The organism is Rhodococcus sp. NPDC019647, assembly GCF_044389235.1.
Classification (GTDB): domain Bacteria; phylum Actinomycetota; class Actinomycetes; order Mycobacteriales; family Mycobacteriaceae; genus Rhodococcus_F; species Rhodococcus_F oxybenzonivorans.
On record NZ_JBIRXS010000001.1, the window covers coordinates 575,256 to 931,553 of the forward strand.

Below are 356,298 nucleotides of genomic sequence, written 5' to 3' on the forward strand. Positions count from 1 at the left end.
CGAGATCGCGTCCTCCGGTGGCGGCATGAGCGGTGGCTCGGCGATCCACTTCTACGTCTTCCCGCCGGCGCCGATCGTCCGGTACGGCTCGGAGGAGATGAAGAAGAAGTATCTCCCCAAGCTGGCCTCGGGTGAGATGCTCACCGCGTTCGGCATCACCGAGCCGACCGCAGGCGTGGACACCTCGCGCATCAAGACCAAGGCGACCAAGGTCGACGGCGGCTGGGTCATCAACGGCCAGAAGGTGTTCATCACCAACGCCCAGAACGCACACCGCATCCTGCTGCTGGCCCGCACGTCGCCGCGGCGCGACGACAAGCCGCTGCACGGGATGACGATCTTCTTCGCCGAACTCGACCGCAAGCACGTCACGATCCGCGAGATCGACAAGCTCGGCCGCGCGGCCATCGACACCAACGAACTGTTCATCGACAACCTGTTTGTGGCCGACGAGGACGTGGTCGGCGAGGTCGACAAGGGCTTCTACTACATCATCGACGGACTCAACCCTGAACGCATCGTCGTCGCGATGGAGGGCATCGGCCTCGGTCGCGCGGCCCTCGAGATCGGCACCGAGTACGCGAAGAACCGGGTGGTGTTCGATCGCCCGATCGGCCAGAACCAGGCCGTCGCCCATCCGCTCGCGGATTCGTGGATCCGTCTCGAGGCGGCCGAGCGGATGGCGATGCACGCCGCGAAACTCTTCGACGACAAGCAGGAGTGCGGGCACGAGGCCGCGGCGGCGAAGTACCTCGGTGCCGAGGCCGGCTTCGAAGCGTGCGACCGGGTGTTCTCGACGCTGGGCGGCTACGCGTACGCAAAGGAGTACCACATCGAGCGGCTGTGGAGGGAGGTGCGACTCCTGCGCAACGCGCCGTTCTCGCAGGAGATGGTGCGCAACTACGTCTCGCAGCAGGTGCTCGGCCTGCCGCGGTCGTACTGAGCCCCACCGACGAAGGAGTGTGACGATGACCGGTCCGCTGGCTGGAGTCCGGGCACTGGTGCTCGCGGGAATGGGCCCGGTGCCGTACGTCTCGATGCTGCTCGCCGACATGGGAGCCGACGTGGTGCGGGTGGTGCGGCCACCGAACCGGTCGGCTCGCGCCCTCAGCCAGACGGACGGTCTGACCGAGGACGTCGACGTGGTCAACCGGGGCGTCGACGCGGTGGCCGTCGACCTGAAGGACCCGGCCGGACGCGAGAGTGTGCTGCACCTAGCCGAGGCCGCAGACATTTTCATCGAGGGATACCGCCCCGGCGTGACCGAACGGCTCGGGCTCGGACCGGACGAGGTGATGACACGCAACGAGCGCCTCGTCTACGTGCGGCTGACCGGATACGGACAGACGGGGCCGCGGTCACGGGACGCCGGCCACGACATCAACTACGTGGCGCAGTCCGGCGTATTGCACGCCATGGCGAGGTCCGACAGTGCGCCGCGCCCGCCGATCAACCTGCTCGGTGATTACGCGGCCGGCGGCGCCATGGGGGCGTACGGCATCGCGTGTGCCCTGGTCTCCGCCGCGCGCACGGGGCGGGGGCAGGTGATCGACGCGGCGATGGTCGACGGTGTCGCGGCCCTGACCGCCAAGTTGCAGGGCCTGCGCGCCGCGGGCCTCTACTCGGATGATCCGGGGACGAACTTCCTCGACTCGGGAGCACCGTTCTACGACACCTACCGATGCGCCGACGGCGGATACATCGCCGTCGGTGCACTCGAACCCGACTTCTATCGGGAGTTCGTCTCGCGCCTCGGCCCCGACACCGCCGACTGGCCCGACCAGAACGATCGCGCGTCGTGGCCGCACCTGCGCAAGCTCATCGGCGACGCGATCGAGCGCCGCACCCGTGACGAATGGGAGAAGGTGTTCGCCGGTACCGATGCCTGTGTCACCCCGGTGCTCACGTTCGACGAAGCCGCGGTGGATCCCCACAACACCCAGCGCGGCGTGTACCGGACTGTCGGCGGTGTCCTGCATCCGATGCCCGCGCCGCGTTTCAGCGGTACACCCGCTCGCGAACCCGAAATCCCGCGGGTGGGCACGGTCGCGACCGCGGATGTCGCGTCGCGGTGGGGTGTCGGCGCCTGATCTAATCGCCGGCGCACCGATCGACCCGAGAATTTCCAGGAAGGAAGCAACAGTGACCAGCTACGAGGACTTCACGTCCGTGAAGGTAGACCGCCCGGAAGAAGGCATTCTCCGCATAATGCTGGACGGGCCGAACCTCAACGCGGTGGGCCCGGACGCGCACCGCGAGCTGGCCGACATCTGGCCGGTGATTGGGCTCGACCAGTCGGTGCGCGCCGTGATCATTCGCGGAGCCGGCGAGCGGGCCTTCTCGGCGGGGGGCAGCTTCGATCTCGTCGAGGCCATGATCGGCGACTACTCGTCGCGGACGCGCGTGATGCGTGAGGCACGCGACCTGGTGCGCAACATCATCGAGGTCCCGCAGCCGATCATCTCCGCAATCAACGGACCGGCCGCCGGTGCCGGCCTCGTGGCCGCGCTGTTAGCCGACATCTCCGTCGCGGGACGCCGCACCAAGATCGTCGACGGCCACGTCCGGCTGGGTGTCGCCGCCGGGGACCACGCGGCCATCTGCTGGCCGCTGCTGACGAGCATGGCGAAGGCCAAGTACCACCTGCTCACCAACGAGGTGCTCACCGGTGAGGAGGCGGAGCGGATCGGCATGGTGTCGCTATGCGTCGACGACGACCAGGTGCAGGACCGGGCGATGGAGATCGCGCGGAAGCTGGCCGCCGGCTCCCGGGCCGGTATCCAGGGCACCAAGATGGCCCTCAACGGCTGGTACCGGCAGGCCATGCCGATCTTCGACGCGTCGCTGGGACTGGAGTTCTACGGCTTCGGCGGTCCCGACGTGGTCGAGGGCGTGTCCTCGCACCGCGAGAAGCGGGAGCCGAAGTTCTCGTGACCGGAACCGAACAGGAAACGCAGGGGCCGCTCGCCGGCATCACCGTGGTCGGACTGGAGCAGGCCATCTCGGCGCCGCTCTGCACGCGCCACCTCGCGGACCTTGGGGCCCGTGTCATCAAGGTGGAGGCCCCGGGCTTCGGCGACTCCACGCGCGCCTACGACTCCGTGGTCGGCGGGATGTCCGCGCACTTCACCTGGCTGAACCACGGTAAGGAGTCGGCGGCGCTGGACCTCAAGTCCGCAGCCGACATGGGGATCTTCCGGAACATTCTCGCCACCGCCGACGTCGTGGTCAGCAACCTCGCGCCCGGCGCGCTCGACCGGCTGGGGATCGGCACCCGGGAACTCTCGCGGAACTTTCCGCGCCTGATCGTCGTGGACGTCTCCGGCTACGGAAAGGGCGGTCCCCTCGACCACAAGCGGGCGTACGACCTGCTCATCCAGGCGGAGGGCGGGTCCTGCAGCATCACCGGTGCACCGGGACATCCGGCCAAGCCGGGCATCCCGGTGGCCGACGTCGGCACGGCGCTGTACGCGTACTCCGCGGTGCTGGCCGCCCTCTATGACCGGGAGCGGACCGGGCGCGGAGCGGTCATCCCGATCGCCATGCTGGACACCGTCGCCGAGATGATGGGGTTCGCCCTCAACCAGGTCATCCATGCCGGCACCGAGCCGGTTCCGGTGGGTATGGGCTCACCGATGATCGCGCCCTACGGCGCGTACCCCACTTCTGACGGGCAGACCGCGGTACTGGGGACCACCAACGACCGCGAGTGGCGGCGCCTCGCCGAGATGATCGGCCGACCGGAACTCGCCGACGAACCCCGATACGCGCACAACGACAATCGCGTCGAGGCGCGTGACGAATTGGACGCGGTCGTGGGGGCGTGGTGCGCCGAGCACACGCTGGCGGAGATCCAGAAGACCGCGGACGCCGCGGGGATCGGCAACGCCCGCCTCAACAGCGTGCGCGACCTGGCCGAGCACCCGCAGCTGGTCGAACGGGGACGGTGGCGCGAGGTGGGTACCCCGACCGGTCCGGTGCCGGCGCTGCTGCCGCCCGCGGTGGCCGACGGCTGGCCGGTGCGCAGCGGCGCCGTGCCGGCTCTCGGTGCGCACACCGACGCCATCCGGGCCGAATTCGCATAGAAAGAGCGATCACACCATGGCTGTTCCCCATTCGGCACGGCACTGGAGCGCGGTCGAGTCGCTCGCACCCGGCGACGCTGCGGATCTGCAGAACCGTCTGCTGCGCGAGCAACTCGAGTATCTGGCCGCCCACAGCGACTTCTACAAGGCGAAGTTCGCCGAGCATTCTGTCGACGTCACGCGTGTGCGGACGGTGGAGGACCTCGCGGGCCTGCCGTTCACAGAAAAGCAGGAACTGCGGGACAGCCTGGCGGCCACGCCGCCGCTGGGCAGCCACGTCGCGGCCGAGGCCGCCGACATTGTGCAGATCCAGGCATCCTCGGGTACTACCGGTAGCCCGTCCTACGTCGGTTTGACGCGGCGTGACGTCGACGTCTGGTGCGAGCTCGGAGCGCGGGCGCTGTACGCCAACGGTTTTCGCCCCGGCGACCGGTTGCTGCACGGGTTCGGTATGAGCAAGGGCTTCGTCGGCGGGATCCCCGTCGTGCAGATGGCGCAGTACATGGGCATCGTCGACATTCCGATCGGCGCGGAGGCGGGCGCGGAGCGACTCTTGCGTGTGCAGGCAGACCAGCGGCCCGACGCGCTGATAGGCACGCCGAACTTCCTGGCATATCTGGCCGAGGAGGCGCCGGCGATTCTCGGCATGCAGGCCGGGGATTTGGGTGTGCGCGCGATCAGCGTGGGCGGCGAGCCCGGCGGCGGCCTGCCGGCCGTTCGCGGCAAGCTCGAGTCGTTGTGGGGCGCCACGTCGCGGGAGATGTTGGGTGGCACTGACATAGCCTGCATCTACTGGGGCGAGTGCCACGCGGGCGACGGAATGCACTTCCTCTCCCCGGATCTGATAGTGGCCGAGCTGATCGACCCGGAGACGGACGAGATCGTCGCGCCCGTGGCCGGCGCGCAGGGGGAGTTGGTGTACACGGCGCTCCGCAGGCAGGCGTCGCCGCTGTTGCGGTTCCGCACCCGCGATCACGTGGTGGTCACCGGCACCGACTGCGCGTGTGGCCGCACCGGGTACAAGGTGCGGTGCGTCGGCCGGACCGACGACATGCTGATTGTGCGCGGCATCAACCTCTTTCCTTCCGCGGTCAAGCAATTGGTGTCGGAGCTGGCGCCGGCCACCACTGGCGAGATGCGTATCCGCGTCGACTTCGAGGGGCATTCGACCCAGAAGCCGCTCATGCTGGTCGTGGAGTATTCCGACGGACTCGGTGCCGAGCAGCAGGACAACCTGCGCTCGTCGATCGAGCAGCGGGTCCGGTCGGCGCTGGGCGTCAAGGCGGTGGTCGAACTCGTGCCCGACCGCACCCTCGCGCGACCGGACCACGTCAAGGTGAATCTCATCGAACGGGTTTCCTGACGAAGGTGACTCTGCTTCAGAGTCTTTCGCGCAGTGTCCAGATATCTGGACACTCGATCGGCTCAAGCGCGGGCAGCATGGGTGATGCAGATCACCTGCAGTGAATCCGACGGAAAGGCCCGATCACAGATGAGCAGCACCCCAGACCAGGCGACCATCGAACTTTCGGAGAACTGGGTCAAAGCCCTGGCGAACATCGACCTGTTCCTCGAAATCTGCGTCGAGGACTGCCCCGTATGGCACAGCGCCGACGACAAGTGGGTCTCGGTGTCCGAGGCTGTCGCCGCGGTCTACGAACGCGCCGGAGACGGTCCGATTCCGGACTTCCGCCCCGAGGGCATCACATTCACCGAGAAGGGTTTCTTCAACGAGGCGTCCGTCGAACTGGAGATGGGCGGCCAGCCGGTCAAGTTGCACCTCGTCCAGATCGTCGAAGCGCGTGACGGTAAGGCAGTTCGCGTGCGGGAGTACATCGGCCCGGAGATGGGCATTCAGCCCTGATATCGCCGTCCCCCAGGGCTGCGCCGTCAGTGATATGTGACCGTGCCCCGGTCGGGGCCGGGGCACGGTCACACTCGACCGGTGACAGTCGCGACTGCTATCCGGCCAGGTTCTTGGTGAAGAACTCGGTGAGCTTGTCCGCTGCCTGAGAGACGTACTGGTCGACGTCGTACAGGTCGACGTGGGTGGCGCCTTCGATCTCGAACAGCTCGGCGGTCTCGCCGCCGGCCGCAACCGCGCCCTCACTGAATCCCTTGGTCTCGGCCTCGGTTCCCGCGATCATCAGCAGCGGCCTGGGCGCAATCTTCGCGACCCCGGCGTAGGCGTCGAACTGGTCGAGCTGGTCGACGCTGCGCAGCGCGAACTTCCCGATCGACCGCGGGTGCTGTGCGCGCGGAGTCTTGTAGTAGTCGAAGAACTCCGCGACGGCCTTCGGCGTCGACGCGTCCACCGAGTCCGGCAGCACCGGAACCATGGGGATCTCCTCGCCCTTCGCCTCCGCAGTCCGCGCCGCGCCTGCCTGATCGACCAGCTTCGCGAAGGCCTCCGGATCCGGCACCCGGAAGAAGCAGGTGGCGTCCGCGCCGCTGACGGTGGCGACGGCCTTCATGCGGTGGTCGGTCTGCGCGGCGAACGGCACGTATCCGCCCGAGGCGCAAATGCCGAGGACGCCGATCCGCTCCGGATCCACGTCGTCGCGGGCGCTCAGGTAGGTCACCGCGTTACGGAAGTCCTCCGCGCGCTGGAACGGATCCTCCAGTCCGCGCGGCTCGCCCTCGCTCTCACCCTGGTACGCGGCGTCGAATGCCAGGGTGATGAATCCCTGATCGGCGAGGCGCTGTGCGTACAGTGCCGCAGTCTGCTCCTTGACACCGGTCATGGGATGTCCGACGACGATCGCGGGGAGCCGCCCGTCTGCCTCGGCCGGGGTGTAGAGGTGGCCCGCGAGCTGAAGGCCGCTGCTGGTGAACCGAACATCGGTTTTAGTGGTCATTGTGCCTCCGTGGTAGTTCGAGAATTCCGATCCACATTCCGGATCGCTCGATACCTAGTCTCGGAGTTCCAGAGGAACCGGGGAAGGGAGACATTTATCCTGGGAACGATCTTTCCCAGGATAAATCCGCGCCCCTGACCTAGCCTCGTTGTATGCCCAGTCCGGTACACCAGGCCCCACACCTTCGTGAGCTCGGCGCGTTCCTCAAAACCCGCCGCAGCGAGCTGTCGCCGTCCGACGTCGGCCTGCAGGACCTCGACCAGCGCCGCCGGGTGAGCGGGCTGCGGCGCGAGGAAGTGGCGCAGCTCGCCGCGATCAGCACCGACTACTACACCCGGATCGAGCAGGGGCGGCTCGTCCCGTCCGAGCAGGTGCTCGCCGCGCTGGTGCGAGCGCTGCAACTCGACTCGGACCAATCCGAATACCTCGACAGTCTGGCCGATCACGCCACCCACCGGTCGACGCCCCGCCCGGCGGCACAGTCGCGCACCGGCGGCAGCCGGGTACGCCCGCAGGTGCGACGGCTACTGGACCAGCTCACCGACACCCCCGCCATCGTCCTGGGGCCACGGACCGACATTCTGGCGTGGAACCCGTTGGCCACCAAGGTGTATGCCGATTTCGATGCGATGGCTCCGCACGAACTGAACTATGTGCGGCTCATCTTCACCGACGCTCGGATGCGGGAGCTGTTTGCCGATTGGACGGCGGTCGCGCGGTCGTGTGTGGCGATCCTGCGCCGCGAGGCTGCCATCAATCCCGCCGATCCGGCCCTGTCCGCGCTCGTCGGTGAACTCACGATCGCCGATCGTCAGTTCGGACAATGGTGGGCGGCGAGAAACGTGGCGCGCCAGGACTTCGGCGTCAAGGTGCTCAATCACCCGGTCGTCGGTGAACTGACCCTTGACTGGGAAATCTTCCGCTACTCGGGCGCGCCCGAGCAGCAGTTGGTGCTCAACTCCGCCGAGGACGGTTCGCCGACCCAGGAGCGACTGGCACAGCTGGGCCGGATGTAGGACAGGAGCGGTCAGGCGATCTTGAGAACCCGGAGCCGGTTGTAGAGAGTCGACCGGCTCACCCCGAGTGACTGAGCGGCCTTGAGCTTGTTGCCGCCTGCCGCTTCGATCGCCGCGACGATCACTTCCCGTTCGGCATGTCGAATGGGTGACAGGGGTGTGCCGACTTCCCGGTACGGTGCGGGAAGGTCGGTCGGAATGATGTCTCCGGCCGAGCGGGTCCGGGCCAGGGCGTGAATCACCCGCCGGAGTTCCGCGAGGTTGCCCGGCCATGGATGTGCTGCCAGGACCTGCAGTGTCGCCGAGGTGAGGCGCAGGTCGGACGTCACGGCTTCCTTCGCCAGCATCCGCCGCGCCAGCCCGGGGATCTCGTGGCGGCGCCGACGGAGCGGAGCGAGTTCACGTCGGGCGGCGCAGAGCCCAACCAGGGAGGGGTGGATCCCCGCGTCGTTATTCGCACTCGTCGAGGTCAGGACGACGTGTCGCCGCGTGCCCCGGATGAGGCGGGCAACCAGTGTGGCCATCGAGTCGGTGAGGAAGTGGACGTTCTCGATGATCACGACGGCACCATCCTGCTCGAGCTGCCGGTCGAGTCCGACGGCCCAGGCCTGCTCACCCCTGTGCACCACGTCAGCGGCGTCGACGATCGCCCCGCCCGGTCCGGCCACCCGCACTGCTTCGGTCGTCCGGCCGGTGCCGGTTTCTCCGACGACGAGAAGCGGCCATTCCTCGACCGGTGTTCGTGGTTGCGGCTTCGGGCTCGTTCTCGTCGTGGCGAAATCGACCAGGACGCCGTTCCCGCCATCGACCGGAGTGCAGGTGAACTCCACTTCTCGGCCGGACTCGAGCGTCAGTCGATTGGTGACGGCAGTTGTGCGACCGGTGCCGGCGCTGGCTCGGACGGCCGCATGGTCAGCGGGATCGAGGAGGTCGAGGGCCGCCGGGGTCGCGAGCACCATCCCCTCGCCGAGCACCATCACCGGCCTTTCCTTCCGCCGTGCCGCGGAATGAAAGGCCGCCAGCAGATTTCGTTGCGCGATAGGGGTGCTCAGCGCCAGCCGGTCTTGGATCTCCCCGACCAACCGCTGGGCGATCGGCGCGAAGTACCGATGATCCTCGCCTGCGCCGCCTCCGACGTCGAGAACGCCTTCGAGTCGTCGCGTGATCGGATGAATGATCGGCTGCCCGAAGCAGCTGAACTCGTGGAACGCGGACATGAAGTGTTCGGGGCCGTGGACGAGTAATGGTTGCCGGGCTTCCAGGACGGTGCCCACCGCGTTGGTTCCCACCTCGTCCTCGGCCAGCCGGATTCCAGGCTCGATGCCCATCCAGTCGACCGCGTCGCGGACGGCTGGACTGGCGTGCCGGATATCTAGGATCCGGGCATCGTGGTCTGCGAGGACGAAGACCAACGGCGCACCTTGGAACTCGCGGCAGACGCGATCCAGAACTGGAGCCGCGGCGCGTCGGAGACACCCGTCCGGGGCGATGTCGATCCTGTCGAGCTTCGGCGTCGTATCGCAGTCGAGACCCGACAACTGCGAACGCATCCACGACGACGTGATTTCCGGCCGAGCGTCCACCGTGGAATGCGCTGAACTACTGAGCACTCCGACACCACCTTCTGGCCAGGTGCGATCGGAAAGGACTCGCACCACATGTGAGTGAAAATAATATAATATATGTAACGCTGTGGGCAAGGGTCGCGCACGGACACCGGCCCCGACCGCGTGCAGCGGTCGGGACCGGTGTCGTCAGGCCGTCACAGATCGTCGGGCGACTGGGCCGGTGAACGGTAGCGATCGGCTTCCGGGCCCTCGGTTTGCGGTGCGAAGTTCACGCCGGGCAGCAGGAGATGACCGGCGTCGACAGGTAGGGCGACTCCGGTGATGTGCTCGGCGTAGTCGGACAGCAGCCAGCATGCGGCATTGCTGGTGGCGTTCGGCGGGAGCGCGGGCCGGCCGGCCAGCGGCGCATAACCGTACGTGGCGGCTATCGCCACATCGCGGTTGGCCGTCTCGCCGGGTGCGACGAACAGTTGGTGGCCCATCGGATTGTCCCAAATCTTCGCGTCCACCGCGCCGGGGCAGACCGCGTTGCACCGCACGTTGTACTCCGCGATCTCCAGCGCAGTGTTCTTCATCAGGCCGAGAACGCCGTGCTTGGCCGTGATGTAGTGGGTGTATCCGGCCGTTGCCTCCAGCCCACCTACCGACGCAATACATACGATGGCACCGCCACGCTGCTCGACGAGATGTGGGGCGGTGGCCTTGATCGTCCGGAAGGTACCGCCGAGCACCACATCGGTGACCGTCGTCCACATCTGTTCGGTGATCTCCCAGGACTTGGGCCCCAGATCCCACAGACCGGCATTGGCGATGACCGCGTCGAGCCGGCCGAATGCGTCGAGCCCGAGAGCGACCGCCGCGTCGAGCGATGCCTGATCACGAACGTCGGCGACGGCAGTGACAGCCCGTCGGCCTTCCTTCTCGACGAGAGCCTGTGTCTTGTCGAGGTCTTCCTTACTCGCCAGCGCGTATCGAATCCCGTCGACGGGTGAGCAGATGTCGGTGACGATGACATCGGCTCCTTCCTTTGCTGCGGTCACCGCGTGCGCTCGACCCTGCCCTCGTGCGGCGCCCGTGATGAAGACGACCTTGCCGTCCAGTAGTCCCATGTCGATGTCCTTTCCAGAATTCATTCAGTAGTGCGGGATGGGTGGGTGGTTCACGCAGGACCGAGAGAAGCGAACACTCCGGTGGCGCCGTCGGAGAACGTCACACCCGTATCCACCGGTGGTTCGGCGGTGGCCTCGAGTCCTCCATTCGGCTTCACCCGGTAGGTGAACACCTTTGCGGTGCCGGTCGTCGTCAGCGTGTCGATGACATAGAGCCGCTGAGCATCCGGACTCAGCACGACGCGGCCGGGGAGGTGTCCCGGTGCGCTGGGTGCCTCGGCGCCGGGCACCGGAACCAGGGCGCCGTCGTCTCGAATCTCGAATCCGTTCACGCTCTGACCGCCGGTCTGGGGAAGGTAGAGATACCTGCCGTCCGGTGTGATGGCCATACCGTGAGGAATCGCCTTCGTCGGGAAGCGTCCGATCGGGTTCAGTGCACCGTCGGGCGCGATGCGGTAGCCGGAGACGTCATCGGTTCCCTCGTTGGTGATGTACAGGAACTTGCCGTTGGGCGTGACCGACGGCAGCGCCGGACGATTACCGGTCGGCACCTGCGACCCGGTCGGCGTCAACCTGCCGTCGAATCCGATCGCGTAGGAGTCCATCGTCGCTCCGATGAAGCTCGGCGCGAACAGGAATCGGCCGTCCGGCGACACCACCGGAATGGACAGGCCGCTCGTCGCACCGGGGATCGTCACCGAATCGACGTGTGTCAGAGCGCCGGACGGTGCGATGGCATACGTCTGCACGTCGTTGGTCACCGAGCCGACGGTGGCGAAGAGCCACTTCCCGTCCGGGCTGACGACCGCACCCACGATCGGCCGGCCGGGGGCGAGGTGGGCGCCCTCGAGGCGCTCGAGTGTGCCGTCGTCGCCGACGCGGAATCCCTGAAGCGTTCCCGAAACGGTATGCGCGACATAGGCGAATCGGCCATTCGGCGTGACCGTGATCGACAGCGTGCCGGTATCGGTGGGCACGGGTTGCCCCACGGGAATCAGCCGACCGCCGGATTCGCGCAACACCCCGATGTTCGACGAGCCTGTGCCTCCGACCAGAAGGTAGCTCGGGCCCGCCGCATCATCAGCCAGAGCTGCGCCTGCATAGGGAGAGATGACGGTACCGACGGATACGCCTGCGGCAACGCCGATCGCCATGATGGTCCTACGTACTCGCGCTCGCAGCACCCTCCGGGTCGACCACTTTCGTTCGGGCGCCGATGGATTCCGAGTCGTCAATGCAACCTCCGTGGTTCCTCGATTCGGCGGGTTCGCCACGCTGAATGTAGGCCGGGAAGCCGGGGTGAAAGTGTCCAATAATCTGCACAGTCCGCTGCATACATGCCACCCGGCGCGTGATCGCCGGTGTCGATGCCGACGGCAAGTCGATGATCGTCGTGGACGAGACCACTGGCACTCGGGTTGCACTGCCTGCCTTCTCCGTGAACGACGTGTGGAGGGTCGATGCGCTCCCGGCCGTCTTCACCGACGACGACACCCTCGAATCCGAGGTCGAACTCGCGCCGCCGGCCAGTGGGCTCGTCGTCCGCCTGGCGACATTTCCACCACGACAACGAAAGCAACCGCACAGCCAAGCCAGTGACGATGGTCGCCGTGATGGTCGCGGGTACGGAGTGACATCCGGCCCATCGTCGACTGCGGCGATGGGCCGGGCCTGCGGCCTCATCGCGGCGATGGGCCGGGGTCTGCGGCCTCAGCGCGGCGGGAGCGCCCGTTCGAGGAAACTGTCGAGGTGCTGGGCGAACGCCTCGTTGTCGTCGCCGGTGATCATGTGCCCCGCGTCCACCTCGACGGCCTCGGAGTTCGGCACCAGGGCGAGCATCTCGTCGACCGCCGCCCGCGAGACGATCTCCGATCGCGTCCCGTGAACTATCAGGGTGGGAACCGTAATTCGAGTGGCCAGGTCGGCAAGTTGCCGTTCGTCGGAATTGCCGCGATTGTCCGCGTAGCCGACGAACGCCGGATCCCAGTGCCAGTACCAGCGACCGTCTTCCCTGAGACGCAGATTCTTTCGTAACCCGTCGTTGCGGCGACTGCGGGAGGGCGTACCGCGAAAGGCGTCGATGGCCGCGGACGCATCGTCGAGCGAGGCGAACCCGTTGGGCGCCGCGCCCAGGAAGGCGCGGACTCTCCGCTGGCCGGTGCGGTCGATCCGATGCGTGATGTCGACCAGCACCAACCCGGCGAGGGAACGTGCGCGTTCGCCCGCGACGACGATACCCGTTCTGCCACCCAGCGAGGCGCCCACGACGACGACACGGCCGCCGAGTTCGGCGAGTACCGCCTCGAGGTCGGCCGCGAAAAGCTCGGCCGAGTACTCGGCGGCCCACTCGCTGTCGCCGTGCCCGCGCGCATCGAGAGTGAGTGCGCACCAGCCGTGCTCGGCCAACCGCGCCGCCGTGCGATCCCATGAGTGCCTGGTCTGGCCGCCGCCGTGGAGGAGAAGAACTATGCCCCCTGTCGAATCGGTCAGCCGATCGTCGGTCTCCCACCGATCACCGACAAGGCGGACCCCACCGGATCCAGTGAACTCGACGGGGATCGGCCGGGCTGTGGTCTGGGCGCGCATCAGCTCTCTTTCTCGTCGTCGGCCGCCGGCCCGGTGGGGCCGGCGGCCGGAGGAAATCAGACCTTCAGCAGAGCTGCGAAGTCGGATGCGGGCTGGTCGGGGTCGCCGCTCTGGATGGCGCGGAGCAGGGTGTCGCCGCGTTCGGTGCCCAGTGACCCCGAGATGACGTCGCGGAACTTCGCGTCGAGGTCGTCTTGGGACATCGGGTTCTCGGCGGTGCCGGTGGGGTTGTCGATGAACAGGTTTTCGGTGGTGCCGTCGGTGTAGGTGACGGTGATATCGCCGACCCAGCGGCCGGGGTACGCCTTGTCCAGTTCGGGCGTGACCTCGATCTTGACCTTCTGTGCCAGGGCAGCGACGTCGCTGCCGACGCCGATGTCGAGTCGCCCGTCCAGGTAGGCGTGGTGGGTGGAGAAGCCGTTGCCCTTGCCGAGCGTGGAGAGGGCGAATTGGAACGGCAGGCTGTATTGCAGATGCTCGAGAATCTTGGGCGCGTAGGCGTTGGCGTTCTTGTTGCCGATGACCACGTCGCCGCCGGTCTGGATGCCGAGGAGTACCGAGTCGATGTCGGCGACGCGGGCAGCGAGGTGGCGGGCGCCGTCGATGTAGGCGTGATTGATGCCGCAGCAGCAGTACGGTTTGATCCAGATTCGGGTGATCTCGAAGGTCTTGTCGAGGCCGAACGTGGTGGCGGCGTCGTCGGCGACGGGGCGGCCGACGAAGGTGCGGTAGAAGCCCTTGCCGCCGGTGAGGAAGGTCGTCGGACCGGTGATGCCTGCGGCGGCCATCTCGGCTGCGCGGATGCCGTTGCGGGTGCCGATGCCGGAGTGGACGCGTTTGATCGAGCCGCCGGAGGAGGTGTACTCGGTGGTGCCGGAGGCGTGGCTGAGCGCGATGGCCAGGGCGTGGACGGTGGTCTCGGCGTCGAAGCCGCGCATCTTGGCGACGACGGCCGCCGCGCCGAAGTTCGACAGCAGCCCGTGGGGGTGGAAGCCGCGTTCGAGGAGTTCGGGTGCGGCAAGGTTGCCGACACGGGTGTACACCTCGTAGCCGGCGACGATGCCGGTGATGACCTCGCGCATGGTGGCGCCGAGTTCTTCGCCGACGGCGAGTGCGGCGGAGACGACGCAGCTGCCAGGGTGCGACGAGCTGGCCCGGTGGGCGTCGTCGTATTCGAAGCCGTGGCCGTAGGTGGCGTTGACGAAGGCGGCGTCGGCGGCGCTCAACTGGTCACCGCTGGCGGCGACATGGGCCTTGCCGGGGGCGTGCGCAGCGCGCGTCAACTCCAGCACCGCCCGGCTCCAGGGCAGTGAGGCGCTGGCGACCTGAAGGGCGAGCTGGTCCTGTATGAGGCGGCGTGCGCCGGCGAGTGCGTCGGCGGGGATGGTGTCGAAGGTCAGGTCGGTGACGAGCCGGGCGACGGCTTCTTCGACGGGAGGGAGGGTGCCCATGTGTGTGTCCTTTGCAGTGTGGGGGTCAGGAAACCGAACCGAGCAGCCCGGCCGAGATGCCGTATGACTTGAGTTCGACGTAGGCGTCGAAGCCCTCGAGGCCGGCCTCGCGGCCGATGCCGCTGTTCTTGAAACCACCGATCGGGGCGGTGAAGCCCACCGGGCTGCCGTTGACCTCGACTGTGCCGGTGCGGATGTGGCGGGCCACCGACAGTGCGTGCTCGGGATCGGCGGTGAACACCGAGCCGTTGAGGCCGTACTCCGAGTTGTTGGCGATCTCGATGGCCTCGGCCTCGGTGTCGAACGTGTGCAAGGTGAGAACCGGGCCGAAGATCTCCTCCTGCGCGATCTTCGCGAAGGGGTCGACATCGGCGAAGATCGTGGGCTCGACGTACCAGCCGTGGTCGAGGCCTTCGGGGCGGCCGCCGCCCACCAGCAGGGAGGCGCCGGACGTCTTCGCATCGGCGATATAGCCCTCGACCCGGCTGCGGTGACGGTCGCTGACCATCGGTCCAATCTCGGTGGCCGGGTCGAACGGGTCGCCGACCGGCATCGAGCCGATCAGGTCCAGAAGACGGTCGTGGAGCTCATCGCGCCGCGAGCGTGCCACCACGATGCGGGTCTTGTTGCTGCACACCTGGCCGCTGTTGCGCAGTGACACGGCGCGGATCGCGGCGACGGCGGCGTCGAGGTCGGCGTCGTGGAGCAGGATGGCAGCGGACTTGCCGCCCAGTTCGAGGGTCACGCGGCGCAGGTCCTGGCCGCAGAGTGAGGCGATGCGACGGCCCGCAGCCGTGGATCCGGTGAACGACACCTTGTCGATTCCGGGGTGGCGCACTAGGTACTCGCTGACCTCGCGCTGGGCAGGGACGATGTTCACGACACCCTCGGGCAGACCGATCTTGTCGAGCATGTCACCGAGTAGATACGCGTCGAGGGGTGTCTCGGGGGAGGGCTTGACGACCATGGTGCAGCCCGCGAGCAGCGCCGGGGCAAGCTTGATCATGGTAATGAGCAGCGGAGCGTTCCACGGTACGACGGCGGCGACGACGCCGACCGGCTCGCGGGTCACCAGCGCGTTGCCGGATGCGGACGTGCGGGTGTCGCTCCACGGATAGGTGGGCGCGATGTCCAGGAAGGCGTCGAGAAGCATCCGGGGGCCGATGGACTGCATCTTCGTGGACAGGGTGATCGGGCACCCCATCTCCGCGCTGACGAGCGCGGCCGCCTCGCCCTCACGCGCTGCGAGTTCCGCGCTGAGCTTCCGCAGAACCCCGATGCGCTCGTCGAGCGACATCCGAGGCCAGGGGCCCTTGTCGAACGCCTTGCGGGCTGCGGTGACGGCAGCATCGATGTCGGCCTCGACGCACTCCGGGATCCGCGCGACGAGCTGTTCGGTGGCGGGGGAAATCACCTCGAAGGTGCGTTCGGATGCCGGCTGCACCCACAGTCCGCCGATGAACAGTTTGTCGTACTGCCCCTGCCACAGTTCAGTCTGCGCACTCATTGTGCCGCTCCTTCGCATTCGCTTCGTCATAGACGTGCCCGCATCTTGGGTGGGAGTCATCTGTCCAGCCTGGACGACGGTCTTCAGCTCGATATGTGAGCTGCACCATGTAAAGTATATTATGTTCCGACAATCGATGAAACGCCAGTGCCGTCTCGCGTGGCGTAGGTCCGCGATATCTCGGAGCTGGTCCGGTTAAGGCTTGACCTCCGTAGTGACTATATATAATATTTGAACTGACACGAAGGTGAGGCAACATGCAGCACAAGCCACTCGAGGGTATTCGGATACTCGAGATCGGGGGGTATATTGCGCTCCCGTTCGGGACGTCGATGCTGTGCGCGCTCGGCGCCGAGGTGGTCAAGGTCGAGCGCCCGGTAGTGGGCGAGGACTTCCGGCGGCACCAGAATGACGGCAGCCCATACTTCCGGCAGTACAACACCGGGAAACGCAGTCTGTCGGTCGACCTGAAGTCGGCAGAGGGCGTCGCCTTGGTCAAGGCGCTCATACCGCACTTCGACGTGGTACTCGAGAACTTGCGCCCGGGCAAGGTGGCGGCGATGGGACTGGGTCCCGAGGACTGCCGCGCGCTCCGTCCCGACATCGTCTACGGCTCCGTCACCGGGTTCGGTGCCGGTGGCCCGCTGGCCAACCGCCCCGCCTACGACACTATCGGCCACGCGTTCGGCGGTCTGTACTCGCTGTTCAGCGACGGCGACCACCCTCAACTGGCCGGTGGCTTGAGCGCAGACCTCGTCACGGGCCTGAGCACCGCCACCGGCGTCCTCGCGGCCCTGGTCGGGCGGCTGAAGACCGGCAAGCCGCAGCGGATGGAGACGTCGATCATGGAGGCGGTCAGCGCGCTCACCGTCGACGGCATCACCCAATCCTTCGAACTCGGCAAGAACCCGGCCCGCACAAGCAGGCACCCCCAGGCACAGAACTTCTGCGTCCCCACATCGACCGGCGAGTACCTCGCTGTTCACCTGTCGTCGTCGCAGAAGTTCTGGCACGCGCTGTGCCGCGCCATGGACCGCATGGACCTGACCGAGGACCCGCGGTTCGCCGAGTACCGCCCGCGGGAATCGAACTACTTCGAGCTCGTGCCGATCGTCGAGGCGGAGTTCGCCAAGCAGTCGAAAGACTACTGGGAGAAGGTCCTCGCCGAGGCCGACGTGCCGTTCGCGCCCGTCCTGTCGATGACCGGCTACTTGGAGCACGAGCAGGTCGAGCATTTGAAGCTGGTCGAGTGGCAGCCCGACGGTCTGCCTCTGATCCGCCCGCCGTGGACCTTCGACGGCGAGCGACCGGACCGCGGTGACCGCGCGCCCAAGGTCGGTTCCGACACCCGTGCCGTGGCGAGCGAGGTGCTCTCCCCTGAGGAGATCGACGCGCTACTCGAGCGCGGCATCATTTTCGCCGACGAGTCCTAATTCTTTCCGAATTCGCACATCACCTAGGAGAGTTCATGAAGCCGTACCGTTCCATGCTGTTCGTGCCGGGCCACAAGCCGAGCTGGGCCGACAAGGGCCTGGCCTCCGGCGCCGACGCCCTGATCCTCGACCTGGAGGACTCGGTGCCCGCCGCAGACAAGGACGATGCGCGTCTGGTCGTCGCCGACACCATCGGCCGTCTGCATGCCGACGGTGTTCGCGCCGACCTGTGGGTGCGGCCCAACGCGTCCGTGTCCGGGATCCAGGGCAAGGACCTCGAGGCCGTGATCCGGCCGGGACTGGCCGGGTTGTTCCTGCCCAAGGTTTTCGACGCCGAGGAACTGGTGCGTATCGATGCGGTGGTGTCACACATCGAAGCACGGGAAGGCCTCGATGCCGGCAGCGTGGGCCTCATCGTGAGCTACGAGACGGCGGTCTCGATGGCGCACTGTGAGGAGATGGCCGCCGCCACCCCGCGCATCCGCAGCCTGCTGGGCGCCACCGGACCGAGCGCGGACGTGGGCCGCGAGCTGGGCTTCGAATTCACCCCGGCCGGCTTGGAGACGCTGTACCTGCGGAGCCGCATCGTCCTCGCAGCCCGCGCGGCCGGCCTGCACCACCCCGTCGCTGGCGTGTGGCAGGACATCAAGGACCTCGACGGTGCCCGGAAGTTCTGCCTGGACAACAAGCAGCTCGGATACCGCGGCATGGTGTGCATTCATCCCTCGCACATCGCCATCGCCAACGACGTGTTCACGCCGTCCCCCGACCAGGTCGACTTCTACCGCCGCATGATCGAGGCATTCAAGGTCGCCGAGGCCGCCGGTAGCGCGGCCGTCGACTTCGAGGGCCAGCACATCGACATCGCCCACGTGAAGACCGCCGAGGGCATCATCGAGCAGGCGGAAGCCATCGCGGCATACGCCTGACGGGTCCCGGCGGCAGCCGACTGGTGAAGCCCCGCATCCTTTCGGATGCGGGGCTTCGACGCATGTCCCTTCGAAACACGAAGCAATCAGGGGAGCAGAGGCCTCGATAACAGCACTTTGTTCGTGTCTTTGTTCAAGTGAATGGCCAGCACAAGCAGGATCACGACCAGCATGATGACGACGACATAAGCCGGGAGAAAATACGCTGCGATCGCCGCCATTCCGAGAAGGCCGGCACCGACCGTGCGCGCGACCCAACCGGTTCCGGTGGTGATGCGGAAGTAGATTGCGTGTGAGAGTAGGTAGATCGCCGGACCCGCGAGCATCAGCACACCGCCCACACCGGCTCGGGCGTCACCAATGTGGGCGAGCACCAACTCGCTACCTGCCGCGAACATGACGAGGCCGGTGACGACGCCGTAGATGACGTTGATCCCGATGTGCACGGATCGAATCGGATTCTCGGTGACGGCGATGTGGCTTTCCACCAACCGTTCGGCACGACCGAAGTATGCCGCCCACAGGCAGACGAGGGCGACAAAGCAACCCGCGGCAAGTACGAGTGTGAGTGCGTCGGAGTGATGAGCTGCGATCACACGTCCCAGAGTCAGTACGGTCTCGCCGAGCAGGATGATGAGGAACAGTCGCATGCGCTCGAGCATGTGCTCGGCGTCGAATGGAAGTTGCTGTGTTCGCGTCGTGCCGCTCGGCACGGGGTGTGCAAACCAGGTGCCGATGAGATCGATGAGCGCGGCTACCGCCCAGCACCAGAGACGCCATTTCGGGTCTAGTGCGGCACCGGCCACCCAGAACGGCGCCGAGACGGCGAACCAGATCAGCACATGCACGAAGTGCCTGCGCAAGCGGGACGTCGGGGCGGTGGCAGCCGCGTAGACGGCGGGGCCGACCAGGGCCAGCAGCATGGGCATCACGAAGAGCCATGGACTGTCGTCGAATGCGTGTCCGATGCCGGCGTTCATGAACAAGCCGAGACCCATCACCGTGATCGTGACGGCCCTAGTGCCGGTGTGCTCGATGTCGAGCAGGGTGACCTCGAAGGTGGTGAATGCCCAGACGCCGCACACCGCGACGAGCGCCACCAGAGTCTGGGCGGCGCCGCGCCAGGTCAGGTGCTCGACGAGATGGTGCGTGAGCTGACCGATCGCAAGCACGAAGACCAGATCGAAGAAGAGCTCGAGCGGGGAGACGTCACGGTGTGTCCTGCGCGCTTCGCCGACCATGATGATCCCTCCTCGGCGCCAAATAGTATCCGGTGGAGTCGAGCCGGACGGTTGTTTCGGCGGCCCTGGTGCAGCGCTCACGGCGCTCAGAGGAACGGGCGCGGCAGGCCGCGAATCAGCCTACGTTCGCCTCGTCGTCGGCATCCCACAGCCCGCGCTGCTCCAGTTCGTCGATCAGGTGATCTGCGCCGTCCAGGATGTGCGATTCCATGAGAGTTTTCGCTCTCTTGGCCGCGTGCTTGCGCAGGGCCTCGAGGAGGACGGGGTGCTCCTCCTGCGTGGTGGTGATGTGGCCTTCGATGGTGGCGTAGAAGCGGTTGGGAAGGTTCGTGACGACGGAGCCCAGGAGGCGCGCAAGGCGCGGAGAGTCCGCGGTCAGGTTGATCTTGCGGTGGAACGCGTGGCCGAGGGAGGCGATTCGTTCCGTGTCGCCCTGGGCTATGGCCTCCTGGTGCTGCTGAAGGATGCCCTCGAGTTCGGCGATCTGCTGGGGTGTGATGTTCTTCGCGGCCCGGGCGGCCAGTTCGCCGGCCAGTTGCGCCTGAGCCCAGAAGAGGTCGCGCACGTCTTGCTTCGTGAACGGAGCGACGACGAAGCCGCGCCGGGGAACCATCTCGACGAATCCTTCGCTCCGGAGCGCAAGGAGCCCCTCTCGCACGGGCGTCGTGCTGACTCCCACCGCTTCGGCGATCCGCTCGATGCGGAGGAAATCGCCTGCACGCACCTCGCCGGAAATGATCATCTCGCGTACGTATGTGGCAACTTCCTCTGGAAGTTGCTGTCGCCTTGATCTGTCATTCACAGCCATCGTCGGTCGCACCTTCCCGGATCCAGAGACTCGACATAATGTACCATTCGCGCCCGCCCGGTGGCCGCGGCGCCCGGCAAGGCTGACCTGGCAGCCGCTGTCGCAGACTTCGCGCCTTTGGCGACACCTTTCCCCGAGCCGATGTTCGAACCGCGGCCAGGTCCTTGGATCCGTAGACATAATCCAAAGAGCATCATATATTGTTGCCACTGTGATCCAGATCGCATGCGCCACGGGGGTCGGCCGTTCCTATCGGTCATGCGCGCGGACACGTCGACGAGTCGAGTGAGAGGGACCTGATGACCAGTATCAAGGATGGGACGGCGAAGGCGGGTTTGCGCCCGTATCAGCTTGCGACCGTGTTCTTCTGCATGTTCCTGAACATGCTGGACGGCTATGACGTCCTCGTGATGGGTTTTGCGATGCCGCACCTACCGGAAGGGTTTGCTACCAATCCGCAGAAGGGCTATCTGATCAGCGCGGCGCTCGCCGGTATGGCGGTGGGTGCGATCGGCCTCGCCCGCTTCGCGGATGTCATCGGCCGACGCCGCGTCCTGTTGGCCGGCCTGGCCGCGAACACGGTGGGACTGGCGGCGTCGGCGCTCTCGACCGGTTTCGAGACGCTCCTCGTGACCCGGTTCGTCACGGGCATCGCGATCGGGACCATCAGCGTCGTCATCATCGTCCTGTGCCAGGAGGCCGTCCCGCCCAATCGGCGAAGTGTGGCGCTCGGGCTTGTGATGATCGGGTACCCGCTCGGCACAATGCTCGCCGGCTTCGCCGGTGCGGGACTCCTGTCGGTGGCGGGTGGAGCATGGCAGGGCATGTTCTGGATCGGATCGGCGCTGGGAGTCCTGTCGTTCGTGGTGACCGCCGCGTTCCTCCGCGAATCGGAGGACTTTCTTGCGCGGAAGGGGGCGAAGGGGCAGACCGATCCGGTGGTTGCCACGCCTGGGGGTGCGGCCCGTCTGCTCGGCAGGGAGCTGCGATCTCGCACAGTGCTCCTCGCGTTCGGGTATTCGATGCTCACGGCTGGCTACTACTTCGTGAGTGCCTGGACACCGCAGCTCATCAAGGACGCCAGTGGTGACGCGGGCAGCGGCGCTCTCGCCGGCATCATGATCAGCTTCGGTGCGGTTGTCGGGGGATGCTTGTTCGGCGCCTTCGGACTGCGGTTCCCCGGGGCGCGGATCGCGCTCGTCACCTCCGTCGTGTCCGCCGTGGCCATTGCGGGTTTCGCGGTTACGCTCCAGGGCCCGTTCGCACTGGCAATGGCGGGGTTGCTCGGCGGCGGCACCTACGCCGCCATGTCCGGGTACACCTCGACCTCGACGGCGGTCTACCCCGTGCTCGCGCGCGCCAAGGGATACGGCGCGATGATGGGCGTCGCGCGCGGCGGAGCCATTCTGTCGCCGATCGTCGCGGGTTACGCGCTCAGCGTGATGACGCCCCGCACGATGTACCTCGCGGTCATTGTGCCTCTCGTGCTGGCGGCGGTGGTGGCGGCGGCCCTCATGCGCGTCACCCGTGCGGTCGAGACCGGGGCGTCGAACGTGAAACCCCGAACGCTGGTCGCTCCGGAGTAAGCGAAGGACCGCCCGGGATCTTCCCGGGCGGTCCCTCGCTCTCGAGTGCTCGTCCGCTCAGTCGAACAGGATGACGCCGCGGATGTTCTTGCCGTCTTTCAGGTCCCGGTATCCCTGGTTGATGTCGTCGAGGCGGTAGGTGCGGGTGATCATGTCGTCGAGGTTGAGCTGACCGGCCTTGTACATGTTCAGCAGCCGGTTGACGTCCCAGGTGCCGTTGGTGGAGCCGAAGACGCATCCCTGCAGCCGCTTCTGGGACAGCGTCAGGTCGGCGATCGGGATGGGTAGACCAACTCGGGAGTGCTCGCCGACGGCGGTGACGACGACGGTGCCGGCCTTCCGGACCGCGGCCAGTGCCTGGGCTACGTGTTCGGGCTCCAGCACGCCGACGGTGATGACGAGGGCATCCGCGCCCTGCCCGTCGGTGGACTGTTTGGCGAGTTCAGCCGCCTCCTCGATGGTCGCTACGGCGTGGGTCCCGCCGAACGTCTTTGCGCTGTCCCGTTTGAAGGCGACGGGGTCGACGGCGATGACGTGCGAGGCGCCGGCGTGCCGGGCGCCCTGCAGTGCGGCGGAGCCGAGTCCGCCGATGCCCATGACGATGACGGTGTGCCCGGGTTCGACGTTGCCGAGGTTCACGGCCGATCCCCAGCCGGTGCTCACCCCGCATCCGACGAGGCAGGCCTTGTCGAGGGGGATGTCCTTGTCGATCTTGACCACCGAGTTGATGGAGACCGTGGTGGTTTCGAGGAAGGTCGAGATGCCGCACATCTGACCGACCGGCGTCCCATCGGTGGTGTGCACCCGGAACGTGCCGTCGGTCCAGCGCGGTCCGGCGAGGATGCCGGCGGCGAGATTGCACAGACTCTGCAGGTTGCTCGAACACCAGCGGCAGTGGCCGCACGACGGAATCGCGGAGAAGACGACGTGGTCGCCGACCTCGATGCCCTTGTAGTTGGGGGCGGCCTTCGTGACGATGCCTGCGCCTTCGTGGCCGAGGGCGAACGGATACATGCCGACCGGAATGTCCCCGGTGACGTGGTGGTCGTCGGAGTGGCACATGCCGCTCGCGACGAGCTTGACCTGGACTTCGTCCTCGCGGGGATCCTCCACCTCGAGGTCGATCACCTCGAGTTCGCCGGGGACATGACGGATGACGGCACCGCGAGTTTTCATGCTTCTCCTTGGGGTTGGTGAATGGAATGTTCTGGGGTCAGTCGGAGAGACGGGTGACCACGGACTTCGTCTCGAGGTACTCGGCGAGCGCCTCGGCACCGTTCTCACGGCCCCAGCCGGACTGCTTGTAACCGCCGACAGGCATCTGCACACCGCCCGCGCGGTGGACGTTGATGCCGATCCGGCTCGCCCGCAGCCGATGAGCGATCGAGTGGGCGCGGGCGACGTCCCGCGTCCAGACGCTGCCGGCGAGGCCGTACTCGGTGTCGTTGGCGGCGGCGACCGCCGCGTCGATGTCGGTGAATGTCATGACGCCGAGCACCGGGCCGAAGATCTCCTCGCGGATCATCGCCATCGAGGGGTCGGCGTCGACCACCACGGTCGGCTCGTAGAAGTAGCCTTTGTCGCCGATTCGCCTGCCGCCGCGCACAACCCGGGCGCCGGCCGCGATCCCGCTCTCGACGTATCCGTTCACCCGGTCGAGGTGGCGCTGCGAGATGAGGGGGCCCAGATCGGCGTCCGGGTCGGCGCCGTAACCGACCTTCAGTTTTCGGCTGAATTCGGCGACCCCGTCGGCCACCTCGTCGGCGATGTCGCGGTGGACGAACAGCCGGGAGCCGGACGTGCAGATCTGGCCGGAGTTCCAGAAGATCCCGATCCCGACGCCGGGGATCACGGTATCGAGATCCGCATCCGGCAGCACGATCATCGCCGACTTGCCGCCGAGTTCGAGCGAGACCTTCTTGAGGTTGCCCGCGGCGGCCTGCACGATCTGCCTGCCGACCTGGGTCGACCCGGTGAAACTCACCTTGTCGACGCCGGGGTGCGCGGCGAGGGGAGCGCCGACCCGGGGCCCGAATCCGGTGACGACGTTGACGACGCCGGGCGGCAGGCCCGCGTCGAGGACCAGTCGGCCCACAGCTAACGCGGTGAGTGACGCCTCCTCCGACGGTTTGAGCACGCACGAGCACCCCGCGGCGAGCGCGGGGGCCAGTTTCTGTGCGATCGCGACGATGGGCGCGTTCCACGGCACGATCAGCGCCGCCACCCCGACCGCTTCCTTGCGGGTGTATCCCTGAAAACGCATATCGGCGGGGCCGATTTCGACGCTCTTGCCCTCGACCTTGTCGGCCCACCCGGCGAAGTACCGGAACTGATTGATCGCCTCGCCGACCATCAGGCGTGCCTGCGAGACGGGCATGCCCGCGTCCAGGCTCTCCAGTGCGGCGAGTTCGTCGGTCCGGTTCTCCAGGGTCTCGGCGATGCGCCACAGAATCACCGACCGTTGCAGGCCCGACAACCGTAGCCACCGGGCGTCATCGAATGAGCGGCGGGCGGCGGCCACCGCGGAGTCGACGTCAGCCTCGGAACCCTCGGCAACCCGGGCCACCTGCTCTCCGGTACCGGGATCGATCGCCGGGAACGACGCACCCTCGACCGAGGGCACCCAGGAACCGTCGATCAGCAGACGTTCCGGCTCGATGAGTTCTTTCAATGCCTGAACACCGGTAGTCGATGTCATCTGCTACCTCCGAGTGGTTGTGTGACCGATCGCGCCACCGGCCCGAGTGCATAGTACAGAATATATAAAACGTGGGCGACGCTTTTGTTTATCATGCGTGGCCGGGCTCGCTCGGCGTCGCGCGAGACACGACTGACGGCCGTGGCAGCCTCGTCGAACTGCGTAACCTTCGCGAACTGCACGGCCGCTAGACTCGACCGGTGGATATCCGGGACGCCGAGTACCTCGTCGCCGTGGCCGATCACGGCAGTATCACCGAGGCCGCGCGGGCGCTGTTCATCGCGCAGCCGTCGCTGTCGCAGGCGATCCGCACTCTCGAACGGGATCTGGGCGTCGAGTTGTTCGACCGTGGAGGACGGAAGCTGCGGATCACTCCGGCGGGCACGTCGTTCGCGGCTGCGGCGCGGCAGGTCCTTGCCGATGTCGAGCGGGCGCGGGCGGTCGTGCAGGACGTTACCGACGTGCAGTCCGGCACGCTGACTATGGCTGTTCTCAATTCTCTTGCCGCCGATCCGCTCCCGCGTCTCGTCGGTCGGTTTCATCGACTGTTCCCACGGGTGCTCCTGTCCACGGTGTCGGCGGACGTGCCCGACGGCGTGGGCCGCGCGGTCCGGTCGGGTGAGTGTGACCTCGGGTTGACTGAACTGCTCGTCGACGACCAGGGGCTCAGGTTCCGGGTGGTGGGGGAGCAGGAGATCGTCCTCGCGCTGCACGCGGATCTGGCGATCGAACTACCCGATCCGGTGCCGGTCGACCTGCTTGCCGATATTCCGATGATCGTGGAGATCGGGTCGCGTCCACGACTGCCGGTGCATAACGTTGCAGTCGAGTGTGCGCATCGTCAGTCGATGTGGGAGTTGGTTGTCCAGGGCGCGGGGGCGACCCTGCTGCCGCGGCGCGTCGCCGAGCAGGAACTGCCGGGGGTCGTGGTTCGCTCCCTCGCACCGCGGCAGGTGCGCACCATCGGTCTCGTCCATCGACCCGATCCGCTTCCTCCCGCTGCGGCGGCGTTCATCGCCGCGCTCGACGAGGTTCAGGGCGCGAGCGTGCCGAGGAATGCGCGTCCTGCCGGAGACAGCCGTGCTTCGTCGTAGATGACCCCGTATGGGGCGGTGATCGGCGGGTCGACGGGGCAGATTTGAGCTCCGCCGACTGCGGCCCGTTCCGCATTGGTGCGTTCGATGAACGACATGCCTATTCCTTGGACGACGAACGCGCCGACGGCTTCTCGCTGCTCGACGACGGCCGACATGATCGTCCGGCTCCCTGCGGCCTGCAACGCCGTCTCGATCACGGTGCGCGCCGACGATTCCTTGGGCAGCCCCACCACCGGGATCTTGGGAAGGTCGTCGAGGGGGAACGGTTCCCGCCAGTGGATTTCGGCGTTCGGGGGGACCACCAGCCAGTATTCGTGGAATCCGAGTGCCCGTGTTGTCAACCCTGGTGCGGCAAAAGGGAGATGACTGAAGGCTATTTCGCAATGCCCGTCCCGGATCAGTGACCCGATGACGTCGACCGGTCGCAGGTCTGCGAGCCGGACGACCACACCGGGATACTGTGTGCGGAATGATCCGATCAGCTTGGTGACAGGGCCTTCGGCAACGTGTGCCGAGGCGCAGATGTCGAGTCGCCCGCGCGGCAGTCCCGAGACGTCGACGAACGAGCTCTCGGCGGCCACCAGGTCTCGCACAATCTGCCGGGCTGGACCGACGAACGCCTTCCCCGCCGCGCTGAGCACGAGACCGCGGCCCACCCGGTGGAACAATTCGGCACCGAGGTCACGTTCGAGGTTGCGCAGTCCCTTCGACAACGACGGCTTGGTGACGCCCAGGGCTTCGGCCGCGAGCGCAAAGCCGTCGTTGTCGACGGTGGCGAGGAAGTATTCGACGTGTCGCGACTCCACCCGTGCAGAGTACTGCCTCAGTGGCGACTGATCGGCTGGTTGTCAGATGTGGCGTCCGCCGGTGACTTCGAGGACGGTGCCCGTCATGTAGCTGGACAGATCGGAGGCCAGGAACAGCGCGACGTTCGCGATCTCCTCGGGCTCGGCGCCGCGTCCCATCGGAACCTCCTTCAGCTTCGCCTCGAGGATGTCGGCCCGCAGGGCGCGGATCATGTCGGTGTTCACCACGCCGGGCTGGATTGCGTTGACCCGGACTCCGAGGTGGGCGAGCTCCTTCGCGGCCGCCTTGGTCAGACCCACCATGCCGGCCTTCGCGGCGCTGTAGTTGGTCTGCCCGACCAGGCCGACCTTGCCCGAGATCGACGAGATGTTGACGATCGACCCCTTGCCGGCCTCTCGCATTGCGATCGACGCGATCTGGGTGCCCAGCCACGCGCCCTGCAGGTGCACGTCGATGACCGCGCGGAAATCGGCCAGCGACATCTTGCGCAGCGTCGCGTCGCGGGTGATGCCGGCATTGTTGACCCAGACGTCCATTCCGCCGAACGCGTCGAGGGCCTTTTTCCCGAGGTTCTGCATTTGATCCGGATCGGTCACGTCGCAGGCGACGGCGACAGCCTGGAAGCCGTCGGCCTCCAGCTTTCCGGCGGCGGCCTTGACGTTGTCGGCGTGCATGTCGCCGAGAACGACCGAGGCACCCTCGCTCGCAAACTTGCGGGCCATCTCGAAACCGATGCCCTGAGCCGCGCCGGTGACGACGGCGACCCGCCCCTCGAGGAGTGTCATGTGTTTCCCTAAGTTCGTAGGTGTACGGGGTTGGTGCCCTCACCGATGAGAAAAAAACGGTGCCTCTCGTATGAGGCGACCCAACTCGGAGTAGCCGCCGCCGCCGTGGATCCGGAAGCTGTCCAGGAATATCGAGTCTCGTCTCAGAAGATAAAAAGTTTCGTTCGCGAATCCTCTGAGACGAGTATTTCGCCCGGAGCTTGTCACATATTCAAGCGCTCTTATCCGCTGCGGTCAAAGACCCTCGAGGAAACCGAGAGTTAACCCCTTCCTATGAGTCGGAAGGGCCTCTGTACTGCGCGTTTACGCGCGCGGCCCGTACTTGACACCAGGCCCGGGCTTGCTGGATATTCACCTTCATGGCTGAACGCGAAGTAAGTGACGAAGACTTCAAGGACATTCTCGCGCAGACGAGAACATTCATTCAGAAGGAAGTAATTCCGAGAGAAAGCGAAATCGCCGACAAAGATGTGATCCCCGACGACGTTCGCCGTAAGGCGGCGGAGATGGGTCTGTTCGGGTACGCCATTCCGCAGCAGTGGGGCGGGCTCGGGCTCGACCTCACGCAGGACGTGGAACTGGCGATGGAGTTCGGGTACACGAGCCTGGCGTTGCGGTCGATGTTCGGCACCAATAACGGGATCGCCGGTCAGGTGCTGGTGAACTTCGGTACCGACGAGCAGAAGTCGGAATGGCTCGAACGGATCGCGTCGGGTGAGGTGGTCGCGTCGTTCGCGCTGACCGAGGCGGAGGCAGGGTCGAACCCGGCGGGCCTGACCACCCGCGCCGTACTGAAAGACGGCACGTGGACGATCAACGGAACCAAGCGGTTCATCACCAACGCACCGTTGGCCGACCTGTTCGTCGTGTTTGCCCGCACCCGTCCCGCCGACGAGACCGGCACCGGGATCGCGGTGTTCCTCGTTCCGGCCGACACCGCCGGTGTCGTGGTCGGTCCGAAAGACAAGAAGATGGGCCAGGAGGGCGCCTGGACCGCAGAGGTTGCGTTCGACGACGTCACCGTCCCCGAATCCGCCCTGGTCGGGGGCAGTGAAGAGGCCGGCTACCGGGCCGCTATGACCTCCCTTGCCCGGGGCCGGGTGCACATCGCGGCCCTCGCCGTCGGCAGTGCACAGCGCGCGCTCGACGAGTCCGTGTCGTTCGCGGCGGTGACGAAGCAGGGAGGTACTCCAATCGGCGACTTCCAGCTGGTGCAGGCCATGCTCGCCGACCAGCAAGTGGGTGTGTCCGCGGGCCGCGCGCTGGTGCGGGAGGCGGCACAGAAGTACGTCAGCGGTGAGGACCGTCGTCTCGCCCCGTCCGTGGCGAAATTGTACTGCACGGAAATGGCCGGCAAAGTCGCCGATCTCGCGGTGCAGGTCCATGGTGGTAGCGGGTACATGAGAGGTGTTGCGGTCGAACGCATTTATCGCGACATCCGCTTGCTTCGCCTCTACGAGGGCACCAGCGAGATCCAGCGTCTGATCATTGGCGGCGGCCTCGTCCGCGAAGCCAAGAAAGCACTCTGAACCCGTACACAAGTGATCTGTGGGGCCCTGGTTCCCTGAGACAAGGAAAAGTCACATGCGAAGAGCAGCACTGGTCGCCCCGGTCCGCACCGCGGTCGGCCGTTTCGGCGGCGCACTGCGCGGCGTCCCGGCAGAGACGTTGGCCGCCACCGTGATCAAGGAGACCGTGGGGCGGTCCGGGATCGACCCGATCCTCATCGAAGACATCGTGATGGGACAGTCGTACGCCAACTCCGAGGCCCCGTGCATCGGCCGGTGGGCCGCCCTCGAGGCAGGACTGCCGATCAGCGTCGCCGGATTGCAGACCGACCGCCGGTGCGGCACGGGCCTGCAAGCCCTCGTGACGGCGTCGATGATGGTGCAGACCGGCGCCGCCGACGTGGTGCTCGCCGGTGGCGTCGAGTCGATGAGCAACATCGAGCACTACACCACCGGGGCCCGCTGGGGGACCCGCGCCGGATCGCTGAACCTGTACGACCGCCTCGACCGCGGACGGGAACGCTCCCAGCCGGAATGGAGGTTCGGGAAGATCAGCGGCATGATCGAGACCGCCGAGAACGTTGCGACACGATGCGGAATCGGCCGCGAGGAGTCGGACGCATTCGCCGCCGAAAGCCACGCCAAGGCCCAGGCGGCTTGGGAGGCAGGCAAGTTCGACGACGAGGTGATCGAGGTCAAGATCACCGACCGGAAGGGCAACGTCTCCGTCGTGGCCCGCGACGAGGGTATCCGCCCGGAAACCACGCCGGAGACGCTGGCGCGCCTGCGCAGTGCGCTCCCGGACGGTGTCGTCACCGCGGGCAACGCGAGCCAGCAGAACGATGCGGCGTCGTCGATGCTCGTTGTGGCCGAGGATCAACTCGACGAACTCGGGCTCGAGCCGCTGGGTTTCCTCACCGGCTGGTCCGCCGCCGGGTGCGAACCGGGACTGATGGGCCTCGGTCCGGTCGCGGCCACGTCGAAGCTGTTCCGCAGGACCGGTGCGAGCTTCGACGACTTCACGCTGATCGAGCTGAACGAGGCATTCGCGTGCCAGGTGCTCGGCGTGCTCGAGGAATGGGGATTCGAGGACCGGGACCGACTGAATGTCAACGGGTCCGGGATCTCACTCGGACACCCGATCGGTGCCACCGGTGCGCGGATGACGACCACCGCGCTGCATGAACTGCGGCGGCGCGGCGGCGGTAAGGCGCTCGTCACGATGTGCATCGGTGGCGGGCAGGGAATGGCCGCCATCATCGAAGGCGCCTAGCCCCGACTGACACGCGCGTCCGCCGGCTCCGACGTCGAGGTCGGCGGACGCGACATCACGTGATTGACGAGGAGTGCGACGAAGACGACGGCGCACCCGATGGCACCCACGGCAAGGGCGAGCCTGATCCCGCCTTCGGTAGGAAGTAGGTCCGGTGCCAGGTTCGCGGCGAGCACCGCACCCGCGAGGGCGCTGCCGAATGAGCCGCCGACGGTGCGCAGCACCTGGTTGAAGCTCACGGCGCTGCCGAGTTCGGTGTCGGCCACACTCCGGGCGATCAGGGCCGGCATCGCCGCGTACGTCATGCCCATCCCCAGTCCGAACCCGAACATACCGATCAGGATTTCCCACAACGCGTCGTGGGCCACCCAGAGAAGTGCGCTCGAGGCTGTCACCAGCCCGGCGCCGACGAGCAGCAGAGTCCTCATCCGTATTCGGTGCGAGAGGGCGCGCACGAGCCGGTTCGCGCCGAAGCTTGCGACCGACAGGGGAAGCATCACGAATCCGGCCCAGAACAGGGGCAGCGCGATGCCGTATCCGGTGGAGGCGGGCGCCTGGGCGATGAGGCTGCCGATCGAGAGTCCGATATACATGGCGGCGCCGAGGCCGATCGCGGTGCTGTTCGCGACCAGAACGTCCCCGTTGCGCAGGACTCGCAGGTTGATCAGTGGGTACGGGGTGCGCAGTTCGGCAAGAGACCACGCCGTCAGCAGTGTGGCCGCACCGGCGAAGAATCCGATGGTCCATGGCGAGTCCCAGCCCCACCGCGAGCCTTCGCTGACGGCGACGAGTAGGGAGGCGAGTCCGGTGCCGACCAGCAGTGCGCCCGGGACGTCGAGTGTGTTGCGTGGTGCCCGCTCGTCGGGGCCTGCGGGAACGACACGCCAGACGACGAGGATGGTGGTGATCAGGAACAGCGCCGCGAACCAGAAGGCGAAACGGAACCCGAGAAGGTCGGCGAGGATGCCGGTCAGGGGGTATCCGAGTCCCAGGCCTGTCGTGACCGTTACCGACAGGCTGGAGATGCCGAGCCGGGCCTTGTTCTCGGGAAGATAGCGGCGGGCCAGAGCGATCGTCACCGGAACGATCCCGTAGGTGAGTCCCTGCAACGCGCGCCCGATCAGGAAGACGGTGAAGTTGGGAGCCGCTGCCGCGACGATCGAACCGACGAGGATCGTGGTCAGGGAGAACAGGAGCAGGCGCTTTTTGTGGGGGCCGTCGCTCAGCCGGCCCATGATCGGTGTTGCGACCGCCCCGACCAGGAGGTTGACGGTGAGCATCCATTGGCCGGTACTCACCTCGACGTGCATGTCGTGTGAGATCGTGGGCACCAGGAGCATGCCGAGTGAACTGACGATCGCGGTGGTCAGGGCGGCATACGCCAGGGCCGGCAGTAACCGGGGACCCGTTGTGGACTCAGTCGACTGGGGCATCGTCCACCAACTTGCGCAGAATCGGAACGATGGAGTCGAGAGTCTTCTTCTCCTCGACGGTCAGCCGTTCCGCGATGGCGTGTTCGAGCCACTCCAAACCTTGTGACCGCTCCTGCGCCAGCCTCTCGCGGCCGGCATCGGTGAGCTCGATCCAGATCCGGCGTCGATCCTGCTCGTCGGGGGTGCGCACGATCAGGCCGAGATGCTCGAGTTCGCGCACTGTCGTTGCAATTGCTTGGGGGCTGATCTTCTCGGCCGTGGCGAGTGTCGAGGCGGAGGTTCGTCCGTGCTTCGACAGGTAGCTGAGCACACCTATCTTGCCGACGGAGATCGTCCTGCCGGTTGCGAGCTGCCGCCAGATCGGGCGCAGCGCTTCCCGCAGGACTTGCGCGGTGGCCTGTTCGGTGATCATGAGCAAAGCGTACAACCACATTGATCAACCTAGTTGACTAAATGGGGAGGCTCACACGTGCGCGGCCGGGATCGCCCGCACCGATCACCGTCAGCGATACCCTCGTAAGGACACCATCGAGAAGTGAGTCCACGGATGTATTCGCGCTGGTCGTGCCGTCGGAGCCGGTGCGCGGGACCGATGAGCCGATGGGGTGAGTAGACCCTCCGATGGGTGAAGGTGAGCCGCTCGACACTCAGCGGTACCCGCCGCCCCCGGCCGCCGAACTCGGTGGAGCTGTTTTCGGCGATGTCCAGGAGATCGGCCGCGGCGGTTTCGGTGTGGTCTACCGCTGCACCCAGGCGGAGCTGGATCGCACGGTGGCGGTGAAGGTGCTCACCGTCGAACTCGACGACGAGAACCGCTCCCGTTTCTTCCGGGAGCAGCGGGCGATGGGACGGCTGACCGGGCACCCGAACATTCTCAACGTTCTGCAGGTCGGCGCCACCGACAGTGGCCTTCCCTACATCGTGATGCCATATCACCCGCAGGATTCGCTCGAGGCCCGGCTCCGAACGGGCGGCCCGCTGCCGCTGGACCATGCACTGCGGGTGGGGGTGAAGATGGCCGGAGCGGTGGAGTCGGCGCACCGGCTCGGCATCCTGCATCGGGACGTCAAACCCGGGAACATTCTGCTCTCCGAGTACGGCGAGCCCGAGTTGGCCGATTTCGGTATTGCACATATCGCCGGGGGTTTCGAGACGGCAACCGGCGCCGTCACCGGATCGCCGGCCTATACCGCACCGGAGGTGCTCGGCGGGGATCCGCCGAGTCCGGCGGCGGATGTCTACGGGCTCGGCGCCACGTTGTTCAGTGCGTTGACCGGTCACGCGGCGTTCGAGCGTCGCAGCGGTGAGCAGGTGGTCGCGCAGTTCCTGCGGATCATCACCCAGGAGGTGCCGGATCTGCGTTTGCATGGGATCCCCGAGGATGTGTCCGCCGTGATTGCCCGGGCGATGTCCCGCGAGCCCGGTGCGCGCCCGGCCACCGCCGCCGACTTCGGGGAACAGCTGCGAGGGCTGCAACGCGACCACGGCTTCCCGGTCGACGAGATGGCGCTCCGCGTGGAACCCGATGCGCGGGGGCAACCGAACTCGCACGGTGGACTCTTGTCGCAGCCTTCCTCCACGCTGGGCGCGACGGGAAGTCTCCCTCTGGAGCTGACGAGTTTCGTCGGCCGTCGACAGAGCTCACCGAGGCGAAGAACCTGCTGGCCGGGTCCCGGTTGGTGACGTTGACCGGGATCGGGGGGGTCGGCAAAACGCGGCTGGCGATGCGGATCGCGGCGAGTGTGCAGCGCGAGTACGCCGACGGTGTGCGCCTGGTCGAGTCGGGTGAGCTGCGCGACGTGTCGTCGCTGGTCGATGCGGTGGCTACCGCCGTCGGGGTGCGGGACCATTTGGCACGGCCGTTGCGTGAGGTTCTCCTGGAGCACCTAGCGGTACAGGAACTGCTGTTGGTTCTCGACAATTGTGAGCAGGTGGTGGATGCGGTCGCCGAACTTGCCGCCCACCTGCTGCGTGTGTGCCCGCGGTTGCGGATGCTGGCCACAAGCCGTGAACCCCTCGGGATCGGTGGGGAGGCGGTGCTGCGGGTTCCTCCGCTAGGCGTTCCGGATCCCGGGCGCCGGGACTCCCAGCGGGGGTTGCCGAAATACGATGCGGTGACGTTGTTCGTCGAACGCGCCGCTGCCGCGGTTCCGGGCTTCGCGCTCACCGAAGGGGAACGCAGCGACGGTGGCGGAGATCTGTCGCCGGCTCGACGGGTTGCCGTTGCCGATCGAGTTGGCGGCGGCGCGGTTGCGGGCGATGTCGTCCGAGCAGATACTCGAGCGGCTCACCGACCGCTATACCCTGTTGATCCGCGGTAGCCGGGGTGCGCCGACGCGGCAACAGACTAAGCGGTTGTGTATAGATTGGAGTTTCGAACTGTAACCGGGCGTGAACAACTCGTGTGGGGGAGGGTGTCGGTGTTCGCGGGAAGCTTCGAACTCGATGCGGCGGAGGACGTGTGCGGCGAGGGTCTCGACCCCGACGAGTTGCTGGACACGCTGTCCTCCTTGGTGGAGAAGTCGATTCTGATCCGGGAGGGATCCGGGTCGGTGGTACGGCTCCGGCTGCTCGAGACGCTCCGCGAATACGGCTACGAGAAACTCGAGCAGACCGGTGAGGCCCTCGCTTTGCGGCGCAGGCACCGGGACTGGTATGAGGCGTTGGCGCTGAACGCGGAGGAGGAGTGGATCAGTGCCCGCCAATTGGAGTGGATCGCCCGGCTGAAACGGGAACACGCCAATCTGCGTGAGACCCTCGAATTCAGCGTGGACGACGACCCTACCGCCGGCCTACGCATCGCCGCGGCACTGTTCCTGTTCTGGAGCTCCCAGGGTCTCTACAACGCGGGGCGCCGGTGGTACGACCAGCTGCTCGTCCGCCAGAGCGGCCCGCCCACCCTGGATTCGATCAAGGGTCTTTATGGCCACAGCGTAATGGCTTTCGCTCAGGGCGACCTCCAGGCCGCGACAGCGCTCGTCGAAGAGGCTCAGACTCGCACCGCCGACACGAGTGATCCGGTGATCCCCTACTGCGCGCCTACGTCGACTGCGTCGAAGGAATGCTGGCGCTCTACAGCGGTGATCTCGCGCGAGCGTGCTCGCAACTGGACATCGCCCTCGCCGAGTTCAGCACACGCGGAGATCGACTGCTCCAAGTAGCCATCCTGTACCCGCTAGGCCTGGCGCATGGACTGTCGGGCCGGACGGCACAGGCGATCGAGTTCCACGAACGTGCCCTCGCGACCACGGAAGCGCACGGCGAGATAATGTATCGATCACATTCGCTGTGGGCCCTGGGAATTGCCGTGTGGCAATAAGGTTTTGCTAGTCGTTCGGTCAGCCTTATCGAACAATCACAGAAACTGAACAAGCAGGTACACAGTCCGCGCGTCGCTGCAGCCTGCCTCGAGGCACTGGCCTGGATCACCTTCGAACGTCGCGATGCACTCCGGGCTGCAACGTTGATGGGAGCCGCGGACGGGCTGGCGCAGTCGATCGGCAGTACCGCGGTCATACATGCCAATTTGATTCTCTACCACGAGAGATATGCAGAGAAGGCCCGGCAGAAACTCGGGGACAAGGCATTCAGCGCCGCCCACCGCAAGGGTCAACAACTCGGTTTCGACGCGGCCATCGCCTACGCCCTCCACGAGCAGCAGGCCGAGACCTCCACATCCGCCACCGACGCGTCGACGCGACTGACCAAGAGGGAACGTCAAGTCGCCGATCTGATTGCCGAAGGCCTGACCAATCAGGCATCGCCGACCGCCTGGTGATATCACCGCGCACCGCTCAAGGTCATGTGGAGCACATCCTGGCGAAACTTGGTTTCACCTCCCGGACACAGGTCGCGGCGTGGGTCGTGGAGCGGACGCACGACTAGACCGCGCGGGGGAGCGGGAAAAATTAGCGCCGTCCGACTACCGCTCGAAAGCGTCGGCCATCTCGTGCAACCCGTTGAGTTGGGGAGGTGAGAGAACCATCCGCGCGGCGCGAGAGTGGAGCACCCGGCGGCCGCGCTGAGCGAATACTGTCGGCGTCACACCGAACTCGACGAGTGTGTCGTCGCTCGGCGGACCGCCGTACGGCAACCACCGCAAAGCGAGATCGGCCATCGCCCATCCTTCGGATTCCTCGCGGGACGGGAACCGGTCGCGGGACTGCCAGGGAGACATGCGTTCTGCTCTCATGCTCATTGGTTATCCGTGTTCAGGCGCCTAGGTACTTGCCGAAGATCTCAGCGAATGGCCTACGACGGGTCGTCGTGCTGTTCGCCAATCGTTGTGTGGGCGCTTTCTGTACATTTCAGACCGCTGCGCGACCCAGCATTGTCGGTAGGCCACCGGGACCCCGTCGAGGCGGATAGATGGACGCAAAGGCGCGGACGAGGTGAGTGTCGCAGCGTGCATCCTGGACTGCAACCCACAGTCTGTCGACGAACTGCTGCTCGGTAATTCCGAACGTCTGGAAGATCAGTTCTGGAGGGACTCTGCCGTAGGGAAGCCACTGCCGAGCGAGGGTGATGAGCTCGCCGACTTCGCGGGGTAGGTCCTGGCCGTAACTCATCGCTCGCCCTTCGTGTCGTTGAGACCGCCGAAGCCGTGGACCGGTCTACTCGACTCGGGCAAGGAGGCCGGCCTGCTCATTTCTGTCCAGAATGCAAATTCCCTTGCGGGTACACGAGTGTGCGCGAGAGTGCGGAACAGTGGCGTAATTACGTGCGCAAGAGTTGATGTCATTCGACGCTCCTTGATTCAGCGGTCCGCGTCGGCTCGAAGGCTGTGCGTGCGGCGAACAGTTCCTTGGTGACGGCTATACGCTCGAGGTGGCTGCGGCCGCGGCCACCGTACTCGGCCGGGATCGTCATGCAGACCCAGCCTCGGTCGGCAAGAGCGCGAGAGCCCTCGTCGCAGGCGATGAGCCAGCTGTCGATGTGGGGATACGCCCAGCGTTGAAATAGGTGTCGACGAAACGCTGGCTTCGGCGCATATTCGTCCATGCCGTATGGGTCCGACGCTATGTGCGAAACCAGTCGCGGATCTCTCACAGAAAAGTCCCTTCGCTGGTGGCTGAGTGCCGTCGTCAACGCCGACGTTCGTAGGCTTGGGGTTCGTTTGGAAACCGGTTGGAATGTTATTTGATAACCGAGCCGTGCATCTCGATTTACGAACTATGGCAAATAGCCGTGATATCCGCAATGCTAGACCGCGATTTTTCGTACCACATCGATATTCGGGACTTGAAAGTGTGTAACGCTTGACATACCGATGGGACGGTACTGACTGGGTTCGCGCGTGCCCGTTCGACATCACCGAGGCCAGCACCTGTCGGCAGGTTACGAAATATGACACGAATCCGGCGTTGCCATGCCTCGGAGGCCGCAGTGGTGGCTGAAGTCGTTCATGCCAGATGCGTAGTAACCAGGTAGTGGATAGGTAGTTTCCCGCTGGCGGGTCTGCGTGGATTCTTGTGTGATGGTCGTCACGTAGTGGTGCGGCGTGAGTTGGACCCTCGGAACCAAATGAAGGAACGACGGCATTTCTCATTGGAAAGCGGTGTTCGGCCGCAGAGACTTGGAGTGAAGATGAAACTGGATCTGCTGTATGCATTGACGAATCGTTCGGGCAAGTCGTCGTGGCACCAGGTATTGGAGGCGACGCGGCGGCATGCTTTGATGGCGGATGAGCTGGGCTACGACCGTATTTGGCTGGGCGAGCATCACTTCGATGTCGACGGAACAGACGCGAGTCCCAATCCGATCATGATGGCGACGGATCTCGCCGCTCGGACGAGCCGTATCCGGTTCGGGATGGCGGCGGTGTCGCTGACCCTGTGGCATCCGCTGCGGGTGGCGGAGGATCTCGCCATCCTGGACCAATTCAGCGACGGTCGTCTCGATGTGGCGTTCGGTCGTGGGATTCTGCCGATTGAGGTGATGAACCTCAATCCGGAGGCGAACCGTTGGAACGGCAGCGACAACAGCTACGGCATCTTCGACGAGCACCTGGAGATCGTGAAGGGGATGTGGACCGATCACCAGTTCAGTTGGAAAGGTCCACGATATACGTTTCCGGAGCCGGGGACGAGGTTTATCCACTCGCCCGGCGCCCCCGAACCCGAAGGCTGGGTCGGGGAGGACGGCACGCTTCAGGCGTTCGGAATCACGCCGCAGCCATTCCAGAAGCCGATGCCGCCGCTATTCGCGGTCACCGAGACCGTAGAGGGTTTTCGGCGCGCTGCTCGGAAGGGAATGAAGCCGATCACCTGGTATCCCACTGGTCAGGCCCTCCGCAATCTGTGTGAGCTCTACCGCGATGAGCGTGCCCAGGTCACCGGTGTCACCCCGGCACTCGGCGAAGATGTCGCGGTGCTGCGGATGGCGTATGTGGCCGATACGGATGAGGAGGCGCGCCGCATCGCCGAGCCGGCCGTCGTCGAGTTCTTCCACTTCCTCTGCCGGGTCCGCGGGATCGGGGTCTTCCTCGACGCCGACGAGGACCCGAACGATCCCAAGTACCTGGAGATGGACCCCTGGGAGCTGATGTTCGATCGTGACCATTTGTTCATCGGTTCGCCGGACACTGTGCTCGAGAGGATGACTCGGATGTCAAAGTCGCACGGCATCCAGAACTGGCTCTTGCAGATGGGTGTGCCGGGCATCGCGCACGAGGACATTGACAGTTCTTTGACACTCTTCGCCAGCGAGTGCATGCCGGAACTCCGCACATTCGATTCCACGGCTGTCGCTGCGAACTGATCCACAGGATCCTACCGAAGGAATGCTCATGACGGAATACCTCAACCCAGGCAACCTTACCTACCCTCGATTCGGAATGAATCCGGGTGTGGCGACGAAGGATTACGTGTTCTGCGGCGGCATGGCGCTGGATCTGAAGACGCTGGCGCGTAAGCCGGAGGCCGACACCATCGCGAACGAGACGAAGATCGCGCTTGAGGAAATCCAGGTAATCCTCGAAGCCGCCGGCTGCACGCTCCGGGACGTCGTGAAGACCACCTGCTATCTGGCCGACGATTCATACCGCAAGGAATTCTGGACCGCGTACACCGAGGTTTTCGGGGAAGGCCCCTACCCGGCGCGCACGACGCTCGTAGTCGGCATCGCCGGCGACTGCCGCGTCGAGATCGACGTCGTCGCATTGAGGGCCAAGGGACGGGAGTAGCCACGATGCCCGATCGCCCGTTCACCGACTGGCATACGCACATCTACCTGCCCGAACACCTCGGCCCGGTATGGACCGACCGAGGAACCGAGCTCGTCGGTCGGCCGGGTTTCGGCCGCGCTGACCTCGCCGAGCACACCCGGGTGATGGCGGAATCCGGTGTCGATCGGTTCCTGGTCCTGGGCCTGCACGTGGCCCGGATCGGAATGAAGGTGCCGAACAACTTCGTCGGCGAATACCTCGATGCCAACCGGGAACGGGCGATCGGAGTCGGCAGCGTCGACCCGACCCAACCCGGCGCCGCGGACGAACTCCGCCGCGCAGTGCGCGATTATGGCCTCCACGGGGTGAAGCTCTCACCGCCGTATCAGGGTTTCCACCCGCACTGCGACGAGGCCTACGAGGTCTATCGTGCCGCGGCCGATCTCGGCATATTCCTCATGTTCCACCAGGCTAGCGTGTTCGCACCCGACGGGTGCAACGAATATGCGTACCCGATGTTTCTCGACAAGGTCGCCCGCGAGTTCCGGGGCACGAATATCCTCGTCGCCCACTTCGGGAAGCCGTGGATGAACGAGACGGTCGAACTGATGATGAAGAACCGCAACGTATTCGCAGACGTATCGACACTGCCGGTGAAGACCTGGCAGCTCTACAACGGGCTACGGCTCGCCATCGAGGGCCACGTCACCGACCGTCTGGTATTCGGCTCCGATTTCCCGTCATTTTGCCCGAAAGAGTCCGCCGACCAGTTCCTGGCGGTATCGGAACTCGACATGCCACTCCCGATACCGCAGGACGTGGTCGAGGACATCCTCTACAACCGGCCACTCGACATGATCCTCCCGAACTAGCAGTCCGACTCAGCGGGCGGCTGTGATCATCAGCGATCCACACGCCTCCTACCCAACACGAGACCACTGCAACCCGACTGTACGAACGAAAGAAGGGGTCGAAATGATCGACTACTTGAATCCTCCTGACCTGGGTAATTTCAGCTCGCAGGGACTGTCGTCCGGTACCGCGACCGACGTGTTGGTCTATGCCGCCGGACTCGCGCTCGATCCCGAGACGATGGCGCGGCGCAAGGACACCGAATCGATCGCCGACGAGACCAGGATCTGCCTCGAGAATGTCGCCAGGATCTTGGAGGACGCAGGCCTTACGCTCCGAGACGTCGTCAAGACCACCTGTTACCTGCGAGACGAAGCGTACCGATTCGAGTTCCTCGATGCATACAAGGACGCGTTCGGAAAGGGACCATATCCGGCACGCTCCACGTTTGTTCTCGGTATCGCCTCGGACCTGCGAGTTCAGATCGAAGCCGTGGCGGTACGTGCCGACGCCAGCTGAGTCGGTACCGAAGATCGACGACACCCCGGTGTCCAGGACGGTGACCGGCGCCCATGGACATACAACTCTGTTGCAGTCGCAGAAGGAGGAACCAACGATGATCGACCCGCAACCTTTCATGGACATCATGGCGTGTGTATCTGGTCCAGCGACGCGGTACGGTCGACGAGCTCGTCCACCGCCAACGCTCAGCTCCTGGCCATGAGGCCCCGCACCGCACTTCGGCCGAGTTCGATGAAAAAGGGGGGCGTCGAGTAGATGCTCAGACCAACTGACGGGACTCGGCGCGGGCAGGCGTGATGATGTAGTCATCGAGGTTCGGAGCTTCAGTGAGCGCCCGGTAGTCCACACCGCGCCAGGGGAGTGCACTGATCACACGGCCGCGGGCATTCCGGTACCAGTTGGTGGTTCCCGGATGAGTCCATACCAGAGTCTCGTGCTCGGCATCCACCCGGTTGTTGTAATCCTCGAAGACGTCCCGCTTGACCTCGATGGCGGCGATGTCGTTCTCGATCATCTTTATGAGTGCACCGAGCGCGTAGGCGATCGCGCACTCAGAGATGTAGATGGCGCTTCCACCGTGGGCGGGAGTGGTCTGCGGGCCGCCGATCACGAAGAAGTTGGGGAAGTTCGGCACGGTCACACCGACGTAGGCGCTCGCGTCGTCCTCACCCCAGGCATCACGGATCGTCGAGCCGTCGCGACCGATAACATTCAGCGAAGCAAGCATCTTGCGGACTTGGAAGCCGGTGGCGTACACGACAATGTCGGCTTCGTGCGCCATACCGTCGGAATCGATCACGTGATGCGTGTCCAGCCTCGTGATCGCCTTGGCAACCAGTGAGACATCGTCGCGGCGAATGGTGTCGATCCACTCGTTGTCCATGAGGATTCGCTTGCTGTAGGGCGGATAGGCTGGGATGACATCGTGAGCCATCGTCTCGGCGTCCTGGCCGAGCTGGTCCAGCATCGCTTTCGTGAGGAAGCGGCGGTGCTTGTCGTTCTGTGCGTTCACAGAACGCTCTGGGTGCTCCCATAACGGATCGCGCTTGAGGGTGGCGAGCAACTTGTCCTGGAACTGCCAGATCAGGCGCAGGCGGTAGAAGGCTGCGTAGAAGGGAACTTGAGTCATCAGAAGGTTCACACCCTCGGACACGGCACGTAAGTAGTTGGCATTCGGCACCAGCCACTGCGGTGTGCGTTGGAAAATGGTCGTGTGCTCGCTGCGGTCGGCAATTGCCGGAACGATTTGCATGGCGGTGGCACCCGTGCCGATGATGGCTACTTTCCGTCCGTCCAACTCGGCTGATAGATCCCAGCGTGCCGAATGGAACTGCTTGCCCGCGAAGATGTCCGATCCGGGTAGGTCGGGCACTGACGGCTCCGTCAGGGTTCCGACGCAGGTCAATACCGCACGGGCAGAGAACGTGGATGTGCCCTCGGACGGATGGTCGACTTCGACGTCCCAGACATCCAGGTCGGAATTCCACCGCAATTCCTTGACGGTGGTGTTGAAGCGGACGTGGTCGCGGACGCCGTACTCGTCGGCGATTTCGGATAGGTAGGAGTGCACCTCGGGCTGTTTGGCGTAGTAGCGGGACCAGTTGTGAGGAGCGAACGAGAAGGAGTAAAGATGCGCAGGTGTATCCACCCCGGCGCCCGGATACACGTTGTCGCGCCACACACCACCGAGATCCGACTCGCGCTCCACGATGGTGAACGGGATGCCCAGACGCAGTAACTGCACGCCAGCGGCAATGCCGGACGCCCCCGCCCCAACGACCAGAATTCGCATGTCATCTGCCGCGGCAGGCCGAGACGCGCTCCACGCCAGAGCCTCTCGCGGTCGAAAGTTGCCTTCCTCCGACATCAGCTTGCCGTACTCGGTCGGCACCTCTTCGCCGAGTGATGCGCTGAGCATCTCGACGAGACGATCATCGGAAGGCGGCGGTGGCACGGTGGCCTCGCCGTCGCGGATCGCGCGGACGGCGTCAATGACCGCCTTTCGGATCGTCGACTGGTCTTCGTCACTCAATCCGCCGGTGTCGTTGTCGTCGAGCGCAATTGTTCGAGATGGTGCATACCGACCGGTTAGCCAACTCGCATCACCGGTCAGCTGTGTCAGTACGAGCTGCAGCGTCGGGATGTTCCCGGCCTCGACGGCGGCCGTCAGCTCGTCGTCGGAGGCGATTGGCGACCATGTGTCGCCCGTGAGGTGATTCATGGGCTTCTCCTGAGAGGTAATCGCCTAGAGCGGCGCGAACGTTATGCACGATACCGCATGGTATGAACAGCCGCAATAAGACCACTGTAGATACTTTGCGGCGCGCCTCAAGCCACATACCAAACAGAATGTTCATGCGTGATGCCCTCATCGTCGAAAGTTGTAGCGGGTGAGACGTTCGGGCAGGCCCGATCGGGGCTGGTCGTCTGGATTGGGGGTTGACTGCGGCATGGCCCGAGGGTTGACTGTGGCGGAGGCCGCAAATAGTTTTCTCGGCATTCACATACCGTTTGGTTCGTCCGAAGTGCGGAAGATAGTACGCCCGGACCGTCAGAGAGGCATGACCATGGAATTCGGAATATTTATGCCCAGCGCTCGGAATGGTTACCTCATCTCCGAGACCGCGCCACAGTACTCGCCGCACTACAACCACATGCGCGAGATCGTTCAAGCGGGCGAAGAGAATGGATTCTCCTTCGCGCTGTCGCTGTCAGCTCTGCGCGGACATGGTGGCACCACGAGATTTTGGGACGATGCCCTGGAGTCGATGACTCAGATGGCGGCCCTCGCACGCGACACCACCGACATGCGCCTGATCGGGTCGGTCAACATTCTTGCGGTTCACCCGGCCATCGCCGCACGCATGGCGATGACCATCGACCAGATCTCGGAGGGCCGGTTCTCGCTGAACATCGTGCCAGGTGGCTGGCACCCGCGTGAGCTCGAGACCATGAAGGTGTGGCCGGGCTACGAGTACAACAACTACCGATGGCAGTACGCCGGCGAGTACTGCCAGGTCATCCGCGACCTGTGGGAGAACGGCGTCTCGAATTTCGAGGGTGAGCATTTCCAGTACGAGGATCTGCGGATGGGGCCGAAACCGGAACGGCACATCAACATCGTTTGTGCGGGCGCTTCCGACGACGCGATCAAGTTCACCACCAAATATGCCGACTATTCGTTCCGGCTCGCCTGGGGCGGCAAGGATGCGCTCAAGGGCGTCGTGGACAAGTTCAATGCGCAGATGGATGAAGCCGGCCGGACTATCCGTCCGTATGTTGCCCTCGGCGTCGTCGTCGCAGACACCGACGAAGAGGCGGCAGCCAAGCTGCAGAACTACGTCGATCACGCCGACGATCAAGCAATCGAATACATGATGACCGGAGCGGTAACCGACTCCGCAAAGGGCGGCACCTCGGAGATCCTGGCCAGTATGGACCGCAAGGGCGCGGTCCAGATGTCCACCGATTTCATTACTGGTTCGCCCGAAAGTGTTGCGCGTCAGCTCGATGAGTGGGCTGAGATCGACGTCGCCGGCTACATGCTCGTCCTGACCGACTATGTCGAGGACATCAAGCGTCTGGGAGCCGAGGTGTTCCCGCTCATGAAGAACTTCACCGCCAAGAAGGCAGTCGCGCAGGCCCTGCAGGCCTGACTGCCGGCTGAGCACAGACCAGGAGCCAACACATGACTACAAGTCTCATTCCCGACGATCTGAGCAGGGGAATAGCGCTCGCTGAGCAGATGGTGATCGGTGGAGAGCGTGTAGCGGCGGTCTCCGGCGCTACTCTCGATGTGGAAGATCCAGCTACCGGCACAGTGATCGCGCAGGTGCCCGCCGCCGGCGAAGTGGACGTGGACCGAGCAGTAGCAGCTGCAAAAGCCGCGTTCGCCGCATGGAGGTCCTGCAGCCCGGCTGAGCGGAGCCGGTTGATGAATCGGCTCGCCGATCTGGTGGAGGAGCACGCGGACGAGCTTGCCCGTCTGGATTCCCTCGATGCGGGCATGCCATTCGTGGAGGCTCGGTACGTCGACATCGCATTCTCAATCGAGATCCTGCGCTACTACGCAGGCTGGCCGACCAAGATCACGGGCGACACGATCCCCGTGTCTTTCCCTCGGAACTTCGGTGGCCCTTATCACGCCTACACATTGAGAGAGCCTCTCGGCGTCGTCGCAGCTATCACTCCGTGGAATATTCCTTTGATGATGCTGGTCAAGAAGTTGGCTCCGGCACTGGCCACGGGTTGCACGATGGTGGCGAAACCGGCCGAGCAGACCCCACTTTCGGCGGCCTTTCTTGCTGATCTGGTGCAGCAGGCGGGTATTCCGGATGGGGTCTTCAATGTGGTGAGCGGCCTGGGCGAGACTGTGGGGGTCGCGCTGACTAATCATCCCGATGTCGCCAAGGTGACTTTCACCGGTTCTGTACCGACAGGCAAGGCCATCATCAAGGCGGCCGCGAACGACCTCAAACGGGTCTCGCTCGAGCTCGGCGGCAAGTCGCCGCACATTATCTTCGCAGATGCGAACTTGGACAAGGCTATCGCTACCGCGGCGCTGGCGATCTTCGCAGGCGCGGGCGAGAGCTGCATCGCCGGGTCACGTCTGTACGTTGAGCGGGCCGTCTACCAGGCGGTCGTCGACGGCGTGGCCGCACGTGCACGGGAGATCCGGCTGGGACATGGGTCGGCGACGGGCACTGAGATGGGGCCTTTGGTATCGGCCGAGCATCGCGACAAGGTCCTCTCCTTCATCGAGCTCGGTCGTCAGGAGGGTGTCGAGGTCGTTGCTGGTGGAAAGGCATGGGGCGAGGAAGGATACTTCGTGGAGCCAACGGTACTGACCGGTGTATCGCGCAATTCGAAGATCGCCCGTGAAGAGATCTTCGGTCCTGTCGTCTCGATCGTTCCGTTCGACACAGAAGAAGAAGTACTGGAGCTGGCCAACGACAGTGACTACGGCCTCGGCGCCGGCGTGTGGACACAGCACCTGGGTCGCGCACATCGGATGGCCGCGGGGATCGAGTCAGGTCAGGTGTGGGTCAACTGTTACCAGGCCGTCGATCCGGCATTGCCCTTCGGCGGAACGAAGCAGTCCGGCTGGGGACGTGAGACCTGCAAGGAGAGTCTGGACGAGTACCTGGAGAGCAAGACCGTGGTGGTCGAGCTGTCGTGACGGGCGCGATGTGGCAGGGGCGCCCGTACCCGGTAGGGCCGGGCGTCCTTGCCGAAGGTCCGGACCGCCGACTATGTGGACCCGTTCCGCCTCGGCAGGAGAGTTGAACTGACATGAAAACGAACACTTTTGACTATGTTGTGGTCGGCGGCGGTACAGCAGGTTGCATCGTCGCCGCCCGGCTCAGCGAGGAGCCGAGTGTCTCTGTTCTGCTCCTCGAGGCGGGTGGCGATGAGCGTCGCCCGGAGGTGCAGACCCCGGAGATGTGGCCCGCGACGCTCGGGTCCGATCTCGACTGGGCGTTCCAGACTGTGCCGCAGCAGAAATTGGGGCGAGCGGTACCAGTTCCGCGTGGTCGAGTGCTCGGCGGGTCGGGATCGATCAACGTAATGGCGCATCTGCGCGGCCACCGACTCGACTACGACGACTGGGCCGCCCGTGGCGCCGACGGATGGTCGTACGAGGACGTTCTGCCGTTCCACATGAAGTCCGAGGACGTGCCAAGCGGTGACCCGTCGGTGCGGGGGCGGGGAGGACCGCTGGAGCCGGCGGCGATCGCCGATCCGCACCCGCTGTCACTGGCTCATGTAGAAGCGGCGCGACGCGCCGGTTACGTGATCGCCGCCGAGCTCAATGACGGTGAACTGCGTGGAGCCGCGTGCCACGACCTGTTGATCAGCGCGGATCACCAGCGGCAGAGCGCAGCGAGCGCTTACCTGCGCCCAGCCGCCGATCGTCCCAACCTGACGATCGTCACCCGGGCCACTGTGACCGGCCTGCTGATCATTGGCGGACGGTGCCAGGGTGTGAATTATGTGGCGGACGACCGAAGTGAGAGTGTCTCTGCGAATGTGGAGACTGTGCTTTGCGCCGGTGCGGTGGGCACTACCCGACTGCTGCTCGCTTCGGGCATCGGTCCTGCCGATGAGTTGACACCACTCGGGGTGAGCCCTGTTGTGGATTCGACAGAGGTGGGCAAGAATCTGCAGGACCACGTTTTGCTGGCCGGGGTGCGTGTACGTGTGGACAAGGAGTTGCCGCCGCCGAGCGGAAACTTCGCCGAGGCAACGCTGTTCACCACGCTGGACGGCTCGCCCGGCCGCCCCGACCTCCAGATCTGCAATATCCAAGTCGACTATCACACGTCGGTTCAGGATCCGGCGGGTGCGGCGTTCACCATGGGCATCGGGCACATGCGCCCCGCCTCACGCGGCACGATTCGACTGGCCTCGGCCGATCCGGCGGCCGCCCCACTGATAGATCCGGCCTATCTGACCGAGAAGGCGGACGTCGATGCGCTCATCACGGGTGTCGAGGTAGTCGCCAAGCTCGCCGACACGGGTGCGTTCGACGAGTGGGGTGGACGTTGTGACCACACGGATCTGTTGAAACTTGATCGCCGGGACCTCGAGCGGGCGATTGCCGACGGCGTCAGTAGTTTCTTCCATCTGTCGGGAACCTGCCGGATGGGTTCTGATGACGACGCAGTTGTGGATCCGAGCCTGCGGGTGCGGGGAGTCGAGAAGCTGAGGGTGGCGGATGCGTCGGTGATGCCGTCGATAGTGTCCTGCAACACGAATGCGGCGACTGTCATGATTGCCGAGAAGGCTGCGGCATTGCTGCTCGACAGGGACTGCACCGTTGCGGCGGAGAATGTTTCGTGAAGTCGGAGTAGAGGATCAAGAGCCACAGGCACTGGTATCGGTGCAGTGGAATCTGTATGATTATGTGCGTACCGACTAGTCGGTACCGAGGTTGCAAGGAGACCACATGCACACAGGCTTGACGCTCGTGTTTCAGAACCTGGATCGTCAGATCTCAGATCGTGACGCATTCCGTGCCGAGGCGGACCTCGCGTTGCGTGCGGAGTCAGTCGGTTTCGACTCGGTGTGGACGCCGGAGCACCATTTCACCTCGTACGGGATGACCCCCGACGTGCCTCAGTTCCTGTCCTGGCTGGCGGGCAAGACCACGGAGATTCGATTAGGCACCATGGTGCAGGTGCTGCCCTGGCAGGATCCGGTCCGGACCGCCGAAAATTTCGTGTTGCTCGATCACCTCTCTGAGGGCCGTGGCATCCTCGGCATCGGGCGCGGGCTCGGACGTGTCGAGTTCGACGGATTCCGATTGGACATGGGTCAGTCGCGCAAGCTCTTCTCCGAGTACTCCGAGGCCATCCTGACGGGTTTGGAATCGGGTGTGATGGAGCACGATGGGGAGTTGTACCGACAGCCGGCGATGAACATTCGTCCCGAGCCCTACGCCAGCTATCGCGGACGCACCTTCGCCTCGGCGGTGTCACCGCAGTCCATCGACTTGATGGCAGGTTTGGGGGTGGGCTTGATGGTGATCGCGCAGAAGCCCTGGGATAAAGCCGAGCAGGACATGCGGGAGTACCGCGATCACTATCGCAATGTCAACGGCGAGGAGGCGCCGAAGCCGGTGCTGTGCATCTTCACCGGGGTCGGCGAGACGGAGGCGGAAGCCCAGCACATGCGCGATGTCTACCTGCGTCGCTATGCAGAGTCGACCGTCGAGCATTATGAATTCGACAACGTGGGTTTCGCGCAGATAGAGGGTTACGAGTACTACGCCGGTCTGGCACGGAACATCGAAAAGCACGGACTCGACGGTTTCTGCGACTTCCTGGCCGATCTGCAGGTGTGGGGTACCCCGGATCAGGTGGTGGACCGCATACTCGAGTACGTCGAGCGCCTCGACGCCGGAGGCGTACTGCTGGCCCCCTCGTTCGGCGGCATGCTCCCGCACGCGGCGGCCCGCAATTTCGACCTGATCGCCAACGAGGTGCTGCCGCGGCTCGAGGCTCACAACGTGGGCGGAGATCTTGGCGTACTCCACGGCGCGCCTGTGAGCGTGTAGTCGGCAGGCTACCGGGCCGTCTCGCCGGCCAGGGGGAATCCCTTCAATTCAAGACAGACACAAGAAGATACGAGGAAGTCACAATGACAACCACAGAGTTCACACTCGGCACAGCGGCTGCCAACATCATCAACGGTAAATTCGTCACCGGCTCGGGCAGTGATCCCATCGAAGTGTTCAACCCGGCCAGCGGCAAGCTGCTGCAGAATCTGCAGCCGGCGAGCATCGACGATGCGGACGCCGCTGTCACCGCTGCCGCCAGCGCCTATCCCGCGTGGAGTGGACTGTCGCTCACTCATCGCGTTGAGTACCTGCGCAAGATGCGTTTCCAGTTGGAGCGCAACGTCGAGGTGATCGCCGCGGCGATCACTGCAGACCACGGCAAGACGCTGGCCGAGGCACGTGGCGAGGTGGCTCGCGCGATGGACTTCCTGGACACGGCCATCGCCGCGCCGATGCTGTACCACTCGGACTCGATCAACGTGTCGAACGGCCTCGATGCCCGCCGGGTGCGTGAGTCGCTCGGCGTCTGCCTGGCAGTGACCCCGTCCAATTTCCCGGTGATGAACACCACCCAGTTCTCCGGTTGGGCCCTGGTCACCGGCAACACTCTGATCATCAAGGCGTCCGAGGCCGACCCGATCGCGTCGACCACCGTGATCGGCATCCTGCAGCAGGCAGGCCTGCCGGCCGGTGTGCTCAATTTGATCCACGGTCGCGCTGATGTGGTTCAGCACCTCATCGCGCACCCTGAGGTCAAGGCCGTTTCCTGCATTACCTCATCTCCGACGGCGAAGGCGATCTACGCCGCCGCTGCGGCGGCCGGTAAGCGTGTGCAGGCCAACGGCGGCGCCAAGAACCCGATCGTCGTGGCCGACGACGCGGACCTCGATGTCGCCACAGCAGGCATCGTCTCGTCCGCCTACGGCATGGCCGGACAGCGTTGCCTCGCCGGCACTCGGTTGATCGTTCTGGACAGCGTCTGGGATGCACTGCTTTCGAAGCTGACAACGGCGATCGACGAGATCGTCACCGGCGACGGCACGGTCGAGGGGGTCACCATGGGCCCTGTCGTAAACAGGGCCAGCTACGACCGCATACTGAGCGTGCTGGGTCAGGCAGAGGAGGCCGGTGCCGAGTTCATCCGTGACGGACGCAAGGTACAGCCGAAGGGCGGCCCGCAGACGGCGGACGGATACTTCATCGGACCGACCCTGGTCGCCGGCCTGGAGCCGGCAGGCAAGCTGGAAAGCCAGGAACTTTTCGGTCCGGTGGTGGCAGTGCTCCGTGTCGCCACTCTGGACGAGGCCATCGCACTGTCGAACAACACCGAGTTCGGAAACGCCGCCTCGATCTTTACCACGTCCGGCGCCAATGCGGCAGCCTACGAGCGCGGCGTGCGTTCAGGCAATGTCGGGGTCAACGCCTTCCCTGCCCCCCCGGCAAACGTGACGATGGGCGGCTACGGAACCTCGTTCTACGGAGACTCGCACGTCTGCGGCGCTGCCCCGCTGGACTTCTTCACAGATCAGAAACTAGTCGTGACGCGCTGGTAAGCGGTCCGACTGCTTCCGTCCACGGTCGAAAGGAAATGTGAAGTTCATGAACTCAGCGGTTGTCGTCGAGGCAGTTCGGTCGCCCATGGGGCGTGCCCGTAAAGACGGCGCCCTCGCCGGCGTGCACCCGGTCGACCTGCTTGCGCAGGTCGTCGCGGGGCTGATTGCGCGGTCCGGCGTCGACCCAGGAACGGTGGACGACGTCATCGTCGGGTGCGTCTCACAATCCTCGGAGCAGTCCAACACGGTCGGTCGCATGGCTTGGCTGGCAGCAGGATTCCCTGAGCACGTCCCATCGGTGACCGTGGAGCGTAAGTGTGGCTCCGGCCAGCAGGCCATCCACTTTGCGGTCCAAGGGGTGATGTCCGGGCAGTACGACCTGGTGATCGCCGCCGGTGTGGAATCCATGAGCCGGGTCCCGATGGGGTCAAACCGCCAAGGTGCGGACATCTTTGGCCAGGCCGTGGCCGACCGTTATGCGCCGGGGCTGATCCCCCAAGGCGTGGCTGCCGAGCTGATTGCAGACAAGTGGGGCCTGGATCGCGCCGCGCTGGACGAGTTCGCAGTGCGTTCACACAAGCTTGCGGGGGATGCTGCCGCAGCCGGCGCCTTTCAGCGTGAGATTGTTCCGATCGCCACCCCGGACGGCGGTGTCTTCGATCGTGACGAGACCATCCGCAGCGGTACCAGCGTGGAACGAATCGGTGCGCTGCCGAACGTCTTTCGCACGGACGAGTATGCGAGCCGGTTCCCGGAGATCGAATGGCGGGTATCCTCCGCGTCATCCTCGCAATTGACCGACGGCGCCTCCGCAGTGCTCATCGCGAGCGAGGAGATGGCAAAGAAGCTGGGGCTGCGTCTGCGCGGCCGCGTCCGCGGCATGTCGGTCTGCGGCGACGACCCGGTGCTGATGCTCACCGCACCCATCCCGGCCACCCGTAAGGTGCTGGCGCGGACGGGGCTGAGCATCGGCGAGATCGATCACTTCGAGGTGAACGAGGCGTTCGCTCCGGTGCCGCTGGCGTGGGCCGCCGAGGTAGGAGCCGATCCGGACCGGCTCAACCCGCGCGGTGGAGCAATTGCGCTGGGACATCCGCTGGGTGCCACCGGCGCCCGCTTGTTCACAACGATGCTGCACGCCCTCGAAGACAGCGGCGGGCGGTTGGGCCTGCAGACCGTGTGTGAGGCCGGTGGTCAAGCGAACGCGCTGATTCTCGAGCGGCTGGGATCCTGAGCCAGCCGCTGATCGACAACGCACTGGTCCGTCCGGCCGAAATCCGGTTATTCACATTCCTCTGCACAGCTCACCCAGGAGGCCAAGATGAGCGAGAAGATCCACTTGGACGACGTCGATCGTGCCATCGCCGATATCGCGGCGGGTCGACCGGTAGTGGTCGTCGACGATGAGAACCGCGAAAACGAGGGAGACATCATCTTCGCCGCGGAAAAGGCAACGCCTGAGCTCATGGCGTTCACGATCCGCTACTCCAGCGGTGTCATCTGCGTGCCGATGCCCGGTACCCTGCTGGACACTCTGGATATCGGCCCCATGACATCGAACAATCAGGACCCGAAGGGCACCGCCTTCGCTGTATCGGTGGACGCTGCCACGGGCGTGAGTACCGGCATCTCCGCGGCCGACCGCGCACACACGGCTCGTCTCCTTGCCAACCCCAGCACACAACCTCATCAGCTGACCCGTCCCGGACACGTCTTTCCGCTGCGCTATCGCGAGGGCGGCGTCCTGGCCCGGCGCGGACACACCGAGGCCGGCGTCGATCTGGCGCGGGCCGCCGGCCTGGCTCCGGTAGGCGTGCTGGTCGAGGTGGTCAACGACGACGGCACCATGAAGCGCGCGCCGGAGCTGCGGACATTCGCCGATGAGCACGGATTGGCCATGATCTCGATCGATGATCTCGCGCGGTGGCGGGAAGGGCATGAGTCATTGGTCCAGCGGGGCGCTGTCACTCGAATGCCCACATCGCAGGGTGAGTACACTGCCTTCGCTTACCGGTCCAGCATCGATGGGGTCGAGCACGTAACTCTGGTGGCCGGCGACATCACCACTGATGAGCCGGTGCTTACTCGTGTGCACTCGGAATGCCTCACCGGCGATGTGTTCGGATCTCGGCGGTGCGACTGCGGCCCCCAGCTCGAGGAGTCGCTGCGCCGAATCACCCGCGAAGGGCGGGGAGTGGTGGTCTACCTCCGAGGACACGAAGGCCGCGGCATCGGCCTCGGCGCCAAGTTGTCGGCTTACGGATTGCAGGACAGCGGTCGGGACACCGTCGACGCCAATCTCGACCTCGGGCTTCCGGTTGATTCCCGTGACTACAACATCGCCGCGCAGATCCTGCGCGACCTGGGAGTGACGTCAGTGCTCGCCCTGACGAACAATCCGGCCAAGGTGGAGGGCCTGAAAGACGGGGGAGTGAACGTGGCAAGCCGCATCCCGCTGTACATCCCGCCGAATGGTCACAACATCGGCTATCTGCGTACCAAGCGCGACCGGATGGGGCACGCGCTGCCCCATGTAGATGCTCGACGTTCATTGGCCAGCATCGAGAACCTGAACGAATCGGACGAATCGATCAGGCCGGCCTGGTTCAGCTAGGGTGCTTCCCTGAACCGAATCCACGAAAACTGGGTAGGGGTCCGGCATACCACGGCGTCGGCCGATCGAGACACGAGGATCCCGTACGGGGTTTCTGTTGTGCACACAGAAAAGGTGTACTGCGGCAATCAGTTACTAAGAAGGCGGTTCTTCGTCGACGCTCGTGCGAAGGATTTCAGCGGCCGTCATCGCGCTGGGCCACCCAGCATAGAACGCCAGATGAGTAACAACCTCCACAAGTTCTTCGCTCGTGATGCCGTGCTCCATCGCCGTGCGCAGATGGAACTGCAGTTGATCGGGACGGTTGAGCGCGATCAGCGCCGCGACCGTAATCAGGCTTCGGTCCCGCCGGGTCAACTCCGGACGGTTCCAGATGTCACCGAAAAGTGTTTCGTCGGTGAGCTGTACCAGTTTCGGCGCGAACGAGCCGAACATTTTCCTTGCGGCGCCGGGAACAGCGAACATGATCTTTCCTTCGAGTTCTCAGGGTCTGGGATCGGTGCATCACCACGCCGGCACGTCGGCATCCCACGGGTGGGAGCATCTTTTGCCGGAGGGTTGCGAATCGTGACGGCGCAATCGGTCGGCGGCAGATACGGCGCCGATGATGCCTGCGTCACCTGGGATCGAGCAGCAAAGACGTTCTCAGAGAGCTCTCTTCGCGCTGGAGCCAGCCGCTCACTGTGTCGTCGAGTCTGTCGAGTTCGGAGTCCACCACATAGAGGCTCCGAGTAGGCACGACGGCGCCGAGCTCGACCAAGAGGGGACGAAGGTGGACCTCGCCTGCCATAGCATGATGTGGTGCGCCGCCCACCATGACAGGAACCGCGACCACGCCGCTGAGCGTCTCCGAAGAAAGCCGATCGACGAACACCTTGAGAATGCCGGTGTACGTTGCCTTGTAGGTCGGTGAGGTCATGATCAGCACGTCAGTGTTGCTGAGCACGTCTATATCCCGCTCCACATCGGCCGCATCAGGATCTAGAAGGGCCCGCCCGTGTTCGGCCAGATCCACGACAGGTCCGACACAGCCGTCGACTGCGGCGGCGACGCGGCGAGCGACTTCCATTGCGACGCTCGCGGTGCGCGACGCCAGTCGTGGATTGCCGATGAGAACGCCGACGACGGGATTGCGATGCTTCATGATTTCCTCCTTGTTCTCGCCTCCACCACCACTTCAACGAGGTGGCCTTCGCTCGGGTTGACCGCTCCGCTCGTGAACTCTTCCGCAATGAACTTCCGAACCCTCGCTGCGAAGGCCATCGAACTCGGATACGGCGGCGGGAACGAGTCGCGCTTTGTCCATCGATCAAGTCCTTTCGCGCCGTAGACATGAATGTCCACACGTCCGTATCGACGAACCGTATCAAGATACCAAGTAGTATGCAACACTACGCTGACCTGGTAAAACATGCCCAAATTAGGTCTTGCCGGACAGTCCGACTGGTATTAATGTGACTCATGTCAGTGACGCAACGAGAGGATCGCAGATGGTTGGACTATGGTTCGACGACGCAGAGATCGGGATGACCTTCGAAACGGCAGGGCGGACGGTCACCGAGGCGGATGTCGTGAACTTCTGTGGGGTCTCGGGCGATTTTCACGAGTTGCACACCGACGCGGAGGCGATGTCGAACAACGCGTTCGGCGGGCGCATCGCGCACGGGGCTTTGATCTTGTCGATGGTGACAGGGCTGCGCGGCCGCTTGGGAATCTTTGACGACACGTTGATTGCCTTTGCTGAGATACGCTCCTGGCGTCTGCTCGAGCCGGTGAAGATCGGCGACACGATCCGCGTGCGCAACGAGATAGTCGAACTGCGGGAAACCTCGAAGCCCGACCGCGGCGTCATGGTGCAGGCGGTTGAGGTGCGTACTCAGCGCGGCAACGTAGTTCAGGCCGGCGAGATGGTCACGCTCATGAAGCGGAAGGTGGCTTGATGAGGATTCGGTGCGCAGATCAGGCATTGAAGCAGGCGCTGGCGCGGGCGTTGCCAGATGAGGACGAACCCCAGAACGGGCTGGTCTTCGTCGTTCGAGAGGGCTTCGCCGACTGGCAAGCAACCGAGGACGAGCTGGCCGAGGCCTTCACGCTGACCAAAGAGGCCGTGGTGGCCAACGGCCCGGTGGTGTACGTGGTAACGACGGCAAATCTGCTCGGCCGTGGTGAGCCGCTGGACGCCGCGGTCGCAGACGGACTTCTCGCCGGCGCGCGCGGTGTCGCCTTCGAGCGCAAGAAGTATTCGGGATACGCCTCGATTGTTGCCGCGGAAGCATGCACATCGCCGGAATCCGTGGCCCTCGCGGTGGACGCGCTGCTTGCTACGAGGGGTTCGAACGGACAGCCGTTCGTCCTCGGCGACGAGCACCTAGGAGCTGCACTGCCATGACCATTGCAATCGTTACTGGCGCTGCCCGTGGAATCGGGTTTCGGATCGCCAGCCGCCTCGCCGAGGACGGCCACCACCCTGTGTTGGTCGATCTGGATCCCTCTGTCACCGAGGCAGCCGAGGAACTGGGCGGCATTGGGCTACAAGCAGATATCGCCTCCTCCGAGGGGCGCGCCGACGTGGCCTCCTCGGTTCGCGCCGCCCAAAAGGAGGCCGGTCGCCTCGCGGTGCTGGTGAACAATGCCGGAATCACTCGCGACGCACAGATCAAAAACATGGCGGAAGTGGACTTTCGGCTTGTGACGCGGGTCAACCTGGGTTCGATGTACGGTCTGATCACTGAGTTGGCTGACGAGATCGTCGACGGCGGTGCGGTGATCAATGTGAGTTCCCGGGCCCAACTGGGCAACTTCGGGCAGTTCAACTATGCGGTCTCCAAGGGCGGCGTCATCGGTTTGACGCGTGCGCTGGCGCTGCGGCACGCGCCGCGTCTGCGGATGAACGTGGTAGGACCGGGATTCATTTCGACGGTGATGACCGATGCCATGCCGGAGTCGGTCCGTGAGAAGATCATTTCGGCAGTACCGATGGACCGCGCTGGTCAGCCCGACGACATCGCCGAGGCGGCTGCGTGGCTGGCGTCGGACCGGTCTGGGTATATCACCGGCCAGGTCGTTTACTGCTGTGGTGGCCGCTCCTACGCGTGAAATGCGGTGGCGGGGCCACGAGGTCGCACGCCGCGTCGCACGCAGGGTCGTACGCAGGGTCGTACGCAGGGTAGTCGCATGTCGCGAGGCGCCCACTCGGTGGGGTGGCCCATCTCCGTACAGATGTGACGCTGAAAAGCGAAGCACTTTGCAATACCAACTAGTCGGTACCGCGACCGAACGTCGCGATTGAAAATCCTGGAGTGACGATGAAACTCGATATTCTGCATGCCCTGACGAACCGGGCGGGAGACAAAAGCTGGCATGAGGTCATGGAAGTCACTCGCCGCCACGCAATTCTGGCTGACAAACTCGGTTACGACCGCATTTGGTTCGGTGAGCATCACTTCGACACCGACGGTACCGATGCCCTGCCGAACCCATTGATGATGGCCACAGATCTGGCTGCCAGGACTAGCAACATTCGGTTCGGTATGGCGGCGGTCTCGCTGACCCTATGGCATCCCATCCGCGTGGCCGAGGACATCGCCTTGCTGGACCACTACTCCAGCGGTCGGCTGGACGTCGCCTTCGGTCGAGGCATCCTGCCGATCGAGGTCATGAACCTGAACGCAGCCGCCAGTCGATGGGACGGCTCGGACAGCAGCTACGAGATCTTCGACGAGAATTACGAAATCGTCACCCGGCTCTGGACCGAGGACCAGTTCAGTCACGTCGGCAAGCGCTACACCTTCCCCGAGCCGGGCACGAAGTTCATCGCCGCGCCCGGTGCCAAGACGCCTGAGGGCTGGGTCGGCGAGGACGGCTACCTCCAAACCTTCGGGATCACCCCGCGGCCATTCCAGCAGCCAATGCCTCCACTGTTCGCAGTCACCGAGTCGGTCGAGGGGTTCACGCGCGCCGCCCACCGCGGCACGACGCCGATCACGTGGTACCCGACCGGTCAGGTTCTGCACAACCTGCTCGAGCTGTACCAGAACGAGCGCGAGAAGGCTGACGGTGTCAAGCCGAAGTACGGCGCCGACGTGGCTGTCTTGCGCTTGGCTTACGTGGCAGAAACCGACGAGGAGGCGCGCCGCATCTGCGAGAAGGGCGTCACCGACTTTTTCACGTTCCTGTGCCGGGTTCGCGGGCTCGGCGTCTTCCTGGACGCGCACGAGGATCCCAACGATCCGCAGTTCGCGAACATCGAGGATCCCTGGCAATTCCTGATGGACCGCGATCACCTGTTCATCGGCTCGGTGGAGTCGGTGCGTGAGCGGATGGTCCGCATGACGAAGTCGCACGGCATCCAGAACTGGTTACTCCAAATGGGCACTCCCGGAGTCGACCACGACGCCGTCGATTCATCGATGAAGCTCTTCGCCGAGCACATTGCCCCGGTCCTGCGGGCCATGGGCAACGACTGACCCCGGATCAAGAAACAGAGAGTAGGAATCAACATGACGCAGTACATCAATCCCAATGACGGCCTCTACCCGAAGTTCGGCATGAACCCCGGAGTCGCCACCCGCGACTTCGTGTTCGCCGGTGGCATGGCCCTCGACCTCGACACCCTGCAGCGCAAGGCCGAGGCGGACACCATCGCCAACGAGACCAAAATCGCGCTACAGGAGATCAAGGTGATCCTGGCAGAGGCTGGCTGCACTCTCGAGGACGTCGTGAAGACGACCTGCTACCTTTCGGACGATTCGTATCGGAAGGAGTTCTGGCAGGCCTACACCGACGAGTTCGGGGAGGGCCCGTACCCGGCCCGCACCACCGTCGTGGTGGGTATAGCCGGCGACTGCCGAGTCGAGATCGATACGATCGCCCGTCGCCGGCAGGCATAGGAATCGCGCAATGCTCACTCGCACGTTCAACGATTGGCACACCCACGTCTTCGAGCCCTGTCATTGCGGCCCGGTCTGGACTCAACGTGGCATCGAGCTCGTCGGTAAGCCGGCATTCGGCGAGGCCGATCTGGCCGAGCACACTCGCGTTATGAATGCGAGCGGTGTCGATAGATTCTTGGTGCTGGGTCTGCAAATCGACAGGATGGGGATGGACGTCCCCAACGAGTACATCGGCGGGTACCTCGAGGCCAATCGGGACAGGGCGATTGGAGTGGGTAGTGTCGATCCGACGCGTCCCGGCGCGGCCGATCAGTTGCGCCGGGACGTCAAGGAGTGGGGATTGAGCGGAGTGAAACTCTCGCCCCCGTACCAAGGTTTCCACCCACATTGCGACGAGGCTTACGAGGTGTACCGGGCCGCCGCCGACCTCGGAATCTTCCTGATGTTTCACCAAGCCAGCGTCTTCGCCCCTGATGGTTGCCTCGAGTACGCCTATCCGGCGATGCTTGACCGCATCGCCCGCGAGTTCCGCGATACAAATATGCTCCTCGCGCATTTCGGCAAGCCGTGGATGAACGAGTGTGTCGAGCTGATGATGAAGAATCCCAACGTCTTTGCCGACGTTTCCACCCTCCCCGTCAAACCCTGGCAAATGTACAACGGTTTGCGTCTGGCGGTCGAGGGCCACGTGACCGACCGGCTTGTGTTCGGATCGGATTTCCCCTCCTTCGATCCCAAGCAGTCCGCTGAGGACTTCCTGTCAATCAGCGAGCTGGAAATGCCCTTACCGATCGACCGCGAGGTTGTCGAAGACATTCTCTTCAACCGCCCGTTCGACATGATCCTGCAGAAGTGACCTCACCCAGCCAGCTGGCGAAGGTAGAGCTTTGAGTAGTTCGACCAATCGCTGAGATTTGTTGGAATACAGCACAAAGCGAATCCGTTGGCAGCAACCTCTTCTTGGAGATGACCATGAGCACAACCCCGGCGACTGCACCGTCGCACGATGCGACGGTTGCCGACACCGCCATCAGAACCCAGCGCCGACGGGTGTACGTCGCCAGCGCGGTCGGCAGCATCATCGAGTACTTCGACTTTCTCATCTACGCGACAGCGGCGACGTTGGTGTTCCCGCAGGTGTTCTTTCCGGAGTCCACGGCAGCGGTGGGTCTGATCGCCTCCTTCGGCACCCTGGCCGTCGGCTATCTCGCTCGCCCGCTGGGCGGCGTGTTCTTCGGCCATCTAGGTGACCGCGTGGGCCGAAAATCGGTGCTGCTGTGGACACTCACCATCATGGGTGTGGCGACAATGCTCATCGGCCTGCTGCCCAGCTACGCCCACATCGGCGTGCTGGCTCCCACCTTGCTGGTGTTGCTGCGCCTCGTACAGGGATTCGCAGTCGGTGGGGAATGGGGTGGCGCATCCTTGATGGCTGTGGAGCACGCGGACGAAAAAAAGCGGGGACTCTTCGGAAGCGCCACCCAATTGGGTGCCGCAGGTGGGTTGTTGCTGTCCTTTGTCGCCTTCTCGCTCGTCACCAACCTTCTCGACGATCACCTATACACGTGGGGTTGGCGTCTGCCCTTCCTCGCCACAATTGTGATGGTGGCGGTCGGCGCATATATCCGCTTGGGGATCGACGAGAGCCCCATTCACAAAGCAGAGCTGGAAAAGCGTGAAGACGGCAGCGTGAACGCCGAGGTAGCGCGCTGGCCGATCCTGCAGGTCCTTCACGAGCGCCCGGGGCGAGTGTTGCTGGGAATCTTCACCTACGCAGGCCCATTCATGGCCTACTCCGTTGCCACCACAATGCTGGTGAGCTACGCATCGAGTCCGGATCAGGCCGCCGCGCACGGGTTCGACGCTGTGGGCAAGGGCTCGCTGATGAACGCGATGATGATCGGAACCGCCGGCATGCTCATCACGGCTCCGTTCTTCGCCCATCTATCGGACAAGATTGGCCGGCGTCCCGTTTTCGTCACCTCGGCATTGCTGACCGTGATTCACGTCTTTGCAATGTTCCCCCTGGTCACCTCCGGGCACTTCGGACTGGCGGTGCTGTCCTACTTCATCAGCATGACGATTCTGAACGCCTCGACCATGGCACTGGTTCCTGCGCTGCTCGCCGAACTGTTTCCCACCAAGACCAGGTACACCGGTGTGTCGCTGACATACCAGATCGGCAGCACCTTGGGTGGTGGACTCGGCCCAATGATCGCGGCGACCCTCATCGTCCCGAGCGGGCCCGGTGCGGTCGCGGTCTCGGCGATGATTGCCGGGCTCTGTGTCGTCGCCGCGATCTGCGGGACAGTGCTCGGTGACACACGGAAGGTCGACCTGCGGAACGCGTGAGTTCGCAAAGGTGTGCGAGCCGCGGCACATGAACGAAGAACGCCCATTTTTCAATCGAGAGAAGGAAACCGGATCATGATCGAGTATTACAACCCAGAGTCGGTCGGCGATTTCACCGCTGCGGGATTGTCCTCGGGCACTGGCACGGACACCCTTGTGTGGGCGCCGGGTCTTGCCATCGACCCCAACACGCTGCAGCGCCGCGCTGACGCCGTCACCATTGCCGACGAGGTCAAGGTGTGCTTCGACAATATCGAAGCTGTCCTTGCCGAAGCGGGGCTGACGCTTGACGACATCGTCAAGACCACCTGCTACATCCAGGACGAGGAGCACCGAATGGAGTTCATCGGTGCATACAAAGCGGCCTTCGGTGACGGTCCGTACCCGGCGCGGAACACGTTCGCCCTGGGTGTCGCATCCGACTGCCGTGTGCAGATCGAAGCGATCGCAGTCCGCCCCGCCGGCCGATGAGCACCGTGATGGGTGAGGACTACGAGCGTATCCGACTGGATCGCCACGAGAACGGCGTACGGGTCCTCACTCTCACCGACCCGGACAAGCGCAATGCCATCGGGCCGAAGATGCGTCTCGAACTGCTGGCGGCGGCGGCCGAGTTGATCGCTGACCGCGATGCCCGGGTGCTGGTGGTGACCGGGGAGGGCAGCGCCTACTGCGCCGGAGCGGACCTCAACGCCATCTTCGCCGAGACCGGCGATCCTGCAACAGTGCGCGAGAACGAGCTGTCGTACTACGAGAGCTTCCTCTGGCTTCGCGACCTGAAGATCCCGACGATCGCCGCAGTCAACGGCCACGCGATCGGCGCCGGGATGAACCTGGCGCTTGTCTGCGATGTGGTGGTCACCGGTCCAAAGGCAAAGTTCGGCGCCACCTTCTCCAAAATCGGGCTACACCCCGGTGGCGGCTTCACCTACTTCCTCACCCAGCGCTTAGGTCGCGGACTCGCGCTGCGCACGATCCTTCGCGGCGACGTCATCTCCGGACAAGCCGCAGCCCAGATGGGACTCGCGGACGTGTTCTCCGAGGATCCGTTGGCGGAGGCGCTGGAGACCGCGTCGGCCACGGCGAACTTGGAGCCGAGACTGATCACTGATATCAAGCACGCGGTTTCGTTGGCCGAGACCAGCGGATTCGAGGCGACCGTCGGGTACGAGTCCTGGGCTCAGGCGGCGAGCGCGTACTACCCCGGTGTGCTGGACTCCATTCGCGCCGCCGGCCGTTCCACCGATTCCCCCGTTCGTACGAGGAGCTAGAAATGATCGACCATTCAACGTTCAAAGAGATCATGGCATGTGCGCCGGGCCCCGCGACCGTGGTTACCGCTACGGGCAAGGACGGACGACACCAGGGGCTGACCATGTCGGCTGTGTGTTCGGTGTCGTTGGCTCCGCCGCTGGTGCTGGCCTGTCTGGACCACGGCTCGAACACCTTGCACGCGGTCCGGGAGTCCGGCTCGTTCACCGTAAATTACATCGCGCGGGGGCATGAGAACGTCGCGCTCGGCTTCGCCGTGAAGTCGGACTCGAAGTTTGATGGGGTCAAGTTCCACATTCACGACGAAAGGCTGGGTGGACCAGTCCTCGGGGATCACACCGCGGCATATGCAGTGTGCCGGGTGGAGCAGCTTGTGGAGTCGGGCGACCACACTATCGTCATCGGCGCCGTCGAGTACGGGGAAGTTCGGGAGGAGCATCACGCACTCGCATACGCGCGGCGTGAGTTCTTCACCGCGAGTGCGCGGTCAGCGTAGGGGTCTTCATTGTCTCCGCTATGACTTCAATCCGGATCGGCCGGACGTTCCCAGGCTCTCGCTGGGTAGCAGCCTGCCGACATCGGTCGCCCGTTCATCGGCAGGCCGCTACCCCCGTCCATGTTTGCGGGGCGGTACAAACTCGCATGCCAACCGGTACGGATGTATATTGACACTGCGTGTGCAGGAGCTGCCATGCGCCGGGCGTGCCGTAGCATTGCGCGCACCCGCTTCACGCTGATGTTCGGGGGGTGCATTTGGGTGATGCTTGGTGAGCTGAACAGCTAGGGAGGAAGTTTCGTGGCGAGGCCGAGAGTTTCAAGTGGCAAGACGAGCGGCCGTAAAGCCCGTGACCCCGAGGGAGCTCGGCGTGCACTACTCGAGAACGCGGTTGAGCTTTTCGAGCGGAAAGGGTATGCAGCCACGTCGGTCCAGAGCATAGCCGACGCCGCCGAGCTGACCAAAGGCGCGTTCTATCATCATTTCGAGAGTAAAGAAGATCTGCTGTACCGCGTACACGACGAGTTCATCAACTATCAGCTCGGGCGCGCGCGCAGTGTCATGGCGGACAAGGAGCAGGGTCCGGATCATATTCTCCGGCGACTGATCACCGAAGCGTTACTCGAACCGATGTCGATATACAAGGCGGAGATCACGGTGTTCATGCAGGAACGGAAGTTCCTGCCCACAGACGTCTTCGCCGAGATCCAGCAGAAGCGAGACGAGTTCGAGCGCTTCTTCGTCGATGTGATCGAGCGCGGTATGCAGGAGGGTGTGTTCCGCAAGATGGGCCCGGCACGACTTGTGGCATTCGGGATCATCGGTATGGGGGCGTGGACACACGTCTGGCTCGACCTGAAGGGCTCGATAACGCCGCGCGAAATCGGTGAAATCTACGCAGACATTCTCATCGACGGGTTGATCGAGCGACCAACCGACGTCTGAGCTGCTCGCTGTTGGTCAGCCCAATTGCATACCGACCGGTGCGTATAAAACTAAGGTCAATTGGTGCGCACTCTCTTCGTGTTGGAATCGACGCTCCGTTCACGGGCGAGCTTCCATACCTGAACCTGGTGTTCGACCTTGACTTGCGCTCGCAACGTGCTGACGAAGTTGCAACAGCATAGGAGAGTTGAACTCGCCGTCACCAGGCTGTACAACGATACGTTGTACAGTGGGCACGTTTCGTGAAGAGGTGGCGCATGATGGCACGGCCGACTTCTCTCGGATCGGCGGATCAGACCTGGGCACTGGAGGGGCGCGTCAATTCGGCCTCCTGGGAGATTCGCCGAGTCGGCAGTGGATGCGGCCATGCCCGAAAGTGAACCGTCCACGGGAATCGCGACGGATGCCAAGTCGTCGAGGCGCGGCAAACCCGGAAACCTCCCACTGGACCTGACTAGTTTCGTCGGCCGTCGGCAGGAGATGGCGGACACCCGCCAGTTGCTGTCCGGATCGCGGCTGGTAACTCTCATCGGAGCAGGTGGTGTTGGCAAGACCCGGCTCGCACTGCGGGTCGCAGATGTCTCGCGCAGGATGTACGACGACGGTGTGTGGTTCGTCGAACTCGGCGAACTACGCGACGGCGAATTGCTAGCCCAGGCAGTGTCCGGCGTGTTGGGGCTACAGGATCACTCGGTCCGGCCGCCCATGACTGTTCTCACCGAACAGCTGGCCGAGAGCCGGATCCTGCTCGTTCTGGACAACTGCGAGCATCTCGTCGAGGCCGTTGCGGCTTTTGCGCAGACCGTTCTGCGGACGTGCCCCAGTGCCCGCATCCTTGCTACCAGCCGCGAGTCGCTTGATATCCGCGGGGAGATGGTGGTTCGCGTACCTCCGCTGTCGCTGCCGGAACTCACGCGATTGACGTGGTCTCTGCGCGAGATGTCGCAATATGACGCGGTGATCCTGTTCGCACAGCGCGCGGCCAGCGCAGTGCCTGGTTTCACGCTCACCGAGGACAACATCAGCGTGGTCGCTGACATCTGTCGGCGGCTGGAAGGTCTACCTTTGCCGATCGAACTGGCGGCGGCAAGATTACGGGCGATGTCGGTAGAGCAGATAGTGGAGCGTCTCGGCGACCGACTCCGACTCCTCACACTCGGCGGCAGGGGAACGCCGACACGACAGCAGACGTTGAGGTTGTGCATCGACTGGAGCTACGACCTGTGCTCGTCGCGGGAGCAGTGGTTATGGGCCCGGTTGGCCGTGTTCGCCGGTGGTTTCGAACTCGACGCTGCGGAGGGAATCCTTGCGTCCGACACACCAGGAGAGTTGCTTGACCTACTCACGTCTCTGGTCGACAAGTCCGTCTTGATCCGTGAAGAGGTCGGCTCGGTGGTGCGGTATCGACTACTCGACACGATTCGCGAATACGGACGAGAAAAGTTGCACGAGGCGGGCGGATACACGGACCTTCAACGAAAACATAAAGATTGGTACGAGCGACTCGTGTTACGGGCGAAGGCTGAGTGGATCGGTCCGCAGCAGGTGGAGTGGATCGCCAGACTGGAGCGAGAGCAGCCGAATCTGCGCGACGCAATGGAGTTCTCCCTCAGCAAGGACGGTGAGGCGGAGGCCGGCATTCGAATTGTCACCGCGATGTATCAATTTTGGTTCGTCCGTGGACTGTTCAGCGAAGGCCGCCACTGGCTTGATCGTGCACTCGCGAGTAGGGAGGAGGACCAGCGCCCGTTCGACCGCATCGAAGCTCTGTGTACCAGCAGCGTGCTGGCCGCATTACAGGGCGACGTTACTGCCGGCACCGCATCGAAGGATCAGGCACGCGCTCTGGCTGATCGGATCGAAGACTCGAACCTCGACGCCTTGGTCGAATTCGCGGAGGGCTGCCTCGCAGTCTCGAGCGGAGAGCTTCGGCAGGGAATTACCCGCCTCGAGAAGGCAATCGTCGTCTTCCGTGCCGAGAACGACCTCAACCAGCTGGTCCCGTCGTTGGTGTGGCTGGCGCTCGCTTATGAGATGGTAGGAGACATCCAGCGGGGTAGGACGAGTTACGAGGAACTCATCGCGATGACGGAGTCGCGGGGGGAACGTATCTGGCGAGCAATGGCGCTGTGTGACTACGGGTTCACTTTGTGGCAGCACGGCGATCGCGGGCGTGGGACTGCACTCCTCGAGGACGGTCTACGGCTGTCACGGATGGTAGGTAGTCAACTGAGCTACGCCTGGGCCCTCGAGCAATTCGCGTGGACCGATGTCGAAGAGAGACCGGAGCGGTCCGCGGTGCTGCTGGGCGCCGCAGACGAATTGTTCAAGGCTATCGGCGGTCGCGCCCCTGATCTGACAAGTTTGGCCACGTTGCACGAGAAGTCTTGGCAGAACGCTCGGACATCGCTCGGCGACAAGGCATTCGAGTCCTCGATTCAAAGGGGCGCAGCGCTGAGCGCGGACGAGGCGGTAGCCTATGCCTTGGGTGAACGCCCGCGGACCGAAGCGCCCGCGGCAAGTGGCGCAAACTCCGCCCTGACCCGGCGCGAGCAACAAGTAGCCGAATTGGTCGCCGAAGGACTGAGCAACAGGGCTATCGCTGACCGGCTCGTAATTTCACAACGCACCGTTGAAGGTCACGTAGAGCACGCCCTCGTCAAACTCGGCTTCACCTCGCGCACGCAACTTGCTGCCTGGGTCCACGAACAGAAACCCGATCGCTGACCCACCTCGTCGCCCTGACTGCGCCGATCAGCGCGGGCGCTCCGCGCCTGTGAGTGGTTAACGAGTCTCTGCACTCGTTAACCACTCATGGGCGGCGCACCGCCTATAGCAGTTCGAGGACCATGGCCATGCCCTGGCCACCGCCGACGCACATGGTTTCGACATCGAACTGCTAGTCGCTGGACTGCAGGTTGCTCAGCAGGGTCGCGGTGATCCGGGCACCGATGTCACGCGAAACTACTGGTCCGCGGGACGGCCTGGCCGGTGCGGTCGAACGCTTCCGAGCTGTCGGAGGTCTCGGGTTCGTCGACGAAGATGTCGATGGTCAGGGGAGCGTTTCCGCCATACGTCGTGAAGTCGGTGACACCGGCTTCGGTGAGCACTTCGACGTCGAGGACTGTGCGACCGTTGTCGGTGCCCGCGGGACGGCCGAGTAGTTCGATTGCAGCGTCGGCCATGATTTCGGGGGAGCGTGAGTGTCGCAGGCTGTCGGATCCGCCGAGTAGGTTCCCGACCGCTGCTGTCGCGATCATTGTCTGCGGCCACAGGCAGTTGCTGGAGAAGGGCATATCCCCGTGTTCAGCCGCGATACCCAACGCGGCCAGCGTCATCCCATACTTGGCCAACATGTAGCCCGGGTGGGCGCCCAGCCAGTATTTCGACATGTTGAGCGGCGGTGAGAGCGTCAGTACGTGTGGGTTCGAAGATTTCCGCAGGTACGGAAGACACGCCTGGGTCAGCACGAAAGTGCCGCGCACGTTGACTTGTTGCATCAAATCGAACCGCTTCAGGGGCAGTGCCTCGGTCTTCGAGATGTCCAGCACGCTCGCATTGTTGACGACGATGTCGATGCCGCCGAAGTTGTCGCGGGCAGACTCCACGACTCGGGCGATATCGTCGGCGTTGCGGACGTCGCCCACCACCGGGACAGCGTGTCCGCCCAACTCGGCGAGTTCCGCGACGGCGCTGTGAATCGTTCCGGGTAGTCGGGGGTCAGGGGTATCAGTCTTGGCGAGCAGGACGATGTTTCCGCCGCGGCTCGCGATTGCCCGGGCGATAGCAAGTCCGATGCCGCGACTTCCTCCGGACATGACGGCGGTTCTCCCACGGAAGCTCTTGTCGTTCATCGTGATCCCTTCATCGTTGGCGCTGCGGCCGAGCCCCCTTCACGATAGGGAAGTCTTGTGATGGTGACCACGTCCGCGAAGAATCAAGAATGAGGCGTTGTTTGTTCTCATCGGACAAGCTCGTGTCGGACGGGTGAGGGCCGCAACCGCCGGTTGGCCAGAAAGGTGCAGGTGGAAGCGCTGATTATGACTTTCGAGGCGATTCGTCATGCGTGGGAGGTAACTGCTCTATTGTCTTCGCATGGCTTCACACGACGAGCGCACCGCGCTGTTGGTCGCAAGAATCGCAAGCTCGCTCAACCGGCGGTTGGTGTCGCTGACGGCAGACATCACCGACGTGCTGTACACGGAGATACCCGACTTGCGTGCCGATCGGCAGTTGCTCGAACTGCTCGGGGCGAGTGTCGAAGGAAACCTCGACACCATCTTTCACACGTTGCAGCACAACATTGCGCCGGAAAATCTGGAGGCGCCGGCCGCGGCGGTGGAGTACGCGAGACGCCTTGCTCAACAGGGGGTTCCGGTCAATGCGCTCGTACGCGCATATCGACTCGGACAGACCAATCTCCTCAAGTTGGTCTTCGACGAGTTGGGTGGGGAAGCGGTTGAGCCGGAACTGGGCGTTCCGGTGCTCGAGCGCATCATCACCGTGATGTCGGTGTACATCGACAGGGTGTCGCAGCAGGTGGTCGCAGTCTACGAGCGTGAACGGGAACGGTGGTTGGCCCACCAGAGTAGCGTGCGTGCTGTCCGAGTTCAGGAAATATTGGCGGGCAACGAACACCCGGATGCAGGGGCCAGCGCTGCCCTCAACTACGTCTTGAATCAAAATCACCTGGCGGCGATCATCTGGGCCCCCGATGCCGGTGCAGGAGACATGCTGGCCAAGATCGAATCGGCTGCACACGACTTCTCCGGGTTCATGGGGGCAGTGACCGATCCACTGTTCGTGGCGGCGGACCGCGTCACCGGATGGGTATGGGTTCCCCTCGGTACCCGCTCGGCTCCCCGGCGAGATTACATCGAGCTGCGCGAATTCCTTCACGACCGTCATTCGGAACTAGTTGTGGCTGTCGGTGGAATAACCTCCGGCCCAGAAGGATTCAGGCAGTCCCACGCGCGCGCCCAACGCGCACGAGCGCTTGCCATCGCTGCGGGAAAAAATGCCCCCGTCGCAATCGCATACGACGAACCGGGAGTGTCGACCGTCGCGATGCTGACCGAGGACCCCGGGGCTACCCGGACGTGGGTACAGAGCGTCCTGCGCGGCCTGGCGGCGGACAATGAGAACGCGGCGCGCCTGCGCGAGACCGTGCAGGTCTACCTCGCGAACAATCTCAGCAATGTTGCGGCCGCGAAAGTTCTCGACTTGCACTACAACTCAGTGAAGTATCGGGTGAAGCGCGCCGCGGAGGAGCGGGGGGAGGATTTCACTCGGGACCGCCTGTCCGTCGAACTCGCCTTACTCGTGTGCCAATGGTTGGGACCGGCTGTCCTGACACTGGATCAGGCGAAGGGTGGGCACGTGGGTGGGCAGTGATGCCAGGGGCAGCTGGTCCCGCTTCACTTCGAGGGCGTATCGACCTCCGGTTGCGTCCCGGTCGGCGAGTCTGTGCCTGTCCGCGGTGGGTGGCCGGAATTTCTCACGGCCTCGTCGAGGGTGATGTAGCCATCGCAGGACAGTCCGGCGGCCGTGAGAAGCGCTGCGTAGAGACGTTTCAGCATGGTGTGTCGGTTCCTCTTCGTGAGTGTCGTTGGTCGTGCGCATCGGCACCGCAGGATCGCTGCGGCCTGCGATTATCCTTGCCGGCGCGACGACGCAGAACTGCGGCGCCGATCCCGTCCGGGCGCGGACGTGTCGTTGCCAGTGCACGCGCCAACCGCATGGCCTCCGGCAATACTTCGTGCGGATGAACGATCCGGTCGATAATTCCGCACCGCAGGGCGGTCTCCGGGTGGAGCGTGTCTCTGAGGGAAACCGACTCGAACCGGAGTCTGCCGCCAAGTGCACCGAAGCGGAAATTGCAGTCCTCGAATCGCCGCACTTCTCGGGGCCCGAGGGTGGCGTGGGAACTGACGATGGCAGCGTTACACGCCAGGACGAGATCGAGGCCTCTGCCCGAGGCTGAACCGTTCACGGCTGCAATCACAGGCTTGTCGATCTCGTGGCGAACGAAGCCAGCAAAGCCCCATTCCGGGTGTCCGGGTGCGTCGATACTGTGCCCGGCGGACAATGCCGCAACATCCGCGCCGGCACAGAAGGTGTCTCCCGCGCCTGTGATGATGCCGACTCGAAGATCGGGAGAACGAGCCAGGGTCTCCATCGCCGCGGCGACCCCGGCTGAGACCGCCGCGTCGACGACGTTACGCAAGTCGGGTCTATTGAGAGTGATGACTGCGACCGACCCGCGTCGCTCCAGGAACGCCGCACCACGGTGATCGCTTCGTCCGAACTGCTCGACCGCCTTGTCCTTCCTGTTCAAGCGCAGTACCTGCGGCTACAACACATCGTCGCCGTGTCTGCGCAGGTAACGCAGTGCGGATTGGGCGGCGTTGTATCCGCTCATTCCATGGGCGCCGGCGCCCGGCGGCGTTGACGCCGAGCACAAGTAGGTTCCCGGTACGCCGGTGCTGTAGGGGTCGAGGGCGATGCGCGGCCGGAGTACCACCTGGGTCTCGGTGTTGGCGCCGCCGATGATGTCGCCGCCGACATAGTTGGCGTTCGACTGGGCAAGTTGTGCGGGCCCACTGCTTACTGTCGCGACGACGCGGTCGCGGAAGCCGGGGGCGAACCGTTCGATCTGCGCGGTGATCGCCGACGTCGCATCGCCCGTGTACCCGTGCGGCACATGTGCGTACGCATACAGCGGGTGCAGATTCCCTTTCGATCGGCCGGCGTCGGCGAGATACTGCTGCCCCACGAGGACGAACGGCCGCTGTGGCATCCTGCCGGATGAGACATCCTTTTCGGCGGCCGCGATTTCCGCGAATGTGCCACCGAGATGCACGGTTCCGGCGCGGCCGCAGTCGGGGTCGCGCCAGGGCACCCCGCCCTCGACGGCGTAGTCGACCTTGAATGCCGCCGGTCCGTGCCGGAACCGGCGATACGCACGCGCGACTCTCTGTGGAATCTGCTCGCCGAAGATGCTCAGTGCGGCGGACGGTGACAGGTCGAGCAGGACGACGTCCGCGGGAGGAATGTCGGCGATACTGTCCACCCGGACACCTGTGGCAATCTTCCCGCCCCAGTCGGTGAGCACGGCCGCCAGAGCGCTGGTGATCGACTGCGATCCCCCTTCGGCCACCGGCCATCCGTAGCGGTGGCCTGCGGCGATGATCATCAGGCCGACGGCGGACGTCGCTGGACGGTCGAGCCGGTAGTACGCGTGCGCGGCCACACCCCCGAACAGTGCCCGGCCCTTCTCGGTGCGCCACCACCGGGCAGTAATGCCGGCCGGCAGCAGCGCCCGGGGCCCGAAGCTCGCCAGCTTCAGCGGATGACGTGGAATGTTCACGATCGGACGCATGAGGTCGGCGGCGAGATCGTCGAACCCGTCGGCAAGGTTTCCGAACATCCGCTGCCAGCGAGGCCCGTCGGCCCCGAGGCCGGCGGCTGTTTCGTCGACGGAGCGGTGCAGAAGGCCTGCTTCCCCGCTGTCGAGCGGATGCGCGCAGTCGACGTCGGCCCACTTCCAGCTCAGGCCGTAGCGTTCGAGGTCGAGCGTCTGCAAGTACGGCGACCCCGCTCCCATGGGGTGGAACGCGGAGCACTCGTCGTGCAGAAGCCCCGGAAGGGTGAGTTCGCTCGAACGGGTCCCGCCGCCGATGGTGTCGGCCGCCTCGAGGACCTGGACCTCGACGCCGTGCCGGGCGAGGTGGACCGCGGCAGCGAGCCCGTTGGGCCCGCTGCCGACCACGACCGCTGTGCTCACTGCCGCACTCCTGTGCCTGCGTCATCGTGATACGGCGAATCAGCTTGCCTGCTGCGCATTCCCGGTTCCGGCACGGTTCCGGGATCGGTGAGTGCCCGGTCGGCGTCGATGTCCAACGTCCACTGTACGTCGAACGGGATGGGACCGTTCGGCAGCCACGGTTGCTCGGCGATGGCGTCGGACACCTTGTAGGTTCCGCGTTCGATGACGCCGAGGGCGGCGTCGATCACCTTGTACTCTTGGATGCCCTTGTGGATGGGCTGCGATTCGATCCACGCGATCAGGAACTCGCCGGGCGCGAAGTTGCAGCGCCGCTGAATGGCCGCGATGAGATGCTCGTTGTGGAGGTGCCCGTCACCGAAGTTGAAGGCCACCAGCGAGTTACAGCTGAACTCGGCCTCGCGCAGCGAGTAGGTGTCGATGTCGTCGCCGAGATGGCGACTCATCAGCGACAGCAGAGCGCGGCCCTGGCTGTGCATCGACCGCCAGCCCAGCAGTTGGTGCATCACGACGTCGGCGACCTCGGGCGGGTACGTCGCGAGTAGCTGAGTCCGGGTGTTCTGGCTGGGGCGCTTGATGAACTGGTCGAGCTTGTCTTCCGCGCCCGGCGCGAACGCCCAGGTGGCCGAGGCCCAGTTGCCGGCGTATTGCCGCATCGAGGGCAGGAACGAGACGAGGTCGGGGCGAAGATTGCCGAGGATCGGGAAGAACACCAGCGCGGCGATGATCGCGGCGAGCAGTAGCGGTGAGGAGAAGTCGCCCAGCCCGTAACCGGCGGCGTTGGGGAATCCGAGGAACAGGAAGACTGCCGCGTAAGCGAACAGCAGGTTCCATTCGAGGGGCACTGCGAGCGGGAACGTCGACAGGATGAACAGGTGGAACGCGACCATCAGCGCAACAGCGAGCAGGGTAACGGTTCCATTGGTGGTGAACAGCAACACCAGTGGCGTCACTACCTCGACGACGGTGCCCAGGACGTGGGCGACACCGCCGGCGACGATGGACGGCCGCAGGTCGTTCGGGAAGCTGCGGTAATGGGCGCGCTTGATCGTCTTCGACGGCAACCAGGGAGTGTTGGACAGCATCGGGGGCACCACCATCGAGAAGTGGTGGCCCAGCTTCGACATGCCGGCGCCGACCCACACCGACACGATGAGCAGCTTGAGCGCGACGATCATGTCGACGAACGGAAGAACACCGAAGAAGACGACGGCCGGGAAATACTGCTCGCCGCGGGCGGCGATGAAGATGACCTTGTCACGCAACCCGATCACGACGAGCAGCGCGATCAGAGGCAACAAGAGTGTGGGATTCACCAGGCCGTGATTGCCGGGCAGTGCCGCGTCGATGGACGGTGTGTGGACACCGGCGAGCCCGAGTGCGAGGACGATGTCGACCAAAATCGCGACGTAGACGACAACGTCGAAGACGGTGCGAGAGTCGCCGGCTGTCAGTGGCACCTTCCCCGGCCAGGGTGGTAGGCGGATGGTGCCCGGCCGCAGCCAGAACAGAGCGCCACCCATCATCGGCTTGAAGTGGCCGGCGAGTGGCCCCCAGGAACCGCCCAGGCCGATGGTCTCGATCAGCAGCGTCCACAGTATGAGCTTCTGGTACACGATCGGCGCGTTCCACCACGCGCCGATGTCGAGCACGTTGTATCCGGAGGTGAATGTCGCGATGGACAGCCCGGCGCCGATGTAAAGGACCAGCAGTTTCAGAATGTAGATGGTGTGCACCATCTTCGGGGTGCCGAAGCCGTAGTCGACCCAGTGCGTCGACATGGCGCGCATGCGGTCGAAGAAGGGACGGTCGAGGAATGTTGCGGGGTCTACTTCGGGAAAGTTCCCGGTTGTGAATCCCATCGGAAGTCTCCTGGATAGGGCGGGCGGGCGGGGGTAGGGGTCATCGCCTCGGGTGTGGCCCGAGTTGCGACGGGTGCTGTGGTGGCGGTGAGAGCGGGTTGCTCAGCCGCGAGCAGTGGTGGACAGCCGGTGCCGGCTGCGCAGTCCGGGTTTGTCGATTTTGCCGACGGGGTTGCGGGGCAAGGCGTCGACGACATGTATAGCCACGGGAAGTTTGACTTTCGTGAGCCGCTCACGGAGGTGGTCGGTGAGCTGTCCATCGGTCACGGGGCTGTCGGGATAGGGGACCACGTAGGCGACGGGTACCTCGCCATACACTTCGTGAGGTGCGCCGACCACGGCTGCCTCGAGGACGCTGTCGTGGGTGGCGAGTGCGTTCTCGATCTCCTTGGGGTAGATGTTCTCGCCGCCCCGGATGATCATGTCCTTGATCCGGTCGACGAGGGTGAGGTAGCCGTCCTCGTCGAGTCGACCGACGTCGCCCGTGTGGAGCCAGCCGTCGACAACGGTCCGGTGCGTCTCCTCGGGACGCCTCAGGTAGCCGTGCATCACGTTGGCGCCGCGGATGACGATCTCGCCGACAGTTCTCGGTGGCAGCAGGACGCCGGACTCATCCATGATCGCAAGGGTCTGCCCGGGCAGTGCGGGCCCGACGGTGCCGAGTTTGCGGACGCCGCCGGGTGGGTTGCACGCCGACGCGCAGGTACCCTCGGTGAGCCCGTACCCTTCGACGATCACCAGGCCGAAGCGCTGTTCAGCGCGTTCGAGCAATTCCTTGGAAATCGGCGCGGCTCCGCAGACCCCGAACCGCAACGACGACGTGTCGGTGACAACCTCATCGGGTTGGGAGACGAGCAGTGCGTAGATTGTCGGGACTGCGGAGAAGTATGTCGGCCGCAGCCGGGCCACGTCGTCGAAGAATCGGGCCGGGGAGAACCGGCCGGTGATACTCAGTTGCCCTCCGGCCAGCATCGGTGCGAGGAAGCTGACACAGATCGCGTTGACGTGAAACAGCGGCAGGATGAGCAGACAGTGGTCATCGGCGGTGAGCGAAAGATGCTCGGCAAGCGAAGAACTCATGAATTGCAGGTTGTCGTGCGTGAGCATGACGCCCTTGGGTCTTCCCGTCGACCCCGACGTGTAGATCAGTAGCGCGACGTCGCTGCCGGCCGGGCGGAAGTCCTGGGCGGGCCCCGAGGGCAGGGAGGTGTGCATCTCGTCGACCGCAATCGACGGACGACCGGCGCTCGGAGCGTCCGGTCCCTCGTTCACGACCAGGGCGGCGTTGGCGTCGGTGATCTGGTACTCCGCTTCGGCGGCGGTGAAGGTGGGGTTGACCGGTGTGGCGGCCGCACCCAGCCGCCACGCCGCCATGAGGACGACGAGCAGTTCCACCCGGTTCGGCAGCATCACCGCGACGACGTCACCCTCGCGGACCCCGTGCTCGCTCAGTTGCGCCGCGAACGCATCCACCCGATCGGCGAACTGCCGGTACGTGAGGTCGCTGTGGTCGTCGCGCAGGCACGGTGCGTCGCCGTGTGTGGGCGCGAGGTCCCAGGTGAAATAGCCGATGTCGGACACTGTTTCGATCCCTTCGTTGCCGTGTGATTCACGACACTATGCGCGGGGACGGTGCTCCGAAATATTCCGCGAGGCTCGAGTTCGCGCCCGGTTTTGTCCGCGGCGGACAAGACCGGATCTGGAGCGAGGCACGGCGCGTAGTGAGTGGTGCATGCGCGGATCATCGACAATGACGCATGAAGGCGCCCGTGACATGCATACCCTGGTGAAGGGACACGCGTCCCGTCAGACCGCCCCGCGGACGAGGATGACCTGCCTGTCAGGAGCCGGATACATGGCCGAACAGATCGATGACTACTTCACCACCACCATCAACGAGATGGTCGGCGCGGTACCGATGGGGGAACGTGATCGCGACGGAGCCGTGGAGGCACAGTCGAGCCTTTCCGTGCAGGACATTCTGGACTTGTTCGATTCGCAATTGGGCAGCCGTCATCTCGATCTCGCGGCGCGCTGGTTACGCTCGAAAGGTAAGGGCTTCTACACGATCGGCTCATCCGGGCACGAGGGAAACGCCGTCGTGGCCCGCGCCCTCCGTCTGACCGATCCGGCGTTGCTGCACTACCGCTCCGGTGCGTTCTTCCTCGAACGCGCCCGGCAAGTGCAGGGCAGCGACCCGCTGCGCGATGTGCTCCTCGGCGTCGTCGCCGCCGCCGAGGAACCGATGTCGGGTGGCCGGCACAAGGTGTTCGGTCGCCACGACCTCAATATCATCCCCCAGACCTCGACGATCGCATCTCATCTGCCGCGTGCGGTCGGCGTTGCCTTTTCCCTCGCGCGCGCCGCCAAGCTACACGTCCTCTCACCCTGGCCCGACGATGCGATCGCAGTGTGCAGTTTCGGAGATGCCTCGGTCAACCACTCGACCGCGATCGGCGCCATCAACACCGCTGTCTACTCGGCGTTTCAAGGCCTTCCCATTCCGCTGCTGTTCGTCTGCGAAGACAACGGCATCGGGATCAGCACCAAGACCCCGGCAGGGTGGATCGGCGCCAACTTCGGGAATCGTCAAGGGCTCGAGTACTTCACCGTCGACGGATCGGATCTGCCGATGGCCTACGCCACCGCGCAGCGTGCCGCCGACTGGGTCCGCAGGAACAGGCGCCCGGCGTTCCTGCATCTGCGCACGGTGAGACTGATGGGCCACGCCGGATCCGACGTCGAAGCCGCCTACCGCACCACCGGCGAGATCACCGCAGACTTCGACCGAGATCCGGTGCTGTGCACTGCACAACTGCTGATCGAGCGCGGGCATCTCAGCCCGAACGAGGTGCTTGCGCTCTATGAGAAGAAGCGCGCAGAAGTCATCGGACTCGCACGGCACGTGAGCGAGCTACCCCAACTCGATAGTCCCGCCGCAGTGATGCGACCACTGAGGGAGGGCCTCGACGAAGCGATGGCGGCCGAACCGCGACGAACCCACCTCGCTCGCCGCGCACACATCTTCGGCGGCCCGCTACCCGAAGAAGAGGGCCCACTGACCCTGGCCTCGTCGATCAACCGTGCCCTGCTCGACGTGCTCATCGAGTACCCGGAGTCGCTGATCTTCGGCGAGGACGTCGCCCGGAAGGGCGGCGTCTACGGGGTCACACGCGGGCTGATGAAGAAAGTCGGGGTTGCCCGCGTCTTCGACACCCTCCTCGACGAACAGGCGATTCTCGGGCTTGCACTCGGCGCGGGAGTCTCCGGGCTGCTGCCGATCCCGGAGATCCAGTACCTCGCGTACCTGCACAACGCCGCCGACCAGATCCGCGGTGAAGGCGCGACCCTGCAATTCTTCTCCGATCGTCAATACCGCAACCCCATGGTGGTGCGTATCGCCGGTTACGGGTACCAGAAGGGATTCGGGGGGCACTTCCACAACGACAATGCCGTCGCAGCGTTACGTGACCTCCCCGGCATAATCATCGCCTCCCCGGCCAGGCCCGACGACGCCGCGGCCATGATGCGCACCTGTGTTGCGGCCGCCCACAGCGCCGGAGCGGTGTGCGTGTACTTGGAACCGATTGCCCTATACCACACCAGGGATTTGCACGCGGACGGCGACGAGCAGTGGCTCGCCCCCTACCCGGATCCACTGAAGGGCGCCGAGAATTCCGTACAGATCGGGCGGGCGCGCACCTATGGCAAGGGAACGGACCTGACCATCGTCACCTTCGGTAACGGGGTGCACATGAGCCTCCGCGTGGCGCGTCGCCTCGAACGAGCCGATATCTCGACCCGGGTGGTGGACATGCGGTGGCTCGCGCCGCTGCCGGTGCCGGACATCGTCCGCGAGTCGAATGCCACCGGCCGAGTCCTCGTCGTCGACGAAACCCGGGCAGCGGGTGGTGTGGGGGAGGGCGTCGTCGTGGCATTGGTGGACCAACGCTTCACCGGCCGCCTGGCCCGGGTTGCGAGCGAGAACAGCTTCATCCCCCTCGGCGACGCCGCACTCGAGGTCCTGCTGTCCGAAGACACCATCGAGGGCGCGGCGCTCGAAGTGGTGCGGGGGCGCTGACTCCCCGCACCGGACGCGTCGGAAGGATCATCTTCTTTCACAGGCCCGCCAGCGGTGGTGAGGTGCCGCTGGGGGGTCATGCCCTCGAAAGCGTGTCGACTCAGTCGGTTTCCCAGGAGAAACCGTCCGGATCGGTGAAGGTGCCGGCGTCGCTGCGGATGACGATTCGACGGGCGCCGGTGCCGTCGGGGGAGACGCCCGCGTCCTTCGCGAGGGCGCGGCGCCCGTAGAGCGCGAGCTTGACCTTCGGACCGGTGGCGAACTCGACGTACTTGCGTCCGAAGCTTCTCGTCACCTCCAGACCGTGGTCGAGGTAGAACTGCTTGCCGGCTTTGACATCTCCGACTCCGAGGAGCAGCACGAGGTCCTCGAAGTGCCGGGTGGCCGGTCCCTTGTTCTTCTTCGACGACGTCGCGACTTTCCACAGGGCGCCGTCGGGGCCCTGTACGACGCCGCCGTACCCCCAGAGGCTCTTCTTGGCCGGTGAGATTGTGGCGCCGCCGTTGTCGAGGGCGGCCTCGATGTAGGCGTCGACAATGTTCGGTTGGGACACGACGAGTGAGAGAGTGAAACCGCGGAAGCCGGTGGTCGGTGCATCCGCGTCCCGGGCAGTGATGTGGGCATCGACGCCGAGTGCGGTGTGGAAGGCCTTCGCGGCGGTGGGCTCGGGAGTGTCGAGGGTGAGACTATTGATGGTGATCATGTCAGCGCTCCTCCTTGATCTCGTTGATGCGGATGAGGTTTCCTGCGGGATCGCGGACGGCGCAGTCACGGATGCCGTACGGCTGGTCGATCGGTTCCTGGACGATCTCGGTGTCGCTTGCCGCGAGCTGGGCGAAGGTTGCATCCAGGTCGGGAGTGGCCAATGTGAGGATGGCGTAGGTCCCCTTGGCCATCATCTCGGTGATGGTGCGGCGCTCCTCGTCGGTGATCCCGGGATCGGCCGCCGGTGGGTGCAGAACGAGGGAGGTACCGGGCTGGTCCGGATGTCCCACAGTGATCCAGTGCATCCCGTTGTAACCCACGTCCTTGCGGACTTCGAACCCGAGGATGTCGCGGTAGAAGGCCAGCGAGGCCTCGTGGTCGGTGTGCGGAAGGAAGGCCGAGTGAATGGTGATGTTCATGTGAGTGACGTTAATGCTGCCCGCGATGAGACGCTTCTCGATTCCTGACCGGTCTGCGAACGCTCACATTTCTGACGGAACCGCGCTCCTTGCTTCGCCGGGTGAGTCGAGCGTCGAGGTGGCCTGGCGGTTCGGCCACCACACCGCGTCCCCGACGAGCGTGAACAGCGCCGGGATGACGAGTGTTCGCACCACGAACGTGTCGAGGAGGATGCCGAGGCCGACGACGATGCCCAGCTGGGTCAGTGTGATCAGCGGCAGCACGCCGAGGACGGCGAACACGGCGGCGAGTACTATTCCGGCACTGGTGATGACGCCGCCGGTCGCGGCAACAGCCCGCACGATCGCGGCCCGCGTGCCCCGCCCCGGTGTTTCCTCCCGGGCCCGGGTGACGAGGAAGATGCTGTAGTCGACGCCGAGTGCCACGAGGAACAGGAACGCGAACAGCGGAACGGTGTCGTCGAGCGCGGGGAACCCGAAGATGCGCGTGCTCACCCAGTTGCCCAGCCCGAGCGCCGCGACCGCGCTGAGTACCGTCGTCCCGACGAGGACCAGCGGTGCGACCACGGCCTGCAGGAGCACGACGAGCACGGCCAGGACCACGAGAAGGATCGCTGGAATGACGATCACCTGGTCCCGGAGGGCGGCGTCCCGCTTGTCCAGCGCCTGGGCGTCGCTGCCACCGACGAGCGCTTCCGCACCGTCGATGTCGGTCAAGGCTGCCCTGATGGTGTCGATGGTTGCGAAGGCCCCCTCCGTTGCAGGTGGTGCGTCGAGTACGACGGCCCATCGCGTCAGACCGGTGTTCGACCGGCCGGCCTCGCTCACCGACACGACCCCTTCGGTATCGGCGAGAACCCGCTGCACGGCGTCGGTCGCTTGCGTGCGGGCGACCACGGTGGTGGGGTCGGAGAGTCCGGACGGAAAATGAGCAGCGAGAGTGTCCAGGCCGTCGACCGATTCCGCTGCGACCCGGAACTGTTCGGTTTGGGACAGCCCGACGTGGGTGCCGATCAACCCCGCCGCACAGACCCCGAGCGCCACAATCGACGCAAACGCGGTGCGTCGCGGGTGTCGTGCTACCGCGGAGGCGACCCGGAACCAGGCGCCGTGCGTGGTGTTGTCCGGGTCGCCCACACGGGGCACGAACGGCCAGAACAATCGCTTTCCGCTGAGTGCGAGAGCGGGCGGGAGGACCAGCAGCACGAAGATGAGCGCTACCAGCAGGCCGGCGGCCGCGAGCACACCCAGGCTGCGGGTACTGGGAATGGTCGCCAACAGCAGGGTCAGTAGGGCAAGTACCACAGTGACATTGGACGCGACGATCGCCGGTCCGGCCCGGCGCACGGCGTGGCGCAAGGCGACCCGGTGGTCCGGCTCCGCGCGCAGTTCCTCCCGGTAGCGGGAGATGAGGAGTAGCGCGTAGTTCGTTCCGGCACCGAAGACCAGCACGCTCGTGATGCCGGACGTCGACCCGTCGAAGGTCAGCCCGGTCAGTTCGGCTACGGCAGTACCGACGGTCGACGCAACCCGATCGGCGAAGCCGACCACGGCGAGTGGCACGAGCCAGAGGATCGGTGAGCGGTAGGTGACGATCAGCAGGACCGCGACGACAAGCGCAGTGACCGCGAGCAACGTGACATTTGCGCCCGAGAACGAGTCGGCGATATCAGCGCCGAATGCCGGACCTCCTGTCACCTGCGCCAGAAGCCCCGGAGGTAGCGAGTCGGTGGCCGCCGCCCGCAGTTCGGCGACGCGATCGTTCAACGCGAAACCTGAGAGTTCCGAATCGGCGGGAACCTGTCCGATCACCGCTCTGCCGTCCGGTGACGGGATGAGTGCCGGTCCTGGGCTCGGTTCGAGGGTGCGGTCGACACCGAGCATCCGGTTCCGGGCCGCGTCGAATGCCGCGAGGTCCGCGTCGGTCAACACGCCGCCGTCGGCACGACTGCCGACGAGAATCGCCGGTGTCACCCCCGATTCGGGAAAGTCGGCGAGGAGGCCGTCCACCTCGGCCGATTCCGCAGACGCGGGCAGGGAGGTCGGTGACTGTCCCGCGGAGTCGTTGCCACCGACGAACGCCATGAAAGCGCCGGCCAAGACAAGGACGGTGAGGGCCACTGCCCACGACCGCTGTCCGGTCACGGCGGAGGCGAGTCGATCCCAGATAGCGAGAGAACGGTGTTCTGTCGGTGCATGCCCATCGGTGTTCACCCTCAGAATATTTCAGAAACTGAATAGTTAAGCAACTGAGAGGATCGGAGGGGATAGGCTGTCGGCCGACCGCTGAGAGGGCCTAGAGATGACAGACGACATGCCGGACAGTGCTCGTCCCGACGCGAGAGCGAGACTGGAAGCAGACATTTCGGCAGATGTCCGCGCGATGACCGTGGCGTCGGAGCAGATCGGACGCACTTTCGGTGCGCTGCACGATCTCAGCCCCAACGACTTCCAGGCGCTGATGCACGTCATGGTCGCCGACACCAATGGCACGCCGCTGACCGCCGGGGAACTGGGGAGCCTGCTCGGGCTGTCGTCGGCGGCGGTGACCTATCTGGTGGAGCGCATGCTGACGTCAGGGCATATTCGGCGGGAGGCAGACCCTTCGGACCGCCGGAAAGTCATCCTGCGTTACGACGACCACGGGCTGGAAGTAGCCCGCGAGTTCTTCGCCCCACTCGGACAGCGCACGGCGCGTGCCCTACGGGACGTCCCCGATGCCGACCTGGCTGCTGCCCACCGCGTGTTCGCAGTGCTGATCGACTCGATGCAGAGCCACTATGAGGATCTCGGTGGAAAGAACATCCGACACCTGACCGCGCGCCGGACCACCTGAGAAGTCCGTGACGTGGATAGTCTCATGCAATGAAGACCCGGCCGCTGCTGCGTTCGCCAGTGTTGCGTGTGTCGGTGTGGTCATCGATGGGGGTGGCTGTGGTCTTCGGTGCCACGGCATGTATCGGAGCTGTCGACCGTGCTGAATTCGACGCGGATATGCGATCCCGGGGCGGGGGTATGACCTCGGCCCTCGTCGGCGACGGTTTAGCAGCGCTCGCGGTTCGCTACGGCGTCGCAGAAGTGCAGGTGACAAATCTGGACATCGCGCCGGTCGAGCAGTTGGCTGTCACCGTCCGCGATCCGGCGAATCCCGATCAGCTCGACCAGTACACCTTCGATGGTGAGAATGTAAGTGAGCCCAGTCCAGTGGTGGTCTCTGCGCTGGAAGACCTGGATGCCCGCGCCTTCACCCTCGACGACGTTCCGGCATTGGGTCGAGTCGAGCATCTGGTAGACGAAGCCCTGTCCCGCAGCGGTCTCGAGGGCGGTCAGGTAGTCGGCATCTCGGTGACCAGGGCCGGCGGAATTTCGCCGACAGCGACGGTCGAGTCGCCGCGGTCGCGGTCGGTGGTCGTGTTCGATGCCGACGGAGCGGTGGTCGGGGTGCATCCGCTATGACCGAGCCGGTGGAACTGGGTGTAGATCCCCGACCTCGGAAGCGCTTTGCGGCCAAGCCGCTCCTGTTGTGGGGAATCGGCATTACGGTGAGCGTCGGCTTCCTCACCCTGATCTCTTCGCTGATCTGGCCGGGACAAGCCGTCTACCTTGCGCCTGTGTTCTGCGAACAGCCCGGACACGACGCGGTCGTCGTGTCGGATACCTATTCCACCGGGGACGGTCGGTCCACCAATTTCACCCTGTACTGCGTGGGAGAACGGGGGCAGACGACCGACAAGGGATGGCTGCAACCCTTCCTCCTGATGTGGGCCGCCTACCTGGTGGTGGTCGCGGTAGTCGTCTCGGTGGTACTCATCGCAGCGAAGGGTCGATCGGGGTCAGAGGAATTGTGATGCCGGCCGGTCCGGAGAAGGTCGAATTCAGCTTCGAATAAGACTGTCGGACAGCGACTTTTCGTACGACGCCCGCTTTGCCGGTTCGCACCGGTACTGCCCCGTCGCGGTATGCCGGAAGCGGTTGCCGTCCGCGCTGACGGTTTGGCCGCAGTAACGGCATTCGTGACCGCGTACGCCCAATCGGATCGTCTCGGCGGTGGGGTAGGTGTTGACGGTCATGGTTCTCGTTCTTCGCTGTGGTCTGTTCAGTGGGCGATGTGGACTGTTCGGTGGGCAGGAAGTCGATCACGCGTATTCGGCGGCGACCCCGGAAGTGCCGAACTCGGCGGTCCGGGTCAGGGCTTGCCAGACGACGTCGTACCGCTTGACGGTCATCTCGTCCGCGTCCGCCAGGAGGCTGTCGAGAAGGGATCGCGGATCGTCTTGCCACGCCTGCCGGGCGTGCGCGACCACGCGGTTGGTGAACAGCCCCGATTGGGCGAGTGCGAACGTCCATTCGTCGAGGTCGCCGGAATGGATTCGCTCGACGGTGTCATAGTCGAATCCCTCCGCGACGAAGTCGCGAGCGAACGTCGCGGTGACATAGTCACCGCAGGTAAGCGGTTCTGCCTTCATGGTGCGGGACCTCTCCTGCAATCGACGCGGTTCCGGAAGCCGCCGGGTTACGCGTGTGTGTGACAAGTCACAGACTGCCACCGGGTGCGGCTACGCCACATCGGCCGGATGGCCCGTGGGTATACCTATTTTTCGTCTCCCGGTACCTTCCCGGGGGCCGCAGGCAGCGGAGTCCGTGCCGTCCCCTCCGCCCCGTCTACCCCTTCGACCTGCGGAAAGCCGGTTCTAGGGCTGTGCAACCACGATGTTCCCGCCGGAATCCGTGCACGTGATGCTGTATCCAGTCGCCGCGGAGTGTGGGTCTCCCTTTGTTCGGCATTTCCATCCGTCGACGTCGTACACCGCGTCCGTCGCGTCGGGGGCGGTGAAGTACCTGTTGAGCATGGCGTGAGCAGCGTCGCAGCGGATCGTTCCCTTCACGATGACGACCGTTGCGGGTTCGCCTGTCAGCGGGTAGACGACGCGGCCACACTGATTCGATCCGCCTTCCAACTGGGGAAGAGGAGCTGCGGTCGGCTCGGTAGGCGTGATCTGCGGTGGGCCGGCGTCGGGGGTGCCCGGTATCGGGGTGAATTCGAACTTGTAGCCGCCGGTCGAGATGGTGAATCCCTGATTCGTTGCGTTCTCTCTGCACGAGACGCCCGAGAACTGCACATTGCAGGTGAAGCCGTCGGCAGACAAGGTCGACCCGTAGGGGAGGACGTTGGGGTTTCCGGGGAAGAGTGGCTGGTGCGCGGTCTGGAAGCTCGGTCCCTTCGCGGCTTCGATGGCGACGATGTTTGCTTCGGCGGAGCGCGCGGGGGCCTGGACGGGGATTTGTAACGGGCCGGGAACTCCTGGAGGCGTCCCCGGCGTGTGAGACGCGCAGGCGACCATCTCGTTCGCCGGGGTGATCGCGCAGAGCCATTTTCCTGACGGGGTGACGAAGCCGTAGGCGCCACTCGGGTCCCCGGCGGCATACTGCTCCCGGTCGACACCGCTCGTGTCGCGCTCCTCGGCTGCCGGCGGTTCGCCCGAGGTGCCGACCGCCCCGCTCGCCACCACCGTCGACGCGCTCGGTGACGACGAGTCCGCGTCTCGACTCCCTGATCCCGCGAGCAACAGCGCGGAGGCGACGGCAATCGTTACCAGTGCCACCGCGCGTCCGGGCGGAATCAACTCCATACGACGCACCCCTCCTCTGATCGCCCTCGGTCTCGTCTCGACCAGTAGAGATGTTCCCACGGATGCACCTGTGCCGAGTGATATCGAGAGAAGGCAGCAGGGGTAACCCGCCGATGACCGTGGGTTCCGAACCGGGTGCTTCCGCGAAACGTCACCTGAAGGGCAATGCGGCATCGAGCGGAGGAGGTCACTTTCGAGTTGGTCGCTCGTCCAGACCTTCGGGGCCAGAGGCGCTTTCGTATCAGGAGTCAGTTCACGCTTTCGGCTTCTCCTCGTCCGGGATCTCGCACAGATTCGGAATCTCTTGAAGGAGAGGTAAACCTGACCCGTGATCGGTTCACGTATGGCAGTACGGCCAGGCGATGGGCCGAGGTGCTTGTCGCCGTGTATCTCGGATGAGTAACGGGATGTTCCGGGAGTGCGGATCGGTGTTCCGGGAGCGCGGATGAGAGTTAAATTGACTCTCACAGGCATATGGGAGTTCGACAGCGAGTAAGCCCAGCTCAAGGTCCGCCGCCGCCCGCCCGGTTCTGTTCCAACCCGTGCGGGAGGCATAGCGTTTCGGGGTGCGCGATGATCGAAGTGGTGTCAGGGCTCCTCGCGGGGAGAGGCGAGCCCGTCGTGGTCGGGTCCGTACCTCCTGAACGACAAGATGAGGACGCACGTGGTACCGGCGTCTCACTCCGAAGGCTGCTCGGGATTGCGGCGTTGACCCCGGCGCAGGCGTCGTGGCTCATCATCGATGCGCTCGACCAGCTCGAGCTGGCGCGAAGCCGAGGCCGCCTACCGATCCTGTTCCGAGACGATGCCGTCACAGTGTTCGAAGATGGAAAGCTCACGATCGAGTTCACCGGGCGTGCGGCGTCCTGGCGCGAGATCAGCGATGCGATGGCCGACCTGTTGGGAAGCATCGCGGCGAACTGCCGCGGGTCCGCACTGGTTGACCGGATACACGAATCAATCACAGAAGCAACAGATCTCGATGATGTGATGCAACGAGTTCGTCGTGCAATCGCACCTGACATCGACCCGGCCGACGAAGAGAGGACGCGGCGACAACTCGGCGCGCTGGTCTCCGCCACGCTGGGGCGTCAACTATCGGACGGCCGTGAGGCGGGGGAGGAACGGACCCCTCCGGGGCGCCGGCCGGGGGTTGCCGGGGCATCACTTGCCACCGGCGACTGGTTTCCACCGGTTCGAAGTCCATGGCACCGCAGAAAGAGACGGCTCTCGCGTCGCCGTGGTGCGCTGGGTCTCATCGCGATCGTGGTGCTCGCCGGAGCGCTGTGGACGGCACCGCGGGTGTGGTCGGAATTGCGTCGCGGCTGGGATGCCGTTCTGAATCCGGTGAATCCGTCGGACCAGAATCAGATCGCCCCGGTATCGCCGCCGCCACCCGAACCCACCGGCGATCCGGGTTCACCGGCACCGGGGGGACAGCGTGCGGAACCGATATCGGTGGAGGTTGGGGCCCCCGCAAGTGCGGGGATCATCACGTTGGTTACCGCCACACTCGCCAACGGCGAATGCACGTCGGAACGTGCGTGCGACATCAGGGTCGACGTTCATCTCGACTCGGCCCCGAATGAAGGCACCGTGGTCTGGAAGCTGAATGTGTACGACCGATGCTCGGGCGAGGTGCGGACGGGCAACGAGGTGTCGCTCCACGTCCCACCCGGCGCGCAACAGGTATACGGCATCGGCCGGACAGATCTGCCCCCCAGCACTGCCCTCGCCGTCGCTGCGGTCACGAGTTTCCCCGCGACAGCCGCCTCGGAGCCGGTGCTGATGCCTGCCGAGAACGCATCCTGCTGAGCATCGGGGAGCGGTGAGACATGCAGGAAGACAAGCGGGAATCGGATCCCTGGATCGTCACGGCAGCTGTCGTCCTCGTGGTGCTCGGACTGCTCAATCTGACGTCGACGGGGATGACCTCGCACGCCGTTCGCCATGCCCTCTTCGCTGCAGCCGGACTCGGATTGATGCGCGTCGTCTCTCGCCTGCGGATGGGTGACCTGCGGGCATTCGGCTGGGCGATATTCACTGTCACCACCGCGATGCTGGCTGCCGTCCCACTCGCCGGGGTCGCGACCAAAGGCGCCCAGCGCTGGCTCGACTTCGGCATATTCACCATTCAACCGTCCGAATTGGCCAAGCTGGCTGTGGTTCTGGTGTCGGCGGGGTTGCTTGCTGCGGGGTTCACACTCGGCCGATTCGTTGCGACGCTGGCGGTCGTGGGAATCCCCGTGGCGCTGGTCGCACTGCAGCCCGACCTGTCGACTGCCGTCGTCCTCGTGGTGACCGCGGGATTCATGCTCGTCCTGGCGCGGGTTCCGTTGTTGCCGTTGTTGCCGTTGTTCATGCTGGGAATCGCCTCGTTGCCACTCGCCGTGCTCTTTCTCCGGCCGTACCAGCTCGAACGCGTCCATGTGTTCCTGTCGAGCAATGCCGACCCGAGCGGGGCGGGGTGGGCCGAAATGCAGGCGAACATCGCGATCGGTAGCGGCGGGTTGTGGGGCCTTTCGCGTGACCCGCTCTTCGAGGTGCGTGCCGAATACCTTCCCGAATCGGAACACGACCTGGCGTTCGCGAGCCTGGTGTACGGATGGGGCTTGATCGCCGGAATCGCTGTCGTGGTGGCGAGTTCGGTCATCGTGTGGCGGGCTGCACTCGCAGCCAGAACGGCACGGACGAGGGAAGCGGCACTCGTCGCAGCAGGCGTCGGTGGACTGTTCGGGATCCACGCACTCGTGTCGATCGGTGCGAGTCTCTCCTTGCTGCCGCACAACGGCATGCCGATTCCGCTGTTCAGCTACGGAGGCACTGCGGCGATCATCGGCTTCGTGGCCGTCGGACTGGTGCTCGCCGTGCGTAGAGACGGTGTAGCACGACCGCTCTGGGCGCCGGAGCCGCGACGCCGCCGCCGGCCGAGAGGGCTGTCCGTCGGCGCAGTGACCGTCACTGCGCTGCTCGTCGCGATGTCCTTGTTCACCTGGCAGCTGCAGCACGACCGAGGCGCGGACCTACGTGCGATGAGCGACCAGCAGATGATGCGCTGTATCCGCCTGCCGGCCGAGCGCGGTCTCGTCGTCGATCGCAATGGTGTTCCCCTCGCAGTGAACGTCGCGGAGTATGCCGTAGCGGTGGTCGCCCGGATGTTCGACGAGAACGACGCCGGTTCCCGCCGCCGCCTCGCCTCACTGCTCGGTATCTCGCCGGAGGAGGTGACGAGCGTCGTGCGGGAACGTGGCGAGGGCGAACAGGACGTCGTCGTGGGGACAGTCGCCCCCGAAGTCGCTCGGCGCGTTGTGGACGCCCGTCTGCCCGGGGTTCTCGTGGTGCCTTCCGGCCGCCGACACTATCCGTACGGCGCGGTGCTCGCCTCCGTCCTCGGACACGTCGGGGTGGCCGACGAGCAGGACATGGAACGCTGGCCGCACCTTGCCCTCGGATCGCGGGTCGGCAAGGCGGGACTCGAGAAGCAGTACGACGCCCTGCTGCGCGGCAGCGACGGCAAGCAGTGCGTCTACGTGAATCCGTCCGGGCATCCCGTCGCCACCGGGGAGCGGGTAGACCCTGTACGAGGGCATGACCTGCGGTTGCACCTCGACGTCGGCGTGCAGAACCTTGCCACGGATGCGCTCACCGAGGCGATGCGTAAGAGCAGGGGCGACCTAGGCGCTGCCATCGTGATGGATGCGCGCAACGGGGCCGTGCTGGCGATGGCCAGCGTTCCCGGATTCGACAACAACGTCTACGGCCCCCCGGCCGACCTCGTTGCCCTGGCGGCTCAGGCCCAGACCCCGGGCCCGAGCCCGTTGCTGAACAACGTGACTCAGACCGCGGTGCCGCCCGGTTCGACATTCAAAATCGTCGTCGCCGCAGCGAATACGCAGCACCCGGTCCTGGCGCCGGAGACCGTGATCGAAACCGGTGCCGCCTATACGTACGGCGGCCATACCTTTCGGAACTGGCAACCGATGGGCCCCCATAATCTGCTCCAGGCGATCCAGTGGTCGGACAACGTCTACTTCTACAAGCTCGGCGAACTCCTCGGTCCCGAGAACATCGCCGCAGTGGCCGACCAACTCGGTGTCGGCCGGCGATCGGGGATCGACCTTCCCGGCGAGGCCGAGGGCTTCCTCGGAACCCCGGCCAATGTCGGAAGTATCGGCGCCACTTGGTATCCCGGATCTACGCTTCTGATGGGAATCGGCCAAGGCACCGTCAATGCCACCCCGATACAGGTGGCGCGCTGGACGTCGGGGATTGCGACGGGTGCGATGGTCACCCCCCAGTTGGCAGCAGGGTACGGGCCGGACGTCGTCCCCATCCCGACAGCGGAACCTGTGCGATTGCCCTTCGCGGACAGACTCGACCCGGTGCGGGCCGGGATGCGGGCATCCGCGGCGGCCGGCACGGCCGGACAGCTTGCGGAACTGCCGGTGCCGGCGGGTGCAAAGACGGGCACGGCCGAGGATCCGTCGGCGCCCGGCGAAGGTCTCAACGCCTGGTTTTCCGCGGTCGCACCCTTCGACGCTCCCCAGATCGTGGTGTCGGTGCTGGTTCGTGGCGGTGGTTTCGGGTCCGCGACCTCCGGGCCCGTCGTCAAGAAAATCCTCGAGCACTACTTCCCACGGCCGCCCGGCGTGCTGCCGATTCGGTGATCAATTGCTGTACGCGGCCACGACCTCGGGGTGCTCCAAGCACGCCGTAGCGCCTTCGGCGACGCAGGTGAGTGGCCGCTCGGCCGTCTTCACCGGGAATCCGAAGGCCTGCTCCAGCATCTCCGACACACCACGCAGCATCGACCCACCGCCGATGGCGAGCACACCTTCCGCCATCACGTCGCCGATCGCCTGGGCAGGAAGGTCCTCCAGGCATTCGGTCAGCGTCTGAACGATCCCCGACATAGTCGGGCGTAGGGCATCGACTACTTCCTCGGTTTCGAGCGTGACCAGACGTGCGCGGCCGGTCACGGCGTCACGGCCTTCCACGACGAGTGACTGTCCGTCCTCGGTGTCGGGCGCGCCCACCTTCGCTCGTTCGGCCGTGAGTTCACCGACGATGATGTTGTGCTCGGCCCGTAGGTATTGGTAGAGCGCGTGCGTGAGTTCGTCCCCGGCCAGCCGGCAACTGCGATGCGAGAGGATGCCACCGAAACAAATCGCCGTGACTTCCGAAGTGCCACCGCCGATATCCACAACGAGGTGGGCGCGCGGCTCGAGCGGGTTGATACCGCAGCCGAGTGCTCCCGCGACAGGTTCCGGTATCAAACCGACCTTCCGTAGGCCCGCCTCGTGCCCGACCTCCAGCAGAGCACGGCGTTCGAGAGGTGTGGCGCCCGCGGGGACCGCGATGACACCCTTCGGTCGCACGCCGTACGGCCTGTGTGGGGAGGCCCGTTTGATGACGGCGCTGACGAAGGTGCGGGCGGTTTCCAAGTCGACGATCACCCCGTTGTGCATCGGACGCACCTGCGTGATGCCGATGGGAGTGCGGCCGACGAGGCTGCGAGCATCGTGGCCGATGGCGAGGGCGCGGTGTGGTTCCTTGGTGCGAACGAGCATGAAGGACGGCTCGTTCAGGACGACACCCTCTTCCGGTGTGCCGACGACAGTATTGGCAGTTCCGAGATCGATACCCAGTCCACGCACGTCGGCCTCCGAAAGGGATTCGAGCGAGATGATCTAGATGCTACTCAGGGCCATCGACTCGCGGGCGGATATCGCGGTGACTCACGGTCGATTCCGGCTTCTGCACTCGAGCGACACTCATACGACGCCGACGGGTCTGTTGCACGAGCGGCCGAGTGCTCGGGAGTCGACGATCGACGCTTGACCGACGTGCCGTCCGGAAAGTGTTGGTAGAGCGGTCGAGACGGTATCAGGCACTGATCCGCTCGTCCCCCCGCTCATCGCCCTCGCCGTGGTGAGGATGTGGCGGCACCACTGCGTCGGTGTCGATGCTGGTCGGCCCTCTTCCGGGACGCCTCCGGCTCGTGCGCGTGGCCGACCGCTCGGAGGAGGTCGTGTTGGAGCCGGAGATAGGTGGCAAGCCACCGGTCGTCGACCGGTTCGTCGCGCAGATATGCCGTGAGGGCCGCGCTGTTGTGGTCGGCGTCCAACCACCTCCGCAGCTCGATGGTGCGATCCTGGACGGATTGCAGCAATTTGTGCTGTGGAACGGGCATTGGGTCTGCTCCTCTGGCTCAGAAGCTATTCCATAGTGGGAAAAGGTTGTTCGCGGTTGCGGTAACGACCTCCGGCAACCCATCGTGCTTCGTCCGGTAGCCATTGTGCTCGATGCGGTTGCCCGTTGGTGAGCGTTTCCCATTTCCGAAAACTCGGCAACCGCGAATCGCACGACCCTTGGTAGAAATAAGTGTCTGTTGAAGTCGGTTGTCCAACTCCCGCCGTCAAAAGAAAGGAGGCGGTTATCAGCTCCTTCCAAGGCCGAGCGTCAATCGCGTCGTGTCTGGCGAGTGGGCGCCGCCGACCACACGCCGCGGGGATCCCCATCGTCGTCGTAACGGTCGATCCGGACGATGCTTGCCACGGATTCGGTCGGCCTATGGGTCTCGTTGATCGCCTGAAAGTCTGATTCGAAGGTTCTGTCGCTCGAGCTTCCGTCACGAAGAGTCACCTTGTACTTCGGCATGGTCAGGAATATGCCACCGCCGGCGTAGTGGCGCACCACGAACTGGTGAATTCACGCGACCCCAGATGACGACCCGAGTCCTCACCGAACACCAGCAGAGCGTGAGAGGAACGCGGCGTCTGGGCCCGAGGAGTAATTGAGGCGAATGCGGGTATTCGATGTCTGTGCTGCCGCGCGACCTCGGACGGCGAACCCGCGACAGCCAGTCCCTCCGGCCGCCTGACCCCTTCGGCCGGAGGGACGCCATCTCGACCCGATTCTCCTCGAGGGAAGCGGCCTGCGCGTCGTCTGTGTGCTCGGCGTACTCGGGGACTCGGCGTATTCGGAGGTTGCGGCGACAACTGTCGCCTGACGAGGAATACCCCAGACAGGGGTTCGGCCGGGAATGCTCTCGCATTCTCGGCCGGATCTCTGCTTCACGAGTGTTTCACCGTTGCCGATTACTATCTCGATCCGCACTACTCAATATACGCGCGTGTACCCATGCACCGCAATGCCCAATTCGCGCGAAAGGGCCGGCGCTCGAGAGGGGCCGGCGCTCGAACAGGCCGGTGATCACGAGAGAGGCGGACCAGCGGGTCGGGCCGACCATGGCAGCGGCTCGGCTACCACTGGCGTGGTGAGTCGAGCTGCTGTCGTTCTTCGGATATGCCCGGCGCTGTCAGCCGATGCCGATGCCGCCGCCGAATGTGACGCTCAACCACTTCAGGAAAGCGTCGAAGGCGACACTGAAGTCGATACCTGCAGAACCCATCTGAAGTCACTCCTCACCTTTGTTGTATTCCACGGGATCAGTTGATCCACGCTTAACTCGAATATCGACCAGACTTTCCGCAGCGTTTCACCGGGCGGGAAAGAATGTCAGGTTTCGTAATGAACAAATGCCCGGATACTCCTGGACAATTGCCCATTTTATTTACTGGACGCTCGATCGAATGCGTCGGCGCACGGTCTATTCGGTCATAGAAAAAGGGATTATTCATCGGCCCGCCGCAACCGATATGCGTACTTGCCCGTGGCCGGCGCCGAGGATCGCTGGTGCCATCCGACCGGTCGCAGTGCTTCGTCTCTGCGGGAAACGCAGTCTTCGCGAGCGGAGTGTGCTGTGCTGGGACCACAGAGCCGGGAGGTGCGGTGTGCGAACTGCGTTCGGCGGACTGGCGCCGATGGGGATGACCGAGGCGATGTTCGTGTTGTTCGAGTCCCCTTCACACCCGATGCACGTGGCCACCCTGACGCTCTTCGAACCACCCAGCGGCACCGTGCCCGGCGAGCACGCCGCCGATATGGTCGGGAGGCTCCGCGCTCACGCCGAGATCTCGGAACTGTTCCGCAAACGCCCGGTCCGCTTGATGCACGGGTATCCGTGGTGGCGCGTCGACGAGAGGGTCGATCTCGAGTATCACGTGCGGCACACCGCAGTTCCTGGCGGAGGAACCATGACCGACCTACTCTCGCTGGTGTCCCAGATGCACTCGATGCCGCTCGATCCGCAGCACCCGATGTGGGAGATGCACGTCATCGAAGGACTGACCGACGGGCGCACCGCGGTGTACACGAAGTTCCATCTGTCTTTGACCGACGGTGCGTCCGGGCTACGGCTACTGCACCGCACGCTCTCGATCGACCCGGGCATCCGGGACTGCCCGGCGCCGTGGAGTCCGTCGGTCGCGGCCCCAGCGTGGCATCTCTCCCTCGACCCGCGAGTGACACTGCGGTCCGGTGTGGAACTGACATGGCAGTGCGCGGCCATTCTCCCCACCTTGATGCGGACGGGCTACCGCGGGCTGACCGAAGAACATCTGACGTTGCCGCTGCAGTCACCGCCGACGATCTTCAACGCACCGACTGGTCGCGCCCGCAAGGTAGCGACCCGGTCCTGGCCACTGAAGCCGCTGCGGCGGCTCGCCACCTGCACCAGCGCACCGCTGGAGGTGGTGGTGTTGGCGATGTGCGCGGGCGCCCTCCGCGAGTATCTGCTCGAGCAGTACGCCCTCCCCGAGGCGCCGTTGACCGCAATGCTGCCGGTCCCACTCGACTTCGGTGAGGGCCCTACCATCGGGGCCGCGGGCCGTGGCGTTGGGGCAATGGTGGTGTCGCTGGCCACCGACGAAGCCGATCCCCTCGCGCGATTGGCGCGGATTGCCGACTCCGTCGCCCATACCAGCAGGGTCGTCGCCGCCCTCGGTCGCTCACAGTTTCAGTTGGTGAGCGCGCTGACGTTGAGTCCGATCATGCTGGAACCGGTCCGGCGGGTGCTCGAGGAGATCCCGCCGCCTTTCAATGTGACCATCTCCTACACCCCGGGTCCGACCCGCCCACGATTCTGGAACGGCGCTCGCCTCGACGCCGTCTACCCGGTACCGGCCCTCGCTCGCGGACAGGCCTTGAGCATCACCCTCACCAGCCGATCCGGGGAGTTGCACGTCGGTGTCGTGGGCGATCGCACCGCGGTGCCCCACCTGCACCGGATCATCGGCCACCTCGACACCTCCCTGACCGAACTCGAAACCGCGCGTCGGTGATCGAGAACTCCGCAAAGGCGCGCGACCGCCGTCGAGGCGGCTACAGGCCGACGGCCTGCTCGAGGGCGTCGAGTTCGGTGTCGAGATGATCGAGCATCGGGCGCAGATTCGGGACGGCGGAGCGGCATCCGGTCAATCCGAACACGAGATGGTCGTCGCTACTGGTGACAGTGATGTTCAGTGCCTGTCCGGTCACCGGGATCGACAGAGGGTACAGGGAATCGAGGCGGGCGCCGTTCCAATACAGCGGGCTGGCGGGCCCGGCGACGTTGGAAATGACGAGGTTGAACGGAGGTCGCAGTGGTCCCCGCCGGCCGGCCAGCATCTCGAGGCCCAGGGGGGCTGCTCCGAGGGCGCTCATCGCCAACGCCTGGGCCGGGCTCATCGCGCGCAGTGCCTGCTTCCCTTCGCTCATGCAGGTCCGAATCGTGGCGAGTCTCGCTCCGTGTTCGGGAAGGTGGGTGGCGAGGTTGCACATCAGGACTCCCACCCGATTGCCACCCTGGGATTCGCCGTCATCTGCGCGTAGAGAAACTGGGACCATCGCGATGAGCGGTTCGTCCGGCAGGGCGCCCAGGTCGTCGAGGTAGGTGCGCAGGGCTCCGGCGGACATCGCCAGGACGATGTCGTTGACGGTGGCGTCGGCGTGCTTGGCCAGCAACCTGATCCGTTCGAGCGGCCACGATCGGGCGCCGAACTGGCGCGCCCCGCCGATCGGAACGTTGAACACGGTGTGCGGTGCGCGCATCGAGAGCGGGCCGCCCCGGGCGTGCAGGGCCCGGTCCATGGTGCCTGCCAGCGCCGGCGCCAGACCTGCGACTTCTCGGGCGCCGTGCAACGCCAGTCTCGACAGGCCCAGCACCTCTGCAACTCCGGGCAGGTGTGGCGCCGCCGTTCCCGGTGGCGGTGTGACACGACCGCTCGCGGTGGGCATCGGCTGCCAAGGGGTCGGCATTCCTCGTCGGTCGGGATCTTCACTCATGCTGTGGCGCAGCAGATTCATGGCGGAGGCGCCGTCGGCAAGCGCGTGGTGGATTTTGGTGTAGACCGCGTATCGCCCGTCGGCGAGGCCCTCGATCAGGTGCATCTCCCACAGTGGGCGGTTACGGTCGAGCAGACCCGCATGCAACCGAGACGACAACGCCAGCAGTTCGGGCATGCCGCCCGGGCGGGGGAGGGCGTGGCGGTGCACGTGATGGTTTAGGTCCAACTCCGTGTCGGTGACCCAGCCCCACTGTCCCAGGGTGGTCATCGAGCGTCGGGCGCGTTTGCGGAACAGCGGAGCGACTTCGGTGGAGGCCGTGGCCGTGTCGAACATCGCCCGCATGTCTGCGGCGTCGGCGCCGTCCGGGGGTGTGAACACCGCCAGGCCGCCCACATGCATCGGATGCTCCCGCGACTCGCCGAGCAGGAACAGTGAATCGGTCGGCGACATCGGCAGCAGCATGCGGGGTGTCCTTCCTTCCCGAACGGCGGATCCGCACTGCCACTGCGGTGTCTCCGGGCGGGGTAACTTCGGTTTCCGGTAGCCGGTTTGTTCGGTAACGTTCAGGTGTGGTTTACGTCACAAATCGGCATCCGGATCAGTTCTACAGGAAGGTGCTGTCCGCGCGCTACCCGGCAGACGTCCAGCGGGTCACCGCGAGAGGACGCTCGTGGAGTCGCCGGAGGTCTACCCATCACTTCAGGTCCACCGTGCGCATCACTTGATGACGGCGTCCACCGTCTTCTTCAACGCCGACGGTTGTGCAGGCGAATGTGGTGCCTTTTCCTTCAACTCCAGCAGTCGCGCACCCATTTCCTGAAGTTGCTTACGCCCCAGCTCTTCCCGCACCTTCGGGAACCACTCCTGCTCCTCTTCCTCGATGTGGTGCTCGACATTCTCGATGAGGACGGTGGCCTTCGCGTCGAATCGTTCGTTGTCGGGCTTCATGGCCGCCAGCTCCGTTACGAGAACGTCGGCGACGTGGTGCTCCTCGAACGACTCCAAGATGTCGTCCTCGAGGTCGGGGGCGAGTTTGCGTACCTCTGGGTACATGCACTCGTTCTCGAGGTAGGTGTGCACGGTCAGTGCCTCGATGATCTGGTCGACGATCCGGCCCTTCTCCGCTTCGGCGTCGGGGCCGGCGCTACGGAACTCGCGGAAGAGTTTTCGGATTGCCTTGTGGTCGTTGCGCAGGAGGACAATCGCGTCGGTGGACATGGTTACCTCGCAAAGGGTGTGGTCGGCGGTCGACGCTCCCGCGAGTACCCCGAGTGGAACATCTTTACGCGCTACCCGACGCCGGCTTCGCCCTTGTCGCGCCGGTTGCACTTGACACCCGTTAGAACACATGTTCGCATGTACTCATGAGGTGGGATGGGCAGGCGCTCGACGCGGACGACGGCGCGTTGCCCGGACTCGAGCGAGCAGGTCTGGTGCGCAGCGTGCAGACGCCCGAGTTCGAGGGCATCACCTTTCACGAAGTGCTCTGCAAGAGTGCGCTCAACAAGACGCCCGAGGAGTCCCAGCTCCCGTTCCGGTACACGGTCAACGCTTTTCGAGGGTGTTCGCATTCGTGTCGTTACTGCTTTGCCCGGCCCACCCACGAGTACCTCGACCTCGATGCCGGCCGGGATTTCGACAGTCAGATCGTAGTGAAGACGAATGTCGCGGCGGTGCTTCGAAAGGAACTGAGCCGTAAGTCGTGGAAGCAGGAGCACGTGGCGTTGGGTACCAACACCGACCCGTATCAGCGGGCCGAGGGCCGGTACCGACTCATGCCGGGAATCATCCGGGCACTGACCGAATCGGCCACACCCTTCTCGATCCTGACGAAGGGAACGCTTCTGCGGCGCGACCTTCCGCTCCTGACACTGGCTGCACAGCAGGTCGCGGTGAGTATCGGCGTGTCGCTGGCCATCCATGACGCCGACCTGCAGAAGTCGATCGAACCCGGCACTCCGTCGCCCAGGGCGCGCCTCGATCTGATCCGGGCAATCACGGATGCGGGCATGACGTGCAACGTGATGGTCGCGCCGGTCATCCCGTTCCTGACGGACTCGGCACGGCACCTCGACGGTTTACTCGAGGCCATCGCGCAGGCAGGAGCGTCGAAAGTCACCGTGCTGCCGATGCACCTGCGGGGGAGTACCAAGGGTTGGTTCATGAACTGGCTCTCCACCGAACACCCAGCACTGATACGGCAGTACCGGCAGTTGTACGGTCGATCTGCCTACGTGCCGGCCGAGTACAAGTCGTGGCTGAAGGCGCGCGTCGACCCGCTCGTCGAGCGTCACGGTCTGGCCGGTCGCGCGCAACATCGTGACGCCGGAGCGGCAGATCGGGTAGAGGCCGAGCGCCGCGAACTCGTACGAGCCGGCAGTACCGGACCGACTCTCACTCTGTTCTGATCGCAATTCCCTCGGGGTCCTCATTGGGCGGCAGGTGAACCGTGCGTCTCGGTTCATACCATTCGGTCCCGACAGGTTCACCGCCCATGTTCCAGCTCCAGGAGATCGTCGGCGTAATGCGGGCATACATGCCCGGGCCGACGATGCCCACCCGCTCGATCGGCTGCTCCGCGATACCGTAAACCCGAATGCATCGGGCGATGAACGGTTCGATCGACTCGAGGTCGTCGACCACCAAGGCGACCTTGACGTTGCCGGCGCGGAGGTTGCGGAACTTGCGCGTGTCGGTCACGGCCGGCCCGGAACCGCCGATCCAGAAGTATGTCCCGTCGAACTCGAACGCAAGCGGAACCACGTCGGGCTGCCCGTCGGGGCAGACGGTGGAGAACCGTGCGACGGGTTGTGAGCGGAGGTAGGCGATCTCTTGGTCCGTGAACGACACGGCGTCTCCTTTCGCGTAGCGAGCCCAGGTTCCCCTGCGCGGGAACGCGAGCCGCCAGGAGTCTCAGCGCAGGGCGGGTGGGCTGTTCAGATCGCGGGCGGAGTAGGTGTCGCAGGCGTCGACCTGGCCGGTCCGGTACCCGGTGACGAACCATTTCTGTCGTTGCTCTGAGGAGCCGTGCGTCCAACCTTCGGGATTGACCCGGCCGCCCGCGGACTGCTGGATCCGGTCGTCACCCACCGACGAGGCCGCGGACAGCGCGTCCTGGATGTCGGTGTCGGTGAGGGTGTTCAGAAACGGCGGTCCGCCGTCGGGCCCCGGAAGTGTGTCGGCGTAGTGGGCCCACACGCCAGCGTAGCAATCGGCCTGCAGTTCGGTGCGGACCGCGGCCGAGTCGGCTCCGCGCGGATCGGTCTGCGCCCGGCCGATGTCGCCCAGCTGATTCTGAATATGGTGTCCGACCTCGTGCGCCACGACATATTCCTGAGCGAGGGGTCCGGCACTCGACCCGAAGCGATCGACGAGGAGCTGGAAGAAGCTGGTGTCGAAGTACGCCGTCGAGTCTGCCGGGCAGTAGAACGGGCCGACCTCGCTGGTGGCGTTTCCGCACCCGGTGTTCACCGCGCCGGAGAACAGCACCACCTCGGGCGGGATGTAGTCGGTTCCCGTTTGTGCACCGAGTTCCTGCCCCCACACGGAGTCGAGACTGCCGACCGTGAACACCACCCGGCAATCCACGTCGCGGTTGGCGTCCGCACCCGTCTCACAACCTTCGAGGCCGGCGCCGGGACTCTGGGCGGACGGGTCGGTGGCACCGCTCAGTCCACCGAGCAGGGATCCGGGGTCGCCGCCGAGCAGCAGAGCGAGAACAAGCACGATCAGACCCCCGGCTCCGCCGCCCATCGCGAACTTGCCGCCGAGGCCACCTCCTCCGCCGCCACCCCCGACGGAGACCCGGCCGGAGTCCATGCGGGCGCCCTCGTTGAAGGTCATGTGTCGTCGCTTTCTCTCCGAGTGTCGCGGTACAGGTAGCTCGAGCATTGCACGTGAAGCGGGTATGAGTTTCCGCTCACGCACAGTGTCTCCGTAGGATCGCAGCCAACGAAGTAGCTTGCCCCACGTTTCGAAAGGAATCCCGTGCTGCGCACACATCTCGCCGGTTCATTGCGAGCCGAGCACGCCCAGCAGACCGTTACCCTCACCGGTTGGGTCGCCAGGCGTCGTGATCACGGCGGGGTGATCTTCATCGACCTGCGTGATGCCTCGGGCGTGTCGCAGGTGGTGTTCCGTGAGGGAGCTGCTGCCGACCAGGCGCATCGACTGCGCGCGGAATACTGCGTGAAGGTCACCGGCATCGTCGAGGTCCGGCCCGAGGGCAACCAGAACTTCGAGATTCCCACCGGGGCCATCGAGGTCAACGTCACCGACCTCGAGGTTCTCAACGAGAGCGCGCCGCTACCGTTCCAGCTCGACGACCAGGCCGGAGAAGAAGCGCGCCTGAAGTACCGCTACCTCGACCTGCGCCGGGAGGGCCCGGGCCACGCCATCCGGCTGCGCTCGAAGGTCAATGCCGCTGCCCGCTCCGTTCTCGCGCACCACGAGTTCGTCGAGGTCGAGACGCCCACGCTGACGCGGTCGACGCCGGAAGGTGCGCGCGACTTCCTCGTCCCCGCCCGACTGCAGCCGGGTAGCTTCTACGCCCTGCCGCAGAGCCCGCAGCTGTTCAAGCAGCTGCTGATGGTCGGTGGCATCGAGCGGTACTACCAGATCGCGCGGTGCTACCGCGACGAGGACTTCCGCGCGGACCGCCAGCCGGAGTTCACCCAGCTCGACATCGAGATGAGCTTCGTCAACCAGGACGACGTGATCCTGCTCGCCGAGGAAGTCCTGACCGCACTGTGGAAGCTCGTCGGCCACGAGATCAAGACCCCGATCGCACGGATGACGTACGCCGAGGCGATGCGGCGGTTCGGTTCGGACAAGCCGGACCTGCGTTTCGGCATCGAGCTCGTCGAATGCATGGAGTTCTTCAAGGACACCACCTTCCGGGTGTTCCAGGCGGAGTACGTGGGCGCCGTGGTCATGCCCGGTGGTGCTGCGCAGCCCCGGCGTCAGCTCGACGGATGGCAGGAGTGGGCGAAGCAGCGCGGTGCCAAGGGGCTCGCGTACGTGCTCGTCGGCGAGGATGGCGCCCTCACGGGTCCGGTCGCGAAGAACCTCACCGACACCGAACGCGCTGGGCTCTGCGACCACGTCGGCGCGAAGCCCGGAGACTGCATCTTCTTCGCAGCGGGAGCCACCAAGCCCATGCGTGCGCTACTCGGCGCGGCGCGGGGAGAGATCGCCCGCAAGCAGAACCTGATCGACCCCGACGCCTGGGCCTTTCTGTGGGTCGTGGACGCGCCGCTGTTCGAGCCGACCGCCGACGCCACCGCCAGCGGCGACGTCGCACTCGGCTACAGCGCGTGGACGGCGGTACACCACGCCTTCACCTCGCCGAAGCCCGAATCGATCGACACGTTCGACACCGACCCCGGTTCGGCACTCGCGTACGCATACGACATCGTCTGCAACGGAAACGAGATCGGCGGCGGCAGTATCCGTATTCACCGCAAGGACATTCAGGAACGAGTGTTCAAGGTGATGGGAATCTCGCACGAGGAAGCCGAGGAAAAGTTCGGCTTCCTCCTCGACGCGTTCGCGTTCGGTGCACCGCCGCACGGCGGCATCGCGTTCGGCTGGGACCGCATCACGGCCCTGCTCGCCGGAGTCGACTCGATCCGTGAGGTGATCGCATTCCCGAAGTCGGGCGGCGGCGTCGATCCCCTGACGGAGGCTCCCGCCCCGATCACCGCGCAGCAGCGCAAGGAGTCGGGTGTGGACGCCAAGCCGGAGCCGAAGGGCGGCGCCGGCGCACAGGCCGGCGCAGCGCCGGTGGCGAAGGACGCGGTCGCCGGCACGTAGATCGATCGACGGGGACGGACGCGGACAGCAGGGGGACGTCATGCTGCATCTACGGGTGATCTGCCCCGCCGAGCACACCGACGACGTTCTCGGTGTGCTCGCCGCGGAGCCCGGGGCCACCCACGTGGTGGTGCTGCGCGGTGCGGCGATCGACCCGGCCGGTGACGTGGTCCAAGCAGATGTGGCCCGCGAGGCGGCCAACGAGGTGATCGACGCGCTCGAAGCGCTGGACATCCAGCACATGGGCGCGATCACCTTGGGACCGGTCGAGACGGTTCTGTCCACGGCCGCACGGAAGGCGGAGAAGGCGGCTCCCGGCGATCCGGCCGACAGCGTCGTGTGGGAGGAACTTGTCAGCCGCACCCGCGAGGAGTCGACCCTCAACGGAACGTTCCTCGCCTTCTTGACGATCGCGTGTCTGCTCGCGTCGGTAGGAGTCGTGACCGACTCACCGATCACGATCGTCGGTGCCATGGTGGTGGGACCGGAGTTCGGTCCGTTGGCAGCACTCGCCGTGGCTCTGGCACGGCGCAAACTCGGTCTCGCACGACGCTCCTTATTCGCGCTGCTCCTCGGCTTTCCCTTCGCCATGGCTGCCACCTTGGTTGCCACGCTGGTGATGGAACGGATCGGGTGGATGGCTCTCGACAGCCTCGACGCCCAGGATCAGGTCGACTACATCTACAAGGTCGGACCCCTGTCGCTGGTGGTCGCCGTCCTCGCGGGGGCAGCCGGGATGCTCGCGCTCGTGTCCGCGAAGTCCGCGGCACTCGTCGGTGTCTTCATCTCGGTCACCACCGTGCCGGCGGCGGGTTTCGCCGTCGTCGCCGTAACGGTCGGCGAGTGGCGCATCGCCGCACTGTCCGCACTTCAACTGGGCATCAACATGGTCGGAATCGTGGTGGCCGGGGTGCTGGTCCTCGCGCTGCGGTTGCGAGCCGGCAACGGCGCCGATCGCCTGCTCGCCGAGGCACGGAAAGAACGCGTCCAGCAAGTCCGGAGACTTCGGTGACCGCGGCGCCGCACCGCGGCCCGGAATACGACGAACTGTTCGACGCCGACGGGAAGGTCCGTGCGCCGTGGTCCGAGCTGGGTGACGGCCTCCTCGGCGCGGACAGCGGCTCCGTGCGCCGGCTGCAGTCCCGCATCCGGCTCCTCGTGGACAACCACGGCATCACCTACAACCCCCTCGACGGATCGGATCTCGCCACCGGACCGTCTCGGTGGGAGATCGACGCGATACCGCTTCTCGTCGCGGCCGACGAATGGGAGCACCTCGAAGCGGGACTCCTCCAGCGTTCCCGGCTTCTCGATGCCGTCCTCGCCGACCTGTACGGGCCGATGACGCTGCTGCGGAGTGGTGCCGTGCCCGCCCGCCTCGTGTTCGGTCATCCCGGATATCTTCGGCCTGCGCACGGCATGTCGATCCCGGGTCGGCACCAGTTGTTCTTCCACGCTCTCGACGTCGGCCGCGGCACGGACGGCAATTTCCACGCTGTTCGCGACCACACCCAGTCTCCGGGCGGGGCCGGCTACGCGATGGCGAACCGCCGAGTGATCGCCCGGGCGGTTCCGGGCATCTACGAGACCGTGGGCCCCCGGCCGTTGTCCTCGTTCGCCCAGTCGATGCGGCTCGCGGCAATCGACGCGGCGCCCGTCGGTTCGGAAGACCCGCTGGTGGTCGTGCTCAGTCCGCACACCAGGTCGGGTGCCGCGTTCGACCAGGCCTACCTGGCGACCGTCCTCGGGTTCCCGCTCGTGGAGAGCGCCGACCTGGTGGTCCGTGACGGCCGCATCTGGATGCGGTCACTGGGCCGGTTGGAACAGGTCGACGTCATCATCCGGCGGGTCGACGCCGAACTCGCCGACCCCCTCGATCTGCGCCCCGGCTCCCGGTCCGGCGTCGTCGGCCTCGTCGAGGTGCTGCGTCGGGGAGCAGTAACCGTTGTGAACACCCTCGGCAGCGGAGTCCTGGAGAATCCGGCACTCACCCGCCTGCTGCCGGTACTCTCGCGGCGACTGCTCGACGAGGATCTGTTGTTGCCGTCCGTGCCGACGTTCTGGGGAGGTGACCGCTCCGAACTCACGCACATCCTGGCCAACGTTTCATCGATGGTGCTCCGCGCCGTCCGCGGCGGGCCGCCCGTCGTCCCCTCCGCACTCGATGACGCCCGGCGCACGGAGTTTCTCGAACAGGTACGCGCGGATCCCAGCAACTGGGTGGGGCAGATCATCCCCGACTCGTCGTATGCGCCGTCGGCCGGCGCCGGGGGAGAGGTCAACCTCTCGCCCGTCGGCGTCCGGTTGTTCTCCGTAGCTCAACGGGTGGGCTTCGTACCCATGTCCGGCGGCCTGGGAACGACCCTGATTCCGGGTGCCGCGGGCGGGGATCGCCGGTATGCGGGAGCCAAGGACGTCTGGGTGCGCTTCGCGCCGCGGCTCGGCCCGGCAGATACCGGTGAGGGCGCCGCCCGTGACGTCGAGTCGCTGCCCACCTACGCAGCAACCTCGTCCGATCTGCTGGCCTCGCCCCGCGCGCTGTCCGAACTCTTCTCGATAGGGCGATGCGCGGAGCGGGCCGAGGGTTCGGCACGGCTGATGATCGCCGTGGGGGAGAAGTACCGCGACTATCGGCTCCGCCCGTGGCTGCCGGGTGCCGGGTGTCTTCCCATTCTGCTCGACGCCGTCCTCACCGTCGCGGAGCAGGGAAATGCACCGGGGGAAGGGGGCGAGCCGGCAGGGTCGGCGAACGTTCCCGACGGAACTGCGGGCCCCGTTCACACTGCGGATCTCCAGCAAGTGCGGGCGGAACTACGGTCGCTCACCGTCGATCCCGACCGCGACGGATCACTCGCTCGAGCAGTCCGGGACGTGGAGCAGGCCGCGCGGGCGGTACGCGGCCAGTTGTCGAACGACATCTGGGCCGTGCTGAGCACGGTGGAACGCGCTCTCGGTGAGGTCTCCGACGAGTCGATCGACGATGGCTCCCGGCTTTTCGAGGCGCAATCCGCAGTGCTCGGCGGCATGCTGGCGCTGTCCGGTGTCTCAGCGGAATCGCTGGTCCGCGACACCGGCTGGCACATCATGGACATCGGCAAGCGGATCGAACGGGCCTCGACCCTCACCACCCTGGTGGCGTCCACCATGGGGCGGAAACGGGATCCCGCGACCGAACGAGCGTTGATCGAATCACTTCTGATCGCCACCGAGAGCTCGGTGGTGTACCGCCGGCGGAATCGAAGTATCCGCCCTGCCGCGGTGGCCGAGTTGCTGCTGTTCGACATCGGCAACCCCCGCTCGCTCGTCTTCCAGCTCGAGGCGCTGCGAACCGATCTGGCGGCCCTACCCGACGCCTCCGGATCCTCGCCGGCGGAGCGGCTCGCCGAGGACATGCTCAACACCGTTCGCCGGGTCGACCCTGCCCGGCTCGAGCGCATCGACGACACCGGAGTACGCACCGAAGTGGGCGAACTGACCACCGAGATCGACGGACTTCTCGGCCGGTTGTCCGAAGTCATGTCGAAGGGGCCGTTGTCGTTGCCCGGCGGTATGCAACCGCTGTGGGGTAGCACGGCCTCGTGGACGGTCGGGGGCGAAGTTCCCGCATGATCGACCCCCCGACCCCAGCTGATTCGACCAGCGAGCGCCCCGTACTCCGGCGATACCGGATCACCCACCGCACTACCTACACCTATTCAGGACCGGTGTCCTCGTCCTACGGCCGCTGCTACCTGCTTCCGCGTGACACCGAGGATCAACGCTGTGTCCGATCGGCAGTCGACATTTCGCCCGCGCCCGCCGATCGGTCGGTGGGTGTAGACGTATACGGCAATCGCGACCTCTACTTCCAGGTGAGCGCAGCGCACGCGGAGCTGATTGTCACCGCCGAGTCCGAAGTAGAGGTGTACGGGCCGGAACCACACCGGCTCGTCAGTGCACCCGCGAACTCGCGGTGGGAGCTGTCCCGGCCGGTGGGGACGGACGGGGCGCTGGCCCAGGACTTCGTGCTGGACGTGCAACCGGCCGAGATCAGTGACGGCGTGCGCGACTACGCGGCCGTGAGCTTTCCGCCGGAACGTCCGCTCCTCGACGCCGTCCTCGACCTCACGAGCCGCATCCACCGCGACTTCCAGTACAGATCGGGGTCGACGTCCGTGTCCACCCGGGTCACCGAGGTGCTCGAGAAGAGGTCCGGGGTCTGCCAGGATTTCGCTCGGCTCGCGATCGCCTGCCTGCGCTCACACGGGCTCGCCGCCAGGTACGTGTCGGGATATCTGGAAACGCAGCCGCCGCCCGGCCAGGAAAGACTGATCGGGGTCGACGCCACCCACGCGTGGGCCGCGGTGTGGATGCCCGGCGACCGCTGGCTGGCTTTCGACCCGACCAACGATCAACTCGTCGACGAGCGCTACACCGTGGTGGCGTGGGGCCGGGACTACGCGGATGTGCCGCCGCTGCGCGGAGTCATATACACAGAGGCACGAAACAGCACCATTGCGGTGTCGGTTGACGTGGCACCCCTCCATCCGCTCGCGCCCGATCAGCCGAAATGCTGAAATTCACCGAGGCTTCCGGCGGAGGACTCGATGATCCGTGTCACTAGCAGGTAAGTTGGACCGCGATGACTGCAATACTGGCCGACCCCGTTTCCGAGGTAGTTGCCGCAGCCGAGAAGCTGCTCACGCGTCGTACCGGGGCACCCGTGACACTGGTAGACCCCGTCGACCTCGGCGGTAGTGGTCGTACCATCGTGCTCCGCGTCCGCGTGGCCGAGAATCCGTTCTCCCTTCCGCGGACGTTGGTGATCAAACAACTGCGTGAGGACGTCGGCGTGTCCGGCTCACGGACGGTCGATCCCGACGACCTGTCGGGTGACAGCAGCAGCGCGTTCCTCCGTGAAGCCGTGTCGTATCAGTTCGCCACTGCACTGGCGACCGACAGCAGGCCGGGCGCCGAACTGCTCGCCTCCGACCTCGAGGCGCGACTCCTCGTTCTCAGCGACCTCGGTGATGCCTCGCCGATCAGTGCCCTGCTCGAGCATTCCGACGCCGATACGGTCACCAACACGCTGATGGCCATGGCACAGGCGCTGGGCCGGATGCACGCGGCCACGGTGGGACGGGAAGAGGACTTCACCGCGCTTCTTCGCCGCGCCGAGGTGGCGCACTGCGACGACACCGTCGCCGAGCAGGTTCACCGCGCGGTTCCGGAGGTGCCCCGCCTTCTCTCCCGGATCCTGGGGGTCGACGTGTCCGCGGACATGACGGCGCAGGTGGCGCGCGCCGCGAAGCTGTTCGGCAGTGGCCGATTCCGGGCGTTCAGCCCCTCGGACCTGTGCCCGGACAACATCATGGTCAACGACGAGGGTGTTCGTTTCCTGGACTACGAGTGGGGTGGCTTCCGCGACGCGATGCTCGACATCGCGTATGCACTGGTGTCCTTCCCTGGTTGCCTCTGCACCGTGGAACTGTCCGACGAGCGGACGCAGGCCATGATCGAGGCCTGGCGCGCCGAGGTCGTGGGGATGTGGCCCGCGCTCGCCGACGACAACGTGCTGGCCACCCGCATGGTCGAAGCGCAGCTCATCTGGGTGTGGGTCAGCACGTATCTGTTCCTTCCGGAGAATCACAGTCGCATCGCCGCCGTGCGCGAGCATCACCTGTCGGTTCCGCGGTCCGAAGCCCTGACGCAGCGCTGGGACAGGTTGGCCCGGAGCGCCGACCACGCCGGGAACACGGTGGTCGCCCACCACGCCCGCCTCGTGGCCGACAAGCTTCGAGGTTTGTCTGTCGGGTGACGCCGACCGGCAGACCGGAGTGGGTTCCCGCGACGCCTTCCGAGTAGCGTCGAACTTGTGAGCGATCTTTTCGGTTCGGAGTTGGGCGAGGACGAGTCGGCCGGACTGTTCGAGACCGTGCGGCCCGAGGTGGAACCCGCGCCGAAATCCGGTCCCGGACACGTGGCTGTCAACCCTCACGCACCACTCGCGGTGCGGATGCGCCCGCGCACTCTCGGTGAGGTGGTCGGACAGCAGCACCTCCTGGGGCCCGGGGCGCCGCTACGGCGTCTGGTCGAGGGTTCCGGAGCAGCGTCGGTGCTGCTGTACGGCCCTCCCGGTACCGGGAAGACAACCTTGGCCTCACTCATCTCGGGGGCGACGGGCCGCCGATTCGAGGCGTTGTCCGCGCTGTCCGCGGGTGTGAAGGAAGTGCGCGGCGTCATCGAACTCGCGCGGCGGCGCCTCCTCGCGGGGGAACAGACGGTGTTGTTCATCGACGAGGTACACCGGTTCTCGAAAACTCAGCAGGACGCCCTGCTCGCTGCCGTGGAGAACCGGATCGTGCTCCTCGTTGCCGCGACCACCGAAAACCCGTCCTTCTCGGTCGTGTCACCGCTGCTGTCCCGGTCGTTGGTGCTGCAACTGCAGTCGTTGACGCCCGGCGACATCGAGGAACTCCTCGAGCGGGCGCGCACCGACGAGCGTGGGTACGGCGGTGAGATCGAAATCGCGGGCGATGCCTTGGATCATCTGGTCCGATTGGCGGCGGGCGATGCGCGTCGGGCACTGACGGCGCTCGAGGCGGCCGCGGGGGCTGCCCTCGACCAGGCGGGCGATGCGGATCGGCCGATTCTGCTCGACCTCGCCACGGTAGAGGCCAGCGTCGACAAGGCGGCGGTCCGCTACGACCGTGACGGTGACCAGCACTACGACGTCATCAGTGCCTTCATCAAATCGATCCGTGGCTCCGACGTCGATGCCGCACTGCATTACCTCGCGCGGATGCTGACCGCTGGTGAAGACCCGCGCTTCATCGCGCGTCGACTGGTGGTCCACGCGAGTGAAGACATCGGGATGGCCGATCCGACCGCACTGCAGACCGCCACCGCGGCCGCCCAGGCCGTGCAGCTGATCGGCATGCCCGAGGCCCGCCTTGCGCTCGCCCAGGCGACCATCCACCTCGCCACCGCACCGAAGTCGGGGGCGGTGATCGCCGCGCTCGGAGCCGCGATGGCCGACGTCGCCGCGGGCAACGCAGGCCTGGTGCCCCCGCATCTGCGCGACGGGCACTACGCGGGTGCGGCGAAGCTCGGCAACGCCGTCGGATATCGCTATCCCCACGATCACCCGGACGGCGTGCTGCCACAGCAATATCCGCCGGACGAACTGGTCGGCGTCGACTACTACCAGCCCACCACGCACGGTGGTGAGCGCGACATTGCGGCCCGGGTCGACAAGTTGCGTGCCATCGTCCGTGGCAAGACCCGTCCGGGTGGCCGGTTAAGCTGATTGTTGCCGAACTGCCGGGCTCCCGTGTGCCCGGCAGGACAGTACCCCGCAGTTGCCCTCGAGACAGACAATAAGGATCACTGACGTGCAGACCCACGAGATTCGCCGGCGCTTCCTCGACCATTTCGTCAAGGCAGGCCACACCGAGGTAGCCAGCGCCTCGCTGATTCTCGACGATCCGAACCTGCTGTTCGTCAATGCGGGAATGGTCCAGTTCGTGCCGTTCTTCCTGGGCCAGCAGACCCCGCCGTACTCGACGGCGACCAGTGTGCAGAAATGTGTGCGCACCCTCGACATCGAAAACGTGGGCATCACGACCCGGCACAACACGTTCTTCCAGATGGCCGGAAACTTCTCCTTCGGTGACTACTTCAAGCGGGAAGCGATCAAGCATGCCTGGGCGTTGCTGACCGGCAGCGTCGACGACGGCGGCTACGGATTCGATCCCGAGCGAATCTGGGTCACCGTCTACCTCGACGACGACGAGGCCCGCGACATCTGGCGTGACGAGGTCGGCGTTCCGGAGGCGCGGATCCAGCGCCGGGGCATGGCCGACAACTACTGGTCCATGGGCATCCCCGGGCCGTGCGGGCCCTGCTCGGAGATCTACTACGACCGCGGCCCCGAGTTCGGCAAGGAAGGCGGCCCGGAGGCCGACGAAGACCGCTACATCGAGATCTGGAATCTCGTGTTCATGCAGAACGAGCGCGGACTCGGCATCAGCAAGGACAATTTTGAGATCCTCGGCCCCCTGCCGAAGCAGAACATCGACACCGGCATGGGAGTCGAGCGCGTCGCGTTCCTGCTGCAGGGCGTCGACAACGTGTATGAAACCGACCTCGTCCGCCCGGTGATCGCGAAGGCCGAGGAGTTGTCGGGCCGCAGGTACGGCGCCAATCACGACGACGACGTCCGGTTCCGGGTGATCGCCGATCACGCGCGTACGGCGGCCATGCTCATCGCGGACGGCGTGAATCCGGGCAACGACGGACGCGGGTACGTGCTGCGCCGACTGCTGCGGCGCATCGTGCGATCGGCGAAGCTGCTCGGTGCCGACAAGCCGAGCATGCGTGACTTCATCACCGTCGTACGCGACACGATGGCCCCCTCCTACCCGGTTCTCGACAGCGACTTCGGCCGCATCGAGACGGTCGCGGTCGGTGAGGAGACGGCGTTCCTCAAGACCCTCACCTCGGGGTCCAAGTTGTTCGAGGGTGCCGCCGAGTCCGTGAAGGCCTCCGGGAAGTCGGTCATCGGCGGCGATCAAGCCTTCGCGCTGCACGACACCTACGGCTTCCCCATCGACCTCACCCTCGAGATGGCGGCCGAGGCCGGATTGTCGGTCGACGAAGACGGATTCCGCACGCTGATGGCGGAGCAGCGTCAGCGTGCCAAGGACGACGCCCAGGCACGCAAGCACGCGCACGCCGACCTGACCGTTTACAAGGAACTTCTCGACCGCGGTCCCACCGAGTTCACCGGTTTCCACGAACTGGTGTCCGAGGCTCGTGTCCTCGCCCTGATCTCCAACGGGCAGCGCGTTCCCGTCGCCGCCACCGGCCAGGACGTCGAGGTCATTCTCGACCGCAGCCCGCTGTACGCGGAAGCGGGCGGCCAGATCGCAGACCTGGGCGCGTTGACCGGGCCGGGACTGCGCGTGAAGGTCAACGACGTCCAGAAGATCGCGAAAAAGCTGTGGGTTCACAAGGTCACCGTTCAAGAAGGCGAGATCACCGAAGGCGACGTCGTTCTGGCGCAGGTCGATGCCGGGTGGCGTAAGGGTGCCACCCAGGGTCACTCCGGTACGCACATGGTCCACGCCGCCCTCCGACAGGTCCTGGGGCCCAACGCCGTTCAGGCCGGTTCGTTGAACAAGCCCGGATATCTGCGGTTCGACTTCTCGTGGCAGGGTGCGCTCACCGAGTCGCAGAAGCAGGACATCGAGGTCGTGGCGAACGAGGCCGTGGCCGCCGACTACGCGGTCAACACGTTCGTCACCGACCTCGACAAGGCAAAGGCGATGGGCGCCATGGCCTTGTTCGGCGAGAACTACGGCGACGAGGTACGTGTCGTGGAGATCGGCGGACCGTTCTCCATGGAGCTGTGTGGCGGAACACACGTGGGAACCTCAGCGCAGATCGGCAACGTGACCCTCCTCGGTGAGCAGTCCGTCGGCTCGGGTGTGCGGCGTGTGGAGGCCTACGTCGGGCTGGACTCGTACCGTTACCTGGCCAAGGAACGAGCGCTGCTCGCCGGACTGTCGTCCTCGCTGAAGGTGCCCTCCGAAGAGGTGCCTGCCCGTGTCGAGGCCTTGGTCGAACGGCTTCGCGTTGCAGAGAAGGAGCTCGAACAGGCTCGGGCACAAGCAGTTCTGGCCTCCGCAGGCACCTACCTCGACAAGGCTCAGCGAGTGGGACCGGTGCTGCTGGTGGCGGACTCGGCTCCCGCCGGTGTCGGTGGCAACGACCTCCGGAGTCTCGTCACCGACATTCGCGGACGGTTCGGCACGCAGCCGGCTGTCGTCGCCCTGTTCGGTGATGCCGACGGCAAGGTTCCGTTCGTTGTCGCCGTCAACAAAGCGGCGCAGGAACTCGGGGTCGCGGCCGGTGACCTCGTGAAGGAGTTCGGCCCCCTGATCGGGGGTCGCGGCGGCGGCAAGGCGGACATGGCCCAGGGGTCCGGCTCGGACACCACCGGCATCGCGGCGGCCCTCGATGCGGTCCGAGGGGCCGTGGCGGACAAGGTAGGGAACCAGTAGCGGTGCATCGCGCGGAACAGGGCGGTCCGGATCGACCGGGCGTCGACGACCCTGGGCGCGGTCGACGCATCGGTATCGACGTGGGGAGCGTCCGGATCGGAGTCGCCTCGAGCGACCCCGACGGGGTTCTCGCCACCCCTGTCGAAACGGTTTCCCGGTCGAAGGAACGCGGCCCCGACGCGCCGGATATCCGGCGCATTGCCGACATAGTCGAGGAATACGAAGCCGTGGAGGTTATCGTCGGTCTGCCGCAGACCTTGCGGGGCGAACGAGGCAAGGCCGCCTCGCTCGCTACTGTGTTCGCGAAGCGATTGCGAAGGGCGGTGGATCCGATCCCGGTGCGGATGGCGGACGAGCGTCTGACCACCGTCACCGCCACGCGGGCGCTTCGCGAGAGCGGTGTCAGTGCGAGAAGCCAGCGTACGGTGATCGACCAGGCCGCGGCGGTGGCGATCTTGCAGGGGTGGTTGGACGAGCGGAGCAGGTCGGTGAATGCAGGGGATTCAGTCGGGGACAGGCAGCAACCGGAGGCGGGCCAGTGAGCAATCATCGGCGGCCGGCAGGGGAACAGCCTGGTTTCGACTATCCTCCCCGTGAACCGCGGCGACACCGCTATCTCGACGAAGACGAACCGGTCGAGTACGAGTCCGTTCCCGAGCGCTCTGATTTTCCGGACCATGCGGAAGCGGCCGAACTCGGTTACCACCGCACCGGCTACGACGATTCCGCGCTCGATGATCGTGTGTACGGCTACCACCAGCCCGGTCCCGACTACCTCGCGCGCCAGGATGCGGCCCACTCGGAAGCTGCGCACCACGAGCCCGTGCATCGCTACCGTGAGGACCCCCTCGACGAGCCCGCCCACGAGCACACGTACGACCGGTCCGCGTATGACCAGGAGGCGTATGACGAGCGCGAAGTTCACGAACGCGAGTACGACAGCCTGCCGGTCGATGACCATGTCTCCGTCGGGGGGCGACATGACGCACCGTACGAGAGAGCCGACGCCGCGTTCGACGAGGCCGAAACCCAGGTCATCGCCGCCATTCCTGTCGAGCGTCCCGCCCCGCCGTCGCGCGTGCACGCGCGACGCGAGCAGAAGTCCCGCGGCCGGGCACGCAGGGGCAAGATCCTCGGAGCGCTGGCGGCCGCAGTCGTACTGGTCGTCTTGGCGGGAATGGTCTTCGTCGGCGGCAAGCTCTTTTTCGGTGGCCCGGACGCCCCGGCCGACTACGCAGGTCCGGGCGGACCCGAAGTCGTGGTCCAGGTCCATGCGGGGGACACCGCGGAGGAGATCGCGTCCACGCTGGCCGAGCGAGACGTGGTGGCCAGCGGATCGGCCTTCTTCAACGCCGCGGTCCAGAACACTGCGATGAATTCGGTGCAGCCCGGTTTCTACAGTCTCTCGACACAGATCCCTGCCGTGGACGCCGTCCGAGAACTCGTCGATCCGGCGTCGCGTGTGGGCCAGATGATCATTTCGGAGGGCCGTCAGCTCCACGACACAACCGACGTGCAGACGGGTGCAGTGAAGAAGGGGATCTACACCCTCATCTCGGAGGCAAGCTGCCTGGGCGAGGCCGGGCAGGAACGGTGCATCAATTACGACGAACTGAACAACGCCGGTGCGGGCGACATCGGCGCACTCGGGGTACCGGACTGGGCTAGAGATGCCGTTGCCGGCGTACCCGACCGGGACCGGCAGCTCGAGGGTCTCATCGCCGCCGGCAGCTGGGATTTCGATCCGACGGCCGGTGCTGCCGAGATCCTACGGAAGCTCGTGACCGAGAGCGCGGCGAGCTACGAGGAGACGGGCATCCTCACCGCGGGAAACGTGGTGGGCCTTTCCCCCTACCGGATGCTCATCGCCGCGTCGCTGGTGGAGCGGGAGGCGATGCCCGAAGACTTCGCGAAGGTGGCGCGCGTCATCTTGAACCGGCTGGCGGTCAACCAGGCGCTGCAGTTCGACTCGACGGTCAACTACGCGCTCGACACGACGGAATTGGCCACCACCGATGCGGATCGGGCGACGGTCACCCCGTGGAATACCTACGCCAGCCCCGGCTTGCCGGCCACCCCGATCTCGTCGCCGAGTATCGCTGCCCTGCAGGCCGTCGAATCCCCGGAGCCGGGGGACTGGATCTATTTCGTGACCGTGGACGCGAAGGGGACGACGCTGTTCACCAAGAGTTATGAGGAGCACTTGTCCAACATCGACCAGGCGCTGAACAACGGGATCCTCGACAGTGGACGGTGACGTGAGGTCGGCACGCAAGGCTGCTGTCCTGGGAAGCCCGATCGCCCACTCCCGGTCTCCGCAGCTGCATCTCGCGGCGTATCGGGCGCTGGGACTGACCGACTGGACCTACGAGCGCATCGAGTGCGACGGGGAACGTCTTCCGGGTCTCGTGTCTGGTCTCGGCCCGGAATGGGTGGGCCTGTCGGTCACGATGCCGGGCAAGATTGCGGCGCTCGACTTCGCCACCGAGCGGACCGAGCGCGCGGTGACGATCGGCTCCGCCAACACGCTGGTTCGCATCGAGGGCGGATGGCGTGCGGACTGCACCGATGTGGACGGCGTCCGGGGTGCTTTGACCGCGGGCGGGATCGGCACGATTGCCGGAGCCGACGCCGTGGTCGTGGGCGCGGGCGGGACGGCGAGGCCGGCGCTGGTGGCACTCGCCGACATGGGTGTGAAGAGCGTCACCGTGGTGGCCCGGAACGAGGGTCGGGCCGCGGGCGCGCTGGCATGTGCCGAGGCGATCGGTCTCGAGGTTCGACTCCTCGGCTTCGACAGCCGCGAACTTGCCGCGCGGTGCGCCGGAGCGGCCGCCCTTGTCAGCACCGTGCCGTCCGCCGCAATCATCGACTGTGCGGATGTCCTCGGACAGGCGCCGTTCGTGCTGGACGCGATCTACGACCCCTGGCCGACACCGTTGGCCGCAGCAGTAGAAGCTGCCGGTGGAACGGTCGTCGGCGGGTTGTCGATGCTCCTCCACCAGGCCTTCGGGCAAGTGGAGCAGTTTACCGGCCGGCCTGCGCCGAGAGAGGCCATGGCGGCCGCATTGGGCTAGTTGTCCACAGGCCCCGGTTTCTCCACAGGCCAGGGGATTTCTGCACGTCGTCGTCGACGAGGCTTCCCGTGCGCCGGTCACGCTGTGTACATGTGGTTGCTTATCTCGGTCGGCGTACTCGCCGGCGCAGGCGCAGGATGGTGCGCGCGGCGTACGGCGAAGAGGTTCGTCGGCGACGCGGCCGTGCGACCCGGATGGTGTGAAAGTTCGTGCGCTGCGGGCGTGGCGGTCGCGGTGTGGTGCGGATCCTCGGGCCGGGAACCGGAACCCGCGTTGGTTCCTGTCGCCGTCCTGCTGGGATGGTGGTGCGTCAGCCTCGCCGCCACGGACTGGTGTGCGCGCAGATTGCCGAACATCCTGACTCTGCCCGGATTCGCGGTGGTCGTCGTCCTTGCTGGTATTTCCGGTCAGGCGCCGGCCGCAGTGATCGGGGGCGTACTTCTCGCGGCGGCGTATCTCCTTCTGTATCTCTGCGCGCCCGGATCGCTGGGGGCGGGCGATGTCAAGCTCGCGCTGGGTGTGGGCGCGCTGGCCGCACTGGGTGGGGGAGGAGCGTGGGTGTGGGCCGCCTTCCTGGCACCGGCGTTCACGGCCGCTGCGGGGTGCGTCGCACTGGTCAGGGCACGGTCGCGCCCTTCGCGCCGGGGGTCGGACGCGGCTTCTCCGGCGAGTGTTCCCCACGGGCCGGCCATGTGCGCTGCGACCGTCCTCGCGCTGCTGGCCACGCACCTTCCGTGAGCGCCGTCTTCGGTCCGCGCCGGGTTGGGAGGACCACCGTCACTGCGGGTCGCGGCGACGTGGAAGGATATTGGTCGTGCTGCGCTGGATAACTGCCGGAGAATCCCATGGTCCCGCCCTCGTTGCGATGCTCGAGGGAATGGTTGCGGGCGTCGAAGTGACGTCCCAGGACATCTCGACTCAACTCGCGCGACGGCGTCTCGGTTACGGGCGCGGCGCACGCATGAAGTTCGAGGCCGACAAGGTCACCATCGTCGGAGGTGTGCGCCACGGTCGGACGCTGGGTGGGCCCATCGCGGTCGAGGTGGGCAACACCGAGTGGCCCAAGTGGGAAACCATCATGTCTGCCGATCCGGTGGATCCCGACCTGCTCGCCGATCAGGCGCGGAACGCACCCCTCACTCGACCGCGACCCGGGCACGCCGATTACTCCGGCATGCTCAAGTACGGTTTCGACGACGCCCGTCCCGTTCTCGAACGGGCGAGCGCGCGTGAAACCGCGGCGCGCGTCGCGGCTGCGACCTTCGCCCGCAACTTCCTCCGCCAGGTATTCGGCGTCGAGGTGTTCTCACACGTCATTTCCATCGGTGCGTCCGATCCGTACGTCGGTGTGGAGCCGACGGCGTTCGACATCGCGGCGATCGATGCCAGCCCGGTGCGCGCATTCGACAAGGCAGCCGAGGAATCGATGATCGCCGAGATCGAGGCGGCCAAGCGCGACGGCGACACCCTCGGCGGGGTCGTCGAGGTGGTCGTGCACGGGCTCCCCGTGGGTCTCGGCTCGTTCATCAGTGGCGCGGATCGTCTCGACGCCCGCCTCGCATCGGCGCTCATGGGCATTCAGGCGATCAAGGGTGTCGAGGTCGGCGACGGTTTCGAGACAGCCCGCCGCCGCGGCAGCCAGGCACACGACGAGATGCGCCCGGGTCCCGATGGCATTCTGCGATCCACCAATCGCGCCGGCGGGCTCGAAGGCGGCATGACCAACGGTGAGGCACTGCGTGTGCGCGCCGCGATGAAGCCGATCTCGACCGTTCCCCGCGCCCTTTCCACCGTCGACATGTCGACGGGTGAAGAAGCCGTCGCGATTCATCAGCGCTCCGACGTGTGTGCCGTGCCCGCCGCGGGTGTCGTGGCGGAGGCCATGGTCGCGCTGGTTGTGGCCCAGGCTGCACTCGAGAAGTTCGGCGGCGACTCCATTGCCGAGACGGCCGCGAACTTCGAGCGTTACGCCTCCGGTGTCGCCGCGCGGCTCGCGCGATGACCGCCCCGTCCGCCATCGAAACGAGGCGGTGACGGGCCGTGGCACCGAAAGCTGTGCTCGTCGGCCCCCCGGGAGCGGGTAAGTCGACCATCGGCCGACGTCTTGCGCAGGCCCTCGACCTGCCGCTCTTCGACACCGATGCGGCGGTCGAGGAGGAAGCGGGGCGCACCATCGCGGAGATCTTCGTCGAAGACGGCGAGCCCGCATTCCGCGCCCTCGAGGAGGAGATCGTCCGCAAGGCGATCGAGAGTTCCGAGGGTATCGTCTCGCTCGGAGGCGGCTCGATACTGTCCGAGCGCACTCGGGCACTCCTGAAAGGCCACACGGTGATCTATCTGGAGATCAGCGTGGGTGAGGGCCTGAAACGGACAGGAACGAGCACTGCACGTCCCCTGCTCGCCGGTGGCGAGCCCCGCGAAAAGTACGCCGAGTTGATGCGCAAACGTCGGCCGTTGTACCGCGAGGTGGCGTCCATTCGGATACGGACGGACGGACGTAGCCCCGCGCGGGTGGTGCAGCAGTTGGTCGCGAAGCTTGCCGGATGAGGTGCGACCCCGGCGGAACAGGTGATCCGAGAACATCGGACGAGACGGAGCGGAGCAGACGGTGACCGAACCGGTACGTGTACAGGTGCAGACGGCACACCCCTACCCGGTGATCATCGGGCGTGGTCTGCTCGGTGAGCTGGTGGACGAGCTCGCCGGAACCAGGACGGTGGCGATCTTCCATCAGCCGCCGCTGGCCGAAACGGCGGAGGCAGTGCGGGCGGCACTCGCCGAGAAGGGCATCGACGCTCACCGGATCGAAATTCCGGACGCCGAGGACGGCAAAGATCTGGCCGTGGCCGGCTTTTGCTGGGAGGTGCTCGGCCGGATCGGACTCACCCGCAGTGACGCCGTGGTCTCCCTGGGCGGCGGCGCGGCCACCGACCTCGCCGGATTCGTCGCAGCCACCTGGATGCGCGGAGTGCGGGTGGTCCATGTGCCGACGACCTTGCTCGCCATGGTCGACGCCGCGGTCGGCGGAAAGACAGGAATCAACACCGAGGCGGGCAAGAACCTTGTCGGTTCGTTCCACGAGCCGTCGGCCGTGCTCATCGACCTCGTGACACTGGAGACCGTGCCCCGCAACGAGATCGTCGCCGGGATGGCGGAGGTCATCAAGACCGGATTCATCGCCGACCCCGTGATCCTCGACCTCATCGAGAGTGACCCCGAGGCGGCGCTCGACCCGACCGGGTCCGTGCTGCCGGAACTGATCAAGCGTTCGGTGGAGGTGAAGGCCAAGGTTGTGGCGGCCGATCTCCGCGAATCCGATCTGCGGGAAATTCTCAACTACGGGCACACGCTGGGTCATGCGATCGAGCGGCGCGAGCGCTACCGCTGGCGTCACGGCGCCGCGGTGTCGGTCGGACTGGTGTTCGCGGCCGAGCTGGGCCGTCTGGCCGGCCGGCTCGACGACGAGACCGCCGATCGGCACCGCCGGATCCTCGAACTGGTCGGGCTCCCCACGACGTACGACGCGGACGCGTTCGGTCAGCTGGTCGAGGGAATGCAGACCGACAAGAAGAATCGCGCCGGCGTGCTGCGGTTCGTGGTTCTCGACGGACTGGCAAAGCCCGGACGTCTAGAGGGCCCCGACCCATCCTTGCTCGTCGCGGCATACTCGGCCGTCGCCCGCGAGGAGACCGCCGGCGGCGCAGTCCTTCTCTGACCCAGGAACACGACACTTCTCTGACGCCGAGACACGCCGCGGCGGAGGCGAGCACCCTGCTCACCTCCGCCGCGGCGGCGTCTTCGGACCAGACCGACCCGTGCGGTCTACTCGCCGCGTTTCGGCTCTTCGGGGTTGCGCTTGCCGAGGTCGACGGGTTCCTGCCAGGTGGTGTCCTGCCCCTCCCCGGCATCGAGGTCCGAGGTGTCCTGGCGGTAGTTGTGTACCGGTTCGAAAACCGCAGTGTCGGCATCGGGATCGGCGTAACCGCTCTGGTCGTACGTTCCGTCCGGATAGTGCTGTCCATAACCGTTGTCGTCGGCGACAGCAGCGGCTGCCGTACCTCCCGCTGCTGCGCCTGCCGCCGATCCGGCACCCCGCCGGGCATCTCGGTCGCCGCCACGCCCTTGCGATGCCTTCTTGGCGTCACGCCCGGCAAAGAAACGGCCCAGGAAGACGGCCAGCATGGCCGGAACGAAGATGAGCAGGACAGTGAAGGCGGCACCGGAGGTGATTTCGAAGAAGAACGAGTTCTGCGTGACGTTGAGGGAGGGCAACAGATCGGCCAGCCAGCTGCCGACCCCCGCAACGATGCCGCCGAGCAACGCTGCCTTCAGCCACAGCATGGTGAGGTCGGCACCCTGGTCGGGGTCCGGGTTGCGATGCCGGTCCCGGATGCCGTCGATACCCGCCCAGATCAACGCCACCAACACCACGACCAGCAGAGCCACCCACCTCAGGATCGAACCTTGGAGGGGCCACTGTGTGATTGCCGCACCGAGCAACACACGAACCAAAATATGTATCAGGGCCATCCCGAGGCCGCGTACCACCCACGCATTCATGGGCACAGCGTAACGAGAAGGTTTTCCGGCGTGTGGTCTAACCCACAGACGCGCTGTCTGCAACCTGTTCTCACCGCCGATGGTGGTCGATCTCGGCGCCGTCGCGCGGGTCGTGTCCCTCGTCAGCGGGGCGGGTGGCAATGCCGGTACGTTTGCTGACATGCCTGCTGATCATGGTTCGCGGCGCGCGGCACTGCGCGCGGCGCTCGCCGCCCGCGATCTCGACGCACTTCTCGTGACGGACCTGGTGAACGTGCGGTACCTCACCGGCTTCACCGGGTCCAATGCCGCAGTGCTCGTCGACGCGGCGGACGCCGACGGCGCCGAGGAACGCACGGTGATCTGCACGGACGGGCGCTACCTCACCCAGGTGGCCGATCAGGTACCCGACCTCCGGGCCGAAATCGCCCGCGCCAGCGCCGCCCACCTCGTCGAGTCGGTCGCCCGCCGGACGGCGTCGTCGCTCGCCTTCGAAAGTCATGTCGTCACGGTGGACGAGTTCGCCGCGTGGTCGCTGCTCGCCCCCGATACGCGCCTGGAACCGGTTCCCGGGCTGGTGGAGGAGCTGCGCATGGTGAAGGACGACTACGAAGTGGCGTTGCTCCGGGCGGCGTGCACTGCCGCCGACGCCGCGCTCGCCGACCTTCTCGAGCGTGGCGGACTCCGGACGGGACGCACTGAGAAAGAGGTGGGGCGCGAGCTCGAGGCTTTGATGCTCGATCACGGTGCCGACGGCATTTCGTTCGAGACGATCGTCGCGGCGGGTGCCCATTCGGCAATTCCCCACCACCGTCCCACTTCGGCGGTGCTGCAGCGCGGCGACTTCGTCAAACTGGATTTCGGGGCCGAGGTCGGTGGCTACCACTCGGATATGACGCGCACGTACATCCTCGAACAGGCAGCAGACTGGCAGCGCGAGGTGTACGCCCTGGTCGCTCGCTCGCAGGCGGCCGGATGTGCCGCCCTGCGGCCGGGCGCCGAGGTCACCGCCGTCGACGCGGCAGCCCGCAGCGTGATCGAGGAAGCGGGCTACGGAGAGCTGTTCCTGCACGGGCTCGGGCACGGCGTCGGCCTGCAAATCCACGAAGCACCCGGAATCGGCAAGCTGGGCACCGGTACACTTCTGGACGGTGCGGCGGTGACCGTCGAGCCGGGCGTGTATTTCTCCGGGCGCGGAGGCGTGCGGATCGAGGACACGCTCGTGGTCCGGGAGCAGGGTCCGGAGCTACTCACCCTCACCACCAAAGACCTGACTGTCGTGTAGACGGTTTCGACCTTATCGAGGAGACGCGAAGCAAGTGGCTTCCACTAGTGATTTCAAGAACGGCCTGGTCCTGCAGATCGAGGGCCAGCTGTGGACGATTATCGAGTTCCAGCACGTCAAGCCGGGCAAGGGCCCCGCATTCGTGCGAACCAAGCTGAAGAACGTGCTGTCGGGCAAGGTCGTCGACAAGACCTTCAACGCCGGCGTCAAGGTCGAGACTGCCACCGTCGACCGACGCGACATGACGTACCTCTACCACGACGGCAGCGACTACATCTTCATGGACGGTGACACCTACGACCAGATCTCGATCAACGAGGCGACGGTCGGCGACGGTGCACGCTTCATGCTCGAGAACATGGCGGTCCAGGTTGCCGTGCACGAGGACGTCCCGCTGTTCGTCGAGCTGCCCGTCACGGTGGAGCTCGAGGTCAAGCACACCGATCCGGGTCTGCAGGGCGACCGCTCCACCGGTGGCACCAAGCCCGCGACTCTCGAGACCGGTGCCGAAATCCAGGTGCCACTGTTCATCAACACCGGCGACAAGTTGAAGGTCGACTCCCGCGACGGCAACTACCTCGGGCGTGTGAATTCCTGAGTGTCCGGTACCCATAAAAAGCTCGGCGCACGGCACAAGGCCCGTAAGCGCGCCGTCGACTTCCTCTTCGAAGCGGAAGCGCGCGACCTCGACCCGGTCGATCTCGCGACCGAGCGGGCGGACATGTCCGGCAAGGACGAGTCCGTTGCGCCCGTCGCTCCGTACACCGTCACCGTGGTCACCGGCGTGGCCGAAAACCTCGACCGGATCGATGCGGTGATCTCCTCGCACCTGCAGGACTGGACGCTCGAGCGGCTGCCGGCGGTGGACCGGGCGATTCTGCGGATCGCCGTGTGGGAGCTGTTCCATGCCACCGATGTCCCGCCGGTCGTGGCGGTGGACGAAGCGGTGGAGCTGGCCAAACAGCTTTCCACCGACGACTCGCCGGGATTCGTCAACGGCGTCCTCGGCCAGGTGGTGCTGGTTGCCCCGCAGGTGCGGTCGGCTGCCGCGGCCACCTCCCGGCGTGCCGAACCAGGAAGCGACGAGCCGGACGATCCGCGTTCGTAGGTTGATCTGCCTCACTCCGGTCCCGCGGCGTCCCTCAGCCGAGCGGCGGGCGGGAACCGGAGGCCGGGGCCCCGGCCTGGCGCAACTCGGCGCGCTGCTAAGCTGGCCGCGTCAGGCATCCTTTAACGATCCGTCCAGTGAGGCGGAGAAGGAGGTCGTTGTATGCGCGTGCCCGAAGGGTCCCGCCCTGCCGAGGAACCGGCAGAAGCAACACCGAAGTCGTCACCGGTAGTCGAGCCCGCGCGTGAGTTGTTGTCCGCAGCGGATGTAGGCCGCACGATTGCGCGTATCGCGCATCAGATCATCGAGAAGACCGCGATCGACGCCGCCGACGGTGAAGCGCCTCGCGTCGTCCTCATCGGGATACCCACCCGCGGTACGACCCTCGCGGCGCGTCTTGCTGCGAAGATCGAAGAATTTTCGGGTGTGCGTCCGCCGGTCGGTTCACTCGACATCACCCTCTACCGCGACGACCTGCGCACCAAGCCGCACCGCCCCCTCGAGCGGACCTCCGTCCCCGAAGGCGGTGTCGACAACGCGCTGGTGGTGCTGGTCGACGACGTGCTGTTTTCGGGTCGCACCGTCCGATCGGCTCTCGACGCCCTGCGCGACCTGGGACGGCCACGCGCTGTTCAGCTCGCGGTCCTCGTCGACCGCGGCCATCGGGAGCTGCCGTTGCGCGCCGACTACGTGGGGAAGAACGTGCCGACCGCCCGCACCGAGGACGTCAAGGTTCTCCTGGGCGAACACGACGGCCGTGACGCGGTCATGATCTCCGGGGGAAAGAGCTAAGTGAAGCACCTGTTGTCGATTGCGGACCTGACCCGAGGATCGGCGGTCGAGCTTCTCGACGAGGCGGAGCGCTTCGAACAGGCCCTCCTCGGGCGCGAGGTTCACAAGCTGCCGACCCTGCGCGGCCGGACCGTCATGACCGTGTTCTTCGAGAACTCGACGCGGACCCGGGTGTCCTTCGAGGTCGCGGGCAAGTGGATGAGCGCGGATGTGATCAATGTCAGCGCCTCGAGCTCGTCGGTCTCGAAGGGCGAATCGCTGCGTGATACGGCGATGACGTTGCGTGCCGCGGGCGCCGACGCGCTGATCGTGCGCCATCCGGCTTCGGGCGCCGCTCACCAGATCGCCTCGTGGACGGCCGGCCAGGACGACGGCGGACCGGCGATCATCAACGCGGGGGACGGCACCCATGAGCATCCCACTCAGGCGCTGCTCGATGCACTGACGCTGCGGCAGCGCCTCGGGGACATCGAGGGCAAGCGCATCGCCATCGTGGGTGACATCCTGCACAGCCGGGTGGCCAGGTCCAACGCGCTGCTGCTGTCGATGCTCGGTGCCGAGGTCGTTCTCGTGGCACCGCCCACGCTGCTTCCGGTCGGGGCCTCGTCCTGGCCGGTCACGGTTGCCCACTCGTTCGACGCCGAACTCCCCGGGCTCGATGCGGTCCTGATGCTGCGCGTGCAGGCGGAACGGATGAACGGGGGATTCTTCCCGTCCCAGCGTGAGTACTCGATCAATTACGGACTGTCCGAGAAGCGCCTCGCTCTGCTCCCGGAGCATGCCGTCGTGCTGCACCCGGGCCCGATGCTGCGCGGTATGGAAATCGCCTCCGCAGTCGCGGACTCCCCGAGAGCCGCTGTGCTGCAACAGGTCACCAACGGAGTGCACATGCGTATGGCCGTGCTGTTCCGACTGCTGGTCGGTGCCGAGGAAGTTGCCGGATGAGCAACTCGACAGAAACAGGAGAGACAGTGCTCATCAAGAACGCGTTGCTGTACGGCGAGGGCGAACCCACGGATGTGCTGCTCGACGACGGACTCGTCGCTGCCATCGGCGCGGACGCCGCGAAGTCCGCTGCTGCAGAAACCGAGGTCCTCGATGCGGCCGGCCAGATTCTGCTGCCCGGATTCGTCGATTTGCACACACATTTGCGTGAGCCGGGCCGCGAAGACACCGAAACCATCGATTCCGGTTCGGCTGCGGCTGCGCTCGGTGGGTACACGGCAGTGTTCGCCATGGCCAACACCAGCCCCGTCGCCGACTCGGTGGTCGTCACCGACCACGTGTGGCGCCGGGGGCAGGAAGTCGGGCTCGTCGACGTGCATCCGGTCGGGGCCGTCACCGTCGGGCTCGAGGGGAAGCAACTCGCCGAGATGGCGACGATGGCTGCAGGGTCCGGCCGGGTCCGGATGTTTTCGGACGACGGTCATTGCGTCTACGACCCACTGCTCATGCGCCGCGCCCTCGAGTACTCGAGCTCACTCGGTGTGCTCATCGCCCAGCACGCGGAAGAACCCCGGCTGACCGTCGGTGCCGTCGCCCACGAAGGCCCGACCGCGGCCCGGCTGGGCCTGGCCGGCTGGCCTCGTGCAGCCGAGGAATCGATCGTCGCCCGTGATGCGCTGCTCGCCCGGGATGCCGGCGCCCGTGTCCACATCTGCCATGCCTCCACCGCCGGAACGGTCGAGTTGGTGAAATGGGCTCGCGGGCAGGGCATTTCGATCACCGCCGAGGTGACGCCGCACCATTTGCTTCTCGACGACTCACGTCTCGAAACGTACGACGCCGTCAACAAGGTGAACCCGCCGCTGCGCGAAGCCAGTGATGTCGCGGCGTTGCGCGCCGGTCTCGCCGAGGGAGTCATCGACTGCGTCGCCACCGATCATGCCCCGCACGCCGAGCAGGACAAGTGCTGCGAGTTCGCCGCGGCCCGTCCCGGCATGCTGGGTCTGGAGACGGCGCTGTCGATCGTCGCGATGACCATGGTCCGGCCGGGCCTGCTCGACTGGCGTGGGGTGGCCCGCGTGATGAGCGAACGTCCCGCAGAGATCGTCGGACTCGACGACCAGGGGCGGCCCATCGCCGTCGGTGAACCGGCCAACCTGGTGCTGGTCGATCCGGATGCCGAATGGACTGTGCACGGGCCCGCACTCGCCAGCGTGGCGTCCAACACGCCGTACGAGTCGATGACGCTGCCGGCGCGGGTCACCACCACCATCCTTCGGGGGCGGATCACCGCGCGGAATGGTGACGTCCGCACTCCCGTACACAGCGGCGGAGGGCAGTGATGGAGAGAATCCTTTGGATCGTCGGGCTGGCCGCCTTCTGGGCGCTGGCGATCTACCTCATGTACGTCGGGTGGCGTGGCCGGGCCCGTCGGCAGGCCGACCGCATCGGTCAGCTGCCGTCCGTTCCCGCCCACCTCGGTGCGCAGACGATCGCGCCGGCCACCGGACTCTACGTGGGCAGCACGCTTGCACCCAGCTGGCAGGACCGAATTGCGGTCGGGGACCTCGGGTTCCGGGCCGCCGGTGAAATCTCGCGGTACCACTCCGGCGTCCTGCTCGAAAGGGACGGCGCCTCGGCGATCTGGATCCCGCAGGACGCGATTCGTGCGGTGCGCACGGAGCGTGGCCTCGCCGGCAAGGTCATGAGCAAGGACGGACTCCTGGTGATCCGATGGGCACTGCCGTCCGGCACCGAGATCGACACCGGATTCCGCAGCGACGACAAGTCCGTCTACCCCGCCTGGGTCAACTCGGGCGAGTCGGGCGGCACCACAGACAGTGAAGATTCAGCGAATGCGGCGAGCTCTGGCGAGGTCGAGCAGAACGGAGAGAACGCATGAGCGGCTATGACACCGACTCGGCAGTACTGGTCCTCGAGGACGGCCGGATCTTTCGCGGCACCACGTTCGGTGCCGTCGGGCAGACACTGGGCGAGGCCGTCTTCAGCACCGGCATGACCGGCTACCAGGAGACACTGACCGACCCCAGCTATCACCGCCAGATCGTGGTGGCCACGGCGCCCCAGATCGGCAACACCGGCTGGAACGACGAAGACGACGAGTCCGTCGGTCCCACCGGCAGCAGTGCGGAAGCGAAGATCTGGGTCGCCGGTTACGTGGTCCGTGATCCTGCGCGCCGCACTTCGAGCTGGCGCGCGACCGGGTCTCTGCAGGACGAACTGGTGAAGCAGGGTGTCGTGGGGATCGCCGGCATCGACACCCGGGCCCTCGTGCGCCACCTGCGCACCCGGGGGTCGATGCGGGCCGGAGTGTTCTCCGGAGATGCGCTCGCCGAGCCGGAGGTGTTGCTGGAGCGCGTGAAGAGCCAGCCGTCGATGCTCGGCGCCGATCTCGCGGGTGAGGTCAGCACGACCAGCGGGTATGTTGTCGAGCCGACCGGGGGCGAGGCCCGCTTCACGGTCGCCGCGATCGACTTGGGTATCAAGACCAACACCCCGCGCATGTTCGCCGAGCGGGGTATCCGCGTACACGTTCTGCCGTCCGATGCGACGCTCGAGCAGATCCTCGACCTGAAGGCCGACGGCGTGTTCCTCTCGAACGGTCCGGGCGACCCGGCCACCGCGGACGGCGCCGTACATCTCACGAAGGAAGTAATCGGGCAGGGCCTGCCCCTGTTCGGTATCTGTTTTGGCAATCAGATCCTGGGCCGCGCGCTGGGCCTCGGCACCTACAAGATGAAATTCGGTCACCGCGGAATCAACGTCCCGGTGATCGAACATGAAACCGGACGCATCGCGATCACCGCACAGAATCACGGGTTCGCGCTCGAGGGGGAGGCCGGGCAGGAATTCGACACGCCCTTCGGCAGGGCGGTGATCAGCCACACCTGCGCCAACGACGGCGCCGTCGAAGGAGTCCGTCTGCTCGACGGCTCGGCCTTCTCGGTGCAGTATCACCCTGAGGCCGCCGCCGGCCCGCACGATGCTGCTTACCTGTTCGACCGATTCACCAGCCTGCTCGAGGGAGTCAAGAAGTAATGCCACGCCGTTCAGATCTCTCCCACATCCTGGTGATCGGCTCCGGCCCGATCGTCATCGGCCAGGCCTGCGAGTTCGACTATTCCGGTACGCAGGCGTGCCGGGTGCTGCGCGAAGAGGGCCTGCGGGTCAGCCTCGTCAACTCGAACCCGGCCACCATCATGACGGACCCCGAGTTCGCCGACTCCACCTACGTGGAGCCGATCACGGCGGAGTTCGTCGAGAAGGTCATCGCCCTCGAGGCCGCGAACGGTCACCCCATCGACGCCGTTCTCGCGACCCTCGGCGGTCAGACCGCGCTCAACACCGCGGTAGCCCTGCACGAGCAGGGGATCCTCGAGAAGTACGACGTCGAACTGATCGGCGCCGACTTCGAAGCGATCCAGCGCGGCGAGGACCGCCAGAAATTCAAGGACATCGTCGCCAAGGTCGGTGGCGAGTCGGCCCGGTCCCGGGTCTGCTACACGATGGACGAGGTCCGCGACACGGTGGCCGAACTCGGCTTCCCCGTGGTGGTCCGGCCGTCGTTCACCATGGGTGGCCTGGGGTCCGGCATGGCGTACGACGACGAGGACCTCGCCCGCATCGCCGGTGGCGGACTGGCTGCGTCGCCCACCGCCAACGTGCTCATCGAGGAATCGATCCTCGGGTGGAAGGAATACGAACTCGAGCTGATGCGCGACGGCCGCGACAACGTGGTCATCGTCTGCTCCATCGAGAACGTCGATCCCGTCGGCGTGCACACCGGTGACTCGGTGACCGTCGCTCCCGCGATGACTCTCACCGACCGCGAGTACCAGGCGATGCGCGACCTGTCGATCGACATCCTGCGCGAGGTCGGCGTCGACACCGGTGGTTGCAACATTCAGTTCGCGATGGACCCGGCCGACGGCCGCCTCGTCGTCATCGAGATGAATCCGCGGGTGTCGCGGTCGAGTGCGCTGGCGTCCAAGGCGACGGGCTTCCCGATCGCGAAGATCGCGGCGAAGCTCGCCATCGGCTACACCCTCGACGAGATCGTCAACGACATCACCAAGGAAACTCCGGCGTGCTTCGAACCCACGCTCGACTACGTGGTGGTGAAGGCTCCCCGCTTCGCGTTCGAGAAGTTCCCCGGTGCCGACGCAACTCTCACGACCACGATGAAGTCGGTCGGTGAGGCCATGTCGATCGGCCGCAACTTCACCGAGGCGCTCGGGAAGGTCATGCGCTCGCTGGAGACGAAGCAGACCGGATTCTGGACCGGGCCGCAGGTGGCCACCGAGAACCTGGACACGCTGCTCGCCGAGCTCGCCGTGCCGCACGAGGGCAGGCTGTACGGCATCGAGAAGGCCATGAGTCTGGGTGCCACCCTCGAGCAGTTGTTCGACGCCACGGGAATCGATCCCTGGTTCCTCGACCAGATGTTGCAGATCCACGAGCTCGGTAGCGAGCTGCGCGAGGTGGAGGAGGTGGACGAGCGCGTGCTGCGGCGCGCCAAGCACCACGGGTTCTCCGACCGGCAGGTTGCGGCGCTTCGCCCCGAGCTGGGTGACGAAGATTCCGTTCGGGCTCTGCGCGAGCAGTGGAACATCCACCCCGTCTACAAGACCGTGGATACGTGTGCAGCCGAGTTCGAGGCGAAGACGCCGTACCACTACTCCACCTACGAGCTCGATCCGGAGGCGGAGTCGGAGGTGGCTCAGCAGACGGAGCGTCCGAAGGTCCTCATCCTCGGTTCGGGCCCCAACCGCATCGGTCAGGGCATCGAGTTCGACTATTCCTGTGTCCACGCGGCCCTGACGTTGTCCGAGGCCGGTTACGAGACGGTGATGGTCAACTGCAACCCGGAGACCGTCTCCACCGACTACGACACCGCCGACCGGCTGTACTTCGAGCCGCTCACGTTCGAGGACGTGCTCGAGGTGTACCGGGCGGAGTCGCTGTCCGGCACCGTCGCCGGCGTGATCGTGCAGCTCGGCGGACAGACACCGCTGGGTCTGGCGAAACGGCTGAAAGCCGCAGGAGTGCCCATCGTCGGGACCAGCCCCGAGGCCATCGACCTCGCCGAGGACCGTGGCGAGTTCGGCAAGGTATTGGTAGAGGCGGGATTGCCGGCGCCCAAGTTCGGAACGGCGACCACGTTCGCCGGTGCTCGCGACATCGCCGCCGGCATCGGATACCCGGTGCTCGTGCGACCGTCGTACGTGCTCGGTGGCCGAGGCATGGAAATCGTCTACGACGAGGCCTCCCTCGAGAGCTACATCTCCCGCGCCACCGAGATCTCCGACGACCGGCCCGTACTGGTCGACCGGTTCCTGGAAGACGCCATCGAGATCGACGTCGACGCGCTCTGCGACGGGAACGAGGTGTACATCGGGGGAGTGATGGAACACATCGAGGAAGCCGGCATTCACTCCGGCGACTCGGCGTGCGCCCTGCCCCCGATCACCCTCGGGCGCGCCGACCTCGAGAACGTCCGCCGTTCGACGGAGGCGCTCGCGAAGGGTATCGGCGTCAAGGGGCTGCTCAACGTGCAGTACGCCCTCAAGGACGACATCCTGTACGTCCTCGAAGCCAACCCCCGTGCCAGCCGGACCGTGCCGTTCGTGTCGAAGGCCACGGCCGTACAATTGGCCAAGGCCTGCGCCCGCGTCATGCTCGGCGAGACCATCGCGGAGTTGCGGAAAACCGGACTCCTTCCAGCCACCGGTGACGGTGGTTCCACCCCGGCGGACGCACCCGTCGCCGTCAAGGAGGCCGTTCTCCCGTTCAACCGGTTCCGGCGCGCCGACGGCACCGGGGTGGACACACTGCTGAGTCCCGAGATGAAGTCGACGGGCGAAGTCATGGGTATCGACGCCGACTTCGGCACCGCGTTCGCCAAGAGTCAGACAGCTGCGTACGGGTCACTCCCCACCTCCGGGTCGGTGTTCGTGTCGGTCGCGAACAAGGACAAGCGGTCGCTGATCTTCCCGGTCAAGCGGCTGGCCGACCTGGGTTTCCGGATCCTCGCAACAGAGGGCACCGCGGCGGTCCTTCGCCGCAACGGCATCGTCTGCGAGGACGTGCACAAGCACTCCGGCGAGCCCCTCGAGGAGGGCGCCCGCACCATCGTCGACCAGATCCGTGACGGTGAGGTCGACATGGTGATCAACACCCCGTACGGCAACTCCGGTCCCCGGGTGGACGGGTACGAGATCCGCAGCGCGGCCGTCGGCGTGAACATCCCCTGCGTCACCACCGTGCAGGGCGCGTCCGCTGCGGTCCAGGGCATCGAGGCCGCGATCCGCGGCGACATCGGCGTTCAGTCGCTGCAGGCGTTGCATGCCCGGCTGCGCTCACCGGCCGGGTTCGAGGGTTCCGACACGGGTTCGCTCACCTCGTGACGGACCGGCACCACGACCAGGCGTGGGGTGCTCGGCTGAGGGCCGCGGTCGAGCACCGCGGCCGCCTGTGCGTCGGCATCGACCCGCACCCGGGGTTGCTCGAGGCGTGGGACCTTCCCGTCGATGCGGAGGGGCTCGAGGCCTTCGCCGAGATCTGCGTGGAGGCCTTCGTCGGTGAGGTGGCCGTCGTGAAGCCCCAGGTGGCGTTCTTCGAAGCGTACGGCTCGGCCGGGTACGCGGTGCTCGAACGCACCATCTGTGTCCTCCGGGAGGCCGGGACGCTCGTCGTCGCGGATGCCAAACGCGGTGACATCGGGTCGACGATGGCCGCCTACGCGCAGTCGTGGCTCGGCCCGGACTCGGCGCTGTCTTCCGATGCGGTGACGGTGTCGCCCTATCTGGGGTTCGGTGCGCTCGAACCGGCCCTCTCGCTGGCGGCGGAGCAGGGCCGTGGGCTGTTCGTGCTTGCTCGCACCTCGAATCCCGAGGGCGGGGACTTGCAGGGCGCTGACGTTGCCGGGGGCGTGTCGGTGGCGCAGTCCGTGGTGAATGCGGCGACCGAGCACAATGCGGCAGAATCCGACCTGGTCGGGCTGGTAGTCGGTGCGACACGCGGACACGGTCTGAATTTGTCAGAATTTTCCGGACCAATTCTGGCGCCGGGACTGGGTGCCCAGGGTGCCACAGCACGTGACCTTGCGGACATTTTTCCCGATTCCCGGAAGTTGCTGCTGCCGAACAGTTCTCGCGGTATTCTCCGTGAGGGTCCGTCGGTGACGGCCCTGCGTGCGGCCGCTGTGAAGGTTCGTGACGAGGTTGAGTCCGCACTCTCATAGCCCACCGGAATCCGGCTTTGACCTCGGGGGGTGGGTTCGCAATCGGCGCCGGGCGTGAGTACGGTCGCTATCGCTGCTGGTTATCCAGTGGTTTGGACTATTTGCCAACGACGAGACGGAGGAACCGTGGCCCTTCCCCAGTTGACTGATGAGCAGCGCGCTGCTGCTTTGGAGAAGGCAGCTGCTGCCCGTAAAGCCAGGGCTGAGCTCAAGGAGCGCCTGAAGCGTGGCGGCACCGACCTCAAGCAGGTTCTCAAGGACGCCGAGGACGACGAGATCTTGGGCAAGATGAAGGTGTCGGCGCTGCTCGAGGCACTGCCCAAGGTGGGCAAGGTCAAGGCGCAGGAGATCATGACCGAGCTGGAGATCGCTCCGACCCGTCGCCTCCGTGGCCTCGGCGATCGGCAGCGTAAGGCCCTGCTCGCCAGGTTCGACTTCGAGGCCTGAGCACGACAGTGGTAGCTGACGTTCGAGTGTCAGAAAGAAAGACCGCAGTGCGGAGGGGTCGGCTGGTTGTCCTGGCCGGCCCCTCGGCTGTCGGTAAGTCCAGCGTGGTGAGATTGTTGCGGGAACGGCTGCCGGAGCTCGTCTTCAGCGTGTCCGCGACGACACGCAACCCACGCCCGGGCGAGGTGGACGGCAAGGATTACCGCTTCACCTCTCGCGACGAATTCCAGCGGATGATCGAGTCGGGCGAGCTGCTCGAGTGGGCGGAGATCCACGGTGGCCTCCAGCTGTCGGGGACCCCCGCCGAACCGGTCCGCCGCGCCATCGAGCAGGGAAAACCGGTGCTGGTCGAGGTCGATCTCGCGGGCGCCCGGGCAGTGCGGGCTGCGATGCCGGAGGCGCTTCTGGTCTTCATGGCCCCGCCCAGTTGGGAAGCACTGGTCGAGCGCTTGACCGGCCGGGGCACCGAATCGCCGGAAGTGGTGGAGCGTCGTCTCGCCACCGCGAAGGTCGAGCTCGAGGCTCAGGACGAGTTCGACGAGGTCATCGTCAACGAGGATGTCAGCCGATCGTGCGACGAGTTGGTATCCTTGTTGGTTGGACCCCGGGAACAGTCCGGGTAGACCACTAGTTCTCACATCCACTAGCCAGAACTATTTCAGGAGATACCGAGTGAGCAGCACCCCCGCAGTCGCGTCCGCAACCCCCAGCCATGGCGCCCTGCCTGCCTATGACACACCGCTCGGAATCACGAATCCTCCGATCGACGAGCTGCTCGCACGCACCTCGTCGAAGTACGCGCTGGTCATCTACTCGGCCAAGCGTGCCCGTCAGATCAACGATTACTACAACCAGCTCGGTGACGGCATCCTCGAGTACGTCGGCCCCCTGGTGGAGCCGGGCCTGCAGGAGAAGCCCTTGTCCATCGCGCTGCGTGAGATCCACTCCGATCTGCTCGAGCACACCGAAGGCGAGTGAGCGGAGGAACTGCCGTGCCCGACAAGGCGGCGAGCCCCGGGCTCGCGACGGGTCTCTCCGAATCTGCCCCTTCCGCAGTCGCGCGTAAGCGAATCGTCGTCGGCGTCGGCGGCGGCATCGCGGCGTACAAGAGCTGCGCGATCATCCGCGCGTTCACGGAGAGCGGGCACCACGTGCGCGTCATCCCGACCGAGTCCGCCCTCGAGTTCGTGGGCCGGGCGACGTTCGAGGCACTGTCCGGCAATCCCGTGCACACCGGAGTATTCGCCGACGTTCCGCAGGTGCCGCACGTCCGCCTGGGGCAGGAAGCGGACCTCGTGGTCATCGCGCCTGCCACCGCGGATCTGATGGCCCGTGCCGTGGCCGGACGGGCCGACGACCTGCTCACCGCGACGTTGCTCACCGCACGATGTCCCGTGGTGTTCGCGCCCGCGATGCACACCGAGATGTGGGAGCATCCCGCCACGGTGTCCAATGTGGCAACCCTGCGCCTGCGTGGGGCGACGGTGATCGAGCCGGCATCCGGTCGCCTGACGGGCAAGGACACCGGAGCTGGCCGACTGCCTGAGCCGGACGAGATCGTCGGACTCGCCTCGTTGCTCCTCGAACGGCCCGACGCGTTGCCGCGCGATCTCGAAGGGCGTCGGATCCTCGTCTCGGCCGGTGGCACCCGGGAACCGCTCGATCCGGTGCGTTTCCTCGGCAACCGCAGCTCCGGCAAACAGGGCTATGCCATCGCCCGTCTCGCGGTACAGCGAGGCGCCGACGTCACGCTGGTGTCCGGGTACACGGCAGGCCTCGCCGATCCGGCCGCCGTAGACGTCGTCCACGTGCGCACCGCCGAGGACATGCGTGCTGCCGTCGCCAAACAGGCGCCCGAGTTCGATGCGGTCGTGATGGCGGCCGCGGTCGCCGACTTCCGGCCGTCCACCACGGTGGCCAGCAAGATCAAGAAGGGCGCCGGAGAACCCGACTCCATCGCGCTGACCAAGAACGAGGACATTCTGGCCGGTCTGGTGCAGTCCCGGGCCGAAGGAGGGATCCCGTCGGCCACTGTGATCGTCGGTTTCGCCGCCGAGACCGGTGACGCGGACGGAGACGTCCTCACCTATGCGCGCGCCAAGCTCGCCCGGAAGGGATGCGACCTTTTGGTCGTCAACGCCGTCGGGGAGGGTAAGGCCTTCGAAGTCGACCACAACGACGGCTGGCTGCTCGGCTCGGACGGTTCGGAGTCGGCTCTCGAACACGGCTCGAAGGCACTGATGGCGAGCCGGGTGCTCGATGCCGTCGAGCAACTGTTCCGGGCACACTGAGGACGAATCCTCGGTTGTTTCGGTGAGCGTAAAGGTGTCACTCACACCGGGGTGCCGCTAGGGTCGTTCGCGATGGTACATAGCTAAGCTGTTTCCAAGCGCTGTCCAGAAGACAACTGTCGAGAGGGAATTCTGTGAGCCAGTCCGGTAGTCGGCTATTCACCAGTGAGTCTGTGACCGAGGGGCACCCGGACAAGATTTGTGATGCGATCAGCGACTCCATCCTCGACGCCCTCCTCACGGACGACCCACGCGCCCGGGTCGCAGTCGAGACCCTGGTTACCACAGGACAGGTCCACGTCGCCGGCGAGGTGACCACCACCGCCTACGCCGACATCCCCAAGATCGTGCGCGACACCGTGCTCGAGATCGGGTACGACTCCTCGGCGAAGGGTTTCGACGGCAACTCCTGCGGCGTCAACGTGGCGATCGGTGCGCAGTCCCCGGAGATCGCGCAGGGCGTCGACCATTCACACGAAGCCCGGACCGGTGGCCTGACCGACGACGACATCGACCGGCAGGGGGCCGGCGACCAGGGACTGATGTTCGGGTTCGCCACCACGGACACCCCGGAACTGATGCCGCTGCCGATCGCGCTGGCTCATCGGCTCTCACGTCGCCTCACCGAGGTCCGTAAGTCCGGCGTCCTGCCGTACCTGCGGCCGGACGGAAAGACGCAGGTCACCATCGAGTACGACGGGGACAAGCCCGTCCGCCTCGACACCGTTGTCATCTCTACGCAGCACGCTGCCGACATCGATCTCGACAACCTCCTCACACCGGATCTGCGGGAGAAGGTTCTCGGATCGGTGCTCGCCGACCTCCGGATGCCGGAGCTCGACACGTCGAACATTCGACTTCTCGTCAATCCGACGGGCAAGTTCGTCCTCGGTGGCCCGATGGGTGATGCCGGGCTGACCGGGCGGAAGATCATCGTCGACACCTATGGCGGAATGGCCCGTCACGGTGGTGGCGCGTTCTCCGGCAAGGACCCGTCGAAGGTGGACCGGTCGGCCGCCTACGCCATGCGCTGGGTCGCCAAGAATGCGGTCGCGGCAGGTCTCGCGGATCGCATTGAGGTTCAGGTGGCGTACGCGATCGGCAAGGCTGCGCCCGTCGGGCTGTTCGTGGAGACGTTCGGAACCGAGAAGACCGATCCGGTGCGGATCCAACAGGCGATCACCGAAACCTTCGACCTGCGTCCGGGCGCCATCATCCGCGACCTCGACCTGCTGCGCCCTATCTACGCACAGACCGCCGCGTACGGGCACTTCGGCCGTACCGACATCGATCTTCCCTGGGAGAGCGTCGACCGGGCGGAGAAGCTGCGCGCAGCTGCAGGTCTCTGATCGGTAGCAGCCCTGCTGCGGGCGCCCTCCCGGTGGAGGGCCGGCTGTGACGTCAGCCAAGCTTGCGGCGGAGGTCGATCCGGTGGCGCGGGTGCTGCCGATGCTGCCGCTCCCGCACCTCGACCGTGAGTTCGACTACCTCGTTCCTCGCGAGCTCGACGAGCAGGCACAGCCGGGTGTGCGCGTGCGCATCCGATTTGCGGGGCGTCTCGTGGACGGTTTCGTGGTTTCCCGGACGGCGACCAGCGATCACCAGGGACGCTTCGGCTGGCTCGAACGGGTGATCTCCCCGGAGCGAGTACTCACTCCGGAGATCACCCGGCTCGTGGAACTCGTTGCCGCTCGGTACGCGGGTACCCGAGCGGATGTGCTGCGCCTGGCCATCCCGCCCCGGCATGCCCGGGCAGAAGCCGAGGCCGCGCCGGAATCCGCACCGACACCGGAACACGCCGTCGACCGAGAAGCGTGGGCCCAGTACGTTCACGGTGAGGCGTTCCTGACCGCCCTTGCGGAGCAGCGGAGTCCGCGGGCCGTCTGGCAGGCGCTGCCCGGCGAAGATTGGCCGGCACGACTGGCCGAACTGTCGGCAATCGCCGCCGGTGCCGACACCAGCACGGTCATCGTGGTGCCCGATCAGCGCGATCTGGATCGGGTGGTTGCGGCCGTGGAGTCCCTGCTGGGCAGTAGCCGGGTCGTCGGTCTCGCCGCGGGTCTCGGCCCCGCGCTGCGGTACCGGCGTTGGCTTGCCGCCCTGCGCGGGACCGCCAAAGTGGTCGTGGGCACCCGAAGTTCCGTGTTCGCGCCGACGCCTCGGACAGGTCTGATCGTCATCTGGGACGACGGCGACGACAGTCACTCCGAGCCGCGGGCGCCCTACCCCCACGCTCGCGAGGTGGCGCTCCTACGGGCGTACGCCGGCGGAAGCGCAATGGTGGTGGCGGGGCATGCCCGCACCGCCGAGGGGCAGGCCCTCGTCGACTCCGGATGGGCACACGACCTGGTCGCGTCCCGCGACGTGGTCCGGGCCCGCGCCCCCAAGATCACCGCCCTCGCTGACAGCGATCACGCGCTCGCCAGAGACCCGGGAGCCCGCGCTGCCCGCCTGCCTGCCATTGCCTTCGCCGCGGCACGCGAGGCGCTCGGTGCAGGCAGGGGAGTGCTGGTCCAGGTGCCCCGCCGGGGGTATGTCCCGAGTCTCGCGTGCGGCAAATGCCGCGCTCCTGCCCGCTGCAGACGGTGCAACGGGCCCTTGGCGCTTCCGTCGGCCGCCGGTCCGGACGGGGCGGGCACACCGGCATGCCGATGGTGCGGAGTCGCGGACGCCGCGCACCGCTGTCACGCCTGCGGCGCCCGAGCGCTGCGGGCCGTGGTGGTAGGAGCAGGCCGGACGGCGGAGGAACTCGGGCGAGCGTTTCCCGGTGTACCGGTCCGGATGTCCGGGGGAAGCGATGTCATCGACGTCGTCGAGCAGGGGCCGGCGCTGGTGGTCTCCACCGTCGGCGCCGAACCGGTGATGACCGGCGGATACGGCGCCGCACTGCTCCTGGACGGCTGGGCGTTGCTCGGACGTCCGGATCTGCGAGCGGCTGAGGAGACCCTGCGGCGCTGGATGACGGCTTCGGCCCTCGTGAAGCCGTTCGGTGACGGTGGCCAGGTTGTCGTCGTAGCCGATTCGGGTATTCCGACGGTGCAAGCACTGGTCCGCTGGGATCCGGTCGGTCACGCCCGCGCGCAGTACGAAGAACGGGCAGAAGTCGGGTTTCCGCCGGCGATTCATCTGGCGGCCGTCGACGGCAGCGCAAAGGCTGTCTCGGAGCTCCTGGACCTGGCCGAACTCCCCGATAACGCGGAATTGTTGGGCCCTGTGGAACTGCCAGCGGGGGCCCGATTGCCTGTCGCCGGTGAATCGCCGGAGCCGGCCGATATCGAGCGGATGCTGGTGCGCGTACCCCGTGGTGAGGGAAAACCGTTGGCGGAGGCGCTGTCTGCCGCTCAAGCGGTGCGCAGTGCCCGGCGGGAATCGCATCCGGTGCGAGTCCAGATCGACCCCATCCACATCGGCTGATGCCCGATGAACTCATCCCCGATGGTTGCGCGAGCGTTTTTGACGATATATCGTTGATGCATCATCGATAAGCCTGAGGAGGCTGACATGCAGAACTTTCATTTCGGACACCGCGGTTCCCACAGGGACCGATTCGCGCACCAGCGGACGGGCCGCCCGGAGGGCCCGCACCGTCACGGGCACCGTCGCGGGCCGTTCGGTCCGGACGGAGATCCCGGATTCGGTCCGGGTATGGCGTTCGGCCGAGGCCGGGGCCGCGGTGGCAGGGGGCGACGCGGTGATGTCCGCTCGGCGATCCTCCTGCTGCTCGCGGAGGAACCGATGCACGGGTACGAGCTCATCCAGCAGATCGTCGACCGCAGTGGTGGGGTGTGGAAGCCCAGCCCCGGGTCGATCTACCCCGCACTGTCGCAGCTCGAGGACGAGGGGCTCGTTCTCATCGAGAAGGTCGCGGGACGCAAGACCGCTCGACTGACCGAGGAAGGGAAGACGTTCGTCGAGGCGAACACCGCTGAGCTCGGCACCCCCTGGGACGACGTCCGCGAGAGTGTCGGCCGGCCGGCGGAAGACCTGCGCGGCCTGATCGGGCAGCTCATGGGCGCGGCAGGGCAGGTCGCCGCTGTAGGGAATGAGGACCAGATCCGGCGCGCCGGAGACATTCTCACCGAAACCCGGCGTGCGTTGTACCGGCTTCTCGCGGAGGACGAACAGGACTCCGGCGACACGAAGAGCGCCGACTCCTAGCGACACACCGCGCGCAGGGTCCCACTCTCGTCGCGACACCACGGGCACACTCTGGGAAAGTTCACAGGGAATAACCGCGGTGTCGGGGAGAGATCATGAACCTTCGAGGTGTTGTCACGGTCGCTGCTTGTGTTGCCTTGCTGTCTTCCGCCGGGCTGACCACAGCCCAGGCCGAAGACGTTCCGGCGTCGAGACTCGAAGTGCCCGCGGGTGTCGGGGTCCCGCAGAGCGCGCGCAGCGCGGCCGCCGCGTACGCGAAAGCGCATCCGGGCAGCGCTCCCGCCGGATCGAACGACTTCTCCTGTACGCCCGCGCCCGAGCATCCCGAGCCCGTCGTTCTCGCGCATGGCACCGACGCCAGCGCCTACACCGACTGGGCGGCGTTGTCCCCCTTGCTCGCGGCGGACGGATACTGCGTCTTCGCCCTCAATTACGGCGGCAAACCCGGCGCCGACACGTACGGCACCGAAGACATCGTCGACAGCGCCGGAGAATTCGGCCGATTCGTCGCCCAGGTCCGCGAGTCGACGGGTGCGGAAAAAGTCGACGTGGTCGGATACTCGCAAGGAGCGAACGTCAGCCGGTACTACGTGAACAAGCTCGGTGGTGCGCGCTTCGTCGATCAGTGGGTAGGGCTCGCTTCCCCCAGTTACGGCGGTGTGATGTTCGGGCTCGCCCCGATGTTCCAGGCGCTCCCCGGTGGGCTGGACGTGGTCACCGAGCTCACCTCTGTGGCGGTCGGTCAGCAGATGCAGGGGTCACCGTTCATGACCGGACTGAATGCCGGCGGCGACACGGTTCCCGGTGTCTCCTACACCACCGTCAGTTCGCGCTACGACGAAATGATCCAGCCGTATTCCAACATGGCGCTGCACGGCGACGGGGCGGTGAACCTCGTCATCCAGGACCTGTGTCCGCAGGACGGGTCGGGGCATTTCCGGGCACCGTATGATCCGTTCGCGTTGGATCTCATCCGAACTGCTCTGGACCCCAACGCTATTCCGATTGCGCGATGCGAGTTCGTTCCGATCGGCGCGGACATTCCCCAGGTAGTCGTCGACAGTAACTTCTGATATCCAGACGCGAGTGTGGCCTGTCACCGGCGCACTTGCGCGTTGAGTCGCGCCGCCTGTCGCGTGAGGTGGTCGCGTTCGGCGAGGCTGGACGCCGATCGGGCAGCGTCGGCGTAGAGCCGTGCAGCGGTCACGGGGTCACCGTCCCGCTCGTGGAGGTATGCCCCGACGGCGGCGTACCGAGGCAGGGCGGGGTCGATCTCCGCGAGGGCGGCCAGGCCGGCCCGCGGACCGCCGGCCTCGCCGACTGCGACAGCCCGATTGAGGCGCGCTACCGGGCTGTCGGTGAGGCGCACCAGTTCGTCGTACCACTCGACGATCTGCACCCAGTCGGTCTCCTCGGCGGTACGGGCATCGGCGTGGAGCGCGGCGATGGCTGCCTGGACCTGGAACTCGCCTAATCGGTCGCGGGCGAGGGCTGCCTGTAGTACGTCGATGCCCTCGGCGATCAGGCGGGTGTCCCACAGACTGCGGTCCTGCTCGGCGAGAGGCACGAGGCTACCGTCGGCGGCGGTCCGTGCCAGGCGTCGGGCGTGGTGGAGCAGCATCAGCGCGAGCAGGCCCGCCACCTCCTCGTGCCTGACCTCGGCTGCCAGTTGGCGGGTGAGCCGGATCGCCTCCGCGGCGAGGTCGACATCGCCTGAGTAACCCTCGTTGAAGACGAGGTAGAGCACACGCAGCACCGTGGCGACGTCACCGGGCTGGTCGAACCGGACTTTCGAGATGGTCCGCTTGGCCCGGGTGATCCGCTGGGCCATCGTCGCCTCGGGTACGAGGTAAGCCTGCGCGATCTGACGCGTGGTCAGGCCGCCGACCGCGCGCAACGTGAGCGCGACGGCCGACGCCGGTGCCAGGGAAGGATGCGCGCACAGGAAGTACAGCTGGAGTGTGTCGTCGACCGACCGTGCCGTGCCCGGTGCGGGCTCCACCTCGACGAGCGCCTCGCGTCGGCGCAGGGAGGTATCGGTGCGGGTGGCGTCGAGGAACTTGCGCCAGGCGACGGTGATCAGCCAGCCCTGGGGATCTCGCGGCGGATCGGCCCGCCACACGCGCACCGCTTCCACCAGAGCGTCCTGCACGGCGTCCTCGGCCGCCGCGAAGTCGGCTCCGCGGCGGACGAGGATCCCGATCACCGTGGGGGTGAGGGTCCGCAGCACGACCTCGTCCACCTCGGTCACTCCGTGATCGTGGGCGGCTCGGTCAGGAACGGGCGCACCTCGAGCCACTCGTGGATCGGCTTCCCGCCCGCGCCCGGAGCTGCAGACAATTCACCGGCGAGTTCGAGCGCCCGCTCGCGGGTCTCGACGTCGATCACCATCCAGCCCGCGATCAGGTCCTTGGTCTCCGCGAACGGGCCGTCGGTCACCGGCGGACGCCCCTCGCCGTCGTACCGGACGAACGTTCCTTCCGGTGACAGTGCCTGACTGTCGACGTATTCGCCGGTGCTTTCGATCCGAGCGGCAAAGTTCTCCATGTACTGCATGTGGGCCGAAACCTCCTCTGGCGTCCACTGATCCATCGGTACGTCGTTGACCGGTGCCGGTGCGCCTCGGTAGTGCTTGAGCAGCAGGTACTTGGCCATCGTCTTCTCCTCGGTGTGGTGTAGGGCCCATTGTGGCCCGCATTGCACCCCTGGGACGGAGCTGTGCTCGCGATTTCGACATCGTGCCGCGACATTTTCCTGGAGCCCGCCGGTTTGTCGTGGTTGCGCATCGCAGTGTCATCGTGGTTGCGCATCGCAGTGTCATCGTGAGGCGCACGACTCCCTAGACTGGTCGTCACACCGTCGACCCAAGGGGAGCTTTTTTCGTGAGTATCGTTTCGGCCCGCACCGCGGTCCGTCGTCAGCTGTGTGGGTCGCCGACGTGCGCCTAGTCTTCGCCGGTACACCCGAACCCGCTGTGCCGTCTCTCGAGCGACTCATCCGTTCCGCCCGTCACGAGGTGGTCGCCGTGATCACGCGGCCGGACGCGGTGGCCGGGCGAGGGCGGAAGGTAGTCCGATCGCCGATCGGTGCCCTTGCGGACGCGCACGGTATCGAGGTGCTCACGCCCGAGCGACCCTCCGATCCGGAGTTCCTCGCGCGACTGACCGACCTGGCACCCGAGTGTGCTCCCGTCGTCGCCTACGGTGCGTTGCTTCCGCAGAAGGTGCTGGACATTCCGGCCCTCGGCTGGGTCAACCTGCACTTCTCGCTGCTGCCCGCCTGGCGGGGTGCGGCGCCGGTGCAGGCGGCAATCGCTTCCGGCGACGACATGACGGGCGCCAGCGCCTTCCGGCTCGAGGCTGGAATGGATACGGGCCCGGTGTACGGGGTCGTGACCGAGCGAATCCGCGCTACCGATACCGCGGGTGACCTTCTCGGCCGATTGGCCGACAGCGGGGCGGTTCTCCTCGAATCCGTTCTCGACGGACTGGCGGACGGCACGATCACCGCGGTTCCGCAGCCGGGGGACGGCGTCTCGTATGCACCCAAGGTGACCGTGGAGGAAGCCCGAATCCGTTGGGACAGAACAGCTGTGGTGATCGATCGGCATGTCCGCTCGGTGACACCTGCACCGGGAGCATGGACGACGATCGGGGACGTGCGCGTCAAGGTCGGCCCGCTGACCCTCACCGACGACAGGCTCGAGCCCGGAGAAATCTCCGTGACCAAGAGCGAATTCCTCGTCGGAACCTCCACGGTGGCAGTCCGGCTGGACCGGATCCAGCCTCAAGGAAAAAAACAGATGTCCGCTCTCGACTGGGCGCGGGGCGCACGACTCGACGCGAAGGTACGGGCACAGTGAGCGACTCGAGAAGACCCGCACGCGGCAAGAGGGCAGGAACAGGCGCGAGCAACAATCGGCCGCGCCAGGCACGTCGGCCCGATGCCGCCCAAGCGGGTCTGGATCAGCCACGGCTCGCTGCGCGTGACGTGTTGCGGGCAGTGCGTGAACGGGACGCCTACGCGAACCTGGTCCTCCCCGGACTGCTGCGGGAACGGCGACTCGACGGCCGGGACGCCGCGCTGGCCACGGAATTAGCCTACGGTGCGGCGCGAGCGCGGGGACTGCTGGACGCGGTCATCGCGGACTGTGCGGGCCGCCCGATCGAGGAGGTCGACGGCCCGCTGCTGGATGTGCTCCAGCTGGGCGCCTACCAGCTTCTCCGTACGCGGGTGGCCCCGCACGCCGCCGTCGCCACCTCCGTCGACCTTGTCCGCGCAGAGGCGGGTCCGGGCAAGGCCGGGTTCGTCAACGCCGTGTTGCGCAGGGTGTCGGAGCGGTCGGAAGCGGAGTGGGTCGAGCGGTTGGCGCCGTCCGACCCGATCGGGCGGCTGGCCTTCGAGCATGCGCACCCGGCCTGGATCGCGCAGGTGTTCGCGGACGCGCTGGGGCCCGACGCCGGCGAACTCGAGGATGCCCTGATCGCCGACGATTCCCGTCCGGCCGTTCACCTCGTCGCGCGGCCGGGTGAGATTTCGGCGGAAGAATTGGCTCTGGTCACCGGGGGAGAGGTCGGCCGGTACTCGCCGTATGCGGTGTATCTCGACGGTGGCGACCCGGGCCAGCTCGACGCTGTGCGCGAGGGTCTGGCCGGTGTGCAGGACGAGGGCAGTCAGCTGGTGGCCCGGGCACTCGCCCTGGCCCCACTCGAGGGAACGGACTGCGGGCGCTGGCTCGATCTCTGTGCCGGACCCGGTGGTAAAGCCGCGCTTCTCGGCGCACTCGCAGGTATCGAGGGCGGGCGACTCGATGCGGTGGAGCCGGTGGCGCACCGCGCCGACCTCATTCGTAAGACGACGCGGGAACTCCCCGTCGACGTGCATGTCGCGGACGGGCGTGATCCCGGGCTTGCCGGTGGTTACGACCGAATCCTGGTCGACGCGCCGTGCACCGGTCTCGGTGCCCTGCGGCGCCGCCCCGAGGCACGCTGGCGTCGGCAGCCGTCCGATGTGGCCGGTCTGGCGAAATTGCAGCGGGAACTGCTCGCCTCGGCGCTGGGGTTGGTGCGCCCGGGTGGTGTCGTCGTGTATTCCACGTGTTCTCCGCACCTGTCGGAGACAGTGGCGGTGGTGGCGGATGCGGTACGTCGCTATGGCGTGACAGCGCTCGACACGAGGGCGCTGGTCCCGGGCGTTCCGGGACTCGGTGACGGTACGAGTGTGCAGTTGTGGCCGCACCGCCACGGCACCGACGCGATGTTCCTCGCTGCGCTGCGGAAGCCGATGGAGTGACCGTGATCGGACGCTCGTTCAGATAACTAGAACCTGTTCCCATTTGAGCTAAAACGTGTTCTACTTTCTCGCGACGAAGGTCGTCTGTCACAAGCGAGTGGAGGACTCACGATGAATCGGGTAGCGGGGAAAGTAGTTCTGATCACCGGCGCAGCACGGGGGCAGGGGCGCAGTCATGCCGTCCACCTCGCCGACGAGGGCGCCGACATCATCGCTTTCGACCTCTGCGAGGACATTGCATCGAACGGGTATCCCCTCGCGACGCCGGCCGATCTGGAAGAGACCGGGAAGCTCGTCGAGAAGGCGGGACGTCGCGTGGTCACGGCGAAGGTCGACGTGCGTGATCGCGCGGCGCTGAAACGGGAACTCGACGCCGCCGTCGCCAGACTCGGGCGGCTCGACGTGGTGGTCGCCAACGCGGGTATCGCCCCACTCGGCAACGATGTGCCGGTCGAAGGATTCGTGGACGCATTCGACGTCGACTTCGTGGGTGTGGTCAACACCATCCACGTCGCTCTGCCGCATCTCGGCGGTGGCGCGTCGATCATCGCCACCGGTTCGGTCGCCGGCCTCGTCCCCCAGACCGGCCTCAACGGTCAGCAGGCACTCCAGGGGCCGGGCGGAGACGGATACGGTCTGGCCAAGAAGATGCTGCAGACCTACACGCATTCGCTGGCGCTCACCCTGGGCCCGAAGTCCATTCGCGTCAACGCCATCCATCCCACCAACTGCAACACGGACATGCTCCAGAGCCCGCCGATGTTCCGCACGTTCCGGCCCGACCTCGAGAACCCGACGGCCGAAGACGCGAAGGTGACGTTCCCCTTCATGCAGGCGATGCCGACGCCGTGGGTGGAGCCCGAGGATATTTCCCACGCGGTGGTATACCTCTCGTCCGACGAGTCGCGGTTCGTCACCGGACAGCAGCTCCGCGTCGACGCGGGAGCGGGTCTCAAGCTAGGGGTCTGAGTCTGCGTACCGGGTTTCGCGCCGGCGTCGCACCACGCCCTACGATCCCCCCCGGACTCGGCGATCAGGGACGGTCGACCTGCTTGCGGAGCCGAGCAGAGGCCTTGATCCGCCAGGCATCCTGCAGAAGCTCCGTGAGTTGGTCGAGGCCGACCTCGTCGAGACGGACCAGAATCGCGCCGTACCCGTCGTAGTGGGGGGTGGTGTAGAAAGCGTTTCCCTCCTCGAGGAGAGCGGCCTTCTCGTCGAGACCGCACACCACCATGAGCCCGCCGTCCGACTCCGTGCGGTGTCTCGCGATCAGCTTGCCGGCCACCTTCAGCGCCGGGGTCCGGTAGGACGTGCTTTCCTCCACTGCGGGCAGTGACCTCCCGATGTCCACCACGTCCGCCCAGGTCGCCATGGCCCCAGTATGGCGGAATCGTGACGGCGGGCAACGACGTTTCTCGCGGGGTCCGACCGCGTGGTCCGAGACGTTTCCGCGTGCGACTAAACTCCGGCGCGTGGCAACCCCGATGATCGCACCGTCCATCCTGTCTGCAGATTTCGCTCGTCTCGCCGAGGAGGCGACCGCGGTCGCCGGTGCCGACTGGCTTCATGTCGACGTGATGGACGCGCATTTCGTCCCGAACCTCACGCTCGGTCTTCCCGTGGTGAAGAGCCTGCTCGCGGCGACGGACATTCCGCTCGACTGCCACCTCATGATCGACGACCCGGGACGCTGGGCACCGCCCTACGCCGAAGCCGGCGCACACAACGTGACCTTCCACGCCGAAGCCACCGACGACCCGCGGTCGGTGGCCCGCGACATTCGGGCGGCCGGCGCTAAAGCAGGACTCAGTGTGAAGCCGGGAACGCCGATCGAGCCCTACCTGGAAATCCTGAAGGATTTCGACACACTTCTCGTCATGAGCGTGGAGCCCGGATTCGGCGGACAGTCCTTCATCCCGGAGGTGCTGTCCAAGGCGAAGGCAGTACGCCGGCTGGTCGACTCGGGTGAGCTGACGCTGATCGTGGAGATCGACGGTGGCATCAACGCCGACACCGTCGAGGCCGCCGCCGAGGCGGGAGTCGACTGCTTCGTCGCCGGGTCCGCCGTGTACGGCGCCTCCGATCCCGCCGAAGCGGTGCAGGCGCTTCGAGCCAGTGCGGCCAAAGCCTCTCCGCACCTGAGCATCTCGCGGTAACGGCCCAGCCGCGCCGTGAACGTGCCCCACGAGAATTCCGCCGCAGACCTCGACGCCGCGATGCTGATCGCCATCGGCGCCGCGGAGTCGGCCCGTGGTTTCACCAGCCCCAATCCCGCGGTCGGTGCTGTCGTGCTCGACGCCGGCGGGCGTATCGCCGGGGTGGGAATGACCCAGCCCCCGGGCGGTCCCCACGCCGAGGTCGTGGCGTTGCGGGAGGCGGGTGACGCGGCGCGCGGAGGCACGGTCGTGGTCACTCTGGAACCGTGTAACCACCACGGCCGCACGGGGCCCTGCTCCACCGCGCTGATCGAGGCCGGGGTCGTGGCCGTCCACTATGCGGTGGCTGATCCCAACCCCGAGGCGGCCGGTGGCGCCGAAACTCTGGCGGCCGCCGGCGTCGCCGTCGCCTCCGGACTGCGCGCCCAGGAAGTCGAGCGCGAGCCGCTCCGGGCCTGGCTGCACCGGCAACGCACCGGCCGTCCGCACATCACCTGGAAATACGCGGCGACCCTCGATGGCCGTAGTGCCGCAGCTGATGGAACCAGCAAGTGGATCACCGGTCCCGATGCCCGGGCGCGGGTCCACGCCGACCGCGCGAAGCTCGACGCGATCGTGGTCGGCACGGGGACCGTGCTCGCCGACGACCCACGGCTGACTGCTCGGCTGCCCGACGGGTCTCTCGCGGCCCACCAACCGCTGCGGGTGGTGGTGGGCCGGACCGAGCTTCCGGCGCGTGCTCGGGTTCTCGACGACTCGGCGCCCACGCTGCTGCTCCGCACCCACGATGTGAACGACGTCGTCGCCGCCCTCGCCGAGTACACCGACGTTCTGCTCGAAGGCGGGCCCCGGTTGGCGGGTGCCTTCCTTGCCGCAGGCCGGGTCGACCGGATCCAGGCCTACCTCGCTCCGCTGGTACTCGGTGCCGGCAGGCCCGCGGTGTCGGAGGCGGGGGTGTCCACGATCGACGGCGCACTGCGGTTCCACCACGAGTCCGTCGAAACAATCGGCCCCGATTTGTTGTTGAGTTTGATTCCGGCACTGCCGGAGCACACCGCCCTGTCCAGCAAGCCCTGAATATCACTGTCAGCCCTGAAAACGAGGAGTAGCCACCGTGTTCACCGGAATCGTCGAAGAATTGGGTGAGGTCGTCGCCAAGGAAGAGCTGGCCGACGCCGCACGGTTTACGGTCCGCGGTCCGGTGGTCACTTCCGATGCGTCGCACGGAGACTCGATTGCCGTGAACGGTGTGTGTCTCACCGTCGTCGAAGTGCTCGCCGACGGGTCGTTCACGGCCGACGTCATGCAGGAGACCTTGAACCGGTCGAGTCTGCAGAAGATCGATGTCGGGAGCCGGGTCAACCTCGAGCGGGCGGCAGCGCTGAACAGCAGGCTCGGCGGTCACCTCGTTCAGGGGCACGTCGACGGTACCGGTCACATCATCAGCCGGAACCCGTCCGACAACTGGGAAGTGGTGCGGATCGCTCTGCCCGACGCGATCTCGAAGTATGTAGTGGAGAAGGGATCGATCACTGTCGACGGGGTATCGCTGACCGTGTCGGCGCTCGGCGGGGAGCGCGGCGACGAGTATTTCGAAATCTCGCTGATCCCCACCACGCTGAACCTGACCACACTGGGCGCGGCGCCGGTCGGCACACCCGTCAATCTGGAGGTCGACGTGATCGCCAAGTATGTGGAGCGCCTGCAAGCCGCCGGCCGCTGAGTCGTACTGTTGAGAAGCATCCGACGGATGCGATTGCTGTATTCGAAGATGCGTAAGTCAAGACTTTGGAGACCGAGCACGTGACCAGGTTCGACAGTATCGAGCGCGCCGTTGCGGATATCGCCGCAGGCAAGGCTGTCGTCGTCGTCGACGACGAAGACCGGGAGAACGAGGGAGACCTCATCTTCGCGGCGGAGAAGGCCACCCCCGAGTTGGTTGCCTTCATGGTTCGATACACCTCCGGCTACCTGTGTGTGCCCCTCGACGGTGCGGACTGCGACCGGCTGGGTCTGCCCCCGATGTACGCCACCAATCAGGACAAGCACGGCACGGCGTACACGGTGACCGTCGACGCCCGTGAGGGCATCGGAACCGGGATCTCCGCATCCGACCGCGCCGCCACCATGCGGTTGCTCGCCGACCCGTCCAGCGGAGCGCAGGACTTCACCCGTCCCGGCCACGTCGTGCCGCTGCGCGCCAAGGAGGGCGGGGTGCTGCGCCGCCCCGGCCACACCGAGGCCGCCGTCGACCTGGCCCGGATGGCCGACCTCCGGCCGGCGGGCGTGATCTGCGAGATCGTCAGCCAGAAGGACGAGGGTCACATGGCCCAGACCGACGAGTTGCGGGTCTTCGCCGACGACCACAATCTCGCGCTGATCTCCATCGCCGATCTCATCGCCTGGCGTCGCAAGCACGAAAAGCACGTCGAACGCGTCGCGGCCGCACGGATCCCCACCCGGCACGGCGAGTTCACCGCCGTCGGATACCGGAGCATCTACGACGACGTCGAGCACGTCGCGCTCGTCCGCGGCGACCTGCCGGGTCCCGACGGTGACGGCAGCGACGTCCTGGTGCGGGTGCACTCGGAGTGCCTCACCGGTGACGTGTTCGGGTCACTGCGCTGCGACTGCGGTCCTCAGCTCGACGCCGCGCTGGACATGGTGGCGCAGGAAGGTCGCGGCGTGGTGCTCTACATGCGGGGGCACGAAGGTCGCGGCATCGGACTGATGCACAAGCTGCAGGCCTACCAGTTGCAGGACGCCGGGTCGGACACCGTCGACGCCAATCTCGAGCTGGGTCTGCCGGCAGATGCCCGCGACTATGGGATCGGTGCGCAGATCCTGGTCGATCTCGGCATCTCGTCGATGCGGCTGCTTACGAACAATCCGGCCAAGCGGGTCGGTCTCGACGGTTATGGCCTCCAGATCACCGAGCGTGTCTCGATGCCGCTGCGCGCGAACGCCGAGAACCTGACGTACTTGCGCACCAAGCGCGACCGGATGGGGCACGACCTGATCGGGCTCGACGACTTCGAAGCGGGAGAGCTGCTGTGAGTGGTGAAGGTCTGCCCGACCTGCAACTCGGTGAGGCTCAGGACCTCGAGCTGGCGATCGTGGCGGGAAGTTGGCACGCGGAGATCTCGGAGGCGCTGATCGCCGGTGCCCAGCGGGTCGCCGCGGACGCGAAGGTGAAGAAAGTCACCCTCGTGCGCGTGGCCGGTGCGATCGAACTGCCGGTGGTGGCCCAGCAACTGGCCCGCACTCATGACGCCGTGGTCGCCCTCGGTGTCGTGATCCGCGGAGGAACCCCGCACTTCGAATACGTCTGCGACGCGGTGACCGCCGGCCTGACGAGGGTGTCCCTCGACGAGAGCACTCCCGTCGGCAACGGTGTTCTCACCACCGATACCGAACAGCAGGCGATCGACCGCAGCGGCCTGCCCGGTGCGGTGGAGGACAAGGGCGGGCAGGCGTGCGCTGCGGCGCTAGACACCGCGGTCACCCTGGCGCGCCTGCGCCGGGAACGAACGGAAGATGCGCTCGCATGACCTCCTCGGAAACCGAGTGGCAGTTCGTCTCGCGACCACGCAAGTCGAGTCGGTACGCGATCGGCGTGGCGATTCTCATGGTCGTCCTACACGTGACGTTCGCCATTCTCCTGCGCGGTGATTCGACGGGCGTCTACTTCCGGCTCGCGGATCAGGTGGCCTTCGTCGGCATCGGGTGTCTGCTCGCCGGGGCGGTGCTTCTGCTCACACGTCCGCGGTTGCGCGTCGGCCCCCGCGGCATCGCTGTCCGCAACGTCCTGGGCGAACGGATCGTCGACTGGGACCTGTACGAGGGACTCTCGTTTCCCGACGGCGCCGCATGGGCGCGGATAGAACTCCCCGACGACGAATACGTTCCCGTGATGGCGATCCAGTCGAACGACCGCGACTACGCGGTGGACGCCGTGCACCGCTTCCGTGACCTCGTGTCGGAGTACGCACCGTCCTGACGGGCCGGCCTGTTCCGGCCGTCGCGGATGCGGGGTTGGTCGGTGGCGCCGACTAACGTGGAGGGGTGCCCGATCCTTCGACATATCGCCCCGCGACCGGAACGATTCCGGTGGCGCCGGGGGTATACAAGTTCCGCGATCCGCACGGCCGGGTCATCTACGTGGGGAAGGCGAAGAGTCTTCGTTCGCGGTTGAACTCCTATTTCGCCGACGTCACGACGCTGCATCCGCGTACCCGTCAGATGGTCACCACTGCGGGCAGCGTCGAGTGGACCGTGGTGAGCACCGAGGTGGAGGCACTCCAGCTCGAATACAACTGGATCAAGGAGTTCGATCCGCGGTTCAACGTCCGGTACCGTGACGACAAGACCTACCCGGTGCTCGCGGTCACGTTGAACGAGGAGTTCCCGCGGTTGTTCGTCTACCGCGGTCCGCGTCGTAAGGGGGTGCGGTATTTCGGTCCCTACTCCCACGCCTGGGCTATCCGCGAGACCCTGGATCTGCTGCTGCGCGTGTTCCCGGCCCGGACATGTTCGGCCGGAGTGTTCAAGCGGCACAACCAGATCGGCAGGCCCTGTCTGCTCGGCTATATCGACAAGTGCTCGGCGCCCTGTGTGGGGCGCGTGTCGGCGGCGGAACACCGGCAGATCGTGGAGGACTTCTGCGACTTCCTGTCCGGCCGCACCGACAAGCTGGTCCGCGAGCTCGAGGCACGCATGCAGAAGGCGTCGGAAGAGCTGGACTTCGAGTTGGCGGCGCGGCTGCGTGACGACGTCGGCGCGCTACGGCGGGCACTCGAGAAGCAGGCGGTGGTGCTCGGCGACGGCACCGATGCCGACCTCGTCGCCTTCGCGACCGACGAACTCGAAGCGGCGGTCCAGGTGTTCCACGTGCGCGGTGGCCGGGTCCGCGGGCAGCGCGGCTGGGTGGTCGAGAAAGCCGGAGACGTCATCGACTGGGCAACGGTCGATTCCGAGGCGGGTTCGGACCTACCGCTTCTCGTCGAGCAGTTCCTCACTCAGTTCTACGGCGAGCAGGCAGCGTTGGCGGGCGGCGCCGACGGCGAGAGCGAAAGCAACGGCGTCCCGCGAGAGGTGCTCGTCCCGGTACTGCCACACGACACCGAGCAGGTGCAGGAGTGGCTGAGCGGGTTGCGCGGATCAGGAGTCCGGGTGCGAGTGCCGCAGCGCGGCGACAAGAAGGCCCTCGCCGAGACGGTGCAGCGCAATGCGCAGGAGGCGCTGGCGCAACACAAGCTGCGACGCGCTGGTGACTTCACCTCCCGGTCGGCTGCACTGCAGGGCATCCAGGAGGCTCTCGATCTGGATTCCGCCCCCCTGCGCATCGAGTGTGTCGACATCAGCCACGTGCAGGGCACGGACGTCGTGGCATCACTCGTCGTCTTCGAGGACGGCTTGCCCCGCAAGTCCGACTACCGCCACTACGCGATCAAGGAGGCCGCCGGCGACGGCCGCTCCGACGACGTCGCGAGTATCGGCGAGGTCACCCGCAGGCGTTTCCTGCGGCACAACCGCGACGTCGGTGTGCTGAGGGCGGAGGCCGAGGCGGCGGGGGAAGGCTCCGCAGGCGGCGATCTCGCACCCGAGGCGGCGATCGACCCTCAGACCGGGCGTCCGCGACGGTTTGCGTACCCGCCGAACCTTTTCGTGGTGGACGGGGGTGCGCCGCAGGTGGCGGCCGCATCCGCCGTTCTCGAAGAACTCGGGATCACCGATGTCGCGGTGATCGGGCTCGCCAAGCGACTCGAAGAGGTCTGGGTACCCGGGGAGGAGGATCCGGTGATCCTGCCCCGGACCAGTGAGTCCCTGTACCTCCTGCAGCGGGTGCGGGACGAAGCGCACCGGTTCGCCATCACCTTCCACCGCAGCAAGCGCTCGCGGCGGATGACGGCATCGGCGCTCGACTCCGTACGCGGTCTCGGCGATACCCGCCGCAAGGCGCTGGTCACCCATTTCGGCTCCGTCGCCCGCCTCAAGCAGGCCACTGTCGAGGAGATCACGGCGGTGCCCGGGATCGGCACGACCACGGCGAAGGCCGTCCTCAGCGCCCTCGGGGCCGGGGAACCGTCTGCGGCGGTGGCGGGAGTGGGGGATGATGAACCCGATCGCAATGGAACCGGCAGCACAGAAGAGAACGGCGCAGACATCCGGCACGACTTGGCAGCACAGCAGGACCCGGCCGCAGAGCAGGAGCCGCCGGCACAGCGCGACACAGTAGGGCTACACGCTTCGCAACGGACAGGTGTCGAGTGAACGATCAGCACGCGCAGAGCGACCGTCCACCCACGGTTCGGCCGATGGACTTCCTTCTCGTCACCGGGCTTTCGGGGGCGGGACTGCAAACCGCCGCGAAGGTTCTCGAAGACCTCGGGTGGTACGTCGCCGACAATCTGCCACCGGAACTGATCTCCCGCATGGTGGATCTGAGTCTGGAATCCGATTCGCGACTCGAACGCCTCGCGGTGGTCATCGACGTGCGGAGCAGGCTGTTCACCGGAGACCTCGGCTGGGTTCTCACCGAGCTGGAGTGCAAGCCGGTGCACACCCGGGTGCTGTACCTCGATGCGTCCGACGAGGTGTTGGTGCGCCGCTTCGAGCAGGTGCGGCGAAGTCATCCGCTGTCCGGGGGCGGCGCCCAGGGCACCCTGTCCGAGGGCATCGCCGCCGAGCGCGACCAACTCGCCAAGGTCAAGGCCGCCGCGGATCTGGTGATCGACACCTCGTCCCTCGCCGCGCACCAGCTGAGGCAGAAGATCGAAGACGCCTTTGGGGACGCCGAGCACCGCACGATGCAGGTGACGGTCCAGTCGTTCGGTTTCAAGTACGGTCTTCCGATGGACGCGGACCTGGTCTGCGACGTCCGGTTCCTTCCCAATCCGCACTGGATCCCCGAACTGCGCCCGCACACGGGACAGAGCCCGGACGTGCGGGACTACGTGTTGTCGCAGGACAGCGCGGACGACTATCTGACCACCTATCACCATCTGCTGGATCTGACGATCGCGGGATATCGTCGGGAGGGGAAGCGTTACATGACCATCGCGGTGGGTTGCACCGGCGGTAAGCATCGCAGTGTCGCGATGTCCGAGGCCTTGGCAGGCCGGCTCGGAAACGACTCCGGTCTCGGCGTGCGTGTCGTTCACCGTGATCTGGGGCGCGAATGACGGCGGAGCACGCCTACCCCGCAGTGGTCGCGCTCGGTGGAGGTCATGGGCTTTTCGCCACGCTGAGTGCGGCGCGCCGGCTCAGCCGGAACGTCACTGCCGTCGTCACCGTCGCGGACGACGGGGGTTCGTCGGGTCGCCTGCGCGCGGAACTGGGCGTCATCCCGCCCGGAGATCTTCGGATGGCGCTGGCGGCGCTCGCTGCGGACGACCCGGACGTGCAGGACTGGACGGATACCATCCAGCACCGGTTCGGGGGTATCGGCGCTCTGGCCGGGCATTCGGTGGGAAATCTCATGCTGGCCGGCCTGACCGAAGTCCTCGGCGACCCCGTTGCCGCTTTGGACGAACTCGCCCGGTTGCTCCGCATCGACGGCCGGGTGCTGCCGATGTCGCCGATCGCACTCGATATCGAAGCCGACGTGCAAGGCCTCGAGGCCGACCCGCGAGTCAGCCGCTGCATCCGCGGGCAGGTCGCGGTCGCGACCACCCCGGGCAAGGTGCGGCGCGTTCGGTTGCTGCCCGCGAACCCACCGGCATGTCCCGACGCGGTGCGAGCGATCGAGGCCGCCGACATGGTGGTCCTCGGTCCGGGATCGTGGTTTTCCAGTGTCATCCCGCACGTCCTGGTACCCGAACTTCTCGACACCCTGATCGCGACCGTCGCCCGGAAGGTGCTGGTGCTCAACCTCGCACCGGAGCCCGGTGAGACCGCAGGTTTCTCCACGGAACGGCACTTACACGTGCTGTCCCGGCACGCACCGGGGCTCACCGTCGACTTCGTGGTCGTCGATTCCGCGTCCGTCCCCCCGGGCCGGGAACGCGAGCATCTCGACCGCGCCGCGGAGCAGTTCCGGGCCCGCGTCGTCTACGCCGACGTGTCGGAACACGGCACCCACACGCACCATGCAGGCAAACTTGCGTCCGTTCTCGAACAGCTCTGGAGCGGCCCCGACCCGGGGTCTCGGGGGAGCGTTGTGGCCGAGACACCAGAGGAAAGGGAGAGCGCTTCGTGGCAATGACAGCAGAGGTCAAAGACGAACTCAGTCGTCTCGTCGTCACTCATGTGAGTTGCCGGAAGGCCGAGGTTTCGTCGCTGCTGCGGTTCGCCGGGGGATTGCACATCGTCGGTGGCCGTGTGGTGGTGGAGGCCGAAGTCGACCTCGGCTCCACGGCTCGGCGACTGCGCCGGGAAATTTTCGACCTGTTCACCTACAGCGCCGACGTCCATGTCCTCAGCGCCGGAGGACTCCGAAAGTCGTCGCGGTACATCGTGCGTGTCGCGAAGGAAGGTGAGGCCCTCGCCCGTCAAACCGGGCTCCTCGACCTGCGGGGACGTCCGGTGCGCGGTCTGCCGGCCCAGGTCGTCGGCGGCAGTGTCGCCGATGCGGAGGCGGCGTGGCGAGGTGCGTTCCTCGCGCACGGCTCGCTCACCGAACCGGGACGATCCTCGGCACTCGAAGTCAGCTGCCCCGGTCCGGAGGCCGCGCTCGCGCTCGTCGGCGCTGCTCGCCGGCTCGGGATCTCGGCGAAAGCACGAGAAGTCCGCGGCACCGACCGTGTCGTCATTCGCGACGGCGAGGCCATCGGGGCTCTGCTCACGCGGATGGGGGCGCAGGACACCCGCCTCGTGTGGGAAGAACGCCGGATGCGCCGTGAGGTTCGGGCCACCGCCAACCGGCTGGCCAACTTCGACGACGCGAACCTGCGGCGCTCCGCCCGTGCGGCAGTGGCAGCCGCAGCCCGCGTCGAACGGGCACTCCAGATTTTGGGCGACGAGGTGCCGGACCACCTGGCGGCGGCCGGGCATCTGCGCGTCGAGCACCGTCAGGCGTCGCTGGAAGAGCTCGGCCAGCTCGCCGACCCGCCGATGACGAAGGACGCTGTCGCAGGGCGGATTCGGCGTCTTTTGTCCATGGCGGACCGCAAAGCCAAGGAAACCGGGATCCCCGACACCGAGTCGGCCGTCACCGCAGACCTTCTCGACGACGCGTAGCTGTCCGGCCCGCATGCCCGAGTGCGGGACTGTGCTGGGCGTGGGTGGAGTGCGCGCCGGGCGATCCTGAGCACTAGGGTAAGAAACACATCGACCGATGGACCCTCGCGCCCGGCCATGCACACGTGGATTCGAGTGGTGCGGGGCAGCAGAGCTGTACACCAGAATCATGCGCAAAGGAGCAGATTGTGACTGTCCGGGTAGGCGTAAACGGTTTCGGCCGTATCGGGCGTAACTTCTTCAGGGCGGTGGATGCGCAGAAGGCGCTCGGAACCACCGACATCGAGATTGTGGCGGTCAACGACCTCACGGACAACGCAACGCTCGCGCATCTCCTGAAGTACGACTCCATCCTGGGTCGTCTTCCGCACGACGTCTCGCTCGAGGGCGAAGACACGATCGTGGTCGGAAGCCAGAAGATCAAGGCTCTCGCGATCAAGGAAGGCCCCGCGGCACTTCCGTGGGGTGACCTGGGCGTCGACGTCGTCGTCGAGTCCACCGGTATCTTCACCGACGCCGCGAAGGCGAAGGGTCACCTCGACGCGGGCGCCAAGAAGGTCATCATCTCCGCCCCGGCAAAGGGCGAGGACATCACCATCGTGATGGGCGTCAACGACGACAAGTACGACGGCAGCCAGAACATCATCTCCAACGCCTCGTGCACCACCAACTGCCTCGGGCCCATCGCCAAGGTGCTCGACGACGAGTTCGGCATCGTCAAGGGGCTCATGACCACGGTTCACGCCTACACCCAGGACCAGAACCTGCAGGACGGCCCGCACAGCGACCTGCGTCGGGCCCGCGCCGCCGCTCTCAACGTGGTTCCCACCGGTACCGGTGCGGCCAAGGCGATCGGCCTCGTGCTTCCGCAGCTCCTCGGCAAGCTGGACGGCTACGCGCTGCGCGTGCCGATCCCCACGGGTTCGGTCACCGACCTCACCGCAAACCTGAAGAAGTCGGCGAGCGTCGAGGACATCAACGCCGCGATGAAGGCTGCGGCCGAGGGACCGCTCAAGGGCATCCTCAAGTACACCGACGCGCCGATCGTGTCCTCCGACATCGTCACCGATCCGCACTCCTCCATCTTCGATTCGGGACTCACCAAGGTCATCGAGGATCAGGCGAAGGTCGTGTCCTGGTACGACAACGAGTGGGGCTACTCCAACCGCCTGGCCGACCTCATCGGTCTCGTCGCCAAGTCTCTCTGAGCAAAGGTCAAATAACAGTGGCAGTTCAGACTCTCCAGGATCTGCTGAACGCTGGGGTGGAGGGTCGCACCGTGCTGGTGCGCTCCGACCTCAACGTTCCGCTCGACGGTGACAAGATCACCGATCCCGGCCGCATCATCGCGTCCGCCCCCACGTTGAAGGCGTTGGCGGAAGCCGGGGCCAAGGTCATCGTCACCGCCCACCTGGGCCGTCCCGACGGCACACCCGATCCCAAGTTCTCGCTCGCACCCGTGGCAGTGAAGCTGGCGGAGGTACTCGGCCGCAACGTCCAGCTCGCCGGGGACGTCGTCGGCCAGGACGCTCTGGCCCGCTCCGAGGGTCTCACGGACGGCGACGTGCTCCTGCTCGAGAACATCCGCTTCGACGCGCGCGAGACGAGCAAGGACGAGGCGGAGCGCACCAAGCTCGCCGAGGCGCTCGTCGAGCTTGTCGGAGACGACGGTGCTTTCGTCTCCGACGGCTTCGGTGTCGTCCATCGCGCGCAGGCGTCCGTCTACGACGTGGCCAAGTTGCTTCCGCATTACGCGGGCACACTCGTCGCCGCGGAGGTCGAGGTTCTCGGCAAGCTGACCCAGGACGCCGAACGGCCGTACGCGGTGGTGCTCGGCGGGTCGAAGGTGTCGGACAAGCTCGCGGTGATCGAGGCACTGGCCCCCAAGGTCGACACCCTCGTCATCGGTGGCGGCATGTTCTACACGTTCCTGGCCGCGCAAGGCGTCTCGGTCGGCAACTCGCTGTGCGAGGAGTCGATGATCGAGACCTGCAAGGGGCTACTCGACCGGTACGCCGACGTCATTCACATCCCGCAGGACGTGGTGATCGCGGACTCCTTCTCGGCGGATGCCGAGTCCAAGACCGTGTCGGTACTCGAGATCCCGGACGGCTGGATGGGCCTCGACATCGGACCGCAGTCGGTGCGCCGATTCGCGGCGATCCTCACCAGCGCGAAGACGGTGTTCTGGAACGGCCCGATGGGTGTGTTCGAGTTCGAGAAGTTCTCGGCGGGCACCAAGGGTGTTGCCGAGGCCATCATCGAGGCCACCGGCAAGGGCGCCTTCAGCGTCGTCGGTGGCGGCGACTCCGCGGCCGCGGTGCGTCAGCTGGATCTCCCCGAGGACGGCTTCTCGCATATCTCGACTGGTGGTGGAGCCTCCCTCGAATACCTCGAGGGCAAGGACCTGCCCGGCATCTCGGTTCTGGAGGGCTGATGGCGCGCAAGCCGCTGATCGCCGGCAACTGGAAGATGAATCTGAACCATTTCGAGGCCATCGCGCTGGTTCAGAAGATTGCCTTCTCGCTGCCGGACAAATATTTCGACAAGGTCGACGTGACGGTGCTCCCACCGTTCACCGACATCCGCAGTGTCCAAACTCTCGTCGAGGGTGACAAGCTCCTGCTCACCTACGGGGCGCAGGACGTGTCGGCGCACGACTCGGGTGCCTTCACCGGCGAGATCAGCGGTTCCATGCTGGCCAAGCTGGGGTGCACGTTCGTCGTCGTCGGACACTCCGAGCGTCGGACCCTGCACGGTGAGGACAACGACACCGTGCTGGCCAAGACCAAGGCAGCACTGAAGAACGGACTCACCCCGATCGTCTGCATCGGTGAGGGTCTCAACATTCGTGAGGCCGGCGAGCACGTGGCGTACAACGTCGAACAGTTGCGGGGTTCGCTCGCCGGGCTGTCCGCCGAAGACGTCGCGAAGGTCGTCATTGCATACGAGCCGGTGTGGGCCATCGGCACCGGCCGGGTCGCCAGTGCGTCGGACGCGCAGGAAGTGTGTGCTGCGGTCCGTGCCGCCCTCGGCGAACTGGCCACCCCTGCGGTGGCCTCCACGGTCCGTGTGCTCTACGGCGGAAGCGTCAACGCCAAGAACGTCGGCGAGATCGTCGGGCAGTCCGACGTGGACGGCGCCCTCGTGGGCGGCGCTTCACTCAAGGCCGACGAGTTCGCGACGCTGTCGGCGATCGCTGCCGGCGGCCCCCTGCCCTGAGGCGCCTCCGGCGCTCGTGCGCCTTTCTGGTAGCCACGGCTACCAGAAAGGCGCACGAGCGCGAAGCGCCTGTAGGGTGTACGAGGTCGTAGTTGTTGCTACTCGATGGGTGGACGTAGACAGACATGGAACTGTTCCTGGATATCTTGCTGGTTGCCACCAGCTTGCTGCTGATTCTGTTGGTGCTCCTGCACCGCGGTAAGGGCGGCGGGTTGTCCAGCCTCTTCGGCGGCGGCGTCCAGTCGAGCCTGTCCGGTTCCACCGTGGTCGAGAAGAACCTCGACCGCCTCACCGTCTTCACCGGTCTGATCTGGTTGATCTCGATCATCGGCATCGGCCTGGAGATCAAGTTCGGCTGATCAACCTTCCCCACGCGGACCCCGCCGTTTCATCGTGCGGACCCCGCAGCTTCATCGTGCGGACCCCGCAGTGGCAGTTGATACTGGGTGCATGACCGAAACCCCCCGTGAAGCCACCGAACCACTCCGCGAAGACATTCGGCTGCTCGGCGGCATTCTCGGTCAGATCGTCCGCGAACAGGCCGGCGACGACATCTTCGATCTCGTGGAGAAGGCCCGGGTCGAATCGTTCCGTGTTCGGCGTTCGGAAATCGACCGCGCCGAACTGGCCGACATGTTCACGCACGTCGCCACCGGGGACACCCTCCCCGTCATCCGCGCCTTCAGCCATTTCGCTCTTCTGGCAAATCTCGCCGAGGACATTCACCGGGAACGCCGCCGGGCTGTGCACGTGGCAGCGGGCGAACCAGCTCCCGACAGCACTCTCGCGGCCACGTTCGCGAAGCTCGATGCCGCCGACCTCGACCGAGAAGTGGTCGCGACAGCCCTACGTGGGGCGCTCGTCTCACCGGTGATCACTGCCCACCCCACCGAAACGCGTCGACGGACGGTGTTCGACACCCAGACGCGGATCACTGAGTTGATGCGGTTCCGGGAGCGGACCGCGCTCACCGAGTCGGAGATCGCCGACGTCGATGTGCGGCTTCGGCGCCAAATCCTTACCCTGTGGCAGACCGCACTGATCCGGCTGTCCCGCTTGCGTATTCAGGACGAGATCGAAGTCGGGCTGCGTTACTACGACGCCGCGCTCTTCGAGGTCGTGCCCGCGATCAATGCCGAACTCCGCAACGCCCTCCAAGTCCGATGGCCCGACACCGATCTCGGGCGGGAACCCATTCTCCGGCCGGGGTCGTGGATCGGTGGCGACCGGGACGGCAATCCCAACGTCACCGCGGACGTCGTAAGGCAGGCGACGAGCCGCGCCGCCGCAACCGCCGTCGAGCATCATCTGTGCGAACTGGCGACGCTCGAACGGGAACTGTCGATGTCTGCCCGCCTGGTAACGGTCACTCCCGGCCTCGATCTTCTGGCAGCGGCCTCGCAGGACGACTCACCGTTCCGTGCCGACGAGCCGTACCGGCGTGCGGTCCGCGGGATCCGCGGCCGCCTGACCGCCACCGCGCTCCGTATCCTCGGGGAGATGCCCGCGTACGCCCTCGACCTCGGGCTCGCGCCCTACAACTCACCGCCGGAAATGCTCCACGAACTCGATGTGGTCGACGAGTCCCTGCGCCGCGGCGGCGACGGCACGATCGCCGACGACGGCCTCGCCCGACTCCGCGAATCGGTGGACGTGTTCGGGTTCCATCTCTCGGGCCTCGACATGCGCCAGAACTCGGAGGTGCACGAAACGGTGGTCGCCGAGCTGCTCGCCTGGGCGGGGGTGCATCCCGACTACACGTCGCTGTCCGAGGACGAACGGGTCGACTTGCTCACCGCGGAGCTCTCCACGAGGCGCCCACTGACGGCAGCGAAGGCGGAGTTCAGCGAACTGACCACCAAGGAGCTCGCCATCCTCGAGGCCGGGGCCGAGGCGGTGCGGACGCTCGGGTCCGGAGCGGTGCCCAACTACATCATCAGTATGTGTACCTCGGTCAGCGACATGCTCGAGGCGGCGATCCTGCTCAAGGAAGTGGGGCTGTTCGATCCCGGGCCGGGGGAGAACCCGTCGTGTCCGGTGGGGATCGTGCCGCTCTTCGAGACGATCGAGGACCTCCAGCACGGCGCATCCACGCTCGAGGCGACCCTCGCGATTCCGCTCTACCGGGCCCTCGTGGCGTCGAGGGGCGACTCGCAGGAAGTGATGCTCGGATACTCCGACTCCAACAAGGACGGCGGGTATCTCGCTGCGAACTGGGCGCTGTACCGGGCCGAGCTCGACCTGGTGGAGGCGGCCCGGAAAACGGGAATACGATTGCGCCTCTTCCACGGTCGCGGTGGCACCGTCGGGCGTGGCGGCGGACCCAGCTACGAGGCGATCCTCGCACAACCGCCGGGAGCCGTCGCAGGCTCGCTGCGCATCACCGAGCAGGGCGAGGTGATCGCCGCCAAGTACGCGGAACCCCGGCTCGCGCAACGCAACCTCGAAACCCTTCTCGCGGCAACCCTCGAGGCCACCCTGCTCGACGTGGAGGGACTCGGCGCCGCCGCCGAACCCGCCTATCGCGTCCTCGACGAACTCGCCGCACTCGCGCGCCGTGCGTACAGCGAACTCGTCCATGACACACCAGGATTCGTTCAGTACTTCGAGATGTCGACGCCCGTCGCGGAGATCGGGGCACTCAACATCGGCAGCCGGCCCGCGTCCCGGAAGCAGACGACGTCGATCGCCGACCTGCGCGCGATCCCCTGGGTGCTGTCCTGGAGCCAGTCGCGGGTGATGCTGCCAGGGTGGTACGGCACCGGCTCCGCGTTCGAGCAGTGGACCGCCGGCGACCCCGAGAAGGTTGTCACCCTGTCACGGCTCTATGACACGTGGCCCTTCTTCCGCACGGTCCTGTCCAACCTGGCGATGGTGATGTCCAAATCCGACATGGGTCTGGCGGCACGCTATTCGGAGTTGGTTCCCGACGAGGGGCTGCGACAACGGGTGTTCGGGATGATCACCGAGGAGCACGAACGCACCATCCGGATGTACAAGACGATCACCGGAAACGACACGTTGTTCGCCGACAACCCGGGGCTCGAACGGTCGGTGCACAATCGCTTTCCGTACCTCGAACCACTGAACCACCTTCAGGTGGAGTTGTTGCGCCGATACCGCGCCGGCGACGACAGCGACCAGACCCGCCGCGGTATCCAGCTCACGATGAACGGGCTGGCCACCGCGCTCCGGAACAGCGGTTAGCTGTCCTGCACCGACGCCGCCACGCGACTTTCGGTCCGGGGGAACCGATTGTCGGCCCACTGCGTCAAACGGGGAAAGGGGTCGAAACGGGACAGACCGTGACCCTCTCGAGGCGGAATGGGGTTACAGGATGGGGCGCTGCGCGGGGGAACCTCAGCACTGGCGAGGGGGCTTCGGACAGAGGGGGACGGGCCGATCGAGCGCGCACCGCGGCGGCCGGATCAGTACCGCATGCCACGTGACGCGGATCGAGGCGGAGAAGGGCCCTCGTCCCTCGGCGACGTTGCCTGCCGAGGACGACGAGGACCCCCACCTGTGAGTGGATCAGCTCGGCAGTCGGGATGCGGCAGAAGAATCGAGCAGCCAACGTGTGGCGGTCAGTCCCCGCGCACCGGAGGCGGGTATCTCCACCGGGGGTGCGCCCGCGACGGCGGCGGCCACCGCCTCGGCTTTGGCTTCCCCGGACACGACCAGCCAGACTTCGTCGGCGTGTCGCACAGCGGGAAGGGTAAGGGTGATGCGGACGGGCGGCGGCTTGGGGGAGTCGGTCACCGCAACGACGAATCGGTGTTCTTCACGTACCGCGTCGGTGTCGGGGAAGAGGGAGTTGACGTGACCCTCGCCGCCCATGCCGAGGAGATGGATATCGAACACCGGAACCTGCTTGCCGTCGGCGTGCGCACCCAATACCTGCGCGTAGGCGACCGCAGCTGCCTCCGGGTCGTCGGTGTAGATACCGTCGGACACGGGCATCGTGTGGACCCGGTCGGGGTCGACATCGACGTGGTCGAGGAGCGCGGCCCGCGCCTGCACGTCGTTGCGTTCCGGATCACCGGTGGGCAGAAATCGTTCGTCTCCCCAATAGATGTCGAGTTCATGCCAGTCGATGTCACCGGGATTCTTCCGCACCTCCTCGAGCATCCCGATCCCGGTACCGCCACCGGTCAGAACCACCGACGCCGACCCACGAGATTTCTGGGCGGCGACGACCGTGTCGACGAAACGCCGGGCGGCCGCAGCCACCAGCGTGTCCGTGTCGGGATGGATCTCTACGTGAATGTCACTCATACGTCACCTTCGTCAGGCCGGACAATGCGGCTTCGTAGACCTCGTCGGCATCGAGTCGGCGCAGTTCCTCCGCCAGGCAGTCACGCGTTGCCCGTCGGCCCAGGGCCACCAGCGCGTCCGGTTTCCCGGTCCGCGACAGTGTTGCGGTCGTTCCCGTTTGAGGACGACTGATGGTCAGCGATCCGCCGTCGGCAAAGCTCAATTCCACGAACAGCGGTCCGGTCCTGCGACTCACCGGCATGTCGACCCGGCTCGCCAGCCACCCGGCGATCAGATCGACAGCGGGTTCGTCCACCAGACCCGACACCACTGCGGAGGTGATCGCCGAATGCGGCGGCTGATCGACTGCGGACGCGAGCAGCGCGCGCCAGTACGTGATGCGACTCCACGCGAGATCTGAGTCACCGGACGTGTACGACGTGAGCCGGCCCTTGATTTCCGCCGTCGGATCGTCGCGGCCTGTGGCGTCGGTGATGCGGCGGATCGCAAGCCTGCCCACGGGGTCCTGTGCAGGAACGGCCGGAGCGATCTCGGGCCACCAGACGACCACAGGTGTGTCCGGCAGGAGGAAGGGGACCACCACGCTGCTTTCGTGGTCGGCCAATTCGCCGAAGAGTCGGAGCACGACGACCTCGGATGCGCCGGCGTCGCCACCGACACGGATCTGCGCGTCCAACCGCGGCGCCGCTTCCCGCTCACCGCGGGCAACGACGATCACACGGCAGGGATGTTCCCGGCTCGCCTCGTTGGCTGCATCGATGATGTCCTCGGAGTTGTCGCTGTCGCGCGTGCACACCACGAGGGTGAGCACGCGGCCGAGCGTGACAGCACCGCCGGTCTTACGTAGCTCGACCAGCTTCTTGTTGACCTGGCCGGTGGTAGTCGAGGGAATGTCGATGATCATCTACGGCCTTCTCCATTCGCGGCCGGTGCGGCGCATCATCTCGTCCGCCGAGTGTGGGCCCCACGTTCCGGCCTCGTAGGGTTCCGGTTTGCCCTCCGCGGCCCAGTGCGCGAGTACCGGATCGAGGATCTCCCACGACAGCTCGACCTCCGCATTGACGGGGAAGAGCGACGGCTCACCGAGCAACATGTCGAGAATGAGACGTTCGTACGCTTCCGGAGACGACTCGGTGAAGGCCTGCCCGTAACTGAAGTCCATGTTGACGTCCCGGACTTCCATGCTCGACCCGGGAACCTTGGACCCGAATCTCATGGTCACACCCTCGTCCGGCTGCACCCGGATGACGAGAGCATTCTGGCCGAGTTCCTCCGTCATCGTCTGGTCGAAAGGGAGGTGCGGTGCACGCTTGAACACGACGGCGATCTCGGTGACCCGCCTGCCCAGTCGCTTTCCGGTTCGCAGATAGAAGGGCACTCCCGCCCACCGCCGGGTATCGACCTCGAGCGTGATCGCGGCGAAGGTCTCGGTAGTGGAGTCGGTAGCGAAGCCCTCCTCCTCCAGCAGACCGACCACCGGAAGCCCGCCCTGCCAGCCGCCGGCGTACTGGCCGCGGGCGGTAGTTTCGTCAAGCGGCTCCGCGAGCCGGGTTGCTGAAAGAACCTTGATCTTCTCCGCCTGCAGTTCGGACGGTTCGAAACTGATCGGCTCCTCCATCGCGGTGAAGGCGAGGAGTTGAAGGAGATGGTTCTGGATGACGTCGCGCGCCGCCCCGATTCCGTCGTAGTAGCCGGCCCGTCCACCGAGACCGATGTCCTCGGCCATCGTGATCTGGACGTGGTCCACATAGTGGGCGTTCCAGATCGGATCGAACAATTGGTTGGCGAATCGCAGTGCCAGGATGTTCTGAACGGTTTCCTTGCCCAGGTAGTGATCGATCCGGAAGACGGTGTCCTCGGGGAAGACCTGGTTCACGACCGCGTTGAGCTCGCGAGCGCTGTCGAGATCGTGGCCGAACGGCTTCTCGATGACTACTCGTTTCCACTGGCCGTCGTCGGACTGTGCGAGCCCGGCTTCCGACAACTGTTTGAGAACCACCGGGAACGCGGCCGGCGGAATCGCGAGGTAGAACCCGTGATTGCCGCCGGACCCACGTTCGCGGTCGAGTGTGTCGAGGGTGGACGCAAGCTGCGAGAACGATGCCGGGTCGTCGAAGGAGCCTTGCACGAACCGCAGGCCCTCCGACAGCCGATCCCACACATCTTCCCGGAACGGGGTGCGCGAATGCTCGCGCACCGCGTCGTGCACGACCTTGCCGAAATCCTGGTCGTCCCAGTCCCTCCGGGCGAACCCGACGAGGGCGAAGCCGGGGGGGAGGAGACCACGATTGGCCAAGTCGTAGACGGCCGGCATCAGCTTGCGCCGTGCGAGGTCGCCGGTGACACCGAAGATCACCAGCGCACACGGCCCGGCGATGCGCGGTAGGCGCTTGTCCCTACCGTCGCGGAGCGGATTGACCCAATCGTCTGACGCTGCGGGCACCCTCACGAATCAGCTCTTCTGCCCTGCTGTACGGAGCTGCTCCGCCGTGGCCTCGAGCAGCTCGTTCCACGACACCTCGAACTTGTCGACACCCTCGTTCTCGAGGACGAGGAAGACGTCGGTCAAGTCGACGCCGACGGCGGCGATCTTGTCGAAGACCTCCTGCGACTGGGCTCCGGTGCCGGACACCGTGTCACCGGTGATGTCACCGTGGTCGGCGACGGCGTCGAGCGTCTTCTCGGGCATGGTGTTCACCGTGTTCGGTGCCACCAGCTCGGTGACGTACAGGGTGTCGGAGTAGTCGGGGTTCTTGACACCCGTCGACGCCCACAGCGGACGCTGGGGCCGCGCGCCGTCGCCCAGGAGTCCCTGGAACCGCGGCTGGACCTCGAACACCTGCTGGTAGGCCGCGTACGCCAGTCGTGCGTTGGCGAGCGCCGCCTTGCCGCGGAGTTCGAGTGCCTCCGGCGTACCGATCGCCTCGAGTCGCTTGTCGATCTCGGTGTCGACGCGGGAGACGAAGAACGACGCGACCGAGTGGATGCGGGAAAGGTCGTGTCCTGCTGCCTTGGCCGCCTCGAGCCCGTCGAGGTAGGCGCCCATGACGAGTTCGTACCGCTCGACCGAGAAGATCAGGGTGACGTTGACGCTGATACCTTCGCCGATGACCTTCGCGATGGCGGGGATCCCGGCCTCGGTGGCCGGGATCTTGATGAACACGTTGGGCCGGTCGACGATCTTCCACAGCTCCACCGCTTGCGCGACGGTCTTGTCGGCGTCGTGTGCCAGCCGCGGATCCACCTCGATGGAGACCCGGCCGTCGACTCCGTGGCTCGCTTCGTACTGCGGGGCGAGGATGTCGCAGGCGGCGCGCACGTCGTCGGTGGTGACCGTGCGGATGGTGGCTTCGACGTCGGCGCCGCGCTCGGCCAGCTCGTTCACCTGCGCGTCGTAGACGTGGCCCTTGCTCAGCGCGGCCTGGAAGATGGACGGGTTGGTGGTGACGCCGACGACACTCTTGGTGGCGACGAGTTCGGCCAGGTTGCCGGACTCGATGCGGTCACGCGAGAGGTCGTCCAGCCACACGGAGACCCCGGCCTCGGAGAGCTTCTGAAGATTCGGATTCTGAGTCATGACGTTTTTTTATCCCTTCACTCGGGAGAGCGAGCGCTGTGCGGCCGCGGTGACGGCTTCGTCGGTGAAACCGAACTCGCGGAACAAGGTCTTGTAGTCGGCAGAGGCGCCGAAGTGCTCGATCGAGACGATTTCACCATCCGAGCCGACGAAGCGGTACCACGGCATCGCGATGCCGGCCTCGACTGCGACGCGGGCCTTGACGGTCGGAGGCAGCACACCGTCCCGGTAGGCCTCGTCCTGGGCGTCGAACCACTCGACGCACGGCATCGACACCACCCGCGTGGGAATGCCCTCGGCCTCGAGGGTCTCGCGGGCGGCCACGGCGATCTGGAGTTCGGAACCGGTGCCGATCAGGATGACCTCGGGAACACCGGAGGAGGCATCGGCGAGGACGTAGCCACCACGGGACACTCCCTCGTAGCTGGTTCCTTCGAGGACGGGCAGATCCTGGCGAGTCAAGGCCAGGCCGGAGGGCGCGCGGGTCGCCTCGTCGGCACCCTTCTCGAGGACGGCCCGCCAGGCGTGGGCGGTTTCGTTGGCATCACCGGGGCGCACCACATTCAGGCCCGGGATTGCGCGCAGCGCGGCGAGGTGCTCGATCGGCTGGTGGGTCGGGCCGTCTTCGCCGAGGCCGATGGAGTCGTGGGTCCAGACGTAGGTGACCGGGGTCTTCATGATCGCCGCAAGCCGCACGGCGGGACGCATGTAGTCGCTGAACACCAGGAAGGTGCCGCCATAGGGGCGGGTGGGCCCGTGCAGGGCGATGCCGTTGAGAATCGACCCCATGGCGTGCTCGCGGACACCGAAGTGCAGGGTCCGGCCGTAGGGGTCGGCGTTCCACATCGACGTGGAGATGGAGGCGGGGCCGAACGAGTCGGAGCCCTTGATGGTGGTGTTGTTGCTTTCGGCGAGGTCGGCGGAACCGCCCCAGAGTTCCGGGAGCACCGGTCCGACAGCGTTCAGGACCGCTGCGGACGCCTTGCGGGTGGCGACACCCTTGGGGTCCGGCTCCCAGGTCGGAAGTACGTCGGCCCAGCCGGCGGGCAGGTCGCGACCGGTGAGGCGGTCGAGGAGCTTCTTGCCCTCGGGGGCGCGCACAGCCCACTCGTCGAAGCCGGCCTGCCATTCCTTGTGCGCCTGGGCGCCGCGCTCGACGACCTTGCGGGTGTGCGCGATGACCTCGTCGGTGACCTCGAACGTCTTGTCGGGGTCGAAGCCGAGTGCCGTCTTCACTGCGGCAACCTCGTCGGCGCCGAGCGCCGCACCGTGGGCGGCACCCGTGTTCATCTTGGTGGGCGCCGGGTAGCCGATGATGGTGCGCAGCAGGATCAGTGACGGGCGGTCGAGGACGTCGCGAGCCTTCTGGAGCGCTTCCTCGATCGCGACGACGTTCTCGCCGCCCTCGACGACCTGGACGTGCCAGCCGTACGCCTCGTAGCGGGCGGCGGTGTCCTCGGACAAGGCGATCGCGGTGTCGTCCTCGATGGAGATCTTGTTGTCGTCGTAGATCAGGGTGAGGTTGCCCAGCTGCTGAACGCCGGCGATCGACGACGCCTCGGAGGTCACACCTTCTTCGATGTCACCGTCGGAGGCGATGACGTAGATGTGGTGATCGAACGGGCTCTCACCGGGTGCGGGCTCCGGGTCGAACAGGCCACGTTCGCGGCGAGCCGCCATCGCCATGCCGACGGCAGAGGCCAGACCCTGACCGAGTGGACCGGTGGTGATCTCCACGCCGCGGGTGTGACCGTGCTCGGGGTGTCCCGGGGTCTTCGAGCCCCACGTGCGCAGCTGCTTCAGGTCGTCGAGTTCGAGGCCGTAGCCGGCGAGGTAGAGCTGGATGTAGAGCGTCAGGCTCGAATGCCCACAGGAGAGGACGAAACGATCGCGGCCGATCCAGTCGGCGTCGGTGGGGTCGTGGCGCATGACGCGCTGGAAGAGCGTGTAAGCGAGGGGTGCGAGGCTCATGGCCGTGCCTGGGTGGCCGTTACCCACCTTCTGCACCGCGTCCGCGGCGAGTACGCGGATGGTGTCGACGGCCTTGGTGTCCAGTTCGGTCCAGTCTGCTGGGTGAACCGGTTGCGTGAGGACGTGGATGTCGTCTGTGATCGACACGGGCAGAAGTCTCCTGACATGGGTGAACGTGGAGCCTGAGGATGCGTGAGCCTCTTGTGCCACCCCAGCCTAGTGTGCAGTCCTATCCGGGTCGATTCGGTTCGTGCATTGGGGCGGTCTACCATCGGTTGTAGTAGACCCCGGCTGTCCTTGGGCGGCGTGCGGGCAGACACCGGCTATCAGATGTGGAATTACGCGTGGTGCGAGGAGAGAACGTGCGGACAGGGCATCAGCCGAGCGGACACGGCTTCGGTAGCCCCAGCGCCGCCCCCCGCGTGACCAACACTCGCACGGTGATCGGCCGCGCCACGGGCAAGGTTCTGGCCTATATCGCGCTCACCAAACCGCGGGTCATCGAGCTCCTCCTCGTGGCCACCATTCCCGCGATCCTCCTCGCGGACCGCGGCAACGTCGACATCCTGCTCATCCTGAGCACACTGTTCGGCGGCTGGATGGGCGCGGCGAGCGCGAATGCACTCAACTGCGTCGTCGACGCCGACATCGACAAGGTCATGAAACGCACGGCCCGCCGCCCGCTGGCGCGCGAAGCTGTGCCTACGTCGCACGCCTTCGTGTTCGGCATGACCCTCGGTGTCGCGTCGTTCCTGTGGTTGTGGTGGCGGGCCAATCTCCTCTCCGGGTGCCTGGTCGTTCTCACCATCGCGTTCTACGTGCTGATCTACACGATGGTGCTCAAGCGTCGGACCTGGCAGAACGTCGTGTGGGGCGGCGCGGCCGGCTGCATGCCCGTCATGGTCGGCTGGTCGGCCGTCACCGGCTCGCTCGACTGGGAACCACTCGTCCTGTTCCTCGTCATCTTCTTCTGGACGCCGCCGCACACCTGGGCGCTCGCGATGCGCTACAAGGAGGATTACAAGGCGGCGGGCGTGCCCATGCTCCCGGTCATCGCGACCGAGGAGCACGTCACCAAACAAATCCTGCTGTACAGCTGGGCAATGGTCGTTACGTCCCTTGCGCTGGTACCCGCAGCGGGGGTCGTCTACGCGGCCGTCACCCTCGTCGCCGGCGCCTGGTTCCTTCTGATGGCGCACCAGCTGTATCGCAGCGTGCGAGGCGGAGCGGCCGTGAAGCCGCTCCGGCTCTTCCTGCAGTCCAACAACTACCTGGCCGTCGTCTTCGTCGGTCTGGCTGTCGACTCCGTTCTCGGGCTGCCGACCGTCAGCAGCTTGTTCACCTGATCCGTCCCGGTCACGGCCGAAGCACGATCGACCCCGTCGTCGCCCGTCCCTCCAGATCGCAGTGTGCATCTGCCGCTCGCTCGAGCGGGTATTCGGCGCCGACGCGCACTGTCAGCGCGCCGTCCGCCACACCCGCGAAGACGTCGCCCGCTCGCCACACCAATTCCGCGCGGTCGCGGATGTGGTGTGCCAGTGTCGGGCGGGTCAGGAACAGCGAGCCTGCCGGATTGAGCCGTTGCGGGTCGAACGGCGGCACCGGACCGCTCGCGGCGCCGAACAGTGCGAGCGTGCCCCGGATGTGAACCGAAGCCAGGCTCGCCTCGAATGTCGAGGCGCCGACGCCGTCGTAGGCGGCCGCGACGCCCTCACCGCCGGTCAGCTCCCGCACCCGGGCGGCGATGTCCTCGTCGTATCGCAGTACTTCCTGTGCCCCCGCGCTCCGGGAAAGCTCTTCCTTCGTATCCGAGGACACCGTCGTGATGACGCGCGCCCCGAGACGGGTCGCGAGCTGGGTCAGCAGCAGGCCGACACCACCCGCTCCGGCATGCACCAGCACGGTGTCCCCTTCGCGGATGGGGTAAGTGGAGTACGCGAGGTAGTGCGCCGTCATGCCCTGCAACAACGCGGACGCGGCCTGCGATGCCGGCACGACGTCGGGGACGGCGATCGCTGCTGCGGCCGGCACCCGCACCTTCTCGGCGTAACTGCCGGGAGCGGTGCACCAGGCCACCCTGTCTCCGGTCTCGAAGTCCGTCACCTCGGTGCCCACCGACTCCACCACACCGGAGCCTTCGTCACCGGGAATGTAGGGAAGCGTGCGCGGGTAGAGGCCGGACCGGAAGTAGGTGTCGATGTAGTTGATGCCGATCGCCTCGGTGCGAACGAGGAGATCCGTGGGCCCGATCCGGGGTTCGGGGACGTCGGCCGGTTCGAGGACGTCGGGACCACCGAGACGTGAAACCTGTATTGCGCGCATGGTTTCTGTTCTACACGTGCGACCCGCCCGGAACCTGACGGGCAGGTGGCGGCTACCGCCCAGTATTCTCAGGGCATGAGTACCGATACCCACGCCGAAGAGGCGTCAGCCGGCGCGGCGCCTTCACTGCCGTCCCACACGGTCGATGCAATCAAGAAGTTCGTCAGCGAGCACGGTGGATCCGCCAGCGCCGTGATCCAGCCGGTCGGTCTCGCCAGTGTCCGGATCACGCTCGTCGGAGCCGACGGCATCCTCGGCGATCAGTTGGTGAACGATCTGGCAACCGCCAACGCAGTGGTCGCCGCTGTCGACAACGTGACGATCGGCGAATGGGACCGGTCCCTCACCAGCATCGTGACTCCCCGGAAGGGGCACTTCCAGAAGATGGCCGGCTGGGTCGCGCGGCAGACACGATTCCCCAAGGCGCGTAACGAGCGTTAGACCCTTGCAGTCGCGGGCTGCGGAACGTGCTCCCGGGTGCGTCCCGCAGCCCACACCGCGGCCGTGGCTGCGGTGCACAGCCCAGCCCCGGCCACATGGAAGGCGACGAGGGCGGCGGGAACGTCTGTGAAGAACTGCACGACTCCGATCAGTGCCTGCGCCACCACGAGGGCGAGCAGGACCTGTAGTCGGACCTTCACCGTGCGGTCGGCCCCCACGGCATAGAGGCCGAAGCACAGGCCGACCAGCAGGGCCAGGTAGCCGACCAGCAACTGCGAGTGCAGGTGTACGAGGGTGACGATCTCGACCTCGAGGCGGGGAACGACGCGATCCAGGCTCTTGTCGCCAGCGTGCGGGCCGGCCCCGGTGACGAGGGTTCCGGCGACCAGCACTCCGGCCAGCGCGACACCGGACAGTGCCGTGAGCCACCTCAGCGGCGCGGGAATCACGGCGATGACGTGGCCTTCGTCGGGTTCGGAGATTTTGGCATACATCACGGTGGCCACCCAGACCATCGCCATGGAGGCGAGGAGATGCACTGCGACCGTCCACCAGAGCAGGCCGGTCAAGACGGTCACGCCGCCGATGACGGCTTGCACCACCGTGCCGAGCGGCATGAGCCAGGCGTACACAAGCACTTCCTTGCGGCGGCGTGCGCGAGTCACTGCCAGGACGATCAGTGCGGCGGCGACCACGACGACGAAGGTGAGCATCCGGTTGCCGAATTCGACGGCCTGATGGAGCACCGCGACCTCACCGTGCCCGACCGGGACGAAACTTCCCGGAAAGCACTGCGGCCAGGTGGGGCAACCGAGGCCTGAGGCCGTCACCCGTACTACGGCGCCGGTGACGGCGATTCCACCCTGCGTGAGGATCACCGCGAAGGCGATGACACGCTGCACGGCGAGCGATGGAAGTGGGAGTCGGTCGACCAGGCTCAGAAACCCGCGAGATAGCACGATGTCGATGGTAGAGGGCGATCAACTACACGCTGTCGTTGGGCTGGGGGTCGAGAACTCGATTCGTCCCGCGCCCGCTTTCGCGCGGCATCTCCGGTGACGGCCAACTACTCCGCGCGTATCCGCAGTATGCCGGTCACGGTGCCCTGCCAGAAGTCGCCGGTGTCGGTGACGAGACCGGACATCTGGAGGGTGTCGTTGACGGCTGTGCCCGGCAGTGGACTGGTGTGCTCGAGCGACCCGTCGGCGGGATCGATCACGGCGAAGGAAAAGCCGTCCAGCGGTGTGGTGACCGCAGGGCCTTCACGGATCACCGTGTACAGGTGACCGTCGCCGGTCGAGAGGCGGGGGACCGCAGCGCTGCGGACGTCGTTGCTCCATACCTCGTGACAACCGATGGGATCGATGTCGATCCGGGCCATACCCCCGGTGAAGGGTGCACTCGCGGGTTCGGCCGGACCGACACCGTCGGGAACCACCGGATACGGGTAACCGTAGGTTCCGGCCACGTACACCGAGTTGCCGACACCGACAGGAGAGTTCTCGCTTCCGCCGGGATCCGCCAGCACAGGCAGGGTGCACACCTCGTCGCCGGACTCGGTGTGGAACACGCGCAGCTGCGCGCGGGGCTGGGCGCTGTCCACGATCGCGACGAAATCGCTGCCGGTGGACGGCCCGAAGTAGGTGGGAGTGGAACCGGTACCCCAGCTGAGCTGACCCGGGTTGCGGGAGCCGCCTCGGTCGTAGTCGCGCCGCCAGTCGAGGTGAAGGTCACCGTCCCGGAAGGACCATTGGTACAGCGCGTGTGTGCTGGCCACGGCGATACCGGCGGGTGAGCTGGAAATGCTGTTCTGTACCTCCTCGCCGGCGGGAAGGGCGCGAGCATGGGCGATGCCTGCGCGGTCCACCGCACCGACCACTCCACCTCCGGTGGCGAACCACACGTTGCCGTTCCAGTCGGGCGTCAGGCCGGTCACGTTGTCACCCGGGGGGACGCTGCCGGACAGGTCGACCCGGGAATCAACGGTCAGCCGCCAGGCGCCGCCGGCGTCCCTCGAGTGGCCGAGTCGTAGGAGTTGTCGGTTACCGTCGACCACGACCAGGCGATTGTCGTTGTCGAGATACGCGTAGACGCCGCCGAGGAGACTGCCTTTCGCGAGTTCGAATCGAGCGAGCGAGCGACCGAACGGTGCAGCCGGGGCCGCCGGGTCGATGAGGTGAACTGTGGGAACCTGCCCGGCCACTGCGGTGCAGAGTGCGACGACGAGCCGATCGGACCCCTGGAGCAAGGTCGGGCAGGCCGATACCAGTGGATACGCGGAGAGCGAATGCCGACCGGCGCCGGGGCCTGGAAGCGGGGTGACGTCGGTGGAACCGGCGTCACCGTGCATGGTCGAGGTGCCTGCTGGGCCCAGATACGGATTCGGTGGGGCCGGCGGCCCCCAGTGAGGTGCGGAACCGGCGGGCGGAGCGACACAGGCCAGCAGCGCACCCAGCACCACGAGAACTGTGGCAACGGAACGGGCCCGACCGGAGATTCGGCGCGCGAACATCCTCATGTGAACCGAAACGTCCTCGCCGCGAGAACCCCGGCGGCGACGCCCCATACCAGGAGAACGATGACGCTGACTCCGTCGATCGCTCCCCTGAGCGCGGCGTCCAACGCCAGGGCCAGAGCGCCGGACGGGATCAGCCTGGCGCCTGTGTGAAGGAACACGGAGAGCTCACCGGTGACGAAGACGACGCTTCCCACGCCGACCATGATGAACCACAGAATATTCGCCAACGCCAGAACGATCTCGGCCCGCAGCGTTCCGCCCAGGAGTAGCCCCATGGCGGCGAAGGTCACCGTCCCCAGCGCGATGACCACCGCCCCGAGTGCCAGACCCCACACGCTCGGCCGCCATCCGAGGGCGGCGCCGATCGCACCCAGCAGAACCGACTGCAGTGCCACGACGAGGACGACCGCGGCGCTTTTTCCCGCGATGATTCCCCAGGTCGGAAGGGGAGTGGCGCCCAACCGCTTGAGGGCGCCGTAGCGGCGGTCGAAGCCGACGGCGATTGCCTGGCCTGTGAAGGCGGTGGACATGACGGCCACCATCATCACAGCCGGGACCACCTTGTCGACCCGGGTCGCTCCGAGGTCACCGATAGGAAGTAGACACAGACCGACCAGCAGGGTGATCGGAATGAACATCGTCAGCAGAAGCTGTTCGCCGTTGCGCAGCAGAAGTTTCAGTTCGAGAGCGGTTTGTGCTCGAAGCATGACTGCGGCCGCGCTGGGACGCGGATCGGGGGAAAAAGTGCCCGGCGCGAATCGGTTGTCCGTCAGACGGTCGCTGGCGTTCATGGTCATCCCCTCAGTTCCCGGCCGGTCAGTTCGAGGAACACGTCTTCGAGACTGCGCTGGTCGACCCGGATGTCATGGATCAATGCGCCGAGATCAGCGCACCAGGAGGCGACCGCGGCCACCACCGCCGGATCGATCGGACCCTCCACAAGGTAGGTCCCGGGTGTGGACTCGAAGACACGGAACGTGTCCGGAAGTGTGAGCCGGGCGAGATCGAGGCCGGCCGGCGCGGTAAGGCGGAGCTGACCCTCGGCGCCGCGGCTCGTCACCTCGCTGGGCGTGCCGGCCGCCACGACCGACCCGTGGTCGATGATGACGAGTTGATCCGCGAGTTCTTCGGCTTCGTCCATGACGTGCGTCGTCAACAGCACACCGACTCCATCGCGGCGCAGGGCGTCGATGAGTTCCCACACCATCAGCCTCGCCTGGGCGTCGAGCCCGGCGGTCGGTTCGTCGAGGAATACCAGTTCGGGGCGACCGACCAGGGCACACGCCAACGACAACCGTTGCTGCTGCCCACCCGACAACCGGCGGTACGGGGTACGACGGGAATCCTCGAGACCCAGGCTGCGCAACAGCCAGTCGGGGTCGAGCGGATCCGCGGAGTAAGCGGCGACGAGGTCGAGCATCTCCCCGGCCCGCGACCCCGGGTAGGCGCCGCCACCTTGCAGCATCACGCCGATCCGTGCGCGAACCTGCCCCGCGTCGGCGATCGGGTCGAGGCCGAGTACCTGGACGCGTCCACTGTCAGGCCGGACGAAGCCCTCACACATCTCGACCGTAGTGGTCTTGCCTGCCCCGTTCGGACCCAGCAACGCAACGACCTGCGCCTGTTCGACGAGCAGATCGAGGTTGTTCACTGCCCGCACGCCGTCGAAGGTCTTCACCACGCCTTCCAGGCGTACAGCGGGTTGCGCCGATCCGGGCGTTCGCGAGGTCACGGGGAATCAGCGTAAGCCTTGGCCTGGTGTGACCCGGCCGGTGCCCCGGCTTTCGACGTCCGCGCCTGCGGCGGGCTGTCGGAGTGTGTCGGTGACGGCGCGGACAGGTTCCGGCCCGACACGCCAGGGCAGCCGGTTGCGCGTGATGACGATCAAAGTTCCCGCCGTGAACACGGTCGCGATGGCCGCCTGGACGATGACGAACGGCTGGTATTCGCCGCCGTTGGGCATCAGGATGACGCTGACCACCGAGGAGAACGCAATGGCAGGCACCCGGAAGGCCGGTGCCGTCGCCCACGCCGCGAGCGGGAGGACTGCCCACAGGAGATACCAGGGCTGGACCACCGGGAACAGCAGTACCACCGCCCCGAGCGACACACCGAGTGCGCCGACCGGGTGAATGCGCCCCATGAGGACGGCCACCAGCATGCGGAGCGTGATGAACGCGGCCACTACCGACGCGATCGGCCGAGTGAGACTCAACACCGCGGTCGTGTGGTCGCCGAGGCCGAGGAGGACCCCGGCGAGTCCGGTGCCCAGGCCGAGAAGGGTGGGGATCGACATCCAGCTGCGAACCGCATTCGCCGTCCCGAGCGTGTGGACCCACCCGATCCCGAGCCCGCTGGATGTGCTGATGGCGAGTGTGACGACGAGTGCGACGCCGCCGAGCAGGGCTGCCGCGGTGAGTACCGCTCGCAGGTTCGCACCCCAGCGCCGCGCCAACGCCATCCCGACGAAGCCCAGTGCCAGCAGGGACGGGATCTTGATCGTCGACGACAGGGCGATGAGCGCTGCTCCCGACAGCAGCAGTAGTAGCGATCGGCCACGAATCGGTCCGGCGTGTTCGATGGACCGCAGCGCGAGTTCGATGCCGGCGAGCATCAATCCGAGCATCAAGGCCTCGTTGTGGATGCCGGCGACGAGGTGGAACAGCAGGAGTGGATTGGCCGCGCCCAGCCACAACGCGCTCACCTCGGCGACGCCGCAGCGCCGCGCCAGCCGCGGCAGTGCCCACACGATCATCGCTACGCCGGCCAGTGCGAGCAGCCGGTGCAGGAAGATGCCGGCGACGATGTTGTCATCGGTCAGAGCACTGATTCCCCGGCCCATCCAGAGGAACAGGGGACCGTAAGGAGCGGGGGTGTCGCGCCAGATGGTGGGAACGGTCCGGGTGAGGACGTGGTCGACACCGAGTGCGCCCGCCGGACCGATGGCATACGGATCGAGCCCCCGTGACGCAATCTCACTCTGCGCGAGGTAGGAGTAGACGTCCTTGCTGAACATCGGTGGCGCCACGGACAGTGGAATCACCCACAAGAGCAGGGTGCGATCGAGTTGCGAGCGGTTCAACCGCCGGACCGGACCCGACTGCAGGTTGCCGATCGCGAATCGCCCCAGCAGCAGCCACGCGAGGACGATCATCACGGTTCCGGTCATGGTCAGTGTCAGTGCGACACTCGGGATTCTCGCCGGAAGGCCGATGAATCGCAGCCCTTGCACAGGGTTCTGCAACACCGGTTGGGCGCCGGCGCCGAGCGCACCCACCGCCATCAACACGGCCCCGGTGGCGCCGAATCTGCGGATTCCGCGCAGCTGCGCGGTCTCCTGCGCGTTGAGTCCGGCGGTTTCCACCTCGTCACCGTGGAGAACGGCCGCGACGGACGGACGCGGCGACCGGCCGTCGATTCCCAGTGCCCGGCGTCCGAATGCGGTGGAGTGTCGGAGAGCCACGCGAGCCGCGCGGATCGGCTGGACGCGGGACGAGTCCGGGTTCTCGGGGATCTGCGGCACACAGGAAGCGTAGCGGTGGTTCGAACACAGTTCGTCCGGCCAGTATTCCCGCCGGGAACGGGTACATAATCACAGGTGTAAGGCAGGGCACCCTTAGTAGACCTGCGATCGGAATTCCGTCACACTGGTGTTGTGAAAACGGATGCGACCACCCGAGTGAGCAAGGAAAGCGCTGTTCAGGCGCGTTCCTCTGCGTTGCCGGCCGGCACTGCATCTCCCGTCGCCGCCGGCCACGAAGGTCACACCAGGGCGGCCGTGGTGAAACTCTTGCTCGAGGATGGGCCCATCACGGCGTCGGAGATCGGCACTCGGCTCGGTCTCAGCGCCGCGGGTGTACGTCGCCACCTCGACGCGCTGCTGGAGTCGGGCGAGGCCCGGGAAGCGTCCGCAGGTGCGGCGCGCCATCGTGGTCGCGGACGCCCCGCCAAATACTTCCAGATCACCGCCAAGGGTCGCGGGCGGCTCGGCCACGCCTATGACGATCTTGCCGGTGCAGCGATGCGTCAACTGCGCGAAGTTGGTGGAGACGCTGCGATCACCGACTTCGCCCGGCGCCGCGTCCAGGCAATCGTCGGTGAGGTCGAGCCCGCCTCCGCTCAGACCCCCGAGGATCTCGAACAGACCGCGGATGCCATTGCGGATGCGTTCACGAGCGCCGGATTCGCGGCGTCCACGCGCCCGGTCGGAAACGGTGTCCAGATCTGCCAGCACCACTGCCCGGTCTCGCATGTCGCCGAGGAGTTCCCCGAATTGTGCGACGCCGAGCAGGAAGCGTTCGCGCAATTACTGGGCACGCACGTTCAGCGGCTCGCCACCATCGCGAACGGTGATTGCGCCTGCACCACGCACGTTCCACTCGTACCGCCGGCGGGGCCGAAATAGTGCCGCCGATACACCCCATAGCCACCGACCCCCGGCGACCAGCCCTCGCCGGTCACGTAACAAGACTCCGGAAGGAGCTCGCATGACCGTCACATCAGACCAGGTGACATCCGCTGCGTCGGCAAACGCCGAACCGCTCACGCAGGAAGAGACCATCGCCTCGCTCGGGCATTACGGGTACGGCTGGTCCGATTCGGACGCGGCAGGTGCCAGCGCCAAGCGCGGTCTGTCCGAGGACGTCGTGCGCGACATCTCCGCGAAGAAGAGCGAGCCCGACTGGATGCTGGACGTCCGCCTGCGCGCGCTGAAGACCTTCGACAAGAAGCCGATGCCGAACTGGGGTTCCAACCTCGAGGGCATCCACTTCGACAACATCAAGTACTTCGTGCGCTCGAGCGAGAAGCAGGCCGAGAGCTGGGAAGATCTGCCTGAGGACATCAAGAACACGTACGACAAGCTGGGCATCCCCGAGGCCGAGAAGCAGCGCCTCGTGGCAGGTGTCGCAGCACAGTACGAGTCCGAGGTTGTGTACCACTCGATCCGTGAAGACCTCGAGTCGCAGGGTGTCATCTTCATCGACACCGACACCGGATTGAAGCAGCACCCCGAGCTTTTCCGTGAGTACTTCGGCACGGTCATTCCCGCCGGTGACAACAAGTTCTCCGCCCTGAACACGGCCGTCTGGTCGGGTGGATCGTTCATCTATGTGCCGCCGGGCGTGCACGTGGACATCCCGCTTCAGGCGTATTTCCGTATCAACACGGAGAACATGGGCCAGTTCGAGCGAACACTGATCATCGTCGACGAAGGTGCGTCGGTGCACTATGTCGAGGGTTGCACTGCGCCGATCTACAAGTCGGATTCTCTGCACTCCGCCGTGGTCGAGATCATCGTGAAGAAGGGCGGCCACTGCCGCTACACGACCATTCAGAACTGGTCGAACAATGTCTACAACTTGGTGACCAAGCGCACCAAGGTCGAGGCCGGCGGATCCATGGAATGGGTCGACGGCAACATCGGCTCCAAGGTCACGATGAAGTACCCGGCCGTGTGGATGATGGGCGAGCACGCTCGTGGCGAGGTTCTCTCCGTGGCATTCGCGGGAGAGGGACAGCACCAGGACACCGGTGCGAAGATGCTCCACCTCGCGCCGCACACGTCGTCCACCATCATCAGCAAATCGGTGGCTCGCGGCGGTGGACGTGCGTCCTACCGCGGACTCGTTCAGGTCAACAAGGGAGCGTACGGGTCCAAGTCGACCGTCAAGTGTGACGCGCTGCTGGTCGATCAGATCAGCCGTAGCGACACCTACCCCTACGTCGACATCCGCGAGGACGACGTGACGATGGGCCACGAGGCGACCGTCTCCAAGGTGAGTGACGACCAACTGTTCTACCTCATGAGCCGCGGGCTGACCGAGGACGAGGCCATGGCCACCGTGGTGCGCGGCTTCGTCGAGCCGATCGCCAAGGAGCTCCCGATGGAGTACGCCCTGGAACTGAACCGCCTGATCGAACTGCAGATGGAAGGGGCGGTGGGTTAGTGACCACGCCAGAAACCGGTGTTGAGAAGCTTGGCGTCGAAGGCGCTGTCGCGGGAGAGAATCCGCGGATAGAGCGAACCGCGACCGGCTCGCCGATCGTCAACAAGGGTGAGGTTTTCACCTCCTTCGACGTCAAAGCCTTCGAAGTTCCGGGGGGTCGCGACGAGGTCTGGCGATTCACTCCGCTGCGTCGCCTGCGCGGGTTGCACGACGGAACGGCCGTAGCGAACGGTGCCGTCACCGTTGATGTCGCGGGTCCGGACACGGTGCAGGTCGAGACCGTCGGCCGAGACGATTCCCGGCTCGGCAAGGCAGGCGTGCCCGCCGACCGTGTGGCCGCGCAGGCGTACTCGGGATTCGAGTCGGCCACCGTCGTGACCGTCGGCCGTGAGGTCGAGGTTCCCGAGACGATCAACATCACGGTCACGGGTCCCGGTGAAGGCAACGTGGCGTTCGGCCACCTGCAGATCCGGCTCGAGGCGTTCGCCAAGGCCACTGTCGTGCTCGACCAACGGGGCAGCGGAACCTTCGCGGAGAATGTGGAGTTCATTCTCGGCGACAGCGCCCGCCTCACCGTTGTCGCCGTGCAGGACTGGGCCGACGACGCCGTCCACGTGGCAGCGCACCACGCGCGCCTCGGGCGCGATGCGGTGCTGCGGCACAACGCGGTCAGCCTCGGTGGAGACCTGGTGCGACTGTCCGCAACCGTCAAGTACGACGGTCCCGGTGGCGACGCCGAACTGCTCGGCCTGTACTTCGCCGATGCCGGACAGCACTTCGAGCAGCGCCTGCTGGTGGATCATTCACAGCCCCACTGCAAGTCGAATGTGGTGTACAAGGGTGCGCTGCAGGGCGACCCGAACTCGGGCAAGCACGACGCGCACACCGTGTGGATCGGCGACGTGCTGATCCGAGCAGCTGCCGAGGGTACGGACACGTTCGAGCTGAACCGCAACCTCGTCCTCACCGACGGAGCGCGAGCCGACTCGGTCCCGAACCTCGAGATCGAGACCGGCGAGATCGTCGGTGCCGGGCACGCGAGTGCCACCGGTCGATTCGACGACGAGCAGCTGTTCTACCTCCGCGCGCGGGGTATCCCGGAAGACCAGGCGAGGCGACTCGTCGTGCGTGGGTTCTTCCACGAAATCATCAACAAGATCGCCGTCGCCGAGATCCGCGAGCGTCTCGAAGCCGCCGTCGAGGCCGAACTCGCCGCTGTCGGCGTCTGACGCGGCTCGACCACTACTGCCCATTTCTTCGAAGGATTCCCATGTCTACCCCTGACGCTTCCCCCGAAATCTCCGTCCTGGAAATCAAGGACCTCCACGTCGACGTTGCGAACACCGACGAGAACGCGGAACCCATCAACATCCTCAAGGGCGTCAACCTGACGGTGCGCTCCGGCGAGACCCACGCGATCATGGGGCCCAACGGCTCCGGCAAGTCGACGCTGTCCTACGCCATCGCCGGGCACCCCAAGTACCAGGTGACCTCCGGGTCGATCACCCTCAACGGTGAGAACGTCCTCGAGATGACCGTCGACGAGCGTGCCCGCGCCGGCCTGTTCCTCGCCATGCAGTACCCGGTCGAGGTTCCCGGTGTGTCGATGTCCAACTTCCTTCGCACCGCGGCCACCGCCGTGCGCGGCGAGGCGCCGAAGCTGCGCCACTGGGTGAAGGAAGTCAAGGAGGCTCTCACCGAGCTCGACATCGACCCGTCCTTCGGGGAGCGCAGCGTCAACGAAGGGTTCTCGGGTGGCGAGAAGAAGCGCCACGAGATTCTGCAGCTCGGTCTCCTGAAGCCGAAGATCGCGATTCTCGACGAGACCGACTCCGGCCTCGACGTGGACGCTCTGCGTGTCGTCTCCGAGGGAGTCAACCGCTACAAGGAGCGCGACCACGGCGGAATCCTGCTCATCACGCACTACACCCGCATCCTGCGGTACATCAAGCCCGAGTACGTGCACGTGTTCGTCGGCGGACGTGTCGTCGAGTCGGGCGGGCCGGAACTGGCCGACGAGCTCGAGGCCAACGGCTACGAGCGCTTCACCCAGGCTGCCGCAACGCAAGGAGCATAAACGCAGATGACCACCTCGGTGAGCGTGTTCGACGTCACCAGAATCCGGGAGGATTTCCCGATCCTGGCTCGAACGGTGCGCGACGGAAAACCGCTGGTGTACCTCGATTCGGGCGCGACATCGCAGCGCCCGACTCAGGTGCTCGACGCCGAGAGGGAGTTTCTGACGACATGTAACGCGGCGGTGCACCGCGGCGCGCACCAACTCGCGGAGGAGGCCACCGATGCCTACGAGAACGCGCGTGCGGCCATCGCGGCTTTCGTCGGTGCAGACAGCGACGAATTGGTGTTCACCAAGAACGCGACGGAGTCGCTGAACCTCGTCACGCACGTGCTCGGTGACGACCGTTTCGATCGGCACGTCGGACCAGGCGACGAAATCGTGATCACCGAACTCGAACACCACGCGAACCTGGTGCCGTGGCAGGAACTTGCCCGGCGCACGGGCGCCACGCTGCGCTGGTACGGAGTCACCGACGACGGCCGGATCGATCTGGACTCCCTCGAGTTGACTGACGCAGTCAAGGTCATCGCGTTCACGCACCAGTCGAATGTCACGGGAGCAGTCGCGCCGGTCGAGGAGCTGGTCCGGCGTGCCCGCGCCGTCGGCGCTCTCGTCGTGCTGGACGCATGCCAGTCTGTGCCGCACATGGCTGTCGACTTTCATGGGCTCGGTGTCGACTACGCGGCGTTCTCCGGTCACAAGATGCTCGGGCCTTCCGGGGTGGGCGTTCTCTACGGCAGGCGCGAGTTGCTCAACGCGATGCCGCCGTTCATCACCGGCGGATCGATGATCGAGACCGTCACCATGGAGCGCACGACATACGCGCCACCGCCGCAGCGGTTCGAGGCTGGCGTGCCCATGACGTCGCAGGTAGTCGGTCTCGGCGCAGCGGTGCGCTACCTCGAGGACATCGGGATGGACGCCGTCGCGGCGCACGAGCACACGCTCGTCGAAGCCACGCTCGAGGCTCTCGGAGCCATCGACGGAGTACGGATCATCGGTCCGACCTCGCCAGCGGACCGGGGTGGCGCCGTCTCATTCGTGGTCGACGGGATCCACGCACACGACCTCGGTCAGATTCTCGACGACGAGGGCGTGGCCATCCGCGTCGGACACCATTGCGCGTGGCCACTGCACCGGAGGTTCGGAGTCGCGGCCACCGCCCGTGCGTCGTTCGCCTTGTACAACACACTCGACGAGGTCGCGGCGCTGGCTACTGCGATCCGTCGAGCGCAGGACTTCTTCGGGGAGGCGCCCGCGTGAGAATGGAACAGATGTACCAGGAAGTGATCCTGGACCATTACAAGCATCCACACGGTCGCGGCCTGCGGGAGCCGTTCGGTGCGGAGGTGCACCACGTAAACCCCACGTGCGGCGACGAAGTGACCCTGCGGGTGCACGTGACCGACGACGGCACGGTCGCCGACGTGTCCTACGACGGCCAGGGTTGTTCCATCAGCCAGGCATCCACCTCCGTTCTCACCGATCAGGTCGTGGGAATGCCGGTGGACCGGGCGTTGCAGACGGTCGCGGCGTTCAGCGAGATGGTCGGCAGTCGCGGTACCGTCGAGGGAGACGAGGACGTCCTCGGTGACGGCATCGCCTTCGTCGGCGTCTCGAAGTACCCGGCCCGCGTCAAATGCGCGCTGCTGGGATGGATGGCATTCAAGGACGCCGTTGTTCAGATTGTGGCCGACCAGGGTTCGGTCGCGACAGAAGACGGCGAACCAGCTCGAATCGGAGGACAGGCATCATGAGCGAGACGCAGACCCCGGAAACGGATGTCGCTGCCGGAACGGAGCAGCCGACTGCCGACCAGGCCGAGAAAACCTCCACCGCAGGGGTGGTTCCCGCACCTGAGCGGCTCGAGGAACTCGAGGAGGCGATGCGCGACGTCGTCGATCCGGAGCTCGGCATCAACGTCGTCGATCTGGGACTCGTCTACGGCATCACCGAAGACGAGGACGTGGTCATTCTCGACATGACCCTCACCTCGGCGGCGTGCCCGCTGACCGACGTCATCGAGGATCAGGCGCGTGGCGCACTCGTGCGCAGCGGCTTGTGCAACGACTTGCGGATCAACTGGGTGTGGCTGCCGCCGTGGGGTCCGGACAAGATCACGGAGGACGGGCGCGAGCAACTACGCGCTCTCGGCTTCACCGTCTGACGGTACCGCCACACACATGCAGGGCCCGGCGAGAAGATCTCGCCGGGCCCTGCATGTGTGTGCCCGTTCAAGCGCGCTTGCGTTCCGAGGCAGTGGACTTCGACGCGGTCTTCTTGGCGGCGGTCTTCGCAGGGGCTTTCTTGGCAGGCTTCTTCTTCGCGGGAGCCGCTTTCTTGCCGGCGGCGTCGACACTGCGTTGTAGCGCTGCTACCAGGTCGACCACCTCGGCGTCTTCACCGGCCTTCTCGGTTTCCGCGACGGGAATGACTTTCTTGCCACCCGAGCTGATCATCTCGTCCAGCAGTTCCCGTAGCTGAACCTGGTAGTCGTCGGTGAACTCGGTGGGATCGAAATCCTCGGCCATGCTGTCGACCAGCGTTTCCGCCATCGCCAGTTCTTTCGCCTTCGGCTTGTCGACGTTGTCGAGCGACGGAAAGGACGCTTCACGTACTTCGTCGGGCCACAGCAGCGTCTGAATGACCAGGACGCCGTCCCGGGAGCGCATCGCCGCCAGACGAGTGCGTTGACGCAGCGTGAAGTGCACGAGCGCCGTACGGTCGCTTTCGGAGAGCGCGGTCGCCAGCAGCACGTACGCCTTCGGTGAGCTGGAATCCGGTTCGAGATAGTAGCTCTTCTCGAACAGAATGGGATCTATCTGGTCGGTGGGCACGAATTGCAAAACCGGAATTTCGTGTTTCTCGGCGGCAGGAAGCTTCCCGAAATCGTCGTCCGTGAGGACTACTCGGACACCGTCGTCGGAATCGTAGGCCTTGTCGATATCGGCGTACTGAACGACATTGCCGCATTCAGTGCACACCCGGTTGTATTTGATCCGCCCGCCGTCCTTGGCATGGACCTGGTGAAACTTGATGTCGTGATCCTCGGTTGCCGAATACACCTTGACCGGCACGTTGACGAGACCGAACGCTATCGAGCCCTTCCATATCGACCGCATGCGTTCCATAATGGTCCCCTTTCAGACTTCGCGCGACACTTCATCGAACTTCCCGGTGAAGCGCCGAGCGCAGCATTGCACCGCGAATATCCGCGGACGAAGCGAGGAACATGCGTCGCATGGCCGACAACGTCGCGGCCGGATGTGCACGGTCGGACAGATAGGCAGCCTGCACATGCGCGGGAAGATCGAAAAAATGCTCGAAGAATTCCGGTACCGATTCCGGGTTGAGCTGGAGGAGTGCGCGTAGCCCGATCGACCGCAGCGAGGCCACGGTTCGTGCCCTCCAGGGCCACAGCCGATCCGAAGTGCCCTCCACGAGGTCGCGGGTCAGGGCGTCCGCGCAACTGAGGGACGCGGCAACGCTGTAACCGGTGCCCGGATGCATCAAGCCTGCGCGGGCGCCGAAACGCACCTGCCCCGATCCCGCCGTACGGCTGGCGTCGTGGGGCGGTTCGACCGCGAACCGGACGCGTTCCACGTCGGAGCGTGACGGAACGGAAACTCCGCGGTGTCGCAGCCGCCGGTGGAGCCTTGTCGCGAGCTCCGACATCGGCAGAGCCGGACGACCGACGAGACATGTTTCCTCGAGGAGGAACCGATCGGCGGACAGCGGCACGGCGTAGAGAAAGGACGGCGAATCTGACGACGAGGTGCCGTTGTCGGTGCGCCAGTCCATGAACAGGGCGTGCTCGCCGTCCAGAGCGCCGGCGGCCGTGCCCATGTCGACTACAACGCCGTACGCGGTCTGCTGGGCCAGGTCGGGGCTGTCTCCGGTGCCGCGCGCGTCCACCACGACGCGCGCTGCCACGGTCGTCCCGTCACCGAGGAACACGGCAGTGGGGGAGAGGTCGACGGCTCTACCTGCGATTACGGTCGCTGTTCCGTCTGACAGTATTGACTGCAGCATTGGTGTATTCAAGACACAATAGGTGCGACTTATCGACTGTCGGCGTGTAGTCCATGCCGTCGGGAGCTGGGTCCGGGTAGCGATCGCTGCTTCCGGCAACCAGTGGGGGAGCTCGTCCTTCCACGCGCCGTAGGTCGCGGTCCAACTACGCCGGGGGTGGGGGTCGATCGCCACCACGGCGAGGCCACGGAGTGCGGCCCGGTGGGCGAGTGCGCGGCCGGCAGGGCCGAGCCCGACGATCGCGACGTCCCAGTTCGGCGGATGTGATGCAGCTGCCACGATGACCAGCTTTTCACGAACACCGCGGTAGAGGTGCTTCCGAGTCCGGCCAGGACGGAACTGCAGTATTTTCCGAATTCAGGTAGTTGTGCGGTGTAGATGCGGGGCAGTAGTGACCCCCTTCCAGCATCACTGCACCCCACGTACATCACCGGTCCGAAAGGCCACTGCCGGTGCCGAACCTGAATTGGGGGAGGCCGAACGCCCCACGCGCTGCACTGCCGGCGGGGTAGGGGAGTCGGCAGTGCAGTAGTCGCGCCGCCGCGATAGCCGGCCCTTTGCGCTTCCCGGGCGTCGGCACGGCGAGCGCAAGAAGACATTCCCGCGGAGGTAACTCCGTGGGATCCACAATATGACTCGGAATGGGACGGAACACCGGAATATCCCGAATTTATTTCATGGTCCGTTATTCCTGAAGCATCGTCATCACCCTCAGAACCCCGTTTCCGACTCGACGTACTACCGCCAGCACCAGCACAAGACAGCCGCCCAGGTCTGCCCGCGCGGGCGGAGTCGATCTGCACTCGGAGATGTGGGGACTGCGATCGGCCTACGCCGTGCGGCCCTACGGAATGCTGACGTCGTGGGGGAGATGCACCGGCACCGATCTGATGGGCTACATCGAGCCGGTAGCGAGGAGACCGCCGTCGACGCGGACGGTTTCACCGGTGATCCAGGCTGCGGCAGGTGAGACTAGAAATGCTACGAGGGCCGCGACGTCTTCGGGTGTGCCGAGCCGCTTCATCGGATAGCCGGCGGATACCTGCTCTTCGCCGGCGGCGACGAGCGCGGTGGCGAACTGCGTTTTGACGATTCCCGGCGCCACGGCGTTGACGCGGATACCGGGCCCGAGTTGCCACGCGAGTTCTTCGGTGAGCCGGATGAGCGCAGCCTTGGACGCGCCATACGCAGCGATTACGTCGGTGGAACGAATGCCCGCGACGCTGGCGAGCAGCTCTGCCGCGATCGCCTTGCCGATTCCCCGGCTCGCGCCCGTCACGAGGGCGGTGAGTCCGTGTAGATCCGCCGAGGAGTTCACTCCTGTGTCCGTAGCCATGGGCGAACGTTAGCGGAATCACTGGTACGCGTGTTCTAGCTGGGTAGAAGCTCGAGGTAAAATCGGGGGTTCGTGCGTTCTGTGCGCGTATTTCTCATCGAAATGTGAGCTTTTCCTAGGAGTCTTGTTGATCACCGCTACCGACCTGGAAGTTCGAGCCGGAGTGCGGACGTTGCTGTCTGCGCCCGGGCCGGCCTTGCGGGTGCAGCCCGGCGACCGGATCGGTCTGGTCGGCCGTAACGGTGCCGGTAAGACGACGACGCTTCGCATCCTCGCCGGGGAGGGCGAACCCTACGCCGGTTCCGTCGTCCGGACCGGCGACCTCGGTTACCTCCCGCAGGATCCCAAGGAGGGCGATCTCGACGTTCTCGCGAAAGATCGCGTTCTGTCGGCGCGGGGCCTCGATGCGTTGCTGCGTGACATGGAGAAGCAGCAGATTCTGATGGCCGAAGTGGTCGACGACGCCGAACGGGATAAAGCCGTGCGCAAGTACGGGAATCTCGAGGAACGGTTCTCCGCGCTGGGCGGATACGAAGCGGAGAGTGAAGCAGCGCGTATCTGCAACAGTCTCGGTCTCGCCGACCGCATCCTCGGCCAGCAGCTGCACACCCTGTCGGGCGGGCAACGCCGCCGTGTCGAGTTGGCCCGGATTCTGTTCGCGGCCTCGGATGGCAGCGGCGGACGGTCGGACACGACGCTTCTGCTCGACGAGCCGACCAACCACCTCGACGCCGATTCCATCACGTGGCTGCGCGGGTTCCTGCAGAGCCACGAGGGTGGACTGATCGTGATCAGCCACGATGTCGAACTGCTCAACGACGTCGTCAACCGGGTGTGGTTCCTCGACGCCGTGCGCGGTGAGGCAGACGTCTACAACATGACCTGGAAGAAGTATCTCGACGCGCGGGCCACGGACGAGCAGCGTCGGCGCCGTGAGCGGGCCAATGCCGAGAAGAAGGCCGGTGCCCTGCGCGCTCAGGCCGCGAAGCTGGGCGCGAAAGCCACGAAGGCCGTTGCTGCGCAGAACATGGCGAAGCGTGCCGACAAGATGATGTCCGAGCTCGATGCCGAACGGGTTTCCGACAAGGTTGCTCGCATTCGGTTCCCCGAACCCGCTGCCTGCGGGAAGACGCCGTTGATGGCGGAGAACCTGACCAAGGTCTACGGTTCCCTCGAGATTTTCACCGGAGTGGATCTCGCGATCGACCGGGGCTCCCGCGTGGTGGTCCTGGGCCTCAACGGTGCCGGTAAGACCACGTTGCTGCGCATTCTGGGTGGCGTCGAGACACCGGACGCCGGCGGTCTCGTCCCCGGGCACGGCTTGAAGATCGGGTATTTCGCGCAGGAGCACGACACACTCGACGACAATGCCTCGGTGTGGGAGAACATCCGCCACGCGGCGCCCGACACGGGGGAGCAGGAGCTGCGTTCGCTGCTCGGGGCGTTCATGTTCACCGGTCCGCAGCTCGAGCAGCCCGCAGGCACGTTGTCCGGTGGTGAGAAGACCCGTCTCGCGTTGGCGGGTCTGGTGTCGTCGTCGGCGAATGTGCTGCTGCTCGACGAGCCCACCAACAACCTCGATCCGGTGTCGCGCGAGCAGGTTTTGGATGCCCTGCGCAGCTACACGGGCGCTGTGGTGCTGGTGACACACGACCCGGGTGCGGCGGAGGCGCTCGACCCGGAACGGGTCATCCTGCTACCGGATGGCACCGAAGACCACTGGTCTCAGGAGTATCTGGAACTGATCCAGCTCGCCTGACGTGCGTTGATCCCGTCGCGGCGACGTTCTACCGTGGAAGCCACCACCGTCGCTCGTCGACTGGAGGAATTCATGGCTGACATCGGTGTTTTCGCCAAGAGTGCTCGCATCACGGGGTCGCCCCGCGCCGATCTGCAGGCGGAGTTGAAGGATCGGTACCAGGCCGGTGCGAGTATTCGCTCGCTCGCCCGGGAGATGGGACGTTCGTACGGGTTTGTACGGAACATGCTCGCCGAGTCGCATGTAGAGCTTCGGGGGAGGGGTGGAGCTCACCGCCGCCCGACCTGAGGGCTCCTGGGGTTCAGTCCCGGCGCCGGACCGATTCCTCGACGAGGTCGAGGACGGCGGAGAGATTGTCGCCTGCCTGTCCCGACGCGATTCGCGCGACCAGTCCGTCGAGAACGAGATCCAGATATCCGATCAGGACGTCGGTGGGCACGTCGTCACGCAGACGTCCGGCCGACTTCTGCCGTGCGAGGCGCGCGATCGTGGCCTCGGTCAGTTCAGCTGAGCGCTGTGACCAACTTCGGCGGAAATCGGCGTCGTTGCGCAGGCGGCGGGCGATCTCGAGCCGGGTGCCGAGCCAGTCGAACTGGTCGGGTTGAGCGAGCATGTCGCGCATGACCTGAACGAGGCCCTCTTGCGCGACGACGTCGGCCATCCTCGTTGCGTCCTCGTGTGCGAGCGCGAGGAACAATCCGTCCTTGTCCTTGAAGTGGTGGAAGATCGCTCCGCGCGACAGGCCGGTCACTTCTTCGAGCCTGCGGACCGTGGCACCGTCGTAACCGTATTCCGCAAAGCATCGGCGGGCGCCGTCCAGAATCTGACTGCGCCGTGCCGCGAGATGGTCTTCACTGACCTTGGGCACAGGCACCCTTCCTTCGTTTGGGTGCCTGTGAGCACTTTCGGCCGTGGGCGAGGTTACTCACGTCGTGCGCAAAGCGCTCACGACCACTCCGTCGGCAAGACGGTCGACTATCGGTGGTCGTGAGCGCTTTGTGCCGGTCTGGGCCGAAAGTGCTCACAGGCGCGGAGCGCCTAGTGCGCCTCAGCTCTTGATCATGTTGCGGAGCACGTACTGCAGGATGCCGCCGTTGCGGTAGTAGTCGGCCTCACCGGGGGTGTCGATACGAACGACAGCGTCGAAGACGACCTTTTCGCCGTTCTCACGGGTTGCCGTGACCTTGACGGTCTTCGGCGTGACACCCTCGTTGAGCTTCTCGACGCCTTCGATGTCGAAGACCTCGGTGCCGTTCAGCTTCAGCGACGCGGCGGACTCGCCGGCCGGGAACTGCAGCGGAACGACGCCCATGCCGATGAGGTTGGAGCGGTGGATGCGCTCGAACGACTCGGTGATGACGGCCTTGACGCCGAGGAGGCTGGTGCCCTTGGCCGCCCAGTCACGTGACGATCCGGAGCCGTACTCCTTGCCGCCCAGGACGACGAGTGGGATACCCGCGGCCTGGTAGTTCTGCGACGCGTCGTAGATGAAGGCCTGCGGTCCACCGTCTTGGGTGAAGTCGCGGGTGTAGCCACCGGAGACGTCGTCGAGGAGCTGGTTGCGCAGACGGATGTTCGCGAACGTTCCGCGAATCATGACCTCGTGGTTGCCGCGACGCGAACCGTAGGAGTTGTAGTCCTTACGGTCGATGCCGTTCGCGTCGAGGTACTGCGACGCCGGCGTTCCCGCCTTGATGTTGCCGGCAGGGGAGATGTGGTCCGTGGTGACCGAGTCGCCCAGGAGCGCGAGGACGCGGGCGCCCTTGATGTCGCTGACCGGGGTCGGCTCCTTCGGCATTCCGTCGAAGTACGGTGGCTTCCGCACGTAGGTGGAATCCTCGGCCCACTCGAAGGTCTTGCCTTCGGGGGTAGGCAGACCACGCCAGCGCTCGTCGCCCTTGAAGACGTCGGCGTAACCCTTGACGTACATCTCCTGGCTGATCGAGGAGTTGATCGTCTCCTGGATCTCCTGCGGGGAGGGCCAGATGTCCTTCAGGAACACGTCGTTGCCGTCGGTGTCCTGACCGAGGGCGTCGTGCTCGAAGTCGAAGTCCATGGTGCCTGCCAGCGCGTAGGCGATGACCAGCGGGGGAGACGCGAGGTAGTTCATCTTCACGTCGGGGGAGATGCGTCCCTCGAAGTTGCGGTTACCGGACAGCACGGCTGTCGCCGTCAGGTCGTTGTCCTGGATGGCCTGCGAGATCTGCTCGTCGAGCGGTCCGGAGTTACCGATGCAGGTGGCGCAGCCGTAGCCGACCAGGAAGAAGCCGAGCTTCTCGAGGTACGGCCACAGGCCCGACTTGTTGTAGTAGTCGGTGACGACCTGCGAACCGGGGGCCATGGACGTCTTGACCCAAGGCTTGGCGGACAGCCCCTTCTCGACGGCGTTGCGGGCGAGCAGTGCCGCACCGAGCATGACCGACGGGTTGGAGGTGTTGGTGCACGAGGTGATCGAGGCGATCACGACGGCACCGTGGTCGAGGACGAATTCGCCCTTCTCCTCGGAGACGACCTTGATCGGCTTGCTCGGACGTCCCTGGGACCCGTTGGCTGCGGATTGCACGTCGACGGCACCGTCGTCGGCAAACGACAGGGCGGCGGGGTCGCTCGCGGGGAACGACTCCTCGACGGCCTCGTCGAGCTGCGAGTGGCCCGTGGGGTAGTTCTCCTCCACGTAGTTGTGGATGTCCTTGCGGAACGCAGTCTTCGACTCCGACAACAGGATCCGGTCCTGCGGGCGCTTCGGGCCGGCGATGGACGGGACGACGTCACCGAGGTCGAGTTCGAGGTACTCGGAGTACTCGGGCTCACGGTCGGCGTCGTGCCACAGGCCCTGTTCCTTGGCGTAAGCCTCGACGAGCGCGAGCTGCTCGTCGGTGCGGCCGGTGAGACGGAGGTAGCTGACGGTCTCGGCGTCGATCGGGAAGATCGCGGCGGTGGAACCGAACTCCGGGCTCATGTTGCCCAGAGTTGCGCGGTTGGCGAGGGGAACCTCGGCCACACCCTTGCCGTAGAACTCGACGAACTTGCCGACGACGCCGTGCTTGCGCAGCATGTCGGTGACAGTGAGAACCACGTCGGTGGCGGTGACGCCCGGCTTGATCTCACCGGTCAGCTTGAAGCCGACGACGCGCGGGATCAGCATCGACACGGGCTGGCCCAGCATGGCCGCCTCGGCCTCGATGCCGCCGACGCCCCAGCCCAGCACGCCCAGGCCGTTGACCATGGTGGTGTGCGAGTCGGTACCGACGCAGGTGTCGGGGTACGCCTGGCCGTTCCGGACCATGACGGTGCGTGCCAGGTGCTCGATGTTGACCTGGTGGACGATGCCCGTTCCCGGGGGGACGACCTTGAAGTCGTCGAATGCGCCCTGACCCCAGCGCAGGAACTGGTAGCGCTCACCATTGCGCTGGTATTCGATGTCGACGTTGCGCTCGAAGGCGTCGGCGCGGCCTGCGACGTCGATGATGACCGAGTGGTCGATGACCATCTCGGCGGGCGCAAGGGGGTTCACCTTGTCGGGGTCGCCGCCGAGTGCGGTGACCGCTTCGCGCATGGTGGCGAGGTCCACGATGCAGGGAACGCCGGTGAAGTCCTGCATGATCACGCGGGCAGGCGTGAACTGGATCTCGACGTTCGGCTCAGCCGACGGGTCCCAGCTCGCGATGGCGCGGATGTGGTCGGCGGTGATGTTCGCGCCGTCTTCGGTACGAAGCAGGTTCTCGGCGAGAACCTTCAGTGCATAGGGAAGTTTTTCGGTACCGGGCACGGCCGAGAGGCGGAAGATCTCGTAGGAGTTCTCACCGACCTCGAGGGTGCCTTTGGCGCCGAACGAATCAATACTCGTGCTCACGTCAGCTCCACTCGTCTATGAGGGTCGCCGCCGACGGGGCTGTGTCGACGGCTGGAGGCACTGCGGGCAGGCTGATCCGGGCGCGCTGTGGTGCTAGCGATGAACGGACTCGGCTGATACCGCGGTACCTCCGATAGTCTAACAGTACGCTTGTCCTGTGAGAATTCGGGGCGGGAAAACTCCCGTCACCTCCCGATCTCAGCAGACACCGCCGAGCCGTGCAGCCGGATGGAACGAAACATCGCCCTGTCCTCACGTAGTGTTCACGCGAGGCTCCACGTTCCTACAGCAAACCCGGATGAGAGATGTCTGCCCCAGTCGCCACCGTGCTTCCCTCCAGTGCCGCATTTCCCGCTCCGACGGCTCTGCCGTTGTCAGCGGATCTTCCGGAAGACCTCGATGTGGCGGACGTGGTCACCGATGTGTCCGATGACGGTGTCTCGGCGCCGGCCGACGAAGTGAGGGACCTCGTCGCTGTCGTCGATCGTGCCGCCGATCACGGCATCGAGCTGAGCATCGTGGTTCTGGACGAGGATCCGGAACGCGTCTCGCAACTACGCGACCTCGCAACCGAGGTCGGTCAGGAAGAAGGCGGCACCGTTCTCGTTCTGAGTCCTAGCTGGGTCGGAACGTACAGCGACTCGATCAGCCGGGTCTTGCTCGAATCAGGCCAGGACCGCACCTATACCAGCGACTCGGTGGTGGCGGCCGATCAATTCGTGGACGAGATCGTCGCGCCCGGACCGCCGTGGGCGCTGATGACGGCACTGATCGTGGCCGTTGTCGCTGTCGCCGCGGCAGCGACGTTCTACGCGAAATCACGCCGGCGCGCCTCGCCGGACTCGGCGCCGCGGGACCGAAGTGGCGCCGCCGCGTCGACGTCCGCACCTGTAGAGCATCCGAAACCGTGACCGACGCATAGATTCACCTGTTCGCGGCGGTGCATTCGATCCGCTTCGGCCTCGATCGTCTCTGCCTGCACCGATGGCCGACAGCAGCCCCCGATCGCGTTCTTTCCACATTTCCGCTGGTCAAATTACCCATGTGTTATTTGTGACTAAAGTTTCCATAGAGTCCGCAAGTGTCGTACGGTGCATTTGGCGCTCTTGGGGAAGAAGTGTCGCAGGCGGTGCATTGACGTCATTGGTGACGGCAATTTTCGTGTCGATCGGTGTCGTCCGAGTCACGGAAACGATGTGGCTTGCCGGATCTCCTTCCCCCCAACGAGCACGGCGCGGCGCGCCACTTCGCGTGGAGCGCGGTTGCGTGTTCGGTGCAGAACCGAGGGAGAGAGTTGTGAAGCGACAAGCACGAGGTGGACTGGGGCACCGTGGCTTCTCCCGCAGGCGACATCGAGCTGTACGCCTCCTCATCGGGCTGGGCATCGTCGCGGCGCTGGTGGGAAGCACTCCGGGCTTGGCGGCCGCTGTTCCTCCTCCGCCGCCCAATCCGTCCGATTCCGACCTCGCCCAGGCCGGCGCTCGAGTAGCCGCGGGCGTCGGGCAGGTGAGCGATCTCATCAACCGGGTGGCTTCTGCCGACCAGCAACTCGCCCAGCTCGACAACGAGGTGGCGATCAAACGGGAAGACGTCAATCGCGCTCTCGTGGATTTGCAGAACGCGCGTGGTGCCGCCGACCTTGCGGCGCGGGTCGTCGGGGCGTCACAGCAGGCACTGCGGGACGCGGGCGCGCAGATCGAGCTCGCCCAGAAGGACTTCGACAAGTACGCCCGATCGAGCTACACCCAGGGCACCAACGTCTCGTCGATCTCGACCTATCTCGGGGCGAAGGGGCCCGGCGACGTCCTGGACCGTGCACAGGTGTTGAAGCTTCTGGCGGCGAGCCAGAACGCCGTACTCGAAGGACTGCAGAGGGCGCGGACGGAGCAGGCGAACAGGGACTCCTCGGCCCGCGAGGCGAAGCAGCAGGCGGATGTCGCAGCCAAGCAGGCCGAGGCGAAGAAGTCACTCGCCGAGCAGGCCATCGCCATCGCCCGGGCGGCCTTGCAAGATCAGGCAGCCAAGAAGGCGCAGATCGAAAGCGAACGAGCATCCGCGCAGGCCCAGCTGGAAGCGGCTCGCGGCAACGTCACGGGACTGCAAGGCCAGCGTGAGGCCTACGCGGCGTGGGACGAGCAGCGGCGGGCCGAGGAAGCTCAGAGGGCAGCTGTCGCCGCGGCGGCCCGTGAGGCGGCCGCGCAGGCCGCCGCCCGGGTGGCGGCCAACGAAGCGGCGCGCGAACGCGCAGCGGCCCTCGCCGCCGGTCAGCGGGCGCATACCGCCATCGAGGAGGACTCGACCGAGGAAGGCGAGGACTACTCCGCCGACGACGAGACGTCGACCGGCGAGTACGACGAAGAGACCACGACTGACGAGTCCGACAGCGAGTCGTCGAACAGTGGCTCCGGCCTTACCGGCAGCGCCGCGATCGAGACGGTGATCGACCGGGGACTTTCCCAGATCGGTGTCGAGTACGCGTGGGGCGGCGGCGACGAGAACGGGCCGACCAAAGGCATTCGCGACGGGGGTGTCGCCGACAGTTACGGCGATTTCAACAAGGTGGGTTTCGACTGCTCGGGTCTGATGATCTATGCCTTCGCGGGCATCGGGATTTCACTGCCGCACTACACGGGGTATCAGTACACGGCCGGTGAACAGGTGCCCTCGGAGGAGATGCAGCGCGGCGACATGATCTTCTACGGCCCCAACGCCAGTCAGCACGTCGCCCTGTACCTCGGTGACAACGAAATGCTCGAGGCTCCGCAGTCCGGATCCACCGTCCGGATTTCGCCCGTGCGGTGGGATGGCATGACCCCCTACGCTGTGCGTATGGTCTCGTAAGCCATGGTGTCGACGAAGTAGTTCGCAGTGCGGATCGTGCTTGGTTGCGGCGGGGGTTGCTTGCACCTGGAATAGTTGAGCAAGTACGTGAACGGGCGGAACGATCTAGGTGAAAGCGGTGGATTCTTGGTGACCTCACGTGATGATGCGGTATCGGAGGGCGCAGCCCGGAAGGAGACGCTCGCGAAGGCGTCGCCGGACGGAGTGAAGAATGGTGGCGCGGCCAACGGGTCGGGCCCTCAGTCCCCTCCCGGCGCGGCGAGTGCATCCGTGCAGAACGCCGCCCCGAAGACTGCGGCAAACGCCGTCGCGCCCAGCCTCGCTGCGGACGTTCAGACGTTGGAACGCGCGATCTATGAGGTCAAGCGGGTGATCGTGGGTCAGGACCGGTTGGTGGAACGGATCCTCGTCGGTCTGCTCGCCAAGGGGCATGTGCTCCTCGAAGGTGTGCCGGGAGTCGCGAAGACGCTCGCCGTCGAGACGTTCGCGAAGGTGGTCGGCGGTTCCTTCTCGCGCGTCCAGTTCACGCCCGACCTCGTGCCCACCGACCTCATCGGTACGCGCATCTACCGGCAGGGCCGGGAGGAGTTCGACACCGAACTCGGTCCGGTCGTCGCCAATTTCGTACTCGCCGACGAGATCAACCGGGCGCCCGCGAAGGTGCAGTCGGCCCTTCTCGAGGTCATGGCGGAGCGGCACGTCTCGATCGGTGGCAAGCGGTACCACATGCCGGACCCGTTCCTGGTGATGGCCACCCAGAACCCGATCGAGAACGAGGGTGTCTATCCGCTGCCGGAGGCGCAGCGCGACCGGTTCCTGTTCAAGATTCTCGTCGACTACCCCTCGGTGGAGGAAGAGCGAGAAATCGTCTACCGCATGGGTGTCGCGGCGCCGGAGCCGCAACAGGTACTCGATCCCGAGGAATTGGTCCGTCTGCAGAAGGTGGCCAGTGGTGTGTTCGTGCATCATGCGCTCGTCGACTACGTCGTCCGGGTGATCGCGGCCACCCGTACCCCGGCACAGTTCGGCCTCGCCGATGTCGACGGCTGGATCGCGTACGGAGCTTCGCCCCGTGCCACTCTCGGCATCATCTCGTCGGCGCGCGCACTGGCACTTCTGCGGGGGCGTGACTACGTCGTGCCGCAGGATGTCCTGGAGGTCATTCCGGACGTGCTGCGTCACCGCCTCGTTCTGTCCTACGACGCCCTGGCGGACGAGGTGTCCCCGGACGACGTCATCTCACGGGTTCTGCAGACCGTGGGGCTCCCGCAGATCGCCGCTCAGCCCACTGCGCAGGTCGCTCCGGCCGGGCATCCCGGACCCGGTCCGGTTGCGTCGGTGCCCGGACCGACGGCAATGAGCCAGCCACGGTGAGTGCGCGTACTGCCGGCGCGCAGAGCGCCGGCCCACCGCCGTCCTTTCGTTCCGGCGAGCTGCGCGACCCGAAACTGTCCGCCGCGCTGCGAACGTTGGAGCTGACCGTTCGTCGACGCCTCGACGGGGTGCTGCACGGGGATCATCTCGGTCTGATTCCCGGGCCGGGCTCCGAGCCGGGTGATGCCCGCGAATACCAGCCCGGCGACGACGTCCGCCAGATGGACTGGTCGGTCACGGCGCGGACCACGCATCCGCATGTTCGCCAGTCGGTGGCCGACCGGGAACTCGAGACGTGGATGGTGATCGACCTGTCCTCGAGCCTCGACTTCGGCACGGCCGGTTGCGAGAAACGGGACCTCGCCGTGGCCGCTGCTGCGGCTGTCACCCACTTGACCAGTGGTGGGGGCAACCGGGTCGGTGCCATCGTGGCCACCGGTGCACAGACCACCCGCATCCCTGCGCGCGGTGGCCGCATTCACGCCCAGGCCATGTTGCGGCAGATCGCGACCACCCCGCACGCCCCGGACGGTGTCCGGGGCGACTTGCAGAGCGCGGTGGAGTCGCTGCGCCGGCCTCAGCGGCGCCGGGGCCTCGCCGTCGTCATCAGCGACTTTCTGGGGCCGATCGACTGGGAACGGTCACTGCGGGCAATCTCGGGTCGCCATGACGTCCTCGGCGTGGAGGTGCTCGATCCGCGCGATCTGGAACTACCCGACATAGGGGATGTAGTGCTGCACGATCCGGAGTCCGGACGGACCCGCGAATTCTCGATCACACCGCAGCTGCGCGCCGATTTCGCGCGGGCCGCGGAAGAACATCGCCTGCAGGTGCAGCAATCGTTGCGACGTTGCGGCGCACCGGTGCTCAGTCTGCGGACGGACCGGGACTGGATCGCGGACGTCGTCCGGTTCGTCTCGGCGCGTAAGCACAGTTTCGGAACCGCGACGACGCAGAGGGCTCGCCGGTGAGCCTTTCTCAATTCACCTCGCCCTGGTGGTTGCTCTTCCTCCTCGTCGTGGCTGCGTTGGTGGCCGGGTACGTGTGGGTGCAGCGGCAACGGCACAAGCACACCCTGCGGTTCACGAACTTCGCGTTGCTCGAGAAGGTGGCGCCGTCCAGACCGGGCCGCATTCGCCACGTTCCGGCGTTGCTGATGGTGCTGGCGCTGGTGTTCTTCAGCGTCGCGCTCGCCGGACCCACCGAGGACAAACGGGTTCCGCGTAACCGGGCCACCGTGATTCTCGTCATCGACGTCTCGCTCTCGATGAAGGCAACCGATGTGGAACCGACCCGGTTGGCCGCCGCCCAGGATGCGGCGAAGTCGTTCGCCGACGGCCTGACCCCGGGCATCAACCTGGGTCTCGTCGCCTTCGCGGGTACGGCGTCGGTGCTCGTCTCGCCGACGACAAATCGGGAAGCGACAAAGGTTGCCATCGACAATCTGCAGTTGAGTGAGCGCACCGCGACGGGGGAGGCGATCTTCACGTCGCTGCAGTCGATCGAGACGTTGGCAGCGGTGCTCGGCGGCAGCGATCAGGCCCCACCGGCCCGCATTGTGCTGCTGTCGGACGGTAAGCAGACGGTGCCCGAGAATCCGGACGATCCCCGCGGCGGATTCACTGCGGCGCGCCAGGCCAAGGAGAAGGACGTACCGATTTCGACCATCTCCTTCGGGACCAGCTACGGCAAGGTCGAGATCGAGGACGAGCGGATTCCGGTGCCGGTCGACGACCCGTCTCTGCGGGAGATCGCTTCCCTGTCCGGGGGAAGTTTCTTCACCGCGTCCAGCCTCGAGGAGTTGCGTGACGTCTACGACACCCTCGAGGAACAGATCGGATTCGAGACCACCCGTGGCGATGCCAGCCGGCCCTGGCTGGTGCTCGGGGTCCTGTCGGCGACCGCCGGGCTGATCCTTGCACTTGTTCTGCGTCAACGCCTGCCCTGACGTTCCATTCGGACCGGCGTTTTCTTCCAGCGATGTTCGAACAGATAGGTTGTTCCCCATGTCTAACCCAGAATCTACTGACTCGTCGGTAAGGACGGTGTCCTCTCCTCGCTCGGTGCTGGTCACCGGCGGTAACCGTGGGATCGGTCTCGCCGTCGCGCAGCGTCTCGCGGCGGACGGCCACAAGGTCGCCGTCACGCACCGCGGTTCGGGTGCGCCCGACGGGCTCTTCGCCGTCCAGTGCGACGTCACCGACGCCGAGTCGATCGACCGCGCCTTCAAGGAAGTGGAGGAGCATCAGGGTCCGGTAGAGGTACTGGTCGCGAACGCGGGGATCACGGACGACACCCTCATCATGCGGATGTCGGAGGAGCAGTTCACGAGCGTCGTGGACGCCAACCTCACCGGGGCATTCCGGGTCGCCAAGCGGGCTACCCGGTCGATGCTGCGGGCGCGTTGGGGCCGTTTCGTGTTCCTGGGTTCCGTCGTCGGTCTCGCGGGCGGACCCGGCCAGGTGAACTATGCGGCCTCCAAGGCCGGTGTGGTCGGCATCGCGCGGTCCCTCACCCGCGAGTTGGGTTCTCGATCGATCACCGCGAACGTGGTCGCCCCGGGGTTCATCGACACCGACATGACGGCAGCGATGGAGGACAAGTACCGGGACATGGCCGTGCAGGCTATCCCGCTGCAGCGCGTCGGCCAGCCGGAGGACGTGGCCGCGGTGGTCAGCTTCCTGGCGTCCGACGATTCGGCCTACGTGTCCGGCGCGGTCATCCCCGTCGACGGCGGCCTGGGCATGGGTCACTGACCCACCCACTTCACTTCCCGGACTTTTCCTACAGGAGGACACCTCATGGGCGGATTGCTCGAAGGTAAGACCATTCTCGTCACCGGCATCATCACCGACGCGTCCATCGCCTTTCACGTGGCGAAGGTGGCGCAGGAGCAGGGCGCGAAGGTGATCATCACCGGGTTCGACCGTCTCCGGTTGATCGACCGCATCGCGCAGCGCCTGCCGCAGCCGGTGCCGCCGGCCATCGAACTGAACGTGCAGGACCCCGCACATCTCGAGTCGCTCGCCGACCGGGTTCGCGAACTCGCCCCGGAGGGTATCGACGGTGTGGTGCACTCCATCGCCTTTGCGCCGCGGTCCTGCCTGGGCAGCCCGTTCTTCGATGCACCGTGGTCGGACGTCGGGGTCGCTTTCGAGGTGTCCGCCTACTCGTACGCGTCGGTGGCCAAAGCGCTGCTTCCTGTGCTGAACGACGGTGCTTCGATCGTCGGCATGGATTTCGACCCGGCGCGCGCCGTGCCGTTCTACAACTGGATGGGTGTGGCGAAGGCGACGCTCGAGTCGGTCAACCGCTATGTGGCCAAGGAGGTGGGCGAGCGCGGGATTCGCTCCAACCTGGTCGCCGCAGGACCGATCAAGACGCTCGCCGCCAAAGCGATCGCCGGCACCGCCACCGGACCGGCCGAAGAGATGAACAAGCTGAACACCGCCTGGTCCGAGCGGGCGCCGATCGGCTGGAACGTCGACGATCCGGAGCCGGTCGCGAAGACCGTGTGCACCGTCCTGTCCGACTGGCTGCCCGGCACCACGGCGTCGATCATCTACGTCGACGGCGGCGCCCACGCGATGGCCGGGTAGCAGGACCCGCAGTAAGGATCACCGACGGCAGCGCGCAGGATTGGCACCATGGTCCAGAAACGGGAAACACAGTTCGATGCCCTTCTCGTGTTGTCGTTCGGCGGTCCCGAGAAGCCTGAGGACGTGCGACCCTTCCTCGAGAATGTGACCCGGGGAAGGGGAGTGCCGCCGGAGCGGCTCGACGCGGTGGCCGAGCACTACCTTCACTTCGGCGGTGTGTCGCCGATCAACGCGCTCAATCGCGACATCATCGCCCGGGTCGAGGCGGCACTGTCCGATGCCGGTGTCGATCTGCCCGTCTATTTCGGGAACCGCAACTGGCATCCGATGGTCGAGGACACGGTGGCGCAGATGGCCGCGGACGGTGTCCGGTCGGCATTGGTGTTTCCCACGTCGGCGTGGGGCGGGTATTCGGGTTGCCGTCAGTATCACGAGGACATCGCACGGGCGCGCGCCGCCTTCGGGGACGCGGCACCTCACTTGGTGAAACTGCGCCAGTACTACGACCATCCCCTCCTGATCGACGCGTTCGCCGATGCGGTGCGGGAGGCGACCACGCAGCTTCCGGCCGAAACCCGCGCCGGCGCCCGTCTGGTCTTCACGGCGCATTCGGTACCTGCCGCCGCGGATGCCAACGCCGGCCCTCCCGACGAGGGCGGCAATCTGTACAGCAGGCAGGTGGCCGAGGCGGCGCGCCTGATCGCGCACGCCGCCGACTTCGGCGACTTCGACCTGGTGTGGCAGTCCCGGTCCGGCCCACCCCAGGTGCCGTGGCTCGAGCCGGATATTTGTGATCACCTCGAGGCTCTGGCCGCCCAGGAAGTGCGTTCGGTCATCAATTGCCCCGTGGGTTTCGTCTCGGACCATCTCGAGGTCGTGTGGGACCTCGACACCGAGGCCCGCGAGAAGGCTGCCGACGTGGGTATCGACTTCGTGCGCGCGGCCACTCCGGGTACGGATCCTTGTTTCGCCGAACTCGTGCTGGAGCTGATGGGCGAGCACCTCGACGGTAGACCGGCCCGGCGTCTCGGTACCGAACCGCTCCTCGGTTCTACTGCCGACGGCAGGTCCTGTGCTGCCGACTGCTGCAAGGCCGTGGTCAGGCCGGCCGGGCGTCCCGCGCACACGCATTGATTGCGGCGGTTCGGGCCGAACGCACGGCGGAACGCAGTGGGCGAAGCAGGTCCTCGAGGGAGGCTGCGGCCGATGCGGTGACGGTCCGGGCCGGCGCCATCTGCTCGGCGACGGTGAGGATGGCGGCCACCTGATCCGCGGAGTCCAGGATTCGGAGGGCGCGGGCCGGGATGGTGGCCGGGTACCGGTGCAGCGCCGACTCGGCCAACGCATCCGCGATGAGGGCACGCGGGTCGGCGCCGAAGCCGGAATCGAGCATGTGCAGGGTTTCGAGCGCTGCCGCGGCGTCGCGCACCGTTTCCCGCATGGTGAACTCGGCCTCGCCGAGACCGGTGTGATGAGCGTCGACGGGAAGCTGTTCGAGGCAGGAGACGGTCCAGCGCAGCACGTCGGGTCCTTCCACGTGGGGTACCAGACCCGTTCCGGGACGGCCCTGGGGCCCGATGAGGATGCCTTCGCCGGCACTGACCGCTGCGGCCGCGAAGGTGGTTCCTGCGGGAATGCCGCGCACATCGCCCGGGCCGGGTAGAACGAGCCGGATCTCGGTGTCCGGCTCGGAGATGGCGCGGCGGATCGTCTGCAACAACGCCGCGGCACCCCGGTCCTGCGGGTCGGGCCAGGGCAGGCCGGTGCGGCCGGCCGTCACATGGTCACCCGCGCAGACCAGATGCATCGGCGCCCACGCATGCAGAGCGTCGATGACGTCGTCGGGTGCACTGTTCCCGGCGAGCCAGGCACTGGCCCACACGGTGAGAGTGGCGCTGGGTGAAGTCACGATAAACGAGCATATGTCGGCGTGGCGGGGTGTGTGTAACGGCACCTCTGGCATAGCGTCAGCGCCCGTGAGCGGAGGCGACAGATACGGCGACATCTTTTCCGGACACCCGCGGACCAGGAAGTCGGTGACGCCCACGGTGGCCGCCGAACGCGATCTGGTGGTCGAGGACGCGGGCACCGGGTTCTGCGGGGCGGTGGTGGGGTTCGAGCGAACCTACGACGGTGACTTCGTCCGGCTGGAGGACGGAGCGCGGCGTACCCGGTTGTTCGCGATGCGCGAAGCCGCCTTCCTGATCGACGGGAAGCCGGTCACGTTGGTGCGGCCCGCGGCGAAACCGGCCGGGCCCGCGCGAACGAGGTCCGCATCGGGATCGACCAAAGTCGAAGGGCTGCGGGCCCGCACCGCGCTGGCCAGCCGGATCTGGGTGGAGGGCGTCCACGACGCGGCACTCGTCGAGCGGGTGTGGGGCCACGACCTGCGCGTCGAGGGTGTCGTCGTCGAGCATCTCGAGGGCTTGGACAATCTCGCGGAACGGCTGGCAGAGTTCCGGCCCGGGCCCGGCCGGCGTGTCGGCGTTCTGGTCGACCATCTGGTGACCGGGTCGAAGGAAACACAGCTGACGAAGGGACTCGGCCCGAATGTGCTCGTGACGGGGCATCCCTTCATCGACGTGTGGGAGGCGGTGCGCCCCAGCGCGGTCGGGATCGAGGCATGGCCGAAGATCCCGCGCGGTGAGGACTGGAAGACCGGGGTGTGCCGCGAGCTGGGCTGGGGCACGCCGCGCGACGGCTGGCGTCGGGTCTATTCGGCGGTCGACAGTTTCCGTGACCTCGAAGCCCCGCTGATCGGGGCGGTCGAACAGCTGGTCGACTTCGTCACCGCCTCACACCCGGGTTCTGGTTAGATGGTGTTGTGGCTGCATTGATTTGGCTGGTAGCGGGTGTCCTGCTCGCTGCAGCGGAAGCATTGACGGGGGACTTCTTCCTCCTCATGCTGGCCGGGGGTGCTCTCGCCACGGCGGGGGTCACCGCAGTCACCGACTTCCCGGTGTGGGTCGATGCGGTGTTGTTCGGCGTTCTGTCTCTCGTGCTGATCCTCGGAGTGCGGCCGGTGTTGTTGCGTAAGTTCGCGACCCCGCCGTCGACGCCGATGGGGATCGAGGCGCTCACCGGAAAACAGGCGCTGGTTCTCGAGGAAGTCGCGGAGCACGCGGGACAGATCAAGCTCGGCGGTGACGTGTGGACTGCGCGGCCGCTCGACAGCACCGAGGTATATCCACCGGGAACGACCGTGACGGTGATGCAAATAGACGGCGCTACCGCCGTCGTGTGGAGGGGACCGTAGATGGCAGCACTCATCGTGTTGGTCGTGCTCGTATTGTTCGTCGCCCTGGTGGTGGCCAAATCGGTGGCACTGGTGCCGCAGGCCGAGGCCGCAGTGATCGAGCGGCTCGGCCGGTATTCGAGGACGGTGTCGGGACAGCTGACGTTCCTCATCCCGTTCGCGGACCGCATCCGGGCCAAGGTGGATCTGCGCGAGCGCGTGGTGTCGTTCCCGCCGCAGCCGGTGATCACCCAGGACAACCTGACCCTGTCCATCGACACGGTGGTGTACTTCCAGGTCACCAACCCGCAGGCCGCGGTGTACGAGATCAGCAACTACATCGTCGGTGTCGAGCAGTTGACCACCACCACGCTCCGCAACGTCGTCGGTGGCATGACTCTGGAAGAGACGCTGACGTCGCGGGACTCGATCAACGGGCAGCTACGGGGTGTGCTCGACGAGGCCACCGGCCGGTGGGGGCTTCGGGTCGCCCGAGTCGAGCTCAAGAGTATCGATCCGCCACCCTCGATTCAGGAGTCGATGGAAAAGCAGATGAAGGCGGACCGCGAGAAGCGGGCCACCATTCTGACCGCCGAGGGACACCGTGAGTCGGCCATCAAGACCGCCGAGGGCGACAAGCAGTCCCGCATCCTCGCCGCGGAGGGCGCCAAGCAGGCGTCGATCCTCACCGCCGAGGGGGAGCGGCAGTCCCGGATCTTGCGCGCCCAGGGTGAACGTGCGGCCAAATACCTTCAGGCGCAGGGTCAGGCGAAGGCCATCGAGAAGGTGTTCGCCGCGATCAAGGCGGGCAAACCGACCCCCGAGCTGCTTGCATACCAGTATCTGCAGACGCTGCCGCAGATGGCGCAGGGCGACGCGAACAAGGTGTGGTTGGTGCCCAGCGACTTCGGTGACGCGCTCAAGGGATTCGCGAAGACCCTCGGAGCTCAGGGCCAGGACGGCGTGTTCCGGTACGAGCCGTCCACGGCGGACGAGGATCTACCGAAGCCGGAGGACGACTCCGACGAGGTCGCCGAGTGGTTCGAAACCAAGTCCGACCCAGCCATTGCCCAGGCGGTGCGCGCCGCAGAGGTGGAGGCGCGTCAGCCCGTCGACGGTCCGCTCACGAAGATTGGTGGGGCCGAGGAACATTCGCTCGGGTCGAGTGCGGCGCCGGGACAGCTTCCGCCGCCGGTGCCGCCGCAGGATCGGTGACGTCGGGCGGACCGGACCCCGGGGTGTCGCTCAGCCCGATGCGGGCATGCACCCACCGCAGCGGGCGCGGCGCCCACCAGTTCAGGTCGCCGGCGATCTGCATGAACGCCGGTACCAGGACACCGCGGATCAGTGTGGCATCCACGATGATGGCGAGCGCGGTGCCGATCCCGAACATCTGCATGAAGGTCAGACCGGTGGAGAACGACAGCAGCGTCACGGTGAGCAGTGCCGCCGCGCTGCTGACGATGCGACCGACGCGGCCGAGTCCCTCGATGGTCGCTTCGGTGGTATTCGCGCCGGCGTCGTGGGCTTCCTTGATGCGGCTGAGTAGAAAGATTTCATAGTCCACGGACAGCGCGAAGGCGATGCAGCACAACAGCACCACCATGCCGATGTTCAATGGGGCGGGTGTCGCGCCGGTGAGCCAGGCGAGGTGGCCGTCCTGGAAAACCCACACCATCGCACCCACGACGGCCGACAGGGTGAATACGTTGAGCACCAACGCCTTCAGCGGCAGGATGACGCTTCCGGTGAACAAGAACAACAGCACGAAAGTCGCGACCGCCATCAGACCGATGGCCAGGGGTAGCCGGTCCATGATGGCGGTGCGGCTGTCGATGAGCGTGGCGGTGGGTCCGCCTACCGCAAGGTGGTCTCCGGTTACCGCGGGCAGCTCTCTGATCGCGCGGACCAGGTCCTGGGCGGCGTCCGACTGGGCGCCGACCGCGGGCTGCACGAGCAGGAAACCGGCCTCTCCCGCCGCGAACCGAGCGCTCTCAGGTCCCGGGCCGAGGACGAGATTCCCCTCCTCGTAGCGGCCGAATACGCCGTCTACTCGGGTGACGTCGGTCATGGTGGAGATCTCCCGGGCGAGTGGCTCAAGGGACGTTCCGTCCTGCGGGGTTGTCACCGTCACGGCGTCGGCGCCGCCGGCGGAATAGTTCTCTCGGATGTCGACGGTGACCTGGCGGGTCGCCGACCCGCTGGGCAGGGCGCGCTCGTCGGGTGTCGCATACTGCGCGTGGAGGAACGGGATTCCCAGCACCAGCAGGAGTGCGACGACGGGAAGCGCTGTTCGCACCGGTCTACGGGTGACGGCAGCCGCGGTTCGCCGCCAGAACAGCGAGTCGGACGCCGGTGTCTTCTTTCGTCGGAGCACCGTCAGCCGGTCTACCCGGGTTCCGAGCACAGCCAGAAGCGCGGGTAACACCACGACGGCGCCCAACGCCGCGACGGCGACCACCGCCATCGCGGCCAGACCGACTGATCGCAGGAAGTAGGTGGGGAACACCAGCATTCCGGTCATCGCGACCATGACTGTCGCGGCGCTGAACACGATGGTGCGCCCGGCCGTCGTCACCGTGTCGACGACCGCTTTCTGCGGATCGCTGCCGGCGGCTCGTTCTTCACGAAACCGAGAGACCAGGAGCAATCCGAAGTCGATCGCCAGGCCCAGCCCGAACGCGGTGGCCACGGTGAGCGCGTACACCGAGACATCGGTGATCTGGGCGAGGCCGAAAAGCACCACCATCGTCACGAGAATCGAGATGACACCCAGGGTCAACGGCAGGAGCGCGGCCACCACGCTGCCGAACGCCACCACGAGGAGGACGAGTGTTGCCGGGACGGCGATCGATTCGGCAAGGAGGAGATCGTCGGCGACCTGCTGCTCGATGGCGTCGGCGAGGCCCAGCTTGCCGCCGGCCACCACCTCGATCGCGGGGTCGTCGGAGCGTAATGCCTCGACGAGCGTGTGGGTGCGCCGCGCCGCGTGCTCCGGGTTGCCCCCGACGTGCAGCAGCAACAGGGCCGAGCGTCCGTCGTTGCTGCGGAGCTCGGGGGAATTTGCCACCCAGTAGGAGGCCACTTCGGTGATGCCCGGTTCCGCTGTGATCGACCGCCGCAGTTGTTGTGCCGCTGCGGTGACGTCCGGGGTGTTCACGTCGCCGCTGCGCGCCGTGACCTGCAGCACCAGATTCGGACTCGCGGTGCCGAACTCCGCCTCGAGGAATCGCTCCGCTTGCGCAGACTCGGAGCCCGGGTCGTCGAAACCGCCCACTTTCAGGTGCTCGGACACCCCCGCCCCGAAAATTGCGGACAGTACGAGGAGGGCCACCGCGACAGCCAGGACGCGGCGCGGGAAGGACACGATGAGGGTGGCCAGGCGCCTCAGCACGACGCTACCGCTTCGTCACGGCCGGTCACCGGGGCGTAGCGCCGCAGTAACGGCCGCAGCAGACGGAACAGCTGTTCGGGGGACTGCGTGAGGTAGAAGTGGTCGCCCGCGAGAATCTGTACCTCGCACGGCTGTGTGGTGTGACGGTTCCATGCGTGCAGGTCGTGTTCGTTGACGAGCGGATCGGCGTCCGCCCCGAAGAGATGCATCGGGCATTCGAGCGGTGGGTCACCGGGGTCGACGTAGTTGCAACAGACGCGCAGATCGTCGCGTACCACCGGAAGCCAGTGCCGCACCCAATCGGGCCAGTCCAGGAACTCGGGCGGCACACCACCCACATCGCGGAGGAACTGGATCAAGGTGGTGTCGTCCAGGCTGTCGACCGGCGGGAACGGTGCGGGAAGGTGCGGCGCCCCGTACCCCGACAGCAGCAGGGCCCGGGGCAGAAGACGATGCCGGGATCGACGCCGGCAGGCCAGCCGATAGGCCACGAGCGCGCCCAGGCTGTGTCCGAAGAAGAGATGCGGAACCGTCAGGGCGTCGTCGAGTTCGGACTCCAGGTCGGTGAGGAGTGACTCGAGGTCGACGAATCGAGTTTCTCCGGCGCGACCCTCCCGGCCGGGCAGCTGCACGGGCCACACCGAGGCGTAGGGATGCAGTGCACGATGCCAGGGGCGGTACATCGACGACCCGCCACCGGCGTGATGGAAGCAGAACAGGCGTAGTGCCGCGTCGGCCCCGGGCTGGTCGAGATAGCGGCTGAGCATGGCACTAGTCGCCGTCCCGGAGTGCAGCGAGTTCTTCGGCCAGGGTCTTCACCGTGTAGCGGATCTGGTCCTCGGAGTGGCACGAGGTGACGAAGAATCTCAGCCGCGCCAAATCCTCGGGCACGGCGGGATAGAGAATGGGGTTTACGTTGATTCCGCGCTCCAGCAGCCTGTTCGACAACTTCAGTGTTTTCAGCGAGTCACCGACGATGCAGGGAATGACAGGCGTGTCCCGCGTGTCACCGGTATCGATGCCGGCCTCGGTGGCCAGTGAGAGGAACAGCTGCGCATTGTGTCGCAGAAGGTCGAGCACCTCCGGCTGGGCGCGCATCTGACGAATCGCGGCCAGCGACGCCGCGGCGTTCATGGGTGTCATGCCGACGCTGTAGACGAAGCCGGGGGTGGTGTACTTGAGGAACTGGATCAGCTCGGAACTCCCGGCGACGTATCCGCCGCAGCCGGCCAAGGCTTTCGACATGGTGCCGGACCACAACTCGACATCACCGCGGTCGACGCCGAAATGTTCGCCGATACCGCCGCCGGTTGCCCCGAGCACCCCGATGCTGTGCGCCTCGTCGATCATCATCAGCGCCTGATGCTTCTTCTTCACCGCGATCATGGCCGGAAGGTCGGGGATATCGCCGTCCTGGCTGTACACGCCCTCGATGAGGATGAGGACCCGCCGGTACTGCGGACGGATCGCGGTGAGCAGGGCGTCGAGCGCGTCGTGGTCGTTGTGGGGGAACGGGCGGCGTGTGGCGCCGGACAGTGTGCAGCCCTGCAGGATGCTGTCGTGCGCCAGGCTGTCGTGAATGACGAGGTCACCTTGACCGACGAGGTGCCCGATCACGGTCACGTTGGTGGCGTGCCCACTGACCAGGACGATGGCGTCCTCGGTGCCGAGTAGTGCGGCGAGTTCGGTCTCGAGCTCGCGGTGGACCGGCTTGTCACCGGAGAGCAGCCGGCTGGCCGAGCACGAGCTGCCGTAGCGGGCGACGGCGTCCTGTACGGCGGCGACCACGGCGGGATGGCCGGACATGCCGAGGTAGTTGTAGCTCGAGAAGTTGAGAACTTCGTTCCCGCCGATGATCGAGGTGTCGCGGGTGACCCCGTCGTTGATCAGGAAGTAGGGGTTGGTGACGCCGAACCCTTCGGTCATGGTCAGGCGCTCGGAAAGTGCCTTGACCTCAGGGAAGTCGGCGATGCGGTACTCGGGCCGGACCATGCGGGGGGCGGTTGCGGGGCCCGCCGATGCCACCGCAGGTTCGGGAGTCGGGGCAGCGGCCGGCGACGCCGCGGGTTGCAGTTGCGTGCTCACGTGGTCGATCAGGTCGCCGAGGGTCGTCGACGGCGAGAACCACTCCGGGTCGATGACGAGTTCCGGGAAGGTTCGTCTCAGCCCGCTGAAGAGGTCGGCGACCATGATCGAGTCGAATCCGAGGTCGCCGACGATGGTGTGTGCGGTCCGCAACGACCCGGCCGGGAACCCGCTGACACGCGCCGCCTCGCCGCGGATTCCCTCGGCAATCTCTTCGGAAACGCGTTCGCGGGTGGCGGTGTCGGCGTGGGGTGTCGCCGATGCGGGCGTCGAGATGCCGGCGCCGTTATGAGCGACGGCGGCGAGGACGGCGGCCTGCTCCCGGAACAGTGCAATCAGGTGCTCCATGGTGGAGTCCTCCGCTTTCGGTGCGTCGGTGATCGGCGTGGTGGGCGGTTGAGCGTCGGCCGCCTCGGTCGCTGTGGTCGCCCCGACAGTGGTGGAAACCGACGTCCAGAAGCGGGCGGTGGTTGCGAAGGAGTAACCGGGCAGTCGTCGGCGCACACGCGCGCCCGGTTCGTAGAGCGCATCCCAGTTCGGGTCGACACCGTCCCGGTACAGGGCAGCGACGGTGTCGGTGAGCTCGTGACCGGTGGCCGCCGGGCCGGGACACGGTAGGAGGTACTTCGCGGCAAGGTCGGGATGAGCGCGGGTGAGGATCGGCGCCAGGACCCGTGCGGGTCCCACCTCGATCAGATGCGTCGGTTCGGCCGCCGCCGCGGCGGCTGCCGCGTCCGCGAACTGCACGGTCGCCTCGATGTGGTCGGTCCAATAGGTGGCATCCATCGGTTCGTCCACGTCGAGTAGCCGTCCGTGCACGGTGGAGAAGATCGGGATGGTCGGTGGCCGGTAGGTGCAGCCGGTCGCGACCTCGGCGAAGGCGTCCGACACGGGCCTCATCAGCGGCGAGTGGAACGCGTGGGAGACGGCGAGAGGCCGGACCGCGAAACCCCTCCCGGCCAGAGACTTTCGGATCGCCTCGAGTGCGCCCGCCGACCCGGACAACACAAGGTCCCGTGGCCCGTTCACCGCTGCCAGCGCGACCGACGGTTCACCGGGGAGGAGATCGGCGACCTCCTCCCGGGCGGCGCGCACGGCCAGCATCGCACCACCCTCTGGTAACTGCTGCATGAGCCGCCCCCGGGCGGTGATGAGGCGGCACGCGTCGTCCAGGTCGAAAACGCCGGCCAGCGTCGCGGCCGCGTATTCGCCGACGCTGTGGCCGACCAGCCACGCGGGCTCGATGCCGATCTCGGTGAGCACTCGCGCCAGCGCGTACTCCACGGCGAAGAGAGCGGGCTGCGCGAACTCGGTTCGACGGATGTCGTCGTCGCCGGCGTCGAGTAGCAGCGCGCGGACCGATCGGCCCAGATGTGGTGCCATCTGCTCGTCCACGTCCGCCAATGCGAGTCGGTACGCCGCCGACTGCTCGTGCAGCTGACGCGACATTCCCGGGTACTGTGCGCCCTGACCGGTGAAGAGCCAGCCGGTGCTCACCGGCCGTGCGGTTCCGGACGACACCTCGAGCAGGCTGGGGTCGGTCGCAAGCGTGCGCAGGGCGGACACGGCCTCGTCGCGGTTCTGTACGGGCACCGCAAGGCGGTGGCGTCCGGAGGCTTTCACCTGGTTGGAGGTCCAGCACACCCTGGCCAGTTCGGTAGCGGGGCGGGTGGCGAGATGGTCGGCGAGGACGGCGGCGTTGCGTCGCAGGCCCTCGCTGTTGTTCGACGCCAGGGTGAGTACGCCGCCGCCGACGCCCACCGGGACGGCCTCGTCGGCGGGCGCGGCGGCCAGGAGCAGGTGGGCGTTGGTGCCGCCGAGCCCGAAGCTGCTGACCGCACCGTAGACGTCACCGTCGGGCAGGCTCATCGGCTCCTTTGCGAGACGGAGCCCGTTGTCGGCCAGTCGAAGTCGAGGGTTCTCGTCCTCCGCGCAGCGGGTGGGCGGTACCACACGGTGGTGCAGGGCCAGCGCTGCTTTGATCACCCCGGCCACCCCGGCCGCACCCTCCGTATGACCGAGGTTGCCCTTGATCGATCCGATCGCGCACGGCTGCGGGCGGGGAACGCCGTGGAGGTGACCGAGTGCCTTGATCTCGATCATGTCGCCGAGCACGGTTCCGGTGCCGTGCGCTTCGACGAACGCGACGCGGTCCGGCGTCACCCCGCCGCGCCGATAGGTTTCGCCGATGACCTGCTGTTGGGCCCACCGGTTGGGTGCGGTGATTCCGTTGCTGCGGCCGTCGTTGTTGACCGCGCTCGCCTTGATCACCGCGTAGATCGGCAACCCCTCGGCCTGCGCGTCCGCGAGGCGGCGCAGCACGAGCACGGCGGCACCTTCACCCCGGCCGATCCCGTTCGCCTTGGCGCTGAACGGTTTGCATCGTCCGTCCGGTGCCGACAGCCCGGCCTGGGTGTAGAAGACGTTCAGGGCGGGGGTGAGGGCGATATTGACACCGCCGGCGAGCGCTTGGTCGCACTCGCCGGCTCGCAGCGCCGCGCAGGCCAGGTGGACGGCGACCAGGGACGACGAACACGCGGTGTCGACGGCGATACTCGGGCCCTCGAGGTCCAGTTGATACGAGATTCGATTGGCGGTCATGAAGTAGCCGTTGCCACTTCCGAGTTGCGGCGTGATCCGCGAGAGGTCGCTCATCTGCAGATTCCACTCGTTGGCCATCACGCCGACGAATACGCCGGTGTTCGAACGGGCTTGGCCCCGCGGATCCAGGGTGGCGTCCTCGAGGGCACGCCACGCCGTCTGCAGGAGCAGGCGTTGCTGCGGGTCCATCGCCTGGGCCTCGCGGGGGGCGATGCCGAAGAACTCGTGATCGAAAGCGTCTGCGTCGCTGAGGAATCCGCCGCTGCGGTTGTTGATCGCGCCCGGTCCACCCGCTTCGTTGTAGAAGTCGTTCGCATGCCATCGGTCTTCGGGGACGTCGACGATTCCGTCGCCGCCGGCCATCAACAGTCTCCAGAGCGCGTCGGCGTCCGTTGCCTGTGGGAATCGGCAGTCGAGGCCGACGATGGCGATGTCGGTCATGCGGCCCTCTCGTACCGGTCCTCGACTTCGGTGGCGATGAAGACAGCCATCTCGGCGATGGTGGGGTAGTCGAATACCACAGTGGGGTCCAGTTCGAGTTCCCACTGGTCTTCGATCTCGCCGCACAGGCTCACCGCAGATACCGATTCTATTCCCAGCTCGGCGAGCGGGATGTCGGGGTCGACATTGTGCACCGGCTGCTCTGTATAGAATGCCACCCTTCGGGTGAGCCAGTCGATAGCCGGGGTGAGGTCGCGGGTGGGGTTCACGAAAGCAGGCATGGGGACGTTTCCTTGTCGGCGAGGGGGGTGGAGGTCAGGCGTGTGCAGGTGTGGCGGTTCGGCTGCGGAGGCCCTGGACCGCCGGATCGATTTCTTCGTGCAGCACCGCATCCACCCGGTTCTCGAGGAACGACGCGCGCATCGATCGGCGTTGAACCTTTCCGCTGGTGGTGCGGTGCACCCCGTGCCGGTCGACCAGGACGACGCTCGGCGCCGGCACGTCGAAGGCCCGGGCGACGGAGAGTTTGATCTTTCGGGCGAGGTCCGTGATCGTCACGCTGTCGTTCTCTCCGTGACCCTGATCGAGCAACCCGGTCTTGACCTCGTGGATCACCAGTAGGCGCTCGTGGCGTCCGGTGTCCATGGAGAACACCACTCCGGCCGATCCGGTGAGGGCTGGATGCAGTTCGCGCACCGCCTCCTCGATGTCCTGGGGGTACAGGTTGCGTCCGTTGACGATCAGCAGGTCCTTGAGCCGGCCCGTGACAAAGATTTCACCGCCGACGGAAGCGCCGAGGTCACCGGTGCGCAGGAATGGCCCGTCCCCGCCCAGGGTGGTGGCGTGGAACTTCTCCTCGGTGTCCTCGGGCCGATTCCAATAGCCGGCGGTGACGCTGCCCCCGCGGATCCACAGTTCCCCGACCCGGCCCTCGGGCAGCTCGTCGGTGGTGTCCGGATCGACGACGCGAATGTCCACACCGAATGCGCGGCCGCTGCTCACCAGTCGAGTGCCACCGGCCATCGGAGTGAGCTCGTTGCGCTCGAGTGCGGCCGGGTCGACGTCGAGGTACACCGGCGGGCTGCCCACGGCTCCGGCGGTGGCGAGCAACGTCACCTCGGCCATTCCGTAAGCCGGGAAGAACGCGTCCGCCCGGAACCCGTAGGGCCGGAGCCGGTCGAGGACGGCCTCGAGGGTGCGGGGGCGGATCGGTTCTGCCCCATTGAGAGCGACCCGCACCGAGGAGAGGTCCAGGCCGGTCAACTGGTCGTCGGGGATCCGTCGGGCGAGAAGGTCGTACGCGAAGTTCGGGCCGACGGTGATGTCGGCGCGGTAGCGATCGATCAACTGCAACCAGCGCACCGGGCGCTTGAGGAAGGTCATCGGCGACATGAACGCAAGGTTGCTGCCGGCGTAGAGGGGGAGCAGCAGCATGCCGATCAGCCCCATGTCGTGGAAGTGCGGAAGCCAGCCCACAACGCTGCCTGCCTCGCCGTCCCTGATGGCCGCAGACATGGCCTCGACCATGGCCGCCGCGTTGTGCAGGAGGTTCCCGTGAGTCACCATCACGCCCTTGGGCTCGCTGGTGGATCCCGAGGTGTACTGGAGCAAGGCGAGGGTGTCGCCGTCCAGTTCGGGCATCTGCCACTCGTCGGGGTCGCCGAGTTCGGCGTCGGTCGACGCGACGGCGACCGTGCCGGTGAGTCCGGAGTTGCCGATCCACGCCGTCAGCAGTTCTTCGATCGCGGACGTGGTGAGCACCAGACCGACGTCGGCGTCCTCGAACATCGTGGCCACCCGCGCCATGCTGCGGGCGTCGTGCGGCACGGGGGCCGGTACGGCGACGACACCGGCGTACAGGCAGCCGAGGAATGCGCGAAGGAAGTCGATGCCGTCGACGTACAGCAGCATCACCGGGCGGTGGGCCTCGGGCCGCGTCGACAACCACGACGCGATCGCCCGCGCATCCTGGTCCAACTGGCGGTAGGTGAGAACCTCTTCGACGAGTTCGCGGCCGACCTCGCGATGGTAGGTGTAGGAGCGTTCCTCACCGTAGGTGGCGGCCTGGGCTCGAACGTGTGACACGAAGTCGGAATGCACTTGATCTTCTCCCTCGAAGTGGACGATTCCTACTCTCGTCCGCATCGCCGGGGGATTCCATCAACCCCAGGGGTGGAATCACCCCCACCTCCGGTTGGTCTCGCGTCACCGTGGGATGGGCAGTGTCACCGGGTATTGGAGTGCCTCGGGAGGTTGATGTTTCTGTGCCGCAGGGCTTTTCGGTGAGGCCAGGGGCTAGGTGATGAGCGCCCGCCCGACGCCGCACACGGCGATGGCCCAGAGCACGCTGGTGAACGTGCCGATGATGAACTGCTCGGAGGCGTGTGGTTCGCGCAGTTCGGGGTAGCGGGCCAAGCTCTTGACAGCCAGGACCACGGCGATACCCTCGGGCCACCCCGCGAGGATCGCAGCGGCGACGGCGGCACGCTCGAGCAGTCCGATCACCCGGCCGCCTCGCAACGGGCCCGCCTCGGGGCGGGGGTCGTCACCGGAATCGGGCTGGCGCCGGGCGATCCGGAAGGCGGCGAGCACCATCGGCGCCCCACCGGTGGTGGCCGCCGCCGCACACAGCACGAGCGTCGCACCCAGTGCGAATCCCTTCACCGGTGTGGTGGCGGAGCCGGCGACCGCGGCCGTAGCGAGGGCGGCGAGCCCGACGAGTGGGGCCGCCCACTGGGACACCCAGCGGGGAACACGCTGTGTGGCAAGCACCAACGGTGCCAGCGCCGCGACGCCGAGGGCGAGGAGCGCGACCGCCGTCATGAATCCGCCTTCTGTAGGAGTCGTTCGGCCAGTCGGCGGCCTGCCGTCTCGACCTGCCACCCCGCGGTGGCGAGGCGTTGCGAGACGGCCTGCTTGCTGATGCCCAGGCTTTTGGCCGCCTCCGTCTGGGTGAGCCCGCGCCGCATCTGCGCGACGGCTTCGCGGCCTTCGTCTGTACGGCGGGTGAGGAGAACGGCGACGAGGGTGAGAGCGGTGTCGGCGTCCGCGGACAAGTCGGTGTCGGAACCCTCCACCGCAACCCGGCCCGGGGCACTTTTCGCACGCTCGACGGCGACGCGGGCGAGTTCGAACGCCGGTCCTCGGCCGGCCCGCGTCTCGTCGGGGAGCGGTTCTTCCACGGCTCCGGCACCGATGCCGATGCTCCAGTGTTCGCGACCGACGAGGTCGAGGGCGAGAGCCACCACGGTCGCGGGATCTGCCACGACCGCCTGCATCTCGTCGCCGGCCGTGCGCTGAAACGGGCGGACGAGGCGGTGATCGCCGAGTTCGGCGATCAGGTCGCCGACACGGTCGATGTCACGGCGACTTCCGCGCTGATCGACGGTGAGGACGAACATTCGTCAAGGCTAGAACCTGGAAACTTTCCTGTCAAGACTCAGAACTTGACATCCTGTGTTCAAGGACGAGGGATAGACACACCCTCGGTCAGCGGCAACTCCTCGGCGTCGGATCGATCGACGGGCCGCCGAGAATCGACGATCAACCCGAGAATGCCGACGACGACGCACACACCGGACAGCAGGAGGAGGGCTGGATTCGTCTCACCGCTCAGGGCGTCCCCGAGAACCACGATCCCCACCGTTCCGGGGAGGATGCCCACGACCGTGGCGAGCACGTAGGGGAGCAGCCGGATGGAGGAGACGCCGCTGCAGTAGTTGACCACGGAGAACGGGACGAATGCGATCAGCCGGAGAGAGCCGACGGCGAGCCACCCCCGTCGGGCGATCCGCTCGTCCACCCGCCGGATCGTCGGGCTGGAGATGCGTTGCCACACGACGTCCCGGCCGATGGCGCGCACCAGATACAGAGCCAGCACCGCGCTGACCGTTGCGGCCGCGACGGTGATCGCGATACCGAGCCAGGCCCCGAACAGCAACCCGGCACTCAAGGTGAACACGGTGCGGGGGAACGGGAATATCGTCACCAGCGCATGCGCGACGAAGAAGACCAGCGGAAAGGCCGGGCCCACCGACTGCGCCCATTCCCGGATCTGCAGAACGGACGGATGGGGTGCCACCACCGCGACGACCACCAGCACGATTGCCAGTGCGGCGACGCCGATGACCCTGCGGTTCCCCAGGCGTCTCTTCACAGGGCACCAGGCTACCCGGCCGCACCACGAAGGGTCGTGCGAGGAAAACCGTCGAGAGCACGGTCGTATTGGAGACCGTCTCATCCGGACACCGCGGCCGCGCAGGCGCGACCCCGGCCCGCGGGCCGAGAATTCGGGCCAGCGCGGCGGCGGCCATCCTCCTACGATGGAGTAGTTCGCCGCGGAAAATGATTTCCCCTGACGGGCACGGTCAGCCCGAAGAACCGCTGAGTCACGGCGCCCCGGGCGCCGAACGGTTCCGGCGTCATGCTCATGACCTGAGGTTATCCATCATGTGGTGATCCTCACGATAGGAGAGCGGAGTCTGCGGCTAGCATCACACCAACACAACATATTGATCGATCGCTCATCAGGGCCATGCAGGGAGAGGAAGCGGACACCGTGTCATTAGCTTCAGAAACCGAGGAAGCTGCGCGGGCATATACCGACTGGCAGCGCTCCGTGGCGGGAGTCCTCGCGAAATCGCGGCGAGTCGACGCGGCAGACCTCGGTCCGGAACCCGAGAAGCTCCTCGAGACCACCACCTACGACGGTGTCACCGTCGCGCCGCTCTACAGCCCCCGGGACGAGCGTCCCGAGCAGCCGCTTCCCGGCGCGTTCCCTTACGTTCGGGGCGTCGACGCCACTCGGGACGTCAACTCCGGCTGGCTCGTCAGCGCCCGGTTCGGTGCGGGCGCCGATCCGGCGGACGTCAACCGGTCCATCCTCGACGCCTTGGAGAACGGGGTCAGCGCGGTCTGGCTCACCGTCGGTGAGAACACGCTGCCCGTCAGGTCGCTGGAGACGGCGCTCGACGGCGTGCTGCTCGACCTCGCCCCGCTCACCCTCGACGCCGGAACCGAGGTGACAGCCGCGGCCCGCGCATTGTTCGCACTGCTCGACGCGCGTGCGTCGGCCGGTGACGGCGTCACCGATCGCACCACGGTGCGCGTCCACCTCGGTGCGGCGCCGCTGACGAGCGCCTTCGCCGGTGTGACGGATATCGATCTCGGTGACGCGGTGGCACTGGCCACCGAGGCGTCGACCCGACCGGAACAGGTGCGCGCGATCACCGTGGACGGCACCGTCTTCCACGACGCGGGTGCCTCCGACTCGGAGGAGCTCGGTGCGTCCGTCGCCGCCGGGCTCGAGTACCTGCGGGCGCTCACCGCGAGTGGGCTGCCGATCGGAAAAGCGTTCGGCCAGATTGATTTCCGGTTCGCGGCGACCGACGACCAGTTCCAGACCATCGCCAAGTTCCGCGCCGCCCGGTTGGTGTGGGCCCGGATCGCCCAGGTGTGCGGTGCCTCCGACTTCGGCGGCGCGCCGCAGCATGCGGTCACGTCCGCCGCGATGATGTCGCAGCGTGATCCGTGGGTGAACATGCTCCGCACGACCCTCGCCGCGTTCGGCGCCGGGGTGGGCGGTGCCGACGCGGTGACGGTGTTGCCGTTCGATGCCGCGCTGCCCGCGGGGGCGCTGGGGGTCTCGCAGACCTTCGCCGATCGGATCGCCCGCAACACCCAGTTGTTGCTGCTCGAGGAATCGCACCTCGGCCGCGTACTCGATCCCGCCGCCGGATCGTGGTACGTCGAGGATCTCACGCAGCGGATCGCGGAGAAGGCGTGGGAATTCTTCCAGCAGATCGAGTCGGCCGGCGGGTATCTCGCGGGCCTGGGCGCCGGACAGATCACCGAGCGGATCAACTCGACGCGGGCGCAACGCGAATCGGACATCGCGCACCGCAAGACCGCGGTCACCGGGGTCAATGAGTATCCGAATCTGGAAGAGGCGCCACTGCCTCCCGGTGCCGCTGACGCCGGACGGGTGGCCCGGTACGCCGCCGCCTTCGAAAGGCTCCGCGACCGCTCCGACACCTATCTGGCGGTTCACGGGGTCCGGCCCACCGCGTTCCTGGCTCCGCTCGGACCGGTCGCCGAACACAACGTGCGCACCACCTTCAGCACGAACCTGCTGGCATCGGGTGGCATCGCTGCCGTCAATCCCGGACCCCTCACGGTCGGTGACGGCAGCATCGCGGCCGCAGCGGCACAGTCCGGGGCCGGTATCGCGGTGATCTGCGGTACCGACAAGCGGTACACCGCCGACGCCGCGGCCGCAGTCGAGGAACTGCGCGCTGCGGGTGTGGGCACCGTTCTCCTGGCGGGTCCGGAGAAGGTCGTTGCCGACGTGGACGGGGCTGCCCGCCCCGACGGATTCGTCACAGCACGCATCGATGCAGTCTCGGTCCTGTCCGATCTGCTCGACATCATCGAGAGCGCGGGGAACACCTCGGGCGACACAGGGAGCAAGAAGTGACTACTCGCGAGGTCAAGCACACGATCGGCAGCTTCGCCGACGTGCCGCTGGAGGATCCTCAGTTTCCGCAGCCGGCCGCACCGACCGCGGAACAGACGGACGCATTGATCGCCGCCGCCGCGGCGGCGAACCACTACACCCCGGAACAGGTGGTGTGGTCCACCCCCGAGGGAATCGACGTCAAACCGGTCTACACCAAGGCCGACCGCGACGCGGCCGAGTCCGAGGGTTACCCGGTGGGCAGCTTCCCCGGTGCCGCGCCGTTCGTGCGTGGGCCGTACCCCACCATGTACGTCAACCAGCCGTGGACCATCCGTCAGTACGCCGGATTCTCGACGGCCGCCGAGTCCAACGCCTTCTACCGCCGCAACCTTGCGGCGGGGCAGAAGGGTCTGTCGGTGGCGTTCGACCTGGCCACCCACCGCGGCTACGACTCCGACCACCCGCGCGTCGCCGGTGACGTGGGCATGGCCGGTGTGGCCATCGACTCGATCCTCGACATGCGGCAGCTGTTCGACCACATTCCCCTCGACAGCGTCAGTGTGTCGATGACCATGAACGGTGCCGTTCTGCCGATCCTCGCCCTGTATGTGGTGGCGGCGGAGGAGCAGGGTGTCGCTCCGGAACAGCTGGCCGGAACCATTCAGAACGACATTCTGAAAGAGTTCATGGTCCGCAACACCTACATCTATCCGCCGAAGCCGTCGATGCGCATCATCTCGGACATCTTCGCGTACACCAGCACGAAGATGCCGCGGTTCAACTCCATCTCCATTTCCGGGTACCACATCCAGGAGGCCGGTGCCACAGCCGATCTGGAGCTGGCGTACACGCTCGCCGACGGTGTCGAGTACCTCCGCGCCGGCCTCGACGCCGGCATGGAGATCGACAAGTTCGCGCCGCGGTTGTCGTTCTTCTGGGCCATCGGCATGAACTTCTTCATGGAGGTCGCAAAGCTGCGGGCCGGTCGTCTCCTGTGGAGTGAACTGGTTGCCCAGTTCGAGCCGAAGTCGGCGAAATCGCTGTCGTTGCGCACACATTCGCAGACCTCGGGCTGGTCGCTCACCGCCCAGGACGTCTACAACAATGTGGCCCGCACCTGCGTCGAGGCCATGGCCGCCACGCAGGGGCACACCCAGTCTCTGCACACCAACGCCCTCGACGAGGCGCTGGCGCTGCCGACAGACTTCTCCGCCCGCATCGCCCGCAACACCCAGTTGTTGCTGCAGCAGGAATCGGGGACGGTCCGCCCGATCGACCCGTGGGGCGGCTCCCATTACGTCGAGTGGCTCACTCACGAGCTGGCGAACCGCGCCCGGGCGCACATCGCCGAGGTCGAAGAGGCCGGCGGCATGGCGCAGGCCATCAGCGAGGGCATCCCGAAGCTGCGCATCGAAGAGGCCGCCGCCCGCACTCAGGCGCGCATCGATTCCGGTCGTCAGCCGGTCATCGGTGTCAACAAGTACCGGGCCGAAGAGGATCAGAAGATCGAGGTCCTCAAGGTCGAGAATTCGCGGGTCCGCAAGGAACAGCTCGAGAAGCTCGCACGCCTGCGTGAGGAACGCGATCCCGTCGCGGTGCAGGCGGCACTCGCCGAGCTCACCCGCGCCGCTGCCTCGTCGGAGGGCGGCATGGAGAACAACCTGCTCGCACTCGCCATCGACGCTGCCCGTGCGCACGCCACCGTCGGCGAGATCTCCGACGCACTCGAGACGGTGTTCGGACGTCACCAGGCCGAGATTCGCACCATCAGCGGGGTGTACCGGGACGAGGCCGGGAAGGTGGACAACATCAGTAACGCAACGGAACTCGTCGAGAAGTTCGCCGAGGAGGAAGGCCGCCGCCCGCGTGTCCTCATCGCGAAGATGGGCCAGGACGGGCACGACCGCGGACAGAAGGTGATCGCCACCGCCTTCGCCGACATCGGCTTCGACGTGGACGTCGGACCGCTGTTCCAGACCCCGGAAGAGGTCGCGAACCAGGCGGCCGACAACGACGTCCACGTGGTCGGTGTGTCGTCGTTGGCTGCAGGTCACCTCACCTTGGTGCCTGCACTGCGGGATGCGCTCGCGGCGGTGGGGCGTCCCGACATCATGATCGTGGTCGGCGGTGTCATTCCGCCCGGCGACTTCGACGAGCTCTACCAGGCGGGCGCCGCCGCGATCTTCCCGCCCGGCACGGTGATCGCCGAGGCGGCCACCGGTCTGCTCGAGAAGCTGGCCGCCCAGCTCGGGCACGACCTGACGGGTACCCCGGAATAGCATGGGGCGCCCTCCAGTCGACATCGATGCCCTCGCCCAGGCCGTGCGCGCCAATCAGCGCGCCGGCCTGGCGAAGGCCATCACCCTGGTCGAATCGACACGCACCGACCACCGGGAGGCGGCGCAGCGTCTGCTCCTCGAACTGCTTCCGGAGTCGGGCAACGCGCACCGGGTGGGTATCACCGGTGTGCCCGGCGTCGGCAAGTCGACGTTCATCGACGCACTGGGGATGTACCTGATCGGGAAGGGTCATCGGGTGGCGGTCCTCGCGGTGGATCCGTCGTCGACGCGCACCGGCGGGTCGATCCTCGGCGACAAGACACGCATGGCGCGGCTGACCGTGGAGAAGGACGCCTACATCCGGCCGTCGCCGACCTCGGGCACCCTCGGCGGTGTCGCGAAGGCGACCCGGGAAACCATCGTGCTCCTCGAGGCAGCCGGATTCGACGTCATCCTGGTCGAGACGGTCGGGGTCGGGCAGTCCGAGGTGACGGTGGCGAACATGGTCGACTGCTTCTCTTTCCTCACGCTCGCCCGGACCGGTGACCAGTTGCAGGGCATCAAGAAGGGTGTACTCGAGCTCGCCGACCTCGTCGCCGTCAACAAGGCCGACGGCAAGCACGAACGCGAAGCGAAGGGAGCTGCCCGCGAATTGGCGGGCGCACTGCGGCTGATCTACCCCCACGACGCCATCTGGAAGCCGCCCGTCATCACGATGAGCGGTCTCGAAGGTGTCGGGCTCGAGGAGTTCTGGAACACCGTTCAGCATCACCGTGAGGTGCTCACCGAGGCCGGACGGTTCGAGGAGAACCGTCGTCGCCAGCAGGTCGACTGGACGTGGACCATGGTCCACGATCAGCTGCTGCGTCGACTGGCATCCAACCCGCGGGTCAAGGACATTCGCGGGCAGGTCGAGCAACAGGTGCGTGACGGTTCCCTGACAGCGGCGTTGGCCGCGGCCCAGATCCTCGACGCCTTCGACGGTTCCGACGCCTCCGAGGAATGACCGGGCAGGTCACTCCGGGCTCTTCGCTCCTGCGATCACGTCTGCGTCGTATTCGTCGTGGCGGCGCAGCCAACTCATGGCGGGGTCGTCGCCGCGGCGGGGTTGTTGTTCCCAGTCCTCCTGCCGGCCGCGGGCGGTGAGGTCGAGCCACTGGTAGGTGCCGAGGAGCGTTTCGGTCGAGCGCGCGTAGCCGGAATAGGTGTGGAAAACTCGCTCACCGTGGCGGAGGAAGGCGCTGACACCGTGCTCTTCGCCGGACCAGCCCTTCCAGGCGGGGTTCATCCGCTCCAGCTCGGCCTGATCCTTGTAGTTGTATTCCACCGGTGCGACCGCCGCGTCGAGGGTGACGTGGAAGTCGTAGTTGAAGTCGCTGCCGTGCGAGGAGTACCAGGGGAGGGCCCAACCCATCCGCTGCCGGTAGCGCTCGAGCTCGGGCAGCGGTGCGCGTGATACCGCCGCGAACGAGGTGTCCCGGGCGTACAGGTGGCGGAGGTCGCCCACATTGTCCATCGTGAACGAACAGGACGGGCAACCCTCGTCGGCGTCGGGTTCGAACATGAAGTGGTAGATGAGGAGTTGACTGCGGCCGTCGAACAAGTCCTCGAGTTCGACCTTGCCGTGGGGACCGTCGAATACATACTTCTTGGTCAACTCGACCATGGGTAGCGCGCGTCGGGCGGCGTTGACCCGGTCGCGGTGTCGGGTCAGCTCCTTCTCCTGTGCGAGTAGCTCACGGCGCGCGATGAGCCATTGCTCGCGGGTGGTGACCTGTGGATCGGACGCTGTCATCGTTCGTCTCCTCTCGTAGGACACACGTAATGGTCTCAGCCGGCACTCGGTTGCGGCTACCTCCAGAACTTCCACGAGACAGCCGGCCCCGCAACTACCATGCTTGCCGAGGGTGTCCGTTGGGGATGGAGTCCAGCCGAGACCGATTTGTCGTGACGCCCCCGCGCTCTCTCGAAACCGTGTCTGGCTACCGATCATCACCTACCGGAGGTACACATGACATCGCCCATGGAGTCCGTCCCGCAACTGTCTACGCTCGCCGGGTCCTGGACTCTGGAACCTTCCCGGACCTCGATCACCTTCCACACGAAGGGATTGTGGATCTTCGGGGTCACCGGCAGCTTCCACGCGGTCGAGGGCACCGCAACGGTCGGTGACGACGGAGGTATCACCGGAAGGCTGGTCGTCGACGCCACCTCGCTGAATACCAAGAACGGTAAACGCGACGAGCACCTGCGCTCCGCTGACTTCTTCGATGTCGAGAAGTACCCCACCATTGTCTTCACCGCGGCAGGAGCGCGACCCGCCGATCCGGGACACGTACATCTCGACGGCGATCTGACCGTTCACGGGCAGACTCGACCGCTCACCGTGTCCGCAGAGGTTGTCGCCACCGACGACACCGCGACGGTCAGCGCCGAAATACACCTCGACCGCAGCAACTGGGGCATGACCTACACGAAGAAGGGCTCGCGCCTCGCCACCCGTGTCGTGGTCAACGCCGTCTTCGTGAAGTCCTGATCCACCGCGGCCCCTCTGTCACTTGCGGAGCTGCGCCCGTCACGTCGTCGGTCGACGAAAGGTGCCGTCGGAACTGGTCTGCGGCGAATCCGGCTCCGGGCGCCTCGGCGCCTTTTCGGCGGATGCGCCGATCGTGGACGCGAGTCGCCATAGTCCGGCGGCGGCGAGAACGTGCCACAGGGCGTGGCCCTGCAGGACACTGTTCGGCCGACAGATCGACGTCCCGTCACCGGTGGCGCCGAGCAGAGCGCCGGACGCCAGAAGTACTGCCGCGACGACCGTCGCGCGCCTCAACTGCGGATGGACGCGCGCGCGTTCCAGGCTCAGTCCTATAGCGAGCGCGGCGAGCATTGCCTGCACGATCGTGGATACGGCCGATCCGGCAGCCACGGCGGGAACCATCACGAGCGGAACAACGAACCACCACCCGGGCGACAGTCGACGGCCGAACCTGTCGGACGCGGCCTCGACGGCGACGTAGGCGAGCAGAGTTGCGATCGGCAAGTCGTGTGCGTAGGCCTGCCACGACGGGTTGGGTCCGTGCTGAACAAGTGACCCGGCACCGACGGCGACGACGAGCAGACCGTAAATCACGGTCGGCGTACCGTTCCGACGGCGCGCGATCACCGCGACGCCGGCAACCACGAAGGCCAGGCTGGTGACAGCCGCCGCCGGCTGACCGATGAGGCCTGTGCCTCGATAGAGCTCACAGGCATTCGCCAGCATCATGAATCGGAGGTCACCTTCCACGTTGTTCGGTCGACACCTGTTCTTCGAGGTTTCCAAAGAGGCCTTCCGACCGCAATCGCATTGGCACCGAATTTGAGCGTTCGTCCAACGAGTCGCGGTCCGAGGACGGGGGAGCGGTGATACTTGGTGTCATGCTTATTCCCGGCGTGGCGCAACCAACGGAGAAATACCGGCCGCGCCGCATCGGTCGGCGCGCGTCTCTCGCCATTCTCTCGATCGTTGTGATCGGAGCGTTGACGGCGGGCGGGTGTGGACAACAACGCACGGAGCCTGGTGGGGAATCGCAGCAGGACGCGACGACCTCCACCACGAACCTCGTGCCTCAGGAGGTCCTGGTCGGGTTGGAAGTCGTTCAGAAGTATTTCCCGGAGATAGATAGACAGGCCACGACAAGTGCGAACGCCAGTGCCGCCGGTGTCCCCGAGGCGACGAGAATGGTGATCTACGAAGGCGCTGACGGCAGGCGGGTCACCGTGTCGGTCGATCAGTATTCCAGCCCCGACTCGGCATCGACCGCATTCGAGCAAGCGATCGACAAAAGCGAAGTTGTTCAGGGTTTCGTAGCGCTACCGACACCATCCGGTGTGGGGGAGAAGGCGTTCGCCGGCACCGTCACGCAGGGTGAAGAAACGCACATCGGACCTGATCACGGCACGCCGGGCGCCGGCATCTACCACTCCGATCAGGACTTGGTGTCACACTCGGCGCCCGGGTGCTCGGTAACGTGGAAGACGACCCCGACTGTTTGACGATCTACAGACCTGGCATGTTCAACCCGCACACGCTACTGGAAGACTCAAGGCTCGAGGACCCTCAGAACTTCGTCGAGCGGAAGGTTGGGGTCGCTCATGTCGAGGCCATCGAACGTCTGCCAGATATAAGATGCCGTCGAGCTCTCTCTCAGCGGATGAAAGTCGGCCAAGGCGGGATCGTCGCGGAAGCTGTTGAACGCCTCTTCGGACTCCCATTCGACGAGAAACAGAACCTGCCGCGGCGCGAGGTCACCGGCCACGTTGTCGCGGAAGCGCCCGAGCGCCACCATTCGACCACCATATGGCGGAGCCGCTTCGGGCAATCGGCTGAAGTACGAAAGGTACTTCTTCTCGTCGGCCACGTCGAACAAATTCAGCGCATAGAACTTTCCCCCGCGTGATTTCTCGCTCATGTAATTACCTCTCTCGTTGGCTGCCACTGGAGACTCCAAGTGGCTGGTCGATCAATCATCTGGACACTCATTTCGGTCGTGGGAAAGCCGTGCGTGAGCACCAGCGGTGGTCGTATCCATCGAAATCTGCTCCGCATCGGTCTGAGTTGTTTCACGCAACTCGGCGACCGTAACACGAGTTCCATGAAGAAACTAACCCTTGTATTTCGTCCGAGAAGAGCAGAAGATGTCGCTACCGACTGGCCCGTCCTGTCGACAGCTCGGGACCGCGCTGGATTGTGACAGACCGGGCAAGCCCTACACGGAAAGTGCTTCTTGGACAGAGTGTTACGGCAATGGCCGACACAGGACGACGAGCGCATTGCGGGCTTCCGTCGCCGTCGCGGCCACGGTGCGACGCCACTTGTTCTGCCGTCCAATGCAGGAGCGATTCGGACATTCGCTGCAACTTGCCATCGACAGCCGGCGAACTTTACGGGCGGTCGGCAGATGCCTAGGCGTCAGGAGTGGGGGGCCACAAGCTCTGCCAGATGATGCAGTGAGTTGGTGAGATGATCGGGACCGAACGGTGGGAACTGAAGGTACTCCCGGATGAACTGTGGCACCGCCGACCAATCGTAGGTGAGCGTGACCTCGGACTCGGACAGACCGAGCGGCACCAGGTCGTAACGCCAGACCCAGCCGCCGAACTCCAGCTGACCGTCTTCCTTCTCCTGCCCCGTCCGCCAGGCAATGGCCCGCGGCGGGTCGAGCACCTGGACCTGGTTGGCCACTCTGTAGTCACCGTTCGGGTGGTTTGGGTGATACATGTCCATCCGAAAGATCTGCCCCACCTCGGTCAGCGGCGCCTGGTCGGCAGCGTCCTGCACCCACCCGGTGCCGTCGATCGCAGCATGAGTCCTCGGGTCTGCCAGCAGCGCGAACACCCTGGTCGCGGGCGCGGCAACAGCCACGGTGGCGCTGACGTTCTCTCGGTCCACGGGGGTCACGCTCCTTGTCATCAGTCTCGCGCCTCCCACAGGTGCGGAAGGAACCTTCATCAATGCAGACTGCAAGACGAACCGGAATTCATCGGTCGGCTGGACGGAATAACGTTGCAGCTCGGGCTTCCCGCGGGACAGAGCGTGATGAGTTTCGCCGAAAGTTCCAGTCTGTATCCACATACCCGACCGACCGCACCCGAGGAGAGCATCATGACCGCCACCTACACCTTCGACGTCTTTTCCAGCCTCGACGGCTTCGGCGCCGCCAGCGGCAACTGGACCGGTTACTGGGGCAAGCAAGGCCCCGAACTGCTCGACCACCGCCTCGCCTTGTACGGCACCGAGCAGCGGATGGTATTCGGCGCCAACACTTACCGCGCGTTCGCGCAGATGTTGGCTTCGAGCACGGAGGAGTCCGAGGTTCGTGATCCCTGGGTCACCCGGATGAGGAGTCTGCCGGCAACGGTGGTATCGACCACCCTGGAAGGACGGCTCGACTGGCCAGACGCGACCCTCGTGAGCGGTGACGCCGTCGACGTCGTCGCCCTGCTCAAGGAGGAGTCCGAGGTGCCGTTGCGCTCACACGGCAGTCTCTCGATGAACCGAGCGCTGATGGCCGCCGGTTTGGTCGACCGCGTCCAGGTGACGATCTTCCCCGTCATTACCGGTCAGACCGGGCTGGACCCGATCTTTCAGGGTGCGGCCGACTTCGATCTCGAGCTGATCGAGAGCCGGACGCTCGACGGAAACATCCAAGAGCTCATCTACCGGCCCACCCTGCATGCTTGAAAGGGTCGGCGGTCCATTCAGGAGTAGTACGGGGGTTCCCTGTCGGGATCATCGATGACGAGGTCGACCCGCGGGTCGACCAGGAGCCGATCGATGGCATCCGAGCCGGCACCGATCGACGCGAAGTGAGGATCGATGTCGCAGGTCACGCACCATGCGAAATCGGCAGGCCACACGAACGCGGGCGTGGGTGCGCCGATGTCCTTCAGAAGTGTCTCGAGCTGGGCATCCCAGTCGGCGAGGTCGTCGACGGTTCCGTGGAACAGGAAGTAGTCGCGGTTCGGAATCGAGATCTTGGGAAACGCATCGTCGGCTGCGAAATTCGGCCACCCGTCCCATAAGCAGAATTAGCAGTCGTCAGGTGTGCCGGTGTAGGGGGCGAGCTCGGCCAGCACGACGCCGAGTTGCTCGTTGTCGGACAGACCCTCCGGATCGCGTTGGGCATCGCCCTCCCTCTGCCCCGGATTGCTGGGGTCCGGGATGAATCGCAAGCGCGCGTACTTGCCGAAGGCGACCGGCCCCCGAGCCGCCAACCGCGACCACTCCTCGCCTCGTCGTTCGAGCCAGCGCGCAGCCGACACATCGACACATCGACACACCGTGTGATGCTCATGCGACCAGTGTGACCGCTCCGGTGTCGGAACACGATGTGGGACAGGGTGGGCGGTCAGGTTCGCCACACCGAAATAAACTTGTACCAGGGCCCGCCCAGGTGAGTCGCAGTGAAATCATCGAACCCGGCGGGCACACCGTGCGGGCTGTAGGCCCACCCGCTGCTCACCGTCAGTCCGAGTCCGCCGTCCTCGATGAAGTAGACCACGCCATCGTCGCCCGACATGGCGGTGCGGATATCGAACCGGCCGATCTCGAGTTGGCTGTGGAGCGGCTCCGGATCTGCCAGCAACTCGAGCGCCACCCGCTCGAACTCTGCGCGGGTGTCGTCGAATGACGGCCGTGGTGCCAGCATCACCGTGGCGACAGCGACGAGCAGGACCGCCGGCGCAGCCGCGATCCACCATGACCACCGCCGGTCTTGGCCGATGACATACAAGGTCTTCACTGCCCACACCAGCCCTAGGACGGCGAGGATCAGCAGCGCCGCTGCACCGAACAACATCGGATCGGCCCAACTCGAGGTGCCGTAGCGAGAGGGCCACCAGTCGTAGTAGATACACACCAGAATCAGCAGTGAGGCAGCGGTCAAAGCCAGATGGATCGGTCCGGGCGACTTGTTCAACTTGACGTCACTCTGCGCGCGAACGGGCGGTCCGGCGGCACTGCTCATTGGTTCACGTTAGCCGCTGTCCGGCGTGGAAATGCGGCCGGAGCAATCGGGGAGAGCAGTAGAGGCCTTCGCGGCGATCAGTGGCCACCCCCTACCATTCTCCGGTGACCGATTACGACGATCTCGACATGTTCGGCGGCCTTGACGCCTCCACCCTGCCACCCCGCCAGCAGCGGATCCTGGCAACGATCCGGGACTGGGTGGCTGCACATGGATGCCCGCCGAGCACCCGGCAGATCGGGGATGCGGTGGGCCTGCGGTCGACCTCGTCGGTGTCCAAGCATCTGAAAAGTCTCGAGGAGAGGGGCTTTCTTCGCCGGGGTTCGGCCATGGCTCGGCAATTGGACGTGCGCCCGTTCCTCACCGAGGCGAAGCAGGGTCGCTCGTCCGACAACAATGTGACGGTACCGGTGGTCGGCGACATCGCCGCCGGCACACCGATCCTCGCGGAAGAGCACGCCGATGAGACACTGACACTCCCTCGCGAGCTCGTCGGCTCCGGCACCGTCTTCGGGTTGCGGGTACGCGGCGAATCGATGATCGACGCCGCAATCTGCGATGGCGATGTCGTCGTGGTGCGCCGCCAGGACGAAGCCCACTCCGGCGAGATCGTCGCCGCGATGATTGATGGCGAGGCCACGGTCAAGGTGCTCCGGCGCCGTGATGGCCACGTCTTCCTCGAGCCCCGCAATCCTGCCTATGCCGCGATTGACGGTGACGACGCAGTCGTCCTGGGCAAGGTGGTATCGGTGATGCGCCGCATCTGAGGTTCGTGCAACCTGAATGATGCAACTCCGTCGTGCCGGCTCGTCGCCTCGCACGCGAAGGGCGAGGCGACGAGATCGGCCACTGTGGTGACCAGGCAGCTCAACTTTTGATGAGGTCGTCGATCTGGCCGATCGCCTGCGAAGCACCCTCGACCACGCCCATGTCGAGCACCTGCTGGAGACCTTCGGCAGTTGCGTAGGTGCTCACGTAGGTGGCGATGGTGCTGCCGTGCTCCTCACGGAAGGAGAAATCGTTGGTGGACACTGGCATCGATTCGATCGGGGTGAAATCCGCATCGGCGAATCCGTCGGTGAAGCTGAAGCCGGTCGGCTCATCGATGGAGATGATGTTCCAGTAGCCCGCATGCTTGTCGCCCTCGGGGCCGGTCATGTAGTAGGTGACCCGACCGCCCGGGGTGAACTCATGGTCGACCACCGTTGCCGGGTACGTCGGCGGACCCCAAATCTTCTCGAGCTGGCGAGGATCGGCATAGATCTGCCAGATTCGCTCCCGAGGCGCCGCGAACTCGGCCGTGATGGTCAGGGTCAATGCATCGATGTCGTGGCTGACATTGGTGACAGGCATCGTTCATTCCTTCCGTTGAGGTTGCGTTGCGATCAGTTCGTCGATCCGTGCGATCCGCCCACGCCAGACTTGTTCCAGCTCGGCGAGCATGGACGACACCGCGCGCACTGCTTCGACATCGCCCCTGGCGAGTTGTTCACGGCCACTGCGTCGTTTCACGAGTAAACCGGACTTCTCGAGGACGGCGACGTGCTTTTGTACCGCAGCGAAGCTCATGTCGTACTTCGCTGCGAGTGCCGAGACGGAATGCTCGCCGGCCAGTACGCGACGCATGATGTCGCGCCTCGTTCGGTCGGATAGCGCGTGGAACAGGGCGTCCGCCTGGTCCTCGTCTGTTTCTGACACACCCAAAATATACAACCGATCGGTTGTATGTGCAAGGGTGGTCGATTCTCGGATGAGCGTGGGCAGGGGAGCGCCTTTCCTTTTACGAACTGGCCTTCGTGGCTGCGCCCAACTGCACCTGGACACCGGGCACACCCGGCATACGGCTCACAAATCGTACTTGCGCAACGGCTTCGACATAATTTGTCACCACATGGCATGGAACCCTCAGCGCTGACTCAGGTCTGTACGGCATAGCGGAGGAAGACCATGCCGTTGCCGAATCGGCGTTCGTCGAGCAGTTCCAGCGTATGTCGGATGTCGTCCGGGAACATCCGTTTACCGCCCCCGACCAGCATGGGCGCAAGGTACAGGTGGCACTCGTCGATCAGCTGTGCCTTCCATGCGGAGGCAGCAAGGGTGGCGCCGGACACGTTGAGGTCCTGCGCCGTACTGGCCTTGAGGTCCCGGACCAAGCCCGGGTCGAAGGTGCGCTCGATCCGCGTGCGTGTCGTGGAAACCGAATCGAGACTACGCGAGAAGACGACTTTCTCGGCCGCCTGCCAGATCTGGGCGAACTCTGCGCTCATGGGTGACTGGGCGGCCACTGCCGGATCGTTCTCCCAGCCGGTCATCATCTCGTACATAGTGCGGCCGTAGAGGTATGTCCCTACCTCCCGCTCGGTGACATTGATGAAGTCGAGTACTTCCTCGTCGGGGACGGCCCAATCGAAGGCGCCGGCCCGGTCGGCGATGTAGCCGTCGAGCGACGCCAGGAACGAATAGATCAGCTTGCCCACGCGAGCAACGATAATGCCCACGAGCACGCGCAGCCGTCGTTCAGCCGAAACGCTCTGACTGAGAAAGGAATTGGTCCGGACCATCAGTGGGGCAACCAGGCCGACTTTGCGCGCGCGGACGGGTTGTTCCGCAAGCGGAATGGTGCTGGGGACGCCACGGGCGTGATCACTCCAGCGCAGGTACTCCGGGTCCGTCCAAGACACCCAGCGCCGACTTGCGCCCCGATATCGCCAAGAGCAGGGAGAGTGCCGGGCCACAGACTTCTGGGCCATCACCGATCGACACGTCTGCGTCGATGGCCCGCAATCGGACGGGGGCAATGAGTTGTTTCGCACCACCCAGGGATACCGGGGTCCGCGCCTGGTACTGCAACGACCTGACGACCGCCTCCGACGGATACGTACGGTTGATGCCCAGCGGCCGTCGGATGTCTTCGCCATGGACGACCTCTTCGACCAGTCTGCTGTCGAGCGGTGCCGGCGGCGTCGACGTGTAGTTGGCTACCTGCTGAAGTCGGGCGAGCGTCTGCTGGGGTGTGGCGCCGCGTTCACGTTCGACGCCCTGGGCGTTCTGGCGATCGAAGTCGAAACGCGCTCGGACCATGTTGCGCACGATGCCGAGTCGGGTGGTCTTCGCGTTGTTGATGAGGTGTGCGGCGACGTCGTGCACGGTCCAGTCGCCGCACAGCGAGGGCAGGGCCCATTGGTCGTCGGTGAGGGCGGTGAGGTCATCGATCAGCGCTGCACGCTCCGCATGCACCATCGGCCAGACAGCATTCATGAAGACAGTCTGGCAAAGACTGTCCGTCACCGGCTGGCCTGGGCCCGTCGCCGTCCCACCCAACGGTCGTTGACGATCCCTATCGAGATCGGGAAGTCGGCGTCGTGAGACTCCACCTCGGTCTGATGCCCCGGCGGGCGGCAGGGGCCGCACGCCGGCGAGGTCGACTGGTCAGCGAAGGTCACTGCGGGAGTCGGATACTTGGCCGCCCGCGGTGCCGCTCAGGTAGTCGATGGCGTGTGTGACGAGGAGGCATGAAGCCCTCAGTTGCGGCGTCTGTTATTGCGATAGCCGTGCACCGTCGGGGGTGGTAGCGAAGACGTGGGCGTGGGAGGCGTCGATGCGGGCGTGCACGACCTGGCCTTTCTCCGGGGGGTTGCGCCAGTCGACTCGGGCCACAACTGGTTCGTGCCGTCGGCCCACCCGAGTGCGTCCGAAGATGAAGGCTTCCGAGCCGAGTTCTTCAACTACGTCGATCTCGATTTCGTGCCCGGAGTCGGCGAGTTCGATGTGCTCGGGTCGGATCCCGAGGACCACCTCGCGGCCTGCGGCCGCCAGCGTGTTCCTGGGCACCTGAATGAGCTGATCGCCGAAGCTGATTCCCCCATCGGTAACGGGTAGCGTGAACAGGTTCATCGAGGGAGAGCCCATAAATCCGGCGACGAACACGTTCACCGGGCGCCGGTACAACTCGCGGGGGCTCGCGCACTGCTGCAGGATGCCGCCCTTGAGCACGGCGACCCGGTCACCCATCGTCATCGCCTCGACCTGGTCGTGGGTGACGTAGACGGTGGTGGTGCCGAGACGCCGCTGCAACTGTGCGATCTGGGTGCGGGTCTGTACGCGCAGCTTGGCGTCGAGGTTGGACAACGGCTCGTCCATGAGGAATACCTGTGGCTGGCGAACGATGGCTCGCCCCATGGCAACTCGCTGCCGCTGCCCACCCGACAGCGCCTTGGGTTTGCGGTCCAGATAGTCGCGGAGGTCGAGCATGTCGGCGGCTTCCCCGACGCGCCTGCGGATTTCGGACTTGTCTGTGCCGGCGAGTTTGAGGGCGAAACCCATGTTCTCCGCCACGCTCATGTGCGGGTAGAGCGCGTAGTTCTGGAAGACCATCGCGATGTCGCGATCCTTGGGTTCGGAATTCGTGACGTCGCGGCCGCCGATCAGGATCCGGCCGCCGTCGACCTCCTCGAGGCCGGCGAGCATCCGCAGCGATGTGGACTTGCCGCAGCCGGACGGGCCGACGAGAACAAGGAACTCGCCGTCCTCGATATGCAGGTCGAGTTGGTCGACCGCGGGGACGTCGGACCCGGGGAAGAGTCTGGTCGCGCGGTCATAGGTAATTGTTGCCATGAGAAATGAATCCCTCCACCGGCAGGAACGTGCCGGACGATCCGAGTGAGTGAGGTGGGTTGGTGCGCCTGTAGCGCGTGGGGTATGGGTGGTGTCAGGTCGCCGGTGTCGGGCTTTCTGTGTCGGTGTGCGGCGAGTAGCGCGAGGACGTGATGGTGCCGAATTGCGGCCCGTCGGTGTTGTCGAATCCCCAGGTCATCCAGTTGCCGTTTCGTGTCCGCCGCATCTGCACCGCGTACAGGTCCGCGGTATCGACATTCGTCGCGTCGGTGACTTTCCACGGTCCGAGCAGGGACTGTCCCTCGGCGATCCAGGTCCCCGCATCGTGCCCCGCGTGAAGGCTGGTGTTCTTGGGTGCGCAGGAAAACAGCAGGATCGGCTTCCCGTTGACGGTGTGCGCCTGCAGGACTTCCATCTCGCCGAACCCGGCTGGAGTCGAGAGTGGGGGTTCGATGCGCCAGTGGCTCAGGTCGTCGCTGGTCGCGTGGCCCACGACAGCGCGGCCCTCGGGATCGCCGACACCGGCCCGGGCGGTGATCAGCATGTGCCACTGACCGGCATGTTCGAAGACATACGGATCGCGCCACGCTTCGTCCGGCCAGGTGCCCTCGCCGAGGAGTTCGTACCAGCGGCTGTCGGCCTCGAGGACGAGGTCGGGGTCCTTGGTCCAGCTCAGCAGGTCGGTGGAGGTCGCCCGGCCGATGCGTTGTTTGAGGCCGTTCTCGGCCCGGCTCACCCCGGTGTAGAACATGCTCCAGTGCCCGTCCGCGCCGCGGACGACGGAGCCGGTCCAGGTGGCAAGGTCATCGAAGGCCGGGGCATCGGAGGGCACCAGCGCGTCGGCGGTGAGGGTCCATGCCTCGCCGTCCGGAGACGTCGCGTGACCGATGGTCGCGCGGTAGTGGCGGCGTTCGCGGTCCTGGAGGGCGCGTGAGGCGCGGAGAAAGAACAGGTGGTAATCGGTGCCGTCGTCGGTCATCCAACTGTCCCAGACCCAGTGATCGGGAAGGGCGAATCGCATCATGTCTCCTTGGGGTGCGCGGGAACCGCGGGGCGGCGACCGGAACGTTCGGGGTGTGGGTCGTCGGAAGAAGCCGCGAGTGACCGAGCGTGATCCGGTGCGGGTCCGGTGCTGCCGCGGACGACGAGTGTGGTCGGTGCGGTGACGGCGGTGGGGGCGTCTCCGTCTGGGGTGGGGGCGAGGGTGTCGAGGACGAGTCGGGCGGCGATCTCGCCCTGTTCGCGGACGGATTGGTGCACGGTGGTGAGGTCGGTGAGTGCGGCGAGCGGATGGTCGTCGATTCCGACGACTGAGACGTCCTCGGGAATCCGCAGGCCTCGGCGGCGCAGTGTTCGGATCGCTCCGAGGGCGAGTTCGTCGCTGTGCGCGAACACGGCGGTCGGGGGATCTTCCGGGGCGGCCTCGAGGATGTCGGCCATCGCCTCTGCGGCGTTGATGCCGCCCCAGTCGACGTCGCGGACGAGCGCGTGGTCCACAGCGATGCCCGCGGCGGTCAGTGCGTCGACATACGCCTCCGATCGACCCGAACGTGCCGGCCACCCAGGCTGATCGGGATCGTGGGCGGCGATCATGGCGATCCGCCGGTGGCCCAACTCCAGGAGGTGGTCGACGGCGAGCCGCCCGGCGTGGTTGTCGTCGATGCAGACGTAGGGGTAGTCGGCGTTCTGGCCGCCGGCGGCGACGATACCGACGCCCATCAGTGCGAGCCGTTCGCGTTCGCGTTGGTCGACTGGAAACGCGACCACCACTACTGCGTCGACCTTCCGCCGCGCGGGCAACCGGGTGAAGAAGTCCTGGCGATCCTCGGGTCCGCCGACCTGGTACAGCAGCAGGTCGAAGTTTGCTGATGCGAGCACCCTCTCGATTCCATTGACCATCTCGCCGAAAAACCAGCGCTCGATATGGGGAACGACCAACGCCACCCGCCGCGTCGGGCCACCGGCCAGGCGCACCGCGTCCGGGGAGATGACGTAGTCGAGGCGGCGGGCGGTGGCGAGGACTTTCGCCTTCGTGGCCGCGGAGACGCCATAGGAGTCGTTGAGGGCGCGTGAGGCTGTGGTCAGCGAGACCCCGGCTTCGCGGGCGACGTCACTGAGGCTCAAAGGTGCAGGTCGTTCGGACACAAGGCCGATGGTAGCGCGAACGACCTTGATTTCGGAAGCGCTTCCGACATATGCTGCGGAAGCGCTTCCGAAATGTGATGCGCGTCTCAATGCGGAGGAGTTATGGACTCACACCACTCGACCAGGCCCCGGTGGGCGCGCAGGTTCGTCGCCCTCGCGGGCGCTGCGATGCTGCCGACTGTGGTGGCGTGCGCCCCGCCGGGCAGCGGCAACACCGTGACCGCACCGACCGACCCGATACCGGTGAATATCGATCTCGGCACCGACCCGATCGAGTTGACCTTGTACGACGGGGCAGGCCTGAAAAAGATCGATGAGGCGATGATCGCGGCGTTCACCGCACGCCATCCGAACGTGACCGTCACGGCGCGCTACGACCCAGACGAGGTTCAGGCCGTCAACGCCCCGCGGGTGCTCGCGTCGGAGAATCCGCCGGACATCGCGCGGATCATCGCGCTGCCCGCCGCGGTGGCCAACCACCAGCTCACCGAACTCGATCCGTGGGCCGACGCCTACGGCTGGAACGAGCTACCGGAGGAGCAGATGGCCATGTACCGCGTCGGTGCGAACGGTGTGCGCGGCACCGGCCCGCAGTACACGATGGCCAGCGGGTTCACTCTGACGGGGCTCTACTACAACAAGGACCTCGCGACCCGCATCGGAATGACCTCACCGCCGACCACCGTCGAGCAATTCGAGCAGGCTCTGGCGTCGGCAAAGACTGCCGGACTGATCCCTGTCATGGCCGGCAACAAGAGCGCGCAGGTCACATTCCTGGTGCAGATGATGCTGAACAGCGCCCTCGGCCAGGACACGGTCAACGACTGGGTCTTCAACGCTCCCGGCGCCACCCTCGACACCCCCGCCGGGGTCGACGCGGCTGCGGTCGTGGCCGATTGGGCGGCGAAGGGCTACTTCCCCAGCGACACCAACGGCACCGACGCCACCACCGCCGCGGGACGGTTCGCCGCGGGCGAAGCACTGTTCTACGTCTCCGGGAACTGGGATGCCGCGACCCTGCAGGCGAAGATGGGCGAGAACGTTGGCTTCACCCTCCCACCCGCGCCTGCCGGGGCACCCGTCCGTGCCATGTCCGACCCGGTGTCGAACTTCGCGATTCCCGCGGGGTCGGACGACAAGAATGCCGCAGCGGCCTTCCTGAACTTCCTCCGCTCCGACGCCGGCCGGCAGGTCGCGGTCGACGCCGGCTTCGCCCCGTCCGGCACCGGCGACGTCCCGGCCACCGCACCCGGCTCGCTGGGTTCCCAGATCCAGGTGGCCTTCAGCAGGTTGGTCGCCTCCGGCGGTCAGGTGCAGTTCGTCCAGAACGCCACCAACGGCATGTCTGGCACCTGGTTACCGCAGGTCCAGATGCTCGTCGCCGGACGAACGACGCCCGACGAGATGATGGCCGCCGTCCAATCCGCCTACGAGCAGGACCTCCTGAGATGACCTCCACAGCACATACCCCCCAGGCAGCCCCTGCCAGGGCGTTCCCGCACCGTGCAGCAACCCGGGCAAGGCGGAGCTCCCACGCCAAACGGGCAATGACCGGATGGTTGTTCGTCCTGCCCGCCGCGGCGGTCTACACCGTCTTCGTGCTCCGCCCGCTGCTGACCACCATCTGGTACTCCCTCTACAACTGGGATGGGATATCTGTCGGCAGCTGGGTAGGGCTGGGCAACTACCGCCGCGTACTCACCGACCCGCAACTGCTGTCCTCGATCGGGCACGCGTTCTTCCTTATCGCATTCTTCACCGTTCTCCCGGTGATCGGCGGCCTTCTCGTCGCCGCTCTGCTCCAGGAAATCCGCATCCGCGGCCTCGGAACCCTCACCCGCACCATGCTTTTCCTGCCGCAGATCATTCCCGGCGCGGCCGCGGCCGTTGCCTGGGTGTGGATGTTCTCGAGCAACGGCACCGTGAACCAACTGCTCTCCGCCGTCGGTCTGGGCGGACTCACCCGCTCCTGGCTCGGCGACTTCGACTGGGCACTGCCCGCCGTCGGGATCATCGGCACCTGGCTGGGACTCGGCTTCTGCACCATCCTGCTCATGGCGGGCATCGGTAAAATCGACATCTCGATCTACGAAGCCGCCCGGATCGACGGCGCCGGCTTCTTCAGCACCTTCCGATACGTCACTGTTCCCGCCCTCCGGGCCGAAATCGGCGTCTGCGTCACCGTCACCATCATCGCCGCTCTCGCCAGCTTCGACATCGTGTTCATGTCCACCCAGGGCGGACCCGGCTACGCGACCACCGTTCCCGGTGTCCTCGTCTACCAACTCGGTTTCACCGAATCCCGGGTCGGCCTCGCCAGTGCACTCGCCGTCGTCCTTACCGGACTGATTCTGCTGGTGATTCTGCCGATCCAGCGATTCTTCAGAGAGAAATGATCATGAAAACCTCCGTTCGTGAACGCATACCCGGACTCGTCCTGCTATTCGGCACCATGATCTTCTCGATCCTGCCGCTGCTCAGCATGCTGACGGCGGCACTGCAACCCCAGGGCACCGTCCCACTCGGGCTGTCGTGGCCGGCGAACCCGCAATGGCACAACTTCCTCGACGCCTGGCGCGTCGCCGAGGTGACCCCCCTTCTGGTCTCGAGCATCATCCTCGTCGCCGGCGTGGTCCCGGTCGCAGCTCTGTTCGCCGCCATGGCCGGTTACGCGCTCGGCCAGCTGAAGATCCCCGGCGGCACCGTCGTCTTTCTGCTCCTGCTGCTCGGGTTGACCCTCCCGAAGGAAGCAACGATCGTTCCCCTCTACTACCAGCTGCGCGAGATGAACCTGCTCAATACCCGACTCGGACTCATCCTCGTGCTGATCGGCACCTTCATGCCGTTCGCCGTCTTCTGGATGCGTGCCCATTTCCTGTCGATGCCGAAAGAGCTCACCGAGGCCGCAGACCTCGACGGGGCGGGCCCCTGGCAGGCCTTCCGGCACATCCAAATTCCGCTCGCCGTCCCGGCGCTGGCCTCACTGTGCCTACTGCTGTTCCTGTGGACCTGGAACACCTTCCTCCAGGCCATCGTCCTCATCGACGACCCCAGCAAACGCACCATGGCGGGCGCACTGCAGAATTTCGTCGGCCAATACTCCACCGACGTCGTCCTCCTCAACGCTGGATCGCTACTGATCATGGCACCAACTGTCCTGGTGTTCCTGCTGTTTCAGCGCCACTTCGTCAAGGCGATGATCGCCGGCGCCGTGAAGGGCTGACCACCTCCGGATTTCGAACGCCCACTCCCACAAACACCTTCAGGGGAAACCATGCCCACAGCACGTCAGTGGTGGCACGACGCCGTCATCTACCAGGTGTACCTGCGCAGCTTCGCCGACGCCAACGGAGACGGGATTGGAGACATCAAAGGCCTCCAGAACCGCTTGCCCTATCTCGTCGACCTCGGCGTCGACGCCGTATGGATCACCCCCTGGTACCGATCACCGATGGCGGACGGCGGCTACGACATCGCCGACTTCCGCGACATCGACCCGCTCTTCGGCACCCTCGACGATGCCGACACCCTGGTAGCCGCCGCCCACGCCGCCGGACTCCGCGTCATCATCGACCTTCCCGCCAACCACACGTCCGACATGCACCCCTGGTTCCAGGACGCCTTGCACACCGCTCCCTATTCCCGAGAGCGCGCCCGGTACTTCTTCCGCGACGGGCGCGGCAACGAGGGCGAACTTCCTCCGAACGACTGGATCAGCGCCTTCGGCGGACCGGCATGGACCCGCACCACCAGACCCGACGGACAACCTGGCCAGTGGTATCTACACCTGTTCGCACCCCAACAACCCGACCTCGACTGGACCAATCCTGAGGTTCGCTCCGAATTCACCGACATCCTGCGGTTCTGGTTCGACCGCGGCGTCGACGGCATGCGCATCGACGCCGTATCGGCCATGGCCAAGGTCCCCGGACTCCCGGACGCGGGCCACCCGCCCGGAGCCCGATTCGAATCCAGCACATGGGTCGACAACCCACACTGGGACGTCGACGAACTTCACAGCATCCTGCGCGAATTCCGCATCATCGCCGACACATACGGGCCCGAACGCATGTTCGTCGCCGAAGCGATCGTCCGCAGCCCCGAGCGCCTCGCCCGCTACGTGCGCCCGGACGAACTGCACACCGCCTTCAACTTCGACTTTCCCCGAGCGGGCTGGAACCCGGCAGCGCTGCGCGAGGCCATCGACCGCAGCCGCAACGCGCTCCGCGAGGTCGGCGCGCCCGCCACCTGGGTGCTGTCGAGCCACGACGAGACCCGCCACCTCACCCGATTCGGACGCGCCGACACCAGCACCTTGCCCATGACCCTGATCGCCGGCACCGACTCCGACCTCGTTCTCGGCACCCGACGCGCCCGCGCCGCAGCACTTCTCATGCTCGCCCTGCCCGGCGGCGCCTACCTCTACCAGGGCGAAGAACTCGGCCTCGAGGAAGTAACCGATCTCCCCGAAGGGCTGCTGCAGGACCCCACCTGGGAACGCTCCGGGCACACCATCCGCGGCCGCGACGGATGCCGGGTCCCGCTGCCGTGGGACGGTGACCTCCCACCCTTCGGATTTTGCAACAGCGGGACCCAACCGTGGCTTCCGCAGCCCGACAGCTGGAAATCGAAGACCGTGGCCGCCGAATCCCACGACCCCGACTCGATGCTCACCCTCTACCGCACCGCACTTCACTTCCGACGCACACTGCCCGCCCTACGCGGCGACTGCTTCGCCTGGCGACCGATGCCCACCGATGTCCTCGCCTTCGACCGCGGGCCGTCGTTTCGATGCGTCGTGAACCTGTCTCGACAACCGCTTGCAATCGATCCGGACACCACCGTCCTGCTCGCCTCCGCCGACCTGACCGATGTCGGCTATCTACCACCGGACACCGCCGTCTGGCTGCGCACACCGATAGGGCGGTGACGCGGCCACACCACCGAAGAACGTGTCGGGCAGAGACAGCCCGAAACCGGACCAGGAAGGAACCGCAGTGAACCCACACCCCCGACCACACCCATCCCCCAACCAGCCCCACGACACGGTGGCCGACAATCACCACAATCACAGCACGCGCAGCCATCGTCGATGGCCGATCAGCTCAGCGTCACCACCACCGCTCGATCGGGAGGTTGAAGAGATCCTCCGCTTCGCCCGAATCTGGGCGCCATACGGTGGAGCCCCCGCCGACGAGACATTCCACCACTTCGGCATGTCGACATCACGCTTCGTCGACAAACTGTGGGAAATCCTTCGTGGTCGCCGACGCCGCCTATATGACGCAGACCAACTCGCCGCCTTTCCGCCACCCGCGGACAACGGCACACCCGGAAAGACGTCCCAGGCAGTGACGAGCAAACACTAACTGGCACAACGGAATACAACTCGTCGAACGATGCGCCCTCATGTGAAGAGGTCGACATGACGGGTATTCCACGCCTCGAATCGGCCCATGATCGGGTCCGTCAGGTGTCGGCCGACTCCCTGGTCCCATATATCCGGCCCCACGGCAGTAGGAGTTCTGGGCCGGCGCCGATGTCGCCGATCCATCACTGGGCGGCCTCCCGCCTACGTGAGCTCGCGTGAATGCCCACAGTCGAGCAGCCGCAGCGGTGACATTCCTACTCTTTTCGTAGGGTGCGCGACGGTCACCCTCGGGTACCTGTCGCAGCTACCGAGTGTGCCGCATGCTTGCTGCAGCGACCACATGGCCGCCGAACCTACGGAGCCAACACATGATCCCCAACATCGCCGTCCGTACCGCCGCCAACACCTCCTCCTCACGCTGGCGTCGAGTCGCGGCGAGCGCCCTGATCGCCACCGCCGCGACAGTCGGCTCGATGGCCGTGACCGCGCCCGCCGCCCAGGCAGCAACATTCCAGGAAACATGCGTCGCCCATCCCGGGGCATATGCCAGTGGGGCGGTGCTCGGCGTTCACGCTACCAAGAAGGTCGGCAACAACCGGGAAGAATCCTGCAAGGTGTACGACGCATTAAACAAGCTGCTCGGTACCACATACCAGACCACTTACGGGTTCTACGGAACGCCGCCGCAGGTAAGACCACCGGCTCAGTCGGCTCGTTGATCAACTGAGCGTGACCGCGACAGCCTTTGGTCGATGTCCTCGACACCCGGGCCGGACACGGGCGCTTTCGGCTGTCGTCGTTCACCACCGCTCAGCTGACGAGCCGAGCTGAGCAATCCTGCCGTACGCCCCTCTCTTCCTTAGTGATTCGTTCTTGCCAAACGCTGAGCGGGCATCATCGCGTCTGTCGTGCGGGTCCGGGCCTTCGCGCGCTAATCGGCCGTGGTTTCGAGAAGGACCCTGAGCTTGTGGAGGTTCGCGGCGAATTCTCGGCGGAGGCTGGCCGCGACCAGCGGGTCACCGAGTTTGAAGAGGCCTTTCTGCTCCATCTGCATGTGACACGTCAATCGGGTTCCCTCGGCAGTTGCCTCGACCCGATACTCCGCCTCGAAACGACTCGGTCCCGAAGCCCCAGTGAAGGTGATCTTCGTGTTCGGTTCATAGTGGACGTACTCGTTCGTCAGCTCGAGCTTCCGCCCCATGAATTTGCGGACAACAACATGCTTGGTACCCACCCCCGGCGGTCCTTCTGTAACTCGGCGGACCTCCGACAGTCCCTCTTGCCATCGGGGTGCGTTGGTCTGGTCCGCTACAAAGGTGAACACTTCGCCGATCGGACGCGCGATAACGATGCTGTCCTCAACCTCGATCATGACGGCCTCCTGTGCGACCTCGCACCGTCGTGACCTCAACTGGGCGGGGTGATGATGACCAGTATCTGCACCCTACTCGAGGAACCTCGTGGGCACGACACCTCGACGAGGGGCACGCGCAAGGGGGAGATATCGACCAGACTGCCTCGTCGGTGTTGCCCCGGACCGATCCCGTTGACGGCCGGAATCACCAACCGCCGGCCATCAACGTACGGCACAGTGCGATCTGGGTTACTTGACCATCACGCTCCCGGTGAAGAAGAACGGCGCCGCATTACCGAAACAGAACACCGTGGCATTGCCCCTCGCGAAACCGCTGAGCTTCCCTCCTTCCGCTCCGAACGCACCGGTCTTGAAATTGAAGGCAGAGTCGAACCCGAAACAGGTCCAGCTCTCCCCGGCCGGCACCACCACGGTCACTTCACCGGCGACTCCCGCACCGAGTGTCGGTACCGCCGTAGCGGTACCCACCCCGAATGCCATCACCGGAGCGATCACGGCCGACGCCACGGCCGTCCGCACTGCCATCTTCCTCATCGTGCCCACCTCGTCTCGCACATCCCCGACTCCGGGGCGAGCGAGTAACGACCCCGAGTGCTTCCATCTCGGGGTGTTCCCACCGCTCGCATGACATTCTCGAATTTCCCTGTAAACACGAGATTAAACACATATTCACTGTTTCTGAAACCGCGTATTTGCGCGCCTTCACCTAGTCGGACGTCCAGTAAATTTGGGCGAGTGTTCAAGAAAATTACTTCGAATGTATTCGCCGAAAGGTGAAACGTCCGGGACTGCTGATGGCGATAGACGCAATAGGTTGGGGATCCACAGAGGACAACATTCAACAGAAAGAGGTGACCCGATATGGGTTCTGCAGGAATCGACTTCAGTGTGGCTATCGACGCGTTCCTCAAGTTCCTGAGCATCGCGCTCGGGATCGACATCGGCGTGGGCTGACCAGGGACATCGAGCGCACCCGAGCGTTTCGGCGCCCCGGAGGCTCCGGGGCGCCGAAACTCGTGTCCACCAGACATTGCGCGCGTAGCCCGAGAATGGAATAGCCGCGTACTGAACAAACGCCCAAATCAATGGCGGGGCAAGAGCGGAATGAAATTGGACAACTGATCAATTTAAAAAAGCAACCCAAAGTCGTCGACCGTCGGCCTCAGACCCTCGCGTCGACGGATACTGGTACTCCATTGCTCGAGCGATATCTCACGTAAACGGAACGACCCGCAAGAATAGTGGGCCGACCGATTGGGCTGCGAAATCGCCGACTGTGGCGGGCGCCCGAATACGAGGAAGGTCGAGTTCGGTATGAACATGTTTTGGGTGATCGCGGTCCTCGAGGCCACGCTGTTCGTGGTCGCTGTGTCTCTTGCTGCGGCGGTCACCGCGGATGCGATCTCTCGACGCAGGCACGGGCCGGACGGGGTCGACGCTGCGACCTCACGCTCGAAGCCCCCGCTGCTGACCATCGAGGTGGTTGACCGTGTTCGGGACTGGCACCGAGTCGCGGTACGGGCGTTTGCGGTCTGCATCACTGGCTCTGTTCTCGTGGTCGCGGCCGTCGGGATGCTGCTGATCGTGGGTTAGGACTCTCGACCACCCACAGAGCCCGCTTTCGCCACACCGAGGCCTACCGTGGCACGCAGTAACAACCGCCCAGACGCGACCACCAAGACGCCGTTCTTCTTCATCGGGATAGAAACCGTGAAGTGACACCGTCTGGTTGACACTCTCGCTCGATGCGAAGACGGACGGGCGTTCCCCTCCAGAGTGATGCATAGCCTGTGGTCAGCTGGTCAGCGGCACGTCGCACGCGGCCCGGATTACGGTGTGCCGGTGTGCCGGGATCGAGGGTGAGGTCCTCGGGGTCGGCGAAGGCCAGGCGTCCGTCGCCGAGGGCGATGGCCCATCGGTACACGGGGACCACTCGTGCCCCACGACAGCGGACCAGCACCCGCACCCACCGCTACCGTCGCACCCACGGCTACCGGTCACAGGCGCCGGTAGCTTCGCACTCGTGGTTCCGGGCTTGACCCGCACCAGCGCCGAACGATCCGACACGCGCGACGGGTTGCCGGAGGGTAGGGCGGGGTAGTCACGGGCGGTGCACCCTGCGCCGACCGATATCGTCCACGTCGAAGGTGAACACGTATGAGCACAACCGACACCAGCACACTGCTGGCGCGGCTGCGCACCATCCTGGACCTGACCAACACCGAGATCCAGGTCGCCGAGACCCGGGTCGCCCAGGCCAGAATCGAAGCAGTCCGGCGGGAACTGCTCGAGAACGCCGACAACGCCCGCGGCCGGGCCGAGGCCATCGACGCCGCGATCCGCGACCTCGGCGGAATCCCCGAGCTGATCGGGCCGTTCCTGGGACGTGCCGCCGCCGCGGTGAAGACGGTGGTCGAGCAGGCCCAACCGTTCGACGAAGCGCTACTCGGTGACCTGGCCCTCGAACACCAACTCCTCGACCGCACCCGCTACATCAGAGCCCTCGCCACCGCCGCCGGAAGGAAAGACATCGAAAATCTCGCGTTCCGACTGATCACCGCACACCAGGCCACGGTGGAATGGCTGACCACCGTCTTAGCTGAAGAGGCGCTCGGTGGCCCGGCCGCGTTGCGCCGCACCCGAGCGCACGACCGCACGTGGCGCCCCGGCGCATGACCCGCGACGCATCAACCCCTCCTGCCGCAGTGGAGGAATCCGTGCTGCCGGAACATGGATTCGCGGCGGTCGTCCCGGTCATCGTCCGCGCACCGGTCGCGGTACTGCCCGCCGCCCTTGCTGCCCCTGCAGATGCCCACCGAGATGACTCCGACAGCACGACCAGCACCACGGCGGCACCGCCGGGTCCAACATCATCGTTCGGCCCGAAGCCGGCGCCCCATCCAGAGCCGCCGGTCACCCCCGATCCGACCACGCAACAGCCCGAACCCGACCCGACCGCAGCACCGGAAACACCGGAACCCACTCCCACCGACGAGAGCGAACCGGATACCGAGACCTCGGTACCGTCGACCCCCTGACGCCCACTCGGCGTATGCGAGAAGGCGGAGGCGAGAGGGCTGATCCGAGCGGACGCGGTCGCTCGATATTGCGGTGAACCCGGATCGCCGCTCAGAATTGAAAGTGCCAGGAATCCGCTTTACCTATGGTTCCCAGCGTTTGCCAGGGCGAAGGTCCGCCGCATCGCGGGTGCCGCCACAACGACGTGGGAGGACAATGATGTCCGGTCTCATCCGTAAGAGTCTCGATTCACCAGAGGAAACCCGCCCCTTCGAGGATGACAAGGGCAAACTCGAACTCGTCAACGTCCCTTCCGGCGCTGTGGGTAGGGCCACCTTCCAGCCCGGCTGGCAGTGGTCCAAGCACGTCAAACCGATAGCAAAGACAGACAGCTGTCAAGCGGCTCACATGGGTTACGTCATCTCGGGTCGCATGAAGATCGTCATGAACGACGGCGAGGACATGGAGTTCGGTCCCGGTGATCTCATGGTCTGCCCGCCAGGTCACGACGCGTGGATTCTCGGCGATGAGCCCTGCGTGTTCATCGACTGGACCGGCGTCGCCGATTACGCCAAGCGGTAGCCGGCAGCCCCGCATGTCTGTGATGACGGTGGACGACGCATGCGCCGGGCGACGCCGCATCCGGGTCGGGGGAGCCGGCCGCATCGTTGCCCGCGTCGACCTGCTACCTTGAACGTCGTTCAAGTTCAGGTGGAGGAGTCGTCATGACGGATGTCGGAAGTGCTCGGGTGTCGAGGCTGGGTATTTCAGCGCGCGACATGGCGCAGATCGCGGTGTTCGCCGCGCTGATCGCGGCACTGGGACTGCCCGGCGCCATCACGGTCGGCTTCAGCGGAGTGCCGATCACACTGCAGACACTCGGTGTCATCCTCGCCGGCGCGGTGCTCGGTGCGCGCAAGGGCACAGCCGCGGTCGCGGTCTTCATCGCACTGACCCTGATCGGTCTGCCCCTGCTGTCCGGTGGCCGCACCGGACTGACCGCACTCGCGGGCCCCAGCGCCGGATACCTCGTCGGCTGGATTCCCGCGACGCTGGTCATCGGCCTCCTCACCGCCCGGATCCTCCCGAAGTATCCGATCGCGCTCGGCCTTCTGATCAACGCCCTCGGTGGGATCGTCGTCATCTACGTCTTCGGCACCGTCGGACTTCTGCTCCGCACCGATCTGGGTGTCGGCGCCGCGATCACCACCAACTTCGCGTTCATCCCCGGTGACCTGCTCAAGGTCGTCGTCGCGACCGTGGTCGCCAAGAGCGTGCATCGCGCGTACCCCGGCCTCATCCGTACGTGAGTTTCGAGCTCGGCGGCTCCGGCGATCAGCCAGCTCTCGACTTCGAAGACCGCACCTACACCTACGCCGAACTCGACCGTGCCATCGACCGATGGATCCTCGAGCACGGCCCGGGTACGCCTGCGTACGACGCGTCGACGCTGCCGGTCCCGGATGCGCTGATCTGCGTGTGCGCGGCGGCGCGGCAGGGGACGGCAGTCATCGTCGAGGACCCCGAGGCGCGTCCGGACCGCTCGGTGATTCCACTGTCCGCTTTTCTGCTGGTCGCGACGTCCGGCTCCACCGGCAGGCCGCGTCCGCTCGCGCGCACCGCGGCATCCTGGTTCGACAGCTTTCCGGCATTCACGGCGATCACCGGCATCGACGCGACCGACCATGTGCTGATCACCAGCCCGTTGCACGCCACGATGCACCTGTTCGGCGCAGTGCATGCACTCTGGCGAGGTGCGTGCGTCACCGACGACCCATCCCGGGCGACGGTGGTGCACGCCGTTCCCGCCGTCCTGCGGGACGTGGTCGGGAAGGCGCCCAAACTCCGCACGGCGATCGTCGCCGGCACCGCCCTGGACGACGGCGCCCGCGCGGTGGCGGACGGCATCGACATCGTCGAGTACTACGGCGCCGCGGAACTGTCCCTCGTTGCGGCGCGCCGGGTGCCCGAACCGCTCCGGCTGCTCGACGGCGTCGACGCCGACATCCGCGACGGTCTGCTCTACGTCCGGTCGCCGTACAGCGTGATCGGAGTCCCGGAGTGGTTCGGCGTCGGTGACCTGGCCGAACTCGGCGACAACGGTGAGCTGACGGTGCGCGGCCGGGGCGAATCCGCGATCAACGTCGGCGGCACCACGGTGGTCGCCGAGGATGTCGAGCGCATCCTCGAGACGCTCGACGGTGTCGCCGCGGCCGCCGTCGTTGGATCGCCGCATTCGGTGCTCGGCGAGACCGTCACCGCCGTGGTAGAACTCGACGGCACTGCGGAGATCGGGGAGATCCGTTCCCGCGCGCGCCGCACGCTGACGAAGGAAGCGCTGCCCCGCCGCTGGGTGCCGATCGTGTCGATGCCGCGGACCGCCAGTGGCAAGGTCGCCCGAGGCCGAGTGAGAGACTGGCTGGCATGAGCTCTGACCCTGTTCTGGTGGCGCCGCGTCGGACGCCGATCGGCAATGCCGGGCACGGGTTCGCCGATCTGACCACCACTGATCTGGCGGCCCCAGTGCTGCGCGAGGTTCTGACGTCGCTACGGGAGTCGGGCATCGATGCCGAGGTCGACGATGTCGTCCTCGGCAACTGCCTCGGACCGGGCGGTGACCCGGCGCGGGTCGCGGCGCTGCAGGCGGGGATGGGTGTGGAAGTTCCCGGAGTTACCGTCGACCGGCAGTGCGGGTCCGGCCTCGACGCGGTGATGCAGGCAGCGCTCCGTGTGCGCAGCGGCGCCGACGAGCTGATCCTGGCGGGAGGCGTTGAATCGGCGAGCACGGCGCCGTGGCGGTTCTGGCCGCCGGTGGGCGCCGATCCGGTGCGCTACACCCGCGCTCCTTTTGCGCCGCAAGGCTTTCCCGACCCCGACATGGGAGCGGCCGCCGACGATCTCGCGCGGGTGCGCGGCATCAGCCGTGAACGGCAGGACGCGTACGCGGCGCGGTCGCACACGCTCGCGGCCGCCGCCGACTTCTCGTCGGAAATCGTCCCGATCGGTGACATCGTGCGGGACCAGCGCATTCGCGCAGGCATGACCGAGACCAGGCTCGCGCGGCTGCGCCCCAGTTTCGGTGCCGGCGGAACGGCCACGGCGGGCAACTCCTGCGGCATCTCGGACGGCGCCGCCGTGCTGGCGGTGACGACGGAGTCGCTGGCCGCCGGACTGCCTGCGCTGCGAATCCTCGGATCCGCCGTCGCGGGATCGGACCCGGCGCTGCCCGGGCTCGGACCGGTTCCCGCGATCCGCAAACTTCTGAAGAGAACCGGATACGACGTGGCGGATCTGGGCGTCGTCGAGATCACCGAAGCCTTCGCGTCGGTGGTGCTGGCGGTGTCGGACGAACTCGGCCTGGACGAGTCGGTGATCTGCCCTCAGGGCGGCGCCATCGCCATGGGACATCCGTGGGGCGCGTCGGGTGCGATCTTGTTGGTGCGCTTGGCAAGTCAGATGTTGCGCGAGGGCGGACACACGCTCGGGCTCGCGGCCTGCGCCATCGGCGGCGGACAGGGCATCGCGATGCTCGTGGAGCGTGTGTCGTGAGTGAGATCGTCTTCGATTCGGTGACCCACGCCTTCGGGGACCGTCCGGTGCTGCGCGGCGTCGACCTGCGTTTCTCCGAGCGCCGGGTCGGCATCATCGGTTCCAACGGTTCCGGCAAGTCGACGCTGGCGCGGATGATCAACGGATTGCTGAAGCCCACCTCCGGCACCGTCACGGTCGACGGTGTCGACGCCGCCAGAAAGGGCGCGCAGGTGCGACGCAAGGTCGGGTTCGTGTTCACCGACCCCGACACCCAGATCGTCATGCCCACGGTGTCGGAGGACCTGGCGTTCTCGCTGCGCCGCTCCGGTCTGAGCAAACAGGAGATCGCCGGTCGTGTCGAGGAGATCCTGGTGCGGTTCCGGCTCGACCAGCACGCCGACCACCCGGCGCACCTGCTGTCCGGGGGCCAGAAGCAGCTGCTCGCCATCGGCGCCGTCCTCATCCGCAGACCCGAGGTGGTCATCGCCGACGAGCCGACGACGCTGCTGGATCTGCGGAACGCGCGCGTCGTCTCCGAAGCACTCGATTCGATGGACCAGCAGGTGATCGTCGTGACCCATCAACTGGCGTTGCTGGAGAGCTTCGAACGGGTCATCGTCATCGACGACGGTCTCGTCGCGTTCGACGGCAGTCCGGACGACGCCGTTCCCGCGTACCGGCAGTTGGTCGAATGATCGGCCTGTACCGCCCGGGCGACTCACTCCTGCACAGGATGCCCGCAGGGCTGAAACTGCTGCTGTTGATCGCGTCGATCGTCACGGCCACCGTGTTCGTGCGCACCCCGCTCGAGGTCGGCGTCGTCGTCCTGGTGGTGGGCCTGCTGTTCGCGGTGGCCTCCATTCCGTGGCGGGTCGCCGTGGCGCAGTTGCGTCCGGTGGTGTGGATGTTGGTGATCATCGCGATCTTTCAGGTGCTGATCACGTCGCCCGCGCGGGCGGTCGTCGTGTGCGGCGTGCTGCTGATCTCGGTGGCGCTCGCCGCGTTGGTCACGCTCACCACCCGGGTCACCGACATGCTCGACACGGTGTCGCGCGCACTCGGGCCGTTGCGGAGGTTCGGGGTCGACCCGGACAGGATCGGGCTTCTGCTCGCGTTGGCGATCCGGTGTATCCCGCTGCTGACGGGGATCGTGCAGGAGGTGGCGCAGGCGCGGAAGGCACGCGGGTTGCAATGGTCGATGACGGCGCTGGCCACACCGGTTCTGGTGCGTGCACTTCGGACCGCGGATGCGATGGGCGACGCCCTCGTCGCACGGGGAGTCGACGATGACTGAACTGCTCGCCGAGCGTGTCGCTCGACGGGCCGCCGAGAACCCGGAGACGACAGCGGTCGTGTCCGCACGCGAGACCGTCGACTACGGCCGGTTCTGGTCGCGGGTCACTCGCACCGCCGCCGGGCTCGACGGCATGAACCGGGTGGCCGTGCTGCCGACGTCGGATGTGGGGTCGCTGGTCGCGGTGACGGCGGCGATGCACGCGGGAGTCAGCGTCGTGCTGCTGCACCGCCACCTCCTGCCCGCGCAGTTGACGCGGGTGCTCGAGCTCGCGAAACCCGGTGCCGTGGTGGCCGCGTCGCAGCAGCACGCCAGGTTGCGGAGACTGGGATTCGACGGGACCGTCGAGACGGCGGAGAGCCTCGAATCCGACGGCGCGGCGGACCGGGCGCGTCCCGACACCGAACTGCTGGTCGGCATCACGTCCGGCACCACCGGTGAGCCGAAGCTGTTCGTGCGCAACCAGCGATCGTGGGCCACCACCCTCGACCGCTCCGACGCGACCTTCGATATCGGTCGCGGGGATCGTGTGGCGGTGCCCGGAGTCCTCGACCACACCCATTTCCTGTACGGCGCGCTGCACGGCCTCACCCGCGGGGCGACGGTGGATCTGCGCCCGGTCACGCACTCGCTGCGCGACGCGGCGACACATCTGTACTCGGTACCCACCATCGCGTGGGATGTGGTGCGGTCGGGGATCGGTCCGGTCGGCAGCGTCCGCGAGGTGCTGTCCTCGGCGGCCCGGTGGCCGCGCACCGGACGTCAGGCATTGCAGGAGGTGCTGCCCAACGCATCGCTCGTGCACTTCTACGGCGCCTCCGAACTGAGCTTCGTATCGTTCGACCGGGGTCTCGGCGCCGCCGACGAGCATGCGGCAGGCGAACTGTTCGACGGCGTCGACGCCGAAATTCGCGATGGCCTCGTTCACGTGCGCAGCGACATGCTGTTCGACGGCTACCTCACCGAGGACGGCGTGGTGAACGGCCCCGCCGACGGGTGGATGACGGTAGGGGACCGCGGCCGCGTGACAGGCAACAGCCTGCAGTTGTTCGGCCGCGACAGCGACACGGTGATCCGGGCGGGACTCAATGTGGAACCCGCGGCCATCGAGGCGGCGTTGACCGCGCTTCCCGGGATCACGGAGGCTGCGTGCATCGGTGTACCAGACAGCCGGATGGGCGAGGCACCGGCCGCCGCGATCGTGGTCGACGGCCACGGGCCGAGTTCCAGCGAGATCTGGCGGCATCTGCGCGCCACGCTGCCCAGCCCGAGCATGCCGGTTCAGGTACTCGCGGTCGACAGTTTGCCGCGCACCCCGCGCGGCAAACTCGATCGGCGGACGCTCGCCGCCACCCTGGCAGCCTCTCGGGACCGAAATCCCGCGTAGCCGGTCAGATTTCGAGGCTCAGCAGGTGGTAGCCCAGCGTTTTGCCGTGTCCGTCGAGTGCGGGGGAGCCTGTGACCCCGCCGCCGAGGACACCGGGCAACTCGAACACCATCGCCATGAGGTTCGGCTGACAGGTGCGCCGGGCCGGTCCGGTGACCAGCTCACCGTAGTGGGCGGCGACGACGTCCTCGGTCAGTCTCTGCGTGAGAAGCTGATAGGCGGCCCGGTCCCTGGCCAGCACGGCGAGGATGAGCGTGTCTCCCTTGTCGCCGGCGCGGACGTCTGCGAGGGTGTCGATCTTCTGAACAGCTGCGTTTGTGGTCATGTCGAAACCTCCGTCAGATGCACCCGGGTGGACACGAGGTCGCGGGGGAGGGTGCACGAGCGGATCGCGAGCACCTCGGTCGACGAGCGCCGGGCGCCGCCTCCGCCGGCCGGTCCGTTGGTGTACAGGCTTTCCACCTCCCAGCCGACGAGGTCGGCTTCCTCCCGGGTGCATGCGCGGGCGGCGACCCGCACGCGCACCTCGTGGGCAGCGGTGTCGGTGTCGAGGCCGCGGAAAGCAGCACCGGCGCCGATGTATTCGACGGAGACGGCGCCCTCGGCGAAACCGTGTACCTCGACGAGACGTTCGGTGACGATGTCCGCGGCGAGCTGGGCACGGGGGTAGGCGCGTGGTCCCGCGTAACTGATCTGCCCCTCACCGAGCCAGCCGCCACGGAATCCGAGGGTGACCTTCAGCTGCTGTGGGCGGGGACGCCCCGTTGCACCGGTGATGGCGACCCGGTCGGGTCCGACGCTGGTGAACGACACGTTGCCGAAGTCCGCGGTGACGTCCGGGGTGAGGTACGACGTGGGATCTCCCACCTCGTACAGGAGTTGCTCGGCGCAGGTTCGTTCGGTGAGTATCCCGCCGGATCCGTCGAGTTTGCCGAATGTGGCCGATCCGTCGGCGAGGACGTCGGCAAACGGGAAGCCGAGATCGGCCATTCCCTTCACCGGTTTGGTGACGGGGTCCGCGTAGTATCCGCCCGTGAGTTGTCCGGCGCATTCGAGCAGGTGCCCGACCGCCGTTGCGGCGCCGATGGTTTCGTGGTCGGCCAGGTCCCATCCGAAGTGGTGGGCGAGTGGGGCGACGTAGAGGCAGGGGTCGGCCAGACGCCCGGTGACGACGACGTCGGCGTCCAGTTCGAGCGCGGGGATCACGGCCTCCGCGCCGATGTACGCGTTCGCGGAGACGAGTTCCTCGTCGTGCTCCGACAGTCGTTTCCCGGTTTCCCACACGACGGGGTCGTGGCGCAGCACTTGCCCCCGCACCGCGTCGCCCGTGATGGCAGCGACGCGCACCTGCCGGTCGGTGGACCGGGACGCGATGTCGGAGACCAATTCGGCCGCGGCGAGAGGGTTCGCGGCACCGGCATTGGTGATCACCGTGGTCCCGGACGCGAGCGTGTGCGGGAGAACCGCGCGCATGCGTGCGGCGAGGAGCGGATCGTATCCGTCGTCCGGGTTCTCGAGTCGGCGAGCGTTTCCGGCTGCAACGGTGCGTTCGCCGAGGCATTCGAAGATCAGGTAGTCGAGATCGGCCTGCCGGGCGAGTTTCTCGGCGGGGTCGATGCGATCCCCGGAGAACCCGGATCCGGCGCCGAGTCGCACGCTCCGCGAGGCGCTGCCGCGGGTGCTCGATGGTGTCACGGTCTCAAAATCCTTTTGCTTGTTCGACGTGTGGTGTGTGGCGGCGCGGACGATTACAGCGAGATGGCGCCGGTGAGTAGCGCTACAACGGTCATCACGATCGTGGTCCCGAAGGCCCAGCCGAAGATGAACCGCTGGTGCTTGCCGAGGTCCACCTTGCTCAGTCCGATCAGGATGAACGTCGCGGCGGTCAACGGGCTGAGCGGGAATCCGGTGGTCATCTGGCCGAGGATTGCGGCGCGGCCGATCTCTGCGGGGTCGCCTCCAAATGAGGCGGTGGTTTCCGCGAGTACCGGCACGACGCCGAAGTAGTAGGCGTCGGGGGTGAAGACCAGGCTGAGCGGCATCGACGTGACGGCGGTGATGACGGGGATCAGGGAACCGGCGGACTGCGGAATCCAGGAGACGAAGGTCTGCGCCATCGCGGTGATCATCCCGGTGCCGTTGAGGATTCCGGTGAGCACGCCTGCCGCGAGGATCATCGCCACCACCATGGTGACGTTGCCGCCGTGCTTGGCGAACAGGGCCTGCTGGTCGTCCCACTTCGGGCGGTTGACGGCGAGCGCGAGTGCGAATGCGATGGCGAATGCCACCTCCAGCGGCACGAGCTGGAACAGCAGGATCACTATCAGCACGAGGGTGAGCACGGTATTGAACGCCATCACCGCCCGTTGGCGCCCGGTACGGACCGGCGCATCGGCGATATGCGGCGTGCCGGGACCACCGCCACCGGGAAACGCCAGTTCGGTGACACCGAGCCGTTTACGTTCCGTGCGGCCGATCATGTAGGCGGCGAACAGGACCCACAGAATCCCGGCGCCCATCGCGGGCAGGACCGGCGTGAAAATGTCGGCGCTGGTCAGGTCGAGTGCGGCCATCGCACGGACGGTCGGGCCGCCCCACGGAATCATGTTCATCAGTCCCGCAGCCAAGCAGACGATGCCGGTCAGGACGACCGGGCGCATGCCGAGTTTCTGGTAGATGGGCAGCAACGCCGAGATGGTGATCAGGAAGGTCGAGGTTCCGTCGCCGTCGAGCGCGACGAGCAGGGTCAGCACCGCGGTTCCGACGGCGATCTTGGTGGGATTGCCACCCGCCCAGCGGACGATCCGGCGGATCGCCGGGTCGAACAGTCCCACGTCGACCATCAGACTGAAATACAGGACCGCGAAGGCGATCATGATGGCGACGGGCGCGACCTTCAGCAGACCGTCGCCCACCATCTCCCCGAGGTCGGGCGCCCATCCGCCCACGATCGCGAACGCGACGGGAACGAGGATCAGTGCGACCAGCACCGAGACCCGGCGGCTGAACGCCAGCGCCAGGAAACAAGCGATCGTGGCGAACCCGAGCGCGGCAACCATGTGACCTCCTTCGAAATGGAGTCTCAGTGTCGCGCCCCTCACATTTGCGCGTCAAATATCAATACCTGATCTATTGATGAGTGGAAATCATGAATAGGCCATGAATACCGGCCATACTGATGCGCATGAGCATCAATCTCGGGATTTCTCACCTGAGGAGCATCGTCGCCATCGCCGACTACGCGAGCTTCACCTCGGCGGCCTCCGCACTCGACGTGTCTCAGTCCTCGCTGAGCCGCTCGGTCGCCGAGGCCGAGCGCAGGCTCGACGTCACACTGTTCGAACGCACCACGCGCCGTGTCGAGCTGACCACGCACGGGCACGAGATCATCGAACACGCCCGGCGGATGCTCCACGACTTCGACGACGGGCTCACGCAGATCGAACGATTCGTCACCGGTGACCGCGGAATCGTGACGGTGGCATGCCTGCCCTCGCTCGCGGCCACGTTCCTTCCTCCGTACGTGGTGAGCTTCCGCGAGCAGCACCCCGACGTGCGCCTCCAGATCCGGGACGGACTACGTCAGGAGGTTCTCGACGCCGTGTACTCGGGCACGGTCGACCTCGCCCTGGTCACCACCTCGGGGATTCTGCCCGGGCTGCAACAGGACGTTCTGACGAGCGACTCCTTCTATTGCGCCGTCGCGCCGACACATCCGTTCGCCGATCGGCAAGTACTCAGGTGGTCGGATCTCGCCGGACAGCCGTTCATCGCGTTCGGACCCGAGAGCAGCATCGCGGCGCCCGTCCGCCGGGCCGTCGAGGACGCGCGCATCGAACTCGGACCTGTCATGCAGGCGCAGAACATCGGCGCGGTAGCGGGATTGGCGGCGGCCGGGCTCGGCGTCACAGCGGTACCCGAACTCGTGCTTCCCATGATCTCGTTCGCCGGTCTCGTCCACATACCGCTGCAGCCGACGGTCGAACGCACCATTTCGCTCGTCCAGGTCGCCGGTCGACCCCAGACGGCGAGCACCCGCAGTTTCGTGACCATGCTTCTCGCCGACGTATGACCTGACTCGACGTCCGGCATCCGCACCGGCTGTACACATGAGAACGGCAAGGAGTCGTTCACTCCTTGCCACTTCCAACATATAACGCACAAGGGGCCTTGCGGCAAGACCCGGGTAGTGCTGCAGAATCTCCGGTCGAAGCCGCAACCTGCGGAAATTGCGAAGTGCGCTCTCGTGTGCACGAGCGGAGCGGCCGGCTTCGAAAACCACTGTGGCGAAATGGGGGAGTGTCATGTTCGACGTCATCATTGCCGGGGGCGGACCGACCGGGTTGATGCTGGCCTGCGAGTTGCGGCTGCAGGGCGTGCACGCGCTCGTGCTGGAGAAGGACGAGGAGCCGACCAGGCATGTTCGGTCGCTCGGCCTGCACGTGCGCAGCATCGAGGTGATGGATCAGCGCGGTCTGCTGGAACGGTTTCTCGCGCACGGCAAGCAGTATCCGCTCAGCGGCTTTTTCGCCGGCATCACCAAGCCGCAACCCGACCGGCTCGACACCGCACATCCGTATGTCCTGGGCATCCCGCAGCCCGTCACCGAACGCCTGCTGACCGAGCACGCCACGGAACTCGGCACCCCGATCCGCCGCGGCAGCGAACTGGTCGGGTTGAGCCAGGACGACCACGGGGTGACCATCGAGCTGGCCGACGGCACGCAGCTGCGTTCGCGCTACCTGGTCGGCTGCGACGGCGGCCGCAGCACGGTGCGCAAGCTGCTCGGGGTCGGCTTCCCCGGCGAACCTACGAGGGTCGAGTCGCTGCTGGGCGAAATGGAGGTGACCGCTCCGCCCGAGACACTGGACGCCGTGATCAGCGAGGTCCGCAAGACCCACAAGAATTTCGGCGCCGGTCCCACCGGGGACGGGGTGTACCGCGTCGTCGTGCCCGCCGAGGGGGTGGCCGAAGACCGGTCGGTTCCGCCGACCCTCGAGGAATTCAAGCAACAGCTCCGCGTGTTCGCCGGCACCGACTTCGGTGTGCATTCACCGCGGTGGCTGTCCCGCTTCGGTGATGCCACCCGGCTGGCCGAACGCTATCGGGTCGGCCGGGTACTGCTGGCCGGCGACGCGGCGCACGTCCACCCACCGCTGGGCGGGCAGGGCCTCAACCTCGGCGTCCAGGACGCGTTCAATCTGGGCTGGAAGCTGGCCGCCGAGGTGGGCGGCTGGGCCCCGCAGGGGCTGCTGGACAGCTACCACAGCGAACGGCACCCGGTAGCCGCCGACGTGCTGAACAACACCCGCGTGCAGTCGGAACTGATGTCCACCGAGCCGGGTCCGCGGGCCGTGCGCCGATTGCTGTCGGAACTGATGGACATCGACGACGTGAACCGGTACCTGACCGAGAAGGTCACCGCGATCGGGGTTCGCTACGACTTCGGGGAGGGGCACCCACTGCTCGGCCGGCGGTTGCGGGACATTCAGCTGAAGCGGGGGCGCCTCTACGCGCTCATGCATGGTGGCCGCGGACTCCTGCTCGACCAGACGGGCCGGCTCTCGGTGGCCGGCTGGGCCGACCGGGTCGACCACGTCGTCGATGTCAGCGAGGAACTCGACGTGCCCGCCGTGCTGCTGCGGCCGGACGGCCACGTGGCATGGGTAGGTGATGATCAGCAGGAGCTGCTCAGTCAGTTGCCCCAGTGGTTCGGCGCTTCCGCCGGCTGACCGCCGAACTCCTCCCGTGCGTCGACACGCCGGTTCGAGTCGGGTTGTGAGCGCTTTGGCGGGCACATGTCGCGCAGTCGTGCACAATGGCGACGTCCGGACAGTGGATGCGAGCAGGGGGTGTCGACGATGTGGGAGTTGCCGATCGAAGGTGGGATTCCGTGGTTGGTGTGGATCCTCGACCTACTGGTCAACGGTTCCTGAGCAACCGAGAAGTCCTGTGGTCGTCGGGTCGTCAGCCGGCGCGGTCGGCGTTCGCCACTATCGCGTCGTGAACGTATTGCGCGAACCCGGGTGCCATCTCGTTCCAGTGCGCGGCCGCCGCCGGGTCGGCGAGGTAGAGAGCAGCCACGTCCCGGTGCTGTCGGTGGGTGCAGTCGAAGAACCACCGTGCGATGTGGGCACGGTGGTTTTCGGCCGCCTGCATCGCGACTGCGCCGGTGGCCGGCTCACCCGCGGCTATCGCGTCGACGAATTCCTGGATGTTGGCATCGGCGTCTGCCTTGATCGCCACCCAGTCGTCCTTGGTATAGGCGGCGGTTCGCCGCGGTAGTTCCTGGTTCTGATTCGACTCGGCCCACCGCTGCTCGGCCTCGCGTAGTCGTTCACCGAAACTGTCGGTGCTGAAAATGGCGAGCTGCTCTTCCGGGGACAGTGCCACCCCCATGTGGCGAGCGCGCATTTCCTTTTCGATGGCGTCGAGCAATTCCTCGGTGCGTGCCTGACGCTGCCGCAGGAGGCGGTGCTGTCGGCGGAGGTGATCGTCGACGCGGGCGTGGGGCTCGGCCAGGATGTCGGCGATCTCGTCGAGCCCGAACTCCAGCTCTCGATAGAAGAGTATGTGCCGCAAACGCTGCACGTCGTCGGGGGAGTACACGCGGTGGTTGGCCGCGCTGCGCCCGTGCGGCTTCAGGAGGCCGATGCTGTCGTAATGATGGAGGGTACGGACGGAAATGCCCGACAGCGCCGCCAGTTGTCCGACTGTGTACCCGTCCATCTCGCGATCATGCATCGTCGCAGCGGGGCGTGCGCGAACTCGGAGGGAAGACGGCGTTCATCGTGCGCTTCGCCGGAAGTGTCGCGCCCTCGCTCGTCCGTGCGCGAGGGCAAGTAGACCCGGCACGGAGTGCGCGGTCGCGACTCCCGGGTTCAGGATCGATACCCACGATTGGGCTGCGTAGTTCGGGTGGGGGAGCAGTCGGTCCAGTGCGCTGTAATCGATGCCGCTGCTGCGCTGCGCATGTTCGGCCGGTGAGAAGCCGAGTAGTTCGCGGAAGCGGTCCCGGCCGACCGAGACATTGAGACGAAATACGCCCTGCCGGTTCACGTTCGAGGAGGTGTCCCACCCCTCGACGTCGTTCGTCACGATGGTGGCGAACGGGAAACGCTGCTCCGCCGGCGGGTCGCCATCAGGATTGTATGAGAAGAAGGTGTCCCCCCAGGAACTCGGCGGAGCGCCGCCCTCTTCACTGGCCGTCACCACAGTGACCCCAGGCAGTTCGAGAGCCACCGCAATGATGTGTTTCTGCGTGAGAGCTGATGTGTCCGGGTCGTTCGCGGTCATGCAGGCCACCGTAAAACCTCACGCTACGTCAGGTGCAACACCTCGGGACCGCTCACGGTGCGCGGCTCGGCGCAGTGACGATCGGCGTTCAGCCGCGTACCTACCGCGGCGGGATGACCCACACTTGTAGTTTCGGAAGACCGAACATTATGATTCGACTGTGAAAACAACGGACCTCGGGGTGGGCAGGCGGCGACGGGCAACCACGGTCGCGGCGATACTGACAGCTCTCGCCGCGGCGTTGATGCTGTCCGGGTGCGCCGAGGGTGCGGCCGGGCCCGCCGACGGCAAACCGGTGGTGCTGACCACCTTCACTGTTCTCGCCGACATCGCGGAGAACGTCGGGGGGGAGCACCTGACGGTGGAGTCGCTCACCAAAGCGGGCACGGAAATTCACGGTTACGAGCCGACACCGGGCGATATCAGGAAGGCGGCCGAGGCCGACCTGATCCTCGACAACGGGATGAATCTGGAGGCCTGGTTCGCCCAATTCGTCGAGGGGCTGGAGGTCGAGCATGTGGTCGTCAGCGACGGGGTCGAGCCGATCGGCATCGGCGAAGATGCCTACGCGGGCAAACCGAATCCGCACGCGTGGATGTCACCCCTGAATGTGCAGATTTACGTCGACAACATGGTCACCGCGTTCAGCGACCTCGATCCTGAACACGCGAGCGACTATCGCACCAACGGTGATGCCTACAAGGCCCGACTGCAGCAGGTGCAGGACGAATTGGTCGCCGAGTTGAGCGCGTTGCCGGTCAATGAACGGGCGCTGGTCACGTGCGAAGGAGCGTTTTCGTATCTTGCGCGGGATGCGGGGTTGACCGAGAAGTACATCTGGCCGGTCAATGCCGAACAGCAGGCCACACCCCAGCAGATTGCGTCGACGGTCGAGTTCGTCAAGCAGAACCGCGTACCCGCGGTGTTCTGTGAGTCGACGGTGTCGGATGCGCCGATGCAACGCGTGGTGGAAGCCACCGACGCCGCTTTCGGCGGAACCCTCTACGTCGATTCGCTGTCGGAGCAGGACGGACCCGTGCCGACCTACCTCGATTTGATCCGGCACGACGCCGAGACCCTCACGTCAGCTTTGAACGGACAACGGCCGTGACTCCCCAGCCGGCCGTCGAGGTGCAGGACGTCACCGTCCACTACGGTGACGTTCTTGCCCTCGACCGGGTCTCCCTCTCCCTGCAGGCAGGACGGGTGTGCGGGCTGGTCGGGATGAACGGCTCCGGCAAATCCACACTGTTCAAAACGATCATGGGAACGGTCAAACCCGATACCGGCACGGTCCGCATCAACGGCCAGGCCCCGGCCACCGCGCGCAAAACCGGTGTCCTGGGTTATGTTCCGCAGAGCGAGGAAGTGGACTGGGCCTTTCCACTGTCCGTGCGAGATGTGGTGATGACCGGCCGCTACGGTCGCATGGGCCTGACCCGGCGGCCCGGGAAAGCTGATCGTTCGGCCGTCGACCACGCCCTCGAACGCGTGGAACTCACCGACTTGGCGGACCGGCAGATCGGGCAATTGTCCGGCGGCCAGAAGAAACGTACTTTCGTGGCCCGGGGAATCGCCCAAGAGGCAACGATCCTGCTGTTGGACGAACCGTTCGCCGGGGTCGACAAACGCTCCGAAGCCACCATCACCACGTTGCTGCGGGAACTCGCCGGTGCAGGTGCGGCCATCCTCGTCTCCACCCATGACCTACACGCGCTGCCGGCGCTGGCGGACGAGGCGATCCTGCTGATGCGCACGGTGCTCGCGCACGGCGACCCGACGCTCGTTCTGCAACCGGCGAACCTGGCGTCGGCCTTCGGCCTCGACGTGATGACAAGGACCTGACACCCCATGAACGTGATCGACTTCTTCGTCGACCCACTGCGTTACGACTTCATGGTCCGCGCACTGATCACCACCCTGATCGCGTCGGTGGTGTGCGCGGTGTTGTCGTGCTGGCTGGTGCTGATCGGGTGGTCGCTGATGGGCGATGCCGTCTCGCACGCCGTCCTGCCCGGCGTCGTCCTCGCCTACATCGTCGGCGCCCCCTTCGCCCTCGGCGCAGTGATCTTCGGATTCCTGGCGGTGGCACTGATCGGGGTGGTCCGGGACACCAGTCGTGTCAAGGAAGACGCCGCGATCGGAATCGTGTTCTCCACCTTGTTCGCCCTCGGCCTGGTCCTGGTTTCGGTGACTCCGAGCCAAACCGACCTCAACCACATCATCTTCGGCAACCTGCTGGGCGTCAGCCGCTCCGATCTCATCCAGATCGCGATCCTCGGGGCCGTCGTCTTCGTCGCTTTGATCGTCAAACGCCGCGACTTCACGCTCTACGCCTTCGACCGCACCCACGCCCACGCCATCGGTCTCAATCCCCGGCTGCTGGGGGCCGCGCTCCTGGGATTACTCGCACTCACCGCTGTGGTGGCCCTGCAAGCGGTGGGTGTGATTCTGGTGGTGGCCATGCTCATCATCCCCGGATCCACGGCCTACCTGCTCACCGACAGCTTTCACCGCATGCTGATCATCGCACCCGCGATCTCGGCGGTCTGCGCCGTCACAGGGCTGTACCTGAGCTATCACCTCGACACTGCCAGCGGCGGCATGGTCGTGCTGTCCCAGGGTGCAGCGTTCGCCCTGGCGTACCTTTTCGCGCCTCGTCAGGGCGTCATCGGTCGCAGAATCACCGCGTCGCGGCGGCGGTCGCTCAGGGAAGATGCATCAGCTGCCCGGCAAGAGTGAACAGTCGGCGGCCGAGCTTCAGAACGGGGATTCCGAGCGGCAGCAGAATGACCGTCACGCAGAGCACCCCACCGACGAGCCACACTACGGCTGCGAGGATTCCCAGTACTGTGCCGAGCAGGGCCGTGAGAATCCCCGTCACCACGCCGAGTAGGCCATTGAGTAAGCGCATGATGACCTCCTGTTACCAGTCTGCGCGCCCGCAGGCCGGCGCGCACCCCCTTTCTGGCGGTGCACAGATGTCACGAGCCGGGAAGACGCGGCCGTCGGTGTCAGCCGACCGATTTGGCGTAGCGGCCGACCCGGTCGATGAGGTCGTCGAAGAACGTGGCCGGGTCGGTGCTCACCGCGATGTCGGCGTTGGGTTCCCGGTTCCAGTGGCCGACCCAGTCGGCGACCGTGGTGCCCCTGGTAAGGGTTCCATGAAGTTCGACGTCGACGGTGGCCGGACGTGTCCGGGCGAGGTCCGGGTTCAACGCCACCGCCGCAGCGAACGGGTCGTGCATGTGAGCAATGAAGCCCTGGTTGTGGCTGCGGTGAAAATCCATGTAGAACCGGATGGCGTCCGACAGGTGACGGATCACCGGGTTGCTGGTGCGTGACCGGATGTGCGACGCATCCTCCGGTGAGATGACCTCGGCGGGAACACTTCCCGCCGCTTCGGCGAGACGGCGAACATGGTCCGGTGTCATTTCGATGGTCTCGGTGATGTCGAGCCCGCAAAGGATGGGACGCCTGCCCTCCGGGAGCCCGGAGAACGCGTCGAACACCTCCTTCGCGGCCTCGGGGTCGACGGAGACGTTCCATTCGGTGGTGGGGGTGGTGTTGCCAGGATGGTTGTAGGCGCCGCCCATCACCACCAGTCGGTGCAGCAGTCGGGGAAGTTCGGGTTCCGCGCGGATCGCCAGCGCCAGATTGGTCAGCGGTCCGGTGACGAGTCCGGTGACCTCACCGGGATGCTCGCGGACGAGTTCGACCCACATCGTGGTCGCGTCCCGCTCCGACAGGGACCGGCCGGAGTCGGGGAGGACGGCGTACCCGATGCCCTGCGGCCCGTGCGTGTCCTCGGTGGTCCGCAACGGGCAGTCGAGCGGCACCCGCGCACCGAGGGCCACTTCGATGTCGGGTGCACGGCACAGCCCGAGCCAGTTCAGATTGTTGGCTGCGACCTGCTCGACGGGCACGTTCCCGGCGGTGCTGGCGATCCCGAGGATCTCCGCTTCCGGGCTGGCCAGCAGATACAGAAGGGCCAGCGAATCGTCGATGCCGGTGTCGACGTCGACGATCAGGCGCTGCGTGGGGCCGCTCATCCGGCGACGCGGACGGTGGGGCGGTGGTTGCCCGTCCAGGTGACAGCCAGGGAGTAGTGATGTGTCTTCACGCGTCCATAGTGCACGGCGAGGACCGTGCGCGTGGACCGTGGTCTGTCTCTACGGGACCGGTCAGGTGGTTGCTGCCCACACCGCTGGATCCTCGCCCCACGGGCGGGCAGGGAAAGGGTAGTCGTCGTACTCGGCCAGTGCCGGGCGGCTGGTAATCGAAGTTCCGTGGGACACTACGCAGTTCGGTCCGGGAACGGCGGCGGCCGGCGGGTCGGCGGACCGGCCGGGTGCACTCAGCAACCACGCACCAGTGCGCGCGAGGGAGACGTCGACGGTCCGGCCGCAGCCGTCGGATCGGTGCGCGGTCAGCGCGTCGACGATGCCGGCGGCGAGCAGATATCCGCTGGCGTGATCGAGAGCCTGCGCGGGCAGCGCGCCGGGGGCGTGCCCACCCGCGACGAGCGAGATACCTGATGCGGCCTGGACGATGCTGTCGAAGCCCCGCCTACCCGCCCAGGGTCCGGTGCGGCCCCACGCACTCACCCTGCCCCGCACCACCCGTGCGGGTGCGCGATCGAGGAGGGTGTCGAGGGCGCCCGGACGGTAGCCGGTGACAACCACATCTGCGTCGGCAAGAAGCTCCTCCCACCGCCTGCGGCCCGCCACCGACGTCACATCGAGCAGCGTCGACCGTTTACCCTGCCCGGTATCGAGATGCTGCACGGCGATTTCGGGGAGAAACGGCGGGTCGATGCGCAGGACCTCGGCGCCCAGGAGCGCCAGCGTGCGGGTGGCGACGGGGCCGGCGATCACCCGGGTCAGATCGAGAACCGTGATCCCGCTCAAGGGTGTCGTCGCGGAGGCCTGCCCGGACCGCAGCGCCCCCGGCGAATGAGCGGGATGAACGACGGTGGGAACCAGGTCACCCGACGCCGCGGCCGCACCCTGCGGGGTGGCCGCCCACTCTTCCTGCGTGCGGACGGCCGACGCCACGGCGTGCGCGGCGAACGCCCGTTCCTCGACCTCGGCCGCGGTGAATTCGCGGAGCCGGCCGGCCACCGCCTCCCGGCCGGCATCCTCGGCGAGGTCGATCGCCCCGACAAGCCGGTGACGGTGGTGCGGATAGTTGGCGTGGGTACGCACCCAACCGTCGGAGACAGCAAAGAAGCCGGACAGCTCAGCGAACCCGGACACCGGTGCCCCCGCCACCCGCAACAGCCGGTCGCTGGAGAACGCTGCTGCGATCCGCTCGGGGTCGAGCCGCCACGACCGCGGACCCCACCCGCAGGACACCCGGTATCTGTCGACGGCGGTAGCGACGGCCGCGAGCGACCCCGCCGCCAGGTCGAAGACGGGAAGCCGAGCGGCGAGGAAGGCGCCCGGGTCGGGGCACTCGATGCGGTGGGAGCCGGGCGGCACACCGACACTGCGCTCGTACTCGCCCAGCAGCCGTCGAATCCCGGTCACCGAACCCCCCAGCCTCGAACGGCGAACTCTACGACAGCAGTTGACGGCACCGCTCGAGCAGGCCGGCGCGCAGCGGGGCGGCCCGTTGCGCGAGGTGCTGCTGCCGTCGTACGTATTCTGCACGCCCGGTGGGAGTCTCGATGGGCACGGGGGCGTATCCGTACTCGGACAGGTCGTACGGGCTGGCCTGCATGTCGAGTTCGCGTGCGGCGAGTGCATGCTCGAAACAATCCATCACCAGGTCCGAGTCGACGAGCGGCCCAAGTTTGTACGCCCACTTGTACAGATCCATGCCCGCGTGCAGGCAGCCGGGTTGTTCGCGGCGGATCTGGCCGTCCCGGTCGAGTGCGGACTCGTTGCGGGGCGCCGCCGCAGGGGTGAAGAACCGGAACGCGTCGTAGTGGGTGCAGCGCAAAGGCATCGATTCGACCACCGCGTCGGTGCCGTCGAACCCGAGGCGCAGCGGCACCCTCTGGTGGCGGATCGCCTCGGCGCCGCCCCGGTACACCATCGCCCATTCGTGCAGGCCGAAGCAGTTCAGGCGTGGAGTCCGGGCTTGCGTGGCCGCCAGAAGACCGGCCACGAATTCGACGGTGCTTCGGCGATGCTCGAGCACCGCGGGGTCGACGGTGACAACAGCGTCTCCGTCGACGGCTTCCGACCGGTAACCGGTGTAGCGGAGGTAGTCGTCGGACCCGGGACCGGTGAGCGCGGACCCGTAACCCGGGTGCCATCGACGCAACTGGTTGGGGCGCAAGCTGTAGTAGGTGAAGAGGAAGTCGTGCACCGGATGGCTGATTCCGGCCGCCTTGCGTTCCTGATACGGCTCGACGATTCGTGCCACCCGATCGCGGTGGCGGGTCCGTCGAGCCGTCCAGTCACCGGACGCCAGCACCTCGAGCGGGCGTCCGGTGACCGTGTTGTCGGGGGGCCGCACGGTCAACTCGTCCGCTGCCCCGGGTTCATCCCGTTCACCCGGTGGGTGCCGTCACGCACGGTGCCCACGTACTCCTCGACGAGGTCTTCGAGTGCGACGATCCCGACGATCCGGCCCGACGGGTCCGCAGCCGCACCGAGGTGGGAACTGGCCCGGCGCAGACCCGCGAGTGCCTCGGCGAGCGGTGTGGTGGTCGCCATGCGCGGCAGCGGACGAATATCGGAGCGGGGGATCACGGTGTCCGGGCCGGCGTCCTCGTCGAGGACGTCGTCGAGAACGTCCTTGAGGTGCAAATACCCGAACAAGGAACCGTCGTCGGCGCGGACCGGGTAGCGAGAGTACCCGGTTTCGATCACCGCTTCCTCGATGGCGCCGAGGCGGGTGCCGCCCGCCGACAGCGGCACCGTGCGGACCTTGTCGAGAGGAATCATCACCTCGCTGACCGTGCGGTCGGTCGTTTCGAGCGCCTGGGTGAGCCGACGGTGCTCCTCCGCGTCGATCAGTCCCTCCGAGCGGGACTCGCCGATCATTTCCGACAACTCCACCGCCGAGACGGTGACGTCGAGTTCGTCCTTGGGTTCGACGCGCATCAACCTCAACGTGGCGTTGGCGCACAGGTTGTAGAAGGAAATCAGCGGCCGGGCCAAAGTGATGAACATCAAATGCACGGGCACCAGCAGCATCGCGGACCGTTCAGGTCCCGCGAGAGCGATGTTCTTCGGCACCATCTCCCCGAGCAGGATGTGCAGCACCACGACGAGTGCCAGGGCGACGGTGAACGCCACCGGATGCAGCAATCCGTCGGGCAGGCCGACGGCGTGGAGCGGCACTTCGAGCAGGTGCGCAATCGCCGGTTCGGCGACCTTGCCGAGCAGGATGGAGCAGATCGTGATGCCGAGCTGGGCGGCCGCCAGCATCAGCGACAGGTTCTCGCCGGCCAGGATCACCGTCCGGGCACGTTTCTTTCCTTGCGCTTCGAGCGCCTCGAGGCGGTCACGGCGGGCGGAAATGAGGGCGAATTCGGCGCCGACGAAAAACGCGTTGCCGGCGAGCAGCACGAAGGTGAGCAGCATTCCGAAAAGATCACTCATCGTCGGCCTCCTCCTCGTCCGTCTCCACGGGAACCGGTGTGAGCAGCACCCGGTCGATACGCCGTCCGTCCATGTGGGTCACCGTCGCGATCCACCGGCCGTCGGGGTACAGCGCCGTGTCGGGTACGGGCAGTTCCACCTTGTCGCCGTCTACCGGAATCCGGCCCAGATGGGTGAGGACCAGGCCGCCGAGGGTTTCGTACTCGCCCTCCGGTGCCGTGTAGCCGGTGGTCTCGGACACCTCGTCGATACGCAGCAGACCGGAGCACGACCAGCCGTCACCGATGCGCTGGACGTCGATCTCCGGTTCGTCGTGCTCGTCGCGGACGTCACCGACGATTTCCTCGATCAGGTCCTCCATGGTGACCATGCCCGCGGTGCCGCCGTACTCGTCGACCACCAGCGCCACCTGCATTCCGTCGGAACGAATCCGCTCCATGAGGGCGTCACCGTCGAGGCTCGACGGCACCACCGGGACCTTCTGCGCGAGGGTGTTGAGGCGGGTGGTGCGGCGACGACCGGCAGGCACCGCGAACGCATGCTTGATGTGCACGATTCCGACGGAGTCGTCGAGGTCACCGTCGACGACGGGGAATCGGGAGAACCCGGTGCGGGCGGCGGTGTCGATCAGATCGGCCACAGTGTCGGTGGTGGCCAGCGACTCGATTTTCACCCGCGGTGTCATCAATTCCTCGGCGGTGCGTTCACCGAATCGCAGGGAGCGGTTGACCAGCAACGCTGTTCCCTTGTCGATGGCGCCGCGCTGGGCGGAGGTGCGGACCAGAGAACCGAGTTCCTGCGGTGACCGCGCCGACCGCAATTCCTCTGCAGGCTCGATGCCGAGGCGCCGGACCAGCCAGTTGGCCGTTCCGTTGAGCCCGTTGATCGCCCACTTGAAGATCAGGGAAAACGCCGCTTGCATGCCTGCCGTCGCACGTGCCGTGGGCAGGGGATGGGCGATGGCCAGGTTCTTGGGGACCAGTTCCCCGAACACCATGGAGAACGAGGTGGCGAGGACCAGGGCGATCACCAACGACGTTGCCGCGGCGGCGGATTCGCTGAAACCGACCGCGGACAGCACCGGGGTGATGAACCGGGCCAGGACCGGTTCCGACAGGTAGCCGGTGACGAGTGTGGTGATCGTGATGCCGAGCTGCGCGCCCGACAACTGGAACGACAGCGTGCGGTGGGCGTGCTGGACCTGCTTCGAACGCCGGTCACCGTCGCGGGCCTGCGAATCGACGGTGCTGCGTTCGAGTGCGGTGAGGGAGAATTCCGCTGCGACGAACAGTGCGGTGCCTGCGGTCAAGGCGAGGAAGCCGAGCAGAGCGAGAATGCTGAGTGCGATGTCCATCTGTCATCGCCACCAGGGAAGCGAGGGGAGGCCGCCGGGTTTGTCGCCCGGCTCGCTAGAGGAGCCCTCCGAACCGGCGGAATCAGATTCTGATTCTGCTGAGGCAATGACAGGTGGAGCGCTTGCTGCGTGTGTGGGTGCCGCGGGCACCGGAGTCCTTCCGTTCGGCCTCGGCGTCCGGAGAAGTCCGGCACCGAGAACTGGTGTGGTTCAGCGACCCATGATACCGGTGGATGTCCGGTTCCGTGGAACAGGACATCCACCGGCACCTCACGGCGCTGCGGTCACCAACCGGCCGGAAGGGGGCGGCCCTCGGCGAATCCGGCCGCCGACTGCACCCCGAGCACCGCCTGGGCATGCAGTTCCTCGAGGGTGCGGGCGCCGGCGTAGGTGCAGGTGCTGCGCACCCCGGAGCAGATGTGGTCGATCAGGTCCTCGACTCCGGGGCGTTCCGGGTCCAACCGCATCCGGGAACTGGAGATACCCTCCTCGAACAGTCCTTTCCGGGCACGGTCGAAGGCGGTGTCGGTGGCGGTGCGCGCGGCGACAGCACGCTTGGATGCCATCCCGAAGCTTTCCTTGTACGCGTTGCCGGCCTGGTCGACGTGCAGGTCGCCGGGGGACTCGTAGGTGCCGGCGAACCAGGACCCGATCATGACGTTCGACGCGCCCGCGGCGAGCGCAAGCGCCACGTCACGGGGGTGACGGACGCCTCCGTCCGCCCAGACGTGCGCACCCAGCGCCCGGGCCTGGGCGGCGCATTCCGCGACGGCCGAGAACTGGGGGCGGCCCACCCCGGTCATCATCCGGGTGGTGCACATGGCGCCCGGTCCGACACCGACCTTGACGATGTCCGCGCCCGCGTCGATCAGATCACGGGTTCCGGCCGCGGAGACGACGTTGCCCGCCACGAGCGGCACACCGAGGTCGGCCTTCTTCAGGGCGCCGAGCGCGTCGATCATTTTCTGCTGGTGACCGTGCGCCGTGTCGACGACGAGGAGGTCGGCGCCGGCGTCGACGAGCGCGCGGGCCTTCGCGGCGACGTCTCCGTTGACGCCGACGGCGGCGGCGATGCGCAGCTGCCCGGCCTCGTCGACCGCGGGCTGGTAGATGCCGGCCCGGATCGTGCCGGTGCGGGTGAGGACCCCGGCCAGGGTGCCGTCGGGGTTGACGATCACGGCGAGCGAATCGTGCCGGCCCTCGAGCAGTTCGAACACCTCGCGCGGGGTGGCGGTGACCGGGGCCGTGACGAAGTCGGTGAGCGCCACGGACCGCAGTCGGGCGAATCGGTCGACGTCCGAGCAGGCTGCCTCGGTGACCACGCCGACGGGCCGGTTGGTGTCGACGACGACGACCGCGCCGTGGGCCCGTTTGGGAAGCAGCGCGAGGGCGTCGGACACGGCGGCATCCGGACCGAGCGTGACGGGGGTGTCCGCCACCAGATGCCGGCTCTTCACGAACGACACGGTTTCCGCGACCGCCGGGATCGGAAGGTCCTGCGGAAGTACGACGAGACCGCCCCGGCGCGCCACCGTTTCGGCCATGCGGCGGCCGGAGACGGCGGTCATGTTGGCCACGACGATCGGAATGGTGGTCCCGGTGCCGTCCGAGGTGGACAGGTCGACGTCGAACCGGGAGGTGACCTCGGTGCGGCTGGGCACCAGGAACACGTCGTCGTACGTCAGGTCATAGGGAGGGCGTTGCCCGTCGAGAAACTGCACGTCTCACGACGATACCGGGGAAGTTGCGGCGGTGCCTGCCGTGCGCTGCGCCTGCGACCGGGACAGCCCGATTGTGGCGATCAGCATCACCGCGACCGCGCACCCGACCACGATCAGTCCGGGCCCGTCGACGCGCAGGCGTTCGTCGAGGACCGTCATGCCGAGGAAGACGGCCGCGAGGGGTTCGGCGATGGTCAGCGCCGGCAGGGACGCCGACAGCGGGCCCACCTGGAACGCGCGTTGCTGCAGGTACACCCCTACGAGCCCGGCGGCGACCAGTGACCACGTCTGCCAGCTGCTCAGGACCGTCCACAGTCCGCGGGGAACGAGTTCCACCACATACTTGGTGAACGCGACCGCGACACCGTAGAGGATGCCGCTGGCGGCGCCGAGGAGGAGGGCCCGCCACCCCGGGTCGATCTTCGTCATCCCGGCGACCGCGGCGACGGCCACCACCGACACGACGATCGCCAGGGGAATGACCCATTCCCGGAACGGGGCGTCGATGTTTCCCTCGGTGGGATTACCGACGACGAGAAACAGTGCGAGAGCGGCGGCCAGGGCGACGGCCAGAACCCAGGTGGTCCGGTTGAGCCGGTAGCCCGAGAATTTCGCCGACAGGGGGAGCGCGAACAGCAGGGCGGTGACGAGGAGAGGTTGCACGACGAGCACCGACCCGAGCGCCAAGGCGACGGCCTGCATGATGTAGCCGCCACCGTCACCGGCGACACCGGCCCACCACCGGGGGCTGCGCACCAGCGACGTCATCAGGCCCGCATCCTCGGGGACCGCGGACGCGGCGCTCTGCTGCGCGACCGAGGCACACGCGAAGAGCAGGGCCGCGACCAATGCGCACAGGACCGACGCGAGCGGCAGGGACATGCCTCTCAGTGTGCTCCGCGACTGCGGTGTCCGTGCGGAGTTGAGCCATGTCCGGGATTGCGCCCACGCCGACGTCCGGCTCGGGCCGGCACCTCACCGACGCGGCCGCGCCGGGACGGGCGATCGCCGGTATCGGCGGCCCGGCGACCCTTCTTCGGGGTGTCCTGGGCGGGTGCCCGGGTGTCCGGTGCGGGCACCGGTTTACCGCTGGGGCGGCGGGCGCCGGTGAGTTCCGTCAACAGCCGGTCGCCGGGGCGCACCTGCACACCCGCCACATCGACCCCCGCCGTGCGCGTCATCTGCTCGACGGCGGCGCGTTCGTCCTCCGTCACGAGGGTGACCACCACCCCGGCCTCACCGGCCCGCGCGGTCCGCCCGGCGCGGTGCAGGTAGGCCTTCGGTTCGGCGGGCGGGTCGACGTGGACCACCAGGGAGATGTCGTCGACGTGGATGCCGCGGGCCGCGACATCCGTGGCCACCAGCACCGGGGTCGTTCCGTCCGCGAACGATGCGAGGGTGTGGGTGCGGTGGTTCTGGGTCTTGCCGCCGTGCAAGGCGCCCGCCGAGATGCCGGCGGCATGCAATTCCTTCGCCACCCGGTCCACCCCGTGCTTGGTGCGCACGAACATCAGAGTGCGCCCCGACCGCGCACCGATATGTGCGACCACCGAATATTTGTCGTCCCGGTCGACGTAGAGAAGGTGATGGACCATCGTCATCACCGCGGCCGAGGCGGGCGCCGTCGAATGGGTGACCGGGTCGCGCAGGTAGCGCCGGACGAGGCTGTCCACCTCACCGTCGAGGGTGGCGGAGAACAGAAGTCGCTGCCCTCCCGGAGGTGTTTCGTCCAGGATCCGCACGACCTGGGGGAGGAAACCCATCTCGGCCATGTGGTCGGCCTCGTCGACCGTCACCACGGCAACGTCGTCGAGGGAGACCGAACCCTGACCGAGATGGTCGGCGAGGCGCCCGGGTGTCGCGACCAGAAGATCGACTCCCCGCGACAACACCTCCACCTGGCGCTTGATCGGGATGCCGCCGACCACCGTGGCCACCCGCAGTCCCATCGACAGTGCCGGTTCGTCGAGCGCCCGTTCGATCTGCAATGCCAGTTCACGGGTGGGAACGAGGACGATCCCGCGGGGGAATCCGCGGCGACTGGCCGCACCCGCGAGGCGCACCAGCATGGGCAACCCGAACGCGAGCGTTTTGCCGGACCCGGTGGGGGCGCGGCCCAGCACATCCTTGCCGGCGAGGGCGTCGGGAATGGTGGCAGCCTGGATGGGGAACGGCGCGCGAATGCCGCTGCGGTCGAGGGCATGGGTCATGACCGCGGGCACACCGAGTCCGAGGAACGTCTCACCCACCGGTGCGGAGGTGTTCTCGTGTTCGGGCATGCCCAGAAGGCTACCGCCTGCGAGAAGGCACGCCCGACGCCTCGACCGCGACGTCAGCGCACTGCGTCACGGCCGAGGCGGAGGAATGTCAGGCCTGCACTTCGCTGCGGTCACCGCTCCACAGCGTGTGGAACTTACCTTCGGCGTCGGTCCGCTCGTAGGTGTGGGCACCGAAGAAGTCACGCTGCCCCTGCGTCAGCGCCGCGGGCAACCGCTCCGCGCGCAGGGCGTCGTAATAGGACAGCGACGAGGCGAACGCCGGGACCGGGATACCGAGCAGGGTCGCGGTGGACACCACCCGACGCCAGCTGTCGATAGCGGTCTCGATGGCGTCCCGGAAATAAGGCGCGAGGATCAGGCTCGGCAGCGCCGGGTTCTCGTCGTACGCGTCCTTGATGCGGTTGAGGAAACGTGCCCGGATGATGCAGCCGCCGCGCCAGATGGTGGCCAGATCGGCGGGGTGCAGGTCCCAGTCGTATTCGGCGCTGCCCGCGGCGATCTGGTCGAAGCCCTGCGCGTAGGCCACCACCTTCGACGCGTACAGCGCCTGGCGGATGTCCTCGGTGAACTGAGCGGCGTCGGCGGGCTTGTCGGCGAGCTGACCGGACGCCAGACCGACAGCGGCCTTGCGCTGCTCCCGGGAGCCGGACAAGGCTCGCGCGAACACGGCCTCGGCGATCCCGGTGACGGGCACACCGAGGTCGAGAGCGGACTTGACGGTCCAGCGGCCGGTGCCCTTCTGCTCGGCGGCGTCGACGATCACGTCGACGAGGGCCTTGCCCGTCTTCGCGTCCTTCTGCTTCAGCACCTCGGCGGTGATCTCCACCAGATAGCTTTCGAGATCGCCGGAGTTCCACTCGGTGAACACCTCGGCGATCTTGTCGGCGTCGTACCCGAGTGCGTCACGGAAAAGGTTGTACGCCTCACCGATCAGCTGCATGTCGGCGTACTCGATGCCGTTGTGGACCATCTTCACGAAGTGCCCGGAGCCGTCGGGGCCGATGTGGGTGCAGCACGGGGTCCCGTCGACCTGCGCGGCAATCGATTCGAGCAGCGGTCCCAGAGCCTCGTACGACTCCTTGGGGCCGCCCGGCATGATCGACGGGCCGTTCAGCGCCCCCTCTTCACCGCCGGAGATGCCGGCGCCGACGAAATGCAGGCCGCGCTCGCGCAGCGACGCCTCCCGCCGAATGGTGTCCGTGTACAGGGCGTTGCCACCGTCGATGATGATGTCACCCGGCTCCATCGCCGCAGCGAGCTCCTCGATGACCGCGTCGGTGGGGTCGCCGGCCTTGACCATGATCAGCACGCGGCGCGGCTTCTGCAGCGCTGCCACGAAGTCCTCGACCGTTTCGGTGCGGACGAAGTCGCCGTCGCCGCCGTGCTCCGCGATGAGCGCATCGGTCTTGGCGATGCTGCGGTTGTGCAGAGCCACGGTGTGCCCGTGCCGGGCGAGGTTGCGGGCGATGTTCGAGCCCATGACGGCCAGTCCCGTCACGCCGATCTGGGCGCGGGCGCCCTCGTTGGTGATAGTCATGAATACAGCATTCCCTCTCGCCCGGCGGTTGTGAAATCGGCGTATGACGAATGAGCCGTCCCAGACACACATACGAAGGCCGGCCCACGCATTCGCGCGGGCCGGCCTCGTGTCAACGATATCGATGTTCAGTTGTGTCCTGCACGCACCGCTCAGCTGCGCTGTTCGCGCCGTGGTCCGTCGAAACCGTCGTACGAGCGGCGGTCGGTGCGGCTACGGAAACCACCACCGGTTGCGGCGGGACGCCGGTCCGGTGAGGCCGCGCGTTCGGTTTCGCGCCCTGCGCGGGGGTCGGGACGGCGATCGTCCCGGCGGAATCCGCCACCACGGTTGTCGCGGTCCGCGAAGTCGCGGCGGGGTGCGCTGCGGTCGAAGCTCCGCTCACCGGTGCCGCGATGGCTCTCGCCGCGGTCGCCGTAGTCGCGGCGCGGTGCGCCACTGCTGCTGCCGCCGTACTCGCGGCGCGGCGCGCTGTCCCCGAAGTCCCTGCGCGGGGCCCGGTCGCCGAACGTGCGGTTGTCCCGGTCACCGCGGTAGCCGCTGCTCCGGTTGTCGCCACCACGGTTGTCGCCGTCGCGCTGGGGGCGGTCGCCCCGGTAACCACCGGAGCGGGTGTCCGACTGGTCCCGGCGGGGTCCGCGGTCGTCGAAGCTGCGGCCACCGGACGGGCGGTCACCGAAGCTGCGGCCGCCGGACGGGCGGTCACCGCGTCCCTCGGAGGAGCTGCGGTTTCCGCGGTAGCCACCGTCTCGGCCGCCGAACCCACTTTCACGGCGGGGTCCGCGGTCGCCGAAGCGGCGGTCGCCACCACGGTCACTGCGGAAGGCGGGATCCTTCACCGGTTGCCCGGTGGGGACCTTCGCGCCGGTGATGGTGGTGAGGACCTCGGATCCGGGCGCGACGGGCACTGCCGTGGCGTCGACCCCGGCCATCCCCGTCAGCTTCCGGAAGGTGCGCTTCTGATTCGGGAGCACGATCGCGACGACCGTGCCCTTCTCACCGGCGCGGGCGGTGCGCCCGGCACGGTGCAGGTAATCCTTGTGATCGGCAGGCGGATCGACGTGGACAACCAGGTCGATACCGTCGACGTGGATACCGCGCGCCGCAACGTCCGTCGCGACGAGCACAGGGGTGCGGCCGTTCTTGAAGCGCTCGAGGACGCGGGTCCGCTGGTTCTGCGCCTTGCCGCCGTGCAGCGACTCCGCGGCGATCCCGACCGCACGCAACCGGTCGGTGATGCCCTCGCAGCCGAGCTTGGTGCGGGCGAACATGATGGTGCGGCCTTCGCGCGCACCGATTTCCGCCAGAACATTGTCTTTCTGACCGCGGTCCACCAGGAGGACGTAGTGCGCCATCGTGTCGACGCTGGCGCGCCCGTCCTCGGTGGAGTGCTGCACGTGGTCGGGCAGGAACTGCCGGACCAGCGACTGCACCTCACGGTCGAGGGTGGCCGAGAACAGCAGCCGCTGACCGTCGGCCGGGGTCTCACCGAGGATGGAACGCACCTCGGGCAGGAAGCCCATGTCCGCCATCTGGTCGGCCTCGTCGAGCGCGGTGATCTCGATGGAGTCGAGGACGCAGGTGCCCTGACGCATGTGATCACCGAGGCGCCCGGGGGTGGCGACGAGGATGTCGACGCCACGGCGCAGCTGGTCGACCTGCTTGGTGAACGGGGTGCCGCCGACCGCCGGGCGCACGGTCAGACCGAGCGCACCCGCGTACGAGTTGAGGGAATCCACGACCTGGAAGGCGAGTTCGCGGGTGGGAACGAGAACCAGGGCGCGGGGACGCTTGGGCGCCGGCCGGTCTTCGTGGCGGGCGAGACGGGTGAGCATGGGCAGGCCGAAGGCCAGCGTCTTACCCGATCCGGTCTGTGCGCGGCCGAGGACGTTCTTGCCTGCGAGCGCGTCCGGAACGGCCAGGGCCTGAATGGGCGACGGGGTGGCGATGGAATTCCGGAGGAGAGCCTGCACCAGGGATTCGGGAAGGCCGATCTCGGCGAACGTCACCGTCTCGGTGGTGTTCTCCTCGGAAACAGAGCTGACGTCTTCTGCAGACGTCATGGGGACAGCAGTCACTGGGACAGCGGTCATTTGCACAGCGTTGGTCACGCGGGATACCTCTCCGGGCATTAGGGCGCGTCGCGGAGCGGGGCTGTCATGCAGCACGCACAAAGGGACGAGCCAGGGCACATGTCACCTGGTCAATCCATTCGCGGAAGTGCGGGGAATTGGGCTGTGTGCCGTTTCAGTGTTGATGGGCCGCAGTGGCGACCGTGAACCAGTGTACGGGACGGGCGCCCGGATACCGAACCGGCGGAGTTGTGACGTGAGTGACTACGCCGCCGAGAACAGGCGGCTCAGTTCGGTGAGCCAGGGAACGGCCACCGCGACCGTCGGAACCACCAGGATGGCCACCGACGCCGTGTAGGCGGCGATGGCGACCGGCACGGCCGATTCGGAGGAGGCGAGTCGCTGCACCCTCAGCAGCGTGCTCGGACCGCCCGCAGCCATCGCGCCCTTCGGCGCCGTGGAGCCGGAGCAGGCGACGAGCGCACGAGCGAGGGCTGTCGGCCCGGTGGCACGCACCGCCGAATCATCGGCGAGCATCTCGACGAGCAACTGCACGGAGCCGAGGGCGGACTTGCTGCGGACCACGGTGGGAAACGCGGCGTTGACCGCGGTGAACGCTTCGAGGACCAGGTCGTGGCGGGCGCGCAGATGCGAACGTTCGTGGGTGAGGATCGCGGTGATCTCGGCGTCGTCGAGATTGGCGAACGTGCCCTGGCTCAACACGACCCGCTGACGCAGGCCGGGCAGGCAGTACGCGATGGGTTCGGTGACGTCGAGGATTCTCAGGTCGGGTGTACGGGCCAGCGGGGACGTCGAGTCACATCGGTCCAGCAGATCGACGAGCATGCGGTGCCGGGCACGTCGGCGCCGGGTGCGGAACCCCACCTGAACCACCGCGAACATCAGCTTGGCGCCGACCAGCAGGGTGAGGGCGAACACCACCACGTACAGCAGCCAGAGGGGAAGGCCGAGCGCGTCGATCTCTTCCACCGGCGCGGTGGTGGGCCGTCCGTCCGGACCGGGCACGAGGAGCTGGCTGGCTATCGCGAGGCCGGAACTGAAGGCGGACAGGACGGCGGCGAGGGCGATCGCCTGCCACAGCACGAGCGCTGCCCGCGGAGCCCGGTGCGGCCACCGGGCACGGCTGAGCAACGCAGGAACCGGTCCTGCGAGAAGAAGGGCGAGTATGCCGAATACCAGCGCGGTGGTGGCGTCCATGTCCCACTCATCATGCATGACGAACGTCAGACGGCGCGAACGGTTCCCGTCTCGTTGCCGTCGCCGGACCGTTCCTTGGCTTCGAGCGCAGCCAGTGCCTCCCGGAGAGCGTCCGCCTCGTCCGCACCGACCTGGCCGACGAAGTGCACGAGGGCTGCGGCCCGACTGCCGGACTTGTCGGCCTGCTGCAGGGCGTCGACCATGAGGCTGGCGACCAGTTCTTCGCGCTGATGCACGGGCAGGTACCGGTGCGCGCGATCATCGCGCTGCTGGATGACGAGGTGTTTCTTCGCCAGTCGCTGCAGCACGGTCATGACGGTGGTGTAGGCGAGTTCGCGACGCTCTGCCAGAGCTTCGTGCACCTGCCGCACCGTCTGCGGTTCCGAAGTGGACCACAGGTGATCCATCACTGCGCGTTCGAGTTCGCCGAGTCCAGCCATGGTCCGATTCTACGGATACAACGACGCGGATGCGTACTACTAGTAGTAGTAAAACCGCGCGAAGTCGTGTGGTAATGGTCATAGCGCGAACAGGTGGTTTACGGTCGGTGGACGGCCACCGGCCGTCGACTTCGGCGGCTGTGTCGCCGGGCGGGCTTTCGTTCTCGACATCGCGGGAGAGTGGGGACCTGGCGGATGAGTATCGACGGCAATGCAGTCACTGGGGACAGTGCGGCGGCGAAAGTCAGCGGGGCACCGGGTCGGGTAGCGGAATGGGTGCGCTTCGGCGTGGCCGGCGCACCGGTCAGCATCGCCCTCCTGGTTGCGATCTGGCTGGTGGCGTTCGCGACCTCGAGTGTGATCGGCGGACCCTCCCACGCGTTGTCGCAGCACGTGGCCCTCGGCATCCGGGCGTTCGAGCACGGATGGGTCTGGACCCTGCTGTCGGCGGGGCTGTGGGGCGACGACATCCTCGCCTATCTGACCACCACCGTTCTCGTCTTCCTGGCCGCGGCGCCGTTGGAGCGCCGGATGGGTTCGGCGCGGTTCGCCTTGGCGGCAGTGGTGACACAAGTGATCGGTGGGCTGCTCGCGCTGGCGGTCGCCGCCGTCGCGAAGGTTGTGGACGCGGACTGGGGTTTCCGGCTCCATGTAGGTATGGCGGTCGGGCCCAGCACCTGGATCATCGGTGCGGCCATGGTGGCGAGTTCCGACATGGGCACCCTGTGGCGCCGTCGAATCCGGGTCGGCGTGCTCGCCTTCACCATCACGTTGGCCCTGTTCAGCGGATCCCTGCAGGACGTGGTCCGGCTGGCCGCCGCTGTCGTGGGCCTGGTGGCCGGACCCTGGATCGTCGGCCGCTCGGCGCGGGGCGAGCGGATCGCCGGCACCCAGCGAGAGGGCCGGGTGCTCGTTGCCATCGTGGTGGCCGCCAGCGCCGTCGGACCGATGATCGCAGCGCTCTCGGCGGAAGCGGTCGGACCCCTGGCCGTGCTGCGAGATCTGTTCCGGGGAATTCCGTACACCGCCAACGAGGTTCGCGACCTCTGCGAGGTGAACGCCGCCGACCCCGAATGCCGCCGCGGGTTACTGGAACTGCGACTGTCCGGGGTCGGGCCGACACTGCTCAGTCTCATGCCGTCGCTGTTTTTGCTCACCCTCAGCGACGGACTCCGGCGCGGCCGACGCTTCGCCTGGGTCGGGGCGGTGGTCGCGCAGGTGGTCCTGCTGGTGCTGTCCCTGCTCAACTTCGCGGTCCGGTTCATCGGCTCGTTCGAGGAGGAATCGCTGTTCTACGGGCTGGCGGACCCCAACCTGTATCGAACGCTGGTGCCGTTCCTGACCCCGTTGGTGATCCTGATCGTCCTCCTCGCCACCCGGCGATTCTTCGACGTCACCGCCCCCGCCGGAACCTACCGCCGCCTCGCGGTCACGCTGGCGGCGGTGACGGTCGGGCTCGCCGTCCTCTACGTCCTCGGCGGCCTGTGGGCCCGGAACGGTTTCGATCATCGGCCCTCCGCCACCACCCTGCTCGCCAATTTCCCGGAGCGCCTGATTCCACCCGTCTATCTGCAGTGGCTCGACCCCCGCCTGCTACCGGTCAACGTTCCCGCGACCCTGCTGTACGAATGGACCGGGGTGGTGTTCTGGCTGACGGCGTGCGGACTGGTGGCGGCCACCTTCCTGCGCCCGGCGCTCGGTGCGGACTCGGACGCCGCCGCCCGCGCGCGGGCCCTGCTGGAGTCGGGGAGCGGCAGTCCGTTGTCCTGGATGACCACGTGGCGGGGAAACAACTACTGGTTCGCCCCCGACGACACCAGCTACGTCGCGTACCGCGTCATCGCCGGGGTCGCATTGACCACGGGGGATCCGGTCGGCCCCCCGGAACGGCTACGGGACACCGTCACCGGGTTCGCCGAATTCGCCTCCGCCAACGGGTGGATTCCCTGCTTCTACTCGGTGACCTCCGCCGTGCGCGCCGTCACCGACGACCTCGGCTGGAGTGGCATCCAAGTCGCGGAGGAGACGGTGCTCGACCTCGGCACCATCGCCTTCACGGGCAAACGTTTCCAGGACATCCGCACCGCCCTGAACAAGGCGAAAAAGTCGGGCATCACCGCCGAATGGGTCAGCTTCCCCAGCGCCCCGTTGTCGATCACCGATCAAATCACGGCGATCTCCGAAGAATGGGTGGCCGACAAGGGGATGCCCGAAATGGGATTCACCCTCGGCGGCCTCGACGAGGTCGACGACCCCGAGGTGCGCTGCCTGATCGCCGTCGACAGCGACCGCACCGTGCACGGGGTCACCTCGTGGCTGCCGGTGTACCGGGAGGGGAAGGTGGTGGGCTGGACCCTCGACTTCATGCGCCGCCGCTCCGAGGGATTCCGGCCGGCAATGGAGTTCCTCATCGCGTCTGCCGCGCTGAAACTCGAAGTGGAAGGAGCCGAATTCCTCAGCCTGTCCGGCGCGCCACTCGCGAAGGTCGAACAACCCGACCGCGACGCGGACGCCGCGGAACAGGCCGAATCGTCGAGTCTGTCCACCGTCATGGACAGCGTGCTCGATCTCCTCGGGCGCACCCTCGAACCGGTGTACGGGTTCCGATCGCTTCTGGCATTCAAGTCGAAGTTCCAGCCCCGCTACGTGGCGATGCACATGACCTTCGCGGACCCGGCCGCCTTGCCGAGCATCGGAAACGCCGTCGGACGGGCGTACCTGCCCACCGTGTCTCTGGGGCAGGGTGTGCGGTTGGTGCGCACGATGATCGGTGGTCGCCGACCCGGGCGCTGACTACGCGCGCTCCGGGCCGCCCACCGCGCCGTACACGTGGCGGGTGCCGATCGGCACCACCAGCGGACGGTCGGACACGGGGTCGCCGATCACCGCGGCTTCGAGCCCGAACACCTCGAGGAGGAGTTCGGCAGAGATGATGTCCTTCGGTGCGCCGGCGGCGACGACCTTGCCGTCACGCATCACGATCAGCTGGTCGCTGTATCGGATCGCCAGGTTGAGGTCGTGCAGCACCATCACGACGGTGCGGCCCATCTCCTCGTGCATCCGGTCCACCAAGTCGAGCACCTCGATCGAATGCGCCAGATCCAGGTAGGTGGTGGGCTCGTCGAGCAGCAGAATGTCGGTGCCCTGCGCCAACGCCATGGAAATCCAGGCGCGCTGGCGTTGCCCACCGGACAACTGGTCGACGGGGCGGTCCGCCAGTTCGGAGACTCCGGTCAACGCAAGCGCCTCCGCGACCTCGCCTTCGTCGTCGGACGACCACTGCCGAATCCACGACTGATGCGGATGCCGTCCGCGGGCCACGAGGTCGGCGACGGTGAGCCCCTCCGGCGCAATCGGCGCCTGGGGGAGCATCCCGAGGATGCGGGCGACATCCTTGGTGCGGAGCGAACCGATCGCCTTGCCGTCGAGGACCACCGAACCGGACCGAGGTTTCAGGAGCCGGCCGAGCGCCCGCAACAAGGTGGACTTTCCGCACCCGTTGGGGCCGATCACGGTGGTGATCACCCCGGTCTTCACCTCGAGATTCAGGTTCTCGACGATGATGCGGTCGCCGTATCCCAGGCTCAGGTCCTCGGCACTCAGCCGAGAGTCGGTCTGCACGGTCATGCCGAAACCTTCCGATTGTTGCGAACCAACAGGTAGAGCAGGAACGGCCCACCGAGGGCCGAGGTGACGATACCGACCGGCAACTCGACCGGCAGGATCGTCCGCGCGATCACATCGCTACCGACCACGAGCACCGCACCCGTCAACGCGGACGCGATGAGGGGTGGCCCGGCCGACCGCACCAACCGCAGCGCCACCTGCGGGGCGGCGAGTGCGACGAACCCGACCGGGCCGGCCGCCGCTGTCGCGATTCCGGCGAGGGCCACCGCCATGAGCAGTAACCGGGCCTGCGACCACTGCAGTCGCACGCCCAGGGACACGGCATTGTCGTCGCCGAGGCGCAGCGCACCCATCGTGAACGAGGATCCGATCGCATAACCGCCGACGAGGACGACCGCGACCATCACCGGCCACACCTGACTCCACGACGCACCGTTCAGTGACCCGTTGAGCCACACCTGGGCGCGGGAGGCGTCGTTGATGTCCGCGGAGATGAGAAGCCATCCGGTGACGGCGATGAGCATGGCGTTGATGCCGATGCCGATGAGGATCAGCCGGTAGCCCTCTACTCCGCCGCGCCACGCCAGGAGATAGATGGTCAGTGCGGTCAGAAGTGCACCGCACAACGCGGCCAGCGGGATTCCGAGGGTGGCGAGGAGCCCGACGAAGCTGCCGCCTCCGCCGAGGACGATGAGGGCGACGGCGGCCGCACTCGCACCCGAGGTGATCCCGAGAATGTCGGGGCTGGCCAGGGCGTTGCGGGCGATCGACTGGGTCAGCGCGCCGGCGAGTCCGAGGGCCATGCCGATGAACACCCCGGTCAGCGACCGCGGCAGTCGGAGATCCATGACGATGAAGCTCTGCGCCTTGGTGCCGCCGCCGAAGAGGACCGTGGTGACCTCGGGAATGGACAGCGGGTAGTCGCCGCGGCCGATGTTCAGGCACAGCACAAGGAACAGCGCCGCGAGGAGCGCAACGTTCACCGCAATGCCGAGGGGACGTAGGACGAGGGAAAACGGTCCGAGCCGGAAAGGCGGTCGTGCCGGGACGCGGGACTTCTCCGGCGTGACCGGATCGGGGCGGGTCTGGTCGTCGACGGTCACAGGCTTGCCAGCTTTCTGCGCCGCACCAACGCAATGAAGAATGGGGCTCCGAAGACGGCCAGGACGATCCCGACCTGGAGTTCACCGGGGCGCACGACAACACGTCCGATGACGTCCGCGGTCACCAGCATCACGCCGCCGAGGAGTCCCGCGTAGGGCACCAGCCAGCGGTAGTCGGGGCCGGTGATCGCGCGCGCCACGTGCGGAACGACGAGCCCGATGAAAGCGATCGGACCGCAGGCTGCGGTCGCCGCCCCGGTCAGCAGGGTGATCGCCACGATGCCGAGGGCGCGGCTCGCGCCGATGTTGGTGCCGAGGGAGCGGGCCACGTCTTCGCCGAGGCTCAGCACGTTGAGGCCCGGGGTGCTGGCGAGGGCCAGCAGCAGGCCGATCACGAGGAACGGCAGCACTTGCCAGAGCACATCGAATCCGCGTCCGGCCACGGAACCGACCACCCAGAACCGGTAGGAGTCGAGGCTGGCCTGGTCGACGATGATGATTGCGTTGGTCATCGCCTGCAGGAAGAAGGCGACCGCGGCCCCGGCCAGGGCGAGGCTCAACGGGCTGGCGGCTCCGTTACCGATCGATGACAGGCCGAACACCACCACGCTCGCGAGGAACGATCCGGCGAAGGCGAACCAGAGGTACTCACTCGGGGCGCTGAATCCGAACAGGTACATCGAGAGGACGACCAGGAACGCGGCGCCCGCGTTGAGGCCGAGAAGGCCCGCGTCCGCGAGGGGATTACGGGTGTGACCCTGGATCAGCGCACCCGCAACCCCCAGTGCCATTCCGACGACGAGGCCGAGGATCGTGCGGGGGCCACGCAACGTACGGACGATGATGTCCGCCTGCGACCCGTCCGCGTCGAACAGCGCGGAAAAGATCTCCGTGAACGAGAGGGGGCGCGCCCCGACCGCGATGCTGGCGAGCAACACGAGCCCGAGCAAGACCACGAGGACGCCCAGTCCGATCAGCCGGCGGCGGCGGATCGCGGCGACGGACCCGTCCTTCTCGCGGGCCACGAATCCCTCGTCGTCCGCTGTACGGTCGCGGACCACCTCGGTACCGGACCGCTGAACCAGGCGCCGCAACGAGCGCTTCGGGCCGATCGCGCCGAGGCTCGTCGCATCCCGGGTCACGAGACCGACCCACCCCTTGCCCGAGCTCTGCCCGGTGTTGCCCTCCCGAAACCCTTTGTTCCAGACCGACAGTCCGACGGCGATTGCGACGGTTGCACCACCGAAGACGACCCGGTCTGCCTGACCGCCGCCGTTGCTGTCACTGAGCGCATCGACGAGGTACCAGCCGAGAACCAGGGGAATGGCTACCACGACCGCATCCAGGAATCCTGCGAGTGCCCGCAGAGGCAGGGGAGCCGGACCGCGCGGAATGTCGCGCTTCCCGTACTCCTCGTCGGTCGGCAGGTGCGGGAGGTCGCTGCCGAACTGTCGCGTGGTCGTCACTGCGGGAAAAGCTCCTGACGTGTGTGCACCGGAACCGAATCTGCACCGATTCAACTACTTAGGTTACGGAACCCTATCTCTGATGTCCCTCCGGGCGGTATGTCCACTCCCGGCGCGCTGCAGTGGGTGCTCTACATCACAGGAAAGCAACTCTTGTAATTTGGTTAGGCTCACCTATGTTGAGAAGGGTTCCACCCCGACCGATTGGAGTGCACGGTGACTTCTACCCTGTCTGCCCCCGCGACCGCTCTGGACGCGTCCTGCGCGCGCCTTCGCTCACTGAATCCCGACTATCCGCGGATGTATGCCGTCGCATCGATGGCCGACGAGGGAAAACGGCGGTGGTGGTCGCTCGCAGACGATCTGGACGGTGACCGCGTTCCGCGCATGTGGGCCCGCTCCCTCGAAGACGTTCCATACCCCGACGTCGCCGCGATGCAGGTCGCCACCTCGCTCATCCACGCCGTGGTCGGGCGAGTCACCGCGCTCGTCGTCCTCGAAGGGCGCGCCTGGGACCCGGGCCTCGAAAATTTGTGGATTCACATGGACAGCGACGGCGGCATCGATTGGGCGGGGCTCGCCGACGACACGATGCGGGTTCTGCCCGACGATCCGTGGGCCGGCACCCGAGGCACGGTGACAGTGCCGTGTGAACGAGCACTCCTGGTCTGGACCGTTCACCGGTGCCTCACATCGCTACACGCGATTTTCGACGCGATCGCGCGGTGCACGCCGATCGACGCCTCCCGCTTCTGGGGTCTGGTCGGGGAAGCAGTACTCGGCACCTCGACATACGTGCCGATCCTCGCAGGTGAGGGGGAGTCGGCCGCTCAGCGCCGCGGTCAGGGCATATTGGACGCCTTCGTGGCCGCCGGTGCGCCGGTCCGGTGGAAGACCCGGCTGACACGGATCCACTGAAGCGGTTGCGAAATTAGGGCAGCCTTGCCTATAGTCAAGGGGCCACGTCGGCAAGCACGAACATCTCGAACCGAACTGCCGGACCGTACCGGAGTCCTGAGGGCTGCAGCGACTCCCGGTCCACTCATGGCGGGCCTCACACCGAAGGGTGTGGGGCCCGCCGATCTGTTTTCGGACCACCTGCTTCCCGCTCCCGCACCGACGTCGTGTAGGCAGGAGAAACGAATGCGCTGCGACAGCGCCCAGTGATCCAATGGAGTGTGTGATGGTGGGTTCCCCCGAACGGCAGGCCACGAACGGCGACGGTCAGATCGGCACCGACGCGATGCTTCAGCGATTGGGCAAGGGATTCGATGGCGTGATCGGTCTCGAGTACACCGAACTCGGTCCGGATCGCGTGTGCGCCCAGTGGACGGTCACCCCGGACCTGCAACAGCCCGCCGGAATTCAGCACGGCGGCGTGTACTGCGCGGTCGTCGAATCGGTGGCAAGCACGGCCGGAATGATGTGGTTGGGCGGTCGGGGACACGTGGTGGGGGTCAACAACAACACCGACTTTCTCCGCGCCACACGCGACGGCACGCTGACCGCCGAGGCCAGCCCGATCCACCGCGGCCGCACCCAGCAATTGTGGGAGGTCCGGATCACCGACGAGAGCGATCGGCTGGTCTCGAAGGGTCAGGTCCGATTGGCGAACATCACGGACACAGCCTCGCTGGGCAAGTGACCGAGCTCGACTAGTCGGCTCGGTGCGGGTGGGGTCCGCCGACAACTCGCGCATCCGCCAACCGGGCAACGCCATCTCGATCGCCACGAACTGATTCGCTTGCTATCGTCGAGCCATGCCGTTCGCGAAGCGGCACCTGCCCGGACTGAGCCGCCGTGACCTGCTCAGACTAGGGGCGCTGGCGGGGTCTGGCATGGCCGGCGCCGCGCTCTCGGCGGCGTGTGCGTCGAAGAACGGCAATTCGGAGACCGGCCGCCCAACATCGCCTGCGCCGCCTGAGGAACTCGGCCAATTCGATCCCTCGTTGCCAAGCGGACCGCCCACTGGACTACCCCGGCGCGCCGCTTGGGCCAGCACCGCGGCCGCAGAATTCTTCCTCGCCCTCGGCGCCGGGGTGGAAGCCGCGTCGAGGGAACGGGGATTGCAATACCTCACCGCCTTCTCTGGCGACGACCCGACGAAAAATCTCCGCCAGCTCGAAACGTTCCTTGCCCGTGGCGTCGGCGCACTGGCATTCCAACCGCTCAACGCGGTGATTCAACGGCCCATCCTCGATGCCGCCTTGCGACAAGGCGTCTGCGTGCAAGGCATCATCACTCAGCCGAGCACGCTCCAGGTCGCCGCCAACCAGTACGACATCGGTTTCACGCAGGGCAAGGCAGCAGCGGATTTCGCGACCGCGCGCCTCCAAGGGAACGCGAAAGTGCACTACTTCAACCTGGACTCCGCCTCACCGCAGCTGCAGCTGAGGCACGCCGGCGTACTGGACGGCCTGCGGAGCGCAGGCAGTGGCTTGAGCGTGGTCAGCGATGTGGATGCGCCCGACATCTCGACCGCCAATGGTGCCGCGATCATGAGCACCGTCATCGCGGAACAGCCCGACATCAGGATCATCCTGGGCGGTGACACCCTGGTGGTGGGCGCCTACAGGGCATTGGACCAGTCCCGCAAGCTCGCCGACGACATGTACTTCTCCGGTGTCGACGGCGACAAGGAGGCGCTGGCACTCGTCAAGAACGGCGGACCCTACCGCGCCAGCATTGCGTTCCCGTGGCACCTGATGGGATACGGTCTGGGACAATTCGCCGCCGACTGGATCGAGGGCAAGCAGATCCCGCGGGTTATCGTGGCAAAACCGATCGTGCTCGATTCGCCAGGCAGCGTAGACACTTACATAGCGGACAACGCGAATCCCGCAGCAGTCTTCGCCGATCGCACGCGGTACGAACGTTACCTGCCGCTGCTCGGCAACGTCAGTTACGCCACCCGCGAGATCGTTTGGCATGAGGAGTACGTACCGAGGTAACCGCGGTCATCTCTCGACGGCGTATACTTTCCCGTTGTCATTGCCGAGGTAGACCAGCTTGTCGGAGACGGTCGGCGAGGACCAGACCTGCCCGCCCATAGGAGTTTTCCACCGTACCGCGCCGTCCTGCGCGCCAAGGGCATAGAGGTAGCCGTCCCAGCTGGCGACGTACACCACGCCGTCTGCCACGGCCGGTGACGAATGAACCTGACCGCCGGTAAGGGTCTTCCAGCGGACTTCGCCGGAGCCGGCGTCGAGCGCATACACGTTCTTGTCGTAGCTGCCGACGTAAACCAGGCCCCCCGCTGCCGCCGGCGACGAATAAACCTCGCCGCCGGTAAGGGTCCTCCAGCGGACTTCGCCGGAGCCGGCGTCGAGCGCATACACCGCGAAGTCCTCGTTGCCGAGGTAGACGCGTCCGTCCCCAACGGCCGGCGACGACCAGACCTGGCCCCCCACTTGGCTTGCCCAGTGTGCCGTGCCGGTGTGGGCATCCAGCGCGTACACGTACCCCTCGGTTCCGAGGTACACCACATTATCTGCGACCGCTGGGGCCGCGGCGGCGGCACCGTTGGTGCGGGTCTTCCAGCGCATCGCACCGGTGGCCGAGTCGAGCCCGTAGACGTACCAGTCGGTAGCACCGAAGTACACCGTCCCGTCGGACACCACCGGTGAAACCGGGAACGTGTCGCCCGGGTTTCCGGGTGCGGTCTTCCACCGCTCTTCTCCCGTCTTCGCCTCGAATGCGTAGACGTTCCCGTCCCAGCTCGCGACATAGACCAGTCCGTCGGCGAAGGCCGGCGACGGCCTGACCCGGTCCCCGGTGGCAGCTGTCCAGCGCTCCACCCCGGTCGCTGCGTCCAACGCGTACACGTTGTTGTCGTAGCCGCCTATGTAGACGAGGCCGGCACCCAGGGTCGGCGCCGAGAAGATGATCACGGTGCCAGCCGAAGCAGTCCACAGCACCGCTCCGGGTCGACCGGAAAGCGTGGGAGAAGAGGACTTCCCGTCCGAGGAGGACGTGAACAACCAGATCGCGGCCCCACCGGCCACGAGCACTGCCCCTGCACCCAAACCGGCCAGGACTTCCCGGCGGCTCGGCCCGGTTCTGCCGACCAACGGTTGATCCGTCGGCGGAGATGCCGGTGTGAGCGGTGGCGGCCCCAGGCTGTCGAAGGACGGATGGCGCACTTCTGGCGACGATCCAGTCTGCAAACCTAGGGGTCCCGAAGCCGGCGCTTTGGAGTGGAATTCGCTGGGCAGGTTCGCAACCTGCGTTTCGGTGTCGTCCGGTCCCGACAACATCGTCACGGATGCGGATGCGGTGGCCGAGGTGCGGTCGGACGCGAACTGGCCCGGTTCGGTCGAGAGGCTGGGTTTCAGGGCGAGCAGCTCCACACACATTTCGGCGGCGCTGGAATAGCGATGGTCTGGCTCGAGGGCAAGGGCCCGCTTCAGTACGTCGTCGAAGACGGTGCCGAGCATCGGTCTCACCTCAGAAGCCGGAACGTAACGACGCTCCAGCTGCGAGGCGAGGATCTGCCACGGGTTATCACCAGGGAAGGGCAGCCGGTCGGTGAGGAGGTGATACAACATACATCCGACGGAGTACACGTCGGAGCGCGCATCGACGAGTCGGCTGTCGCGAGCCTGTTCAGGTGCCAGATAGGCGACGGTGCCGATAATGTTGCCGGTTCCCGTCAGCAGGTTACTGCAACCCCTCAGGTGCGCAATCCCGAAGTCCATCACCTTCACCGCTCCGGAATCAGTGAGCATAACGTTCGCCGGCTTCACATCTCGGTGAACAACTCCGCGTTCGTGAGCGTGCTGCAGCGCACTCAGCACGTCACCCATGACGTGGACGAGGAGAGGCAGCGCAAGCGGGCCATCCGTGCGATGACGCTGCTGCAAGGTCGTCCCCGAAACGAGTTGCATGACGAGGAAATGCGCTCGCTCGCCGCCGAGCATATCCTCACCCAAGTCGTACACATGGACGATCGCTGGGTGGTCGAAGCTGGCAACAATTCGCGCTTCCCGACGAAATCGCTCCAGGCAATTCCCCGTGGGATCCTCTTCGAGAAGTTCGGTTCGTAGCACCTTGACCGCCACCGGACGGTCCAGAACAGAGTCCCACGCGCGGTACACGCGACCCATTCCACCGATGCCGAGCACCGCGTCCAAGCGGTACCGATGTGCCAGTACTCTCGCGTCATTCATGCGCGCCTACTAGTCCGCCAGCCCGATACTGGCGCTCTCCGGGTGCTGTGGGATGCCGAAGAAATGACCTTCCAACCCGCGAGTCTAATCCGGTACAGCGGAGTGGGTCGACACTTCCGCGCGGGATCACCGGATACCCGGCGCCCGAGGCGATTCCTGCCGAGGTCAGGACATCCGAAGCTGGCGGCTCGGCCAGACCATCACCGTGGATGAACCAGCGGACCATTCAGTGACACGAACGGGCGGAGGGTACCCAGTAGCTCGGTGCCCTCCGCCTGTGTTCGCTGTGGTCGGGAACTAGCCCGCGGCCTTGCGCTGCCCTGTAGCGGTCGACGGTTCGATCGAAGCCTGCTTCTCGCGCTCGTGGCGTTCCAGCTGTTCCATGGCATTGCGGGCGAACACCCACTGTTCGGTGGACGCCATCTGTGCGCGTCCACGACCGAGGAACGTCACCGTCCACGACAGCAGGGTGGACAACCGGCTGCGGAAGCCGACCAGATACATCAGGTGGATCGCCAGCCAAGCCACCCAGCCGATGAAGCCACTGATTTCGAGCTTGCCCACCTTCGCGACGGCGCTGAACCGGGAGATCGTGGCCATGCTGCCCTTGTCGAAATACTTGAACGGCGGGCGATCCTCGGGCTTGTGACCGTGCAAGCCGGCGATGATCTGCTTGGCCGCGTACTTACCGCCCTGCATGGCGACCTGTGCCAGCCCCGGCAGCTTGTCCAGCGACATCATGTCGCCGATGACGAAGACCTCGGGGTGACCCGGCACCGACAGGTCGGGGTTCACGAGCAACCGGCCCGCCCGGTCGACCTCGGCCTCGGACTGGTCGGCGATCTGCTTACCCAGCGGGCTTGCCTGCACACCGGCAGACCACACCTTGCACTGCGACTCGATGCGCCGCTGGGTTCCGTCCTTGTCCTTCACCACGAGTCCGTCGACGTCGACGTCCGTGACCATTGCGCCCAGCTGAATCTCGATGCCGAGCCTCTCGAGCTGCTCGGCTGCCTTGCGGCTCAACTTGCCGCCATACACCGGCAGCACGTCCCCGGCGCCGTCGAGGAGAATCACTCGGGCCTCGCGCGGGTCGATGTTCCGGAAAGCGCCGGACAGAGTGCGGCGTGACAATTCGGCGATCTGCCCCGCCAACTCGACACCCGTCGGGCCCGCACCCACCACCACGAACGTCAGCAGCCGGGCGCGTTCTTCCGGGTCGTGGGACAGCTCCGCCTGTTCGAAGGCGCCCAGGATGCGACCGCGCAACTCGAGCGCGTCATCGATCGTTTTCATTCCGGGCGCGAACTCGGAGAAATGGTCGTTACCGAAGTAGGACTGGCCTGCCCCCGCCGCCACGATCAGGCTGTCGTACGGAGTGATGGTGGTCCGGTCCAGGAAGCGGGACGTGATGGTCTTCGTTTCCAAGTCGATCGACTCGACATCGCCGAGCAACACCCGAGCGTTCTTCTGCTTACGCAGCACGAGCCGGGTGGCGGGCGCGATGTCGCCGACGGAGAGAATGCCGGTGGCCACCTGGTACAGCAAGGGCTGGAACAGGTGGTGAGTGGTGCGCGCAATCATGGTGATGTCGACGTCGGCCTTCTTGAGGGCCTGCGTGCCGAACAGACCACCGAAGCCGGATCCAATGACCACGACGCGATGGCGGCGTGACTCAACCGACTGGATACTCATTCCGTGCTCCTCGAATCTAGGCGACGTGTGTAACGGTAGTCGTCTTGCCCACGGGCGTCTCAGTAAGGCTTGCTTCGGACGGAATCGATCCAGAGAACCGGCCGGTGCCCGCGAACAGGGACAGGCGGGTGGTTCCCTCGCCGAGGGAACCACCCGCCTGTGCCGTTGACGCAACTACCGCGCTCGCTCGATCCGCCGCGTCGACCGCGTTTTCTCGTCGGTCGGCACGATGTAATCCGACTTGATCGAGTAGACGAACAGTGCGATGACGCCCACGACCACCACGAGAATGGTCAGCACGACCACCACGTAACCGAATCCCACACCTATTGCTGCCCAGTCCATTGGACGTACCTCCTCAGTCGCTGCTCACGCTACTGCGCAGGGTAGCCGCTGTCGTGGCGTCAGCGGGAAAGAACGATTCGATGGCGAGTTCCGCCACGGTCACGTCGAGTGGGGTGCCGAACATCGTCGTTGTGCTGAGGAAGGTCAGCTCGGCGCCGCGGTGGCGTATACGGAGCGGTACGACGAGGGAACCGGCTGGGTCATTGGCGTCCGATATACCGCCGGGGTAGCCCCTCAACTCGTCGAGCAGGTCCCGGAGCCGGTCGTCACCGGTCACCGCGATCTGGTGTGCGAGCCGATGCAGAAGATGCCCGCGCCACTGGGCCAGATCCACGATGCGCGGCGCCATCCCGCCCGGATGGAGACTGAGACGCAGCACGTTGACCGGCGGTTCCAGCAACGACGGCGCACAGCCGTCCGTCAAGATCGCCGCCGCGTCATTGGCGTCGACCATGTTCCAGTGCCGGTCCACGACCACCGCCGGATACGGCGAATGCGCGGTGAGAATCTTCTCGATCGCGTCCGCAATCGACGCCATCGACATATCCGACAGGCGGTGCTCGGGGAACTCCGGGGCGAATCCGCCCGCGAGCAGCAGTTCGTTCCGCTCGCGCAGGGGAATGTCCAGATGCTCACTCAGCCGCAGCAGCATCGCCCGCGTCGGATTGGATCGCCCGGTCTCCATGAAGCTGACGTGCCGCGCCGAGACCTCTGCCCGATTCGCCAGCTCCAGCTGACTCAACCGGCGGCGTTCCCGCCAGGTTCGCAAGTGGATGCCGACGTGCGAAGTATGCCGATCGTCCAGGGTCGTCATGCAGGCCAGCCTAGGGTGGCGAGGTGGTCGCGGCCATTACCTCCGACGTCATGAGGGGCGGTCACGTCAGGTCGTCGAACTCGCCATTCACCCAGGCACAGTGGCGGGACGCCGAGTACTCGAGCGCCGCCCGACCATCGGTGTCGATGGAATTGTCGAAATTGCCGATGATGCGGTCGAATTCGAGCTGGGACAGCTGGTCGGCGATCCTCCTGACCACGGCGGCCGAGAGCGGCAGTCGGTTGGGATACGAGCGTAGAAACGACACCGTGCGGCGATCCGGATTGGGGAAGACGCCGTCCCCCGTGAGAAGAACACCCTTCCCGTCCGCGCCGTCGCACCAATGCGCCACGGCACTACCCGGGAAGTGCCCACCGATCTGATGCAACGTCAGACCCGGCACGAGATCGAGGGTGCCGGACCAGAACTCGATCGGGCCGTCGGTGCGCGCCAACCATGCACGATCTGCGTCGGCCACGAGGATCGGAACATTCCCGAGTGCCTCCGACCACTGAGTTTGGACGCCGAACATGTGCGGATGACTGGCCGCGACCGCAAGTACGGGCCCGTGGGCGGCCACAGCCTCGACCGCGGACGGGTCGATATGGCCGATCGGATCCCACAGCAGCGATCCGGCCGGGGTGCTCAGCACCAGAGACTGCTGGCCGATCGCGACCTTCGGTTCCACCGACAGTCCGCGCAGCCCGGGTTCGAGTTCGCGCTCGACAATGCGGTGACCGGAACGCGTGAGGTCCTCGGCGGTCGTCCACTCCTGACCACCAAGCGGGATGTACTGGCGTTCGTCCGCACAGATTGCGCATTCGTCGGGAAGGGGCGTGGTGGGGTCCTGTTCGACGCCGCACGTGGCGCAGAGATGAAATAACACCCCTCGATCATGCATCCTCATAGCTCACCGAGTTGCTGTAATCCTGCGGTGACCGCCGTCGCGCAGGACTGCGCCGACTCGGTGAGCAGCAGCGCTCCGCTCGGCGAGGTTGACCGAGCGGTGGCCGGCCTCACACCTTCGCGTGTGCAGGAGTGCGGGAATACGTGGGGGACCGGCGGGGTTGAAGACGGGCGACGGTGTTCGACCCAATGCCCCGGGTACCACATCAATATTGTCGCTGCGAGCGACCACTTGCCGAGAGGCGCACTGGCGGGCACCGTCACCCTACTTCGAAGTAACCCAGATGCAGACGCCATCCGGGAAACACACCCACTGGCCGGGGATTTCGACGTTCTGGCTGGGGGAGACGGTGCTGGGCCCGGATCCGGGCGAGGCAGGCTTGGCGGAGGCGAATCCGGCGGCGCCGGTCAGTGAGATCGCGAGCGCGGCGAGGGCGGCAACGGTGGCGCGGGCTGTCGTCGTTCGGATCATGCTGCTCCTTGATTGTTGGCGGCCTGTGTGCCGCTACTAGAAGCTTGCGCCATCCCCGACACAGGAAATAGGCACCGCAGGGTGCTGGTCGGCCACCCTCCGGTATCGCATGCGCCGTCTCTCGCCACGAGCCGCCTGGTCGATTGCACCGCCGACGACGCCGTCAGCTTAAGCTGACGGCGTGGAAAGCGGCGAACAGCAGGGCATCAGGGGAGTCGAGGGGCTCTCTGCGCTGTGGGTTCACTACGACAGTGTGCAGAACATGAGCGAAGCAGCCGTGGCGGCGGCCGAACGGGGCGACGAGGAAACTGCTGCGCGGCGGAGGGAACTCGCGCAACGGGCTCAGCTGCGATCGCCGGCGCCCAGTCATCTCGACGCCCTCGCGATCAGCATCCACCTCGAAAATGAACTGCACAACGCGCGATTCGACGTCGTCAGGCGCGCATTGGCCGACGGAGCCAGTTGGTCCGAAATCGGACGTGTTCTCGGGATGAGTAAACAATCCGCCCACGCCTGGTACCGCAGGCGTCACCGGAAACCGGCTGTTCCGAACCCCACTGCGACATCGCGATAGAACGAGGTCGACCAGTTCAGAACCAAGGCCATCGCGCCACCGTCAGCATGTGTTGACGGCTATCGGTCGCAGCGACTCAGGCTTGCGGCATTCCATTGTGGGAGTTCTGCATCCGCAGGCAGCGCCCCAGGAGTTAGGCTCTATCGGTTGGCGGCTGAGTTCCCATGCATTTCCTCGCGGAGGCTCATATGACGACCAAAGCGTTCGGCTCAGGCTTCGCAGTACTCGCGTTGGCAATGTCGATCGCGGCGTGCTCGGCGGACAATCCCGCTGGCGGCGAGGGCGATTGCGTCCGCGCGACCGACAGCGAGCTGGATGCGCTCTTCGATAGTTGGAATGACGCGCTGAGCACCGGCGACGCGAGCAAGGTGGCCGAGTTGTACCGGTCGGACGCGGTGCTGCTGCCGACGCTGTCGGTGCCTGTAGCAGACACTCCGGGGGAGATAACGGAGTATTTCGCCAACCTGATCAAAGCCGATCCCGAGATCCGCATGGAGGAAAGCATCAAATACTCGGATTGCAACCTCGCGTACAACGCAGGCCGTTGGGTCATCAATGCCAACGGCCAGGATGTGGCCGCCCGGGTGACGTGGGTGTATCGGTACGAAGACGGAAAGTGGCTGATCGCCAATCACCACTCGTCCGTGAACCCGCAGTGAGCCGGAGCCGGCCGGAGGGTGACAACGCACGGCGGGGGTGCCGGTCCCACGCGCTAGTTGACATAATGTCGATTATCGGCAAATTATCCACCTGGAGTTTTACCACTCACGTCGCCCGAAGTGGTCTGCAGGTATACCTGTGGACGCTTTTTCTCACGGCCGGCTGTCGGTCGGCCTTCTGTTTGTCTGGCCGGACTTGCACACCTGCGCTGGAGCGCACTCGCGAGACATCCGAACCGGCGCTCGCCGGAACGTCCGGATGATTCATGCCGTTGGATAATATGCAGCCCCAGCGAGCGTCCCGATATGTGGACGGCTTGCGACGAGTCGGCCGCATACGTGCCCGTGCGAGCCTGAGGCCCCGCTGCCCCGTGCGCCCGAACTTCCAGCCACCTGACCGCATTTCGTCACTGTGACGTAATGGCGGCCGGCGGACGGCGTCCACTGTGGTCAACCCATGGCCTAGCATTCGCGCTCGCACGCGCGTCGTCGCGTTGTACCGCTGCCGGGATGGTTCAGGTGTGAGAATGACGGAATGGCTGAACGGATGTCGGACGAGGAATGGCGCATCTTCGTCTCGGCGGGAACACGCACGGGCAAATTGTCGACCGTCCGCGCCGACGGCAGCCCCCACGTGGCCCCCATCTGGTTCGTCCTGGACGGTGACGACCTCGTGTTCACGACCGGCAAGACCACCGTCAAAGGACGCAACCTCCTCCGAGACGGGCGTGCCGCGCTGTGTGTCGACGACGACCGTCCACCGTTCGCGTACGTTGTGATCACCGGCACAGCCGAGGTGTCCGAGGATCCTGCCGAGCTGCGCCGGTGGGCGGCGCGGCTCGGTGGCCGGTACATGGGAGTCGACCGGGCCGAGGAGTTCGGCGAACGCAATGGCGTCGCAGGCGAACTGCTGGTACGTCTGCGGATCGCGAAGGTCCTGGCACACCGCGACGTCGCCGACTGAGCGGTGCTCTTCGGGCGAACGTGGCAACAGGACGGGGACGATCGACATAGATTTTGTGCATGCTGATATTGGGGACCACTGTCATCGGGGCACGCGACATCCGGCGGGCAACCGCGTTCTGGGCCGGGGCACTCGGGCTGACCGCCGGCGATCCGTTCGGCGGCAACGGCTTCACCAACCTGTATCTGCCCGACGGGCGGCCACTGCTGTCGATCCAGCAGAGCGACCACGATGCCGAGCCCGAACCGCGAATGCACCTCGACCTCTATGCCAGGGACAGCGACGACCAGGCGGCCGAGATCGAACGACTCGTCGGGCTCGGCGCACGACGGGTGCCTTGGGACCGCTACCCCGACGACTCCGATTTCGTGGTCCTCGCCGACACCGAGGGCAACCTCTTCTGTGTCGTCGACAACGCCGCTGCGCCGGAGCAGGCACGCCTCGACCTGCCCTGACCTGCATTCCATCACGCGGATAGGCCAGCGCGGAGGCCTTGCGGCTTCGGCGAGGTTGGGTACCATACGACCTTCGGCGCCATTCGAAGGGAAGGTTGCGTTGATGTCTCGCCTCCAACGCACTGAACTGCACGGGGACGAAGCTGCTTATCACCTCTCCGGTGAGGGTGAGACGCTCCTGCTGATACACGGCATGGCCGGCAGTTCCGACACCTGGCGTGCGGTTATCCCCCAGCTCTCGCGCCGGTATCAGGTTCTGGCGCCGGACCTGCCGGGCCACGGCAGGTCCGCCAAACCGCGCGGTGATTACTCCCTCGGCGCCTTCGCCGCGTGGTTGCGCGATCTCCTCGACGAACTCGGCATCCCACGGGTGACGGTCGTCGGGCAGTCGTTGGGCGGCGGAGTGGCGATGCAATTTTCCTACCAGCATCCGGAACTGTGTAATCGGTTGGTGCTCATCGGTAGCGGCGGGCTGGGACGCGATGTCAATTGGACGCTCCGGTTGCTGGCGGCGCCGGGAGCCGAGTTTCTCCTACCTCTGATCGCGCCGGGGGTCGTGCGCGAGGCGGGAAACACAGTGCGCTCGTGGCTGGGGGCGGCGGGTCTGCGGTCGGTGCGGGGTGATGAGATGTGGCAGTCCTACGCATCGCTCTCCGACCCGGATACGCGGCAGGCATTTCTGCGTACTTTGCGCGCCGTCGTCGACTACCGGGGTCAGGCCGTCAGTGCGCTGAGCCGCCTCTATTTGAACGCCGACCGGCCCACCCAGTTGATCTGGGGGGACTCGGACCGAATCATTCCCGTCGCTCACGCCTATGCGGCGCACGAGGCAATGCCGGGCAGTCGACTCGCCGTCCTCGATGGTGTCGGCCACTATCCGCATTTGGAGGCGCCTGGTGAGGTTGTCAGCATCATCGACGACTTCGTCTCCGCACACCCAGCACCCGCTCGACGGTCCGGCCGAGGCTTCCCCGGCCGGGCGGCCGGATGGGAGGCTGAAGGGAGCCATTCCGGCGTTTCCTCGTACTCGGCAGGAGATAACCAATGCGACTTCCCACACTCGGACAGCTGCCCGGACGGATAGCGACCGGAGGTTACATCCTGCATTCGGGACTTCAGAAGTGGCCCGGCGACGAGCAGACGGCCGCGGGTATCCACGGCATGGCCGCGGGCGCCTTTCCCTTTCTGAACGGAGTGCCGCCGGCACGATTTCTGAAGATGCTGTCGGTGGCGGAGATCGGCACCGGCGCCGCACTGTTGGTGCCGCTCGTGCCGACCGCGCTGGCCGGGGCGGCACTCACCGCCTTTTCCGGTGGTCTGGTCGCGATGTATGCGCGGACACCGGGACTGCGTAACCCGGGAAGTATCTGGCCGAACGAGAACGGGTTAGCGGTCAGCAAGGATGTATGGATGCTCGGGATGGGCCTCGGGTTCCTTCTCGACGAGTGGACACGCACCCGCCGATCCGGCACATCCACCGGCGTCAGTCTGCGCTGAGTGCCTCCTGAGCCTGGAGATTCTGCACAGGGGTGCGGAGGGATGCGACGACGTCGGAGTAGAGGGTGGTTTTGATCTCGCGCAGGGTGCGGCCGCGGGTGGCGGCCAGCCCGCGGGCATGTTCGATCGCTCTGGGGAGGACGACGTCCTCGGCGGCGACGTCGTCGACGAGGCCCGCGGCGTGCGCTTCGGCACCGCCGTAGCGGTGACCGGTGACGAGGGCGGTGTGCGCCGCGAGCGCCGGCAGCCGCGCCGCGAGGAGGGCAATGCTGCCGGGCGCGTAGCTGGCGCCGATGCTGATCCCGGGCAGGCAGAAGTAGCCGCGGTCTTCGCGCATGATCCGGTGATCGTGGGCGGTGGCCAGGATGGCGCCGCCACCGAAAGTGTGTCCGGGTAGAGCTGCGACGGTGGGCAGAGGGAACGTCAGTATCCGGGCGAACAGTTCCTGCACGCGGTCGATGTAGGAGTTCAGCTTGTCCGTGTTCTGCACGACCCACGTGGTGTCGAGGCCGGTGGAGTAGAACTTGCCGACGGCGGTGGTGACGAGTGCGCCGGGACCGTCCGTGCTTTCGACCTCGTCCAGCAGATCCCCGACCTGCTCGAGCCAGTCCGGGTGGAAGGCATTTTCGCTGTCGCGACTTCCCCGCTCGCCCAGGTAGAGAACGAACACGTCTTCGGACCGCTCCAAGTAAGGCATGCCGCGAGGCTACCCAACCGCGGCGGCGAGCACCCGCCGAACACAGCGGCTGTGCGTGAAGTTTCAACCGCAACCGGCCAGGGTATGTCGTGTTTCTACAGCTGAGGCGGTGAACGATGAAAACTGGAACAGGTGTTGCCGACGGGCGAACTGTTCGGGATTACATCAACGCGGTCGCCCGGTGCGTTCATGCCGATTCGATCGATTGGTGGGACTCCGAGGGCGTCGATGTCGTTCTGGTCCTGCCGTTGCGGTTGCGCTACCTGCCGGGGCGCAATGCGGTTCTGGTGTGGAACCGGCACTTCGGGTGGTCGCTCGGTGCGGAAGGGGTCGGGCGCGGCAGCATCGTCGTCATCGAGGGACTCGGGATCGGGCGGACCCCACCGCCCGCGCTGTGTTCGGACCGCGCCCTCGAGTTGATCGACGGATATTTCCGGTCGACGCCGACGCAGATGGACGACTCCGATCCGAACTGTGGTACCGCAGAGAGCCTTTCGTCGATAGAACACGATCGTTGTTCGCGGATCGGTACGGAGACTGCCTGGCGCGGGCGCCGCGACCGGGTGGTGAAGCGTCCCTGATCGCCGCGTCCGCCGACCCGGAAGGCCGGTGTCGTGCCGAAGCACGGCCTCGTCGGCTGTAGGGCTCAACCGACAAGACCTGGCCGAAGTCGTACCCGGGTATGACTGCGGCGTGCTGAACGCATACCCGAGGCGGTAGCAGTCGAATCATCGCCACATTCGTGGCCGTTGCCCGGCATGTTCCGGGCCGCATGCAGTGTGCGGTGGTGACGGAATTTCGAATCGGCGGCACCGAAATGGGCATGGCGACAGCCTTTTCGTGATCTGCTTACTGCCGTGGTGTGGGGCTCTGCCGTCCGGCCGGACAAGCAGATTCCCATCGATGGACACGTCGACGTGCCAGCGCGGCGCGTGGTCGCCCGAACGGGGGTGCGGATGTTGGTGATGAGCCCCATGGAGGCACTGTTCGTGCTGTTCGAGACACCGTCCCATCCGCTGCACGTGGGGGCGCTCGAACTGTTCGATCCGCCGGCCGAGGCCGGCGCAGACCACGCCCGGACGATGTTCGAGGCGTTGACTTCCCAGGAGGAGGCGTCCCAGCTGTTCCGTAAGCGGGCAGTGCGCCCGCTTCGAGGAGTCGGTTATCCGTGGTGGTCGGTCGATGATCGGTTGGATCTGGGGTATCACGTGCGGCACAGCGCGGTCCCGGGCGCCGGACGGATGGATGATTTGTTGTCACTGGTGTCCCAAATGCACGGCATACCGCTCGATCCACAGCATCCGATGTGGGAGATGCATGTCATCGAAGGACTCGCCGACGGGCGGACCGCCGTGTACTCGAAGATTCACCTGTCGCTGATGGACGGTCCGACGGGTTTGCGGTTGCTCCATCATGCCTTGTCGAGTGAGCCCGACGACACGAAGTGCCCGGCGCCGTGGACACCCGGTGTCGCGGCGATGTCGCAGCGCACCTCGCCCTTCCCGGTGGCGGCCGTCCGTGCCGGCTGGCGGGCGGCGACCAGCCTGGTGGGTGTGGTCCCCGCGGCCGCGAAGGCCACCTTGGACGGCCTCCGTGAGCAGCATCTGACCCTCCCCCTGCAGTCGCCCCCCACCATGCTCAATGTGCCGGTGGGCCGGGCCCGGAAGGTGGCGGCGCGTTCGTGGCCGATTCGTCGACTGCTGGCCGTCGCATCGGCCGCCCGCACCACCATCGACACGGTAGTTCTCGCAATGTGTTCGGGCGCGCTCCGCAGCTATCTGCTCGAGAATTACGCGCTACCGGATGCGCCGTTGACGGCGATGCTGCCGGTGCCACTCGACCTCGGCGGTCCTGCGATCGGACCGCGCGGGCGGGATCACGGTGTGGGTGCGATGGTCGTGGGCCTGGCCACCGATGAACGCAATCCGGCAGCGCGTCTGGCGCGCATCACGGACGCCATGGAACACACGCACAGGGTGTTCGGTGCGCTCAGCCACAACCAGTTCCAGCTGATGAGCGCGCTCGCGATCAGTCCGATACTGCTCGAACCGGTGCGGAGGTTCGTCGACGACACTCCCCCGCCGTTCAACGTCATGATTTCGTACATGCCGGGCCCGTCGAGGCCGCGGTACTGGAACGGCGCCCGCCTGGACGCCGTGTATCCGGTGCCGACGATCCTCGGCGGTCAGGCGCTGAGCATCACGGTCACCAGCCGGGCGGGGCAACTCGATGTCGGCGTGGTCGGCGACCGTCACGCGGTCCCCCACCTGCAGCGCATCATCACGCATCTCGAGACGTCGCTCAGCGACCTCGAGAGCGCGGTCGCTGCATCGGGAACCTGAGGCGCGGTTCGCCGTCTACTCGATCGCCTGCCGCAGTGAGCTGATGCCCTGTTCCCAGCATCGGGTGACGTGGTCACCGACGAGGTCGTCGAACGCGAGGCACGCCGCGGCGCCCAGCAGGATGTCGTCGCCGGTCGACGGGCGCGCCGACACCAGACCGCCCGCGAGGTCGCGGCAGACTATCTGCTCGTGCACGGAGTCGGCTTCGACGTGCTCGTCGAAGAACAGCGTGGCGGCCTTGCCGAAGCCGAGCCGGGTCAGTCCGGCGCTGTATTTCTTACTCGGCAACGCCGAGGTGGTTTCGACCGCGCAGAGGTGCCCGACCAGTGCACCCAGACGGCGGCGGTGAAGGCCGAAGAGTGAGAGCGCGTTCAGGGACGCCAGGGTGATCGCCGGAACGGCGTCGATGTAGTGGGCGTAGCGGTCGGAGAGCCCGAGTTCCCGCATGGTGGTGGCGAACAGCGCGGAGTGCATGCGTTCGGGGCGGCCACCGCCGTATTCATCCGATTGCACTTCGACCAACGCCGCCTTCGGTGCGCCGGCGAGTCGCGGGATGCCGAGCGTGTGCACGTCGGCTTCGCGGAGCTGGTTCAGTGAGCGGTGGACGAGCAGTTCGCGGAAGTGCTGACGGTCGGCGTCGCGTGCCATGAAGGTGGACAGGCCGGGTCCGGCGGTGGGTGCGGTCATTTTCCACAGTTCCGCCACCACATCTGTTGTATCGGTCGGCGGGTTCGCGACGATCCGGATGGCCGCCTCGAACGGAACCTCCAGAGCTTCCCGCGCCGCGAGTAGATCGGTGTTCCACTCCCAGTCGTCTCCGACGCCCGCAATGCCCTGCAGATGCAGTTCGTAGAGGGCGGTGAGACAGATCTGGGCGTCCTCGTCGTAGAGGATGGCGGGACGCCCGTCGACCGTCGTGTCCGCGGAAGTCTCTGCGAGGGAACGCGCCGCCGTCACCAACGATTCGCTGTCCTCGACGTCTCCGCGCAGAATGGAGAACAAGAACTCGCTCACGGGGCCGCGTGATGCAGGAAACGGCATCGCGGATCCGGAAGGGGCCACTGTCTCCGACAACGACCGAGAGTGCAAGGTGGTCATATGGACTCCAATTTCACAACGGGAACCGACGGATCCGACGTGACCATCACGGTGTGCCCGGATGGGCCACTTCTCGTCCGCGGTTCGGCGCAATTGTTCGATACCGACGGTAACCCGTTACCGTCGAACCGGGCCACGGTGGCGCTGTGCCGGTGTGGAAGAACCGGCATTGCGCCCTTTTGTGACAGCTCCCACAAGAAGAAGCTCCGCCGTCCGTAGAGGCGGCGGCCCGGTTCACTTCTTGTCTTCGCCCTTACCGACACCTGTTTCGTGTGCAGGTCCGACGCCCTCGTCGCTCGACTCCGCCTGCTCGGTGTCGGCCGCCGGCTTCTCCTCCGACGGCGACGCTACCGCTCCGCGGGCGGTGTCGTCGGGATCCTTGTCCTGGAGCCGGTTCGCGTCGACGTGCTCGTCGTGCTCCGGACGGCCCTCGGCCGTGCTGGTGGTGCGGCCGTCGTAGGGCGGTGTTGCGGGCTGGGCGTCTCCCGGTGGAGTGGAGCCGCCGGCCGGCCCGGCGACGTGTTCCCGACCGGGATCGGGGCCTTCACCCGTCGTGGCCACTTCCTCCTGATCCAAAGTTCCCGGCTCCCGGTCCGACGGACCCGCCCCGGCTTCGTCCGGACCCGAGTCGCGTGAGCCGACGGGACCCCGTTCGGCTTGCGGCTCCTCTTGGAGCTGCTCGCCTGGTTCGGTACCCATGATTCCTCCTCGACAGCGCTGCGAAGCGTGTGTCCTCGACGGACCCACTGTTGTAGCTATGCCCCGGACTGCGCGGGCCAAACCCGTTCACGCGACGTGTCATGTTGCTGGGGTGACACCCGTACGACGGTGGAACTCGTAGGCTGGACACCACAGACAATCGACGGCGGTGAGGGGTAGGTCGTGGACGAGCAGCGACGGCGGTCGTTGTGGCGTGCGGTCGCCGCGGCGTCCGAGGTGCGCGGGCAGGGCGCTTGGGCCGAGATTGTGTGCTGCGCGGCGGTCGAACTGCTCGGTGGAATCGACTCGGCGGCGCTCACCATCCGCGCGACCGCCTCGGCCCAGGACATGCTCGGGGCGAGCGACGAATGGGGTGGGACCCTCGACGATCAGCAGTACACCTTGGGTGAGGGTCCGGGCGTGCTCGCCTTCGCCTCGGGTTCCCCCGTACTCGTCAGCGACCTCAGTGTCGACGAGGATCGTTGGCCGGGCTTCTCGGAGGCTGCGCGGGCGGTCGGGGCGGCCGCGGTGTTCGCGTTTCCGTTACAAATCGGCGGCATCCTGCTCGGCACCCTCGACCTCTACCGCCGCCGGGTGGGTGGGCTGACGCCGCGCACTCTCGGTGATGCGGCCGTGCTGGCCGACTTGATTACCGTGGCGCTGCTCGAACACACCGAACGGGATGCTGCGGCGGGTGAACTCTGGAGCCGGGAGGGTTCGTATCAGGATGTCAACGTGGCCACCGGGATCCTCGCGGCCCGGTTGCACATCAGCCTGGCCGATGCGTTCGTGCGATTGCGGGGGCACGCGTTCATGAAGAACCGATCCGTCCTGGACGTCGCCCGCGACGTGCTCGAGCAACGCATCGGTGTCGATGACCTCAACGATTGAGGAGTGTCGACGACCTCAACGATTGAGGAGTGTCGACGACCTCAACGACTGACGATTCCGCACCATAAGGAGGTGACACCGTATGCTCGAAGATGTGCCGGACGCGACTTCTCATCTGGTCGACGCGCTTTCCGCGATCACAGCGCAACTCGTCGACGATTCCTCTGACAGCGGTTCAACGCTGTATCAGATCGCCGGCACCTGCGTGAACGTGCTCGATGCCGATGCCGCCGGAATCATGGTTGTCGATCCGCGGGGCGGCGTCGCCGTGGTCGCCGCGTCCGACGAGCGCGCCAGGCTGGTCGAGTTGCTGCAGACTCAGATCGACCAGGGCCCGTGCATCGACTGCATCCGAACTTCGGAGATGGTGGAGGCGAGCGATCTGCGTGAGTTCACCGGTCGGTGGCCGGACTTCACCTCGGCCGTACTCGAGGCGGGGTACCGGTCGGTGCTCGCCGTACCGATGCGCCTCGACGGGCGCACCGTCGGCGGACTGAATTTGCTGTACACGCAGACGGAGGCCATTTCAGCCCACGACCGCGGGCTGTCCGTGATTCTGGCCCGGCTGGCGGTTCTCGGCCTCACTCAGGAGCGTGGTGAACCGCGTACGGGGCGCCTGGCGGAGCGGACCATGTCGTTGCTCAACGATCGGGTGCATGTCGGTCATGCCACCGGGTTGATCGCGGGCACGCTGGGCATTGCCCCGGCGGCGGCACGCGCCGCGCTCGAGGATTACGCACAGGGAAACGGCGTCGCGTTGCGAGATGTTGCCCGCCGGATCACCCAGGGCACAGTCCGGCCGGCAGAACTGCTCGTCCGACAAAGCTGACGGCGGCAGTCAATCCCAGTCGGGATCGTTTCGGCCGTTGGCCGCCGAATCCACCAGCTCCCGCAGCCGCGCTGCCTCCACCGAACATCCGTCTGCGCTCGAATTCTGATCGAAGGCGCGGCCGGCCTGTGCCGTCGTGCATCCGCCCCACGCCTGCAGGATGCCGACGCTCTCCCCCCGGACGGCGCGCAATCGCACTGCCTCGCGGATGCGACGCGCTGCGGCGAGCACACGCGTCAGGTCGGATTCCTTGCTCATGACTCCACGGTCCTCTCTGTTGCGGCGCTATGCCAGCTCAGCGTGGATGCCGGTCGACAACCCGTCCGTGGTGCGCGCGAACCGCGGTGTCAGAGATTGCCCGTGCAGGACCGCAGGAGGTCCCGGGCCACGTCGTGCAGCTTCGTGTTGGTGTGTTGCGAGATGTGCGCCAGCCGGCGGAATGCCTCGTCGCTGTCTATTCCGTGCAGGGCCATGAGCACGCCTTTGGCTTGATCGATCTCGGCGCGGGAGGTCAGGGCGAGCTTCATCTGTTCGATGTGATCCCGGGCATTCTGCCACCGCCACCCGTTGCTGATTGCGGTGGCCGCGGCTGCTGTCAGTAGCGTCATCAGCCGTTGGTCGAGTGGGTCGAACGCCTCGGCTCGGAAACTGTAGGCGTTGAATGACCCGATCAGCCTTCGCTTTTCGTCGACGTCGATGAGAAGCGGTACGGAGAGGTAGGCGCGGACCCCCATGGTGTGGGCGGCGGCCGTGAATTCGGGCCACGCTTCGACGTGCTCCCCGACGACCGCGCGAACCGGCAACTGGGATCGTGCTGCCCGAAGGCAGGGTCCTCTTCCGGCGGCATATTGTCGCGCGTCGAGAGCAGTGAGTGTCTTGTCGGTGCTCGCGACCGTGCAGGGGGCGGTGGTGTCGAAGCGGGTGACGCTGACCGCATCGGCGTCGACCAGGGCCGCGAGGGCGGTCTCCGCCACCCGTAATAGCACGGTGTCGACGGCTTCCTCCGCGATCGCTGCTTTGTGGAGCTGCTCGAGCGCTTCGGTGACAGTGTCCAACGCGGCATTGGTCTTCGCCATCAACGAACGCTCGTCGCCCCCGTCCGGCGTCTCACTCATGACTTCAGTTTTTCACCTTCACCGGCCGACCGCCATGAACTTCGCCGACCGGTATGGATTCGGTCTCGCAGTGCTGGGTATTTCGACGAGTGCCCGCGACGAAGGAGAACGGTATGTCTCGCACGGTTGCCGACGAGGTGTTGTCCCGCTTACGGGAATGGGGCGTCGAGTACGTCTTCGGTTATCCCGGGGACGGCATCAACGGGTTGGTCGCGGCGTTCGGTCGCTCCGGCAACGACCCTCGTTTCGTACAGGCGCGGCACGAAGAGATGTCTGCGTTCGAGGCGACGGGTTACGCCAAGTTCAGCGACCGGGTCGGTGTGTGCATGGCGACGTCCGGACCGGGTGCGGTTCATCTGCTCAATGGCTTGTACGACGCCAAGTCGGATCATGTTCCGGTCGTGGCCATCGTCGGCCAGACATCGCGCAGCGCGATGGGCGGCAGCTATCAGCAGGAGGTCGACCTGCAGTCGCTGTACAAGGATGTGGCCGCCGACTACCTCGTCGAGGTCAATGTGGCCGCTCAGATTCCCAACGCTCTCGACCGGGCGTTCCGCACGGCTCTGGCACGGCGGGCGCCGACCGCGGTCATCATCCCCGCTGATGTGCAGGAGGAGGAATACACTCCCCCGGCGCACGAGTTCAAGCAGGTGCCGTCCAGTCCGCCTGGCGTGAGCGGATCCTGGGTGCAGCCTGCGGCCGAAGAGATCGACAGTGCCGCTCGCATTCTCAATGCGGGGACGAAGGTGGCGATTCTCGTCGGACAGGGCGCACGCGGCGCCGCTGCCGAAGTGTGTGAGGTGGCGGACCGGACCGGTGCGGGCGTGGCGAAGGCGCTGCTCGGGAAGGATGTACTTCCCGATGATCTGCCGTTCGTCACCGGCGCGATCGGCTTGCTCGGCACCCGGCCCAGCTACGAGCTGATGCGGGACTGCGACACGCTGCTGATAGTCGGGTCGAATTTTCCCTACTCACAGTTCCTGCCCGCATACGACCGGGCGCGGGCCGTGCAGATCGACATCGACGGCACCCGGATAGGGATGCGGTACCCCACGGAGGTCAATATCGTCGCCGACGCGAAAGCTGCTCTGGCGGCGCTGATCCCATTGCTCGAACCCAAGGTCGACCGGTCGTGGCGGGAGGAGATCGAACGGGGTGTTCGGCGGTGGTGGGACACCGTCGAGCGCCAGTGCATGGTGTCGGCGCAGCCGGTCAATCCGATGCGGGTGGCGTGGGAGTTGTCGGAGCGCTTGCCGGAAGGTGCCATTCTCACCGCCGATTCGGGGTCGTCCACCAACTGGTATGCGCGGTGCGTGCGGTTGCGGGAAGGCATGCGCGGATCGTTGTCCGGCACGCTGGCCACCATGGGTGCGGGTGTCCCCTACGCTATCGGCGCCAAGTTCGCGCATCCCGGCCGTCCGGTTGTCGCGCTCGTCGGTGACGGGGCGATGCAGATGAACGGGCTCGCCGAACTCCTGACCATCGCCCGCTACCACCGGGAGTGGACCGACCCCCGCCTGATCGTGTGCATCTTCCACAACAACGACCTCAATCAGGTCACCTGGGAGTTACGCGCGATGGGCGGCGCACCGAAGTTCGAGGAATCGCAGACTCTCCCGGACGTGTCGTACGCCGACCTGGCACGGACCATCGGACTCGAGGCCGTGGCCGTCGATTCGCCCGACGAGCTCGGCGCCGCCTGGGATCGCGCTCTGTCCGCCTCCGTGCCGGTGGTCCTCGATGTTCGCTGCGACCCCGAGGTTCCACCGATTCCCCCGCACGCCACCTACGAGCAGATGAAGTCGACGGCGGAGGCGGTACTCGCGGGTGACGCGAACGCATGGCACCTCGTCGTACAGGGGGCGAAGATGAAGGCCCAGGAGGTCCTCCCACCCCGTCACCAGCGGTGACGACATTCCGGATGCTGCGACTGCGGTCTCGAATCGGAGGAGGCGCGGCGAGGCGGTATTATTCGGATGTTTGTTCGGTAGAGACACCTGCCATACCGCTGAAGTGGCGGCGGGTGCATGGGTACTCGCTCGCCTGAAATAGGGAGAGTAGTGCCATTGCCCGAGGATCTCGGTGCCGACGACACTCTGCGGCACCCCCGTGCCGACGTCGACACCACCGCACGTGTCGACGCAGTTGCGAGAGCGCTGGACAACCTGCAGCGCCGTCTGACCACCCCCGCGCAGCTGCAGGGTTTCCTGCAGGAACTGTGCGACTGTGTGGTGTCGACGATTGTCGAAGCGGACATGGCCGGTGTGACCCTGGTGGACGAGGATGGGCATGCCGAGACCGCGGCGTGCACCGATCGGCGCGCAGTGGACATCGACCTGAACCAGTACCGCAACGGTGAGGGCCCCTGCCTGGAGGCGGCCACCACGGGGCAGATCGTCAAGGTGCGGGTCGACGAGGTTGTCGAACGGTGGCCGGCGTTCGCGGCCGACGTGCACGACATCGGTGCTGCCAGCTACCTGTCGGCGCCGTTGCGGCTGGGTGAGGCGCACGCCGGTGCACTGAATTTGTACAGTTTCGGCAGCCATGGATTCGGCGATCTCGATGTGGCGTTGCTGAGGATCTTCACCAGTCTCGCCGAGGTGGTGGCCAGGATGACGCGTGAGGCGGCAGCAGCCCACGACGAGGTGGCCGGGTTGAAGAAGGCCATGGTCACGCGCGGTGTCATCGAGCAGGCGAAGGGAATTCTCATGGCGGCGGAGCGGATCTCGGCCGACGAGGCGTTCCGGATGCTGGTGACGAACTCGCAGCGCAGGAACGTCAAGCTGGTCACCGTGGCGCACGAGGTGGTCGAGACCGTCGCCGCCGATGATGGCGACTCCGACTGACACGGACAAGGCTCGGGTCAGCCGATGTATCGGCGCGCCTTCGACCGGGCCTGCGGTTCCTCGAGGAGCACCAGTCCGGCTTCCACGGTGTCGGGCACCACGCGCCGGTGACGCAGAACCCACGGGGTCGACCTGAGGGCCTCGAGCAGGGCAGCCGCGGTAGCGCGGTCTTTCGGGGCGCTACGCAGGATCACCAGCGAGCGGCGCGCCGCGCTTCGCACCGGACGCCGCAACCAGAGGGTCCACAGTGTGTTGCGGATACCGAGTTGCCGGCGGCGGGTGGCGTCCCGGCTCACCGAGGGCTCGTGGTGGATCACCATGTCCTCGTTCCACACCATCCACCAGCCGGCGGCGGCGAGATCGAGGGCGAGGAGTTCCTCCTCGCCGCCCAGCCACATCTTCTCGCAGAAGCCGCCGACCTGACGGAATGCCTCCACCCGGAACATCGTGAGGCCGGCCATCACGCCGAGGACAGCCGGACCCGGCAGCCACGACGGCCCGGGTACCGGTGAGTCCCGGAACTCGGGAGTGATCGGGTCCTCGACGAGGTCGGGTGCCACCAAGCACTTGCCGGTCACGGATCCGATCGTCGGATGCGCGTCGAGGACCGCGGCGCCGACGGTCAGGGCATCTGGTTGCCAGCGGGTGTCGTCGTCGCAGAACGCCACATACGGGCTCGTCACCAGCTCGACGGCCCGGTTCCGGGCGACGGCGCCGAGGTTGTCCCCCAACGCGAGGAGCCGGACCTGCGGGAATTCGCGCCGCACCATGTCGGTGGTGCCGTCACCGGAGCCGTTGTCCGCCACGATGATCGGTGCACGGTCGGGCAGGGTGGTCATGTGGGCGAGGGTTTTGCGCAGCTCGGCGCACCGGTTGTAGGTCATGACCACCACCGTGACCGGCGACGGCTTCTGCGGTTCGGCGCCGCTCACGGCCGGCTCCTCTCGAGTTCTTCGAGACGGCGTTCGAGGTGAGTGGGCACAACCCGCCGGTGTGCGACCGCGGCGGGAAGCTTGCGGATCGTGTCGAACAACGCCGGCGCCGCGGACGGTGTCCGGACCGCCGCGAACATGAGGGAGATGAGGGCACTCGCGACGGTCGGCACCGGTCGCCGCATCACGACGGTCAGGGTGTCGTTGCGGATCTCGCGGTTGCGTCGGCGGCTCGCGTTCGCGCGAACCGGGGAGGGATGGTGGTAGACGACGAGGTCCTCGACGTAGCACAGTTCCCACCCCTGCGCGGCGAGGTCGAGTGCGAGTAGCGCCTCCTCCCCCACGAACTCGAGCACGTGCGAGAAGCCCCCCACATTCTCGAATGCGGATCGTCGCACCACCGACGCGCAGGCGAGGAAACCCAGCACCGAGGGGCCGGGGGCACCGGGCCGTGTTCCGAGCGGACTGCAGGCCAAGAGGTCGTTGAGCGGGTCGTTGCGGGCCTGGGGGCCGACGAGGGTGCGGGCGGCGAGCAGCGCGACGGCGGGATGCTCGTCCAGCACCTTCTCCGCGAGGGGCAGAGCGTCAGGGTCCCACCAGGAATCGTCGTCGCAGAACGCGATGTAAGGCGTCGACGCGGCCCACACACCGTAGTTGCGAGCGGCGGCGCCCTCGTTGCGGGAGCGTGTAATCGTGGTCAGGGCCGGAATGACGCTGCGCGCCGCATCGACGACGTTCGCGGTGTCGTCGGTCGACGCGTTGTCGACGACGACGATCGGGGGTATGGGCCGAAGTTTCGACAGTTCGAGGAGGGTGCGCGAGAGGCTCGTCGCCCGGTTGCGCGTCACTATCACGACGGTCGTCTTCGAGGTCACCCAGCAGTGGTACCCGAGGGGCCGCGCACCGCAAACAGCCGGCCGAGGGAGAGGAGGTCGGTGCGCCGCTCAGCGTGACCGCAGCACACCGGACTCTTCGACGGCGGCGACGGAGAGGGTCCGGTAGCCGTGGTCGTCGAACAGGACGGTGATCCGGTCGGGTGCGGTGCTCATGACGGTTCCCGGGCCCCATTCGGAATGTTCGACCGCGGTGTCGACTGGCCAGGGTGCGTCCTGGTCGCAGGCGGCGGCCTCGCCGGTGGGCTCCGGGTGTGCGGTGGGCTCGGTCGCGCAGCATCGGTCACAGTTGCCGCAGGGCGGGTCGAAGGCCTCGCCGAAGTAGCCGAGCAGGAAGCTGCGACGGCAGTTGCGGGTGTCGGCGTACTCGCGCAGCATCTCGACACGCGACCGTGCCAGGCGTTCCTCCGCGGCGGCACGGTCGGTTGCCCGCCTCAGGGCCTCGTCGGTACCGAGGTCGCGGGCGGTGAAGCCTCTTCCTTCTGCGGCGACGGCGTCGACTTGTTCGAGCAGGTTGATCGCTGCCGTCACCTTGCGGCTCCCGGCGTCGAGTGCCGCGCGGAGGTCCTTGATTTTCGTGCGGCCACCGCTGCGGAGCAGTTCGAACACGTGGGCGAGAAAATCCTCGTCCGGTCGGTGAGACGCAAAGAACCTGCCGAGTGACAGCTCCTCGGGCCGGTAGAACAGCAGCGCCAACGCGCTCTCCCCGTCGCGGCCCGCCCGTCCGAGCTGCTGATAGTAGTTGTCGAGGGAGTCGGGAACGGAGGCGTGGACGACGAAGCGCACGTCGGGTTTGTCGATACCCATTCCGAAGGCGGAGGTCGCGGCCACGACGTCGAAGCGGCCGTCGAGGAACCGTTCGTGTACGGCTTCCCGCTCGGATTTCTTCATTCCGGCGTGGTAGGCGGCGGTCCGCAGACCGCGGGTGGACAGCTCTTCGGCATAGAATTCGGCGTCCTTGCGGGTCGCCGTGTACAGCAATCCCGGTTGCGGAAGGTCCGGTACCCGGTCGAGTACGGCGCGTTCCTTGTCCGCTCTGCTCACGTAGCGGTCCACCTCGAGGGTGATGTTGGGGCGGTCGAAGCCCGTCGCGACCACCGCGGGATCATCGAGCGCCAACCGGTCGATGATTTCCTGCCGGACCGGGGGCGGCGCCGTGGCGGTCAGCGCGAGGACGGGTGGGTGACCGAGCCTTCGCACGGTATCGGCGATGCGTAGGTAGTCGGGACGGAAATCGTGGCCCCAGGCGGCGACGCAATGCGCCTCGTCCACCACGATGAGGGAGACGTTCGCTGCCTCGAATCGGGAGATCACGTCGCTGTTCGCCAGTTGTTCGGGCGCGACGAACACGTACTCGGCCTCCTGCTTCTCGACGGCACGCCAGGTGGCCTCGAGGTCGCGTGCGGACCGTGTGGAGTTGATCGCCACCGCCCGGGGTGCGCCCGCCGAGTCGATGCCGGCGATCTGATCCTCCTGCAACGCGATCAGTGGGGAGATGACCAGAGTCGTCCCTGTGAGCAGGACGGCGGGGACCTGGTAGATCGCCGATTTACCCGCCCCGGTGGCCATGACGACGAGCGCGTCGCGGCCGGTCATCAACGCCTGCATCGCCTCGAGCTGTGCGGGGCGCAGGGTGTCCCAGCCGAATGTGTCCCGCGCCGTCGCCTGCAATCTCTCGCGTAGGTCGGATGCGCGCTCGGTCATCGTCGTCTGCCCCATGGCGGCGTGGTCGGCGGCATCGTGAGAAATCAGCCCTGGTTCCGCTTCTTCGCACGCTGACGTGCGACGACGAACAGTACGACAGCCACCAGTATCACCAGTGCAATGAGCTCCATAGCTCCCGTTTACCCGGCTTCCCGGAACCTATGCACCCCGCCGCCGTCGCGGGCAGCGTGCACACCGGGAAGGAGGTGAGGCCGGAATTGACAGGATGGGGTAACGTCAGTGTCCTGCACGGTTGAGCCCCCAGCCGCAAAGGACGGGCTGGGTTCGCACACCGTTCCCGTGCCTGTCTCCCTCGTCGCTACGACCGTGAGGAGTCCGACATGAAATCTGTTCTCAGTGCACATTCGGGACACCACGATTCTGCAGAAAACACCATGCTTTTCAGTTGGGCCGCCGAGCCCGAGCACGGCAAGCTCACCGTCGAGTGCACCCCCGGTGCAGGCGGCGTCCTGGTCGTCCGTATCTCCGGTGACATCGACGTCACCACCGTTCCTCTCTTCGGTATTCACCTGGACGAGGCGATCAACGAACGCCTGCCGTTCGTTCTGGACTTGACCCACGTTCAGTTCTTCTGCGCATCAGCACTTTCGGTGCTGGAGATCATCGCCGGCCGCGCCCGCAGGCTGGGCCTGCCCTGGGCGGTCACCGGGAACACCGCGGTCCGCCGGCCTCTGACCGCCATGAAGCTGGACACGGTGGTGCCGTATTCCACCTCCCTCGACGACGCATGCAGGCTTGTCGCAGAGGGGCTCCCTACCCACGGGATTTCGGCGTGAACGATGAAACGCCGCAGGGCACATCCGACTTCGTCGTCGTGGCGAACCGGCTCCCGGTAGATCTCGAGACACTCGACGACGGGACCACCCGGTGGAAGCGGAGCCCGGGGGGACTCGTGACGGCCCTCGAACCGATTCTCGATCGGGAGAGCGGCTCATGGGTGGGCTGGCCGGGTGTCCCCGATACCAAGGTCGAACCGATCGTGTCGGGGAAACTTCATCTGTATCCGGTCGAGCTCAGTTCGCACGAGGTGACGCGCTACTACGAGGGTTTCTCCAACGCCACCCTCTGGCCGCTCTACCATGACGTGCTGGTCGCGCCGGTGTTCGATCGTGGCTGGTGGCAGACCTATGTGGACGTCAACCGTCATTTCGCCGAGGAGACCGCGCGCACGGCGGCCGAGGGTGCGACCGTGTGGGTGCAGGACTACCAGTTGCAGCTCGTTCCGCGGCTGCTGCGCGAAATGCGTCCCGATCTGACCATCGGCTTCTTCCTGCACATCCCCTTCCCGCCCGTGGAATTGTTCATGCAGTTGCCCTGGCGCAAGGAGATCGTGCAAGGACTGCTCGGGGCAGATCTCATCGGATTCCACCTCCCCGGCGGCGCCAACAACTTCCTCTTCCTCGCCGAGCGCCTGCTCGGGCTCGACACCACCGCGGCGGGCGGCGGACTTCGCAGCGGGCTCGGTGAAGTGCGGCTGGACGATCGGGTCGTCCGGGTGGGGGCCTTCCCCATCTCCGTCGACGCCCGCCAACTCATCGACGATGCGACCGATCCTGCCGTCGTCGCGCGGGCAGCGGAGATCCGGCGCGAACTGGGAAACCCGCGGAAGGTGCTGCTCGGGGTCGACCGCCTCGACTACACCAAGGGAATCGACCTGCGCCTCGCAGCGCTCGGTGAACTCCTGGACGAGGGTCGTCTCGATCCGTCCGACACCGTGATGGTGCAACTGGCGACCCCGAGCCGCGAACGCGTCGAGCACTACATGAAGATGCGCAGCTCCATCGAGGAGCAGGTCAGCCACATCAACGGCGATCACGGTCAGATCGGCAAGCCTGTGGTGCATTACCTCTACCAGCCGGTGGACCGCCGGGAGTTGATCGCTCTCTATCTCGCCGCGGACGTCATGCTGGTGACGCCGATGCGGGACGGGATGAACCTGGTGGCGAAGGAGTACGTGGCATGCCGCACCGATCTGGGTGGTGCGCTGGTGCTCAGCGAGTTCGCCGGAGCCGCGGCCGAACTGCGCGGCGCCTATCTGGTCAACCCCCACGATCTGGACGGTGTGAAGAACACGATCCTCGAAGCCCTCGAACAGGACCCCGAGCAGGGGCGGCGTCGTATGACGAAATTGCACGAGCAGGTTGTCGAGCACGATGTGCATCGATGGGCCGAGTCGTTCCTGGGCGCGCTGACGCCACCGTGATCCGGCGCGCGCCGACAGGGCGCCGAACCATGATGCACCGCTCGCCCACGGACGAAGGAGTAATGAGTGATTCGGGTCGCCTCCGTACCGGCGTCTCATGTGTACGTTCGCCATCTGACCGATCCGGGAGGCAACGACACCGTTGTTCGACTCCCGGATCCGGTGCCGGCAGACGGACGGAAAGTTCCCGGCGGGTGGTGGCCGCCGTTGATGCTCGACCCGGAATGGATCAGCAGAAATCACCGAAGTTTCGATGTCTTCCACATTCATTTCGGTTTCGACGCCATCGAACCGGCATTGATGAAGGACATCGTGCACGAGCTGTCGTCGCGGCGGAAACCGTTGGTGTACACGGTCCACGATCTGCGTAACCCACATCATCCCGACCCCGAACCGCACCTCGAAGCTCTGGACGTGCTGGTGCCCGCCGCCACCGAGCTGGTCACCCTCACTCCCGGTGCGGCCGCGGTGATCGAGTCGAATTGGGCCCGGATACCCACCGTCCTTCCGCATCCGCACGTCGTGGAGCGGCCCCTCATCGAACGCGCTCGGCCCGCTTCGGGAGCCTTCGTCGTCGGTGTCCACGTGAAGAGTCTTCGAGCGAACATGGATCCGTTCCCGGTGCTCGACACCCTCACCCGAACCGTGTCGGCGCTGGACGGGGCGCGCCTGCAGATCGACGTCCACGACGAAATTTTCGATCCGGCCAACCATTGGTACGCCCCCGACGCCGGACCCCGGCTGCTGAGCTACGCCGAGTCGGACTGCGTCGACCTGCGAGTACACCCCTACTTCTCCGACGAAGAGTTGTGGGACTATCTGTCGTCCCTGTCGGTGTCCGTGCTGCCGTACCGGTTCGGTACCCACTCCGGCTGGCTCGAGGCCTGCTACGACCTCGGCACCGCGGTGGCCGCGCCGTCCTGCGGGTTCTATGCCCAGCAAAAACGCTGCGGTAGCTACGATTTCGATGAAAGCTCCTACGACGGCTCGTCGCTCGAGCATTGCATCGAGGGCCTCTACGAGCAGTCGAACCTGCGGGCCACCTGGGGTGAACGCGAACAGGAGCGGCGAAACCTGGCACGGGCTCATCGCGAACTCTACGAGCGGGCGCTCTCCTGGCGGGTGTTGCCGTGACGGCCGACCCGCTACGGATCGCCCTCATCGCATCGAGTCGCTACCCTATCCGCCAGCCGTTCCCCGGTGGTCTGGAATCGCACGTCTGGTATCTCGCCCGTACCCTGAGCGGCGACGGTCATCACGTCACCCTGTTCGCGGGCCCGGGTTCGGACCGCACGCTGGGCTGCGCTCACCTGCAGGTGCGGACGTTGGATGTCAGTCATGCCGCCCGACAGGATGTTTCGATGCCGTCGATGTGGTTCATGCAGGAGCATCACGCCTACCTGCAGCTGATGCTCGACCTGTCCGGCCCACTCGCCGAGTCGTTCGACGTGGTCCACAACCACAGCCTGCACTATCTGCCGGTCGCCATGGCATCCGCCGTTCCCGCACCCGTGTTGTCGACGCTGCACACCCCGCCCACACCGTGGCTGGAATCGGCGCTCGCAGTGCGTTCGGGCGCCGGGGCACATTTCGCCGCCGTGAGCAGACACACCGCGGCGGCGTGGCAGCACGCCGTCGACGACATCGAGGTGGTGCCGAACGGCGTCGATCTGGACAGCTGGCCCGAAGGTCGCGGTGGGCCGCACCTCATCTGGTTCGGCCGGCTGGTGCCGGAGAAGGGCGCCCATGTCGCGGTGGACGCCGCCCGGCGCGCCGGTTTCCCGATCGTGCTCGCGGGTCCGATCAGTGATGCCGAGTACTTCGACCGGATGATCCGGCCTCGGCTGGGACCGGAGGTCACCTATCTCGGGCATCTGGCGCAGCCCGAGCTGGCGGCGGCGATCGGCGGGGCCGCGGCGACACTGGTGACTCCCCTGTGGGACGAACCGTATGGGCTGGTGGTCGCAGAATCGTTGGCGTGCGGAACGCCTGTGGCGGCGTTCGCCCGCGGTGGGATCCCCGAGGTGCTCACCCCGGACTGCGGCAGTCTCGTCGCCGCGGGGGATGTCCAGGCCCTGGCCCGGGCGATCCCGGACGTCGTCGGGCGCTCGCGTGCGGCGGCGCGCGCCCACGCCAGGGAACGGTGCTCCGAGCGCAAGATGGTCGACACGTACGTCGGCCTGTACCGGCGACTGGCGCGGGGCCACACCCGACCCCGGGCGCAGGGGAAGGCCGCACCGTGATCGGTTACTACATTCACCACCACGGTCATGGTCACCGGATGCGGGCATCGAGTATCTCTGCGCAGTTGCAGTCGCCGGTCACCACGCTGTCGTCGGCGCCGCCACCGCCCGCGGGACGTTTCGCCGACAGTATCGCGCTGGCCCGTGACGACCGCGGCAGTGACCCCGTCAACCCCACCGCCGACGGCGCGCTGCACTGGGCGCCCACACACGACACCGGGCTGCGGACACGGATGGCCCGGATCGTGTCCTGGATCGACGCGACCCGCCCCGATCTGGTGGTGGTGGACGTATCGGTAGAGGTGGCAGCGCTCGTACGGTTGCTCGGTGTCCCGGTCGTGCTGATCGCCATGCCCGGCGAGCGCACCGACGCACCGCACCATCTCGGTTACCAACTGGCCGACCACATCATCGCCGCATGGCCGCAAAACCTGTACGACCCCCGGTGGTTGCGCGAGTTCGCCCACAAGACGACCTTCGTGGGCGGGATCAGCCGGTTCGAGGGACGCGCCGTCACCGCACCCGACCGGTCCGTGCAGACCCGCATCCTCGTACTCAGCGGGGCGGGCGGAACGTCCCTGACGATGGACGACATCCGGCATTGCGCACACGAGCACCGCAACTACCGGTGGCAGGCGCTCGGCATTCCTGGGGCGCCGTGGGCCGAGGACCCGTGGCAGCACCTGTGCGGCTGCGACGTGGTCGTCTCGCATGCCGGGCAGAACGCGGTGGCCGACATCGCCGTGGCGCGTCGTCCGGCGATCATCATCGGTCAGCCACGACCGTTCGACGAGCAGGTGGAGACGGCACGCGCGCTCGGGAACGCGGGACTCGCCGTGTCGATACCCCGATGGCCGGAGACGTCGCAGTGGCCGCAGCTCGTCGACCGTGCGCTCGCACTGGGCGGCGAGCGATGGGTCCGCTGGCAGACGTCCGGTGCGGCGGCCCGCGCCGCCGCGGTCATCGACAGTGTGGCCAAGCGGGCGGGGGGACTGCGATGAAGACGGCGGTCGTGACGATCGCCGCCCGGCGCGAGCACCACCTCCGGCAGCATCTGCGTTCCGTCGGGCAGATGACGGAGCGGGTGGGCGATCACGTGGTGGTCGCGATCGGCGACCGCAAAACCACCGAGGTGGTGTCCGAGGTCGGCGGCGCCCGCGGTGTGTGGTGCGAACACGACGGCGGTCCCCTCCCCCTGGCGGCTGCCCGCAATCTCGGCGCCGATGCTGCCCTGGCGGCCGGCGCCGACCTGATCGTCTTCCTCGACGTCGACTGTCTCGCCGGCCCGGCGCTGCTGCGGCGATATCGGGTGGCCGCCGACCATCCGCGAAACCACTCCACCCTGCTGTGCGGGCCGGTCACCTACCTCCCGCCGCCCGGGCCGGGTGGCTACGACCTGGACCGCCTCGCCGAGCTGCGGAATCCGCATCCCGCCCGTCCCGCCCCCGAGGACGGGACCGTCCTGACCGGGACCGACTTCACCCTCTTCTGGTCTCTGTCGTTCGCAGTGAGCCGCGAGACCTGGCACCGCATCGGCGGTTTCTGCACCGAATACCGCGGATACGGAGGTGAGGACACCGACTTCGCGTGTTCCGCGGCCGAGGCCGGGATCGGTCTGCGGTGGGTCGGCGGCGCAGACGCGTTCCACCAGCACCATCCGGTGTCCGATCCGCCCGTCGAGCACCTGGGCGACATCCTCGCCAACGCTCACCTGTTTCACCGCAGGTGGGGATGGTGGCCGATGCGGGGATGGCTCGAGGCGTTCGAGGCCCTCGGCTTGATCGACTACGACGCGGCGAAGTTGCGGTGGGTGCCGCGGTGATCTCACTCGGCGGGAGTGGTCACCGATTCGACGATGCGACGCGCCACCTCGGCCAGCTTGAGATGCTCCTGCTGGGACTGCACGACGAGGATCTCGAAGGCCTGATCGGCGGACACACCTCGTAGGGCCATCACGATGCCTTTGGCCTGCTCGATGACGGCACGGGTTTCCATCGCCTTGGTCAGGCCCGATATCTCGTTCCTGGCCTGTGTCACGCTGTTCGCGCTCCTGAGGAGCCCCTCGATCGCCGTGGTGTACACGAGTAGGACGACGGCGTCGAAGTCGCTGAAACCGTGGTCTTCGCGCCCGTAGAGGTCGAGGGTGCCGGCGACGCTCTCGTCGACCGTGAGGGCTGCCGACAGGACACTGCGCATCCCGGCCTGCTCGAGCTCCTCGGCCAGGGTGGGTGCCTGCACGGCCGCGTCGACGAGCCGCAACCGCAGAACCTTCCTCGCCGCCGCGGTGGGGGCACCGTCCGCCGGAGCGGACGGTCGGTGCTGTACCAGGTGCCGGGGGTCGACGGCGCGCACCGCGTCGTCGGTCGAGGCGACGGTCACCACCTCGCCGTCCCGCACGAGAGAAATCCCCGCCAGGTCGGCGTCGGGGATCGCGTCGACCACCTGCTCGCACACCCGCCGGAGGAGGACGTCCATCTCCACCTCGGATCCGCAGTTCCTGTTGAACTCGTCGAGTGCGACTGCCAGGGAACCTAATTGGGCCGCTACCGTGGCACCGTCGAGAGCAGGAGGCATCGACCCGGGGAAGTCACCAGCAGTCTCGACCATTCTCGGATACACCTCAAATTCCGGGTGTAACCGAACGGACACCCACTGAACGAACGCAGCAGCTGTCTCTACCGTCGAGATGACTTTACTCGACCGCGGATGTCCTCCTGCCCACCGATACCCGCAGCCGGGACGCCGCCCACACCGGTCAGCGAACCCGCTGGTCGTCCCCGCCGGCGAGCGAGTTCAACGCCGGTGCGCACGGCCGCAGGAGGCTTCCGGCGCTCATCGAGGAACCCGTGGTCTGACTGTCGTGCCGGGCGACCACTTCCTCGAAACGGCGCAAGCGTTGCCGAGCGGTGCGCACGGCGGCGGCCCGGTCGCGATGTTCGGCGTCGACACCGAAGGACGTCCGGATCACCTCGGCGAGGGCCTGCACGAACTCAGCCGCCGCCGTACCGATCGGCGGCGGCAGAGGGTCGAACGGCGGGTGCGGGTCGATGGTCAGTTCTGCGGCGCGCAGAATCTCGGCACATTGGGGCCACGCCTCGGACAGGGCGACCACGGCGCTGCCCCACCGCTCCTTGGCGGCGAGCGCCGGGGAGGCGGCCGACCGGAGGTTGCCGCGGGCGCTCTCCTCGGTCCAAGCCACCGCCTCGAGCGCCTCGTCGAGTTGCGAGCGGACCTGCGCCGACCGCTCGTTCCACTCAGCTGCCCGGCCGCTGGCCCCGCCCTTCAGCTCATCCGGCACCTCGGCCAGCAGATTCGCGGCGGTCACCCCCACCCCGGTCACCGCGCGCTGCGACCGCTTCACATACAGCGGCGGCAGGAACAGGGCGTTCACCGCGACCCCGGTTGCCGCGCCGAGGGCGATCTCCACGATGCGGAAGCCGAGCACATCCGGGTCCTCGGCGGCGCCGTACGTCACCATGAGCAGTGCCGTCACGGCCACCCAGATGCCGCTCGAACCCAGTCGGCGCCAGCGCCCGAGGAGCAGGCCCACCAGAACCGCGATCCCGACCCCGACGGTGATCGAGTCGACGAGGGCTCCCACGGCGGCGGCCAGCACCACCCCGAGGGACACGGCGGCGAGCTGTTCGGCCGCCACCCGCAGCGAGCGGGACACCGTCGCCTCGATCATGAACACCGCCGCGTACGGCGCCAGGAACGGCTGAGGCAGCGCGAACACCATGGCTGCCAGCACCCATGCCAGGACGGCGGCCGTGGCCGCTTTGACCGCCTGGATCAGGACGGTGCCGCGATCGGCGTCCGACGTCCACGTGCGAAGGCGGCGGAACACCCTCACGTGTAGCGGAGCAGGGCCGCGCAACCGTCCGCGGGCGTGAGCCGCTCGTCGGTCCGGATCAGGGTTGCACCGGTAGCGATGGCGGCGAAGGGTAGCGCTTCGTCCGCCCGCCGCGTGACTTCCACGGTCGAGCCCATTTCGGACAGCTGGTCGGCGTTGGTGGCGACCCAGGTCGGGGTGTCCCCGACCAGCACGGTGCGGTTCTCGAGATCGCCGATGAGGAGCGTCTCGACCTGTCCGGCGCGCAGCGCCGCCGTGACCGCATCGAGTCCCTCGGCGGCAAGGCCCGACGCTCGGCCGCTTTCGGCCCGCACCCGGTCGGCGGCGTCGTCGATCACCGCCAGCCGGCGGCGCGCCAGTTCCTGGTCGATGGCACGGTGCACGTCCACCGTGCCCGCGCCGGCGGACCGAGAACCCGATTCCAGGGCCACCGCGGCCGCTCGGGAGCGTTCGGGCAGGGTGGCCAGCAACTGAGTGCGCGATTGCACCTCCCCGATTACGAAGATCGGCTCCGTGTGATGTTTGTCGGCGAGAACGGTCAACCGATCGGCCACGGTGGAGTGGGTCCGCCGCGCGGCCTCTTCTTCCGGCGGCTGCGGATCCCCGGAACGGCGGGTGTCGGCCCCGGCGGCCGCCTGCGCCGGCTCGTCGGCGCCGGACACCTTCTCCGACAACACGGCTCGCCCCTGCGTGTCGTACACCGACAGATCGGCACCCTCCTGATCGACGGCGACGACGAGGTAGGGCGATCCGGTGGCTCCGTGTTCGACGATCGGCACGAGGTACGGCAGATCGGAATACCGGGCCATCGTCGCGGCAGGGGGCCGCAGGAGGTGTTCGTCGAGGTAGACCCGGGTGGCGTCGGCGACCAGTCCGCGGCCGCTGCGACCCACCGCCGGGGAGGCGGTGAGGACGGCCTCCTCGAGGGTGTCGAGCACCGGGTCGGGCGCCCCGTCACCGCGAAGTTGCTCGCGCAGGCCCCGCCATCTCAGCTCGAGCTGTTTGGCGGCGTCCTCGGTGTCGTGCGAGTCCTCGAAGTAGACCGAGGCAAAGGGTCCCTCCGCGGAGATCAGGGGGTGGAAACGTTCGGCGTGCACAGTCTTCTCCAATCCACGTGTACGACAGTTCTCGTGTGCCCGGCATCCGGTCTGCGAAACCGGCTCCGCCGTCACACCAGCTGACGCGGTATCCGTCGGTGCCAGTTCTGCGAATAGACCCGTCGGTCCCCTTGTGCGGCATCGAGTTCGAACGCGTCCAGGTCCGCGGTGATCACGAAATCCGTGGCCGTCGACGTCAGGACCGTGCGGGTGCGGACCTCGGTCCGCCAGTCGTCCCGCTCGTATCGGCGCACGGTCTGCGTTTCGCCGCGCGCCGAATTGACATCGTTGCCGCGGAAACTGAACCACTCCCGCGTCGCCCTGCTGACGACGGTCCCGATCTCGTCGATGCGGAACGAGCCCTGGTCGTCGACGATCTCGAGCGTGGAGGTGCCGCTCTCGAGATCGCGAATGGTGCGCCAGTGGTGCTCCCCCTGGCGAAGCCGGGTCACCGCCAGCTTTTCGGCGGCCCGGGGTTCACCGAGGTCGCGCAACCGGGCGTCGTCCTCGTCGCGGGGCGGGCGGACGGGCAGGACGAGGGTTCCGCCCGTGGAAACCGTCAAGGTCACCGGTTCGGGTGGGGGCCATGCCAACGGAAAATACGAGGTGGACAGTGACAGCCGCACGCGATGGCCGGCCGGGAAAACCTGGGCTGCGCCGTTGAGCGGCAACCGGATCCGGTAGTTCCGTCCCGGCGTGAGGGCGGCGGGATGTTCGCTGCCGTCCCGGTGCGTGAGGTTGAGGACACCGTAGGTGACGCGGGTGGCCTCGCCGTTCGGGGCCACATCGGACAGGCGGGCGGCGAGCATGGCGACGGGGGTATCGGACGACACCTCGAGTTCGACTTCCGGTAGCCCGAGAATTTCGAGCGGCTCGTCGAGCGATTCGGTTTCGAAAACCAGTGCGCCGCCGTCCTCTTCACGCTGATCCGACGGCAGATCGGGGGTGGCCGCGTAGGACGCCCACTTGCCGGCGAACATGCCCACGCTCATCGGCGATTGGAGGAAGAGCGGGCGGGGTTCGTCGTCCTCCTGGGCGGCCGCACCGGTTTCGGTGAGGATGTGCCGGCCGAAGGTGTACCGGCGCTGCTCGACGTGGGGCGACGGCCAGGACGGTTCGGCAACCCACCGGCCCGGCCGCTGCGCGTAGGAAGGATTCGGTTCCACGCTGTTCTGCATCCATGCCCGCACCATCGGTTCGTCCATGACACCGTTGTCGATTCCCTTGAGCCAGTGATCCCACCAGCGGACCACCTCGGCGAGGAAGTCGATCGCCGGACCGGGCACACCGAGGTGCGGGTATTTGTGGCCCCACGGCCCGATCAGGCCCTTGCGCGGGACGTCGAGATGCTCCATCAGGCGGAAGATCGCGTTGGTGTATCCGTCCGCCCATCCCCCGACCGCCAGAACCGGGCAGCGCACAGCGCTGTAGTCCTCGTTGACGGAGGCACGTTTCCAGTAGTCGTCCCGATGCTGATGCTCGAGCCAGTTCTCGATCCACAATCCACTGCCCCGGAGCCGTTCCAACCACATTTCCCGCCAGCTGTCTCCGACGATCGCCGGATCCGGTGGCAGGCTGTTGAAGGCGAACATCACGGTGGCCTCGGACAGGTTGTCCGAGAGCAGGCACCCGCCCATGTAATGCATGTTGTCGACGTAGAGATCCTCGGTGGCCGAGGCGCTGATGATCGCCTTGAGGGCGGGTGGGCGCTGCGAGGCGACCTGCAGGCTGTTGAAACCGCCCCAGGAGATGCCCATCATCCCCACGTTCCCGTCGCACCACGGCTGCCGGGCCAGCCATGCGATCACCTCGCAGGCGTCGTCGTGCTCGGCGGGAAGGTACTCGTCCTGCAGGACGCCGTCGGAGTCGCCGCTGCCGCGCATGTCGACGCGCAAACAGGCGTAACCGTGACCGGCGATATAGGGGTGGTTCAGGGCGTCCCGCCCGCGGGTGGAATCACGTTTGCGGTATGGCAGGTATTCGAGCACCGCCGGGACCGGATCAGTGTCCGCATCGACCGGCAACCACATCCGGGCGGCGAGCCGGGCTCCGTCCGGCATGGTGATGAAGGTGTTCTCGATGGCGCGGACCTCGCGGGGGAACGCGGTGACCGTCTGCATGAAAAGGACCGTCCTCTCAGTGCTGGTTCGGGACCGGCTCGAACTCGAATGGCAGTTCCGCCAGCGCGCGGTCGACGTGCTTTTCCAACTGGGCGATGTCGTCGGCGCCGATGTACATGGTCCCGAGCACATAGCGGTAGGCGTCCTGGTTCGGCAGGTCGGCGAGGCGGTCGCCGGGCCGGACATCGATGAGGACTTTCGTCTCGGGCACCGCCTTCTGCACGCGGGCAATGTCCTCATTGCTCGGCACCCTCGTCACGATGCCGTCCTCGTAGTGCGGGATGATGCATTTCGCCGCCACGCCGAATGTGCCGTGCCGCCGCTGCATGCGCGGTGGTGTGCCGAGCGCGATGTCGATCGCCACCTCGTGGTTCGACATGCCGTCCACCTTGGCGAACAGGTCACTGTGCGACTGCGAGATGCGGGTGTTCACCTCGATCAGCCAGAGTTTGTCCTCCTTCTCGTCCCACATGAATTCGGAGTTGAAGCAGCCGTTGTCGAATCCGACGTGCCGCAGGTACCGCTCGGTGATGTCGATCATCCGTTGCTGCACCTCGGGCGGCACCGTGCTCGCCGGATAGTCCAGCCGGTCGAAACTGTGCCCCGTGGCGTCCTTGTGCATGTCGAAGACCCCGTGCACCGAGAACTCGCCGTTGAACATCGTGCCCTCGGGGGCGGCCTGGATTCCGGTGATCACCTGCTCGGCGAGACACGTCGTGCCCGACACTCCCCGTACCGCCTCGGGGAGGTCGACGCGCCGGAGCGCTTCATCGAACGCATGCCCCACCAGGCCGATCCTCTCGCGAATCTCTGCGATTGCCTCATGGAAGGCGGCCGCATCACCGATCTCGAACCCGAGTTGGGAGGAATGCGACTTCACCGGTTTCACCCAGAACGGGAACTCGAGCCCGATGGAATCGAGGGCGTGGTCGTCGAACGGGTCGAAGGAGGCGAACCGGGGCACCGTGTCGGGTACGGATTCTTCCTGGGCGAGCCGGCTCCAGTACTTGTGCTCGCAGGCGAGCACACTGCGCAGGGGCGGCGCGGGAATGCCTCGCTCGGCGGCCAGGATGGGTGCCAGAACGCTGGTGGGAAAGTCCCAGTGGGCGATGATTGCGTCAACGGTTCCGGGAAACGCGTCGAGTTCCTCGCGGCACCTGGTGAGGAGATCCTCGAACACGTACTCGTCCGGGGCGACAAGTGTGTGGTAGTCGAGCAAGCCGTGGAATCGATAACTTGCCGCGTCACGGACGGTGCTGAGTTCTTCGCGTTGCAGGTCGGTAAGGCCGAGAATAAAAATGTTCTTACCCATACGTTGCAGCGTTCCCGCATCCACTTCCGGGGAAACGGAGATTCGTCGCCCAAGCCTCTGGGTACGCAGGAGGCGGGATCGATTGTCAACGGAGGAAGGCAACTGATGAACACCCACGTGACGGTGAAACTCTTACGCGAACTGCTCGACTCGTCACTGCCCGACGCGACTCTGATTCTCGTCGACGGGACTCCTCGGGTGGTCGGCTCCGCGGACCTCGAGGACGAGGCGCAGCCTTTCGTCATCGTCACGCGGGACGACCTGCGCGATCGGCTTCCGAAAGACAGGGACTACGGCGACAGTGACCTCGAATTCCATGCCGCCGAGCTCGAATCGACGGTGGCGTCGCTCGGCGGGTGAACGGCCACTGCTCAGCCGTCTCCCAGCTGCTCCCGCAGCCCGGCGAGAGTCCTGGCCAGGATCCGGGACACCTGCATCTGGGAGACGCCGACCCGCTGCGCGATTTCGGTCTGTGTCATCGAGCCGAAGAACCGCAACATCAGCACACGACGCTCGAGTGGAGGTAGCTTCTCGAGGGCCGGCCGCACCGCCGCATGACTTTCCACATTCGCCAACTCGGGGTCCTCCTCGCCGAGTGTCTCGGCGAGCGGAAGGTCATCGGGATCGTCGCCCATGGTCGCATCCATCGACAAGGTTTGATACGCGTTCTTCGCGAGCAGCCCCTCCGACACCTCGCGGACGTCGAGGTCCAGTTCCGCCGCGATTTCGCTGGCAGACGGGGAACGACCCAGATCCTGGGACAGTTCGTCGACCGCTTTGGTGATCAGTGCATGCATCTCCTGCATTCGCCGGGGCACACGCATCGACCATCCGACATCGCGGAAGTAGCGCCGCACCTCCCCCATGATCGTGGGCACGGCGTAGGAGACGAAGTCGTAGCCGCGGTCCGGATCGAAACGGTCGACCGCTTTCACCAATCCGAGGCGCGCCACCTGCAACAGATCCTCGTGCGCCTCACCGCGGCCACCGAACCGGCGGGCAATGTGCTCGGCCAGCGGCAGGCACCGGGTGATGACATCGTCGCGCAGCACCGACGCCTCGGCGGACGAACTCTCGAGCGCCCCGAGGCGCGCAAGGGTCGGCGCCACGTCCTTGTAGTCATCTCTGCCGGGACGGCGCCGCTCGCTGCGTTCCGACACGGGCGACACTAGAGGGTGCCCCGGTGTTTGACGAGGTCGACGGTGACGCCTCGCACACCGATCGCGTCGTCACGGGGGCCCTCGGTCACCGACACCGTATCCATCAACGTTTCCAGGACGTGCCAGCCGAAGCTCTCGCGGTTGGGCACACCCGCCCGGGTGAGGAACCCACCGATGGTGACGTGCAAAGCGTTCTCCGCTACCGCGAAGGAGCAGGTCAACTCCGAACTCGGCTGCGCTGCCGCGATCAGTTCCGAGCACACCTCGTCGACCGCGAGCTTGACATCGGCCACGTCGTCCAGGGTGAAGTCACCGAGGACGGCGAGGGTCTCTGCAACCGCACGCACCACGGGCAACTGTTCGAACTCCGCCGCTACACGAAGCACCACGGGCACACTCGATCTCGTTTTCATCTGCGTAACCTCGTCGACCTCGGCCATCTGCACTCCACGTCTGTCGTCGGTATCTTCGACTTCCGGCAGCGTACCCAGGGAGTGCACTACTCAACCGACCGACAGCCCCAGCGAGCACGCGGGCAGCGGAACCGACCGGTAGGAATTCGGGCGACCGGGGAGGTGCGTACCCCGGCGGGGGCCCGGGTACTTCGCTGTCATGACTCCTCTTACCGCACTCGCCCTCACCTGTTCGCTGAAACCCTCTCCGGCACCCTCGAGTAGTGAACTGATGGCCGAGCAGGTCCTCGCCGAGCTGGGCAAGCATGGGGTGACCGGGGACACCGTGCGACTGGTCGATCTCGACATCCGCCCGGGAGTCGGCACCGACATGGGAAACGGCGATCAGTGGCCGGATGTCCGCACACGCATCCTCGAATCCGACATCCTTCTCGTGTCGACACCGACGTGGCTCGGCCATGTCGAGCGTGGCAAAACGGGCGCTCGAGCGGCTGGACGCGGAACTGTCCGAGACCGATGAGCAGCAGCGTCCCATCCTGTTCGACAAAGTCGCGATCGCGGCCGTCGTCGGCAACGAGGACGGGGCCCACGCGATTGTCGCCGACCTGTTCCAGGCCCTCAACGACTGTGGTTTCACTATTCCCGCACAGGGCTGCACGTACTGGAATGGTGAGGCGATGACACCCGGTGACTACAACGACCTCGACGAGGTGCCGGAGGCGGTGGCGTCGACCACCGCGACCTTGGCGCGCAATGCGGCGCACCTGGCGCGTGCCTTGAAAGCCGAGCCGTACCTTCCGGGAGACTGAACGGCCGGCGCCGACGTCGTGTGCGGCTACCGCACGGCCCGGATGATCACCAGTTCTTCGGTGCGCTGCCCGGGCGCGATGAGGCCCCTGGATTCGAACAGGGCCCGCCGCGCGGCGAGGACTGGGCCGAATGGGATCTCGGTGCGGGCCACCACGTCGACGGACAGGCCCTGCTCCTCGAGCATCGTCTGGGTCTTTTCCACCCCGCTCAATGCGGATTGTGCGAGCAGCAGTGTTCCGCGCTCGCCGAGAACTTCGGGTGCCTCGACGCAGATCCGGTCGAGAAGTGCCCGCCCGTCCTTGCCCGCATCCCAGGCCCGGGCGATCCCGGTGTCGGGCAGCTCGTCGTCGGCCGCCGGCACATAGGGCGGGTTGGACACCACGAGGTCGAACCGTTTGCCGCGCACCCCTGCAACGAGGTCGCTACGCAGCACCCGAATGTGGTGGCCACGCAGCCGCGCGTTGGTCCATGCGGTGACCAGTGCCCGGCGCGAGACGTCGACCGCCGTCACGGAGTGGGCACCGGCCTGCGCCGCGCGCAGTGCCAGTACGCCCGTGCCGGTACACAAGTCGAGAACGCTTCTCCCCGGCGCGAGCCCGTGACGGTCGAGAACGTCGGCGAGAAGCCAGGTATCTTCCTGCGGCGGATACACCCCGGGAATGCGCAGCAACATCGTCGACTCCTCATCATGCACCGACAGCGATCCGCGTCGACCGCCACACTCGACAATACGGAGGTCCCTGTCCATTGCGAGGGACACGCCGCCGAAGGGCTTGTGATGTAACCGCGGGCGGGCCGGGGACGTCCATCACCGGGCGCTTCGCCTGCGCGCGGTGATTGCCCCATGCGGCCTGTGGCCACTCCCCGTGCGTGTATGTGCCTCGAGCACCTCGAAGCCGGCCTCGAGCAACACCTCGCTGAGTTCGGCAACCGGCCATCGGTGGGCCGTCGTGACGGCATGGTCGAAGGTCCCCACGGTCGCTCCTTCGGCGAAGCCCACCAACAACCCCCCACCCGGCTGAAGGACGCGCGCGAACTCCGCGAGCGGAGTCCGGATCTCGTGCGGATGGTGGTGGATTAGCGAGTACCAGGACAACACACCACCCAGTGATCCTGTTGCGGCGTCCAGCGCCTCGAAGCCGCCGACGTCGAACACGAGGTGCGGATACTGCGTGCGAGCTCGTTTCACGAACTCGGGCACCAGGTCGATCCCCCTCGCCTCCAGTCCGCACTCGGCCAGGAAGTCCGTCCACTGTCCGGGACCACATCCAGCGTCGAGCACCGGACCGGTGAGAGTGGTGGCCCAGGCACTCACCAGAGCACGATCGGACGGGTGCGCCGAGGCCATGGAGCCGAAGAGATCGACGTATTCCCGGGATCGGGCCGAGTAGGACGCTCGGACGGTATCGACTCGTTGCGCGCTCGTGTTCTCCATGCCCACGATCATCGTCGATGGGGTGCACTGTGCCGAACCCCGCCAGGCCGAAATCGCGCACCCACCCGCCGAAGTGAAATACGCTGTCTGAGGTGGACGTTGTCGATGCTCATCACCATTTCATCAACCTGCCCGACTTCGAGTACCCATGGATCGACAGTCGCCCGCCCGCGCTGACCGCTTTGCTGCCGAACTACTATGACGCTGCGCGCCCGTATCTGCCGCGCGACTATCGGGCAGAGGTTGCCGGGACGCCCATCACGGCCTCGGTCGCATGTGAATTCGGGGCAGCAGACGGTGTCGCGGAAGCTGTGTGGGTTCAGCACTGCGCCGACCACTTCGGCATTCCATCCGCCTTCATCGCGGCCGTGCGGCTCGATTCACCTGAACTGGTCGATGCCCTCGCGCGGTATCGGGATCTCCCCGTGGTCCGGGCGGTGCGCCAGCCGCTGTACTGGGCGGCCGACCCCGCCAAGCGGCTGGGCGATTCCGGTACCTACCTGTCGGACTCGGCTTGGCTGCGCGGCTTCGAGCAGGTCGCCGATGCGGGACTGGTCTGGGATCTTCTGGTTTATGACGAGCAGCTACCCGCGACACACGAACTCATTGCTGCCTTTCCCGACACCACCTTCGTGTTGGAGGCGGCCGGTTGGCCGGTCGAGCTCACCGCCGAGGGCTTTTCCCGGTGGGAAGAACGCCTCACGGCGGTGAGTCAGTTTCCGAACGTCGTCCTCAAGTTGCAGGGAATCGCCCTCATATTCGGAACATCTCTCGATGCCATCGGAAAATGGGTACGGACGGCGCTGAGCATCTTCGGTGCCCGGCGATGCATGTTCGCCTCTCATTATCCGATCGACCACCTGCTGTGGGACAGCCGAACGATGGTATCCACCGTCCAGGCGGCCCTCGGCGAGGTGTCGGCGACAGAGCAAGCGCTGTTCTTCGGCGACACCGCCCGGTGGGTGTATCGCCTGCCGGCCGGCAGTTGATGTCGAGCCCCCGACGCAGGCCTGGCGCCGAGCACGAAACATCTTCCAATGAAACAAGTTTCGAACGGGCGCCGGCTACAGCGATCACTTCCTGTCCGAGTTGTTCGCCAAAGTCCCGACAAAGGGTCCTGCGAGCCAGTGTTCGACATCGACGCGGCCGCGGATCCGGACGATGGTGAGGTCGGGTCGTCGCTGCGCAAGTGCGGAGATTCTGAGTTCGCTCTTGTGGTGGGTGGTCCAGGCCCAGCGCACGATGTGATCTCGGTCGAGAAGGAACCGGTGCAGGGGCGGCTCAATGTTGCCGTTCCAGAGCACCTCGCGGCGTAGTCGTCGCCGAATGGTGCGGGTGATGACCTGGCGCATCACGGTGACGCGGGGCAAGTCGAGCCAGACGAGCAGATCCGCACGGTCGGCGAGTAGGTCGCGTACAGTGCCGTACTGCCATTCGGTGACCCACTGCGGCTGCGAGCTGAATTCCTCCACATCGGTGAGGAATTGATCGCGCGGTATCCAGTTCGATCCGTGATACAGCGCGTCGATCTCGACATGTTCGATACCGAGCAGCGTGGCGATGCGCGCGGCAAGTGTCGTCTTGCCGGCGCCGGAGGTTCCTGCGACGAGGACTCGCCGGGGACGACGGGCAAGGCTCTGACGGGGGTCGATCATGGGCACCGGGACACCGTAACGGACAGCACTGGCACGGTATCTCGACGGAGAGGTTGCCGTCACCCACGGCTAACAGAATCCGGTGCCGAACCGACACAACCACATACGGACCCCACCATCAGGAGGGCTCCGCTGGACCCGAAGGAGTATCCGATGACCCACAGGATCCGCAGTGTCCTCGCCGGAGCGGCCACATCGTCCGCTCTCGCCGCCGCGGTGGTCGCGGGGGGCGCAGCACCCGCCCACGCCGAACCGTCGGCGGACTGTCACACCACCACCACACCCACTTCCGGCACGTCTCATTGCACGGCGCACGGGGTGCCCGCCGGCATGGCCGCGGTCCACATCGGAACCGTCGAGTGCTTCGGGCTGACGCCACGGGCGATTCCCGGACCCGGCGGTGTTTCGCACATTCCATGGATCCAGGGATATCGCCGCGAGGGCATGTGGACACCGACCGGGATACCGTCGACCGGATCGTGCATCGGCGGGGTCGGCGCCCCGTGGTGGGAGGTCGGAGGTGCGACGGGCGCCTTCACGACCTGCGGACTCCAAGAGGGGATCGTCACCTATGTCAGTCTGGGCTGCAATCCCATTCGCCCCCAGTGAAGAGTCAGGGATGGTGGTGACCCGGCGGCAGATCCTGTTGCACCAACCGCAGATCGGAGGCTGCGATGACGCCGGGAAAGTAGTAGTAGCCCTCCGGAGATTGGATCAGGTCGTCAGCGTCGATGCTTCGGACCTCCCACACGTCCACGGCTCCGCCCGTGTTGTTCATCCGCACGAACCAGTCGCATTCGAACTCGTCGGCCGCGAGAAAGCAGCCCTCCTGCTCCGGACGACGGCTTCCCGCAATACCGGGGGCAGCACCCATTCGGCTCCAGTCCAGGCCGTGTCGCGAAATGGATGCACGGTTCAGGACCGAGGTGACGTGGTAGCGAATGTGCATGTTCCGACGGTAACAACAACCAACGCGCGTGAGCATCACATTTACCGCCGTGCGGACCCCGACCACGACACTCGCGCACGCTGTGCAGACGTCCCCTCGCGCAAGGGTCTCCGGAACCCGCTCAGTACACGTTGATGTCGGTGGCGCTGGGAACATGCGGACGATCGGTGGTCAGCGTGACCTCGACGCGACCGGATCCGGTCTCGAGGTGTGCCCACGGTTCCGCCGGGAAATCGATCAGCCCTCCACTGACCTCGGCGGACCACGTTCCGACTGCCCCGGTATCCACGTTTCGCCAGTGCAGCGTTGCGGATACCGAGCACAGCACACCAGGATTCGTCGACATCCCGACGAACGTCGCGTTCAGCCGAACGTAGACCAGCCCGGGCAGCCTGTCCGTCGCGACGGTGACTCCCCCGATTCGGCCGCCGCAGGCGACTCCGTCCGCGGCGGTCACCGTGTCCGGGATGTACACCCATCGGTCTTGCGTCTGATCCGCCGCAGCAGGGCTGCTGGTGGCGAACATCCCGGCCAGCACCAGTCCACTGATCGCGATCGACCGACGGAACTCGGGAAGAAACATGGTGCTCCAGACACATTCGTGAACAGCGGTCCCGACCGTGATCGGGCGGGTGGATCGGACGCAAGCCAGGTCCGCGTCTAGCGGTTACCGATCAGACGGGATGGGTCCGGGTCACCTGCCGGGCACGACCGAGATGGTTCCCCGGCAGACGGCGTTCTGAGGATTGACGAACCACCATCCGGCGCCGGTCTGGACGGTGACGGTGAACGACACCGTTCCGGTTCCCGCCCAGGTGCGGTTGATCGGTATTCCCGGCTTCTGCTGCCAGGCCGCCTCATCGCTGACACTGTGACCGGTCGCACCTGTCGTTGTGTTGTGCCAGTCGACCGACACCCTCGTGCCGTACCAGTTGACTCCGATGCTGGGGATCAGACCACCGGGCGGCGCGGGCAATTCGTTGCCGCCGCTGAGCAGAATCGACGGCTCCAGCGCGGTTCCCCCCGGTCGAAGCGACTCCCCGGAGGCGGCGTTGACGGTCCACGTGAATGGCGGTGCCCACATAAGTGGATTCGCGCTCGAACACGTCATCGTTGTCGATGTCGGTGGCGCGGGCTGAGCACTTGCGACCGCTCCTCCACCGGCCACCACTGCAGTTCCCACCCCGAGCGCAGTGAGTGCGGCCGCGCCTACGCGGCGTCCCAGCTTGTTACTCATGAGCACTCCATTTCCTTTGTTACCGCGAGAATGAAGACGTCGTCCGCCCCCCTTCCACTTTCGGAATCGGAACAGAGTTTGTTACAGATGGTGCGAAATGGACGAGAGCTGGCGTGGGTCCGACGGTCTTCGACTGGCTCGTTGACATATTCCAGGTCCGCGAGGTCGAACTCGAACTTCAGTAGGGCACCTAACTCAGTGCAGCTCGACAGATGTCGGATGGGAGAGTGAACGCCGCATGAACGTGATGCGCCCGTCCGCGGTGCTGCGCCGACAGGTCACGGTCGACTTCTTCGTCTTCGACCTGCTCGTCGAGGGGTCACCACTGATGTCGGCGCCGTATCTCGATCGGCGGGCGGCGCTCGCCGAACTCGTCCCTGCCCACGGTGCGGGTCTGCCGGTCCAGGCACCTCCACATTGGCTCGGACTGAGCACGGACACCATGCTCGGTGTGGCCCGCGAGACCGGGATGGAGGGGTGGGTTTTCAAGAAGGTCTCCTCGATCTACCTGCCGGGCAGACGAACTCGGTCGTGGATAAAAACACTCGTGAGACAGAGAATGTCGGCCGTCGTCATCGGTTGGATCGCTGGAGGTGGGGCGCACCGGCAGCTGCGCGACCAACTCGAGCAGCTCGAACGTCCGACCAGTCCGCTCACGGCCTTGTCACCGCATGCTGACGCCCCTCATGGTGTGCACTGGGTCGAGCCGCAAGTCGTCGTCGACGTCGAGTTCCGCGAGCTCAGCAAGGCCGGCGGTCTACGACATTCCTCGTACAAAGGCCGCCGATCGGATATCGCACCGGAGGATGCCACATGCGATCTATTGCCGTAGCTGCGACATCACGCATCGCGCAAAGCTGATGATTCTGCCGGTCGCCGCCTAGCGAGCCCGTGACACCCGATCCGAAAGATCACGTGGGACAGCGACACCATCAACCCGCTGCCTTCCGGTCTGCCGGCCTGTGACCCACCCGCATGCCAGCGCGAAGGCCCACACCCACTACGAGACCTGAAGCAGCAAGCGAGCTGATCTCCAAGGAATCGACCCGATCGAGAAGTCTTCTCTCGTGTGTAACGCCGCCTTCCGTCCGCCCGCTACACCAAGTAGGCCGGAGCCCCGCGACGGAGGACGAGCGCATGACCAACCCGTGGTATCGGCAATGGTGGGTTGATTTCGTGGCCGCCGTCGCCACGTGGTGAGCGTGACGTGACGGAGTGACGGGAGAGGCACCGGAGATAACTTGCGCCTCGTCGCGGACAAGAGCGCTGGCACCTCTCGCGGCCATCCTCACCCTCGCGGTCTAGATATCGCCCCCCAGCCGCCGCAGCGTGACAAGCCCGTGCCACATCAGCCCCCTTGGATGCATCTGCATCAACGATCCTCATCCGGCTGCCGCAGGAGGACCGCACCCCACGGATGCGGTCCTCCAGAAATATTAGACAGCCCGTACGTTCGTGGCCTGCGGACCCTTCTGCCCCTGGCCCACCTCGAACTCCACCCGCTGGTTCTCCTCGAGCGACTTGTAGCCGCTGCCCGAGATTTCCGAGTAGTGCACGAAGACGTCCGCGGTTCCGTCGTCGGGTGCGATGAAACCGAAGCCCTTTTCCCCGTTGAACCACTTCACAATGCCCTGCGCCATGCCGATACTCCCTGCAACCACGATCCGGGAACCCACATCGGATCCCCGATCTCGTCACCGCTGAATCCTGCCACCCGAAGAACGGTTCCGGACGACCGCACCCGAACCGAGGAAAGCGGCCAGACTGCTCGACTCCTACTGCGACTGTCGACTCTGCCACCTCACCATCGAGGAGAACCGATCCGCCGAGGGGACTGCCCGTCCATGTCGGAGCGAACGTGCCTCTCGATGCATACGAAAACCCTGGCAGCCGACTCCATAATATCTGTAGTGGCGACTGTAGACATTGAGGATTCGCCGTTGTAGAGTTCCTGTCGTTGCAAGGAAAGAATTCACGAGGTGCGGGAGAGAATGAACTGCCCGCAGAGCAGTACCGCAAGGCGGGCGTGACGGGGCAAGTGTTGATGTGAGTGTGTGAGCCCCCGGCACCTCCGGCCGGCGGTCGAGCAGCACGATGAGCCCGACCGCCGGAAAAGTGCAGGAAATTGGAAAGTGAAAACCGCTCCGGCCCCCGGTGCCTCACGGCGCCGGGGGCCCTGTCCGTGTGAAAGGTGTTATCCCATTCCGGAAGATTCACCCGACCGCAGCCCGGCCGGGAAGCTCGACGACGAGGACTACCCGGCCTACAGCATGGGTCACGCCGCCGAGATCCTCGGCGTAACACAAGCCTTCCTCCGCAGCCTCGATGCCGCGAAGCTGCTCACTCCCGGACGCTCGGAGGGCGGTCACCGCCGCTACTCCCGATACCAGCTCCGCCTCGCCGCCCGCGCCCGTGAACTGATCGACCAGGGCACCGCACTCGAGTCCGCGTGCCGCATCATCATCCTCGAAGACCAACTCGCCGAGGCCCGCCGCATCAACGCCGAACTCGAGCACACCCACCGCCCTGCGATGAACGGGCCCTCCCCCGCGCCCGGCTGAAAAACCCACCGACCGTTGCCGAACGCCTGACACGATGCGGCGGGGCGGCCAGGTCGGCTCTTTGCTGAACGGACCTGGCCTGGACACGACCGGTACTCCGGAGTATCGGGCACGTCTGAGGACGTGGTACCCCAGTGGGCCACGTCCGACACTGCCGGTGAGGGACCGATCCACAACGGGGGGTCGGTGGGATCAATCATGGGCTCGATCCCGAGGGTGAACCGGGACTTCGAGGTCCACGACGTGGGAAGCCGTCGACACCCTGGCGGGGCATGGTCCGCCGACTCGTGGGAGCGCGTTCGAAAGGCTCTGAGGTGCAGTGCAACAGACGGACGATACATCCATCATCGTTGCGTCGCTTCGTCGGTCAGCACGGGCTGCCGATCGGCAGGGTTGCTGGGTCCTGGTACGCATCGACGTGTACGCACGGCTGGTGTTTCGCGGAACCTGTCTCGGGTACAGGGAACTTCAGCGATGGTCCGCGAAGCCGGACCGAGGCGTTCGCTACATCCGACGAAACAGGAGACACGATGCGCAAGACCATTGCCGCCACCTTTGCCGCTACCGCGATCACGTTCGGTGGCGTCGGCGTAGCCCATGCCACCGCTCCCGAAGCCGCATCCAGCGCCTCTCTCGTGGCGCAGCAAGCGCAGGACGAGCACAGTGACAACGAAGGCAGCGACAAGACCGGGCTGTGGGGACTCCTGGGCCTCGCGGGCCTTCTGGGTCTCGCCGGGCTCAAGCGTCGAAACGACCCGACCGTGCGCACAGGCGTCGGCACCGACGCGACACGCCGCCCCTGAAATCAGATTGTGACGGATGCCCCGGCCTCACGGCCGGGGCATCGTGTGAGCCAACTGAATACCTCACGACCAGGGTTGCGCACGCTCGCCTCAGGTACCCATCTTCCGATTCGTTGATACCGACGACCTCTTGTGCGAGGCGGTGATAGGGGTCTGCGCGGCCGATATCACTTGCGTGGCGGTTCTTGTTCGCTTCTTCGTGGACGATGATGGCGCGAAGGTCCGCCTCGGACTGCACCGCCTCAAGTGGGGTGCCGTCAGTCCTGTTCCCCCGGCGGGTTGTCGGGGTGCTCGTGCGCGGTCAGGAGTAGGTGGTCGAACCGGGCGCGAAACGACTCGGGGAAAGTCGTCTCGGTGAGGGCGGCGACGAAGCGTTCGGCGAGGGTGCGTAGTTTGGTGTTGGTCTGCTGTGAGCGCCAGGTGAGGATGCCGAACGCGCGTTCGGAGGAGATGCCGTACACGAGCATGAGTGCACCCTTGGCCTGCTCGATCACCGCCCGCGATTTCCCGAATTCGGCGACGGCCTCGGAGAGCGCCTCGTTGAATTCGCGGGGGTCGGTCTCCAATGATTCGGTGACGTCGATGTAATACCCGTACGTGCCGATGACCTGGTCGTTCTCGTCGAGCATCCGATCGCCGACCACGATGACGTGGTGGACTTGGCTGTCGGTGTCGATGATGCGGTGCTTGCTGCTGAACGGCTCACCGGCGTGGATCATCTTGTCGAAAAGCACAGCGATCTGCGCTTTGTCGTCTGGATGCTTGTGGGAGAGCAGAAGTTCGGTGGTGGGCGTAATCTCGCCCGGTTGGTAACCGTGCATCCGGGCGACGGGGTCGGACCATACCCAGCGCTCGCCGTCGAGGTAGAACCGGAAACTCCCGCCCTGTGGGGGTGCAGTAGAAGCAAGCAACTCATCGCTGTTCACAGGTGACCCACTGCCCTCCGCGTTCAACCCGCCCTCACCTCGCTCGATACCACTGCCACAGTATGCCGACCACAAGACATGCCCAGGAATTGGCTACCACCGTGCATGAAGTGCAGGGCTTTTGCGTCGCTTGGCGGATCGGGCACGAAGCGCGCCCCGCGCGCAACTAGTGCCTCGCGGAACACATAAGTGCGGAGTGCGACTTGGCGCGCCACCGTCCGTGCCGGCGGTGCACGCAATACGTACATGCACACCAGTCCCACAAGCAACAGACCCATGCGCCGTCACCCCCCGGGCTTGTCCACGACCGTGAACTTCCATCAGCGTGCCCGAGGAGCAGGTCGGGCACCTGCCGCGTGTGCTCCCCCATCCGAGCTGCACACCCATATCGGCTGTGCCGCCGTCCGGATCACCGCCGGGGCGCCGAACAGAACCAGCCCGCGTGATGCCGCCGCCGAGGATGACTCCGCACCCGTCGAGGTCGCATCCGTCACATTCGGGTTTGGACGGGTCCGAATGCTTGCTCGAAATCGATGACGGAGCGGGACCCTGGGTTCCGCATACGCACGTCGGGCGGGTCCCCTGACCCATAGGGGACCCGCCCGCGAGCACGAACCACCTGGTTACCAGGCGTGCATTGTTGCGCGGTAAAAATGTGGCCTCGGCGTCAGGAGACATTTCCCGCCTGACGCAGGCCCACCGCGCTGAGCCCGCTTTGGGGGCTTTGCTTTGCGTGGGTGCCTACAGCTCGTGCTGGGCGCCACAACCGAGAGGTAGAATCTTCTCTTCCGGTCCGACCTTGGTCTGTCGTGGATCCGTACCTCCGGTCTACGCCGCATTCCCAGTTAAAGCAACAGAAAAATTCGGTCGGTCATTGCACTAACTCGCGAAATGAGCACCCACGTCACGCCCGTCCGCGAGGGACGGCGCTGGTGAGGAGTTCCTCAGCCTGGTCACCCCCGGCGCCGGCCCGCGGGTGGCGAAGTCCCCGAACGGCTGCTCCGGGTCCGATTGGCGAGCATGGATGGACTTCTCCATTCACGGGACTGTATCGGCCACACAACTTCTGTTGGTAGCCCTGTTCCTGCGCAGCCACGCTTGATTGATGCACCCGACCACCGGCATTTTCCGCCTCCGTGGCGCGGAGAAATTAGTCGCGCGGAACATCTGGCGATCTTCCCTACTTTGTGATGGTGCGAACGCATCCGAGCATTGATCAGGTGGTCGCCGTGACCGGCCGCGGCACCGAGGTCGAGCTCGCCCTTTTCGGCCGTAGTTCCTGAATTTGAGCTGCGTTTTGCCTGCGCAGGTCTGCCCAACGGTGAGGACCCCGGCGTGTTGCTTGTCGCGAGTGAAGGGGAAGAGCCAGCGGTCATTCGCACACCTCCACCGCCGCATCGATAGCCCGGTGTGATCGATCCTTTTCGGGACGAGCCCCGACCACTACGGACACGCCTGGGCGCCGATCTCCGTCCCGGTGCAGGTTCCGCTACCGGCGAGTTGCCGGCGATCCAGGCTCGAGAAGCACTGCACTGAATCTATGCGGGTTCGGAGACCGCGTTGAGTTTTTCCAAGTGATCGTCTCTCGTGGTGCGCCACAGTCGTTTCGCGACCTGGCGTTTGAGGCAGCGCATCGCTTCCCGTGGGGTTTTACCGTCGTCGATCTTGCGTCGGTAGTACTCATAGCCCGGGCTGCTGGAGGTGCGCGCCTGGGTGACGGCGACGATGTGGATTGCGGAATTGAGCGTCCGATCGCCTGTACGAGAGAGCCGGTGCCGTTGCTTGTCGGCGCTGGCCACCTCCACCGGTGCGGTGCCGGTGTGGGTGGCGTAGGCGGCCTCGTTCGCGAACCGGGTCGGGATTCCGGTCCGAGCGAGGATGCGGCAGGCGGTGACGGTGCCGACGCCAGGAATCTTCGGCAACTTGGTGCCGCACGCGGCCAGCTCGGTCCTGATCCGGGCGGTGAGGTCCTCTATCTGGAACCGGGTCCGACGGATGTCCCCGACGATGTCGAGCCCCACCTTCTTCCGCATCGCATCGGCCTGGCTGGCTGGCCGGTACCGTTTGAGCTGGTCGGCGGCGTCTTCGGTGTCGAAGTCCCGCTCGACTCCGCCTGGTAAAAGTTCCCGCAGGATCGCGTGGAGCTGGTTGATCAGGCGGCCGTTGTGTTTGACCAGGTCGATGCGGCGCTCGTCCAGGATGCGCAGAACATCGGTATGCCCTTCGGGGGCGACCGGCCGGAAATCGCCCTGGCTGAACGCGACGCACGCCGCGGCGGCCGCGTCGATCCGATCGTTCTTGCGCCGGCCACCACGGGAGAGTTCACGGACCCGGGCCGTCGCGGTCGAGGGCACATCCACGACCGCTTCACCTCTACCGATGAGCCATTGGGTGAGGTGATGACCGAGCCCGGAGGTGTTCTCGACCGCCCAGATGCGGTCTGGCCACTGCTTGGACCAGGTCATCAGCTGGGCGTAGTCGTCGAAGGATGCGTTGATCCGTATCGAGCCGAGGTCCTTGTTGGAATCGGAGTCGACCGCTGTCGCGGTGTGAGTGGACTTGTGCGGGTCGATACCGATCACGATCACCTTGCGTTCTCCTCTTCCGTGCTGGTGGGGGGGTATCCGCTGCTGGCATTCCGACTTACGGTCACCGCGCGGATGACGTCCGGCGGGCCGCGGCATCAGGATCGCCTTGCCCTCCTGGCCGAGCGGCGACTCCAGCCCCGTGGCCAGCACTGCCATGTCGACGCCGGAGACGAAGGCGGCCGCCCGCGCTCTACCGTCACCGCGCCTGCGACGAGGTCAGTCACGTCGTCCCCGGCTGCGCGCACTGCGGTGGACCGATGCACGCGAACGACGTCGACCTCCTCCCGGTCCCCGCATCTCGGTTGAGTGAGCGGGACCGGGGAGCGAACGTCTGCGATCGCTGCCGACGCTGTGGGATCGAGAGTGGTCATAGGGGGTGCACGGACCACGCTGTGACCAGCAGCGCAATCCCGAGGCCGAGGTCGAGGACGAAGCAGGCCTCGGTCAGTGAGCGGCTGACGACCTTGTCGCGGATGAAGTGCACCACATCCCATACGGTGTGTCCCAGCGCGGCAGTGGCCGCCAGGTAGAGGGCCAGGGTCGGGCTGGACATCATGACGGTCAGGGCGATGGCGCTGAAGCCGATGAATGCAAGAGCCTGCCAGCCGACCTCTCGTCGATCTGCCCGGGTTCCGCGGAGAAACCCGAGGATCGCGAACCCCGCTCCTAGGACAAGCACCGTGGCAGTCGGGTCGAGTCCCGTGACGCCGGCGAGGACGACGGCCACGCTCACGAGTGCCGCCATCAACCAGACGCTTCGTCGAGAACCGACGGCGGCGGCCGCGAGGTAGCACATCGATGCGATGATGATGATCATCGCCGTGACGTGGGGATCGGCTCCGTCTGCGTTGTTGACGAGCAGCGCGAGCAGACCGAGCATCGACGGCCAGCGTGCGAGTAGGTGGCCTCCGATAGCCGCAGACCGGCCGGACGGATGGGGGTGGACGTGGGTATCGAGATTCGTCGCGTTGTTGTTCATACTCGGCAGTCTCTGCTCGGCTCGCGCTTGGTGGACCCGTGCATCTTCCACGGAACATCCATGCACCTCGCTGGGATGTGTGGTCTTTAGACCCAGCCGTTCTCGCGCGCGATCCGGTACGCCTCTGAACGGGTCTCGGCTCCGAGCTTGTGTGTGACGGCAGCGAGGTAGTTGCGTACGGTCCCCGGTGAGAGGAAGAGTTCCCGGGCTATCTCCCGGACCGGCCGGTCTGCTTGCGCGGTCAGGAGCACCTCGGTCTCCCGGTGCGTCAGCGGTGAGGGCGGCGTGGTGAGGGCCTCTGCGGCGAGCACGGGGTCGACATAGCGCTGTCCTTCGTGCACGCGTCGCACGACGTCGGCCAGCGCGGTGCCTGGAGCCCCCTTGGCGAGGAAGCCCCGCGCTCCGGACGCCAGCGCCTGCCGAAGCACGTGGGGGCGGCCGTGGCCAGTGAGTATCACTCCGGCGCAGTCGGGCAGTGCTCGGCCGAGTTCGTCGATGACGCCCAAGCCGTCGAGCTTGGGCATCTGCAGGTCGATGACCGCGACATCCGGGCGGCACGACAATGCCCGTTCTATCGCATTGCCTGCCGTCACCGGCGGTGCTCACGACTTCGATGTCCGGCTCGCGCTCCAAGAGCCCCACGAGTGCCTCTCGGATCAGCTCGTCGTCCTCGGCGAGAAGGACCCGGATGGGCGCGCCCATCATGATCGGGCCAGGTCGTGGGAGCACTCCACGCGCAACTCGAAACGGTTCTCGGTGCTGCGGTCGACCGTCAGACGCGCCCCAACCGCTGCGCAGCTGTCTGACAGCGTGGCCAGACCGCTGCCCCCGGAGGTCTCGTTCCGCCCCGATCCATGGACCCCGTCGTTCACGATGACCAGCGTGGGACCCTGTCCGGCAGCTGCGATCGTGATCGACACATGCCGTGCATCGCTGTGCCGCAGGACATTCGTCACCGCTTCCCGGACAACGGCTGCCAGGAGGTGGGACAGTGTCTGGGGCATCCGCGGAAGCAGGTCCTGGTCGGCATCGACGCTCGCCTCGATTCCGGCCGAATGGAGCACGAGCTCTGCGGCCTGGAGCTGGGTCCCGAGGTCAGCGACTGTCCGACCATGAACGGCTCGCCGGACGTCGACGAGTGTCTCGGTCGCGATCCCGCGGATACCCTCACACTCCGTGGCCGCGCGGCCGGGGTCGCGGGCGGTCAGGTCTGCGGCAAGTTCTGCCTTCAGCGCGATGATGCCGAGACGGTGTCCGAGCACGTCGTGGAGCTCGCGGCTGACTCGCAGACGCTCTTCGGCGATCGCGAGTGCGGTCTGGGCTTCCCTCACCTCTTGAGCCCTCCAGAGCAGCCGCAGCAGCCACACGAGGGCCTGGCACATCGCCCACACGACTACTGCACACCCGAGCACTGTCAGGACTTTTGCAGCGATCGCACCATCGAACACGATGCCGCCGATCGAAGCAGCCGCCCCCAGGATGACTGCCATGACCGCCCCCGTCTGCCAGCTCATCAATGCGCACGCGGCGATCGCGAAGCCCGCCAACCATGCCCACGCGTGCTCGTCGCGCTCGGCCCATATGTGAGTCGGTGCCCACAACGCCATCGAGAAGACGAGGAGCAATGCAGCCTTCCGCCATGCGGCGGCCGGCGACGGCCTCGGGCTCACGGCCGTCCACAAGACCAGCATGAGAGCCGCCCCGAAACCCGCCAGACCGACCAGGAAGGCCGCACCGGGGAATGTGGTCGGCGGCTCCGTCAGCGATATCGGCACGATCAGCGCCCAGGCGAAGCAGGCCATCAAGACGCCCAGCACCACCAACCGGGGACCGGGCCGATTCGCAGAGCTACGACCGGTCGCCACTTTCATCGACCGGGCGCTATCGTGATCGTTCATGGCGGTCACGCGCGCCGGTGATGATCCACCACAGCGCCTTTGCCAAGAGGATCGTGGCCGCGCCCAGGATGGTGCTTGTCGAGTGCGCCGGAGTCCAAGGGCCGTCCACAGGCCCGTATTCGGGTACGTGTGCGACGGGCCGACCCCTCGCGTCAGTCGCGAGAAACGTCGTTCCATCGCAAGACAGCGGCAAATGTCCCACGACGATCGCGTCAAGCCGCTAGACGCCTGGGCCGGTATCGCAGGGCGACCGCCCCCGACCGGAACTCCTGGCGACCCACGAGCTCGAGCTCGATGCGCTGGGGCAGACCGGCGAGCAACGTCGGCCCGTGTCCGGCAAGGACCGGCTGCACAAGGAACTCGTACTCGTCGATGAGTCCCAGATCCGCCAACGCCAGGGGCAGAGTCACGCCACCCACCCACAGGCTCTCGCCTGGCTCCTGCTTGAGCCGCTGGACTGCTTGCCCCAGGTCGCCTCGCACCAGCTCAGCATTCCAATCGACCTCGCTGAGCGTGCTCGACACGACGTACTTCTTCGCCTGGTCGATGGTTTCGGCGAACGGGATCTCCCACTCACCCATCCAGTCAGGCCACGTTCCCGTGGCCGGCTGCCGCCACGCCGACTCCATCATCTCGTAGGTGACCCGGCCGAACAGCAGGGCATCAGCTCGTTCCATCTCAGCGGTCCAGTAGCGCATCGACTCCTCATCCGGGGCGAGCCCCGCCTCGTGATGGCAGCAGCCGTCGAGCGTGACATTGATCGAGTATCGCAGTGGTCTCATCTCATCGTCCTTCCTTGATGCGCCGGTGCGTTCCCACCCGACAGTGTTCTGGACATCAGATTCCCGCTCGTGGGATCGGGCAGTTTGCCGAAATGGGTGCATACCGGAGCAGGACGGCACCGGTTGAGAACGGCCGGCACTCCATGAGCTCCATCTGGGTTGGGCGCTGGTCTGCATCCACGATGGGCTTTCCGCGACCGAGCAAGGTCGGATTGACGATGAAGTGGAACTCGTCGATCAGACTCAGCGCATTGAGTGCGGCGATCAGACTGAGGCTGCCGTAGATGATCACGTCACCGGCGGATCGGTGGTTGATCTGTTGGATCTCGGTGGCCGTTGCCTCCTCGACATGGTGGGTTCCCGGCCAGGAGGCGACGTCGCCGGAGCGTGACGCGACGAACTTGTCGAGCTCGTCGAGACGGCGTGCGTAGCGTTTGGTGCCCTCGTCGGCCTCGATCGCGTCGGCGGCAACGGCAGGCCAGTACGAAGCGAAATCTCCGTGCGTGATCCTGCCGAGTAGAAGGGCACCGGCGTTCTCGACCAGGCTGATCTCATAATCCATCAGATCGACGTCGGGACGAAGCCAGTCCATTGAGTCGTCGACGCCCGGCGACGTAGCCGTCGACGGTGGTCCACATGCTGACGATGAGTCGGCTCATCATCGTTCCTTCTCCTCTGAGGGTGCGAAAGCGGGTTGAAGTACGGCGTTGATGTAGTGAGCGGCATCCATGGGGTCGAGGCGGCCCGCAGTGATCTCTTCGGCGGCGGCATTCATGACGACATGAGCGGTTGTCAGCAGCCAGCTCACCGGCAGGTCGCCGCGGAACGCTCCTTCTCGCTGTCCCCGTTCGAGCAGGTCACGCATCCGTGCTTCGGCCTTCTGGTGCAGTTCGCGAATGCGGCTCGCTGAGAGTTCCTTCTGCGCGGCAGCCAGCAGCGCACGCGACTGATCGACGAGGCTCCAGCTCGACTCGACGAGGCGCGCCAGCGCCTGCATGGGTTCGCCGTCGAGTGGCACTTCGGAGAGGACGGCATCGCCGCGCTCCAAGCTCTCGACCACGGCCGCCTCGATGAGCTCGGCACGGGTCTTGAAGTGCCCGTAGAGCGTCATCCGCCCGACGCCGGCCTCGGCGGCGATGTCCGCGACGGAGGCCTCGGGGTTCTTCCGCAGGGCAACGGGCGTCGCTGCGAGGATTGCGATCCGGTTGCGCTGGGCATCGGCACGTTGGTTGCCAGGTCGGCCACCTGCAGTCGCCGCGGCACGTGATCGGTCGGTAGCGCTCACGTTGGTCCGTCCCCCTATCTCAAACAGCCGAGTACGAGTTAGTCTACCTCAACTAGTCGTACATCGCTGATTGACTTACGGATGAATTGGTCCGCCCGACGGCGGGGGCCGCCCCCTCCCGACATCGACCCACGCGAACAGACGAACACCACCGGTCGGTCGACGGTGGAAGAGGAGGAAGAGACATGCGCACGCTTGAATCCACACATTGCTGGCACAGTCACCCGGCGCGGCGGGAACGGTCATCGGCGTACGTGGCCTCGTCCCCGATTCGGCCGTCGCGGCCTAGCGGTTGTGCTGCTGTCGCGTTCGATCTTCCAGCGGTCCCGGTCGGGGACGACATGAACTTGAGTGCAGTCCATGGCCGGCGTTCCTCCAAACGGTCAGGTCCACGACTCCTACTCGGCAGTGTGCCCCTGAACCGGTGGGTACCTGGACAACGACGACCACATTCGTGGTCTGGGGCCAGCGTCACCGAGTGGCTGTACTTCGTCACCGGCCTTCGTCTCATCCAAAGCGTTCCGTGTGTTCTCCAGCTCCTGCTTGAGTTGTGCCAGGTCTTCAGCTGTGGGGATCGTGGGCAGCGGCGCAGGACCGGCACCAGTGCGCAGATCCGACTTCCAGTTGGCCTTACCGGCCCCGAATGAGCTGGATGAGACCGGGAAGCCCAACGCCTGAATACGATCGGACAACTCGTCCAAAACGCTTTCGTCGTCGACGGGCTTGATCATCGGGCCAGGCAGCACGCCCCTCCGACTCCGATCGCTGCATGTTTGGGGCCATCACGGGGGAGAGCACGCCCCGGGCCAACGCCGCGCCAAGCTCGGCTATGCACACAGGTCGGGTCTGGTAGACCGGGTCACGAGCGCGATGACAAGCTTCGAGCTGCCGGCCTCGCCGCGGACCTTCTCCATCAGTACTCGCCGGAGCCGACGCCCGTATCCGCGTCCGATGTGTAGAAGATGTCGTCCGACCGAAGCCCTGCACCACGCACCACGATGTCGGTGACGAACTTCCCGACATAGTCCTTGTCCGCGCTCGCATGCGAAACGAAGACCTTGCGACCGCCTTTGGTTGGACTCACTTCTTACCCCCAGACGTCTGCTGTCCGCCCGGACTGCCCGCCCCGCCGATCGCCATACCCACCCCCGGGGCACATCCCGTCCGTCCGGTGAGGACACCGGCCAGTCTGATCACATTATGGGTCCGGCGCGTTTAGTGCTGCCGGAACCCCGGAAGCCTGCGGGCGATGAAGCTCCGAGCTGGCGCTGTCATGCGCCAGACGTCTGCCCGGTGTAGAAGCCGAAGGTTGCATCGGCGGTGCGGGCCGCAGCTTCCGGGTCAGCGCCCGCCGCGACGTAGGCATCGGCCCAGCGGTCGGCGGCCGCGCGCGTGAACGCCTTTCCTTCGTCGGAGAGGGCCCACTGCGCGCCTTCTTCCGGTGCGATCTTGCTGTCCTGCACAGCGAAGTGCAGGGCGAGGCCCAGGAGGCACTGGTCCCAGCCCACGCCGGTGGCCCCGGGCCCAAAGGTCTCCCACATGTCGGCGGGCACGTCGGCCACCCGGGCCATGTGCTCGAGCTCGAACCGCGTGCGGTCCTGCCCCAGGGAGGTGAGTCGGACCGTGACCCACGAGACGCCGCCCGCGAACTCCCACGTGATCCGGTAGTACGCAGTCCCGTCGGAGGGCGGAGTGCACTCGAGGATCTCGCCGCTCGCGTTGCCGGTGAGTTGGTACCGGCCGCCGAGTCGCAGGTCGCCCGAGACGGGTAGGAACCAGCGCGCGATGCGCTCGGCGCTCGTGGTGGCGTCCCACGCTTCGTCGATGCCGGCGGGATATTCCTGCGCGATCGTCTGGATGCGCGATGGCTCGCCGTCGACCTCTTCGGTGCGCAGCGCGCGCGTCACGGCGTCGATCTGGGAATTGACGTCGACCATGGTTACTCCTCTTCTTGTGGGGTGGGGCCGTCGGAACCGGCGACTTCGCCGGGATCTGCACGCTCGGCAGTCAAGCGCTGCGCGCGTCTGCCGCGGGCGAGCTCCGTGCCGAGGGCGGCCAGTGGCCCGCGCCAGAAGCGCTCGAACGGGGTCAGCCATTCGCTCACCTGCTGGAGCCCCTCGGGGTCGACGGCGTACAGCCTGCGGGTTCCTTCCGGGCGGACGGTCGCGAAGCCCTGCTCGCGCAGCACCCGCAGGTGCTGCGACACGGCGGGCTGGCTGATGCCGAACTCCTGGGTGATGACGGCTGAGATGTAGCCCGCCGGCTTCTCCCCGTCGACGATGAGCTCGAGGACCCGCCTGCGAACCGGATCACCCAAGACGTCGAATGCGTGCATGCACACATTATTTGCGTCCATACTTATATAAGTCAAGGATGAATAACTCCGAGCTGTGGCCATCTCCCTCAAGAAAGACTGATGCTGGGGCTGTGAACATCGGCGACCAGGACGGCCATGGCCGTTACGGCGGTCGAACACGAACGATGTGAGATGTTGGCACATCCCACGTCGCCTTCCTGGAACTGCTGCTCGCCGACGAAGTACCCCGGCGCGAATCACGCTCGGCCACTTTGCGGTCGGCGAAAGCCGGTCTGGATCAGTCGATGCGGATCGACACCTGGAATGCTCTCGACGATCTCCGTTACGACCGATCCCTGCTGTCGGATCTGGTGTCGTTGCTGTTCGCCGAGGCCGGCCACTCGGTTCTCGTTCTGGGTCCGGTCGGAGTCGGCAAGACCCACCTGGCGACCGCCCTCGGACACGTCGCGATCCGGCGGCGGATGACGGTGTTCTGCGCTCGGGCGGACAAGCTGTTCGCCCGTCGGTTCCTCCACGACCAGGTCCCAAGCAGTTGCGCGGCCACTCACCCGGCCCGAGTCCGCCGACTACGCCGGTGTGTCCGTGGGGTCCGCAATCGTGGGGGAGCAACGGAGGGACGCGTCCAACTGACGGATCAGTTCCCCGACCCGTCCTCCCCCACCCGGGGCCACCGGGTAGCGGCGCAGGACGTCTACCACAACGTGATTCGCAAGTCTCTGCGTCCGCGCGATGTATTCGGCTCCGACGACGGGATCGTCGCCGGCGGAGAGTTCGAATGCTCGTGCGGCATGAGCGGCGGAGCCGAGAATGTGCTTTACCTGCGTGGCTTTGGCGAGTGGATGGAGGAACGCCGCACCGGCCGCGTGGCCGGCCGCGCGGGCAGCGTCGCTCGCTGCGGGCTGCCCCGCATCGCGGGCCTCCTGAGCGGCCCGGTGTGCTGCCCACGCGCTGTCGCGGAGAGCGGTGGTCCGCTCGGCTCCCGCCGCGAACGCCCCTGCACCGTCGATCGCGGCTCGTGGGCGCTGATCGTGCGGGCGTTCACGTTCGAAAACCGCCAATGCAGGTCGCGCGCACGCCACTGCAAAGCCGGCGATCTCGCGAAGTTCAGCGCGGCTGAGTTCGATCTCGGTGGAGTCATCCGCCATGGGGTCACCCTTCCGCACAGGGACCTGAGCCTCACCATTACCTAGGCAGTGACCAGCTCGAGGTGCCGGGTCGGTCAGGGCACCTTGGGCGGGTTGTCCGGGAGGAGGAGTGCGCCGATGTCGTTGCCGATCGGCACGGTGTTGTTGGCGTTTGCGTTGGCCGTCGGTCCGAGCGTGGCGTAGACGACGATCGTGGTCTTCGACTCCGTGTCGTAGAGGGCGATGCCGTTGTAGCCCCCGAAAGCCGGGTTCATGAGCAGCCAACTGCCCAGGTGAACGGTTCCGAATGCGAAGTATCTGTCCGCAGTCAGCGGGCCCAGCCCGGCGGTCTTGTCCGCCATCATCTCCGTGAACGCCGTGTCGGACAGGAGTTCGCCGTTGCCGAGCGCCTGTACCCACCGCGCGACTTCGGCCACCGTCGAGTTCATGTTGCCGCTGTTGAGGAACGCGGTGGGATTCCAGAACGTGGAGTCCTCGAAGACGCCACGTTCGTTGGTATAGCCGTGCAGAATCGGTTCACTGATCTCGGGTGTCAACATCACGCTGCTCTGGTTCATCCCGAGTGGCTGAAAGATGCGTTCCTCCAGCAGATCACCGAGCGGCTTTCCCGTCGCCTGCTCGAGTACCACTCCCAGCAGGCACAGATCGCTGTGCGCGTAGGCAAAACTGGTCCCCGGTTCGAACAGCGGTGGGCGGGAATTGGCGAGGTCGAAGATCTCCTGAGACGTGAAGCCTTTGATCGGATTTGCGTAGAAGGTCTTCAGGAATTCGGGGTTGGTGACGTAGTCCGAAATGCCCGTCGTGCTGTTGGCGAGCATCCGTGGGGTGATCTTGTCGGCGCGCGGAAAGTCGGGTACCCACTTGGCGATCGGCTCGTCCAGGCTCAGCGTTCCGGCTTCGCCCAGCTGTAACAGAACGGTCGACAGCATTGGTTCCATCGGCTGGCCGACTCGCAATTGCATGTCACGGGTCGCGGGAACGCCGAGCGGCGACTCCCCCACTGCTCCGCTGACAATTTCCTCGTCACCGCGCCACACACCGAAGACGGCACCGCTGAGATCGAGTTCCGCCAGCTTGTTGCGAACTACGTCGACGATTCTGTCGGCGTCGGGATCGTCCGCGTGCGGTGCATCCGCACCGTGCTCTGTTGTCTGCTGTCCGCCGCGTTCTTCCGAGCCACAGGAAACGGCGCCGAAAACAAGAACGATGCTGAGCGCGGCAACCGCGCTTCGACGCACCCGGCTGCGAGTCGACGAACTCATGAGGTCGATCCCTTCGTGCGCAGGGTCGAGCGGGACTCGCTGCTTCCTGATTCTAGGCACAAACCTTCCTCGGCCTGATGCGTTCTGGCCGTAAATCACGGGCCACCGTGTACTCCCGCCGCGAAGTACGCGATCAAGGCGTGCCGAATATGTTGCTGCGGCGAACGCCTCGTCTGCGGCAGACTGTGCCTGGTGATTCTGACGATCTCCACGACAGTACGACCGGCCACCGATCTCGGCTACCTGCTGCACAAGCACCCTGATCGGGTCCAGGAGTTCCCCCAATCCTGCGGTGTCGCCCGCGTGTTCTATCCCGAGGCGACCGCGGATCGCTGCACGGCAGCGCTGTTGCTAAATGTCGACTCGGTACGGCTCGCCCGCATGTCAGGCAGATCTGCACCCGACTATGCGCTCGGCCAGTACGTCAACGATCGGCCCTACGCTGTCTCCTCGCTGCTGTCGGTGGCGTTGGCGGAGGTATTCCGCACCGCCCGCGCCGGCCGGTGCACGATGAAACCCGAGCTCGCTGCCACCCGGATACCGCTCGAGATTTCGTTGCCCGCATTGCCCTGTCGCGGTGGACCGGAGCTGGCCGAGCGACTTTTCGCCCCGCTGGGATGGACGGTCGTGGCCCGCGCCGTGCCGCTGGACGACGCCTTCCCCGAATGGGGAAACTCCCATTACGTCCGACTCACCATGCGGGGTGACGTCCGGCTCGCCGACGCACTCAATCACCTCTACGTGCTGCTTCCCGTGCTCGATGACGCGAAACACTATTGGGTCGCCTCCGACGAGGTCGACAAACTGATCCGGGCCGGCGGATCCTGGCTCACCGAGCACCCCGAAAGGACGCTGATCACCCGCCGCTATCTGCGGCACCAGTCCGCACTCACTCGCGCCGCCTTCGAGCGACTCGCCGAACTCGGCGACGATGTGGAGGAGCAGCTGGAACCGCCGGTCGACGAAGAGCCCGACAACGACACGGTGACCGCGCCGGACACCTCGGTCCCGCCGCCGCTGAACCTGCTTCGGCGTGAGGCGGTCCTTCGAGTGCTCGACGAGCTGGACGCTCGCACGGTCATCGACCTCGGATGCGGGTCCGGTCAACTCGTTTCCGCGCTGCTGGACGATCCCGGCTATACCGAGATCGCCGGTGTGGACGTGTCGACGAGAGCGTTGACGATCGCGGGACGCCGCTTGCGGTTGGATCGGATGCCGGAGCGGCGCCGCGCACGTCTGCAGCTGTTCCAGGCGGCGCTCACCTACACCGACAGAAGGTTCGCCGGCTACGACGCAGCAGTGCTGATGGAGGTTGTCGAGCACATCGACCCGCCGCGGCTGCCCGCACTCGAGCAGGTGGTGTTCGGCACGGCACGGCCTGGGCATGTGATCGTGACGACCCCGAACTCCGAGTACAACGTGCGTTACGCCGACCTTCGGGGTATGCGCCACCCCGACCATCGCTTCGAGTGGTCCCGCGCCGAATTCGGTTCTTGGGCAGACCATGTCGGTGAAGAATTCGGTTACACCGTCGACTTCCGCCCGGTGGGTGACGACGACCCCGCGGTCGGTTCCCCCACTCAGATGGCGGTCTTCACCCGGGTGGGCGGCGCCGATGTCTGATATCTCGGTGCCGGCGCTGTCGCTGGTCGTGCTCGTGGGAGTCTCGGGAAGCGGAAAATCGACGTTCGCTGCCCACCATTTCGCGCCCACTCAGGTGCTGTCGTCCGACTTCTGCCGCGGCCTGGTCGCCGACGACCAGAACGACCAGGCGGCAACGTCCGATGCCTTCGACGTGCTGCTCTACATTGCCGCAACTCGGCTGCGTCGGGGCCTGCTCACCGTCGTCGACGCCACGAACGTGCAGCGTGAATCACGCAAGGCGTTGATCGATCTGGCCAAGTCTCACGACGTCCTGGTGGACGCGATCGTGCTCGACGTCCCCGACGATGTCGCAATCACACGCAACCAGGCCCGATCGGACCGCGACTTCGGGGCGCACGTGATCCGACGGCAGCACAAGGAACTTCGGCGATCGCTGCCGAAGATGGGCCGCGAAGGATTCCGGCGTGTGCACGTGCTCACCGGAGTGGACGACATCGCTGCGGCCACAGTGGCATTGGAGAAGGCATGGACCGACAAGCGTGAGCTGACCGGACCGTTCGACATCATCGGTGATGTACACGGCTGCCGGAGCGAACTTGAGACGCTGCTGCGCAAGCTCGGCTGGACGCTCGATCCCGACGGCGGCGGCGCGTCGCACCCCGAGGGCCGGACGGCGGTGTTCGTCGGCGACCTGGTCGACCGCGGACCCGACACCCCCGGAGTGCTGCGCCTGGTGATGGGCATGGTGGCGGCCGGAACCGCCCTGTGCGTGTCGGGCAACCACGAACAGAAGCTTGCCCGGGCACTGCACGGCCGGAAGGTCGCCACCTCGCACGGGCTGCAGCAGTCGCTCGACCAGCTCGCCGCGGAACCCGACGACTTCCGCAGGGACGCCCACGCCTTCATCGACGGTCTGATCAGTCACTACGAACTCGACGGTGGCAATCTGGTGGTCGCGCACGCCGGGTTGAAGGAGGCCTATCACGGCCGCGCGTCTGCCCGGGTGCGCTCGTTCGCCCTGTACGGGGACACCACCGGCGAGACCGACGAGTACGGACTGCCGGTGCGCTACCCGTGGGCCCAGGACTATCGCGGCCGCGCCGTCGTTGTCTACGGCCACACCCCGGTGCCGGAGGCCGAGTGGAGCAACAACACGCTCTGCCTCGACACCGGCGTCGTCTTCGGCGGCAAGCTGACCGCCCTGCGCTACCCGAGCAGAGAAATAGTTTCCGTACCGGCGGAGCGGGTGTGGTTCGAACCGGTGCGCCCCCTCACCACCGGCTCGACCAGGTCGGATCCCCCGGCACAGCGCGATCCGGGCCAGCTGTCCATCGACGACGTGCGCGGAACGCGGCACATCGACGTCCGGTACACCAAGGGGCGCATCAAGGTGCGCGAAGAGAACACCGCCGCTGCCCTCGAGATCATGAGCAGATTCGCCGTCGACCCGCGCTGGCTGGTGTACCTGCCGCCGACCATGGCCCCACCGGCCACCTCGAACCTCGACGGCTATCTGGAGCATCCGGCGCAGGCCCTCGCCGAGTTCGCGTCCGACGGCGTCACCGAGCTCGTGTGCGAGGAGAAGCACATGGGTTCCCGGGCGATCGCCGTGCTGGCCCGCGATGCGGCAACCGCGGCGAAGCGGTTCGGCGTCACCGACGGCAGCTCGGGCATCGTCTACACCCGCACGGGGCGCCCGTTCTTCGACGATGCGGCCACGATGAGTGAACTGGTCGACCGGCTACGCGCCGCATGCGGGCCGCTGATGGACCACCTGGAGTCATCGTGGCTGGTACTCGATTGTGAACTGCTGCCGTGGTCGGCGAAGGCGGGTGAGCTGATCCGCAGCCAGTACGCATCGGTCGGGGCTGCTGCTGGTGCAGCGCTGCCGGAGGCGATCGCCGCACTCGAGCGCGCCGCCGCCCGCGGTCTGGACGTCGGGGAGCTGCTGGCCCGCACCCGAACCCGTGCGGTCAACGCCGATCGGTTCCGGAAAGCATATGCCCGATACTGTTGGCCGGTGACCGGACTGGACGGTGTGCGACTGGCCCCGTTCCAGATCCTCGCCTGCGAGGGCCGGGCGCCTGCGGTCACCGAACCGCACTCCTGGCACCTCGCCAAGCTGGCGATGCTGGACGATCCTCTCGTCGCCGCCACCCGACACGTGTTCGTCGATCTCACCTCGGATGCGTCCCGGGAAGCCGCCACCGCCTGGTGGTCACGACTGACCGATGCCGGCGGTGAAGGCATGGTAGTCAAGCCGGTCGGCCAGGCACCCGCGGAACTGGCACGCAGAAGGATTCAGCCGGGCATCAAGGTGCGGGGGCAGGAGTACCTGCGGATCATCTACGGTCCCGACTACACCGACAATCTCGACGTGCTCCGCGACCGGTCTCTGGGCCGCAAACGATCGATGGCCCTGCGTGAGCATGCGCTCGGGCTCGAGGCGCTGACCCGGCTGGCGGAAGGCGACCCGCTATGGCGGGTGCACGAGCCGGTGTTCGCGGTTTTGGCGCTCGAGTCCGAGCCCGTGGACCCCCGGTTGTAGTCGGAGGGTCGCATCGTCCGATCGGCGTGTCGACCGCACCTACCGAGGGTGAGAGAAACAACTCATCGGCTACCTCGACGCACTCGGTCGCTCGTATTCTGTGTCGTCGTGTCGGTAGGAGCGCAGAACCAGGGAACCGCGTCGCGGGAACACGATGTGCAGATTCCTGCGCCGGCCCCGCCACGGTCGTTACTCCTCGGGGTTGCCGGCCAGGGCCGGCGGTGGCCGGGTGTGGTGCGCGCCGGGGTGGCGGCGGCGTTGCCCGCCCTCGCCGGGATTGCGCTCGGACACTCTGCGGTCGCAGCGACGGCCACGCTGGGCGCGTTCGCCGTCGTCTACGGCGAGGGCCGGGCGTACCGCGTGCGGTGGCGGGTGGTGTCGATCGCGGCCGCTGCACTGGTGTTCCTGGCGGGTGTGGGCGCCGCAGTCGGCGCACCGGTCCACGCAGCGGCGGCCGCGGGGAACTCCGCACTGGGGAATTCCGCGCTGTGGGCAACGGTGCTGATCCTCACGATGACCGTCGTCGTCGCCGTCTGCGCCTTCGTCGTCGACGGCCTGCGACTCGGAGCCCCCGGCGCCTTCCTTCCCCTGCTGACCGTGGAGATCGCGTCGTCGCTGCCCGCTCTCGGTGTGTCTACGACGGAGGTGCTGGCCTGGACGGCTTCGGGAGCGGCATCGGCGTTGCTCGTCTCGATGTCCGGGTTCTTGGTGCGTCGTCGCACCCCCGAGCGGGCCGCGGTCGCGGCAGCGGTCGCCGCCGTCGGTGCCGCGCTCTCCGACAGTTCATCACCGACTTCACGCCGGGACGCGGTGCGGGCGCTGCACGCCGCGTGGCAGTGTCTGCACGACGCCGCACTCGTCGGTCGCGATCACGCGCTGACCCGCGCCCTGCATGCCGCTCATTTGCGGTGTGCGTCCATGGCGGACGGTCGCGACGCAGACCACGCCTCGGACACCGACGATCTGCGACCACAGGTACCGCTGCCCAGGCCGTCGATTCGTTACCGACTCGGGCGGGCGGCTCATCCGCGGGGCAGATCCTGGACCATCGTCGCTCGGCTGCTGGTGGCGTGCCCCGCCGCCGGTCTCCTGGCGCTGAGTCTCGATGTCGGACGGCCCGATTGGGCGGTGATCACCGCGGCGATGATCCTTCACCAGGGCCCGGATCGCGTACTGGGAACGTACCGCGGCCTTCACCGCTTCTTCGGCACCGTGCTCGGTCTCGGCCTGTTGGCGGTGCTGGCGACACTCGACCTGACGGCCGCCGCGCTCGTTCTCGTCGTGGCTCTCCTGATGGCGGGGACGGAAGCTTTCCTTGTCCGCAACTACGGCGTGGCGATGGTGTTCATCACGCCGCTCGCCCTGGTCGTCGGGAGCCTGGGGACGCACATGGACCTCGGTGTCGTCACCCGGGATCGGCTCCTCGAAACCCTTCTCGGCGTGGCGATGGCGCTTGTCGTGCTGTGGACCGTGCTTCCGCGTTCGTATCGGCGGATCCTGCGCGACGCGGACGAACAAGTTGCCCACACGATCGGGCGGATCGCCGACACCCGTGACCCGGTTGCCGTCGCCGAACTCTGCCATGACCTCGAGTTCGACCTGCACGCTTCCACCACCGCCGCGATCACATCAGCTCACACCGACCCGGCCTGGACCCGCACCCTGTGGCCCGAACATCACCACCTTCACGAACTCGGCTACCGCACCCTCGCCCGGCACCTCGGGCCCAGCATGTAGCAGCCGAAGGGCGAATGATCGCCTACCGTTGCCCGGGAAACATTCGGCGATTGCTCGAAGAAACGGAACACTCATGTCAGCTTCGGAAATCCAGTTGAGTCGAACGATCGATGCGCCCGTAAGCGCGGTCTGGGCAGTCCTCACCGACCTGGACAACGCGGAGTCGGTGCTGAGCGGGGTGGAGAAGCTCGAACGGCTCGACTCGACGAAGTACGAAGTCGGCACCCGGTGGCGGGAAACCCGGGTGTTGTTCGGCAAGTCGTCGACCGAAGAGATGTGGGTAGCGGAGATCGACCCGGAGAAGCGCACCGTGGTGAAGGCTGCCTCCCACGGGGCGAACTATACGACCGTGTTCACCCTGTCCCCTGCCGGTGACGGCACCACCCTGACCTTTCACTTCTCCGCAGAAGCGAACGACCTCGGCGCGTTCTCGCGATTCATGATGAAGATCTTCGGCTCCTTCGCCCTGAAGGCCACCACGAAGGCGATCCGGCGCGACCTCGATGACATCGCCGACGCCGCCGAGAAACGGGCCCACTGACCGCCCCGTACGCTGCGGAGCCTACGGCGTGTGGCCGACGGCCGACAGGACCCATGATCACGCGTGATGCGAATCAACGGTCGCCCCGGCCAGGACCCTGACACGATATCGGTGTGACTGATTCAGGCCGCGTCCTCGTCCTCGGTTCGGGATTCGCCGGTTTATGGGCCGCGCTGGGGGCGGCGCGGCGACTCGAGGAACTCGACGCGACCGGCACCGTCGATGTCACGGTGATCAGCAAGCTGCCATTTCACGACATCCGGGTCCGCAACTACGAGGCAGACCTGAGCGCGTGCCGCATTCCGCTGAGCGACCTGCTCGACCCGGCTGACGTCGGGCACATCACCGCCGAGGTGACGGCGATCGACACCACCGCGCGCACCGTCACCGTCGCGGATAGCGGAGAGCAGGGCGCCACGCAGGAATATGACCGCTTGGTCATGGCACTGGGCAGTCGGGTGGCGAAACCCGATATTCCCGGTTTGCGGGAATTCGGCTTCGACGTGGACACCTACGACGGCGCCCTGAAGCTGCAACGCCATCTGGCCGCTCTGTCCGACGGCGAAGCGGACGTGAGCGCGGCGACCGTGGTGGTCGTCGGCGCCGGTCTCACGGGTATCGAAACGGCGTCGGAACTGCCCGGGATGCTCACGACACTGTCTGCCGAACGCAACCTCGACCCGCGCGTGGTGCTGATCGACCACAACCCCTACGTCGGTTCCGACATGGGGGCGTCGGCGCGACCGGTGATCGAAGCGGCGCTGTCCGAGAACGGGGTCGAAACGATGACCGGCGTCGGCGTCGCCGCCGTTGACCAGCACGGCGTGACGCTCTCGTCCGGAGAGGTGCTGGCCGCGGGCACCGTCGTCTGGTGCGCGGGCATGCGGGCAAATCCGCTGACCGCCCAGCTCGCCGGGGACCGCGACCGGCTGGGTCGCCTGCCGGTCGACGACTATCTGCGAGTTCTCGGCTCACCCGGAGTATTCGCCGCCGGTGACGTCGCCGCGGCATGGGTGGACGACGACCACCTATCGGTGATGTCGTGCCAGCACGGGCGTCCGATGGGCCGCTACGCGGGTTACAACGTGATCGGTGATCTACTCGGAGAGCCGATGATGCCGCTCCGGATACCTTGGTACGCGACGGTTCTCGACCTCGGACCGGCGGGCGCGGTGTACACCGAGGGATGGGATCGCCAGGTGGTGGCGCACGGTGCGCAGGCCAAAGCCACCAAAGTCACCATCAACACCCAACGGATTTATCCCCCGTTGAACCGCGACCGCAACGCGCTGCTCGCAGCCGCCGCGCCGGTGCTGCAGGCGCGACCCGACCCCGGCCAATGAAGCAGAGGCGCTCCGCGCCCGTGCGCCTTTCTGGTAGCTGGGACAACCAGAAAGGCGCACAGGCGGCGGAGCCGCCCATTGCCTCCGGCGGATTGGAAGAGCAGTGTGAAACACGGGGAATGACCGGCGACGCCGTGTCGGCGCCGCCCCGAGGAGAAAGGTGCCGATCGTGTTCGCACGCTCAACCACAATTCATTCGCACCCGTCGTACATCGACGCCGGGATCAAGCACTTTCGGGACACCGTGATGCCCGCACTGGCGGACATCGAGGGCTGTCTCGGTATGTCCCTTCTCGTCGATCGTGATTCGGGCCGATGCATCGCAACCAGTTCGTGGCGGGACGAGGAATCTCTACGCGCCAGCGAGGGACCGGTGCAGAATCTGCGTGACACCGCCGCCGAAATTTTCCACGGCACCACCGAGGTGTCGCGGTGGGACATCGCGGTCATGCATCGCGACCACCATTCGGAGCGCGGGGCCTGCTGCCGCGTCACGTGGATCAAGACCGAGCCGGCCCACATGGACCGCGGCGTCGACATGTGGAAAATGGCCGCACTACCCAAGATGGAGGAACTCGACGGATTCTGCAGCGCCAGCTTGATGCTCGATCACGCCGCAGGTCGCGGGGTGTCGTCGCTGACGTTCGACAGCGCCGAAGCGATGGAACGCAACAGGGAACGCGTCGACAGCATCCGCGACGAAACAGCCCGCGAGGCGAACGCCGAGGTGCTCGACACCTGCGAGTTCGAGCTCGCCATCGCCCACCTGCACGTCCCCGAGATGGCGTGACCTGCCGGATGGTCGAGAAGGCACACCGCTCGGTATGCGGCGGTGTGCCCGTCCATCTCTTCGTCCGGCTTTCGCGCGCCGCGGGCACTGCCGTCGGCTGAGTACGAGGGCAGAATCGGGAGGGTGGCAATCCATCGGCCCGCACTGCCTCTGCGCCCGGTAAAACCGATGTTGGCGACGCTCGGCCCTCCCCCGGGCGGGGACGACTGGGCGGTGGAGATGAAGTACGACGGCATCCGCGCCGTCGCCACCGTCACCGCAGACTCCGTGAATCTGTTCAACCGCAACTGTGCCGACATCACCGCCGAGTACTCGCAGATCGCCGTCGGACTCTCCGACATCGACGCAGGCCGTGGCGTGGTACTCGACGGCGAGATCGTCGCTGCCGCGACTGGCCTGGCATATTGCGTCTTCGATCTGATGGCGCACCGGGGGGCGCCGATCCTGGGCTGGCCCTACCTCGAGCGCCGCCAGCTCCTGGCCGACGCCGGTCTCGAAGGCGAGGTCGTGCATGTGGCCCCGTACTGGGTCGACGTCGATGGCGAGGCAATGCTCGAGGTGGCCGACGAGCACGGTTTCGACGGGATCGTCGCGAAAAGGGTGACGTCGCCGTATCTCCCTGGACGCCGCTCACCGGACTGGGTGAAGACCCCGCTTCTCAACAGCGCAGAGGTGATCGTCGGCGGGTGGGAGGCGACCGGCCGCGGTGGGCTGCGGTCGCTGATCGTCGGTGCCCACCGAGATGGGGTCGGCTTGGTGTTCGTCGGGGAGGTCGGCTCCGGCTTCAGTGAAGCCGACCGGCGGCGGACGCTTGCGCTGCTCCGACCATTCGAACGCCCCACCAGTCCGTTCGACAGCCAGGTCCCCGATGAGCTTGCCCGTCACGCCCGCTGGGTCGAACCGCTCCTCGTCGGCACCGTCGAGTACCGCGAGTTCACCCCGAATCGGCGGCTCCACCGCCCATCGTGGAGGGGTTTCCGAGCGGGTATAGACCCCAGTTGGGTGACCATCGAGAAATTGCCGTAGACCCGCGCCCCACGGTGTTCAGAGGGTCTCGAGCTCTGCGTCGCGGGCGACAACGGGTGTGGGTGCGGTGCGCCGATGCGCTAGGTACAGGGCCAGGCCGGTGAAGATCAATCCGCCGACCAGGTTGCCGAGCACGGTGGGGATTTCGTTCCAGATCAGGTAGTCGAGGAGGGTGAAGTCGCCGCCGAGCAGCAGACCCGACGGGAACAGGAACATATTGACGACGGAATGTTCGAATGCCATTGCGAAGAACAGCATGATGGGCATCCACATTGCGATGACCTTGCCGGGGATGTCGGTGGCGATCATTGCCCCGGCAACCCCCGTCGACACCATCCAGTTGCACAGGACGCCGCGTATGAACAGGGTCAGCATGCCTGAGGCACCGTACTCGGCGTAGCCCAGTGTGCGCGATTCGCCGAGATGGCCGATGGCCTCGCCGATCTGGTTGGGCTCGGTTGCGAATCCATAGGTGAAGACGATCGCCATCATCACGGCGACAGTGAACGCGCCGAGGAAGTTGCCGAGGAACACCAGTCCCCAGTTCCGTAACACCCCGACACCGGTTATCCCCGGCCGCTTGTCGAGCCAGGCCATCGGGGCGAGCACGAAGACACCGGTGAGCAGGTCGTAGCCGAGGAGGTACAGCATGCAGAAACCGACAGGGAAGAGCAGCGCACCGATGAGCGGCTGGCCGGTCTGCACGCCGACCGTGACGGCGAAGACCGCACCGAGGGCGAGTATCGCACCCCCCATATAGGCGCGAATCACGGTGTCGCGTGTGGACATCAACACCTTGGACGCACCGGCATCGATCATCGCCGTGACCAAGTCGGATGGCTTGACGTAGGACAACGTGGCTCTCCTTGTGGGACGGTGCCGAACCGGATGCTTCGGCATTTCGAGCGACAGTAGAAACGACGCGTTAACTATCTGAACCCGCCGATTGTCCGGCCGGTAACGAACCGCTCACGACCATCCCGCCACCTATGTGATGAACAGGCAGTCCAACGCTAGTCGACGATGTCGACTGCGATCCTCGTCGGCGAGGCCGATACACACCGACATGGCGACAACAGTGGTCACTGTGCGCGTGTCGTCCTCACGCTCTGAGTGCGCCGACGAGATGTGACTCGACGCTCAGAGCTTGTACCCGATGGTCCTGAGGAGAGCCTTACGGTCGGCGACATCGTCACTCGTCTCGACGCCGGCAGGTGTGAACCCGTCGATCACTCCGGCGATGCCCCTGCCGAGTTCCGTCTCGGCGACGATGATCTCGACCCGATTGGCTGTAGCGCAGAAGATGCCGCACACCTCGGGCACCTGCTTGAGCGTGTTCAGCACATTGACCGGATAACCCTCCTCCACGAACACGAAGAAGGAGTGGCCCGCACCGACCGCGACCGCGTTGCGCGTGGCCAACTCGACGAGACGGTCGTCGTTGCCCGAACAGCGCACGAGGCGGGGACCCGACGCCTCGCAGAACGCCACCCCGAACCGCAGGTGCGGACTTACTCCAGCCAGTGCTTCGTGCAAATCTTCGACCGTCTTGATGAAATGGGCCTGCCCGACGATCACATTCATGTCGTCGGGCTTGTCGATCGCCACGGTATGCAGCTCCACGATCGTCTCCTCCATCGCCTGCGGCCGCGCAAGCCGGCATCGATCTCAGTGTGCGCCGCTCCGGCAACGGGGACAACGCCTGTGCAGCGAGGCACACCGGTGACTTCGCCGGGCAAGGGGTCGTTCAACCGGGCATGGTCTCGCCGCCGAGCGGTGCGAGAACCTCCCCGCTGTAATACGACGACAGCAGACCCGCAGCGAAGAACACGTACGAGGGGGCGATCTCGTCCGGTTGCGCGGCTCGCCCGTAGGGGGCCTGTTTACCGAAGTCCGCCACCTTCTCCTCGTCCATGGTGGCAGGAATCAGCGGTGTCCAGACCGGGCCGGGGGCGACACAGTTGACACGGATTCCCCGCTCGAGCAGTGCCTGCGCCAACGAGTACGTCAGTGCGTTCACCGCACCCTTGGTGGCGGAGTAGTCGATCAGCGACTTGTTGCCACGCAGCCCGTTCACCGAACCGGTGTTGATGATGGCCGAGCCGGGGGCCAGGTGTGGGACAGCGGCCTTGGTCACGTGGAAAAAGCTGTCGATATTGACGGAAAACGTGCGGCGCCATTGGTCGTCGGACAGGTCGAGGAAGTCATCGACGGGCTCTTGGTACGCCACATTGTTCACGACGACGTCGAGTCCGCCCAACTCGGACACCGTGCGTTCGACGACGTCGCGGCAGTGCTGCGGGTCGGCCAGGTCACCGGGGAAGACGCGGCACTTCCGGCCCTCGGCCGCGACCAGTTCAGCGGTGTGGCCGGCATCGTCGCTCTCCTCGAGATAGGCGATGGCCACGTCGGCGCCCTCTTTCGCGAAGGCGACGGCGACTGCCCGGCCGATGCCCGAGTCGCCCCCGGTGATCAGGGCCTTCTTGCCCGCAAGCAGATCTCTGCCGCGGTAGGCGCGCATCTCGTCCTGCGGCTGGTCGGCCATCTCGGCGGTGTGGCCGGGGTAGTCGATGGTGTGCGGGGGCGTTCCCCCCTGAGTGAGGACATCGTGAACACTGGATCGTGAAGGTCCAGAGGAAGAGATTCACTGATGGTCATGAAGGCGTACTCGGCGGAGTTCAAGGCCGATGCAGTCGCGTTGTACCTGTCCGATCCGAGCCACACGTTCGAGGGCATCGGCAACGACCTGGGAGTCAGCCGCGAGACCCTGCGCAACTGGGTGCGGGCCGAACGCAAACGCACCGGTACCTCCACGGCCGCGCTCCGGTCCGGTGGGGCGGAGCGGGCGGTATCGCCGGGCGAGGTATCGTCCGAGTCCGTGTTGGAGGAAGAGAACAGGCAGCTCAAGGCCCAAATCCGGAAGCTCGAAACCGAGCGGGAGATCCTGCGGAGGGCCG

At 66.2% G+C, this 356,298-nt stretch carries 331 protein-coding genes and 5 pseudogenes (1 of these 336 cut by a window edge); 186 read left to right on the forward strand and 150 right to left on the reverse strand.

Annotated elements, in window-relative coordinates; all coding sequences use genetic code 11:
• From ACH49N_RS02845 to ACH49N_RS02870, 6 genes are all read left to right on the forward strand, one after another.
• Window positions 1-943, forward strand: partial view of an acyl-CoA dehydrogenase family protein gene (locus ACH49N_RS02845; RefSeq protein ID WP_109330435.1) — the 3' portion only. Its footprint begins 224 nt before the window's first position; only the last 943 of its 1,167 coding nucleotides appear in the window; its start codon lies off the left edge, out of view; the stop codon is at window positions 941-943.
• A gap of 25 nt (window positions 944-968) precedes the next feature.
• The gene (locus ACH49N_RS02850; RefSeq protein WP_358270208.1) at window positions 969-2,090 is read left to right on the forward strand and encodes a CaiB/BaiF CoA-transferase family protein; all 1,122 of its coding nucleotides are present in this window, start codon (window positions 969-971) and stop codon (window positions 2,088-2,090) included.
• Between the two features lie 52 nt (window positions 2,091-2,142).
• Complete coding sequence (locus ACH49N_RS02855) at window positions 2,143-2,934, forward strand: enoyl-CoA hydratase/isomerase family protein (RefSeq protein WP_061043301.1); 792 nt, start codon at window positions 2,143-2,145, stop codon at window positions 2,932-2,934.
• Window positions 2,931-4,085 carry a CaiB/BaiF CoA-transferase family protein gene (locus ACH49N_RS02860; protein WP_358270206.1) on the forward strand — a complete coding sequence of 385 codons (1,155 nt, stop codon included), beginning with the start codon at window positions 2,931-2,933 and terminating at the stop codon, window positions 4,083-4,085. The genes ACH49N_RS02855 and ACH49N_RS02860 overlap by 4 nt, the downstream gene beginning before the upstream one ends.
• Before the next feature lie 16 nt (window positions 4,086-4,101).
• Entirely contained in the window at window positions 4,102-5,448 is a 1,347-nt protein-coding gene (locus tag ACH49N_RS02865) for a phenylacetate--CoA ligase family protein (protein WP_358270204.1), read from the forward strand.
• A gap of 129 nt (window positions 5,449-5,577) precedes the next feature.
• Window positions 5,578-5,949: a nuclear transport factor 2 family protein gene (locus tag ACH49N_RS02870; RefSeq protein WP_249353712.1), complete on the forward strand. Its 372-nt coding sequence runs from the start codon at window positions 5,578-5,580 to the stop codon at window positions 5,947-5,949.
• 97 nt (window positions 5,950-6,046) lie between these two features.
• On the opposite strand, the gene ACH49N_RS02875 is transcribed toward ACH49N_RS02870, so the two are convergent.
• On the reverse strand, window positions 6,047-6,943 hold the full coding sequence (locus tag ACH49N_RS02875; protein ID WP_358270202.1) for an alpha/beta hydrolase: 897 nt from the start codon (window positions 6,941-6,943) through the stop codon (window positions 6,047-6,049).
• Between the two features lie 152 nt (window positions 6,944-7,095).
• Here ACH49N_RS02875 and ACH49N_RS02880 point away from each other — a divergent pair, with 152 nt between their 5' ends.
• Complete coding sequence (locus ACH49N_RS02880; protein ID WP_358270200.1) at window positions 7,096-7,959, forward strand: helix-turn-helix transcriptional regulator; 864 nt, start codon at window positions 7,096-7,098, stop codon at window positions 7,957-7,959.
• An 11-nt stretch (window positions 7,960-7,970) separates the two neighbouring features.
• On the opposite strand, the gene ACH49N_RS02885 is transcribed toward ACH49N_RS02880, so the two are convergent.
• The 6 genes from ACH49N_RS02885 to ACH49N_RS02910 form a co-directional block, all read right to left on the reverse strand.
• Window positions 7,971-9,569 carry a helix-turn-helix domain-containing protein gene (locus tag ACH49N_RS02885; protein ID WP_358270198.1) on the reverse strand — a complete coding sequence of 533 codons (1,599 nt, stop codon included), beginning with the start codon at window positions 9,567-9,569 and terminating at the stop codon, window positions 7,971-7,973.
• Window positions 9,570-9,721: 152 nt separating this feature from the next.
• Window positions 9,722-10,636: a mycofactocin-coupled SDR family oxidoreductase gene (locus tag ACH49N_RS02890; RefSeq protein WP_358270196.1), complete on the reverse strand. Its 915-nt coding sequence runs from the start codon at window positions 10,634-10,636 to the stop codon at window positions 9,722-9,724.
• A gap of 50 nt (window positions 10,637-10,686) precedes the next feature.
• Complete coding sequence (locus tag ACH49N_RS02895) at window positions 10,687-11,790, reverse strand: beta-propeller fold lactonase family protein (RefSeq protein WP_358270194.1); 1,104 nt, start codon at window positions 11,788-11,790, stop codon at window positions 10,687-10,689.
• 556 nt (window positions 11,791-12,346) lie between these two features.
• On the reverse strand, window positions 12,347-13,222 hold the full coding sequence (locus tag ACH49N_RS02900; protein ID WP_358270192.1) for an alpha/beta hydrolase: 876 nt from the start codon (window positions 13,220-13,222) through the stop codon (window positions 12,347-12,349).
• Window positions 13,223-13,278: 56 nt separating this feature from the next.
• Entirely contained in the window at window positions 13,279-14,673 is a 1,395-nt protein-coding gene (locus ACH49N_RS02905) for an MmgE/PrpD family protein (RefSeq protein WP_358270190.1), read from the reverse strand.
• Between the two features lie 25 nt (window positions 14,674-14,698).
• Window positions 14,699-16,180 (reverse strand): aldehyde dehydrogenase, encoded by a 1,482-nt coding sequence (locus tag ACH49N_RS02910; RefSeq protein ID WP_358270188.1) that lies wholly within the window; start codon window positions 16,178-16,180, stop codon window positions 14,699-14,701.
• A 257-nt stretch (window positions 16,181-16,437) separates the two neighbouring features.
• On the opposite strand from ACH49N_RS02910, the gene ACH49N_RS02915 reads away from it, so the two are divergent.
• Both ACH49N_RS02915 and ACH49N_RS02920 read left to right on the forward strand, forming a co-directional pair.
• Entirely contained in the window at window positions 16,438-17,613 is a 1,176-nt protein-coding gene (locus ACH49N_RS02915) for a CaiB/BaiF CoA-transferase family protein (protein ID WP_358270187.1), read from the forward strand.
• 35 nt (window positions 17,614-17,648) lie between these two features.
• Entirely contained in the window at window positions 17,649-18,542 is an 894-nt protein-coding gene (locus tag ACH49N_RS02920) for a CoA ester lyase (RefSeq protein WP_358270185.1), read from the forward strand.
• Between the two features lie 86 nt (window positions 18,543-18,628).
• Here ACH49N_RS02920 and ACH49N_RS02925 read toward each other — a convergent pair whose 3' ends face one another.
• Both ACH49N_RS02925 and ACH49N_RS02930 read right to left on the reverse strand, forming a co-directional pair.
• Window positions 18,629-19,783 (reverse strand): low temperature requirement protein A, encoded by a 1,155-nt coding sequence (locus ACH49N_RS02925; RefSeq protein WP_358270183.1) that lies wholly within the window; start codon window positions 19,781-19,783, stop codon window positions 18,629-18,631.
• 115 nt (window positions 19,784-19,898) lie between these two features.
• Window positions 19,899-20,591 carry a GntR family transcriptional regulator gene (locus ACH49N_RS02930; protein WP_358270181.1) on the reverse strand — a complete coding sequence of 231 codons (693 nt, stop codon included), beginning with the start codon at window positions 20,589-20,591 and terminating at the stop codon, window positions 19,899-19,901.
• 299 nt (window positions 20,592-20,890) lie between these two features.
• Here ACH49N_RS02930 and ACH49N_RS02935 point away from each other — a divergent pair, with 299 nt between their 5' ends.
• Complete coding sequence (locus tag ACH49N_RS02935; RefSeq protein ID WP_358270179.1) at window positions 20,891-22,177, forward strand: MFS transporter; 1,287 nt, start codon at window positions 20,891-20,893, stop codon at window positions 22,175-22,177.
• Between the two features lie 57 nt (window positions 22,178-22,234).
• Here ACH49N_RS02935 and ACH49N_RS02940 read toward each other — a convergent pair whose 3' ends face one another.
• Together ACH49N_RS02940 and ACH49N_RS02945 are read right to left on the reverse strand one after the other, a co-directional pair.
• Window positions 22,235-23,353 (reverse strand): NDMA-dependent alcohol dehydrogenase, encoded by a 1,119-nt coding sequence (locus ACH49N_RS02940; RefSeq protein ID WP_358270178.1) that lies wholly within the window; start codon window positions 23,351-23,353, stop codon window positions 22,235-22,237.
• A gap of 37 nt (window positions 23,354-23,390) precedes the next feature.
• Window positions 23,391-24,875 (reverse strand): aldehyde dehydrogenase family protein, encoded by a 1,485-nt coding sequence (locus ACH49N_RS02945; protein ID WP_358270176.1) that lies wholly within the window; start codon window positions 24,873-24,875, stop codon window positions 23,391-23,393.
• 200 nt (window positions 24,876-25,075) lie between these two features.
• Here ACH49N_RS02945 and ACH49N_RS02950 point away from each other — a divergent pair, with 200 nt between their 5' ends.
• The gene (locus ACH49N_RS02950; protein ID WP_358270174.1) at window positions 25,076-25,969 is read left to right on the forward strand and encodes a LysR family transcriptional regulator; all 894 of its coding nucleotides are present in this window, start codon (window positions 25,076-25,078) and stop codon (window positions 25,967-25,969) included.
• On the opposite strand, the gene ACH49N_RS02955 is transcribed toward ACH49N_RS02950, so the two are convergent.
• Window positions 25,909-26,778, reverse strand: coding sequence for a LysR family transcriptional regulator (locus ACH49N_RS02955; protein WP_358270172.1), 870 nt, complete (start codon window positions 26,776-26,778; stop codon window positions 25,909-25,911). The genes ACH49N_RS02950 and ACH49N_RS02955 overlap by 61 nt on opposite strands.
• A 42-nt stretch (window positions 26,779-26,820) precedes the next feature.
• Window positions 26,821-27,564 carry a 3-oxoacyl-ACP reductase FabG gene (gene fabG, locus ACH49N_RS02960; protein ID WP_109330393.1) on the reverse strand — a complete coding sequence of 248 codons (744 nt, stop codon included), beginning with the start codon at window positions 27,562-27,564 and terminating at the stop codon, window positions 26,821-26,823.
• A gap of 359 nt (window positions 27,565-27,923) precedes the next feature.
• On the opposite strand from fabG, the gene ACH49N_RS02965 reads away from it, so the two are divergent.
• Both ACH49N_RS02965 and ACH49N_RS02970 read left to right on the forward strand, forming a co-directional pair.
• Complete coding sequence (locus ACH49N_RS02965) at window positions 27,924-29,093, forward strand: acyl-CoA dehydrogenase family protein (protein WP_358270170.1); 1,170 nt, start codon at window positions 27,924-27,926, stop codon at window positions 29,091-29,093.
• Window positions 29,094-29,148: 55 nt separating this feature from the next.
• Window positions 29,149-30,345, forward strand: coding sequence for an acetyl-CoA C-acetyltransferase (locus ACH49N_RS02970; RefSeq protein ID WP_358270168.1), 1,197 nt, complete (start codon window positions 29,149-29,151; stop codon window positions 30,343-30,345).
• Here the strand turns inward: ACH49N_RS02970 and ACH49N_RS02975 are convergent.
• Together ACH49N_RS02975 and ACH49N_RS02980 are read right to left on the reverse strand one after the other, a co-directional pair.
• Entirely contained in the window at window positions 30,342-31,778 is a 1,437-nt protein-coding gene (locus ACH49N_RS02975) for an MFS transporter (protein ID WP_358270166.1), read from the reverse strand. The two genes, ACH49N_RS02970 and ACH49N_RS02975, sit on opposite strands and share 4 nt — an antisense overlap.
• The gene (locus ACH49N_RS02980; protein ID WP_358270164.1) at window positions 31,762-32,190 is read right to left on the reverse strand and encodes a MarR family transcriptional regulator; all 429 of its coding nucleotides are present in this window, start codon (window positions 32,188-32,190) and stop codon (window positions 31,762-31,764) included. The genes ACH49N_RS02975 and ACH49N_RS02980 overlap by 17 nt, the downstream gene beginning before the upstream one ends.
• Before the next feature lie 209 nt (window positions 32,191-32,399).
• On the opposite strand from ACH49N_RS02980, the pseudogene ACH49N_RS02985 reads away from it, so the two are divergent.
• Window positions 32,400-35,663: pseudogene (locus ACH49N_RS02985) on the forward strand (protein kinase).
• Window positions 35,664-35,700: 37 nt separating this feature from the next.
• Here the strand turns inward: ACH49N_RS02985 and ACH49N_RS02990 are convergent.
• From ACH49N_RS02990 to ACH49N_RS03000, 3 genes are all read right to left on the reverse strand, one after another.
• A complete protein-coding gene (locus ACH49N_RS02990) occupies window positions 35,701-35,976 on the reverse strand; it encodes a hypothetical protein (RefSeq protein ID WP_358270163.1) in 276 nt (91 codons plus the stop codon).
• Between the two features lie 109 nt (window positions 35,977-36,085).
• Complete coding sequence (locus ACH49N_RS02995; protein ID WP_358270161.1) at window positions 36,086-36,346, reverse strand: hypothetical protein; 261 nt, start codon at window positions 36,344-36,346, stop codon at window positions 36,086-36,088.
• 169 nt (window positions 36,347-36,515) lie between these two features.
• The gene (locus ACH49N_RS03000; protein ID WP_358270159.1) at window positions 36,516-36,779 is read right to left on the reverse strand and encodes an acyl-CoA dehydrogenase family protein; all 264 of its coding nucleotides are present in this window, start codon (window positions 36,777-36,779) and stop codon (window positions 36,516-36,518) included.
• Between the two features lie 585 nt (window positions 36,780-37,364).
• On the opposite strand from ACH49N_RS03000, the gene ACH49N_RS03005 reads away from it, so the two are divergent.
• The 4 genes from ACH49N_RS03005 to ACH49N_RS03020 all read left to right on the forward strand — a co-directional run bounded on the left by ACH49N_RS03005 (window position 37,365) and on the right by ACH49N_RS03020 (window position 40,314).
• A complete protein-coding gene (locus tag ACH49N_RS03005; RefSeq protein ID WP_358270157.1) occupies window positions 37,365-38,537 on the forward strand; it encodes an LLM class flavin-dependent oxidoreductase in 1,173 nt (390 codons plus the stop codon).
• 28 nt (window positions 38,538-38,565) lie between these two features.
• The gene (locus ACH49N_RS03010) at window positions 38,566-38,961 is read left to right on the forward strand and encodes a RidA family protein (RefSeq protein WP_358270156.1); all 396 of its coding nucleotides are present in this window, start codon (window positions 38,566-38,568) and stop codon (window positions 38,959-38,961) included.
• A gap of 5 nt (window positions 38,962-38,966) precedes the next feature.
• On the forward strand, window positions 38,967-39,815 hold the full coding sequence (locus ACH49N_RS03015) for an amidohydrolase family protein (protein WP_358270154.1): 849 nt from the start codon (window positions 38,967-38,969) through the stop codon (window positions 39,813-39,815).
• Window positions 39,816-39,918: 103 nt separating this feature from the next.
• A complete protein-coding gene (locus tag ACH49N_RS03020) occupies window positions 39,919-40,314 on the forward strand; it encodes a RidA family protein (RefSeq protein ID WP_358270152.1) in 396 nt (131 codons plus the stop codon).
• Between the two features lie 262 nt (window positions 40,315-40,576).
• Here the strand turns inward: ACH49N_RS03020 and ACH49N_RS03025 are convergent, their stop codons facing one another.
• Window positions 40,577-42,538, reverse strand: a complete 1,962-nt coding sequence (locus tag ACH49N_RS03025) for an NAD(P)/FAD-dependent oxidoreductase (RefSeq protein WP_358270150.1) — start codon at window positions 42,536-42,538, stop codon at window positions 40,577-40,579.
• Window positions 42,539-42,878: 340 nt separating this feature from the next.
• On the opposite strand from ACH49N_RS03025, the gene ACH49N_RS03030 reads away from it, so the two are divergent.
• The 7 genes from ACH49N_RS03030 (at window position 42,879) to ACH49N_RS03060 (ending at window position 52,546) form a co-directional block, all read left to right on the forward strand.
• On the forward strand, window positions 42,879-43,973 hold the full coding sequence (locus ACH49N_RS03030; RefSeq protein WP_358270148.1) for an LLM class flavin-dependent oxidoreductase: 1,095 nt from the start codon (window positions 42,879-42,881) through the stop codon (window positions 43,971-43,973).
• Window positions 43,974-44,062: 89 nt separating this feature from the next.
• Window positions 44,063-45,496 (forward strand): aldehyde dehydrogenase family protein, encoded by a 1,434-nt coding sequence (locus ACH49N_RS03035; RefSeq protein WP_397504383.1) that lies wholly within the window; start codon window positions 44,063-44,065, stop codon window positions 45,494-45,496.
• Between the two features lie 113 nt (window positions 45,497-45,609).
• Entirely contained in the window at window positions 45,610-47,160 is a 1,551-nt protein-coding gene (locus ACH49N_RS03040; protein WP_358270144.1) for a GMC family oxidoreductase N-terminal domain-containing protein, read from the forward strand.
• 106 nt (window positions 47,161-47,266) lie between these two features.
• On the forward strand, window positions 47,267-48,376 hold the full coding sequence (locus ACH49N_RS03045; RefSeq protein WP_358270142.1) for an LLM class flavin-dependent oxidoreductase: 1,110 nt from the start codon (window positions 47,267-47,269) through the stop codon (window positions 48,374-48,376).
• An 83-nt stretch (window positions 48,377-48,459) separates the two neighbouring features.
• The gene (locus ACH49N_RS03050) at window positions 48,460-49,932 is read left to right on the forward strand and encodes an aldehyde dehydrogenase family protein (protein ID WP_358270141.1); all 1,473 of its coding nucleotides are present in this window, start codon (window positions 48,460-48,462) and stop codon (window positions 49,930-49,932) included.
• A gap of 46 nt (window positions 49,933-49,978) precedes the next feature.
• A complete protein-coding gene (locus ACH49N_RS03055; protein ID WP_358270140.1) occupies window positions 49,979-51,166 on the forward strand; it encodes an acetyl-CoA C-acyltransferase in 1,188 nt (395 codons plus the stop codon).
• A gap of 87 nt (window positions 51,167-51,253) precedes the next feature.
• Window positions 51,254-52,546, forward strand: a complete 1,293-nt coding sequence (locus ACH49N_RS03060) for a bifunctional 3,4-dihydroxy-2-butanone-4-phosphate synthase/GTP cyclohydrolase II (RefSeq protein WP_358270138.1) — start codon at window positions 51,254-51,256, stop codon at window positions 52,544-52,546.
• A 135-nt stretch (window positions 52,547-52,681) separates the two neighbouring features.
• On the opposite strand, the gene ACH49N_RS03065 is transcribed toward ACH49N_RS03060, so the two are convergent.
• Complete coding sequence (locus ACH49N_RS03065) at window positions 52,682-53,011, reverse strand: carboxymuconolactone decarboxylase family protein (RefSeq protein WP_358270136.1); 330 nt, start codon at window positions 53,009-53,011, stop codon at window positions 52,682-52,684.
• A gap of 151 nt (window positions 53,012-53,162) precedes the next feature.
• The gene (locus ACH49N_RS03070; RefSeq protein WP_358270135.1) at window positions 53,163-53,690 is read right to left on the reverse strand and encodes an NAD(P)H-dependent oxidoreductase; all 528 of its coding nucleotides are present in this window, start codon (window positions 53,688-53,690) and stop codon (window positions 53,163-53,165) included.
• A 382-nt stretch (window positions 53,691-54,072) separates the two neighbouring features.
• On the opposite strand from ACH49N_RS03070, the gene ACH49N_RS03075 reads away from it, so the two are divergent.
• The 12 genes from ACH49N_RS03075 (at window position 54,073) to ACH49N_RS03130 (ending at window position 65,230) form a co-directional block, all read left to right on the forward strand.
• A complete protein-coding gene (locus tag ACH49N_RS03075) occupies window positions 54,073-54,486 on the forward strand; it encodes a MaoC/PaaZ C-terminal domain-containing protein (protein WP_358270133.1) in 414 nt (137 codons plus the stop codon).
• Entirely contained in the window at window positions 54,486-54,935 is a 450-nt protein-coding gene (locus tag ACH49N_RS03080) for a hypothetical protein (RefSeq protein WP_358270131.1), read from the forward strand. The genes ACH49N_RS03075 and ACH49N_RS03080 overlap by 1 nt, the downstream gene beginning before the upstream one ends.
• A complete protein-coding gene (locus tag ACH49N_RS03085; protein ID WP_358270130.1) occupies window positions 54,932-55,642 on the forward strand; it encodes an SDR family oxidoreductase in 711 nt (236 codons plus the stop codon). The genes ACH49N_RS03080 and ACH49N_RS03085 overlap by 4 nt, the downstream gene beginning before the upstream one ends.
• Before the next feature lie 209 nt (window positions 55,643-55,851).
• A complete protein-coding gene (locus tag ACH49N_RS03090) occupies window positions 55,852-57,012 on the forward strand; it encodes an LLM class flavin-dependent oxidoreductase (RefSeq protein ID WP_358270128.1) in 1,161 nt (386 codons plus the stop codon).
• A gap of 33 nt (window positions 57,013-57,045) precedes the next feature.
• Window positions 57,046-57,435 (forward strand): RidA family protein, encoded by a 390-nt coding sequence (locus tag ACH49N_RS03095; RefSeq protein WP_358270126.1) that lies wholly within the window; start codon window positions 57,046-57,048, stop codon window positions 57,433-57,435.
• 10 nt (window positions 57,436-57,445) lie between these two features.
• On the forward strand, window positions 57,446-58,294 hold the full coding sequence (locus ACH49N_RS03100; RefSeq protein WP_358270124.1) for an amidohydrolase family protein: 849 nt from the start codon (window positions 57,446-57,448) through the stop codon (window positions 58,292-58,294).
• Between the two features lie 116 nt (window positions 58,295-58,410).
• A complete protein-coding gene (locus tag ACH49N_RS03105) occupies window positions 58,411-59,790 on the forward strand; it encodes an MFS transporter (RefSeq protein WP_358270122.1) in 1,380 nt (459 codons plus the stop codon).
• Between the two features lie 75 nt (window positions 59,791-59,865).
• Window positions 59,866-60,261, forward strand: a complete 396-nt coding sequence (locus tag ACH49N_RS03110; RefSeq protein WP_358270121.1) for a RidA family protein — start codon at window positions 59,866-59,868, stop codon at window positions 60,259-60,261.
• 8 nt (window positions 60,262-60,269) lie between these two features.
• The gene (locus ACH49N_RS03115; RefSeq protein WP_358270119.1) at window positions 60,270-61,061 is read left to right on the forward strand and encodes an enoyl-CoA hydratase-related protein; all 792 of its coding nucleotides are present in this window, start codon (window positions 60,270-60,272) and stop codon (window positions 61,059-61,061) included.
• Between the two features lie 2 nt (window positions 61,062-61,063).
• A complete protein-coding gene (locus ACH49N_RS03120; protein WP_358270117.1) occupies window positions 61,064-61,558 on the forward strand; it encodes a flavin reductase family protein in 495 nt (164 codons plus the stop codon).
• Window positions 61,559-61,858: 300 nt separating this feature from the next.
• A complete protein-coding gene (locus tag ACH49N_RS03125) occupies window positions 61,859-62,503 on the forward strand; it encodes a TetR/AcrR family transcriptional regulator (protein WP_358270115.1) in 645 nt (214 codons plus the stop codon).
• Window positions 62,504-62,869: 366 nt separating this feature from the next.
• Window positions 62,870-65,230 carry a LuxR C-terminal-related transcriptional regulator gene (locus ACH49N_RS03130; RefSeq protein ID WP_358270113.1) on the forward strand — a complete coding sequence of 787 codons (2,361 nt, stop codon included), beginning with the start codon at window positions 62,870-62,872 and terminating at the stop codon, window positions 65,228-65,230.
• A gap of 227 nt (window positions 65,231-65,457) precedes the next feature.
• Here the strand turns inward: ACH49N_RS03130 and ACH49N_RS03135 are convergent, their stop codons facing one another.
• Window positions 65,458-66,357 (reverse strand): NAD(P)-dependent oxidoreductase, encoded by a 900-nt coding sequence (locus ACH49N_RS03135; protein WP_358270111.1) that lies wholly within the window; start codon window positions 66,355-66,357, stop codon window positions 65,458-65,460.
• 241 nt (window positions 66,358-66,598) lie between these two features.
• On the opposite strand from ACH49N_RS03135, the gene ACH49N_RS03140 reads away from it, so the two are divergent.
• A complete protein-coding gene (locus ACH49N_RS03140; RefSeq protein WP_358270109.1) occupies window positions 66,599-67,897 on the forward strand; it encodes a helix-turn-helix domain-containing protein in 1,299 nt (432 codons plus the stop codon).
• Window positions 67,898-67,920: 23 nt separating this feature from the next.
• On the opposite strand, the gene ACH49N_RS03145 is transcribed toward ACH49N_RS03140, so the two are convergent.
• The 5 genes from ACH49N_RS03145 to ACH49N_RS03165 all read right to left on the reverse strand — a co-directional run bounded on the left by ACH49N_RS03145 (window position 67,921) and on the right by ACH49N_RS03165 (window position 73,732).
• Window positions 67,921-68,082 (reverse strand): hypothetical protein, encoded by a 162-nt coding sequence (locus ACH49N_RS03145; RefSeq protein WP_358270107.1) that lies wholly within the window; start codon window positions 68,080-68,082, stop codon window positions 67,921-67,923.
• Window positions 68,076-68,840, reverse strand: coding sequence for an enoyl-CoA hydratase-related protein (locus tag ACH49N_RS03150; RefSeq protein WP_358270105.1), 765 nt, complete (start codon window positions 68,838-68,840; stop codon window positions 68,076-68,078). The genes ACH49N_RS03145 and ACH49N_RS03150 overlap by 7 nt, the downstream gene beginning before the upstream one ends.
• Window positions 68,841-68,855: 15 nt before the next feature.
• Window positions 68,856-70,289, reverse strand: a complete 1,434-nt coding sequence (locus tag ACH49N_RS03155; protein ID WP_358270103.1) for an NAD(P)/FAD-dependent oxidoreductase — start codon at window positions 70,287-70,289, stop codon at window positions 68,856-68,858.
• Window positions 70,286-72,151: a DUF3556 domain-containing protein gene (locus tag ACH49N_RS03160; protein WP_358270102.1), complete on the reverse strand. Its 1,866-nt coding sequence runs from the start codon at window positions 72,149-72,151 to the stop codon at window positions 70,286-70,288. The genes ACH49N_RS03155 and ACH49N_RS03160 overlap by 4 nt, the downstream gene beginning before the upstream one ends.
• Window positions 72,152-72,253: 102 nt before the next feature.
• Window positions 72,254-73,732 (reverse strand): AMP-binding protein, encoded by a 1,479-nt coding sequence (locus tag ACH49N_RS03165; protein WP_358270101.1) that lies wholly within the window; start codon window positions 73,730-73,732, stop codon window positions 72,254-72,256.
• Between the two features lie 319 nt (window positions 73,733-74,051).
• Between ACH49N_RS03165 and ACH49N_RS03170 the strand changes: the two genes are divergently transcribed.
• Window positions 74,052-76,232: a thiamine pyrophosphate-dependent enzyme gene (locus ACH49N_RS03170; RefSeq protein ID WP_397504410.1), complete on the forward strand. Its 2,181-nt coding sequence runs from the start codon at window positions 74,052-74,054 to the stop codon at window positions 76,230-76,232.
• Window positions 76,233-76,332: 100 nt separating this feature from the next.
• Here ACH49N_RS03170 and ACH49N_RS03175 read toward each other — a convergent pair whose 3' ends face one another.
• The 3 genes from ACH49N_RS03175 to ACH49N_RS03185 all read right to left on the reverse strand — a co-directional run bounded on the left by ACH49N_RS03175 (window position 76,333) and on the right by ACH49N_RS03185 (window position 79,441).
• Complete coding sequence (locus ACH49N_RS03175; RefSeq protein ID WP_358270733.1) at window positions 76,333-76,932, reverse strand: glyoxalase; 600 nt, start codon at window positions 76,930-76,932, stop codon at window positions 76,333-76,335.
• A 4-nt stretch (window positions 76,933-76,936) separates the two neighbouring features.
• Entirely contained in the window at window positions 76,937-77,356 is a 420-nt protein-coding gene (locus ACH49N_RS03180; RefSeq protein WP_159922739.1) for a VOC family protein, read from the reverse strand.
• Between the two features lie 63 nt (window positions 77,357-77,419).
• The gene (locus tag ACH49N_RS03185) at window positions 77,420-79,441 is read right to left on the reverse strand and encodes an MMPL family transporter (protein WP_358270731.1); all 2,022 of its coding nucleotides are present in this window, start codon (window positions 79,439-79,441) and stop codon (window positions 77,420-77,422) included.
• A gap of 217 nt (window positions 79,442-79,658) precedes the next feature.
• On the opposite strand from ACH49N_RS03185, the gene ACH49N_RS03190 reads away from it, so the two are divergent.
• Genes ACH49N_RS03190 through ACH49N_RS03200 form a run of 3 tightly spaced genes read left to right on the forward strand, consistent with a single transcriptional unit; the run spans window position 79,659 to window position 81,204 of the window.
• Complete coding sequence (locus ACH49N_RS03190; RefSeq protein WP_236603160.1) at window positions 79,659-80,192, forward strand: MarR family winged helix-turn-helix transcriptional regulator; 534 nt, start codon at window positions 79,659-79,661, stop codon at window positions 80,190-80,192.
• A gap of 29 nt (window positions 80,193-80,221) precedes the next feature.
• The gene (locus ACH49N_RS03195; RefSeq protein ID WP_358270097.1) at window positions 80,222-80,812 is read left to right on the forward strand and encodes a hypothetical protein; all 591 of its coding nucleotides are present in this window, start codon (window positions 80,222-80,224) and stop codon (window positions 80,810-80,812) included.
• Window positions 80,809-81,204 carry a hypothetical protein gene (locus ACH49N_RS03200; protein ID WP_358270095.1) on the forward strand — a complete coding sequence of 132 codons (396 nt, stop codon included), beginning with the start codon at window positions 80,809-80,811 and terminating at the stop codon, window positions 81,202-81,204. The genes ACH49N_RS03195 and ACH49N_RS03200 overlap by 4 nt, the downstream gene beginning before the upstream one ends.
• Before the next feature lie 27 nt (window positions 81,205-81,231).
• On the opposite strand, the gene ACH49N_RS03205 is transcribed toward ACH49N_RS03200, so the two are convergent.
• From ACH49N_RS03205 to ACH49N_RS03215, 3 genes are all read right to left on the reverse strand, one after another.
• Complete coding sequence (locus ACH49N_RS03205) at window positions 81,232-81,426, reverse strand: hypothetical protein (RefSeq protein ID WP_159922735.1); 195 nt, start codon at window positions 81,424-81,426, stop codon at window positions 81,232-81,234.
• Between the two features lie 66 nt (window positions 81,427-81,492).
• Complete coding sequence (locus ACH49N_RS03210) at window positions 81,493-81,822, reverse strand: hypothetical protein (RefSeq protein WP_358270093.1); 330 nt, start codon at window positions 81,820-81,822, stop codon at window positions 81,493-81,495.
• Between the two features lie 225 nt (window positions 81,823-82,047).
• Window positions 82,048-82,986 carry a hypothetical protein gene (locus ACH49N_RS03215; protein ID WP_358270092.1) on the reverse strand — a complete coding sequence of 313 codons (939 nt, stop codon included), beginning with the start codon at window positions 82,984-82,986 and terminating at the stop codon, window positions 82,048-82,050.
• Window positions 82,987-83,559: 573 nt separating this feature from the next.
• On the opposite strand from ACH49N_RS03215, the gene ACH49N_RS03220 reads away from it, so the two are divergent.
• Entirely contained in the window at window positions 83,560-84,801 is a 1,242-nt protein-coding gene (locus ACH49N_RS03220) for a hypothetical protein (protein ID WP_358270090.1), read from the forward strand.
• Between the two features lie 20 nt (window positions 84,802-84,821).
• Window positions 84,822-87,653, forward strand: coding sequence for an FtsW/RodA/SpoVE family cell cycle protein (locus ACH49N_RS03225; protein ID WP_358270089.1), 2,832 nt, complete (start codon window positions 84,822-84,824; stop codon window positions 87,651-87,653).
• On the opposite strand, the gene ACH49N_RS03230 is transcribed toward ACH49N_RS03225, so the two are convergent.
• Both ACH49N_RS03230 and ACH49N_RS03235 read right to left on the reverse strand, forming a co-directional pair.
• Window positions 87,654-88,643 (reverse strand): rod shape-determining protein, encoded by a 990-nt coding sequence (locus ACH49N_RS03230; protein ID WP_109330329.1) that lies wholly within the window; start codon window positions 88,641-88,643, stop codon window positions 87,654-87,656. It abuts the gene before it with no gap.
• 257 nt (window positions 88,644-88,900) lie between these two features.
• On the reverse strand, window positions 88,901-89,179 hold the full coding sequence (locus tag ACH49N_RS03235) for a hypothetical protein (RefSeq protein WP_236603156.1): 279 nt from the start codon (window positions 89,177-89,179) through the stop codon (window positions 88,901-88,903).
• A gap of 1,633 nt (window positions 89,180-90,812) precedes the next feature.
• Here ACH49N_RS03235 and ACH49N_RS03240 point away from each other — a divergent pair.
• On the forward strand, window positions 90,813-92,171 hold the full coding sequence (locus tag ACH49N_RS03240) for a wax ester/triacylglycerol synthase family O-acyltransferase (protein WP_358270729.1): 1,359 nt from the start codon (window positions 90,813-90,815) through the stop codon (window positions 92,169-92,171).
• Between the two features lie 40 nt (window positions 92,172-92,211).
• Here the strand turns inward: ACH49N_RS03240 and ACH49N_RS03245 are convergent, their stop codons facing one another.
• Window positions 92,212-93,618: a wax ester/triacylglycerol synthase family O-acyltransferase gene (locus ACH49N_RS03245; protein ID WP_358270087.1), complete on the reverse strand. Its 1,407-nt coding sequence runs from the start codon at window positions 93,616-93,618 to the stop codon at window positions 92,212-92,214.
• A gap of 255 nt (window positions 93,619-93,873) precedes the next feature.
• Window positions 93,874-94,374: a hemerythrin domain-containing protein gene (locus ACH49N_RS03250; protein WP_159922725.1), complete on the reverse strand. Its 501-nt coding sequence runs from the start codon at window positions 94,372-94,374 to the stop codon at window positions 93,874-93,876.
• Window positions 94,375-94,520: 146 nt separating this feature from the next.
• On the opposite strand from ACH49N_RS03250, the gene ACH49N_RS03255 reads away from it, so the two are divergent.
• Window positions 94,521-95,564 carry an Rv2578c family radical SAM protein gene (locus ACH49N_RS03255; protein ID WP_358270086.1) on the forward strand — a complete coding sequence of 348 codons (1,044 nt, stop codon included), beginning with the start codon at window positions 94,521-94,523 and terminating at the stop codon, window positions 95,562-95,564.
• Here ACH49N_RS03255 and ACH49N_RS03260 read toward each other — a convergent pair.
• Complete coding sequence (locus tag ACH49N_RS03260; protein ID WP_358270084.1) at window positions 95,551-96,006, reverse strand: PPOX class F420-dependent oxidoreductase; 456 nt, start codon at window positions 96,004-96,006, stop codon at window positions 95,551-95,553. The two genes, ACH49N_RS03255 and ACH49N_RS03260, sit on opposite strands and share 14 nt — an antisense overlap.
• Before the next feature lie 63 nt (window positions 96,007-96,069).
• Window positions 96,070-96,999, reverse strand: a complete 930-nt coding sequence (locus tag ACH49N_RS03265; protein ID WP_358270083.1) for a neutral zinc metallopeptidase — start codon at window positions 96,997-96,999, stop codon at window positions 96,070-96,072.
• 144 nt (window positions 97,000-97,143) lie between these two features.
• On the opposite strand from ACH49N_RS03265, the gene aspS reads away from it, so the two are divergent.
• From aspS to aroB, 14 genes are all read left to right on the forward strand, one after another.
• On the forward strand, window positions 97,144-98,970 hold the full coding sequence (gene aspS / locus ACH49N_RS03270) for an aspartate--tRNA ligase (protein ID WP_358270081.1): 1,827 nt from the start codon (window positions 97,144-97,146) through the stop codon (window positions 98,968-98,970).
• Between the two features lie 40 nt (window positions 98,971-99,010).
• Window positions 99,011-99,982 carry a DUF389 domain-containing protein gene (locus ACH49N_RS03275; RefSeq protein ID WP_358270079.1) on the forward strand — a complete coding sequence of 324 codons (972 nt, stop codon included), beginning with the start codon at window positions 99,011-99,013 and terminating at the stop codon, window positions 99,980-99,982.
• Window positions 99,979-102,579, forward strand: a complete 2,601-nt coding sequence (locus tag ACH49N_RS03280) for a circularly permuted type 2 ATP-grasp protein (RefSeq protein ID WP_358270076.1) — start codon at window positions 99,979-99,981, stop codon at window positions 102,577-102,579. Before ACH49N_RS03275 ends, ACH49N_RS03280 begins: the two co-directional genes overlap by 4 nt.
• On the forward strand, window positions 102,576-103,526 hold the full coding sequence (locus ACH49N_RS03285) for a transglutaminase family protein (protein ID WP_358270075.1): 951 nt from the start codon (window positions 102,576-102,578) through the stop codon (window positions 103,524-103,526). Before ACH49N_RS03280 ends, ACH49N_RS03285 begins: the two co-directional genes overlap by 4 nt.
• Before the next feature lie 65 nt (window positions 103,527-103,591).
• Window positions 103,592-104,767, forward strand: a complete 1,176-nt coding sequence (locus ACH49N_RS03290) for a phosphotransferase (RefSeq protein ID WP_358270074.1) — start codon at window positions 103,592-103,594, stop codon at window positions 104,765-104,767.
• Window positions 104,768-104,824: 57 nt separating this feature from the next.
• Window positions 104,825-106,258: a replication-associated recombination protein A gene (locus tag ACH49N_RS03295; RefSeq protein ID WP_358270073.1), complete on the forward strand. Its 1,434-nt coding sequence runs from the start codon at window positions 104,825-104,827 to the stop codon at window positions 106,256-106,258.
• An 85-nt stretch (window positions 106,259-106,343) separates the two neighbouring features.
• Window positions 106,344-109,016, forward strand: coding sequence for an alanine--tRNA ligase (alaS, locus tag ACH49N_RS03300; RefSeq protein WP_358270071.1), 2,673 nt, complete (start codon window positions 106,344-106,346; stop codon window positions 109,014-109,016).
• A gap of 2 nt (window positions 109,017-109,018) precedes the next feature.
• Window positions 109,019-109,558, forward strand: coding sequence for a Holliday junction resolvase RuvX (ruvX, locus tag ACH49N_RS03305; RefSeq protein WP_358270069.1), 540 nt, complete (start codon window positions 109,019-109,021; stop codon window positions 109,556-109,558).
• Window positions 109,555-111,273, forward strand: coding sequence for an endolytic transglycosylase MltG (mltG, locus tag ACH49N_RS03310; RefSeq protein ID WP_358270067.1), 1,719 nt, complete (start codon window positions 109,555-109,557; stop codon window positions 111,271-111,273). Before ruvX ends, mltG begins: the two co-directional genes overlap by 4 nt.
• A gap of 1 nt (window position 111,274) precedes the next feature.
• Window positions 111,275-112,090, forward strand: a complete 816-nt coding sequence (locus ACH49N_RS03315; RefSeq protein ID WP_374434552.1) for a shikimate dehydrogenase — start codon at window positions 111,275-111,277, stop codon at window positions 112,088-112,090.
• A gap of 90 nt (window positions 112,091-112,180) precedes the next feature.
• The gene (locus ACH49N_RS03320) at window positions 112,181-112,828 is read left to right on the forward strand and encodes an A24 family peptidase (RefSeq protein WP_358270065.1); all 648 of its coding nucleotides are present in this window, start codon (window positions 112,181-112,183) and stop codon (window positions 112,826-112,828) included.
• A gap of 76 nt (window positions 112,829-112,904) precedes the next feature.
• Window positions 112,905-114,092: a chorismate synthase gene (gene aroC / locus ACH49N_RS03325; protein ID WP_358270064.1), complete on the forward strand. Its 1,188-nt coding sequence runs from the start codon at window positions 112,905-112,907 to the stop codon at window positions 114,090-114,092.
• 38 nt (window positions 114,093-114,130) lie between these two features.
• Complete coding sequence (locus tag ACH49N_RS03330) at window positions 114,131-114,637, forward strand: shikimate kinase (protein WP_358270062.1); 507 nt, start codon at window positions 114,131-114,133, stop codon at window positions 114,635-114,637.
• Window positions 114,638-114,698: 61 nt separating this feature from the next.
• On the forward strand, window positions 114,699-115,805 hold the full coding sequence (gene aroB, locus ACH49N_RS03335; RefSeq protein ID WP_109330293.1) for a 3-dehydroquinate synthase: 1,107 nt from the start codon (window positions 114,699-114,701) through the stop codon (window positions 115,803-115,805).
• Window positions 115,806-115,912: 107 nt separating this feature from the next.
• Here the strand turns inward: aroB and ACH49N_RS03340 are convergent, their stop codons facing one another.
• Entirely contained in the window at window positions 115,913-116,650 is a 738-nt protein-coding gene (locus ACH49N_RS03340; protein WP_358270060.1) for a B-4DMT family transporter, read from the reverse strand.
• 160 nt (window positions 116,651-116,810) lie between these two features.
• Here ACH49N_RS03340 and ACH49N_RS03345 point away from each other — a divergent pair, with 160 nt between their 5' ends.
• The 18 genes from ACH49N_RS03345 to ACH49N_RS03430 all read left to right on the forward strand — a co-directional run bounded on the left by ACH49N_RS03345 (window position 116,811) and on the right by ACH49N_RS03430 (window position 135,992).
• Window positions 116,811-117,914, forward strand: coding sequence for an aminopeptidase P family protein (locus ACH49N_RS03345; protein WP_358270058.1), 1,104 nt, complete (start codon window positions 116,811-116,813; stop codon window positions 117,912-117,914).
• A 34-nt stretch (window positions 117,915-117,948) separates the two neighbouring features.
• Window positions 117,949-118,512, forward strand: coding sequence for an elongation factor P (efp, locus tag ACH49N_RS03350; protein WP_109330289.1), 564 nt, complete (start codon window positions 117,949-117,951; stop codon window positions 118,510-118,512).
• Window positions 118,513-119,022, forward strand: coding sequence for a transcription antitermination factor NusB (gene nusB, locus ACH49N_RS03355; RefSeq protein WP_317764153.1), 510 nt, complete (start codon window positions 118,513-118,515; stop codon window positions 119,020-119,022). It abuts the gene before it with no gap.
• Between the two features lie 162 nt (window positions 119,023-119,184).
• Window positions 119,185-119,814 carry a bifunctional pyr operon transcriptional regulator/uracil phosphoribosyltransferase PyrR gene (pyrR, locus tag ACH49N_RS03360; RefSeq protein ID WP_159922691.1) on the forward strand — a complete coding sequence of 210 codons (630 nt, stop codon included), beginning with the start codon at window positions 119,185-119,187 and terminating at the stop codon, window positions 119,812-119,814.
• Window positions 119,815-120,759: an aspartate carbamoyltransferase catalytic subunit gene (locus ACH49N_RS03365; protein ID WP_159922689.1), complete on the forward strand. Its 945-nt coding sequence runs from the start codon at window positions 119,815-119,817 to the stop codon at window positions 120,757-120,759. It begins immediately after the preceding gene.
• Complete coding sequence (locus tag ACH49N_RS03370) at window positions 120,756-122,102, forward strand: dihydroorotase (protein WP_358270055.1); 1,347 nt, start codon at window positions 120,756-120,758, stop codon at window positions 122,100-122,102. Before ACH49N_RS03365 ends, ACH49N_RS03370 begins: the two co-directional genes overlap by 4 nt.
• Window positions 122,102-122,662: a transporter gene (locus ACH49N_RS03375; protein ID WP_358270053.1), complete on the forward strand. Its 561-nt coding sequence runs from the start codon at window positions 122,102-122,104 to the stop codon at window positions 122,660-122,662. Before ACH49N_RS03370 ends, ACH49N_RS03375 begins: the two co-directional genes overlap by 1 nt.
• A complete protein-coding gene (carA, locus tag ACH49N_RS03380) occupies window positions 122,659-123,819 on the forward strand; it encodes a glutamine-hydrolyzing carbamoyl-phosphate synthase small subunit (protein ID WP_159922683.1) in 1,161 nt (386 codons plus the stop codon). The genes ACH49N_RS03375 and carA overlap by 4 nt, the downstream gene beginning before the upstream one ends.
• Window positions 123,819-127,187, forward strand: coding sequence for a carbamoyl-phosphate synthase large subunit (gene carB / locus ACH49N_RS03385; RefSeq protein WP_358270052.1), 3,369 nt, complete (start codon window positions 123,819-123,821; stop codon window positions 127,185-127,187). The genes carA and carB overlap by 1 nt, the downstream gene beginning before the upstream one ends.
• The gene (pyrF, locus tag ACH49N_RS03390) at window positions 127,184-128,023 is read left to right on the forward strand and encodes an orotidine-5'-phosphate decarboxylase (protein WP_358270050.1); all 840 of its coding nucleotides are present in this window, start codon (window positions 127,184-127,186) and stop codon (window positions 128,021-128,023) included. Before carB ends, pyrF begins: the two co-directional genes overlap by 4 nt.
• A 126-nt stretch (window positions 128,024-128,149) precedes the next feature.
• Window positions 128,150-128,470 carry an integration host factor, actinobacterial type gene (mihF, locus tag ACH49N_RS03395; RefSeq protein ID WP_005262298.1) on the forward strand — a complete coding sequence of 107 codons (321 nt, stop codon included), beginning with the start codon at window positions 128,150-128,152 and terminating at the stop codon, window positions 128,468-128,470.
• A gap of 8 nt (window positions 128,471-128,478) precedes the next feature.
• A complete protein-coding gene (gene gmk / locus ACH49N_RS03400; protein ID WP_358270049.1) occupies window positions 128,479-129,093 on the forward strand; it encodes a guanylate kinase in 615 nt (204 codons plus the stop codon).
• 49 nt (window positions 129,094-129,142) lie between these two features.
• A complete protein-coding gene (gene rpoZ / locus ACH49N_RS03405) occupies window positions 129,143-129,448 on the forward strand; it encodes a DNA-directed RNA polymerase subunit omega (protein ID WP_109330269.1) in 306 nt (101 codons plus the stop codon).
• 14 nt (window positions 129,449-129,462) lie between these two features.
• Window positions 129,463-130,761, forward strand: a complete 1,299-nt coding sequence (gene coaBC / locus ACH49N_RS03410; RefSeq protein WP_358270727.1) for a bifunctional phosphopantothenoylcysteine decarboxylase/phosphopantothenate--cysteine ligase CoaBC — start codon at window positions 129,463-129,465, stop codon at window positions 130,759-130,761.
• Between the two features lie 134 nt (window positions 130,762-130,895).
• Window positions 130,896-132,110: a methionine adenosyltransferase gene (metK, locus tag ACH49N_RS03415; RefSeq protein ID WP_109330265.1), complete on the forward strand. Its 1,215-nt coding sequence runs from the start codon at window positions 130,896-130,898 to the stop codon at window positions 132,108-132,110.
• A gap of 100 nt (window positions 132,111-132,210) precedes the next feature.
• Window positions 132,211-134,175, forward strand: coding sequence for a primosomal protein N' (locus tag ACH49N_RS03420; protein WP_284708363.1), 1,965 nt, complete (start codon window positions 132,211-132,213; stop codon window positions 134,173-134,175).
• 87 nt (window positions 134,176-134,262) lie between these two features.
• Window positions 134,263-134,919 carry a PadR family transcriptional regulator gene (locus ACH49N_RS03425; RefSeq protein ID WP_358270046.1) on the forward strand — a complete coding sequence of 219 codons (657 nt, stop codon included), beginning with the start codon at window positions 134,263-134,265 and terminating at the stop codon, window positions 134,917-134,919.
• Between the two features lie 95 nt (window positions 134,920-135,014).
• On the forward strand, window positions 135,015-135,992 hold the full coding sequence (locus ACH49N_RS03430; RefSeq protein ID WP_358270045.1) for an alpha/beta fold hydrolase: 978 nt from the start codon (window positions 135,015-135,017) through the stop codon (window positions 135,990-135,992).
• 23 nt (window positions 135,993-136,015) lie between these two features.
• Here ACH49N_RS03430 and ACH49N_RS03435 read toward each other — a convergent pair whose 3' ends face one another.
• Window positions 136,016-137,161 carry a DUF6596 domain-containing protein gene (locus tag ACH49N_RS03435; RefSeq protein WP_358270726.1) on the reverse strand — a complete coding sequence of 382 codons (1,146 nt, stop codon included), beginning with the start codon at window positions 137,159-137,161 and terminating at the stop codon, window positions 136,016-136,018.
• 5 nt (window positions 137,162-137,166) lie between these two features.
• Window positions 137,167-137,574, reverse strand: a complete 408-nt coding sequence (locus tag ACH49N_RS03440; protein ID WP_109330259.1) for a YciI family protein — start codon at window positions 137,572-137,574, stop codon at window positions 137,167-137,169.
• 283 nt (window positions 137,575-137,857) lie between these two features.
• Here ACH49N_RS03440 and fmt point away from each other — a divergent pair, with 283 nt between their 5' ends.
• From fmt to ACH49N_RS03455, 3 genes are all read left to right on the forward strand, one after another.
• Window positions 137,858-138,781 carry a methionyl-tRNA formyltransferase gene (gene fmt / locus ACH49N_RS03445; protein WP_358270043.1) on the forward strand — a complete coding sequence of 308 codons (924 nt, stop codon included), beginning with the start codon at window positions 137,858-137,860 and terminating at the stop codon, window positions 138,779-138,781.
• Window positions 138,778-140,211 carry a transcription antitermination factor NusB gene (locus ACH49N_RS03450; RefSeq protein WP_358270041.1) on the forward strand — a complete coding sequence of 478 codons (1,434 nt, stop codon included), beginning with the start codon at window positions 138,778-138,780 and terminating at the stop codon, window positions 140,209-140,211. Before fmt ends, ACH49N_RS03450 begins: the two co-directional genes overlap by 4 nt.
• Before the next feature lie 111 nt (window positions 140,212-140,322).
• On the forward strand, window positions 140,323-141,180 hold the full coding sequence (locus ACH49N_RS03455) for a mycofactocin-coupled SDR family oxidoreductase (protein ID WP_159922667.1): 858 nt from the start codon (window positions 140,323-140,325) through the stop codon (window positions 141,178-141,180).
• Window positions 141,181-141,244: 64 nt separating this feature from the next.
• Here ACH49N_RS03455 and ACH49N_RS03460 read toward each other — a convergent pair whose 3' ends face one another.
• The gene (locus ACH49N_RS03460) at window positions 141,245-141,583 is read right to left on the reverse strand and encodes an MmcQ/YjbR family DNA-binding protein (RefSeq protein WP_159922665.1); all 339 of its coding nucleotides are present in this window, start codon (window positions 141,581-141,583) and stop codon (window positions 141,245-141,247) included.
• A 100-nt stretch (window positions 141,584-141,683) separates the two neighbouring features.
• On the opposite strand from ACH49N_RS03460, the gene rpe reads away from it, so the two are divergent.
• The 15 genes from rpe to ppc all read left to right on the forward strand — a co-directional run bounded on the left by rpe (window position 141,684) and on the right by ppc (window position 157,976).
• On the forward strand, window positions 141,684-142,367 hold the full coding sequence (rpe, locus tag ACH49N_RS03465; protein WP_109335134.1) for a ribulose-phosphate 3-epimerase: 684 nt from the start codon (window positions 141,684-141,686) through the stop codon (window positions 142,365-142,367).
• A gap of 21 nt (window positions 142,368-142,388) precedes the next feature.
• A complete protein-coding gene (gene ribD, locus ACH49N_RS03470) occupies window positions 142,389-143,444 on the forward strand; it encodes a bifunctional diaminohydroxyphosphoribosylaminopyrimidine deaminase/5-amino-6-(5-phosphoribosylamino)uracil reductase RibD (protein WP_358270724.1) in 1,056 nt (351 codons plus the stop codon).
• Window positions 143,445-143,481: 37 nt separating this feature from the next.
• The gene (locus ACH49N_RS03475) at window positions 143,482-144,090 is read left to right on the forward strand and encodes a riboflavin synthase (RefSeq protein ID WP_159922663.1); all 609 of its coding nucleotides are present in this window, start codon (window positions 143,482-143,484) and stop codon (window positions 144,088-144,090) included.
• 80 nt (window positions 144,091-144,170) lie between these two features.
• On the forward strand, window positions 144,171-145,424 hold the full coding sequence (locus ACH49N_RS03480) for a bifunctional 3,4-dihydroxy-2-butanone-4-phosphate synthase/GTP cyclohydrolase II (RefSeq protein ID WP_109335132.1): 1,254 nt from the start codon (window positions 144,171-144,173) through the stop codon (window positions 145,422-145,424).
• Window positions 145,421-145,918 (forward strand): 6,7-dimethyl-8-ribityllumazine synthase, encoded by a 498-nt coding sequence (ribH, locus tag ACH49N_RS03485; protein ID WP_109330250.1) that lies wholly within the window; start codon window positions 145,421-145,423, stop codon window positions 145,916-145,918. Before ACH49N_RS03480 ends, ribH begins: the two co-directional genes overlap by 4 nt.
• On the forward strand, window positions 145,915-146,367 hold the full coding sequence (locus ACH49N_RS03490; protein WP_109330248.1) for a PH domain-containing protein: 453 nt from the start codon (window positions 145,915-145,917) through the stop codon (window positions 146,365-146,367). The genes ribH and ACH49N_RS03490 overlap by 4 nt, the downstream gene beginning before the upstream one ends.
• A 65-nt stretch (window positions 146,368-146,432) precedes the next feature.
• Complete coding sequence (gene uvrC, locus ACH49N_RS03495) at window positions 146,433-148,640, forward strand: excinuclease ABC subunit UvrC (RefSeq protein WP_358270037.1); 2,208 nt, start codon at window positions 146,433-146,435, stop codon at window positions 148,638-148,640.
• Between the two features lie 44 nt (window positions 148,641-148,684).
• Window positions 148,685-149,551 carry an RNase adapter RapZ gene (rapZ, locus tag ACH49N_RS03500; protein WP_358270722.1) on the forward strand — a complete coding sequence of 289 codons (867 nt, stop codon included), beginning with the start codon at window positions 148,685-148,687 and terminating at the stop codon, window positions 149,549-149,551.
• Window positions 149,548-150,573 (forward strand): uridine diphosphate-N-acetylglucosamine-binding protein YvcK, encoded by a 1,026-nt coding sequence (yvcK, locus tag ACH49N_RS03505; RefSeq protein ID WP_159922657.1) that lies wholly within the window; start codon window positions 149,548-149,550, stop codon window positions 150,571-150,573. The genes rapZ and yvcK overlap by 4 nt, the downstream gene beginning before the upstream one ends.
• Window positions 150,570-151,547 carry a DNA-binding protein WhiA gene (gene whiA, locus ACH49N_RS03510; protein WP_201453625.1) on the forward strand — a complete coding sequence of 326 codons (978 nt, stop codon included), beginning with the start codon at window positions 150,570-150,572 and terminating at the stop codon, window positions 151,545-151,547. The genes yvcK and whiA overlap by 4 nt, the downstream gene beginning before the upstream one ends.
• A gap of 188 nt (window positions 151,548-151,735) precedes the next feature.
• Window positions 151,736-152,755 carry a type I glyceraldehyde-3-phosphate dehydrogenase gene (gene gap / locus ACH49N_RS03515; RefSeq protein ID WP_109330240.1) on the forward strand — a complete coding sequence of 340 codons (1,020 nt, stop codon included), beginning with the start codon at window positions 151,736-151,738 and terminating at the stop codon, window positions 152,753-152,755.
• A gap of 17 nt (window positions 152,756-152,772) precedes the next feature.
• Entirely contained in the window at window positions 152,773-153,984 is a 1,212-nt protein-coding gene (locus ACH49N_RS03520) for a phosphoglycerate kinase (protein ID WP_250773380.1), read from the forward strand.
• The gene (tpiA, locus tag ACH49N_RS03525; protein WP_109330236.1) at window positions 153,984-154,769 is read left to right on the forward strand and encodes a triose-phosphate isomerase; all 786 of its coding nucleotides are present in this window, start codon (window positions 153,984-153,986) and stop codon (window positions 154,767-154,769) included. The genes ACH49N_RS03520 and tpiA overlap by 1 nt, the downstream gene beginning before the upstream one ends.
• A 125-nt stretch (window positions 154,770-154,894) precedes the next feature.
• The gene (gene secG / locus ACH49N_RS03530) at window positions 154,895-155,128 is read left to right on the forward strand and encodes a preprotein translocase subunit SecG (protein WP_109330234.1); all 234 of its coding nucleotides are present in this window, start codon (window positions 154,895-154,897) and stop codon (window positions 155,126-155,128) included.
• Between the two features lie 91 nt (window positions 155,129-155,219).
• Window positions 155,220-157,976 (forward strand): phosphoenolpyruvate carboxylase, encoded by a 2,757-nt coding sequence (ppc, locus tag ACH49N_RS03535; RefSeq protein WP_358273967.1) that lies wholly within the window; start codon window positions 155,220-155,222, stop codon window positions 157,974-157,976.
• A 324-nt stretch (window positions 157,977-158,300) separates the two neighbouring features.
• On the opposite strand, the gene pgl is transcribed toward ppc, so the two are convergent.
• From pgl to tkt, 5 genes are read right to left on the reverse strand one after another with little or no spacing between them, the layout of a single operon-like run.
• Window positions 158,301-159,044 carry a 6-phosphogluconolactonase gene (pgl, locus tag ACH49N_RS03540; RefSeq protein WP_358273969.1) on the reverse strand — a complete coding sequence of 248 codons (744 nt, stop codon included), beginning with the start codon at window positions 159,042-159,044 and terminating at the stop codon, window positions 158,301-158,303.
• Window positions 159,037-159,948, reverse strand: coding sequence for a glucose-6-phosphate dehydrogenase assembly protein OpcA (gene opcA, locus ACH49N_RS03545; RefSeq protein ID WP_358273971.1), 912 nt, complete (start codon window positions 159,946-159,948; stop codon window positions 159,037-159,039). The genes pgl and opcA overlap by 8 nt, the downstream gene beginning before the upstream one ends.
• Entirely contained in the window at window positions 159,949-161,493 is a 1,545-nt protein-coding gene (zwf, locus tag ACH49N_RS03550; protein ID WP_159922647.1) for a glucose-6-phosphate dehydrogenase, read from the reverse strand. It lies immediately after the preceding gene.
• Between the two features lie 3 nt (window positions 161,494-161,496).
• On the reverse strand, window positions 161,497-162,621 hold the full coding sequence (gene tal, locus ACH49N_RS03555; RefSeq protein ID WP_358273973.1) for a transaldolase: 1,125 nt from the start codon (window positions 162,619-162,621) through the stop codon (window positions 161,497-161,499).
• 9 nt (window positions 162,622-162,630) lie between these two features.
• Entirely contained in the window at window positions 162,631-164,739 is a 2,109-nt protein-coding gene (gene tkt / locus ACH49N_RS03560) for a transketolase (RefSeq protein ID WP_213571984.1), read from the reverse strand.
• A 215-nt stretch (window positions 164,740-164,954) separates the two neighbouring features.
• Between tkt and ACH49N_RS03565 the strand changes: the two genes are divergently transcribed.
• Window positions 164,955-165,938 (forward strand): heme o synthase, encoded by a 984-nt coding sequence (locus ACH49N_RS03565; RefSeq protein ID WP_159922641.1) that lies wholly within the window; start codon window positions 164,955-164,957, stop codon window positions 165,936-165,938.
• Between the two features lie 10 nt (window positions 165,939-165,948).
• On the opposite strand, the gene ACH49N_RS03570 is transcribed toward ACH49N_RS03565, so the two are convergent.
• Entirely contained in the window at window positions 165,949-166,914 is a 966-nt protein-coding gene (locus ACH49N_RS03570; protein ID WP_358273975.1) for a quinone oxidoreductase, read from the reverse strand.
• 75 nt (window positions 166,915-166,989) lie between these two features.
• On the opposite strand from ACH49N_RS03570, the gene ACH49N_RS03575 reads away from it, so the two are divergent.
• Window positions 166,990-167,355: a hypothetical protein gene (locus tag ACH49N_RS03575; protein ID WP_109330218.1), complete on the forward strand. Its 366-nt coding sequence runs from the start codon at window positions 166,990-166,992 to the stop codon at window positions 167,353-167,355.
• Here the strand turns inward: ACH49N_RS03575 and ACH49N_RS03580 are convergent.
• The 5 genes from ACH49N_RS03580 to mptB all read right to left on the reverse strand — a co-directional run bounded on the left by ACH49N_RS03580 (window position 167,352) and on the right by mptB (window position 173,291).
• On the reverse strand, window positions 167,352-168,314 hold the full coding sequence (locus ACH49N_RS03580; RefSeq protein ID WP_358273976.1) for a heme A synthase: 963 nt from the start codon (window positions 168,312-168,314) through the stop codon (window positions 167,352-167,354). The genes ACH49N_RS03575 and ACH49N_RS03580 overlap by 4 nt on opposite strands.
• 107 nt (window positions 168,315-168,421) lie before the next feature.
• Window positions 168,422-169,867, reverse strand: a complete 1,446-nt coding sequence (locus tag ACH49N_RS03585; protein WP_358274159.1) for a hypothetical protein — start codon at window positions 169,865-169,867, stop codon at window positions 168,422-168,424.
• 2 nt (window positions 169,868-169,869) lie between these two features.
• Entirely contained in the window at window positions 169,870-170,670 is an 801-nt protein-coding gene (locus ACH49N_RS03590) for an ABC transporter permease (protein WP_201453386.1), read from the reverse strand.
• Window positions 170,667-171,605: an ABC transporter ATP-binding protein gene (locus tag ACH49N_RS03595; RefSeq protein ID WP_250773350.1), complete on the reverse strand. Its 939-nt coding sequence runs from the start codon at window positions 171,603-171,605 to the stop codon at window positions 170,667-170,669. Before ACH49N_RS03595 ends, ACH49N_RS03590 begins: the two co-directional genes overlap by 4 nt.
• Window positions 171,606-171,611: 6 nt before the next feature.
• Complete coding sequence (mptB, locus tag ACH49N_RS03600) at window positions 171,612-173,291, reverse strand: polyprenol phosphomannose-dependent alpha 1,6 mannosyltransferase MptB (RefSeq protein WP_397504411.1); 1,680 nt, start codon at window positions 173,289-173,291, stop codon at window positions 171,612-171,614.
• A 237-nt stretch (window positions 173,292-173,528) separates the two neighbouring features.
• Here mptB and ACH49N_RS03605 point away from each other — a divergent pair, with 237 nt between their 5' ends.
• The 7 genes from ACH49N_RS03605 to ACH49N_RS03635 all read left to right on the forward strand — a co-directional run bounded on the left by ACH49N_RS03605 (window position 173,529) and on the right by ACH49N_RS03635 (window position 180,068).
• Entirely contained in the window at window positions 173,529-174,278 is a 750-nt protein-coding gene (locus ACH49N_RS03605; RefSeq protein ID WP_308202173.1) for a transcriptional regulator, read from the forward strand.
• 82 nt (window positions 174,279-174,360) lie between these two features.
• Window positions 174,361-175,821 (forward strand): Fe-S cluster assembly protein SufB, encoded by a 1,461-nt coding sequence (gene sufB, locus ACH49N_RS03610; RefSeq protein WP_358273979.1) that lies wholly within the window; start codon window positions 174,361-174,363, stop codon window positions 175,819-175,821.
• Window positions 175,821-177,050, forward strand: coding sequence for a Fe-S cluster assembly protein SufD (sufD, locus tag ACH49N_RS03615; protein ID WP_358273981.1), 1,230 nt, complete (start codon window positions 175,821-175,823; stop codon window positions 177,048-177,050). Before sufB ends, sufD begins: the two co-directional genes overlap by 1 nt.
• A 41-nt stretch (window positions 177,051-177,091) precedes the next feature.
• On the forward strand, window positions 177,092-177,898 hold the full coding sequence (gene sufC, locus ACH49N_RS03620) for a Fe-S cluster assembly ATPase SufC (protein WP_159922627.1): 807 nt from the start codon (window positions 177,092-177,094) through the stop codon (window positions 177,896-177,898).
• Window positions 177,899-177,904: 6 nt separating this feature from the next.
• Window positions 177,905-179,164: a cysteine desulfurase gene (locus tag ACH49N_RS03625; protein WP_250773348.1), complete on the forward strand. Its 1,260-nt coding sequence runs from the start codon at window positions 177,905-177,907 to the stop codon at window positions 179,162-179,164.
• Entirely contained in the window at window positions 179,161-179,658 is a 498-nt protein-coding gene (gene sufU, locus ACH49N_RS03630) for a Fe-S cluster assembly sulfur transfer protein SufU (RefSeq protein ID WP_317764122.1), read from the forward strand. The genes ACH49N_RS03625 and sufU overlap by 4 nt, the downstream gene beginning before the upstream one ends.
• Window positions 179,655-180,068 carry a metal-sulfur cluster assembly factor gene (locus ACH49N_RS03635; protein WP_159922621.1) on the forward strand — a complete coding sequence of 138 codons (414 nt, stop codon included), beginning with the start codon at window positions 179,655-179,657 and terminating at the stop codon, window positions 180,066-180,068. Before sufU ends, ACH49N_RS03635 begins: the two co-directional genes overlap by 4 nt.
• Window positions 180,069-180,135: 67 nt before the next feature.
• Here the strand turns inward: ACH49N_RS03635 and ACH49N_RS03640 are convergent, their stop codons facing one another.
• The 3 genes and pseudogenes from ACH49N_RS03640 to ACH49N_RS03650 all read right to left on the reverse strand — a co-directional run.
• On the reverse strand, window positions 180,136-181,032 hold the full coding sequence (locus tag ACH49N_RS03640) for a Ku protein (protein ID WP_159922619.1): 897 nt from the start codon (window positions 181,030-181,032) through the stop codon (window positions 180,136-180,138).
• A gap of 31 nt (window positions 181,033-181,063) precedes the next feature.
• On the reverse strand, window positions 181,064-182,212 hold the full coding sequence (locus tag ACH49N_RS03645; protein WP_358273984.1) for a lycopene cyclase family protein: 1,149 nt from the start codon (window positions 182,210-182,212) through the stop codon (window positions 181,064-181,066).
• 616 nt (window positions 182,213-182,828) lie between these two features.
• Window positions 182,829-183,269: pseudogene (locus tag ACH49N_RS03650) on the reverse strand (SDR family oxidoreductase); the annotation flags it as partial.
• Between the two features lie 127 nt (window positions 183,270-183,396).
• Here ACH49N_RS03650 and ACH49N_RS03655 point away from each other — a divergent pair.
• Together ACH49N_RS03655 and ACH49N_RS03660 are read left to right on the forward strand one after the other, a co-directional pair.
• A complete protein-coding gene (locus ACH49N_RS03655) occupies window positions 183,397-185,028 on the forward strand; it encodes an ABC-F family ATP-binding cassette domain-containing protein (RefSeq protein ID WP_109335128.1) in 1,632 nt (543 codons plus the stop codon).
• A 72-nt stretch (window positions 185,029-185,100) separates the two neighbouring features.
• On the forward strand, window positions 185,101-185,316 hold the full coding sequence (locus ACH49N_RS03660; protein WP_109335127.1) for a helix-turn-helix domain-containing protein: 216 nt from the start codon (window positions 185,101-185,103) through the stop codon (window positions 185,314-185,316).
• 13 nt (window positions 185,317-185,329) lie between these two features.
• Here ACH49N_RS03660 and ACH49N_RS03665 read toward each other — a convergent pair whose 3' ends face one another.
• A complete protein-coding gene (locus ACH49N_RS03665) occupies window positions 185,330-185,896 on the reverse strand; it encodes a helix-turn-helix domain-containing protein (RefSeq protein ID WP_358273986.1) in 567 nt (188 codons plus the stop codon).
• Window positions 185,897-186,076: 180 nt separating this feature from the next.
• Entirely contained in the window at window positions 186,077-188,881 is a 2,805-nt protein-coding gene (gene acnA, locus ACH49N_RS03670; protein WP_159922613.1) for an aconitate hydratase AcnA, read from the reverse strand.
• 305 nt (window positions 188,882-189,186) lie between these two features.
• Here acnA and ACH49N_RS03675 point away from each other — a divergent pair, with 305 nt between their 5' ends.
• The 8 genes from ACH49N_RS03675 (at window position 189,187) to ACH49N_RS03710 (ending at window position 197,829) form a co-directional block, all read left to right on the forward strand.
• Window positions 189,187-189,792, forward strand: coding sequence for a DUF6676 family protein (locus tag ACH49N_RS03675; RefSeq protein ID WP_358273987.1), 606 nt, complete (start codon window positions 189,187-189,189; stop codon window positions 189,790-189,792).
• A 409-nt stretch (window positions 189,793-190,201) separates the two neighbouring features.
• Window positions 190,202-191,722, forward strand: a complete 1,521-nt coding sequence (locus tag ACH49N_RS03680) for an NlpC/P60 family protein (protein ID WP_358274161.1) — start codon at window positions 190,202-190,204, stop codon at window positions 191,720-191,722.
• Window positions 191,723-191,926: 204 nt separating this feature from the next.
• Window positions 191,927-193,096 (forward strand): MoxR family ATPase, encoded by a 1,170-nt coding sequence (locus ACH49N_RS03685; RefSeq protein WP_358274162.1) that lies wholly within the window; start codon window positions 191,927-191,929, stop codon window positions 193,094-193,096.
• A complete protein-coding gene (locus tag ACH49N_RS03690; RefSeq protein WP_159922608.1) occupies window positions 193,093-194,067 on the forward strand; it encodes a DUF58 domain-containing protein in 975 nt (324 codons plus the stop codon). Before ACH49N_RS03685 ends, ACH49N_RS03690 begins: the two co-directional genes overlap by 4 nt.
• The gene (locus ACH49N_RS03695) at window positions 194,064-195,044 is read left to right on the forward strand and encodes a VWA domain-containing protein (protein ID WP_159922606.1); all 981 of its coding nucleotides are present in this window, start codon (window positions 194,064-194,066) and stop codon (window positions 195,042-195,044) included. Before ACH49N_RS03690 ends, ACH49N_RS03695 begins: the two co-directional genes overlap by 4 nt.
• Window positions 195,045-195,102: 58 nt before the next feature.
• Entirely contained in the window at window positions 195,103-195,852 is a 750-nt protein-coding gene (fabG1, locus tag ACH49N_RS03700; RefSeq protein ID WP_109330183.1) for a 3-oxoacyl-ACP reductase FabG1, read from the forward strand.
• 45 nt (window positions 195,853-195,897) lie between these two features.
• The gene (gene inhA / locus ACH49N_RS03705; protein ID WP_358273989.1) at window positions 195,898-196,695 is read left to right on the forward strand and encodes an NADH-dependent enoyl-ACP reductase InhA; all 798 of its coding nucleotides are present in this window, start codon (window positions 195,898-195,900) and stop codon (window positions 196,693-196,695) included.
• A gap of 48 nt (window positions 196,696-196,743) precedes the next feature.
• Window positions 196,744-197,829 (forward strand): ferrochelatase, encoded by a 1,086-nt coding sequence (locus ACH49N_RS03710; RefSeq protein WP_358273991.1) that lies wholly within the window; start codon window positions 196,744-196,746, stop codon window positions 197,827-197,829.
• On the opposite strand, the gene ACH49N_RS03715 is transcribed toward ACH49N_RS03710, so the two are convergent.
• On the reverse strand, window positions 197,795-198,604 hold the full coding sequence (locus ACH49N_RS03715; RefSeq protein WP_358273992.1) for a hypothetical protein: 810 nt from the start codon (window positions 198,602-198,604) through the stop codon (window positions 197,795-197,797). The genes ACH49N_RS03710 and ACH49N_RS03715 overlap by 35 nt on opposite strands.
• A 67-nt stretch (window positions 198,605-198,671) precedes the next feature.
• On the opposite strand from ACH49N_RS03715, the gene ACH49N_RS03720 reads away from it, so the two are divergent.
• Genes ACH49N_RS03720 through ACH49N_RS03730 form a run of 3 tightly spaced genes read left to right on the forward strand, consistent with a single transcriptional unit; the run spans window position 198,672 to window position 201,145 of the window.
• Window positions 198,672-199,511: a DUF3097 domain-containing protein gene (locus tag ACH49N_RS03720; RefSeq protein WP_317764113.1), complete on the forward strand. Its 840-nt coding sequence runs from the start codon at window positions 198,672-198,674 to the stop codon at window positions 199,509-199,511.
• Between the two features lie 8 nt (window positions 199,512-199,519).
• Window positions 199,520-199,951, forward strand: coding sequence for an NfeD family protein (locus ACH49N_RS03725; RefSeq protein WP_159922598.1), 432 nt, complete (start codon window positions 199,520-199,522; stop codon window positions 199,949-199,951).
• Window positions 199,952-201,145, forward strand: coding sequence for an SPFH domain-containing protein (locus ACH49N_RS03730; protein WP_159922596.1), 1,194 nt, complete (start codon window positions 199,952-199,954; stop codon window positions 201,143-201,145). It abuts the gene before it with no gap.
• Here the strand turns inward: ACH49N_RS03730 and ACH49N_RS03735 are convergent.
• The 8 genes from ACH49N_RS03735 to ACH49N_RS03770 form a co-directional block, all read right to left on the reverse strand.
• Complete coding sequence (locus tag ACH49N_RS03735; RefSeq protein WP_358273994.1) at window positions 201,054-203,324, reverse strand: MMPL family transporter; 2,271 nt, start codon at window positions 203,322-203,324, stop codon at window positions 201,054-201,056. The two genes, ACH49N_RS03730 and ACH49N_RS03735, sit on opposite strands and share 92 nt — an antisense overlap.
• The gene (locus tag ACH49N_RS03740) at window positions 203,318-204,091 is read right to left on the reverse strand and encodes an alpha/beta fold hydrolase (protein ID WP_358273995.1); all 774 of its coding nucleotides are present in this window, start codon (window positions 204,089-204,091) and stop codon (window positions 203,318-203,320) included. The genes ACH49N_RS03735 and ACH49N_RS03740 overlap by 7 nt, the downstream gene beginning before the upstream one ends.
• A gap of 4 nt (window positions 204,092-204,095) precedes the next feature.
• Window positions 204,096-208,451: an aminotransferase class I/II-fold pyridoxal phosphate-dependent enzyme gene (locus tag ACH49N_RS03745; protein WP_358273996.1), complete on the reverse strand. Its 4,356-nt coding sequence runs from the start codon at window positions 208,449-208,451 to the stop codon at window positions 204,096-204,098.
• Window positions 208,448-208,732 (reverse strand): acyl carrier protein, encoded by a 285-nt coding sequence (locus ACH49N_RS03750; protein WP_109330165.1) that lies wholly within the window; start codon window positions 208,730-208,732, stop codon window positions 208,448-208,450. The genes ACH49N_RS03745 and ACH49N_RS03750 overlap by 4 nt, the downstream gene beginning before the upstream one ends.
• 34 nt (window positions 208,733-208,766) lie before the next feature.
• Window positions 208,767-210,551, reverse strand: coding sequence for a fatty acyl-AMP ligase (locus ACH49N_RS03755; RefSeq protein ID WP_358273998.1), 1,785 nt, complete (start codon window positions 210,549-210,551; stop codon window positions 208,767-208,769).
• Between the two features lie 195 nt (window positions 210,552-210,746).
• Complete coding sequence (locus ACH49N_RS03760; protein WP_250773316.1) at window positions 210,747-211,274, reverse strand: hypothetical protein; 528 nt, start codon at window positions 211,272-211,274, stop codon at window positions 210,747-210,749.
• A complete protein-coding gene (locus tag ACH49N_RS03765) occupies window positions 211,271-211,852 on the reverse strand; it encodes a hypothetical protein (protein ID WP_159922582.1) in 582 nt (193 codons plus the stop codon). Before ACH49N_RS03765 ends, ACH49N_RS03760 begins: the two co-directional genes overlap by 4 nt.
• 59 nt (window positions 211,853-211,911) lie before the next feature.
• Entirely contained in the window at window positions 211,912-212,607 is a 696-nt protein-coding gene (locus tag ACH49N_RS03770) for a TVP38/TMEM64 family protein (protein WP_358274000.1), read from the reverse strand.
• A gap of 402 nt (window positions 212,608-213,009) precedes the next feature.
• On the opposite strand from ACH49N_RS03770, the gene mutA reads away from it, so the two are divergent.
• The 3 genes from mutA to meaB are packed head-to-tail and all read left to right on the forward strand — an operon-like array spanning window position 213,010 to window position 218,193.
• Window positions 213,010-214,926 (forward strand): methylmalonyl-CoA mutase small subunit, encoded by a 1,917-nt coding sequence (gene mutA / locus ACH49N_RS03775; RefSeq protein WP_358274001.1) that lies wholly within the window; start codon window positions 213,010-213,012, stop codon window positions 214,924-214,926.
• Entirely contained in the window at window positions 214,923-217,187 is a 2,265-nt protein-coding gene (gene scpA, locus ACH49N_RS03780) for a methylmalonyl-CoA mutase (RefSeq protein WP_109330158.1), read from the forward strand. The genes mutA and scpA overlap by 4 nt, the downstream gene beginning before the upstream one ends.
• 1 nt (window position 217,188) lies before the next feature.
• Window positions 217,189-218,193 carry a methylmalonyl Co-A mutase-associated GTPase MeaB gene (meaB, locus tag ACH49N_RS03785; protein WP_358274002.1) on the forward strand — a complete coding sequence of 335 codons (1,005 nt, stop codon included), beginning with the start codon at window positions 217,189-217,191 and terminating at the stop codon, window positions 218,191-218,193.
• A 9-nt stretch (window positions 218,194-218,202) separates the two neighbouring features.
• On the opposite strand, the gene ACH49N_RS03790 is transcribed toward meaB, so the two are convergent.
• Window positions 218,203-218,982, reverse strand: a complete 780-nt coding sequence (locus tag ACH49N_RS03790) for a DUF899 domain-containing protein (protein WP_358274004.1) — start codon at window positions 218,980-218,982, stop codon at window positions 218,203-218,205.
• A 216-nt stretch (window positions 218,983-219,198) separates the two neighbouring features.
• Between ACH49N_RS03790 and ACH49N_RS03795 the strand changes: the two genes are divergently transcribed.
• Window positions 219,199-219,723, forward strand: coding sequence for a YceI family protein (locus ACH49N_RS03795; RefSeq protein WP_358274005.1), 525 nt, complete (start codon window positions 219,199-219,201; stop codon window positions 219,721-219,723).
• 39 nt (window positions 219,724-219,762) lie between these two features.
• Here the strand turns inward: ACH49N_RS03795 and ACH49N_RS03800 are convergent, their stop codons facing one another.
• Window positions 219,763-220,452 carry a hypothetical protein gene (locus ACH49N_RS03800; RefSeq protein ID WP_358274007.1) on the reverse strand — a complete coding sequence of 230 codons (690 nt, stop codon included), beginning with the start codon at window positions 220,450-220,452 and terminating at the stop codon, window positions 219,763-219,765.
• Between the two features lie 152 nt (window positions 220,453-220,604).
• On the opposite strand from ACH49N_RS03800, the gene ACH49N_RS03805 reads away from it, so the two are divergent.
• Window positions 220,605-221,222 carry a hypothetical protein gene (locus tag ACH49N_RS03805; RefSeq protein ID WP_397504399.1) on the forward strand — a complete coding sequence of 206 codons (618 nt, stop codon included), beginning with the start codon at window positions 220,605-220,607 and terminating at the stop codon, window positions 221,220-221,222.
• Window positions 221,223-221,269: 47 nt separating this feature from the next.
• On the opposite strand, the gene ACH49N_RS03810 is transcribed toward ACH49N_RS03805, so the two are convergent.
• Window positions 221,270-221,638, reverse strand: coding sequence for a DUF1330 domain-containing protein (locus ACH49N_RS03810; RefSeq protein WP_358274009.1), 369 nt, complete (start codon window positions 221,636-221,638; stop codon window positions 221,270-221,272).
• A 500-nt stretch (window positions 221,639-222,138) separates the two neighbouring features.
• Window positions 222,139-222,618, reverse strand: coding sequence for an SRPBCC family protein (locus ACH49N_RS03815; RefSeq protein ID WP_358274010.1), 480 nt, complete (start codon window positions 222,616-222,618; stop codon window positions 222,139-222,141).
• A 213-nt stretch (window positions 222,619-222,831) separates the two neighbouring features.
• Between ACH49N_RS03815 and ACH49N_RS03820 the strand changes: the two genes are divergently transcribed.
• On the forward strand, window positions 222,832-223,410 hold the full coding sequence (locus ACH49N_RS03820) for a dihydrofolate reductase family protein (protein WP_159922561.1): 579 nt from the start codon (window positions 222,832-222,834) through the stop codon (window positions 223,408-223,410).
• A gap of 17 nt (window positions 223,411-223,427) precedes the next feature.
• Here ACH49N_RS03820 and ACH49N_RS03825 read toward each other — a convergent pair whose 3' ends face one another.
• From ACH49N_RS03825 to ACH49N_RS03835, 3 genes are all read right to left on the reverse strand, one after another.
• The gene (locus tag ACH49N_RS03825; RefSeq protein ID WP_358274011.1) at window positions 223,428-223,559 is read right to left on the reverse strand and encodes a hypothetical protein; all 132 of its coding nucleotides are present in this window, start codon (window positions 223,557-223,559) and stop codon (window positions 223,428-223,430) included.
• A gap of 198 nt (window positions 223,560-223,757) precedes the next feature.
• A complete protein-coding gene (locus ACH49N_RS03830) occupies window positions 223,758-223,991 on the reverse strand; it encodes a hypothetical protein (RefSeq protein WP_358274013.1) in 234 nt (77 codons plus the stop codon).
• Window positions 223,992-224,077: 86 nt separating this feature from the next.
• Window positions 224,078-224,695, reverse strand: a complete 618-nt coding sequence (locus ACH49N_RS03835; RefSeq protein WP_358274015.1) for a DUF1109 domain-containing protein — start codon at window positions 224,693-224,695, stop codon at window positions 224,078-224,080.
• A gap of 128 nt (window positions 224,696-224,823) precedes the next feature.
• Here ACH49N_RS03835 and lexA point away from each other — a divergent pair, with 128 nt between their 5' ends.
• Complete coding sequence (lexA, locus tag ACH49N_RS03840) at window positions 224,824-225,462, forward strand: transcriptional repressor LexA (RefSeq protein WP_358274165.1); 639 nt, start codon at window positions 224,824-224,826, stop codon at window positions 225,460-225,462.
• 100 nt (window positions 225,463-225,562) lie between these two features.
• On the opposite strand, the gene ACH49N_RS03845 is transcribed toward lexA, so the two are convergent.
• The 7 genes from ACH49N_RS03845 to ACH49N_RS03875 form a co-directional block, all read right to left on the reverse strand.
• The gene (locus tag ACH49N_RS03845; RefSeq protein ID WP_358274017.1) at window positions 225,563-226,048 is read right to left on the reverse strand and encodes an SRPBCC domain-containing protein; all 486 of its coding nucleotides are present in this window, start codon (window positions 226,046-226,048) and stop codon (window positions 225,563-225,565) included.
• Between the two features lie 3 nt (window positions 226,049-226,051).
• Window positions 226,052-226,393 (reverse strand): helix-turn-helix transcriptional regulator, encoded by a 342-nt coding sequence (locus ACH49N_RS03850; protein WP_201453385.1) that lies wholly within the window; start codon window positions 226,391-226,393, stop codon window positions 226,052-226,054.
• A gap of 218 nt (window positions 226,394-226,611) precedes the next feature.
• A complete protein-coding gene (locus tag ACH49N_RS03855; protein ID WP_358274018.1) occupies window positions 226,612-227,172 on the reverse strand; it encodes a dihydrofolate reductase family protein in 561 nt (186 codons plus the stop codon).
• 166 nt (window positions 227,173-227,338) lie between these two features.
• Complete coding sequence (locus ACH49N_RS03860; RefSeq protein ID WP_358274020.1) at window positions 227,339-227,953, reverse strand: maleylpyruvate isomerase family mycothiol-dependent enzyme; 615 nt, start codon at window positions 227,951-227,953, stop codon at window positions 227,339-227,341.
• 279 nt (window positions 227,954-228,232) lie between these two features.
• Entirely contained in the window at window positions 228,233-229,309 is a 1,077-nt protein-coding gene (locus ACH49N_RS03865) for a sn-glycerol-3-phosphate ABC transporter ATP-binding protein UgpC (protein ID WP_358274022.1), read from the reverse strand.
• 94 nt (window positions 229,310-229,403) lie between these two features.
• Entirely contained in the window at window positions 229,404-230,333 is a 930-nt protein-coding gene (locus tag ACH49N_RS03870) for a glycosyl hydrolase family 32 (protein WP_358274024.1), read from the reverse strand.
• A complete protein-coding gene (locus ACH49N_RS03875) occupies window positions 230,330-231,454 on the reverse strand; it encodes a LacI family DNA-binding transcriptional regulator (protein ID WP_358274025.1) in 1,125 nt (374 codons plus the stop codon). The genes ACH49N_RS03870 and ACH49N_RS03875 overlap by 4 nt, the downstream gene beginning before the upstream one ends.
• A 102-nt stretch (window positions 231,455-231,556) precedes the next feature.
• Between ACH49N_RS03875 and ACH49N_RS03880 the strand changes: the two genes are divergently transcribed.
• From ACH49N_RS03880 to ACH49N_RS03905, 6 genes are all read left to right on the forward strand, one after another.
• Entirely contained in the window at window positions 231,557-232,906 is a 1,350-nt protein-coding gene (locus tag ACH49N_RS03880) for an extracellular solute-binding protein (protein WP_358274027.1), read from the forward strand.
• Window positions 232,903-233,850, forward strand: a complete 948-nt coding sequence (locus ACH49N_RS03885) for a sugar ABC transporter permease (protein WP_358274028.1) — start codon at window positions 232,903-232,905, stop codon at window positions 233,848-233,850. The genes ACH49N_RS03880 and ACH49N_RS03885 overlap by 4 nt, the downstream gene beginning before the upstream one ends.
• 2 nt (window positions 233,851-233,852) lie before the next feature.
• The gene (locus ACH49N_RS03890) at window positions 233,853-234,677 is read left to right on the forward strand and encodes a carbohydrate ABC transporter permease (RefSeq protein ID WP_358274030.1); all 825 of its coding nucleotides are present in this window, start codon (window positions 233,853-233,855) and stop codon (window positions 234,675-234,677) included.
• Window positions 234,678-234,728: 51 nt separating this feature from the next.
• A complete protein-coding gene (locus ACH49N_RS03895; RefSeq protein ID WP_358274031.1) occupies window positions 234,729-236,384 on the forward strand; it encodes a glycoside hydrolase family 13 protein in 1,656 nt (551 codons plus the stop codon).
• Between the two features lie 67 nt (window positions 236,385-236,451).
• A complete protein-coding gene (locus ACH49N_RS03900) occupies window positions 236,452-236,823 on the forward strand; it encodes a hypothetical protein (protein WP_358274033.1) in 372 nt (123 codons plus the stop codon).
• Between the two features lie 370 nt (window positions 236,824-237,193).
• On the forward strand, window positions 237,194-237,544 hold the full coding sequence (locus ACH49N_RS03905; RefSeq protein ID WP_358274034.1) for a hypothetical protein: 351 nt from the start codon (window positions 237,194-237,196) through the stop codon (window positions 237,542-237,544).
• A 212-nt stretch (window positions 237,545-237,756) separates the two neighbouring features.
• Here the strand turns inward: ACH49N_RS03905 and ACH49N_RS03910 are convergent, their stop codons facing one another.
• Together ACH49N_RS03910 and ACH49N_RS03915 are read right to left on the reverse strand one after the other, a co-directional pair.
• On the reverse strand, window positions 237,757-238,197 hold the full coding sequence (locus ACH49N_RS03910; protein ID WP_317764091.1) for an SRPBCC family protein: 441 nt from the start codon (window positions 238,195-238,197) through the stop codon (window positions 237,757-237,759).
• Window positions 238,198-238,428: 231 nt separating this feature from the next.
• Window positions 238,429-238,734 (reverse strand): hypothetical protein, encoded by a 306-nt coding sequence (locus tag ACH49N_RS03915; protein WP_358274035.1) that lies wholly within the window; start codon window positions 238,732-238,734, stop codon window positions 238,429-238,431.
• A 780-nt stretch (window positions 238,735-239,514) separates the two neighbouring features.
• Between ACH49N_RS03915 and ACH49N_RS03920 the strand changes: the two genes are divergently transcribed.
• The 10 genes and pseudogenes from ACH49N_RS03920 (at window position 239,515) to ACH49N_RS03965 (ending at window position 247,430) form a co-directional block, all read left to right on the forward strand.
• Window positions 239,515-239,793, forward strand: coding sequence for a hypothetical protein (locus ACH49N_RS03920; RefSeq protein WP_317764090.1), 279 nt, complete (start codon window positions 239,515-239,517; stop codon window positions 239,791-239,793).
• 564 nt (window positions 239,794-240,357) lie between these two features.
• A pseudogene (locus ACH49N_RS03925) lies at window positions 240,358-240,840 on the forward strand (ferritin-like domain-containing protein); the annotation flags it as partial.
• Window positions 240,841-240,917: 77 nt separating this feature from the next.
• On the forward strand, window positions 240,918-241,238 hold the full coding sequence (locus tag ACH49N_RS03930; RefSeq protein WP_317764088.1) for a hypothetical protein: 321 nt from the start codon (window positions 240,918-240,920) through the stop codon (window positions 241,236-241,238).
• Window positions 241,239-241,437: 199 nt separating this feature from the next.
• Window positions 241,438-241,800, forward strand: a complete 363-nt coding sequence (locus ACH49N_RS03935) for a cupin domain-containing protein (RefSeq protein WP_358274167.1) — start codon at window positions 241,438-241,440, stop codon at window positions 241,798-241,800.
• 143 nt (window positions 241,801-241,943) lie between these two features.
• Window positions 241,944-242,528 (forward strand): biotin transporter BioY, encoded by a 585-nt coding sequence (locus ACH49N_RS03940; protein ID WP_159922529.1) that lies wholly within the window; start codon window positions 241,944-241,946, stop codon window positions 242,526-242,528.
• On the forward strand, window positions 242,525-243,646 hold the full coding sequence (locus ACH49N_RS03945) for a synthetase (RefSeq protein ID WP_358274037.1): 1,122 nt from the start codon (window positions 242,525-242,527) through the stop codon (window positions 243,644-243,646). Before ACH49N_RS03940 ends, ACH49N_RS03945 begins: the two co-directional genes overlap by 4 nt.
• Window positions 243,643-244,767 (forward strand): thiolase family protein, encoded by a 1,125-nt coding sequence (locus tag ACH49N_RS03950; RefSeq protein ID WP_358274038.1) that lies wholly within the window; start codon window positions 243,643-243,645, stop codon window positions 244,765-244,767. The genes ACH49N_RS03945 and ACH49N_RS03950 overlap by 4 nt, the downstream gene beginning before the upstream one ends.
• Window positions 244,764-245,444, forward strand: coding sequence for an energy-coupling factor ABC transporter ATP-binding protein (locus tag ACH49N_RS03955; protein ID WP_208961530.1), 681 nt, complete (start codon window positions 244,764-244,766; stop codon window positions 245,442-245,444). The genes ACH49N_RS03950 and ACH49N_RS03955 overlap by 4 nt, the downstream gene beginning before the upstream one ends.
• On the forward strand, window positions 245,441-246,043 hold the full coding sequence (locus ACH49N_RS03960; protein WP_317744957.1) for an energy-coupling factor transporter transmembrane protein EcfT: 603 nt from the start codon (window positions 245,441-245,443) through the stop codon (window positions 246,041-246,043). Before ACH49N_RS03955 ends, ACH49N_RS03960 begins: the two co-directional genes overlap by 4 nt.
• Window positions 246,036-247,430, forward strand: coding sequence for an AMP-binding protein (locus ACH49N_RS03965; RefSeq protein WP_358274040.1), 1,395 nt, complete (start codon window positions 246,036-246,038; stop codon window positions 247,428-247,430). The genes ACH49N_RS03960 and ACH49N_RS03965 overlap by 8 nt, the downstream gene beginning before the upstream one ends.
• A 4-nt stretch (window positions 247,431-247,434) precedes the next feature.
• On the opposite strand, the gene ACH49N_RS03970 is transcribed toward ACH49N_RS03965, so the two are convergent.
• The 3 genes from ACH49N_RS03970 to ACH49N_RS03980 are packed head-to-tail and all read right to left on the reverse strand — an operon-like array spanning window position 247,435 to window position 250,489.
• Window positions 247,435-247,755, reverse strand: a complete 321-nt coding sequence (locus ACH49N_RS03970) for a hypothetical protein (RefSeq protein ID WP_358274042.1) — start codon at window positions 247,753-247,755, stop codon at window positions 247,435-247,437.
• Window positions 247,752-249,125 carry an acyclic terpene utilization AtuA family protein gene (locus tag ACH49N_RS03975; RefSeq protein ID WP_358274044.1) on the reverse strand — a complete coding sequence of 458 codons (1,374 nt, stop codon included), beginning with the start codon at window positions 249,123-249,125 and terminating at the stop codon, window positions 247,752-247,754. Before ACH49N_RS03975 ends, ACH49N_RS03970 begins: the two co-directional genes overlap by 4 nt.
• A 53-nt stretch (window positions 249,126-249,178) precedes the next feature.
• Window positions 249,179-250,489 (reverse strand): CitMHS family transporter, encoded by a 1,311-nt coding sequence (locus tag ACH49N_RS03980; RefSeq protein ID WP_159922513.1) that lies wholly within the window; start codon window positions 250,487-250,489, stop codon window positions 249,179-249,181.
• A gap of 119 nt (window positions 250,490-250,608) precedes the next feature.
• On the opposite strand from ACH49N_RS03980, the gene ACH49N_RS03985 reads away from it, so the two are divergent.
• The 3 genes from ACH49N_RS03985 to ACH49N_RS03995 all read left to right on the forward strand — a co-directional run bounded on the left by ACH49N_RS03985 (window position 250,609) and on the right by ACH49N_RS03995 (window position 253,366).
• Window positions 250,609-251,502, forward strand: coding sequence for a LysR family transcriptional regulator (locus ACH49N_RS03985; protein ID WP_358274046.1), 894 nt, complete (start codon window positions 250,609-250,611; stop codon window positions 251,500-251,502).
• A gap of 232 nt (window positions 251,503-251,734) precedes the next feature.
• Window positions 251,735-253,162 carry a rifampin monooxygenase gene (gene rox / locus ACH49N_RS03990; protein ID WP_358274048.1) on the forward strand — a complete coding sequence of 476 codons (1,428 nt, stop codon included), beginning with the start codon at window positions 251,735-251,737 and terminating at the stop codon, window positions 253,160-253,162.
• Between the two features lie 66 nt (window positions 253,163-253,228).
• A complete protein-coding gene (locus ACH49N_RS03995; RefSeq protein ID WP_201453384.1) occupies window positions 253,229-253,366 on the forward strand; it encodes a hypothetical protein in 138 nt (45 codons plus the stop codon).
• A gap of 31 nt (window positions 253,367-253,397) precedes the next feature.
• On the opposite strand, the gene ACH49N_RS04000 is transcribed toward ACH49N_RS03995, so the two are convergent.
• Both ACH49N_RS04000 and ACH49N_RS04005 read right to left on the reverse strand, forming a co-directional pair.
• Window positions 253,398-254,159 carry a MerR family transcriptional regulator gene (locus tag ACH49N_RS04000; protein WP_358274050.1) on the reverse strand — a complete coding sequence of 254 codons (762 nt, stop codon included), beginning with the start codon at window positions 254,157-254,159 and terminating at the stop codon, window positions 253,398-253,400.
• Window positions 254,160-254,216: 57 nt separating this feature from the next.
• The gene (locus tag ACH49N_RS04005; RefSeq protein ID WP_358274052.1) at window positions 254,217-254,726 is read right to left on the reverse strand and encodes a DUF6194 family protein; all 510 of its coding nucleotides are present in this window, start codon (window positions 254,724-254,726) and stop codon (window positions 254,217-254,219) included.
• A 244-nt stretch (window positions 254,727-254,970) separates the two neighbouring features.
• Between ACH49N_RS04005 and ACH49N_RS04010 the strand changes: the two genes are divergently transcribed.
• Genes ACH49N_RS04010 through ACH49N_RS04020 form a run of 3 tightly spaced genes read left to right on the forward strand, consistent with a single transcriptional unit; the run spans window position 254,971 to window position 257,468 of the window.
• Window positions 254,971-255,837, forward strand: a complete 867-nt coding sequence (locus tag ACH49N_RS04010; protein WP_358274168.1) for a metal ABC transporter substrate-binding protein — start codon at window positions 254,971-254,973, stop codon at window positions 255,835-255,837.
• Window positions 255,834-256,571 (forward strand): metal ABC transporter ATP-binding protein, encoded by a 738-nt coding sequence (locus tag ACH49N_RS04015; RefSeq protein ID WP_159922503.1) that lies wholly within the window; start codon window positions 255,834-255,836, stop codon window positions 256,569-256,571. The genes ACH49N_RS04010 and ACH49N_RS04015 overlap by 4 nt, the downstream gene beginning before the upstream one ends.
• Window positions 256,572-256,577: 6 nt before the next feature.
• Window positions 256,578-257,468, forward strand: a complete 891-nt coding sequence (locus ACH49N_RS04020) for a metal ABC transporter permease (RefSeq protein ID WP_358274054.1) — start codon at window positions 256,578-256,580, stop codon at window positions 257,466-257,468.
• Here the strand turns inward: ACH49N_RS04020 and ACH49N_RS04025 are convergent.
• The 13 genes from ACH49N_RS04025 to ACH49N_RS04085 all read right to left on the reverse strand — a co-directional run bounded on the left by ACH49N_RS04025 (window position 257,434) and on the right by ACH49N_RS04085 (window position 272,906).
• The gene (locus tag ACH49N_RS04025) at window positions 257,434-257,640 is read right to left on the reverse strand and encodes a hypothetical protein (RefSeq protein WP_109330106.1); all 207 of its coding nucleotides are present in this window, start codon (window positions 257,638-257,640) and stop codon (window positions 257,434-257,436) included. The genes ACH49N_RS04020 and ACH49N_RS04025 overlap by 35 nt on opposite strands.
• A gap of 100 nt (window positions 257,641-257,740) precedes the next feature.
• Window positions 257,741-258,778, reverse strand: coding sequence for a nucleoside hydrolase (locus ACH49N_RS04030; protein ID WP_358274056.1), 1,038 nt, complete (start codon window positions 258,776-258,778; stop codon window positions 257,741-257,743).
• Between the two features lie 132 nt (window positions 258,779-258,910).
• Window positions 258,911-260,209: a CoA transferase gene (locus ACH49N_RS04035; protein WP_358274169.1), complete on the reverse strand. Its 1,299-nt coding sequence runs from the start codon at window positions 260,207-260,209 to the stop codon at window positions 258,911-258,913.
• A 76-nt stretch (window positions 260,210-260,285) separates the two neighbouring features.
• Window positions 260,286-261,194, reverse strand: a complete 909-nt coding sequence (locus tag ACH49N_RS04040) for a 3-methyladenine DNA glycosylase (protein WP_397504400.1) — start codon at window positions 261,192-261,194, stop codon at window positions 260,286-260,288.
• 2 nt (window positions 261,195-261,196) lie between these two features.
• The gene (locus ACH49N_RS04045; RefSeq protein WP_358274058.1) at window positions 261,197-262,285 is read right to left on the reverse strand and encodes a hemolysin family protein; all 1,089 of its coding nucleotides are present in this window, start codon (window positions 262,283-262,285) and stop codon (window positions 261,197-261,199) included.
• Window positions 262,278-263,639, reverse strand: a complete 1,362-nt coding sequence (locus ACH49N_RS04050) for a hemolysin family protein (RefSeq protein WP_159922496.1) — start codon at window positions 263,637-263,639, stop codon at window positions 262,278-262,280. Before ACH49N_RS04050 ends, ACH49N_RS04045 begins: the two co-directional genes overlap by 8 nt.
• 284 nt (window positions 263,640-263,923) lie before the next feature.
• The gene (locus ACH49N_RS04055; RefSeq protein ID WP_159922494.1) at window positions 263,924-265,360 is read right to left on the reverse strand and encodes a GuaB1 family IMP dehydrogenase-related protein; all 1,437 of its coding nucleotides are present in this window, start codon (window positions 265,358-265,360) and stop codon (window positions 263,924-263,926) included.
• Window positions 265,361-265,363: 3 nt separating this feature from the next.
• Entirely contained in the window at window positions 265,364-266,242 is an 879-nt protein-coding gene (locus ACH49N_RS04060) for a DMT family transporter (protein WP_159922492.1), read from the reverse strand.
• A 5-nt stretch (window positions 266,243-266,247) separates the two neighbouring features.
• Window positions 266,248-267,639, reverse strand: a complete 1,392-nt coding sequence (locus ACH49N_RS04065) for a DEAD/DEAH box helicase (protein ID WP_358274060.1) — start codon at window positions 267,637-267,639, stop codon at window positions 266,248-266,250.
• Between the two features lie 88 nt (window positions 267,640-267,727).
• Entirely contained in the window at window positions 267,728-269,176 is a 1,449-nt protein-coding gene (gene gndA, locus ACH49N_RS04070; RefSeq protein WP_358274062.1) for an NADP-dependent phosphogluconate dehydrogenase, read from the reverse strand.
• Window positions 269,177-269,328: 152 nt separating this feature from the next.
• Entirely contained in the window at window positions 269,329-271,239 is a 1,911-nt protein-coding gene (locus ACH49N_RS04075) for a DEAD/DEAH box helicase (protein WP_358274172.1), read from the reverse strand.
• 273 nt (window positions 271,240-271,512) lie between these two features.
• Complete coding sequence (locus ACH49N_RS04080; RefSeq protein WP_109335106.1) at window positions 271,513-272,466, reverse strand: M56 family metallopeptidase; 954 nt, start codon at window positions 272,464-272,466, stop codon at window positions 271,513-271,515.
• 26 nt (window positions 272,467-272,492) lie between these two features.
• A complete protein-coding gene (locus tag ACH49N_RS04085) occupies window positions 272,493-272,906 on the reverse strand; it encodes a BlaI/MecI/CopY family transcriptional regulator (protein WP_109330087.1) in 414 nt (137 codons plus the stop codon).
• 195 nt (window positions 272,907-273,101) lie between these two features.
• Between ACH49N_RS04085 and ACH49N_RS04090 the strand changes: the two genes are divergently transcribed.
• The gene (locus ACH49N_RS04090) at window positions 273,102-275,699 is read left to right on the forward strand and encodes a DUF2156 domain-containing protein (RefSeq protein WP_358274065.1); all 2,598 of its coding nucleotides are present in this window, start codon (window positions 273,102-273,104) and stop codon (window positions 275,697-275,699) included.
• Here ACH49N_RS04090 and ACH49N_RS04095 read toward each other — a convergent pair whose 3' ends face one another.
• Genes ACH49N_RS04095 through ACH49N_RS04105 form a run of 3 tightly spaced genes read right to left on the reverse strand, consistent with a single transcriptional unit; the run spans window position 275,700 to window position 279,102 of the window.
• Window positions 275,700-276,533 carry an ABC transporter ATP-binding protein gene (locus ACH49N_RS04095; protein WP_109330083.1) on the reverse strand — a complete coding sequence of 278 codons (834 nt, stop codon included), beginning with the start codon at window positions 276,531-276,533 and terminating at the stop codon, window positions 275,700-275,702.
• Entirely contained in the window at window positions 276,530-277,636 is a 1,107-nt protein-coding gene (locus ACH49N_RS04100) for an iron chelate uptake ABC transporter family permease subunit (protein ID WP_358274067.1), read from the reverse strand. The genes ACH49N_RS04095 and ACH49N_RS04100 overlap by 4 nt, the downstream gene beginning before the upstream one ends.
• Window positions 277,633-279,102 carry an iron ABC transporter permease gene (locus ACH49N_RS04105; RefSeq protein ID WP_358274069.1) on the reverse strand — a complete coding sequence of 490 codons (1,470 nt, stop codon included), beginning with the start codon at window positions 279,100-279,102 and terminating at the stop codon, window positions 277,633-277,635. Before ACH49N_RS04105 ends, ACH49N_RS04100 begins: the two co-directional genes overlap by 4 nt.
• Window positions 279,103-279,306: 204 nt before the next feature.
• Between ACH49N_RS04105 and ACH49N_RS04110 the strand changes: the two genes are divergently transcribed.
• The 3 genes from ACH49N_RS04110 (at window position 279,307) to ACH49N_RS04120 (ending at window position 282,053) form a co-directional block, all read left to right on the forward strand.
• The gene (locus tag ACH49N_RS04110; protein WP_397504401.1) at window positions 279,307-280,020 is read left to right on the forward strand and encodes a hypothetical protein; all 714 of its coding nucleotides are present in this window, start codon (window positions 279,307-279,309) and stop codon (window positions 280,018-280,020) included.
• A gap of 265 nt (window positions 280,021-280,285) precedes the next feature.
• Window positions 280,286-280,747 (forward strand): PaaI family thioesterase, encoded by a 462-nt coding sequence (locus ACH49N_RS04115; protein ID WP_159922476.1) that lies wholly within the window; start codon window positions 280,286-280,288, stop codon window positions 280,745-280,747.
• 115 nt (window positions 280,748-280,862) lie between these two features.
• Complete coding sequence (locus tag ACH49N_RS04120; RefSeq protein WP_358274072.1) at window positions 280,863-282,053, forward strand: sugar ABC transporter substrate-binding protein; 1,191 nt, start codon at window positions 280,863-280,865, stop codon at window positions 282,051-282,053.
• Window positions 282,054-282,059: 6 nt separating this feature from the next.
• Here the strand turns inward: ACH49N_RS04120 and ACH49N_RS04125 are convergent, their stop codons facing one another.
• The 6 genes from ACH49N_RS04125 to ACH49N_RS04150 form a co-directional block, all read right to left on the reverse strand.
• Window positions 282,060-284,270 carry a PQQ-binding-like beta-propeller repeat protein gene (locus ACH49N_RS04125; RefSeq protein ID WP_358274074.1) on the reverse strand — a complete coding sequence of 737 codons (2,211 nt, stop codon included), beginning with the start codon at window positions 284,268-284,270 and terminating at the stop codon, window positions 282,060-282,062.
• 297 nt (window positions 284,271-284,567) lie between these two features.
• The gene (locus ACH49N_RS04130) at window positions 284,568-285,965 is read right to left on the reverse strand and encodes an NAD(P)/FAD-dependent oxidoreductase (RefSeq protein ID WP_159922470.1); all 1,398 of its coding nucleotides are present in this window, start codon (window positions 285,963-285,965) and stop codon (window positions 284,568-284,570) included.
• Between the two features lie 174 nt (window positions 285,966-286,139).
• On the reverse strand, window positions 286,140-286,310 hold the full coding sequence (locus tag ACH49N_RS04135) for an adenylate cyclase (RefSeq protein WP_250767983.1): 171 nt from the start codon (window positions 286,308-286,310) through the stop codon (window positions 286,140-286,142).
• A gap of 13 nt (window positions 286,311-286,323) precedes the next feature.
• The gene (locus ACH49N_RS04140; RefSeq protein ID WP_358274076.1) at window positions 286,324-287,124 is read right to left on the reverse strand and encodes a helix-turn-helix transcriptional regulator; all 801 of its coding nucleotides are present in this window, start codon (window positions 287,122-287,124) and stop codon (window positions 286,324-286,326) included.
• A gap of 61 nt (window positions 287,125-287,185) precedes the next feature.
• Window positions 287,186-288,010 carry an MBL fold metallo-hydrolase gene (locus ACH49N_RS04145; protein ID WP_317764061.1) on the reverse strand — a complete coding sequence of 275 codons (825 nt, stop codon included), beginning with the start codon at window positions 288,008-288,010 and terminating at the stop codon, window positions 287,186-287,188.
• Window positions 288,011-288,295: 285 nt separating this feature from the next.
• Window positions 288,296-288,502, reverse strand: a complete 207-nt coding sequence (locus ACH49N_RS04150) for a hypothetical protein (protein WP_159922462.1) — start codon at window positions 288,500-288,502, stop codon at window positions 288,296-288,298.
• 181 nt (window positions 288,503-288,683) lie between these two features.
• Here ACH49N_RS04150 and ACH49N_RS04155 point away from each other — a divergent pair, with 181 nt between their 5' ends.
• The 6 genes from ACH49N_RS04155 (at window position 288,684) to ACH49N_RS04180 (ending at window position 292,651) form a co-directional block, all read left to right on the forward strand.
• Window positions 288,684-289,076, forward strand: coding sequence for a hypothetical protein (locus ACH49N_RS04155; RefSeq protein ID WP_358274078.1), 393 nt, complete (start codon window positions 288,684-288,686; stop codon window positions 289,074-289,076).
• A 188-nt stretch (window positions 289,077-289,264) separates the two neighbouring features.
• Window positions 289,265-289,735, forward strand: coding sequence for an SgcJ/EcaC family oxidoreductase (locus ACH49N_RS04160; RefSeq protein WP_358274079.1), 471 nt, complete (start codon window positions 289,265-289,267; stop codon window positions 289,733-289,735).
• A 535-nt stretch (window positions 289,736-290,270) separates the two neighbouring features.
• The gene (locus tag ACH49N_RS04165) at window positions 290,271-290,699 is read left to right on the forward strand and encodes a PPOX class F420-dependent oxidoreductase (protein ID WP_358274081.1); all 429 of its coding nucleotides are present in this window, start codon (window positions 290,271-290,273) and stop codon (window positions 290,697-290,699) included.
• 59 nt (window positions 290,700-290,758) lie between these two features.
• A complete protein-coding gene (locus ACH49N_RS04170; protein WP_358274082.1) occupies window positions 290,759-291,154 on the forward strand; it encodes a VOC family protein in 396 nt (131 codons plus the stop codon).
• A gap of 103 nt (window positions 291,155-291,257) precedes the next feature.
• Entirely contained in the window at window positions 291,258-292,238 is a 981-nt protein-coding gene (locus ACH49N_RS04175) for an alpha/beta fold hydrolase (RefSeq protein ID WP_358274084.1), read from the forward strand.
• Window positions 292,199-292,651 (forward strand): hypothetical protein, encoded by a 453-nt coding sequence (locus ACH49N_RS04180; protein WP_358274086.1) that lies wholly within the window; start codon window positions 292,199-292,201, stop codon window positions 292,649-292,651. The genes ACH49N_RS04175 and ACH49N_RS04180 overlap by 40 nt, the downstream gene beginning before the upstream one ends.
• Here ACH49N_RS04180 and ACH49N_RS04185 read toward each other — a convergent pair.
• Window positions 292,638-293,348, reverse strand: a complete 711-nt coding sequence (locus ACH49N_RS04185) for an enoyl-CoA hydratase/isomerase family protein (RefSeq protein WP_358274087.1) — start codon at window positions 293,346-293,348, stop codon at window positions 292,638-292,640. The two genes, ACH49N_RS04180 and ACH49N_RS04185, sit on opposite strands and share 14 nt — an antisense overlap.
• A gap of 116 nt (window positions 293,349-293,464) precedes the next feature.
• Here ACH49N_RS04185 and ACH49N_RS04190 point away from each other — a divergent pair, with 116 nt between their 5' ends.
• Together ACH49N_RS04190 and ACH49N_RS04195 are read left to right on the forward strand one after the other, a co-directional pair.
• Window positions 293,465-293,929, forward strand: coding sequence for a DUF6292 family protein (locus tag ACH49N_RS04190; RefSeq protein WP_358274088.1), 465 nt, complete (start codon window positions 293,465-293,467; stop codon window positions 293,927-293,929).
• Window positions 293,930-294,304: 375 nt separating this feature from the next.
• The gene (locus tag ACH49N_RS04195; RefSeq protein WP_358274173.1) at window positions 294,305-295,690 is read left to right on the forward strand and encodes a wax ester/triacylglycerol synthase family O-acyltransferase; all 1,386 of its coding nucleotides are present in this window, start codon (window positions 294,305-294,307) and stop codon (window positions 295,688-295,690) included.
• Window positions 295,691-295,705: 15 nt separating this feature from the next.
• Here ACH49N_RS04195 and ACH49N_RS04200 read toward each other — a convergent pair whose 3' ends face one another.
• Complete coding sequence (locus ACH49N_RS04200) at window positions 295,706-296,788, reverse strand: iron-containing redox enzyme family protein (protein WP_358274090.1); 1,083 nt, start codon at window positions 296,786-296,788, stop codon at window positions 295,706-295,708.
• Here ACH49N_RS04200 and ACH49N_RS04205 point away from each other — a divergent pair, their 5' ends adjacent.
• Window positions 296,789-297,007 (forward strand): CDGSH iron-sulfur domain-containing protein, encoded by a 219-nt coding sequence (locus tag ACH49N_RS04205; protein ID WP_109330043.1) that lies wholly within the window; start codon window positions 296,789-296,791, stop codon window positions 297,005-297,007. It abuts the gene before it with no gap.
• 15 nt (window positions 297,008-297,022) lie between these two features.
• On the opposite strand, the gene ACH49N_RS04210 is transcribed toward ACH49N_RS04205, so the two are convergent.
• Complete coding sequence (locus tag ACH49N_RS04210; protein ID WP_159922444.1) at window positions 297,023-297,487, reverse strand: hypothetical protein; 465 nt, start codon at window positions 297,485-297,487, stop codon at window positions 297,023-297,025.
• A 183-nt stretch (window positions 297,488-297,670) separates the two neighbouring features.
• Here ACH49N_RS04210 and ACH49N_RS04215 point away from each other — a divergent pair, with 183 nt between their 5' ends.
• Together ACH49N_RS04215 and ACH49N_RS04220 are read left to right on the forward strand one after the other, a co-directional pair.
• Window positions 297,671-298,378, forward strand: a complete 708-nt coding sequence (locus ACH49N_RS04215) for an ANTAR domain-containing protein (RefSeq protein ID WP_358274091.1) — start codon at window positions 297,671-297,673, stop codon at window positions 298,376-298,378.
• A gap of 82 nt (window positions 298,379-298,460) precedes the next feature.
• On the forward strand, window positions 298,461-299,207 hold the full coding sequence (locus ACH49N_RS04220; protein ID WP_358274093.1) for a GAF domain-containing protein: 747 nt from the start codon (window positions 298,461-298,463) through the stop codon (window positions 299,205-299,207).
• 9 nt (window positions 299,208-299,216) lie between these two features.
• Here the strand turns inward: ACH49N_RS04220 and ACH49N_RS04225 are convergent, their stop codons facing one another.
• Window positions 299,217-299,465 (reverse strand): hypothetical protein, encoded by a 249-nt coding sequence (locus ACH49N_RS04225; protein ID WP_250768008.1) that lies wholly within the window; start codon window positions 299,463-299,465, stop codon window positions 299,217-299,219.
• An 89-nt stretch (window positions 299,466-299,554) separates the two neighbouring features.
• Window positions 299,555-300,322, reverse strand: coding sequence for a GAF and ANTAR domain-containing protein (locus ACH49N_RS04230; protein ID WP_358274094.1), 768 nt, complete (start codon window positions 300,320-300,322; stop codon window positions 299,555-299,557).
• A gap of 113 nt (window positions 300,323-300,435) precedes the next feature.
• On the opposite strand from ACH49N_RS04230, the gene ACH49N_RS04235 reads away from it, so the two are divergent.
• Together ACH49N_RS04235 and ACH49N_RS04240 are read left to right on the forward strand one after the other, a co-directional pair.
• Window positions 300,436-302,232 carry a thiamine pyrophosphate-requiring protein gene (locus tag ACH49N_RS04235; protein ID WP_358274095.1) on the forward strand — a complete coding sequence of 599 codons (1,797 nt, stop codon included), beginning with the start codon at window positions 300,436-300,438 and terminating at the stop codon, window positions 302,230-302,232.
• 150 nt (window positions 302,233-302,382) lie between these two features.
• On the forward strand, window positions 302,383-303,168 hold the full coding sequence (locus ACH49N_RS04240) for a GAF and ANTAR domain-containing protein (protein ID WP_358274097.1): 786 nt from the start codon (window positions 302,383-302,385) through the stop codon (window positions 303,166-303,168).
• A gap of 17 nt (window positions 303,169-303,185) precedes the next feature.
• Here ACH49N_RS04240 and ACH49N_RS04245 read toward each other — a convergent pair whose 3' ends face one another.
• The 3 genes from ACH49N_RS04245 to ACH49N_RS04255 all read right to left on the reverse strand — a co-directional run bounded on the left by ACH49N_RS04245 (window position 303,186) and on the right by ACH49N_RS04255 (window position 306,697).
• Window positions 303,186-304,100, reverse strand: coding sequence for a glycosyltransferase (locus ACH49N_RS04245; RefSeq protein ID WP_358274099.1), 915 nt, complete (start codon window positions 304,098-304,100; stop codon window positions 303,186-303,188).
• Window positions 304,097-304,975 carry a glycosyltransferase family 2 protein gene (locus tag ACH49N_RS04250; RefSeq protein ID WP_358274101.1) on the reverse strand — a complete coding sequence of 293 codons (879 nt, stop codon included), beginning with the start codon at window positions 304,973-304,975 and terminating at the stop codon, window positions 304,097-304,099. The genes ACH49N_RS04245 and ACH49N_RS04250 overlap by 4 nt, the downstream gene beginning before the upstream one ends.
• Before the next feature lie 69 nt (window positions 304,976-305,044).
• Window positions 305,045-306,697 (reverse strand): RecQ family ATP-dependent DNA helicase, encoded by a 1,653-nt coding sequence (locus ACH49N_RS04255; protein ID WP_358274103.1) that lies wholly within the window; start codon window positions 306,695-306,697, stop codon window positions 305,045-305,047.
• A gap of 341 nt (window positions 306,698-307,038) precedes the next feature.
• Here ACH49N_RS04255 and ACH49N_RS04260 point away from each other — a divergent pair, with 341 nt between their 5' ends.
• The 6 genes from ACH49N_RS04260 to ACH49N_RS04285 all read left to right on the forward strand — a co-directional run bounded on the left by ACH49N_RS04260 (window position 307,039) and on the right by ACH49N_RS04285 (window position 312,986).
• Window positions 307,039-307,494: an STAS domain-containing protein gene (locus ACH49N_RS04260; RefSeq protein ID WP_159922430.1), complete on the forward strand. Its 456-nt coding sequence runs from the start codon at window positions 307,039-307,041 to the stop codon at window positions 307,492-307,494.
• Window positions 307,491-308,921 (forward strand): trehalose-6-phosphate synthase, encoded by a 1,431-nt coding sequence (locus ACH49N_RS04265; RefSeq protein ID WP_159922428.1) that lies wholly within the window; start codon window positions 307,491-307,493, stop codon window positions 308,919-308,921. The genes ACH49N_RS04260 and ACH49N_RS04265 overlap by 4 nt, the downstream gene beginning before the upstream one ends.
• A gap of 66 nt (window positions 308,922-308,987) precedes the next feature.
• On the forward strand, window positions 308,988-310,055 hold the full coding sequence (locus ACH49N_RS04270) for a glycosyltransferase family 1 protein (protein WP_358274105.1): 1,068 nt from the start codon (window positions 308,988-308,990) through the stop codon (window positions 310,053-310,055).
• Window positions 310,037-311,164, forward strand: a complete 1,128-nt coding sequence (locus tag ACH49N_RS04275; protein ID WP_358274175.1) for a glycosyltransferase — start codon at window positions 310,037-310,039, stop codon at window positions 311,162-311,164. Before ACH49N_RS04270 ends, ACH49N_RS04275 begins: the two co-directional genes overlap by 19 nt.
• Complete coding sequence (locus tag ACH49N_RS04280) at window positions 311,161-312,165, forward strand: glycosyltransferase (protein ID WP_358274107.1); 1,005 nt, start codon at window positions 311,161-311,163, stop codon at window positions 312,163-312,165. Before ACH49N_RS04275 ends, ACH49N_RS04280 begins: the two co-directional genes overlap by 4 nt.
• Window positions 312,162-312,986 (forward strand): galactosyltransferase-related protein, encoded by an 825-nt coding sequence (locus ACH49N_RS04285; RefSeq protein WP_358274108.1) that lies wholly within the window; start codon window positions 312,162-312,164, stop codon window positions 312,984-312,986. The genes ACH49N_RS04280 and ACH49N_RS04285 overlap by 4 nt, the downstream gene beginning before the upstream one ends.
• Before the next feature lie 2 nt (window positions 312,987-312,988).
• Here the strand turns inward: ACH49N_RS04285 and ACH49N_RS04290 are convergent, their stop codons facing one another.
• The 5 genes from ACH49N_RS04290 to ACH49N_RS04310 all read right to left on the reverse strand — a co-directional run bounded on the left by ACH49N_RS04290 (window position 312,989) and on the right by ACH49N_RS04310 (window position 319,546).
• Window positions 312,989-313,771 carry a GAF and ANTAR domain-containing protein gene (locus tag ACH49N_RS04290; RefSeq protein WP_358274109.1) on the reverse strand — a complete coding sequence of 261 codons (783 nt, stop codon included), beginning with the start codon at window positions 313,769-313,771 and terminating at the stop codon, window positions 312,989-312,991.
• Between the two features lie 148 nt (window positions 313,772-313,919).
• Window positions 313,920-315,011: an FUSC family protein gene (locus ACH49N_RS04295; protein ID WP_358274110.1), complete on the reverse strand. Its 1,092-nt coding sequence runs from the start codon at window positions 315,009-315,011 to the stop codon at window positions 313,920-313,922.
• Between the two features lie 2 nt (window positions 315,012-315,013).
• Window positions 315,014-316,114, reverse strand: a complete 1,101-nt coding sequence (locus ACH49N_RS04300; protein ID WP_358274111.1) for a hypothetical protein — start codon at window positions 316,112-316,114, stop codon at window positions 315,014-315,016.
• A gap of 71 nt (window positions 316,115-316,185) precedes the next feature.
• Window positions 316,186-318,234, reverse strand: coding sequence for a CocE/NonD family hydrolase (locus ACH49N_RS04305; RefSeq protein WP_358274112.1), 2,049 nt, complete (start codon window positions 318,232-318,234; stop codon window positions 316,186-316,188).
• 16 nt (window positions 318,235-318,250) lie between these two features.
• Window positions 318,251-319,546, reverse strand: coding sequence for an ATP-grasp domain-containing protein (locus ACH49N_RS04310; RefSeq protein ID WP_358274113.1), 1,296 nt, complete (start codon window positions 319,544-319,546; stop codon window positions 318,251-318,253).
• 105 nt (window positions 319,547-319,651) lie between these two features.
• On the opposite strand from ACH49N_RS04310, the gene ACH49N_RS04315 reads away from it, so the two are divergent.
• The gene (locus ACH49N_RS04315) at window positions 319,652-319,906 is read left to right on the forward strand and encodes a hypothetical protein (RefSeq protein WP_159922412.1); all 255 of its coding nucleotides are present in this window, start codon (window positions 319,652-319,654) and stop codon (window positions 319,904-319,906) included.
• Window positions 319,907-319,917: 11 nt separating this feature from the next.
• On the opposite strand, the gene ACH49N_RS04320 is transcribed toward ACH49N_RS04315, so the two are convergent.
• Both ACH49N_RS04320 and ACH49N_RS04325 read right to left on the reverse strand, forming a co-directional pair.
• Window positions 319,918-320,715 (reverse strand): SigB/SigF/SigG family RNA polymerase sigma factor, encoded by a 798-nt coding sequence (locus ACH49N_RS04320; protein ID WP_358274114.1) that lies wholly within the window; start codon window positions 320,713-320,715, stop codon window positions 319,918-319,920.
• The gene (locus tag ACH49N_RS04325; RefSeq protein ID WP_358274115.1) at window positions 320,715-321,146 is read right to left on the reverse strand and encodes an ATP-binding protein; all 432 of its coding nucleotides are present in this window, start codon (window positions 321,144-321,146) and stop codon (window positions 320,715-320,717) included. Before ACH49N_RS04325 ends, ACH49N_RS04320 begins: the two co-directional genes overlap by 1 nt.
• A 172-nt stretch (window positions 321,147-321,318) precedes the next feature.
• On the opposite strand from ACH49N_RS04325, the pseudogene ACH49N_RS04330 reads away from it, so the two are divergent.
• A pseudogene (locus tag ACH49N_RS04330) lies at window positions 321,319-321,928 on the forward strand (flavodoxin family protein).
• Window positions 321,929-321,954: 26 nt separating this feature from the next.
• Here the strand turns inward: ACH49N_RS04330 and ACH49N_RS04335 are convergent.
• Complete coding sequence (locus ACH49N_RS04335) at window positions 321,955-322,602, reverse strand: HemK2/MTQ2 family protein methyltransferase (RefSeq protein WP_358274116.1); 648 nt, start codon at window positions 322,600-322,602, stop codon at window positions 321,955-321,957.
• 135 nt (window positions 322,603-322,737) lie between these two features.
• A complete protein-coding gene (locus ACH49N_RS04340; protein WP_358274117.1) occupies window positions 322,738-323,364 on the reverse strand; it encodes a class I SAM-dependent methyltransferase in 627 nt (208 codons plus the stop codon).
• An 83-nt stretch (window positions 323,365-323,447) separates the two neighbouring features.
• Between ACH49N_RS04340 and ACH49N_RS04345 the strand changes: the two genes are divergently transcribed.
• Complete coding sequence (locus ACH49N_RS04345; protein WP_358274176.1) at window positions 323,448-324,353, forward strand: amidohydrolase family protein; 906 nt, start codon at window positions 323,448-323,450, stop codon at window positions 324,351-324,353.
• An 84-nt stretch (window positions 324,354-324,437) separates the two neighbouring features.
• On the opposite strand, the gene ACH49N_RS04350 is transcribed toward ACH49N_RS04345, so the two are convergent.
• Window positions 324,438-325,025: an AAA family ATPase gene (locus ACH49N_RS04350; RefSeq protein WP_397504402.1), complete on the reverse strand. Its 588-nt coding sequence runs from the start codon at window positions 325,023-325,025 to the stop codon at window positions 324,438-324,440.
• 147 nt (window positions 325,026-325,172) lie between these two features.
• Between ACH49N_RS04350 and ACH49N_RS04355 the strand changes: the two genes are divergently transcribed.
• On the forward strand, window positions 325,173-325,628 hold the full coding sequence (locus ACH49N_RS04355) for a hypothetical protein (protein ID WP_358274119.1): 456 nt from the start codon (window positions 325,173-325,175) through the stop codon (window positions 325,626-325,628).
• 4 nt (window positions 325,629-325,632) lie between these two features.
• Here the strand turns inward: ACH49N_RS04355 and ACH49N_RS04360 are convergent, their stop codons facing one another.
• The 3 genes from ACH49N_RS04360 to ACH49N_RS04370 all read right to left on the reverse strand — a co-directional run bounded on the left by ACH49N_RS04360 (window position 325,633) and on the right by ACH49N_RS04370 (window position 327,205).
• Window positions 325,633-325,968: a hypothetical protein gene (locus ACH49N_RS04360; protein ID WP_358274121.1), complete on the reverse strand. Its 336-nt coding sequence runs from the start codon at window positions 325,966-325,968 to the stop codon at window positions 325,633-325,635.
• A gap of 121 nt (window positions 325,969-326,089) precedes the next feature.
• Entirely contained in the window at window positions 326,090-326,551 is a 462-nt protein-coding gene (locus ACH49N_RS04365) for a hypothetical protein (protein WP_358274123.1), read from the reverse strand.
• Window positions 326,552-326,662: 111 nt separating this feature from the next.
• Window positions 326,663-327,205, reverse strand: coding sequence for a hypothetical protein (locus ACH49N_RS04370; RefSeq protein ID WP_159922394.1), 543 nt, complete (start codon window positions 327,203-327,205; stop codon window positions 326,663-326,665).
• 238 nt (window positions 327,206-327,443) lie between these two features.
• Between ACH49N_RS04370 and ACH49N_RS04375 the strand changes: the two genes are divergently transcribed.
• Window positions 327,444-328,037, forward strand: coding sequence for a hypothetical protein (locus ACH49N_RS04375; protein ID WP_358274124.1), 594 nt, complete (start codon window positions 327,444-327,446; stop codon window positions 328,035-328,037).
• A gap of 604 nt (window positions 328,038-328,641) precedes the next feature.
• On the opposite strand, the gene ACH49N_RS04380 is transcribed toward ACH49N_RS04375, so the two are convergent.
• Window positions 328,642-328,845 (reverse strand): cold-shock protein, encoded by a 204-nt coding sequence (locus ACH49N_RS04380; protein WP_109336094.1) that lies wholly within the window; start codon window positions 328,843-328,845, stop codon window positions 328,642-328,644.
• A gap of 492 nt (window positions 328,846-329,337) precedes the next feature.
• Here ACH49N_RS04380 and ACH49N_RS04385 point away from each other — a divergent pair, with 492 nt between their 5' ends.
• Both ACH49N_RS04385 and ACH49N_RS04390 read left to right on the forward strand, forming a co-directional pair.
• Entirely contained in the window at window positions 329,338-329,766 is a 429-nt protein-coding gene (locus ACH49N_RS04385) for a MerR family transcriptional regulator (protein ID WP_397504403.1), read from the forward strand.
• A gap of 530 nt (window positions 329,767-330,296) precedes the next feature.
• On the forward strand, window positions 330,297-330,569 hold the full coding sequence (locus ACH49N_RS04390) for a WGxxGxxG family protein (RefSeq protein ID WP_358274127.1): 273 nt from the start codon (window positions 330,297-330,299) through the stop codon (window positions 330,567-330,569).
• Between the two features lie 257 nt (window positions 330,570-330,826).
• Here the strand turns inward: ACH49N_RS04390 and ACH49N_RS04395 are convergent, their stop codons facing one another.
• The 12 genes from ACH49N_RS04395 to ACH49N_RS04450 form a co-directional block, all read right to left on the reverse strand.
• Complete coding sequence (locus ACH49N_RS04395; protein ID WP_358274128.1) at window positions 330,827-331,495, reverse strand: PAS and ANTAR domain-containing protein; 669 nt, start codon at window positions 331,493-331,495, stop codon at window positions 330,827-330,829.
• Window positions 331,496-332,374: 879 nt separating this feature from the next.
• Window positions 332,375-332,533 carry a hypothetical protein gene (locus ACH49N_RS04400; protein WP_358274129.1) on the reverse strand — a complete coding sequence of 53 codons (159 nt, stop codon included), beginning with the start codon at window positions 332,531-332,533 and terminating at the stop codon, window positions 332,375-332,377.
• Between the two features lie 500 nt (window positions 332,534-333,033).
• Window positions 333,034-334,239, reverse strand: a complete 1,206-nt coding sequence (locus ACH49N_RS04405; protein WP_358274131.1) for an IS110 family transposase — start codon at window positions 334,237-334,239, stop codon at window positions 333,034-333,036.
• Between the two features lie 211 nt (window positions 334,240-334,450).
• Window positions 334,451-335,062, reverse strand: a complete 612-nt coding sequence (locus ACH49N_RS04410) for a hypothetical protein (RefSeq protein WP_358274132.1) — start codon at window positions 335,060-335,062, stop codon at window positions 334,451-334,453.
• An 86-nt stretch (window positions 335,063-335,148) separates the two neighbouring features.
• Window positions 335,149-335,655, reverse strand: a complete 507-nt coding sequence (locus ACH49N_RS04415; RefSeq protein WP_358274133.1) for a response regulator transcription factor — start codon at window positions 335,653-335,655, stop codon at window positions 335,149-335,151.
• Window positions 335,656-335,763: 108 nt separating this feature from the next.
• Window positions 335,764-336,960 (reverse strand): histidine kinase, encoded by a 1,197-nt coding sequence (locus tag ACH49N_RS04420; RefSeq protein ID WP_358274135.1) that lies wholly within the window; start codon window positions 336,958-336,960, stop codon window positions 335,764-335,766.
• 212 nt (window positions 336,961-337,172) lie between these two features.
• A complete protein-coding gene (locus ACH49N_RS04425; RefSeq protein WP_358274136.1) occupies window positions 337,173-337,742 on the reverse strand; it encodes a dihydrofolate reductase family protein in 570 nt (189 codons plus the stop codon).
• A gap of 55 nt (window positions 337,743-337,797) precedes the next feature.
• Window positions 337,798-338,334, reverse strand: a complete 537-nt coding sequence (locus ACH49N_RS04430) for a dihydrofolate reductase family protein (protein ID WP_358274138.1) — start codon at window positions 338,332-338,334, stop codon at window positions 337,798-337,800.
• A 66-nt stretch (window positions 338,335-338,400) separates the two neighbouring features.
• Window positions 338,401-339,027: a TetR/AcrR family transcriptional regulator gene (locus tag ACH49N_RS04435; RefSeq protein ID WP_358274140.1), complete on the reverse strand. Its 627-nt coding sequence runs from the start codon at window positions 339,025-339,027 to the stop codon at window positions 338,401-338,403.
• A gap of 913 nt (window positions 339,028-339,940) precedes the next feature.
• The gene (locus ACH49N_RS04440; protein WP_358274142.1) at window positions 339,941-340,111 is read right to left on the reverse strand and encodes a hypothetical protein; all 171 of its coding nucleotides are present in this window, start codon (window positions 340,109-340,111) and stop codon (window positions 339,941-339,943) included.
• A 187-nt stretch (window positions 340,112-340,298) separates the two neighbouring features.
• Window positions 340,299-340,964 carry an SRPBCC domain-containing protein gene (locus ACH49N_RS04445; protein ID WP_358274143.1) on the reverse strand — a complete coding sequence of 222 codons (666 nt, stop codon included), beginning with the start codon at window positions 340,962-340,964 and terminating at the stop codon, window positions 340,299-340,301.
• A 2-nt stretch (window positions 340,965-340,966) separates the two neighbouring features.
• Complete coding sequence (locus ACH49N_RS04450) at window positions 340,967-341,362, reverse strand: metalloregulator ArsR/SmtB family transcription factor (RefSeq protein ID WP_358274145.1); 396 nt, start codon at window positions 341,360-341,362, stop codon at window positions 340,967-340,969.
• Between the two features lie 173 nt (window positions 341,363-341,535).
• On the opposite strand from ACH49N_RS04450, the pseudogene ACH49N_RS04455 reads away from it, so the two are divergent.
• A pseudogene (locus ACH49N_RS04455) lies at window positions 341,536-341,832 on the forward strand (ATP-binding protein); the annotation flags it as partial.
• Window positions 341,833-341,910: 78 nt separating this feature from the next.
• Here ACH49N_RS04455 and ACH49N_RS04460 read toward each other — a convergent pair.
• Entirely contained in the window at window positions 341,911-342,489 is a 579-nt protein-coding gene (locus ACH49N_RS04460) for a putative immunity protein (protein ID WP_358274146.1), read from the reverse strand.
• Window positions 342,490-342,563: 74 nt separating this feature from the next.
• Window positions 342,564-343,751, reverse strand: a complete 1,188-nt coding sequence (locus ACH49N_RS04465; RefSeq protein WP_358274148.1) for a serine hydrolase domain-containing protein — start codon at window positions 343,749-343,751, stop codon at window positions 342,564-342,566.
• A 192-nt stretch (window positions 343,752-343,943) separates the two neighbouring features.
• Between ACH49N_RS04465 and ACH49N_RS04470 the strand changes: the two genes are divergently transcribed.
• The 7 genes from ACH49N_RS04470 (at window position 343,944) to ACH49N_RS04500 (ending at window position 353,341) form a co-directional block, all read left to right on the forward strand.
• Window positions 343,944-345,374: a 3' terminal RNA ribose 2'-O-methyltransferase Hen1 gene (locus ACH49N_RS04470; RefSeq protein WP_358274150.1), complete on the forward strand. Its 1,431-nt coding sequence runs from the start codon at window positions 343,944-343,946 to the stop codon at window positions 345,372-345,374.
• The gene (locus ACH49N_RS04475; RefSeq protein WP_358274151.1) at window positions 345,367-347,904 is read left to right on the forward strand and encodes a polynucleotide kinase-phosphatase; all 2,538 of its coding nucleotides are present in this window, start codon (window positions 345,367-345,369) and stop codon (window positions 347,902-347,904) included. Before ACH49N_RS04470 ends, ACH49N_RS04475 begins: the two co-directional genes overlap by 8 nt.
• A gap of 231 nt (window positions 347,905-348,135) precedes the next feature.
• The gene (locus tag ACH49N_RS04480; RefSeq protein ID WP_358274181.1) at window positions 348,136-349,641 is read left to right on the forward strand and encodes an FUSC family protein; all 1,506 of its coding nucleotides are present in this window, start codon (window positions 348,136-348,138) and stop codon (window positions 349,639-349,641) included.
• A gap of 73 nt (window positions 349,642-349,714) precedes the next feature.
• Window positions 349,715-350,182, forward strand: coding sequence for an SRPBCC family protein (locus tag ACH49N_RS04485; RefSeq protein WP_159922386.1), 468 nt, complete (start codon window positions 349,715-349,717; stop codon window positions 350,180-350,182).
• A gap of 113 nt (window positions 350,183-350,295) precedes the next feature.
• Window positions 350,296-351,525: an NAD(P)/FAD-dependent oxidoreductase gene (locus ACH49N_RS04490; protein ID WP_358274153.1), complete on the forward strand. Its 1,230-nt coding sequence runs from the start codon at window positions 350,296-350,298 to the stop codon at window positions 351,523-351,525.
• Window positions 351,526-351,685: 160 nt separating this feature from the next.
• On the forward strand, window positions 351,686-352,315 hold the full coding sequence (locus ACH49N_RS04495) for an antibiotic biosynthesis monooxygenase (RefSeq protein ID WP_159922382.1): 630 nt from the start codon (window positions 351,686-351,688) through the stop codon (window positions 352,313-352,315).
• 123 nt (window positions 352,316-352,438) lie between these two features.
• Window positions 352,439-353,341, forward strand: a complete 903-nt coding sequence (locus tag ACH49N_RS04500; RefSeq protein ID WP_358274155.1) for a DNA ligase — start codon at window positions 352,439-352,441, stop codon at window positions 353,339-353,341.
• A gap of 18 nt (window positions 353,342-353,359) precedes the next feature.
• Here ACH49N_RS04500 and ACH49N_RS04505 read toward each other — a convergent pair whose 3' ends face one another.
• The 3 genes from ACH49N_RS04505 to ACH49N_RS04515 all read right to left on the reverse strand — a co-directional run bounded on the left by ACH49N_RS04505 (window position 353,360) and on the right by ACH49N_RS04515 (window position 355,886).
• Complete coding sequence (locus ACH49N_RS04505) at window positions 353,360-354,196, reverse strand: formate/nitrite transporter family protein (RefSeq protein WP_159922378.1); 837 nt, start codon at window positions 354,194-354,196, stop codon at window positions 353,360-353,362.
• Window positions 354,197-354,481: 285 nt separating this feature from the next.
• Entirely contained in the window at window positions 354,482-354,964 is a 483-nt protein-coding gene (locus ACH49N_RS04510) for an adenosine-specific kinase (protein WP_358274157.1), read from the reverse strand.
• Window positions 354,965-355,088: 124 nt separating this feature from the next.
• Window positions 355,089-355,886, reverse strand: coding sequence for an SDR family oxidoreductase (locus ACH49N_RS04515; RefSeq protein ID WP_159927200.1), 798 nt, complete (start codon window positions 355,884-355,886; stop codon window positions 355,089-355,091).
• A gap of 105 nt (window positions 355,887-355,991) precedes the next feature.
• On the opposite strand from ACH49N_RS04515, the gene ACH49N_RS04520 reads away from it, so the two are divergent.
• On the forward strand, window positions 355,992-356,298 hold a 307-nt coding region (locus ACH49N_RS04520; RefSeq protein ID WP_397504404.1), incomplete at its 3' end, for a transposase.

Bases quoted from the DNA above. Each gene is read 5' to 3' on its own strand.
- ACH49N_RS04180 (WP_358274086.1), top strand. From the start codon at position 292,199: ATGCGACTTCCCACACTCGGACAGCTGCCCGGACGGATAGCGACCGGA.
- ACH49N_RS03940 (WP_159922529.1), top strand. From the start codon at position 241,944: ATGACGGATGTCGGAAGTGCTCGGGTGTCGAGGCTGGGTATTTCAGCG.
- ACH49N_RS03460 (WP_159922665.1), bottom strand. From the start codon at position 141,583: ATGGCGACCTGGGCGGACGTGGTGGACATCGGGAGGTCACTGCCCGCA.
- ACH49N_RS03085 (WP_358270130.1), top strand. From the start codon at position 54,932: ATGACCATTGCAATCGTTACTGGCGCTGCCCGTGGAATCGGGTTTCGG.
- rapZ (WP_358270722.1), top strand. From the start codon at position 148,685: ATGGACTTCCTTCTCGTCACCGGGCTTTCGGGGGCGGGACTGCAAACC.
- ACH49N_RS02915 (WP_358270187.1), top strand. From the start codon at position 16,438: ATGCAGCACAAGCCACTCGAGGGTATTCGGATACTCGAGATCGGGGGG.
- ACH49N_RS03425 (WP_358270046.1), top strand. From the start codon at position 134,263: ATGCAGAACTTTCATTTCGGACACCGCGGTTCCCACAGGGACCGATTC.
- ACH49N_RS04050 (WP_159922496.1), bottom strand. From the start codon at position 263,639: ATGGACATCGCACTCAGCATTCTCGCTCTGCTCGGCTTCCTCGCCTTG.
- ACH49N_RS04360 (WP_358274121.1), bottom strand. From the start codon at position 325,968: ATGCACATTCGCTACCACGTCACCTCGGTCCTGAACCGTGCATCCATT.
- ACH49N_RS03010 (WP_358270156.1), top strand. From the start codon at position 38,566: ATGACGGAATACCTCAACCCAGGCAACCTTACCTACCCTCGATTCGGA.
- ACH49N_RS04460 (WP_358274146.1), bottom strand. From the start codon at position 342,489: ATGGCGGATGACTCCACCGAGATCGAACTCAGCCGCGCTGAACTTCGC.
- ACH49N_RS04065 (WP_358274060.1), bottom strand. From the start codon at position 267,639: ATGCCCGAACACGAGAACACCTCCGCACCGGTGGGTGAGACGTTCCTC.
- ACH49N_RS04225 (WP_250768008.1), bottom strand. From the start codon at position 299,465: ATGAGCAAGGAATCCGACCTGACGCGTGTGCTCGCCGCAGCGCGTCGC.
- ACH49N_RS03015 (WP_358270154.1), top strand. From the start codon at position 38,967: ATGCCCGATCGCCCGTTCACCGACTGGCATACGCACATCTACCTGCCC.
- ACH49N_RS04075 (WP_358274172.1), bottom strand. From the start codon at position 271,239: ATGACGTCTGCAGAAGACGTCAGCTCTGTTTCCGAGGAGAACACCACC.
- ACH49N_RS04260 (WP_159922430.1), top strand. From the start codon at position 307,039: ATGAAATCTGTTCTCAGTGCACATTCGGGACACCACGATTCTGCAGAA.
- ACH49N_RS03070 (WP_358270135.1), bottom strand. From the start codon at position 53,690: ATGAAGCATCGCAATCCCGTCGTCGGCGTTCTCATCGGCAATCCACGA.
- ACH49N_RS04370 (WP_159922394.1), bottom strand. From the start codon at position 327,205: ATGAGTAACAAGCTGGGACGCCGCGTAGGCGCGGCCGCACTCACTGCG.
- ACH49N_RS03215 (WP_358270092.1), bottom strand. From the start codon at position 82,986: ATGGAGTTGATTCCGCCCGGACGCGCGGTGGCACTGGTAACGATTGCC.
- ACH49N_RS04210 (WP_159922444.1), bottom strand. From the start codon at position 297,487: ATGGGTACCGAACCAGGCGAGCAGCTCCAAGAGGAGCCGCAAGCCGAA.
- ACH49N_RS03880 (WP_358274027.1), top strand. From the start codon at position 231,557: ATGGACTCACACCACTCGACCAGGCCCCGGTGGGCGCGCAGGTTCGTC.
- ACH49N_RS03145 (WP_358270107.1), bottom strand. From the start codon at position 68,082: ATGCTGAAACGTCTCTACGCAGCGCTTCTCACGGCCGCCGGACTGTCC.
- ACH49N_RS03625 (WP_250773348.1), top strand. From the start codon at position 177,905: ATGACCACCTCGGTGAGCGTGTTCGACGTCACCAGAATCCGGGAGGAT.
- ACH49N_RS04030 (WP_358274056.1), bottom strand. From the start codon at position 258,778: ATGAGCGGCCCCACGCAGCGCCTGATCGTCGACGTCGACACCGGCATC.
- ACH49N_RS03130 (WP_358270113.1), top strand. From the start codon at position 62,870: ATGCCCGAAAGTGAACCGTCCACGGGAATCGCGACGGATGCCAAGTCG.
- ACH49N_RS03980 (WP_159922513.1), bottom strand. From the start codon at position 250,489: ATGGTTGCCGCGCTCGGGTTCGCCACGATCGCTTGTTTCCTGGCGCTG.
- ACH49N_RS02965 (WP_358270170.1), top strand. From the start codon at position 27,924: ATGGCTGAACGCGAAGTAAGTGACGAAGACTTCAAGGACATTCTCGCG.
- gndA (WP_358274062.1), bottom strand. From the start codon at position 269,176: ATGACTATCACCAACGAGGGCGCCCGCGCCCAGATCGGCGTGACGGGA.
- ACH49N_RS03135 (WP_358270111.1), bottom strand. From the start codon at position 66,357: ATGAACGACAAGAGCTTCCGTGGGAGAACCGCCGTCATGTCCGGAGGA.
- ACH49N_RS03055 (WP_358270140.1), top strand. From the start codon at position 49,979: ATGAACTCAGCGGTTGTCGTCGAGGCAGTTCGGTCGCCCATGGGGCGT.
- whiA (WP_201453625.1), top strand. From the start codon at position 150,570: ATGACAGCAGAGGTCAAAGACGAACTCAGTCGTCTCGTCGTCACTCAT.
- ACH49N_RS03440 (WP_109330259.1), bottom strand. From the start codon at position 137,574: ATGGCCAAGTACCTGCTGCTCAAGCACTACCGAGGCGCACCGGCACCG.
- ACH49N_RS04160 (WP_358274079.1), top strand. From the start codon at position 289,265: ATGACGACCAAAGCGTTCGGCTCAGGCTTCGCAGTACTCGCGTTGGCA.
- ACH49N_RS04200 (WP_358274090.1), bottom strand. From the start codon at position 296,788: ATGACCACCTTGCACTCTCGGTCGTTGTCGGAGACAGTGGCCCCTTCC.
- ACH49N_RS03080 (WP_358270131.1), top strand. From the start codon at position 54,486: ATGAGGATTCGGTGCGCAGATCAGGCATTGAAGCAGGCGCTGGCGCGG.
- ACH49N_RS04340 (WP_358274117.1), bottom strand. From the start codon at position 323,364: ATGGAGAACACGAGCGCGCAACGAGTCGATACCGTCCGAGCGTCCTAC.
- ACH49N_RS04205 (WP_109330043.1), top strand. From the start codon at position 296,789: ATGGACTCCAATTTCACAACGGGAACCGACGGATCCGACGTGACCATC.
- ACH49N_RS03090 (WP_358270128.1), top strand. From the start codon at position 55,852: ATGAAACTCGATATTCTGCATGCCCTGACGAACCGGGCGGGAGACAAA.
- ACH49N_RS03965 (WP_358274040.1), top strand. From the start codon at position 246,036: ATGACTGAACTGCTCGCCGAGCGTGTCGCTCGACGGGCCGCCGAGAAC.
- ACH49N_RS04090 (WP_358274065.1), top strand. From the start codon at position 273,102: ATGAGTATCGACGGCAATGCAGTCACTGGGGACAGTGCGGCGGCGAAA.
- ACH49N_RS04175 (WP_358274084.1), top strand. From the start codon at position 291,258: ATGTCTCGCCTCCAACGCACTGAACTGCACGGGGACGAAGCTGCTTAT.
- ACH49N_RS03760 (WP_250773316.1), bottom strand. From the start codon at position 211,274: ATGACGGCGGTCGCGCTCCTCGCCCTCGGCGTCGCGGCGCTGGCACCG.
- ACH49N_RS04485 (WP_159922386.1), top strand. From the start codon at position 349,715: ATGTCAGCTTCGGAAATCCAGTTGAGTCGAACGATCGATGCGCCCGTA.
- ACH49N_RS03730 (WP_159922596.1), top strand. From the start codon at position 199,952: ATGGCAGCACTCATCGTGTTGGTCGTGCTCGTATTGTTCGTCGCCCTG.
- carA (WP_159922683.1), top strand. From the start codon at position 122,659: ATGAGCGGCTATGACACCGACTCGGCAGTACTGGTCCTCGAGGACGGC.
- ACH49N_RS03140 (WP_358270109.1), top strand. From the start codon at position 66,599: ATGGCTTCACACGACGAGCGCACCGCGCTGTTGGTCGCAAGAATCGCA.
- ACH49N_RS03095 (WP_358270126.1), top strand. From the start codon at position 57,046: ATGACGCAGTACATCAATCCCAATGACGGCCTCTACCCGAAGTTCGGC.
- ACH49N_RS03025 (WP_358270150.1), bottom strand. From the start codon at position 42,538: ATGAATCACCTCACGGGCGACACATGGTCGCCAATCGCCTCCGACGAC.
- ACH49N_RS03250 (WP_159922725.1), bottom strand. From the start codon at position 94,374: ATGTCCACCGACGCGATTGTCCTCCTGCGCAACGACCACAAGGCAATC.
- ACH49N_RS03820 (WP_159922561.1), top strand. From the start codon at position 222,832: ATGACCGCCACCTACACCTTCGACGTCTTTTCCAGCCTCGACGGCTTC.
- ACH49N_RS04365 (WP_358274123.1), bottom strand. From the start codon at position 326,551: ATGTTTCTTCCCGAGTTCCGTCGGTCGATCGCGATCAGTGGACTGGTG.
- ACH49N_RS03865 (WP_358274022.1), bottom strand. From the start codon at position 229,309: ATGGCAACAATTACCTATGACCGCGCGACCAGACTCTTCCCCGGGTCC.
- ACH49N_RS04165 (WP_358274081.1), top strand. From the start codon at position 290,271: ATGGCTGAACGGATGTCGGACGAGGAATGGCGCATCTTCGTCTCGGCG.
- ACH49N_RS03590 (WP_201453386.1), bottom strand. From the start codon at position 170,670: ATGACCATGAACGCCAGCGACCGTCTGACGGACAACCGATTCGCGCCG.
- ACH49N_RS03750 (WP_109330165.1), bottom strand. From the start codon at position 208,732: ATGCCTGCTTTCGTGAACCCCACCCGCGACCTCACCCCGGCTATCGAC.
- sufC (WP_159922627.1), top strand. From the start codon at position 177,092: ATGTCTACCCCTGACGCTTCCCCCGAAATCTCCGTCCTGGAAATCAAG.
- ACH49N_RS03290 (WP_358270074.1), top strand. From the start codon at position 103,592: ATGACTGCAATACTGGCCGACCCCGTTTCCGAGGTAGTTGCCGCAGCC.
- ACH49N_RS03765 (WP_159922582.1), bottom strand. From the start codon at position 211,852: ATGTTCGTCCTCACCGTCGATCAGCGCGGAAGTCGCCGTGACATCGAC.
- ppc (WP_358273967.1), top strand. From the start codon at position 155,220: ATGACCGAAACCCCCCGTGAAGCCACCGAACCACTCCGCGAAGACATT.
- ACH49N_RS04290 (WP_358274109.1), bottom strand. From the start codon at position 313,771: ATGGTCGAGACTGCTGGTGACTTCCCCGGGTCGATGCCTCCTGCTCTC.
- ACH49N_RS03235 (WP_236603156.1), bottom strand. From the start codon at position 89,179: ATGCCCGTTCCACAGCACAAATTGCTGCAATCCGTCCAGGATCGCACC.
- ACH49N_RS03005 (WP_358270157.1), top strand. From the start codon at position 37,365: ATGAAACTGGATCTGCTGTATGCATTGACGAATCGTTCGGGCAAGTCG.
- ACH49N_RS03195 (WP_358270097.1), top strand. From the start codon at position 80,222: ATGAAGACCCGGCCGCTGCTGCGTTCGCCAGTGTTGCGTGTGTCGGTG.
- ACH49N_RS02895 (WP_358270194.1), bottom strand. From the start codon at position 11,790: ATGGCGATCGGCGTTGCCGCAGGCGTATCCGTCGGTACCGTCATCTCT.
- ACH49N_RS04420 (WP_358274135.1), bottom strand. From the start codon at position 336,960: ATGAACGATCACGATAGCGCCCGGTCGATGAAAGTGGCGACCGGTCGT.
- ACH49N_RS03345 (WP_358270058.1), top strand. From the start codon at position 116,811: ATGCCTGCTGATCATGGTTCGCGGCGCGCGGCACTGCGCGCGGCGCTC.
- secG (WP_109330234.1), top strand. From the start codon at position 154,895: ATGGAACTGTTCCTGGATATCTTGCTGGTTGCCACCAGCTTGCTGCTG.
- ACH49N_RS04450 (WP_358274145.1), bottom strand. From the start codon at position 341,362: ATGCACGCATTCGACGTCTTGGGTGATCCGGTTCGCAGGCGGGTCCTC.
- ACH49N_RS03745 (WP_358273996.1), bottom strand. From the start codon at position 208,451: ATGACCGACATCGCCATCGTCGGCCTCGACTGCCGATTCCCACAGGCA.
- ACH49N_RS03105 (WP_358270122.1), top strand. From the start codon at position 58,411: ATGAGCACAACCCCGGCGACTGCACCGTCGCACGATGCGACGGTTGCC.
- ACH49N_RS04235 (WP_358274095.1), top strand. From the start codon at position 300,436: ATGTCTCGCACGGTTGCCGACGAGGTGTTGTCCCGCTTACGGGAATGG.
- ACH49N_RS03370 (WP_358270055.1), top strand. From the start codon at position 120,756: ATGAGCAACTCGACAGAAACAGGAGAGACAGTGCTCATCAAGAACGCG.
- ACH49N_RS03110 (WP_358270121.1), top strand. From the start codon at position 59,866: ATGATCGAGTATTACAACCCAGAGTCGGTCGGCGATTTCACCGCTGCG.
- ACH49N_RS03935 (WP_358274167.1), top strand. From the start codon at position 241,438: ATGTCCGGTCTCATCCGTAAGAGTCTCGATTCACCAGAGGAAACCCGC.
- ACH49N_RS04335 (WP_358274116.1), bottom strand. From the start codon at position 322,602: ATGTTGCTGCGCATTCCCGGGGTGTATCCGCCGCAGGAAGATACCTGG.
- ACH49N_RS03800 (WP_358274007.1), bottom strand. From the start codon at position 220,452: ATGATGCTGGCGAATGCCTGTGAGCTCTATCGAGGCACAGGCCTCATC.
- ACH49N_RS04410 (WP_358274132.1), bottom strand. From the start codon at position 335,062: ATGAACAACAACGCGACGAATCTCGATACCCACGTCCACCCCCATCCG.
- ACH49N_RS03340 (WP_358270060.1), bottom strand. From the start codon at position 116,650: ATGAATGCGTGGGTGGTACGCGGCCTCGGGATGGCCCTGATACATATT.
- ACH49N_RS02880 (WP_358270200.1), top strand. From the start codon at position 7,096: ATGCCCAGTCCGGTACACCAGGCCCCACACCTTCGTGAGCTCGGCGCG.
- ACH49N_RS03710 (WP_358273991.1), top strand. From the start codon at position 196,744: ATGGTCCAGAAACGGGAAACACAGTTCGATGCCCTTCTCGTGTTGTCG.
- ACH49N_RS03430 (WP_358270045.1), top strand. From the start codon at position 135,015: ATGAACCTTCGAGGTGTTGTCACGGTCGCTGCTTGTGTTGCCTTGCTG.
- ACH49N_RS04140 (WP_358274076.1), bottom strand. From the start codon at position 287,124: ATGACGACCCTGGACGATCGGCATACTTCGCACGTCGGCATCCACTTG.
- pgl (WP_358273969.1), bottom strand. From the start codon at position 159,044: ATGAGTGACATTCACGTAGAGATCCATCCCGACACGGACACGCTGGTG.
- ACH49N_RS04005 (WP_358274052.1), bottom strand. From the start codon at position 254,726: ATGACCGCGAACGACCCGGACACATCAGCTCTCACGCAGAAACACATC.
- ACH49N_RS04060 (WP_159922492.1), bottom strand. From the start codon at position 266,242: ATGTCCCTGCCGCTCGCGTCGGTCCTGTGCGCATTGGTCGCGGCCCTG.
- ACH49N_RS03160 (WP_358270102.1), bottom strand. From the start codon at position 72,151: ATGGGATTCACAACCGGGAACTTTCCCGAAGTAGACCCCGCAACATTC.
- ACH49N_RS03045 (WP_358270142.1), top strand. From the start codon at position 47,267: ATGCACACAGGCTTGACGCTCGTGTTTCAGAACCTGGATCGTCAGATC.
- ACH49N_RS04405 (WP_358274131.1), bottom strand. From the start codon at position 334,239: ATGGCAGTGCTGGCCACGGGGCTGGAGTCGCCGCTCGGCCAGGAGGGC.
- ACH49N_RS03675 (WP_358273987.1), top strand. From the start codon at position 189,187: ATGTCTGCCCCAGTCGCCACCGTGCTTCCCTCCAGTGCCGCATTTCCC.
- ACH49N_RS03795 (WP_358274005.1), top strand. From the start codon at position 219,199: ATGACATCGCCCATGGAGTCCGTCCCGCAACTGTCTACGCTCGCCGGG.
- ACH49N_RS04375 (WP_358274124.1), top strand. From the start codon at position 327,444: ATGAACGTGATGCGCCCGTCCGCGGTGCTGCGCCGACAGGTCACGGTC.
- ACH49N_RS03120 (WP_358270117.1), top strand. From the start codon at position 61,064: ATGATCGACCATTCAACGTTCAAAGAGATCATGGCATGTGCGCCGGGC.
- ACH49N_RS02875 (WP_358270202.1), bottom strand. From the start codon at position 6,943: ATGACCACTAAAACCGATGTTCGGTTCACCAGCAGCGGCCTTCAGCTC.
- ACH49N_RS03915 (WP_358274035.1), bottom strand. From the start codon at position 238,734: ATGAGGAAGATGGCAGTGCGGACGGCCGTGGCGTCGGCCGTGATCGCT.
- ACH49N_RS03245 (WP_358270087.1), bottom strand. From the start codon at position 93,618: ATGCTGCTGCCGATGTCGCCGACCGATTCACTGTTCCTGCTCGGCGAG.
- ACH49N_RS03265 (WP_358270083.1), bottom strand. From the start codon at position 96,999: ATGACCTTCAACGAGGGCGCCCGCATGGACTCCGGCCGGGTCTCCGTC.
- ACH49N_RS03375 (WP_358270053.1), top strand. From the start codon at position 122,102: ATGGAGAGAATCCTTTGGATCGTCGGGCTGGCCGCCTTCTGGGCGCTG.
- ACH49N_RS03420 (WP_284708363.1), top strand. From the start codon at position 132,211: ATGCTGCCGCTCCCGCACCTCGACCGTGAGTTCGACTACCTCGTTCCT.
- ACH49N_RS04325 (WP_358274115.1), bottom strand. From the start codon at position 321,146: ATGGCCGAGGTCGACGAGGTTACGCAGATGAAAACGAGATCGAGTGTG.
- ACH49N_RS03660 (WP_109335127.1), top strand. From the start codon at position 185,101: ATGGCTGACATCGGTGTTTTCGCCAAGAGTGCTCGCATCACGGGGTCG.
- ACH49N_RS03285 (WP_358270075.1), top strand. From the start codon at position 102,576: ATGATCGACCCCCCGACCCCAGCTGATTCGACCAGCGAGCGCCCCGTA.
- ACH49N_RS03320 (WP_358270065.1), top strand. From the start codon at position 112,181: ATGTGGTTGCTTATCTCGGTCGGCGTACTCGCCGGCGCAGGCGCAGGA.
- ACH49N_RS03640 (WP_159922619.1), bottom strand. From the start codon at position 181,032: ATGGAACGCATGCGGTCGATATGGAAGGGCTCGATAGCGTTCGGTCTC.
- ACH49N_RS03885 (WP_358274028.1), top strand. From the start codon at position 232,903: ATGACCTCCACAGCACATACCCCCCAGGCAGCCCCTGCCAGGGCGTTC.
- ACH49N_RS03060 (WP_358270138.1), top strand. From the start codon at position 51,254: ATGAGCGAGAAGATCCACTTGGACGACGTCGATCGTGCCATCGCCGAT.
- ACH49N_RS02995 (WP_358270161.1), bottom strand. From the start codon at position 36,346: ATGAGTTACGGCCAGGACCTACCCCGCGAAGTCGGCGAGCTCATCACC.
- ACH49N_RS04255 (WP_358274103.1), bottom strand. From the start codon at position 306,697: ATGACCGAGCGCGCATCCGACCTACGCGAGAGATTGCAGGCGACGGCG.
- ACH49N_RS04115 (WP_159922476.1), top strand. From the start codon at position 280,286: ATGGTGGGTTCCCCCGAACGGCAGGCCACGAACGGCGACGGTCAGATC.
- ACH49N_RS02865 (WP_358270204.1), top strand. From the start codon at position 4,102: ATGGCTGTTCCCCATTCGGCACGGCACTGGAGCGCGGTCGAGTCGCTC.
- ACH49N_RS03040 (WP_358270144.1), top strand. From the start codon at position 45,610: ATGAAAACGAACACTTTTGACTATGTTGTGGTCGGCGGCGGTACAGCA.
- ACH49N_RS03845 (WP_358274017.1), bottom strand. From the start codon at position 226,048: ATGCCTGTCACCAATGTCAGCCACGACATCGATGCATTGACCCTGACC.
- ACH49N_RS04400 (WP_358274129.1), bottom strand. From the start codon at position 332,533: ATGGAGAAGTCCATCCATGCTCGCCAATCGGACCCGGAGCAGCCGTTC.
- tal (WP_358273973.1), bottom strand. From the start codon at position 162,621: ATGACTCAGAATCCGAATCTTCAGAAGCTCTCCGAGGCCGGGGTCTCC.
- ACH49N_RS03115 (WP_358270119.1), top strand. From the start codon at position 60,270: ATGGGTGAGGACTACGAGCGTATCCGACTGGATCGCCACGAGAACGGC.
- fabG1 (WP_109330183.1), top strand. From the start codon at position 195,103: ATGTCTAACCCAGAATCTACTGACTCGTCGGTAAGGACGGTGTCCTCT.
- ACH49N_RS04315 (WP_159922412.1), top strand. From the start codon at position 319,652: ATGAACACCCACGTGACGGTGAAACTCTTACGCGAACTGCTCGACTCG.
- ACH49N_RS02990 (WP_358270163.1), bottom strand. From the start codon at position 35,976: ATGAGCATGAGAGCAGAACGCATGTCTCCCTGGCAGTCCCGCGACCGG.
- ACH49N_RS03570 (WP_358273975.1), bottom strand. From the start codon at position 166,914: ATGCGCGCAATACAGGTTTCACGTCTCGGTGGTCCCGACGTCCTCGAA.
- ACH49N_RS03100 (WP_358270124.1), top strand. From the start codon at position 57,446: ATGCTCACTCGCACGTTCAACGATTGGCACACCCACGTCTTCGAGCCC.
- meaB (WP_358274002.1), top strand. From the start codon at position 217,189: ATGGGGCGCCCTCCAGTCGACATCGATGCCCTCGCCCAGGCCGTGCGC.
- carB (WP_358270052.1), top strand. From the start codon at position 123,819: ATGCCACGCCGTTCAGATCTCTCCCACATCCTGGTGATCGGCTCCGGC.
- ACH49N_RS03890 (WP_358274030.1), top strand. From the start codon at position 233,853: ATGAAAACCTCCGTTCGTGAACGCATACCCGGACTCGTCCTGCTATTC.
- ACH49N_RS02920 (WP_358270185.1), top strand. From the start codon at position 17,649: ATGAAGCCGTACCGTTCCATGCTGTTCGTGCCGGGCCACAAGCCGAGC.
- ACH49N_RS03895 (WP_358274031.1), top strand. From the start codon at position 234,729: ATGCCCACAGCACGTCAGTGGTGGCACGACGCCGTCATCTACCAGGTG.
- ACH49N_RS04170 (WP_358274082.1), top strand. From the start codon at position 290,759: ATGCTGATATTGGGGACCACTGTCATCGGGGCACGCGACATCCGGCGG.
- ACH49N_RS04220 (WP_358274093.1), top strand. From the start codon at position 298,461: ATGCTCGAAGATGTGCCGGACGCGACTTCTCATCTGGTCGACGCGCTT.
- ACH49N_RS03065 (WP_358270136.1), bottom strand. From the start codon at position 53,011: ATGTTCGCTGTTCCCGGCGCCGCAAGGAAAATGTTCGGCTCGTTCGCG.
- ACH49N_RS03205 (WP_159922735.1), bottom strand. From the start codon at position 81,426: ATGACCGTCAACACCTACCCCACCGCCGAGACGATCCGATTGGGCGTA.
- ACH49N_RS03635 (WP_159922621.1), top strand. From the start codon at position 179,655: ATGAGCGAGACGCAGACCCCGGAAACGGATGTCGCTGCCGGAACGGAG.
- ACH49N_RS03050 (WP_358270141.1), top strand. From the start codon at position 48,460: ATGACAACCACAGAGTTCACACTCGGCACAGCGGCTGCCAACATCATC.
- ACH49N_RS03810 (WP_358274009.1), bottom strand. From the start codon at position 221,638: ATGAGCGAGAAATCACGCGGGGGAAAGTTCTATGCGCTGAATTTGTTC.
- ACH49N_RS04285 (WP_358274108.1), top strand. From the start codon at position 312,162: ATGAAGACGGCGGTCGTGACGATCGCCGCCCGGCGCGAGCACCACCTC.
- inhA (WP_358273989.1), top strand. From the start codon at position 195,898: ATGGGCGGATTGCTCGAAGGTAAGACCATTCTCGTCACCGGCATCATC.
- ACH49N_RS03970 (WP_358274042.1), bottom strand. From the start codon at position 247,755: ATGACCACAAACGCAGCTGTTCAGAAGATCGACACCCTCGCAGACGTC.
- ACH49N_RS03910 (WP_317764091.1), bottom strand. From the start codon at position 238,197: ATGATCGAGGTTGAGGACAGCATCGTTATCGCGCGTCCGATCGGCGAA.
- ACH49N_RS02935 (WP_358270179.1), top strand. From the start codon at position 20,891: ATGACCAGTATCAAGGATGGGACGGCGAAGGCGGGTTTGCGCCCGTAT.
- lexA (WP_358274165.1), top strand. From the start codon at position 224,824: ATGTTCGGCGGCCTTGACGCCTCCACCCTGCCACCCCGCCAGCAGCGG.
- ACH49N_RS04185 (WP_358274087.1), bottom strand. From the start codon at position 293,348: ATGCCTTACTTGGAGCGGTCCGAAGACGTGTTCGTTCTCTACCTGGGC.
- ACH49N_RS02890 (WP_358270196.1), bottom strand. From the start codon at position 10,636: ATGGGACTACTGGACGGCAAGGTCGTCTTCATCACGGGCGCCGCACGA.
- ACH49N_RS02930 (WP_358270181.1), bottom strand. From the start codon at position 20,591: ATGGCTGTGAATGACAGATCAAGGCGACAGCAACTTCCAGAGGAAGTT.
- ACH49N_RS04475 (WP_358274151.1), top strand. From the start codon at position 345,367: ATGTCTGATATCTCGGTGCCGGCGCTGTCGCTGGTCGTGCTCGTGGGA.
- ACH49N_RS04120 (WP_358274072.1), top strand. From the start codon at position 280,863: ATGCCGTTCGCGAAGCGGCACCTGCCCGGACTGAGCCGCCGTGACCTG.
- ACH49N_RS03075 (WP_358270133.1), top strand. From the start codon at position 54,073: ATGACCTTCGAAACGGCAGGGCGGACGGTCACCGAGGCGGATGTCGTG.
- ACH49N_RS04445 (WP_358274143.1), bottom strand. From the start codon at position 340,964: ATGGTCGACGTCAATTCCCAGATCGACGCCGTGACGCGCGCGCTGCGC.
- ACH49N_RS04025 (WP_109330106.1), bottom strand. From the start codon at position 257,640: ATGCGCTTACTCAATGGCCTACTCGGCGTGGTGACGGGGATTCTCACG.
- ACH49N_RS03790 (WP_358274004.1), bottom strand. From the start codon at position 218,982: ATGACAGCGTCCGATCCACAGGTCACCACCCGCGAGCAATGGCTCATC.
- ACH49N_RS03585 (WP_358274159.1), bottom strand. From the start codon at position 169,867: ATGTTCGCGCGCCGAATCTCCGGTCGGGCCCGTTCCGTTGCCACAGTT.
- ACH49N_RS04080 (WP_109335106.1), bottom strand. From the start codon at position 272,466: ATGGACGCCACCACCGCGCTGGTATTCGGCATACTCGCCCTTCTTCTC.
- ACH49N_RS02905 (WP_358270190.1), bottom strand. From the start codon at position 14,673: ATGGGCACCCTCCCTCCCGTCGAAGAAGCCGTCGCCCGGCTCGTCACC.
- ACH49N_RS02870 (WP_249353712.1), top strand. From the start codon at position 5,578: ATGAGCAGCACCCCAGACCAGGCGACCATCGAACTTTCGGAGAACTGG.
- ACH49N_RS03870 (WP_358274024.1), bottom strand. From the start codon at position 230,333: ATGATGCGATTCGCCCTTCCCGATCACTGGGTCTGGGACAGTTGGATG.
- ACH49N_RS04230 (WP_358274094.1), bottom strand. From the start codon at position 300,322: ATGAGTGAGACGCCGGACGGGGGCGACGAGCGTTCGTTGATGGCGAAG.
- ACH49N_RS04430 (WP_358274138.1), bottom strand. From the start codon at position 338,334: ATGGACTGGCTTCGTCCCGACGTCGATCTGATGGATTATGAGATCAGC.
- ACH49N_RS04465 (WP_358274148.1), bottom strand. From the start codon at position 343,751: ATGAGTTCGTCGACTCGCAGCCGGGTGCGTCGAAGCGCGGTTGCCGCG.
- ACH49N_RS02945 (WP_358270176.1), bottom strand. From the start codon at position 24,875: ATGACATCGACTACCGGTGTTCAGGCATTGAAAGAACTCATCGAGCCG.
- ACH49N_RS03000 (WP_358270159.1), bottom strand. From the start codon at position 36,779: ATGGACGAATATGCGCCGAAGCCAGCGTTTCGTCGACACCTATTTCAA.
- ACH49N_RS03035 (WP_397504383.1), top strand. From the start codon at position 44,063: ATGGTGATCGGTGGAGAGCGTGTAGCGGCGGTCTCCGGCGCTACTCTC.
- ACH49N_RS04020 (WP_358274054.1), top strand. From the start codon at position 256,578: ATGAACGTGATCGACTTCTTCGTCGACCCACTGCGTTACGACTTCATG.
- ACH49N_RS02900 (WP_358270192.1), bottom strand. From the start codon at position 13,222: ATGCGCGCCCAGACCACAGCCCGGCCGATCCCCGTCGAGTTCACTGGA.
- ACH49N_RS03190 (WP_236603160.1), top strand. From the start codon at position 79,659: ATGACAGACGACATGCCGGACAGTGCTCGTCCCGACGCGAGAGCGAGA.
- ACH49N_RS03255 (WP_358270086.1), top strand. From the start codon at position 94,521: ATGAGGTGGGATGGGCAGGCGCTCGACGCGGACGACGGCGCGTTGCCC.
- ACH49N_RS04125 (WP_358274074.1), bottom strand. From the start codon at position 284,270: ATGAATGACGCGAGAGTACTGGCACATCGGTACCGCTTGGACGCGGTG.
- ACH49N_RS04515 (WP_159927200.1), bottom strand. From the start codon at position 355,886: ATGGCCGACCAGCCGCAGGACGAGATGCGCGCCTACCGCGGCAGAGAT.
- ACH49N_RS03275 (WP_358270079.1), top strand. From the start codon at position 99,011: ATGCTGCATCTACGGGTGATCTGCCCCGCCGAGCACACCGACGACGTT.
- ACH49N_RS02940 (WP_358270178.1), bottom strand. From the start codon at position 23,353: ATGAAAACTCGCGGTGCCGTCATCCGTCATGTCCCCGGCGAACTCGAG.
- ACH49N_RS02850 (WP_358270208.1), top strand. From the start codon at position 969: ATGACCGGTCCGCTGGCTGGAGTCCGGGCACTGGTGCTCGCGGGAATG.
- ACH49N_RS04085 (WP_109330087.1), bottom strand. From the start codon at position 272,906: ATGGCTGGACTCGGCGAACTCGAACGCGCAGTGATGGATCACCTGTGG.
- ACH49N_RS03905 (WP_358274034.1), top strand. From the start codon at position 237,194: ATGATCCCCAACATCGCCGTCCGTACCGCCGCCAACACCTCCTCCTCA.
- ACH49N_RS04380 (WP_109336094.1), bottom strand. From the start codon at position 328,845: ATGGCGCAGGGCATTGTGAAGTGGTTCAACGGGGAAAAGGGCTTCGGT.
- ACH49N_RS03030 (WP_358270148.1), top strand. From the start codon at position 42,879: ATGACCATGGAATTCGGAATATTTATGCCCAGCGCTCGGAATGGTTAC.
- ACH49N_RS04425 (WP_358274136.1), bottom strand. From the start codon at position 337,742: ATGAGACCACTGCGATACTCGATCAATGTCACGCTCGACGGCTGCTGC.
- ACH49N_RS03180 (WP_159922739.1), bottom strand. From the start codon at position 77,356: ATGAACATCACCATTCACTCGGCCTTCCTTCCGCACACCGACCACGAG.
- ACH49N_RS03805 (WP_397504399.1), top strand. From the start codon at position 220,605: ATGCTTATTCCCGGCGTGGCGCAACCAACGGAGAAATACCGGCCGCGC.
- ACH49N_RS04135 (WP_250767983.1), bottom strand. From the start codon at position 286,310: ATGGACTGGGCAGCAATAGGTGTGGGATTCGGTTACGTGGTGGTCGTG.
- yvcK (WP_159922657.1), top strand. From the start codon at position 149,548: ATGACGGCGGAGCACGCCTACCCCGCAGTGGTCGCGCTCGGTGGAGGT.
- ACH49N_RS04130 (WP_159922470.1), bottom strand. From the start codon at position 285,965: ATGAGTATCCAGTCGGTTGAGTCACGCCGCCATCGCGTCGTGGTCATT.
- ACH49N_RS04390 (WP_358274127.1), top strand. From the start codon at position 330,297: ATGCGCAAGACCATTGCCGCCACCTTTGCCGCTACCGCGATCACGTTC.
- ACH49N_RS03200 (WP_358270095.1), top strand. From the start codon at position 80,809: ATGACCGAGCCGGTGGAACTGGGTGTAGATCCCCGACCTCGGAAGCGC.
- ACH49N_RS04190 (WP_358274088.1), top strand. From the start codon at position 293,465: ATGAAAACTGGAACAGGTGTTGCCGACGGGCGAACTGTTCGGGATTAC.
- ACH49N_RS03020 (WP_358270152.1), top strand. From the start codon at position 39,919: ATGATCGACTACTTGAATCCTCCTGACCTGGGTAATTTCAGCTCGCAG.
- fabG (WP_109330393.1), bottom strand. From the start codon at position 27,564: ATGACACTCCTCGAGGGGCGGGTCGCCGTCGTCACCGGCGCGGCTCAG.
- pyrR (WP_159922691.1), top strand. From the start codon at position 119,185: ATGCGCGTGCCCGAAGGGTCCCGCCCTGCCGAGGAACCGGCAGAAGCA.
- ACH49N_RS03220 (WP_358270090.1), top strand. From the start codon at position 83,560: ATGATCGAAGTGGTGTCAGGGCTCCTCGCGGGGAGAGGCGAGCCCGTC.
- ACH49N_RS04045 (WP_358274058.1), bottom strand. From the start codon at position 262,285: ATGAGTGATCTTTTCGGAATGCTGCTCACCTTCGTGCTGCTCGCCGGC.
- ACH49N_RS03490 (WP_109330248.1), top strand. From the start codon at position 145,915: ATGACCTCCTCGGAAACCGAGTGGCAGTTCGTCTCGCGACCACGCAAG.
- ACH49N_RS04010 (WP_358274168.1), top strand. From the start codon at position 254,971: ATGCTGTCCGGGTGCGCCGAGGGTGCGGCCGGGCCCGCCGACGGCAAA.
- ACH49N_RS03240 (WP_358270729.1), top strand. From the start codon at position 90,813: ATGGGGATGACCGAGGCGATGTTCGTGTTGTTCGAGTCCCCTTCACAC.
- ACH49N_RS03170 (WP_397504410.1), top strand. From the start codon at position 74,052: ATGGTCGGCGCGGTACCGATGGGGGAACGTGATCGCGACGGAGCCGTG.
- ACH49N_RS03835 (WP_358274015.1), bottom strand. From the start codon at position 224,695: ATGAGCAGTGCCGCCGGACCGCCCGTTCGCGCGCAGAGTGACGTCAAG.
- ACH49N_RS04310 (WP_358274113.1), bottom strand. From the start codon at position 319,546: ATGGGTAAGAACATTTTTATTCTCGGCCTTACCGACCTGCAACGCGAA.
- ACH49N_RS04095 (WP_109330083.1), bottom strand. From the start codon at position 276,533: ATGACCGTGCAGACCGACTCTCGGCTGAGTGCCGAGGACCTGAGCCTG.
- ACH49N_RS03210 (WP_358270093.1), bottom strand. From the start codon at position 81,822: ATGAAGGCAGAACCGCTTACCTGCGGTGACTATGTCACCGCGACGTTC.
- ACH49N_RS03860 (WP_358274020.1), bottom strand. From the start codon at position 227,953: ATGAATGCTGTCTGGCCGATGGTGCATGCGGAGCGTGCAGCGCTGATC.
- ACH49N_RS04150 (WP_159922462.1), bottom strand. From the start codon at position 288,502: ATGATCCGAACGACGACAGCCCGCGCCACCGTTGCCGCCCTCGCCGCG.
- ACH49N_RS03960 (WP_317744957.1), top strand. From the start codon at position 245,441: ATGATCGGCCTGTACCGCCCGGGCGACTCACTCCTGCACAGGATGCCC.
- ACH49N_RS04305 (WP_358274112.1), bottom strand. From the start codon at position 318,234: ATGCAGACGGTCACCGCGTTCCCCCGCGAGGTCCGCGCCATCGAGAAC.
- ACH49N_RS03995 (WP_201453384.1), top strand. From the start codon at position 253,229: ATGTCGCGCAGTCGTGCACAATGGCGACGTCCGGACAGTGGATGCGAG.
- ACH49N_RS03225 (WP_358270089.1), top strand. From the start codon at position 84,822: ATGCAGGAAGACAAGCGGGAATCGGATCCCTGGATCGTCACGGCAGCT.
- ACH49N_RS02975 (WP_358270166.1), bottom strand. From the start codon at position 31,778: ATGCCCCAGTCGACTGAGTCCACAACGGGTCCCCGGTTACTGCCGGCC.
- ACH49N_RS03575 (WP_109330218.1), top strand. From the start codon at position 166,990: ATGAGTACCGATACCCACGCCGAAGAGGCGTCAGCCGGCGCGGCGCCT.
- ACH49N_RS03740 (WP_358273995.1), bottom strand. From the start codon at position 204,091: ATGCTCAGCCGCTATCTCGACCAGCCCGGGGCCGACGCGGCACTACGC.
- opcA (WP_358273971.1), bottom strand. From the start codon at position 159,948: ATGATCATCGACATTCCCTCGACTACCACCGGCCAGGTCAACAAGAAG.
- ACH49N_RS04355 (WP_358274119.1), top strand. From the start codon at position 325,173: ATGACCCACAGGATCCGCAGTGTCCTCGCCGGAGCGGCCACATCGTCC.
- ACH49N_RS02970 (WP_358270168.1), top strand. From the start codon at position 29,149: ATGCGAAGAGCAGCACTGGTCGCCCCGGTCCGCACCGCGGTCGGCCGT.
- sufB (WP_358273979.1), top strand. From the start codon at position 174,361: ATGACCGTCACATCAGACCAGGTGACATCCGCTGCGTCGGCAAACGCC.
- ACH49N_RS02925 (WP_358270183.1), bottom strand. From the start codon at position 19,783: ATGGTCGGCGAAGCGCGCAGGACACACCGTGACGTCTCCCCGCTCGAG.
- ACH49N_RS03950 (WP_358274038.1), top strand. From the start codon at position 243,643: ATGAGCTCTGACCCTGTTCTGGTGGCGCCGCGTCGGACGCCGATCGGC.
- ACH49N_RS02980 (WP_358270164.1), bottom strand. From the start codon at position 32,190: ATGATCACCGAACAGGCCACCGCGCAAGTCCTGCGGGAAGCGCTGCGC.
- ACH49N_RS04195 (WP_358274173.1), top strand. From the start codon at position 294,305: ATGTTGGTGATGAGCCCCATGGAGGCACTGTTCGTGCTGTTCGAGACA.
- ACH49N_RS03985 (WP_358274046.1), top strand. From the start codon at position 250,609: ATGCGCATGAGCATCAATCTCGGGATTTCTCACCTGAGGAGCATCGTC.
- ACH49N_RS02910 (WP_358270188.1), bottom strand. From the start codon at position 16,180: ATGAGTGCGCAGACTGAACTGTGGCAGGGGCAGTACGACAAACTGTTC.
- ACH49N_RS04000 (WP_358274050.1), bottom strand. From the start codon at position 254,159: ATGGACGGGTACACAGTCGGACAACTGGCGGCGCTGTCGGGCATTTCC.
- ACH49N_RS03920 (WP_317764090.1), top strand. From the start codon at position 239,515: ATGAACATGTTTTGGGTGATCGCGGTCCTCGAGGCCACGCTGTTCGTG.
- ACH49N_RS03455 (WP_159922667.1), top strand. From the start codon at position 140,323: ATGAATCGGGTAGCGGGGAAAGTAGTTCTGATCACCGGCGCAGCACGG.
- rox (WP_358274048.1), top strand. From the start codon at position 251,735: ATGTTCGACGTCATCATTGCCGGGGGCGGACCGACCGGGTTGATGCTG.
- ACH49N_RS03185 (WP_358270731.1), bottom strand. From the start codon at position 79,441: ATGGCGTTCGTCGGTGGCAACGACTCCGCGGGACAGTCACCGACCTCC.
- tpiA (WP_109330236.1), top strand. From the start codon at position 153,984: ATGGCGCGCAAGCCGCTGATCGCCGGCAACTGGAAGATGAATCTGAAC.